Genomic DNA, 461373 nt, shown 5'->3' on the forward strand with positions numbered 1-461373 from the left:
GATCGCGCCGAACGATACGGCGGATGGGCGGGCGAGGAATCGGCGGATCGAGTTCCGGGTCGGACAGTAACAGCGGATCGACCGGCCGCTCCGTTGCGGAGCGGCACGGCACACGACGGGCGGCGCCAGCAATGCGCCGCCCGTCGTGCGTTTACGACTGCTCGTCGGGCCTCACCCCGAGCAGCTCACGAATATGCGACAGCGAGCCGTCGTCCTTCACGACGCTCTCGAGCCACTTGTGCAGCGGCATGTCGGCCCATTCGGCGGCCTTGTCGGCGAGATACGCGACGGGGCTATGCGGCTCCGTCTGGCGGAAGTAACGCGCGACCGCACGCAGCTGGTCGACGGCCTGCGCACGGTTCTGGATGCCGGCGATCATCTGCGTCACCGGCGCACGCGGAGCGGTCTGCGGTTGCACATGCGTCTCCTCGGTATGGATCGGGTCGCCGAAACTCGGCTCGATACGCTCGGGCTGCGCGTGCGGCGCCGCCGGCGTATGCGGCGCACTGCCCGTATAGCCCTGCTCGCGCGCGAAGCGCTCGGCGAGCCGGTAGACGGTTTCGAACGCGTCGCGCGTCTGCCGGAAGCTCGGCGCCGAATCGCCCGCGCGTTCGACGAGCCGGTCCTCGAATGCATCGAGCGCGAATTCGAACGCCTTCAGGTTCGCGAGCAGCGTGGTGTAGAACGCGATCGGCGTTACGCGTCGCGACGCATCGACCTGATCGACCGACGGCTTGCCGCGCGCGATGTCGTCCGCATGCTCGGGGTCGCGCTTCACGGCCTGCGCAACGTGCTGCGCGACTTCCCAGTCGAGCGTGGTGAATGCGTTCGACGCGCCGTCCGTCACCGGAATGCCGCGCAACAGCTCGGCCGTGCGGCCGGACAGCCACGCGACGTTGCCGAGCCGGTATTCGACATCGTCGCCTTCGGGCAGCGGATGCACGGTGTCCCAGTAGTCGCGGCACAGCCCTTCCAGCAACGCATAGCCTTCGGTGAGGCCGGTGATGCCGTCTTCCAGCGCAAGCGCCTCGGTCAGCCACACGGCGAGCCGCAGGTCCTTCGTGCGCGTGCGCAGCAGCTCGCCCGCATGGTCGACGACGAAGCCCCAGTCGGCCTCCTTGATCTCGGTCACCCACTCGCCCTGGTCGAGCGTCGGATCGTCGTAGCGCCGCGCATCCTGGATCGCGTCGAATTCGTTCGAGAACAGCAGGTCGTCGCCGCTGGGCGATGCATCGCTGATCGGTGTCAGCAGCTCGGGGAGATTGATCGGCATGGTTCGGTCAGTTCATCAATGCGTGTTGCGCGGCCGCGCTCATTCGACGGTGTACGCGAATTCGCCGGCCTCGTCCGCGCGCACCGCGATGCGCGCGATGGCCTCGCCGTCGGCGATCCGGCCGAGCACGTGGCCCGCGATCTCCGGCAGCAGCGTGCCGTTCAGGATATGGTCGACGTTGCGGGCGCCCGAATCGACCTCGGTGCAGCGCGCGAGCACCGCATCGACGAGCGATTCGTCCCACTCGAACGCGGCCTTGTGGTTCGCTTCGATGCGGCGGCGGATCCGGTCGAGCTTCAGCTCGATGATCTCGGCCAGCACGTCGTCGGAAATCGGATAGTACGGGACGACCTTCATCCGGCCGAGGAACGCCGGCTTGAAGGTCTTGTACAGCTGCGGGCGCAGCGCTTCGGCGAGCGCGTCCGGATCCGGCAGTTCCTCGGCGGGCTTGTTCAGGCACGCCTGCATCACCGCGGCCGAACCGACGTTCGACGTCAGGATGATCAGCGTGTTGCGGAAGTCGATCTCGCGGCCTTCGGCGTCGTCCATCGTGCCCTTGTCGAACACCTGGAAGAACATCTCGAGCACGTCCGGGTGCGCTTTCTCGACTTCGTCAAGGAGCACGACGGAGTACGGATTGCGACGCACGGCCTCGGTCAGCACGCCGCCCTCGCCGTACCCGACGTAGCCCGGCGGTGAACCCTTCAGGCCCGACACGCTGTGCGCTTCCTGGTACTCGCTCATGTTGATCGTGACCATCTTGCGCTCGCCGCCGTACAGGATGTCGGCCAGCGCGAGCGCGGTCTCGGTCTTGCCGACGCCCGACGGCCCGACGAACATGAACACGCCGCGCGGCTTGTTCGGATCCTCGAGGTTCGCGGTCGCGGTGCGCACGCGCTGCGCGATCGCGTCGAGCGCATGGTCCTGGCCGATCACGCGCGCGGTGAGCAGCGGCTGCAGGTTCAGCACGGTGTCGATCTCGTCCTTCACCATCCGGCCGAGCGGAATGCCCGTCCACGCGGCGACGATCTCGGCGACGACATGGCCGTCGACCTGCAGCGGCACCATCGGCTCGCCACCCTGCAGCGCGTGCAGCGCCGCAACGCGCTCGGCGAGCTTCTCGCGGGTGGCCGGCACGTCCACCGGCGCGCCGTCTTCCGACGGGCCGCGCGCCTTGTCGAGCGTGTCGCGCAGTTCGGTGATCTCGGCGACGATCGCGCGCTCGGCTTCGTAGCGCGCTTCGTCCTTCGCAAGCTGTTCGAGCGCCGTGTCGCGCGCGCCGCGCAATTCGCCAAGCCGCTCGTCGTGCGACGCGCCGCCGGTCGCTTCGCGCTCCAGCGACGCAATTTCCGCGTCGATCCGCTCGATGCGCTTCTTCGTGTCGTCGATCGCCGCCGGCGTCGCGCTATGGGCGAGCGCAACCTTCGCGCACGCGGTGTCGAGCACGCTGATCGCCTTGTCCGGCAGTTGGCGGCCGCTGATGTAGCGGTGCGACAGGCGCACGGCTTCGGTGATCGCGTCGTCGAGGATGCGCACGTTGAAGTGCTTCTCCATCAGCCCGGACATTCCGCGCAGCATCGCAGCCGCAAGCGGCTCGCTCGGCTCCTCGACCTTCACGACCTGGAAGCGCCGCGCAAGCGCCGCATCCTTCTCGAAGTACTTCTTGTATTCGCTCCACGTCGTCGCGGCGATCGTGCGCAGCTCGCCGCGCGCGAGCGCCGGCTTCAGCAGGTTCGCCGCGTCGTTCTGGCCGGCCTGGCCGCCCGCGCCGATGATCGTGTGCGCCTCGTCGATGAACAGGATGATCGGGTGCGCACTCTTCTTCACCTCGTCGATCACGCTCTTCAGGCGGTTCTCGAACTCGCCCTTCACGCTCGCGCCGGCCTGCAGCAGCCCCATGTCGAGCACGTGCAGCGCAACCCCGCGCAGCGGCGGCGGCACGTCGTCGGCCGCGATCCGCAGCGCAAGGCCTTCGACGACGGCCGTTTTGCCGACGCCGGCCTCGCCGGTCATGATCGGGTTGTTCTGGCGGCGGCGCATCAGGATGTCGATCGCCTGGCGAATCTCGGCTTCGCGGCCGATCACCGGGTCGATCTTGCCATCGCGCGCACGCTGCGTGAGGTCGGTCGTGTACGTGTCGAGCGCGGGCGTCTTCGACGGGCCGGCCGCGGGCGCGGCGCCGTCGGCAGCCGCCGCGACGTCGCTGCCTTCGTCATCCGGCTGACGCGGCTCGGCTTCGCTCGAACCGGCCATGATCTCGTCGAACTTGTGCTTCAGGTCTGTCACGTTCATTTCGGCGAACTGCGACGACATCCGCTGCGCGAACTGCGCGAGATCGGGCGCGGTCAGCAGCGCGAGCAGCAGGTGGCCGGAACGGATGCGGCCGAGCTGCGAATCGAGCGACGCGATCAGCCACGCCTGCTCGAACAATGCGATCAGGTGCACCGAGAACACCGGCGTGCGCGTGTTGCCCGTCTTCAGGCGCGTGAGTTCGCGCTCGAGATCGGCGTGCAGCGCATGCGGATCGACGCGGCTCGCGCGCAGCGCAAGCGGCAGGTCGCCCGTCGCTTCGTCGAGCAGCGCGAGGAACAGGTGCTCGAGATCGACCTCGTAATGGCCGCGCGCCAGGCACGCGCTCGCCGCGCGCTCGGTCGCGTGCCGGCACAGCGGGTTCAGTTTCGTGATGAGGGTCTTCAGAGGCGTGCTCATGGCGTCGATCTCAGGTTCGATTGCGTGTTTGTTGTTAGGGTCTGTTTACATATGGAACGCGCATGCGTTGCCACGAGAACGGCCGTTCTCGTGGCAACCCCAAATTTAAAAAAACATATCACGGGAATGCCCGAAATCGCCCGCATGGCGGCGTCGTTCGTCGCTTGTTTGGCTCGGCCAAACGGCGCTCCTCGCTTCTTGCCTGCGCCCCGCAAGGAAGTCCCCTTGGGGGACGGACGATTTCGGGCATTCGCATGCGCGTTCCATATGTAGACAGCCCCTTGGAATCAGTGAATCACGTGCAGTTCGTAGCGGGCATCCGAGCGGTCTTCGGCCGCGTCGCGCGTGCAGAGGAACGCGTCCCAGCCGAGTCGCGAGCCCTCGCCGAGCACACTCGCACCAACCTCGGTGCGCTTGAGCACGAGCTTGACCTCGTATTCGAGCGTGACGCCGGCAAGCAGCGTCAGCATCCGTTCGAGCGCGACGGCCTGCGCGCCGCCGGGCAGGAACGCCTCGTAGTCGCGCTTGGACAGCGGGCCGACGACGATGCGCGCGCGCATGTCGCGCTGCCACACGCGTTCGCCGACGAGCGCCGTCGCGCCGAGCACCGCGTTGACCTCGCCCAGCACGCTCAACTGGTCGGCCGGCACGTCGTACCACTTGCCGACGAACTGGTCGATCTTCACCGGCACGCGGAAATAGTCGGACAGCGTGCGCTGCAGGTACGCGGCCGACATCGGCCGGTGCCGTGCGGCAAGCGCATAGCCGGCGACGGCTTCGTCGAGCACGCCGCCGACGCCGGCCGCGAGGCTGTCGCGCACCTCGTCGCTCGGCACACCCGCGATCGCGAGCAGCAGCGGCAGGTAGCGCTCGTCGCGATCGAGTTCGTAGTGGAACGGCAGCCGGTATTTCTTCCACGCCGCGTAGAACAGCGCGGTCGCGCGGTTCGAGAACACGTCGAAGAATGCACGCGCCGCATGGTCACGCTTCAGGTGCTCGCGCGCGACGATCTGCTCGGTGTAGTGCAGCGGCAGCGCGCCCTGCCCGCCGAGCAGCCCGAAGAACGCGGGCGTCAGCTCGACGTGGCCGAGCTCGCGGGCCGCGAGCGCCGCGCCGCGCGCGTCGCCCGAATCGAGCAGCGTGCCGTCGTCGTCGAACGAGCGCGCGCCTTCGATCTCGCTCGGCGGAAAGCCGAGCGACAGCGTGTTGCGGAATTCGATGCGCTGCGCGACGACGTCGCCGTGCCGCCACGCGCCGGGCGCATCGGACGCCTGCCGCGCGAACAGCCCTTCGAGCACGCGCACCGCCTGGAAGAACTCGAAGCGGTGCGGCTCGTCGAGCAGCGCGTCGACTACGCCAGGATCGATTCGCCGGTTCGGGGCTTGCATCGAGTGATCTCCTCGCCGGTGCGCTTCGACACGACGACCAATTGAACAAAACTGTTGAGGTGCACGTACAGCCCGAAGAAGCTGTCGAGCACGCGCACGAACGACGCGAGGCTGGCACCGACGAAGTGCTCCTCGTCGATCGTCACCCGTATCTCGATGCCGCGCACGAAGGTCGCGAACGGCTTGCCCGGCAGCCATTGCACGGCGCCGCGCTGCTCGATCCCGACCAGCCCGTCGATCTGGCGCATCGACACGGCGGTGCGCCGCAGGTCGTACAGCGTCAGCATTTCCTTGAGCGGCGCGAGCCCGTGCGCGACCAGCGACACGTGGTTCAGCGCGAGGTGCGACACGAGCCGCCAGTGCGCGGCGCGGCCGCGCTCGAAGCGCACGCTCTGCGTCGGCCGCCGCAGCAGCGAAATGCCGCTCGTCTGCGCGCCGCCCTCCTGGAACAGGTCGCCGCCTTCGAGGCCGAACGCGAGCATCGACGGCAGGTCGCGGTTCGTGCAGGTGAGGTCGAGGCTCAGCGTGTCGGTCTGCGGCGACGTCGGCTCGAAGTCGATGTCGACGATCGAGATCTCGGTCTCGTAGCCGGGGCTCTTCTGCGCGACCCAGTCGTTGCGGCGCGCGAACCAGTAATGGCCGATCCGCGCCGATTCGCCGTGGTGCAGCGAATAGAACGGCCGGAACTCGATCACCGATTCATCGTGCGCCTGCTGGCGGACGAGTTTCACCGAATCGATCGAGTACACCTCGTACGCGAACGCACGCCGCGCCTCGGCGATCACCGGGTACGACACCGCGCGATGCGTGATGCGGATCGGCTCGCCGTGCTGGCGGAACAGGTTCACGATCGGCGTGCAGAACAGCCGGAAATGGCTGGCCGTCAGCAGGTCGAGCAGCCGCGCGACGTGCGAGTCGCTGCGCACGTCCTGCAGCACGAGATGCAGCGTCGCGCGCTGGCAGCGGCCCGACGCGCGTGCGATCGCCGCCAGATCGAAATCGACGAAATCGAACTTGTCAGGGAACGCGAAGTATTCGGTGAGCAGCCGATACGCAGGGTGCGACTTCGCCGGGTAGTCGATCAGCGCGTCGTCCTCGTCGAAGCCGGCGTGCGCGATCGGCAGCTTGCGCAGCGCGGTCCAGCGGCCGTTGCGCTCCGGCTCGACGTACGCGCCGAGCACGTTGACGAAGAGACAATCGGTCAGTGCGGCGACGAACGACTGTTCGCCGTGCAGGTGCGCACGCAGCGTCGGCAGCTTCAGCGCGCCGAGATCGAGTTGCGCGGCAAGCGATTCGAACGTGATCGAGATCACGCCCGTCGCGTTGGACGGCAGCACCGTCGCGCTCGGCGCGAGCGCGACCGGCGTGTAGCGCGCCTCCGAGATGCGGATCGGTGCGAGCGTTACGTCGTATGCGGTGCGGAACCGGCACTGCACGCCACGGATCGGGCGGCTCTTCAGCTCGGTGCCGCGTGCGACCACGACCGGTTCGGTCTGCTGGCCGGGCGACGCCGGCGTGAACTGTGCGATCGAGCACGACGGGAACGGCCGCAGGTAGTGCGGATACAGCACTTCCAGCAGCGCTTCGGTGAACTCCGGGTAATCGTCGTCGAGCTTCTTGTTGATCCGCGCGCCAAGCAGCGCGAACGACTCGATCATCCGCTCGACGTGCGGATCCTCGCAATGCTCGCCGGACAACGCGAGCCGTGCCGCGATCTTCGGGTAACGTTCGGCAAAATCTCGCGAATAGCGCCGCAAAAACGATAATTCGCGCTCGTAATACGGCAGCAATTCTTCCATCGACGACCCCGAACCTCAATATTTCCTGCCGGACCTGATCTACCACCGGGCGGTCCGGCCCGCTCGGCGGCTTGATTTACAGCATTCTTGCTGCGCGTGCGCGCGTGACCGAGTACTGCAGCGTCGACGGCTGCAGCATCGCGTCGAAACTCACCGGCTCTTCGGCCGGGTGCACCACGAGCAGTGCCTGAATCGCGAAATAAAGCGCGTTGGTCGACTGCTCGTTCAGTTCGAACGTCACCTGCACCTGCTGCAGCCGCGGCTCGTGGCGCGCGATGGCCTGCTGGATCGACTTGCAGATGAACGCGCGGTCGTAGTGACTCGCCAGGCTCAGCCCGGCGAAATCGTTCAGCCCGTAGGTCAGCACCGACTTCTGGCATTCCGGCAGCGCGGCCAGCTCGACTTCGGTGTGGGCGATACGGGTATTGAGGATCGCCTCGACGTCGCGGGCGACCGTGTTCTTCAGCTCGTCCAGCGACAATTGCCGCATCGCTGCCGAGGCCGGCAGGTGCGGTTCGTCGTCGAACAGCTTGTCGAGAAAACTGGGTTCGAATCGTTTCATCGGTCGGTGCGCACAGCGAAAACGGCAACGGGACGCCGAGCGCCCCGTTGCCGCAACCGACTTTAGACCGCGTAGGTCTTGTCGTTCTTCGTCAGGCTCCAGGCGCCTTGCGTGTTGCCGCCCTGGTTGCCGCCGATCTTCTGCTGGGTTTGCTTCCACTGCACGGCTGCGTACTTCAGCGAGAACGTCTCGAGCGGCAGACCTTCTTCACGGACGCTCGGTGCGATGCTCGAGATGATCACGTACTTGAGCTTCACTTCCAGGTACTGGACGCGCTTGCCTTCGCCGTCTGCGCGCGAGAAATGGACCGTAACTTCATCGAACGTCGTGCCGCCCGATGCGTGCTGGTACAGCAGCGGGCTCGACGAATCGATTTCCTTCGTGAAAATCATGTCGCCGTGTTCGCAACGGGTCATCGTGTGACCGCCAGCGGTCGATGCCGTTGCCGAACGCGGCTGAACGATCGAGTGATCCCACGATTTCAGTTCGATCCAGCCCTGATGGTCTTTGTCCGCGGACTCGCCCTTCACCGCCGGACTACCAAACTGCAAGTGCATATGTAACATGGCCCTTCGACTCCCCAAAGAGGTGGTTTTAACGTCCTACCCAGGCGGCCCGCCCGGGCGATTTACTCGCTTATGAATTTGCCGGTTTGGGCAGATCAGCGACAAGTCGCAGAGAAATCGAGAGTTCGTCGAGCTGAAAGTGCGGGCGCAGGAACGCGACCGAACGATACGAGCCCGGCTTGCCCGGAATCTCCGACACTTGTATGGATGCCTCGCGCAGCGGGAATTGCGCTTTCTGTTCCTGCGACGCGTTGTCATCGAGCAGGACGTACTGCGAAATCCACCGGTTGAGGAAAGTCTCCACGTTTTGCGCCGATGCGAAGCTACCGATCTTGTCCCGCATCATCGCCTTCAGGTAGTGCGCAACGCGCGATACCGAGAAGATGTACTGAAGCTGGGCGGACAGGACGGCGTTCGCATTCGCGCTGTCGGTGCTGTATTTCTTGGGTTTCTGCACCGATTGCGCAGCAAAAAACGCAGCGTAATCCGAGTTCTTGCAATGAACGAGCGGGATGAAGCCGAGGTCGCTCAGTTCCTTCTCGCGGCGGTCGGTGATCGCGATTTCGGTCGGGCACTTCAGTGCGACTTCACCGTCGTCCGTCTTGAACGTGTGGGTCGGCAGGTCCTCGACGAGGCCGCCGCCTTCGACGCCGCGGATCGCCGCGCACCAGCCGAAGTCGTCGAACGCCGCCGTCAGGCGCGCCGCGAATGCCCACGCCGCGTTGCACCACAGGTACTTGTCGTGCTCCGTGCCGTCGACGTCCTCGACGAAGTTGAAGTTCTCCGCGGTCTGGCCGTCCTTCGGATTGAACGGCAGGCGACCGAGGAAGCGCGGGAGCGTAAGGCCGACGTAGCGCGAGTCTTCCGAATCGCGGAACGACTTCCACTTCGCGTATTCGACCGTGTCGAACACCTTGCCGAGGTCGCGCGGCTTGCCGAGGTCGGAGAACGACTCGAGGCCAAGCAGCTCCGGCGACGCCGATGCGATGAACGGCGCGTGTGCGGCTGCCGCGACGTGCGACATCTGCTCGATGAAGTACATGTCTTCCGGCTGGCGCGAGATCTCGTAATCGCCGATCAGCGCACCGAACGGCGAGCCGCCGAACGTGCCGAACTCCTCTTCGTAGACCTTCTTGAACAGCGCGCTCTGGTCGAACTCGCTGGCGCCCTTGAAGTCGCGCACGAGGTCGCGCTTCGGTGCGTGCAGCGCCTTGATCTTGATCGTCTGGCCGGTGTTGCTTTCCTTGACCAGGTAGTCCATCCCGCGCCACGTGCTTTCGAGGCGCTGGAATTCCGGCGCGTGCATCACCGCGGACAGTTGCGTGGAGATCAGGCGGTCGAGCTCCGCGACGCGCGCGTCGATCGTCGCCGACAGGTTGTCCGACACGATCACCGTGCCGTCGAGCACCTGATGCACGAGTTCGCCGATCAGGTCTTTCGCGCGTGCATGCTCGGAATCGGATTTCGCGACCTTGCTCTTCTCGACGATATCGTCGAGCAGCGAAGTCCCGGCGGCGTATTCCGCGCCGCTCGCTTGGGCCGCAGCCGTTTGCTGGTTCATCTCAACACTCCGTCGTCATTCGCCGTCTTTGTCGCCGCCCGTGCCCTTCGCGAGCTCCTGCAGCTGCTGCGTGTTCTTCAGCACGTCGGACAGCAGATCCTCGAGCTTGTCGTTGCCGGCGAGCTTGTTGCGCAGGTCGGCCAGCTTCGAGCGCGCCTCGAGCAGGCGGCGCAGCGGCTCGACCTGTTCGACGACTTCGTCCGGGCTGAAATCCGACAGCGAACGGAACTTCAGGTCGACCGCGAACTTGCCGCCTTCCGGGCTCAGGCGGTTTTCCACCTGAAACGCCGCGCGCGGCTCGATCGCCTTCATCACGTCGTCGAAGTTGTCGCGGTCGATGTTGACGAACTTGCGATCGCGCAGCTTCGGCTGCTCGACTTCCGACTGGCCAGCCAGATCGCCGACGACCCCGACGACGAACGGCAGTTCCTTCACCTCGATCGCGTCGCCCTTCTCGACCTCGTAGGTCAGCTGGACGCGCGGCGGCCGTATTTTCTGCAAGCTTTTCTGAATGCTTTCTTTCTTGGCCATCTCGACGGCTCCCAGGTTAGTTGTGGTTTTGTCGCGTCAATCGATCAGCGAAGCGCGCTGAACGGGTCGGCGCCACCCTTCTGCGGTGCGACGGGCGGCGTCGGTGCGGTGGTTGCAGCGGCGGCTGCCTCGGTTGCCGCTGCGGCACCGGCCTTCGGACGATGAATCACGCGGCGCGTCGTACGCGCCTTCACGACCCGCTGCTCCGGCGGGAACAGCGCCGATTCACCCAGCGTGTCGCGCAGCTGCTTGGCGAGCGCCTGCGCATCCGACTTCGCGTCGCCGGCCAGCGACGAATCCTGACGCAGCTCGCCAAGCGACTGCGTCGCGATCCGCAGGCCCGCGACGGCGAGCACGCTCTTCGCCTGACGGTCGGTCGCATCACGCTGCAGTGCTTCCTGCGCGGCGACGATCGCCTGGCCATAGTGGTTCTGGGCAAACTGGATTTGCGCGATGCGCGACCACGGTTCCTCGCGCGTCGGATCCGACTTCGCGAGCTGCTGGTACAGGCCGAGCGCCTTGTCCTGGTCCCCCGACTTCGCAACGGCGTCTGCATCGGCCAGCGACTTGTTGAACACCTCGGCAGTCGGCGGCGCCGGCGGCTGGCTCGCACAACCGGCGATCACGCCGCAGGCCAGCACTACCCCAGACAATTTTGCGAAGAGACGGTCTTTCATCGTTATATCCACCGGCGCGTGAGTATTAAAATCGTTGAGAATCTGGTTCTTTTGCTTTGCAAGAAGCGCGCGGGTATAGTACCGATCAATTTTTCATAATTCAATCGCTGCGTGCAGAGTAATTCCTTTTAAATCCGTGCGCTACCCCCTCGAAACGCTTGTGGGAGCAGCCTCTCGCGGGCTCTCGTTTCGACCGAAATGCGCAAGTTTTACTGATTCGACGGCGCCGTACGCAGATAGCGGAAAAATTTTCCGGAAACACGGCGCGGCGCATGCATGTTTAATAGTTGGACGTAGTTGAACGACAGATAAGCGGGGCATTCGCAACAACGCGGAAATACCCGGCAGTTTTGACAGGGAGCAAAAGGCGGCACGCCGGAAATACGATGAGATCGTCCATGATTCGCTATGCGCTGCCGCTGATTGCCTGCGCACTCCTGGCCGGATGTGCGGCCGCTCCGTTGCTCGGCTCGGCCGCGAGCGCCGTCATGCAGGCGGCCGGCATCGGCAAGCCCGAGGTGCCCGACGCGCAGAAGCCTCCGCGCAACATCGGCCTCACGCTGGCGGCCGCGCCCAACCTCAACGCCGCGACCGACCACAAGCCGCTCGCCCTGGTCGTGAGACTCTACGCATTGAAGGATCCGACATCGTTCCAGCAGGCACCGTTCGACGCATTCACCGATCCGACCAAGGAAAAGGCCGCATTGGGCGCCGATCTGCTGAACGTGCGCGAAATCACGCTGATTCCGGGCCAGCGCTATACGGCAACCGAAAAGGTGTCGCGCGAAGCGCAGGCGTTCGGCATCGTTGCATTGTTCCGCGATCCCGCACTCCAGCGATGGAAACTGACGTTCGACCCGGCGAAGTCGGAGAAATCCGGCATAATCATCGGCCTGCATAATTGCGCGATGACGGTCACCGACGGCTCTGTCATCACACCGCAACAGGGTGCGCCTTCACAGCCGCTGAATTTGCTTTCGTCGGTCACCTGCGGTTAAACATGATGCACGAATGTCAATTAACAAGAGTTAACAAATTGGCAATTAATTCGGGCACGACCAAATCAATTACATCGCAACGCCACATTAACCGGATTTGACATGAGTTATTCGGCCAAGGTGCTTTGGGGGGAAGGGCTGTTCCTCCGGCCTCAACACTTTCAGCGGCAGGACGCCTACCATGAGGCGCGCCTGTTCGAATCCATCCAGGCGATCCAGCCGTACAACTGGGGCGTGCGCTCGGTGCGCATCGACCGCGATGCGCTCGGCAGCAACGTGCTGCGCGTGGCCGAACTCGCACTCGTGTTCCCGGACGGCGCGCTGTACGCCGCGCCGCAGGCCGACGACCTGCCACCGCCGATCGCGCTGGACACGCTGCCCGACGGCATCAACGACTTCGTGTTCTATCTCGCGCTGCATCCGCTGCGCGAGAACGGCACCAACTACAGCGACGATCCGGCCGCCGGCTTCATGACGCGCTTCGTCAGCGAGCAGACGAGCGTCGCCGACAACTTCACCGACGCCGCCGAAGCCGACATCACGTTCCTGAAGACGCAGGTCAAGCTGATCGCGCATAGCGAGCCGCGCGACCAGTTGCTGTCGGTGCCGCTCGTGCGCGTGCGCCGCACCGCGACGTCCGGCTTCGAGATCGACGACAGCTTCGTGCCGCCGTGCCTCGCGATCGAGGCGTCGCCGATCCTGCACCAGCGGCTGCGTCAGCTGGTCGACGCACTGCAGGCGAAGGTCAATGCGTTGTACGGTTTTCATCGTGAGCCGTCGAAGAACATCATCGAGTTCCGTTCGGGCGACATCGCATCGTTCTGGCTGCTGCATACCGCGAACGCCGCGTTCGCGACGCTTGCGCACCTGCATCAGCATGCGGCGCTGCATCCGGAGCGGCTGTTCCAGGAACTGCTGCGCCTCGCCGGCCAGTTGATGACCTTCTCGAAGGGCTACACGCTCGCGGATCTGCCCGTCTACCGGCATGACGATCCGGGCCCGAGCTTCGCGCGTCTCGACGTGATGCTGCGCGAGCTGCTCGACACCGTGATCTCGACGCGCTATTTCGCGATCACGCTCGACGAAGTGCGTCCGTCGTTCCACCTCGGCCGCCTCGATTCGGGCAAGATCGACGACAAGACCGAGTTCTATCTGGCGGTGTCCGCGGACATGCCGAACGTCGAGCTCGTCGATGCCGTGCCGGCCCGCTTCAAGGTCGGCGCACCCGATGACGTCGACAAGCTCGTGCTGTCGGCGATGCCGGGCGTGCGGCTGTCGTACACGCCGCAGGTGCCGCCCGCGATCCCCGTACGGCCGGGCGCGTGCTATTTCTCGCTCGATTCGCGCGGCGCGCTGTACGAGCGCATGCTGCAGGCCCAGTCCGCGATGATCTACGCGCCGACTGGCATCAATGACCTGAAATTCGAACTGATCGCGGTCACATCATGAGCTACGCGCCTTCCCTGTTCGGCGACAACGCGCCGGCCCCCATGCACACCCCGGCATCGACCGACGCCGCGTTCCAGGCTCGCTCGCTGCTCGATCTGTTGTACGACGGGTTCTTCATGCTGTTCCTGCTCAAGAACGGCCGCGCGCCGGACAGCGCGAGCGAGTTCAGCACGAAAATCCAGGAATTCCTGTCGGATTTCGAGCGCGGCGCGAAGAAGCTGAACATTCCCGCCGAGGACGTGTATAGCGCGAAGTTCGCGTATTGCGCGGCCGTCGATGAAATGGTGCTGTCGTCGCAGTTCAAGATCCGCGCCGACTGGGAGCGCCGGCCGCTGCAGCTCGTGCTGTTCGGCGAGCAGCTCGCCGGGGAGAAGTTCTTTCAGTATCTCGAGGAATGTCGCGCGCAGGGCGCGGCGCGGTTGCAGTCGCTCGAGGTGTTTCATATGTGCCTGCTGCTGGGGTTCCAGGGCAAGTATCTGCTCGAGGGGCCGGAGAAGCTCGCTTACCTGACTGCGCGGCTGGGCGACGAGATCGCGCATATGAAGGGCAAGCGCGCGCCGTTTGCGCCGCATTGGCCGTTGCCGGATCAGATCGCGCACCGGTTGAAGCGCGAGGTGCCGGTTTGGGCGATCGGGGCGGTATTCACGCTCGTCGCGCTGCTCGGGTATCTCGGGCTCAATACGTACCTGAAGGACAAGACACTGCAGGCGTTGGCGCCTTATTCGCAAATCATCAAAGTCGGACCGGAGTCGGCGAATTTGACGATTTCGTTGCCTTGAGGGCCGGGCTTCACTCCGGCGCTGATGCTTCATGAAAAAAGGACCGCCCGGCGGTCCTTTTTTACTGTGGCGCGTGGTGTGCGTCGTCAGAGCAGAATGAATTCGTCGTTGTCGACGTAGAAGACGAACGCGTCGAGCAACTGCGTGACGCTCGGTTCGTCGACCTGGTCATGCGCGTTGATCACGATGTCCTCGATCGTCGCGCCTTTCAGCGTGACGCGCCAGCCGGGTTGGGGGGCGGTGGTGGGTGGCGTGTCGGCGTCGGTGTCGTCGGCGTCTTCGATGAATGCGCCCTCGGTGTCGAGCGTCCATGGCGCTGGCGGCAGGCAGAGCCAACCGGAGAAATCGCCAGGGTGCTCGAGAATGTGTTGCAGCGACACGGTGGTCGCAGGGGTGATCGACATGGGTAGTGCGGTTGTAACTGGACTGGGATCAATGCGCCGGTGCGGCGATTTGGCAGGGGCACGACAGTGCCTGCGTCTCAGCGCTCGCGTCAGCGAGCCGTGATTATGCCAATTTCGTGCGCAGGGTTGGTTTGGCGGTTGCTGTCGGGAGCCTATCCGAACTTTTGTGTGCGAAGCATAAACTGATTGACCTGCCCCCCTGCAAACAGGGCCAGCCGGAGTCTAGTAAAGTTCGTTTTCGGGAAAGAAGGCGAACATGAAGAAGCGCTTTACGGAACAACAAATCATCGGGTTTCTGAAGGAAGCCGAGGCCGGTATGCCGGTCAAGGAACTGTGCAGGAAGCACGGGTTCAGTGACGCGTCGCCACACTGCCCCGCCACCCCGCCGCCGGCTGAAATCGATTGCAATCAGGGCCACTTCGACTTCCGGCGCGCGCCGGTTGCGAGTAGTGTCTACGTGCCCGTATTCCGGCCCAGCCCGGGCACGACCGATGCCCGGCGCTCGATTACCACACTGCACCCTGGAGATCTGCGATGAAACGTTCGAAGTTCCTGTTGTCGGGCCTGCTACTCGCGTCGGCGCTCGGTTTCACGGCGATCGCCGCACACGCGGAAGACCTGCTCGATTCGGTGAAGAAAGCCGGCGTGCTGCGGGTCGGCCTCGAAGGCACGTATCCGCCGTTCAACTCGCGCGGCACGTCGGGGCAACTCGAGGGCTTCGACGTCGACGTCGCGAATGCGGTCGCCGGCAAGCTCGGCGTGAAGACACAGTTCGTCCCGACCGAATGGAGCGGCATCATCGCGGGGTTGCAGGCCGGCAAGTTCGACGTGATCGTGAATCAGGTCACGATCACGCCGCAGCGCAAGGAGGCGCTCGACTTCAGCGAGCCGTACACGTACTCGGCCGCGCAGCTGATCCAGCGCAAGGACGACCCGCGCAACTTCAAGTCGCTCGACGACTTCAAGGGCAAGAAGCTCGGCGTGACGCTCGGCACCAACTACGACCAGATGGCGCGCAGCGTGCCGGGCATCGAGGTGCAGACGTATCCGGGCGCGCCGGAAAAACTGCGCGACCTCGCCGCCGGCCGGATCGAGGCGACGCTCGACGACCGCCTGATGCTGCCGTACATGATCAAGACGTCGAACCTGCCACTGCGCGCGGGCGCGGTGCTGAACGGCGGCAAGCAGGAGATGGCGATCCCGTTCCGCAAGGGCAATCCGAAGTTCGAGAAAGCGATCAACGATGCACTGGATTCGCTGCGCAAGGAAGGCACGTTGAAGAAGATCTCGATGCACTGGTTCGGCACCGACGTGACCGTGCCGGTCGCGCAGTAAGCGGTTTTCCGCGCGGTCGATGCGTCACGTCCTTCGCTGCGGCGAAGGCGTGACGCTCGTCGGCAGTTCCGCTCCCTTCCCTCAAGCCGCTTCGTCGAAGCGGGCCAGCAACAGCTGTCCGATCGGCGTCAGCGCCGGGCGCGCGGCTACGGCATTCACCCGCACCTGCGTATCGTCGACCAGCCGCTTCTCGACGAGCACGGCGAAGGCCGGGTTCGTCGGGTCGACGCCGTCCGGCGAGCGCGCAATGCGCAGCAGCATCGAAAATTCATGCGGACTCAACATGGTCCTGTCTCCTGATCGGGTGCGATTCGATTCGAACCGACGTCGATCGTGTTTTCGAATGGAATGATGCGGTACATGGTCGATGCGTCGCCGGGAGCGAGATCCCGGCGACCGCGCGCGACGCGGGCACGGCGTCGTGGGCGGGATGCGCATACCCGTTCGCGGCATTGGCGCCGCGACGGGAACGTGCAACCTTAGGGGCGCCTCGTGACGCGAGCGTGACAGGAAAACGGGGGCGCAACGGCGTGTGCGGCATGCGTGTTTTCGCTCGATCCCGCCCCGGTGTCGGACCCATCAACGCCGTCGCAATCGCGGCCCTCGCCGACTGTTTTCGGCCTCACCGACTCATCGCGAATCGACCGGGCAAGCGATGTCGTTTCGATGCATTCCACCGGCCTCGCGCAGGCTGCGCACGACCACGTTGACCGCACGCCCGAGCGGCATCCCGACGAGTACGCCCCACACCGCGAACGCCAGCATCACGAAGCCCGTCGTCGCAGCCCACGGCGCGTGCACCGCTACCGCGTAATGCAGAAAGGTTTCTGCAACAAACGTCAGCATCAGCGTGACCAGCAGGCTCGCATCACCGGGCAGGCGCACGCGCACGCCCGAGCGCGTCGCCCGGTACTGGAGCCGCCAGCGCATCGCATGCAGCCAGCCCAGCGCGACACCCGCCGCGACGGACGCCAGCGCAAGCACGTTCGCGCCAGCGCCTGCATGCGGAAAGAGCCCGTTCAGGCTGACGAAGCCAACCACTCCGAGCACGACGGGCGAGATCAACGGTCGTGCCGCGGGTACTTCGCGCGGGAAACAGCGCTTGATGCCGATATAGAGCAGCATGCAGAACAGCACGTACACGTATGGTTTCAGGTGAAAGAGCGTGGACATGGTTGGCATCACCGGATCGGGTTGAACACGGCGACACCGTAGCGCCGGGGCGCGCGGCGCGGCGGGACTTGCGACAGGGCACGTGAATTCGCGGACGAATCGCGCGTGACGGCGATGATCGTTCAGGGATGCGACGCGATGATCGCTCGGCGCCGGATGTCCAATAGCCTGTCATCTCCGGAGACAGCATCTTTCGTCATTCGATCGCCGCGCCGCATGATGCCCTTCCGCCCGCGTTCCTCTACACTCGTGGCGGCAATCGGCCCACCGCCCGGTCGTCGGCGCCCGGTGCGCTTCGTCGAAGCCGCGCGCCGTTCGTCGCAATTCGTCCGTGATCGACGCACGGGGCAGTAAGGTCACGCCATGCGCGTATCGTGCGCCCACCTTCATTCGACACCATGCGAACCCGACCGGATACTTCGACGATCCCGCCCATGCCAGCCGTCAGCACACCACGCTGGCTGCGCGATCCGGCAGCGCTGCTCGGGTTTGCATGCTTCAACTCGGTCGTTGGCCTGGGTTTCTGGATCATTCACTTCGACGAACCTGTCGTCCCCTATCTCGTCGTCTCGAACGCGATCGGGTTCTCTGCGCTGCTGTTGAGTGCCGCCGCGAACCGGCTGCTACCGAGCACACCGGGGCTCGCGCTGAAGGCGATCGTCATCGCACCGGTCAGTGTCTTCGCCGGTTTCGAGATCGCGGCCGCGATCGTCGGCGGGAAGGTGCCGCATGTGTTCGGATCGGCCCGCATCGTTACGTGGAACAACTACGGCCCGTCGTTCCTCGTCTCGGCGATCCTGTTCGTCTGCGTGTCGTTGTTCCTGCAATCGGCGCGCATGCGTGCGACGCTCGAAACGGAGCGCCGTCAGGCCGCCGAAGCCCGTCAGGCCGAAACGGCTGCACGTCTCGCGCTGCTACAGGCGCAGATCGAACCGCATTTCCTGTTCAATACGCTCGCGAACGTGCAGAGCCTCATCGAGCGCGACCCGGCCCGCGCGTCGACGATGCTCGACAGCCTGAACCGCTACCTGCGTGCGAGCCTGCGCCGCACGCGCGATGCAACGTCGACGCTCGGCGAAGAGCTCGAACTCGTCGAGGCGCTGCTGAAGATCGCGTCGATCCGGCTCGGCGAGCGTCTCTCGTATGTCATCGACGTGCCAGCGGATTTGCATGCGCTGCCGTTCTCGCCGCTGTTGCTGCAACCGCTCGTGGAAAACGCGTTGCTGCACGGGATCGAGCCGTCGATCGACGGCGGCGAGATCGCGATTCGCGCACGCAGACACGGCGATCAACTCGAATTGAGCGTGCTCGATACCGGCGTCGGCCTCGGGAGCGGAGCGTCGCCATTGCATGGCGGCGTCGGGCTCACCAACATCGCCGCGCGCCTCAGGGCGCTGCACGGCGAACGCGGCCGCGTATCCATCGAAACGAACGCCGATGCCGCGCATGGCGTCGTCGCCACCCTGCTGATTCCGCTCGACTGACATGCCGACCGCCCTCATCGCCGACGACGAACCGAACCTGTCAGCCTTGCTTGCGCAGCGACTGCGACAACTCTGGCCCGAACTGGAGATCGTCGCGATGCCGCGCAACGGTGTCGAAACGCTTGCCGCGTTGAATGCATCGCCGCGCCCGGACATCGCGTTTCTCGATATCCGGATGCCGGGCATCGACGGGTTGAAGCTTGCGTCGCTGGCGCCCGACGTGCATGTCGTGTTCGTCACGGCCTACGACGAATATGCGGTCGATGCGTTCGATCGTGCAGCGGTCGATTACCTGCTGAAGCCCGTCACGGACGAGCGACTGTTGCGCAGTATCGCGAAGCTGCAACGCGGCGGGCCGTCGGCCGCGCACGCCGATGCGCTCGCGCAGGCAGCGCAATCGCGCGACGCAGCGCCGATCCGCTGGTTGACGGTGGGGGTGAAGGATGCGACGCGACTCGTTGCGGTCGACGACGTGCTGTATTTTCAGGCGGCGGACAAATACACCGAAGTGGTGACGGCCGACGAGCGGCTCGTGATTCGCACGCCATTGAAGGAACTGATGCCGAGGCTCGATTCGGGACGATTCGCGCAGGTGCATCGTGGGGTGATCGTTGCATACGCAGCGATCGACCGCGTCGAACGCGATTTGCTGGGAAGGCTGAGGATTCGGGTGCGCGGGCAACGGGAGATGCTGCCGGTCAGTCGCGCGTATGCGGGGTTGTTCAGGCAGATGTGACGCGATGTCTATCCCGGCGCGCGGAAAACATGTGCGTCGATTCAGGTGCTCGCTGTGAGAGCCGAAACGAAAAAAGGGGTTACGCGGAAATCGCGTAACCCCTTTTTCGGTATTGGTGCGGCTGCAGGAATTGAATTCCCCCGACATATCCTTGACACACAAGGATTTTATAGATTCTCCGATCGCTACGTGCCCCCAAATGTGCCCCCAAGTTTCGGAAACACTTTGGTTCGATTGCCCACCCGACTGCAACGCGCCAACGGAACCGAGCGCAGATCACGTCAACACCTGACTGCTGGAGAAGATTGTAGCGTACCGTACTGCGCCGCAAAGATTATGAGTTCATCGATGTACGCGCGTCGGATTGACGAGCATCAGGATGTCGCCGAGAGGAACGAAAAACGATTCCGGCTCCACCTCGGCCGTCACCCGCTCCACCGATTTTCCAAGAGAGACCACGAACTCGTCGGTTGAATCGCTGGGCCGCTGGGTTCGCTCGCGTAGGAAGTTGCCCCAATCACACCAGACAGCCCGGGAATCATGGCCACTTGCAGACGTGAAGTGGGCATGGTACCGCCCTAGCACGACGAGGTGAACGGAGAGAGCAGCATCGGTTTTGATCGCAAGACGCTCCTTCAAGCCGCTAACTCCAGCCGCCTCCATCCAGCCCACGACATCAGCGATCCATTTATTGCTGTCATCGACCAGGTTACTCGCATTGTTCCGACGCACTTTGTCGTCACCCACGAAGGGCTGCTGCCACTTGAGCTGGAAAAGAATGACGCTATTGCAGCAAGCATCGTAGACGACGAAATCAATATCAGTGACAGTCTTACCATCCCGCTTCAGCTTGACACCATCAAGGCAGTGCCAACGCGGCGCAGGGAACTGTGCTCGCAGTTCGGCAACCCATCTGCTTTCCCGTCGATTTGCCGCATCAAACCAGTCCTTCTCGTACCGCCTGCGCAGCTCCGCCCAGAGAAATAGAAATGGATTGAGTTCCAGGCCGTACATCGGGAGCGCCACCAAATGCTGGCTCGTCCTGACTGCCGGGGCGAATGCTTGTGCTCCACGCTCTAGATGGTCCTTGGCGTTTGCAGGGCTCAACGTCAGGTGATCCAAAAGCTCCGATATTTCTTGTCGGGATGCATCAAGAAAATTGGCAACCCCTTCGATCAACTCCTCGTGAAGTGCTCCGCCGGTCAAGAGATTCCTGACTCCAATGCGTGGATCATCAGCATTCAACAGTCCGGCATAGCAAAGCCTCTGCTGCGACATGGCTGAGAGCGCTTCGAGAACAGCCACATACGCCGAATAGGCACGACCTCCAAAGCGGTCGTCGTCTGCCAGCATATCCCTAAAAGACATTCTTCTCAGATACAGGACTGCCCATTCCTTGAAGTAGTCATCGACACCATCAAAAGATCGGTCTTCAGGCGAATGGTTACTACGAAGATTGCCGGTCAGGCGGGGGAGCATTTCCATGTGGCGAAGCTCCAAGGCAGCCTCCTGGGGCCGATCCTCCGCTACCGTCATGTCACTGAGCCAGTTCAGCCCATGAAACCCAACCTGTTCCCGGTAGGCTGTGCTGTCTTGTATCGACAGGACAAGCAGCGTCATTCCCTTCACCTTTCTCTTATCGACCTCCCCTTTTAGGGCTCCCGAGCGCAACAGAGTCAGTTGTTTCTCGGCCATCGTCAAGCAACCCATCCGCCACAGAAACTCATCCGTCTGCGCAGCAGTCGCAGCATTGGAGGTGAAGAGTCTGGGCGCATCTGATTTCAACTCGGACGGCAGGACTCGCTTCAAGGCTGCATTGATAGAGTACTTACGGACGCTCTCCATCCGTAGTCCAGATTCGTCCAATTCCTTCAGTTCAGGAATCAGCTCTCGGCAAAATACGTAATCGAGAGCGCGCAGGGTCTCGAAGGTCAACACCTCCGAAGGTTTCTCATAGCCGCGCAGGACACACCGTTCGTCCTCAATGGCATCTTGGAGAAGGTGCACTGGGTCTTTCATACCGGAGAAACGATCTTCAAGGACACCAATGCGCACAGATGCTCTTCCAGCATCTGCGGGATATTCCCTCCAGAAAGCAGCAGCCCTGCCTCCATGTTCCTCTCCATGGCAAATCCAGTCAGGTTTGCGCTGGTAATGAAGCAAGTGTGTCGATCGGCCACTACCACCTTGGCATGTACTCGTCCGTCAGCGAATATTTCGCCCTGATCTCGCCACGTATAGAGATGCGCATTGGGCACGAGGGCCTTCATATTTCCGATCGCATCGAACGAGATACTGCCACCATGATCTTGGGATGATTCGAGGAGCATATAGATGCTCACACCTCGTGCGCTTGCTTCGTTCAATGCCTTCACGATCGTCGAGACGTCATAGGCCACGAAGCTGGTGACGAACAGAGTTTGCTTGGCAGCATTGATGACTTGCAGGAGCGCTTGCTCCGTTCGACGTGCAGACACGAATGGCGTCGTCGGCCCCGTCCACACTAGTTCGGTGGACTGGCGAGTCGACATGTTCTCGAACGTATGGCTGGCGGCGAGCAGCATCGAGGCCAACTCGATGGGACCGACCGACGTGGCCTGCCAAGCGGTGACGAGTTGATCAACGATAGCCTTGGCCGCAGGTGTGCCCACGACATCCGATAGCGAGACATTCGCCTCCCCGCCCCCGATCCTCCGAATCCTGCCCGCCAACGCTCGAATTTTCTCGGGGGAGATCAGACAGACCACGGTTGTGACGGCTTCCAGCAGCCCCTCCATGTCACGGCCCCGCAAAGAACGCGGCATCCCCTCGATCGAGGGTCTGCACCAGCAATGATCTGTCAAGGTAACGGTTGCCGCGCTCGCACGAGGTCTCGGCGACCAAGCTACACGCATGGCAGGCCGCCGCGTGCAACGAGCGGTCTTTGCTCGGATCGTGCTCCGAGCAGAGTGGATCGGACGAGCAGACCTTCGATCGGTTCAGCGCCTGCCGAAGCAGCCGACCGAGGTTTTCCGGCTTGCCGAGGTCGACGAGGCCACCAAGCGTCCCATCGGAGTCAGCCGCCGCCGTGTAGATGAGGATGCCTGCTTGCGGATTCACGCTCGACACGTCGGCGTAGATGCGTTCGCGGATGCTCGCTGCGTTGTAGCCGCACTCAAGCGCCAGTTCGCGGATGAGCAGATGCGAGAGCGTGTGGAGCATGACATACCGGATGCCGGGGTAGCCCTCGTTCGGGTCGAGGTGACGCGAATTGCGCCAACCGCGGTGACCGTCCTCAAGCATCCGATCGACGTGTTTGACACCTTCTAGCGCCGCCCACTGCTGGAGCCCATCTTCATCGAACTGGATGAAGATGCCCTCGCCGTGAACCTGATTCGCGGGAACCCAATCGGGCTTGCGACACGCAAGCCCTGCCATCTGCGGGCGCTCGTTCGGATCACTCGCTTCTTCGGGTGCCTCGACGCGAGTAAAGCCTAGCAAGGCGTTGACTTCGCGAAGCCTTTCCAGCAACAGCACTCTGCGGACCTGCTTCTCGAAGCCGGGTGGAGTGGCCACCTTCTTGCTCATGAAATGCGGGTAATCCGACGGCGGATTGGCTGCCGTCAGCACTTCCCACTCAGGCCCCTTGATGTCTGCCTCGCCAACAGCCTCCTGTCCGCCACCGTTGCGATGGGCTTCGATGGCCGACCAGATATTTGACGCCGAATGTTTCTCGATACCCGGAAAACCGCCTGTAACCTTCAGCGTTTGCACCACGATCGGCACCATAGCCTCAGACGCGACACCCTGAAAGACCGCCCAGCCGTCCTGAATCAACTGGCCGAGTGGGTCGTCCGCCTGCGGGATAGCAAGCGCCGACAGGGTGATCGGGAACCAACTGTTCGTCGAACCCAACAGAACGGCCCGCGCCTCCTCATCGCACTCCTCGTCGAAATGATCGAGGTGGGGATGCCTACCTCGGCAGCTCGGCAAGTTTTCCTTCCCGGCCTTGCCGAACGCGTTCGCCATGCTGCGCGATGCACCGCAGGCATCACACTTAACCCAAAGGTTCTCGGTCTGCAGCGAAGCTCCGCTCTCGAAGAAGCGCAGCGTTCCCTTGCATGAGCTATTGCCGCCGTGGACGAAATAGTGCCATGGGAAGTCGTCGAGATGGCCGTCACGACAGGCCAAGAGAAAACGGGCTGGGACAGCATCGGCATCTTTCGCGGGCTGATCGCCCTTGGAGCCACGGCATCCTTTATGGACGAAGCGGGTTCGCTCCGGTCGGAAGCGGTTTTCCTTGATTTCGAACAGGCCAGCATCGAAAGGTGACAAAAGGCCACACTTCACGCAGCGCATCCAGCGTGGGAACGGTCGAACGGGGACGCCTATGTTCGCCTCTGCCGACCATGGATCGACAAGTTCGCTCTTCTGGAACGGCGGCATGCGCAGGCTCTCAACCTGCGGTCCAAGAACCTTACGGACGGCGGCAAGCAGGCGCGGCTCGGGAATGGGCTGGCATCTGTCTTTCTCCCACTGGTCGATGCCCAACGTCACCACCGAAAGGCTTGGCAAATCGATCAGCGCGCCCGGCCCGTATGTCCAAAGCAGTTGGCTAGGGCGGACTTCCCCAACCGGGGTTCTATTGTTAGTCATGGTCAATCTTCGTCCTTCGGCACCGGACGCGGCTTCCACCCGTGGTCGTCTGAGATATGTCCCGTGTTCATGATCAGGCGCACGCCCGGCTCCACTTCTCGCATCGACATCGGGACCGTCCAGTTGTCCCACGCGTGGATGCCCGGTGACTTAAGCAGCCCGACCATCGTCGCAGCCTGCGCGCCACGTTTTTCATAGGCCAGCGTACGACCGGGCACGCTCACTTGCTTCGCCCATTCGTCCGCGCGCTCCTTCAGTTCACGCTCGGCCAGCCCCTTGATAGTGGGCGTCTCGCTGACGTTCCAAGCCCGCCGCACCAGCACGTCGATGGCTTCAGTGATCTCAGGCTTGTCGGACTTGTCGAGTTCGCTTGCGCCCACGTTCGGGCTGAAGGCATCGTTTTCCAAACGAATCAGGGATAGGAGCGCGCCAGTCAGGCCGCGATCCATCGCGCGTGGCGAGAAAGGCGTCACAGACTGCGCTTCCACGTGCTTGTAGAAAGTCGCGTGATAATGCTCGAAGGTCTCATAGTGCGAGAGGTCGCGCGGACGCGCCCACGTAAGCACTGTGCAGACCAACCCAGGGAAAGAACGGCCCACACGACTGGTGGCTTGGATGTATTCCGCAGTTCCCTTGGGCTGGCCGTTGACAGCCATAAGACCCAAGCGATTCACGTCTACACCAACCGACAGCATGTTGGTCGCCAGCACCACGTCGATCGCACGAGTGTCACCCTCGTTCCATTTCGTCACATACTTCCCAGTGGCAGCGTCGAACGCGACCTTGAACTTGACCTCCAAATCGTCGAGGTACTTCGGGATATCCTGACTGGAGACGCGGGACGTCAGTTCGCGGATGTTGTTGACGCCACGCTGTGCGAGCGCGGGCCGTTCGACCATACTCATTTGCACGCGGTAGGAACGTGTTTGCACGTCGTCCTCGGCTAAGCGCCGCATGCCGCCCAGTTCACGCAGCGAATTGAAGTAGCCGACCATCGTCATGTACGGGTCGGCTGGCTCGCCAAAACGATCGAACAAGGCTTGAGCTGCGGTGAGGAAGGCGGTATAGACGCGAATCAACATCGCCGGACGCGAGCTACCGGGCGAACACACGCCGAGATAACGCCGCCCTGGTCTTGCTTCGATCGAGCGCTGCACCGAGAAATAGTTATCTTCCACGTCCAAGCCATGTGGTGGGAACACCGACACGCCCCGCATGAACACGTTGCTCACCTGCTCCTTGGCTTTGCGCACCGTCGCCGTGGATGCAACGATCTTCGGCTTGACCGTCTTGCCATCAAGCGTCCAGCCGCATAATTCGTCGACAGCAGACTCGTACAAGCCGACCATCGTGCCCAACGGACCGCTGATGAGATGGAATTCGTCCTGGATGATCAGATCGGGGGGACGAATCGGACTGACTGGCTTCACCGCTGCAGCAGATAATCCCCTGGCCGCACGGTGGCCCGTATTGCATTCGCAGCCAGGCCACAGCAAGCCGTGGCGCTCGCATTCCTGGCTCACGCGGCCGAACAGCGTGCGCACCTGACCGCGCCACGCCATCATGGCGAACTTGTCCACGGTGGCGATCATCATCGTCGGCGGGCGGTGGTAGATCTCCTCGTCAACCGTCAACACCGGAATACCAGGGTGTGGCGACTTGCTGGACTTGCCGCGCGAGAACTCGCAGCGCCCCTTCTTGTCGCCGCAATAGACAAGCGTGCGCCCGTGGTTCTTGTCGACCTCAACGTCGCGCCCAGGCGCGATGTCGGAGCCACACCACGGGCAACTGGTCAGTTGCACGGGCGATGCCGTTCCAGCGTGGTTTTTTCCAGGGTTGCGAATATCTTCGATCGCGCGATGGCTGTCCTCGGTCGTGCCCGGCGTCACCTTGTTACCGACCCACAGGCCGATGGTAAACGGCTCGTGTCCCAACGCGGAATCGCCTCTGGTCAGAGCCTCACGCCGCAGCGCCTCCATTGCGCAGATCAGCGCGGTGGCGCGCTGAAACTGCTGCAGGGTCAACAGGCGCAGCGTATAGCGCATGATCACCGCCAGACCGCGCGATCCGTCGTAACCGCCGAGCTTGCCTTGAAGACGGCGAATCGCCATAGTGAACGCTGCGACGCCCAAATAGGCTTCAGTTTTGCCGCCGCCAGTGGGGAACCACAACAGATCGGCATGTGCTTCCATTGGTTGCACTCGATCCAGATGCATGGGGTCAGCCAATGACGGAATCGATAGCAGGAGAAAGGCCAACTGGAACGGACGCCAGCTCCGGTTCTCCGGCTGATCAAACTGCTGGATCGTCACGTCACGACCACGCCTCACTTCAAGCGCGTACTGACTGCGCAAGCGCTGAATGGCCATCGCCCGGTTGGCGAAGCGGAAAGCCGCCAAGGCTTTCTCGTCACGCTTCAGGGTGTCGATACCCTGCTGCAAGCGGGTCTGAATTTCCTGACACCGATCCAGTGCCTGGCCGGCCTGCGCGTCATACCCAACCACGTCCGCGCCAATGCGCTTACGCTGCTCGGCGATCCATTCCGCATAATCCTTCGTCAGCAAGTTCAAGGCATCGACTAATTCGGTGATGCCTAATGTGGCAAGGTGCTGCATGTCGAGCAGGCCGCTCGCCACCATTTCCCTCATCGCGCGACGGTCGTCAGGGTCAAGGCCTGGCGTCTCCGTAACCTGCACTTCGTACTGGGGCAGGACGGCGGTGCACACCTCGGTAGCTAGCGTTACATCGTCCGCTATTTCGGCGTGAACAGCAACGCCATGCCCAACAGCGAACTCCACGCGGTTTCGGTAGATCATCTCCAGCGATTCGCGTTCGGTGTCCATGCCATCAGCGTCCAGCACGGGGCGGCGACGGAAGATGGCGCGCTCGGGAGCATCGGCTTCCGCACGCACGATCAGCTCCGGCTGGAACAGCCATGCCGTGTCTCGGTTGGCGTCGGGTTCATCCTGTGCGTTGATCAGGAACAGCGTCACCAAGCGGTCTCCGTTGGCGTTCTTGGCACGGACGGAACCTTGTACCCGCACCGATGGGCGATTTGCGTCGGGCGCCTGATGGGAAATCACGCCCTCGGTAAGCGGCAGGACAAGCTTTCCACCACAAGGGATACGTTGCCAGACCTTGGCCTTCTGCCCATTGGGTCGCGTCAGCTCATGTTCGTCATTGGGCACACGCTCGTAGCTACCCCAACGCGCTTCAACCTCGATGCATTCCGCGTTGCTATCGACGCAGAAAGTCATGCCGAAGCTGCTCGGTACCAGCGACTGATTGCTGGAAGCGTCAATCTCATCCGACGCATCCGATTCGGGCTCCACCCGTCCAGTCGCCGTACCGAACTCGGCACCGGGTTCATGCTGGCCGGGCACAATGGGGTCGGTGGGTTCCTCTACACCCTCCTCGGCCAGCGGACCTTCCAGCCCTTCGATACCCCCCTGCGTATCCTCACGTGGCGCCAGCTTGCCAACCAGATAGCGATCACGCACGCTCATGTCTACGATACGCTCGTGCGGGCCACCCGCGGGACCAAGCAGGTCGTCCACCACGGCCAGTTGCAGCAGCTCGCGGATATAGGCCCGATCCTCGACCAGCGGCACGCCACCGACTGTCTGATGCAACGCCGTAGACAACGCAGCGACAAACTCGTCCCATTGGATGCGCCTAACGTTGCCCGACGATGGAGGAGCCAGCGAGACGCTGGCGCTCGGCACCGGGGCATTAGCGAGGGACAGCCGGTCAAAGAAGATCGTGGTGGTTTCGAGGTCGGAACGAAGCCGCAGCGCGCACCCAGCGCGGATGATCTCCCCAGCAGGGCTCAACACGAGCACCCAATGGTCCTCGGCGATTGCCTGATACAGGGAGCGATCGCCCTTCAAAACGAGGGTATAGGGCGCGAGTCTGCGATCAATGCAGAGACCGTGATCGACGGCGATCCATGCGTTGCGTGATGTCGTCATGCTGCTACACCTCAATGGTTACGAACTAAAGCTCCACTCGCGAGAAATGCGGATAGATGCGATAGAACTTCTTGAACACCTCAACGGGGTTTTCGCCCATGTTCGATTTCGGCAACTCGAAACCCATCTTAGTCCGCGCATCATCGTTCGATTCCATCGTAAGGCGCTCCAGCGTCGAGAGCGCAGGCAAATCGATCCGGTGTGGTGCATCCGTCGTCGCGTGGAACTCCCAAGCCTTCACAGACTCCTCAATTGTCTTGTCGTCGTTCTGGCAAACCACGAGTGCGGCAGTCACCATCGCCTGGCCATCCGCGTAGTGCGTCGTGAGCGCCCAGACGATGCGGCGATCCCGAAAACTCAGCACGTCTTTCTCGACCGCCAACTTCAGTGCGTGCAACAGACTCTTGCCGTAGTTTTTGTGCGTCATTCCATCAGCAGTCATTCCGCTCGGAAAGAGCGCACCGAGCCGCTCCTTGAAGCGAGCGAGACGCCATTCTTGCGTAGTCGGTTTCCGCGCCCGATCCTCCGAGACATCGCCGTCCGCCTCGACCGAGATGTCCTTCGGATCAGGCTTCCCCAACGACTCGGGATTGGCATTAAGCGTGATACGCAGGATGCTGCCGATCGGCACGGTGCCGATGGTGCGTGCGAACCGCTCAATCTGCGAGGTGATGCCCTTAGGTTCCGTGTAGTCGAACCAGATGATGGCAGGTGAATCGAGATCTATTTCGTCTAGATGGTCTTCGAGGCTCTTGTGAACGCACTCGATTGAGGCGATCGGGCGGTTGAAAAGCTGACGCCTATGCACCTGCTCCTCCGTCTCAACGCATGTCATCTTTGCAATGCCGAGCCGACCGTGAATCAGCCGGAAGTCTTCGAGGAAAGGACCACCTAGGCCAATGTAGTGGTAATTTTCCAGTGCGAGCATCGGAGCGAGCCGCATCAGCAGCGACAGGAACAGTTCCCTATCTACAGCCTTGTTTGGTCGCAAACGGTACGGAAGAGAAGAACCTGCGCTCATCGTTCAGTCCCCTTGTTTCTTGGCCTTCGTGAGCTGCATCTCGAAGCACTTGTCGCCTACGATGCCGGGCTTCTCGTCCGAGTCGTCGAACAACATCTTCGACACGAGCCGCACTTCCTCCGCAGGACGGGAAAACACGATCTTTCTGGACGACGGCTTCTTGTCTTCCGGCTCCGGCAGAACCTTCGCCTTCTGCGGATTAAACTCAATGGCGTCGGCTGTCTTTCTGGTGGCACTGCGGGCAGCGACAACCTCAATGGCCTTGCTCAACGACATAGGCTTGGCGGACTCCCAATGGCTCGATTGGTCAGTACGCGGATGGTTCTTCCACTGGTTCGTATACGAAATCCAGATGCGCATGCCCTCCTTCATCTTGACGAGCGATTCGAGCCACACATTTGACGAAGTGTCGAGCGCCCGCTTGGTCGTCGTAACCGGCAGTTTGTCGGCGTGCTTTGAGCGAAACTCAATGATGCCGGTGACGATGGCGAATTGTGGATGGTAGAGAGGAATACCATCCCCCCAGCCTGTCAATCGGCTCTTGTCCCCTACGATGATCGCGCGATCGTTACAGAGCACCGTCCAGCCCGCAGTTGCGGACGAACGGTCGCGCTCGAAACCCGCGTCGTCCTCATCATCGTCGCCGAGACTTTTTCCGGTGTTGAGTCCCACAGTGATTGAGACGAGCACGCCGTCTATCGTCTTCTGGTAGATGTATGGTGCCGGCCGTTTCTCGTCCGTAGAGACTAACACCTCGACATGAACGGATTCCACGGGCGTGCCGTTGAGTTCCACCTTCAGGCCCCACTGGATGAACATCGTGAAGTGCTCTGCAATCGCAGTACGCACTTCGTTCTCGAAGGCTCCATTGGCAAAATGTCTCGATACGCCTTCGTACAGGTCACCAACGTAGATCGTGGTACCGGGTTCGTCCAGTTGCTCGCCGGCCTCCGTCGGCTCATTGATGGGAAGAGGGTCCCAGTTCTTGGCATCGAGCCATTGCGAGGTAATCGGTACCTCGAACGTATCATCGCCGTAACGCGTCCGCACCAGGGCGTTACGACCCATCTTGAAGATCGCACGCTTCATACCGACGCCGTACATGCCGATAGTCTCGGCATCGGAATCACGATCGTCATCTGGCTCGCGTCCCATCTTGAACGCGTAGTTCTTTGCAACGTCACGCGGTATGCCGCCACAGTTGTCGGCGATCGAGAAATGGTCTGCGTTGATTTCGATTTTCACGAAGTGCGTGGAGTAATCGACGTCCTTGCCGCCCGCAAGACGCAGCGCACCGTCTAGGCAGTTATCCAGCAAGTCAAGGATCGCATCGGCAAGACTAATATCGCGAGTCAGCATGGAAACGAAGAACTGTTTCGTCGGACTTGCTTGAGCTTGATCAGTGCTTGATTTGGTCATGTACCGATTCCCCTTGCGAGTGTGATTTCGTCCGAGTAACGGCCATCTCGAACGTCAGCGTGACTTGAGTTGGAGTCACAATTTCTGCCCTTGATCGGTGTTTTGAGCACCTGGCTCAACGCGATACTGCGCCCCACGCCTTTCGCCACGGCGTTCAACCCTGCTGCCGGCGACTAGGTCGGCAATCGCGACGCTCCACTGAGCGTCCGTAATGCCGGTGGCGGTCAGGATATCTGCCTTAGTATGCCAGCCATCATGTGCACTCAGGAAACCGAGAACAACTGCTGTGGCCGAAGATATCTCATACGGGATGCTAGTCGCGATAGACGTGAAGTCCAACGGCGATTGCGCCGGAATATCAACGGAGTCGACGCTGATGCGGCGCGCTCCAGATGAGTTTCGCTTCACGGCATCTTTGTGTAATCCATGAGCGACTTCATCTTCATATCGCTGATGGTTTAACTCCAATAATCTTTGGAGTAGCTCAAAGCACGCAGCCTCTGTAAAGGTAAAGCGAATACCCTGCGGAGTTTTATAAAATCCATGACGAAGCTCAATATCACTCCATCCGTAGGACTCAAGCACGGCCTCATCAATTCTCGATACTAACGAACGCAGCTCGGCAATCGCCATTGAACTCTCCCTTGGAGAGTCAATCATGTTGTGCACTGCCGTCGCGCCAATGTTCTCTGCTACAGCAATAGCAGTTCGCCTCTTATGAAAGGTTTCCCCCAAATAGCTCAATCCTTGGCCAAAGGTATTGGGGAAGGGGAACGTGTCGAAACATGTGGTCGGCGAGTACTGAGGCCTGGTGGTCAGCTTATTCCCATATGCAAGCGCCCACGCCCAATGTATACCGCTCTGCAGGAGTGCGAAATCATCCCATTCGCTTAGCGCAATTACTGTCGCAGTATGAGAAATAGTGATTCCCGGCAAGCACATTCCGAAAACATGATGCTTACTCGTAAAAGGATGCACCATGTATCTCGGCATGTCGCTTATCCGTTTGTACATGGCTTTTGCTTGAGAGTCGTACTTCCAAAAATCACGAGACAAAATCCTTCTCTTCGTTTTGTCTTTTATTTTTATTCTCTCGGGAAGGACTCTTTCCTCGGCAATCCGAAACGGAGCGCCATACGACGATGCCGTTTTCCTATCCCAATCGAAAAAGTTGATCACCCACCGTGACGGAGATTGATCGGGAATCGATAGAATGTCGTCGCCCCCAAGAAAAGGAAACAGCACCTCTCTATTCCGCGCATCGGACTCAATTAACCTAGCGGCTTCCTCTCGTGTTAAAGCAAAGCCGATTCCACGAATATTCGACCCCTGGAACGCCTTTCCCACATTGGACGCCAAACGTTGAGGCTCGCCCACTATTCTCCCTTGAACAGCCAAAGACGGAGTGATGCCTCCCACGGCTCCGCCATCTAAGATGAAATCCCCTCGCCATTCACCATTAAAGAGCCAGGCTATGGAGACAGCCAAGTTGGCCTTACCCGGCCAATCAAAGCTTTTCACGGCTCGGTAAATTGAATATCCGCTACTACTGAGAAAACCAAGACACACCTGACGTGTCTCACCCTGGGATAGGGTACTGGTCGCGAGCATCCCTATCGTCCCGGCGTTCGCCGTAACTGCCGTTGCACGAAGTAAGAAATATGCACACAAATCGGCATTACCTCGACGATTACCGGCAATTGTGTTTACAATATACTCACGATACCCCTCACCGAGCGCACCAGTTATTCTCTTCCCCCCCATGAAAGGAGGATTTCCGATTAAAGCATCAAAGCCACTTTCCTCGGCACCGAAAACTTCCGGGAATTCTAAAGGCCAGTGAAAGGGCCTAGGCGCGGGCTGGTCGCCTGGGAAATTGGTGAATAGCTTGAGGATTGTCTTTCGACGCATTAACGCAAGCGCTTCACGATCACCTTCAACGACTTGAGTCGCATCAATAGACAGAGCGGCTAACCCGTTCTGAAGTGCCTCGCTACCGCAACCTGATGCGAAAACTTCGGCGATGAACGCATCGGCGATACATTCCGGCACTTCGAGTTTGCGGCGCGCATCGGCGTCTAGATGCGCCATAGCTTCCACGTCGCGGATGTCGCGGATGGGCATTTCGCGCAAACGCAAGCGAAGTTCGACGGCCTCGCGTACGGCCCGCTCGACGTTCTGACCAAACAGATGTAGCTGGCCCTGGTCAGTGGGATTCATCGAAAGCTGGGTGAGTTGCTCCAGCCGATGGATGCCCAGCAGACTGTCGCCACAACGCAGGTTGTGGTCGAGGAAGCCAAAGGGACGGTCCTTGGACAGCGTCACCAGCCAGATGGAGAGCTTGGCCAGTTCAACCGCCAGCGGATTCAGATCGATCCCGTAGAGGCAGCGTTCGGCGATGAGGCGGCGGGCAGCAAGGATACGCGCCTCCGTGTCGCGCGGCAGCGTCTCTACACAGGCATCTGCCCCCTCTACCCGCCCATCAATGCTGACGGGGCCCAACACCTCGGCCTGTGCCCACGCTTCCACCAGTCGATCGGCCAGCCATCGACAGGCTTGCACGAGAAAGGCGCCCGAGCCCATCGCCGGGTCGCATATCTTCAGGTCGAGCAACTCGTCGACTGATTTCAGCGCCCACTCCGCGCGCGGCGAACCTTGCGCCGGGCCGACGTAGGCGATGGGCATGAGCGCTTCGGCGACGATGGCCTCGGTGAGCGACTTCGGCGTGTAGTGGGTGCCGGTCTCGCGCCGGTCAGAGGCGGTGGTGACAATAAACGCGCCCGCGGTATAGACCAGTGGGTAACCCCAAGGATCGGTACGCACCAAATGGGCGAAAGGTCTGATGCGGTCGCGTAGCGCCGCGTCGCCGTGACAGGCCGTCAGCACGCGATCGGCGAGCACATCGTCCACAGGACGAGACAGATCGTTGCGCACGCGACTGACGGAACTGCCGGAACGCTCTCGAAGCAGGTCGGTTAGTCGCTCGGCACCGTCCAGCCACGCAGATTCGAGCTCGGTCAACGTGACCCACGGCGATTGAGCACCCTTGGTAGCGTCGACTTCCAATGTGACCTCAGCGGTGCGCTTGACGGTGCGCTCCAGCAGACCTTCATAGACGTAGCCGATCTGCTCGACGTCCAGCGCCCGGTAGGACAGCGTGCGCCCCTGGAATTGCTGGATGGCTTCCAGCAACAGCAGAACGGTTCGGTTGTCGATCGGCAGCGGCTTAGCGATGTCGGTGCGCCAGTCTGAGCCACGGGCGCGGCCTTCGAGGAAGGGGAAGCGATCCGGGTCAAACAGGGAGCCTCCCAGGGCGGGCAAGCGCAGGTTTTCGTGCTCAATGCCGCCGTACACGGCGCGGAATACGGCCAGTAGGCGCGACCACGCATCCCAGCGGCGCTCCAGAATCTCGTCGGATTCGGCACGCAATTGCATGCGAAGGGTCGAGAGCGCATAGTTGGCTTCGTAGCGCTCATCGCCCAAGAGCAACAGGCCGCGCTCTTCAGCGGAGAGCAGGAAGACCAACCGCATCATCACCGTCAGCGCAGCTTCGTAGAGCTCGGCTTCCCTCACACCGCGCAGCAATTCGCGGTCGCGATCCTGGTCGGCCTTATCGAGCGACTGGATCAGCACTTCGACCGCACGCCGCACCTGCTCGCCCAAGGCGTCGGTCACTTCGTCCTGAAACTTCAGCGAGCGATCGAACAGTGCGGGCAGCCGCTCCGATTCGTCCACGAAGAAGCGCCGAATGCCCAAGAGGTGGACGAAGGCTTGCAGGGTGACGGGTTCCTGCGCCCAAATGCGTGCATACCAACTGGCGAAGGTGGTGACCGCACCCACTGGCGCATCGACCAGCATCCAGCGTTCGCCATTGGTCACCAGCCCGAGGCGGCAGCCCGTGGCGCGGCAGAGCGTCACCATGCGTTCCGCCGGGGTACTGGCCCAGCCGTCCCGCTTTTGGGTAGTATTGAGATCGACGTCCGCGTCGTAGGCGTGAGCGAGCAGCAGCGGCTGATCATCATTGCCGACGACAGCGAAGTCCGACGACAGACTCATACCGTGTTCGGGCAGAGTGACGGTCAGGTGTGCGGCACACCAGTCCTTGCGTTTGAGCACGTCACTGCGACCGTCCTCATCAAGTTCCAGCCCGCGCGACAAGACTTCATCAATCCATGCGGCGTGCAACTCGGCGAAATGGAGATCATTGGTTTCCAGCGCCTCGCGCCATTCGTCGTAGGCTTGGCGCAGCCGCTTGCGCTTGGTCGCATCAAGTTCTTCCAGCCCCTGCGGGAAAGCTTCCTTCAGAACAGGAAGGGCGAGAAACGGGCCGGAAATCTCGATGAGCGACAGCCATTCGTGCAGCATGCTCATATAGCACCTCCGGCAGACTCGGGCACGACGAAGATCACAGCAACCGGGAAAGTACGGTCGTCGAGCTTGGCGTAGCGGGATTCGATGGCGTGCGTCTCCATCTGGCGCTCGTCGGGGATGCGTGCAAGGCGTGCTTCCAGTGCGGCAATGTCACGCCTGAGTTGCATGCGCTCGTCGTCGGTGAAGAGTGAAAGTTGTTCGGGCTGTTGCCCTTTCTTCAATTCGGACTGGATCGCCTTTTCCAGTTCGTCGAGTACGGTGCCGATATCGTCGATTTCCTGCTGCTTGCGGGTCTGGAGCGTGTTGGTCAGGAAGCGGAGACGCTCCTTGGAGCGAGCATCCACTGCTTTTAGGATGGCTTCCTGCTGACGGTCGAAGCGGACGCGGAGCACGTCGAACAGGGGCAAGACCGCCTTGACTGGCTTCGCTTCGTCCAACCACTGCTGGACGCGGGTGACGCCTTCTTCGCGGCGGAAGGATTGATCGCGCAGATAGCCGCCTGATACCGTCAGTTCCTCGTGTAACCGATGGTGGTCGCCGCCGGTAACGACCAATCGCGAGATGACAATCACGGCCGGACCATCGATGAGCGCATCTGGCATCGTGCGGACAGTGACACGGTGCAGTTTCTTCACATCGTCTTGCGCCCAGACCTCGGCACGCAGCAGGCGCAAACACATCTGCACCAAGCGATGGTTCAGGTGGACAAGCACGACATCGTCGCGGCCACTGGCGATGGCATGATCGAAGGTGATGGGCCGAATCTTCTGTGTGTGTGGATGGCGCAATCCTTCCAAACAACGTGCCCAAGAGCCGGACAGCGCGGGCATCCGGAATACGCTGCCCGAGGGCGCTCCCACCAGTTCGACGGGTTCCAGCGGCGGACGCCCTGCCAACGCGAGGCCGGTCTTCACTGCCATCAAGACGTGACCAGGCGTGAGATGGAAATCCTGCTTGGTTGTGAGCAGGCGATCGTGTAACTTGGCGACGCGCTCTTTCAACTCGCGCTCAGCGCGAACGAAGTTCTTGGCGCGAGCGATCCGAGCCTCGGCGAGATGGATGTCCAGATCCTTCAGAGAACCTTCGATAAGGCCGGACATCTGCGGTGCGATCACCGGATTGACGCTGCCCATGTCGGCGCGCATCGAGTCCAGTTTCCGCAGAGCGCGAAGAATGTCCTCGCCGTGGCCACCGACCGATGCACCGCTCGCATCGCCGCCATCGACTGGATGCCAGATCAGCACTTCCTTCTCACGCTGCCCGTGCCGATCGATACGTCCATTGCGTTGCTCCATCACGTTGGGGTTGTAGGGAATCTCTAGGTGGATAAGCCGATTACAGTGGTTCTGTAAGTCGATCCCCTCAGACGCTGCGTCGGTGGCAAGCAGGATACGCACGGGCGATTCCTGCGGGGATGCCTGGAACGCCGCCTTGATGGGTTCACGCTCTTCTTGGGAAAGGCCACCGTGAAGTAGGCCGAGACGCTCACCACCGAAGCCGTGGCTGGCTAGGATTTGATGCATCCACTGGTGCGTGGTGCGATACTCGGTGAACAGGATCACTCGGCGACCGTTCCACTGGCCATCCGGCTTGAGGTTCTCAGTGAGCCAATCAAGGATGGCTTGAGCCTTGGAATCGGCTTGATTCCTGGCTCGCTGTGCCCATACCCTCAAATCGTCCAGCATCACCTGCTGTTCCGCCGTTAGTGGCGATGAGCGACGCGTGGCCTCCTCGATAGCTTCGGCATTGGCATTCTCAACTTCCTGATCATCGGCATAGTCCTCGTCAGCCTTGAGGATGGCCTTGTGCAGGATGCGCTCTGCCATGGTATCCAGTTTCGGGGGCCGAGATTCGGATAGCGATGCGAAGTGCTTTTCGAGCGTAGAAGCGAACGCCGCTGGCGACGAGAGTAATCGCTTCCTGAGGAGTCGATTGACGAAGGCCGTGCCGAAACTATTACCCGCCTTCTCAGCATCCTTTTCGCGACTGGCGCAGTAGTCGTTGAGCTTGCTGTGAATCTCGCGCTCTTCGGTCGAGTACGGAACCGTGAGCGCCTGCAAAGTGCGTCGGGCATACAAGGGCTTGCCTTCCGCATCGACCAGGTCGCTCTTCAATCGGCGAATCATCACCTGACTCAATTGCTTTTCGTCAGGAAGGATGTTGCGAGCAAACCGTTGGTCGTCGAGTAATTCCAGCAACGAAGTGAACGACTCCGTGTAGCCGTTGTGCGGCGTGGCAGTCAGGAATAGACGATGCTGAAAATGCGAGCCGATGACGCGAATGAAACGCGTGCGCTGACTCTCTAACGCATAGTGAACCCCTGCGGCCGGAGCAACGTTATGCGCCTCGTCCACGACCAGCAAATCGAACTTGCGCGGATAGCCAGCATGCATCGGGATCACGTCACGCATGGCACGCAAACCCTCGCCGGTCTTGGCCCAATCCATCGACGTGATAAGGCGGGGATGTGACGTCCATGGATTGGCATGGATACCGCGTTCGCGCCGCAGTTGCTTGATGTAGTCGGTATCCACTACCCGGAAATCGAGACCGAATTTCTCTAACATCTCGACGCGCCACTTCTCCTGCAAAGACGCGGGGCAGATGATCAATACGGTGCGGGCACGGTGCCGCAGAAGAAGCTCCTGAATGACCAGACCAGCTTCGATTGTCTTGCCGAGACCAACATCGTCAGCAATGAGCAGATTGACGCGTGCCATGTCGATGGCACGTACCAGCGGATCGAGTTGGAAGTCTTCGATACTGACGCCACTGCGAAACGGAGCCTGGAGAAACCCCCGATCGGCATTGGTTGCAGCCCCCCATCGCACCGCGTCGAGAAAGGCGTCGAGTGTGACCGAATCGTCCTGCCCCGTGATCGAGGGCAGACCCGCGCGCTCAATGACTTGTGCACCCGGCTCGATTTCCCAAACGACTTCCAGTTCCTCACCAAGCCCATCCTCGTCGATCGACGACAGCGTCACGCAATGTTGAGGCGCAGAATGTTCCAAATCCAGCCGAGCCGCATCGACATCCGCCACTACCCACTGACGGCGACGGACTTCGACCAGTTGCCCCGGCTCCGGCCGAGCCCGATATGCTTGCGACTGCCCTTCCCCCGCGATACTCATGTGACTACCTTTTCAATTCTTGCCTTTTATGTCGCGCAACGCGGTACGACGATTCAAGTCGATCACGGTAACCATGTTTGCGACGACCGCGGCGGCATCAGTCGGTGATTCGTGCGACCAAAATCGGAGAACCGTCCAGCCGAGGGAGCGCAGCCGTTCGTTCGTGTCTGCGTCCCGCAACCGATTCATCTCGATCTTCTGCCGCCAAAACTCTGCATTACGTTTCGGCCACGAAGCATGTTCGGGGCAACCGTGCCAAAAACAACCATCAACGAAAATTGCGATCTTCCGCCCCGGAAATGCAATATCGGCAACACGGCGAGGCTTCTTCAGAACCTCGTAATCGATCCTGTACCGCAAACCGATTCGATATAGCTCCCGCCGTAAGGCGACTTCGGCATCTGTACCCTTCTGCCTGATTTTCGCCATGCGGCGACTGGCTTCGGGCGAAGAAGGCGAAATTTTCGGCATTGCGGAGCGTCAATCGACCATCATTACTCAATCTCGACCGACGCAAGATGCTGATGAATGCTCCGTGCGATGGCTCGACCAAGATCGACCGGAACCGCATTTCCGATGAGCCTCCCGAGAACCGTGAAACTCGCTTCACCGTCTTCCGGTATGAAAGCATAGTTGCGAGGGAAGCTCTGCAAAATCGCAGCCTCCCGCAAAGAGATCGCACGATCCTGCTCCGGATGACCAAATCGGCCATTGCCAAACCCATAACACTGGGTCGTCATCGTCGGTGCTGGCTTATTCCACTCCATCCGTCCATAGACACCGGCATAGGTACGTCCACTGTCGGCGCGATGACAATTAGCAACCAGTTCTTTCGGCCAGTCTCGCCAAGTACCACCGGGTTTTGATGCCCTGATTCGTTTGAGATTCATGCCAGACAGCGATGACGCGACGTGAAGCTTGTCACGCGGCGCAGACTCGCCGGCCCGGAGAGGCCGCAAGTGGCCGATGGCTTGCTTGACGGTTTTCGCCTTTTGCTGCGTAGGTGGAATCAACGTGATGTCCCCATGCTTAGATGCAAGCAACACCATTCGCTTTCGCATTTGTGGGACGCCATAGCGAGAACTGTCAACAACATCGAACCAAACCTTATATTCGAGTCGTTTCAGCGTATCGACGAAATCGTGAAATACCTTGTGTTTTGCAACGCTCGGCACATTTTCCATCGTAATGATGTCCGGCATCGTGCCTTTCGCAAGTCGCGCGAATTGATACAACAGGCCCCACTTTCCGTCAGGACCATCCAACTCGTAACGTTGAGCATAGGTAGAGAATGGCTGACAGGGGGCACAGCCTGCCAAGACCGATATATCGGCATCACCGAATAGGTCACTTAGCTCATCAACCGTCACCTTGCCTACGTCACGCTCGATGAATTTTGCCTGTCCGTTGTTCTTTTCATAAGGGAAGCGGCAGGCCGGATCAAGATCGATACCAGCAATAACTGGCAGCCGCTCCAGAATGAAGCCATGCGTCAACCCGCCCGCGCCGCAGAATAGATCGACACAAGCAATCTTCGTCACGTCACATCCCCCGTTCTCATTTCCATTGCCGACTGAGATGGTCAAAACCAATCGGAGCCAAGCAGCTCAGTCGAGATCCGCGGCACCGCCCGATCGCACCCACTGATCGACCTCGTCAGATTTGAATTTCCAAAACCGCCCAACACGGTGAGCAGGCATGTGCCGCCTGCCGATCCATGCGTACACGGTGTCCTTGCTTACCCCAAGGTATTCGGCGATCTCCTCGACCGATAACCAGCGACCAGGCATAACGTTGTCTTCCATCGCGAAGAAGGCGCACCAACCGGCAATCGTGGAATGATCGCACGGATACATGCCATTGGGAATCTTACAGAGCCAATTTCACCTGAATAAGGCCAGTTTGATCCGATTTGGCGTGGTTACGTGCAACCTGCCTTGCCGACCGTCCCGGATTCGATTGAAAGCGTTTTCAGACACATATCACCTCCTCGAGCATGGCCAGCTACTGGTCGCTCCGTCCGAACAATTCCGCTAGGACGAATCTGTCTCAAGGAGACCAGTGATGCTCCCCATCTCCCCGCTTGAGTACCTGATCGCCTTCGCATTCGCCTATCTCTGCGGCGTGCTGTGGTCGATCTGCTTCTGCAAATATGTCGGAAAGGTCCGGAGCGAGGCCATGTGTCATGCATGACCGCCCCCCACTTTTTCCGTTCGATGACGAGGACGACGAAGCCCCCGCATGGGAATCGGCGTTGAGCCGGCTTCGCCAGACGCCCTCACCACCCGAGCAGGACGAGGACGAATCGCCGCGCTTCCGTCCAGGCAAATGCGATCTGGTCTGGCCGTGTCCGTCATGCGACTCATTTCGCACCGAGCAACGCCACGTCGCACTACGCATCTGTAGCGCCATCGGTGCCGCGGCAGGCGCTACGAGCGGCGCCGCTGCTGTGCTATCAGGCGCAGAGACCGGCGCTGCCGTCGGCGCGCTCAGCGGTCCGATCGGAGCGATGTGCGGCGGTCTCGCGGGTGCCATCCTCGCCGGACTGGTGGCCGGCGGCGCCGGCTGCGCCACCGGTGCCGCATTGGGCGAAGCCCTTGACCTCAAGGTCCTCGACAACTGGCGGTGCCTTGCCTGCGGTCGCACCTTTACCGTCCGCCCTGGCTAACCCGCCCTGCCTTTTCTTTCCCTACATCAGCCTCTCGGAGCCCGGCCTTGTGCTGGGCTCTATGCCTTTGTTTTTTCTCAACAGGAGTTCGACATGCATTTGATCAATTCGATGGCCTACGTAGGAGCCGAACCGTGGCATGGTCTCGGCAACCGTCTGACGCCGAACCAACCAATCGAAGTCTGGGCCGATCGCGCCGGCATGAACTGGACGATCGAATCGTCCGAGGTACGTTTCGTGACGGGCTCCGCTGGCATCGGCGCGATTCACGCGTTCCCCGATCAGAAGGTCCTCTATCGCTCCGACAACAAGGCCCCGCTGTCTGTCGTGTCCACCCGCTACCAGGTTGTCCAACCCAGAGAGATATTGGAGTTTTATCGAGACCTGACCGAGATCGGCGGCTTCGAACTCGAGACTGCCGGTGTGCTGAAGGAAGGTCGCAAGCTTTGGGCGCTCGCTAAGACCGGGCATTCCGGCTTGCTCAAGGGTAAGGATAAGATTGGCGGCTACTTGCTGCTCGCCACCGCGTGCGACGGCACACTAGCCACGACCGCGCAGTTCACATCGGTCCGTGTCGTGTGCAACAACACGCTGCAAATCGCATTGGGAGACAGTACTGGCGTCGTCAAGGTGCCGCACCGTTCGCAATTCGATGCTGCTGCCGTCAAGCGCCAACTAGGTATCGCAGTTTCGTCCTGGGATGCGTTCATGGCACGGACCAAAGCGCTGGCAGATCGCAAGATCACCGACTCCACGGCCGAGGCGTTCCTGCGGCGCGTGCTGACCTACTCGACCGCCAGTCTTCCCGATCGTGAAACGGTCTCCGTCAACGAACGCGCGATCAAGGCGGTCGGCCAGCTCTACATGGGGCGCGGCAAGGGAGCGGATCTGGCGTCGGCTTCGGGCACGGCATGGGGTCTGTTGAACGCCGTGACGGAATACGTCGACCACCACCGCCGAGCACGTACCGACGACCACCGGCTCGACGCCGCCTGGTTCGGCGCAGGAGCAATGCTCAAACAGAAGGCATGGGACGAGGCCATGAAGCTTGTCGCGTAACCCTGCTTTTCCTCGCCCGTACTCCCTCACCATCGGCCCGGTCAGGTTCGCCTGCCGGGCCGCTTTGTTTCCGGAGGTTACATGAGTGCCCCTCACCCTCAACCGCCTCGCGCACGAAAACCCGCTCTGAAACTCGTCAAGACGCTGGAACTCAGTCGCGACGACTGGCTCGCGGTGCGCCGTACCGGCATCGGCGGCTCCGATGCCGCCGCCGCGGTCGGTCTCAATCCGTACATGAGTCCGCTCGAATTGTGGCTCGACAAGGCCGGCCGCGCTGATGGTCTACCCCGTCCCGATCTGGCCGATACAACGTCCCCGACGTATTGGGGAACGTTACTGGAGCCGATCGTCGCAGCCGTCTACACCCAGCAGACCGGCAACAAGGTCCGCAAGGTCAACGCCGTGTTACGACATCCTTCGATTCCGTTCATGTTAGCGAACATCGATCGTGAGGTTGTCGGCGCGCGCGACGTGCAGATTCTGGAATGCAAGACGGCTGGCGAATTCGGCGCACGGCTCTGGCGAGACGGCGTGCCCGAATATGTCCAGCTTCAGGTCCAGCATCAGTTGGCCGTCACCGGCAAGACGGCAGCGCATGTCGCCGTGCTGTTGTGCGGTCAAGCGCTCGAAGTGCATCGGATCGAGCGAGACGACGCGCTGATCGGGCGACTCGTCGAGCTGGAGGCCATGTTCTGGCTTTATGTCGAGACCGACACGCCGCCGCCCGCCGATGGATCGGAATCGGCGGATCGCGCACTACGCCACCTGTACCCAGGTCACGGAGGCACCGTCGATTTCACGGACGACCGGCACCTGTCATCTGTGTTCGCCGACCTCGTTGCAGTACGGGCGGAGATCGAATCACGTCAAGCCATCGAGGCACGGCTGAAGCAAGCGATCCAGCAGGCGATCGGCGACGCCGCGCAAGCCATCTTCGAGACCGGCGAAGTGTCGTTCAAGCGCAGCAAGGATTCATCGACTGTCGACCTGAAAAGGCTGCTGGCCGAGCGCCCCGAGCTCGAAGCGCAATACGCAGTCTCCAAGCCCGGTTTACGCCGCTTCCTCGTTTCCTCCTGATCGCCCCGCCCCCCCTCTTTCCATCCTTATCCAAGGAGAATTCACCATGCTCAAAGGACTTTCCATCACGCCGCCAGTCGTGGGCCGGATTTCGATCGGACGCGTCGTCGAGAAGAATGGCAAGCGGTTGCCCGAAAAAGACGATCAGTTCACCCTCACGACACAAATCCAGCAGCGGGGCGAATGGATGCTCCACCCGCTCAATGAAACGCTACGCAAAGCCACGTCTGGTAAGCTCCGTGCGATTCCCGTCCGGCTGCTCTTCAACGATCCGGACCTCAACCTGCGGGCCGAATACAGCCTCTTCGACCGCGATACTGGGCGACCGGTCTGTGTCGGTAACGGAGAAACTTGCCGGCGAGTCGGTCACGATGGCAACGGGATCGAGAATCTTCCGTGCCCGTCGCCTGATGGATGCGCGCTTGGACAGAGCGGTGGTTGCAAACCTTACGGCCGGCTCAACGTCCTAATCGGCGACGAGGACGAGATGGGTTCGTTCATTTTCCGCACCACATCGTACAACTCGATCCGCGCGCTCGCGGCCAGGATGCACTACTTCCGAGCCCTGTCCGGTAACGTGCTCGCGTGCCTGCCGCTCGAACTGAAGCTGCGCGGGAAGTCGACCACGCAGAGCTATCGGTCAGCCATCTACTACGTCGACCTCTGTGTGCGATCGGGCAGCACGCTGGAGGAATCGCTCATACAGGCGAAGGAGCTCGATACGCGGCGGCGAGCGGCCGGGTTCGATCAGGCGGCGCTCGACGCCGCCGCGCGGCTCGGCTTCGCGAATGGCGCGTTCGAAGACAGTCCGGATGAGCGCAACGCCGTCACCGAGGAGTTCTATCCTGACGTGGCAGGTCGTTCGGATGTCGGGAGCGGTGACGCCGCCGACACCCCCGAGACGCTCCGCGACAAGCTCGAAAGTCGGGCCGTGCTGCTCGCCAGGAAGGCAGCATGACCGCCGCGTCCCGCTCGGCGTGCGTGCTGGCAATTTCCGCAACGGCTACCGCGCTCTGCCTGTCCGTCCTGGCCGGCTGGCAACGCGGCGGCACATGGCCAGAACGGCTCATGTGGATCGCTATCGGCATGGTGCTCGTCGCAAGCGCGCACCTATTGCCGTCGCTGATCCGGGATGCGCCGCTCCGTGTACGTGCCGTGGGTGGTCTGCTATGGCTCGCCTGCCTCGCGACTACTTGCTACGGACATGCGGTGTTTTTCATGTTCGCACAGCAGCACGCCGGGGAACGGCGGGCGTTGACGATCCCGGTTACGCCACTCCCGTCGTCCACACGCGATCTCACGGTCGTCATGGCCGAGCGGGCGACCGTGACCGCGCAGCTCGCGGCAGCACATGCCCGCCACTGCGTCGGTAACTGCGCAACGCTGGATGCCCGTCGGGTCACGCTCACGGCAAGACTGGATGCGCTGAACGCGGAAGCGAGCGATGTGCGACGCGTCGAAGCTGCACGTGTTCGAGTCATGACGCAGCGCGACGCATTACTCGCCGATCCAGTCACGTCAAGACTCGCGACGATATTCGGTGCGACGACTGCTCGCCTTGATCTGCTGTCGGGATTGATGTTCGCAGCCGTACTCGAAGGCGTGGCATGCCTGTTGTGGTGGGTCGCACTCGGGTCATCGTCGGTCTCCGCTGCCGCCCCCGTGGCAACTGGCACAGCATCGTCAGACATACCGCCGATCGCGGCCGTAACGGACATGACGCGGTCAGTCGAGCCAAGCGCCAGCAGCAGTCGCGCGGAAGATCCGGATAGTCGCAACAGTGATGCTCCGGTGACCGTGCGACCGGACGCCCCCTCCCGCGACGACGAAGTGACGCGACTCGCGCGAAACATAGCTGCTGGTCTCGTGCGACCGACCGTTGCCGATATCCGTCTTCACCTCGGCTGCTCGCAGGCCAAGGCACTCGCCCTCCGACGCCGACTCGCCGAACTTGATTTGCCGGCATAAACCGGGCGTTCGCCCGGCTCCACCTTCTCTATTTTCATTTTGTTCGATCCATCCGGCGTTGCCGGAGGGACTTGCACACCCAATCGATCGGAGACTCTCATGAATTTGCCTTCGACTCACCGCGCCGGCCCGCGCTTCAAGCTGGGCCGTGTCCTCGCCACACCCGCCGCTGTGGATGTCCTGAATCAAGCACAGGTGTCGATCGTCGACCTGCTGATCCGTCACGTCCGCGGCGACTGGGGTGACTTGTCGGAATCTGACCGCCAGCAAAACGAGCTATCGGTCGAAGCCGGTCTGCGCATCGTGTCGAGCTACGTCCTGCCGAACAGCCAAACCGTCTGGGTCATCACTGAATGGAACCGCTCCGCCACGACGTTCTTGTTACCGGGTGACTACTGACATGCGGAGCCCGGAATAGCGGGGCTCAACGCCAGACTCGATGTATTCGAGCCGGAGTCAGTGCGCTAGAGCTCCACCGGTTGCCAGCAGTCTGTCGCGCTTGAGGTCGCAGTGTGTTGATGCAGGTCCTGGTCAACGCAACCGCTGGCGCTTGATCTCCGGTGGCGTCGCCGCATTTGCGCGTCGCGCACCGGTCGGCTTCAGCGACACGCCGTCCAGCGGGGCAAACAGCTCGGCCAACGTGACGTTCAGCGAATAGCAGATGTTCGCAAGTGTCTCAATGGAAGGGTTCGCGATGCCACGTTCGATCGCCGAGATGTAGGTGCGGTCGACGTGCGCCTCAAAGGCGAGCGTTTCCTGCGATTTCTCCGCTTCGTGCCGGCATGCCTTGATCCGTTTGCCGAGAGCAATCGAGATCGGGGCCGGCCGGGCGGAAGGCGAGGTTGAGCGCTTGGCAGTCATGGCGAGCAGGATGCCCGCCCGTCGACTGATTAACGACGCTGTAAACTCTTCAATTGATGTAGAGTTTATTCTTCATTTTTGCCACGGTGAGCCGATATAGCGGTCATCAGACGTATTGCCCCAGGCCCGCTCATGTTCATTTTTGAAGAGTAAACACGACAACCACTCACCAAGAACCAGGAAGGATGAAGGACAGACAACCCAAGCCCGCTCCCGGAAATCGTCTCGGGAGCGGTTTCCCTTTCCCTATCCAATCATCATGAAAAAGCTCATCCGTCTTTCCGCTACGCCCCTCATGCTTGCCACCGCCGTATCGTTTTCAGCTTGCTCGAGCGGTCCATCCGAAAACGACGCAAAAACCGCCGTCGAGGCGTCCCTTGGAAATTGCGAGTACCTTTCCATCGATCACTTCGAGAAAGTCAACGGCACCCCGCAGGGCGACGATCACTATCTCATCGACGTGAAGTACACGATCTCGATGAAACCGACTCCCGACATTAAGGCATACGCCAGCGAAAAGTATGCGCAGGAAGTCGACAACCTGAAGAAACAACTCGCGCATGCACATGACGTCGAAAATGCATGGAAGGCTGATGAACAGGCATGGACGCAGGCAAATCCCGGCCAGAACACCAGCGCATACGAGGTTGCTCACCAGGACGGCTGGGCCGAGTATCAGAACGTCATGCCGCTGCTTCTCGGCGGAGATCAACTCGTAAACAACGCACCGCGAACTGCCAAGGCGGCAATGGAACGTGCGATGCGACAAACCTGTCCGAACGTCAATTCGTCGCTGCTCGATAACCTCTTCAACGGAAACGAACCCGTCGAGAAATATGCCGACGGAATCGAGGAAACCTTCACTGGCAAGGTCGCCATGGTGAAAACGGACAACGGGTGGCAGGAAGATCGCTAACCGTGTCCGATCAGTCAGCACCTGCGCCGGCAATATGCCGGCGCAGGTGCTCCAGAACACACGGAGCTTCTTTTTTGGGGCTCAACGCGAGATTTTGGGAAGCGCCGTGCCAAGGCGCGCACCTACCTCCTCTTCCCGGTCAACATGGCAATCACCTCAAACAGTAACTGAACCGCGGCTTCCATATCGGCATATTGCTGCATTCCTTGACCTGCGAGAAACATGATGGTCGAACGGATCGATGCAAAATTTTGCGCCAGCAAAATCAGATGCACGCCATTCGGCCCACGCACACCTGATAGCCAGTTCTGAACCGTGCGTTCGCTCGCATTTGTCATGCGCGCGAGCGTCTTGACAGCATGCCGGGATGTTCCGATCTCGCGTTTCAGCGCTACTTCGATCGCTACTGCATATTCACGGGCGGTGAGTCCCCGACCCGATTCACTCGGCAAATTCTTGCGTGTTTCTCGCAACATCTTTCAGACCTCCGAAAGTATATTGGTTCAGACCGCAATGTGATTAGCGACGAAATGGCGGAAGTTGAAAAGCAGCGACTTTCCGTGGAGTGGGGGATACGGTGATTCGGCGGGTACGGAAAAATCGCGCTGTAGATGGCGACGGCCGGGAACGTGCCGCAGCCTATGTGCGTATGTCTACCGAACACCAGCAGTATTCGACGGAAAACCAGCAGGATGTGATCCTCGCGTTCGCAGCCGCGCGCGATCTTGAAATCGTCAAAATTTACGCTGATGAAGGAAAGAGCGGGCTGCGACTCGAAGGCCGTGACCAGCTGAAAGCATTGTTGCGTGACGTCGAGTCGGGGCAAGCGGACTATTCCGTTATTCTTGTATACGATGTGAGCCGCTGGGGCCGATTTCAGGACCCTGACGAAAGTGCTAGCTACGAAATTCGCTGTAAGCAGGCGGGTGTGCGCGTGCTGTACTGCGCTGAGCAGTTCGAAAACGACGGTAGCGCCGTCTCCAGCATCATCAAAAATGTGAAGCGTACGATGGCTGGTGAATACAGCCGCGAACTGAGCGTCAAGGTACATGCTGGTCAGATTCGGCTTATCCAGCTTGGTGTTCGGCAAGGTGGTCCGGCCGGCTATGGTCTGCGCCGCATGCTGATCGACCACACCGGTGCGCGTAAAGGGGAACTGAAACCCGGCGAACACAAGTCAATCCAAACCGACCGAGTGATCCTCGTACCTGGCCCGGTGGACGAAATCGATACCGTACGCTGGATATACAAAGTATTCGTGGAAGACGGGCTGACCGAATCGGAAATTGCGGTCCTGCTCAATCGCGAGGGCAAACTCACGGATCGCGGAACCGCTTGGACGCGTGGCACGGTTCACCAGATTCTGATCAACGACAAATACGTCGGCGACAATGTCTGGAATCGCACATCCTTCAAGCTCAAGGAAGAGCGGGTCAGAAATCCACCAGCAGCATGGGCACGAGCAGTAGACGCTTTCGATGCTATCGTTGACCGGCTGATTTTCAATGCTGCACGCCAGATCATCCTCGCACGCTCATACCGGCTCACCGACGAAGAAATGCTGTCGGCGTTGCGCCGTGTACTGCTGCGACACGGCTACCTCTCCGGTATTGTGATTGACGAGACGACGGACTGCCCTTCGAGCAGCGCGTTCGCGGGTCGTTTCGGCAGCCTGATTCGCACATATACCTTAATTGGCTATACGCCGGATCGGGACTACCGCTATCTCGAAATCAACCGACGTCTACGCGAACTGCATCCGGGCATCGTTTCGGATGCAATGAACGCCATGACAACAGCTGGGGCACTGGTGGAACGGAACTCGACAACCGATCTGCTGCGGGTCAACGGTGAATTCACGGTTTCGCTCGCCCTGTGTCGATGTCGCACGACCAATGCAGGCACCAATCGCTGGCTCGTCCGGTTCGACACGGCGCTAAAGCCCGACATCACGATCGCCGTGCGTATGGAACCCGACGCGCAGTCGATCCGGGACTACTACCTGCTTCCGGCCATCGACGTGTGGTCAGAACAGCTGCGCCTCGGAGACTACAACGAACAGGGCTTCGACGCTTACCGCTATGACGATCTGTCGATGCTCGTCTATCTCGGCCGCCGAGTACCGCTACATGGAGGCAGTCATGAATGGCAACCAAGAGCATGAGCCTGTGCCGCTTTCGTCGTCGGAGAAGATATTGCTGATTCCGGCTGACCGGCTACGCGTGCTTAATCCGCGCACACGCAATCCCCTGTTTTTTTCGCAACTGGTGGAGAACATCGCCGTGGTCGGGTTGAAGCGGCCGATCAGCGTGGCGCTTGGCGGGAAAGACAAGGAAGGCGACTGGTACGAGGTTCTATGCGGGCAGGGACGCCTTGAAGCCCTGAAGCACTTGGGCGAGACCATGATTCCGTGCTGTATTTTCGATGCGCCGGAAGTTGATCGATTCCTGATTTCACTGACCGAAAACATCGCGCGCCGCCGGCATACGACTGAAGAACTGCTGAGCGGCATCCAGGTACTGCGCTCCAAGGGGTACAACTCGGAGCAGATTGCCCGAAAAATCAATCTCGACCCCGATTACATCAGCAGTATCCTGCACCTGCTCAACAATGGCGAACAGCGCCTCGTGCGTGCGGTCGAGAAACGTGTTGTACCGATCTGGCTCGCCGTCGAAATCTCGCGCGCATCGAGCGAAGACGTGCAGAAAGCCCTGCTGGAGGCCTACGAACAGGGCACGCTCAAGGGTGAACAACTGCTACGCGTGCGCAAACTGATCAGCAAGCGCGAGGCACTCGGGAAAGCGTACTACCCGAAACCCAGCTCCAGCCGTGATGACAAGCCCACACCGCAGAAGCTACTGCGCATCTACAAGACGGAAGTGCGGCGGCAGCAACTCAATATCCAGAAGGCGCGTATCCAGGAAGAACGCCTGTTGCTCATTACGTCTGCTATGCGGCGCTTCCTGTCCGACGAACACTTCCGCACCCTACTGCGCGCCGAACAGATCAGCGATATTCCCGAAGTCATTGCACGTCGCATTCCAGCGGAGATGCTGCCATGAGCGCGATCAGACACGGGTTCGAGCCAACCATTATCGAGGTGGCGCTCGACCATATTCACCCGCTGGCGCCCATCCGGGCAAAGGTGCTGGAAACACCGAAGTTTCGGACGATCCTCAGTTCAATCCGCGAACTGGGTGTGATTGAGCCACTGGCCATTCATCCGTCACGAGATGGAGAAGGTCACTACGATCTGCTTGACGGTCGCCTGCGACTCGAAGCTCTGAAGCAGCTCGGGCACGCTAAGGCGCGCTGTATGGTTTCGCTCGACGATGAGGGATTCACGTTCAACCGACAGATCACCCGCATCGCCTCTGTTCAGGAACATCGCATGATCCGTGCAGCGCTTGCCAAGGGCGCGTCGGAAGAACGCATTGCCCAAGTGCTCGATATCGACGTGAAGCGCGTTCGCGAGAAAGCTCACCTACTCGATGGCATCGCACCGGAGGCAGCCCGGCTCCTAAAGGATCGACAGGTGATCCCCGCCGTATTCGGGGTGCTACGCAAGATGAAGCCATTTCGCCAGATCGAAGCCGCCGAGATGATGATTGCCGCGAACAAATTCACGAAGCCCTATGCGGAAATGATTCTCGTGACCACACGCTCCGATGCCCTAACGGACAAGGCCAAGCCAAAGAAGCGGGAAGAAATTTCGCCCGAGGATATTTCGCGCATGGAGGCCGAGATGGAGCGCCTGCAACAGGACAGCATGGCCGTGGAAGATACCATCGGCGACACGATGTTATCGCTCGTCGTGGCCAAGGGGTTCATCTCTCGCTTGCTGCGCAACGAGAACATCCACGGTCATCTGAAGCGCTACCACGAAGATCTACTGTCCAGCGTGGTGACGACGATCGAAGCGATTGCCGCAGACAATCGGGCGTCCGAGCGGGAATAGATCAGGCAGCGACGATAGCCCCTCCGATCGCCGCGTAGTGGATACCGCAACAGCCACGCCTATGCATTGACGCACCCCGAAGTGGGTGCATCGATTTCTTCCGAGCGTTGCTCCCTTCGATAGAGCCAGTTAGCGGAAACGCCACAGCCGAAAGCAACTCCACGAAACCGCGATCATGAAGAAGCAGGTAACGCACCGCAATGGAAACGTTACCCGCCAGACGGCAACGGCTACGACACGGAAATTTACCCGCGACGCGAAGTATCGGACGATTGACCATTCCGCAACGCGCTGGCTGCCTGCGCCTTTGCTTCCTTGCGCAACTTCGACAGCATGCTCTTCAACGCCCCCTCCTTGAACTCGATTTCCGTTTTCTCCGTCAGATGCGCAGCGATATCCGCATACGACACGCCGCTGTCGTGCATCTGGTCGACCACTTCCAACAGCTCTCGCAGCACGGCGATCTTGGACGGCAGGCGAGTCGGTTGCAGTTGACGCAGACTCCCCTTCAGCGCCTCAATGTCGATCGAGCCGATACTTCTTTTGTTACGGTTGAACTCTTCACTCATACTCATCATTGAACCTCGTAAAAAAATAGTCGTGCGATTGCCGAGTAGACATCCATCAGACGCCAGGAGGCCGCCCGTACACTGAAAACCCGGAACCACGGCATCGAGCGACAACCTGGATCTCTCTTAGCGCAGAGCCTTTCCCGGCAAGGCGAGGAACCAATTCCGATATCACGTTCAACAGCCCTCGCGTACCAGATTGAGCCGATCGTCTCGCCCCGACCGTCTTCGATGACATGCGTCACTCCCTCGAGCGCTTGCGACCGATCCCCTTCGGTTGCGGAAGACGCCCCGTGCCGAACAGCTTGCACTTGACCGACGGCTTCGCGTACACGAGCTGATCCTCCTTCGCGAGATATGCCAGGCACTTCAGCAACCGAGCTCGCTTATCGTGATCGTGGTAGTCCGTCGGGCCGAGCACGTAATCGGGATAGCGGTTGCGGTTGCAGTTGTGAGCGTAGCCGCGACCCTCCGTGATCACGTCGTGCCAGTAGTCGCAGATCTGCTGCGCGAGCCACTCGTGCTGCTGAACCTTCGAGCCGTCGAAGAACAATGCGCAATGCAGGTGATACCCGCCTACTCGGGCGTATTCGATGCGCCAGACGTGCCCGACCATGTGCTGAAACAGCGACGGCTTGCCGCGCATGTTCAAGAACAGCCTATCGCGATCTCGCATTACTTCTTCGATACCGACACGCGCCAGAGCGCTACCGAACACTTCTTCGTCGTTACACGAGCGGTACGCCGCGGTGTCCTTTGCAGCAGCATCCTCTACCTGTTCGATCACCTGCTTAACCTCGGCTGGGTCGATGATCGCCGCGTGATGGTAGAAGTCCACCCGCACCGTCACGATTCGCGCATAAGTGTCGAACAATGCGTTCACGTACTGTTTCAAGCGCTCGAGGTTGGTTTCCGATCGGCGGTCCCAGTCGTCCAGTTTCTTTCGGGTACCACGCTGCTCTGCTTCCTTCCGGTAAGCGCTTCGAAACGCTTCCATCACTTCGCCCTCAAGACGGTCCCCATCGAAGTGCTGCCACGGATTCACGCAAGCGCAGCAGCTGATCGGGTGCACGCGGTAAAGCTCGAAAAACAGCCCGATGTGCGGCGGGTACGTCAACGCGCTCGAATAGATCATTGCAGCGTTGCGTACCGCGACGAAGTAGTCCGCCAACTTCGACGCCTTCTTCATGCGCTTCCAGCGACCTTCGTAACGAACCGTGAAGGACGGGGTGTCGTCCTTCAGAATCATGCGCAGGAACGCGTCAAGCATCAGCAAGGCATCGTGCGAGTTCGGCAACAATGCCGTCGTACCGTCTTTTAGTATCAACGTGTTCAGCCGTCGATCCAGTCGCACTGCATCGCTGATGTTGGTGTCGCGTTCACCATCGGTCAGGTTGTTATCAATATCTGCTTTACTCGTATATCCGATTGGTATACCAACAGTACCAATGCCAATGCTGCGATCCGCACCGTTGGCCTCATCATCTCTATACATTCGTTATCCTTATTTAATTATTGATACTTCTATATCTCATTAAAAACCAGAACTACCCGACCGAAGAATGCCCCCTACAACGGGACAGATGCTTCAATCACATCTGTCATGACGACGTGAACCGTTATTGAGCTGGTATGCAGAAACGTCCCGCTGAGATTGAGCGTCAGGTTCGCGTCATAAAGTCCGCAGGCAAGCCTGCGGACGTTCAAGGTCAACCCCGGAAGTGGATGAGCGGGTATTGTTCCGGCGCCAACACTACCCACGTCCTGTTGCGGTACTTGACGTAGCTGGCGTAGCCCACGTTGCAAAGGAAATCGAACGCGCGTTTCGCCTGGCTCGCGCTAAGACCGATGTTCGGTGCGGTATCCACCAGCCCGCGCAACTCGAACTCACGCTGATGCGTATCCTTGACCACTGCAGTCAGGCAAACATGCAGCGTCTGCGCGTGCAGTTCGGTCGCAGAGACTTTCGGCTTCGGCAGGAAGCGATGCTTGTAGTGCTCCGTGTGCCACTTCACGATGCGCGCTGCACGCTCCATGGTTTCACCACTGACGTCGCCCGGCATTTGTTCGAACATATGCATGCCGACCGCGAGCTTCACCGCGTTTTCCATCTGGCGCAGACCATGCTCGGGCAGTTCCACGAGATCGCCGCGCGACATGCCGCGGCGCTGGTACTCGTTATGCAGCGACGCAGCGCAGCGTTTCGCGTGCGACGTGCTGCGGGTCACGTGCCGCTTGGTGACGCCGTGCTTGGCCCGGAAAATCGCCTCGCCCAGAAAGCCCATTACCTGATCGCGCCAGACGTCGAGCTTCGGCGGCGCCGGCAGATTGTCCACGTCCATGAAACGCGGTGCGCTTGCGGGAACCTGAACCATCAAGCCGCGCGGCGCGAAACCACTCTGGCGGAAGATCCGGCCATGACGCACATCGAACGCAGACGTCACTTCCGGCTGCACCGAGATCAGAATGCTGCCGCGCGGGTCGGCGATCGTCTTCGTGCCGGTCGTTCTGCGAGCGATAACCTGCGTATGACCGTCGATCACGTGGATGTACGCCGACACGCTGCGACGGAACCATGATGCCGTCAGCAATTGGCCCTCGTCGTCGGACACGCCGATCGAGCGACACTGCATGAACTGATCGGCGATACTTTCGGGCGTCAGATCCGTCAGCAGTTTCGTCGCGTAGATCGGCTCGCCGCTGTGGGGTTTCATGGTGGCGGAGCTGACGGACAAGCCCCACGACGGCGCCCCGGCCTCATACTGCAGCATGGCCTGCGCGTCGTTCGCGTCGCACGCCAACTGGCAATCGATGAACGGCTGCTCCAGTGCTTCGCGCGGAGCAGTCTTGCCCGAACCGGAAACGGCATTGATATAGACGAAGCTGTTGGTCGGAACGATGCCGCCATGAGGCATTTCACCGTCGACCAGCGGTTGCGCGCACAGCTGCGTGTAGTGCGAAATCAACGCGCTGATGATCGCGGGATGCCCGCCACCGCGGATTAGTTCGTCCGCCGTGGAGCGCATCTTCGGCGGCAAAGCGTCGAGCGGGACGTCCGTCAGTTGAGGGAACATGCTATCGGTGCGATTCCAATTCATCACGCCCCCCTTACCGCGTGACGCCGCGCGATGCGGCGCGCGACGCGATCCATGCATCGACCTCGGACTCGAGCCAGCCAACCGTGCGAGCGGTCAGGTTGATCTTCGCCGGGAAGGTCGGATCGGTGGACATCAACACGTACAGCGTCGCACGCGACAACCCCATGCGCTCAGACATCTGTTTCATGCGCAGGATGCGCAATGCCTTTTCGAGCTGGCGCACCATCGAGCTAGCGCTATCGGATGCGCTATAGTGCGTCGGATTGGGCTCCTCGGGTGCAACCGTTTGATTTTTGTTCAGCATCGGAATCTCCTTTCAAGTGGATGCCGATGCATGTTCGCGGATCTTCCCAGACAGCAACAGGCGCTGCTTTGCGTAAAAAAATACTGCGTGCCACATCCAAGCACTTGCGATAAGCAGCCGGCGCCCGTTGTAGCTGAGAGCAGATTCCAGGCATACGGCCACAATGCTGCCGCTGGCTAAGTTGCTGACTGGCTATAGCGAAGCAGCAGTGCGTATCACAATGAGAAACACAGATGAAGAACTCCGAAGCTACTTCCCCACAGACCATTGAGACCATCGCCCGGATCAGATCCTCGCAACGGATGAAGCAATCAATGTGCTTTCAACAAAAGGAAGTGCTCGTGTCCGACCTCGAACATGAGATCGATCGCACGCGCGACTGCCTAAGCTGGCCGTTCGAAAACGTAGGCAAACCGTTCGCTGCATACTTGGACCGCGTCACGGCATTCGATCGGCTTCCCGATCCGATTGATAGCGTCACATCAGCCCACATGGGCCAACAACGGAGGGCGCTCGTCGAAAGCTATCCTGAGCCACCTCAATGTTGCTCGGACCTCGAATATCGCTCGCACCTGCTGGAGGCCTGCCTGAATCTGACGCGGGGGGAAAATGCATGGAAACAAGGCCACCCAGAAGAAGCTTGGTTCTTCGTCTCCGAGGCAAAAAATTGTCTCGGGCGGGCAGACGGCTACTACCAGGTCATGGCGGACCAAAATATAAAAACGTCGCGGGCTGCACGTGGGGGTCACCAGAAAGCCCAGAATGCGAAGGACAAGGAGCAGCAGTTGTACATCCAGCTACTGAAAGATCTGGCGCCATTCGACGGATGGAAATCCGAGTCAGAAGCCGTCGAGAAAATTTCAAGTATAGCCATTGGCATTCTCGAAACCTTCGGCATAGCAGCTGGTGATACGTATGCGAAATTGTCTGAAATGCTCGGCAGCGATTCCAATGTAAGAACCGCATTCGAGAAAAAGCAAAAACGTGCGAGATGAGGCGAGCTGTATGGCGCTTCGCGCGCAAATCGCCTCAGTTCTCTTGCACTTGTATCTCAATCTACGAGCCCAGTTGATCCTGCCCCGGCCTTCAGCTTGTCGAGATAATCTGCCCACTTCTGCATCATCGCTCTCCGCTCCTTGATGAACTTCGTGCGGTTATATGCCTTGCCGAGCGTGTCCGGCACGGCATGAGCAAGCTGGTGCTCGATCACCTCAGGTTTTTGCTCCAGTTCCTCGTGAAGAATCGTGCGTGCCATGGCTCGAAAACCGTGGCCGGTAATTTCAGTACGGGTGTCATAGCCCAACCGGCGGAGGGCAGCATTGACCGCGGCGTCGCTCATCGGACGCTGAGACGAACGTGCTCCCGGAAAGACATAACGACCGTGACCAGTCAACGCTTGGAGCTCTCGCAAGATCTGAACAGCTTGGGTCGCAAGCGGAACCAGATGCTCGGTCGACGTCTTCGTAACGATGTATCTCCACTCACCCTTGCCAAGATCGAACTGAGCCCACTCCGCCTTGCGCAACTCGCCGGGTCGCGTGAACAACATGGGCGCGAGCTTGAGCGCGCAGAGGACAGGAAACGTGCCGGAAAACCCATCGAATGCCCGAAGCATGGCGCCAACTTTCGCCGGCTCTGTAATCGAAGCAAAGTGGGTCGTCTGCGCCGGCGGGATGGCATTGACCAGATCGCGAGCCGGATCAAACTTACAATAGCCTTCCTTGATTCCGTAGCGGAATGCGCGGCTGATCTCGCCGCGAACCTTGTGGGCTGTGAAACGAGCGCCGCGACTGTCGATCCGCTTGAGAACCGTTAAGATTTCGGGCGCATCGATTTCCGCTACCGGCCGCTTGCCTATCCACGGGAAAACATCCTTCTCGAAGCGAGCCTTGGTCTTCGCCATCGAGCCAGCTGTAACGTACGGCTTGAGTTCATCCATCCAGCCAAGAGCAACGGCTTCGAACGAATTAGTTGCGGCGAGGCGTGCAGCACGCTTATCAGCCTTCTTCGCCTCGCTGGGATCGACACCAGCGGCAAGCTTCTTTCGGGCGTCGTCACGCTTTTCGCGAGCAGCAGCTAACGACACGTCCGGGTAGACACCCAACGCAAGCCGCTTTTCCTTGCCCAGGAAACGGTATTTGAGCCGCCAGTATTTCCCGCCGGACGGCGAGACCTCGAGGTACATACCGCCGCTATCAGCAAGGCGGTACGACTTCTCGCGTGGAGCAGCTTTACGAATCGCGACGTCGGTCAACGGCATAAGGCATCTACCTTACAGCGCTAGGGGGCACTTTTCCCGGGGGCATTTGCCAGACTGCGAAGATTCCCCCGGAGGTGCCCCCACATGCCCCCGGATTCAGACGGGCATCGCTGGACAACGCTGGAATAAAAAAACCCGTGAAGCCTTATGCTATCACGGGTTTCTGGATTTCCGAGGACTACCTCGGATGGGTATTTGGTGCCGGCTGCAGGACTCGAACCCGCCACCTGATGATTACAAATCAACTGCTCTACCAGATGAGCTAAGCCGGCGTAAGCGCGAGATTCTACCTCATTTCACGATCTTGAGGCGAGGTCTGCTGCTGCCTTTCGACCCATCTCCATCGGATTTCGGCGGTTCGTCGGCGCCTTCGGAGGGTTCCTCGTTCGCGCCGCTGTCTGCGACGGGCGTCAACGTGGTCGAAGACTCGTCGCGCGACGCGCCATCGTCGGCCTGCACGGCATCGTCTTCGAATGCACCCGAATCCTCGGCCTCACCGGCCACCGCATCGACCTGGAATGCCATCCCCTGACCGTTCTCCCGCGCGTAGATCGCGAGCACGTTGGCCACCGGAATCTCGATCTTGTGCGCCTTCCCGGAGAACCGGGCAGTGAACTCGATCCACTCGTTACCCATCTGCAGCTGGCTCGTCGCCTCGAAGCTGATGTTGAGCACGATCTCGCCGTCACGCACGAACTGACGCGGCACGCGCGTCGAGTTGTCGACCCTCACCGCGATATGCGGCGTGTAACCGTTATCGGTGCACCACTCGTACAGCGCGCGCAGCAGATAAGGCTTCGTTGAAATCTCTTGCATCACAATCCTCGAACCCGGAGCGGGCACGCGGCACGCCGCGCCGCCCGCTCCGTCATGCACTCATTGCATCATCAACGACGCATGACCTTTTCGGACGGCGTCAGTGCTTCGATATAGGCCGGACGGCTGAAGATCCGTTCCGCGTACTTCATCAGCGGCGCGGCATTCTTCGACAGTTCGATACCGTAGTGATCCAGACGCCACAGCAGCGGCGCGATCGCAACGTCGAGCATCGAGAACTCTTCGCCGAGCATGTACTTGTTCTTCACGAAGATCGGCGCGAGCTGCGTCAGGCGATCGCGGATCGCGAGACGTGCCTTCTCGTGGTTCTTCTCGGCAGCCTTGCCCTTCTCGTTCTCGAGCGTGCTGACGTGAACGAACAGCTCCTTCTCGAAGTTGAGCAGGAACAGGCGCGCACGCGCACGCTGCACCGGATCAGCCGGCATCAGTTGCGGATGCGGGAAGCGCTCGTCGATGTATTCGTTGATGATGTTCGATTCGTACAGGATCAGGTCGCGCTCAACCAGAATCGGCACCTGACCGTACGGGTTCATCACCGAAATGTCTTCCGGCTTGTTGAACAGGTCGACGTCACGGATTTCGAAGTCCATGCCCTTCTCGAACAACACCAGCCGGCAACGCTGGGAGAACGGGCAAGTTGTGCCGGAATACAGAACCATCATATTTGCGTTTCCTCAAAAAAGCCGAGGGCCGGCACGCGGCGCAACCCCTTTCACGGGTTCCGCCTTGCGCCGGCCCCACGCCGGTCAGGCGTGTTTACTTGATATCTTTCCAGTACGCGGCATTGAGCCGCCAGGCCAGGAAAGTCAGGACACCGAGAAAGATCAGCACCCACACGCCGAGGCGTTTGCGGGTCTGCTGGGCTGGCTCGGCCATCCATGTCATATAGGCCACCAGGTCGGCAACCGCAGCATCATAATCCGGCGACGACAACGTCCCCGGCGTGACCTGCTGGAAGCCGACGAGCGTGTGGACCTTCTCGCCCGTCTCCTCGTCCGTCTTGTCTTCGAATTTGGCGGTGCGCTGCCCCTGCAGTTGCCACAATACGTTGGGCATGCCGACGTTCTCGAACACCGCGTTGTTCCAGCCGGTCGGCCGCGTATCGTCGCGGTAGAACCCGCGCAGATACGTATACAGCCAGTCGCGGCCGCGCGCCCGCTCCTCGACCGACAGGTCGGGTGGCGTGGTGCCGAGCCAGTTCTTCGCGTCTTCGGGCCGCATCGCAACGGACATCGTGTTCCCGACCTTGTCGGTCGTGAACAGGAGATTCGTTTCGATCTCCTTCTGGGATATGCCCAGATCCGTCAGACGGTTGTAGCGCATCAGGTTCGCGCTGTGGCAGTTCAGGCAATAGTTTACAAACAATTGCGCGCCGTGTTGAAGCGAAACGAGATTTTCCGTGTTATCGGGCGCCCGGTCGAGCGGAAAATTACCTTCCGCGCGTACGGCCGGCGCCGCCAGCAGCGCAACGGCCGTCACCCCGAGCAGCGCGAGCATCGAAAGCAGTTTCTTCATGTCGTTCTCTCCTCGCTCACGTTAATGGGGCTTGAAGCGCACCCGCTCCGGCGGCTGCTTGAACGTGCCAAGCGGCGTCCAGACGGGCATACCGAGGAAGAACGCGAAGTAGATCAGCGCGCAGCCCTGCGCAATCAGCGTCGCAGCCGGCGATGGCGGCCGTGTGCCGAGGAACGCGAGGGTCAGGAACGCCGCGACGAAGATCCCGAGGAACACCTTGTGGAACAGCGGCCGGTAGCGGATCGACTTCACCGGACTGCGGTCGAGCCACGGCAGGAAGAACAGCGTGATCACCGCCGAGCCCATCACGACGACGCCCCAGAACTTCGACTCCGTCAGGAACATGAACACGACGATCGCCGCGGCCAGCACCGGCAGCCCGGCCTTCCACTTGCCGCGCGCACGGATCAGCGCCAGCACGCCGAGCAGCGCGATCACGATCATCAGCACGATCTTGAACGGATCGGTGGTCGCGCGCAGCATCGCGTAGAACGCGGTGAAGTACCAGACCGGCGCGATCTCCGGCGGCGTCTGCAGCGGGTTCGCCGGCACGAAGTTGTTCGACTCCAGGAAGTAGCCGCCCATCTCCGGCGCGAAGAACACGATCAGCGCGAACACCATCAGGAACACGCAGACGCCGAAGAAATCGTGCACCGAGTAGTACGGATGGAACGGGATACCGTCGAGCGGAACGCCGTTCTCGTCCTTCTTCGCCTTGATCTCGATGCCATCCGGGTTATTTGACCCCACTTCATGCAGTGCAACCAGGTGCGCGATCACGAGGCCGATCAGCACGAGCGGGATCGCGATCACGTGAAACGCGAAGAACCGGTTCAGCGTGACGTCGGACACGACGTAGTCGCCACGAATCCACAGCGACAGGTCCGGGCCGACGAACGGGATCGCCGAGAACAGGTTCACGATCACCTGCGCGCCCCAGAACGACATCTGGCCCCACGGCAGCAGGTAGCCGAAGAACGCCTCGGCCATCAGGCACAGGAAGATCGCACAGCCGAAGATCCACACGAGCTCGCGCGGCTTGCGGTACGACCCGTACATCAGCCCGCGGAACATGTGCAGGTACACGACGACGAAGAACAGCGAGGCACCGGTCGAGTGCATGTAGCGAATCAGCCAGCCCCACGGCACCTCGCGCATGATGTACTCGACCGACGAGAACGCGAGCGTCGAGTCGGGCTTGTAGTTCATCGTCAGGAAGATGCCCGTGACGATCTGGTTGACGAGCACGAGTAGCGCGAGGGAGCCGAAGAAGTACCAGAAGTTGAAGTTCTTCGGCGCGTAGTACTCGGAAACGTGCTTTTTCCAGGTGGACGTGAGCGGGAAGCGCTGGTCGATCCAGCCGGTGAGACCTGTCGTGGAGACTTCTTTGTGGTCGGCAGCCATCACGCTTCTCCTTTCTCGTCCTTGCCGATCACGAGGGTCGTCGCCGACGTGAACATATAGGGCGGGATGTCGAGATTCTGAGGCGCCGGCTTGTTCTTGAACACACGGCCGGCGAGGTCGTAGGTCGAACCGTGGCACGGGCACAGGAAACCGCCCGGCCAGTCGTCCGGCAGGTTCGGCTGCGGACCTGGCGTGAAGCGTTGGCTTGGCGTGCAGCCGAGGTGCGTACACACGGCCATCACGACGAGAATGTTCTTGCGATCGGCCCGCGAGCGATATTCGTTCGCGCAATACGCGGGCAACGGCATCGAATACGGGGATTGGGTGGTCGGATCGGCGACTTCCTTGTCGGCCTTCACGACGTCGGCCAGCATGTCGTCGGTGCGGTTCAGGATCCAGACCGGCTTGCCGCGCCACGGCACGGTCACCATCTCGCCGGGTTTCAGGCCGCTGATGTCGACCTCGATCGGCGCACCGGCCGCCTTTGCTTTTGCGGACGGCGCCAGCGACGCCGCGAAAGGTATGACGGTGGCTACGCCTCCTACGCCACCTGCTACGGATGTCGCAATCAGCCAGGTACGGCGGCCGCTGTCGACGCGTTTCTCTTCCTTGTCTCGCATCACACGCCCCACTTCTGAGTTGGATTTTCCGTCACGACTTTCCATTCCGTCGCTAGTTTGCTCGAATGGAGTCGCCATTTACAAGGCCCGGAGATGAAAATCCGTTCGAAGTAGTTGATAGTTAAGGGTTTTCCCCCACTATCGAAGCGATTAAATCATTTCACTTTTAAGTGTTTGCTACATTGTGAAATTTCGATGCGCCGCCGCAAATCCGGCCGTCAGACCGGATTATGAATATCGATAAAAAGGTGTTCGATATCGAATTCTTCGGACAAGTGCGCACCGAGTGCCTGGATTCCGTAGCGTTCGGTCGCATGGTGCCCTGCCGCAACGAATGCGACGCCGCTTTCCGCTGCCGCATGCGTGACGGATTCGGATACTTCGCCGGTGAGGAACACATCGGCGCCGGCGTCGATCGCCGCGTCGAAATAGCTCTGCGCGGCGCCCGTGCACCACGCGATGCGGCGCATCTGCATGTCGCGGTCGCCGAGCACGAGCGGCGTGCGACCGAGCGTGCGCTCGACCTTCGCGACGAAGTGCTCGAGCGAGACGGGCATCGGCAGCGTCGCCATCCAGCCGAGATCGCCGTCACCGAAACGCTGCTCGCCGATCAGCCCGAGCTTCGCGCCGAGCTGCGCGTTGTTGCCGAATTCCGGATGCGCGTCGAGCGGCAGGTGGTACGCGAACAGGTTCAGGTCGTTCGCGAGCAGCAGCTTCAGGCGTTGGTACTTGCGGCCGGTGATCTGCGGCGCCTCGTTGCGCCAGAAATAGCCGTGGTGGACGAGCACCGCATCCGCCCCCCATTCGAGCGCCGCCTCGAGGAAGGCGACCGACGCCGTGACGCCGGTGGCGATCTTCTCGATCTTGCGGCGACCCTCGACCTGAAGGCCGTTCGGGCAATAGTCCTTGAAGCGCGCGGTTTCAAGGGTATTGTTCAAGTACAATTCAAGTTCGATCCGATCCATATAAACCTCTAATCCATTCAGATGCTTAGACGCTTCTGGCTGTTCTTCGCGCAGGCGGTAACCGTACTGCTCGCGCTGATGTTCATCGTCGTGACGCTCAAGCCGCAATGGCTGCAACGGCAAGGACAGCTCGGCAAACAGCTCGCCACGCCGATCGTTGCACTGCGGGAGGTCGCGCCGGGCATCGGCGGGGCACCGGCAACCACGTCGTACGCCGAGGCGGCGCAAAAGGCGATGCCGGCCGTCGTCAACGTATTCTCCAGCAAGGACGGCTCCCTGCCGCCCGATCCGCGCGCGAAAGACCCGCTGTTCCGCTACTTCTTCGGCGACCGCAACGCCCGCAAGCAGCAGGACGAACCGGCCGCCAACCTCGGCTCGGGCGTTATCGTGAGCCCGGAAGGTTACATTCTAACGAACCAGCACGTCGTGGACGGCGCCGACCAGATCGAAGTCGCGCTCGCCGACGGCCGCACGGCCACCGCGAAGGTGATCGGCAGCGACCCGGAAACCGATCTGGCGGTGCTGAAGATCAACATGACGAACCTGCCGACGATCACGCTCGGCCGCTCCGACCAGGCGCGTGTGGGCGACGTGGTGCTCGCGATCGGCAACCCGTTCGGCGTCGGCCAGACGGTCACGATGGGGATCATCAGCGCGCTCGGCCGCAATCACCTCGGCATCAACACGTTCGAGAACTTCATCCAGACCGACGCGCCGATCAACCCGGGCAACTCGGGCGGCGCGCTGGTCGACGTGAACGGCAACCTGCTCGGCATCAACACCGCGATCTACTCGCGCTCGGGCGGCTCGCTCGGCATCGGCTTCGCGATTCCGGTGTCGACCGCGCGCACCGTGCTCGAAAGCATCATCACGAACGGATCGGTCACGCGCGGCTGGATCGGTGTCGAGCCGCAGGACGTCACGCCGGAGATCGCCGAGTCGTTCGGGCTCGCGCAGAAATCGGGCGCGATCGTCGCGGGCGTGCTGCAGGGCGGCCCGGCCGACAAGGCCGGCATCAAGCCGGGCGACATCCTCGTCAGTGTGAACGGCGAGGAAATCACCGACACGACGAAGCTGCTGAACACCGTCGCGCAGATCAAGCCGGGCACGCCGACCAAGGTGCACGTCGTGCGCAAGGGCAAGGAGTTCGACGTGAACGTCGTGATCGGCAAGCGCCCGCCGCCGCCGAAACAGACGCTCGACGATCAGGACAGCGACACCGAATGACGCCCGCCGGGCGGCGCGGCCACGCCGTCTGCGAGCGGTAGCCGGACATGAAAAAAGGGCAACCGATCCGGCTGCCCTTTTGCTTTGCATCGCTTGTCTTGCCCGGCGGCGGTCAACCGCTCCGCACCATCCGCGCAACGCTCGGCGTTTGAAACATCGCCGGGCCGCCGCGTGCAGCGCCTTCGTCAACCGGCGGCGCCGTTCTCCGCTTCGGTCTCTTCCGTCGGCTTCGGCACGAAGAATCGTGCGGCCAGCAGCCCGACCTCGAACAGCACGATGAGCGGCAGCGCGAGCATCAGCTGCGAGAACACGTCCGGCGGCGTGACGACCGCCGCGACGATGAACGCGCCGACGATCACGTACGGCCGGATCTCCTTCAGCTTCTTCACCGTCAGCACGCCCATGCGCACGAGCAGCACGACGATGATCGGCACCTCGAACGTGACCCCGAATGCGATGAACATCCCGAGCACGAAGCTCAGGTAGTTGTCGATGTCGGTCGACATCTCCGCGCCGAGCGGCGCGTTGTAGTGCGCCATCACGCGGAAGATCGTCGGGAACACGAGGAAGTACGCGAACGCCATCCCGCACAGGAACAGGAAGTAGCTGCTGCCGACGAGCGGCGCGACGAGCTTCTTCTCGTGCTGGTACAGCCCCGGCGCGACGAACGCCCAGATCTGGTACAGCACGACCGGCAGCGCGATCACGAGTGCGACGAGCATCGTGACCTTCATCGGCACGAAGAACGAGCCGGTGACGTCGGTCACGATCATCCTGCCGCCCTTCGGCAGGTTCTCCATCAGCGGCCGCGCGAGCAGCCGGAAGATGTCGGGCGCCCAGTAGACGAGCCCGAGGAACACGACGATCACGGCCAGCCCCGCGCGAATGATGCGATCGCGAAGCTCGACGAGATGGGAAATAAAGGTTTCTTCCGGGGCGTCGCCCGGATTCTGCTGGGGGTCGCTCACACCGGCCCTCGGTAGGATTGACGAGCGAGCATGCGCTCGGCTCAGAAGAAGCGCGTCGGCCGGCGCAGGCTGGCCGGCTGGTGGCGCGCGACACGCGCGGCGCCCGACTGCACGTGCGTGCGACGGGTGGTCGCGCGCTTGTACCAGACAGGCATCGCAGCCTGTTTCACGCGCCAGTTGCGACGCTTCGGCGCAAGCGCAGCCGCGCTGCGGCGCCACGACGACGGCGCTGCGGGCGTGTCGGAGCCGTACGAATCGGCATCGACCGAGCCTTCATGAAGACCGCCGACCGCGGAATGCCACGTGTCGTTCAGCTCCTTCTCGTGCTCGCGCAGGTTGTCGTGAATCGTCGTCTCGACGTTGCGCGCGGCCGACTCGAAATCGGTCTTCATCGTGCGCAGCGCGTCGAGCTCGATTTCACGCGAGACCTCGGCCTTCACGTCGTTGATGTACCGCTGCGCGCGGCCGAACAATGCGCCTGCCGTACGCGCGACGCGCGGCAGGCGCTCGGGGCCGAGCACCACGAGCGCGACGACGCCGATCAGCGCCATCTTCGAAAGACCGAGATCCAGCATCGCGAATGTCTGTCAGCGTACCGGCATTACGCCTTGTTCGAGTCGGAACGCGTCGTTTCCTTCGCGTTGACGTCGACCGAGCCCGAGCGCGGCAGTTGCTGCGCGTCGGCCGGCGTTTCGCCTTCCTTCATGCCGTCCTTGAAACCCTTCACGGCGCTGCCGAGATCGTTACCGATGTTGCGCAGCTTCTTCGTACCGAAAACCAGCGCGACGATCAGCAGCACGATCAGCCAGTGCCAAATGCTCAATCCACCCATGATGAAACCTCTCCTCAACCACGCCGCGTCGCGGCGTAAATCGCCGGCGGCACGCCGGCTTCGACTATCGATGCGGGGAAAACGCCCCGCTGCGTCAACCCATCCGCTGCCACGGGCGCGGGCCGGCCAGGATGTGCGCGTGCAGGTGGTAAACCTCCTGTCCGCCGCCGGGGCCCGTGTTGATCACCGTGCGAAACCCGGTTTCGCCGCCCGTATACGCGACGCCGAGCTGGTCGGCCAGACGCGCGACGAGCACCATCAGCCGGCCGAGCATCGGCGCATCGGCGTCGGTCGCCGCCGACAGCGTCGGCAGATGCCGACGCGGAATCACGAGCACGTGCGTCTCGGCCGCCGGGCGGATGTCGCGGAACGCGACGAATTCGTCGTCCTCGTGCACCTTCGCGCTCGGGATCTCGCCCGCCGCGATCTTGCAGAACAGGCAATTCGGATCGTGACTCATGTTGCTCCTGCGAAACGCTCGATCGCCGGTCAGAACCAGGCCCGCGGATCAAGCGTCTTGTTGTCATTCAGGTACAGCCAACCTTTGATGATACGGTACAGCGTCCAGATCCATGTGACAAACATGATGACGAACCCGACCACCACGAACATCAGCGCGAAGCCGATCACATATGCGATCAGCGCACGCCAGAAGGTGCGGATCTGCCACTCGAAATGGTCGGCGTACGGCGTGCCGGCCACATCGCCGCGCTTCACGTAGTTGATGATGATCGCGATGATGCCGGTGACGCCACCCGTCAGCCAGTGAATCGCGTAGAGGCCGTACAACACGTGCGTCAGCGTGCGCAATCCGTTCAGCCGTTCGGCCTCCGATGTGCCCTGCACCGACGGCGTCGGAAACTGGCTCGGCGTATCGGTCATGATGCTACCCTCGTAAGATGACAATTCTTACAGCTTACCGCACTGTTGCCGGTGCGGCAGGCCGTCGACTGTCACCCGCCGTTTTCCTCGCGCTCGCGGCGCTTGCGCAGCGCCTTTTCCTCGATGCCCGACAGCCCTTCGCGGCGCTCGAGTTCGGCGATCACGTCGGCCGGGCTCAGGTCGAAATGCGACAGCATCACGAGGCAGTGGAACCACAGATCGGCCACTTCGCCGACCAGCGCCGTCGGCGCGCCGCCCTGGCGCACGTCCTTCGCGGCCAGCACGACTTCGGTCGCCTCTTCGCCGATCTTCTTCAGCACCGCGTCGTCGCCCTTGTGGAACAGGCGCGATACGTACGATTGATCGGGGTCGCCGCCCTTGCGGCTATCGATCACGGCTGCGAGGCGCAGCAGCGTGTCTTCGGTCGATTGCGTCATTTGTAGATGTGTTCGGGATCTTTCAGCACCGGATCGACCGCGACCCAGTCGCCGCTGTCCAGGGTACCTTCGAATTTCTGGAAGAAGCACGAATGCCGGCCGGTGTGGCATGCGATGCCCGACACCTGCTCGACCTTCAGCAGCACGACGTCCTCGTCGCAATCGAGCCGCACCTCGTGCACGTGCTGCACGTGGCCCGACTCCTCGCCCTTGAACCACAGGCGCTTGCGCGAGCGCGAGTAGTAGACCGCGCGCTGCGTCTCGATCGTCTTGGCCAGCGCCTCGCGGTTCATCCACGCGAACATCAGCACGTCGTTCGTCGACGCTTCCTGCGCGATCACCGGCACGAGGCCGTTGTCGTCCCAGCGGACCTTGTCGAGCCACGCGGGCAGGGATTTCGTTTCCGTATTCATCACAACCTCACCGGGATGCCCTGGTCGGACATGAAGCGCTTCGCCTCGCCGACCGTGTGCTCGCCATAGTGGAAGATGCTTGCGGCCAGCACCGCGTCGGCGCGGCCGTCCTTGATGCCGTCCGCCAGATGCTGCAGCGAACCGACACCGCCCGATGCAATCACCGGCACCGGCACCGCGTCCGACACGCCGCGCGTAAGCGCGAGGTCGAAGCCCGACTTCGTGCCGTCGCGGTCCATGCTCGTGAGCAGGATCTCGCCCGCGCCAAGCTCGGCCATCTTGCGCGCCCATTCGATCGCGTCGAGGCCGGTGTTCTTGCGACCGCCGTGCGTGAACACTTCCCAGCGCGGCGTCTCGCCGTCGGCGGACACGCGCTTCGCGTCGATCGCGACGACGATGCACTGCGAGCCGTACTTGTCGGCCGCGTCGCGCACGAGTTGCGGGTTCGCGACCGCCGACGAGTTCATGCTGACCTTGTCCGCGCCCGCGTTCAGGAGGCGCCGCACATCTTCGACAGCGCGCACGCCGCCGCCGACGGTCAGCGGAATGAAGACCTGCGATGCGACGGCCTCGATGATCGGCAGGATCAGGTCGCGCTGGTCGGAGGTCGCGGTGATGTCGAGGAACGTGAGTTCGTCGGCGCCCTGGTCGTCGTAGCGGCGAGCGATTTCGACGGGATCGCCGGCATCGCGCAGTTCAACGAAGTTGACGCCCTTGACGACACGCCCGGCAGTCACGTCCAGGCAGGGGATGATGCGTTTAGCTAGAGCCATGATGTTGCGCCAAATGCCGCGATGGGATGGCCGGTTGCGGACGGCCGGTTTCGGACGCCTCGCGCGAGGCGCCCGGTCGGGGCTGCCGGCAGGCAGCCCCCGGCGAACGGAACGACCGCGCTTACGCGTCGTCGAGTTCGCCGTTCAGTTCGTCCGCGCGCTTTTGCGCGGCCGCGAAATCGAGGTCGCCGGAGTAGATCGCACGGCCGCAGATCACGCCTTCGACGCCGTGTTCTTCCACTTCGCAGAGGTTGTCGATATCGGTGAGGTTCGACAGGCCGCCGCTTGCGATCACCGGAATGCCGACCGCCTGCGCGAGTTTCACCGTCGCCTCGATGTTGATGCCCTGCAGCATCCCGTCGCGGCCGATGTCCGTGTAGACGATCGATTCGACGCCGTAATCCTCGAACTTGCGCGCGAGATCGATCACTTCGTGGCCGGTCAGCTTGCTCCAGCCGTCGGTCGCGACCTTGCCGTCCTTCGCGTCCAGGCCAACGATGATGTTGCCCGCGAACGCGGTGCATGCGTCCTGCAGGAAGCCCGGGTCCTTCACGGCCGCGGTGCCGATGATCACGTAGGAAAGGCCGGCGTCGAGATACTTCTCGATCGTCTCGAGGCTGCGAATACCGCCGCCAAGCTGCACGGGGATTTCGTCGCCGACTTCGTCGAGGATCGCTTCGATCGCTTCGAGATTCTTCGGCTTGCCGGCAAACGCGCCGTTCAGGTCGACCAGGTGCAGTCGCCGGGCGCCGAGATCGACCCACTTGCGGGCCATCGCCGCCGGGTTCTCGGAGAAAATCGTAGCCTGGTCCATATCGCCCTGTTTGAGGCGCACACACTGACCGTCTTTGAGATCGATGGCCGGAATCAGCAACATAGCAATCGGGTATCGTCGTGGAAAAAGAAAAGAATCCGGCGCGCACCGGCCAAACCGGTGCCGCGCCGTCTCGCTAGTTTAGTACAACTCTTTCAGCGCTTAGGGCCTGCTCCCGCCAATAACGGGCTTGCCAACGTGCCTTTCCGGCCGCACTGCAGAGCGCGACGCGCGCCATTTCAATGCGGCCGGAAAGACACATTCCCCCAAGCTAACAAATCATTCGCGGGGCGGCCGCAACACGGGCCCGCCAGGCCCGCGAATTGTGGCACGCATGCGACGTTTACGGTTTCCAGTGTACGAAGTTGCGATACAGACGCAACCCGACCTCCGCGCTTTTCTCGGGGTGGAATTGGGTCGCGAAGAGGTTGTCCCGCGCGACCGCGGACGTAAACGGCGCACCGTACGCCGTTTCGCCGACCGTGTGCGCCGGGTTCTCCGGGCTCACGTAGTAGCTGTGTACGAAGTAGAAATATGCGTCATCGGGCACGCCGTCCCACAGCGGGTGCGGCTGCGATTGATGCACGCGGTTCCAGCCCATCTGCGGCACCTTGAAGCGCGAGCCGTCGTCCTGCAACCGGCCGTCGAGCTCGAACCGCACGACCTTGCCGGGCAACAGGCCGAGGCCCTTCGTGTCGCCTTCGGCGCTCCAGTCGAACAGCATCTGCTCGCCGACGCACACGCCGAGCAGCGGCTTCGTGCGCGACGCCTCGATCACCGCTTCCTGCAGCCCCGATTCGCCAAGGCAGCGCATGCAGTCCGGCATCGCGCCCTGGCCGGGCAGCACGACGCGGTCGGCCGCGCGAATCGCGGCCGGCGTGTCGACGATCGCCACGTCGGCGGCCGGTTCGGCCTTCTTGAGCGCCTGCGCGACCGAGCGCAGGTTGCCCATCCCATAATCCACAATCGCAATCGAAGTTTTCATCTCAGTGCAGGCAGTAGCGCCCTCAGTCCATTGACGATGAATTCCACCGCCAGCGCCGACAGCATCAGACCCATCAGCCGCGTGGCGATGTTGATGCCGGTGCGGCCGATCCAGTTCGCGATCGGCTCGGCGAGCCGCATCGCGATGAAACACAGCAAAGCCAGGACAGCGCCAATCGCGACAAGCCCGGCTCGCTCATACCAGTGATGCGAGTTAGCCGCGTAGATGATCACCGTGCTGATCGAGCCGGGGCCCGTCAGCAGCGGAATCGCCAGCGGCACGACCGCGATGTTGTCCTTCATCTCTGCTTCGTGGCGCTCCTCCGGCGTCGATCGCGTGTTGCCGATCTGCGCGTTCAGCATGTTGATCGCCATCAGCAACATGATGATCCCGCCGCCCACTTCAAGCGAGCCGACCGAAATGCCGAAGAAGTTGATGATCTGCTGCCCGAGCAGCGCCGTCACCGTCATCACGCAGAACACCGACACCGACGCGATCCGGATCGTACGGCGCCGTTCGTCGTCCGTCTGCTGCGCCGTCAGGCTCAGGAAGAACGGCACCGCGCCGACCGGGTTGATCAGCGCCAGCAGCGAAATGAACGATTTGAGCAGATCCATCGCAAGCCGGCGCGCCGCGCCGAAGCCGTGAGGTTGTCCCGGACGCAGTCCGTCAGGAAATCAGAGGCTGCCCTTCGTCGACGGAATCTGCCCCGCCGCACGCTCGTCGAGCTCCACCGCCGCGCGCAGCGCCCGGCCGAACGCCTTGAACACCGTTTCGAGCTGATGGTGCGCGTTGATGCCGCGCAGGTTGTCGATGTGCAGCGTGACGCCCGCGTGGTTCACGAATCCGCGGAAGAATTCGATCGACAGGTCGACGTCGAAGGTGCCGATCCGCGCGCGCGTGAACGGCACGTGGAATTCGAGACCCGGGCGCCCCGAGAAGTCGATCACGACGCGCGACAGCGCCTCGTCGAGCGGCACGTACGAATGGCCGTAACGGCGGATGCCCTTTCTGTCGCCGATCGCTTTCGCGACAGCCTGACCGAGCGTGATGCCGACGTCCTCGACCGTATGGTGATCGTCGATGTGCGTGTCGCCATGCGCTTCAACCTCGAGATCGATCAGACCGTGTCGCGCGATCTGATCGAGCATATGGTCGAGAAACGGCACGCCGGTAGCCAGCTTCTGCTGGCCCGTGCCGTCGAGATCGAGCTTCACACGGATCTGCGTTTCGCTGGTATTGCGAACGACTTCCGCCACACGCATGGCAATTCCTTGATTGAGTCTGATGTAAATGGGGATTGATCGTCGCGCGCCGCCGCGCCCTGGGCTCAACCGGGCAGCGCGAGTTTCAAGGCGGCCAGCAAGCGTGCATTTTCGTCGGGAGAACCGACGGTCAGCCGCACGCATTCGGCCAGCAACGGATGCATTTTACTCACGTTTTTGATCAACACTCCTTCGGTGAGCAGCGCATCGAACACGCTCACCGCGTCCGGCACGCGCACCAGCAGGAAGTTGCCGGCGCTCGGATACACCGTCGCGCCCGGCAGCGCGGCCACGGCCTGCGCGAGACGCGCGCGTTCCGCGCGCAGTTCGGCCGCCTGCGCATCGAGCACGTCGAGGTGATCGAGCAGGAAATCAGCGGTCGCCTGGGTCAGCACGTTGATGTTGTACGGCGGACGTACCTTGTCGAACTCGGTCAGCCAGGCCGGCAGCCCGGCAAGATAGCCGAGGCGGATGCCCGCGAGGCCGAGCTTCGACACGGTGCGCATCACGACGACGTTGTCGAATTCGGCAGCGCGCGGCAGCCACGACCGCTCCGCGAACGGCTGGTACGCCTCGTCGATCACGATCAGGCTGTGACGCGCGGCCGCGATGATGCGCTCGACGTCGGCTTCGTCGTACAGCGTGCCGGTCGGATTGTTCGGATACGCGAGATAGACGAGCGCGGGCCGGTGCGTGTCGATCGCCGCGATCATCGCGTCGGCGTCGAGCGTCAGGTCGGCCTTCAGCGGCACGCCGACGAATTCGAGGTGCGCGAACTTCGCGGACAGCTCGTACATCACGAAGCCCGGCACCGGTGCGAGCACCTTCGCGCCCGGCTTCGCGCACGCCACCGACATCATGCTGATGATTTCGTCCGAGCCGTTGCCGAGCAGCACGTCGCACGCGGCCGGCACGCCCATCGCGTGGCGCAGCTTGTCGAGCAGCGCGCCCGGGCGCGGCGCCGGGTAGCGGTTCAGCGCGACCTGCGCGAGGCGCTCGCCGAGCGCCGCAGCGAGCGGCGCGGGCAGCGAATACGGGTTCTCCATCGCGTCGAGTTTCACGAACCCGCTCGCGTCCGGCACCGGGTAGCTCGTCATCGCGAGCACGTCGCGGCGGATGATGTCTTGTGGCGTCGTCATGGTCTCAAGCCGGCGTGCGTCGCGCCGGCGTCAAATGGTCGGCAAGGCGGCGGCTGCCGCCTTGCACGGGTCTCCTGGCCGACCGGAGCCGATGCCTCGGCATCGGCTCCGGCGCGCGTGTTACCCCTTCATCCGGAGTTCGGCGGCGCGCGCGTGCGCCTGCAGGCCCTCGCCGTACGCGAGTTCGGATGCGATTTCACCCAGCGTCTGCGCCCCTTCGGCGCTGACTTCGATCAGGCTCGAGCGCTTGATGAAGTCGTACACGCCGAGCGGCGACGAGAAGCGCGCGGTGCGCGACGTCGGCAGCACGTGATTCGGGCCGGCGCAGTAGTCGCCGAGGCTTTCGCTCGTGTAGCGGCCGAGGAAGATCGCGCCCGCATGGCGGATCTGCTGGCCCCATTGCTGCGGCTCCAGTGCGGAAATTTCCAGGTGCTCGGGCGCGATGTCGTTCGCGATCCGGCACGCTTCGGCCATGTCGCGCACCTTGATCAGCGCGCCGCGGCCTTCGAGCGATGCGCGGATCACGTCCTGGCGCGGCATCGTCGGCAGCAGCTCGTCGATCGCCTTCTCGACGCGCTCGAGGAACGCGCCATCCGGGCACAGCAGGATCGACTGCGCGAGCTCGTCGTGTTCGGCCTGCGAGAACAGGTCCATCGCGACCCAGCTCGGATCGGTCGTGCCGTCGCACAGCACGAGGATTTCCGACGGGCCGGCGATCATGTCGATACCGACCGTGCCGAACACGCGGCGCTTCGCCGACGCGACGTACGCGTTGCCCGGCCCGCAGATCTTGTCGACCGCCGGCACCGTGGCCGTGCCGTATGCCAGTGCGCCAACGGCCTGCGCGCCGCCGATCGTGAACACGCGATCGACGCCGCCGAGCAGCGCCGCGGCGAGTACGAGATCGTTCTTCACGCCGTCCGGCGTCGGCACGACCATCACGATCTCGCCGACACCCGCGACGCGCGCGGGAATCGCGTTCATCAGCACCGACGACGGATACGCCGCCTTGCCGCCCGGCACGTACAGGCCGACGCGGTCGAGCGGCGTAACCTTCTGGCCGAGCACCGTGCCGTCGCTTTCCGTGTACTGCCAGCTATGCGTGCCGCACTCGATCTTCTGCTTCTCGTGGTACGCCCGCACACGCGCCGCCGCCGCCTCCAGCGCTGCGCGCGCCTTCGGCGCGAGGCCGTCGAGCGCCGTCTGCAGCGCGTCCTGCGGCAGCTCGAGCGCGGCGATGCTGGGCGCGCTCAGCCGGTCGAAGCGGTTCGTGTACTCGAGCACCGCGGCGTCGCCGCGCGACTTCACGTCGGCGAGAATCTGCGCGACCGACTGCTCGATCGCCTCGTCCTCGCTCGCCTCGAATGCGAGCACCGCACGCAGCGCGGCATCGAAGCCTTCGCTCGTCGAATCGAGTTTGCGGATGGTGATGGCCATGGGAGTTCCGTTACGGTGATGCGCTCAATTGCCATTCTGCGACGCGCGTTCGAACGCGTCGAGAATCGGCTTGAGCGCCGCGCGCTTCAACTTCAGCGCAGCCTGGTTCACGACGAGGCGCGACGAGATCGCCATGATCTCCTCGACCTCGACCAGATTGTTCGCCTTCAGTGTGCCGCCCGAGCTGACGAGGTCGACGATCGCGTCGGCCAGCCCGACCAGCGGCGCCAGTTCCATCGAGCCGTACAGCTTGATCAGGTCGACGTGCACGCCCTTCGCGGCGAAGTGTTCGCGCGCCGTTTCGACGTACTTGGTCGCAACCCGCAGGCGCGCGCCCTGGCGCACCGCGTTCGCGTAGTCGAAACCGGCCGGCACGGCCACCGACATCCGGCAGCGTGCAATGTTCAGATCGATCGGCTGGTACAGACCCGAGCCGCCGTGCTCGACCAGCACGTCCTTGCCGGCCACGCCGAAATCGGCCGCGCCGTATTCGACATAGGTCGGCACGTCGCTCGCGCGCACGATGATCACGCGCAGGTTCGGATTGGTCGTCGGCAGGATCAGCTTGCGCGACGTTTCCGGATCCTCGGACACCTGCACGCCGGCAGCCGCCAGCAGCGGCAGGGTTTCCTCGAAAATCCGGCCCTTCGACAGGGCGAGGGTCAGCGGCGCGGTCATGCTTGGCTCCCGGAGAGGCGGCGCACGTTCGCGCCGACAGCGGTCAGTTTGGCTTCCATGCGGTCGTAGCCGCGGTCCAGATGGTAGATGCGGTCGACGAGCGTTTCGCCTTCGGCACGCAGCCCGGCGATCACGAGGCTCGCCGATGCGCGCAGGTCGGTCGCCATCACGGTTGCGCCGGACAGCTTGTCGACGCCGGTCACGAGCGCCGTATTGCCGTCGACCGTGATGTTCGCACCGAGCCGGTTCAGCTCCTGCACGTGCATGAAGCGATTCTCGAAAATGGTCTCGACGACCTGCGCGGTGCCCGTCGCGATCGAATTCAGCGCCATGAACTGCGCCTGCATGTCGGTCGGGAACGCCGGGTATTCCGACGTGCGGATCGTCACTGCCGACGGGCGGCGGTCCATCTTCACGCGCAGCCAGCTGTCGCCTTCCTCGATCGACACGCCGGCTTCGCGCAGCTTGTCGACCACCGCGTCGAGGATCTGCGGGCGCACGCCCGTCAGCATCACGTCGCCGCCGGCCGCCGCGACCGCGCACAGAAACGTGCCGGCCTCGATACGGTCGGGAATCACCGAATGGCGCGCGCCATGCAGGCGCTCGACGCCCTGGATCACGAGGCGGTCGGTGCCGATGCCGTCGATTTTCGCGCCCATCGCAACCAGCAAGTGTGCGAGATCGCTCACTTCCGGCTCGCGCGCCGCGTTTTCGATCACCGTCTCGCCGTCGGCCAGCGTCGCGGCCATCAGCAGGTTTTCGGTGCCCGTCACGGTGATCATATCGGTCACGATGCGCGCGCCCTTCAGGCGCTTCGCGCGTGCTTCGATGAAGCCGTGCTCGATGCTGATCTCGGCGCCCATCGCCTGCAGGCCCTTGATGTGCTGATCCACCGGACGCGCGCCGATCGCGCAGCCGCCCGGCAGCGACACCTTCGCCTCGCCGAAGCGCGCGAGCAGCGGCCCGAGCACGAGAATCGACGCGCGCATCGTCTTCACGAGCTCGTACGGCGCGACGAGGTTGTCGACGTTCGACGCATCGAGCTGCACGCGGCAGCCGTCCGTGTCGCTCTTCACGCCCATCTGGTTCAGCACCTTCAGCGTGGTCCGCACGTCCTTCAGGTTCGGCACGTTGTCGAGCTCGACCGGATCGGCGCTCAGCAGCCCCGCGCACAGGATCGGCAGCGCGGCGTTCTTCGCGCCGGACACGACGATCTCGCCGGACAGCCGGCGACCGCCTTCGATCACGAGCTTGTCCATCCCCTGTCCCTGCGATTCCCCGTTGGCGGCCGGGTGTGCCGTGGCGACGCTCTGGACGGCGTCGCGCTCGTTGACGGTGACTTGCACTCAGTGGTTCCGGTTATGCGTTCTGCCATTCGGCGGGCGTCAGCGTCTTCATGCTGAGCGCGTGGATTTCCTGCTTCATGCGATCGCCGAGCGCCGCATAGACGAGCTGGTGCCGCTGGATCGGCCGCTTGCCTTCGAAGGCCGCCGACACGATCGTCGCGAAGAAATGCTGGCCGTCGCCTTCGACTTCCAGATGAGTGCAGGCGAGACCGCCGGCGATGTATTGCTTGACCTGTTCGGGAGTCGGCAACATGAAGGGCTCCTGTTGGCGCGCGCCGCCGGTGGCGGCCGCTGCCGTCGATATCAATGACGCAGTTTGTAGCCGGTCGCGAGCAGCCGCATCGCGAATATCGCGAGCAGCACGAAGAAACCGGTGACGATGGCGAGGCTCGCGAGCGGGTTGATGTCGGACGCGCCGAAGAACCCGTAACGGAAACCGTCGATCATGTAGAAAAACGGGTTGAGACGCGAAATCTCGCGCCACACGGGCGGCAGCGAGTGCGTCGAATAGAACACGCCGGACAGGAACGTCAGCGGCATGATCAGGAAGTTCTGGAACGCGGCGAGCTGGTCGAACTTCTCGGCCCAGATCCCGGCGATCAGCCCGAGCGTGCCGAGAATCGCCGAGCCGAGCAGCGCGAACGCGATGATGAACAACGGCGCCGCGAAATGCATCGGGATAAACCAGATCGTCACGACGAACACGCCCGTGCCGACCGCGAGCCCGCGCACCACGGACGCGAGCACGTACGCGCCGAAGATGTCCTTGTAGGACAGCGGCGGCAGCAGCACGAACACGAGGTTGCCGGTGATCTTCGACTGGATCAGCGATGACGAGCTGTTCGCGAACGCGTTCTGCAGCACGCTCATCATCACGAGGCCGGGGACGAGAAAGCTCACGTACTCGACGCCCGGATACACCTCGACGCGACCCGACAGCGCGTGACCGAAGATCGTCAGATACAGCAGCGCCGTCACGACCGGCGCACACACCGTCTGGAACGATACCTTCCAGAAACGCAGAAGTTCCTTGTAGAACAGCGTACGAAAACCGCTCATGCCAATCCCTCGATCACCTCGGCCCCGTTCATCACCTGGACGAACACATCTTCGAGGTCGGCCTTGCGGACCTCGATCTCGTCGAACGTGCAGCCCGCCGCGCGACACTGCGCGAGGATGCGTTCGACATCGTCGTAGCTCGCGAGACGCAGCAGGTGCTCGCCCGGCGCGCGTGCGGCCGGATCGGTCTCCAGCCCGCGCAGCTCGGCGGGCAGCGCGCCCGTCGCCAGGCGCAGGTACAGCTGCAGCCCCGCGAAACGACGCAGCAGCGCGTCGGTGCGGTCGAGCGCGACGACTTCGCCGCGGCGCAGCATCGCGATGCGGTCGCACAGCGCCTCGGCTTCCTCGAGGTAATGGGTGGTCAGGACGATCGTGTGACCCTCGCGGTTCAATCGCGAGATGAATTTCCACAGCGTCTGGCGCAGTTCGACGTCGACGCCGGCGGTCGGCTCGTCGAGCACGATCACGGGCGGCCGGTGCACGAGCGCCTGCGCGACCAGCACGCGGCGCTTCATCCCGCCCGACAGCGCGCGCATGTTCGCGTCGGCCTTCTCGGTGAGATCGAGATTCGCCATCACTTCGTCGATCCAGTCGTCGTTGCGGCGCAGCCCGAAATAACCGGACTGGATCCGCAGCGTCTCGCGGACGGTGAAGAACGGGTCGAACACGAGTTCCTGCGGCACGACGCCGAGCGCGCGCCGCGCGCCGCGGAAGTCCTTGACGACATCGTGGCCGCGCACCGAGATGCTGCCTTCATCGGCCCGGGCGAGCCCGGCGAGGATACTGATGAGCGTGGTCTTGCCTGCGCCGTTCGGGCCGAGCAGACCGAAAAACTCGCCTTCCTCGACCGACAGACTGACGCCCTTGAGCGCCTGAAGCGATTTGTAGCGCTTCTTGACGTGACGGATTTCTATGGCTGACATGACTGAGCGCGGCACAACGGCCGCGACGCCTATTCTGGTGCTTGCTGCGAAAGAAAATGGGGGCCAGACGCCGATTGGCTGCCCCGCAAAACGCTTGATTATAGGGCAAACCGGCTGGTGGAGCCGGTGCCGGAGGCACGCGGCCTGAAGCTTGCATGCGCCGGGTGACGCAGCAGGCTTCGGTCGGACAGGGTCAATGTCGCCCGGTGCCGTCGATGAGCGCGTCGACGCCGTAGGCGTGCGCGAGGCTGGCGAGCTTCGGAGGGAGATTGAGGATGTCGAGGGTCGTGCCGCGCGCTTTGGCGGCACGCTGCCATGCGAGCAGCACGGCGAGCGCAGACGAGTCGAACTGCGTCAGCGCCGCGCAATCGACGGCGGTTGCACCCGCGCCGATGCGCGCGAGACCGTCCGCGAGCGCGGACTTCGCGCTCGCGACGGTCAGCGAAGAGCCGGCTGCGAAGCCGCTCACGACGCCTGCTTGCCGGCGGCAAGTTCCTGGTTGCGCTGCGTCAGGAACTTGATCAGGCCGTCCACGCCGCTTTGCTGGATCTTCTCGTTGAACTGCTGCTGGTACGTCTGGATCAGCCACGCGCCGAGCACGTTCAGGTCATAGACCTTCCAGCCGTTGGCCGACTTGTAGAGGCGGTAGTCGATCTGCACCGGCTGGCCGTTGTTCATCGCGACCGTCTTGACCACGACGTCGGTATCGGCCGGATCGGCGCGGAACGGCGGGTACTGGATCTGCTGGTCCGGCTTCAGCTGCGCGAGCGCACCCGAGTACGTGCGGATCAGCAGCAGCTTGAACTGCTCCTGGATCTGCTGCTGCTGTTCGGCCGACGCCGTGCGCCAGTTGCGGCCCATCGCGAGCTGCGTGGTGCGGCGGAAATCGGTGTACGGCAGGATGTCCTTGTTGACGATCGTGATGATGCGGTTCGTATCGCCCTGCTTGATCGTCTGCTGCTTGACTTCGTCGAGCACCTGCTGCGTCGCCGTCTTGATCAGCGATTGCGGGTTCGACTGGTCAACTTGCGCGTGAGCTGCGCTGCCGAACGAGAACAGCGCCGCGAAAACGGGGATCAGGAACAGTTTTTTCATCATAGTGACCTGCATGAATGAGTCGATGCCAAGGTTGGAGCCGGTAGGTTACGCGCAAGTTCGCGCTCGCTACCGACTGAATCGTTTCCGGCTGTAACGAATGTATCCGCTCAGAACCGGATGTTCGGCAGATGCAGGCCGCCCGGTGACGGCGGCGCCACCTGCATCGGCGGCACGGTCGTCGCGCTGGCCGGGTTCGGCGATGCGGCCGGGCCCGAAGCCGGTGCCGCAACCGCCGCGCCCGACGCGCCGGCCGGCGCGCTCGCGCCGCTCACTGCCGCTGCGCCCGCCGGTGCCGCGCCGTCGTCCGGCAGGTCGTACTTCGGCAGCGCATCGCTGCTCGACGTCGTGGCGGCCTCGCCGCGCGCGTTGTCGATCAGCATCTGGCGGCGCTGCAGGTATGCGTTGCGCACGAACGAATACTTGTCGAGCGCCGCGGCATCCAGCACATCGCCCGCACCGAGCAGGTTCGCGCGCGCGTTGACGAGGTTCACACCGAACAGGCCCCAGCTCAGGCCGTCCGGCTTCACGTAGGTCAGCGGGTTGCCGACGTAGTCGACGCCAAGGCCCGCCGTGTCGCGCAGCGTGCTCGGGCCGAGCAGCGGCAGCACGAGATACGGGCCCGACGGCACGCCGTAGCGGCCCATCGTGATCCCGAAGTCGGCCGTGTGCTTCGGCAGCTTCGCGATCGTCGCGACGTCGAACAGGCCGCCGACGCCGAACACCGTATTGATCACGACGCGCATGATGTCGCCGACGCCGTCCGCGATCCGCAACTGCACGATGTTGTTCGCCGCGATGTAGACGTCGCCGATGTTCGAGAAGAAGTTCGTCACGCTCTCGCGCACCGGCTGCGGCACCGCGTATTGGTAGCCCTTCGCGACCGGCTTCAGCGCGTACGTGTCGACCGTGTCGTTGAACTTGTACATCGTCCGGTTGAAGCCTTCGAGCGGATCGCCCTTGGTCGGCGTCTGCACGGTCGCGCAGCCGCTCAACGCGGCGACTGCCGCAACCGCAAGCGCGGCGTGCCTGATGCGGATCGTCTGCATGGTCATTACCCTCTTGTCTTTCTCTCGTGTGGTTATTGAGCGCCCGAAGCGGACACCGCGGACGCCGCCACCGGTGCGGGCGCGGCCGGAGCGGCCGATGCGCCGGCCGCCGGTTTCGCGCCGCCTGCGTCGGCTGCCTTGCTGTACAGGAACTGGCCGATCAGGTTCTCGAGCACGATCGCCGACTGCGTCATCGTGATCGTATCGCCCGCCTTCAACATTTCGGTGTCACCGCCCGGCTCAAGGCCGATGTACTGCTCGCCGAGCAGGCCGGACGTCAGGATCTTCGCCGACGAATCCTTCGGGAACGGGTACTGGCCGTCGATATCGATCGTCACCAGCGCCTGATAGGTATTGGTGTCGAAGTCGATCGTCTTCACGCGGCCAACCACCACGCCGGCGCTCTTCACGGCCGCGCGCGGCTTCAGCCCGCCGATGTTGTCGAATTTCATCTTCACCGAATAGGTCGGCTGAAACGACAGCGAGCTCATGTTGCCGACCTTCAGTGCCAGGAACAGCACCGCAAGGAAGCCCACCACCACGAACAGGCCGACCCAGAAGTCGAGAGCAGTCTTTTTCATCGTCATCCCAAAATTTGGCTTGGCTGAGGCTTAGCTGAACATCAGCGCGGTCAGCAGGAAATCGAGGCCGAGTACGGCGAGCGACGCGAACACGACCGTCTTGGTCGTCGCGCGCGACACGCCTTCCGGCGTGGGCTTCGCTTCATACCCCTGATACAGCGCAACGAAGGTCACGGCGAATCCGAACACGATGCTCTTGATCACACCGTTGCCGACGTCGGCCCAGACCTGGACCCCGCCCTGCATCTGCGACCAGAACGCGCCCGGATCGACGCCGATCAGCACGACCCCGACGATATAGCCGCCGAGCACACCGACCGCGCTGAAGATCGCGGCCAGCAGCGGCATCGTGATGATGCCCGCCCACATGCGCGGCGCGATCACCGTCTTGATCGGGTCCACCGCCATCATCTCGAGCGCGGTGAGCTGCTCGCCGGCCTTCATCAGGCCGATCTCGGCCGTGAGCGACGTGCCGGCACGGCCCGCGAACAGCAGCGCGGTCACGACCGGGCCGAGCTCGCGCACGAGCGACAGCGCAACCAGCAGGCCGAGTGCCTGCTCGGAGCCATAGCGATTCAGCGTGTAATAACCCTGCAGGCCGAGCACGAAGCCGACGAACAGCCCCGACACGGCGATGATCACGAACGAATAATTGCCGAGAAAGTGAATCTGTTTCGTGACGAGCCGCGGCCGGCGCAGCAGCGGAAAGAATTCCAGCACGAGGCGCAGGAACAGCCGCGTGCCGTAGCCCGCGCGCTCGAGGCTGCCGATGACGTAACGTCCGATCGCGCTGATCATGCGCGCCCTCCGCCGAGCCCGAAATCCGCTGCCAGCGGCGGGCTCGTGTAGTGAAATTTGTACGGGCCGTCCGGCGCGCCGTCGATGAACTGGCGCACGCTCGGATCGGTCGATGCGCGCAGCTCGTCAGGCGTCCCTTGCGCGAGCACGCCGCCGTTGGCCAGGAAATACACGTAGTCGGCGATCGCGAACGATTCGGGCACGTCGTGCGTGACGAGAATCGACGTCGCGCCGAGCGCCTGGTTCAGCGTGCGGATCAGGTTCGCGGTGATGCCGAGCGAGATCGGGTCGAGACCGGCGAACGGCTCGTCATACATGATGAGCTGCGGGTCGAGCGCGATCGCGCGCGCCAGCGCGATGCGGCGCGCCATCCCGCCCGATACCTCGGACGGCATCAGGTCGCGTGCGCCGCGCAGGCCGACCGCGTTGAGCTTCATCAGCACGAGGTCGCGAATCAGGTCTTCGGGCAGATCGGTGTGTTCGCGCAGCGTAAACGCAACGTTCTCGAACACCGACATGTCGGTGAACAACGCACCGAACTGGAACAACATGCCCATCTTGCGGCGCAGCGCGTACAGACCGTCGCGCGTCTGTGCGCCAACGTCGGCGCCGTCGAACAGCACCTGGCCGCGGCTCGCGCGCACGAGGCCGCCGATCAGGCGCAGCACGGTCGTCTTGCCGCAACCCGAGCCGCCCATGACAGCGACGACCTGGCCGCGCCCGAAGCGCATGTTCAGGTTCGACAGGACGAGGCGGTCGCCGTAGCCAAAGTCGACGTCGCGAAGTTCCAGCAGTGTCTCGGTAGGAGTGGGGCTCACGGAGCTGACAGTCCTTTTACGCAGAACGCCGAATTATAGGGCCTGCCTTGGAATGATGTCGTGACGCCGTTCCGGGCCCTGCGGTCAATGATTGTCAAATTGTCGGGCAAAACATTGCTGCAACGCAACAATCGCCGCCCGATAATTGATAGCGCCCGTCACCGCACTGACCACCGCCACGCTGCCCACGCCCGTCGCGAGGACGTCCGGCAACGCATCGAGCCCCACGCCGCCGATCGCGACGAGCGGCGCCCGCGCGCCCGCGAAGCGCGCGTAGCGGGCGATCCGCGCCAGGCCCTGCGGCGGTGCCGCGACCGCCTTGGTCGCGGTGGCATAGACCGGGCCGAGCGCGAGATAGCTCGGACGCTCGTGCAAGGCCCGCAACATTTCGTAATAACCGTGGCTCGACAGCCCGAGGCGCAGGCCGGCGCGCGCGATCGCGGCGAGATCGGCCGTTTCGAGGTCTTCCTGGCCCAGATGTACGCCGTACGCCCCCTCTTCTACCGCGATCTGCCAGTGATCATTGATGAACACGCGCGCATCGGGGCAGCGGCGCCCCGCGGCGACCGCACGCGCAATCTCCCGGCGCAGCGCATCGGGGTTCGCATCCTTCACGCGCAGTTGCACGGTCCGTGCGCCGCAATCGAGCACGCGCTCGACCCATTCGGCATCCGGTACGACCGGATAGAGACCGAGTTGCGGCGGGCACGGCGGGAACGCCGGCTCCGGCGCGGCGGCCAGGCCGGCGACGCGCGGAAACCACACGGCATCGACCGGCCACGCGTCCGCGCCGCGCGTCTCGTCGCCGTCGCGCCACGCCAGCGCGAGCACCAGCGCGTCGATCGGTGCGAAGCCGCAATCGAGGAATGCGGCGAGCGCCGCGATCCAGTCGTCCGCGAGCGGATGCGCGGCGTCGAGCGCGTAGCGCACGCCCGCGGCATGCAGCGCCGCGCCGTGTTCGTCGAATTCGATCGCGACCGCGTCCGGCGACGCCGGGCGCGACGCGGCCGACGCGCGCGACTGCGCGGTACGGTCGCCGGCCGATACGATCAGCACGTCGCCGTCGGCCGGCACGTCGGGCGTCGCCACGCAAAGCCGCCACGGCGCCGCGGCGCCCGGCCACTCGCCGAGGCGCGCGCGAATCCGTTCGGCCGCTTCGGCCAGCTCGTCGGCCGGCGGCCAGAAGGCATCGGCGAATCGCGTGCTCATGCGCCGCCTCCGTCCTGGTGCCAGAACGGCATCCCGACGACCGGCGTGCTCGCGTGAGCGGTCTCGCGCGCATCCATCGGGCCGGCCAGGTAAGCGGCACGGCCGGCCTCGACGCCCTGCGCGAACGCACGCGCCATGATTTCCGGGTGCGTGGCCTGCGACACGGCCGTGTTCAGCAGTACGCCGTCGAAGCCCCACTCCATCACCTGGCACGCATGCGACGGCACGCCGAGCCCCGCGTCGACGATCAGCGGCACGTCAGGCAGCCGCTCGCGCAGCACACGCAGCCCGTACGGGTTCACGACGCCCTTGCCGGTGCCGATCGGCGCGCCCCACGGCATCAGCGCCTCGCAGCCGACGTCGAGCAGGCGCCGGCCGATCACGAGATCCTCGGTGCAGTACGGCAGCACCTTGAAACCGTCCTTGACCAGTTGCGCGGCCGCCTCGATCAGCCCGATCGGGTCGGGTTGCAGCGTGTAGTCGTCGCCGATCAGCTCGAGCTTGATCCAGTCGGTGTCGAACACCTCGCGCGCCATGTGCGCGGTCGTCACCGCCTCGGCGACGGTCTGGCAGCCGGCCGTGTTCGGCAGCAGCGGCACCGCGTGGCGCTTGAGCAGATCGAAGAAGCCAGCCTCGGCCGTGCCGCCCGTCATCTGGCGGCGCAGCGCGACCGTCACCATCCCGGGCCGCGACGCGGCAATCGAATCGGACAGCGACTGCAGCGACGGATAGCGCGACGTGCCGAGCAGCACGCGGCTTGCGAAGGTTTCGCCGTACAGCGTCAACGCGTCGGCGGAAGTGAGGGACGTCATGTCGTTTTCCTGGAAGAGCGGGGACGGACCGGCGGCGCTCAGCCGCCCGCGACGGGATGCACCACGTCGAGCTTGTCGCCCGCCGCAAGCGCACGCGCCGCATGCTGCGTGCGCGCGACGAAATTGCCGTTCAGCGCGACCGCGTACGGCGGACGTGCGCCGAACGCGGCGAGCGCGTCGGCCACCGTCGCATCGTCGGGCAGCGTCAGGGTCTGTTGGTTGATCTGGATATCCATGGGACTCGGGTCGAATTCGGTGAGCGATGCGCGTCAGGCCGGCTGGCGCACGTCGTCGCGGTGATGAAGGAGCGTCGGCCAGCGCGCCGCATCGCGCCACGCGGCGAACGCGTCGGCATCGCTGAACGCGCCGCCCAGCGCGGCTTGCGCGAAGCCGACGGCCGCCTGCGCGACTTCCGGCGCGATCATGAAGCCGTGCCGGTACAGGCCGTTGACGGCGAGCGTCGACGCGCCGTCCCAGATCACCGCCGGGCGATGATCGGGCAGCGTCGGGCGGCACTGCGCATTCAGTTCGAGGATGCGTGCCTCGCCGAACGCCGGGTGCACGGAGAATGCCGCGCTCAGCAGTTCGAGCGCGGAGCGCACGCTGACGGGCGACATGTCCTCGCCCTCCACTTCGGTCGCGCCGATCACGTACAGGTCGTCCTGCTTCGGCGCGATGTACAGCGGATAACGCGGATGCAGCAGCCGCACCGGCCGCGTGAGCCCGATGCCGGGCGCACGCACGCGCGCGACTTCGCCGCGGATGCCGCGCAGCGCGGGCAGCACCGGCTTTGCGCCGAGCCCGCGACAATCGATCGTGAAATGCGCGTCGGGCCGGTTCGCGTCGTCGATCGCGACGTGCCAGTGCAGCTCGACGCCGCGCTGCGCGAGGCCCGCCGCCAGCGCGCGCAGCGCTTGCCGGTTGTCGAGCTGCCCTTCGCGCGGCAGCATCAGCCCGCGCGCGAAGCGGCCCGCCAGCGCGGGTTCGGCCGCGTCCACCTGCGCGCCCGCCAGCGCGACGAAGCCGCCGTCGAACAGTTCGGCCGGCGCGTTCGCACGCACGCGCCGCTCGAACAGCGGCGCCTCCGCGCGATCCGCGTGGTGCCAGACGACGAGCGTGCCGTGATGCTGGAAGAACACGGGTTCGGGCAGCTCCGCGAGCCACTGCGGCCAGCGGGCGAGCGACGCGGCGCCGAGCTCGGTGATCAGCAATTCGGCGCTCGCCGCCTCGGCGAGCGGCGCGAGCATCGCGGCGGCGATCCACGCGGCCGACTGCTCGCCATCCGGGCCGCCGCGCTCGTACAGCGCGACGCGATGCCCGTCGCCCGCGAGCCGCCATGCGATCAGGCGACCGACCAGGCCGCCGCCGAGCACGGCGAAATCCGGCCGGCGATCGTGAACGTTCGAAGCAGAGGTGTTCATCGTGCGCCCTCCGCGCGGGCGCGCGAGACGAGCGCCAATGCGCGCGCACCGTCCCGTGCCAACGCACACGACGGTGAAACAGGAACAGCGAAAAAGACTGAAGATTGAGCGGTCATCATTCCTTCCGTAACGCGCGATGCGCGTACCCAAAAGGACGAAACCGGCAGCAAAGGCCGGCCGGGCGGGACTCGGGCGCTGACCATGTGGGATGGCAGCCAGCGCGACCCGGCGGGATCAGAAACTTCCCTCGCCGGTATTACCCGGATCGGGTGCGAAGGGTCTTTCTCAGCCTCGCCGCATCGCCCGGAACTACCCGTCGGCCGCGCTCGAAGCACCCCTGTTTCGTCGTCGGCCATTAGACCATAAAAGCGGAAAGCGCCGCAAACTGTCCCCCTTGCGGCAAATTCGCCGTCGTGCCGGGCCGCTCTGGCACAATGCCTGCAGGCCGGCCGCGCGAGCGGCCGGTTGCCGCGTCACCGCCGGCCTTAAGTGCCGTTTAAGACGCGCGGGCGACCATCCGAGCGCCCGCCGTCCGTCGGCATCTTGTCCGGCATGCCGTATCGCGGCGCGCGCCCGGCTTCGCCCGGCCCGCGCGCCGGCTACTCATCAGGAAGCACATGACCCAATCGAACGATCCCGTCCGCTCCGCCTCCGACGCGCCGCAGGACGAGCGCCCGATATCCGCGTGGAGCCTTATCAAGCCCTACTGGGTGTCATCCGAATGGAAAATCGCGTGGGGCCTGCTGATCACGATCATCGCGATCAACCTCTGCGTGGTCTGGATCAACGTCAAGCTGAACAAGTGGAACGCGCAGTTCTACAACGCGCTGCAGTCGAAGAACGTCCACGACTTCCCGAACCTGCTGATGCAGTTCTCGGCACTCGCGTTCGGCTTCATCATCCTTGCGGTGTACGGCCGCTACCTGCGGCAGATGCTCGGCTTCCGCTGGCGCCAGTGGCTCACCGACCGCTTCCTCGGCCAGTGGCTCGGCGATCGCGCGTTCTACCGGATCGAACGCGACCGGCTCGCCGACAACCCCGACCAGCGGATCACCGACGACCTCCAGTCGTTCGCGACGACAACGCTCGCACTGTCGCTCGACCTGCTGTCGACGGTCGTCACGCTGGTGTCGTTCATCACGATCCTGTGGTCGCTCGCGGGTGCGCTGACGCTGTCGCTCGGCGCGACGCCGATCACGATTCCCGGCTACATGGTGTGGGCGGCCGCGCTGTACGCGGTGATCGGTTCGCTGATCATCCAGAAGGTCGGCCATCCGCTCGTGTCGATCAACTACCAGCAGCAGCGCGTCGAGGCAGACTTCCGCTTCGGGCTGATCCGCGTGCGCGAGAACGCCGAGCAGATCGCGTTCTACGACGGCGAGAAAACCGAGACCGGCAACGCGCAGAGCCTCTTCATGCGCATCCGCGACAACTGGTGGCGCGTGATGAAGTACACGAAGCGCCTCACGTTCGTGTTGAGCTTCTACGGGCAGATCGCGATCATCTTCCCGCTCGTCGTCGCCGCGCCGCGCTATTTCGCGGGCGCGTTCTCGTTCGGCGTGCTGATGCAGATCTCGTCCGCGTTCGGCACCGTCAGCGATTCGTTCTCGTGGTTCATCAACAGTTACTCGACCCTCGTCGAATGGCGTGCAACCGTCAACCGTCTGCGGGAATTCAAGCGCGTGATGGGCACGTCGCACCTGAAGGAAAGCCTGTCGCCCGCGACCGAGCACGGCGGCATCAACCTGCACTACGTCGATGCCGCGAAGCTGTCGACGTCGTCGCTGAAGCTCGCGCTGCCGAACGGCAACGCGCTCGCGAACATCGGCAACGTGACGATCGAGCCCGGCTCGCGCTGGCTCGTGATCGGCAAGTCGGGTTCCGGCAAGAGCACCTTCATGCGCGCGCTCGCGGGCCTGTGGCCGTTCGGCGACGGCGCGATCGACGCGCCGGTCGGCGCGCGGATGATGTTCGTGCCGCAAACCAGCTACTTGCCGATCGGCACGCTGAAGGCCGCGCTCACGTATCCGTCCGCACCCGACGCGTTCACCGACGATGCATGCCGCGACGCACTGCGCGCGTGCCGCCTCGAAGACTACGCCGAGCGCCTCGACGAAAGCGGGCACTGGACGCGCGTGCTGTCGCCGGGTGAACAGCAGCGTCTGGCCGGTGCGCGCGTGCTGCTGCACAAGCCGGACTTCCTGTTCCTCGACGAAGCCACGAGCGCGCTCGATGCCGACAACGAAGCGCGGCTCTATCACCTGTTCGCCGAACAGTTGCCGCAGGCCGCGATCGTCAGCATCGCGCACCGCGAATCGCTGGCTGCGTTCCACGTCGGCACGATCAACGTCGAACGCGTGAACGACGACGACAAGGTCGCTGCGTGAGCGCACGCGCCGCGCACCTCGCCCGGATCGCGCTGATCACCGGCGCGGGGTCGGGGATCGGCGCGGCACTGGCGCGGCGGCTCGCGGCGCCGGGCATCGCGCTCGCGCTGCATGCGCGCGGCGCCGACCAAGCAGCGCGTGCGCGGCTTGCCGACGTCGCCGCCGGCTGCACCGCGGCGGGCGCCGAATGCGTGACGCTCACCGGCGACCTCGCCGAGCCGGGCGTCGCGGCGGCGCTCGTCGATGCAACCGTCGCGCGTTTCGGCGGGCTCGACCAGCTGGTCGCGAATGCCGGGTTCGCCGCACGGCAGGCGTTTTCCGATCTCTCGCCGGACGCGCTCGCGTCCGCCTTCGCGGCGATGCCGGGCGCGTTCTCCGCGCTCGCGGGCCGCGCGCGGCCGCTGCTCGAGGCGTCGGCCGCGCCGCGCATCGTCGCGGTCAGCTCGTTCGTCGCACACCGTTACCGCGCCGATGCACCGTTCGCGGCGACCGCCGCCGCGAAGGCCGCGCTCGAATCGCTCGTGCGCACCACCGCGGCCGAATTCGCCGCGCACGGCATCACCGTCAACGCGGTCGCACCGGGCTTCACGCGCAAGGACCACGGCCCGAGCGCGGGCAATGCCGCCGCCTGGGCGCAAGCCGAACAGGCGACGCCGCTCGGCCGGATCGCCGAACCCGACGACGTCGCCGCGCTGATCGCGTTCCTGCTGTCGGACGCGGCGCGGCAGATCACCGGCCAGGTCGTACATGTCGACGGCGGCCTGACGCTCTGACGCGGCAACACGCCGTTCCCGTCGAGCCCCCACCTTCCACGTCGCGACGCACTTCCGTCGTCGCTCACCGCCCTCCTCCACCCGAGCCTGCGTCGACCTTTTTGGCATCCTGTATCGCGCCCGTAAAATAGCCGCCACACTGCTGCACATCGGACAGCACGCGACGAATCGACACGGAGACGACGAGATGCAGGCAATCCAGTGGTTTCACGAACTGTCGACACGCGAGCGCAGGACGCTGTACGCGGGCTTCGGCGGCTATGCGGTCGATGCGTTCGACTTCATGATCTACTCGTTCCTGATCCCCACGCTGATCGCCTCGTGGGGAATGACGAAGAGCGAGGCCGGGATGATCGCGACGAGTTCACTGATCTCGTCGGCGATCGGCGGCTGGGTCGCCGGCATCCTCGCCGATCGCTACGGCCGCGTGCGCGTGCTGCAGTGGACGATCGCGACGTTCGCGCTGTTCACGTGCCTGTCCGGCTTCACGCATTCGTTCTGGCAGCTCCTCGCGACGCGCACGCTGCAGGGCTTCGGCTTCGGCGGCGAATGGTCGGTCGTGACGATCATGATGGCCGAGACGATCCGCTCGCCCGAGCACCGCGCGAAGGCGGTCGGCACCGTGCAGAGCAGTTGGTCGTTCGGCTGGGCCGCGGCCGCGATCCTCTACTGGGCGTTCTTCGCGCTGCTGCCCGAGCAGGTCGCGTGGCGCGCGTGCTTCTGGATCGGCATCGTGCCCGCGCTGTGGATCCTCTATATCCGCCGCAACGTCAGCGATCCCGACATCTATACGGCCACCCGCCGCGCCCGCGACGAAGGCCGCATAACGGGCCACTTCCTCGAAATTTTCTCGCCGCCCCACCTGCGCGCGACGCTGTTCGGCAGCGTGCTGTGCACCGGCATGCTCGGCGGCTACTACGCGATCACGACGTGGCTGCCCACCTACCTGAAAACCGTCCGCCATCTGTCCGTGTTCAACACGAGCGGCTATCTCGTCGTGCTGATCGTCGGTTCGTTCGTCGGCTACGTGGTCGGTGCGATCCTGTCCGACCGGCTCGGCCGCCGCGCGTCGTTCATCCTGTTCGCGGTCGGCTCGTTCGCGCTCGGCATGGCGTATACGATGCTGCCGATCACCGACACCGCGATGCTGATCCTCGGCTTCCCGCTCGGCATCGTCGTGCAAGGCATCTTCGCGGGCGTCGGCGCTTACCTGTCCGAGCTGTACCCGGGCGCGATCCGTGGCTCGGGCCAGGGCTTCTGCTACAACCTCGGCCGCGGCCTCGGGTCGTTCTTCCCGATCCTCGTCGGCTCGCTGTCGCAGACGATGTCGCTCGTGAAGGCGATCGGTCTCGTCGCGGGCGCCGGCTACCTGCTCGTGATCGTCGCCGCGCTCGTGCTGCCGGAAACGCGCGGCAAGTCGCTCGTCGACGATCCGGCCGTCACGTCGTAAACGCACTCGCACCGGAAACCGCATGCACGTGATCGTTCTCGGCGCCGGCGTGATCGGCGTCGCCACCGCATGGCATCTGCGCGAAGCAGGCTGCGACGTCACCGTGATCGAACGCGAGGCCGATGTCGCACAGGCGACGAGCCTCGGCAACGCCGGCGTGATCGCGCCCGGCTACGTGACGCCGTGGGCCGCGCCCGGGATGCCCGGCAAGATCCTCAAGTACCTGTTCAAGCCCGCGTCACCGCTGATTTTCCGGCCGACGCTCGATGCCGCGCAGTGGCGCTGGATCGCGCGCTGGCTGCGCGAGTGCGAGTTCGAACGGTTCCGCGTGAACAAGCAGCGGATGCAGCGCGTCGCGTACTACAGCCGCGCGTGCCTGCATGCGTTTCGCGCGCGCCATCCGTTCGACTATGGCGCGAGCCGCGGCTATCTGCAGCTGCTGCGCGGCGCGTTCGACGTCGAGATGGCGCAGCCCGCGCTGAAGGTGCTGCGCGATGCCGGCATCGCGTTTCGCGAACTCGACGCGGCCGGCTGCACGGCGATCGAACCGGGCCTGCGCTGGGCGCGGCAGGCGCCCGTCGGCGGCATCTATCTGCCCGACGACGAAGCCGGCGACTGCGCACGCTTCACGCGCGAATTGCGAGCGCTATGCGAAGCGAACGGCGTGACGTTCCGCTTTCGCACCGAGATTCGCGCACTCGAAGTCGCGGGCGGCAAGGTCCGCGGCGTGCGGGTTGCAGCAACGGATGAGCGCGCCGGCACACCACGGGACACGACGCTCGCTGCCGACGCGATCGTCGTCGCACTCGGCGTCGACAGCGCCGGCCTGCTGCGGCCGTACGGAATCGACGTGCCGCTGTATCCGGTGAAGGGCTATTCGGCGACGCTCGCCGTCATCGACGACGAAAAGGCGCCCCGCGCGGCGCTGATGGACGAATCGCTGAAGACGGCGATCACGCGCTTCGGCCCGACGCTGCGCGTGGCGGGCACCGCCGAACTCGGCAACCGGCAGGCGGCGCTGCGCCAGCAGGCGCTCGATACGCTGATGAAGGTGCTCGACGACTGGTTTCCGCACGCGGCCGATCGTGCATCGGTGCGCTTCTGGGTCGGTCGCCGGCCGATGACGCCCGACGGGCCGCCGCTCCTCGGCGCGAGCGGGATCGACGGCTTGTGGCTGAACGTCGGGCACGGCTCGACGGGATGGGCGATGTCGATGGGTTCGGGAAAGGTATTGGCCGATCTCGTCACGGGGCACACGCCGGAGATCGACCTGTCGGGCCTGACGCTCGCGCGCTACGGCCGCTAGGCTTCGACGTCGCCCGGCGCCGGCACGACCGGCACCGATACGATCGGCAGATGCGACACCCCTTCGTGCGACAACCTGCTTTCGAACAGCGTCAGCGCGACGAAACGCAGCGCGACTGGCCGGCCGGTCGCGCCGCCGTGCGCGGGCTGCCCGTCCGCATCGCGCGGCAAGCGCGCGAGCGTCACGTGCGGCCGGAACGGCCGGTGGTCGGCCGGCACGCCCAGTTCACGCAGCAGCGCGCACACATCGGCATTCAGTGCCGCACAGGCGGGATCGTCCGCGAGCTCCGCAACGATCAGCCTCGCGCGCGGCAGGCTCGGCCACCACGCGATCCGCTCGACCGGCTGCAACGGCAGCGCACGCGCTGCCACCAGCGCCGGCAGCCGCTCGGCGAGCGCATCGCAACGTGCGCGTTCGATCGCGCCGATGAACGCGAGCGTCACGTGCAACTGGGCAGGCAGCGTGCGCCGCGCACCGCGGGTGACCGGCAACGCGTGCAGCGCGTCGCGCGATGCCGGGTCGGGCACCAGTGCGACGAACGCACGGAGCCGGTCGCCGTTCATGATTCGCGCACCGCCACGGACGTGGCGCGCATGGCATCGGCAGGCGCCGGCCGCCGCGGCAGCGGACCGTGCTCGCCCCACACGTCGGCAGGCAGCACGCGTGCGAGCTCGGGAATCGTGTTGCGTGTGAAGACCGGATCGGCAATGCCTTGCGCGCGCTGACGACGATAGTCGCGCCACGCCGCATGCGCATACTTGCCGAGCGCAAGGATCGCGACCAGGTTGATGATCGCCATCAGCCCCATGCTCGTATCGGCCATCGCCCACACGAGCGGCAGTTGCCCGACGCTGCCGAACATCACCATGCCGAGCACCGCGATACGGAACAGCGGCAGCACGCCGCGCCGCTTCGTGATGAACTCGACGTTGCCTTCCGCATACGCGTAGTTGCCGATCACCGACGAATACGCGAAGAAGAAGATCGCGACGGCCATGTAGATGCCGCCCCAGTCGCCGACGTGGCTCGAGATCGCGCGCTGCGTGAGCGCCGCGCCCTCCATGCCGGTGCCGAGCTCATACTGGCCCGACAGCAGGATCACGAACGCGGTTGCGCTGCAGATCACGATCGTGTCGACGAACACGCCGAGCATCTGGATCAGCCCCTGCACGACCGGATGCCGCACGCTCGCGGTGGCGGCCGCGTTCGGCGCACTGCCCATGCCGGCCTCGTTCGAAAACAGCCCGCGCTTCACGCCCATCGCGACCGCCTGGCTGACCGCAAAACCGGTCAGGCCGCCCGCCGCCTGCTCGAGCCCGAACGCGCTCTTCACGATCAGCGCGATCACGCCCGGCACCAGCGTGACGTGCGTCGCGACCGCGTAGACTGCCAGCGCGAAGTAGCCGATCGCCATCACCGGCACGATCACCTGCGCGACCGACGCGATGCGGCGAATCCCGCCGAAAATGAGCGGCGCGGTGAGCAGCACGAGCCCGAGGCCGACCGTCTCGCGGCGCCAGCCGAACGACGTGTGGAACGCGTCGGCGATCGCATTGGCCTGCACCGCGTTGAACACGAAACCGAACGCGAGGATCAGCGACAGCGAGAACAGCACGCCGAACGCGCGCGAACGCAGGCCCGTCTGGATATAGTACGCGGGGCCACCGCGATAGCTGCCGTCCGGGTGCGACACCTTGAAGATCTGCGCGAGCGTCGCCTCGACGAACGCGGACGACATCCCGACGAGCGCCGTCATCCACATCCAGAAGATCGCGCCCGGGCCGCCGACCGTCAGCGCGACCGCGACGCCGGCGATATTGCCGGTGCCGACGCGGCTCGCGAGGCCGGTCGCGAACGCCTGGAACGACGAGATGCTGCCCGGCTCGCCCTTGCTGCCGACCAGTTTCATGCTGAGGAACAGCGCCTTCAGCTGGATCATCCGGAACCGCAACGTGAACCACGCGCCGGCGCCGAGCAGCAGCGCGATCAGCACGTAGTTCCACAGCACGCCGTTGACGGCGTCGATCAGCCCATGCACGAATGCTTCCATCCAGAGTCCTTGTAGTGGGGTCAGTCATATGCAGCCGCCGCGCGAACGCGGCCGGAGGGGCGACATGATATGACAATTTTCAAGGATTCTTACAAAACGAAAGAAAATGAAATCACGGAAAATCAACGCCTGATGTGATCAGGTTAGGCGACACTCGGCGGAAATGACGAGGGTCTGCAGCAGCAGGCGGGCGCGCCGGGCATAAAAAAACCGGGCGCCCTTTCGGACGCCCGGCTTTCGTCGAAACCCGCTCGCGCGATGCAGCTTAGCGCGGCAGTTCCGAATGCCCCATCAGGTATGCATCAACCGAACGCGCGCACTGGCGGCCTTCGCGGATCGCCCAGACGACGAGCGACTGGCCACGACGCATGTCGCCTGCGGCGAACACCTTGTCCACCGACGTGTAGTACGAGCGATCGCCTTCGGTCGCCGCACGCGCATTGCCGCGCGCGTCCTTCGCGACGCCGAATGCCTCGAGCACGGTGGCGGCCGGTTGCGTGAAACCCATCGCGAGCAGCACGAGGTCGGCCTTCATCTCGAACTCGGAGCCCGGCACTTCCTGCATCTTGCCGTCCTTCCACTCGACGCGCACGGCGATCAGCTTCTCGACCTTGCCGTTCTTGCCTTCGAGACGCTTCGTCGCGACCGCCCAGTCGCGCTCGCAGCCTTCTTCGTGCGACGACGACGTGCGCAGCTTGATCGGCCAGTACGGCCACACGAGCGCCTTGTTTTCCTCTTCCGGCGGCTGCGGCAGCAGCTCGAACTGCGTGACGTGCTTCGCGCCGTGACGGTTGGACGTGCCGACGCAGTCCGAACCCGTATCGCCGCCGCCGATCACGATCACGTGCTTGCCCTTCGCAACGAGCTGGTCGACCAGCTTGTCGCCCGCGTTCACGCGGTTCTGCTGCGGCAGGAAGTCCATCGCGAAATGCACGCCGGCGAGCTCGCGGCCCGGCACCGGCAGATCGCGCGGCGTTTCCGAGCCGCCCGCGATCACGACCGCGTCGAACTCTTCCTTCAGCTTCTCCGGCGAAATGGTTTCCTTCGCGAGGTTGCCGATCGACTCGGGCAGCGGATCCTTGCCGATGAACACGCTGGTGCGGAACGTCACGCCTTCCGCTTCCATCTGGCGCATGCGGCGATCGATCAGCCACTTCTCGAGCTTGAAGTCGGGGATCCCGTAGCGCAGCAGGCCGCCGACGCGATCGCTCTTCTCGAACACCGTCACGTCGTGACCGGCGCGCGCGAGTTGCTGCGCGACGGCGAGCCCGGCAGGGCCCGAACCGACGACGGCGACCTTCTTGCCGGTCTTGTGCGCGGCCGGCAGCGGCTTCACCCAGCCTTCCGCCCACGCCTTGTCGATGATCGCGTGCTCGATCGACTTGATGCCGACCGGATCGTCGTTGATCCCGAGCGTGCACGCTGCCTCGCACGGCGCCGGGCAGATGCGGCCCGTGAACTCAGGGAAGTTGTTGGTCGAATGCAGGACTTCGATCGCCTGCTGCCAGTCCTGGCGATAGACGAGATCGTTGAAGTCCGGAATGACGTTGTTGACCGGGCAGCCGTTGTTGCAGAACGGGATGCCGCAATCCATGCAGCGTGCGCCCTGGACCTTCGCCTCCGCGTCGGCCAGTGCCGCGACGAATTCCTTGTAATGCTTCACGCGCGTGAGCGGTGCTTCGTACGCCTCGTGGCGGCGTTCGAACTCCAGAAAACCGGTTGCCTTGCCCATAAGGTGCTCTTCTGTTCGGTGTATCGGGTGGGGGAGCCGCGCGCGGCCATCAGGCGCGCGCGGCAGTCGCTATGTCGTTCGTCGCTCAGGCGGCAAGCACTTCCTTCGCCGCCTTCTTCGCACCGATCTCGCCCAGCGCGCGCTTGTATTCGTGCGGGAACACCTTCACGAACTGGCGGCGCGCCGCGTCCCAGTTTTCCAGCAGCGACTTCGCGCGCGGCGAACCCGTGAACTGGAAATGACGCTCGACGAGCCCCTTGAGCAGCGCTTCGTCCGTCGTGCCCGCATGCCAGAGCGTGCGGTCGACCGTGCGCTCCTGCTCGGCCTGCTGCAGCACCGGATCCAGTGCGACCATCGCCTTGTTGCACTTCGCCGCGAACGTGCCTTCCGGATCGTAGATGTACGCGAGACCGCCCGACATGCCGGCCGCGAAGTTGCGCCCGGTTTCGCCGAGCACGACGACCGTGCCGCCCGTCATGTATTCGCAACCGTGGTCGCCCGTGCCTTCGACGACCGCCGTCGCACCCGAGTTACGCACGCAGAAGCGCTCACCAGCCACGCCGCGGAAGAAGGCTTCACCTTCGATCGCGCCATACATCACCGTGTTGCCGCAGATGATGTTTTCCTCGGACTTGCCGCGGAAGTCGTTGGTCGGACGGATAATGATCCGGCCGCCCGACAGGCCCTTGCCGACGTAGTCGTTGCCGTCGCCGACGAGGTCGAGCGTCACGCCCTTCGCGAGGAACGCGCCGAAGCTCTGGCCGGCCGTGCCCTTCAGCTGGATGTGCACCGCGTCGTCGGCCAGGCCGTCGTGGCCGTGCTTCTTCGCGATCACGCCCGACAGCATCGCGCCGACGGTCCGGTTCACGTTGCGCACCGGCTGGATGAACGACACATGCTCGCCGCTGTCGATCGCAGCCTTCGCCTTCTCGATCAGCACGTGGTCGAGCGCACGCTCGAGGCCGTGATCCTGCACGTCGACGTGACGCGGCGCGACGTCCTCGCACTCTTCCGGCTGGTAGAACACGCGCGAGAAGTCGAGGCCCTTCGCCTTCCAGTGCTCGATGCCCTTGCGCGTATCGAGCAGATCGGCGCGGCCGATCAGGTCGTCGAACTTCGCGACGCCGAGCTGCGCCATGATTTCACGCACTTCCTCGGCGACGAAGAAGAAGTAGTTCACGACGTGCTCGGGCTGGCCCTTGAACTTCGCACGCAGCACCGGATCCTGCGTCGCGACGCCGACCGGGCACGTGTTCAGGTGGCACTTGCGCATCATGATGCAGCCTTCGACGACGAGCGGTGCCGTCGCGAAGCCGAATTCGTCCGCGCCGAGCAGCGCGCCGATCACGACGTCGCGGCCCGTCTTCATCTGGCCGTCGGCCTGCACGCGGATCCGGCCGCGCAGGCGGTTCAGCACCAGCGTCTGCTGCGTTTCGGCCAGGCCGAGTTCCCACGGCGTGCCCGCATGCTTGACCGACGACAGCGGCGAAGCGCCCGTGCCGCCGTCGTGGCCGGCGATCACGACGTGATCGGCCTTCGCCTTCGCGACACCGGCCGCAACCGTGCCGACGCCCACTTCCGACACCAGCTTCACCGAGATGCTCGAGCTGGGGTTCACGTTCTTCAGGTCGTGGATCAGTTGCGCCAGATCCTCGATCGAGTAGATGTCGTGGTGCGGCGGCGGCGAGATCAGGCCGACGCCCGGCACCGAGTAACGCAGCTTGCCGATGTATTCGGACACCTTGTGACCCGGCAGCTGGCCGCCTTCGCCCGGCTTCGCGCCCTGCGCCATCTTGATCTGGATCTGGTCGGCCGATGCCAGATACTCGGCGGTGACGCCGAAGCGGCCCGACGCGACCTGCTTGATCTTCGAGCGCAGCGAATCGCCGTCCTTCAGCGGAATGTCGCTGACGATCTCGTCGCCGATCACCGACTTCAGCGTCTCGCCCGCCTTGATCGGAATGCCGCGCAGCTCGTTGCGATAACGCTTCTGGTCCTCGCCGCCTTCGCCGGTGTTCGACTTGCCGCCGATCCGGTTCATCGCGACCGCGAGCGTCGCGTGCGCTTCGGTGCTGATCGAACCGAGCGACATCGCGCCCGTTGCAAAGCGCTTCACGATGTCCTTCGCCGATTCGACGTCGTCGATCGGGATCGCCTTGGTCGGCTCGACCTTGAACTCGAACAGGCCGCGGAACGTCATGTGACGCTTGGTCTGGTCGTTGATCAGGTGCGCGTATTCCTTGTACGTCTGGTACGAGTTGCTGCGCGTCGCGTGCTGGAGCTTCGCGATCGAATCCGGCGTCCACATGTGGTCTTCGCCACGCACGCGATAAGCGTACTCGCCGCCCGCGTCGAGCATGTCGCGCAGGACCGGGTTGTCGCCGAATGCATCGCGGTGCAGGCGGATCGCCTCTTCAGCCACTTCGAACAGGCCGATGCCGCCGACCTTCGACGCCGTGCCCTTGAAATACTTCTCGACGAGGTCGCTCGACAGGCCGAGCGCTTCGAAGATCTGCGCACCCGTGTACGACATGTACGTCGAGATGCCCATCTTCGACATCACCTTCTGCAGGCCCTTGCCGACCGCCTTCGTGAAGTTGTAGACGGCCTTCTCCGGCGACAGGTCGCCCGACAGGCCTTCTGCCATCTGCGCAAGCGTTTCCATCGCGAGGTACGGGTGCACGGCTTCCGCGCCGTAGCCCGCGAGCAGCGCGAAGTGGTGCGTCTCACGTGCGGAGCCCGTCTCGACGACGAGGCCGGTGCTCGTGCGCAGCCCTTGCTGGACGAGGTGCGAGTGGATCGCCGACGTGGCGAGCAGCGCCGGAATCGCGACGTGCTCGGCATCCGTCTTGCGGTCCGACACGATCAGCATGTTGTAGCCCGACTTGACCGCGTCGACGGCTTCCGCGCACAGCGACGCGAGGCGTGCCTCGATGCCTTCCTTGCCCCATGCGACCGGATAGCAGATGTTCAGCTCGTATGCGCTGAACTTGCCGCCCGTGTACTGGTCGATCGCGCGGATCTTCGCGATGTCCTTGAAGTCGAGCACCGGCTGCGACACTTCGAGACGCATCGGCGGGTTGATGTTGTTCGTATCGAGCAGGTTCGGCTTCGGGCCGATGAACGACACGAGCGACATCACCATGTTTTCACGGATCGGGTCGATCGGCGGGTTCGTGACCTGCGCGAACAGCTGCTTGAAGTAGTGATAGAGCGTCTTGTTCTTGTTCGACATCACCGCGAGCGGCGAGTCGTTGCCCATCGAACCGACGGCCTCTTCGCCCTGCTGCGCCATCGGCGCCATCAGGAACTTCAGGTCTTCCTGTGTATAACCGAATGCCTGCTGGCGGTCGAGCAGCGCGGCGCCCTGCGTGCGGCCGGCCGCGACTTGCTCGGCCTTCGGCTCGATCTCGTCGAGCTTGATGCGCACGGCGTCGATCCAGCTCTTGTACGGCTTCGCGTTCGCGAGGTTGTCCTTGAGTTCCTTGTCGTCGATGATGCGGCCGTGTTCCATGTCGATCAGGAACATCTTGCCCGGCTGCAGGCGCCACTTCTTGACGATCTTGGATTCGGGGATCGGCAGCGTGCCGGCTTCCGACGCCATGATGACGAGGTCGTCGTCGGTCACGATGTAGCGCGCCGGACGCAGGCCGTTACGGTCGAGCGTCGCGCCGATCTGGCGGCCGTCGGTGAACGCGATCGCGGCCGGGCCGTCCCACGGCTCCATCATGGCAGCGTGGTATTCGTAGAACGCGCGGCGGTTCTCGTCCATCAGCGTGTGCTGTTCCCACGCTTCCGGGATCATCATCATCACCGCGTGCACGAGCGGGTAGCCGGCCATCACCAGCAGTTCGAGACAGTTGTCGAACGATGCGGTGTCGGACTGGCCCGGGTAGATCAGCGGCCACAGCTTCGGCAGGTCGTCGGCGAGCACGTGCGACGCGATCGCGCCGGTACGCGCGTTCAGCCAGTTCACGTTGCCCTTCACGGTGTTGATCTCGCCGTTGTGCGCGATCATCCGGTACGGGTGAGCCAGTTCCCATGCCGGGAACGTGTTGGTCGAGAAGCGCTGGTGCACCAGTGCGAGCGCCGACACGACACGCGCGTCCTGCAGGTCGCGGTAGTACACGCCGACCTGGCCCGCCAGCAGCAGCCCCTTGTAGACGATCGTGCGCGCCGACATCGACGGCACGAAGTATTCCTTGCCGTGCTTGAGCTTCAGCGCCTGGATGCGGTGGCTCGCGGTCTTGCGGATCACGTACAGCTTCCGCTCGAGCGCGTCCGTCACCATGATGTCCTTGCCGCGACCGATGAAGATCTGGCGGATCAGCGGCTCGCTCGCCTTCACCGTCGGCGAGATCGGCATCGCATGGTCGACCGGCACGTCGCGCCAGCCCAGCACGACCTGACCCTCTGCCCGCACCGTCCGCTCGAGCTCCTGCTCGCACGCGAGACGCGACGCGTTTTCCTTCGGCAGGAAGATCATCCCGACCCCATATTCGCCGGCGGGCGGCAGCGTCACGCCCTGCTTCGACATTTCCTCGCGATAGAACGCGTCCGGAATCTGGATCAGGATGCCCGCGCCGTCGCCCATCAGCGGATCGGCACCGACCGCGCCACGGTGATCGAGGTTTTCGAGGATCTTCAGACCCTGCTGAATGATCTCGTGGCTCTTCTTGCCCTTGATGTGAGCGACGAAGCCGACGCCACAGGCGTCGTGTTCGTTTTGCGGGTCGTACAGACCTTGTGCGGCGGGCACCGCGGCGAGCGGCTGCTGGTGGTCGTTCATGGGGACACCGTCGTAAAGGGGGCCTAGGGCCGTTGAACCATTTTTTGTTGCCGTCGCTCCCGCTCCCGACGGGAGACGGCACGGCCGACAGTGGTTGGGCAAGCTTCGCCCGGGCCACCGGAATTCGGAATATACGCGACGAATCAAAGGAATAGCAACAAAAACCGATTGATCGAACCCCAATTAAATGCGCGCCCCGATATGGTGCTCATTTATTGGGGTCGTATCATTTTGGTGCAAAAAGAAGCGGCGCCCGCAGCGCCGCCTCGTGGCCCGCCTTTCCCGTACTACTGCTGGATCGGCGGCGTGTTTTCACGCACCTTTCTGGGGCGTCCGCGCGGTAGCGGCGACACGCGCCGGTTCGCCGTGCGTGCCGCCCACTCGCGGTAGTGCTCGCCGCCGAGCACCCAGCCCTTCAACGTCGCCTGCTGGAGCTGATCGGCCTGCCGTTCGTCGAGCGGCTGCTCGCAGAGCTCCTTGTACGCGCGCTGCCGGTCGAACGGCGTGTTGCCGAGCGCCCAGTAGAGCGGATGGTCGGTGATCAGGCTGTCGACGGTGAGCCCGACGTGATGCCGGTAGCTCGACCAGCGATACGCCTCGGGCGTCGCGACGAGCTGCGAACGCACCGGGCTCATCTCGACCACGCGGCTCGCGAGCAGGAAATAGCGCTCGCCTTCGATCACCGTCGCGCGATAGCGGCCTTCCCACAGGGTGCCGCGCCGGGAATAACGCCGGTTGAAATGCGCGACGTAGCGGCGGCCCACCGCCTGCATCGCCTTCGGCAGGCTCGCCTCGTCGCTCGGCGTCACCAGGAGCTGCACCTGACGCGGGAGCAGCACATAGGCATGCACCGAAAGATGGTGATCGCGTGCCGCGGCCTTCAGACAATCGATGAAGAGCTCGTAGTCCTGGTCGTCGACGAACGCGGGTTGCTGATCCAGGCCGCGCAGTATCACGTGCTGCGGCTGGTCGGGAACGTAGAGTCGTGCTAACCGTGCCATGCTGAATGTCCGTTTGAACGCGTTAGGAAATACCCGGAGGTCCGAAAGTGCGCACCTGCGTAGAATGCCTGTCCCTACGGGGCGCGGAAGCGTACGGTCGTGCGAATCCTAGGGAAAAAGCTCTAACTTGCGAGCTTGTTTGGTTTTAAACGCAGTCGTCATAATGAGCACGCCTTTGATCGGAGGAGACACAATGAAACGAAAACTGGCCATTACGGGGGCCGCAGCGCTCGCATTTGCATTTGCGGGCGGTACGGCACACGCACAATCTGCAGGTAGCTTTTACGTCAGCACCGGCTGGCTGCACCTTTCGCCGCAAGACAGCAGCGACCCGTTGTTTCTGTACGGCGTCGGCGGCACACCCATCAACCAGTCGGTTCCCAACACGGGCGCCGGCATCAGCGATGCCGATACGCTCGCCCTGGCGACCGGTTACTTCGTGACCGACCATATCGCCACCGAGTTCATTGCAGGCATTCCGCCGAAGTTCGACATCACCGGCAAGGGCCAGTTCTCAAGTTTCGGCACGCTCGGTCGTGCATACCAGTGGAGCCCTGCGCTGCTCCTCAAGTATTACTTCAACGACGCCAACGCGAAATTCCGTCCGTACCTGGGCGTCGGCGCGACGTATATCTGGTTTACCGGCGCGAAGATCACCAACAGCGCGTTCGAGAACGGTGTGCTCGGCGGCCCGACCAGCGCGCAGACCAGCAACCAGTGGGCGCCCGTCTTCAACGCCGGCTTCACGTACAACTTCGACAAACACTGGTTCGCCGGCCTGTCGCTGTCGTACATCCCGGTCAGCGTCACCGCGACCTTCACGACGGCCAAGCGTACCCAGGTCGGCACGCTGACCGAGACGTCGAAGGCCCACATCTCGCTCAACCCGATCGTCACGTACCTGAACGTCGGTTACCGCTTCTAAGCGTAGTCGAATATTTGGGGAATGGTTAATCCTGCTGCAATTTGTAGCGGATTTTTCCTTGCGTAATGCCCCCACGATGTGAAACGCCCCGACCGGAATCCGGTCGGGGCGTCGTTTTTTCGCGTCAGACACGTTCCCGTGCCGGGTTTTGCCAGGCCTGCGGGGTTACACGATGTCGTCGAGCGCAGTCGGTCCGATCAGGTCGATGCGGTCCGTGCAGACCGCATCCACGCCCCAGCGCACCAGTTCGCGCGCCCGTTCGAGGTCGTTGACCGTGTAGACGAGAATGCGCAGCCCGGCCGCCTTGATCGCGTGCACGAGCGGTTCGTTCAGCCGCTTGTGGTCTGCATGCAACGATACGCAACCGAGCGCACCGACGACCTGCGCGTGCCAGTCGTCCGGCACCGCCTCGTAAAGCATGCCGCGCGGCAGCTGCGGCGCGCTCGCGCGCGCCTGCTGCAGCGCATCGAACGAGAACGACGACAGCAGCGGCGGCACCGCCGCGTCGCGCCAATACGCGGCCGCATCGGCAGCCACCCGCTGCCCCGTCTCGCGCTCGCGTCCCGGGCACGGCTTGATCTCGACGTTCGCGGCCAGCCCGTGCATGCGGCAGCGCGCCGCCGCCGCCTCGAGCGTCGGCATCCGCTCGCCGGCAAAGCGCGCATCGCGCCACGTCCCCGCATCGAGCGCGGCGAGCGCCGCATACCGCATGCCCGCGGCGGCGCCGCTGCCGTTCGACGTGCGGTCGACCGTGTCGTCGTGCAGCAGGAACGTCACGTCGTCGGCAGACAGTTTCGCGTCGAACTCGACCATCCGGTGACCGCGTCGCGCGCCCTCGTCGAACGCGGCGAGCGTGTTCTCCGGCGCGAGCGTGCCGCCGCCGCGATGGGCGACGACGCGTGGATAGGGCCAGTCGGTACGGGAAGTCATCGTCAGCCTCGCAACAGGTTCGTCGGGTCAGCCGGCACGCCGGCCGGTCTCGGGGTCGAAGAAATGCAGCCGGTGCGCCGGCAGCGCGGCAGCCAGCGCCGTGCCGCGCGCGGGACGATCCGCATGCGGCAGCCGCACCGCGACGTCGTGATTGCCCCAGCGGCCGTGCACGAGATTGTCCGCGCCGAGCAGTTCGCAGGAATCGACCGGCAGCGCCGCCTGCGCAACGCCCGGCTGCGGCGTCATGTGCTCGGGCCGCACGCCGAGCACCCAGTCGCGCCCGGTGGCGATCTCGCTGCCGATGCCGGGCGCGCCGGCGACCGGCAGCGCCGGGCCGCCGCCCGCGACCGTGAACGTCGCGCCGTCCTCCGACAGCCGGCCGTGCATCAGGTTCATCGCCGGCGAGCCGATGAAGCCCGCGACGAACACCGTCGCCGGCTTCTCGTACACGTCCACCGGCGCGCCGATCTGCTCCGCGTAGCCGCGGTTCATCACGATCACGCGCTGCGCGAGCGTCATCGCCTCGATCTGGTCGTGCGTCACGTACACGCTCGTCGTCGCGAGCCGCGCATGCAGCCGCTGGATTTCGAGCCGCATCTGCACGCGCAGTTTCGCGTCGAGGTTCGACAGCGGTTCGTCGAACAGGAACACCGACGGCTCGCGCACGATCGCGCGCCCCATCGCGACGCGCTGCCGCTGGCCGCCCGACAGTTCGCGCGGCCGCCGCGCGAGCAGCGGTTCCAGTTCGAGGATCTTCGCGGCCGCGGCCACCCGCGCGTCGATCGTCGCGCGCTCGAGGCCGCGGATCTTCAGCCCGTAGCCCATGTTCTGCGCGACCGTCATGTGCGGATACAGCGCGTAATTCTGGAACACCATCGCGATATCGCGGTCCTTCGGCTCCAGCGCGTTGACCACGCGCCCGCCGATCCCGATCTCGCCGTCAGTCACCGTCTCGAGCCCCGCGATCATCCGCAGCAACGTCGACTTGCCGCAGCCCGACGGGCCGACCAGCACGATGAATTCACCGTCGGCGATCTCCACGTCGATGCCGTGCAGCACGTGCTGCTTGCCGTCGTAGGATTTCCTGACGCCCTTCAAGCTCAGCGCAGCCATACTTGGTCCCTTCTCCCGGTTGCCGTCCGTTGTCTACTTTTCGGAATCGACGAGGCCGCGCACGAACCAGCGCTGCATCGCCAGCACGACGACGAGCGGCGGAATCATCGCCAGCAGCGTCGCCGCCATCACGTATTGCCATTCGGTCGCCGCGTCGCCGCTCGCGATCATCGTTTTGATGCCGACCACCGCCGTCGACAGCGACGCTTCCGTCGTGATCAGGATCGGCCACAGATACTGGTTCCAGCCGTAGATGAAGGTGATCACGAACAGCGCCGCGATGCTCGTCTTCGACAGCGGCAGCACAACGTCCCAGAAGAAGCGCAGCGGCCCCGCGCCGTCGATGCGCGCGGCGTCCATCAGCTCGTCGGGCAGCGTCATGAAGAACTGGCGGAACAGGAACGTCGCGGTCGCCGACGCGATCAGCGGCAGCGTGAGCCCGGCGTAGGTGTTCGTCAGATGCAGCGTCGACACGACCTGCACCGTCGGGAAGATCCGCACCTCGACCGGCAGCATCAGCGTGATGAAGATCAGCCAGAACGCCGTGTTGCGGAACGGGAAGCGGAAGTAGACGATCGCGTACGCGGACAGGATCGACATCGCGATCTTGCCGACCGCGATGCCGAGCGCCATCACGAAGCTGTTGACGAGCAGCCGGCCGAACGGCGCCGTCGTGCCGCCGCTGCCGTGCCCCCAGATGTACGCGATGTTCTCCAGCAGGTGCGTGCTCGGCACCAGCGACAGCGGGATCGTGAATACTTCCTGCGCGTTCATCGTCGCCGCGCAGAACGCGACGTACACGGGAAACACGATCAGCACGACACCCGCGATCAGCACCGCGTGGCAGAACAGGTCGAAGCCCTTGCGATTTTCGATCATGCGTATTGCACCCTGCGTTCGACGAAGCGGAACTGGATCACCGTGAGACCGACGACGATGATCATCAGCACGACCGACTGTGCGCCCGAGCTGCCGATGTCGAGCCCCTGGAAGCCCTCCGTGAAGATCTTGTAGATCAGCGTCTTCGTGCTTTGCGCGGGGCCGCCGGCGGTGGCCGCGTCGATCACCGGGAACGTGTCGAAGAACGCGTACACGAGGTTCACGACGAGCAGGAAGAAACTCGTCGGAGACAGCAGCGGCAGCACGATGTTGAAGAAGCGCCGCACCGGGCCCGCGCCGTCGATCGCCGCCGCTTCGATCAGCGAGCGCGGGATCGCCTGCAGGCCGGCATAGAAGAACAGGAAGTTGTAGCTCACCTGCTTCCACACCGACGCGAGCACGACGAGGAACATCGCCTGGCCGCCGTTCAGCGCGTGGTTCCACACGATGCCGCTCTTCGCGAGCGCATAGGTGACGAGGCCGATGCTCGGATTGAACAGGAACGCCCACAGCACGGCCGCGATCGTCGGCGCGACCGCGTACGGCCAGATCAGCAGCGTGCGATACACGCGCGCACCGCGGATCACGCGATCGGCGCAGGCGGCGAGCAGCAGCGACACGACGAGCCCGCTCACCGTGACGAGCGAACTGAACACCAGCGTCGTGCGGAACGAGTCGAGATACAGCGGGTCGGTGAACAGGTTCGCGAAATTCGCGAAGCCGACGAATTCGCTCGACGTGCCGAATGCATCCTGCATCTGCGTCGACTGCCACAGCGCGACGCCGGCCGGCCACAGGAAGAACACGGCGGTGATCGCGAGCTGCGGCGCGATCAGCAGGTACGGCAGCAGGCTCGCGCCGAAACGGGAACGGGATTGCATCGCGGGCATCCGGTCAGGCGAAACGGAAAGGGAACCGCGCCGCCGGCCCGCCCGCGCGCATGTGTGACGCGGCGACCGGCGACACGAACGCGATGCAGGCTCAGCTGCCCGACTTCTCGAAGCGGCGCAGCAGTTCGTCGCCGCGCGACGCGGCCGAATCGAGCGCATCCTTCGGCGACTTCTTCTGCGCCCAGACCTGCTCGAGCTCTTCGTCGACCACCGTGCGGATCTGCGGCATGTTGCCCAGGCGCAGCCCCTTCGTGTAAGGCAGCGGCGGCTTGTTCATCATCTGCTTGATCGCGGTTTCCGCGCTCGGGTTCTTCGCGTAGAAGCCCTGCTGGCGCGTGAGGTCGTACGCGGCCGTCGTGACCGGCAGGTAGCCCGTATCCTGGTGCCACTTCGCGGCCACGGCCGGCGAGGCCAGGAACGCGAGGAATTTCGCGACGCCCTTGTAGGTCGCCGGATCCTTGCCCGCCAGCACCCACAGGCTCGCGCCGCCGATGATCGCGTTCTGCGGTGCGCCCTTCACGTTCGCGTCGTACGGCATCATCCCGGTGCCGTAGTTGAACTTCGCGAACTTCTGCACGTTGGCGAGCGCGCCCGACGACGTCGTCAGGATCCCGCAATCGCCGCTGTAGAACTTCGCCGACGCTTCATCCTTGCGGCCCGCGTACGTGAACGTGCCGTCCTTCACCATCTGCTGCAGGAATGCGATGTGCGCGATCTGCTGCGGCTTGTTGAACTCGAGCACGGCGTCGGTGCCGTCGAAGCCGTTGTTGCGGCTCGCGAACGGCAACGCGTGCCACGCGCTGTAGTTCTCGAGCTGGATCCAGCCCTGCCAGCCGGTCGTGAAGCCGCAGGCCATCCCGGACTTGCGCAGCTTCTCCGCATCGGCCTTCACGTCGGCCCACGTCTTCGGCGGCTGGTTCGGATCCAGCCCGGCCTTCTTGAAGGCATCCTTGTTGTAGTACAGCACCGGCGTCGAGCTGTTGAACGGCATCGACACGAGATGGCCCGTCTTCGCATCGCTGTAGTAGCTCGCGATGGTCGGCACGAACGCCTTTTCGTCGAGCGGCACGCCGGCCTGCTTGAACACGTCGTAGACGGGCACGACGGCCTTCTTCGCCTGCATCATCGTCGCGGTGCCGACTTCATAGACCTGCAGGATCGCCGGCGCGTTGCCGCTGCGATACGCGGCGATACCCGCCGCGAGCGCCTGGTCGTAGGTGCCCTTGAAGACCGGCACGATCTTGTAGTCGCTCTGCGATGCGTTGAACTGCGCGGCAATCTCGTTGACGCGGTCGCCGAGCGCCGACTCCATCGCATGCCAGAACTGGATCTCCGTCACGGCGAACGCCGCGTGCTGCACACCGAACATCAACGCGCCGCCGAGCGCGATCGAACGAACCAGGGTCCCCGCAGGCTTCTTCTTCATCGACCTCTCTCCTATGAAAACGTTACCAACAGCGTGTGCAACATTCCCGTCGCCATTGAACCGGCGAAGTCTAGTGATCGTTTGTGACAGTCAGTTGTCGTTGATGACGAATAGGCGCTGGTATTCCTTCAGCGCGAAGCGGTCGGTCATGCCGGCGATGTAGTGCGCGACGAGGCGCGGCTGCTGCGCCGCGTCGTCCGACTGGTACGGCGGTGGCAAGAGGCGCGGATCTTCGGCGAACGCGTCGAACAGCCCCGTGACGACGCGCTGCGCCTTGTTCGCCATGCGCATCACCTTGTAGTGGCGGTACAGGTTCTTGAACAGAAAGCGCTTGAGCGCGGCCGCCTGCGCGGCGACCGTCGCGCTGTGCGCCACGAGCGGCGGCGCGGCGCGCACGTCGTCGAGCGACGCGGGTGCGACGCGCACGAGATTGCGCGTGGTCTCGTCGATCAGGTCGACGATCAGCGTGTTGATGATGCGGCGCACCGTCTCGTGCACGAGGCGGCGGCCTTCGAGATGCGGGAATTCGGCGAGCGCCGCTTGGTAGTGGCACTGCCACAGCTCGACTTCGGCGAGCTGCTCGATCGTGATCAGGCCGGAGCGCAGCCCGTCGTCGACGTCATGGTTGTTGTACGCGATTTCATCCGCGATGTTCGCGAGCTGCGCTTCGAGCGACGGCTGGCGGCCCTGCAGGAAGCGCTCGCCGAGCGCGCCGAGCTTGCGCGCGTTTTCGCGCGAGCAGTGCTTGAGAATGCCTTCGCGCGTCTCGAAGCACAGGTTCAGGCCGTTGAACGCGCCGTAGTGCTCCTCGAGTTCGTCGACGACGGCCAGGCTCTGCAGGTTGTGCTCGAAGCCGCCGTGCTCGCGCATGCACGCGTTCAGCGCATCCTGCCCGGCATGGCCGAACGGCGTATGGCCGAGATCGTGCGCGAGCGAAATCGCTTCGACGAGATCCTCGTTGAGCCGCAGGTTGCGCGCGACCGAACGTGCGATCTGCGCGACTTCGAGGCTGTGCGTGAGGCGGGTGCGGAACAGGTCACCTTCGTGATTGACGAAGACCTGCGTCTTGTATTCGAGCCGGCGGAACGCGGTCGAATGAACGATGCGGTCGCGGTCGCGCTGGAATTCGGTGCGCGCGGCCGGCGGCGTTTCCGGGTGGCGGCGGCCGCGCGACTGCGACGCGTGCGCGGCATACGGAGCGAGATGGGCTTCCAGCGCCGCCAGCGTCGGCGGCTCGGCCAGCACCGCGGATGCGCGGCCGGCCTCGGGCAATTTGCTGCTGGATGTCTCGCTCACGTCTCCTCCATGTCAGGGGCGCCGGGGCATCCGGGCCGCAATTACCGGGTCGTCTGCGCCAGTGTAGCGAACACGGCTTCGTCGGGCGCCTGCGTGATCAGCGTATCGCCGAATCGCTTCAGCAGGATGAACTTGATCGCGCCGGCTTCGGCTTTCTTGTCGACGCGCATGAGATCCATGTAGCGCGCGTCGCCGAGCGCCGGCCCGCGGGTCGGCAGGTGCGCGGCGGCAATCACCGCATCGAGCCGCTGCCGCGACGCTTCGTCGAGGAGGCCGAGCCGCACCGACAGGTCGCCCGCCATCACCATCCCGCAGCCGACCGCTTCGCCGTGCAGCCATTCGCCGTAGCCGAGCCCGGCCTCGATCGCATGGCCGAACGTATGGCCGAAGTTCAGAATCGCGCGCAGGCCGCCTTCGCGCTCGTCGGCCGCGACCACGCTCGCCTTGATTTCGCACGAGCGCTTCACGGCATGCGCGAGTGCGGCCGGCTCGCGCCGGTTCAGCGCGTCGACGTTCGCCTCGATCCAGTCGAAGAATTGCGCATCGGCGATCGCGCCCGTCTTGATGACTTCGGCGACGCCCGCCGCCAGTTCGCGATCGGGCAGCGTCGTCAGCGCGCCGATATCGGCGATCACGGCCTGCGGCTGGTAGAACGCGCCGATCATGTTCTTGCCGAGCGGGTGATTGATGCCCGTCTTGCCGCCGACCGACGAATCGACTTGCGACAGCAGCGTCGTCGGCACCTGGATGAACGGCACGCCGCGCATGTAGCAAGCCGCGGCAAAGCCCGTCATGTCGCCGACCACGCCGCCGCCAAGTGCGACGAGCGTCGTCTTGCGGTCCGCGCGGTCGGTCAGCAGGCCGTCGAAGATCAGGTTCAGCGTTTCCCAGTTCTTGTACGCCTCGCCATCCGGCAGCACGACCGTCGACACGCGCTTGCCGAGCGGCGCGAGCGCCGCGCGCAGCGCGTCGCCGTACAGCGGATCGACCGTCGTGTTCGTGACGATCGTGACCGACGAACCGGTGATGTGAGGGGCGAACAGCTCGGCGCGGCCGATCAGGCCGGCACCAATGTGAATCGGGTAGGCGCGCTCGCCCAGGTCGACGTTGACGGTAATCATGCTTGTAGCGGCTTGGCGATGACGCCTGCCAGTTCGAGTTGCATCAGCACCATGTTGACGAGACCGTTGACCGACGGACGGCCGGTCTCGATGACGAAGTCCGCGCATTCGCGGTACAGCGGGTCGCGCACCTCGTAGAGTGCCTCGAGACGCGCCTTCGGATCTCCGGTCTGCAACAGCGGGCGGTTCTTGTCCTTGCGTGTGCGCAGCCAAAGGTCGTGCGGATTGGCGCGCAGATAGATGACGATGCCGTTGCCTTTCAGGCAATCGCGGTTTTCGGGCCGCAGCACCGCGCCGCCGCCCGTCGCGAGCACGATGTTCTCGCGCTGCGTGAGATCGGCGATCACCTGCGATTCGCGGTCGCGAAACCCGGCCTCGCCCTCCATCTCGAAGATCACCGGAATGCGCGCACCCGTGCGGGCTTCGATTTCGTGGTCGGAGTCGAAGAACGTCCTGTCGAGCCGGCGCGCGACCGCACGGCCCACGGTGGTCTTACCCGCTCCCATAAGGCCGACGAAAAATACGTTTGCATGTGGGTCCCGCGCTTGCAACGGCTTCCTCTGCTTGAATCTTGCTGGTGTGTGGCGCAGCTTACTGGCAAAGCGGCTGCCTTGTCGAGCCTGCTCCGCCGGCTTCCGGCCCCCATTTTTCCGCATCCGCGTCGCCCGCGCCGGCCGTCTCGCAACGCGCGCGGACGACCGTCGGCGTGATGAAGACGACCAGTTCGCTGCGCTGGTCGCGCCGTGCGCGATGTCGGAACAGCGCGCCCAGTACCGGTATTTTGCCCAAGAGCGGCACTCGCGTCACATCGTCCCGGTTCAACTGCTCGTAAATCCCGCCGATCGCGACCGTCCCGCCGTCCTCGACCTCGACGCGCGTCTGCACATGCTTCGTATGAATGGCCGGCCCGGCCGCCGTCGGCTCGCCGATGCTGTCCTTCGTCACGTCCAGATCGAGCACGACGCGCCCGTCGGGCGTGATCTGCGGCTCGACCTCGAGCTTCAGCGTCGCGCGGCGGAACTGCACGCCGCTCACGCCGTTGCCCACCTTGGCCTGGTACGGCAGCTCCGAACCCTGCTCGACGATCGCCTTCACGCGGTCGGCCGTGACCACACGCGGCCGAGAGACGATCTGGCCCCGCCCTTGCGCCTCGAGCGCGCTCAGCTCGACGTCGAGTACACGGCTGAGCGGCGCGGCGAACAGCGTGAAGCCGGCCGTCGCCGCCTCGAAGCCACCCAGCGGCCGCGCGGCCAGATCGAAGGCGTTGCGCGCATCCGCGCTGAACGCGGCACCGTCGGCTGCGGGCGACCGCCCCTGCGCGCGCAAGGCGACACGTGCGCCGAGATTACGCGAGAAGCCCTGTTCGCCCTCGACGATGCGCGCCTCGATCCGGACCTGCCGCGACGGCCGGTCGATCGCGTCGATCAGGTCCGCGATCTGCGCGATGCGCGGCGCGAGATCGGTGACGAACAGCAGGTTCGTGCGCGAATCGGCCGCCGCGGCGCCGCGTTTCGACAACAGGCGCTGGCCGGTCGCACCGGCGAGCAGCCGCTGTACGTCCTGTGCGCGCGGATAGTGCAGCGCGAAGGTCCGGCTCGCGAGCGGCTCCAGGTCGGCCGCCCGCGCGTGCATTTCGAAACGCTCGCGCTCCCGCGCCGCCAGCTCGGCCACCGGCGTGACCCAGATCACGTTGCCGCGCCGGGACATCGCTAGTCCGTGTGTGTCGAGCAGCGTATCGAATGCATCGCGCCAGCGGACATTGTTCAGACGTAACGTCACGGTACCGCGCACCTGCTCGCCGACGATGATGTTCAGTCCGGTGAACCGCGCAAACGCATCGAATGCGGCCGCGAGCCCGGCGCCCTGCAGGTTCAGCGAGATCCGGCGCGCATCGTCCGCATCGCCGGGGTGCCGTGCCGCGGTATCGCTCATGCGTGCAGGCGGCGACAACGGAATCGGCGGCCCCTCCAGCAGCGGCGCCGGAACGACGGGTTCTACCTGAGCCGCCGGGCGCACCGCGTCGCTGAACGGCGGCTGATCAGTCCGGGGGGGAGCGGAAGCGGCATCTGCCTCGCCGTCGGGCACACCGCCTGCCGGCAGCGGCGTGTCATCGGCCTGCACACGCATCGAAGCAAGCGGCCACCCGGGCGGCGGCAGAGGCGGCAACGCCGCACGCGCCGCGGTCGTGCTCGCTCCGATCCAGAATACGATCGCCCACCATCGGTACTGCATCATGGGCGGCCTCCGTCGCCGACGACGAACCGACGCGCGCCATCGGCCGTCGCAAGCATCACGGCTCCGGCATCGACGCGCACCACGCGAGACGCCCCGAGCGCTTCACCCGGCGCCAGGGCCACGAATGCGCCGTCACCGGCGTCGAACAGCGCGAGGCCGGCCCGCACGTCGCGAATCGTACCGGCCAGGCGCGGCTCTTGATCGTCAGCGCCCGTGGACTGGCCAGCGCCGTCGAACGGATCGTCGCCCGGCTCAGCGGAGGCAAGAACGCGCGCCGCCTCGTCCCCGGCACCACCGCCAGCCAGCGCCGGAAACACGTCGACGGACATGTCCATCCTCAAGCCGGGCGGTTTTCGCTCGATATGCAGCACCGACGGCACTGCCGGCACGGAGAAGCTCGCCAGCCCGCCGACCATGCGCAGCAGCGCCGGGAAACCGCCGTCCGCGACGATACGCACCGTGCGCCGGCCATCCGGCACCGCGCCGTCCGCGCGCCGAGGCTCGATCGACACGATCCGCAGCCCGCTCACGCCGGCGAGATCGGCGAGTTCCAGCATCAGTACGGGCCACGCAGGCGTACGCGCCACGTGAGCGTTCCGCCCGGCCGCTGCGCGGGTCTCACCCGACTGCGCCGCGGCCGCGAGCACGCGCTGCGCATCGGCGGCGTGCATCTGTGCGGCTGCCAGCAACGCGCGACTGTGCGCGAGCCCGCTCCAGTCGGCGGCATCAGAGAAATGAACACCGCCCGCCATCACGGCCGCGCATGCGAGCACGCAGCTCACGGCGTGCGCCGTGCCCGGCCGTACGCGCCGCATGCGGCCGAGCCAGTCTGCCCCACCCGGCATGGGTCGATGCACGATCGCCGTCATGCGCCACCTCCCGCTGCTTGCCGTCGAGGCTCGCCGTCGTGCCAGCGCACCTGCACGGAAAACCGGAACGGCATACCCGCGGCCGTGGCCGGCGCGGCCGAAGCCGAGTTCAGCTCGCCGATGTCGACTCGCCAGTTGCGCTCGTCGGCTGCGATCCGGGCGACCCATCGCGCAGCCGCCCGATAGCTCGCGGCGCGCGCATCGAGCACGACGCCGGACGAGGTCGTGCGCAACGCGTCGAGCCGGACGGTGTCGTCGCGAACCTGCGCGAGCGTCGCGAGCAGCCTGGCTACACGCCGGTAAGGCGCCGCGAGCTCGGCCGCCTGCGCGTCGCGTTGCGCGAGTTCGGCGGCCACCCCGGCGGCGCGCCTTGCGGCGTCCACCTGCGGCTGCCATTGCCGCAACCGCGCGTCCACGCTCGCGCGCTCGGCATCGACGCGCGAGCGCCACGCTGCCGCCGCGCCCGTCCACACCACGACCCCGAGTACACCGAGCACGATCGCCGCCCCGCACTGCGCGGCCCGACGACGGCGCAGCGCCTGCGCCAGCCGCTCACGGTACGGCAGCAGATTGAAGCCGCCGAGCTCGCCAGGGCCGGCCACCGCCCGCCCGAATACCGGATCGGCGATCATTCCCACACCCCGCGTAATGCCAACCCGACCGCGACGGCAAACGCCGGACCGCCCGGCGAGCCGGTACGTTCGGCCAGCCGCCCGTCCCAGCCGGTGCAATCGAACGGCATGGCGGCCACGCCGAGCGCATCGCCGATGTCCGCCACGGACGCTCGAAAACGGGCGATGCACCGCTCGTCGCCGGCCACGAGCACGCCGCGCACCGGCTCGAGCGCGCACTGGCGCAAGGCGTCGAAGAATGCCGTGCACCCTTCGCCGGACAGCGCGAGCACCGGCGCGGCGCACTCGCCGTCGACCCGCCAGCCATGCACACCCGTGTCTCGGAACCAGAACGCCGCATAAGGGCCGTGCGTGTCGAGCTCGAACTGCGCGGCATAGCGCAGCGCGCGCAACGCCGCGGCCGACTCGGCGTCGACGGCCGTCAGGTCGACGCCAGCCTGCGCGGCCACGTCGATGCGCCGCTCAAGCAACGCCTGCGGCGCGACGGCGACCGCAATCTCGCCGGAGTGCGCGCCGCCGTCCTGCCGCCAGTCGAATGCGAAGCTGTCCGGTGCCAGCCCCGAGATGCGTTCGGCCGCCTGCCGCGCCGCGTCCGCGATATCGTCGCGCCCGGCCAGGTCGAGCGTTGCGGTGCGCATCTCGTCGTCACGCAGCGCCATCACGCCACGCGTATCGCAGCGCACACCGGCCGCCGACAACCGCGCAACGGCCGCGGCCAACGCACGCGACACCGCGGCCCAGCGCGCATCGTCCGGCCCGCCCGCCAACCCCACCGGCTCCCGTTCGAGCCCTTCGACGCGCACCTCCGCGACCCGGCCGAGCCGGCTCAGCACGGCCACCCTCACCTCGTCCGCGCCGACGTCGATTCCCGTCGAACGGTGCCTGCCCGGCACGTACCTCGCCACCCATCGTCCCGCCATCCCAACCTCCCGCGATCGTTGCGGCCCATGCCGCGTTTCCGAGGACTGATTCTGCAAAGCGGCGCGCTGCCCGGACAGTCGGCCGGATGGCCAGTCCCTGCTCGTGGCGGCCGCGCAGACGCCATACTGTCCGCCCGGCGACCCGCGGCTTTCCGGCGGGAGCCCCCCGCGTCAGGGCCGGTCATACCGGGCAGCTATAATCGCGGGACTGTTTTCCGGTATGCCTATGCAATCCACGTCTCCTACGTCCCCGCCTCCCACCCCCGAGCCGAAGAAACGGCCCTGGTGGCAGAAGGCCCTGCTCGGCCTCGTCGCCATGTGCGTGGCACTCGTCGTGGCCGGCGGCCTCGTGCTCGGCTACGCGCTCGTCGTCGCATGGCCGAACATGCCGTCGCTCGACGCGCTGACCGACTATCGTCCGAAGGTTCCGCTGCGCATCTATACGTCCGATCACGTGCTGATCGGCGAATTCGGCGAAGAACGCCGCGACATCGTCCATTTCAAGGACGTGCCCGACTCGCTGAAGAAGGCGATCCTCGCCATCGAGGACGCGCGCTTCTACGATCACGGCGGCGTCGACCTCACCGGGATCGTCCGCGCCGGCGTCGTCGCGCTGACGAACGGCCACGCGTCGCAGGGCGCGAGCACGATCACGATGCAGGTCGCGCGCAACTTCTTCCTGTCGAGCGAAAAGACCTACACGCGCAAGATCTACGAGATGCTGCTCGCGTACCGGATCGAGCGTGCGCTGACGAAGGATCAGATTCTCGAGGTCTACATGAATCAGATCTATCTGGGCCAGCGCGCGTACGGCTTCGCGAGCGCCGCGCGGGTCTACTTCGGCAAGGACCTGAAGGACATCACGCTGGCGGAAGCCGCCATGCTCGCCGGGCTGCCGAAGGCGCCGTCCGCGTACAACCCGGTCGTCAATCCGAAGCGTGCGAAGGTGCGTCAGGAGTACATCCTGCAGCGCATGCTCGAGCTGAACTTCATCACGCGCGAGCAGTACGACGAAGCCGTCGCCCAGCCGCTGGTCGTCAAGGGCGCGGGTCGCGAGTTCAGCGTGCACGCCGAGTACGTCGCGGAAATGGTCCGGCAGATGATGTACGCGCAGTACCACGAGGAAACCTACACGCGCGGCTTCAACGTCGTCACGACGATCGACTCCGCCGACCAGCAACTGGCGTACACGGCGCTGCGCAAGGGCATCATGGATTACGAGCGCCGCCACGGCTATCGCGGGCCGGAAGGCTTCATCCAGTTGCCGGACGGTGCGGACGACCGCGAGCAGGCGATCGACGATGCGCTGCTCGAACACCCCGACAACGGCGAACTGATCGCAGCGGTCGTGACCGCGGCCACCCCGCGCCAGATCACGGTCGCCTTCATCGACGGCAGCAACGCGACGGTCGAAGGCGACAACCTGCGCTTCGCATCGAGCGCGCTGTCGGCCAATGCGCAGCCCAACCGCCGCATCCGTCCGGGCGCAATCGTACGTGTCGTGAAGAACGATGCCGGCAAGTGGTCGATCACGCAGTTGCCGCAGGTCGAGGGCGCGTTCATCTCGATCGTGCCGCAGGATGGCGCGATCCGCTCGCTCGTCGGCGGCTTCGACTACAACAAGAACAAGTTCAACCACGTCACGCAGGCGTGGCGGCAGCCGGGTTCGTCGTTCAAGCCGTTCATCTACTCGGCGTCGCTCGACAAGGGCCTTGGGCCGGCAACGATCATCAACGACGGCCCGCTGTACTTCAGCGCCGCGGAAACCGGCGGCCAGCCGTGGGAACCGAAGAACTACGGCGGCGGCTTCGAAGGCCCGATGTCGATGCGCACCGCGCTGCAGCGCTCGCGCAACCTCGTATCGATCCGGATCCTGAACCACATCGGCACGAAGTACGCGCAGCAATACATCACGCGCTTCGGCTTCGATGCCGATCGTCATCCGGCCTACCTGCCGATGGCGCTCGGTGCGGGCCAGGTCACGCCGCTGCAGATGGCCGGCGCGTACTCGGTGTTCGCGAACGGCGGCTACCGCGTCAACCCGTATCTGATCGCGGAAGTCACCGATCCGAACGGTGCGATCGTCGTGCGCGCGCAGCCGCTCGTCGCCGAGGAGAACGCGCCGCGCGCAATCGACGCGCGCAACGCGTACGTGATGAACAGCCTGCTGCAGAGCGTCGCGCAGCGCGGCACGGGCGCGCGGACCAACGTGCTGAAGCGTGGCGACCTCGCGGGCAAGACCGGCACGACGAACGACTCGCACGACGCGTGGTTCGCCGGCTACCAGCACACGCTCGCCGCAATCGCGTGGATCGGCTACGACAATCCGCGCAGCCTCGGCGATCGCGAAACCGGCGGCGGCCTGTCGCTGCCGGTCTGGGTCGACTACATGGGCCCCGCGCTCAAGGGCGTGCCGGAGTTCAAGCCGACCATGCCGGACGACGTCCAGTCGCTCGGCGGCGAGTTGTACTTCACCGAGTTCACGCCGGGGCACGGCTTCGTATCGACGGTCGGCGTGCCGCAAGCGCCGGCGGCGCAAAACGCCGACGAATCGGTGCCGCACGTCGACGAACAGGAAAAGCAGGACATCATGAACCTGTTCCGCGGCCACTGACGCAGCGGCCCGCGCATGAAAAAAGCGCCCCACGGGGCGCTTTTTCTTTGATACGACGTTTCGGGTCCGGCGTGCGGACTCCGATGGCCGTCGATCGTTACGCGCTGAACGCGATCGGCAGGCCGGCCTGCTGCGTCGCGTATTCGGTGAGCGCCGAGAAGAACTCGGTGCCGGTGCGCGTATCGCGCCATTCGCCGTCCAGGAAGCGGTAATGGAAACCGCCCGCCTTCGCGGCGATCCACACTTCTTTCATCGGCGGCTGCAGGTTGATGATGATCTTCGAGCCGTTCTCGAACGTCAGCGTCAGAACGCTGCCGTTGCGCTCGAGATCGATGTCGTGGTCGCCGTCGTTTGCGGTGTCGACGGTACGCTCGACGGCCGCCAGCACGGCCTCGGCGCGGGTCAGGTAATCAGTATCGGGCATGCTAAACTCTATCGGTTCAATTGTTCAAGGACGATCATGCGAGTCGTTTTCCGGATGAGCGCGATTGTAGCGGCTTTGGCGATTCTTGCCGGCTGCGGTCAAAGCGGCGCGCTCTATCTGCCCACCGTGCCCCCGTTGCCGGCAAAGCCCATCCAGCAGCAAGACACACCGCCGTCGGATGTCACCCCGACCGATGAAAACGCGTCGTCCGACAGTATTCCCGATTCTTCGGGCACACCGCTCACGCTGTCGCCCGAATTGTCGAGCGGCGCATCGAAGGCCGCCGCGCCGGCATCCGGCCCGGCCGCCACGCAATAACCCCGCGCCGCCGCTCACGCGGTTTAGCGACGACAAGGCGATGACTTCGCGGTCATCGCCTTGCGTTTTTTCAGGCCGGCATCGTCACACGCGGATGCGCCGCCATCCCCACGCAAGCAACCGCCAGCCGAGCAGCACCGCGACGATCGTCGCGTAGAGCTTCGGCTGCGCGAGATCGTGCTTGCCCGCCCTCATCCACCAGAAGTGCAGCGCGCCGAACAGCGCGATCGCATAGATCGCGCGGTGCAGCGTCGCCCAGTGGCGGCCGAGCCGGCGCACCATCGCTCGCGGCGACGTCGCCGCGAGCGGAATCAGCAGCACGAATGCGGCAAAGCCGACCGTGATGAACGGACGCTTGCCGACGTCCTTCAGAATCGCGACGACATCGAACCACTTATCGAACCACAGATACGTCGTGAAATGCAGCACTGCGTAGAAGAACGCGAACAGGCCGATCATCCGGCGAAAGCGCAGCAGCGCGGGAACGCCCGTCACGCGGCGAAGCGGCGTGACGGCGAGCGTGACGCACAGCATGACCAGCGTCCACAGGCCGGTCGAACGCGTGACGAATTCGATCGGGTTCGCGCCGAGCCGGTCGGTCAGCCCGAACAGCACGAGACGCGCGAGCGGATAGAGGCCGGCCGCGAACACCAGCACCTTGGCCGGCACGAGCCAGCGCGGCGCGGCAGCGCGCGCCGGGCCTGCTGCGCCTGCCCGGGAAGTGCGTGCGGCCGTGCTCGTGCCGGTTGCACGCGCCGGCGTCAGCGTCGAAGGGGGCATGTCGTTTGTCGCCATCGCGCTCAGAAGTTCTTCTTCAGGTCCATGCCCTGATACATCGACGCGACGAGATCGCCGTAGCCATTGAACATCAGCGTCTTGCGCTTCGGCGTGAAGAAGCCGTCCTCGCCGATCCGCCGCTCGGTCGCCTGGCTCCAGCGCGGGTGATCGACGTTCGGATTCACGTTCGAATAAAAGCCGTATTCGTTCGGTGCATACGTGTTCCAGCTCGTCTTCGGCTGCTTGTCGACGAAGCGGATCTTCACGAGCGACTTCGCGCTCTTGAAGCCGTACTTCCACGGCACGACGATCCGCACCGGCGCGCCGTTCTGGTTCGGCAACACCTGGCCGTAGACGCCCATCGTCAGCAGCGTCAGCGGATTCATCGCTTCGTCCATCCGCAGCCCTTCCGAGTATGGCCAGTCGAGCACGGGCGTCGACAGGCCCGGCATCTGCGACGGATCGGCCAGCGTGACGAACTGCACGTATTTCGCGTTGCCGGTCGGCTGCACGCGCTTGATCAGCTCGGACAGCGGCACGCCGATCCACGGAATCACCATCGACCAGCCCTCGACGCAGCGCAGCCGGTACACGCGTTCTTCGAGCGGTGCGAGCTTCAGCAACTCGTCGAGATCGAACACCTTCGGGTGCAGCACCTCGCCTTCGACGCTCACGCGCCACGGACGCGGCCTGAGCGTGCCCGCGTTCTGCGCCGGGTCGCCCTTGTCGGTGCCGAATTCATAGAAGTTGTTGTAGGACGTGATGTCCTTGAACGGCGTCACCTTGTCGGCCGCGACGAACTTCGCGTTGGTTTTCGCCGCGAGCTTCGCTGCCCGGGCGTCGGGCGACGCATAGGCGGCAAACGCCGCACCGCTGCTGCCGAGCAATCCGCCCGCGGCCGCCACGCCGGCGGCCTGCAGGACGCGCCGCCGGTTCTCGAATATCGCGCGCGGCGTAATGTCGCTCTGCGCGATGTCGCTGCCGGTCAGCAGGGTGCGCAAAGGGTGTTTGATCCACATCGTGCTGCTCCTCGTGCATGCGCGGCGCGCATGCTTCATGAGCGTTCGACCCGACCGATCATGCGCCGTTCGACGCGTGGGCCGCCCGCCCGTTACAAAAGAAAAACCGCCGGGCACGCAGTGCGCCGGCGGTCTTTTGTCGGACCAGCGTCGAAAATCTTACAGCTTGCCGTAGCTGTGCAGCCCGGACAGGAACATGTTGACGCCGAGGAACGCGAACGTCGTCACGAGCAGGCCCGTGAGCGCCCACCATGCGGCGACCGTGCCACGCAGGCCCTTCATCAGGCGCATGTGCAGCCATGCCGCGTAATTGAGCCACACGATCAGCGCCCAGGTTTCCTTCGGGTCCCAGCTCCAGTAGCCGCCCCACGCTTCGGCGGCCCACAGGGCGCCGAGGATCGTCGCGATCGTGAAGAACGCGAAACCGACCGCGATCGACTTGTACATCACGTCGTCGAGCACGTCGAGCGTCGGCAGACGATCGGCGAGCACGCCGCGCTCCTTCATCAGGTACGCGACCGACACCATCGCCGACAGCGCGAAGCTGCCGTAGCCGATGAAGTTCGCCGGCACGTGAATCTTCATCCACCAGCTCTGCAGCGCCGGCACGAGCGGCTGGATCTGCTGCGCATCGCGTGCGACCGAGTACCACATCAGGAAGCCGACGGCGGCGCTGATGACCAGCAGCACGAACGCGCCCAGCGCACGCGTGCCGTAGTGGCCTTCGTAGTACAGGTACAGCAGCGCGGTGATCAGGCTGAACAGCACGAACACTTCATACAGGTTCGACACCGGGATGTGCCCGACGTCGGCGCCGATCAGGTAGGACTCGTACCAGCGCACCATCAGCCCGGTGAAGCCCATCAGCACGGCGGCCCACGTGAGCTTCTGGCCGATCGCCGAGCCCGATTCCGAGCGCGCGAGCAAACCGATCCAGTAGAAGATCGTCGCAAGCACGAACAGCGCGCTCATCCACAGGATCGCTGACTGGCTCGACAGGATGTACTTGAGGAAGAACGTCGAATCGGCGCGCGTGAGGTCGCCCTGGTAAATCTGGATCGACAGCAGCGACAGCACGGCGATCGACGCCATCAGCAGCCGCGCGGGCTTCCAGCGCCAGCCGAGCACGACAAGCGCCGGCACGGTGCCGATCATCACCGCCTTGTCGTAGTAATTCATGTGCTCGTTGTAGTGCACGAACGCATAGCCCGCGCCGACCACGAGTGCCAGAGCGAACAGCCAGTCGACCAGCGACAGGCGGGCGAGGAACGGACGGTCGTCGAACAACGGCGCCGAAACCGGAGCGTGGGCAGGCCCCGAACGGGAAGCGGAAACTTGAGTGAGATCCATGATGTTACCGGGTGGAATTCTCGGAATCGGAACCGTCGCCGGCAGGCGGACGGGCAGTCGCGGCCGCACCGGCGGGCGCGGCATCGCGGGGTGTGGCGCGCAAGGCGGCGCCGGCCGCGTCGCGCGTCTGCACGAATTCTTTCTCGAAATCGAAGGTCTTGCGGGCTGTCGACATCGCCATCACCACATCGACGCCCGAGCCGGCATCCTTGAGCCAGAACCAGAGGCGTCGCTCGCGCACGTAGAACATCGAGAAGATGCCGGCGACCAACAGCAGGCTGCCAAGATACACCAGATTCTTGCCCGGTGCGCGCGTCAACTGAAATACCGAAGCTTGCACCTGCTTGAATGAGTCAAGCTGTAAATAGACCGGCGATCCATACAAAAAGCTGTCAGATAGCGCATTGATCGCGTTCTGCACGAAGCGCACCGTGTCGTTGCCCTGCTGCGCGGGCGGCTCGCCGGCGCGCTCGCGGGCGATCTGCCAGACTTCCCACATCGAGCCCTCGAGCATGCGCAACAGCAGGCTGGCGGCCTTTTCCTGCTCGGCCTTCGGCACCGAACGGTCGATGAACGTGGCGACCGCCTGGAAGCCGCCGATCGGCTGGCCGTCTGCACCGCGGCCGACGCTGTCGTCGCTTGCAGCAAAAAGGGTCAGCACTTTCGATGCGCTGTCCTGCAGGCGGGTGCGCAGCGATGCGTCGGTGCCCGGCAGCGAACGCTGCGCGAAGCGCGCGGCGGCTTCGGCGCGTACGGCCGGATCCTCGAGCGCGGCGCGCAGGCGCATCCATTCACCGATCGAATCCTCGCTGTCGGCCGGAATGCGCATGTAGCGGAACGGATCGTTCGGACTCGCGCGCACACCGGCGAGGAACACGCGCGCGCCGCCCATGTCGACGGGCAGCATGTAGTTGTTGAACTCGCGCGCCTGGCCGTCCTTGCCGCGAATCTTGTATTGCACCGACGGGCCGATGTTGTGGAGCTGCATCGGCTTCGACGTCTTCGCGCCCGAGCCGAGCCGGTCGTCGAACACTTCCTTCAGCGTCTCCGTCTTCGCGACGCCGCGCACGTCCGGCTTGCCGCTCGCGTCGGCCATGTTCTCGACGTTGATCGCGCGGAAGTCGGAGAACTCGATCGTGTCGCCGTCGCTGCCCGACATCTGCAGCGGGGCCGAACTACCGATCGTGCCCTTCACGGCGAACGTCTTCGCGTTGTCGCCCGTCATCGGGTAGGCCGTCATCTGCATCTGCGAGCCGCCGTCCTGGAAGCTCGACTGGTAGATCGACACACCCTTGTACGTGAACGGCTTGTTGACCTCGACGCGCGCCGGGATCTTCTTGCCCGTCTCGCGATCAATCACGACGATGTCGCTCGCGAAGAGCTTCGGCATCCCGGTCGAGTAGTAGTCGACGATGAACTTGTTGAGCTGGATCGAGAACGGCAGGTCCTGGATCAGCGAGCCGTTCGGCTGGTTCAGGATCGCCGTCGACACGAACTGCCCTTCCGGCACCCATGCGTAGCCGCGGAACGTCGGGTTCGACGCGGACAGGCGATGGTCGGCCGAGATATCGCTGATCGTCGCGCTGGTGTTGACCGGGCTCTTGCCGAACATCCACATCTGGAATTTGATCGGCAGGTTGCTGTCGAGCAGGCCGCCGATACAGATCACGATGATGGCCAGGTGCGCGGAGATGTAGCCCCACTTCGTCAGCGCGCCGCGCTTCGCGGAGATCAGCGTCGCTCCGTCGGTTTCGCGCACGACGTGCTTGTAACCGGCCTTGGTGACGAACGCGGCGAGCGTGGCGGCCACGGTCGCACGCGTGCCGGACGTCGTGTATTCGGCCTTGTGATGGAACGCGCGCAGGCTGCCTTCACGGACCTTGTCCTTCCAGCTCTTCGCATCGGCGAGCATCTTCGGCGCGTTGCGGATCACGCACAGCGAGATCGACGTGACGAGGAAGATCAGGATCAGCATGAACCACCACGCGCTGTACACGTTGTACAGGCCCAGCGAGCGGAAGATATCCGCCCAGAATGGCCCGAACTGGTTCACGTAGTTCGGATACGGGTCGTCCTGGGTCAGGACCGTGCCGATGATGCTGGCAATCGACAACACCACCAGCAGCGCAATCGCGAAGCGCATCGAGCTCACCAGCTCGATCGCGCGTTTGGACGCACCCTGACCAGACTTCGACTGCAACCCCGACGTGGTAACGCTCATTCAAACTCCGACTGACAACAAAAAAGGGCAAGGCGGCCGCAAGCACGCGGCGCCCCACCCTTTTCTTGTTCTGACTCCGGCCGCCCTGCGGGCGCCCGGTCATTCCATTCGCGACGGCCCGTTCAATGCAGGCCGGCGATGTAATCCGCGACGGCCTTGATCTCGGTGTCCGACAGACGCGACGTGATCTGATGCATCGCCTCGTTGTTGTTGCGCGCGCCGGCACCCTGCTGGAACGCGGTCAACTGGGCCACGGTGTAATCCGCCCATTGCCCCGACAGGCGCGGGTACTGGACCGGAATCCCTTGCCCCGTCGGCCCGTGACAGCTCGCGCAGGCGGGCACGCCCTTTTCCGCGATGCCGCCGCGGTAAATCTTCTGGCCGATCGGCACGGTCGCCGCATCGCGTGCGGCACCGACCTTCATCGTCTGCGACCCGTAATATGCGGCAACGTTGCGCATGTCGGCCGCGCTCAAGGCGCTCGCGAACCCGACCATCACCGCGTTGGTCCGCGCCGGCCCCTTCGCGCCCGGCTGGGTCTTGAAGTCGTTCAGTTGCTTGACCAGATATTCGGGATGCTGGCCGGCGAGCTTCGGGAAACTGCCCGACGCGCTGTTGCCGTCGACGCCGTGACACGACGCACAAACCTGCCCGGCAATCGCCTTGCCGCGGTCCAGATCCGGCTTGGCCGCATCCGCCGCTTTTGCCTCCGCCACGAAACCTACGAACCCTGCTGCAACCTGAAGCACCATCAGAGACTTGCACAGTCGATTCATTCGCACACCCTGTTTCGTCTTGTGGGAATTAGAGGTTCTGCAAAAAACGACGTCGACCAGTCTACCGCAGAAGCTGCATAAAAGCGCGAGGCAGGCGCCCGCAGCCCTTCGGCAAAACCGTCGTATTGTACAATATCGCGCTGAAAGCTCCCGCGCCTATCGGGGCTACCCCGCCTCCACCAAGCGGCTCGCGCCGCCCGTCCCACCGGTTCCCCCATGGCCTTTTTGCTCCATCAAGCCCGCTTCTACACGACCGTCAACCATCTGCGCGACCTGCCGCCGACGGTGCAACCGGAAATCGCCTTCGCCGGCCGCTCGAATGCCGGCAAATCGACGGCGATCAACGTGCTGTGCAACCAGAAGCGGCTCGCCTTCGCGTCGAAGACGCCCGGCCGTACGCAGCACATCAACTACTTCTCCGTCGGCCCGGCCGACGAGCCCGTCGCGAACCTGGTCGACCTGCCCGGCTACGGCTACGCGGAAGTGCCGGGGGCCGCGAAAGCCCACTGGGAAATGCTGCTGTCGTCCTATCTGGCGACCCGGTCACAACTCTGCGGCCTGATCCTGATGATGGATTCGCGTCGCCCGCTGACCGATCTCGATCGCCGGATGATCGAGTGGTTCGCGCCGACCGGCAAGCCGATCCATACGCTGCTGACGAAGTGCGACAAATTGACGCGGCAAGAGAGCATCAACGCGCTGCGAACCACGCAAAAGGGGCTCGACGCGTATCGCGACCAGGGCGTGAAGGGCGAGCTGACCGTCCAACTGTTCTCGGCGATGAAGCGCGTCGGGCTCGACGACGCGCACGTGCTGATCGAAAGCTGGCTGCGGCCGTCGGTCGCCGACGAAAAAGGCGAGCCTGTAGCACAATGACCGGACACCGCGCGGCCCGTTTCGGCCGTGCGCACCTGACGGCGCCTGTGAATTCGGCCGGCTCATAAAAAAACCCGCCGTTGAACGGCGGGTCAAACAGCCTAATCGAATAACGACAGGCACCCGCTCAGGGAGGAGAAGCGGGGAGCAACACGCGACGCGTGCCGCTCGATCGCTATCATATACCAACGGTCCCGAAAATGACCGAAGGGTTCCGTAAGGTTCTTCTTGCCCTGATTTCTGCCAAATCGCCATGAGCTTCCATCCGCTTCATCGTCCGCGCCGGATGCGCCGCGACGACTTCTCCCGGCGCCTGATGCGCGAAAACCGCCTGACCACCGACGACCTGATCTACCCGGTGTTCGTCGTCGAAGGCACCAACGAACGGCAGCCCGTGCCGTCGATGCCCGGCGTCGAGCGCGTGTCGGTCGATCTGCTGATACACGTCGCCGAGCAGTGCGTCGAACTCGACGTGCCCGTGCTGTCGCTGTTCCCGGCCATCGAGCCGTCGCTGAAGACGCCTGACGGCCGCGAAGCAGCCAATCCGGAAGGCCTGATCCCGCGCGCGGTGCGCGAGCTGAAAAAGCGCTTCCCCGATCTCGGCGTGCTGACCGACGTTGCGCTCGACCCGTACACGAGCCACGGCCAGGACGGCGTGCTCGACGAAAACGGCTACGTGATCAACGACGAGACGATCGAGATCCTGGTCGACCAGGCGCGTGCGCAGGCCGAGGCCGGTGTCGACATCGTCGCGCCGTCGGACATGATGGACGGCCGGATCGGCGCGGTGCGCGAAATGCTGGAAAGCGACGGCCATATCCATACGCGAATCATGGCCTATTCGGCCAAGTTCGCGTCGGCGTTCTACGGTCCGTTCCGCGATGCGGTCGGTTCGGCATCCAATCTGGGCAAGGGCAACAAGATGACCTACCAGATGGATCCGGCGAACAGCGACGAAGCGCTGCGCGAAGTGCGCCTCGACATCGACGAAGGCGCCGACATGGTGATGGTCAAGCCCGGCATGCCGTATCTCGACATCGTGCGCCGCGTGAAGGACGAGTTCCGCTTCCCGACCTACGTGTACCAGGTGAGCGGCGAATACGCGATGCTGAAGGCCGCTGCGATGAACGGCTGGCTCGACCACGACAAGGTCGTGCTCGAATCGCTGCTCGCGTTCAAGCGTGCGGGCGCCGATGGCGTGCTCACGTACTTCGCGCTCGACGCCGCGCGTCTGCTGAAAGCGCAGCGCTAAGCCGCGCGTCTTACCCGCGCAAAGAAAAACGGCGGAACACTTCGGTGTTCCGCCGTTTTTTTCGTGTCGATCAGTCGAGATGACAGAAGCCGCCGGTACGTGCCGGCGAGCGCGCGTCACACCGTCGGCACCGCCGCCCGGTCAAGGCTGCGCAGGAACGTCTCGGCAGCCTGATAGCCGACCACGCGACCGATTTCGTTGCCGCTGCGATCGAAGAAGATGATCCCCGGCGGCCCGAACAGGTTGAAGCGCTTGAGCAGCGCCTGGTCGTCCGGATTGTTCGCCGTGACGTCGGCGCGCACCAGGTGCAGCTGTCCGAGTCGCGCCTGCACGCGTGCGTCAGTGAACGTCAGGTGCTCCATCTCCTTGCAGCTCACACACCAGTCAGCGTAGAAATCGAGCATCACGGGCCGGTCCGACGTCTTCAGCAGCGTGTTGAGCTCCGCGCTGGAGCGCACCGATGCGAATGCCGGGCTACCCGCCTGCCCGGCGGCCGCACCGGCCGCCGATGCGACGGTGCGCGACGCAAGCACGGCCAGCGGCTTCACCGGATCGTTCGAGCCGGCGGCGAGACCGACGAGCAGCGTCGCCGCCCAGATCGCGAGTGCAGCGCCGAGCCCGCGACCGAGACGGCGCCAGATCGAGGCCGCGCCCAGATTCGGCGTGAACAGGCCGAGCGCCGCGGCAGCGACCAGCAGCCACAATGCCGAGAGCACCATCTTCAGGCCGCCCGCCAGCACGGGCCACACGATCCACAACGCAGCCGCAAGCAGGGCGATGCCGAAGAACACCTTCACGCCGTCCATCCATGCGCCGGCGCGGGGCAGCACCGTCCCTGCACCGATGCCGACGACGAGCAGCGGCACGCCGAGCCCCAGCCCCATCGCGAAGAGTGCGGCGCCGCCGAGCAGCGCGTTGCCGGTATGCGCGATAAAGGCGAGCACAGCAAACAGCGGCGCCGTCATGCAGGCGCCGACGACCAGCGCCGACAACGCGCCCATCGCGGCAACCGCAGCAAAATGGCCACCCCGGCGCGCGCCCGATGCCTCTGCCGCGCCGTTCTGCCAACGCGCGGGCAACGCGATGTCCTTGCCTGAAATCAGCGATACCGCAAACGCCGTGAGCAAGATGCCGAACGCGCCGAGCACCCACGGGTTCTGCAGCCATGCGCCCAGGCTCTGGCCGACCAGCGCCGCGGCAATGCCGAGCACGGTATAGACGAGCGCCATGCCGACCACATAGGTCAGCGACAGCGCAAAGCCGCGTGCATGCGTCGCGCGCGTGCCCTGGCCGATGATGATCGCCGACACGATCGGAATCATCGGGTACGAACACGGCAGCAGACTCAGCACGACGCCCGCGACGAAATACAGCGCGACGATCGTGAAGAAGCCGTGTCCCTCGAGCAACGACTGCGCGAAATCGGCGCTCGTCACCTTGTCGAACCAGTTGCCTGAAGCCGCGGCAGCACCGGCCGGTGCTGCCGCGCCCAGCGCAGCCCCGTCGACTTTCACGACGTGCTCGGCGGGCGGATAGCAGATCCCCTCGTCGGCGCAGCCCTGGGACGTCACCGCGAGCTCGAACGGCCCTGCCGCCTGCTTGACGGGCACGTGAATCACGACCTCGTCGCGATAGGTCTCGACTTCCTTCTGGAACGTCTGGTCGAACTTCACGTGACCGGCCGGGAATTGCGGCTCGCCGAGCGTCGCCTGCCCGCTCTTCACCGCGAACGCGAACCGCTCGCGGTACAGGTAATAGCCTTTGGCGACCTTGAAGCTCACGTCCACCTGCCCAGGCGATTCGCTCGCACTGAACTTGAACGCGACCGATGGATCGAGGAAATCGTCGGCCGCACGCGCGACCGACAGGCCGCCCAGCACGAACATGAGCGACAACAGGACTGCAAGGAACCGCAGCGCGCGCACGCGCACGGAAAGCGCCATACCGTTAAACATGAAATAGACGTTGAGTTTCGCTGGTCACCCACTGGCCGTACCCGGCCGAAGCCGTCGCCTGCCACGAGACGATTTCGGGCGTCTCGTACGGATGATGCGCGAGAATAAACCGCTCCAGTTCGAGCGAGCGCACCGGGCTCGTCTTGAACAGCAACTGGATCTCGTCGGCCGTTTCGACCTTGCCCTGCCAGTGATAGCGCGACTTGATCGTACCGAGTTCGGACACGCACGCGGCCAGCCGTGCGCCGAGTGCGCCATCGGCAAGCGCTGCGGCCGTCGCCGCGTCGGGCACCGTCGTCAGCATCAACACCACCACCATACGCGCCCTCCTCGCTGGTTGACCGGCCGGCAGGATCCCGATCTTCCGTCCGGGGCCCGCATCGGCAGTCCCGTATCGTAGCGCAGCCCGCACGACGCTGCCGGCACTGGCCTGCGGCAATCGATCGCAGGCACGCGTCAAAAAACAAAAAGGGCCAAGCAATCGCTCGGCCCTTTTTAGATACTGCTGCGTACTGGAAGCTTACTCAGCTTCTTGCACGTTTTCCGTTTCGTCGACTTCCGGACGATCAAGCAGCTCGACCAGTGCCATCGGTGCGTTGTCGCCGACGCGGAAGCCGAACTTCAGCACGCGCAGGTAGCCGCCCGGACGGTTCGCGAAACGCGGACCGAGCACGTCGAACAGCTTCGCCACCGAGTCACGATCGCGCAGGCGGTTGAACGCCAGACGACGGTTTGCCAGCGACGGCTTCTTGCCGAGCGTGATCAGCGGCTCGACGACTTTACGGAGTTCCTTCGCCTTCGGCAGCGTCGTCTTGATGACTTCGTGCTCGATCAGCGAGTTGGACATGTTACGGAGCATAGCCAGACGGTGGCTGCTCGTGCGGTTCAGTTTCCGCAGACCATGACGATGGCGCATTTCAGTTTCCTTGATTCAAAGTTTTGATCCAGCTCTTCTATCGCACCTCGATGGGTGCACGGGCCGGTAGTGAAAAAAGCAAGATGCGGATTTTAAAGGAAAATCCGCATCTTTGCCAACTACAGCGATAGCCAGGCTACACGCAGGCTTACTTGTCGAGACCAGCCGGCGGCCAGTTTTCGAGCTTCATGCCCAGCGTGAGACCGCGCGAAGCGAGCACTTCCTTGATCTCGTTCAGCGACTTGCGACCGAGGTTCGGCGTCTTCAGCAGCTCGTTTTCCGTGCGCTGGATCAGGTCGCCGATGTAGTAGATGTTCTCGGCCTTCAGGCAGTTCGCGGAACGAACCGTCAGCTCGAGATCGTCCACCGGACGCAGCAGGATCGGATCGATCTGCGGTGCACGCGACGGTGCTTCGGCAGCCGTTTCCGTGCCTTCCAGTGCCGCGAACACGGACAGCTGGTCGACCAGGATGCGCGCCGATTGACGGATCGCCTCTTCCGGGGTGATCACGCCGCTCGTCTCGATGTTCATCACGAGCTTGTCGAGATCGGTACGCTGCTCGACACGTGCGCTTTCAACGGCATAGCTCACGCGGCGAACCGGCGAGAACGATGCGTCGAGGACGATGCGGCCGATGATCTTGGCCGTGTCTTCGCCGTAGCGACGGACGTTGCCGGGCACATAGCCGCGACCCTTTTCGATCTTGATCTGAACGTCGAGCTTGCCGCCCTTCGACAGGTGCGCGATCACGTGATTCGGGTTGATGACTTCGCAATCGTGAGCCAGCTCGATATCGCCGGCCGTAACGACGCCTTCGCCTTCCTTGCGCAGGGTCACCGTCACTTCGTCACGGTTGTGCAGCTTGAACACCACACCCTTCAGGTTCAGCAGCAGGTTGACGACGTCCTCTTGCACGCCATCAAGCGTCGAGTACTCGTGCACCACGCCTGCGATCGTCACTTCGGTCGGCGCGTAGCCAACCATCGACGACAGCAGCACGCGGCGAAGCGCGTTGCCCAAGGTGTGGCCGTAACCGCGTTCGAACGGTTCCATGACCACCCTCGCGTGGTTCTCGCCCAGCGATTCCACGGCGATGATCTTGGGTTTCAGCAAACTGGTTTGCATGGGCTTTCCTCTTCAATACCCTCGGCTCGTTACACCGATAAGGCTGACCGGTAACAACCAGAAAATAAACAGCCGAGGACCCTCCTTGCGCAACGCAATCGGGGTACCTCGGCCGTCAATCGGATTAACGCGAATACAATTCGACGATCAGGCTTTCGTTGATGTCGCCTGCGATGTCAGCGCGTTCCGGCATTTGCTTGAACGTGCCTTCGAACTTCTTCGCATCGACTGCAACCCAGCTCGGCATGCCGCCTTGCTCGGCCAGCGACAGCGCTTCGACGATACGCGCCTGCTTCTTCGCCTTTTCGCGGATCGCGACGATGTCACCAGCCTTCACTTGCTGCGACGGCACGTTCGCGACGACGCCGTTCACGGTGATCGACTTGTGGCTCACCAGCTGACGCGCTTCAGCGCGGGTCGAGCCGAAGCCCATGCGATACACGACGTTGTCGAGACGCGACTCGAGCAGTTGCAGCAGGTTTTCACCCGTGTTGCCCTTGCGGCGGTCGGCTTCAGCGAAGTAACGACGGAACTGACGCTCCAGGACGCCGTAAATACGCTTGACCTTCTGCTTTTCGCGCAGCTGCGTACCATAGTCGGACGTACGTGCGCCCGAGGTACGGCCGTGCTGGCCCGGCTTGCTGTCGAGCTTGCACTTGTCGGCGAGCGAGCGGCGCGCGCTCTTCAGGAACAGGTCGGTGCCTTCACGGCGGGACAGCTTGGCCTTAGGGCCGATATAACGTGCCACTTTGCATTCCTTTATCAATCAGTCACGCGGAGCAAAATCCGCGCTAGTTCGCGCCCTTTGGGGCGAACGGTGGGCTTAGTCAATCAAAAAAGCAACGCCCGTCGACGCTACGCGGCGACAGGCAAATGTGCCAGCACAAACGTGCCAGCAGCATTCTTAGATACGACGACGCTTCGGCGGACGGCAGCCGTTGTGCGGAATCGGGGTGACGTCCGAAATCGCGGTGATCTTGATGCCGAGGCCATGCAGTGCACGCACTGCCGACTCGCGACCCGGGCCCGGGCCCTTGATCCGCACTTCCAGATTCTTCACGCCGTATTCCATCGCGACGCGACCGGCCGACTCAGCAGCAACCTGAGCAGCGAACGGCGTCGATTTGCGCGAGCCCTTGAAGCCCTGGCCGCCCGACGTCGCCCATGCCAGTGCATTGCCCTGGCGATCGGTGATCGTGATGATCGTGTTGTTGAACGACGCGTGAACGTGAACCACGCCTTCAGCGACGTTCTTCTTAACCTTCTTGCGAACGCGTTGCGCCGCGGTGTTCGAAGCCTTAGCCATTACGTTTTCCTGTAACTGTCAGTTCCGCTTACTTCTTCAGCGCTTGCGCTGCACGACGCGGACCCTTACGGGTACGTGCGTTCGTACGCGTACGCTGACCGCGCATCGGCAGGCCCTTGCGATGACGGACGCCACGGTAGCAACCGAGGTCCATCAGGCGCTTGATGTTCATCGTCACTTCACGGCGCAGATCGCCTTCAACGATGAACTTGCCCACTTCTTCACGCAGCTTTTCGAGGTCTGCGTCGGTCAGGTCCTTGACCTTCTTCGAGAATTCCACGCCAGACGCCACGCAGATGCTGCGCGAGCGCGTGCGGCCGATACCGAAGATTGCCGTCAGGCCGATCTCGGTATGCTGGTGATTCGGGATGTTAACCCCTGCGATACGAGCCATTGTTTTTCCTCAAACAAAAAGCGCAAACAAACGCGCGGTCAGCCTTGGCGCTGCTTGTGGCGCGGATCCGAGCTGCAGATCACGCGAACGACGCCTTTGCGCTTGATGATCTTGCAATTGCGGCAAATGCGCTTAACCGATGCCATCACTTTCATGATAATACCCTTTTTTCAAATCACTTCGCCCGGAACACGATCCGCGCACGAGACAGATCGTAAGGCGTCAATTCAACCGTCACCTTGTCGCCCGGCAGGATGCGGATGTAGTGCATCCGCATCTTCCCGGAGATATGCCCCAACACGACATGGCCGTTTTCCAGCTTCACACGGAAGGTCGCATTCGGGAGGTTTTCGATCACCTCACCCTGCATCTGGATTACATCGTCTTTGGCCATAGTCCGAATTAACGCATTGGGATGTTGCCGCCCTTGAAGTTTGCCTTCTTGAGCAGCGACTCATACTGTTGCGACATAACGTACGACTGCACCTGCGCCATGAAGTCCATCGTGACGACGACAATGATCAGCAGCGACGTTCCACCAAAATAAAACGGCACGTTCCAGCGCAGCACCAGGAATTCCGGCAGCAGACACACGAAGACGATGTAGATCGCACCGGCCAGCGTCAGACGCGTGAGGATGCGGTCGATATACCGTGCGGTCTGGTCGCCCGGACGGATGCCCGGAACAAACGCGCCGCTCTTCTTCAGGTTGTCTGCGGTTTCCCTGCTATTGAACACCAGCGCGGTGTAGAAGAAGCAGAAAAACACGATTGCCAGCGTGTACAGCAGCACATAGACCGGCTGACCCGGCTTCAGTGCCTCCGCGACGTCATGCAACGTGTTGGAGAGCCAGCCTCCCGTCGGTTGACCCGTGCTAAACCAGCCAAGGATCGTGGCCGGGAACAGGATGATCGACGACGCAAAGATCGGCGGAATCACGCCCGACATGTTCAGCTTCAGCGGCAAATGCGACGACTGCCCACCGTAGATCTTGTTGCCAACCTGACGCTTCGCGTAGTTCACGAGGATCTTGCGCTGACCGCGTTCGATGAACACGACCAGGTAAGTCACCGCGGCAATCAGAACGACGATGATGATCGCCGAGAACGGCCCCATCGAACCCGTTTTCACCAGTTCGAGCAACCCACCCACGGCATTCGGGAACCCTGCTGCGATCCCGCCGAAGATGATGATCGAGATACCGTTGCCCAGACCACGCTCGGTGATCTGCTCACCCAGCCACATCAGGAACATCGTACCGGTCACCAGCGTCACGACCGTCGTCAGACGGAACAGCATGCCGGGGTCGATGACGAGGCCAGGCTGGTTTTCCAGCGCAGCCGCGATACCGAACGCCTGGAAGGTCGCGAGCACCACGGTGAAATACCGCGTGTACTGCGTGATCTTCCGTTGCCCTGCCTGCCCTTCCTTCTTCAGCGCCTCGAGCTGCGGCGAGACGATCGCCAACAGCTGCATGATGATCGACGCCGAGATGTACGGCATGATCCCCAGCGCAAAGATCGTGAAGCGGGAAAGCGCGCCACCCGAGAACATGTTGAACATGCCCAGGATGCCGCCCGCCTGGCTCTGGAACAGCTTCGCCAGTTGATCCGGATCGATGCCCGGCACGGGGATGTGCGCGCCGATGCGATAGACGATCAGCGCCAGGAGCAGGAACATCGCTCGCCGGCGCAGATCGCCGAATTTCGCCGTGCTTCGACCGGGTTTTGCAAGACTCGGGCTGTTAGCCAAGTACCTTCTCCGATGAATGCAAGTAACGACGCGCTACGCGTGTCACTCGGCGAACGAACCGCCAGCCGCTTCGATCGCAGCGCGCGCACCCTTGGTGGCACCGAGACCCTTCACGACGATCTTGCGCTTCAGTTCGCCCGTCGCGATGATCTTTGCGCTCTTCGTCAGCTCGCCGACCAGGCCGGCTTGCTTCAGTGCGAGCAGATCGATCTCGTCGACCGGCAGCTTCTCGAGGTCGGAGAGGCGCACTTCACCGACGAATTCCTTCGTCAGCGACGTGAAGCCGCGCTTCGGCAGACGACGTTGCAGCGGCATCTGACCGCCTTCGAAACCGACTTTGTGGAAGCCGCCCGAACGCGATTTCTGACCCTTGTGACCACGGCCAGCCGTCTTGCCGAGGCCCGAACCGATGCCGCGACCGACGCGACGCTTGGCGTGCTTTGCACCAGCGGCCGGCTTCAGGTTATTCAATTCCATATCAACTCCTTGATCCGTAGGGCCGCTTACGCGATGACCTTAACGAGGTACGAGACCTTGTTGATCATGCCGCGGACCGCCGGCGTGTCCTGCAGCTCGCTAACCGAATTGAGTCGGCGCAGGCCCAGGCCACGCACGGTAGCGCGGTGCGATTCGCGGGTCCCGATCAGGCTCTTCACGAGCTGAACCTTGACAGTTTTTTCAGACATGGTGACCACCCGGGCTTAGCCCAAAATATCTTCGACGGACTTGCCGCGCTTCGCCGCGATGTCTGCCGGGGTGGACTGCTTGCGCAGACCGTCCAGCGTGGCGCGAACGAGGTTGTACGGGTTCGTCGAACCGTGGCTCTTCGCCACGACGTTCTGAACGCCCATCACGTCGAACACTGCGCGCATCGGGCCGCCGGCGATCACGCCCGTACCTGCCTTCGCCGGAGCGAGGAGGACAGCGGATGCGCCATGCTTGCCGTGCACTTCGTGCTGCAGCGTGCCGTTCTTGAGCGGCACCTTGAACATGTTGCGGCGAGCTTGTTCCATTGCCTTCTGGACAGCGACCGGCACTTCCTTCGCCTTGCCCTTGCCCATACCGATGCGGCCATCACCATCGCCAACCACGGTCAGTGCGGCGAAGCCGAGAATACGGCCACCCTTCACGACCTTGGTCACGCGATTGACCGAAATCATCTTTTCACGAAGGCCGTCGTCGCGCTCGTCAGCCTGAACTTTCGCTTGCATCTTTGCCATGACGAATTCCTTCCTTAGAACTTGAGCCCAGCTTCGCGAGCTGCCTCAGCCAGCGCCTTGACGCGGCCATGGTAGCGGAAGCCCGAGCGGTCGAAGGCGACGGATTCGATGCCGGCAGCCTTTGCCTTCTCGGCAATACGCTTGCCGATCAGCGTCGCGGCATTAACGTTGCCGCCCTTGCCCGACTTGTCGGCCAGTTCGGCGCGCACTTCTGCTTCGAGCGTCGACGCGCTGGCGAGCACCTTGGTGCCGCAGGGCGAGAACACTTGAGCGTAGATGTGCGTGTTCGTGCGATGCACGGCGAGACGCGCGACCTGCAGCTCAGCGATCTTGATACGCGTCTGGCGAGCGCGGCGCAGGCGAGATTGAGTCTTATCCATGATTGCGCACCCTTACTTCTTCTTCGTTTCTTTGAGGATCACAACCTCGTCGGAATAGCGCACGCCCTTGCCCTTGTACGGCTCCGGCGGACGGTAACCGCGAACTTCCGCAGCTACTTGACCGACTTGTTGCTTGTTGATCCCCTTGATCACGATTTCGGTTTGCGTCGGGGTTTCAGCCTTGACGCCTTCCGGCATCTGGTGCACCACCGGGTGCGAGAAACCCAGCGACAGGTTCAGCTTGTCGCCTTGCGCTTGCGCACGATACCCGACGCCAACCAGCGTCAGCTTGCGCTCGAAACCCTTGGTCACGCCGTGCACGGCATTCGCGATGATCGCGCGCATCGTGCCCGACAGTGCATTTGCTTCGCGGCTTTCGTCGACCGGCGACAGATTCAGCGTGCCGTCGTTGTTCGCCACGTTCACGAGCGGATTGACCGCTTGCGTGATGGTGCCCAGCGGGCCCTTGACGGTGATTGCACCGTCGGCCAGCTTGACTTCCGCGCCTTGCAGCGCGATCGGGCTCTTACCTACTCGAGACATGTTTCTCTCTCCTCGGCTTTAAGCAACGTAGCAGATGACTTCGCCGCCGACGCCGGTAGCGCGCGCCTTGCGGTCGGTCATCACGCCCTTCGGCGTCGACACGATTGCCACACCCAGGCCATTCATGACCTGCGGAATGTCGTTACGGCCGCGGTACACGCGCAGACCAGGCTTCGACACGCGCTCGAGGCGTTCGATAACCGGGCGACCTGCGTAGTACTTCAGCGCGATATTCAGTTCGGACTTCGCACCTTCCGCCTTGACGGCGAAATCGTCGATATAACCTTCGTCCTTGAGGACTTGCGCGATTGCAACCTTGACCTTCGACGAGGGCATCGCAACCGATACCTTCTCGACCATCTGCGCGTTGCGGATGCGAGTCAGCATATCGGCGATAGGATCACTCATGCTCATTTACGTTTCTCCTATTACCAGCTCGCCTTGGTCAGGCCAGGAATCTCGCCACGGAATGCGATTTCACGAATCTTGTTACGCGCGAGGCCGAATTTACGGAACGTGCCACGCGGACGGCCCGTGATCGCGCAGCGGTTACGCTGGCGGGTCGGGTTTGCGTTGCGGGGCAGTTGCTGCAGCTCCAGGCGTGCTTCGTAGCGCTCTTCTTCCGACTTGCTTTGGTCTTCGACGATCGCCTTCAGCGCTTCGCGCTTTGCTGCGAACTTCGCGACCAGGCGGGCGCGCTTCTTTTCACGTTCGATCAGTGCCAGTTTAGCCACGGTAACCTCAGTTTCTGAACGGGAACTTGAAGCTGGCGAGCAGAGCCTTTGCTTCGTCGTCGGTCTTCGCAGTCGTCGTGATGCTGATGTTCAGCCCACGCAGTGCGTCGATCTTGTCGTAGTCGATTTCGGGGAAAATGATCTGCTCTTTCACACCGATGTTGTAGTTGCCACGGCCATCGAAAGCACGACCCGACACGCCGCGGAAGTCACGCACGCGGGGCAGGGCAACGGTCACGAAACGGTCGAGGAATTCGTACATCGCTTGACCACGCAGCGTCACCATCGCGCCGATCGGGTAGCCCTGGCGGATCTTGAAGCCTGCGATTGCCTTGCGCGCCTTCGTGACGACCGGCTTCTGACCGGCGATCTTCGTGAGGTCGCCAACGGCGTTCTCGATGATCTTCTTGTCAGCGATCGCTTCGCCAAGACCCATGTTCAGCGTGATCTTGGTGATGCGCGGCACTTCCATGACCGACTTGTAACCGAACTTCTCGATCAGGCCGGGCACAACCTTTTCTTTGTAAAACTCTTGAAAACGAGCCATTTTTTACTCCGCTGCGTCAGGCGCTCAGTACGGCACCGGTCGTCTTCAGGAAGCGAACCTTCTTGCCTTCCTCGACCTTGATGCCAACACGCGACGCCTTGCCATTCGCGTCGACCAGTGCGACGTTCGAAATATGCAGGGGCATCGTCTTCGCTTCCACGCCACCCGTCGTACCCTTCATCGGGTTCGGCTTCACATGCTTCTTGACGAGGTTGATACCCTCAACCGTCACATGTTCTGCACCGACAGCCAGCACGACGCCGCGCTTGCCCTTGTCTTTGCCAGTGACGACGATAACTTCGTCACCCTTGCGAATCTTGTTCATCGCGACTCCTTACAGCACTTCCGGCGCCAGCGAAACGATCTTCATGAATCGTTCGCTACGCAGCTCACGCGTCACCGGCCCGAAAATACGGGTGCCGATCGGCTCGAGCTTGTTATTCAAAAGCACAGCGGCGTTGCCGTCGAACTTGATCAGCGAGCCGTCTTGACGGCGAACGCCCTTGGCGGTGCGGACCACCACGGCGTTGTAAATTTCGCCTTTCTTCACGCGCCCGCGCGGCGTTGCCTCTTTGACGGTCACCTTGATGATGTCGCCAATGCCGGCATAACGACGCTTCGAGCCGCCGAGCACCTTGATGCACATGACTTCACGCGCACCCGTGTTGTCGGCTACTTCGAGCCGAGATTCGGTCTGGATCATGGTTTGTCTTTCCCAACTTAATCCGGATGCACCACCATGATGCATTCGGTCAGTCTTGGTCCCGTCAGCCAATCGGCTGCTTGGGTTGGAACAGCAGCGACGGCAAACGAAACCCGCCATCGCAATTCGGTGAATCTTTCGAACAGGCTGGCGCCAGTCCGCTTCCCCCACCAACTTCGCCCGCGACGGGGCTCCCATAAAGAGGGAAGACCAGGATTATAACAAATAACCCTGGTCACGCAAGCAAAAACTTTGCGATTTCAAGCACTTCGTGGCGAAGTGCTTGTTACTGCCTACTACGCTGCCCGCTTAGATGACGCGAGCGGCTTCGACGAGGCGCGACACCGTCCAGGCCTTCGTCTTCGACAGCGGACGAGTTTCCTGGATTTCAACGAGGTCACCCTCGTTGTAGGTGTTCGCTTCATCATGCGCGTGATACTTCTTCGAGCGCACGACATACTTGCCGTAGATCGGGTGCTTGACGCGGTGCTCGATCAGCACGGTGACGGTCTTGTCCATCTTGTTGCTGACGACCCGACCGACCAGCGTCCGCTTCAGCGAGGTTTTCACGCTATCGTTCATTTCTGGTTCGCCTTCTGAGTCATGACGGTCCGCACACGTGCGATGTCGCGACGAACCTTCTTCAGCTGGCTCGTGTTCGTGAGCTGCTGGGTCGCGAGTTGCATGCGCAGGCCGAATTGCGCCTTCAGCAGGTCCGCCAGCTCCTTGTTGAGCGCGGCCTGGTCTTTCTGGAGAAGTTCGGAAGCCTTCATGTTTTCTCCTTAGGCGCCGAGCTGGCGCACGATGAATGCCGTCTTCAGCGGCAGCTTGGCTGCAGCCAGACGGAACGCTTCGCGTGCCAGTTCTTCGGTTACGCCGTCCATTTCATAGAGCATCTTGCCCGGCTGGATCTCAGCGACGTAGTACTCCGGGTTACCCTTACCGTTACCCATACGTACTTCTGCCGGCTTTTGCGAAATCGGCTTGTCCGGGAAGATCCGGATCCAGATGCGGCCGCCACGCTTGATGTGACGCGTCATTGCACGACGCGCTGCTTCAATTTGACGCGCGGTCAAACGGCCGCGACCGATCGCCTTCAGGCCGAAGTCACCGAACGACACTGCGTTGCCGCGCGTCGCCTTGCCGGTGTTACGACCCTTCTGCTCTTTGCGATACTTCCTGCGTTTCGGTTGCAGCATCGTTATTCTCCAGTCTTGCCGTCTTCCGGCTTGCCGGCGCCACGGCGCGGTGCGCCACGACGAGCACCCGGAGCGCCGCCTTCGCCATCACGGCGCGGACGACGGTCGCCCGGACGCGCATTGCGACGCGGACGCTTGTCTTCGGCTACTTCCTCGACCACCGGCGCGTCGTTGCGGCCGAGCGTGTCGCCCTTGTAAACCCACACCTTGACGCCGATGATGCCGTAGGTCGTCTTCGCTTCCGAAGTTGCGTAGTCGATGTCGGCACGCAGCGTATGAAGGGGCACGCGACCTTCGCGATACCACTCCGTACGAGCGATTTCGATACCGTTCAGACGGCCTGCGCTCATGATCTTGATGCCTTGGGCACCCAGACGCATCGCGTTCTGCATCGCACGCTTCATCGCGCGACGGAACATGATCCGGCGCTCGAGCTGTTGCGTGATCGAGTCAGCGATCAGCTGAGCATCGGTTTCCGGCTTGCGGATTTCTTCGATGTTGACGTGAACCGGCACGCCCATGCGGCGTTGCAGTTCCGTCTTCAGCTGCTCGATATCCTCGCCCTTCTTGCCGATGACCACACCCGGACGCGAGCTGTAAATCGTGATGCGCGCGTTCTTCGCCGGACGCTCGATGACGACCCGACCGACCGAAGCGTTCTTCAGCTTCTTCTTCAGGTATTCACGAACACCGATGTCTTCCTGCAGCATCGCCGCGAAATTGTTGTTGTTCGCGTACCAACGCGAAGCCCAATTGCGGCTGACAGCCAGGCGGAAGCCAGTCGGATGAATTTTCTGTCCCATCGTATGGCTCCTTAATTCCCGACCGTCACAGTGATGTGACAGGATTGCTTCTCGATGCGGTTACCGCGGCCCTTGGCGCGCGCGGTGAAACGCTTGAGCGATGCAGCCTTGTCGACGTAGATGCTCTTGATCTTGAGCTCGTCGATATCAGCGCCTTCGTTGTGCTCCGCATTCGCGATTGCCGACAGCACAACCTTCTTCACGATGCCAGCCGCCTTCTTCGGCGAGAACGTCAGAACGTTCAGCGCCTTGTCGACCGGCAAACCGCGGATCTGGTCAGCCACAAGGCGCGTTTTTTGCGCCGAGATGCGGGCACCGCGATGAATTGCTTTCACTTCCATCTTGATTGCCCCTTATTTCTTGGCCTTCTTGTCGGCTGCGTGACCCTTGAACGTACGGGTCAGTGCGAACTCGCCAAGCTTGTGGCCGACCATGTTTTCCGAGATGTACACCGGAACGTGTTGACGGCCGTTGTGAACAGCGATCGTCAGGCCGATGAAATCCGGCAGAATCGTCGAGCGACGCGACCAGGTCTTGATCGGCTTTTTGTCGCGCGAAGCTGCAGCCGCCTCAACTTTCTTCAGCAAATGGGCGTCGCAGAACGGACCTTTTTTAACAGAACGTGCCATTGCCTACTCCTTAACGCTTGTGACGGCGCTGGACGATCATCGTCGTCGTGCGCTTGTTGCTGCGGGTGCGATAACCCTTAGCCGGCGTACCCCACGGGCTCACCGGGTCGCGACCTGCAGCCGTCTTGCCCTCACCACCACCGTGCGGGTGATCAACCGGGTTCATCGCAACGCCACGCACCGTCGGGCGGATACCGCGCCAGCGGTTCGCGCCAGCCTTGCCGATTTGGCGCAGGCTATGCTCTTCGTTGCCAACTTCACCGATCGTTGCACGGCACTCGATGTGCACGCGGCGGATTTCGCCCGAACGCAGACGAACCTGCGCGTAGACGCCTTCACGTGCCAGCAGCATGGCCGACGTGCCAGCCGAACGCGCCATTTGCGCGCCCTTGCCCGGCAGCATCTCGATGCAGTGGATCGTCGTACCGACCGGAATGTTGCGGATCGGCAGCGTGTTGCCTGCACGGATCGGCGCTTCCGAACCCGACATCAGCTGTTGGCCGACCGTCAGACCCTTCGGGGCGATGATGTAGCGACGCTCGCCGTCTGCGTAGAGCACCAACGCGATGTTCGCGCTACGGTTCGGGTCGTACTCGAGACGTTCGACCTTTGCCGGGATGCCATCCTTCGTGCGACGGAAATCGACGATACGATAGTGTTGCTTGTGACCACCACCCTTGTGACGCGTGGTGATACGACCGTTGTTGTTACGGCCGGCGGTCGAGCTCTGCGAGTCGAGCAGTGCCGCGAACGGCTTGCCCTGGTGCAGGTTCTTGTTGACCACCTTGACCATCGCGCGGCGACCCGGCGATGTCGGCTTAACTTTAACGATTGCCATGATTACTTGGCCTCCGCTTCAAAGTTGATTTCCTGGCCGGGCTTCAGGCAAACGTACGCCTTCTTCACGTCCTTACGGCGGCCCATCGAACGGCCGAAGCGCTTTTGCTTGCCCTTCTGAACCAGCACGTTGACCGAATCAACTTCAACCTTGAACAGCAGCTCGACAGCCGCCTTCACTTCCTGCTTCGTGGCATCCGGTGCGACTTCGAACACGACTTGCTCGTTCTTGTCGGCAACCAGCGTCGCCTTTTCCGAGATCACCGGCGCGAGCAGGACCTGCATCAAACGATGATCGTTCTTGCGAATCTCGCTCATGACAGCAACTCCTCGATCTGGGCGACCGCAGCCTTCGTGACCAGCACTTTCTTGAAGTAGATCAGCGACAGCGGGTCAGCGTAGCGCGGCTCGACAATCGCCACGTGCGGCAGGTTGCGCGAAGCCAGGTACAGGTTCTCGTCGACCGTGTCCGTGATGATCAGAACGGAGTCGAGACCCATGGTCTTGAATTTGTCGGCCAGCAGCTTGGTCTTCGGCGCTTCGAGGATGATGTCCTCGACGACCGACAGACGGCCTTCACGGGCCAGCTGCGAGAAGATCGAGCAGAGACCTGCGCGATGCATCTTCTTGTTGACCTTGTGCGAGAAGTTTTCTTCCGGCGAGTTCGGGAAGATGCGACCACCGCCACGCCACAACGGGCTCGACGACATACCGGCACGAGCGCGGCCCGTACCCTTCTGACGCCACGGCTTCTTGGTGGTGTGCTTGACTTGCTCACGGTCCTTCTGTGCGCGGTTACCCTGGCGAGCATTCGCCTGGTACGCGACGACGACCTGGTGGATCAGCGCTTCGTTGTAGTCACGACCGAACACGACGTCCGACGCGTTGACCACTGCACCTTCCTGACCATTTTCGTTCAGGAGCTTGAGTTCCATTATTTCGCCCCCTTGGTCTTGACGGCCGGCGTCACGAAAACCTTGCCGCCCTTCGCGCCCGGAATCGCGCCCTTGACGAGCAGCAGCTTGCGCTCTGCGTCGATACGAGCGATTTCGAGGTTCTGCACCGTCACCGTAACGTCACCGAGGTGACCCGTCATGCGCTTACCCGGGAAAACACGACCCGGATCCTGCGCCATACCGATCGAGCCCGGCACGTTGTGCGAGCGCGAGTTACCGTGGGTAGCACGGCCAGACGAGAAGTTGTAACGCTTGATCGTACCGGCGTAGCCCTTACCGATCGACACGCCTTGCACGTCGACCTTCTGGCCCACTTCGAAAAGGTCAGCACCGACCACGGCGCCATTCGACAGCTCAGCTGCCTTGGCCGCGTCAATGCGGAATTCCTTGAGGATTTCACCGGCTTCGACACCGGCTTTGGCGAGATGACCTGCCAGCGGCTTCGTCACGCGCGATGCGCGGCGGGAGCCGAATGCAACCTGCACGGCCGTGTAGCCGTCGGTTTCAACAGTCTTGATCTGCGTCACGCGGTTGTCCGACACGTCCAGCACGGTGACGGGAATCGAATCCCCTTCAGCCGTGAAGATACGGGTCATGCCAACCTTGCGACCTACGAGTCCAAGGCTCATCATTTTCTCCATTCCCGACTGCGATTGGTCGGGGCTGATTTACAAAATGCCGGGCACGCAAGGCCCAACTTTTTTCGCGAATACACGAAAAGCCAAGCAGTATAGCCCGACTTCTCGATTTCCGCAAGCAATACAAAGACTTAGCACCACCCAGCAAGCTGGTCGGCGCCGAAAGCCTTACTGCAGCTTGATTTCCACGTCGACGCCAGCCGGCAGATCGAGCTTCATCAGCGCGTCAACCGTCTTGTCGGTCGGATCGACGATGTCCATCAGGCGCTGGTGAGTACGGATTTCGAGCTGATCGCGCGACGTCTTGTTGACGTGCGGCGAACGCAGGATGTCAAAACGCTGAATGCGCGTCGGCAGCGGCACCGGGCCACGGACGATTGCGCCAGTCCGCTTCGCGGTATCGACGATCTCGGCAGCCGATTGATCGATCAGACGATAGTCGAAAGCCTTCAGGCGAATGCGGATTTTCTGTTGCTGCATGACGATTCCTTGAAAAGAGCGAGGCGATGTTGCATCGCCGGACACTAAAAGAACGCGAAACAGGTTGCCTGCGGGGAGCGAGGCGCCGGGTTCCGAACGGTACTTCCACTGCTAAGCCCGCGATTCTACACGAAAATCTGGCGTGGTGGTGCGGGTTTCTCGTGGTGCGCTCGGCGCGCCACAAAGACAAAACCGGGTGCCAGATCAAACTGGACACCCGGTTTCGACGGTACAACTGCCTACCGTGGAATCGCGGACCCCGGAGGGATCCGCGGATCGTCGATATTACTCGATGATCTTGGCGACGACGCCGGCGCCGACGGTACGGCCGCCTTCGCGGATTGCGAAGCGCAGACCTTCTTCCATCGCGATCGGAGCGATCAGCTTCACCGTGATCGACACGTTGTCGCCCGGCATCACCATTTCCTTGTCCTTCGGCAGCTCGATCGAGCCCGTCACGTCCGTCGTACGGAAGTAGAACTGCGGACGGTAGTTGTTGAAGAACGGCGTGTGACGGCCGCCTTCGTCCTTGCTCAGCACGTACACTTCAGCCGTGAAGTGCGTGTGCGGCGTGATCGAACCCGGCTTCGCCAGAACCTGGCCACGCTCCACGTCTTCACGCTTCGTGCCGCGCAGCAGGATACCAACGTTGTCGCCTGCTTGACCTTGGTCCAGCAGCTTGCGGAACATTTCAACGCCCGTGCAGGTCGTCTTCACCGTCGGCTTGATACCGACGATTTCGATTTCTTCACCGACCTTCACGATACCGCGCTCGACACGACCCGTCACAACCGTACCACGGCCCGAGATCGAGAACACGTCTTCCACCGGCATCAGGAACGCGCCGTCAACCGCACGCTCCGGCGTCGGGATGTACGTGTCCAGCGCGTCTGCCAGGCTCATGATCGCCACTTCGCCCAGCTCGCCCGTGTCGCCTTCCAGCGCCAGCTTGGCCGAACCCTTCACGATCGGCGTGTCGTCGCCCGGGAAGTCGTACTTCGACAGGAGTTCGCGAACTTCCATCTCGACCAGCTCGAGCAGTTCAGCGTCGTCCACCATGTCGCACTTGTTCAGGAACACGATGATGTACGGAACGCCAACCTGACGCGCCAGCAGGATGTGCTCACGCGTTTGCGGCATCGGGCCGTCTGCTGCCGAGCAAACCAGGATCGCGCCGTCCATCTGCGCTGCGCCCGTGATCATGTTCTTCACATAGTCAGCGTGGCCCGGGCAGTCGACGTGTGCGTAGTGGCGGTTAGCCGTTTCGTACTCGACGTGTGCCGTGTTGATCGTGATGCCGCGCGCCTTTTCTTCCGGTGCCGCGTCGATCTGGTCGTAAGCCTTCGCTTCGCCGCCGAACTTCTTCGTCAGAACCGTCGTGATCGCTGCCGTCAGCGTCGTCTTGCCGTGGTCAACGTGACCAATCGTACCAACGTTGACGTGCGGCTTGGTCCGCTCGAATTTACCTTTTGCCATGATTCTCTTCTTTCAAAAATAATCGATTGTGATAGCGAATTACTTCGTCTTCGCGCTGATGATCGCTTCTGCAACGTTCTTCGGAGCTTCAGCGTAGTGCTTGAACTCCATCGTGTACGTTGCGCGACCCTGCGTCAGCGAACGCAGCGACGTGGAATAGCCGAACATTTCCGACAGCGGCACTTCGGCGCGCACGATCTTGCCGCCGCCCACCATGTCGTCCATGCCCTGGATAATGCCGCGGCGACCCGACAGGTCACCCATCACGTTACCCATGAAGTCTTCCGGCGTTTCCACTTCCACGGCCATCATCGGCTCGAGCAGAACCGGATCAGCGCGGCGCATTGCTTCCTTGAACGCCATCGAACCGGCCATGCGGAACGCATTTTCGTTCGAGTCAACGTCGTGGTACGAACCGAACGTCAGCGTGACCTTCACGTCGACAACCGGGAAGCCTGCCAGCACGCCGCTCTTCAGCGTTTCCTGGATACCCTTGTCAACCGACGGGATGTATTCGCGCGGAATCACGCCGCCCTTGATCGCGTCGACGAACTCGTAGCCCTTGCCCAGTTCGCTGCGCTCGAGCGTAATGACCGCATGGCCATACTGACCACGGCCACCCGACTGCTTGACGAACTTGCCTTCGACGTCCGCAGCCGACTTGCGAATCGTTTCGCGGTAGGCAACCTGCGGCTTGCCGACAGTTGCTTCCACGCCGAATTCACGCTTCATCCGGTCAACCAGAATTTCGAGGTGGAGCTCGCCCATACCCGAAATGATCGTTTGACCCGATTCTTCGTCGGTCTGCACGCGGAACGACGGATCTTCCTGAGCCAGACGGTTGAGCGCCAGGCCCATCTTTTCCTGGTCAGCCTTCGTCTTCGGCTCGACGGCCTGCGAAATCACCGGCTCCGGGAAAATCATGCGTTCGAGCACGATCGGATGAGCCGGATCGCACAGCGTGTCGCCCGTGGTCGCTTCCTTCAGGCCGACCGCAGCAGCGATGTCGCCAGCGCGAACTTCCTTGATTTCTTCACGCTGGTTCGCGTGCATCTGCAGAATACGGCCGAGACGTTCCTTCTTGTCCTTGGTCGCGTTGAGCAGCGTGTCACCCGAATTGACAACACCCGAGTAGACGCGGAAGAAGATCAGCTGGCCGACGAACGGGTCGGTCATGATCTTGAACGCGAGTGCCGAGAACTTCTCGTCGTCGGCAGCACGGCGCTCAGTCTTCTCGCCATTTTCGAGTTCACCCGTAACCGGCGGAATATCGACCGGCGACGGCAGGAAATCGATCACGGCGTCGAGCATACGCTGCACGCCCTTGTTCTTGAACGCAGTACCGCACAGCATCGGCTGGATTTCGCACGCGATCGTACGGTCACGCAGACCCTTGACGACTTCGGCTTCGGACAGCTCGCCCGCTTCCAGGTACTTGTTCATCAGGTCTTCGCTCGACTCTGCAGCCGCTTCGACCATCTTTTCACGCCATTCGTTGCACGTGTCGACGAGTTCCGCCGGGATGTCGACGTAGTCGAACTTGGTACCTTGCGACGCTTCGTCCCAAATGATCGCCTTCATCTTGATCAGATCGACGACACCCTTGAAGCCTTCTTCAGCACCGATCGGCACCACGACCGGAACCGGGTTCGCCTTCAGGCGCAAACGGAGCTGGTCATAGACCTTGAAGAAGTTCGCGCCGGTACGGTCCATCTTGTTGACGAACGCGAGACGGGGCACCTTGTACTTGTTAGCCTGGCGCCACACCGTTTCCGACTGCGGCTGCACGCCGCCCACTGCGCAGTACACCATGCACGCGCCGTCGAGCACGCGCATCGAACGCTCCACTTCAATCGTGAAGTCGACGTGACCCGGGGTGTCGATGATGTTGATGCGGTGTTCCGGATAGTTGCCGCCCATGCCCTTCCAGAAGGCCGTGGTAGCAGCGGACGTGATCGTGATGCCACGCTCCTGTTCCTGCTCCATCCAGTCCATCGTTGCTGCGCCGTCGTGGACTTCACCGATCTTGTGGTTCACACCGGTGTAAAACAGAATGCGCTCGGTCGTCGTCGTTTTGCCGGCGTCGATGTGAGCGCTAATACCGATATTGCGGTAGCGCTCGATAGGAGTCTTGCGAGCCACTTTGATCCTCTACTGGGATGACACGATGCAGCGCGGCTGCATCGTGCTTCAACACAAACGGGCGAGGCGCCTGAAAAGCGCACCCGCCCGGAATTTATTTCCGCAAACAGCCCAGCCAGGCGCTTAGAAACGGAAATGCGAGAACGCGCGGTTGGCTTCTGCCATGCGGTGAACTTCATCGCGCTTCTTCATCGCGCCGCCACGGCCTTCGGCCGCTTCGGAGAGTTCACCTGCCAGACGCAGAGCCATCGACTTCTCGCTACGCTTCTTCGCAGCCTCACGCAGCCAGCGCATCGCCAATGCCATACGACGCGACGGGCGCACTTCGACCGGAACTTGATAGTTGGCACCACCAACGCGGCGGCTCTTCACTTCGACCACCGGCTTCACGTTGTTGAGCGCAACCGTGAACACTTCCAGCGGGTCCTTGCCACCCTTGGTCTGGATTTGTTCGAATGCGCCATAAACGATGCGCTCTGCGACCGACTTCTTGCCGGACAGCATCAGCATGTTCATGAACTTGGCAACATCAACGTTACCGAACTTCGGATCCGGCAACACTTCCCGCTTGGGGACTTCGCGACGACGCGGCATGATTCTTCCTTTACTTGTTCAGTTGGAGCTGAATCCAGCTCCGCGGCCACCAACAAACCCGATCACATCTTCACGACTAACCAGCTTGGCCGGGTGACCACTTACTCGACAGCACCGGCAATCCGGCACTCCCGCCTTGACCGCCCTACGGCGATCCCTGATCAAAAACTGCTTACTTGGCAGCCTTTGCACGCTTCGCGCCGTACTTCGAGCGCGCTTGCTTACGATCCTTGACGCCCTGGGTATCCAGCGAGCCGCGAACCATGTGGTAACGCACACCCGGCAAGTCCTTCACACGGCCGCCGCGGATCAGCACAACCGAGTGTTCCTGCAGGTTGTGGCCTTCACCACCGATGTACGAAATCACTTCGAAGCCGTTCGTCAGACGAACCTTGGCAACCTTACGGAGTGCCGAGTTAGGCTTCTTCGGCGTCGTCGTGTACACACGGGTGCACACGCCGCGACGCTGGGGGCAGTCCTGCAGGGCCGGGCTCTTGCTCTTCGTCGTTTCCGACTGACGGCCTTTGCGAACCAGTTGGTTGATGGTTGGCATTGTTTATTCCTGAAATTGAACAAAATCTGCACATCGATTTCGGGCAAAGCGAGAATCGACGCACAGTTGACATCCGAACCGGCGACACGGACACGAACCTTGGAACGCGACTCGGCCCACCGAATACCGGAACCCAGCATCATATTCCGGAAATACCAACTAAGTCAACGGCTTGCGTGATTTGCCAGCCGAACGAGCGGTTTACCGGAAGGGTCGGAACACCTGTGTCACGCCGATTCGACGACGTCGATGATCTCGTCGCCGAAGCGCTCGAGCTTGCGGACGCCCATGCCGGGGATGTGACGCAGGTCGTCGATCGTCTCGGGCGCGTTGCGTGCGATCTCGGCGAGCGTCGCGTCGTGGAAGATCACGTAGGCAGGCACGCCGTCGGATTTCGCGGTTTCCGCGCGCCACGCGCGCAGCGCATCCCAGCGGGCGCGCTCGCGCGTGCCCATGCCGGCCGTCGGGTCGACGCGCGTGCCGCTGCGGCTCGACGACTGGCGCGTGCGCTGCGGCTTCACGTAGCGGCGCAGCGTCACCTTCTCCTCGTTCTTCAGCACCGGCTTCGCGGCCTCGGTGAGCATGAGCGCGCCGAAACCGCCGTGGTCGACCGCCAGATAGCCGTACGCGACGAGCTGCCGGAAAATCGCGCGCCATTCGGGCTCGGACAGCGACGCGCCGATCCCGAACGTGCTGAGCTGGTCGTGGCCGCGCTGCAGCACCTTCTCGGTACGGCCGCCGCGCAGGATCTCGATCAGATGGCTCGAGCCGAAATTGAAGCCGCTCGCGCGCTGCGCGCGGAACGCGCACGACAACGCCATCTGCGCTTCGCGCGTTGCGTCCCACGAATCGGGCGGCTCGATGCACGTGTCGCAGTTGCCGCACGGCTGGCTCGCCTCGCCGAAGTAGTTCAGCAGCCGCACGCGCCGGCACGAGATCGTCTCGCACAGCCCGAGCAGCGCGTCGAGCTTCGACGTCTGCACGCGCTTGTGCGCGTCGTCCGCATCGGACTCGTCGATCATCTTGCGCTGCTGGACGACGTCGCCGAGGCCATATGCCATCCACGCGTTCGCCGGCATCCCGTCGCGGCCCGCGCGGCCGGTTTCCTGGTAGTAGCCTTCGACGCTCTTCGGCAAATCGAGGTGCGCAACGAAACGCACGTCGGGCTTGTCGATGCCCATGCCGAACGCGATCGTCGCGCACATCACGATGCCTTCCTCGCGCTGGAACATTTCCTGGTGCTTCTGCCGCACCTCGAACTCCATCCCTGCGTGATACGGCAGCGCACGTACGCCCTGCGCCTTCAGCCATTCGGCCGTTTCCTCGACCTTGCGGCGCGACAGGCAGTACACGACGCCGGCGTCGGTGGTGCCGTCCGCGTTCGTATGCTCGGCCCTGATGAAATCCAGCAGCTGCGAACGCGCGTTGTCCTTTTCGACGATCCGGTAGCGGATGTTCGGCCGGTCGAAACTCGAGATGAACACGCGCGCATCGTCGAGCGCGAGACGATGGATGATCTCGTCGCGCGTGATCGCGTCGGCAGTGGCCGTCAACGCAATGCGCGGCACCGACGGGAAGCGCTCGTGCAACACCGACAGCTGGATGTATTCGGGACGGAAGTCATGCCCCCACTGCGACACGCAGTGCGCCTCGTCGATCGCGAACAGGCCGATCTTCGCGCGCTCGAGCAGCTCGAGAAAGCGTCCGGTCATCAGGCGCTCGGGTGCGACGTACAGCAGGTCGATCTCGCCTTCGCGCAGCGCCCGCTCGGTTGCCGCGGCCTCGGCGCCCGACAGCGTCGAGTTCAGGTAGGCCGCGCGCACGCCGACTTCGCTGAGCGCGGCGACCTGGTCCTGCATCAGCGCGATCAGCGGCGACACGACGATGCCGGCGCCCTGCCCGGCCTCGCGGCGCAGCAGCGCCGGAATCTGGTAGCACAGCGACTTGCCGCCGCCCGTCGGCATCAGCACGAGGCAATCGCCGCCGCCGGCGACGTGCTCGACGATCTCCCCCTGCTGGCCGCGAAATGCGGAATAACCAAAGACTTCGTCGAGGATTTCGAGGGCGCGGGACATGAATGAGAACGAGGACGGCGGAACGATGACCGCAATTTTAACAACCCGCTCGCGTGGCGCGCGGCGAATCGTGCAATGTTGGCCAATCGGACAGGGTTCGTGCGCGCGCATGACGGTCCTGCAGCGACCGTGCGACAAGCCCGTCATGCGCGTGAACGACGGATAAAAAAAACCGCCCGGCGGAACCGGGCGGTTTCGGGAACAGCGAGATGGCAAGGCGGCTCGCGCCGCCCGTGCTTACTCGGCTGCCGGGTGTTGCGGCTCTTCTGCCGGTGCGCTCGGCGTACCGAAGTCGAATGCCTCTTCCGCTGCGATCTGGTCGAAACGCTCGCGGTCGGACATTTCCTTCGCCTTGCGTGCCTTGTGGAACGCGAGACCCGTACCGGCCGGAATCAGACGGCCGACGATCACGTTTTCCTTCAGGCCACGCAGATCGTCGCGCTTGCCCATGATCGCCGCTTCGGTCAGCACGCGGGTCGTTTCCTGGAACGATGCCGCGGAGATGAACGAGTCGGTCGACAGCGACGCCTTCGTGATACCGAGGAGCACGTTGTCGTACGACGCCGGGCGCTTGCCGTCGGCGGTCATGCGATCGTTCTCGTCCAGCATGTCGGAACGCTCGACCTGTTCGCCCGGGATGAAGCGCGTATCACCGTTGTCGGTGATCTGCACACGACGCAGCATCTGGCGAACGATCACCTCGATGTGCTTGTCGTTGATCTTCACGCCCTGCAGACGGTACACGTCCTGCACTTCGTCGACGATGTAGCGCGACAGCGCCTCGATACCCTGCAGACGCAGGATGTCGTGCGGATCGGCCGGACCGTCCACGATCATTTCGCCCTTGTTGACGACCTGAGCATCGTGGACCAGCACCTGCTTTTCCTTCGCGATCAGGAACTCGTGCTGATTGCCTTCGAGGTCCGTGATGACGAGACGCTGCTTGCCCTTCGTGTCCTTACCGAACGACGTCGTACCGGTGACTTCCGCGAGAATGCCGGCATCCTTCGGCGAACGCGCTTCGAACAGTTCCGCCACCCGCGGCAGACCGCCGGTAATGTCACGCGTCTTCTGCGCTTCGGTCGGGATACGTGCAAGCACTTCACCCACCTGAACTTGCTGGCCGTCCTTCACGGTGATCAGTGCGCCGACCTGGAAGCCGATCTGCACTGCGTGCTCCGTGCCCGGGATCTTCACTTCGTCGCCGTTCGCGTCGAGCAGTTTCACCTGCGGACGCACGCTCTTCGAAGCTTGCGAACCACGACGCTTCACGTCGATCACGACCAGCGTCGACAGGCCGGTCACGTCGTCGATCTGCTTCGCGACGGTCACGCCTTCCTCGACGTTCTCGAACTTCACCGTACCACCGTACTCGGTGATGATCGGACGCGTCATCGGATCCCACGTTGCCAGCTGCGTGCCGGCCTTGATCGTCGCGCCGTCAAGCTGCAGCAGCGTCGCGCCGTACGGGATTTTGTGACGTTCGCGCTCGCGGCCGATATCGTCGGTGATCAGCGCCTCGCCCGAACGCGAAATGACGATCTGCTCGCCCTTCGCGTTGGTGACGTAACGCATCGTCGCCGTGAAACGCACGATACCGTTGCTCTTCGCTTCGACCGACGAGGCCACTGCCGCACGCGATGCCGCACCACCGATGTGGAACGTACGCATCGTCAGCTGCGTGCCCGGTTCACCGATCGACTGTGCCGCGATCACGCCGACTGCTTCGCCGACGTTCACGAGCGAGCCGCGGCCGAGGTCACGGCCGTAGCAGGCCGCGCACAGACCGTAACGCGTTTCGCAGGTCAGCGGCGTGCGCACGCGCACTTCGTCGATGCCGAGGCGTTCGATTTCCTCGACCGCCGTTTCGTCGAGCAGCGTGCCCGATTCGTACAGCGTTTCCTGCGTTTCCGGGTTCACGACGTCCGCGACCGCAACGCGGCCGAGGATACGGTCGCGCAGCGCTTCGACGACTTCACCGCCTTCGACCAACGCCTTCATCGCGACGCCGTTCGACGTGCCGCAATCGTCCTCGACCACCACCAGATCTTGCGTGACGTCGACGAGACGACGCGTCAGGTAACCCGAGTTCGCGGTCTTCAGTGCCGTATCAGCCAGACCCTTACGCGCACCGTGGGTCGAGATGAAGTACTGCAACACGTTCAGGCCTTCGCGGAAGTTCGCGGTAATCGGCGTCTCGATAATCGAGCCGTCCGGCTTCGCCATCAGGCCTCGCATACCGGCCAGCTGACGAATCTGCACCGCCGAACCCCGGGCGCCCGAGTCGGCCATCATGTAGATCGAGTTGAACGACTCCTGGCGCGTCTCGTTGCCGTCGCGGTCCGTTACCGGCTCCGTCGACAGCTGCTCCATCATCGCCTTGCCGACCGCTTCCGACGTTGCCGACCAGATGTCGACCACGTTGTTGTAGCGTTCCTGCGCGGTGACGAGACCCGACATGTACTGGCGGTCGTACTCCTTCACCTTCTTCGCGGCGTCGCCGACGATCGTTTCCTTCTGCGGCGGCACGAGCATGTCGTCCACGCAGATCGAAATACCGGCACGCGTCGCGAGACGGAAACCCGACTGCATCAGCTGGTCGGCGAACACGACCGTCGCACGCAGACCGCACTTGCGGAATGCGGTGTTGATCAGGCGCGAGATTTCCTTCTTCTTCAGCGGCTTGTTCAGCACCGAGAACGGCAGGCCGTGCGGCAGGATCTCCGACAGGATCGCGCGGCCGACGGTCGTCGCGTACAGCGAGATCTTCGGCACGAATTCCGGCGCGCCTTCCGACGTGTCTTCGTTGCGCACCATTTCGGTGATCCGCACGTTGACGCGCGAGGCCAGCTCGACTTCCTTGTTCTCGTACGCGCGGATCGCTTCCGACACGCCGGTGAACGACAGGCCTTCGCCCTTGCCGTTGATCGCTTCGCGGGTCGCGTAGTACAGACCCAGCACGATATCCTGCGACGGCACGATCGACGGATCGCCGTTGGCCGGGAACAGCACGTTGTTCGACGCGAGCATCAGCGTGCGCGCTTCCATCTGCGCTTCGAGCGACAGCGGCACGTGAACGGCCATCTGGTCACCGTCGAAGTCGGCGTTGAACGCCGCGCAAACGAGCGGGTGCAGCTGAATTGCCTTGCCTTCGATCAGGACCGGCTCGAACGCCTGGATACCAAGACGGTGCAGCGTCGGCGCACGGTTCAGCATCACCGGGTGCTCGCGGATCACCTCTTCGAGGATGTCCCACACCACCGGCGTCTGGTTCTCGACTTCCTTCTTCGCAGCCTTGATGGTCGTCGCGACGCCCATCACTTCCAGCTTGTTGAAGATGAACGGCTTGAACAGTTCGAGCGCCATCAGCTTCGGCAGACCGCACTGGTGCAGCTTCAGCGTCGGGCCGACCACGATGACCGAACGGCCCGAGTAGTCGACGCGCTTGCCCAGCAGGTTCTGACGGAAACGACCGCCCTTACCCTTGATCATGTCGGCGAGCGACTTCAGCGGACGCTTGTTCGCGCCCGTCATCGCCTTGCCGCGACGACCGTTGTCGAGCAGCGAGTCGACGGCTTCCTGCAGCATCCGCTTTTCGTTGCGGACGATGATTTCAGGTGCCTTCAGCTCGAGCAGACGCTTCAACCGGTTGTTACGGTTGATCACGCGGCGATACAGGTCGTTCAGGTCCGACGTCGCGAAACGGCCACCATCCAGCGGCACGAGCGGACGCAGTTCCGGCGGCAGCACCGGCAGCACTTCGAGGATCATCCACTCGGGCTTGATGCCCGAGCGCTGGAATGCCTCGAGGACCTTCAGGCGCTTCGCGTACTTCTTGATCTTCGCTTCCGAGCCGGTGTTCTTCAGCTCGGTGCGCAGCGTCTCGACCTGCTCGTCGATGTTGATCGCGCGCAGCAGTTCACGCACGCCTTCCGCGCCCATCTCGGCACGGAATTCGTCGCCGTATTCCTCGACCTTGTTGTAGTAATCCTCTTCGGTCATGATCTGCCGCGCCTTCAGCGGCGTCATGCCCGGTTCGATCACCACATATGCTTCGAAGTACAGCACGCGTTCGATGTCGCGCAGCGTCATGTCGAGCACCATGCCCAGACGCGACGGCAGAGACTTCAGGAACCAGATGTGCGCGACCGGCGAGGCCAGTTCGATGTGGCCCATGCGTTCGCGACGCACCTTCGCCAGCGTCACTTCGACGCCGCACTTCTCGCAGATCACGCCGCGGTGCTTCAGGCGCTTGTACTTGCCGCACAGGCACTCGTAGTCCTTGATCGGCCCGAAGATCTTCGCGCAGAACAGACCATCGCGTTCCGGCTTGAACGTGCGGTAGTTGATGGTCTCCGGCTTCTTCACTTCACCGAACGACCACGAACGGATCTTGTCCGGCGAGGCCAGACCGATCTTGATCGCGTCGAAGACTTCTTCCTGTTGGACTTGCTTGAATAGATCGAGCAGAGCTTTCATTGCCTTCTCTCCGTAGTCCGATTAATTGCGGTCGAGATCGATGTCGATACCGAGCGAGCGGATTTCCTTCACGAGCACGTTGAAGGATTCCGGCATGCCTGCATCGATCACGTGATCGCCCTTGACGAGGTTTTCATAAACCTTGGTCCGGCCATTCACGTCATCCGACTTCACCGTCAGCATTTCCTGCAGCACGTAGGACGCGCCGTACGCTTCGAGTGCCCACACTTCCATTTCACCGAAACGCTGGCCACCGAACTGCGCCTTACCACCCAGCGGCTGCTGCGTGACGAGCGAGTACGGGCCGGTCGAACGCGCGTGCATCTTGTCGTCGACCAAGTGGTGCAGCTTCAGGTAGTGCATGTAGCCAAGCGTCACGCGACGTTCGAACATTTCACCCGTGCGGCCGTCGTACAGGCGGACCTGGTTCTTCGACGGGTTCATGCCGAGCTGTTCCGCGATCTCGTCCGGGAACGCGAGGTCGAGCATCTTGCCCATTTCTTCCTCGGTCGCACCGTCGAACACCGGCGTCGCGAACGGCACGCCTTCGCGCAGGTTCTTCGCCAGTTCGAGGATCTCGTCGTCGCTGAAGCTTTCCAGATCTTCCTGGCGGCCCGAATCGTTGTAGATCTTCGTCAGGAAGACGCGCATTTCCTCGATCTTCGCCTGACGCTGCAGCATTTCGCCGATACGCCAGCCGAGGCCCTTCGCGGCCCAGCCGAGGTGCACTTCCAGAACCTGACCCACGTTCATCCGCGACGGAACGCCCAGCGGGTTCAGCACGACGTCTGCCGGACGGCCATCGGCCATGTACGGCATGTCTTCGATCGGAACGATCTTCGACACGACACCCTTGTTACCGTGACGGCCTGCCATCTTGTCGCCAGGCTGCAGACGACGCTTCACCGCCAGGTACACCTTGACCATCTTCAGCACGCCCGGCGGCAGTTCGTCGCCTTGCGTGAGCTTCTTGCGCTTCTCTTCGAACGCGAGGTCGAACTGGTGGCGCTTCTCTTCGATCGAGTTCTTGATCGCTTCGAGCTGTGCCGCTGCTTCGTCTTCCGCCAGACGGATGTCGAACCAGTGGTAGTGGTCGAGGTCTTCCAGGTAAGCCTGGTCGATCTTCGTGCCCTTCGCGAGCTTCTTCGGACCGCCGTTCGCGACCTTGCCCACCAGCATGCGTGCGAGACGCTGGAACGCGTCGCCTTCCACGATGCGCAGCTGGTCGTTCAGGTCGAGACGGTAGCGCTTCAGTTCATCGTCGATGATCTGTTGCGCACGCTTGTCGCGCTGGATGCCTTCACGCGTGAACACCTGGACGTCGATCACGGTGCCGTTCATGCCCGACGGCACGCGCAGCGACGTGTCCTTCACGTCCGAAGCCTTCTCGCCGAAGATCGCGCGCAGCAGCTTCTCTTCCGGCGTCAGCTGGGTTTCGCCCTTCGGCGTGACCTTGCCGACCAGCACGTCGCCCGCTTCGACTTCAGCACCGATGTACACGATGCCCGATTCGTCGAGACGGCCGAGCTGGACTTCCGCCAGGTTCGAGATGTCGCGCGTGATTTCTTCCGGCCCGAGCTTCGTGTCGCGTGCAACGACGTTCAGCTCTTCGATGTGGATCGACGTGTAGCGATCGTCGGCCACGACCTTCTCCGAGATCAGGATCGAATCCTCGAAGTTGTAGCCGTTCCACGGCATGAACGCGATCAGCATGTTCTGGCCGAGCGCGAGCTCGCCCAGGTCCGTCGAGGCGCCGTCGGCCAGCACGTCGCCGCGCGAGACCTTGTCGCCCATCTTCACGATCGGACGCTGGTTGATGTTCGTGTTCTGGTTCGAACGCGTGTACTTGATCAGGTTGTAGATGTCGACACCGACTTCACCTGCGACTGCTTCGTCGTCGTTCACGCGAATCACGATACGGCCTGCGTCGACATAGTCGACGACGCCGCCACGGAACGCCTGAACCGTCGTGCCCGAGTCGACCGCGCAGGTACGCTCGATGCCCGTACCAACGACCGGCTTCTCCGGACGCAGACACGGCACGGCCTGACGCTGCATGTTCGAACCCATCAGTGCACGGTTCGCGTCATCGTGCTCGAGGAACGGAATCAGCGAAGCTGCAACCGACACGATCTGCGACGGCGCGACGTCCATGTACTGGATCCGGTCCGGCGTGACCATCATCGTTTCGCCGGCTTCACGCGACGACACGAGTTCGTCGATCAGCTGGCCGTTCTCGTCGATCGCGGCGTTAGCCTGAGCGATCATGTAGCGGCCTTCTTCGATCGCCGACAGGTAGTCGATCTGATCGGTCACCTTGCTGTCCACGACCTTGCGGTACGGCGTCTCGAGGAAGCCGTACTCGTTCAGGTGCGCGTACAGTGCGAGCGAGTTGATCAGGCCGATGTTCGGACCTTCCGGCGTTTCGATCGGACACACGCGGCCATAGTGGGTCGGGTGCACGTCACGAACTTCGAAGCCTGCGCGTTCGCGCGTCAGACCGCCCGGGCCCAGTGCCGAAACACGACGCTTGTGCGTGATTTCCGACAGCGGGTTGGTCTGGTCCATGAACTGCGACAGCTGCGACGAACCGAAGAACTCGCGGATTGCCGACGAAATCGGCTTCGAGTTGATCAGGTCGTGCGGCATCAGGTTTTCGCTTTCGGCCTGGCCGAGGCGTTCCTTGACCGCGCGCTCGACACGCACGAGACCCGCGCGGAACTGGTTTTCCGCCAGTTCGCCGACGCAACGCACACGACGATTGCCGAGGTGGTCGATATCGTCCACTTCGCCCTTGCCGTTGCGCAGCTCGACCAGGATCTTGATCGTCGCGAGGATGTCGTCGTCCTGCAGCGTCATCGGGCCGATGATTTCGTCACGGCTGACGCGGCGGTTGAACTTCATACGGCCGACCTTCGACAGGTCGTATGCTTCTTCGCTGTAGAACAGACGGTTGAACAGCGCCTCGACCGCTTCTTCGGTCGGCGGCTCGCCCGGGCGCATCATGCGGTAGATCGCGATGCGCGCGGCCGTCTTGTCGGTCGTTTCGTCGACACGCAGCGTCGACGAGATGTACGGACCCTGGTCCAGATCGTTCGTGTAGAGCGTCTGGATGTCCTTGATGCCCGCTTCGCGCAGCTTCTCGAGCACGCTTTCCGTGACTTCGTCGTTCGCGCTCGCGATCACTTCGCCGGTATCGCCGTCGACGACGTTCTTCGCCAGCACGCGGCCGAGCAGATAGTCTTCCGGCACCGAGATGAACTTGGTCTTCGCGGCTTCGAGGTCGCGAATGTGCTTCGCGTTGATCCGCTTGTCCTTCTGGACGATGACCTTGCCATCACGATCCGTGATGTCGAAACGCGCGACTTCACCACGCAGGCGCTCGGGCACGAACTCGAGTTGTGCGCCTTCGTCCATCAGCGTGAAGTTGTCGAACACGAAGAAGTTCGCGAGGATCTGTTCCGGCGTGAGGCCGATGGCCTTCAGCAGGATCGTGACCGGCATCTTGCGGCGACGGTCGACGCGGAAGTACAGGATGTCCTTCGGATCGAATTCGAAGTCGAGCCACGAGCCGCGGTACGGAATGATCCGTGCCGAGAACAGCAGCTTGCCCGAGCTGTGCGTCTTGCCCTTGTCGTGTTCGAAGAACACACCCGGCGAACGGTGCAGCTGCGAGACGATGACACGCTCGGTGCCGTTGATGACGAACGAGCCCGTCGGCGTCATGAGCGGCATTTCGCCCATGTACACTTCCTGCTCTTTCACTTCCTTGACGACCGGCTTGTTCGGCGATTCCTTGTCGAGGATGACAAGGCGGACCTTCGCACGCAGTGCGGAGCAGTACGTCAGGCCACGCTGCTGGCATTCCTTGATGTTGAATGCCGGCGCGGACAACGCATAGCTCACGAACTCGAGGCGCGCGAAACCGTTGTGCGAAACAATGGGAAATACCGATGTGAATGCGGCCTGCAAACCTTCAGGCTTGCGTTGCGTGGCCAGCACATCAGCTTGCAGAAACGTGCTGAATGATTCAAGCTGGGTAGCCAGCAAGAACGGAACTTGGTGAACGATGGGGCGCTTCGCGAAACTCTTGCGAATGCGCTTCTTCTCGGTGAAGGAATATTGCATACGATCTCCGAATCACGGCGGGTGCTGTCGAGGCGGGATACCTGGACGTTTCTAACCCGAGTGTTCACCGACTGAGACCCGATGGCCGCCCGATGGCTTGAACGAGCCGAGAAGCTTGGTGGTTGGCCGCTACCAACCGCTGGCTGACGGCAGCGGATGCCTGTGTTGCCCGCTACCCGACCAAACTTGCCTTCTGCAGTCGCTTCAGAAGACAAAGAGAAACGCCAATCGTGACACTGACAACGATTTGGCGGTTTTCTTTGGCTTCTGGGGCCGATTATTCGGGCTCCCGAATGAGTGCCAGAATAACGTCCCCACAAAGCACAAAAAGGCCGGCGGTGAAAATACCGCCAGCCTTCGCACAGCGCGTCGAAACTTACTTGACTTCGACCTTCGCGCCTGCGTCTTCCAGCTTCTTCTTGGCTTCGTCAGCAGCAGCCTTGTCGACGCCTTCCTTGACAGCCTTCGGTGCGCCGTCAACGACGTCCTTCGCTTCCTTCAGGCCCAGGCCCGTCAGTTCGCGAACTGCCTTGATGACTGCAACCTTGTTGCTGCCTGCTTCAGTCAGGACGACCGTGAATTCGGTCTTCTCTTCTGCTGCAGCAGCTGCGCCGCCGCCTGCCGGGCCAGCGACTGCAACTGCAGCTGCCGACACGCCAAACTTCTCTTCGAACGCCTTGACCAGTTCGTTCAGTTCCAGAACGGTCATCCCTTCGACTGCTGCCAGGATGTCTTCTTTTGCGATTGCCATTTGAAATACTCCTAAATTGAATTCGGATACAGCCAGCGATCAGTAGCGCTGATGCACGTTCGCTTATGCAGCTTCTGCTTGCTTCTTCTCGGCGAGCGCGGCCAGAGCACGCGCGAAGCCCGAAACAGGCGATTGCATAACGAACAGCAGCTTCGAGAGCAGTTCTTCGCGGCTCGGGATGCTTGCCAGCGCTTGCACGCCAGCCTTGTCCATCACCTTGCCATCGAACGCACCAGCCTTGATGACCAACTTGTCATTGCTCTTGCTGAAGTCGTTGACGACCTTAGCAGCAGCAATTGCATCTTCCGAGATGCCGTAGATCAGCGGACCAGTCATCTGCTCTGCCAGCGGAGCAAACGGCGTACCTTCAACAGCGCGACGCGCCAGCGTGTTCTTCAACACGCGCAGGTAAACCTGTTGCTCACGCGCTTTCGCGCGCAGCTTGGTCAGATCGCCAACCGCAATTCCACGATACTCAGCCAGCACAACGGTCTGAGCCTTCGCGACTTGCGCGGAAACCTCAGCGACGACGGCTTGCTTGTCTTCTCTATTAAGCGGCACGGTTAGCCTCCAGAAACGATACGTTCGGCGCGGCCGGCATGGCCGAAACCTCACGTACCTCGTTCAACAACGGCGTCCGACCTCGTTAGGAGTATTTCCACCTCATGCCGTGAATCGCTTCACGACCTGCGGCTTCACCACTGCAAAACTTTTTCGGGTTCGCCATCTGCGTTGGCTTGAATTAAGGGATCGCCTGCCTGCTGCGCCCCACCAACGGTCTTTGATAACCGGTTGCCCGCCCTACTGCACGAACAACCGCCCAAAGCCCATGTAGGCCGCTTCGCGAACGAAGCGGCCCGAATACTTTCTTACGCTGCCAGCGTAGCCTGGTCGACACGCACGCCGACGCCCATCGTGCTCGACAGTGCGATCTTGCGCAGGTAGACGCCCTTGCTCGTTGCCGGCTTCGCCTTCTGCAGCGCTTCGATCAGCGCCGACAGGTTCGAACGCAGTGCGGTCGATTCGAACGATGCACGGCCGATGGTCGCGTGGATGATACCGGCCTTGTCGACACGGAATTGCACCTGACCAGCCTTCGCGTTCTTGACTGCAGTCGCGACGTCCGGCGTGACCGTACCGACCTTCGGGTTCGGCATCAGGCCGCGCGGGCCGAGGATCTGGCCGAGCGTACCGACGATACGCATCGTGTCCGGCGAAGCGATCACGATGTCGAAGTCCATCTGGCCAGCCTTGATCTGCTCAGCCAGGTCTTCCATACCGACGATTTCTGCGCCTGCTGCACGAGCCTGCTCAGCCTTCTCGCCTTGCGCGAACACAGCAACGCGAACCGACTTGCCCGTACCTGCCGGCAGAACGACCGAACCACGAACGACCTGGTCCGACTTCTTTGCATCGATGCCGAGCTGAACTGCGACGTCGATCGACTCGTTGAACTTCGCGCTCGCGCATTCCTTCACGAGTGCCAGTGCGTCTTCGATCGCGTACAGCTTCTGACGGTCGACCTTGGCTTCAAATGCCTGACGGCGCTTGGAGATCTTAGCCATTTACACGCCCTCCACAGTGATGCCCATCGAGCGTGCGCTACCAGCGATGGTGCGAACGGCTGCGTCCAGATCAGCTGCCGTAAGGTCCGGCATCTTGGTCTTCGCGATTTCTTCGGCTTGAGCGCGCGTGATCGAACCGACCTTGTCGGTGTGCGGCTTGCTCGAACCCTTGTCCAGCTTGGCCGCCTTCTTGATCAGGACGGTCGCCGGCGGCGTCTTCATCACGAAGGTGAAGCTCTTGTCCGCGTATGCCGTGATGACCACCGGCACCGGCAGACCCGGCTCCATACCTTGAGTCTGCGCGTTGAACGCCTTGCAGAACTCCATGATGTTCAGGCCGCGCTGGCCCAGTGCCGGACCGACCGGCGGCGACGGATTGGCTTTACCTGCAGGGATCTGCAGCTTAACAAAGCCGACAATCTTCTTTGCCATTTGAAAACCTCGTTGGAACGCCAGACGGCGTTCGGTGAGTGATAACGCGCGTTCGCCACTGGCTACTGACGCTCCTCAACGGTCATAACGCGGACCATAAGCGCGAAGGTGGGCAGCCGAGGCTGCCCACCGAATCGGGATCAAACTTTTTCGACCTGACCGAACTCGAGTTCGACCGGGGTGGAGCGGCCAAAGATGGTGACCGACACACGCACGCGCGATTTTTCGTAGTTGACTTCTTCGACCGTGCCGTTGAAGTCCGTGAACGGGCCTTCCTTGACGCGCACCATCTCGCCAACTTCGAACAGGGTCTTCGGGCGCGGCTTCTCAACGCCTTCCTGCATCTGCGACATGATCTTTTCGACTTCCTTCGGGGAAATCGGGGTCGGGCGGTTACGTGCACCGCCGACGAAACCGGTGACCTTTGCCGTGTTCTTCACGAGGTGCCACGTCTCGTCCGTCATTTCCATTTCCACCAGCACGTAGCCGGGGAAGAAACGACGCTCGGTCACAGCCTTGTGACCGCCCTTTACTTCGACCACTTCTTCGGTCGGAACCAGGATCTGACCGAATTTGTCCTGCATGCCAGCACGTTCGATGCGCTCCTGAAGCGCACGTTGCACGCTCTTCTCCATACCGGAGTAGGCGTGCACGACGTACCAACGCTTTCCGCTCGGGGATGCCGGAGTATCGCTCATATCATTTCCAACCCAGAATCGCCGAGAAAATCACCCATTCGATCGATTTGTCACTCAACCAGAGGAAAATCGCCATCACGAGCACGAAACCGAACACGACGAGTGTGGTTTGCGTTGCTTCCTTGCGGGTGGGCCAAACGACCTTGCGGACTTCCTTGTACGAATCCTTGGCAAACGCGATGAGGCTCTTGCCAGGTGCGGACATCAGTCCAACGGCCACGCCGGCGATGATACCTACCGCCAACGCGGCACCGCGGACATACCACTGCTGGTTGGCCAGCCAGAAGAAGCCCACGAATCCGGCCAAGACCAGCAATACGCCCAGGGCCAGCATCAGCTTATCGCCGGAGGTATTTACAGTTTCGACGGATGGATTCGCCATAACACCTTAAAACAAATGCCACGTGTGGCACGTGGCGATTTTTGGCAGGGGCAGAGGGAATCGAACCCCCAACCTTCGGTTTTGGAGACCGACGCTCTGCCAGTTGAGCTATACCCCTAAACCATGTTGGGACTGGCTGTTGCCAGCCCCAAAACTGTCGATCAACGAATAACTGGCTTACTCGATGATCTTGGCGACGACGCCGGCGCCGACGGTACGGCCGCCTTCGCGGATTGCGAAGCGCAGACCTTCTTCCATCGCGATCGGAGCGATCAGCTTCACCGTGATCGACACGTTGTCGCCCGGCATCACCATTTCCTTGTCCTTCGGCAGCTCGATCGAGCCCGTCACGTCCGTCGTACGGAAGTAGAACTGCGGACGGTAGTTGTTGAAGAACGGCGTGTGACGGCCGCCTTCGTCCTTGCTCAGCACGTACACTTCAGCCGTGAAGTGCGTGTGCGGCGTGATCGAACCCGGCTTCGCCAGAACCTGGCCACGCTCCACGTCTTCACGCTTCGTGCCGCGCAGCAGGATACCAACGTTGTCGCCTGCTTGACCTTGGTCCAGCAGCTTGCGGAACATTTCAACGCCCGTGCAGGTCGTCTTCACCGTCGGCTTGATACCGACGATTTCGATTTCTTCACCGACCTTCACGATACCGCGCTCGACACGACCCGTCACAACCGTACCACGGCCCGAGATCGAGAACACGTCTTCCACCGGCATCAGGAACGCGCCGTCAACCGCACGCTCCGGCGTCGGGATGTACGTGTCCAGCGCGTCTGCCAGGCTCATGATCGCCACTTCGCCCAGCTCGCCCGTGTCGCCTTCCAGCGCCAGCTTGGCCGAACCCTTCACGATCGGCGTGTCGTCGCCCGGGAAGTCGTACTTCGACAGGAGTTCGCGAACTTCCATCTCGACCAGCTCGAGCAGTTCAGCGTCGTCCACCATGTCGCACTTGTTCAGGAACACGATGATGTACGGAACGCCAACCTGACGCGCCAGCAGGATGTGCTCACGCGTTTGCGGCATCGGGCCGTCTGCTGCCGAGCAAACCAGGATCGCGCCGTCCATCTGCGCTGCGCCCGTGATCATGTTCTTCACATAGTCAGCGTGGCCCGGGCAGTCGACGTGTGCGTAGTGGCGGTTAGCCGTTTCGTACTCGACGTGTGCCGTGTTGATCGTGATGCCGCGCGCCTTTTCTTCCGGTGCCGCGTCGATCTGGTCGTAAGCCTTCGCTTCGCCGCCGAACTTCTTCGTCAGAACCGTCGTGATCGCTGCCGTCAGCGTCGTCTTGCCGTGGTCAACGTGACCAATCGTACCAACGTTGACGTGCGGCTTGGTCCGCTCAAATTTACCCTTGGCCATTTTCGACTCCCAAAAGGAATTCACAGGTTGCGCCGCGCGCAAACAGACACTGACTTTAACTGCTGGTGCCCATGGGCAGGATCGAACTGCCGACCTCTCCCTTACCAAGGGAGTGCTCTACCACTGAGCCACATGGGCGGTATTACGCTTCAACTACACGGACTGGAGCGGGTGAAGGGAATCGAACCCTCGTCGTAAGCTTGGAAGGCTTCTGCTCTACCATTGAGCTACACCCGCATGGGCCACTAACGATTCCCTACCGCTCGCTGCGCTGATGTTCTTGGTGGAGGAGGTTGGATTCGAACCAACGTAGGCGTAAGCCAACAGATTTACAGTCTGCCCCCTTTAGCCACTCGGGCACCCCTCCGTAGAGAACTGACGATTATGGGGGTGCATCGAACTCTTGTCAAGCACATCCGGAAGATTATTTTCATTCTCTTCCACCGCGCCGACTCGACTCACCCGACACCCGCACCTGCCCGGCTAAGGCAAGCACGAGAGGATCGCCGATTGGCGTCCACATCCTCGTCAGATCCCGTCTTCAGCGCTGACTTGCGTCTTTGCTGAAAACGAAAGACCGCCATCATAATGCCTCCGAAGCAGAATGCCAAGCGGGTGGAAGCAAAAAATTTGCAATTTCCATGCCGGAAGCGTCTGCGGGGTTCGGTTTGGGTGTTCACCCGACCGAAGTCGGGAACGGTGCCGCGTCGAAGTGGCGCCCGACCGGGGTATTTTCCCACCGACTTTGCCGGGACATTCCAATTCCGAAGGCAGATCAGACGGGAGCGCTGCCGCCTCAGTCCGCTTATCCGTCCTTACCCGTCGTCGGACGCTCCAGACCGGCCCCAAGCCGATCGAGTGCCAAGCCATTGGCCGCGACCGCAAAGTCGGCGCGATACCATCCCGATTCGCCTGCTCGAGTACCCCTCCCGAATGCTCCGTTACCAACCCATGCAGAATCGCGTCCGATTGTTTGTCTTTGCACTGACCTTTTTCGCTTCCGGGGCCCAGGCACACGACGCCACCAATACGTGGTGTCGCGCGGAGAGGATCGCGATGGTTCGGCAGCAGGCGCTTTTCGAGAGCCGCACGGCAGATCGCACTAAAGGCGCGGCGGCACGCGCGGCATACGACACGCTGAAGCCGGCCATCGATGCCGACTGCCTCTCTGCTTCGGGCAACGGCGCAGTGTCGTCGCACGTGATGCCCCCAGGAGCGATTGCATACGCATGGCTCCTCAATGATGCATCCGTCTACCTGACAGCCGCAGGCAGCAGCGATAACAACCTCCAGAGCGATGTAGACAACGATAGCTGCCTCGGCATCCTGCACCCGCTGATCGGCGACGATATGCGTCCGCATGCCTGGCTGCCGAACCGCCTGGGCGCCGCGGTCGCGGCCAACGTTCAGCTGTGCAGCGAGCATTGCGTCGGGCCGTCGTGCAAGCCGACCAACATGAATGTCTGGTCTGCCTATCGCAGCGAGGCTGCGCAGTACGCACGACATCCCGCATGTTCGTACGACGCGCGCCTCGTTCAACTGGGCGCGGACACCTGCGTCGGCTTCGATGGCGGCGTATATGGCTCAGCTCATACGGCCGAGGATGCAGGCAAGCTGACATGCAACGCCCGTTCGTCGACATCCTCGACCCGTTGCCCGGCGATTCTCGTGCTGACCCGCGATCAGGGTAAAAGTACGATTCGCCGATTCCCGCCGGCCGAACATTCGGCACTGAGTGATCCGAGTACCGCATGCGCGGTCCGATCAACCGGCGTCGACACGGACGGCACGCGCTTCGCGCTGATGGGCGAGGGACGAGACTGCTTCGGTGGCACCGCCTATTCGCTCATCGAAGAAATCTACGTTCTCCGACGGGGCCAACCCGTGCTGGTCAAAAGCAACAGCGAGGACTTCTGACGGAATCGGGCCGACAGACGCGGTCCGCGATTTACCACACGATGCCGGCGGCACGCCTCACGGTCCCGAGCACCGTTCAAGCAGCTGCCCCATGCTCCAGCGAGTTCACTCTGTCAACGAGGGAGTCGGCAGATCACGTCGATATAGGCTATTCCCGGCAGCAACACCGTCTGCCAAAGTTGACGGCGTTAGACGAAGATAAGAGAAATACTCGGCGGAATTGACCTGCCTGATTTCTTCGGGCCATTTCAATCTTGGAGAACGACCTCGGTTACGTCAGTTGAACAATACTGCTGCTTGAACTCGTCGGGCGTCAGGTATGCCAGACTTGAATGCGGCCGCACGGCGTTGTAGTGACGCCGCCACTGCTCGATCACGACCGTGGCTTCGGTGCGCGTCCGAAACCATTCGAGGCTCAGGCACTCGTCGCGGAATTTACCGTTGAAGCTCTCGTCCGCACCATTTTGCCAAGGCTTGCCGGGATCACTGAGCGCCATTTCCATCCCGCTATCCGCTGCCCACTTCAGGATGGCGCGCGACACGAACTCCGGACCATTGTCTGAGCGAAGGTAGCGTGGCGCACCGTGGACGCTGACCAGCTTCGACAGAACCTCGATGACCCGTCCGGAGCGGATCGATCCCGCAACATCGATGGCCAGGCACTCACGCGTGTATTCATCAATCACCGTCAGGCATTTCAGTTGCTGGCCGTTGGCGCAGGCGTCGAACACGAAGTCATACGCCCAGACATGTCGAGCCGCTGTCGCGGGCTGTGGCCGCGGGCGACTGACCGACACGCGTCTACGCGGACGCTTGCGAGGCACCTGCAGCCCCGCAAGACGCCAAAGCCGCCAGGCCCGGTCGGCGCTCATCGGATGGCCTTGCCGCTCCAGAAAGATCTGGATTCGCCGGTACCCATAGCGTGGATACTGCGCCGACAGAATGCCCATCGCCGCCAGCACCGGCGCATCCCGCACAGTAAGCTTCGATTCGTAATGCAGCGCTGATCGTGCCACCAACATCAGCGCGCACGCACGTCTCTCCGACAGGCCCCTTGCTTTCGCGTAAGCGACCTGCTGGCGTCGGGCGGGCGCGCTCACCACTTTTTTGTGTTGATCTCGCGCATCACGTCCAGTTCCAGATCACGTTCCGCCAGTATCTTCTTCAGCCGCGCGTTCTCTTGCTCGAGTTGCTTGAGCCGCTTGACGTCGGCCGCCTCCAGCCCGCCGAAATGCTGGCGCCAGTTGTAGATCGTCTGCTCGCTGATCCCATGCTTCTTCGCGACCTCGGCGACTGGCGCCTTGTCCGCCTCCCGCAGGATCGTCACCATCTGTTCGTCGGTAAATCGGCTCTTCTTCATGACTTCCTTTTTCTCCGTTGGAAGCCATTCTCTCAAGTTTCAGTTGGTCCGAAATTTCCAGGGCAGGTCAGAATGGGAATTGATCACAAATCGACGATGTAGCGACTTCCAATTTTCTCGAGCTCGGCCGGAGCGCGAATCGGCAGCAGAGAGACGTGAGGCGGAACGCTTCACACTCCGTCGATCGACCGAATCCCACCGGGCCACTCGTCCGAGAGGACGCAAATTGCGTGGTGCAGCAGTAGAGACAGGTCTGCTGGACGGAGTTTAAGTATTGCTGGTGACGCAGATGGAGATCCATCGGCAATTGATAACGGTGGCCCGGGCAGCGCCGAGCGGGATGCATCCGGGACGACGTGGCTGGCTTCAACGACAAGCGGCGAGATATAAAGCGACACGCATTGGCGAGGGCCTGCATTCGTTCTTTTGGCGGCAGATCACGCCAATATAGGCTCAAATACCCAGAAATAACCAAAGAATCGTCAATTCACGCGCCTCGCCTCGAGCAGCGCGAAGCGCATCGTCACGGCCGTGAAGTGGCCCAGCTCCGGTGGAATCGAGCCTGCTGCCCCGCGTGATCGGGATCGCCCGAGATCGACGTGCAGCCGGTAGCTGCCTGGCCGGCTCACCCCCGTGGCGGTATTGGATGCCCGAATCGCCCACCTGCATTTCCGCCGCTCAAATGCAAAAACCCCCGCCTTTCGGGCGGGGGTTCTCGGCTTAGGGAGCCTGACGATTACCTACTTTCACACGGGAATCCGCACTATCATCGGCGTAGAGTCGTTTCACGGTCCTGTTCGGGATGGGAAGGGGTGGGACCGACTCGCTATGGTCATCAGGCAAAGAGGGTTGTTGCGCTGGCTTCGCAGCACAACCAATCTTGGAAGAAGCAGTAATTTTTTGAGTTGTGTGTATCGCACACACGAGAATCCAACCCGTCCGACGCGCTATCCAGCGCGAAACAGACTTGTTATAGGATCAAGCCTTACGGGCAATTAGTATCAGTTAGCTGAACGCATTACTGCGCTTACACACCTGACCTATCAACGTCCTGGTCTCGAACGACCCTTCAAGGGGATCTAGTCCCCAGGGATATCTCATCTTAAGGCGAGTTTCCCGCTTAGATGCTTTCAGCGGTTATCTCTTCCGAACATAGCTACCCGGCGATGCCACTGGCGTGACAACCGGTACACCAGAGGTTCGTCCACTCCGGTCCTCTCGTACTAGGAGCAGCCCCCTTCAAATATCCAACGCCCACGGCAGATAGGGACCAAACTGTCTCACGACGTTTTAAACCCAGCTCACGTACCTCTTTAAATGGCGAACAGCCATACCCTTGGGACCGGCTACAGCCCCAGGATGAGATGAGCCGACATCGAGGTGCCAAACACCGCCGTCGATATGAACTCTTGGGCGGTATCAGCCTGTTATCCCCAGAGTACCTTTTATCCGTTGAGCGATGGCCCTTCCATACAGAACCACCGGATCACTATGACCTGCTTTCGCACCTGCTCGACTTGTCGGTCTCGCAGTTAAGCACGCTTATGCCATTGCACTATCAGCACGATTTCCGACCGTACCTAGCGTACCTTCGTACTCCTCCGTTACGCTTTGGGAGGAGACCGCCCCAGTCAAACTGCCTACCATGCACTGTCCCCGACCCGGATCACGGGCCAAGGTTAGAACCTCAAACAAACCAGGGTGGTATTTCAAGGACGGCTCCACCGAAACTAGCGTTCCGGTTTCATAGCCTCCCACCTATCCTACACAGATCGGTTCAAAGTCCAATGCAAAGCTACAGTAAAGGTTCATGGGGTCTTTCCGTCTAGCCGCGGGTAGATTGCATCATCACAAACACTTCAACTTCGCTGAGTCTCGGGAGGAGACAGTGTGGCCATCGTTACGCCATTCGTGCAGGTCGGAACTTACCCGACAAGGAATTTCGCTACCTTAGGACCGTTATAGTTACGGCCGCCGTTTACCGGGACTTCAATCAAGAGCTTGCACCCCATCATTTAATCTTCCGGCACCGGGCAGGCGTCACACCCTATACGTCCACTTTCGTGTTTGCAGAGTGCTGTGTTTTTATTAAACAGTCGCAGCCACCAGTTTATTGCAACCCCTTCACCCTTTGCCCGCAGGGGCATCAAGCTACAAGGGCGTACCTTATCCCGAAGTTACGGTACCAATTTGCCGAGTTCCTTCTCCCGAGTTCTCTCAAGCGCCTTAGAATACTCATCTCGCCCACCTGTGTCGGTTTGCGGTACGGTCATCGTTAGACTGAAGCTTAGAGGCTTTTCTTGGAACCACTTCCAATTGCTTCGCTCCCTAAGGAGCTCGCGCCACACCCTTGAATCCTGCGCCCGGATTTGCCTAAGCGCCTTCTCCAATGCAGCGACCGGGACTTCCAACACCCGGACAACCTTCCGCGATCCGTCCCCCCATCGCATCTAACAATGGTGCAGGAATATTGACCTGCTTCCCATCAGCTACGCATTTCTGCCTCGCCTTAGGGGCCGACTCACCCTACGCCGATGAACGTTGCGTAGGAAACCTTGGGCTTACGGCGAGGGGGCCTTTCACCCCCTTTATCGCTACTCATGTCAGCATTCGCACTTCTGATACCTCCAGCATCCCTTCCGAGACACCTTCGCAGGCTTACAGAACGCTCTCCTACCATGCGTGCAAAGCACGCATCCGCAGCTTCGGTATATAGCTTAGCCCCGTTACATCTTCCGCGCAGGACGACTCGATCAGTGAGCTATTACGCTTTCTTTAAAGGGTGGCTGCTTCTAAGCCAACCTCCTGACTGTTTTAGCCTTCCCACTTCGTTTCCCACTTAGCTATATTTGGGGACCTTAGCTGGCGGTCTGGGTTGTTTCCCTCTTGACACCGGACGTTAGCACCCGATGTCTGTCTCCCGTGATTGCACTCTTCGGTATTCGGAGTTTGCTATGGCGGGGTAATCTGCAATAGACCCCCCAACCATGACAGTGCTCTACCCCCGAAGGTGAGACACGAGGCACTACCTAAATAGTTTTCGGAGAGAACCAGCTATTTCCAAGTTTGTTTAGCCTTTCACCCCTATCCACAGCTCATCCCCTAACTTTTCAACGTTAGTGGGTTCGGACCTCCAGTACGTGTTACCGCACCTTCATCCTGGCCATGGATAGATCACTTGGTTTCGGGTCTACGCCCAGCAACTGAACGCCCTATTCGGACTCGCTTTCGCTACGCCTGCCCTATACGGTTAAGCTTGCTACTGAACGTAAGTCGCTGACCCATTATACAAAAGGTACGCCGTCACCCCTTTCGAGGCTCCGACTGTTTGTATGCATGCGGTTTCAGGATCTATTTCACTCCCCTCCCGGGGTTCTTTTCACCTTTCCCTCACGGTACTGGTTCACTATCGGTCGATCACGAGTATTTAGCCTTGGAGGATGGTCCCCCCATCTTCAGACAGGATTTCACGTGTCCCGCCCTACTTGTCGCACACCTAGTTCTTTCGTACTGTTTTCGCCTACGGGGCTATCACCCGCTATGGCCACACTTTCCAGAGTGTTCGGCTAACAATACAAATAAAGAGTGCAAGGCTCATCCCATTTCGCTCGCCACTACTTTGGGAATCTCGGTTGATTTCTTTTCCTGCGGTTACTTAGATGTTTCAGTTCACCGCGTTCGCTTCGCATAGCCTATGTATTCAGCTATGGATACTCCAAAAGGAGTGGGTTTCCCCATTCGGACATCTACGGATCAAAGCTTGTTTGCCAGCTCCCCGTAGCTTTTCGCAGGCTACCGCGTCCTTCATCGCCTGTGATCGCCAAGGCATCCACCACATGCACTTGTTCGCTTGACCCTATAACGAGTCTGTCTCATCGACAGTTCGCTACAGGTTGAGTTCTCGCATTTGTGCCGTATTCCAATTGAGTCAAACATAGAGTTCGAATCATCTTGAGATACATCGATACAATCACAACCCGGATAGTTTCCACGTCCATCTCAAGACGCTTCCGCTATCCAAATTACTTACTTCTTCCAGATTGTTAAAGAACGACAGCCGATATGGTGTTACTCATATCACTCTGACTGGCTCAATCGCCAATGAGAAAAACTCGAACCAAACTTCATTCGAATGTTTGTCATTGAAGATTATTGAAAGCGGCCGGCATTATAACCGGTTTAACCGCAGACAGCTAGTCTGTCTTTAATTTACAGCCGATAAGCGTGAGCGCTCAACTTTGCGAGAAGCTCTAGAAAGGAGGTGATCCAGCCGCACCTTCCGATACGGCTACCTTGTTACGACTTCACCCCAGTCATGAATCCTACCGTGGTGACCGTCCTCCTTGCGGTTAGACTAGCCACTTCTGGTAAAACCCACTCCCATGGTGTGACGGGCGGTGTGTACAAGACCCGGGAACGTATTCACCGCGGCATGCTGATCCGCGATTACTAGCGATTCCAGCTTCATGCACTCGAGTTGCAGAGTGCAATCCGGACTACGATCGGTTTTCTGGGATTAGCTCCCCCTCGCGGGTTGGCAACCCTCTGTTCCGACCATTGTATGACGTGTGAAGCCCTACCCATAAGGGCCATGAGGACTTGACGTCATCCCCACCTTCCTCCGGTTTGTCACCGGCAGTCTCCTTAGAGTGCTCTTGCGTAGCAACTAAGGACAAGGGTTGCGCTCGTTGCGGGACTTAACCCAACATCTCACGACACGAGCTGACGACAGCCATGCAGCACCTGTGCGCCGGTTCTCTTTCGAGCACTCCCACCTCTCAGCAGGATTCCGACCATGTCAAGGGTAGGTAAGGTTTTTCGCGTTGCATCGAATTAATCCACATCATCCACCGCTTGTGCGGGTCCCCGTCAATTCCTTTGAGTTTTAATCTTGCGACCGTACTCCCCAGGCGGTCAACTTCACGCGTTAGCTACGTTACTAAGGAAATGAATCCCCAACAACTAGTTGACATCGTTTAGGGCGTGGACTACCAGGGTATCTAATCCTGTTTGCTCCCCACGCTTTCGTGCATGAGCGTCAGTATTGGCCCAGGGGGCTGCCTTCGCCATCGGTATTCCTCCACATCTCTACGCATTTCACTGCTACACGTGGAATTCTACCCCCCTCTGCCATACTCTAGCTTGCCAGTCACCAATGCAGTTCCCAGGTTGAGCCCGGGGATTTCACATCGGTCTTAACAAACCGCCTGCGCACGCTTTACGCCCAGTAATTCCGATTAACGCTTGCACCCTACGTATTACCGCGGCTGCTGGCACGTAGTTAGCCGGTGCTTATTCTTCCGGTACCGTCATCCCCCGACTGTATTAGAGCCAAGGATTTCTTTCCGGACAAAAGTGCTTTACAACCCGAAGGCCTTCTTCACACACGCGGCATTGCTGGATCAGGCTTTCGCCCATTGTCCAAAATTCCCCACTGCTGCCTCCCGTAGGAGTCTGGGCCGTGTCTCAGTCCCAGTGTGGCTGGTCGTCCTCTCAGACCAGCTACTGATCGTCGCCTTGGTAGGCCTTTACCCCACCAACTAGCTAATCAGCCATCGGCCAACCCTATAGCGCGAGGCCCGAAGGTCCCCCGCTTTCATCCGTAGATCGTATGCGGTATTAATCCGGCTTTCGCCGGGCTATCCCCCACTACAGGACATGTTCCGATGTATTACTCACCCGTTCGCCACTCGCCACCAGGTGCAAGCACCCGTGCTGCCGTTCGACTTGCATGTGTAAGGCATGCCGCCAGCGTTCAATCTGAGCCAGGATCAAACTCTTCAGTTTAAACCTGTTACTGTTTTCGGTTCAGTTAAGAACCGGTCGCTCACTCAAAGCTGACAGGAATATGAATTGCTTCATAAACCTGACTTACTTTAGTGTGAGACTCTTGATACTTTCGCTATCTGATCCGAGGATCAGCTCGCGTCCATCAAGCGCCCACACTTATCGGCTGTTAATTTTTAAAGAGCATTTCTGCGAGGAACTTCGTGTTTCTCAGCAGCGCTGCGTTTTCAGCAGCAGAGAAGCGAGATTATGAACCGTCTTTTTCAACTCGTCAACAACTTTTTTAACTACTTCGTTGCGACGGCTGGGGTTCAACACCTTGTGTGCCGGGGCTCTACAGCAACCTCGACCGCACCGCTTCCCTTCCTTCTTCCCCCGCGCTGCGTTTCCGTTAGCGCGAAAGAGGCGTGATTCTAAGCACCCACCCCAATCTCCGCAAGCCCTTTTGTGAAAATATTTTGAAAAAGCCTCCGTGCGCTGCCGCGCACGGAGGCTTTGGGGGCAACGAGCAACGTGGCCACTGCGAACCTGACGTCAGCCACCACCCATCGCTCTATATATAAGGTGACATCACTTGCCGCCGGCGGCGGCCTGCAGTTGCTCCATCGGTACCGCTTCTGCCATCGCCGCGTAGCCGGCGTCGCTCGGGTGAATGCCGTCGCCGCTGTCATACCGGCGCTGAAGCACGCTCGGGCGCGCCGGGTCGCGCAATATCGCGTCGAAGTCGACCACGCCGTCGAATCCGCCGCCACTCCGAACCCACCGGTTCACCTCGAGCCGGATCGCCTCGCGTCCCGCCGGCAACCCCGCCGGCGTGAGCGTCGCGCCGAATACCTTCACGCCCTGGCGATGCGCCGCCTCGATCAACCGGCGATAGCCGTCGATCAACGACGCGGCGGTGACCTGCGTATGCGGGTTGTCGCAATCGAGCCCTGCGCGCGGCGGCATCGCCGCGAAGTTGATGTCGTTGATCCCGATCAGCACGATCACGGCCTTCACACCCGCACGCGACAGCGCATCGCGCTCGAACCGCGATGCCAGCGACGTGCCGTAGCACGCCGAGTCGCTGAGCAACCGGTTCCCGCTGATGCCGAGATTCACCACGCCGAGTGACTCCGCCCCCGACGCAGTCAGCCGGCGCGTCAGCGCGTCCGGCCAGCGATGGTTCCGGTTCAGGCTCGAACGCAGCCCGTCGGTGATCGAGTCGCCGATTGCCGCGACACTCGCCCGCGCGGAACCGGCCTCGACCGCCAGCTCCGTCACCCACGCATATTGAGTAAAACGGGTACGGAATGCACCGGCACCCGGATCGTCCACATGATCGCCCGGCGTCGACACGTAATTGAACTGGTTCGACACACGGTGCCAGACGGTCATCCGCTGGTTCGCCCCCATCCGCAGACTGATCGCATACGGTCGCCCGGCAGTCACGTCGATCGCCACGGGATCGCTTTCGAGCTCCTGGCCCGGCGCTAGCGTCACCGACGCCTTGCCGCCGAAGCGCACCGGCGCAGCCGAGCGCTCGGCCAGTGCGGCGCCGTCGCCCGCACGCGCAAGGCCAGCATCCTCGATCACCAGCGGCGCGCGGCCGTATGCATTGCTGACGCGAATCCGCGCGGCGCGCCCCGATACCGTCGGGTAGACGATCTGCCTGACGGTCCGCCCCGCCACATCGGGCGCTCGATACAGCGGCGGTGGTGCGGCCAGGTCGGGAATCGGCTGCAACGCGGTCGCCCACGCAGCGACCCACCCGGCCGGCGCGGCCGAGGCCGCAAGCGGCGACAGGAAAACGGACGCGCCCAGTACGGTCGCGACGACACTGCTTCGGAATGACATCGGCGAAATCCTCATCGGAAAGCGGGCATTGTGCCGCAGAAGCCGCCCGTCTCACGCAACGGACTGCCTTCACGCACGACGATCGCGCCCCGACGCCCCTCGTTTACCCGAGTCACGCCTGAAATCCACAAGAAATTTATTAACCGACCGGTCGGTTGATTTATACTTCGCACACATTCAACCGGACGAGAACCTCCGCCATGTACACGCAATCCCTCGACATCCCCGGCAACGTCGCGCCGCTCGACGCCGCAGCCGAGTCGCCCGAGCAAGCGCGGTTCGACGCGATCATGGCCGCGGACGGCAAGATCGAACCGCAGGACTGGATGCCCGATGCCTATCGCAAGACGCTGGTGCGCCAGATCTCGCAGCACGCGCACTCGGAAGTCGTCGGCATGCTGCCGGAAGGCAACTGGATCTCCCGCGCGCCGAGCCTGAAGCGCAAGGCGATCCTGCTCGCGAAAGTCCAGGATGAAGCTGGTCACGGCCTCTATCTATATAGCGCAGCCGAAACGCTCGGCGTATCGCGCGATTCGCTGATCAACGCGCTGCACGCCGGCAAGGCGAAATATTCGAGCATCTTCAATTACCCGACGCCGACCTGGGCCGACGTCGGCGTGATCGGCTGGCTCGTCGACGGCGCCGCGATCATGAACCAGATCCCGCTGTGCCGCTGCACGTACGGGCCGTATGCACGCGCGATGATCCGCGTGTGCAAGGAGGAGTCGTTCCACCAGCGCCAGGGTTTCGACGCGCTGCTGTCGATGATGAAGGGCACCGACGCGCAACGCGCGATGGTCCAGCAAGCGGTGAACCGCTGGTGGTGGCCGGTGCTGATGATGTTCGGCCCGAGCGACGCCGATTCGGTCCACAGCAGCCAGTCCGCGAAATGGGGCATCAAGCGGATCTCGAACGACGACCTGCGGCAGAAATTCGTCGACGCGACGGTCGACCAGGCGAAGGTGCTCGGCGTGACGCTGCCCGACCCGGACCTGAAATGGAACGAAGCGAGCGGCCACCACGACTACGGCACGATCGACTGGGATGAATTCTGGCGCGTCGTCAACGGCGACGGCCCGTGCAACAAGGAACGCCTCGCGACCCGCGTGAAGGCGCACGACGACGGCGCATGGGTGCGCGAAGCCGCGCTCGCGCACGAAGCGAAACGCCGTGCCCGCGCCGAACAGCACGCCGCCTGAGCGGCAACCATCGAATACAGGATTCAGGAGAGAGTGATGAACAAGGAATGGCCGATCTGGGAAGTGTTCGTGCGCAGCAAGCAGGGCCTCGATCACAAGCACTGCGGCAGCCTGCACGCAGCCGACGCGTCGATGGCGCTGCGCATGGCGCGCGACGTCTACACGCGCCGCCAGGAAGGCGTGAGCATCTGGGTGGTGCCGTCGTCGGCGATCACCGCGTCGGACCCGGCCGAGAAGGCCGAACTGTTCGAACCGGCGGGCGACAAGATCTACCGTCACCCGACGTTCTATACGCTGCCCGACGAAGTCAACCACATGTAACGCCGCGCCATGACGATCACGCCCGAACACCTCTCCTACGTGCTGCGCCTCGCGGACAACGCGCTGATTCTCGGTCAGCGCAACGCCGAATGGTGCGGCCACGGCCCCGTCCTCGAGGAAGACATCGCGCTCACCAACATGAGCCTCGACCTCATCGGCCAGGCGCGCATGCTGTACACGCACGCCGCTGAACTCGAGCGCCAGCTCAACGGCGCAGCGAAGACGGAAGACGATTACGCCTACTTCCGCACCGAGCGCGAGTTCGCGAACTTCACGCTCGCCGAGCTGCCGCACTACGGCCCGCTCGCCGGCACCGCGCACGCCGACAAGGACTACGCGGTGACGATCGTGCGCAACTTCCTCTACGCGACGCTGATGCTGCACGTGTGGACCGCGCTCGAAACGTCGACGGACACGCAGCTCGCCGCGATCGCCGCGAAATCGGTGAAGGAAACCCGCTATCACGTGCAACATGCGCGCGAATGGCTAGTGCGTCTCGGTGACGGCACCGACGAATCGCATCGCCGCGCGCAGGCCGCGCTCGACTATCTGATGCCGTACACGCGCGAATTCTTCGCAGCCGACGCAATCGACGACGCCGTCGCCGCACCGGGCATCGCCCCGGCACCGGCCGCGCTCGAAGCGGCATGGCGCGCGGATGTCGACGATGCGCTCGCGGAAGCGACGCTGACCCTGCCGGCGCCCGTGCAGCACGTGAGCACCGGCAAGCAGGGCGAGCACTCGGAGCACATGGGTTACCTGCTCGCGGAAATGCAGAGCCTCGCGCGCCAGCACCCCGGCGCGACCTGGTAATCGACCGACCCAACGGAGAGCCCGACGATGTCCGTCCAGACCGCCGCCCCCGCCAACGCCGCATCCGCCGCGCATCGCAACGATCCGTTGCTCGCGCGCGCGTGGGACGTGCTTGAAGCGGTGCCCGATCCCGAAATCCCGGTCGTGTCGATCCGCGAGCTCGGCATCCTGCGCGATGTCCGTCGTGCGGACGACGGCCTGCTCGAAGTCGTGATCACGCCGACCTACTCCGGCTGCCCGGCCATGTCGCAGATCGCCGAGGACATCGCCGCCGCGCTGCAGGCCGCCGACCTGCCGCCGCACCGGATCGAGACGGTGCTCGCGCCCGCGTGGACGACCGACTGGATCACGCAGGAAGCGCGCGACAAGCTGCGCGAGTACGGCATCGCGCCGCCCGTCGGGCAGTGCGGCAGCGCCGCGCCGCGGGAAAACGTCGTGCGCTTCGTGCCGCGGCCGGTCGCGGCGCCCGTTTGCCCGCGCTGCGGCTCCGCCAACACCGAGCGTCTCGCGCAATTTGCGTCCACGGCCTGCAAGGCGCTGTATCGCTGCGTCGACTGCCGCGAACCCTTCGACTACTTCAAACCCTATTGATCATGGCGACTCCGCAATTTCATCCGCTGCGTATCCGCGACGTGCGGCCCGAGACCGCCGACGCCGTTACCGTCTCGTTCGACGTGCCGCCCGAGCTGCGCGACGCGTACCGCTTCACGCAAGGCCAGTTCGTCACGCTGAAGACCCACATCGACGGCGAGGAAACGCGCCGCTCGTACTCGATCTGCGTCGGCACGACCGACTACGACCGCGACGGCGAACTGCGCATCGGCATCAAGCGCGTGCGCGGCGGCCGCTTCTCAAACTTCGCGTTCGACTCGCTGAAGCCGGGCCACACGATCGACGTGATGACGCCGGACGGCCGCTTCTTCACGCACCTGAACGCCGACCTCGGTAAACAGTACGTCGCGTTTTCCGGCGGGTCGGGCATCACGCCGGTGCTCGCGATCGTGAAGACGACGCTCGAACTCGAGCCGCGCAGCACGTTCACGCTGATCTACGGCAACCGCAGCGTCGACGCGATCATGTTCGCGGAAGAGCTCGAGGACCTGAAGAACCGCTACATGAACCGCTTCGTCCTGTACCACGTGCTGTCGGACGATCTGCAGGACGTCGAGCTGTTCAACGGCGTGCTCGACCAGGCGAAATGCGCGGAATTCCTCGACACGCTGACGCCGGCCGACGCAATCGACGAAGCATTCATCTGCGGCCCCGGGCCGATGATGGACGCGGCCGAAGCCGCGCTGAAGGCGGCCGGCGTGCCGCAGGCGAAGGTGCACGTCGAGCGCTTCGGCACCCCGCTGCCGCAGGCCGGCGCGCCCGTCGTCGAGATCACCGAGCAGACGCCGGCGGCGGACCTCGAAATCGTGCTCGACGGCAAGAAGCGCAAGCTGCGCCTGCCGTACGAAGGCGTGAGCCTGCTCGACGTCGGCCTGCGCGCGGGCCTCGCGCTGCCGTATGCGTGCAAGGGCGGCGTGTGCTGCACGTGCCGCGCGAAGGTGATCGAAGGCGAAGTCCGGATGGAGAAGAACTACACGCTCGAGGAACACGAAGTGAAGGACGGCTTCGTGCTCACGTGCCAGTGCCATCCGATCAGCGACAAGGTCGTCGTGAGCTACGACGAGCGTTGAGCGGCGTCGCATCGGCGCGCCGCACCGGTTTCTCGTCGTCACACATCTCGCTTACACTAGGGGCCGCCGGCCGGCTGGACGTTGCAACGTCCGCCCGGCCGGCGGTTTTCTTTTGTTGATGACAGGCCGATGAGTACCATTCACGTGATTCAGGGCGGCACCGCTGCCGCGTCGCTGCGCGAGGCCCTCGCCCAAGCCGGACGCGACGAGCTCGTCGTCGGATTGCTCGACGATCTCGCAGTCGGGCCGCTGAAGGGCGCCGACGAGACGCCCGACACGCGCGCCGCCTTCTGGCAGCGCGTGCTCGGCGACCAGGTTCCCGACTGGAACGCGGAAGTCGAAGACGAATTCGCACGTCTCGACCAGCTCGCGATGGACACGGGCCAGGTGGTCGTCTGGCATGCGCCGAGCGTCGGCGACAAGCTGCTGCTGCGGCGCGTCGCCTATCATCTGCGCAACGTGCCGCAACGCCTGAACGAGGTCCGGCTGTCCGCGGCCGACCTCGACGCGCCCGAGCGCGCGGCGCTGGCCCGCGGCGACCAGGCATGCTCGACCGGGATGTTCTCGCCCGCGGCGCTGGCCCGCAAACGGCCGGTGGCCGCGCCGATCTCGGTGCTGCGCATCGGTCGCCTCGCGCTCGAGTGGCAGGAGGCGAAACACCTGAATGCCGAGCTGCGCTACTGGGTCAGCAACACGATCAAGAGCGGCCAGTACGCGGACCTCGATGCGCTGATCGTCGCGCATACGGAACCCGGCTGGTTGCCCGCGCGACAGCTCGTCGGCGGCATCATGGCCAGCGCCGACCGCGGCGGGCTGTTCGTCAGCGACTCGATCGCCTGGTGGCGCTGTCGCGAACTCGCGGCGGCCGGACGGCTCGAGCTGCAGGACGACGCGCCGACCGCCCTCTCTTCCACGCAGGTGCGCGCGGCAGCCGCGCATCGCTAACGCTACTCTTCAGCATTCGACCATGGCCCGTACCCGAGCGCCCGACCACGAATCCCAGCGCGAGCAGATCCTCGATCTCGCCGCCGAGAAATTCGCGCAGACGAGCTACCCGAGCACGTCGATGTCCGATCTCGCGACCGCGAGCGGCACGTCGAAGGCACGTCTCTATCACTATTACGAGAGCAAGGAAGCGATCCTGTTCGACCTGCTCGATCGCTACACGAAGCGCTTGATGCTGATCATCGCGGAGGTCGAGGGCGCGAGCCAGCGGCGCGGGCTCAGCGAGCGCGACGCGTTCGCCGAACTCGTGCGCGCGTTCCTCGCCGAGTACGAGACGTCGCACAGCCGCCATGTCGCGCTGCTCAACGACGTGAAGTATCTGGAGGACGCGCAGCGCGAAATCGTGCTCGACCGCCAGCGCGACATCGTCGCGGCCTTCTCGCGTCAGCTCGCGCGCGCCTATCCGGACCGGGTCTCGAAGGAAAACCAGACGTCGGTCACGATGATGGTGTTCGGGATGATCAACTGGACGTTCACGTGGCTGAAGCCGGGCGGCCGCCTCGGCTACCGCGACTTCGCCGAACAGGTCATCGACCTGATGGAACGCGGGCTGGCCCCCGGCGCCTGATTGCCGCGCAGCAGCATCGTTGCGCAGCGGGCACAGTGCGGCGCCCCGCCGCACATTTAATGTGATGAATTTTAAATCGCTTTAAAATCAATACGATAGCTTATTAACTAAGCGGTTTTAGAATTCATCCTCAAGACAAAGTACGGGTTTTCCCCAATCTCGGGGCTGCGCTCGGGTAAAATGCTGCTGCAATGCACAACCCGTTGTGCTGTCACAGACTGAGGAACCCACGATGAACACGCAATTCAACGGCCGTGCCGACGCAGTCGGCAACGCCGCCAATGCGCCGGTTCTCGTCAGGGAACTGGCTTCCAAAGACCGTGAGCGAATGCTCACCCACTTTCTCTCGCTCGACGAAGAGGACCGCCTGCTGCGCTTCGGCCAGATGGTCCCCGACCACGTGATCGAGAACTATGTCCGTACGATCGACTTCGGTCGCGACACCGTATTCGGCGTATTCGACCACGCGCTCGAGCTGATCGGCGTCGGCCATCTGGCCTACCTGCCGGTCGACGGCGACAAGCGCACGGCCGAATTCGGCGTGTCGGTGCTCGAAAGCGCGCGCGGCCGCGGCGTCGGCTCGAAGCTGTTCGAGCGCGCGGCCATCCGCAGCCGCAACACGCGCGTGACGATGCTGTACATGCACTGCCTGTCGCGCAACGCAACGATGATGCACATCGCGAAGAAGTCCGGGATGCGCATCGAGTATGCGTACGGCGAAGCCGACGCGTACCTGTCGCTGCCGCCGGCCGACCACTCGACGATCATCGCCGAGATGCTGCAGGAGCAGGCTGCGGTGTTCGACTACGCGCTCAAGCGCCAGGCCCACCGCACGTCGAAGTTCATCGAATCGCTGATGCCCGCCGCGCTGACGGCGTGATGTCGGCCGACCGGGCTGCCGCACGGCGCCCGGTCTTCTCCTGTTCCCTTCTCCACGGCACCGCGCGCTAACGCACCAACCGGATCGGCAACGCCGTCGTCTCCTTGAAGCACTCGAGCGAAAAGCTCGTCTTCACGTCGATCACCGACGGATGGTGCAGCAGATGCTCCTGCACGAAGCGGGAGAAATGCGCCATGTCCTCGACCTGCACGCGCAGCAGGTAATCCATGTCGCCCGTCATCGCGTGGCACGCGACCACCTCCGGCCAGGTCTGCACGGCCGCGCGGAACAGGTCCGCGTGGGTCGCGCCCGCGCGCGCGGACGTCTCGTCGGCACGGACCGGCGCCAGGCCGCCGCGCTTCTCGAGCCGCACGCTCACGTACGCGAGCAGATCGAGGCCGAGCTTCTGCGGATCCAGCAGCGCAACGTAGCCGGTGATCACGCCGATCTCCTCGAGCCGCCGGATTCGCCGCAGGCACGGGCTCGGCGAGAGGTTCACACGCTCGGCGATCTCCTGATTCGACAGGCGGCCGTTCTGCTGAAGAATCGCGAGAATCCGCCGGTCGATCGCATCCAATTCGACCTGCGCCATTTTCTGCCCTCCGTTGATTATTTCAAGACTGGAAATTGCGCCATCGTAGGCACGGACGATCAAGTTCGCAAGTTTACGCTCCGCCCCGCCCGCTACACTTTGTCGCATGAACCGATTCGTTGTGCGCGCCGCGGCGCGCGCCACCTTCGACATGGAACCGCCCCGAGCCCCGTACGCCCGGGCGCATCGCAAAGCACACTGGAGACACGGCATGCAGATCCCCAACTGGGAAAACCCCGTCGGCACCGACGGTTTCGAATTCATCGAATACACCGCACCGGATCCGAAAGCACTCGGACAACTGTTCGAACGGATGGGTTTCACCGCGATCGCACGCCATCGCCACAAGGACGTGACGGTCTACCGTCAGGGCGATATCAACTTCATCATCAACGCCGAACCCGATTCGTTCGCGCAACGCTTCGCGCGCCTGCACGGCCCGTCGATCTGCGCGATCGCGTTCCGCGTGCAGGACGCTGCGAAGGCATACCAGCACGCGCTCGAACTCGGCGCGTGGGGCTTCGACAACAAGACCGGCCCGATGGAGCTGAACATCCCGGCGATCAAGGGCATCGGCGATTCGCTGATCTATTTCGTCGACCGCTGGCGCGGCAAGAACGGCGCGCAGCCGGGCGCAATCGGCGACATCAGCATCTATGACGTCGACTTCGAGCCGATCGCCGGCGCGAACCCGAACCCGGCCGGCCACGGCCTCACCTATATCGACCACCTGACGCACAACGTGCATCGCGGCCGCATGCAGGAATGGGCGGAGTTCTACGAGCGCCTGTTCAACTTCCGCGAAGTGCGCTACTTCGACATCGAAGGCAAGGTGACGGGCGTGAAGTCGAAGGCGATGACGTCGCCGTGCGGCAAGATCCGGATCCCGATCAACGAGGAAGGCTCGGACACGGCCGGCCAGATCCAGGAATACCTCGACGCGTACCACGGCGAAGGCATCCAGCACATCGCGCTCGGCACGAACGACATCTACGGCGCGGTCGACGGCCTGCGCGGCAAGGAAGTGAAGCTGCTCGACACGATCGACACGTATTACGAGCTGGTCAACCGTCGCGTGCCGGACCACGGCGAATCGCTGGACGAGTTGAAGAAGCGCAAGATCCTGATCGACGGCGCGCGCGACGACCTGCTGCTGCAGATTTTCACCGAGAACCAGATCGGGCCGATCTTCTTCGAGATCATCCAGCGCAAGGGCAACCAGGGCTTCGGCGAAGGCAACTTCAAGGCGCTGTTCGAATCGATCGAACTCGACCAGATCCGCCGCGGCGTGGTGCAGGACAAGGCCTGACGCAACGCCCGGGGTAACCGGACGGCATAAAGAAAAAGGGCGGGAATCGCAAGATTCCCGCCCTTTTGTCATTCCGGCGCGGCCCGACGGCCGCGCGAACGGATCAACGCACGCTCGCCTTCGGCGCGACGGCGTGCTCGGCCGCCGGCTGCGCGTCGGCGTCCTGCGCCGGCGCGATCTGACGCATCTGTGCGCCGGCTGCCGCCAGCGCGCTCGCGCCTTGCGCGTGCACCGGGCCGGTCATCGCGAGAAACGCGGCGGACACGATCAGGAAACTCTGGATATGACGTGTGTTCATTGCACCTCCTTTAAAACTGCCGGCGCCTCCCCGGTTGCGTCGATTCGGGCCGACGCGGCCGGGCACCTCCGGCAGGCCGACAAGATTAACGGCATTGGTACGAAGAAGGGACCGGCTTTACATGCTTTTACATGATGTAACTCAGCGCCTCGCGCAATTTCGGTGATGCGCCGCGGCACGCCGGCCGGTGGGCGACGGGTTTATCCCAGTGCTACCATCACTTAAAACCGGCCAATATGCCGGCCACTGCCGACATGTTCACAAGACGTCGAAGCAACGGAAGTTTTGGTGATCCCAAACTGGGTGGAGGAGACAGTTCAATGAATGCCCCGCTAGACGCAGGCCAACGCGCGTCGCTTGAAGCCGCGCTGAAGTCCGTCACGCTTGACGACAAATACACGCTCGAACGCGGCCGCGCGTACATGAGCGGCATCCAGGCGCTGGTGCGTCTGCCGATGCTCCAGCAGGAACGCGACCGCGCCGCCGGCCTCAATACGGCCGGTTTCATCTCCGGTTATCGCGGCTCTCCGCTCGGCGGCCTCGACCTGTCGCTGTGGAAGGCCAAGCAGTACCTCGCCGCCCACCAGATCGTATTCCAGCCCGGCCTGAACGAAGACCTGGCCGCCACCGCCGTGTGGGGCTCGCAGCAGGTGAACCTGTATCCCGGCGCGAAGCACGACGGCGTGTTCGGCATGTGGTACGGCAAGGGCCCGGGTGTCGACCGCACCGGCGACGTATTCAAGCATGCGAATTCGGCCGGCTCGGCGCAGCACGGCGGCGTGCTCGTGCTCGCCGGCGACGACCACGCAGCGAAATCCTCGACGCTCGCGCACCAGTCCGAACACATCTTCAAGGCCTGCGGGCTGCCGGTGCTGTTCCCGTCGAACGTGCAGGAATATCTCGACTTCGGCCTGCACGGCTGGGCGATGAGCCGCTATTCAGGCCTGTGGGTCGCGCTCAAGTGCGTGACCGACGTGGTCGAATCGTCGGCATCGGTCGACATCGACCCGCATCGCACCGAGATCGTGCTGCCGACCGACTTCATCATGCCCGACGGCGGCCTGAACATCCGCTGGCCGGACCCGCCGCTCGTGCAGGAAGCGCGGCTGCTCGACTACAAGTGGTACGCGGCGCTCGCGTATGTGCGTGCGAACAAGATCGACCGGATCGAGATCGATTCGCCGCAAGCGCGCTTCGGCATCATGACGGGCGGCAAGGCATACCTCGACGTGCGCCAGGCGCTGACCGACCTCGGTCTCGACGACGAAACCTGCGCACGGATCGGCATCCGGCTCTACAAGGTCGGCTGCGTGTGGCCGCTCGAAGCACAGGGCGCGCAGGCATTCGCGCGCGGCCTCGACGAAATCCTCGTCGTCGAGGAAAAGCGCCAGATCCTCGAATACGCGATCAAGGAAGAGCTGTACAACTGGCCGGATGCACAACGGCCGCGCGTGTTCGGCAAGTTCGACGAGAAGGACGGCGCCGGCGGCGAATGGTCGGTGCCGATGGGCAACTGGCTGCTGCCCGCGCACTACGAACTGTCGCCCGCGATCATCGCGAAGGCGATCGCGACGCGTCTCGAGAAGTTCGAGTTGCCGTCCGACGTGCGCGCAAGCATCGCCGCGCGGCTCGCGGTGATCAATGCGAAGGAAATGGCGCTCGCGAAGCCGCACGTGCAGACCGAACGCAAGCCGTGGTTCTGCTCGGGCTGTCCGCACAACACGTCGACCAACGTGCCGGAAGGCTCGCGCGCGATCGCCGGGATCGGCTGCCACTACATGACCGTGTGGATGGACCGCAGCACGAGCACCTTCAGCCAGATGGGCGGCGAAGGCGTGCCGTGGATCGGCCAGGCGCCGTTCACCGACGAGAAGCACGTGTTCGCGAACCTCGGCGACGGCACCTATTTCCACTCGGGCCTGCTGGCGGTACGCGCGGCGATCTCGTCGAAGGCGAACATCACCTACAAGATCCTCTACAACGACGCCGTGGCGATGACGGGCGGCCAGCCGGTCGACGGCGTGCTGACGGTGCCGCAGATCACGCACCAGCTCGCGTCCGAAGGCGCGAAGAAGATCGTGATCGTCACCGACGAGCCGGAGAAGTACGACAGCCAGAAGACGCTGCTCGCGCCGGGCGTGACGATCCATCACCGCGACCAGCTCGACGACGTGCAGCGCGAGCTGCGCGAGATCGAAGGCACGACGATCCTGATCTACGATCAGACGTGCGCGACCGAGAAGCGCCGCCGCCGCAAACGCGGCACGTATCCGGATCCGGCCAAGCGCGTGGTGATCAACGACGCGGTGTGCGAAGGCTGCGGCGACTGCTCGGTGCAGTCGAACTGCCTGTCGGTCGAGCCGCTCGAAACCGACTTCGGCACGAAGCGCCAGATCAACCAGTCGAGCTGCAACAAGGACTTCTCGTGCGTGAAGGGCTTCTGCCCGAGCTTCGTCACGGTCGAAGGCGGCCAGTTGAAGAAGCCGAAGGCGGTGGCGGTCGACGGCGGTGCGCTGCCGCCGATTCCGGAGCCGACGCCGCCGGCGATCGACCGTGCGTACGGCGTGCTCGTCACGGGCGTCGGCGGCACGGGCGTCGTCACAATCGGCGCGCTGCTCGGGATGGCCGCGCACCTGGAGAACAAGGGCGTGACCGTGCTCGACGTCACGGGCCTCGCGCAGAAAGGCGGCGCCGTGATGAGCCACGTGCAGATCTCGCACGCACCGACCGACATCCACGCAACCCGGATCGCGATGGGCGAAGCGGACCTCGTGATCGGCTGCGACGCGATCGTCACGGCCGGCGACGAATGCACGTCGCGGATGCGGCACGACACGACCCGCGTGGTCGTCAACAGCGCGCAGACGCCGACCGCCGAGTTCATCAAGAACCCGAACTGGGCGTTCCCGGGCCTGTCTGCGGAGAATGACATCCGTGCGGCGGCAGGCGACGCCGTCGATTTCATCGACGCGAACCGCTTCGCGGTCGCGCTGCTCGGCGACGCGATCTACACGAACCCGTTCGTGCTCGGCTACGCATGGCAGAAGGGCTGGTTGCCGCTCACGCTCGCGTCGCTCGAACGCGCGATCGAGCTGAACGCGGTGTCGGTCGAGAAGAACCGGGCGGCGTTCAACTGGGGCCGTCGCGCCGCGCACGATCTCGCGAGCGTGAAGCAGGCCGCGGCCGGCGATGCACGCCCGGCGCAGGGCGCGACGGTGATCGCGCTGCACACGAAGAAGGCGGTCGACGCACTGATCGCGAAGCGTGTGGAATTCCTCACCGCGTACCAGAACGCCGCGTATGCATCGCGCTATGCGGCCTTCGTCGACAAGGTGCGGGCGGCCGAACGCGTGCTGGCGGACGGCGACGCGACGCAGGAACCGCTGACCGAAGCGGTCGCGCGCAACCTGTTCAAGCTGATGGCGTACAAGGACGAATACGAGGTCGCACGGCTGCAATCCGACCCCGCGTTCCTCGCGCGCCTGTCGTCGCAGTTCGAAGGCGACTGGAAGCTGAAATTCCACCTCGCGCCGCCGCTGTTCGCGAAGACCGATGCACACGGCCATCTCGTGAAGAAGGCGTACGGCCCGTGGATGATGTCGGCGTTCCGGCTGCTCGCGAAAGCGAAGTTCCTGCGCGGCACGGGGCTCGACCCGTTCGGCCGCACCGAAGAGCGCCGCACCGAGCGCGCGCTGATCGGCGAGTACGAAGCGCTGATCGGCGAAGTGCTGACCAAGCTGAACGCAACCAACCGCCCGCTCGCACTCGAGCTCGCGGCGCTGCCGGACGGCATTCGCGGCTACGGCCACGTGAAGGAGAACAATCTGCGCGCGGTGCGCCAGAAGTGGAACACGCTGCTCACGCAGTGGCGTTCGCCGACGGGCGGCCATTCGCGCCAGCAGGTCGCGTAACGGCAGACGACGGGCGTTCGCGGTCGGGACGCCCGCTCTGCACTACCGCGGTTCACCGGAAAGCCCATAAAAAAAACGCCACGGAACGCAGGTTCCGTGGCGTTTTTCATTGCGCCGCGCACGAGGCGCGGCACACGCGGGCGCGAACTTACTTCGTGTTCGCGTTCGCGGCGGCCACCGCCGTCATGTTGATGATCCGGCGCACGGTCGCGGCCGGCGTCAGGATGTGGACCGGCTTCGCCGCGCCGAGCAGGAACGGGCCGACCGTCACGCCTTCGCCGCCGACCATCTTCAGCAGGTTGTACGCGATGTTCGCCGCTTCGACGTTCGGCATGATCAGCAGGTTCGCTTCGCCCGACAGCGTGGTGCCCGGGAATGCAGCCTTGCGGACCGCTTCGGACAGCGCCGCGTCGCCGTGCATTTCACCGTCGACTTCGAGGTTCGGCGCACGCTCGCTGATCAGCTTGCGGGCTTCCGCCATGCGGCGCGACGACGACGACGGCGCGCTGCCGAAGTTCGAGTTCGACAGCAGTGCGGCCTTCGGCGCAATGCCGAAGCGCTCGATCTCGGCGGCAGCCTGGATCGTCATGTCGGCGAGCTGTTCCGCGCTCGGCAGCTCGTTCACGTACGTGTCGCACAGGAACAGGTTGCGGCCCGGCAGCATCAGCAGGTTCATCGCCGCGTAGTGCTCGGCGCCCTTCGCACGGCCCAGCACCTGCTCGATGAACTTCAGGTGCGTGTGGTACGTGTCGATCATCCCGCAGATCATCCCGTCCGCATCGCCCAGGTGCACGAGCATCGCGCCGATCAGCGTGTTGAACTTGCGCAGCGCGGCCTTCGCGACTTCCGGCGTCACGCCGTCGCGCGCGCCGATGTCGTGATACGCCTGCCAGTAGCGGTGGTAGCGCGTGTCGTCTTCCGGGTTCACGATCTCGAAATCGACGCCGGCCTTCAGCTTCGAGCCGATCTTCTGCAGACGCATCTCGACGACCGACGGACGGCCGACGATGATCGGCTTCGCGATCTTCTCCTGCAGCACGAACTGCGCGGCACGCAGCACGCGCTCGTCTTCGCCTTCGGCGAACACGATGCGCGCCTGCTTCTTCTTCGCGGTCGCGAACACCGGGCGCATTACCATGCCCGTGCGGTAGACGGTCGCGCCGAGCTGTTCGCGGTACGCGTCCATGTCCTCGATCGGGCGCGTGGCGACGCCCGAATCCATCGCGGCCTGCGCGACGGCCGGCGCGATCTTGATGATCAGGCGCGGATCGAACGGCTTCGGAATCAGGTAGTCCGGGCCGAACTCGAGCGAGTGGCCTTCATACGCCTTCGCGACTTCCTCGCTCTGGTCGGTTTCCTCGGCCAGCTCGGCGATCGCGCGCACGCACGCGAGCTTCATTTCTTCCGTGATCGTCGTCGCGCCGACGTCGAGCGCGCCGCGGAAGATGAACGGGAAGCACAGCACGTTGTTGACCTGGTTCGGGTAGTCCGAACGGCCGGTCGCGACGATCGCGTCCGGACGCACGGCCTTCGCGTCTTCCGGGCGGATTTCCGGTTCCGGGTTCGCGAGCGCCAGGATCAGCGGGCGCTCGCCCATCGTCTTGACCATGTCCTGCTTCAGCACGCCCGCGCTCGAGCAGCCGAGGAACACGTCCGCGCCAACGATCGCATCGGCGAGCGTGCGCGCGTCGGTGGTCGCCGCATAGCGCTGCTTCGACGGATCGAGGTTGCCGCGCCCTTCGTAGATCACGCCCTTCGAATCGGCGACGAGGATGTTCGACTTCGTGAGGCCGAGGTTCACCAGCAGGTCCAGACACGCGATCGCTGCCGCGCCTGCGCCCGAACACACGAGCTTCACTTCCGACAGCTTCTTGCCGACGACCTTCAGGCCGTTCAGGATCGCGGCCGACGCGATGATCGCGGTGCCGTGCTGGTCGTCGTGGAAGACGGGGATCTTCATGCGCTCGCGCAGCTTCTGCTCGATGTAGAAGCACTCCGGCGCCTTGATGTCCTCGAGGTTGATGCCGCCGAGCGTCGGCTCGAGCATCGCGATCGCCTCGACGAGCTTGTCGGGGTCGGACTCCGACAGTTCGATGTCGAACACGTCGATGCCCGCGAATTTCTTGAAGAGGCAGCCCTTGCCTTCCATCACCGGCTTCGCGGCGAGCGGGCCGATGTTGCCGAGGCCCAGCACGGCCGTGCCGTTGGTGATGACGCCGACGAGGTTGCCGCGCGACGTGTACTTCTGCGCGTCGAGCGGATCCGCGTGGATCGCCTCGCACGCAGCGGCGACGCCCGGCGAATACGCGAGCGACAGATCGAGCTGGTTCGACAGCGGCTTGGTCGGGGTGACCGAAATCTTGCCGGGTTTCGGGTTCAGGTGATACGCGAGAGCAGCCTGCTTCAGTTGTTCGTCCATGATTGACCTGCGAGAGACATGCGAAATATTAACGACTCAGTACACAGCACCTTCGGCCGCGTCTGCTTGAATCGAGGGGATGGTCGACTGCGAGACGGCACGCGACGCGCCGGGTCGGCACGCCATCGAACCTTGGCGGGTGGCAAGAGAAAAGTACAAAGTACTGAATGATTTCTTAGGGCCGCCTAGTGTACACCCCCTAAATGACGCACGTTGGTGCAGCGCCGCATCCCTGGCATCAGCGTCGGGCTGGTCGTGCCCCGTTTGTTTCGCCGGTGGTGAGCGGCGCGCCGAACCTGCGCGAATTCCGCCGAAAACCGGCCTGAATCGGGTAAAATAGCCGGCTACGCGCGCAGCGATGCGATTGGCCCTCCGATCGCGCCCCGGCCCCTCGGGCAGGTTCCCCTTGCTGCGCCACCGGGCCCTCGCCCGATCTTCGCTCATCACCCAAGGAATGCCCATGACAGGCTACGATCGTCAGTCGATCTCGGATACGACCGCCAAAATCCTGCTCGAAGTGCAGGCGGTGCACTTCAACGCCGAAAAACCGTTCATCTTCACGTCCGGCTGGGCAAGCCCCGTCTACATCGACTGCCGCAAGCTGATCTCGTATCCGCGCGTGCGCCGTGCGCTGATGGAAATGGCGGAAACGACGATCATGCGCGACGTCGGCTTCGAGCAGATCGACTCGGTGGCGGGCGGCGAGACGGCCGGCATCCCGTTCGCGGCATGGCTCGCGGACCGCATGATGGTGCCGATGCAGTACGTGCGTAAAAAGCCGAAGGGTTTCGGCCGCAACGCGCAGATCGAAGGTCATCTGGAAGAAGGCTCGCGCGTGCTGCTGGTGGAAGACCTGACGACCGACAGCCGCAGCAAGATCAACTTCGTCAACGCGCTGCGCACCGCGGGCGCGACGGTGAACCACTGCTTCGTGCTGTTCCACTACAACATCTTCAAGGAAAGCGTGTCGGTCCTGAAGGACATCGACGTCGACCTGCACGCACTGGCGACGTGGTGGGACGTGCTGCGCGTCGCGAAGGCATCGGGCTACTTCGAGACGAAGACGCTCGACGAAGTCGAGAAATTCCTGCACGCACCGGCCGAGTGGTCGGCGGCGCACGGCGGCGCAACGTCCCCGAAGGAATAATGCTGCGCCGGCATGCAGGCCGGCACCCTGGCTGAAAAAGCCGCTCGCTTCATCGCGAGCGGTTTTTTTTCGTCCTTCGATCCGCATCAGGAACGTTCGAAGTCGCGCGCCGCGACGTGCATCGCTCATCGAACCCTAATGCTAGACTTGATCCATCGCCGCCATCAGCTGCGCGAGCTACGCACAACGCCAACAAACGCCGGGCTCGTCGGGCCGGCCTACGTGACGGGAGAAGCGCCCTATGCGTGTGGATCGCCGGATCACTTCGCCTGCGCCCTCGGGTCGTCCGCCTGCGTTCATCGCCGCCCTTCTCTGCGTCGCCGTCTGCGGCGCATTCGTCATTCGGCCCGCGCGCGCCGAAGGCCCGTTCACCGTGTCGAGCGACGACCTGACGCCGGGCGGGCGCGTCGGCCTCGCGAACGTGTTCGATCGCGGCGACTGCAAGGGCGACAACCACTCGCCGCAACTCACGTGGCGCAATCCGCCCGCCGGCACGCGCGGCTACGCGATCACGATCTTCGATCCCGACGCACCGGGCCACGGCTGGTGGCACTGGGCCGTCGCCGGCATTCCATTGACCGTCACGAGCCTGCCCGCCGATGCGAGCGCGTCCGGCTTCCTGCGGCGCATCGGCGCGAGCGAGGCGCGCAACGACTTCGGCACCGACGGCTACGGCGGCCCGTGCCCGCCGCCGGGCAAACCGCACCGCTACGTGATCACCGTCTACGCGCTGAAGGGCACCGACCTGCGCGTCGCGCAGGGTCGCCCCGCGCCGATGTTCGAGCACGAGATCGGCACGCTGACGATCGGTACCGCGCAGCTCACGGTCACTTACGGGCAATAGCCGGGCGCGCGCATCGCACGTGCCACACGTGCCGCACCGCGCCGGCCGCTGGGCCGATTCCCCGCAGCGACGAATTTCTGTGCGCGCGCGTCGTGCGTTTTTCCCGTCATTCCGGCTTGCTAGACTCGGCTGCACCGGTCGCGGCATCCCGCCGCGCATCCGCCGCGCCGCCTGACCGCGACGCGTGACGCGGCAGGCCGCAGCGCCTGCCGTTGTCGTCCTTTTCCGGAGAACGCTTCATGTCGAACATCGTCATCGTCTATCACAGCGGCTACGGTCACACGCAGAAACTGGCCGACGCCGTTCACGCAGGCGCGCAGGACGCCGGCGCCACCGCACGCCTGATCGCCGTCGGCGAACTCGACGACGCGAGCTGGGCCGCGCTCGACGCGGCGGATGCCATCGTGTTCGGCGCGCCGACGTACATGGGCGGCCCGTCCGCGCAGTTCAAGCAGTTTGCCGACGCAACGTCGAAACCGTGGTTCACGCAGAAGTGGAAGGACAAGATCGCCGCGGGCTTCACGAACTCGGCGACGATGAATGGCGACAAGTTCTCGACGATTCAGTATTTCGTCACGCTGGCGATGCAACATGGGATGGTGTGGGTCGGCACGGGCATGATGCCGGCCAACTCGAAGGCGGCCACGCGCAACGACATCAACTACGTCGGCGGCTTCACGGGCCTGCTCGCGCAGTCGCCGGCGGACGCGACACCCGACGAGGGCCCGCTGCCGGGCGACCTCGAGACCGCGAAGGCGTTCGGCCGGCGCGTCGCCGAAGCGACGGCCCGCTGGGTGGCCGGCGGCCGCTGAGCACACCCGCGCCGCCGGCCGAGCAAAGCCGGCGCGCATCAAAGGGACACAAGACGGCCCTCGGGCCGTCATTTTTTTCGCCCCGTGCGGTGCAGGCCCGCCGGATGACGTCTTAAAATATTGGTTTCAGGGCGCCGCGGCTCCCGTTTCATTCAGTGAGAGCGAAATGAGCACCAAAGTTTTTGTCGACGGCCAGGAAGGCACAACCGGCCTCAAGATCTTCGAATACCTGTCGGCACGCAACGACATCGAGATCCTGCGCATCGATGAAGCGAAGCGCAAGGACGTCGATGAGCGCCGCCGCCTGATCAACGCGTCGGACGTCACGTTCCTGTGCCTGCCCGACGTCGCATCGCGCGAATCGGCATCGCTGGTCGAGAACCCGAACACGACGCTGATCGACGCGAGCACCGCGTTCCGCACGAGCGCCGACTGGGCGTACGGCCTGCCGGAACTGACCCGCGCGCAGCGCGAGAAGATCCGCACGTCGAAGCGCATCGCGGTGCCGGGCTGCCATGCATCGGCCTTCGTGCTCGCGATGCGTCCGCTCGTCGACGCTGGCATCGTCGCGCCGACGTTCGCCGCACACAGCTACTCGATCACCGGTTACAGCGGCGGCGGCAAGTCGATGATCGCCGAGTACGAAAGCGCAGCGCCGGGCGGCAAGCTCGCGAGCCCGCGTCCGTATGCACTCGCGCTCGCGCACAAGCACCTGCCGGAAATGGCCGCGCACACGGGCCTCGCGCACGCGCCGATCTTCACGCCGATCGTCGGGCCGTTCCTGAAGGGTCTCGCCGTGACGACCTACTTCTCGCCCGAGCAACTCGCGAAGCGCGCGACGCCGCAGGACGTGCAGCGCGTGTTCGCCGAGTACTACGCGGACGAACCGTTCGTGCGCGTCGCGCCGTTCAACGCCGATGCGAATCTCGACAGCGGCTTCTTCGACGTCCAGGCGAACAACGACACGAACCGCGTCGACCTGTTCGTGTTCGGCAACGAAGAGCGCTTCGTCACGGTCGCGCGACTCGACAACCTCGGCAAGGGTGCGTCGGGCGCCGCGATCCAGTGCATGAACCTCAACATCGGCGCCGCCGAGGACAGCGGCCTGAAGCGCTGACCCTCCTTGCACGCGATGCAAAGCCGGCCGCTGGCCGGCTTTTTATTTGTCCGCGCCAGGCAATATATAAAACCACGCCCGCGCATTTACAAATATTTACAAGCTTTCGATTGCGCGATTACCTGCGCATTAACTCCTCCTCCTTTTTATCCAGTCAATCCCGAATAGGGATAAACCGGATGCCGTCAATTTAAACGCTGCCGTTATACGCAGGAAGGCCGTTCGAAAGCCGGCCGTGCGTGGCACGTCCACCACTCCGGCAGCGCCCCGCCAGCCTCGTCGCGTTTTAATTCTTACTCAAATCCCCGACCAGAAAGGAATTGAAACGCACAATCCGTTTCAATCACCTTTTTTAGACGAGTTCATCAATTGACAGCAAAAATCCAGGCGGCGACATTAGCTCGCACAATTAAACGATTGGAGACAGCGGCATGTCGCACGCCTTATCGAAGGGGGTGGCAACGGCCTTTGCCATCGCCCCTTTCCTGATTGCCTGTGGTGGAGGAGACGGTGGCTCGCCCGCGCCGATCAACACGCCCCAATGTTCCGGATCGAGCTGCGGCACGCAAGGGCCGCCGCCGTCGCAGCCCGTCAACAGCGCGCTGTGTCCGGCCGACGCCGACATCGTGAAGAGCACGTACCTCGGCGGCGCCGGTAGCGGCGAGATCGTCAGCGTCAACATCGACGCGGTCGCGATGACCTACACGCTCAAGTGGCTCGAGTCGCCGATTCCGCTCGCGACCGGCACGGTCACGCCGAGCCGCGCCGGCACGACCATCACCGGCAAGGTCATCCACCCGCCGACCGGCACGCTGCCGACGGCCGAGCAGACGCGCTGCGCGTTCGTCCTCACGCCGGGCACGGGTACCGCGCCGAACGGCTCGACCTATTCGACGGCCGCGGACTTCAACCAGGCGAACCCGCCGATGCTGCTGGTCGGCATGGGTGTCGCGGGTGGCGGCATTCCGGGGGCGACGGTCCAGTACGACGGGCTGACGATCAGCCTCGCCGGTATCCCGCTCTACAAGAACGTCGGCCAGGTACCGAACCGCCACTTCGATTTCTATCCGTTCCTCGGCTTCGCGAACACGACGACCGATCTCACGAAGCTGCCGGGTACGTACAACGCACTGCTCTACCACCTCGTGCCGTCGGGCAACTATGCGACGAAGGGCATCAACTCGAGCGAGACGTTCGACGCGAACGGCGCATGTACGTCGACCTCCGGCAGTTGCGAGACGACCGGCAATCCGTGGACGGTGAACGCGAACGGCAGCTACCTCGACAGCACGCAGGCCCCGCAGATCCTGCCGCAGACGTCGCTCCCGGTGGTCGGCACGACGGGCAAATCGGGCACCGCGCACATGGTGATCGGCCAGCTCAACGGCGCGACGGTGCCGGTGGTCGTCCGCACGGGCTACGTGTATCTCGGCACCGACGCGGCGCTGCACACCGACGCAAAGGTCGACGACGAATCGGGCATCGCGGTGCTCGGCGCGGCGACGGCGATCCAGTCGGGTGCGATCGACGGCGGCTACGCGGGCGCGGATTCGAACTTCAAGTACACGGCCGCACTGATCCGCGGCAGCAACGCGTCGTTCATCAATCCGACCACGCAGGCCGAAGAAGACGGCTTCACGCTCGACTACGGCCAGACGACCGCGGGCCTGCTGAACGCAACGACCACGCCGCCGAGCGGCGCGAGCTACCCGTCCGCATCGGGCGTGGTGATCGCGACGGGCGGGCTGTATGCGGCGCTGATCCAGGGCACGGTGAACGGCGGTGTCACGCAGACGTCGGCGAATTCGAGCACGTCGTCGACACCGTACTTCGGCGTGGGTGCGCAGATCAGCAAGTAGCGATCGGGGACGCGGCGGCGGCCGGTGCGCCGCCGCGTATGGCAGGCAGAGGAAGGCACGACACGACGGCGTCCGGCACGACGCAGGCGCAACGCGCACAAGCAAATAGAAGCGGTCGACAGGGAGCCGGCCGCCGTACAAGACAAATCTGGAGGAGCAACATGAAGCGCAACCTCATTCTGGCGGCGGCCCTTGCCGCCCCCCTTCTTTCCGGCTGCGGCGGCGGCGACGACAACCCGCCCCCGCTCGTCGAAGACCGGCTCTGCCCTGCGTCGCTCGACTACAGCACCGTATTCACGGGCGGTGCGGGCAGCGGCGAACTCGCGAAGGTCCAGCTCGACACGACCAAGATGACCTGGCAGGTCACCTACGTCGAATCGCCGGTTCCGCAAACGAAGGGTACCGTCACGCCGACCCGCGCAGGCACGGTCGACAGTGGCACGCTCACGCAGGAAACACTGCTGCCGACCAACAAGCTGAACCAGTGCGCGTTCCGCCTGAACGGTGCGAGCCTCGATCCGTCGCGCCCGGCGCGCATCTTCGTCGGCGAAGGCGTCGCGGGCGGCACGATTCCGGGCAAGGAAATCCAGTTCAACGGCGTGCTCGGCCAGGCCGCAGTGCCCGATACGACGTTCCCGTACTACCCGTTCATCGGCTTCTCGTCGATCGAAACGGACATCACGAAGGTCGCGGGCACCTACAGCCACGTCGGCTTCGGCGAAGTGCCGTCGCAGAACTTCGCGCCGGCGTCGATCGATGCGAAGGTGACGATCAACGCCGACGGCTCGTGGACCAAGTGCGACACGACCGGCCAGTTCGCCGGCGGCGCGTGCACGCAGCAGGGCACGAACTTCGTGCAGTCGGCCGACGGCAGCGGCGCGTTCCAGAGCAACAACTACCAGAGCCAGCTGAAGCCGACGCTGTCGGCGACGCCGCAGGGCAAGGGCTTCATGATCGTCGGCAAGCTGCGCAACCAGCTCGTGCCGATCCTCGTGCGCACGGGCGTCGCAAACCCGAACCCGACGCCGGACAGCAACGGCGTGCCGGGCCTGACCGCCGACGACGAATCGAGCATCTCGATCCTCGCGCCGCAAACGACGATCGCGCTCGGCTCGCAGAACGGCGAGTACATCGGCGTCGACAGCCAGTTCGACTACCGCACCACCGCGCTGACCGACACGCAGGCCACGCTGCTCGATCCGTTCCAGCCGTCGCAGGCATCGCTCGCGACCGCCCTGAACCTCGACTACACGCAGGCGGTGCCGGGCACGGTCACGACGACCCACGTGGGTGCAAGCAGCACGACGCCGACCGGCAAGTTCATCTTCACGGGTGGCGTGTTCGGTTTCCTCGACAACGCGGGTTCGACGCCGTATTTCACGATCGGCGCGTTCGTCCAGTAAGAGGAGACAAGCCGTGATGAAGAAGACCCTTCTCTGCGCGGCGGCCGGCGCCGCCGCCCTGGCGCCGCTCGCGGCGCACGCGCAGAGCGCCGGCAGCAACGTCGTCACGCTGGGCTGGTTCCACGTGATGCCGCAGCAGAGCAGCACGCCGATGACGACCAACGTCGCGCCGACGCCGATCAACACGCCGCTGCGGCTGCCGCCATCGTTCACGTCGCCGGGCACCGGGCTGCGCACCAGCGGCGCGGATACCGTCGGCCTGACGGTCAGCCACTTCCTGACCGACCACATCGCGGTCACGTCGGTGGCCGGCGTGCCGCCGGTGTTCAAGGTGTCGGCCCAAGGCACGATCAAGCCGCCCGGCCCGGCCGGCGCGCTGGGCACGCAGAACATCGGGCTCGCGTCGGTCAATCCGATCGTGAAGAGCGTGCGGCAGTGGAGCCCGGCGGTGATCCTGCAGTACTACTTCGGGCAGGCGACCGCGAAGTTCCGGCCGTTCCTCGGCCTCGGCGTGTCGTACAACTGGTTCAGCGACCTGCAGCTCAACACGAACTTCATCAAGCAGACGCAGGACAACCTCGGCGCGATTCTCGCGGCGGGCGCGGGCAAGCCGGGTACGACATCGGTGGAGGCAAAGGCGTCGTCGTCATGGCAGCCGGTGTTCAACGCGGGTCTGCAATACAACATGACCGAGCATTTCGGGCTGGTGGCGTCGGTGACCTACATCCCGCTGAAGACAACGTCGACGGTGACGATCAAGGCGGCCGACGGCACAACACTCGCCGAGTCGAAATCGGACCTGAAGGCGGACCCGATCATCAGCTACGTCGGGATGACGTACAAGTTCTGAGGCCGGCAACGGCGGACGAACCCAGGGAGGATGGATGACCCGCGCCAAAAACGCGGGCAAAAAAAAGCCCGCCTAAGAGGCGGGCTGAATCCATATCAGAGGAGACATGGAGGAGACAGGTGTAACTATAGCGAATCGATTTCCGCATTGCAACATTTCCGTAGAGAAAATAAGGATTTTCCCTCGAATGCGCACTCTAGATCGCTAGTCTGTATCCGACCCCTTCATGTTTTCCCGCTCGAGCACGTCTCCGAGCGCATCGCGCAGCAGCGCGACCGGCCGCGTCAGGCGGCCCGGCAACGCGGCGTGCACGATCCACACGTTGATCCGCGTTTCCAGCCCCGTCGTTTCCACTACCCTCAGCGCATCGCGGTGCGCGCTGCGCGCCAGCGCGTTCGGCGGTGCGATGCCGATGCCCGCGCCGCGCGCGACGAGCGACAGCTGCAACTCCGAGCCGAACGCCTCGACCGCGACATCGAACGGCAACCCGGCGGAACCGAGCGCACGGCTCAGCGCCGAGCGCATCCCGCAGCCGTCCTGGCTCAGCACCCACGGAAAGCCCGACAGCGCGTCGAGCGATAGCGGGCCCTCCGGCAACGGGAAATCGCGCGCGGCGACGAGCACCGTCGGCTGCGTGCCGAGCAGGGTCGCCGTCAGCGTGTCGGGCAGTGCCGCGCTGGCCGGCACCATCACCGTCGCGACATCCAGCGTGCCGCGTTCGATGCCCTGCACGAGCGCCGGCGACCAGCCGGCTGTCACGCGCAACGTCAGTCGCGGAAAGGCATCGCGCAACCGGTCGATCGGCCGCTCGAGCGCGAGCTCGGACAGGAACGGCGGCACGCCGATGCGCAGCTCGCCCGACGGCTCGCTGTCCGGCGCCCCCGCGGCCATCAGCGCGTCGACCGCGCACAGCACGTTGCGCGCGAGCGCGTAGACGTCGCGCCCGGCGGCAGTCGGCTTCAGCGGCTTGCTCTGTCGTTCGAGCAGCGGCACGCCCAGCAGCGTTTCGAGGTTCTGCACGCGGCGGGTCAGGCCCGGTTGCGTCAGATGGAGCTTCGCGGCGGCGGCGACCATCGACCCGCTGTCGACCACCGCGACGAACGCCTGGAGATCACGCGTATTCAAAACAAACTCGCATAATCATGTTAGACATATTTCAATTGTCGCATAAACATCGACCACCTACGATGGGGATTCCTTCGCTCCTCTCTTCAGGCCTCCGATGAACTGCCCCGCCGATTCCTGCCCTGCCGCCATGCGCGCCGCGCGCGGCGCACCGCCCGCGCTGAGCACGGGCATGACGCTCTTCTTCGCCGCGACGGTCGGCGTGATCGTGATGGACCTGTTCGCCGCGCAACCGCTGACGGGCCCGATCAGCGCCGACCTGCACCTGCCGCCCGGCCTCACCGGCCTCGTCGCGATGCTGCCGCAACTCGGCTATGCGGCCGGCCTCGTGCTGCTGGTGCCGCTCGTCGACCTGCGCGAAAACCGCCGGCTGATCGTCGCGACGCTCGTCGCGTGCGCGGCGGCGCTCGCGCTGCCCGCGTTCACGCGCTCGGGCGCCGTGTTCCTGGTCGCGACGCTGATCGCCGGCGCCGCGTCGAGCGTGATCCAGATGCTGGTGCCGATGGCCGCGTCGATGGCGCCCGAAGCGCAGCGCGGCCGTGCGGTCGGCAACGTGATGAGCGGGCTGATGCTCGGCATCCTGCTGTCGCGGCCACTCGCAAGCCTGATCGCAGGCACGGCCGGCTGGCGTGCGTTCTATGCGCTGGCCGCGCTCGCGAATGTGGCGATCGCCGTCGTGCTCGCGCTGCGGTTGCCGGCGCGCCAGCCGGCGGTGACGGCCGGCTATCGCACGCTTCTCGCGTCGATGGGCCGGCTGCTCGCCGACGAACCGGTGCTGCGCCGGCATGCGCTGTCGGCCGCGCTCGCGATGGCGGCGTTCAGCGCGTTCTGGACGGCCATCGGGCTGCGGCTGGTGCAGCCGCCGTTCGGCCTCGACCTGCACGGGATCGCGCTGTTCGCGTTCGCCGGCGCGAGCGGCGCGATCGTCACACCGCTCGCCGGCCGCGCCGGCGATCGCGGCCACGGTCCGGCCGCGCAGCGCGTCGCGCACGTGACGATGCTCGCGGCGCTCACCGTGCTCGGCATCGCCGGCGCAGGCTGGTTCGGCTTCGACGTGCATGCGCATCGCGGCGTCGCGCTGGCGCTGCTGGCCGGTGGCGCGGCGCTGCTCGACGCGGGCGTGATCGTCGACCAGACGATCGGCCGGCGTGCCATCAACCTGCTGAACCCGGCCGCGCGCGGGCGCCTGAACGGCTTGTTCGTCGGGCTGTTCTTCGTCGGCGGCGCACTGGGCGCGGCGCTCGCGGGCAGCGCGTGGGCGTGGGGCGGATGGAGCGCCGTGTGCGGCGTCGGCTTCGCGTTCGCCGGCGCGGCCGCCGGGTTCGGCCTGTCGGCCGGCCGCCGGACCGGCCCAGCCGTGTTGCCGCGCGCGTAGGCCGGGCCCGGATGTGCAAACGCCCCGCCCTCTGACGAGGCGCGGGGCGTTTTGCGCAGGCCGCGAGGCCCGAAATCAGTGACGGACCAGCGCCATCATCGCGCCGAAACCGACGAAGATGCCGCCCGTCAGCCGGTTGAAGATCTTCGCGACGCTCTGGCTCTTCAGCGTCGCGCCGATCCGCGTGCCGAACGACGCGTAGACGAGATACCAGCTCACCTCGATCACGGCGAACGTGACGACGAGGATGCCGAACTGCGGCAGCGTCGGCGCCGACGCGTTGATGAACTGCGGCAGCAGCGCGGCCGCGAACAGGATCGCCTTCGGGTTGCTGCCCGCGACCAGGAAGCCATTGCGGAACAGCGTCAGACGCGATGCCGACGCGCCCGGCGCCACCGCATCGACGTCGGCGGCCGGCGCGTCGTCCACGCGCGCGCGCCACGCCTTGACGCCGAGATAGACCAGATAGGCGGCACCTGCGAAGCGCAACGCATTGAACATCGCCGGCCAGGCCTCGAGAACTGCCCCGAGCCCCGCCGCGGACACCGCGAGCATCAACACCAGCGCGCTCAGGCAGCCCGCCATCGTCGACGACGAGCGGCGCAGCCCGTGCCGCGCGCCGTGCGTCATCACGAGCAGCATGTTCGGGCCCGGAATCGCCGACACGACGAACACCGTCGCCACGAAAAGCCACCACGTATGCAGGTTCATGACCGCCTCAACCGAAAGAAAACGAAACGTCGATTATGCCGCGTGTGCCGCGCTTCTGTCGCGCGCCGGCTCAGCGGCCCGCGCGGCGCAGCGCGACTTCGCCGAGCACCGCAAAGTCCTGGTCGCCGCCGCCGTGCGCAAGCGCATCGAGCAGGCTGTCGCGCACGACGCTCGCCACCGGCAGCGGCACCGCCACCGCGTCGCCGGCCTCCAGTGCGAGCCGGACGTCCTTCAGGCCGAGCCGGGCCTTGAAGCGCGCGGGTTCGTAGCTTCGCTCGGCGATCATCCCGCCGTAGCCTTGATAGACCGGCCCGGGAAACACGCTGCTGGTGATCACGTCGAGGAAATCGCGCATCGCGACGCCGTGCGCACCGAGCAGCGCGGACGCCTCGCCGAGCGTCTCGATCGCCGACGCGAGCGTGAAGTTCGCCGCGATCTTCGCGACGTTCGCGTGCTGCGGCAGCGAACCGAACCGCCAGGTCTTCTGGCCGATCGCATCGAACAGCGGCTGCACGCGGTCGATCGCCTCGGCCGGGCCGGCGGCCATGATCGTCAGGCGCGCGGCGGCCGCGACGTCAGGGCGCCCCATCACGGGTGCGGCCACGTAGTCGAGCCCGCGCGACGCATGCGCGTGCGCGAGCGATTCGGCCAGCGCGACGGAGACCGTCGCCATGTTCACGTGGATCAGGCCGCGCGGCGCCTGTGCGAGCAGCGCATCGTCGAACACTTCGCGCGCGGCCGCATCGTCGGCGAGCATCGAGAACGCGGCATCGCCGCGAAACGCGTCGGCCGGCGACGCCACGATCTGCGCACCCAGCACGGCGAGCGGCTCGGCGCGCTCGCGCGACCGGTTCCAGACGCGCACGGTGTGCCCCGCCTTCAGCAGGTTCGCCGCGATCGCCTGCCCCATTTCACCCAGCCCGATAAATCCGAGATCCATTGCCCGCTCCTTCGATCCATGAAGCCGGGAGTTAAACACAGATGACGACGGCTTGCAGCGGCCGCGGCCGGCCGTGCGCGGTGCGATACTGGGCGAATGGCGACCGCGACTTTCCGCTTCCATGGCGAACTGAACGCGTTTCTCGCGCGGGCACGGCGCGAGTGCGCGTTCACGCATGCGTTTGCGCGCGATGCGACGCTCAAGCATGCGATCGAGGCGCTCGGCGTCCCGCATACGGAAATCGGCCGGCTTTGCGTGAACGGCGCGCCGGCCGGCCTCGACCGGCCGCTCGGCGACGGCGAGCGCGTCGAGATCCACCCGCAGCACGCCGGCCAGGCCGCGAACGGCGCGCCCGCGCCGCAACCGGAGCGCTGGCGCTTCGTCGCCGACGCGCATCTCGGCGGCCTCGCGCAGTTGCTGCGGCTCGCCGGCTTCGACACCTGCTACGACAACCACTACCGCGACGACGCGCTCGTCGCGCTCGCCGCGCGCGAAGGCCGCACCGTGCTGACCCGCGACCGCGAGCTGCTCAAGCGCCGCGCGGTCGTGCGCGGCTGCTACCTGCATGCGCAGCAGCCGGCCGAGCAGTTGCGCGAGCTGTTCGCGCGGCTCGACCTCGCGCCGCACATGCGGCCGTTCCGGCTGTGCCTGCGCTGCAACGCGCCGCTGCACGCGCTCGATGCGGCCGACGCCGCGCCGCGCGTGCCGGCCGGCGTGCGCCAGCGGCACCGGCGCTTTGCCGCCTGCGACGTATGCGGACGCGTGTTCTGGGAAGGCTCGCACTGGCAGCGCATGCGCACGGTGGTCGACGCGATGCGCGCGCCGCCGGCCGGCGCGCCGGACATGCCGGACGCCTGAAAAAACAAAACCCCGCATGCCGGAAGCGTGCGGGGTTTCGCGACGGGCGGCCGGCGGCGCCGGCCCCGACGAGACGCGCTTAGTTTGCTGCGCCTGCGTCGTTCGTGCCGGCGGCCGATGCGGCTGCGGCCTTCGCCTTGCCCTTCGCCGAGCCGTGGTGCTTCAGCACGTGCTTCGGCTTGCTGTGATCCTTCTTGGCCGGCGCCGGCGCTGCGGCCGACGTGTCGGCTGCCGGCGCGGACGCCTGTGCGAATGCCGAAACCGATGCGAGAGCGAATGCTGCGGTCATGATCGAAGCGAGCGTCTTCTTCATTGTTCTTCCTTTAGCGGAGAAAAAGTCAAACGTACCGGTAAAGATGCGAGGCATCCGCATCGGAACATCAGTCGCGCCGGGTTCCCGGTCGCCGCCGGGCGGCTCGGCTCTCGCCTTTTCGCCTCGACAAATACTGACGCACTGGCTCCATAACGCATCGCCCGCGCGGCCAGTTGACACGTTCCTTGCAACCCTCGGGTTTCCCCGGGGGCGCAGGCTGCGAGCCCGTCCGACGTGCCGTCCGGGGGCTCGCCAATCGTCCGACAAACCGCCTCTCGCGCCCGTTGCGACGACGCTATACTGGCCTTCTTCCGTTCCAACGGATCGCGGCCGGTCATGAGACCGCCGCCGTCGCGAGGCGCCCAAATTGCCCGATCACAATCTGGACAAACTGAAAATCGACCGGCGTCCGATCGCGCCCGCGCCGCGCCGGCGCCGGTGGGTCCGCTATGCGGTCGCGGCCGCGATCCTGCTCGCCGCGATCGCCGCCGCCCTTCTCCTCACCGGCCGGCCGACGGTCGACACGACCGCCGTCACGTCCGCCTACCCTTACCAGAACGACACGCAGCTCAATGCGACCGGCTACGTCGTGCCGCAGCGCAAGGCCGCGGTCGCGTCGAAGGGTCAGGGGCGCGTCGAATGGCTCGGCGTGCTCGAAGGTACGCGCGTGAAGAAGGACGAGATCATCGCGCGGCTCGAAAGCGCCGACGTCGAGGCATCGCGCGCGCAGGCGCTTGCCCAGGTGAAGGTCGCCCGCGCGAACCTCGGCGTCGAACAGGCCGAACTGAAGGATGCCGAAATCGCGCTGCGCCGCACCGCCGTGCTCGCGCCGAAGGGCGCTGTGCCGGCCGCTCAGCTCGACACCGACACGGCCCGCGTGAACAAGGCGCGCGCGTCGGTCAACAGCGACCAGGCCGCGATCGCATCGGCCGAAGCCAACGCGCAGGCCGCGCAGGTCGCCGTCGACCAGACGGTGATCCGCGCACCGTTCGACGGGATCGTGCTCGCGAAACATGCGAACGTCGGCGACAACATCACGCCGTTCTCGTCCGCGTCGGACAGCAAGGGCGCGGTCGTGACGATCGCCGACATGGACACGCTCGAGGTCGAAGCCGACGTCGCCGAATCGAACATCGCGAAGATCCGCGCCGAGCAGCCGTGCGAAATCCAGCTCGACGCGCTGCCTGATATGCGCTTCGCGGGCCGCGTGTCGCGCATCGTGCCGACCGTCGACCGCTCGAAGGCGACCGTGCTCGTGAAAGTGCGTTTCGTCGACCGCGACGAGCGCGTGCTGCCCGACATGAGCGCGAAGATCGCGTTCCTGTCGAAGCCGACGACGCCGCAGGACCGGCAGCCGGTGACGGCCGTGCAGGCGAGCGCGGTGGTCGAGCGCGACGGCCGGCCAGTCGTGTTCGTCGTGAAGGACGACACCGTGCACGCAACGACGGTGACGGCCGGCACGCGGATCGGCGAGCTGGTTGCGATCCGCGGCGTGAAGCCCGGCGACACGGTCGTGCTCGCGCCGGGGGCGAAGCTGAAGGACGGCGCGAAAGTGGCCGTCGCGAAGAAATAGCGTGGCGCGCGTGAACGACGCTTCGCCGCCCCTCGTCGAGATCAGCCACGTCGCGAAGTCGTACCGGCGCGGCAACCAGGTCGTGCCGGTGCTGACCGACATCACGCTCGACATCGGCGAAGGCGACTTCGTCGCGCTGATGGGGCCGTCGGGCTCCGGCAAGAGCACGCTGCTCAATCTCGTCGCCGGCATCGACCGGCCCGACAGCGGCGAGCTGCGCGTGGGCGGCCTCGACATCTCGCAGCTCGAAGAGGCGCAACTGGCCGAATGGCGCGCGGCGAACGTCGGCTTCATCTTCCAGTTCTACAACCTGATGCCGGTGCTGACCGCGTTCGAGAACGTCGAGCTGCCGCTGATGCTCACGCACCTGTCGCGCCGCGAACGGCGCGAGCGCGTCGAGCTGGTGCTCGACATGGTGAACCTCGGCGACCGCACGAGCCATTACCCGTCCGAGCTGTCGGGCGGCCAGCAGCAGCGCGTCGCGATCGCGCGCGCGCTGATCACCGATCCGGTGCTGATCGTCGCCGACGAGCCGACCGGCGACCTCGACCGCGCATCGGCCACCGACGTGCTGGCGATGCTGCAGCGGATGAACGCCGAGCTCGGCAAGACCATCATCATGGTGACCCACGACGCGCATGCGGCCGGCGCCGCACAATCGCTCGTGCATCTGGAAAAAGGGGAGCTGATCGATGGGCACGCCGTCTGACCGACGGGAGCACGCACGATGTACGTGCTGAAGCTGATCGCGCGCAATGCGCTGCGGCACCGACTGCGCACGCTGCTGACCGTGCTCGGGCTGACCATCGCGGTGCTGGCGTTCGGGCTGCTGCATACCGTCGTCGACGCGTGGTACGCGGGCGCGGCCGCCGCGTCGAGCGGACGGCTCGTCACGCGCAACGCGATCTCGCTCGTGTTCCCGCTGCCGGTCAGCTACGAGAACCGAATTCGCGGCGTGGACGGCGTGACGACGGTGGTCCGCTCGAACTGGTTCGGCGGCGTGTATCGCGATCCGAAGAATTTCTTCGCGAGCTTCGCGGTGTCGGACAACTACCTCGATCTCTACCCCGAATTCATTCTCCCGGCGCAGCAGCGCGCCGACTACGACCGCGATCGCCGCGGCTGCCTGGTCGGGCGCCAGCTCGCGACGCAGTTCGGCTTCAAGGTCGGCGACGTGATTCCGCTGAAAGGGACGATCTACCCCGGCACGTGGGACTTCGTCGTGCGCGGGATCCTCGACGGCCGCGACGATTCGACGATCACGCGCCAGCTGGTGTTCCACTGGGACTACCTGAACGAGACGGTGCGCAAGCGCACGCCGAAGCAGGCCGACCAGGTCGGCGTGTTCGTGGTCGGCGTCGCGAACCCGGACGACGGCCCCACCATTGCCCGCAACGTCGATGCCGTCTTCAAGAACTCGCTCGCCGAAACGCTGACCGAGACCGAGCAGGCGTTCCAGCTCGGCTTCGTCGCGATGTCGAACCAGATCATCGCGGCGATCCGGGTCGTGTCGTATGTCGTGATCCTGATCATCATGGCCGTGATGGCGAACGCGATGGCGATGAGCGCGCGCGAGCGCACCGCCGAATACGCGACGCTGAAGGCGCTCGGCTTCGGTCCCGGTTTTCTCGCGCTGATCGTGTTCGGCGAATCGGTCGTGATCGCGGTGGCCGGCGGCGGGCTCGGGATGCTCGCGACACCACCGGCCGCGAGCCTCTTCAAGCACGCGACGGGCGGCATCTTCCCGGTGTTCAGGGTGTCGACGGAAACGATGGCGCTGCAGGCCGCGTGCTCGGTCGCGGTCGGCATCGCGGCCGCGCTCGTGCCGGCGTGGCAGGCCGCGCGCGTGCGCGTGGTCGAAGGCCTGCGGGCGATCGGATAGGCGCATGGCGATTCCGCTCACCTACATCGCGCGCAACCTGTGGACCCGGCGACTCACCACCGCGCTCACCGCCGGCGGGATGGCGCTCGTGATCTTCGTGTTCGCGACGGTGCAGATGCTCGATGCGGGGCTCACTCAGACACTCGTGTCGACCGGCGAACCGGACAACGTCGTGGTGATCCGCAAAGGCGCCGAAACGGAGATCCAGAGTTCGATCGACCATCAGCAGGCCAATGCGCTCGAGATGCATCCATCCGTCGAGCTCGGCCCGGACGGACGGCCGCTCGTGTCGAAGGAGGCCGTCGTGCTGATCTCGCTCGTGAAGACGTCGACCGGCAAGCCGTCGAACGTCGTGATCCGCGGCGTGTCGCCGACCGGCCTCGCGCTGCGGCCGCACATCCGGCTCGTGGCGGGCCGCATGTTCGCGCCGGGCTCGTCGGAGATCATCGTCGGCAGCGCGATCGCGAAAGGCTTCAGCGGCACGCAGCTCGGCGACAGCCTGCATTTCGCGCAGCGCGACTGGACGGTCGTCGGCGTGTTCGACGCGGGCGGCAGCGGCTTCGATTCGGAGATCTGGGGCGACGTCGATCAGTTGATGCAGTCGTTCCGGCGCACCAGCTATTCGTCGATGGTGCTGCGCATCCCGAGCGCCGACGGCTTCGCGCGCTTCAAGGCCGACATCGACGTCGATCCGCGGCTGACCGACGAGGCGAAGCGCGAGCAGACCTTCTACGGCGACCAGTCGAAGGCGCTGTCGACCTTCATCAACATCCTCGGCATCACGCTGTCGACGATCTTCTCGATCGCCGCGATGATCGGCGCGATGATCACGATGTACGCATCGGTCGCGAACCGCACCGCCGAGATCGGCACGCTGCGCGCGCTCGGCTTCAAGCGCATGAACGTGCTCGCCGCGTTCCTGCTGGAAGCGCTGCTGCTCGGCTTCGTCGGCGGCGTGATGGGGCTCGCGTGCGCATCGCTGATGGGGTTCGCGTCGTTCTCGACGACCAACTTCCAGACCTTCTCCGATCTGTCGTTCCGTTTCGTGCTGACGCCGGCGATCGTCGTGAAGACGCTGCTGTTCTCGCTGGTGATGGGGCTCGTCGGCGGATTCCTGCCAGCGATGCGCGCCGCGCGGCTGAACATCGTCGACGCGCTGCGCGCGCAGTGACGCGCGCAGCCGCTCACATTCAGCGCTCGCGCGGCACCTTCAACGCTCGCGCGGCACCCATGCGCCGTGGAACCCGGCCGGCACGCGGCGCGGCAGGTGCACGGCCGCGACCGGCCCCGCATCAATCGCGCCCGCATCGAGGATCACGACGTCGCTCGTATCCGTCGCCGCGCGGTAGACCACGACCAGCAGCCAGCCGTCGTCCTCGTCGGTGCCGCCCGGGCGCGGCACGAACACCGGCTCGCTGTTCTGGTCGCCGGCCGGTAGCGTGTAATGCGTGCTCGTGCCGCGCGCGTGGTCGAACCGCATCACGCCGCGCATTTCCGCGTTGTTCGGCTGCTCGACCGCATACAGGTAGCGGTAACCGCGCCCCGTCCGGCTTTCGTTGATGCGCGGCAACTCGATGCCGCCGTCGGCGAGCGGCCCTTCGTCGACCAGCCCGTGCGCGGTATCGATCACGTAGCGCCACAGCTCGCCGAGCGGATTCTCGGCAAAGCGGCCCGTGCGCGCGTCGAGCCGCAGGAACCACGGATAGCGCACCGCGTCGAGCACGATGCACGACGCGTCGCAGTCGTATGCGTTCACGACGTGCATGATGAAGCACGGCTCGATGCCGAACCAGCGCACGTCGCCACCGTGACGCGGGATCACGCCGATCCGCGCAGCGCGATCGTCGTGCCAGCGCAGCGGCATCCGGTGACCCTGCTCGAGCATCGAGAAGTCATAGCCGACGTTCAGATCGAGCAGCAGGCTGCGGGTTTCGGTGATCGCGAGGTCGTGCATCATCGACGGCGCGTTCACGTCGATCGCGATGTCGACGCGCTGCACGCCCTGCGCGTCCGCGACACCGTAGCGCAGCCACGGCGCGCGCCAGTCCGCGCGAAACGCGATCAGTTCGCCCGTCACCGGATCGACCTTCGGATGCGCGGTCATCCCGCCGCCGAAGCCCACATGCCGCGCGGGCACGCCGAGCGAATCGAGCGCGGCGGTGATCGCGAACGGCGCGCCGCCTTCCGACAGCGCGAGCAATTCGCCCGCATGCCGCAACACGCTCACGTTCGGATTCGTGTCGGGCAAATGCGGCACCCGTGCGGGCGCATGCACGGCGGCCCAGCGTGACGTGCGCGCCCAGCGGTTCCGGTAGCCGGTCGCACGGCCGTTTTCGAACGCGATCGCGTGCAGCATCGCGGCCTCCGGCCACCACGACAGCATGTCGTTCCCTTCGAAGCGGCCGCCCGGCGGGTTCGGGCCGTTGCGCAGCAGCGCGCCGTCGAGTTCGGGCGGGATCGTGCCGGTCACCCGCAGGTCGACGAGGTCGACTTCGTCGGCGACCGGTGCGAGCCCGCCGCGGTTCAGATCGAATACGGTCATCGTGTCGGGTGCTCCGTCAGCAGTTTTCGGTCGACGGCGGCAGATCGCCGCGCGCCAGGGCGAGCGCATGGTCGCGCACGTCGTCCGGCCAGCCGGCGATCAGCTCGGCCACCCGCGCGAGATCGTTCGCGTACAGCGCACGCGCGGCTTCCTCGAAACCGGGCAAGTCGCCCGCGAGCGCCGACATGAAGTGGTACGCGCGCGCCTGCGCGTCGCGGTGCCGGTCGGCCGCCGCATGCGTGCGCCGCGCGTCCTCGACGAGCTTGCGCAGCGCGACCGACGCGCCGCCCGGCTGCGCGGCGAGCCAGTCCCAGTGACGCGGCAGCAACGTGACTTCGCGCGACACGACGCCGAGCTTCGGACGGCCGCGGCCGCGCTGTTCGCCCGCACCGGCCGGCTCGCCGGTCGAAGCCGAGGCACTGGAGCCGGCGGACGCATCGGCCGGCGGCGGTGCGTAGCGCGCCCGGACGTCGTCGGCCGACCCGCGCAGGTCGAGGTCGATCGAGCGGCCGGTCGCGTCGTCGAAAATCACGATCGCGCCGGACATCGCCTCGCCGGCCGCCTGCCGAACCGCGAGCGCCACCGTCGCAGGCAGGCCGGACGCAATGCGCCGATAGCCGTCGAAAGCCGTGTAGGAAGGAAGAAGCGTGGACGTGGTCATCGTGGTGGCCTGTTGGCAGGAATCGGAATGACGATATTTTTATCCGGGTATAAATTGGATGTCAATATCACCCGGGTAAAATTTCACTCACTGCCACGAACGATTGATTCAAATATTGAATTAATCAAGTCACTAATTGGCATGAAAGCGCAAATATCGCCGTGACAGAATGGTCCGGACGCGTGGCCCGCCTGCCCTGCGTCCGGCTTCCGGCCGGCAACCACCACCACGAAAAACGCGCGCACTCGACGCGCCTGCCGCACGACGGCACCTTCCGCCCTTCGGAGGAGACAGTCATGAATCCGCTTCAAGCGCTGCCGGCGTCCGCGTCGGCAACGGCCCGGCGCACCCGCGTGCGCTGGCTCGTGCTGGCCGTGCTGTTCGCAGTCACGACCATCAACTATGCGGATCGCGCGGCGATCGCAATCGCGGGCCCCGCCCTCGCCCGTTCGCTGCACCTGAACCATGTGCAGATCGGCTTCATTTTCTCGGCGTTCGGCTGGTCGTACGTGGTCGCGCAACTGCCGGGCGGCTGGCTGCTCGACCGCTTCGGGTCGCGCATCGTCTATGCGTTCAGCATCTTCTTCTGGTCGCTGTTCACGCTGCTGCAGGGCACGATCGGCTTCTTCGGCGGCGCCGCGGCGTTCGCGCTGCTGTTCGGGCTGCGCTTCCTGGTCGGCGCGGCCGAGGCGCCGTCGTTCCCCGCCAACAGCCGGATCGTGTCCACCTGGTTCCCCGCGCCCGAGCGCGGCACCGCGTCGGCCATCTTCAATGCCGCGCAGTACGCGGCGACCGTCGTGTTCGCGCCGCTGATGGGCTGGCTCGTGCATTCGTTCGGCTGGCAGTCGGTGTTCGCCGTGATGGGCGTGCTCGGCTTCGCGTTCGTGCTCGTGTGGAACCGCACGATGTACGATCCGAAGGTGCATCCGCGCATCAATCGCGCGGAGCTCGACTACCTCACCGAAGGCGGTGCGCTCGTCAACATCGACCAGGCGACCGGCGCGCGCGACGGCGGCCCGTCGCTGCAGCACGTAAAGGCGCTGCTGCGAAACCGGATGCTGGTCGGCGTGTACGTCGCGCAGTACTGCATCAACGCGCTCACCTATTTCTTCATCACGTGGTTTCCCGTCTATCTCGTGCAGGCGCGCGGAATGTCGATCCTCAACGCGGGGCTCGTCGCGTCGATCCCGGCCGTGTGCGGGTTCCTCGGCGGGATACTCGGCGGCATCGTGTCCGACGCGCTGCTCAAGCAGGGCCGGTCGCTGTCGGTCGCGCGCAAGGTGCCGATCGTGATCGGCATGCTGCTGTCGATGTCGATGATCGTCTGCAACTACACCGACTCGCACGTGCTGGTCGTGCTGTTCATGGCGCTGTCGTTCTTCGGCAAGGGGCTCGGCGCGCTCGGCTGGGCGGTCAACGCCGATACCGCGCCGCGCCAGATCGCGGGCCTGAGCGGCGCGCTGCTCAACACGTGCGGCAATCTTTCCAGCATCACGACGCCGATCGCGATCGGCTATATCGTCGACCGCAGCGGCTCGTTCAACGGCGCGCTCGTCTACGTCGTCGCGCACGCGCTCGTCGCCGTGATCTGCTACCTGTTCGTCGTCGGCGAGATCCGCCGCGTCGAGCTGAAATGAACGGCGCGGGCCGCGCCGGTGCGTCCGGCGGGCCCGCGCATTACGAAACCAGGAGCGAACCGATGTCCGAATCCCGCCGTGCCGGCACCCCGCGCGTCACGCGCATGCAGGTGATCCCCGTCGCCGGCCGCGACAGCATGCTGCTGAACCTGTGCGGTGCGCACGCGCCGTATTTCACGCGCAACCTCGTGATCCTCGACGACAGCAGCGGGCATACGGGCGTCGGCGAAGTGCCGGGCGGCGAAGGCATCCGCCACGCGCTCGAACGGATGACCGACCTCGTCGTCGGCCAGTCGATCGGACGCTACCAGGCGACGCTCAACGCGGTGCGCGCGGCGCTGTCCGGCGCCAGTGCGGGCGCCGGCCGCACGATCCGGCACGAGGTGACGTCGGCCGGCGAAGCGGCCGTGCTGCGCCAGCCGCACGAGATCAACCTGCGGCTCGACAACGTGATCACCGCGATCGAGGCCGCGCTGCTCGACCTGCTGGGCCAGCATCTCGACGTGCCGGTCGCCGCACTGCTCGGCGAAGGCCAGCAGCGCGACGCGGTGCCGATGCTCGCGTACCTGTTCTATATCGGCGAGCGGCGCCGCACCGACCTGCCGTATCGCGACGAGACGCATGCGGCAGACCCGTGGTTCCGCCTGCGCAACGAAGCGGCGCTCACGCCCGCCTCGATCGCGCAGCAGGCCGAGGCCGCGGTCGAGCGCTACGGCTTCGTCGATTTCAAGCTGAAGGGCGGCGTGATGGCCGGCGCGGACGAGATGGAAGCGATCGCCGCGATCAAGGCGTGCTTTCCCGACGCGCGCGCGACGCTCGATCCGAACGGTGCATGGTCGCTCGACGAAGCCGTCGCGCTGTGTCGCGGGCAAGGCCATCTGCTCGCGTATGCGGAAGATCCGTGCGGGCCGGAAGGTGGTTATTCGGGCCGCGAAGTGATGGCCGAATTCCGCCGCGCGACCGGCATTCCGACCGCGACCAACATGATCGCGACCGACTGGCGACAGATGGATCATGCGGTGCGACTGCAGGCGGTGGACATCCCGCTCGCCGATCCGCACTTCTGGACGATGCAGGGTTCGGTGCGGCTCGCGCAGCTGTGCCGCGACTGGGGGCTGACGTGGGGTTCGCATTCGAACAACCACTTCGACGTGTCGCTCGCGATGTTCACGCATGCGGCCGCGGCGGCGCCGGGCACGATCACCGCGATCGATACGCACTGGATCTGGCAGGAAGGCGATGCGCGGCTCACGCGCGAGCCGCTCGAGATCGTCGGCGGGCAGGTGGCGGTGCCGGAGCGGCCGGGACTCGGGATCGAGCTCGACATGGCGCAGGTCGAGGCCGCGCATGCGCTGTATCGGGAAGTCGGTGGTACCGCGCGCGACGATGCGATGGCGATGCGTTATCTGGTGCCGGGGTGGACGTACGATCCGAAGCGACCGAGTTTCGGGCGAGGGTGACGGCAGGACGGCAGGACGGCAGGACGGCAGGCAATGCGATCGCACGATTGCCAAACCGCGCAAACAACTGCATCCTGCCGGCTGCCCGATCCGCCGCCGTGCCGGCATCGCGAACGGATCGACGCGTCCGTCCAGCACGAAGGAACCGCCTCGCGATGAAGCCACTCGACCCGACCCTGCGCCTGCTCCTCGTCATCGTGCCTTGCTCGATCCTGTGCCTGCCGGCCAGCACGACCGTCGCGGGCTATGTCGCGCTGAGAATGACGGCGAACACGTCGCACTTCGAAGGCGGCGCCGGTTATGGATGGATGTGGCTGACGATCCTGCTCAGTTGCGCGTTCTATGCGGCAGGTATCGGCATCTGCGTGCTGCTGCGGAAAAAGCTCGCGCTGCTCGCGATTGTCGCGATAGCGTTCGCGGCGTTGTCGGTGCCGACATTCCAGGCGATTCATGGCCTGCTGAGCTAGGGCGCGATGTGGCGGATGTGGCGGATCGCTCCGAGGTTATCTGTACTCGTCAATCTCTACTGTCCCGCCAAGAGACGCCATCATTTCGCGCAGCCCCGATTGAGAAAGCTACGCGCGATGCCGTACTGGCATTCAGGCAGCGCAGGGAGAAGCCGATTACACAAGCCGCGCCGAAATGCAGTGCCGAGGCGTCGCCATCGTCAAGGAAGAGGGGAAATACGTCGGCCGCCAGCGCGCCGCCGACTATGCCGAGATTAAGGGCTGGCGGGCAGGAAACGGGGAGACCATCGCGCAGACGGCGGAACATTTCGGCGTGAGCGCGGCGACCGTCAAGCGGGCTTGCGCCGAGTGCCCCCGCGCCAACCGGCGTTATCGGTATTCATCGATATCTACCACGCCCCCAAGCGACTCCATGAGGGATCGCACGTCGTCCGGCACATCCGGTACACGGTCGCCGGTGTAGTTCGCCCAATAGCAGAAGAAACGGACCCGCGCGCCTGCGCCCTCAATAAGTTCGCGTAGGTCTTGGCGGGGCAAGCCCAGATGCCTGATGAGATAACGTAGATGCGGTTCCAATTGATCGCCCTGGACAGACTCGCTGCTGCGTATCCCCCATACGCCCGTTCGGCCCGGATAGCTGCTGGTTCGGCCGGTCGGCGTGACAAAATGCTGTCCCTTGGTGACGGCTATATCAGGGCTGACGCCGAAATAGCCAGTCCAGAACTCCGGAGCGACGTTATCACCTGAGATTGTGAATGACGCGTTTGCGAGTTGATGTGAACCCAATCTCAACCTCATTTGTAATCGTGCATGTTGCCGATGACTTCGCCTTGAAATTCAACGTTTCCATTGTCGTGCCAAGTGACATTATCAGCACCGCCAAGGCCAAGGTCGTCCTTCATCGAATGAACCATCCCGCCAAAGGTATCCCGAGCGTACCCTAGCATTTTGGCCGCATAGTTCGGGTTGGTAGTGGATGCTGCCAGCTGTTCTACGGCACCGCTCAAAGGGCTATCCGTATAGTCAAACACGTCTGCACTGCCTAACGGCGTACCTGAGTCAAGCGAGTTCGCCAATCGAGGGGCCGCTCCAGCAGTCCCTGCAACCACGCTCTGCAAATAGCCAATTAGCGCATCCGCCGACACGTCGTTAGGCACAGCCCAACTGGGGAGAGGTTTGTCTACGGGTAGCGCAGTCACTCCCGGCACGCTGGCGAGCCTGCTGCCCTTAGGGAAAGGCCGTGTAGAAGGCGCGCGCTCAGCAGCACCGCCACGGGCCATGGGACGGTCGATAGATACGGACACTCTCCCGTCCTCGATGGCAGACTTGAGCGTGGCCACCGGATCACCCGTCGATGTTCCAGCGAGCCCCAATTCTCGAAGATAGCCAATGGCCCCGGTCATCAACCCGGAATACCTCGGCCAATGCAGCATCAGTTCCGAGACAGCGGCGCGTTGCTCGAGCGACTGTCGCGACCCGCGGCCGCAGGACAGCGTCGCGCGCTTCCCGAACCCCATATCGATAATCACCGACGCCATGCCGCGATGCTCTCAAATTATTGTCTGATTAATTGAGCAACACGGAATAGCGTCCAGTCAATTTGTGACAGACGGCTGTATGAGCAGCATCGGGCACGGGAATCCACGTGCGGCGTACGATTTCTATCAGCGAATAAAACAGGTCGTACAGGTTGCCGTACCGGCGCAAGGCGCTTGCAGCCGAGGCCTGTCAGATATGAGTGCGGTGCGGATCGAGCAAGAAGTTGCAGCGTCGTTGCGCGGGAAGATGCACGACGAGTGTGTAATGGACGCGCCGGTCAATTTGTGTCCAACCGTTAGGTCGGGCTTCGGCCACGCTGTCAGTCTTCAGCGCACGACAAAACCTGCTTCCAAATGCAAAACAACGCACTACATCGCGAGACGTAGTGCGTTGTTTTCACTGGAATTCATGGTGGAGCGGAGGAGGATCGAACTCCCGACCTTCGCATTGCGAACGCGACGCTCTCCCAGCTGAGCTACCGCCCCAACAGACAACCATCATACACACGCATTTCCGCGCTTGGCAATAGGGGTTCGCGACCCCGAATGCGTCACTTCGTCGGTGCGCCCGCGAGCACCCATTCGACCACGGAACGCAGATCCGCATCGCTCATGCGCGGGTGCGCCGGCATCGGAATCGCACCCCACACACCCGAGCCGCCGTCCTTCACTTTCTTCGACAGCTTCGCGACGGCCTGCGGATCGGACTTGTAGCGCGCGGCGATGTCCTTGAACGACGGGCCGACGAGCTTGCGGTCCACTGCGTGGCAGCCCATGCAGGCGTTGCCGCGCGCGACCCTCAGGCCGTCGGCGACATCGGCATGCGCGGTGCCGAGCGCGCCGGCCGCGAGCGCCGCAGCCGCGGCGCCCTGCACCATCCAGTGTTTGATCTGCATCAGCTTCATTACGGCGTCGCCTTCGGGTTGCCCGGGTGCACGCTCGACGAATTCGAGATCGGCGCGGGCGGTTGCAGCGGAGTGGACTGGACCGACGCATCGGGCACCGCACCGACGGTCGCTGAATCGACGGGCGCAGCGACGGCCTGCGCGCCGGAGGCATCGCCCGGCGACGCAGCCTGCAATGCCTGCGCGTCCTGCGGCTGGATGTACTGGAACACCTTCACGACCTTCTCGACGCCCGGCACCTGGCTCGCCGCATCGGCGCCGCGATTGCCTTCGTCGACCGTCACGAGGCCCATCAGGTAGATATTGCCGCGCTCGCTGACGACCTTGTAGTAGTTCGCCGACAGCCCCTTCGTCGCGATGAACTCGGACTTCACGCGCCCTTCGAGGTACGAGTCGTTCGCGCGCGACGACAGCGACGACGCCGGCTCGACCGACAGTTCGTTGACGATGCCGTTCACGTTGTTGATGCCGCGCACGATCTCCTCGGCGCGCTGCTTCGACGCATCGTTCGGCACTTCGCCCGTCAGCAGCACGCGGCGGTTGAACACCGTCACGTTCACGTGCGACTGATCCGGCAGCCCGTTGTTGATCTGCGTGAGCGACTTGACCTGGATCTCGCGATCTTCGGTCTGCGCGCCGAGCGTGCGGCGGTCGGTCGCGATCAGCGCACCGCCGCCTGCCGCAGCACCCAGCACGCCGAGCACGCAGCCCTGCAGCGACACGGCCAGGCCCGCCGTCAGCGCGACGAGCAACGTGGTTCTGACGAGCGTCCCTTTGACGCGGCTTTGATTCATCGACGGCTCTCCTTCGTTCAATCCTCACCCAGCAGCATCGCGTCGATGCCGTCGCACAGGCAGTGGATGGTCAGCAGATGGACTTCGTGGACGCGCGCCGCGCGAGAGGCGGGCACGCTGATCGGAATATCGGTGTCGGACAGCGCGGCCGCGACTGCGTGGCCGTTGCCGCCGGTCAGCGCGACGACGGTCATCTCGCGCTCGTGCGCCTCGTCGATCGCGGCCAGCACGCGCGGCGACGCGCCGCCCGCGTCGAGCACCAGCAGGATGTCGCCGGTCTGCCCTAGCACGCGCACCTGCTGCGCGAACAGCTGATCGGCGGCAGTCGCACCGGTGAGCCCGCCCTGCGACGCATCGGTGGCCAGCGCAATCGCCGGCAGGCCCGGGCGCTCGCGTTCGAAGCCGCCGACGAGGGACACGGCGAGGTAATGCGCAGCGGCGGCCGACGGGCCGTCGCCGCACGCGACGATCTTGTTGCCGTTCGCCAGCGCGGCGAACATCGCATCGACCGCGGCCGCGATCGGCAGCGACAGCGCATCGGCCGCCTCGGCGTGAAGCGCGGCACTATCGCGGAAATGTTGCTGAATACGTTCGACTGACATCGATTCCTGGTGAACTGGGCGCGTGGCACGCAGCGCGCGACATCATGGGTGCGGCGAGTTTACCGCACTCCGGCGCCCTGTCCGGGGGTACGGCAAGAACTCTTTACATCTCGTCACAGCTCGCGGCTACACATCGTCGGCACGAAACGCGTCGCGCAGCCATTCGAGCCGGCCAGCGTCGAACGCGACAACGTCGAAGCGGCACGCGGCGCCCGCGCCGTGCCGCGCCCAGAAACCGAGCGCCGCCGCGATCAGACGCCGCCGCTTGCGCCAGCCGACACTCGCGGCCGCACCGCCGTGCCGCATGCTGCGCCGCGCGCGCACCTCGACGAACACGAGCACGCCGTCGGGCGCACGCATCACGAGGTCGAGCTCGCCGCCGCGCACCGTCACGTTCGCGGCAACAAACGCGAGGCCGCGACGCTCGAGGAACTGCCGCGCGCGCTGCTCGAACGCCGCGCCGACCGGTTTGGATCGCGCGGCGCCGGAAAAGTTGTCGCCGGCGGCCGGCAAACCGCGCGCGCCGCCCGGCGCGGCCGGCTGCGCGTGGCACAATGCCGTCCTTGTTCCGCTTGCGCCGCGATTGCGCGCATTGCCTGCCATGACTGCCCTCCTCGAACTCGCGCAAACGCAGCATTACCCGAGCGCCGCGCTCTACGTGGTCGCGACGCCGATCGGCAACACCGCCGACATCACGCTGCGCGCACTGCACGTGCTCGGCCTCGCCGACCGCATCGCCGCCGAAGACACCCGCAACACGGGCCAGCTGCTCGCCCGCTACGGGATCTCGAAGCCGCTCGTCGCCGTGCACGAGCACAACGAACGCGAAGCCGCGCTGCGCGTGATCGAGCTGCTGCGCGCGGGCGAACGCGTGGCGTACGTGTCGGACGCCGGCACGCCCGGCATTTCGGACCCCGGCGCACGGCTCGTCGACGCCGTACGCGCCGCAGGCTTCGCGGTGATCCCGCTGCCGGGCGCGAGCGCGGCCGTGACCGCGCTGAGCGTGGCGGGCGACTGGGCCGGCACGTTCACGTTCGCGGGCTTCCTGCCGCCGAAGACGAAGCAGCGCGCCAGCGCACTGCAGGCGCTCGTGCAGCATCCGTACGCGCTGGTGTTCTACGAAGCGCCGCACCGGATCACCGAAACCGTCGCCGCACTGGCCGACGCATTCGGCCCCGCGCGCCGGCTGCTGATCGCGCGCGAGCTCACCAAGCTACACGAGCAGTTGTTCCAGGGCACCCTGGCCGAAGGACAGACCTGGCTCGACGGCGATGCGAACCGGCAGCGCGGCGAGTTCGTGCTGGTCGTCGAAGGCGCGCCGGCCAATCGCGACGAGGCCGACGACACCGCGCACGACGCGCTGCTCAAGCTGCTGCTGGAAGAAGTGCCGGTGAAGAGCGCCGCGAAGCTCGCGGCGGCGCTGACGGGCGCATCGCGCAACGCGCTGTACGCACGCGCGCTCGCGCTGAAGGAAGGTTGACGCGCGACGTGCGCGGCGCGAGCCGCTGAAACGAAAAAGGGCTGCCCGAAGGCAGCCCTTTTTGCATGGACGGTCGAACCGCCGCGTTACTGTTACTTCGACGACAGCGACGCGAACATCTCGTCGCGCGCCTCGCGCGCTTCCTGCGGCGACAGCCCTTCGATCTTCACGCGCCCCGTGCCGGCGTGCACGAGACCGATGATCCTGGCTGCGGCATAGGACAGGTCGAGCACGCGACCGCGCTTGTACGGCCCACGATCGTTGACCTTCACGACGACCCACTTGCCGGTCGACGCGTTCGTCACCTTGATGTACGAAGACAGCGGCAGCGTGCGATGCGCGGCGGTCAGCGCGTTCATGTTGAAGCGCTCGCCGTTCGCGGTGCGGCGGCCATGGAAATCGCGGCCATACCACGAAGCCCGGCCCGTCTGGCGGAAATCGGATACGTCCTTGCCGTCGATCGGCTCGGCGTCCGCCAGCGACGACTTGTTCGCGTCCTTGCTGTCGGCAGCCGGCATCGATGCCAGCGCGGAATCGAAATTCAGTTGCTGCTTGTCGTCGTCCGCTTTCGCGGCAGCGGCCGTCTTGTCGACCGCCCCCTTCTGATTGGCGTTGCCGGTGGTCTGGCTGGGTGGCACCGCACAGCCCGTCAACGCAAAAAATAATGCAATGGTCCCGAATCGAGTCGGAAATCGAAAATTCATCGACGTGTCGCCTTCTGGTTCGGGCCGCACCGATACAACGCTGCTTCACAATGCAGAGATACGGCCCGGACGGCAAATGCGTGCACGCCCCGCTCGGATGCGAGCAGGCGGCTAGCATGGGCGCGGCTTTCGTCTCTGCCGCAACCGTCCTGATTAGCTTTCACGTCTGGCGCAGCCTGTCCCCACAGCCTGACCAGACCCCACATGCCGCCATCGAACATGGCTTTCACGTTCGCGCGCGTCGCGTACAGCCAACGCACAGGAACGGCGGCACAGGCCTCATCCGGCGGCGCGGCAGCAAGGCCGCAGGCGGGCGCGCAGCACCCGGCCGGACAAGACGTGAGCACCGAATGCTCGGTGCTGGATACACCGCCGGACTCCCCGGCGGTCGATGCTTGACGGTGAATCCGACGCCCCATTTAACGGGGCCGAAACACCAGCGAATTGCGTGAAATTCACGTGCAATGGAGCGCATTATACATAAATCAAAACCCCGTCTCGAAATCCGCCCCGCTCCAGCCATTGATTCTCACTATGGCTGTAACAATCGGATGCTCCGGGATTGCCCTGCGGCGTGCGCCGAACGACCGGCTGCAGGGGCCGGCAGGCGGCGCGCGCGACCGGTACAATCGGTCCTTTTAGCCGCCGGTGCCCTCATGAAAGTCACGCTCATCCCGGTCACGCCGTTCCAGCAGAACTGCTCGCTGCTCGTCTGCGAAAAGACCGGCCGCGCCGCCGTCGTCGATCCGGGCGGCGATCTCGAACGGATCGAACAGGAAATCGCGCGGCAGAACGTGCAGGTCGAGAAAGTGCTGCTCACGCACGGGCATGTCGATCACTGCGCAGGCGCAAAGACGCTCGCCACGCATTACGGCGTGCCGATCGTGGGGCCGCAGGAAGACGAACGCTTCTGGATCGAACAACTGCCGATGCAGAGCCAGCGCTTCGGCTTTCCGGCCGCCGAAACCTTCGAGCCGGACCACTGGCTGAACGACGGCGACACCGTGCAGTTCGGCGACGAGACGCTCGAGGTCTATCACTGCCCGGGCCACACGCCCGGGCACGTCGTGTTCTTCAGCCGCGCGCATCGCGTCGCGATCGTCGGCGACGTGCTGTTCGCCGGCTCGATCGGCCGCACCGACTTCCCGCGCGGCAATCATGCGGACCTCGTGCGTTCGATCAAGGAAAAACTGTGGCCGCTCGGCGACGACGTCACGTTCGTGCCGGGCCACGGCCCTGTGTCCACCTTCGGCGACGAGCGCCGCACGAATCCGTTCGTGTCCGACAAGGCATACGGATGAACCAGACCGCCATCCCCGAAATCTACGTCAGCACCGACGTCGAGGCCGACGGCCCGATTCCCGGCCCGCACTCGATGCTGAGCTTTGCGTCGGCCGCCTACACCGAGGACAAGCAGCTGATCGCGACGTTCTCGGCGAACCTCGAGACGCTGCCCGGCGCCCACGCCCATCCGGTACAGGAAGCGTGGTGGAAGACCGAGCCCGACGCGTGGGCCGCATGCCGGCGCGATCTGCAGGCGCCCGAGGCCGCGCTCGTCGCGTACGTCGAGTGGGTCGAGGCGCTGCCCGGCAAGCCGGTGTTCGTCGCCATGCCGGCCGGCTTCGATTTCACGTTCATGTTCTGGTACATGATGCGCTTCGCGGGCCGCTGCCCGTTCTCGTGGTCGGCGCTCGACATCAAGACGCTCGCGTTCGCGATGACGGGCCTGCCGTACCGCAAGGCCATCAAGCCGCGCTTTCCGAAGCACTGGTTCGACGATCACCCGCATACGCACGTCGCGCTCGACGACGCCATCGAGCAAGGCGCGCTGTTCTGCAACATGATGGCCGACCTGCGCCGTCAGCAGGCTGCGCTCGCGGGCCTCGCGGTGTCCGACACCGACCGGTCGGAACAGGCGGGCGCGGGGCAAAATCCCACGGATCCGCGCGCAAATTAGCGAATCTCGCTCATCGGCACGCCGTCAGATTGCCTTTCCTTTCCCGGCCCTCTAACATTCAGCGTGTTGTAGCTGCCGCATGGAGGCGCAGGTGACGCTCGATTCCTTTTCGCAAAAAATCCTTCGCCTGTTGCAGCTCGACGCGCGCCGTTCCGTACAGGAAATTTCCGACCAGGTCGGCCTGTCGAGCACGCCGTGCTGGCGCCGCATCAAGGACATGGAACAATCCGGCGTGATCCAGCGCTATACCGCGCTGCTCGATCGCGAGAAACTCGGCCTGCACGTGTGCGCGCTCGCGCACGTGCACCTGACGCGCCACAACGAAGGCGGCGTCGAACAGTTCGAGCGCGAGATCTCGACCTGCCCGGAAGTCACCGAGTGCTACAGCACGACGGGCGAAGCCGACTACATCCTCAAGATCGTCGCACCCGACATCAAGGCCTACGACGTGTTCCTGCACGAACGGATCTTCAAGATCCCGGCGGTGTCGCAGGTACGCACGAGCGTCGTGCTGCGCGAAATCAAGTTCGACACGCAGTTGCCGCTGTAACGCGCGGGCGCGTCGGCGTTATGCCTGCGAAGGCAGCGCGCGTGTAAAGCCGATCCGGCGCGCGCCGAACTGGCGCTTCAGCGTGTCGACGTCGAGCCGGCCGGCCAGCGCCGCGTCGGTATCGCCCGCATCCGCGGCGAGCGTCACGTCGATCTCCAGCCCCGTGCTCAGATAGTGCAGGTCGATCGCCTCCGCACGCAGCCCGCGCTGCGCGAGCGCTTCATCGAGCCGCGCCGTGATCTGGGTGCGCGGCGGCAGCGCGAGCGCCGGACGGCGCGCCGCGTCGTTCTCCGGGTCGACGTGAATCAGTGCATCCAGCACGCGCGGGTCGCGCAATACCCGTGCACGCGCGGTTTCCGCGATGTAGTGCCCTTCCGATACCGAGATCATCGGATCGACGAGGATGTGCGCGTCGACGAGCGCGGCATCGCCCATCTTGCGCGTGCGCAGGTCATGCACGTCGCGCACGCCGGGCGTCGCCGCGAGCAGCGCACGGATCTCGTCCGTGTCGGTCGTGCCGAGCGCGCGATCGGACAGGTCCTGCAATGCGTCATAGCCGAACGTCCAGCCCATGCGCGCGACCATGAAGCCGACGATCGCGGCCGCGATCGGGTCGAGCAGCCGCACCCCGGCCAGGCTACCGACGATGCCGATCGCCACGACGAGCGACGACGCGGCATCCGAGCGCGCATGCCAGGCGTTCGCGACGAGCATTGCCGAGCGCACGCGCCGCGCCTCGCGCAGCATGTAGCGGAACAGCGCCTCTTTCGATACGAGCACCGTCAGCGCGACGATCAGCGCGGAGAAATGCACGGCCGGGATGTTTTCCAGATTGACGAGACGATTGCCGGCGCGCCAGAGCATGCCGATACCGACCGCGATCAGGATCGCGCCGAGAAACAGCGATGCAACTGTCTCGTAACGGCTGTGCCCGTAATTGTGGTCGGCGTCCGGCGATGCACCACTGTGACGATTCGCAACCAGCACGACAAAATCCGAGATCAAATCGGAAATCGAATGAACGCCGTCAGCAATCAATGCCTGCGAATGCGCAACCACGCCCACGACGATCTGAAACGTCGCGAGCACGACATTCAGCACAATACTGACGAGGGTGCTCTTGCGCGCGACCGCGTGCTTATCGGCGCTTTGCGCGTCACTGGAAAACGTGGACATGAAATGCGGGATATCGGTTGAGGTACGAAATTCTATCAAACGAAACCCTCCCGGCATTCCGATAACCCTAAATTCTCCAGTTAAATCAACCGCTTATGCGAACGGGTCGCATTTCCATTCACACGGCGTTTCTGACATTTTCATGACGCCGCGCATACATTCCGATACCGCCAAACAAAAAGCCGCGCTCCTGTGCGGATACGCGGCTCTTTTGAGACAACGACTTAAACGTTTGTTTAAATCGAGAACTGTTCGCGGTCCTTGCCGGCGATCCAGCGCGGCGGCTTGCCACGGCCCGACCACGTCGCGCCCGTTTCCGGATCGCGGTATTTTGCCGCCACGCCTGCGCGCGGACGGCCAACCTTACCTGCCTTCGCGCGGCTCAGGCCGAGTTCCGGAAGCGAAAAGCCGTAGTCGGCAATTTTCTGCTTCACGTCATTCAGCACTTCGGCGTATTCGCGCGACTTCGCTTCTTCGATTTGCTTCTCCAGCTTCTCCCGCTGGGCCAGCAGGTCCTTGTAAGAAGACATAGTTTCCCTTTCTATATGACCAATGGCACCGGTCTGCAGCCGGCTAACCATTCATGGAATATTGGTGCCTCGGATTTTCGAAGGCAGAGATTAGCACAAAAAAGATTTGATAGAAGCGGGATTCATGAAAATCCCGAGACCAATTGTAAATCATGTCCGTCATTTTGGGCCGCCACGGCCTTTTCTCAAATTTGTTCGCGGTTACATAGAGATTAGGACATTACCGATCGTGTATTAGGCCTGTCAGCATACGCAATTACCCTGCATGCGCAAAATCGAAGCTTTCATCCGGCGACAAGTTTTCGAAAATCCCGGCTCGCGGCCTGCCAAACGCTCAAACCGGCATGCGCGACGTCACGTCACATCACGCGCGCATGCAATCAGCCGCTTGCGCTGTGCGTCCGAATCAGCCGGCGTCGCATCGAATGGCGTGCGTACGCGGCGGCCGTCGCAGCGCCAGTCGGCGCCGTGGCGGTCCACGCCGAGCAGTTCGAGCCCGTCGCGGCGCGCATCGCTCGCATCGTAGGCATCCCGGAGCGCCCGCTCGTCGTCGAACCCGAGCGGCGGCAGCGCATCGAGCCCCGCGCCATCCACCCAGCCCATCCGGCCGAAGCCACCGATATAGCGCAGCCGTTCGATCTCCAGCGCCCAGAACGTGAAATCGCCGAGCGCGAGATAGCGCGCGGCGTCCGGTTCGTAGCGCACGTAGCGCTCGGCGACATGCGGATGGTCGCCGAGCGGCACGAAACGGCCGAGCAGCGTCACGCGCTCGGCATTGAGCACGTCGCCGTCCGGTGCGTCGACGACGAGAAAACCCGCACGCGGATCAGCGGCGAGATTGCGCGTATGTTCGGCGAGACTGCTCACGAGAATCACGGGGCGATGGTTTGCATCGGGTGCAAACGGTACGACCGTCGGATACGGAAAACCTTGCGGGTCGCGCGCGTGGGTCGCGAGCGTGCCGAGCGCGCAGCGGTGCAGCAGGTGCAGGGCAAGGGCGGGATCGATGTTCACGGTGACTCCTGCGGTCGAAAGGCAGACGCGGCGATGACGGCGGGCAGGCGGACTAGCACGCAATGCGTGCCACGCGCCCGGCACCGCGCATGCGCCGATGTTACCTGCGCGCGCGACATGCCGCGCATCGGCCGGATGGATGGCGGATGCGCCCGCGCCGCGCGGTCGCCCCGATCGGCCGAACGGCCAGTGCGCCGGCAAGACAGTAAGCGGTTCGATAGAATCGGACGAATCAGACGGGCGCGACGCGCCCGCGCATTTTTTACCGAAGAGCATTCCGTGTCCGAATCTTCCTCCCGATCCTCGTCCGATTTCGCCGCCCCGCCCGACGTGCATCGCGTGCTGGCCCTGCCGGTCCGCCAGCGCGCACGCACGGCGACGATGGCGCTGTTCTTCGTCGCCGGCATGATGTACGCGTCCTGGGGCGTGCACGTGCCGACCGTGCGCGACACGTTCGCGCTGAGCCCGGGGCTGCTGTCGATCGCGCTGTTCGCGGTCGCGGGCGGCTCGATCGCCGCGATGCTGACGATCGCGCGCTGGATCGCGCGCGTCGGCTCGCGAACCGCGTGCCTCGCGGGCGGCCTCGCACTGTCCGCGTGCGCGGCGCTGATCCTCGTCGTGCCCGACTACTGGATGCTGCTCGTCGTGCTCGCGCTGTTCGGCTTCTCGATGGCCACGCTGGACGTCGCGATGAACGCCGAGGCGAGCGCGGTCGAGATCGCGCTCGGCAAGCCGATCATGTCGTCGCTGCACGGGATGTTCAGCATCGGCGGGATGTCGGGCGCGGCGGCGGGCGGTGCGCTGCTGTCGGCCGGCATGGCGCCGGCCGTGCACCTGGCGCTCGCGGCGGCCGTCAGCGCGGCGGTGCTGCTGGCCGCGAGCCCGGCCGTGCTGCCGCACGTGCCGCATCACGAACACGCGCACGGCGGCGGCAATCGCTGGCGCTCGTCCGCGCTGTGGATGCTCGGCGGCATTGCGCTCGTCGCGCTGATCGCCGAAGGCGCGATGTACGACTGGGCGACGGTCTACATGCGCGACGTGGTCGCGGCGAGCCCGGCGCTCGCGAGCGCCGCGTATGCCGCATTCTCCGGCGGAATGGCGATCGCGCGCTTCGCGGGCGACACCGTGCGCGCGCGCTTCGGCGCGCCGCAGCTCGTGTTCGTCAGCGCGTCGCTCGCGTGCGCGGGGATGGTCGGCGCCCTGCTGCTGCCGAACCCGGTAGCGGTACTGACGGGTTTCACGCTGATGGGCCTCGGCCTCGCGAACATGATGCCCGTGCTGTTCGCCGCCGCCGCGCGCGTGAAAGGGATCCACGCGGCCGAGGGGCTCGCGCACGTGGCCGGGCTCGCGTATTTCGGACTGCTGTTCGGTCCGGTCGTGATCGGTGCGGTCGCGCAGGCCGCGAACCTGACGATCGGGCTGTCGGTGGTCGCGCTGTGCGCGGCGCTCGTCGCGGCGGTCGCGCCGAAGGTGCTCACGCATCTGAAGATCTGACGGGCGCGCCGCGCCTGCCGCGGCGCCCCAAAAAGAAAGCGCGCCTGCGTTGCCGCAGGCGCGCTTTCACCCCTTCTGTCGACCGCCTTTCAGCTTACATCTTCACTTCGTCGAGCAGCGACTTCTTGCCGCTCTTGTAGTTGTACAGCGAAATCACGCCGTGCTGCAGATCGCCCTTCGAGTCGAAGGTCGTCGTGCCGATCACGCCCGTGTAGTTCGTCGCCGGCATGGCCGCGAGGATCTTCGCCGGATCCGTCGAGTTCGCGCGCTTCATCGCATCGACGATGATGTACACGGCATCGTACGTGAACGGTGCGTAGATCTGGATCGGCTGGCCGAAACGCTTCTCGTACTTCGCCTTGAACGCGGCACCGCCCGGCATCTTCTCGAGCGACGCACCGGCTTCCGAGCACACGATGTTGTCGGTCGCATCGCCGGCCAGGTCGGCCAGCTTTTCCGTGCACACGCCGTCGCCCGCGAAGATCTTCGCGCGCAGGCCGAGCTGCTTCGCCTGTTTCGCGAACGGGCCGCCGGTGGCATCCATGCCGCCGTACATGATCGCGTCCGGATTCTCGCCCTTGATCTTGGTCAGAATCGCGCGGAAGTCGACCGCCTTGTCGTTGGTCGCGTCGTGCGACATGACCTTCAGGCCGAGCGCCTTCGCCTTCTTCTCGAACTCGTTCGCGAGACCCTGGCCGTATGCGGTCGAATCGTCGACCACCGCCACGCTCTTGATGCCCTTCGAGTGCGCGTAGTTCGCGAGTGCCGGACCCTGCTGCGCATCGGTCGCCACCACACGGTACGTGGTCTTGAAGCCTTGCTGCGTGTAGGCCGGGTTGGTCGCCGACGGCGAGATCTGCACGATGCCCGCATCGCTGTAGATCTTCGAGGCCGGGATCGACGTGCCCGAGTTCAGGTGGCCGACCACCGCGACGACCTTGTCGTCGACGAGCTTCTGCGCAACCTGCGTGGCCTGGCGCGGGTCGGCCGCGTCATCCTGCGCGTCCAGTTGCAGCGTGATTTTCTGGCCGCCGATCGTGAGACCCTTGGCGTTGATCTCCTCCACTGCGAGACGTGCACCGTTTTCGTTGTCCTTGCCCAGGTGTGCAATACCGCCCGTCAAGGGCGCGACGTGGCCAATCTTGACGACTTCATCGGCGGCCGCGTTGCTTGCAGCTGCAACGCACAGCATCGCCGCGGCGGTGATCGGCAACAGCTTTTGCATCTTGATATTCATATAAGTCTCCAGTTTCGGTCCCAATAAACGCCATCGCCCGGTGCCCCGCTGCCATCCCTGTGTTTGCATTCACTGGACGATTCGCCGGTTGCATCGTTCATGCACTTGGCCTCAAGCACGTGGGAAACAGCCGCTTTTAGCAACTGCCCGCCCGTACTTGCGCGCAAGTGTAGGTGATCAAATTAATTTGTGGGACTTTTTTGGGGTAGTGGTAACACTACCGATACGGCGCTTTGGAATAACTCCTCGAATATCGCTGCAAGCCCCGCCAGATAAGGGTTTCCGCTAATCGCCAGAAGCCGGTTGAAAGCTCGCTTTAAAGCATTCCCGCGTCATTTCGATTCGGTATTTTGTGCGCGGGATCATTGAATGAAACGCGCGTGACAACACGCGCGTTTCGGGCTCGGCGAGGAACCGTTCAGGCAGCTTTCGGAGCACTCACACAGGCATCGACGCTTTCATACGGGCATCGAAACATTCAGACAACGGCCGGTCCGTTCATGCGAGCGTCGCACGCCATTCGGTGTCGAGCGCCGCGACGAGTTGCGACGTCGTCAGCCCGGCGTCGCGGCGCCGCGCGAGCGGCGCGCCCTGCCCGGCCCACAGCGACAGATAGTCGCCGTCGTTCGCGCGCGCGGCCGCCTGGCGCAGCGGCTGCGTCAGCGCGTTCTGCACTGGATACGGCGCGGCGTCGGCGACGCGTTCGCCGAGCCGCGCCATCAGCGTGTTGCGCAACCCGCGCGCATGGCGCCCGGTGATCGCGCGCGTCACCTGCGTCGACGTATCGGTGCTCGCGAGCAGACGCGCTTTCCAGTCGGCCGCGATCGCGCTCTCCGCGCAGGTGAGGAACGCGGTGCCGAGCTGTGCGCCCTGCGCGCCGAGCGCGAGCGCGGCGGCGATCCCGCGGCCGTCCATGATGCCGCCGGCGGCGAGCACCGGCAGGCCGGTCGCGTCGACGAGTTGCGGCACCAGCGCGAGCGTGCCGATCAGCGCATCGTCGGCCGTGCCGATGAAGGTGCCGCGATGCCCGCCGGCTTCCGAACCCTGCGCGGACAACGCGTCGGCGCCGGCCGCCTGCCACGCGAGCCCTTCGGCGACATGCGTCGCTGTGCCGATCACGTAGGTGCCGGCGGCCTTCAGGCGCGCGACGTCGGCCGCGTCGAGCACGCCGAACGTGAAGCTCGCGACCGGCACGCGCAGGGCGACGAGCGCATCGAGCTGCGCGCGAAAGTCGGGCGCATATCGCGCGGGCGCGGTGCCCGGCGGCAGCCCGAGCGTCGCATTCAGCGGATCGATCGCGGCGAGCGCACGCGCAACCGTCGCCGCGTCGGGCGACGCATCGGGCAGCACGAACAGGTTCACGGCGAACGGACGATCGGTCGCCGCGCGAATGGCGTCGACTTCGGTCGCGAGGCGATCGGGCGCGAACGCGCCGGCGCCGAGACTGCCGAGCGCGCCGGCCCGGGAGGCGGCCGCGACCATCGCGGCCGTGGTCGCGCCGACCATCGGCGCCTGCACGAGCGGCAGGCGCAGGCCGAAGCGTTCTGAAAACGGGGTGGAGAATGAACGGGCGGACATGGCGAATCCTTCGATGACGATGCGCGAAAGCGCTTTGTAAAGACCGACACATCGACTCTATCGAAGCGGCGCAGCGCCGAAAAATGAATAATCGAGATCAAAACGATCGCTGCGCGAGAAGCGGGTTCGGCCGCACGCCGGAGACGCCGTACACATCGCGGGCGCGGACACTGCACCACCCCGGGATTGGTGGCACACTAGGCCGCCCCTCTTCCACCCGCGGCGCGCGTCGCGCGCGCCCGTTCGCCAGGAGTTCAAACGTGACTGCCCAATGGATCGACATCCCGACCGGTAACGACAGCTTCGGCGGCTATCTCGCGCTGCCCAAGCGCGGCAAAGGCCCCGCCGTCATCATCATCCAGGAGATCTTCGGCGTGAACTCGCACATCCGCGCAGTCGCGGATCAGTACGCGGCCGACGGCTTCGTCGCGCTCGCGCCGGACGTGTTCTGGCGCACGCAGCCGCGCGTCGAGCTGACCTATGAAGGCGCCGATCGCGACAAAGGCATCGAGCTGATGAAGAAGACCGACATCGGCCTCGCGGTCGCGGACATCGGCGCGGCGGCCGACGTGCTGCGCGCACGCCCCGAAGTCGCCGACAAGATCGCCGCGATCGGCTACTGCTTCGGCGGCCAGCTCGCGTATCGCGCAGCCGCCGCGGGCAAGGTCGATGCGGCGGTCGCCTATTACGGCGGCGGCATCCAGAATGCGCTCGACCTCGCCGGCAAGGTCACGCAGCCGATCCTGTTCCACTACGCGGAAAACGATCACGGGATCCCGCTGGCGGCCGTCGAGCAGGTGAAGGGCGCATTCGCGGGCCGCGGCAACGCGTCGTTCCACGTGTACCCGGGCGCCGAGCACGGCTTCAACTGCACGGACCGCGCGTCGTACCATCAGCGCGCATCGGCGCTCGCGCACGGCCGCACGCTGACGTTCCTCGCCGAGCACCTGTAAAAGCAGGCATGGCCGGCCGCGGGGGCCGGCGCGCCGGGCCCCGCGTTATTCTCCTTTCATCGCCACGAGTCACAACGGGGGTGACAGCGATGCACTCGGACTATCTCGCGCATGACGCGATCGGCCTCGCCGCGCTCGTGCGCGACCGCAAGGCGAGCCCGCGCGAACTGCTCGACGCCGCGATCGGGCAGGCCGAAGCGGTCAACGGTGCGGTCAACGCGATCGTGCTGCAGGACTACGACGCCGCACGCAAGCGCACGGAGCCGGCCGTCGATGCCGGCGCCGATGCCCCGTTCGGCGGCGTCCCGTATCTCGTGAAGGATCTCGGTGCGGCGGTCGCCGGGCTGCCGCTGTCGATGGGCAGCCGGCACTACCGGTACTTCGTGCCCGCCGACGATTCGCCGGTGATCGCGCGAAGCCGCGCGGCCGGGCTCAACGTGTTCGGCAAGACCAACACGTCCGAGATCGGCCAGATGCCGTACACCGAACCCCAGCTGTTCGGCGCGTGCCGTAACCCGTGGAACCTCGATCACACGCCAGGCGGTTCGAGCGGCGGCGCGGCGGCGGCCGTCGCGGCCGGCATCGTGCCGCTCGCGCATGCGTCCGACGGCGGCGGCTCGATCCGGATTCCAGCGTCGTGCTGCGGGCTGTTCGGCCTGAAGCCGAGCCGCAACCCGCTGCTGGTCGACCTGCCGTCGAACGGCGAGCTGGTCGTCCAGCACGCGGTGGCGCGCAGCGTGCGCGACAGCGCGCTGCTGCTCGACGTGACGACCGGCCAGACGCTGCCGCCCGGCGCCCCCGGCACCTACCTCGGCGCGCTCGACACGCCGCCCGGCCCGCTGCGGATCGGCCTCGTCGTCGATCCGATGCTCGCGCCCGCGCTCGCCGACGATACGCTCGCCGCGCTGAACGACGCGGCCGCGCTCGTCGAATCGCTCGGCCATCACGTCGAACCGGCGACGCTGCACATCGACTATGCCCGCGCGGCCGAAACCTTCCTCACACTGTGGGCGACGATCGCCGAGGAGATGGTGCTCGGCGCGCGCGCGCTGACCGGGCGCACGCCGAAGCGCGGCGAGTTCGAGCCCGCGACGTGGGCGATGGCCGTCGTCGGCCGTCGCGTGGCGCGTGCGCGCCTGCCGAACGTGCTCGAATGGCAGCGTCAGCTCACCGTGCAGGTGGCCGGCCTCGTGTCGCGCTACGACGCGATTCTGTGCGCGACGCTCGCGGCGCCGCCAGTCAAGATCGGCGAGTTGCAGCCCACGCCGTTCGAAGCCGCGCAGATGAAGCTGCTCGGCGCGCTGCCGGTGAAGCCGCTGCTGCAGGAAATGCTGTCGAGGGCGTCGGAGAAGGCGTTCGCTTGGGCCGGCTGCACCGAGCTGTTCAACCTGACGGGGCAGCCCGCGATGTCGGTGCCGCTCTACTGGAACGCGCGCGGGCTGCCGATCGGCGTGCAGTTCGTCGCGCGCCATGCCGACGATGCGCTGCTGCTCCAGCTCGCGCGCCAGCTCGAACAGGCGCGGCCGTGGTTCGACCGGCGCCCGCCGTTGATGCAGGCGCAGCGCTGAACCGGGTCGGACCGCGCCGCGGCGATAAAAAAAGCCCCGCCGGCAGAACCGGCGGGGCTTTTCGCATCAGACGTCGCGCGGCGCTTAACCGGCGAGTCGATCGCAGATCGTGCGCGTCGCGGACGCCGCGTTCAGCGTGTAGAAGTGCAGCCCCGGCACGCCCGCGTCGATCAGGCGCCGGCACAGATCGGTGACGACGTCCGCGCCGAATGCGCGGATCGCGTCGCGATCGTCGCCGAAGCTCTCGAGCCGGCGCGCGACCCAGCGCGGCACTTCCGCGCCGCACATTTCCGAGAAGCGCATCAGTTGCGAGAAGTTCGTGATCGGCATGATGCCCGGCACGATCGGCACGTCCACACCCAGCTTGCGCGCATCGTCGACGAAGCGGAAATACGCGTCGGCGTTGAAGAAGTACTGCGTGATCGCGGAATTCGCGCCGGCTTTCACCTTGCGCGCGAAGTTCTCGAGATCGGCCTTGGGCGAACGCGATTGCGGGTGGTACTCCGGATAGCCTGCGACTTCGATGTGGAACCAGTCGCCATGCTCAGCGCGGATGAAGCTGACGAGCTCGGACGCATAACGCAGCTCGCCGACCGCGCCCATCCCCGACGGCAGGTCGCCGCGCAGCGCGACGATATGCCGGATGCCGTGCGAGCGGTACTGGTCGAGGATCGCGCGCAGGTTGTCGCGCGACGAGCCGATGCACGACAGGTGAGGGGCGGCCTCGAGGCCGTCCTTCTGCATGTCGAGCACGGTATCGAGCGTGCCCTGCTGCGTCGAGCCGCCGGCGCCGAACGTCACGGAGACGAATTTCGGCTTCAGCGGCATCAGCTGCGCACGCGTCGCGCGCAACTTCTCGACGCCCTCCGCCGTTTTCGGCGGGAAGAATTCAAACGAGAGTTCGATCGGTTTCATGATTCGGAAGAAAGACCCGAGTCGTCAGCCGAAGTCGCGCTGCCCGAAGATCAGCGCGGACAGCAGCCACGACACGATGCTGTACAGGATCGAACCGAAGAATGCGGACCAGAAACCCGACACCTCGAAGCCCTTCAGCAGCGACGACGCGAACCAGAAGCACAACGCGTTCACGACGAGGATGAACACCCCGAGCGTGACGATCGTGACGGGCAGCGTCAGCAGGATCAGCACCGGACGAATCACCGTGTTGATCAGGCCCAGCACGACCGCGATGATCAGCGCGGTGCCGAAGCTCTTGATGTGGATCGACGGCACGAGGTACGTGATGATCAGCAGCGCGAGGGCGTTGATGACCCAGGTGAGGATGACGCTCATGGAGGGCTCCGGTTCGGTTGTCGATCTGTGCGGTCAGGCGCCGCCGCCGCGCCGCGCGCCCCCGAGCGGGGCGTGCGCGGCACGGCGGCGGCGGCGCATCAGTAGCGGTAGTGGTTCGGCTTGAACGGGCCGTCCTTCTGCACGCCGATGTACGAAGCCTGCTCGTCCGACAGCACGGACAGGTTCGCGCCGATGCGCGCGAGGTGCAGGCGCGCGACCTTTTCATCGAGATGCTTCGGCAGCACGTACACCTTGTTCTCGTACTCGGCGCCGCGCACGAACAGCTCGATCTGCGCGAGCGTCTGGTTCGCGAACGAGTTCGACATCACGAACGACGGGTGGCCGGTCGCGCAGCCGAGGTTCACCAGGCGGCCTTCGGCCAGCAGGATCACGCGCTTGCCGTCCGGGAAGATGATGTGGTCGACCTGCGGCTTGATGTTTTCCCACTGGTACTGGCGGGTCGACGCGACGTCGATTTCCGAGTCGAAGTGGCCGATGTTGCAGACGATCGCGTTGTGGCGCATCGCCTTCATGTGGTCGTGGCCGATCACGTGGAAGTTGCCGGTCGCCGTCACGAAGATGTCGGCCTTGTCGGCTGCGTATTCCATCGTCACGACGCGGTAGCCTTCCATCGCCGCCTGCAGCGCGCAGATCGGATCGATTTCGGTGACCCACACGGTCGCGCCCAGGCCGCGCAGCGATTGCGCGCAGCCCTTGCCCACGTCGCCGTAGCCCGCGACGACCGCGACCTTGCCCGCGATCATCACGTCGGTCGCGCGCTTGATGCCGTCGACCAGCGATTCACGGCAGCCGTACAGGTTGTCGAACTTCGACTTGGTGACCGAGTCGTTCACGTTGAACGCCGGGAACGGCAGGCGGCCGTCCTTTTCCATCTGGTACAGGCGGTGCACGCCGGTCGTGGTTTCTTCGGTCACGCCCTTGATGTGCGCGAGACGCTTCGAGTACCAGGTCGCGTCGAGGTCGAGGTGCTTCTCGATCGACTTGTACAGCGCGACTTCTTCCTCGTTGGTCGGCTTCGCGATCACCGAACGGTCCTTCTCGGCCTTCGAGCCGAGGATCAGCAGCAGCGTTGCGTCGCCGCCGTCGTCCAGGATCATGTTCGCGAATTCGCCGTTCGGCCATTCGAAGATGCGGTGCGAGAACTCCCAGTATTCGTCGAGCGATTCGCCCTTGAACGCGAACACCGGCGTGCCGGATTCGACGATCGCGGCAGCAGCGTGGTCCTGCGTCGAGAAGATGTTGCACGACGCCCAGCGAACGTCCGCGCCGAGCGCCTTCAGCGTCTCGATCAGCACGCCGGTCTGGATCGTCATGTGCAGCGAACCCGCGATGCGCGCGCCCTTCAGCGGCTGCTGCGCCTTGTATTCGTCGCGGATCTGCACGAGGCCCGGCATTTCGGTCTCGGCAATGTTCAATTCCTTGCGGCCCCAGCCGGCCAGCGCCATGTCGGCGACGACGTAATCCTTGGAAGCCTGGGAATCAATAATGGCGTTCATCACGCCCTCCTTTCTAAAAAGTTTCTAGATTGGTGACGTGAGCGCCGTTCAGGAAGCGGGGCCGGCGCGAAACCACTGTCTCGCCGCACGGCTGCTTGGTGAAGCTCTCCGAGCCTGGCGGACGCAGAAGGTCCGTCGCAACGCTCCTCGGAAAACGGGAGGGATTGTAGCAAATCGGCGCAAGAATTGCGCGGCACGCGCGGCGTCGGCGCGCGTGAGCACAATGAAAGGGTCAGGTTTCCGCGCCGACCCACGCCTGTTCGCGCAACCGCGCGCGCAGCCGCGCGACGGCCTGGCTGTGCAGCTGGCACACGCGCGACTCGCTGACTTCGAGCACCGCGCCGATCTCGCGCAGGTTCAGGCCCCGCTCGTAGTACAGCGACATCAGCAGCTTCTCGCGCTCGGGCAGCCGCTCGATCGCTTCGACGAGCGCCTCGCGCAGGTGGTCGTCGAGCAGCGCCGACAGCGGATCGGCGTGATCGACGCGGTAGCGGTCGAGGAACGGCTCGTCGTCGGCCGCGCGGTCGAAATCCTCGTAGTAGATGAGCTGGCTGCCGTGCAGGTCCTGCAACATCCCCTGGTATTCGTCGAGCGGCATCTTCAGGTGCTGCGCGATCTCGGCCTCGCTCGCCGAGCGGCCGAGGTGCTGCTCGACCTGGTGCACCGCGTGCTCGACCTCGCGCGACGTCTTGCGCAGGCTGCGCGGCAGCCAGTCGTTGCTGCGCAGCTCGTCGAGCATCGCGCCGCGAATGCGCTGGGTCGCGTAGGTTTCGAACTGCGCGCCCTGGTCTTCCTTGTAGCGGCCGGCCGCATCCATCAGGCCGATCATGCCGGCCTGGATCAGGTCGTCAAGGTCGACGCTCGCCGGCATCTTCGCGACGAGCTGCAACCCCAGGCGCCGCACGAGCGGCGCGTATTGCGCGAGCACGTCGGCCTGGGTCATCTTTCCTTGAGCGTTGTACATCATGGCTCTCTCCTTCGCTCACGCGGCGTGGGCCGCACCCGCCTCATACGACGGCTTGCCGCCCGCGTGGACGGCGCGGCCCGCCCCCGAACGCGGGCGCATCGGCCAGTACAGCAAGTCGGCGGCAATCTGCCGGTAGTCGCGCGCGGCAGCCGACGACGGGAACGCGTCGACCGCGGTATGCCTCAGTGCGCGCGCCCGCTCGACGAGCGGGTCGGCGCTCACGCAGCCGGCATCCGCGATCGACACCGTCAAGTAGCGGCTCGCGACGCCTGCCAGGTTGTCGAAGGCGGTCTTCGCGTCCGTGTGATTGCCGACGTGGTTGGTCAGCACGCGGAACTGCGCGAGCGCGTGCGTGAAATGCAGGCGCTTCATGCACGCGTAGGCCTCGGTGATCGCCTGCGCGGCGACCCGCGTGACGATCAGCACGTCGTGCGCTTCGCGCGCGAGCGCCGAGAGCGCCCCGTCGGCGCCGAGCCGCGCATCGACCAGCACGATGTCGGCCTGGCCGTCGATGAAGTCGCTCAGCTGCGCGTCGCTGTAGCCATCGCGCGCGAGCTGCCCGGCCGCGCACAGGCTGAAGCCGGCGGCCACCCGCGTGCGTTCGCCGTCGCGCAGCGAGGCGCCCGCCAGCGTCGCGGCGGCCGAATGCACGTCCGTGCGCTCGTCGACGACGAGCACGTCCTTGCCGAGCGCGACCAGCGCCGCCGCGAGGTTCAGGACGGTGGCCGTGCAGCCGACGCCCGCCGGCCCGCCCGTCACCGCGACGATGCGCGACGCGCGCCCGGCCAGCAGGCGGCGCAGCCCCTCGGCCTGGTCGATGATCCGTTTATCCAAATCGCACCTCGTGCAGCTCGGCGGTGGAACGTGCGGTCAGTGCGGAAAGCAGCGTCGGCATGTCCTCGTCTTGCGGCACGAAGGGCGAGCCGTCGCGCGGCACACAGAACGCGCTTTTCAGCAGGAATCGGGTCGTCGCGACATACAGGTTCTCCGGCACCTTCTGGCCGGTCGACACGTAGTGGACGGGCAGCTTGTAGCGGATCACCGTGTCGAGCACGCCGCCCAGGTGCGTCGCTTCGTCGAGCTTGGTCAGGATGCAGCCGGCGAGATCCGGGGATGCCGCCTGCGGATGCTCGCCCGCGCTGCGGTACGCCTGGACGACTTCGTTGAGCGTGTCGCCGTGGCTCGTCGCGTTGAGCAGCAGCAGGCGCTGCACCGGTGCGTTCGCGCCGTGCAGCATCGCGATCTGGTCGGACAGCGCGCGATCGCGCTGGCTCATGCCGATCGTGTCGATCAGCACGATGTGCTTGTTGCGCAGCTCGGACAGCGCGAGCGCGAGATCGCCCGCATCCTTCACCGCGTGCACCGGCACGCCGAGGATCTTGCCGAAGATGCGCAGTTGCTCGTGGCCGCCGATCCGGTAGCTGTCGGTGGTCAGCAACGCGACCTTGCTCGCGCCGAAGCGCATCACGCAGCGCGCGGCGAGCTTCGCGGTGGTGGTCGTCTTGCCGACGCCGGTCGGCCCCATCAGCGCGAACACGCCGCCGCGCTCCATCAGCGCGTCCTCGCTGTCGAGCACCGGCAGGTTCGCCGCGAGCACCGACTGCGCCCATTCGACGGCCTGCTCGAAGGTCTGCGTGGCGTCGCCGGACGGCAGGTGGTCGACCAGCATCCGCACGAGCTGCGCGGAGAAGCCGGCCGCGAACAGATGCCTGGTCAGCGCGCCGTGCACCGGGCTGCGGCGCTGGCGGTCGTGCCACATCAGGCTGTCGAACTGCTCCTGCATCATCCCGCGCATCGCGCCGAGCTCATGCATCACCGTGTCGTTGACGACGCTCTCGATGCGCGACTTCACCGCATCGGCGACCGCGGCGGCCACATCGGCGGACAGGCGCGTACGCTCGGCCGGTTTCGCGGCGTCCGCGTCGCTCGCGCGGGCGGCGGCGGCGGTGTCGTTCGTACCGGCTGTGGCCGTGGCGGGCAGCCGGCGTTCGGCGTCGCGCACGATGTCGCGCGCCCAGCCGGCCGGCGCCGCATCCTGCGGTGCGGGAGCCGGTGCTTGCGGCGCGGCAGGCGCCGCGTGCGTACGCACCATCAGCGCGTCGCGCTGCTGCGTCAGGCGCTTCGCGTGCTCGACGAGCCACGGTGCGGGTTCGGAAGACGTCGCGGGCGCGACGGCGGCGGACACCGACGGCGACAGCTCCGCCGGCGCATGCGTGTCGGCGTCGAACGCGGCCGGTTCCGTCGCTTCGGCGCTGGCGCCGAACACCGACGAGAACACGTCCGGCAGGCCGCCAGCGCCGGCGGCATACGGATTGCCGGCCGGACGTGCGGGTGCGGGTGCGGCGGCGCCCGGGCGCGACACGATGCCCGGCACCGCGGCGGCCGGCACGGACTCCGGCGCCCGCGGCGCGCTCGCGCGCGGGCGAGCGGCAACCGACGGTGCGACCGCGGCGAGGTCCGAGTCGGCGAGTGCAACGATTTCGACGCTGCCGTCATCGAGCGAGCGGTTCGACAGCACGACGGCGTCGGCGCCGAGTGCCTCGCGTACGAGGCGAAGCGCGTCGCGGCTGGTCGCGCCGGTGAATTTGCGGATGTTCAAGCGGGGCCCCCGATGACGTTAACAACTTTGATCGTGCGTGTATCCGGCACTTCGGCGTACGACAACACTTTCAATTGCGGCAGGCTGCGGCGCAGGAAACGCGCGAGCATCGCGCGCAACGCGTGCTGCACGAGCAGCACGGGCGGCAGCCCGAGATTCTGTTGACGCAGCATCGCTTGTTGCGTGCCGGTCAGAAGGTTGTGCGCAAGGCCCGGCTCGAGGCCCGGATTTGCGCCGGTGGCGAGCGCCTGCGACAGCACGCGCTCGAGATTCGAATCGAGACCCATCACCTGCATCTCGCCCGCGCCCGGATACCACTGCTGCGTGATCGCGCGGCCGAGCGACAGCCGCACCGCGGCGGTGATCTCGTACGCGTCGCCGCGGCCCGCGTGTTCGGACACGGATTCGAGGATCGTGCGCATGTCGCGGATCGGCACGCCTTCGTCGAGCAGGTTCTGCAGCACTTTCTGCAGCGTCGTGAGCGAGATCGTCTTCGGCACGAGGTCCTCGACGAGCGACGGCGCGTCCTTGCCGGTGCGCTCGACGAGCGCCTGCACTTCCTGGCGGCCGAGCAGTTCGGCCGCATGCTGGACGACCAGATGGTTCAGGTGTGTCGCGACCACCGTGCTCGCATCGACCACCGTGTAGCCGTACACCTGCGCCTGCTCGCGCATCGCGACGTCGATCCACACGGCCGGCAGCCCGAATGCCGGATCCTGCGTGAGCGCGCCCGGCAGCGCGGCCGTCACCTGGCCCGGGTTGATCGCGAGCCACTGGCCCGGGAACACTTCGCCGGTGCCGATCTCGACGCCCTTCAGCGCGATCCGGTACGCGTTCGGCCGCAGCTCGAGGTTGTCGCGGATGTGGATCACCGGCGGCAGGAAGCCGATTTCCTGCGCGAATTTCTTGCGGATGCTCTTGATGCGCTTGAGCAGCTCGCCGTCGCTGTTCTTGTCGACGAGCGGAATCAGCCGGTAGCCGACTTCGAGGCCGAGCGGATCGATCAGCTGCACGTCGTCCCAGGTCGCTTCGTGGCTTTCACCCGGCAGCGCGGCGGGCGGCGCAATCTCGGTCACGTCGCCGGCCGCGACGCGGGCCGCCGCGCGGCGGGTCTGCGTGCGCGCCAGCCAGATCGCGCCGCCGCCGAGCGCGAGGAACGCGAAGTGCGGCATGCCCGGGATCAGCCCCATCAGCACGATGATCGAGCCGGTGATGACCAGCACGCGCGGGTTCGCGAACAGCTGGCCGGTGATCTGGGTGCCGATGTCCTCGTCGGTCGCGACCCGCGACACGATCACGCCGGCTGCCGTCGAGATCACGAGCGACGGGATCTGCGCGACGAGGCCGTCGCCGATCGTCAGCAGCGTGTAGTTGGTGCCGGCCGCGGCAAAGCTCATGTCGTGCTGGACCATCCCGACGATCAGCCCGCCGATCACGTTGATCGCCATGATGATCAGGCCCGCGATCGCGTCGCCGCGCACGAACTTCGACGCACCGTCCATCGACCCGTAGAACTCGGCTTCCTGCGCGACCGAGGTGCGGCGCTTGCGTGCCTGCTCCTCGTTGATGAGGCCCGCGTTCAGGTCGGCGTCGATCGCCATCTGCTTGCCGGGCATCGCGTCGAGCGTGAAGCGCGCGGACACTTCGGCGATCCGCCCCGCGCCCTTCGTGATCACCATGAAGTTGATGATCATCAGGATCACGAACACGACGATGCCGACCGCGAAATTGCCGCCGACCAGGAAGTGGCCGAACGCCTCGATCACCTGGCCGGCCGCGTCGGGGCCGGTGTGGCCCTCGAGCAGCACGACGCGCGTCGACGCGACGTTCAGCGACAGGCGCAGCAGCGTCGAGAACAACAGCACGCTCGGGAACGCCGCGAAATCGAGCGGCTTCATCGTGTACATGCTGACGAGCAGCACCATCACCGACAGCGCGATGTTGAACGTGAACAGCAGATCCAGCAGCATCGGCGGCAGCGGCAGGATCATCATCCCCAGGATCATGCAGATGAGGATCGGGCCGGCGAGCGCGCGCAGGTTGGTGCCGGCGAACGGGTTCGGGCGCTTGCCGAACAGGCCAGTGGTCGGGGTGCTCATGCCGCGCCTCGCGTGCCGAGTGCGTCGTCGGCTTCGTCACGCTCGTCGTCGGTCGACACCGACGTACCCTGGTCGAGGTCGGCCGGCACGGCGAGATCGACCGGCGCCGCCGGGAACGCGCCGCCTTCCGAGCGGAAGCGCTTGAGCTGGTAGACCCATGCGAGCACTTCGGCGACGGCCGAGTACAGCGAGCCGGGAATCTCGCGTTCGAGTTCGACGTTGTGATACAGCGCACGCGCGAGCGGCGGCGCTTCGAGCAGCGGCACGTTGTGCTCGGCCGCGAGCTCGCGGATGCGCGCGGCGACGAGGTTCACGCCCTTCGCGACGACCTTCGGCGCGCGCATCTCGCCATCCGTGTATTGCAGCGCGACGGCGAAGTGCGTCGGGTTCGTGACGACCACGTCGGCCTTCGGCACGGCGGCCATCATCCGGCGCCGCGCGATCGCGCGCTGCTGCTGGCGGATGCGGCCCTTCACGTGCGGATCGCCTTCGTTCTCGCGATGCTCGCGCTTCACTTCTTCCTTCGTCATGCGCAACTTCTTGTTGTACTGCCAGATTTGGTAAGGAACATCGAGCGCGGCGACGACCAGCATCCCGGCAACCGTCGTGCCGCAGCACACGGCGACCAGGTGCAGCGCATCGGCAAGTGCTGAGCCGAGCGGCTGGGTCGCGAGGCCGAGCAGTTCGTCCTTGCTGCGCCAGATCGCGATCCCGCCGATCCCGCCGACGACGAGCGTCTTCACGAGCGACATCCCGAGCTGGATCGGCCCCTGGATCGAGAAGATGCGGCCGAGGCCGGAGATCGGGTTCAGGCGGTCGAACTTCAGCTCGAAGGTCTTTTGCGAGATCAGCCAGCCGCCGAGCGCCATCGGCGCGGCCAGCGCGGCCAGGCCGGTCAGCGCGAGCAGCGGCAGCAGCGCGGTGAGGCCCTCGGCGCTCGCGCTGCCGGCCGCGGACAGCATCCGGTTCGTGTCGAACGCCGTGGCGCGGTCGAACGAGAAGGCGCCGCGCAGCATCGACTGCAAATGCGCACCCGACGGACCCGCGAGCAGCCATGCACCGTAGAACCCGGCCGCGAGCAGCGCGAACGAAGCCAGTTCGCGCGAACGCGCGACCTGCCCCTCCTCGCGCGCCTTCTCGCGGCGCCTCGGAGTGGCGGCTTCGGTCTTGTCGAGATCGCTCTCGTCTGCCACGGGGCCTCCAGTCGGGTACGGCGAAATGCCGTTTTCCAGTGACACCGATTATTCATGCGCACGTCAAACGCCGATCGGTCGAGCAAAGCCGGGAAAGGGGGGTATTTCGGGGAATCGGGCGGGCTGGTGGCGGGGGGAAATCGGGGGCACGAACGGCGGCGCGGCGGAGGGAGGGTGAAGGCGTCGGCGGAGGAAGGGAGGAAGCGGTGACGCGCGGATTCGACCTGGAGGGGAAGCGTTGAGGCAAGCCGCGCCCGCATGCCGGCCGAGCGAGACCGGCACGCGGGCGCGCTCCCTACCCGGCCGCCGCCTGCTGCAGCAGCGCGAGATCGAGCTTCTTCATCTTCATCACCTGCGCCATCACGCGCTCGGCGCGCGCCGGGTCGCCCGTCATCAGTCCGGACATCTGCACCGGCACGACCTGCCACGACACGCCGAAGCGGTCGCGCAGCCAGCCGCACTGCTGCGCGCGCTCGTCGCCGCCGTCGGACAGCGCCGCCCAGTAGCGGTCGATCTCGTGCTGGTCGCGGCAGTTGACCACGAACGACACGGCCGGCGTGAGCGGAAACGCCGGGCCGCCGTTCAGCGCGAGGAACGCCACCCCGTCGAGCTCGAACGACACCGTCATCACCGCGCCCTCCGCATGCCCGGACACCTCGGCGCCGGCCTTGCCGTAGCGCGCGACGTGCACGATGCGTGCGTCGTCGAACACCGACACGTAGAAGTTGGCGGCCGCCTCGGCGTCGCGGTCGAACCACAGGAACGGCGTGATACGTTGAATGCGCTGACTCATGATGCTGCCTCCTCGATGTCTTGTCGGCATCCGTACCTGGTCTTATATCGTAGGCGCTGTATCCGCACGCCGCCCGGGGCGGCCCCGCGGATAAAAAAAGGGGGCGATCGCTCGCCCCCCTTTTTGCTGCCGTGCCGCGTGCGCGCTCAGAAGGCGACGTAAGGTGCCGCGCCGCCGCTCGCGGTCTTGTCCATCCCGAAGTAGATCGTCTTGCCGTAGAAGTGCGGCATGCCGAGATCGAGCCATCCCGACGCGCCGAACGGGCCGGCGATGTCGTTGAACGCGAACGTCGACGGGTTCGAGAACAGCGAATCGGCGTTCTGGATCGACATCGACACGCCGCCTGTCGTCCCGTTCTGGCCGGTCAGCGTCGCCGTGTAGGTCGCCGTCGACGACGGGCAGTAGAACTGCGTGTTGGTCGAGCACTTCGTCTGCGACGTGTCGTTGAAGAAATACGCGTTCGAACCCGTATCGAAGAACGCGGTCACGTTGCTGCCGAGGAACGTCGCGCTCACGTCGCCGGTCGTCGTCGACGTCATCACCGTCGACGCGGCAAGCGCGTTGTTGCTCTGCGTGCCGATCCCGAACGTCAGCTGGCCGGTTGCACTGGCCTGCCCGCTGCTGGAGATGCCCGGCATCTGCACGATCACGCCGTTGTTGTCGGTCGCGAAACGCTGGACCGGGTTGGCCACCTGCTGCGCAATCGGCACCAGCGCAATCGCGCAGCTCGAATTGCCGTTCGGGCACGCATAGTAGTTGTTGTAGGTCGCCGACGTCGACGTCGCGCAGTTCGTGCCGCAGTCCACCGGCGCCGGCCCGATACCGAGAATGCCGTTCGCGCCGAGATCGTTGGCCGAGTTCGCCGACGTCCCGCCGTTCGTGCACGAGCTCGGTACGCCGGTCGTGCCGAGGTCGCCGATGATCTGCACCGGGAGCGAACTTGCCTGCTCCGAACCGATCGTCAGGTCGACGGTACGCACCGTGCCCCATGTGTAGCTGGACACGAACTTGCCGCATTCGGCGACCGGCGCGCCGCCGCTCGTCACCTGCGGCAGGTTGCCGAGCACGCCCGACACGGCGCTGCCGACCAGCCGCAGCCCGTACGACGCGGTGTCGACCAGCACGTTGTTGACCACCTGGCAGTTCGACGTGCCGGGCACGCAGATCTTCACGTTGACGGTCGGAATGTTGATCACGCGCGCGACGCCGGTGCCAACGGTGATCACGGCCGTATTGGCGGTGTTGCCGTCCGATACGCTGGGGTTGCCGCCGTTGTTGCCGTTGTTACCGTTGTTGTTGTTGTTGTTGTTGTCGTCGCCGCCGCCGCCGCATGCGGTCACGAGCATGGCCGTCACGGCCGCCAGGCTCAGCAGCCCGAGCCAGCGCTTGAAGGTACGAGGAATTCTCAAGATCGCTCTCCCGCTGTCACTGGATGTCGGTGCCGGTCAGCCCGGCAGGCAGCGCCGCCGGCAACCACGCCTGGCCCGCGAATGCGCCCATGTGGCCGCCCGTGCGGATCACGAGGTTGCTCGTGTCGACGGACACCGGTGCGCGCCAGCCGCGCGCCGCGTGGGCCACCTGAACGCCAGCGGTGTACTGCGGGAAATAGCTGCCGAGGAGCGACGCCAGATCCGGCATCGTCGGCCCGCGCCACGCGAGGCCGAACACGGTGCCGGCCGTGGACGTGTATTCGTGAATGACGGTGCCCGATCCGAACGTGATCTCGCGCACGGTATAGGCGGCCGTGTTCGCCGGTGTGCCGTCGGCCGAGCGCATCGCGCGCTGCAGCGCGCGCACGGTGGCCGCGTGATCGTCCGCCGGTGGCGACATCGGCGCGCCGCCCAGTTCGGCCTGTGCGTGGACGCTCCACAGCACACCCATTGCAACCGCCGCATGCGCGGCGGTCCAGCCCAAGCGTTTCAGCTTCACGTTCCCCCCCAAAGGGACTGGCTTCGTTGCCGTCGGCCCCGTCGTCAGGCTCGGCGCCGCAGGTCAACCAATGAAAGTCGTAAGAATGACGCTTCGTTGCTGCTGACGCGTAGTATGCCTGCGGAGTGTGCCGGAGTGTCAAATTGACGCAGCGCGGCCCGCTCGCGGCGGGCCGTGGGGGAACGTGAAAGCCATACGCACCGGGCCGCTCCACGACATGGACGGACCGGCGCGATGCCGCAGGGTCAGAAGCCCAGGCTCGCAAGCAGGTCGTCAACCTGCGCCTGGTCCTGCACCACGTCGGACTTGCCCTCGGGCGCGACCTGCGGCCCGTTCAGCAGCGACTCGGGGCTGCCGGTCGTGCTCACGTGCCCGGCCGCGAGCGCGGCCGCGGTCGCCGCGAACTGTTCGCGCCGCTCGGGCGCGATGTTCTCGACGAGCACGGTGAGCAGTTGCTGCTCGATCAGGTAGACCATGTCCATGATCTTCTTGATCACCTGCCCGGTCAGGTCCTGGAAATCCTGCGCGAGCATGATCTCGAGCAGCTGCGCGCTGGTCGCGGACGTCGCGTCGGGCAAGCTGTGCAGGAACGTGCGCGTGTCGCTCATCAGCTCGCGCACCTCGGCGTGCTCGATCGGCGCCGCGTACCACTGCGCCCAGCGCGCGTCGAGCGCCTCGGCCTCGTTCTGGATGCGCTCCTGCACGGGCTTCGCGATCTCGATCGCGTTCAGCACGCGCTCGGCCGCCTGCTCGGTCATCGTCGCGACGTAGCGCAGCCGGTCGCGCGCGTCGGGCACGGCTTCGGCCGCACGCTCGACATGCTTGTCGAGTCCGAGCTCGCGCATCGAATCGCGCAGCGTGCGCGTGAGCTGGCCGATACGCGCGAGGATGCGGTCGCTCGCGAGATCGGCGCCTTCGGCGTGGCTGTCGGCGTTGAATTCCGCGCCGGCGAGCGCCGCATGAATCGGCTCGTTCACGTCAGCTCCCGGCCTTCGCCATCTTGTCGATGATCTTGTTCAGCTTCTCGTCGAGCGTCGCGGCCGTGAACGGCTTCACGACGTAGCCGCTCGCGCCGGCCTGCGCGGCCGCGATGATGTTCTCCTTCTTCGACTCGGCCGTGACCATCAGCACCGGCAGGTGCGTGAGCGCCGCGTCCGCGCGGATTTCCTTCAGCATCGCGAGGCCGTCGAGGTTCGGCATGTTCCAGTCCGAGATCACGAAGTCGAAGCTGCCGCCGCGCAGACGCGCGAGGCCGGCCGCGCCGTCCTCGGCTTCGTCGACGTTCGCGTAGCCCAGTTCCTTGAGCAGGTTGCGGACGATCCGGCGCATCGTCGGGAAATCGTCCACCACCAGGATTTTCATGCTCTTGTCCATCGTCGTTCCTTTGCAGATTCGTTACCGTCGGGCCGCGCAACCTTGCACGCGTCCCGTGACATTTCATTCAGACCCGCTGTACGCGGTCGCCCATCGTCGCGAGGCGCGCCATCACGCGCCGGCTCATCTCGGCAAGCGGCGCGACCTCTTCCGCGCCGCCGAGCGCGATCGCCTCGCGCGGCATGCCGAACACGATGCAGCTCGCCTCGTCCTGCGCGAACGTGTGGGCGCCCGCGCGCTTCATGTCGAGCAGCCCGGCCGCGCCGTCGCGCCCCATCCCCGTGAGGATCACGCCGATCGCGTTCTTGCCCGCGTGCTGCGCCGCCGAGCGGAACAGCACGTCGACCGATGGCCGGTGACGGTTCACCGGCGGCGCCTCCGACAGCTGCGCGATGTAGTTCGCCCCGCTACGCGCGAGCAGCAAGTGCGCATGGCCGGGCGCGATGTACGCATGGCCCGGCAGCACGCGCTCGCCGTGCTCGGCTTCCTTCACCGCGATCCGGCACAGGCCGTTCAGCCGCTGCGCGAACGATTTCGTGAAGCCCGGCGGCATGTGCTGCGCGATCAGCACCGCCGGCGCATCCGGCGGCAGCGGCGTCAGCACTTCGCGGATCGCCTCGGTGCCGCCCGTCGATGCGCCGATGATGATCAGCTTCTCGGTACTGACGAGCGGGTTGTTGATCATCGGTGCAGCCGGCTGGCCGCCCGTCGCGCGCGCGGCGGCCTGCGGCTGCGGCGCCTGCCGCACGCGGGCGCGCGACGCCGCGCGAATCTTGTCGGCGAGCTTTTCCGCGTAGTCGAGCATGCCGTCGCGGATCCCGACGCGCGGCTTCGTCACGAAATCCACCGCGCCGAGTTCGAGCGCGCGCAGCGTGATCTCCGAGCCGCGCTCGGTCAGCGACGACACCATCACGACGGGCATCGGCCGCAGCCGCATCAGCTTCTCGAGGAAGTCGAGCCCGTCCATGCGCGGCATTTCGACGTCCAGCGTGAGCACGTCCGGGTTGTGCTGCTTGATGAGCTCGCGCGCGACCAGCGGATCGGGTGCGGTCGCGCACACCGACATGTCGGGCTGGCTGTTGATGATCTCCGTCATCAGGCTGCGAATCAGCGCCGAGTCGTCGACGCACAACACTTTGATCTTCTGCACTGCGGTCATGCCTCCTGCTTTCTCGAAAGGTTGGCCGCATACGGGCTGCCGGTCGTCGCGCCCGTCGCCGGTGCACCAGCGGCGCCGCGGGCACCGAACAGCTCGATGCGCGGACGCGCCGGCGGCGGTGTGGCCGGCCGTTTCGCCGCGAACAGTTCGACGTGCGCGCGCGGCCGGGCGGCGCGCACGCGATTGGCCTCCGCGGCTTCGCGCTCGGTCACGCCCGGCACCTGCAGCCGCAGCTTCTTCACCATCGCGCGGCCCGTGTGCGGCATGAACGCGACCTTGCGCGGATGCACGCCCTGCAGATCCTCCGCGGTGATGCGAATGCGCTCCAGCGCGAGATAGCGGCGCACGAAATCCGCGTTGCGATCGCCGATGTTGATGGTCGTCATCCCGGCCAGCACGGCCGCGCCGCCGAACACCTTCGCCTCGAAGCGCTCGCGGCGCCCGCCCGCCTTGATCAGTTCGTTGATCAGCACTTCCATCGCGTACGCGCCGTAGCGCATCGCTTCCGACGCGGCCGCGCCCGCGTCGGCGCCGTCGTCGGGCAACATGAAGTGATTCATCCCGCCGATGCCCGCGTAGGGATCGTGCAGGCAGGCGGCGACGCACGAGCCGAGCACGGTCATCAGCACCATGTCCTCGGACGTGGTGTAGAACTCGTTCGGCAGCAACTTCACGCCGGGGCGCTCGAAGTGAGTGTCGAAGTAGCGATTGGCCGCGATCGGCAGAGCGCTCATCCGCGGTCTCCGCAAGCAGGCACGGCACCCGCGGCGCGGGCGGGCGCGCGCACCCGCGTGCCCGGCCCGGCATCGCGCGTCAGTTCGTACACCGTCTGCCCGCGCAGCCGGAACGCCTGCGTGACGTACGTGAAGTTTTCCGAATGACCGGCGAACAGCAGCCCGCCCGGCTTCACGAGCGGCTCGAAGCGCGACAGCACCTGCCCTTGCGTCGGCTTGTCGAAATAGATCATCACGTTGCGGCAGAAGATCGCGTCGAACGGCTTCGCGATCCCGTAGTCGGCATCGGTCAGGTTCAGTTGCTCGAAGCGGATCATCGCGCGCAGCTCCGGGCGCACCTTCACGCGGCCGGCCTGCGCGCCGGTGCCTTTCAGGAAGAAGCGCTTGAGCCGCTCCGGCGCCAGATGCTTGACCTGGTCGTACGTATAGATGCCGGCCTCGGCCTTCGCGAGCACCTGCGTGTCGAGGTCGGTCGCGAGGATCGACGCGCCGCGCGCCGCCGATTCGCCGAGCGCCTCGATCAGCGTGATCGCGATCGAATACGGCTCCTCGCCGGTCGACGCCGCCGAGCACCACACCGACACCGGCGCGGCGCGGCCCTTCACGAAGTCCGCGAGGATCGGAAAGTGGTGCGACTCGCGGAAGAACGCGGTCAGGTTCGTCGTCAGCGCGTTGGTGAACGCTTCCCACTCGAGCGGATCGCTCTCCTGCTCGAGCAGGTCGAGGTAGTCGCGAAACGTGTCGAGCCCGCGGGCGCGCAGCCGGCGCGCGAGACGGCTGTATGCCATGTCGCGCTTGTGCTCGGACAGCGAGATCCCCGCGCGTTGATGAATCAGCGCGCGGATGCGTGCGAAATCCGCGCCGGTGAACGCGAAGTCGCGCCCCGGCTCGCCCGCGCGAGGCGAGGCGTCCGGTGCATCGGGTCGAAACGGTGCGCGCGCGGTCGACATGGCTTAGAAGGTCTCCCAGTCGTCATCGGACGTGCCGGCCGCGGCCAGCGCCGGCTTCTCGCCGTGCAGTGCCGGACGCAGCAGCGCGGGCTTGTCGGCCGCCTTGGGCGCTGCGGCGGCCGTCTTCGACAGACGCGGGCCGTAGCCGCTCGCGGCCGATGCGTCTTTCTGCGTGCGCGCGCCACTGTCGGCCGCGCGCTTCGGTTCGCGGCTCGCGGCCGGGCTCGCCGCCGGCGAAGCCGTCGCGGCGCGGCGCGCATGGGTTGCGGCCTGCGGCGCCGGCAGTGCCGGCGCGGTTTCGGAACGGCTTGCCGACGGCAGCGCGGGCGCCGCGGCCGGTTCGTGCGCGACCGGGCGCACGACGCTGCGCGACGGCGCGAGCGCGATGCCGCCGATGACGTGCCAGCTCGACACGATCGACTTCATCTGGCGCGTCTGCTCCTCGAGCGACGCAGCGGCCGCCGCGGCCTGCTCGACGAGCGCCGCGTTCTGCTGCGTGACCGAATCCATCTGGCCGACCGCGCGATTGACCTGCTCGATGCCGGTCGACTGCTCGTCCGACGCAGCGCTGATCTCGCCCATGATGTCGGTGACGCGGCGCACGGCCTGGACGATCTCGTCCATCGTCGAACCGGCGCGGGCGACGAGCGCCGATCCGCTTTCGACCTTCCCGGCCGAATCGCCGATCAGCTGCTTGATTTCCTTCGCGGCGCTCGCGCTGCGCTGCGCGAGCGAGCGCACTTCGCCCGCGACCACCGCGAAGCCGCGGCCCTGCTCGCCCGCACGCGCGGCTTCGACCGCCGCGTTCAGCGCGAGGATGTTGGTCTGGAACGCGATGCCCTCGATCGTGCCGATGATGTCAACGACCTTGCCCGAGCTTGCCGCGATGTCCTGCATCGTCGACACGACCTGGCCGACCACCTCGCCGCCCTGCGTCGCGATATCGGATGCGTTCACCGCGAGCTGGCTCGCCTGCCGCGCGTTCTCCGCGTTCTGCCGCACGGTGCCGGTCAGCTGCTCCATGCTCGAGGCGGTCTCCTGCAGCGATGCGGCCTGCTCTTCGGTGCGTTGCGACAGGTCGGTGTTGCCGGTCGAGATCTCGCGCGCACCGACGTCGATCGACTCGGTGCCGCGATGCACGGCCTGCACCATCGTCGTCACGGCGTCCTGCATCCGCTTGATGCCGCCGAACAGGCGACCGATCTCGTTCTTGCTGAACACGTTCACCGGCTGCGTGAGGTCGCCGCCGGCGATGCGCTCGAAGTGCGCGATCGCATCTTCAAGCGGCTTCACGATCAGCCCGCGCAGCGCGAAACGGATCGCGATCACGACGACGAACGCGATCGCGATGCCGGCCGCGATCAGGCCGATCATCAGCGAAATCTGCGACTGCGTCGTGGCCTGGCGCTCGTTCGCGCGCTTTTGCAGCGACGCGATCACGGCCGACGCGGCCAGGTCGTAGGCAACGAACATCGGGCTGATCCTGGTGTCGGCAACCGCGTGGTACGCGGCCATGTCGCCCGCGCGCGCGGCCGCGAATTCCGGCTCGACGCCTTCCTTCACGATCGCCGTATAGCGCGTGGCAAGCTCGTCGATGAGCGCCTGGTCGACGCCGAGCTTCGGCGTCGACTGGAACGCCTGCCAGTTCTCGTTCGACTTCGTGTAGAGCACCTGCGCGCGGTCGAGCACCTTGCCGGCCTCGGCCGTGTTGCCGGCCTCGGTCAGCGAACGGAAGCGGTCGAGCGACACGCGCGCGCGCAGCAGGTACGACGACGTGTCGTCGAGCGCGTGGATCGCCGGCAGGTCGACGTGCGAGATCTCGTCGAGCGAGCGGCTCGCGTGATTGAGCGCGTAGAGGCCGAGCCCGCCGACCGCGGCAGCCAGGCACACGAGGATGAGTCCGACCGCCGTGAGCGTCGTGCGGATCGACCAGTTATGCAACATCGCAGATTCTCCCGAAGTTCCTGCGCGCGCGGCGCGCTTACGCGCCGAGCGCCTCGATCAACGCCATTTCCCGGCTCGTCATCAGCTTTTCGATATCCATCAGGATCAGCATCCGGCCCTCGACCGTGCCGAGGCCCGTCAGGTACTCGGTCGTCAGCGTCGCGCCGAATTCCGGCGCCGGCATGATCTGGTCGGCCTGCAGCGTGAGCACGTCCGACACGCCGTCGACCACCATCCCGACCACGCGATGCGCGACGTTCAGGATGATCACGACGGTCTGGTGGTCGTACTCGACGCGGCCGAGGTGAAACTTGATCCGCATGTCGACGATCGGCACGATGATGCCGCGCAGGTTGATCACGCCCTTGATGAAATCCGGCGCGTTCGCGATGCGCGTGACGCTCTCGTAGCCGCGGATTTCCTGCACCTTCAGGATGTCGATCCCGTATTCCTCGTCGCCGAGCGTGAACACGAGGAATTCCTGGCCCGTCGCATCGCCTTGCCCGGCGTCGCGGCGGCTGCTGGCCGCGTTCGCCGCGGCCGGATTGATCATTTGGACTTCAGCAGACACGTTTGCCCCCAATGGGTTGAATGGCGAGAGTCAGAAGATCGCGAGCTCGGCGCCGGCTCGGGCGCCGTGCGTCGCACGGGTTTCACGGTTCAGCGCCGCGACGTCGACGATCAGCGCGACGCTGCCGTCGCCCAGGATGGTCGCCGCCGAGATGCCGTGGACCTTGCGGTAGTTGGTTTCGAGGTTCTTCACGACCACCTGCTGCTGGCCGACCAGTTCGTCGATCAGCATCGCGAAACGGCGCCCTTCGGTTTCCATGATCGTGACGATCCCCTGGGTCGGGTCGGTGCGCGCGTCCTCGACCGAGAACACCTCGTGCAGCGCGACGAGCGGCAGGTATTCGCCGCGCACGCGCACCACGCGCTCGCCGTTGCCGACCGTGTAGATGTCGTCGATCGACGGCTGCAGCGACTCCATCACGAAGTTCAGCGGCAGGATGAAGATCTCGTTGCCGACCTTCACCGACATCCCGTCGAGGATCGCGAGCGTGAGCGGCAGCACGATCCGCGTGGTCGTGCCGCGACCGGCCTGCGACGTGATCTCGACGTGGCCGCCCATCGACTGGATGTTGCGTTTCACGACGTCCATCCCGACGCCGCGGCCCGACACGTCGGTCACCGTCTCGGCGGTCGAGAAGCCCGGCGCGAAGATCAGGTTCCACACTTCGTCGTCGGAGAGGGTGTCGTGCACCTGCATGCCCTGCTTCGCGGCCTTCGCGAGGATCCGTTCGCGGTTCAGGCCCGCGCCGTCGTCGCTGACTTCGATCACGATGTTGCCGCCGTGATGGGCGGCCGACAGCACGAGCTGGCCGACCGCGTCCTTGCCGGCGGCCACGCGCGTGTCGACCGTCTCGATCCCGTGGTCGAGGCTGTTGCGCACGAGGTGCGTGAGCGGGTCGATGATCCGCTCGATCAGGCTCTTGTCGAGCTCGGTCGCCTGGCCGAACGTGACGAGCTCGACCTGCTTGCCCAGCTTGCCGGCGAGGTCGCGCACGAGCCGCGGGAAGCGACTGAACACGTAGTCCATCGGCATCATCCGGATCGACATCACCGCTTCCTGCAGGTCGCGCGCGTTGCGCTCGAGCTGCGCCATCCCGTTGAACAGGCGGTCGTGCAGCGCCGGATCGAACGCGCTGGCCGTTTCGGCGAGCATCGCCTGCGTGATCACCAGTTCGCCGACGAGGTTGATCAGCTGGTCGACCTTCTCGACGCCCACGCGGATCGAGCTGCCTTCGGCGCCCGATGCGGCCGCGGCGGCCGGGCGCGCGCGCTTGTCGTCGTGGTGCGCGGCGGCCGAGGCGGCGGGTTCTGCGTGCGGTGCCGCGTGTGCCGATTGTGCGGGCTCGGCGGCAGGCGCCGGCGCTTGCGGCGCGACGGCGGCCGGTGCGAACACCTCGACCCGCGCGGCGGGTTCGGCCGCGGCGGCCGCGGCGGCCTCGGTCGCGGCCGGCGCGGTGCCGCGTGCGACGCGGATCTGGCTGTCGTCGATCACGAAGCAGCACACGGCGACGATGTCGTCGGACGGCACGTCCGATTCGAGCCACAGCGTCAGGTCGGCACCCGCTTCCTCACGGCCGACGATCACGCCGAGATTGCCGAGCTCTTCGGTGAGCAACGCCCGGTCCTTCGCGTCGACGCCCTTCAGCGTGATCTTCAGGTGCGGGCCGTCTTCGGCGGCGCCGGCAGCATTCGTCGTGCCGGCCGCCGGATGCGCGGCCGCGACGGCCTGCTCGACCACGTGATCGGGGGCGCCGCCGGTGGCGGCCGGCGCCGGTGCAGGCACTCGTGCCGGTGCGGCCGCAGCGACGACGGGCGTGGCATCGGCGGCCCCCGCGCCGCTCTCGGCCTTCAGCCGCTCGAGCTTCGCGCAGATCGTCGCGGCCGCCGCCGCGTCCGGTTCGGCGCTCGCCCGATAGTCGACGAGCTGGTCGGACAGCACGTCCTTGGTCTCCAGGAACGCGTCGACCATTTCCTTCGTCAACGTCAGCTCATGGTTGCGTGCGCGGTCGAGCAGCGATTCGAGGATGTGCGTCGTCTCGGTCAGCGCGGAAAAGCCGAACGTCGCCGCGCCGCCCTTGATCGAATGCGCGGCGCGAAAGATCGCGGCGAGATCCTCGGGGTCGGGCGCGCCGACGTCGAGGTTCAGCAGCAGCTGCTCCATCTGCGCGAGCAGCTCGTCCGCTTCGTCGAAAAAGGTCTGGTAGAACTGCGTGATGTCGAGAGTCATGCCCGGTCACCGATTGGGTTCGTCGCATTCATGTCAGGAAGCCGTCGGCTCGGAGAGCGTCGCGACCAGGTCGACCAGCACGGCCGGGTCGATCGGCTTTTCGATCCAGCCGGTCGCGCCCGCGTCGCGCGCGGCGTCCTTGAAGGCATCGCTGCCTTCGGTGGTCAGCACGAGGATCGGCGTGTCCGCGTACGCGGTGAGCTTGCGCAGCGCGGCGATCACTTCGAGCCCGTTCTTGCGCGGCATGTTCTGGTCGGTCAGCACCAGGTCGTACGCGACGGTGGCGGCCATGTCGAAGCCGGCTTCGCCGTCCGGCGCCATCGTCACGTCGTAGCCCGCCTGCGCAAGCGTCGCCTGCAGCAGCGCACGCATGGTCGCGGAGTCGTCGATGGCGAGAATGGTTCGGATCATGTCTGTCTCGGAATCTGGGAAACGTCAGGGTTTCGGCGCCACGGCGACGGCGCTCGCGAGCACCGGCCGCACCGCCGCCGACGGGCCGCCGAGCTGCTGTGCCAGCAGCTTCGAGCCCGCCGCGTCGGCCGACAGCGTCGTGGTCGTCTGGTCGTCGCGCATCAGCGCGTCTTCGGATTTGCGGTTCAACACGATCACGCTGATCCGGCGGTTTTCCGGATCGAGCGGATCGGCCTTGTTCAGGTTCTGCGTCGATGCGAGGCCGAGCACGCGCATCACCTTCGCCTCGTCCATGCCGCCCGCGATCAGCTCGCGGCGCGACGCGTTCGCGCGGTCGGCGGACAACTCCCAGTTGCTGTAGCCGCCTTCGCCGCCCGCGTACGGCACCGCGTCGGTGTGGCCCTGGACGATGATCCGGTTCGGCACGTCGTTCAGCGTCTTGCCGATCTCGCGCAGGATGTCGCGCATGTACGGCTCGACCTGGTCGCTCGACATCGCGAACATCGGCCGCTTCTGCGTGTCGACGATCTCGATGCGCAGCCCCATCAGCGTCGAATCGATGCGGATCTGCTGCTTGAACTGGCGCAACGTCGGGTTCGCCTCGATCGCCGCCATCAGCTTGATCTGCAGGTCGTGCAGGCGCGCCTGCTCGAGCCGCTCGAGCGCGCCCTGCGCCTGCGCGTGCGACTGCTCGTCGACCGGCTTCGCGACGCGGTCCGCGAGCGACGTCGTGCCGTCGGTGCGGCGCAGCGTGCCCGCGTCGAGGCTCGACAGGTCGCGGCCGCCGCCGTTGATGATGCTGGCTTCCTGCGAGCTGCGATCGCCGCTGCCCAACAACGCGGCCTTCAGCGGCATGTTGAAATAGTCGGCGATTCCCTTCAGCTGCACCGGCGTGACCGAACCCAGCAGCCACATCAGCAGGAAGAACGCCATCATCGCGGTCATGAAGTCCGCATACGCGAGCTTCCATGCGCCGCCGTGGTGGCCCTTCTTCTGCGGCGCCACCCGCTTCACGACGATCGCGCGATCGGTGTTCTTGCTCATCGGGCGCTCCGCGTCACTTCGCCTTCACGCGGCGCACGTGCTCTTCGAGCTCGGCAAACGACGGGCGCTCGGTCGAGAACAGCACCTTGCGGCCGAACTCGACCGCGATCGCCGGCGCATAGCCGTTCAGGCTCGCGAGGATCGTCACCTTGATGCACTGGAACATCTTGGTCGATTCGGCGACGCGCTGCTCCGCAAGGCTCGCGAGCGGCCCGATCAGCCCGTACGACAGCAGGATCCCGAGGAACGTGCCGACCAGCGCCTGCGCGATCATCGCGCCGAGCACCGCGGGCGGCTTGTCGGCCGACGCCATCGTGTGCACGACGCCCATCACGGCCGCGACGATCCCGAACGCCGGCATCGCGTCGCCGACGCGCATCAGCGCGTGCGCGGGGCCTTCGCCTTCCGCGTGGTGCGTCTCGATCTCCTCGTCCATCAGGCTCTCGATCTCGAACGCGTTCATGTTGCCGCCCACCATCAGCCGCAGGTAGTCGGTCAGGAATTCGACGATGTGGCGATCGGCGAGGATCTTCGGGTATTGCGTGAAGATCGGGCTCTTGTCCGGATCGTCGATGTCGGCCTCGAGCGTCAGCGTGCCTTCCTTGCGCGCCTTCGCGAGCACGACGTACAAGAGCGCCATCAGCTCCATATAGACGTCCTTCGTGTACTTCGAGCCCTTGAAGAGCGTCGGGAGCACGCGCAGCGTCGCCTTGATGGTCTTCATGCCGTTGCCGAGGACGAACGCGCCGACGCCCGCGCCCACGATCATCAGGATCTCGAGCGGCTGGACCAGTGCGCCCAGATGCCCGCCTGCCAGCGCATAGCCGCCGAAGACGGACAACAGCGTCACGAGTGTTCCCACGATAATCAGCACTGCCTGTCCCTCACGAAAAACCGGCGGGGAGACCGCCGTTAAACAGGTTTACGGCAGTCGTCAGGAAAACTTTGGCGGCCGTGGGGCGGCAGCGCGGCGGTGTTTACCAGCAATCCCGGCCGGTTCGCGCGGCGCGCGGGCGCCGTCCGGCGGCGCTCAGGCGGCCGCGGCGGCCAGCTCCGCGCGGGCGGCGGCGGCCTTGCGGGTCTTGCCCGCGCGCGACGGCGGCTGGCACAGGCCGCAGACGAAACCTTGATGCGGATCATGCGCATGCGCGACGAAGTGGCCGCCGCAGCGCGTGCACGGGGTCGTCTGCAGCATCCCCGAGTCGAAGAAGCGCACGAGCGTCCACGCGCGCGTGAGGCTCAGCGCAGCCTCGTCGCCGGACAGGTTCACATGCTCCAGATACAGCCGGTACGCCTTCACGATCGACTGGATCGGCTCGCAGCGACCGTGGTCCTGCATGAACCGGTAGATGTTGTAGAACAGCGACGAGTGGATGTTCGGCTGCCACGTCATGAACCAGTCGGTCGAGAACGGCAGCATCCCCTTGGGCGGCGACACGCCCTTCAGTTCCTTGTACAGCTTGATCAGGCGGTCGCGCGACAGGCTCGTCTCCGCCTCCAGCAGCTGCAGCCGGGCGCCCAGTTCGATCAGTTCGATGGCGAGGGTGATTTCCTTCACCTCGATCACGACGCTTTTGCTTGCCATGGTGAATAACCGTCCGCTTGACGTTGTTCGGATGAGTGGCCAATACGACGCCCGCCGGCGTGCTACGCCGGGACGAACGCAAGGCGGGGAAGGGTCAGCGGATGCTTTCGACCGGCTGGCCGGCCATCAGGATGGCCGAGTGTGCGTGCGCGACGACGTCGCTGCGCCCTTTGTCGGCGAGCGAGGACAGCAACGCGTGATCGTCGAAACGGAAACGGCACAGCATCTGGTTCGACGCGGCGAGCTTCACGGTCTGGGCGAGCGTGAGGTTCGCGAGCACGTCGGCCAGTTCCTGCGAGATTCCCATGCGGAACATGCCCATCGCTTTGTCTTCCCGCAGCAGGCGCTGCGCGAGGAGGAGGTACGACAGGTTGACCTCTTTGATCTCACTGAGCATTTCGCTGGTAGCGCTCATGATTCCCCCGTTAAAAGCTTTGCATTGGCCTTTCGTGTTATGAAAACGTTTGCTCGATCAGGGCGCCCTCGGCGCCGGGTCGGCACGTTTATAAGTCTTACAGGGCGAATTTTGGCCAAACGGCATTTATGCCGGTATCAGCGAAGTGGCGCATGCCATGCAGGATTTGTCTGTAAACCGTGTAGGAATTTTTCCGACAAGGCGAATTGAAAGGTAGAAAGCGGGAGGCAGGCGGGGCGCGGATTCGACCGAATGGGTTTCGGCATCGGGCGAATTCGGTAAAAGACCGTCCGGCAAGGCTGCCGGCGGATGAATCGGTAAAAATTATAGTGCTTTTTCACGATAGCGCAACAATAGTTGCTGCTATCTCGCTGCGTGTTTCTGCGCTCTTTTTATCGGGGTTTTCGCGTATTTCATCGTGTAACAAGCCTTAAGTGTTTGAAAAAACACTCGAACCCCGGAAGGCGATACCGATAATGGACTCCAATGGGCGGCGGCGTGAGCCGCGCCGGCCCGCCCCGCAGCTTGCCGCCCGACGTCCCGCGCACCGCGCCACGCAACGGGCCACGTACCGCAGAAAGCGTACGTCGGCGAGTTCCGCAACCCTTGCACCGGACCAGCACACGCACTCGAGCGCTCACGCTGGTCGACACTGGAGAACGCCCCATGCGTATTGCCCAGATCGCGCCGCTTTACGAAGCTGTCCCGCCGAAACTCTATGGCGGCACCGAGCGTGTCGTGTCCTACCTCACCGAGGCGCTCGTCGAGCTCGGCCACGATGTGACGCTGTTCGCCAGCGGCGACTCCGTCACGTCCGCCCGCCTCGAGGCGGCATGGCCGCGCGCCCTGCGGCTCGACCCGTCGATTCGCGATTCGATGGCGCCCCATATGCGGCTCATCGAGCAGGTCGCCCGCGTCGCGCACGAATTCGACGTGCTGCACTTCCACCTCGACTACCTGCCGTTCGCGCTGATGTCGCGTCTCGATACGCCGTACGTGACGACGCTGCACGGCCGCCTCGACCTGCCGGAGTTGCAGCCGGTGTTCGACGCGTTCCCGGAATCGCCGGTCGTGTCGATCTCGAACTCGCAGCGCAAGCCGCTGCCGCAGGCCGCATGGGCCGGCACCGTGTATCACGGGCTGCCCGAGACGCTGCTCACGCCGCGGCCGGACGTGAAGCCCGAATATCTCGCTTTCCTCGGCCGGATCTGTCCCGAAAAGCGCGTCGACACCGCGATCCGGATCGCCGCGCAAAGCGGGCTGCCGCTGAAGATCGCCGCGAAGGTCGACAAGGCCGACGCCGACTACTTCAAGGAAGTGATCGAGCCGCTGCTGGGCGAAGCGCATGTCGAATTCATCGGCGAGATCAACGAGGCGCAGAAGCCGGCGTTCCTGTCGGGCGCGAAGGCGCTGCTGTTCCCGATCGACTGGCCGGAGCCGTTCGGCCTGGTGATGATCGAAGCGATGGCTTGCGGCACGCCGGTCGTTGCGTTCAACCGCGGCTCGGTGCCGGAGGTGATCGAGGATGGGGTGACCGGCTTCATCGTCGAGGACGTGCAGGGCGCGGTCGGTGCGCTGCACCGGATCGACAGCCTGTCGCGCGACGCGATTCGGGCGCGCTTCGACACGCGTTTCAGCGCTAAAGCGATGGCGCGACGTTATGTCGAAACTTACGAATCGCTTTGCACGACGGCAAAACAGCCGACCTTGCGCCGGGTCGCGAGCGCCTGACGCCGAAATTCATCAGGAAATATTCTGTAAAATTCGCGCCGAAATCCGTCGCGTAAAACCAAAGAGCCGCATCGACGATGCGGCTCTTTCTTTTTTACCGGTCATTGGATCAGGAAACGATCGCGGTTTTTCCCGACGATCCAATTCGGCGGCTTACCGCGGCCACTCCACGTGGCGCCCGACTTCGGATCCTGGTATTTCGGCGGCAGCGGTGCCTTTTTCGGCGGACGGCCGCGCCGCGCTCGCTCCGCGAAGCCCAGGTCCTCGGCCGTGAGGCCATATTCGGCAATCATTCGCTGGACGTCGGCAATCACCGCCGCCACTTCCTGACGCCGCACGTCTTCCGCCTGAGCCTGCAGATCGGCGATTTGCGCCTTGAGTTTCGCGTATTGAGACATTTTTCGACTCCCCTTTTTCATGATGCGGTTCCGGCGAGTCTGGCCGGAACATCGACACCCGTTACGTCATCTGTACTGACGCGCTGCCCTTCGACATTAATGCCGTCATCTTTAACCGATTCGGCTATATCGAGAATGCGGACTTATTCTAATAAGAGCCATTCGTCAGCCATTCAAATTTAACAATCGTTGACCCTCAACCAGCCGATTCATTTCCTATAATCCAGACCAATTCCGGGCGACGGGATTATTCAGCACGTCGTCCGATTGTCATCAATCCACTCGAACGAGGTCCTTACATGAATCTTTCTCAGCGTCTGGCTGCAGAGGTATTCGGCACGTTCTGGCTGGTGCTCGGCGGGTGCGGAAGCGCCGTGCTGGCTGCCGCCTTTCCGGGCCTCGGCATCGGCTTTGCCGGCGTCGCCCTTGCATTCGGCCTGACCGTGCTGACGATGGCATTCGCGATCGGCCATATTTCGGGTTGCCACTTGAATCCGGCAGTGAGCGTCGGCCTGACGGTCGCCGGCCGCTTCCCGGCACGCGATCTCGCACCGTACATCGTCGCGCAAGTCGTCGGCGCCACGATCGGCGCGTTCGTGCTGTATCTGATTGCGTCCGGCAAGCCGGGCTTCGACGTCGTCGGCAGCGGTTTTGCGACGAACGGCTTCGGCGATCGCTCGCCCGGCCACTACTCGCTCGGCGCGTCGTTCATCTGCGAAGTCGTGATGACGGGCTTCTTCCTGTTCGTGATTCTCGGCGCGACCGACAAGCGCGGTGTGCCGGCAGGCTTCGCGCCGATCGCGATCGGGCTGTGCCTGACGCTGATCCACCTGATCTCGATTCCGGTCACCAACACGTCGGTGAACCCGGCCCGCTCGACCGGCCCGGCGCTGTTCGTCGGCGGCGATGCGATCGGCCAGCTCTGGCTGTTCTGGGTCGCGCCGCTGATCGGCGCGGTGCTCGCCGGGATCATTTACCCGCTGGTCGCCGGACGCGACGATACCGTCGACCTGCTGCCCACATCCGCTCGCACAAGCGAATAAAACACTACGGGGTCACGCGAGCAGAGCAGCGAGCCTCACGCTGTCCAACAATATCGAGGCAAGTCATTTCGACGGGCGCCATGGGCGCCCGTTTTTCATTTCCGCTCAGGAAGCGGCGACGCCGTCGAGGGTGTCCTCGAGCGAGAACAGCGTGCGCAGGTGACGGGCGACGCCCGCATCGAAGTTGTTGCCGATGCGCGGGATGTGCGGCAGGTGCGCGATCAGATCGGGATTCGCGTTGTTCATCATGAACGCGTGACCGGCGGTTTCGAGCAGATCGATGTCGTTCATGTTGTCGCCGAATGCGATGCAGTGGCCGGTGTCGACGCCGAGCCGCCCGAGCACCGCGCGCAGCGCACGGCCCTTCGACACGTTCGCCGTCATCACTTCGAGGCAATCGGGCAGCGAGTACGTGACGTACAGCGCATCGCCGAACTGCACCCGCATCTGCTCGGCGACCACCGCCAGATCGGCCGGCTCGCCGATGTACAGCACCTTCGCGATGTCGGCGCCGTCGTGCGCGGCCATGTCGATCACGTCGTACCGGAACCCCGAATCCTGGTGGAATTCGAGCAGGTGCGGCGCGTCGCGATCGATCAGCCAGCCGCGGTCGGTGAACAGGTTGACGATCACGCGCCCGTGCGCGCCGACCACGCCCGGCTGCACGAGGCCGCGGACAATCGCCGGATCGATGTCCTGCGCATGGATCGCCGTGTCGTCCGGCGCATGCACGCGCGCACCGTTCGACGTGATCAGGTACGGCCGGATGCCCAGCACGTCGCGGATACCGGCGACGTCCGCGTAATGGCGCCCCGTCGCGATCACGAACTGCAGGCCGTCGCGGTCGAGCCGGCGGACGGTCTCGATCGTGTACGGATCGAGCTGGTGGTCGCTGTTCAGCAGAGTGCCGTCGAGATCGGTGGCGATGACTTTGTACATGGCGGGCGGGGTAAAAGGCGCGCAGGATTCTGCGGAACCGTCATTTTAACGTCGTGCCCGGAGGCACGTCGGGCGGTTGGGGAATGGAGACTGTGTGCCGGGTTTCGCCCTTCGCCCTTCGCCCTTCGCCCTTCGCCCTTCGCCCTTCGCCCTTCGCCCTTCGCCCTTCGCCCTTCGCTGGCAAGTCTGCCGTTTTGCCGTTCAGCCCGCTTCGGCGTCTTTCAACGCCCGCAGCGCAAGCCGCAACGCACCGTGTGCGGAATCGTCGATCGGTGCGCGCAGCCGCGCGGCATAGCGCGCGGGTACCGCCGGCGCGAGCGCGTCGGCGAGCCCGCCACACAGCGCGATCGGCAACGCCTGATGCGGATCGAGCGCATCGATCATCTTGCCGATGTCGTCGCCGGCCTGCGCGATCAGCGCTGCAGCATAAGGATGTGTGCGGTGCGCGAGCACGATCGGCGCCAGGCTCGCGTAGATCGTCTGACTCGCATCGCATGACCACTGGACGAGTGCGTCGCGGTCGTGCGCGCCCGTCTCCGCGAGCAGCACATCGGCGAACGCGTCGCACGGCACACGGCCGTCGAGCGCCTGCTGCGCATACGCGAGCGCGCGCATGCCGAGCCATGCGCCGCTCGCCTCGTCGCCAGACGGAAAGCCGAAGCCGCCCGAGATGCGGCAGGTGCCGGCCGCATCCAGCGACGCCGCGATGCTGCCCGTGCCGAGCGCGACGATGAGCCCTGGCGCGCCGCCGTGCGCGCCGACGACGGTCGTATAGGCGTCGCTCTCGATCGCGATCGCGAGCGCGCCGAGCGGCGCTTGCGCGCGGAACGCGGCGAGCCACGCGGCATTGTTGACGCCCGCGAGCCCGCAGCCGAGCGCGCACTGCGACCAGTCGAACGCGAACCCCGCGCGCCCGAACGCGTCGGCACAGGCCGCGCCGATCGATGCCCACGCGCGCTCGATGCCGAGGCCAAGGCCCGACGGACCGCCACGCCCCTGCGCGAGCTCTTTCCCGTGCCGATCGGCCAGTACCACGCGGGTGCCCGTGCCGCCGCCGTCGACCCCGATCGCAAAAAGTAATGCCGTCATGCCTTGACCCCGCTGATTCGAACAGGCGCCAAGCTTAACCGGATCGGCACCGCGCGCCCATCTGCCGTTCGGCCAGCTATCCCGTGCATGGGGCTTCCGCTATGCTGGCGCGATCGAATCGACACTGGACGAGGCTGACGATGTCGCAGCGGTGCAATTGGGTGAAGACGGAAGCGGATGCTCACTATCACGATACCGAATGGGGGGTGCCGTCGCATGACGACCGCCACCTGTTCGAAATGCTGATCCTGGAGGGTGCACAGGCAGGGCTGTCATGGTCGACGATCCTGAACAAGCGAGCCGGCTATCGCGAAGCATTCGCGGACTTCGACGTCGACGCGGTCGCACGCTTCACGCCGAAGCGCATCGAGAAACTGCTCGAGAATCCCGGCATCGTGCGCAACCGCGCGAAGGTCGAGTCCACGGTGACCAATGCGCGGGCCGTGCAGCGCATTCGCGACGAGCACGGGTCGCTCGCGCAATTCCTGTGGTCGTTCGTCGACCATACGCCGATCCAGAACGCGTGGGAATCGTATCGCGACGCCCCCGCGTCGACCGCCGAGTCCGACGCGCTCAGCAAGGCGCTGAAGGCGTACGGCTGCAAGTTCGTCGGCTCGACGATCTGCTATGCGCTGATGCAGGCAACCGGGATGGTCAACGACCACGAGGTCGGCTGCCCCTGCCACGCGCAATGCGCGGCGCTCGGCGGCAAGCAGTCGGCACGGCGCCGCAACGCGGGCTGAAAGCGGCGAGGCCTTATCGGCCAGCCGGATCGGCGACCCGCCGGGCATCGGCAGTCGCCCGCGCCCCGTCGCGACCGGGCCTGTCGCCGGGCGCGTCACGCGTGACGACGTCGGCGAGGCGGCCCGCACGCACACTGCGCGCCGCCCGCCCCCGTGCGCCGCGCTTCTTCACCCAGATACAGATACCCGTCACGCTGAGCATCGCGATGACGATGCCGAGCACACTCACCGCAATACGGCCCGCCACGCCGGCTATCCGCCCCGAGTGCAGCGGAAACTGCGCCTGCATGAACAGGTCGCCGGCCGAGCCGCGACCCGGCACCTGTGCGGCAACGGGCTTGCCGGTCACCGCATCCCAGTAGAGCCACGCGTTGCCGAGCCCGACGTCGCCGTGATCGTTGCCGGGCGTGAAGAACCCGACCGCGTAAACATTCATCGCCGGCGCGAACAGCAGCGCGCCAGGCGGTGCGGCGATCCCGGCTTCGCGTCCGGCCGAGCGCGCGAGTTCGACGATCCGCTCGCGCGGCAGCACCTGACTGCCCGGCGGGGCCGGCGGAAAATGCTCGGGATTCGTGTACGGCGTCTCGGCAAGCGGTGAAACCAGCGACACGAGCGGACGCACGACCGGGACGGCGAGATTCATCGAGATCGATGTGACCGCAACGACCAGCAGCAGCCCCCACACCCAGACGCCGCCCGAGCGGTGCAGGTCGAACACGAGCGGATAACCGCCGCGCCGCACGCGAAACGCGAACGACTTGCGCCAGCTTTTGGGGTTCGGGAACGCGAGCACCAGCGCGATCAGGCTGTCGAGCGCCCAGACGATGCCGACCATGCCCATCACCCAGAACCCGAGGTTGATCCCGCCATACATGGGCAGAAACAGCGAATAGTGCAGCCGGTAGATGAACGGCATCAGATCGAGCCGCGCGAGCGACAGCGCGCCCCATTCACGGCGCGCCTGCACGGTGCCCGTCGCGGGATCGACCGCGATCTGGTTGAAGTCGAGCACGGGCAACCGGCCGGTCTTCGAATCGACGCGCGGCATCACGCCCGCCTGCAGCGTGTGTCCCGGCTCGGTCGCCAGCGGCAGGTAGGTCACGTGGACGCGCGGATCGGCAGCTTCGATGCGCGCCGCGAGCGCGAGCGGCGTCAGCGGCGCGGCATCGCTGCGCGCGACGTAGAAATTCGGGTTCAGCGCGGCGTCGAGTTCGTGATCCCAGGCGATCAGCGCGCCGGTGAGGCCCGCGACGAACAGGAACAGCGCGATCGCCAGGCCGAACCAGCGGTGCAGGCGAACGAGGAACGGTCGCAGGAGCGCATTCATCGCGCGCTCCGCGAAAGAAAGGCGGGCCGGCGCGAACGGCGGCTCCGAATCGACGTGATGCAGGTCATTGGCTGTAAGGCACCGCGACAACCGTCCCGCCGTGACGATGCGTGGCCGGAAGTCCTTGCGTGCGGTATGGAATTGTTGCGCATGACGCGAGTTTTGATACGATGCGCGACATTTTAACGCAACGCGAATGATTCTTAATCGCATTTTTATTTACTCGCCATGACCGCCTGTCTCGCCTGCCCTCCCGTTCGACCGCGCCGTATGGCGGCCGTCCTCGCCTGCTTCGCCGCGTCGCTCGCGCACGCGGACGAATCGCCCGGCGACACCGCGCTGCTGCCGGCCCTCAACATCACGGCCGCACACGATTCGCCCCAGCACCTGACCGACGAGCTGTCCGCCGGCGCGCTGGGCGCGCGCCGCCAGCTCGACACGCCGTTCTCGACGACCATCGTGACGTCCGAGGAACTCGAGGCGCGTCAGCCGTATAAGCTCGGCGACGTGTTCGCGAACGATGCGGCCGTGTCCGACAACAGCGGCGCATACAGCGCGTGGGCCAACTACGTAACCGTGCGCGGCATGCAGCTCGACTGGCAGAACGGCTACAAGATCGACGGGCTGCCGTTCATCTCGTACGGCGTCACCATGCCGTACGAGCAACTCGAACGCGTCGAGTTGCTGAAAGGGCTCGGCGGTTTCCTCTACGGTTTCGTGACGCCTGGCGGCGTCGTCAACTACGTGACGAAGCAGCCGACCGCCGAACCGGTGCGCAGCATCGACGTCGGCTATCGCAGCACCGCCGTATGGACCGAGCACGTCGACCTCGGCCAGCGCTTCGGGCCGGACAACATGTTCGGCGCGCGGCTGAACGCGACGCACGAGGAAGGCAAGACGTACAACGACGGCAACATTCGGCGCGACAGCGTGTCGCTCGCGCTGCAGGCGAACCTCACGCGCGACCTGTCGGTGACGTTCGGCGCGTTGTACCAGGAGCGCCGCGCGTCCGGCCAGACGCCGTCGCTCTTCGTCGGCGGCTATCCGGGCGACGCGCTGCCCGCGACGATCAGCGGCGGCACGACGAACCTCGGCGGCCAGGACCAGTACCTGAACACGAACCTGCAGCTCTACACGGCCGGGCTGCAGTACCAGCTCGCGCCCGACTGGCAGCTCGACGTCGCGTACAGCTACAGCAGGTCGACGCGCGATCGCAACGAAAGCACGCTGTCCTTGCAGAATGCGGCCGGCGACTACTCGGACAGCCGTTATGCCGGGCTGGAGGACAACCGCTTCAGCCAGTGGCGCGCGATGGTCGAGGGCAAGGTGCGCACCGGCCCGTTCAGCCACCAGATCGTGCTCGGCGCGTCATGGCAGAAACAGACGAACGACTATTCGGCGAACAGCGTGTACGTGCCGCTCGGCACGGGCAATCTCTACTCGCCGAACCCGTACCGCTACGAGAGCCCGCACGGCTTCGTCCAGTACCGTACGAGCGAGATCACGCAGAAATCGCTGTTCGCGAGCGACACCGTGCAACTCACCGAGCGCTGGTCGGTACTCGCCGGCGTGCGCTACATGAACTACGAGCAGCGCTCGTTCGAAACGAGCGGCGCCGAAGATCCCGGCTACAGCCAGAACGGCGTCGTGACGCCGACCTTCGCGGTGATGGTCAAGCTCGCGCCGACCACCACCGCATACGCGAGCTACGCCGAATCGCTCGAGCCTGGCAGCCGCGTGAACGATGTTTACGCCAACGCGGGCCAGATTCTCAAGCCGCTGCGCAGCAAGCAGTACGAACTGGGGATCAAGAGCGAGCACGCGCGCTGGAGCGCGACGGCCGCGCTGTTCCGCGTCGAGCGCAGCGCCGAATATGCGAACGCCGCCAACGTCTACGTGCAGGATGGCGAATCGGTGATCCAGGGGATCGAATTCGGCGCGCGCGCGAAGCTCGGTGCGCGCTGGCACGCGGGCGTCGATGCGATGCTGCTCGACGCGTGGTATGCGAACGGGATCGGCAACAACGGCAACCGCGTCGCGGGCGCACCGCGCTTCGTGCTCGCGGGCGACCTCGGCTATGCGGTGCCGGGCGTTCCGGGCCTGACGCTCGGCATCGACGCGAAATTCACCGGCGCCACGCCGCTGCGCGCGGCGGGCGGGCTCGACGCGCCCGGCTTCCTCGTCGTCAATGCCGGCGCGCGCTATCTGACGCGCATCGGCCGCCACGACGTGACGCTGCGCGCGTCGATCGACAACGTGCTGAACCGCCGCTACTGGGAATACCAGTACGCCGACTATGTGAAGCCGGGCGATCCGCGCACAGTGAGCCTGAACGCGAAGATCGACTTCTGAGCGAGGCGACCGGCGGCGCCGGGCCGGCCGGTCGAAACCGCCAAACCGGCGCCAAAAAGCAAAACGGCGGAGCGGCTTCTTTCGAAGCACGCTCCGCCGTTTGCGGCGAACCGGAGACGCTCTTAGTGGAGCTTCTTCGGCAGCATCTGGCTGCGCAGGCGCTTGTGCAGGCGCTTGACGGCTGCTGCCTTCTTGCGCTTGCGGACTGCGGTCGGCTTTTCGTAGGACTGGCGTTCGCGCAGTTCAGCGATCAGGCCATTTTTTTCGATAGCACGGCGAAAGCGGCGAATCGCCACTTCGAACGGCTCGTTTTCTTTCAGAAGAATCGTCGTCATGTCGTTCCTAAATTGCTTAAACGGTCAAAAACGTAGCGGCCAAGCGCCACGCACCGGCCATCCGGGCGTCCCCACAACAGGCGAAACGAGCGGAAATGCGGCCTCGGAGGCCGGAAAAGAGAGGCGTAAAGCACCGCGAGTACGCTTCACAAGCCACGTGCAGCGCCGCGTTTGACTGCCAGCAAGAATGCCGTAACGGCATAGGCGTGACAGAAAATCTCAATTCAGCCCGCCATCATAGCAGGGAATCACAGACAAAACCATCCTTTTGTCGATTGCGCGTGCGCATCCGCATCACATCGCAGCCGGGCTATTCCGCCCCCGTTTTTGTCCGACGCCGTGTCGGGCCCGGTCGAAATGACAAAGAAGGGCAAAAAATCGGGCCGAATGATAACGATGCCCTCAAGTTTTGTTTTGGGCCGCCGAAATCCTGCTCTGAGGCGGCCAGCAATGAACGAGTGCTTCCGCCGATGCCAAAACGGCTTTCCAGGGCTTTCGGCTTAAACAGGAGAATTTCCATGCTCGGAATCAATAGCAACATCAACTCGCTGGTTGCTCAGCAGAACCTCAACGGCTCGCAAAACGCCCTGTCGCAGGCAATCACCCGCCTGTCGTCGGGCAAGCGCATCAACAGCGCGGCCGACGACGCGGCAGGTCTCGCAATCGCGACCCGCATGCAAACGCAGATCAACGGCCTGAACCAGGGCGTGTCGAACGCGAACGACGGCGTGTCGATGATCCAGACCGCATCGAGCGGCCTGTCGCAGATCACGTCGAGCCTGCAGCGTATCCGCCAGCTGGCCGTGCAATCGTCGAGCGGCTCGCTGTCGCAAAGCGACCAGCAGGCACTGCAAACCGAAGTGGCGCAGCAGATCTCGGAAGTGAACCGTATCGCTTCGCAGACGAACTACAACGGCAAGAACCTGCTCGACGGTTCGGCCGGCAACATCAGCTTCCAGGTCGGCGCGAACGTCGGCCAGACGATCAACCTGAATCTGTCGCAAAGCCTGTCGGCTGCGTCGCTCGGCAGCGGCGTCGCGACCTCGGGCTCGACGCTCGGATCGTACACGGGCATCGCACTGAACAGCGACGGCACGTCCTACACCGGCTCGGGCACGGCAGCGATCACCCAGATCAACGTGATCGCCGACGGCAACGGCGGCTTCAAGTTCACGGATCAAAACAATCAGGCACTGAAGAGCGGCGCCGTCTCGAACCTGTTCGGTGCGAGCACGACCGGCAATGCGACTACGCCGGCACCGCTGACGCTGCAACCGCAAGGTGCCCTCGCAGCCACGTCGAACACGCAGTCTCAGGCTGCAAGCCTTGCAGGCGCAACGCAGAACATTGCCGCACTGAGCGCAACGAGCGAGGCAACCGCGACGGCAGACCTCGCGACGAAGGGCACGAAGCTCGGCGAACTGACCGGTCTGAGCCTGAACGCAGACGGCACGGCCTACACCGGCAGCGGCACGCCGGCCATCACGTCGCTGCAAATCTACGCGGACGGCACCGGCGGCTTCCTGATCGGCTCGAATGGCTCGGACATTTCGCAAGAGACCTCGCCTGCCAAAGCCGGTGACGCGGCCGGCATTGGTTCGCTGTTCACGGAATCCACCAACACCAACTTCGGCGACACGCTGGGACTCGCTGGCGCGCTGACGAGCGGCACCGCCTATGCCGTTCCGTCGAACCTGGCAAGCGTCACCGGCACCACCGCATCGATCAACGCGGCGAACAAGCCGGGCACGGTCGCAAGCATCGACATCAGCTCGACCGCAGGCGCAAACCTCGCGATGGAGTCGATCGACAACGCGCTGGCAGCCGTCAACAACCTGCAGGCAAACCTCGGCGCCGCGCAAAACCGCTTCACCGCGATCAGCACGACGCAGCAAACGCAGTCGACCAACCTGTCGCAAGCCCAGTCGCAAATCCAGGACGCGAACTTCGCGCAGGAAACCGCGAACCTGAGCAAGGCACAGGTGCTGCAGCAGGCCGGCATCTCGGTGCTCGCGCAAGCGAACTCGCTGCCGCAGCAGGTCCTGAAGCTCCTGCAGTAATATCGCTTCTCGCTGTCACGCCCGGGGCCTCGCGCAAAGCAACGCGCGGCGCCCCGGGCGCTTCGGCCTGTACCGGCCGAATTCAACCGAAAACGCAACACCGCAGGCCTTCACGCACTACGCGTTCGATAACCCCATACGCATCGCTCATCCGGGGCACGGAGCCATCATATGTCCACCGTCAATACCAGTACGTCCAGCGCCAGCGCGGACAGCGCGCTTCAGCAAGCCGCGCAGTCGATCATCAGCGGCTCGACTGGCAACACGACGATGGACGTCAACTCCCTCGTGACGGCGCTCGTGAACGCGAAAACGGCCGGCCAGACATCCGCGCTGACCGCGCAGCAAACCTCCGACAACACCCAGATTTCCGCATACGGCACGCTGTCGGCCGCGCTGAGCGCGCTGCAGGCCGGCCTGACGACCCTCACCAACGGCACGCTGCAGAGCACCTTCACCGCGACGCCAAGCGGCACCGGCCTCACCGCGACGGCTGGCCAGGGCGCGGTCGCCGGCACCTACAACGTGAACGTGAGCCGGGTCGCATCCGCGCAGGCGTTGTCGTCGGTCGGCTTCACCGACCCGACCAAGGGCCTCGGCAGCGGTACGCTGGCCCTGTCGCTCGGCACCCAGTCGTTCTCCGTCAACGTCGACAGCTCGAACAACACGGTGGCCGGCATCGCAGCCGCGATCAACGGCGCATCGGGCAACCCCGGCATCACGGCAACGGTCGTCACCGGCACCGACGGCGCCCACCTGGTGTTGAGCTCGGCATCGACCGGCGCGGCCAACACGATCAGCGTCGCAGTCAGCAATCTGAGCGGCGACGCCGGACTGTCGAATCTCGGCGTTACGTCCGTCCCCGGCCAGAATGGCGGTCCGTCGACCTACACGTCCGCCAACACCAGTGCCGCCTGGTCGCAGAGCACGCCCGGCCAGGACGCCGCGTTCTCGATCAACGGCATCAGCGCAACGAGCTCGACCAACACGGTCAACACCGCGATCGCCGGCGTGACGCTGAACCTGACGTCCGCCGCGGTCGGCGACGCGCAGGCGCAGACCCTGACGATCGCGCCCGACACGAAGTCGCAAGCCACGGCGATCAACAATTTCGTGAGCCTGTACAACACCCTCGTCACGACGATGGGCACGCTCACCCAGTTCACGTCCGGTGCGACCACGCAAGGCCCGCTGCTCGGCGACTCGACGCTGAACACGATCAAGAACTCGCTCGCGTCGCTCGTCACGACGGGCGTGAAGAGCGGCAACTCGACGCTGACGCTGTCGTCGATCGGCATCACGCTGCAGGCCGACGGCACGCTGCAGGCCGACAGCACCAAGCTCAATACCGCGCTGCAGAACAACGCGGCGGGCGTCGCCGCACTGTTCAACTCGACGAACGGCATCGGCGCGCAAATGTCGACGGCGATCACCAAGTTCACGCAGACGGGCGGCCTGATCGACGTGCGGACGTCCGCACTCAACGCCGACCTGAAGAGCATCGCGCAACAGCAGTCGAACCTGGCGGACTACACGACTCAGCTGACGAACCAGTACCAGGCGCAATTCACCGCGCTGAACACGCTGATGGCGACGATGAACAACAATTCGCAATACCTGACGCAGCTGTTCGGCGGCACGAACAGCGCCGGCGCAATGTCGAACAACAAGTAAGCAGCGCGTACGAGGCGAAAAATGGAACAGCACGAACTGATCGAGCGGCTGAACGCACTCACCGACGGCATCGAACACGCAGCGTCGATGGCCGACTGGGTGGAAGCCGCGCGTCTCGCGGAAGCCCGCTCGCCGCTGCTCATGGCGATGACGGCGAACCAGCCGCCGGAAGGTCTCGCCGCGATGCGCCGCATTCAGGCCAGCAACGAGCGCATTTTTGCCGAAGCCCATCTCGCGCAGCGCGAACTCGCCGACGAATATCACGCGGCCATGGGACGTGTGCAGGCCGTCAGCGAATATCACCACATGGCGCGCCTGTAACGGCGCCCGCGAAGCCGTATCCACGGACAACAAGCACTACACGCCGAAGTGAGGGCGTGCTCGTTCGACTCATGCCCGCGTTCACGCGGGCATTTTTTTGTCCGGCGATCCAGTACACGCCGATGGCACGGCGCAACGCGAAGCGCGTTCAACTACTCGACGAACACCCGCCACAACTGCTCGAACTACACGAGCTCGAACTGCATGAACTCGACGACGAGCAATTCGTCCCGGAATCGGACGAGCTATACGTCGAACCGCCAGACCCGCCACCGCGCACGGCGCCCGGCGGCACCGGCGGCGGCTCCATCAGCAGGATCGAATGCGCGGCCCATGCGGTGCCCGCGAGCACGCCGGCACCGGATAGCGCGGTGGCCCACAGCAGCGCGTCCGGCGAATCAGGCTCGTCACGGCGTGCGCTCCGATGGGCGGCGAGCGCCGTCCGCGCACCGACCGTCAGGCCACTGCGTCCGAAACCCGTCAGACGCCGCGCGACGATGCGGTATGCGATCGCGAACACCGCCATGCTGATGGCGAGCAGCAGAACCGGTCGGCCCCGACTGAGCCCGACCGCGAGCTTCGCCGCCCCCGTGCCGAGCACGACCAGCGCGACCGCACGCGCGGCCATCCGCGCCGCCCGCATTTCGCCGGAAGCCCACAGCCAGCCGCGCCCACGCAACGCACTCGCATAGTCGGACACGCGGCGCGCAAGAAGCTGACGGAACGCGCCGAAGCTCGCCTCCCCGGCAGGCTGTGCCGCCAGCCATTCGCATTCGCCCGCATACGCGCCGGCCCGTAACGCATCGGCGATCTGCACGCGCGCGCCCAGCACACGTGCACCGACTCGCCCGCCCGGCAGCAGGTCGATCGCACCCGAGCGAACAAGCGACAGCGTCGCGACCTGCACGGCCCGCGCCTCGTCGCCGACGAGATACGCGACCTCCTCGGCCGTCAGGCCCGACGCGACTTCCTGCGTGCGTCTGCGCCGACACTGGTATTCGATCTGTTGCAGCACCACGATCAGCAGCAGCGCGGCAATGCAGGCAGGGACATAGAACGCGAGAAATTGCGGGCCCGCGTAGTTCAGTACGTCGAAGTCCCGCGCAGATGCGGCCGTCGCAATGACACTCGCGGCGGCGGCCGGCACGATCGCCTTCGACAGCCGGTCACGCCATGTCCGGCGGACAGCGGGACCGGCTGCACGCTCCGGTTCCGCTGCTGCCCTGCCCGCCTCCGCCCGCGGTGCTCCGGCGTCGACCGGCCGCGCATCGGGGCGAGGCCAGATCGATTCAGGCGGCTCGCAGCCGAACAGCCGACGATAGCTGTCGAGCGTGTCGCGATAGCGCTGCTCGTACACGACGGCCTCGTCCGGCGCGCCGGTGCCGGGCATGTGATGCAGCCGCGCCTGCAACACGCCGGCACAGAACACGTCCCAGTATTCGACCGTGTATTGCAGGTGGAAATGCCACGCGGCATCCACCGCGACCGATGGCGTGACGGGATGCCCGGCCGCCTGCGCAAGGAACGCGAAGCGCTTGTATTCGTCGATCACGGCGAGCGCGTGCGCATGCGTCCAGCCTTCCGCGTCGGCAAGGCGTCGGCTGTACGGCAGCGCGGCATTCGGGTCATCGGGGGAATAGGCTTGCAGGCGCGCGAGCAGCGCCCGCTGCGCGTCGGTCGGCACGCGGGCGTCGCCGGCGGTCGGAGAGGACGGAATGGCTGCCATCGGAAGTCGGCGCGATGCGCGGACGGCCGCCGCGATCGACGCTTGAGTTGTCGTTGCGGGGGATTCTCGCATAACGGCGCGGCGGGGCAATCACGCAGGAAACGGCCGGCTGCCGCCGATACGCCATTGCATCGACGTGACTGCACCTCGCCGGGAAGCCATGCGGACTCGACCGATTACGCAACGCTGTACTGCGGGCACTTCAGGAAACGATTCGGGTAATACGACGCCCGGAATCAGGCAATTTGGCGCGCCCGGCTGGGATCGAACCAGCAACCCCTGCCTTCGGAGTTTTGCCAGTCCGCCCATAGCCCTTACAAATCAAAGCCTTATGCAACTCGCAAACTGCAAAACCTAGGCTGCACGGCACAATTCACAAGCAATTTCTCCCTGTCCTAGCTGCAATTTAGGTGCACAGTCACGCAAGCAAAGCAGCATCGAACGACCTAGAGCAGGGCCGTAAAACGACGACGCTGCGTATCACTGTTGCGCAACATTTAACTCCGATAGATGATTGTGATGCACTGCTGGCGCCGACCTTCGGGACGACACCACATCAGAAACCACACGACTCTTCGGCAGTGCAGGGAACGCGACATCCAGTGAGTGCAGTATGAAAAATTCGAATGACATGCATGCGGGGCCCGCGTGGGGAGTGGCTGCGGGATTGTTGCTTACCGCCGTAGGACTGAGCCTCGGCCTGTTCCCGCGCGCCCTGAACAGCACCGGCACCCTGAACGACTTTCTATCGTCCGGAATCGCGATGATGGGTATCTTCCTCGTCGTGTACTCCATCCACGAGCTGCGACGAAAACGGCCTCATTAACCGCTGCGGCTGTCGCGCCCCACATCCACGAGCAGATCGTCAATGATGATTTCACCTGCGGAACGACCAGCCCGCAAGGCTTCCATGCCGTCGACGAATGGCTTACCGCGATCATCAGCCAAGCGAATCGGCGTGAGAAAGAACGACGGCACGTCCGTTGCACGAACCTGCACGACGGCAACGAAACCCGCGTCGACATGATCGGCCGTGACGGCGGCTCGCGCCGGATCGAGTTGATACTCGCAGCGGACGTCGATCGTGTATCCGCGATATATGTACGCGCTGTTCATTTGCGCCTCGCTGCAGATGAGCAAACCCCCGATGGGTGCTCGGAAGTATAGTTGCGCGCGAGCGTGCCGCAACGTGGAAACGGCGCTATGCGCGCAGTTCGCCGTTGAACACGAGTTCGATGATTTTCTTCGTAGGAATGCTCGCCCGGACCTTGTCGACCGAGTCGTGACGGAACCATTTGCATCGAGCAATTTCGTTACTCGCCTGGGGTTCCTGACCAGCGACAAACTTCCCGATAAATACATGGTGCATCTTGGCGAGGCCGCCGAAGTGCATTGCGTAGGCGAGATTCAGGCCGACCAATCCCGTCTCCTCCCACAGCTCGCGATGCGCCGCCTCTAGCGGCGATTCATCCGCCTTGATCGTGCCTCCGGGCAATGCCCATCGTGACGCGGCACGTGAGACCAACAGCACGCGTGGGCCATCACAGCAGACGATTGTTGCCCGTTCCTTCACGGGTGTGTCTCGATTTTCTGGACGAGTCATGGAAGCCGGGGGACAGGTGGTTCTCAAAGTACGGCGGAAGGGTACAGGAAAGAAGTCCACATGCCGAGACTGCATAACCACGGCGCATAAAAGTGCACAGAAGAATTGGCACGCCAACCGCCGCGCGGCCCATGCTGGCCGGGCCAGAGGGACCTGTGCATGCGTGCATAAAAACCACTCGATTTTGCGTGCAGGTGGGGAGGGGCTACAACTGCGCGCGCCGGGTCCGCGCCAGCCTCATCCAGCCCGACCCGGCCCTAAAATGCCCCCTGTCGCGCGTCAGCAGGCCCGTCACGGGCCCGCCGCGCTCGGGCGCAGGGGCAAACCTCACACCGGCGTCTAGCCGCCCTACGCCCTCCTGACCCTGCATGCCGCCCGCACGGGCACGGGCGAAAAAAAAGCCGCCGGGCACCGTAGTGCCTGGCGGCTTCTTCTGCCTGCCGATCGCTCGTCAGACGTCGAGCTGCGCGCTCGTGATGCCGAGGGCGGTTGCGATCTTCCCCAGCGTCGCCTTGCGCAGCTTTTCGCTGCGCTCCTGTTGAGCGTAGGCAGACTGGCTGATGCCAAGCCGCGTCGCGACTTCGGCCTGCGTCAGCCCGAGATACTCGCGCCACGCGCGCAGGGGCGTCGCCCCGTCGACCGTTGCGCTAACGACTGCATGCGGAATCAGGTCGCGCTCTTCTTCGCGCTGCGCCATGTATTCCGCGTAAGGGATCACCACAAAGGCCGGCGCTCCGTCCGGCCCGTTGATGATTTGGATGTTAGTACGTGCGTTCATCGCGTTTCTTTACCTCCTCGATTTCGACTACCTTGATCTGGCCGTCCCAGTTAAACAGAACCCGGTAGTTGCCGACTCGGAGCCGATAGCCGTGCTGATGGTTCGTCAGCGAAATTACGTTCTGGCAGTTCGGCATTGCCTCCAAGGTCCCTACGCTGTCACGAATGACCGTCTGGATTTGGCGGTCCAGCTTACGCAGTTGCTTGAAAGCTTTTGGAGTCCATTTGATCGAGTTCATGTAGAGAATTATAAGTTTAATTATAAGTTTCGACAAGCATTTTATAAGTTATTTGCGTGCAGGTCGGCGCGTCACTTCGCCGGCGGCTGGTATGGGCGAAAGCGCACAACGTCGATGCCGAGCCAGTCATTCACCTCCGTGAGCCGTGCCTTCAGCGGTTCGATCTCCAGACCGTTGAACACCTCAGCCGCCTTGTGCACGTCGCCGAACCCGCCCGCGTTCGACGGGATGATCCCCATGAGTTGCGGCGGCACCCGATGCGCCGCGAGTTGATCCTCGACCGTCACCTTCTTGATGTTCCAGAACTCGTCTTTCGCCGCCACCTCGCCAATCGGCAATAGCTGAATCCCGTCCTTCTTCCCCTTCGGCGCGTACATGAACAGATTGCGGAAATTGCCCGGCCCCTTCGCGTTCTTCAGCGCCGCGCGCAAATTGTCGACGTCCTCCTGACGCTCGGCCGCGTCCGTCATGTACATGATGAAGCCTGCGTGACTCCCGTTCTTGTAGTAGCGCCGGCGAAACAGCGTCGCGCTCTCGTTCAGCCATGTCGAATTGAGCGCCGACAGGTACGGGACATCAGAAAATCTCCATGAATCCAGAATTGGTGCTGGTCGCGCCCTCGAGCGGCTCGTTCGCGAGCGCGTGCATGCACGCCCAGGCCAGGTCACCGTGGCTCGCCTCTTCCGAGCGTGTCGTCGTGTACGTCACCTGCAGTCCGCTCGGGGTGATCGTTTTCTTGATCGCCATAAACGAGGCGGTCAGGTCGGTCCATCCGGCGTCGTACTCGAGCCGCCCCTTACGGATCACGTTTTGCGCCTTCATCACGAGCATTCCCTTCACCTCGACCGAGTAACGGATCGGCGTCGCGGCCGGGAAAAACTTGCTGACCAGCTCATAGACGCCCTGCCCCATGCCGGTCGTGTCGATGCCGATATAGGTGACGTTGTATCGGTGCGTGACCGGCGACGCCGACCAGGCGCCCACCGTCTACTTCGCCGTGTCCGTTCAGACGCCGCGCCACGGCGCGCAGCTCATCCGCCGCGTGATGCTCGACGACCAGCTCCACAACACCGACCAGTGGGGCAAGCTCGGCCCGATCTGGGCGCCGGCGCCGTTCAAGCGCATGGTCAACATCCTCGAGCGCGGCGCCGACCTCGGCGCGCGCGACGCGGCCAACTTCGTCGGCCTGGCCTGGCGCGACGGCCGGCTGATCGTCAACGAAGGGCCGGACTGCTACTTCACCGACGCAAGCAAACAGTGCCCGTATCACAACCTCACGTTCGCCAGCGGCCCGGTCGCCGACGCTCGCCGCGTGGTCACGGCCTATCAGCGCACGTTCACGCACAACGCCGCGACGATTCCGCTCGTCTGGGCGCTCGGCGGGCACCTGAAAGCGTTGCTCGGCTTCTGGCCGCACATCACGATTCAGGCGAACAAGGGTGCCGGCAAGTCGACCCTCATCAAGCGCCTCGAGCGCTCGATCGGCTTCACGATGTATTCCGGCCAGTCGCTTCAAACCGAATGGCGCTTGCTGACGAGCATCTGCCACACGAGTCACCCGGTCGGCTGGGAGGAAATCTCCGCACGTCGACAGGACGTGATCGACAAGGCCGTCGGCATGCTGCAGGAGAACTACCAGTACACGGTGTCGCGGCGCGGCGCCGACATGACGGAATTTCTGTTGTCCGCGCCCGTGATGCTGGCCGGTGAGGACGTGCCCGTGCGCAGCCTGCTCGGCAAGATCGTCCGGACCAATCTGACCGGCCGCAAAGGCCCCAAGCTGCCCGAGGATCTGCCGACCTTCCCGGTACGCCAGTGGCTCGAGTTCCTGGCCGGCCTGAACAAGCGCGACGTGCTCGAGCAGTACGAGACGCTAGTCGGCAAGGCGTTGGCCACCAGCCGAGCGAGCGGCGACGACGACGGCGCGAAGCGCATGGCCGGGAACTATGCGGCCGTCGCGCTCGCCTGGCACTACCTCACCGAGTTCGCCGGCATGGATCCCACCGAGGGCGACTTTCCGCGCGACCTGATCGCCGAGATGAACAGCCACATCTCCGAAACCAGCGCCGATCGCGAGCCCTGGGTCTGGATCATGGAAACCGCACTGTCGGAGATCGACGCCGGCAACTACAAGCACCCGTATACGTTCGACACCATCGACGGCGAGTTCTGCCTATTGCTGAACACCGGCCACGTGATGGACCACATCGCGCACACGAGCGCGCTGCGCGACAAATGGAACGCGCTGCCCGTGAAGTCCGACCGCGTGTTCAAGGCGCAACTCAAGCACGCCAGCGTCATCGTCGGCGAGAAGGAGGTCGAGCGCCGGATCTTCACGCGTCGCGTACGCTACCTCACCCCGATCTCGCTCGAGCGCCTCGAGACATTCGGTCTGCATGTCACCGTCCGCGACGAATTGCTGCGCGACAGCATGGAGGCCGCGTGATCGCTTCTACGCCCTCGCGGCCGCAACGCGGCCGTGCCCCTTACTCGCCTTTTTCCGGCCGCGCAGCGGCCCTGTATTCAGGTTTCCGGTGCGTGCGCCGATGCGCGCAGCAATCGGCGCGCGCGATCGCCCGGCCGCCGATTTTCCCGCTTCCCCCCGTCCCCCCCGCGAGTGGAAACAGCCGGCGAACGGCGCTGCCCTTAGAGAAGGGGGGCCGGCAAGGCTGTTTTTCACGCGGGGAAGGCGGTGGCAGCACAAATAACTCGGGGATTTTGGGTGGTATCGCTCGTAAGTCATTGATTCTGGAAGCGAGTGCCGCCCCGAGTCACCTCGATTTTGCCCCCATTCGTGCCGCTTTTGCCCCTAGTCGGATTTTCGGGCAGGCCGCCCCTTTCCCTTTCTTCTCTCTCTCTAAATTATTGAAAAAGAAGAAGAAAGAATACGAAGAGAGGCACGGAATCGGCTCGAACACGCTGCCCCGAGTCATGCCCGTTTTGCCCTCAATTGCAGATGCTGCTTATTTTTTAAGCCCCGAGTCAGAAGGCCCTCCCCCGAGTGACCGGGGGCAATTGGGGGCACGAACAATCATTAATAATCAAAGAGTTATGAGCGTTTTTTCTGCAATCCCCCAATCCCCCATTTGTTCTGCGTGTGCCTCCCCCGCGTCGATGCAAAAGCGGTGACCCAATGAACACGATCGATCTACTTCAGGCAGCCGCGCTGCTCGGCGCGCATCCCGAAACGGTACGCATCAAAGCCAAAGCCGGCGAGCTGCCCGGCAAGAAGGTCGGCAAACGCTGGATGTTTTCGACGATTGCCCTCGAACGCTACCTCGCCGGAGAATGGATCCCGCGAGTTGTACAGGGCGAACGTCCTGGAGAAGTTGAACCATGTCGCTCTACAAACGAACCACCAGTCCCAACTGGCAATACAAGCTGTACCCCCCTGGCGGCGGAACACCGCTACAAGGCAGCACTGGCACCAGCAACAAAGCGCTCGCCCAAGAGTTCCACGACCGGCTGAAGGTCGAGCTGTGGAACCAGGTGAAGCTCGGCGTGCGGCCGCGCTACACCTGGAACGACGCCGTCGTGCGCTACGTCGGCGACCGCGAAGGGCTCTCGAGCCTGGAGACGTCGAAGACCCACCTGCGCTGGCTCGACCCGCACCTGTCGGGCGTGGCCCTGACCGACATCAACCGCGATCGGATCGACGCGATCGCCCTGGCGAAGAGGAGGGAACCGAAGGTCATCCGCACCAAGCACGGCCTTGTGGTCACCGACAAGACGGTGACCCCGGGCACCGTGAAGCGTGTGATCGGCGTGCTGATGGCGGTGTTGAACGCGGCCGTCGAATGGGAGTGGCTCGACCGGACGCCGGTGATGAAGCGCACGAAGACCACGGCGAAGCGGATCCGCTGGCTGACGCAGGCCCAGGCCGAGCGGTTGATGGCTGAACTGCCCGAGCACCTGGCCGAGATGGCGCGCTTCAGTCTGGAGACGGGCCTGCGGCGCTCGAACGTGACCGGGCTGCAGTGGTCGCAGGTCGATCTCGTGCGGCGCGTCGCGTGGATCCACCCGGACCAGGCGAAGGCGAAGAAGGCGATCACGGTGCCGCTGTCCGATACCGCGATCAGCGTGCTACGGCGCCAGCTCGGGAAGAAGCGCGCGCCCGAGTGCGTCGACAGCGTGTTTGTGTACCACGGCCGGCCGGTCTACCAGACCGTGACCGAAGCGTGGCGCAAGGCGCTCAAGCGGGCCGGCATCAGCGACTTTCGCTGGCACGATCTGCGCCACACCTGGGCGAGCTGGCATGTGCAGCGTGGCACGCCGCTGCAGGTGTTGAAGGAGCTGGGTGGTTGGGAGACGTTCGAGATGGTGCAGCGGTACGCGCACCTCTCGGCGGATCACCTGGCGCAGTGGGTGTCGCCGCTGACGGTCGAGCCGGCGCCGTTGCTAGCTGCAATTTAGCTGCACTGAGACTGTCCGACGAGGGAAGGAAACCGCTGAGAGCCTTGATAGGCTTGGCGCGCCCGGCTGGGATCGAACCAGCAACCCCTGCCTTCGGAGGGCAGTACTCTATCCATTGAGCTACGGGCGCCTGTGATAGTGAAACGGCCCCAATAAACCGGCCGCCCACCATGGGCAAGACGGCAAGGATACCCGGTTTCCCATGACGCGTCCACCTTCCCGCCGAATCCCCGCCAGCGCGCCATTCGTGCGGGTAAACACGCGCCATCGCGCTGCTCGCCGTGATGTAAACGTTCCGTCTATAATCGTCCGTGCTTCATTAGATTGCCATTTGCCGTTGCACCGCGCTCACAATTCCTATTCACGGAGACGAGGCAAGCATGAGCGAAGCATCCCACGAATCTCCCGTCAAAACTCCCGGGCAGTTGATTGCCGTCATCATCGCGTCGTTCGCGATTCCGATCGCCCTGATCGTCCTCTTTGCCACCTATGCCAACCACGCGTTCCGTTCGGGCGCCGGCACGGATGCGCTATCCGACGAACAGGTCGCCGCGCGTATCGCGCCGATCGCACAGGTCACCGTGAAGGACGCCAATGCGCCACGCACGTACAAGACCGGCGAGGAAGTCTACAAGGCGGTCTGCATAACCTGTCACGGCACGGGCGCCGCGGGTGCGCCGAAGTTCGGGAACAAGGATGACTGGGCACCGCGCATCGCGCAGGGCTTCGACACGCTGCTGAAGACGGCGCTGTCCGGCAAGGGCGCGATGCCGCCGCGCGGCGGCACGAGCCCCGACGACGTCAGCGACTATGAAATCGCCCGCGCGATCGTCTACATGGCGAACAACGACGGCGCGAACTTCCCCGAACCGGCCGCACCGGCCGCGAATGCAGCAACGGCAGCCAGCGGGGCGGCGGGCGCGGCAGGCGCATCGGGCGCCGACACGTCGAACGCGCAAGCCGCCGCCGCGATGGCTGCGATCGCCGCGATTCCGAAAGCCGGCGAAGCGCCCGCGGCCGCGCCGACCAGCGCCGACGCCGCATCGGCCGGCAAGGCGCTGTACACGCAGGTGTGCCAGGCATGTCACGCCGCCGGCGTGCTCGGCGCGCCGAAGTTCGGCAGCAAGGAAGACTGGGCGCCGCGCCTGAAGGATCCGATGGATACGGTCTACAACTACGCGCTGCACGGCAAGGGCGCGATGCCGCCGAAGGGCGGGTCGAACGCGTCCGATGCAGACGTGAAGGCGGCCGTCGACTACATGGTCAACGCAGCGAAGCAAGGCCAGTAACACCGGCAGCACCTCCGCCCACAAAAAACCCCCGCGGTGCACGCGCATCGCGGGGGTTTTGTTTTGCCGGATCACCGCATCGCCGGGGGCGCTCGACCGTCACGCGATCCGCCCGGCGACACGCGCCGCATCACTTCTGCAGCAGCGCCTTCAGGCTCGCGAGCCGATCCTTCGGCGTCATTGGCGCCTCTTCCGGCGTGGGCGGCGGCGCTTCGTCGAGGCCCATCTCCGGGATGAAGCGTGACGGCTCGCACACGACCGTCTCGCGCGCCCGCTTGCGCTTCTTGCACCAGTTCAGGTGCAGGCTGCGCTGCGCGCGCGTGATCGCGACGTACATCAGCCGGCGCTCTTCCTCGATCCGCTCGCTGTCGATCGGGCCGTCGTCCTCGCTGCCGCCGCGGTGCGGCATGATGCCCTCCTCGACGCCGACCAGGAACACGTGCGGATACTCGAGCCCCTTCGACGCATGGACGGTCGACAGCCGCACGGCGTCCGGATCCTCTTCCTTGCCCTCGAGCATCGACATCAGCGCGACGGTCTGGATCAGGCCGAGCAGGTTCTTGCCGGTGTCCGCCAGCCCGTCCGCGTTGTGGAAGCCCTCGGCCTCGCCGTCGACGGCTTCCGACTCGGGCTTGGTGCCCTTGCGCTTGAGCCACTCGAGGAATTCGAGCACGTTCTGCCACTTCGACTGCGCCTGCCGTTCGTCGAACGCGTCGTACAGGTAAGCCTCGTAGTGGATGGCTTCCATCATGTCGTCGAGCACGACGGTCGCGGGCTCCTTGTCCGCGCGATCGGTCAGCCGCTGGATGAAGTCGCAGAACATCCGCAGCGGCTCGACCTGGCGCGCGGACAACCGCGCCTCGATCCCGCCCATGTACACGGCCTCGAACAGCGACACCTTGGCCTGGCCCGCGAACGAGCCGAGCGCTTCGAGCGTGGTGTTGCCGATGCCGCGGCGCGGCGTGGTGACCGCGCGGATGAACGCGGGATCGTCATCGGCGTTCGCGATCAGGCGCAGGTACGCGCACAGATCCTTGATCTCGGCCTTGTCGAAGAACGACTGGCCGCCCGACAGCACGTACGGGATCCGCTCGCGTCGCAGCACCTGCTCGAAGATCCGCGCCTGGAAGTTGCCGCGATACAGGATCGCGTAATCGCGAAACTGCGCGCGCCGCTCGAACTTGTGCGCGGACAGCCGGAACACGACGGATTCGGCTTCATGCTCCTCGTCGTTGCACGGCGTGACGGTGATCGAATCGCCCATCCCGTGCTCGGACCACAGCTTCTTCTCGAACAGCTTCGGGTTGTTCGCGATCACGTTGTTCGCGGCGGTCAGGATCCGCACCGTCGACCGGTAGTTCTGCTCGAGCTTGATCAAGTGCAGGTTCGGGAAATCCTTGCCGAGCTGCGCGAGGTTCTCGAGCGTCGCGCCGCGCCAGCCGTAGATCGCCTGGTCGTCGTCGCCGACCGCCGTGAACGCGGCGCGCTTGCCTGCGAGCAGCTTCACCAGTTCGTACTGGCACGCGTTGGTGTCCTGGTATTCGTCGATCAGCAAGTAGCGCAGCTTGTTCTGCCAGCGGTCGCGCACCTGCTCGTTCTTTTCGAACAGCTCGGCCGGCAGGCGGATCAGGTCGTCGAAGTCGACCGCCTGGTACGCATGCAGCGTCGCGACGTAGTTGCGGTAGACGATCGCGGCCTGGTGCTCATCCTCGTTCGCCGCGATCGCCATCGCCTCGTCAGGCATGATCAGGCCGTTCTTCCACAGCGAGATGATGCTCTGGATCTTGCGGATCAGCCCCTTGTCGGTGGTGCCGAGCTGTTCCTGGATCATCCCGAAGCAGTCGTCCGAATCCATGATCGAGAACTGCGGCTTCAGGCCGACGTGCTCGGCCTCCTGACGCAGGATCTGCACGCCGAGCGAGTGGAACGTACACACGGTGAGCTGGTTGACGGGCACCTTGCGGCCTTCCTTGCCGGGCGTGGTGAGCGTCTTGCCCTCCAGCAGCTTCGACACGCGCTCGCGCATTTCGGCAGCCGCCTTGTTCGTGAACGTGACGGCCGCGATGTGGCGCGGCTCGAAGCCTTTGGCTTCGATCAGGTGCGCGATCTTCTGCGTGATCACGCGGGTCTTGCCGCTGCCCGCGCCGGCGAGCACGAGGCAGGGACCGTCGAGGTAGCGCACCGCTTCGTTCTGAGCGGGGTTGAGGCCTGCGGACATGATGGCGGATGATGTTGCGGTTGACGGCGGGACGCCGGGAGGATGCCGCGCGCGGCGAGCCTGGAATGCAGGCGGACACACGGGGCAGGACGCGCATGTTAACACGTCGGCGCCGCGCATTTCGGGCGCCCCGCCGGGCGGGGCCGTACAGGCAGGGAGGCGTTCCGTCCCCTGTCCGAACGGCCAATCCGGCCCCATGCGCGGCGCGATCGGCCACAATGAAGGCCGTCGGCGCGCCCCCGCGCCGCGCCCGCATGCACGCCACCGGATCGACTTCATGGGATACCCGCTCGCCACCGCCGCCCTCGGCCCGCTGCTCTTCCTCCAGGGGCGCCACGTGCGCCGCGTCACGCCGCGCCTGCCCGAAGCGGCCGGCCCGCGCGACGGCGTCGCCGGCGACGGCCCGCCGCTGCGCGTGCTGGTGGTCGGCGATTCGGCCGCCGCGGGCGTCGGCGTCGCGACGCAGCACGATGCCCTGTCCGGACAGCTGGCGCGCACGCTGGCGGCAACGCACCGGGTCGGCTGGAAGCTGCTCGCGCGCACGGGCCTCACCACGCAGGAACTCGTCGACTGGCTCGCGACCGAGCCGGCCGAGCCGTTCGACGTGGCGGTCACGTCGCTCGGCGTCAACGACGTGACGGGCGGTGTGCCGCCGGCGCGCTGGCAGGCTCAGCAGGCCGAGCTCGTGCGGCTGCTCGCCGCGCGCTTTCGAGTGGGGCACGTGATCCTGTCGGCGGTGCCGCCGATGGAGCGCTTTCCGGCGCTGCCGCAGCCGCTCGCGTGGTATCTCGGGCTGCGCGCGAAACGGCTCAACGCGGCGCTCGCCGATTGGGCCGCGACGCGGCCGCACTGCACGTTCCTGCGTGTCGCGCTGCCGCTCGAGCGCCACCTGATGGCCGCCGACGGCTTCCATCCGGGCGAAGCGGCCTGCTCGGCCTGGGCCGCGCAGGTCGCGAGCGCCGTCCTGCGGCAGCGGGCCGGCGCATGACGCAGGCCGGCGCCGCCCCACCGGTCGGAAGCGCCCGGCGCCATCCGGCGTCGCGCAAAACGCCAGGCTCGCGCGTGCGCCGGGCCGAACCGCGCGTTTTGCCGAATGCGCCGGTACGCGCCGTCGCGCCGTGCCAAAATAGCCGGTCGTGCCCGCGCCTTCGCGGCGCGCGATCCATCCTTTCGTTTCGTTCGCAGCCAGGGATTGCCATGTCGTCATTGCTCAGGATTGGTTTGATGGGTTTCGGTTTCGCCGGCGCGACGTTCCACGCGCCCGTGATCGCCACGAGCGGCCGCACCGAGGTCGCCGCGATCGCGACTGGCCAGGCCGATCGCGCGCGTGCTGCGTATCCGGGCGCGCGCATCGTCCCCGATCTCGATACGCTGCTCGGCCTCGATGACATCGACTGCGTGGTGATCGCCACGCCCAACGACACGCACTTCACGCTCGCGCGTCAGGTGCTCGAAGCCGGCCGCCACGTCGTCGTCGACAAGCCCGTCACGCTCACCGCCGACGAAGCGCTCGCGCTCGCGCGGCTCGCGAATGCACGCAGCCGCCTGTTCGCGCCGTTCCACAACCGCCGCTGGGACGGCGACTTCCTCACCGTGCGCCGCATCGTCGAATCGGGCGCACTCGGCCGGCTCACCTGTTTCACGTCGCACTTCGACCGCTTCCGGCCGACCCCGCGCACGCGCTGGCGCGAAGAGCCCGCGCGCGGCGGCGGCTTGCTGCTGGACCTCGGCCCGCACCTGATCGACCAGGCGCTCGCGCTGTTCGGGCTGCCGGAGACGGTGAGCGCGACGGTCAAGACCCGCCGCGACAACGGCACGGCACCCGACTTCGTGCACCTGCTGCTCGGCTATCCGGACAAGGACGTCGCGCTGCACGCCAGTGCGCTGTCGGCGATCGAGCCCGCCCGCTTCACGCTGCACGGCACGCGCGGCAGCTATCAGAAGTTCGGGCTCGACACGCAGGAAGACCAGCTGAAGGCCGGCCTCACGCCGGACGACGTCGAATTCGGCGGCGGCAATCCGCCCGGCGTGCTGCGCGTGCTCGATGGCGAAGTCGAGGTCGAACGGCCGGTGCCCACGCTCGACGGCCAGTACGCGGAGTTCTACCGCGCGCTCGCCGCGTCGGTGCACGACGGCGCGCCGTTCCCGGTCACGCCGCAGGACGCCGTCGACGTGATGACGGTCATCGAGCTCGCCGCGCAAAGCGAGCACGACGGCCGCCGGGTACCCTTTGTGCGCCGGATGGTCTGACGGTCACCGGCCGGGTCGGTGCCGATCCGGCCGCACCGCCACGCCACGCGCCGGCAGCGCTCACGCGGCGCCACTGCGGTGGTGCCGTTCCCAACATTCCGTTACAAATGGTGCGGGAACGAAAGTCAGCGGCGCGCCGGTCTGACGCGTTTCTCAAAAAGTCGATCCGACACCAAACCGTCAGGAGAATGTGATGCAACGGTTGATTCGCGCAGCGGCATGCTGCGTCCTGGTTTCCACGCTTGCGGCCTGTGTCGTGCAGCCGCAGCGGCCGGTGCGACAAGCGCCGCCGCCCCCACCGCGACCGAACCCGCAAGTCATCGCGAACGATCGCCTGCAGGAGGTCCAGGGCAGGATCGACAACCTGCACCGCCGGATCGATGCGCGCGTGAACGGTGGCTACTACCCGCCGCCGTACGGCGCGCAACTGCACCATCGCCTCGACGTGATCCGCCAGGAATCGAACGACATGTCGGCACAGCACGGCGGCGGCCTGTCCGGCGACGAGCAGCGTGTGCTGAACCAGGAACTCGACACGGCCGCGCGCGCGATCGGCGAGTAACGCCGGCGCCCGCCGGCGACGGGAAAGCGGCGGCGCCCCATGCCGCCGCTTGTCGCGAAGCGACATTTTTTTGCTCAAATTGACAATGCCCACCCGCTCGCGTACAGTCGCCCGCACGCGTCGGGAGAGCGTGTGACCGCGTAGCAAAGCAACGACGGTCGCGCCGCCGAAGGGGCACACCCGCAAACTCTCAGGCAAAAGGACCGACCGCGTCGGGGAATCCCGTCCGCGCATTGCGCGGGCCGCACTCCCCGCACTCTGGAGAGCGGCAGTAGCCCGTTGCACCTATGCAGCACGGGCAAGCTGCCCACCGAAGGGGCGCGCGTTCGCCGGCTTTGCCGCAGCGCAATCTCTCAGGTATCGAGGACAGAGGGGCATGTACCGGATCGCTCGCAGGCCACAGGGCCGCAGTGGTCGGCACATGGCCGTTCTGACCCGCGCGCAAGCGCCTTGCCTGAGGCCTCGATGACTGCACTGAATCACACCCCGCTCAACGCCGCGCACCGCGCGCTCAATGCCCGCATGGTCGACTTCGGCGGCTGGGACATGCCCGTCAACTACGGCTCGCAGATCGAAGAACACGAAGCCGTGCGCACTGACGCCGGCATGTTCGACGTGTCGCACATGTGCGTCGTCGATTTCACCGGCAGCCGCGTGCGCGCATTCTTCGAGCACGCGATCGCGAACAACGTCGGCAAGCTCAAGATCCCCGGCAAGGCGCTCTATTCGTGCCTGCTCAATCCGCAGGGCGGCGTCATCGACGACCTGATCGTCTATTACTTCGCCGAAGACTTCTTCCGCGTCGTCGTCAACGCCGGCACCGCCGAGAAAGACATCGCGTGGTTCAACCAGCTCAACGAGCAAGGCGGCTACGGCCTGACCATCGCGCCGCGCCGCGATTTCGCGATCGTCGCCGTTCAGGGTCCGAACGCACGCGAAAAAGCCTGGACGACGGTGCCCGCCGCCCGCGCCGCCACGAGCGAACTGAAGCCGTTCAACGCCGCGCAGGTCGCCGGCACGCCGTTCGGCGATCTCACCATCGCCCGCACCGGCTACACCGGTGAAGACGGCTTCGAAGTGATCGTCCCGGCCGTGCACGTGGAAGCACTGTGGAACGCACTGCAGCAGAACGGCGTGCGCCCGTGCGGGCTCGGCGCGCGCGACACGCTGCGCCTCGAGGCCGGCATGAACCTGTACGGCCAGGACATGGACGACAACGTGTCGCCGCTCGACGCGGGCCTCGCGTGGACGGTCGACCTGTCGGCGCCGCGCGAATTCATCGGCCGTGCCGCGCTCGAGCGCGACGGCTCGCGCGCCGCGTTCGTCGGCCTGATCCTGCAAAAGGAAAACGGCAAGGCGGGCGGCGTGCTGCGCGCACACCAGAAAGTCGTCACGCCGCACGGCGAAGGCGAAATCACGAGCGGCACGTTCTCGCCGTCGATGCAGGAATCGATCGCGTTCGCACGCGTGCCGGCGGCCGTCCAGATCGGCGACACCATTCATGTGCAGATTCGAGACAAGCAACTTCCCGCGCGCGTGGTAAAACTGCCGTTCGTGCGCAACGGCAAGGTCCTCGCTGCGTAACGACCGAGAAGCGACCGGGAGGCCGCCTCCCGGAAAGCCGGGAAATGGCGCCCGGCGCAACCACACCCGGCGCGCCCCGGCGGCGCGCCAGCATAACGAACACACCTTTTATCCAGGAGCATCCGATGAGCAACGTCCCGGCCGATCTGAAGTACACCGACGAACACGAGTGGATCCGCACCGAAGCAGACGGCACGCTGACGGTCGGCATCACCGATCACGCGCAGAGCACGCTCGGCGACATCGTCTTCCTCGAGCTGCCGCAAGTCGGCAAGTCGGTGAAGGAAGGCGACGCCGTCGGCGTCGTCGAATCGGTGAAGGCGGCATCCGACATCTACTCGCCGGTGTCCGGCGAGATCATCGCCATCAACGAAGAAGCCGTCGACTCGCCGGAAGAAGTGAACAGCGACGCGTACGACACGTGGCTCTTCAAGATCAAGCTCGCGGCCGGCGCATCGACCGACAAGCTGATCGACGCTGACGCCTACAGCAAGCTGATCGACTAATTTTCCTTACCCGAACCGCGCGGGGCCGGCCAGCCGGCCTCGCGCGGGACCAGAGTCACGCCATGAAGCTCGAACACCCGGACCGCCTGATGAACCGCACGCCCCTCTCGCTCGCCGCGCTCGAAACGCACGACGCGTTCGCAGAACGCCACATCGGCCCCGATGCCGCCAGCCAGCAGGCCATGCTCGACACGCTCGGCTTCGCGTCGCGCGCCGCCCTGATGGACGCCGTGATCCCGGCCTCGATCCGCCGCGCCGAAACGCTGCCGCTCGGCCCGTTCGCGCAACCGAAGAGCGAGGCCGAAGCCCTCGCCGCGCTGCGCGCACTCGCGGACAAGAACCAGGTGTTCCGCTCGTATATCGGCCAGGGCTATTACGACTCGCACACGCCGGCCGTGATCCTGCGCAACGTGCTCGAAAACCCGGCGTGGTACACGGCTTACACGCCGTACCAGCCCGAAATTTCCCAGGGTCGCCTCGAAGCGCTCCTGAACTTCCAGCAGATGGTCGCCGACCTGACCGGTCTCGCGATCTCGAACGCGTCGCTGCTCGACGAAGCCACCGCCGCAGCCGAAGCGATGACGCTGCTGCAGCGCACCGGCAAGCCGAAGTCGAACGTGTTCTACGTGGCCGACGACGTGCTGCCGCAAACGCTTGAAGTGATCCGCACGCGCGCGCTGCCGGTCGGCATCGAAGTGAAGACCGGCCCGGCCACCGATGCCGCGCAGGCGAACGCGTTCGGCGTGCTGCTGCAATACCCGGGCGTCAACGGCGACGTGCGCGACTACCGCGCGCTCACCGAGGCCATCCACGCAGCCGGCGGCCATGTCGTCGTCGCGGCCGACCTGCTCGCGCTCACCGTGCTCACGCCGCCCGGCGAATGGGGCGCGGACGTCGCGGTCGGCAACACGCAGCGCTTCGGCGTGCCGATGGGCTTCGGCGGCCCGCACGCCGCGTATCTCGCGGTGCGTGACGAATTCAAGCGCCAGATGCCGGGCCGCCTCGTCGGTGTGACCGTCGACGCGCAGGGCAAGCCCGCGCTGCGCCTCGCGCTGCAGACGCGCGAACAGCACATCCGCCGCGAGAAGGCGACGTCGAACGTGTGTACCGCGCAGGCGCTGCTCGCGATCATGGCGAGCATGTACGCGGTCTACCACGGCCCGCACGGCCTGAAGACGATCGCGCTGCGCGTGAACCGCATCGCGGCGCTGCTCGCGGCCGGCGTGAAGCACCTCGGCTTCGCGACCGTCAACGACACGTTCTTCGACACGCTGACGATCGACACCGGCGCGCGCACCGCGCAGGTCCATGAACTCGCGAAGGCGCAGCGCATCAACCTGCGCCGCGTGAGCGACACGCAAGTCGGCGTGTCGGTCGACGAAACGACGACCCGCGACGACCTCGCCGATCTCCTCGCCGTGTTCGCGCAAGCCGCCGGCGGCACCGCGCCGACCGTCGACGCGCTGGACGCAGGCCTCGCCGGCGTCGCCGCGCTGCCGGCCGGCCTCGCGCGCACGAGCGCGTACCTGACGCACCACGTGTTCAACCGTCACCATTCCGAAACCGAAATGCTGCGCTACCTGCGCAGCCTGTCGGACAAGGATCTCGCGCTCGACCGCTCGATGATCCCGCTCGGCTCGTGCACGATGAAGCTGAACGCGACGTCGGAAATGCTGCCCGTCACGTGGCCCGAATTCGGCCAGATCCACCCGTTCGCACCGGCCGAGCAGACCGTCGGCTACCGCGAGATGATCGACCAGCTCGAGCAGATGCTCGTCGCGGCCACCGGCTACGCGGCCGTGTCGCTGCAGCCGAACGCCGGCTCGCAGGGCGAGTACGCGGGCCTGCTGGTGATCCACGCTTACCACGCATCGCGCGGCGAAGCGCATCGCGACGTGTGCCTGATCCCGGCCTCCGCGCACGGCACGAACCCGGCCTCCGCACACATGGCCGGCATGAAGGTCGTGGTCGTCGCGTGCGACGCGCAGGGCAACGTCGACATCGCCGACCTGAAGGCGAAGGCCGAACAGCATTCGAACGACCTCGCGGCGATCATGATCACGTATCCGTCGACGCACGGCGTGTTCGAACAGAACGTCCGCGAGATCTGCGAGATCGTCCATGCGCACGGCGGCCAGGTGTACGTCGACGGCGCGAACATGAACGCGATGGTCGGTCTGACCGCGCCGGGCCAGTTCGGCGGCGACGTGTCGCACCTGAACCTGCACAAGACCTTCTGCATCCCGCACGGCGGTGGCGGCCCGGGCGTCGGCCCGGTCGCGGTCGGCGCGCACCTCGCGAAGTTCCTGCCGAACCAGCGTTCGACCGGCTACACGCGTGCGGAAGACGGCATCGGCGCGGTGTCGGCCGCCCCTTACGGTTCGGCGTCGATCCTGCCGATCTCGTGGATGTACATCGCGATGATGGGCGCGAAGAACCTGACCGCCGCCACCGAAACCGCGATCCTCAACGCGAACTACATCGCGAAGCGCCTCGCGCCGCACTACCCGGTGCTGTATTCGGGCCCGGGCGGGCTGGTCGCGCACGAGTGCATTCTCGACCTGCGTCCGCTCAAGGAAACGAGCGGCATCAGCGTCGACGACGTCGCGAAGCGCCTGATGGACTACGGCTTCCACGCGCCGACGATGAGCTTCCCGGTGCCGGGCACGCTGATGGTCGAGCCGACCGAATCGGAATCGCAGGAAGAACTCGACCGCTTCATCGCCGCGATGATCGCGATCCGCGATGAGATCCGCGCAGTCGAGGAAGGCCGCGCCGATCGCGAGGACAACCCGCTGCGTCACGCGCCGCACACGGCCGCCGTCGTCACCGCGAACGAATGGCCGCACGCGTACTCGCGCGAGCAGGCTGCGTACCCGGTCGCATCGCTGGGCACGAACAAGTACTGGCCGCCGGTCGGCCGTGCGGATAACGTCTACGGCGACCGCAACCTGTTCTGCTCGTGCGTGCCGATGTCGGAATACGCATAACGCCTGCCGCACACCGGAGTCCGGCCATGACCAAACCGCACGCAACCGCCGGTTGCGTGCGGTTTTTGCGTTCATCTCCCGACCATCCGGTTCACGCTCGTCCGCCAATCCGGCTAACATCAGACGCGATCCAGCCAATCAAGGAGTTCCGCATGGTGCGTCCGATGTTTCCGGGCCATGGTGCAGTGCCGAAGCGGGCGCGCACGCGCCGTTTCGCGCCGCTGCTCGTCGCGTCGCTGTCGTTTGCCGCCGCCGGCCTCGGCGCGGCCGGCAATGCGCAGGCCGCGATGAATTTCTGCGCGGCGCCCGCGTTGCAGGCCAGCGAGACGACGCAGGCCGAGCCGGGCGTGCAGGCGCTGATCCGCAGCGTCGACGCGCACATCGGCGACCAGCCGAAGGCGATGGCGCGCGTGCACACCGAGGGCACGCTGCCGCACGAAGGCATCTACGACCAGAGTGCCGAAGCGCTGAAGGACATGGAGCTGATGCGCGACGCCGCGCTCGCATGGCGCGTGACCAATGCGCCGCGCTATCTGCAGCTCGTCGACCGCTTCCTGTCTGCGTGGGTTTCGACTTACCAGCCGAGCTTCAACCCGATCGACGAGACGCGCTTCGACAGCCTGATCATCGCGTACGACATGACGGCGAGCGCGCTGCCGGTGAAGACCCGCAACGCGACGGCGGCATTCATCGCGAAACTCGGCGCCGGCTACGTCGCGCAGGTGGACGCGCAGAAGCGGCCGCTCACCGGCACCTGGCGCAACAACTGGCAGAGCCACCGGATCAAGCTGATCGCGCTGTCCGCGTTCACGCTCGGCGACCGCAAGATGATGAACGCGGCACAGCGGCTGTTCGTCGAGCATCTCGCCGACAACATCGGCCCGGACGGCAAGACCTGGGATTTCGACGAACGCGATGCGCTGCATTACGCGGTGTACGACCTGCAGCCGCTGGTGACGGCCGCGCTGGCCGCGCGCCGCTTCAACCGCAACTGGCTGCGCGAGCGCGGCGCGAACGGCGCGACGCTCGCGGCGGCGCTCGACTGGCTCGTGCCGTATGCGCTCGGCGAGAAGACCCACGAGGAATTCGTGAATTCGCCGGTGCCGTTCGACGCGAAACGTCGCGAAGCCGGCTTGCCCGGCTACACGGGGCAGTGGGACCCGAAAAACGCCACCGAACTCTTTCATCTGGCCGCGCGGCTCGACGGGCGCTATGCCCGCGTCGCGCGCCAGCTATCCCCCATGCCGCCCGCATGGCTCGCCGCGTGCCTGCCATTGCAGGCGCGGTAGGATTATTCTTAAAGCAAGGCAGGTATCAAAATGGCAGTCAGCGTGTTTGACCTCTTCAAGATCGGCATCGGTCCGTCCAGTTCGCATACGGTCGGACCAATGCGCGCGGCGCTGATGTTCGTCCAGGGCCTCGAGCGCGACGGGCTGCTCGACGCGACGGCCAACGTGAAGGTCGAGCTGTACGGCTCGCTCGGCGCAACCGGCAAGGGCCACGGCACCGACCGCGGCGTGATGCTCGGCCTGCTCGGCGACGCGCCCGACACCGTCGATCCCGAGACGATCGACGCGCGGCTCGAGGACATCCGCAAGACCAGGCAGCTCGCGCTGCTCGGCACGCATCCGGTGCCGTTCGTGCTCAAGGAGAACATCGCGTTCTACCGGCAGGCGCTGCCCGAGCACCCGAACGGGATGAAGCTGCGCGCGTCCGACGCGAACGGCACGGTGCTGGTCGAACGAACCTACCTGTCGGTCGGCGGCGGTTTCGTCGTGACGGCCGGCGCGCCGAACACGAAGGTGCTGAGCGCGGCCGAGCAGATGACGCATCCGTTTCGCACCGGCGCCGAGCTGCTCGCGCTGACCGAGTCGACCGGCAAGTCGATCGCGCAGCTGATGTGGGAAAACGAGCGCACGTGGCACACCGAGGAAGAAACGCGCGACGGGCTGCTGAAGATCTGGGCCGTGATGCAGTCGTGCGTGTCGCGCGGCTGCGGGATCGGCAACCCGGAAGCCGACGGCAACCTGCCCGGCCCGTTCCAGGTCAAGCGCCGCGCGCCGCAACTGTATCGCGCGCTGACCGGCAACCCGGAGCGCGCGCTGCAGGATCCGCTGTCGATGGTCGACTGGATCAACCTCTACGCGATCGCCGTCAACGAGGAAAACGCCGCCGGCGGCCGTGTGGTCACCGCGCCGACCAACGGCGCAGCCGGCATCATCCCGGCCGTGCTGCATTACTACACGCGCTTCACGCCGGGGGCGAACGAGCAAGGCGTGATCGACTTCCTGCTGACGGCTGCCGCGATCGGCATTCTTTACAAGCTCAACGCGTCGATTTCGGGTGCGGAAGTGGGCTGCCAGGGTGAAGTGGGCGTCGCGTGCTCGATGGCGGCCGGCGCGCTCGCGGCCGTGCTCGGCGGTACGCCGCGCCAGGTCGAGAACGCGGCCGAGATCGGGATGGAGCACAACCTCGGCCTCACCTGCGATCCGGTCGGCGGGATGGTGCAGATTCCGTGCATCGAGCGTAATGCGATGGCATCGGTGAAGGCCGTCAACGCCGCGCGCATGGCGCTGCGCGGCGACGGCTCGCACTATGTGTCGCTCGATTCGGTGATCAAGACGATGCGCGAGACGGGCGCCGACATGAAGACGAAGTACAAGGAAACGTCGCGCGGCGGGCTGGCGGTGAATATCGTCGAGTGCTGATGTCTGGCGCCGGCGGTAACGCGGGGCGGATCGATACCCCGCATTACCGCCGGACAATGACACCCGACGCTAGTCGCTCAGCCAATTCTCCAGCCGCAATCCCGGATAGCTGACGAAATCCCGCTCGTTGTTGGTCACGAGGACGACGTCGAGCGACACCGCATGTGCGGCGATCAGTTTGTCGAGGTGATCCTTCTTCCGCTCGCGCGTGGCCTCGCGAACCGGGCCGTACGCTTGCGCAGCCGCGACGTCGAACGGCGCGACAGGAATATCGTCGATCAGCGCGGCAAGATTGCGGCGCTCCCGTGCAGGACTCGCGCACACGGCGACACCGTACTCCAGCTCGGCGTACGTGATCGCCGACATCACGACGTCCCCCGTGTAACACTGCGCAAATCGTCTCGCGACCGGCTCCGGCTGATGCCTCATCAAATAGATGCACATGTTGGTGTCGAGCATGTAGCGCGGCATCACCAACCCTCGCGTTCGGTCTGCTCCTGATCCCCACGCCCTTCGGTCATGAAGTCCGGCCCGAACTTCGCGAATGTCTGGAGTACATGGGTCAAAGGCCGCCGCTTCGGCCGAATACGGATTTCGTCACCGACGCGCTCGATTTCCAGCTCGATATCGCTACGCTCATAGGCGAGGTCGGCAGGAATCCGCACGGCCTGCGAGTTGCCGTTCCGGAATACCTTCGTGGTATGCATGTCGATCTCCGCTCGGATGTACACAGGATGTACATTATCCGATGCGGTCTGCGATGTAAATCCATGTGTGTACATAAGCCTTCCAATGGCGTTCCGTTCGTCGATTGGCCGTGAAGCACCGATTCGCCGCTGAACGCCCACTTTTCACCATCGCCTCCGTGTGCACAAGCTGGCCGTTCGGCCAGCCGAAGCCGGCGCGTGGAACACGTGCTGCCCGAATCGCTCCGCGTTCCGACACTTTTCAACGGCCGGCGTACGGGCGTAAGCTGTACGTCCCGCTACCCAGGGAGACGGCAGCCCATGTCGCATTCCAAGGATCTCGAGCCGCGCGCCACCACCGGCGCACGCTTGCTCGTCGATGCGTTGCTCGCCAATCACGTCGAACGGGCGTTCTGCGTGCCGGGCGAGAGCTTTCTCGCCGTACTCGATGCGCTGGCGGACGACACCGCGCGCATCCAGACGGTCGTCTGTCGCCACGAAGCGGCGGCCGCGAACATGGCGGAGGCGGTCGGCAAGCTGACCGGCCGCCCCGGCATTGCATTCGTCACGCGCGGGCCCGGTGCGACCCATGCGTCGATCGGCGTGCACACCGCGTTTCAGGATTCGACGCCGATGATCCTGTTCGTCGGCCAGTGCGCCCGCGAGCACCTCGACCGCGAAGCCTTCCAGGAAATCGACTACCGCCGGATGTTCGGCCAGATGGCGAAATGGGTCGCGCAGATCGACGACCCGCGCCGCATTCCCGAATACCTAAGCCATGCGTTCCACGTCGCGACCTCCGGCCGCCCCGGCCCGGTCGTGATCGCGCTGCCGGAAGACGTGCTGTCCGAAGCATGCGCGCCGCAGCCGGTCGCGCCGGCCGCGAAACGCATCGCGGCGTCGCCGTCGGCCGCGCAGCTCGACGAGCTGCGCGAACGGCTCGCGCGCGCCGAGCGGCCGTTCGTGATCGTCGGCGGCAGCGGCTGGACGCCCGATGCGTGCGCGAACCTGCGCACCTTCGTCGAGCGCTGGCAGGTGCCGGTCGCATGCGCGTTCCGCTTCCAGGACACGTTCGACAACGCGCATCCGAACTACGCGGGCGACGTCGGCCTCGGGATCAATCCGGCGCTCGGCAAGCGCATCCGCGAGGCCGACCTGCTGCTCGTGATCGGGCCGCGCCTCGGCGAAGCGACGACGGGCGGCTACACGCTGCTCGACATCCCGAAGACCCGCCAGACGCTGGTCCACGTGCACCAGGGCGCGGATGAACTCGGCCGCGTGTATGCGGCCGACCTGCCGATCGTGTCGGGGATGCCCGAGATCGCGGCGCCGCTCGCCGCACTCGAACCGCCGGCGCAGCCGGTGTGGGCCGGCACGGCCGCCGACGCGCATCGCGCGTACCGCGAATGGCATGCGCCGCTGCCGATGCCGGGCGACGTCCAGCTCGGCGACGTGATGGTGCAACTGCGCGAGCGCCTGCCGCACGACGCGATCCTGACCAACGGCGCCGGCAACTACGCGATCTGGCTGCATCGCCACTTCGCGTACCGGCACTTCCGCTCGCAGCTCGCGCCGACCAGCGGCGCGATGGGCTACGGGCTACCGGCAGCGCTGGCCGCGAAGTCGCTGTACCCGTCGCGCGCCGTCGTCGCGCTCGCCGGCGACGGCTGCTTCATGATGGCCGGCAACGAGCTCGCGACCGCGATGCAGTACGGGCTGAACATCGTCGCAATCGTCGTCAACAACGGGCATTTCGGCACGATCCGCATGCATCAGGAGCGCAACTATCCGGGCCGCGTGCATGGCACGGGGCTCACGAACCCCGATTTCGCCGCCTATGCGCGCGCGTTCGGCGCGCATGGCGAGACGGTCGAGCGCACCGCGGACTTCGCCCCCGCGCTGGAGCGCGCGCTGACCTGCGGGTTGCCGGCGCTGATCGAGATCCGCATCCCGCAGGACGCCAGCACGCCGGCCGCGACACTCGAGCAGATTCGCGAACAGGGCCGCCGCGCACGCGGCGAATGAGCGTGGACAGGCGTGCCGCGCCGGCTGGCCCCGCGTTGTCGCACGACGACGCGCTGGCGCATCCCGGCACGCTGCTCGCGCCCGACGGCACGCTCGTCGCGCCGTACGACATCGAGCACGGCACCGGTCGCGCGGAAGGCCACGTGCCGGCCGCGCCGGCGCTCGGCCTGCTGCACGCCGCGCATCGGCCGTTCCGGCTCGACTACGACCGCGAGACGGACGTGCACGTCATCAACGGGATGGGCGTCGCACTCGGCGATTCGGTGATCGGGCTGACCGCGCTCGCCGCACTGCGCGCCCTGCATCCGGGCCTGAACTTCACGCTGTACCGGCCGGCCCGCGCGCCGCGCTACGTCGACGCGCTGTATGCGCTCGCCGCCGACGTCGTCGCACCATCGCGCCAGTTGCCATGCGCCGTCGAAACGCTGCCCGCACACGCGCCGTGCATCGATCTCGGCAATCACCTGTACTGGCCCGCATTCGCGCGGCTGCCGATGATCGACTTCTTTCTCGACGCGCTCGGCGCGGATCCGGCCGCCGTGCCGGCCGCCGCGAAGCGCAATCGCTGGCTCGCGCAGTTGCGCCTGCCCGCGCTGCCGGCCGAATGGCGGCGACCGTACGTGCTGTTCTGCCCGAACGCGAGCACCGCGGTGCGCAGCGTGCCGCCGGCGCTGCGCGCGGCGTTCGTCGAACAGCTGGTGCAGCGCTACGGGCTGCCGGTGGTCGGGTTCGGCCCCGTCGCGCATCCCGCCTACGTCGACGTGAGTCGCGACGCGACCGACACCGCGTGCTTCATTGCATGGATCAAGGGAGCGAGCGCGCTGTTTGCGCCCGATACGGCCGCACTGCATCTCGCCGACGGCTTCGACGTGCCGACGCTCGGCTGTTTCACGACGATCGCGCCGGCGCTGCGCGTGCGCGACTATCCGCACTGCGCACCGGTTGCGCTCGACGTGCCGGGCGAATTGCACGGACTGCATCGCAGCGAGCGACCGGACGATCTCGCCGCGGTCGACGCCACTTACCGGGCGATCGACTGGGATGCGCTGCCGTGGCCGGCGCCGCGCGAAGCGGCGGCCAGCGCCTGACAGCGAAACGGAACGCGGCAGCGGCATCCACGCGCGGCCGCGTAGCTCACCCGGCAGCCACCATCGCCACGCGGTCGCGCAGCGTTTCCGACGGCCGCTTGCCGAACAGCCGCCGGTAGTCGGTCGCGAACTGGCTCAGATGCCAGAAACCCCACGCTTCCGCGACGTCCTGCACCGAACCCGCCGCCCGCCCGCACAGGTCGCGCCGCGCACCGTTCAGCCGCAGCGTGCGCAGATAGGTCGCGGGCGCCATGCCGAGCACGTCCTGGAAACAGTACTGCAGCGTGCGCCGGCTCACGTGAAGCTGCTCGCACAGCTCGGGCACGCCGACCGGCCGCGTGCGATGGGCGAGCACGTATTCACGTGCCTGCTCGACGATCCAGCGCCGCGTCGACGGTGCGCCGCCGGCCCCGTCGTCCGCCGGTTGCGCGCACGCGTCGAACAACGCAGCCAGCACGTCGGCCTGCAGGTCGTCGCGCTGCGCGTCCGGCAGCGGGCCGTTCACGGCCGCCGCGCCGTCGAGCCGGCGGCCGAGCAGTGCACACAGGCGCGCGAGCCGCGTGTCGCCAACCTGGATCACGTGCTGCGTGAACAGCCGCTCGTCGAGCGCGCGATGTTCGACCTCCTCCGCATAACGGCGCAGCACGTCGCCGCGCACGACGACGCCATAGATAGAGAACTGCGCGGGCGTCAGCAATTCGAATTCGACGTTGCCCGGCCGGAACGCGAGCGCGCCGGGCCCGATGCGGCACGCGTCGACGCGCGCCGTGCCGTCGCTGACCAGCGGGACGCCGAACCAGTACGCGTCGCCGCGCACTTCGCACGCCTGGCGCAGCAGGTGGCTGGTCGATTCGCGAAACAGCTTCATCGTGTCGAGCGGCAACTCGGTCAGCGTGCCGACGAAGCGGCCGGCCGCGAGCTGGTCGTAGGTCTGTCGCCAGCCGATCAGGTTGCGCGCCTGCTCGTCGGCGTCGTGCGCGACGCTGACCACGGCCTGGCCGGCCAGCGCGTCGTCACCCTGCGCGCTGCACCACGTATCCTCGGCCGTCGGCTCGTCGATGCACTCCACTCGTTGATCCATCGTGTTCTCCTCACCTGCCCGGAACCGCGTCCATCACGCAAGTCCCGTGCCGAACCGGGCGGTCCGGCGACAAGCCCGTCATTCCACGCTGCCCGGCCGATGCCCGCCATGCGGGCGCACCCGGAGACGGCGTGCCGCGCACCACGCGGGTGCGACATATGCACGGCCGGCGGCTGGCGGTTGCGAGAAGCAGCGGGCTACGCGCCGGGACGCAACCGCACGACCCGCGTGCCGCAGTTGCCGTACGCCTGCACGACCGCCAGTTCGACGATCGGGCTGCCGGCCGGCCAGGGCGCCGCGTCCGCTTCCGGCAGATCGGTACGCAACGTCGCGCGGCCGTTGATCCGGTAGCGGATGCCGCGCACGAAATCGATGAACAGCAACCCGACGCCGCTGCCGTCGCAGGCGAGCGCATCGATCCGCTCGCCTGCGCCGCGCATCGGCAGCGCGAAGCGCAGCGTCTTCGTGTCGATCACGCGCACGACCGGCCACAGGTCGCCGTTCGCGTCGCGCATGCTCTGCACGATGTCGCAGGTCACGTGCGCCGGCCCGCCGCTCGTCGCGCCGACGAACATGAACGGCTGCGATTCGACGAACTGCCGCACGCCGATGCTCAGCCGTGTCGTCACGACGTCGCTCATCCGCTCGGCTTCGTCAGCGACACCGAACCGGTGATGCGCGTCGAGCTCACCCGCATGAAACACCGGGTGGCGCGGATAGGATCGGGGCGGTTCTGTCATGCTGGTTTCCGTCAGGCCCGTCGGTGTACCCCGTACGGCTACCGATGCCGCGAGTCGAAAGGCGAAAACGGCGACGTGCCGGACGAACGGTCGTCGGCGCATTGCGTCGGTGCGGGCGCCGCTCGACGGCCCGACAGGCATCGTCCGGCCGTCGAACCTTCCGCGACATCCGCCGCCGGCCGCAACCGGCCGCAACCGGCAACCGTACCGGCCAGCGTTGCGCTGCTGGCCGGCTCCGGCACGTCGCCGCCTGCTTCAGCGATCAGAAGAACCCGAGCGCCTCGGCCTGGTAGCTGACCAGCAGGCACTTTGTCTGCTGATAGTTCGACAGCGCCATCTTGTGCGTCTCGCGACCGATGCCCGACTGCTTGTAGCCGCCGAACGCCGCGTGCGCCGGGTACAGGTGGTAGCAGTTGGTCCACACGCGGCCAGCCTCGACCTCGCGGCCCATCCGGTACGCACGCGTACCGTTGCGCGTCCACACGCCCGCGCCGAGCCCGTAGAACGTGTCGTTCGCGAGTTCGATCGCTTCCTGCTCGTCCTTGAACGTCATCACCGACGCGACCGGCCCGAAGATCTCTTCCTGGAACACGCGCATCTTGTTGTTGCCGAGCAGCATCGTCGGCTTCACGTAGTAGCCCGTGCCGAGCTCGGCCGCCGGCGCCGTGCGCTCGCCGCCCGTCAGGCATTGCGCGCCTTCGTCGCGGCCGATGTCGATGTACGACAGGATCTTGTCGAGCTGCTGCTGCGATGCCTGTGCGCCGATCATCGTCTGCAGGTCGAGCGGGTGGCCGGCCTTGATGCGCTCGACGCGCGCCACCGCCTTCTCGATGAAGCGTTCGTAGATCGATTCCTGGATCAGGATCCGTGACGGGCACGTGCACACTTCGCCCTGGTTCAGCGCGAACATCGCGAGCCCTTCGAGCGCCTTGTCGAGGAATGCGTCGTCCTGGTCGAGCACGTCGGCGAAGAAGATGTTCGGGCTCTTGCCGCCGAGCTCGACCGTCGACGGGATCAGGTTGTCGGCCGCCGCATGCAGGATGTGCTTGCCGACCGGCGTCGAACCGGTGAACGCGATCTTCGCGATCCGCTTGCTGGTCGCGAGCGCCTCGCCCGCTTCCTTGCCGAAGCCGTTGACGATGTTGATCGTGCCGGCCGGGAACAGGTCGCCGATCAGCTCCATCAGCACCAGCACCGACGCGGGCGTCTGCTCGGCCGGCTTCATCACCACGCAGCAGCCGGCCGCGAGCGCCGGCGCGAGCTTCCACGCGGCCATCAGCAGCGGGAAGTTCCACGGAATGATCTGCCCGACGACGCCGAGCGGCTCATGGAAGTGATAGGCGACGGTGTTGTCGTCGATTTCCGAAATGCCACCTTCCTGCGCGCGGATGCAGCCCGCGAAATAGCGGAAGTGGTCGACCGCGAGCGGCAGGTCGGCTGCCATCGTCTCGCGCAGCGGCTTGCCGTTGTCGATCGTCTCGGCCACCGCGAGCAGCTTCAGGTTCTTCTCCATCCGGTCGGCGGCGGCGAGCAGCAGGTTCGCGCGCTCGGCCGCCGACGTCTTGCCCCACTTGCGGCGTGCGGCATGCGCGGCGTCGAGTGCGACGTCGATGTCGTCGGCGCTCGAGCGCGGCACGCGGCAGAACGGCTTGCCGTTGATCGGCGACACGTTCTCGAAATACTCGCCCTTCACCGGCGGAACCCACTTGCCGCCGATGTAGTTGTCGTACTGCTGACGGTACGGATATTCGACGTCGAGGCCCAGTTGTTTCAGGTCAAACGGATTCATACATGTCTCCTGTTCATCGTGCTTGGCTTGTGTTGAATACAGCGCCGGTTGGATCGCGCTGCACCGTTCACGCAACATGCGTGCCAAACGAAACCGGGATGGAACAGGAACGGTGCGCCCGGCCGCTCGCCGCAGGCGCGGCTCGCGCGCGATGAACGGGTGTACCGATTCTGAACACCGCGCCGGCACACCGGCGCGGCAGGTGTTCGGATTTTCCACAGTGCCGATACGCAGCGGCGCATCGCGTGTGACGCCCGCTGCGTGGCATGTCGCTTGCGTGCTGGCGCTGTATTCGCACGCATCGGCCACACACACCGACCGACACCATGAACGACCCCGGCCCTCTGAGCGACAACGCCATCGCGTTCATCCGCGAGCAGGCATTCCTGATCGTCGCGACCGCCAATACTGCGGGCGACAGCGACTGTTCGTACCGCGGCCGGCAACCGCGCGCGGACGGGACGTTCTGTCCGCTCGTCGACCTGCCCGATCGTCGCACGCTGGTGTTGCCCGATTTCGCCGGCAACAACCTGTTCAACACGATCGGCAACCTGCTCGTGAATCCGGCCATCGCGCTGCTGTTCGTCGATTTCGTCGGGCAGACGACATGGCTCGTGCAGGGACGCGCGACGATCGACGAGGATGCGGGAAGCCATGCGCACCTGTGGCCCCATGCGCTGCGTTATGTGGTCGTTGAAGTGGACCGTGCGCATGTGCGGGCCGACGAAGCGCTGCCGCCGCTCGTGCTGGCCTGACGCGCGGCGTTCTCGCTTTTTGCCGCTGTCGAAACAGCGCCGCAGACACCGCGTCGCCGCGACGCGTACCGACGTGATACGTCGAGTGGCGCAATGCAACGCTCGAGGATTCGCACACGATGCAGATCGTCAATGCGCGCTGACGGTGAGGACGAAATGCGCGAATGCCCCGCGCACCATTACCGCCGTACCAACTCCCGACGACACACCACTCATCGCCCACTCGTCTCCGCGCAATCCGCGTCGGTCCGGCAACGCACCGACGCGTCGACATGCGGATGGGCCCCTGCATCCTCCTGCGCGTCAGCGTCGGCCTCCACCGCCCGCGCGCCGAGAAACGCGAACACCACGCCTGCGCACAGCACCGTCACGACCGCCAGCCCGATCAGCAGCCGATCGAACGCATGCGTATAGCTCGCGAGCAGTGCCGCATGACCGACACCCGGCAACACGACGGCCGCACCGGCGAGATCGCCGGTCGCGAGCCGCGCGGCCGCGCGCAGCGTCGTGTCGGCCGCGCCTGATGTACCGGCCGCCGCCTGCGACAAGTCGGCATGCGCGAGCGCTGCCAGCACTGCCCCGACGATCGCGAGCGCGATCCCTTCGCCGGCCACGCGAGTCGTGCTGAAGATTCCGGTCGCCATCCCCGCCCGCTCCTTCGGCACGACGCTGACCGACAGCCCGTCCATCAGCCCCCACGGCATCCCGGCCCCGACACCGATCGCGAGCATCGGCGCGATCGCCGCCGGTCCCGCGCCGCCGCGCAGCGCGATGCCCAGCCATACGAGCCCCGTGGCCGCGATCAGCAGCCCGATCCCGGAGATCACGCCGGGCGACAGCCAGCGCGCGAGCGTCGCCGCCACGAGCGGCACGACCAGCATCGGCGCGGAAATCGCGAGCATCAGCCAGCCCGCGTCGATTTCGCTGAAGCCGTCGATGCCGATGAAGCGCAGCGGCAGCACGACGAGCAGCACGATGTAGCAGCAGCAGGTCGACACCGGCAGCACCTGCACGCCGACGAAACGGGCAATGCGAAACAGCGACAGGTCGAGCATCGGCCGCGCCACCCGCGTCTCGATCGCGACGAACGCCGCCGCGCCGAGCGCCGCGCCCGCCAGCAGCGCGACGACGAGCGGATCCGCCCAGCCGCGCGCGGGCGCCTCGATCACGCCGAACGTGAACAGCGTCAGCGCCGTGGTGAACGCTGCGGTGCCGGGCCAGTCGAGCCCCGTTGCATGCGGATCGCGCGACTCGTGCATGCGCGGCAGCCCGACGCCGAGCGACAGCGCGCCGGCCACCGCGCCCGTGACGAAGATCGCGCGCCAGCCGTAGTGCGCGATCAGGCAGCCGGCGAGCACGGGCCCGAACGCGAGCCCGATCCCGAAGGTCGTGCCGAGCAGGCTGAATGCACGCGTGCGCGCCGCGCCGTCGAACTCCTGCGCGAGCGCCGCCGTGCCGCCCGCGAGCGCCGCGGCCGCCGCGAGCCCTTGCGCGGCCCGCAGCAAGTCGACCGCGAGCATCGACGGCGCGAACGCGAGCGCGACCGACATCAGCGTGAAGCCGCCGACGCCGATCGCGAACACGCGCTTGCGGCCGAACTGGTCGGCGAGCGCGCCCGCCGCCATCAGGCAGCTGCCGAACGCGAGCATGAATGCATTGGTGATCCAGTTCATCGCGACCGGCCCGCCATGCAGGTCGCGGCCGATCGCGGGCGTCGCGACCGCCCCGCCCGAAAACGACAGCGGCAGCGCAACGGCGGCCAGGCAGACGGCGGCCAGCACCCACGCACGCCGGCGTGCCGACTGCGTCGACGCGGCTGAAAAAGGCTGATCCATCATCGCTCCTCGAAAAGCCGGCGCGGACGCGCCGTCAGAGCGACAGAAGATAAATCCGATTCAATCCGCGAAAAACCATGCGAAGCTCCGTACATAACGGACTAAAATTCCGTAATTGCCCCGTACCGGGCCAACCCGCTTACGTCGATGGAAAACCTGAACGGCATCGCCGCCTTCGTGCGCACCGCCGAAGCGCTCAGCTTCGTCGCGGCCGGCCGCGCGCTCGGCATCTCGGCATCGGCGGTCGGCAAGACGATCGCGCGGCTCGAGCAGTCGCTCGGCGTGCGCCTGTTCAACCGCACGACGCGGCGCGTCACGCTGACCGACGAAGGACGCCACTTCTACGAGCGCTGCCAGCGCATCCTCGAGGATTTCCGCGATGCCGAAGCGACCGTGACGGCGTCCGCGCAGCGCCCGCGCGGCAAGCTGCGCGTGAGCCTGCCGGTGATCGGCTACCGGTTCCTGCTGCCGGTGCTGCCCGAATTCAAGCAGCGCTATCCGGACGTCGAGCTCGACCTGGATTTCAACGACCGGATGGTGGATGTCGTCGAAGGCGGCTTCGACGCGGTGATCCGCAGCGGTCCGCTGTCGGATTCGCGCCTGATGTCGCGGCGGCTCGGCCCGTTCGGGTTCGTGCTGTGCGCGACGCCCGCGTATCTCGTGCGGGCCGGCACGCCGCATGCGCCGCGCGATCTCGCAACGCACGATTGCGTGCGCTACTGCTTTCCGACCACCGGCAAGCTGCAGGACTGGGCGCTCGCCGACGACGACGGCACGCCGCTGACACTGCGCACCGTGATGACCTGCAACAACATGGAAGCGCTGCGCGGCGCGGTCATGTCGGGGCTCGGCATCGGCTACATGCCCGACTTCCTCGCGAGCGACGCGCTGGACAGCGGCGCGCTCGTCACCGTGCTCGACGACTACCGGATCGCGCCGGGGCAATTCTCGATCGTGTGGCCGTCGAGCCGGCAGTTGTCGCCGAAGCTGCGCGTGTTCGTCGACTTCGTGTGCGAGCGGCTGTTCAAGTAGCCCCCGGTGCGCGATCACTCTGCCTCGATCCGCTCCGCTTCAGCTTGCGGCAGCAGCGCATCGCTGTCGTCCTTCAGATCGACGCCCGTCAGGCCCAGCCGGCGCGCATGCGTCATCAGGTAATGCAGCTTGTGCGCGGCGGCGGCATGCGGCAGCCCTTCGGGCCGCACGTTCGAGATGCAGTTGCGCAGCGCGTCGTGGCAGCCGACCTTCGGCGCCCACGTCAGGTACACGCCGAGGCTGTCCGGCGAGCTGAGCCCCGGCCGTTCGCCGATCAGCATCGCGACGACCTGCGCGCGCAGCAGCTCGCCGATCTCGTCGCCGAGCGCGACGCGCGCCTGCGTCGCGACCACCACCGGCCCGATCCGCCAGCCGTCCGCGTCGAGCCGCGGACGCACGGCTTCCAGCAGCGGCAGCGCCTGCTTCGTGGCCGCGAACGCCGACAGCCCGTCGCCGACCACGAACACCACGTCCGGCGCGTCGTCGAGCGCCGCGCCATAGCCGGCCAGCAGCGCGCGCCCGTCGTCGGACAGCTTGCGGCCGAGGTCGGGCCGCCGCAGGTAATGCTGGCGGTCGGGCGCCGCGCTCTGCACGCCGAGCGTCGCGAAGCCGGCCGCGTCGATCTCGCGCCGCAGCGCGTCCGCATCGAGCGGCTGGTGCACCGCGTCGCGCGCCTGCGCGTGCGACAGGTTGAACGCGAGCAGCGGCGCGGTCGGCAGGCTGTTGCCCGCGCGGCCAAGCGCGATGCGCGCGTTCGTGAACGACTTCAGCTGCGCCCACGGGTTCTTTTCGACGGCGTCGCTCATGCGGAAATCCCCATCCAGTCGTTCGCGCCCGCGAGCAGCGGCACGCGCGCGCTCGCGGCGCGCAGCGCACCATGCGCGTCGGCGATTTCCATCGTCTCCAGCCACTCCTCGAACTCGGGCGCGCGGCGCAGGCCGAGCACGTCGCGCACGTACAGCTGATCGTGAAACGACGTGCTCTGGTAGTTCAGCATCACGTCGTCCGCGCCCGGAATCCCCATGATGAAGTTGATGCCGGCCACACCGAGCAGCGTCAGCAGCGTATCCATGTCGTCCTGGTCGGCTTCCGCGTGGTTCGTGTAGCAGATGTCGCAACCCATCGGCACGCCGAGCAGCTTCCCGCAGAAGTGGTCCTCGAGCCCCGCGCGGATGATCTGCTTGCCGTCGTACAGGTATTCCGGCCCGATGAAGCCGACCACCGTGTTCACGAGGAACGGGTCGAACTTGCGCGCGACCGCGTACGCGCGCACTTCGCAGGTCTGCTGGTCGACGCCGAAGTGAGCATTCGCCGACAACGCGCTGCCCTGCCCGGTCTCGAAATACATCAGGTTGTTGCCGACGGTGCCGCGCTTGAGCGACAACGCGGCCTCGTGCGCCTCGCCGAGCAGCGCGAGCGAGATCCCGAAACTCGCGTTCGCCTTCTCGGTGCCCGCGATCGACTGGAACACCAGATCGACCGGCGCGCCCTTCTCGATCGCCGCGATCGTGTTCGTCACGTGAGTCAGCACGCACGACTGCGTCGGCACGCCGTAGCGCTCGCGAAACGCGTCGATCATCGCGAGCAGCTTCACGATCGCCGCGAGGCTGTCGGTCGCCGGGTTGATGCCGATCATCGCGTCGCCGCAGCCGTACATCAGCCCGTCGAGCATCGACGCGGCGATGCCCTTCACGTCGTCGGTCGGGTGGTTCGGCTGCAGCCGCACCGACATCCGTCCCGCGAGCCCGACCGTGTTGCGAAAACGCGTGACCACGCGGCGCTTGCGCGCGCCGGCGATCAGGTCCTGGTTGCGCATCAGCTTCGACACGGCCGCGACCATCTCGGGCGTGAGACCCGGCGCGATCCGTTCGAGCGCGGCACCGTCGGCCACCGGCGACAGCAGCCAGTTGCGGAAATCGCCGACCGTCAGATGCGAGATTTCGGCGAACGCAGCCGCGTCGTGATCGTCGAGGATCAGGCGCGTGACCTCGTCGTGTTCGTACGGAACCACCGCTTCGTTCAGGAACGCTCTCAGCGGCACGCCCGCGAGCGCGATCTTCGCGGCGACGCGCTCCTCCTCGCTCGCCGCCGCGACGCCGGCGAGCTGGTCGCCCGAGCGCAACGGGCTCGCCTTCGCGAGCAGCGTCTTCAGGTCCGCGAAGCGGTACGTGCGCGGGCCGATCGTCTCCGTATAGGACATCGTTCGAATCTCCTTGCCAAATGCCGACGGCGCGCCCCGCTCGGCAGCGCGCGCCGGATGCCGTCAGGAACGGCCGTTCGCGTTCGCCATGCTCATTCCTCGAGCAGCGCGTCGCCCGGCGCGCTCGTGCGCTGCGAACGCGTCGCGAGGAAGTACGCGTAGCCGAGCGCGAGGAACGCGACGAACACCATCGCCACGAGTCCGTTGAAGACCACCATCGTGCCGAGGCAAATCAGGGCCGCAACGATCGCGAACGCCGGGAAGAACGGGTACAGCGGCGCGCGGAACGGCCGCGCCATGTTCGGCTGCGAACGGCGCAGCTTGAACAGCGACGCCATGCTTACGATATACATCACGATCGCGCCGAACACCGACATCGTCACGATGTTCGCGGTGAGCGTCTGGCCGCCGAACTGGATCAGCTCGTCGCTGTAGATCGCCGCGATGCCGACCACGCCGCCCGCGAGGATCGCGCGGTAAGGCGTCTTGAAGCGCGGATGCACCTTCGCGAGCCATTCGGGCAGGTAGCCTTCGCGGGCCAGCGCGAAGATCTGGCGCGAATAACCGAGGATGATCCCGTGGAACGACGCGACGAGCCCGAACAGCCCGAGCCACACGAGCATGTGCATCCAGCCGCTGTTCGCGCCGACGATGTACTTCATCGCCTGCGGCAGCGGGTCGTTGATGTTCGCGAGCTTGGTCCAGTCGCCCGCGCCGCCGGCGAACACCATCACGCCGACCGCCAGCGTGACGAGCGTCAGGATGCCGGCCACGTAGGCGATCGGAATCGAGCGCTTCGGGTTCTTCGCCTCCTCGGCGGCCATCGCGACGCCTTCGATCGCGAGGAAGAACCAGATCGCGAACGGAATCGCCGCGAACATCCCGTGGAACGCGCCCAGGCTGAAATGATCGGCGCCCGACCAGCCGCCCTTCATGAAGTGGCTCCACGCGAAGCCCGGCGACACGACGCCCATGAACACCAGCAGCTCGAAGATCGCGAACAGCGTGACGATCAGCTCGAAGGTCGCCGCGATCTGCACGCCGACGATGTTCAGCGCCATGAACACGAGATATGCGCCCATCGCCGCGTTTTTCGGTTCGAGCCCCGGAAACTGCACGTGCAGATAGGCACCGATCGCGAGTGCGATCGCAGGCGGCGCGAACACGAATTCGACGAGGGTTGCCGCGCCGGCCAGGTAGCCGCCCGCCGGGCCGAACGCCCGGCGCGCATACGCGAACGGGCCGCCCGCATGCGGGATCGACGTCGTCAGTTCGGTGAAGCTGAAGATGAAGGTGGTGTACATCGCGGCGACGAACAGCGCGGTGACCACGAAGCCCAACGTGCCCGCGGTTGCCCAGCCGTAGCTCCAGCCGAAGTATTCGCCGGAAATCACGAGGCCGACCGCGATGCCCCACAGCTGCCAGGTCCCGAGCGTTTGCTGCAGCGCGGGCTGACCGGACGACTTGGCGCCGGCGGCGGGCCGGCCATTCGACTCTGCTTTCATCGGATTCTCCTGAAAGGCGCGGGCCTGTCGGCCTGCGCGACTGAGAACCGATGCTAGAGAGTCATTAAACGACGTGTTATCGAAATTCGGCAAAGATGGCCGCTGACGTTTCGCCGACCGCAACGCCGCCGCGCGCTGCGTGGCTGCCCCGGCCACCCTCCTCGGGCAGCCGGGGCGCCGCGGCCTGCTTACTGGCCGCCGCCGCGCTGGTTGAACCAGCGGTCGAGCAGCTTGCCGGCCGCTTCGCGACCGCCGAGGCCGAACGACAGCGCGACCGCCACCGCGATCGCGCCGAGCACGAGACCGAACGCGAGCTGCACTATTTCATTGGCGATGCCCATCGCGCGCAGCCCCATCGCGAACACCAGGCCGAGGATCGCGAATTGCGCGATCCGCGCGAACAGCACGCTGTGTTCGCGGTCGGCCTGCTCGATCACGCGACGCGCGAGGCTCGCAAGCCACACGCCGATCACGAGGATCACGCCGCCCATCAGCACATGGCCGCCGAATTCGATGAACAGCGTGACGACGTCGCGCACCTGCGTAAAGCCCAGCCGGTTCGCGGCTTCGACCGCGGCGAACAGCATCGCGAAGAACACGATCAGCCGTGCGACCAGCACCGACGGCTGCAGGATCCCCGAGAACACGCGTTCGACACCGAGCACCGCCGGCAACCCGTCGGCGCCGGCGGCTTCCAGCAGCTTCTGCGCGAGCGATGCGACGAAACGCGCGAAATAGAACGTGACGAGCACGATCACGATCGCCGCGACGATGTCCGGCACCGCGCCGAGGAACTGGTTCAGCATGTTGGTGGCGGGAATCGAGATCGCGTCGATCTTCAGCGCATCGAGCGCGGAGATCAGCGTCGGCACGAACACGAACACGTAGACGATCGTGCCGATCAGGCTCGACACGCGCACCGGCGTCGGGCTGTCGAGCCGCGCGGTGAGCCGATCCGCGCCGGCGGCAACCAGCAGGTTCGTCACGAGGCCGCGCAGCACGCGCGCGACGACCCAGCCGACGAAGCCGATCACCGCAGCCGCAAACAGGTTCGGCACGATCGCGAGCAGCTTGTCGATCATCCCCTGCACCGGCGACAGCAGGCCGGACAGTGCGAACGACGCGAGAATCGCCGGCAGGAACATCAGGATCACGAGCCAGAACAGCACGTCGCCGAGATAGCCGCTCATCGGCTGCATGCCCGCGCTTTCGGACAGCTTGTCGTCGACCTTGCTCGCCTTCAGCGCACGGTTCGCGAGGCTGCGCAGCAGCGACGCGATGAGCCACGCGATCAGCGTCAGCGCCGCGCCGCCGATCAGGTTCGGCAGGTAGTTGACGATGTGCGTGACGAGCAGCGAGAACGGATTGGAGACCGCGTACAGATTCAGTACGTTGAAGATCCCCACCGCGGTGACGAGCAGCACGAGCCAGAACAGCCCGCCGGCGACGATGCGCTCGACGCAGGCGCCCTGGCCGGTGCTTTCGTTGATGCGCTGGTCGACCTTCAGCGCGTTGAGCAGCCGGAGCGCGCCGGCCCGCACCACCACGGCAATCAGCCAGCCGATCACCAGGATGCCGATCGCGCCCGCGATCTTGGGCAGGTATCCGCCTAGCGTGGTCTGCAGCGACGTGATGAAGCTGGAAGCATCCATTTCTTCTTCTCCCGAAAAACGTGGCGTTGCGATTGAACATCGACGAACTACCTGCGTACTTCGAAAACCGTGCTGTGCTGCCCGAGCAACTTACCTGAGAAAAATGACGCATTCATCGGATTTCACCGTCTTTAACTTTAGTCATAGATCGCAGGGGCGGAACCCTATTTCGATGAAATAAAAAAGGGGGCGGATTCAGTACGACTACGTATCTCCGCAAGATTTATCCAGCGTGCGCATGCTACCGTGACGCGAATTCCTGCCGGCGCATGCCGATGACCGTCGCAACGAAAACCGGTATGCCGCATGGCTGCGCGATGCAGCGCGGGTCGCGCACGCGTGCATTTCGCGATGCTTACGGTGTGCCGCCCGCGCAGCACCGGCGCGCCGGCATCCACCGGCCGATTGTTCCGCTACAGCGAGGGGAGGAAGACATGTTCAAGCATGAAGTCGAGATCCGGCGGCTGCCGGAACTGCGCGGGTATGCGGTGGCGCACACGGGTGCGTACCTGAAGGTCGGCGACGCGTTCGCGCACATCGGCGCGTGGGTCGCGCAGCACGGACTGATCGGCCCCGGCGCGAAGATGATCGGGATCTTCTACGACAACCCGGATACGACGCCCGAAGCACAATTGCGGGCGAAAGCCTGTTTCGTGCCGGGCGCCGGCGCACCGGACGTCGCGCCGGTGCCGCCGGTGGAGCGCGTGACGATCGCGGGCGGCGATCATGCGGTGCTGCTGCACACGGGACCGTATGCGGACCTGAAAGCGGCCTACCAGTGGCTGTACGGCGACTGGCTGCGTCACTCGGGCCGCGAAGCCGCCGATGCGCCGCCGTTCGAGTTGTATCTGAACACGCCGATGGATGCGGCGCCGGCCGATCTGCAAACCGAGATTTATTTGCCGCTGCGGTGAGTGAAGGGGCACGGGCTGGCCGGCGTACGTCGAGACCGGGATGATGCGGCCGCCTGATCCCGCTGCCCGCCAGGGGCTGACAATCAGGTGCGGCCGGCTTGCGTCCCGCAACTCGGGCAAAAGCGCGCATCGGCCGCCAGCGCCGCGTGGCAGCGGCTGCACGCGTCGCCGCGCTGCGAGGTGCCGCACTGCGCGCAGAATCGCGCGTCCGCCGCGTTGAGCGCGCCGCAGCCCGCGCAGGCGAGCTGACGCAGCGGCGCGTTGCCGCCCTGAGCGTCGGCCGGCGACTGCCAGCCCCAGCCGTGACGGTCGCGGCCACGCGCATCGTGGCTGCCATGACCTTCCGCACGCTGCCCGCCGTGATGCCCGCCACCATGGTTGCCGTGATGGCCGCCACCGTGACCACCCAGGATCCGTTTCAGAAAGCTCATCGCCCGCTCCTCATCGCTGCGTCTGCGCGCCGTCGAATACGCCGGTCTTCGACAGCAGCCGCAAGCCGTTGCCGACCACGATCAGGCTCGCGCCCGCATCGGCGAACACGGCCATCCACATCGTGCCGAGCCCTGCGACCGTCAAGCCGAGGAACACGACCTTCACGCCAAGCGCGAAACCGATGTTCTGCACCAGCACGCGATGCGTCGCGCGCGACAGCCGCACGAACGCCGGAATCTTGCGCAGGTCGTCGTCCATCAGCGCGACGTCGGCCGTCTCGATCGCGGTGTCGGTGCCCATCGCACCCATCGCGAACCCGATGTCGGCACGTGCAAGCGCCGGCGCATCGTTGATCCCGTCGCCGACCATCCCGACCGCACCCGCGCCGCCGGCCGCCAGTTCCTCGACCGCCGCGAGCTTGTCCTCGGGCAACTGGTTGCCGCGCGCATCGTCGATGCCGGCCTGCTGCGCGATCGCCTGCGCGGTGTGCGGGTTGTCGCCGGTCAGCATCGCGGTGCGAATGCCGAGCGCGTGCAGGTCGGCGATCGCCGCGCGGCTGGTGTCCTTGATCGTGTCGGCGACCGCGAAAATGCCCAGCACGCGCGTGTCGTCGACCAGCATCACGACGCTCTTGCCCTGCCGCTCGAGCGCATCGAGCTTCGCCTCCAGCGCCGGCGAACAGCGTTCGAGTTCCTCGACGAGCCGGTGGTTGCCGAGCCAGTAGCGCGCGCCGTCAATCGTGCCGCGCACGCCGCGCCCGACGATTGCTTCGAACGCCTCGACATCGGCGAACGCTGCCGTCTGCGCATCGCGGGCCGCCGCGGCAATCGCCTGCGACACCGGGTGATCGGAGCGCGCCGCGAGGCTCGCGCCGAGATGACGCACATGCGCGGCATCGACGTCGGCGGCATGCAGGTCGAAGTCGGTCTGCACCGGCTTGCCGTGCGTGATCGTGCCGGTCTTGTCGAGCGCGAGCCACGCGAGCTTGCGGCCTTCTTCCAGATAGACGCCGCCCTTCACGAGAATCCCGCGCCGCGCCGCGGCCGCGAGGCCCGACACGATCGTCACCGGCGTCGAGATCACCAGCGCGCACGGGCACGCGATCACGAGCAGCACCAACGCGCGGTAGATCCAGTCGTGCCACGCGCCGCCCAACACGAGCGGCGGCACCACCGCGACCAGCAGCGCGATCGCGAACACGATCGGCGTATAGACGCGTGCGAACTGGTCGACGAAACGCTGCGTCGGCGCCTTCGCGCCCTGCGCTTCCTCGACCGCGTGGATGATCCGCGCGAGCGTCGAGTTGGCCGCCACCGCCGTCACGCGATAGTCGAACGAGCCCGATTCGTTGATCGTGCCCGCGTACACGGCGTCGCCGGCCGCCTTCTCGACCGGCAGGCTCTCGCCGGTGATCGGCGCCTGGTTCACCGTCGAGCGGCCCGCGACGACTTCGCCGTCCAGCCCGATCCGCTCGCCCGGCTTCACGCGCACGACCGCGCCGAGCGCCACCTGCGCGGCCTCGACGGTGCGCCACGCGCCATCGGCGTCCTGCACGGTCGCGGTGTCGGGGGCAAGCCGCATCAGGCCCTGGATCGCATTGCGCGCGCGATCGAGCGACTTCGCCTCGATCAGTTCAGCGATCGTGAACAGCACCATCACCATCGCCGCTTCGGGCCACTGGCCGATCGCCATCGCGCCGGTCACCGCGATGCTCATCAGCGCGTTGATGTTCAGGTTGCCGTTGCGGATCGCGATCCAGCCTTTCTTGTAAGTGGTCAACCCGCACGCGAGCACCGCCGCGAGCGCGAGCACGGCCGACAGCCACACCGGCAGACCGACCCAGTTCGCCGCTTCGGACGCGACCGCCGCGACGCCGGCCAGCGCGAGCGGCCACCACGGCTTCGCGGGCGCGTCGGCGACGCGGGCGGCCGGCGCATCGGCCGACGCGGCCTCCGGCGTCATCCCGAGCGTGCGGATCGCGCTCTCGATGGCGGGCTGCGCGCCGGGCACGTGGTCGACGGTCAGCATCCGCTGCATCAGGTTGAATTCGAGCGCCGATACCTGCTGCATGCCGCCCAGCTTCTTGCGGATCAGCGTTTCCTCGGTCGGGCAGTCCATCTGCATGATCCGGAACGCGGAGCGCACGTGGCCCGATGCGGTGGCCTGCGCGACCGGAAGCGGCACGAGCGTCAGCGCGGCAGGGGCGCAGCAGTCGCCGGCCGCGTGGTCGTTGTCGTTGTCGTTGTCGTTGTCGTTGTCGTTGTCGTTGTCGTTGTCGTTGTCGTTGTCGTTGTCGTTGTCGTGGTCGTGGTCGTGGTCGTGGTCGTGGTCGTGGTCGTGGTCGTGGTCGTGACCGGCATGATCATGTGCCGCGTGGTCGTGCGCCGCGTGATCATGCGAACACGCCGCGCCGTGCCCGTCGCCGTGTGCGTGACCGGCATGGTCGCCATGACCGTGATCGTGCCCCGTGCCGTGCGCGGCTGCGTGATCGTGGTCATGGTCGTGGCCGCATTCATGCGGCTGCGCACCGCGCGAGGCGCCGTCGCCGTGCGCGTGCTCGCCGGCCGCCGGCGCCGTGTCGTCGACGGTCGCCGCCTGCGTGTCGCGCGCGTCGGCGCAGCAGGTCTCGGCGCCGCCGGCATGACGGTGTCGTGGGTCGTGGGTACGCTGGGCGTCGGTCATGACAACCTCCTCTATGGCTTGACGGTGTAGAGTTAACACCCTGAAGCCACTACAAGGTCAAGCCTTACAACGGAGAAAGCCATGAAGATCGGCGAACTGGCCAAAGCGGCCCGCTGCACGCCCGAAACGATCCGCTTCTACGAGAAAGAGGGTCTGATGCCGGATGCGGAGCGTACCGATTCGAACTACCGGAACTACACCGACGTGCACGTCGAGCGGCTGCGCTTCATTCGCAACTGCCGTGCGCTCGACATGGCGCACGACGAAATCCGCGCGCTGCTGCAGCTCACCGACACGCCGGCCGACCCGTGCGATTCGATCAACTCGCTGCTCGACGAGCACATCGGCCACGTCGACGCACGCCTCGCGGAACTCACGCATCTGCGCGACCAGCTCACCGAATTGCGGCGTCAATGCGTCGGCGAACATTCGGTCGAAGACTGCGGCATCGTGCATGGTCTGGCGACAATGGAAACGGTCGCACCGGCCGCGAAGCGCTCGCACCTCGGCTGAAACCCTTGTGGAATATGATAGTCTAGTTAATACTAGTTATATTCTTGCTAGACATAATCGAACTATTCATGACATCGAGCCGCCCGTCTCCGCTTGCGCTCGCGGTCCTCGCGACGCTCACCGAAACGCCGATGCATCCGTACGGCATGCTGCAGCAGTTGAAGGCCCGCGGTTACGACGAAGTCGTCAACGTGCGGCAGCGCACGAGCCTCTATCAGACGATCGACCGGCTGCTGCGCGACGGGCTGATCGCCGTGCACGATACCGAGCGCGACGGCGCGTTTCCCGAGCGCACGCTGTACACGCTGACCGAAACCGGACACACGGCCGGGCAGGCGTGGCTGCATGCGCTGCTCGCCGAGCCCGCGCGCGAATTCCCGGCGTTCGGCGCCGGCCTCGCATTCCTGCCGCTGCTCGACGCCGACGATGCGCGTCACCAGCTCGAGCGCCGCATCGCCGCGCTCGAAGCCGAACGCGAACGCCTCGAATCGCTGCGCAACGCCGCGCAGAACGATCAGGTGCCGCGCCTGTTCCTGCTGCAGAACGAGCATGCGCTCGTGCTGCTCAACGCGGAGCTCGACTGGGCCCGCAGCGTCGTCGAGCACCTGAAGATCGGCGCGTTGCGCTGGGTTGACGGCTGACTGAACAGCTGACTTGGCGGCGAACCCGCAAGCACCGCGCATCCGCAGTCCGTCACGCATCGCAGCGGCCACCGCGGCCGCCGCTTGCCCCGCTTACTGCGTCGAGATGTCGATATTGCCGAAGTACTTCTGGCCCAGCGACTTCACCGTGCCGTCCGCCTTCAGCTTGTCGATCGCCGCATCGAGTTTCGTCTTCAGCGCGTCGTCGCCCTTGCGCAGCCCGAACGCGATCCCGCTGCCGAGAATCTTGTCGTCGCGCACCGGCTGACCGACGAACGAGAAGCCCTTGCCGTCCGGACGCGACAGGAAGCCGCGCTGGCCGGCCGGCGCGAGCACCAGCGTCGCATCGAGGCGGCCCGACACGAGATCCGCGTACGCCTGGTTCTGGTCTTGGTACGCGACGATCGACACGCCGGCCTGCTCCCAATGCGCCTTCGCGTAGGTCTCCTGGATCGACGCCTGCAGCACGCCGACGCGCTTGCCCTTCAGCGATTCGGGCGTCGGCAGCAGGCCGCTGCCGGTGCGCGCGATCAGTTGCGTCGGCACGCGGTAGATGATCGTCGTGAAGTCGATCGCCTGGCGCCGCTGCTCGGTCGCGTTCATCGCCGAGTTGATCGCGTCGAACTTGCGGCCCTTGAGCGCGGGAATCAGCCCGTCGAACGACGTCTCGACCCACTTGCACGACAGCTTCGCCGTCTGGCAGACCGCGTTGCCGACATCGATGTCGAAGCCCTGCAGGTCGCCGTTCGGCGCTTTCGATTCGAATGGCGGGTACTGTGCCTCGAGACCGAAGCGCAGCGTCTGTCCGTCGGCGAGCGCCGCACCGGAGCCGAGCGCGCACGCGAATGCGAGCGCGAGTTTCAGGGTGTGTCCATGTTTCATCGTGATCTCCTGACTTGTCGGCCGCAGCCGTGCTTCGGCACGTGCCGCGGCCCATCCGTGGCTTTCCGTGCGACGTATCCGTCGCCTGCTTGGGTGCGGGCCGTGCCCGCGATTACAGCGAGCGCAACCGCCGCGCGCCCTCGATCAGCGTCGCGTCGTCCTTCGAGAAACTGAGCCGGATCACGCCCGCGTCGGTGCCGTCGGTGTAGAACGCCGACAGCGGAATCGTCGCGACGCGCGCATCGCGGATCAGGCGCAGCACGAAATCGCTGTCGCTTTCGTCCGAGAAGTGCCGGAACCGAGCGAGCATGAAGAACGAGCCTTCGCTCGGCAGCAGCTCGAAGCGCGAATCGGCCAGCTCGCGCGCGAGCAGGTCGCGCTTGGCCTGGTAGAACGCCGACAGTCCGAGATAGCTTTCCGGTCGCGCGAGGATTTCCGCGAACGCGACCTGCATCGGCGTGTCCGCCGAGAACACCATGAACTGGTGCACCTTGCGGATCTCGTCCATCAGCGCGGCCGGCGCGATGCAGTGGCCGACGCGCCAGCCCGTCACGTGGAACGACTTGCCGAACGACGACACGATCACGCTGCGCTCGGCCAGCTCGCGGTGACGCGCGACGCTCTGGTGCTGCGCGCCGTCGAACACCACGTGCTCGTAGACCTCGTCGGACAACACCACAATGTCGGTGTCGCGCGTGAGTTGCGCGAGCCGGTCGAGATCGTCGGCGGAGAACACCGTGGCGGTCGGGTTGTGCGGCGTGTTCACGATGATCATCCGCGTGCGCGGCGTGATCGCCGCGGCGACCTCGTCCCAGTTCACGCGGAAATGCTCGGGCGACAGCTTGATCGCGACCGGTGTTGCGCCCTGCATCCGCACGATCGGCGCATAGCTGTCGAACGACGGCTCGAAATAGATCACTTCGTCGCCCGGATGCACGAGCGCGCTGATCGCCGCGTAGAGCCCTTCGCTCGCGCTCGCGATCACCGTGATCTCGGTGCCCGGGTCGTAGCGCGTGCCGTACAGCGCCTCGGTCTTCTCCGCGAGCCGCTCGCGCAGCGACGCGATGCCGGCCATCGGCGCATACTGGTTATGGCCGTCGCGCATCGCACGTGCGACGCCCTCGACGAGCGCGGGATCGGGCGCGAAATTCGGCGCACCCTGCGACAGGTTCAGCGCATCGTGCTGCGCGGCAAGCTGGCCGATCACCGTGAAGATCGTCGTCCCGACGTCGGGCAGTTTCGAACGGGGCGTGGTGGCGCTTCGCATGACTCCTCCTTCTGATGTCCTTCGGGCGGGCCCGCGCGAAACGCGCGGCCCTGCACATGCCGCATGATTTAGCCCCAACCAATATCGGCGGACAATCGAAAGTTCGTCATGGCGGCCATGCATTTTTCTCATGGCTCGTGACACGAAAGGCTCAGCGCCACGATGGCGCTGCGCGCATCGCATGCGAATCCGGCATTACCCCTAGGAGGTGTTCACGAGGATGACGGGCTGGCGCCGGCCGCCAGATACGCGCGCAGCAGCGTGTGCAGCTCGCCGCGCAGCACGCCGAAGTCGAGTGCCGGCCCGAGCGTCAGCAGCGCCTGCGACACGCCGCCGTAGCAGACCGTATGCGCCATCCGCGCAAGCCCGTCGAGTCGCTCGGCCGGCGGCGGATCGGCGGACTGCGCGAGCGCGTCGCGCCACAGCGCGACGTAGGCGTCGTAGTGCCGGCGGTAGGCGACGAGCGGCGACACCTGCCGCTCCAGCGCAAACAGCGCGCTCCACAGCGCGGCGTCCGCGCCGATCGCGTCGAGCTGCAGGTCGACGAGCGCGGCCGCGAGTTCGGCGCGCGGCGCGCCGCGCAACCCGTGCGCCGCGTCGCGCAACCGGTCGGCCAGTGCGAGCACGCGCCGGTGAATGCACAGCGCGGCGAGGCTTTGCTTGTCGCCGAAGTATTCGTAGAAGGTGCCGATGCTCACGCCTGCGACGGCCGCGATCTCGCGGATCGTCGCCTTCGCATAGCCGCGCTCGAGCAAAAGCTGAACGAACGCCTGCTGGAGCGCATCGGACGTGGCCTGCGCGCGCGACTGGCGCGGCCGGCGGCGCAAGGCGGGCGCGGGTTGCGCCGCCGGCTGACCGGGCGGCGCCGGAACCTGAACATGTCGCGGCGGCATATTTGCTACTCTGAAATTCAGCGGAAACGCGTTTACCGGTAGCCGGTGCGGGCAATGAACGCCGGCAGCGCGGTACCCGGCCGACCGACCGCGAAGCATGAGACCGGAGACAACCCGATGACCGAATCGACCCATGCCGTCACGAACCAGTTCGACGAACTGGTCGACTATAACCTCTTCGCGACGGACGCCGCGCTGCGCGAGGCACTCGCCCGCGCCGGTGCCGACTGGGCCCTCCCGCGGCTCGACGCGTACGGCGCGCGGCTCGGCAGCGCCGACACCGCGCAACTCGCCGACGAAGCGAATCGCCACACGCCGGAGTTGAACGCGTTCGACCGGCGCGGCCGGCGCATCGACCGCGTCGACTTCCATCCGGCCTGGCACACGCTGCTCGGGATGTACCGCAACGAAGGCTTCGTGTCGCTCGCATTCCGCGATACGCGCCCCGGCCGCTGGGCCGCGACCGCGGCCGGCTTCTACCTGCACGGCCAGATCGAGGCCGGCACGCTGTGCCCGGCCACCATGACGCAGGCCGCGATTCCGGTGCTGCAGAAGGAGCCCGCGCTGTGGGCGCTGCTGCGCGACAAGCTCTACAGCGACGACTACGACCCGCGCGACGTGCCGGTCGCCGACAAGCGCTCGATCTGGTTCGGCATGGGGATGACCGAGAAACAGGGCGGCTCCGACGTGCGCGCGAACGCGACGCTCGCGACTGCCGTCGGCGCGGGCGGGCGCGGCGGCGAATACCGGCTGCGCGGCCACAAGTGGTTCTTCTCCGCGCCGATGTGCGATGCGCACCTCGTCGTCGCCCACACCGAAGCGGGTAGCCCGTCGTGCTTCTACGTACCCCGCTGGCGCCCGGACGGCACGAAGAACGCGGTCGAGATCCAGCGGCTGAAGAACAAGGTCGGCAACCGCAGCAATTCGAGCAGCGAGATCGAGCTGAACGACGCGTGGGGCATCATGCTCGGCGACGAAGGCCGCGGGATTCCGACCATCATCGAGATGGCCACCTACACGCGGCTGAACTGCGTGCTCGGCAGCGCGGCGATGCTGCGCCAGGGCGTCGTGCAGGCGATCGCGTACACGCGCCAGCGCCACGCGTTCGGCCGCGCGCTCGCCGAGCAGCCGCTGATGCGCACCGTGCTCGCCGATCTCGCGCTCGAAAGCGAAGCCGCGCTTGCACTGGCGATGCGCCTCGCCGAGGCGTTCGAGCGCGACGACTCGCCGCGTGAACGCGCGTGGAAGCGGATCGTCACGCCCGCCGCGAAATTCTGGGTCTGCAAGCGCGCGGTCGAACTGTGCGGCGAAGTGATGGAAGTGTTCGGCGGCAACGGCTACGTCGACGACGGCCCGATCGCGCGGCTGTTCCGCGAGGCGCCGGTCAACTCGATCTGGGAAGGCTCCGGCAACGTGATGTGCCTCGACGTGCTGCGCGCGGTGTCGCGCGAGCCCGATGCGGCCGCCGCACTGTTCGCCGAGCTGTCCGATCTCGGCGCGGGCGAACCGCGCATCCGCGCGGCGCTCGACGCGCTGCGCGCGATGCTGGCGGCGCCGGCCGACACGCTCGAGGCGTCGGCGCGCGTGTTCGCGCAGCGGCTCGCGCTCGTCGCGCAGGCGTGCCTGCTGCTGCGCGATGCGCCCGCGGCCGTCGCCGATGCGTTCATCGCGACACGACTCGCCGCACCCGATTGGGGCCACATCGTGGGCGGCTTCGATCCGCACGCGCTCGACGTCGGCGCGCTGCTGCAACGCGCGTACCCGGCCTGACGCCTGTCCGCCTGCTCATCCGTCACGCCCGCCCGGAGCCTCGATGAACCTCGTCGCCGCCCTCGACCGCGCCGCCCGCGCGACGCCCGACAAGCCGTTCCTGATCCACGACGACACGACGATCACGTACGCCGCCGCGCGCGAGCGCTCGCATCGCGCGGCGGCCGTGCTGAGCGCGCTCGGCATCGCGGCCGGCGACCGCGTCGCCGCGATGTGCCTGAACACGCCGGCGTTCGTCGACCTGATGTTCGGCGCGTGGCGGCTCGGCGCCGCGTTCGTGCCGGTGAACCACAAGCTGCAGGCGCCGGAAGTCGACTATCTGCTCGAACACAGCGGCAGCAAGGTGATCCTGTTCGATGCGGCGCTCGCGCCGGTGCTGTCGCGCGTGATCCATCCGGCGCGACGGCTCGTCACCGAAGGCAGCGCCGACGGCGTGCCCGACTTCGATGCGATGCGCGCGGCGATGGACGGCATCGCGGGCATCGAGCCGGCCGACGGCGACGTCGCGCAGGTCCTCTACACGTCCGGCACGACCGGCCGCCCGAAAGGCTGCGTGCACAGCCACCGCACGGTGACGTTCGCCGCGATGGCGGCGGCGCTCGCGACCGGCATCGGCCGCAACGAACGCACGCTGATGGCGATGCCGATCTGGCATTCGTCGCCGCTGAACAACTGGTTCGGCGGCACGCTGTACGCGGGCGGCACCGTCGTGCTGCTGCGCGAATACCATCCGCTGCGCTTCCTGCAGGCGATCGAGCGCGAGCGCGTGACGCTGTATTTCGGTGCGCCGGTGTCGTACACGCTGCCGCTCGACACGATCGACCGCTTCGCGGCGTTCGACCTGTCGAGCGTGCGCGCGTGGCTGTACGGCGGCGGCCCGATCGGCGCCGTGCAGGCCGAGCGGCTCGCGCGTGCGTATCGCAGCAACGCGTTCTTCCAGGTGTACGGGATGACGGAGACGGGCCCGGCCGGCACCACGCTGTATCCGGACGAGCAGATCGCGAAGGCCGGCTCGATCGGCCGCCAGGGCGGCCCCGGTGTCGACCTGCGGGTCGTACGGAGCAATGGCGCCGACGCGCTGCCGGGCGATACCGGCGAGATCTGGCTGAAGGCCGACAGCATGATGCTCGGCTATCTCGACGACGACACCGCGACGCGCGCCGCGTTCGCGCCGGGCGGCTGGTATCGCACCGGCGACATCGTGCGGATCGATCAGGATGGCTATCTGTTCATCGTCGACCGGCTGAAGGACATGATCGTGACGGGCGGCGAGAACGTCTATTCGAAAGAAGTGGAGGACGTGCTCGGCGCGCATCCGGGTATCGCGGAAGCTGCCGTCGTCGGCGTCCCGCATCCGGACTGGGGCGAGACGGTCGTCGCGCACGTCGTGCTGCGTGCGGGCACCGTGCCCGATGCGGATGCGCTGCGCGCGTTCTGCGGCGAACGGCTCGCCGCGTACAAGATCCCGCGCGAATTCGTGTTCGCCGAAACGCTGCCGCGCACGCCGACGGGCAAGCTGCAGAAATTCCTGCTGCGCACGCGTCGCGAGTAACGTCGAAGCCCGCGCCGCACCCAAAGAAAAAGCCACCGGACCCGACGGCCCGGTGGCTTTTTCGCATGCTGCGCGCAGCAGCGCCTCTCGACGCCACCCGCGACTCACGTGCTGCTTACTTGCCGCCGATGCTCTTCAGCGGCTTCCAGTCGCCCTTCTCGACCTTGTACATCGTGATGCCGCCGTTCTTCAGGTCGCCCTTCGCGTCGTACGCGACGTGCGTCGACGTGACGCCGGCCATGTCGGTCTTCGCGAGCACCGGCAGGTACTTCGCCGGATCGGTCGAATCAGCCTTCTTCATCGCGGTGAGCATCGCCATCGCGCCGTCGTAGGCGTACGGCGAGTAGGTCTGCACGTCTTCGCCGAAGCGCTTCTTGTACTTCTCGGCGTAGGACTTGCCGCCCGGCATTTCGTCGAGCGGGAGACCGGCCAGCGATGCGATCGTGCCTTCGGCTGCCGGGCCTGCGATCTTCAGGAACGTCGGCGTCTTCACCATTTCGCCGCTCATCAGCGGTGCGGTGATGCCCAGCGTCTTCATCTGCTTGACCATCGGCGCTGCCTGCGAATCCGCGCCGCCGTAGTAGATCAGGTCCGGCTTCGTCGACTTGATCTTGGTTAGGATCGCCTTGAAGTCGACTGCCTTGTCGTTCGTGAATTCACGGTCGACGATCGTCGCGCCGCCGGCCTTCGCGGCCTTCTCGAACTGGTCGGCAAGACCCTGGCCGTAGGCCGTGCGGTCGTCGACGATCGCGATCTTCTTCAGGCCGAGATCCTTCGATGCGAACGTGCCCGCCACCGAGCCCTGCTGCGTGTCGGACGTCATCATGCGGAAGGTCGTCTTGTAACCTTGCTGCGTGTATTCCGGCGCCGTCGCCATCGCGATTTCCGGAATGCCGGCGTTCGCGTAGATGCGCGATGCGGGAATCGTCGTGCCCGAGTTGAAGTGGCCGAGCATGCCCTTGATGCCGTCGTCGACGAGCTTCTGCGCAACCGTCGTGCCGGTGCGCGGGTCAGCCTGGTCGTCCTGCGTCTCGAGCACGAACTTCACCGGCTTGCCGCCGATCTTCGGGTTCGTCGCGTTGAAGTCTTCCAGCGCGAGCACGATCCCGTTCTGCATATCCTTGCCGTAGTGCGCCTGGGCACCCGTCATCGGCCCTGCGTAACCGATCTTCACGTCATCCGCATGGGCCGTCCCCGCCAGCGACATGACTGCGACAAACGTCGCGCCTGCCAGCTTTTTCATCGTGTGTTGCATCGCATCTCCTTGGTACCAGGGTAAATGGAGCGGCTTCGGGATCGCCTTGCCGCTTCCTTTGGTTGATCCGAACGGCAAGGATGGTCAGCCGATCGTCATCAAATTCGCATTGCCGCCCGCCGCGGCCGTGTTCACGCTCACCGAGCGCTCGGTCAAGAGCCGCTCGAGCGCGTAGTCTTCCGCATCGCCATTCTCGAACGCGCCCACCGACACGCCCTGCACCGACACGATCGGGCCCGGCCGCTGCGCGACGTCCTTCACGAGCTTCTGCAGTTCGTCGCTGTCGCCTTCGAACAGCACCGCGTCGAACGGCACGTCGGCCTGCTTGCGCACGGCCGCATGTGCCTTCAGCGCAGCCGGCAGCGCGGCCACCAGCGCCTCGCCCGCCGCGCCGGCGAACAGTGCGCGGTTGCCCGTCGCCAGCACCGCCGCGAACTGCGCGCGCGCGCCGCCCGGCGTCGCCGCGACACACAGCACCGTGCCGCGCGGGCCGAGTGTATACGTGTTTCGCTCGCCCGTCGGCCCGCTCAGCACCGCGGTCGCGCCGGCCGGCACTTGCGCGAGATAACCGTCGCAGCGTGCGGCGAGCGCCGGCTCGCGCTGCTCGATCAGCCAGTCGCGCAGCGCGGTGAGCGCCGCCGCCGGATTGTCGCGCTGCTCGCCTGCGACCGCGCCGTCCGCGATCAGCGATTGCGCGAGCGAACGCGGCAGCCCCGACGGACGCGTCGCGAGCAGGCGCTGCAGATACAGCGCGCCGCCGGCCTTCGGGCCCGTGCCCGACAGCCCCTCGCCGCCGAACGGCTGCACGCCGACCACCGCGCCGATCACGTTGCGGTTCACGTAGATGTTGCCGACGTGCGCATTCGAGATCACGTGCGCGATCGTCTCGTCGATCCGCGTGTGGATGCCGAGCGTGAGGCCATAGCCGGTCGCGCGGATCGCCTCGAGCAGCTTGTCGAGCTGGCTGCGGCGGTAGCGCACGACGTGCAGCACGGGGCCGAACACTTCACGCTTCAGTTCGTCGATGCTGCCGATCTCGATCAGCGTCGGCGGCACGAACGTGCCGTGCGCGCAGGCTTCCGGCGACGGCAACTGCGTGACGCCATGTCCCTTGTCCTTCATCGACGCGACGTGCGCGTCGATCGTCTGCTTCGCTTCGGCATCGATCACCGGGCCGACGTCCGTCGACAGCCGGTCCGGGTTGCCGAGCGCCAACTCGTGCATCGCGCCCTTGAGCATCGTCAGCGTGCGGTCCGCGACATCGTCCTGCAGACACAGAACGCGCAGCGCCGAACACCGTTGACCGGCCGAGTCGAACGACGACTGCATCACGTCCGCGACGACCTGCTCCGCGAGCGCCGACGAGTCGACGATCATCGCGTTCTGGCCGCCGGTTTCGGCGATCAGCGGAATCGGCTTGCCGTCCGGGTCGAGGCGCGCCGACAGCGTCTTGTTGATCAGGCGCGCGACTTCGGTCGAGCCCGTGAACATCACCGCACGCGTGCGCGGATCGGCGACGAGCGCCGCACCGACGGTTTCGCCCGTGCCCGGCAGCAGCTGCACCGCGCCGGCCGGCACGCCGGCCTCGCGCAGCAGGCGCACGGCCTGCGCGGCGATCAGCGGCGTCTGTTCGGCCGGCTTCGCGAGCACCGTGTTGCCGGCCGCCAGCGCCGCGGCCACCTGGCCCATGAAGATCGCGAGCGGGAAGTTCCACGGGCTGATGCAGACCACGGGGCCGAGCGGACGGTGCGTGTCGTTCGAGAACTCGTCGCGGATCTGCGCCGCGTAGTAGCGCAGGAAGTCGACCGCTTCGCGGATTTCGGCGATCGCGTTCGCCAGCGACTTGCCGGCTTCGCGCACGATCAGGCCCATCAGCGTGTGCATCTGCGCTTCGAGCAGGTCGGCCGCACGCACCAGGCAGTCGGCGCGCGCATCGACCGGCGTCGCCTGCCAGATCGGCGCGGCAGCCACCGCGTGCGCGAGCGCCGCGCTCACGTGTTCGGACGTCGCTTCGCTGACCGTGCCGACGATGTCGCGCTGGTCGGCCGGGTTGCGCACGTCGCGCGCCGGGGCGTCGGCGAGCGCATCGTCGGCGAGCATCGGTGCCGCGCGCCACGGATGATGTGCGCTCGCGAGCAGCGCGGACGACAGCGACGCGAGGCGGTGTTCGTTCGACAGGTCGAGGCCCATCGAGTTGGGACGCTCGTCGCCGTACAGGTTGCGCGGCAGCGGGATCTTCGTGTGCGGCGCGCCGAGCGGCACGACCTTCGCGGCCTCGTCGACCGGGTCGGCGACCAGCTCCTTCACCGACACGGTTTTATCCGCGATGCGGTTCACGAACGACGTATTCGCGCCGTTCTCCAGCAGACGGCGCACCAGGTACGCGAGCAGCGTTTCGTGCGTACCGACCGGCGCGTACACGCGGCACGGACGGTTCATCTTGTCGCGGCCGGTGACTTCCTCGTACAGCGGCTCGCCCATCCCGTGCAGGCACTGGAATTCATACTGGCCCGGGTAGTAGTTCTGGCCGGCCAGGTGATAGATCGCGGCCAGCGTGTACGCGTTGTGCGTCGCGAACTGCGGGTAGACGGCGTCGGGCGCCGCGAGCAGCTTCTTCGCGCACGCGAGGTACGACACGTCCGTGTAGATCTTGCGCGTATAGACCGGATAGCCTTCGAGGCCGTCGACCTGCGCACGCTTGATTTCGGTGTCCCAGTACGCGCCCTTCACCAGACGGATCATCAGGCGGTGACGGCTGCGGCGCGCGAGATCGATCAGGTAGTCGATCACGAACGGGCAACGCTTCTGGTAGCCCTGCACGACGAAGCCGATACCGTTCCAGCCCGCGAGATCCGGATCGAAGCACAGCGCCTCGAGCAGGTCGAGCGACAGTTCGAGGCGGTCCGCCTCTTCCGCGTCGATGTTCAGGCCGATGTCGTAGCGGCGCGCGAGCAGCGCCAGCGCGCGCACGCGCGGCAGCAGTTCGCTCATCGTGCGGTCCTGCTGCGAGCGCGAGTAGCGCGCGTGCAGCGCCGACAGCTTGATCGAGATGCCCGGGCCTTCGTAGATGCCGCGGCCGCCGGCCGCCTTGCCGATCGCGTGGATCGCCTGCTCGTACGATGCGTAGTAGCGCAGCGCGTCCTCTTCGGTCGTCGCCGCTTCGCCGAGCATGTCGTACGAGTAGCGGAAGCCGCGCGCTTCGTACTTGCGGCTGTTCGCGAGCGCTTCGGAAATCGTCTCGCCGGTGACGAACTGCTCGCCCATCAGGCGCATCGCCATGTCGACGCCCTTGCGGATCAGCGGCTCGCCGCCGCGGCCGATCAGGCGCGTGAGCGCCGACGACAGGCCCGCTTCGCTGTTGGTCGTGACGAGCTTGCCGGTGATCATCAGCCCCCAGGTCGCCGCGTTCACGAACAGCGACGGCGCGTGGCCGACGTGCGAGCGCCAGTCGCCCTTGCTGATCTTGTCGCGAATCAACGCATCGCGCGTCGCGCGATCGGGAATGCGCAGCAGCGCTTCGGCCAGACACATCAGCGCCACGCCTTCCTGGCTCGACAGCGAGAACTCGTGGATCAGCCCTTCGACACCGCCGCCCGAGCTCTTCTCGCGGAGCGCCTCGACGAGCGTCGTCGCGAGCGCCTGCGCGTCGGCCTGCAGGTTCGCCGGCAGGCGCGCCTGGCCGAGCAGGAACGGCACGCATTCCGGCTCGGGGCGGCGATACGCTGCCGTGATCGCCGCGCGCAGCACCGATTGCGGCTGCACGTTCTGCGCGAACTCGAGGAACGGATGCGGCGAGTTGTCGTCGTCGCCATCCGTCGACTGACCGTCGGCCAGCTCCGTGACACCGCTGTTGCCCGACAGCTCGGGCGGCAGCTGGCCGTGCTCGATCCGCTCGAGATACGCGAAGATCGCCTGCTTGATCAGCCAGTGGGGAGTGCGCTCGAGACGCGCTGCCGCGTCTTTCAGGCGCGAGCGGAGAAGGTCGTCGACTTTGACGCCGAGAGTCGTGCTTGCCATGGTGGGTTCGTGCGCCGGTGCGAGCCCGGCAATATGGTGTGAGAGGATGCGCGAAATCCTACGGCACGCAATAAAAAGGTGCAACCAAATTGCGAGATCGGTTGCACCCTTAAGTTAGTCAATATAATCAGCCACTTAGATGGTTGCAACCTAGGGGTTGCCCGTGGTTGGCGGATCGGTGTTTTCCCTGATCGGGCCGATTTGTCCCAGATGCGCAACCCTGGATGCGGACGACGGCTGGAGAAAACGGGTTGCACTGGGTGCGCGAGCGGATCCGCGCGCAACGGGCGGAACGGGCAGGAGAGACGGGAGATGGGTGGCCCGACGACCCGGCGGTCGGCTCCGGGCGCCGGGCGGCAAGACAGCAAGACGGCGACGGGCAGCGCGACAGCCGCGCCGGCGCCGCCCGGATACTCAGATATCGAGCGGATCGACCTCGACGCTCCACCGCAGCACGCCCTTCAGCGCGCGCAGCTCCGGCTGCCATGCACGCAGCGCATGCTGCAGCGCGGCCCGCGACGCGCTTTCGAGCAGCAACTGCGCACGATGGACGTTCGCGACCTTCACGATCGTCATCGGCACCGCGTCGTATACGGTCACGCGATCGGCGCCCGGCAACCCCGGCAACGCAGCCGCGGCCTGCTGCAGGAACGCGAGCGCCGCCTCCAGCGTGCGCCCTTCGGCGCGCAGCAGCGCCTGGTAGACGAACGGCGGCAGATGCGCGTCGCGGCGCTCGCCGAGCGTCGAATTCGCGAAGCCGACGTAATCCTGCCGCCCGAGCGCGTGATACAGCGCGTGACGCGGATAGCGCGTCTGCACGAGCACCTCGCCGGGCAGGCCCGCGCGCCCCGCGCGGCCGCTCACCTGCATCAGTTGCGCGAACAGCCGCTCGCTCGCGCGGAAGTCGTGCGAGAACAGCGCCGTATCGGCATTGAGCACGCCGACGAGCGACACGCGCTGGAAGTCGTGCCCCTTCGCGATCATCTGCGTGCCGACGAGAATGTCGACCTCGCCCGCATGCACATCCGAGAACAGCGCCTGCGCACTGCCCTTGCGGCGCGTGCTGTCCGCGTCGATCCGCAACACACGCGCGCCCGGCACGGCCTCGGCGAGCGCCTCCTCGATGCGCTGCGTGCCGCGCCCGAGCGGCGCGATGTCGACGTTCCCGCACTCCGGACACGAGTGCGGAATGCGCGCTTCCCAGCCGCAGTGGTGGCAGCGCAGCGCGTGCTCGGGCTTGTGCAGCACGACGTACGCGCTGCAGCGCGGGCAGCCGGCGACCCAGCCGCATGCATCGCACGCGAGCTGCGGTGCGTAGCCGCGCCGGTTCAGAAAGACGAGGCTCTGTTCGCCGCGCTCGAGCCGCGCCTTCAGCGCGGCGACAAGCGGCCCGGACAGCCCGCCCATCGACGCGCGCCCGCGCCGCCGCTCCTCTTCGAGATCGATCAGCCGCACGGTGGGCAGCGTCGCGTCGGCCACCGCGCGGCGCGACAGCGTGAGCCGCGTGTAGCGGCCTTGCTCGGCCTGCCACCAGCTTTCGAGCGACGGGGTCGCCGAGCCGAGCACGACCGGAATGCCGAGGTGTTTCGCACGCCAGACGGCGAGATCGCGCGCCGAATAGCGCAGCCCTTCCTGCTGCTTGTACGCGGGCTCGTGTTCCTCGTCGACGACGATCAGCGCCAGCGTCGGCAGCGACGCGAGCACCGCGAGCCGCGTGCCGAGCACGATCCGCGCGCGGCCCGTATGCGCGGCGAGCCAGTTGCGCGCACGCTCGCCTTCGGCGAGCCCGCTGTGCAGCGTGACGATCGCGTCGTCGGCCAGCGTGCCCGCGAAGCGCGCGCGAAACGCGGCCTCGAACTGCGGCGTCAGATTGATTTCGGGCACGAGCACGAGCGCCTGCGCGTCGGGTCGAGCGTCGAGCAGCGCCGCCAACGCGTGCAGATAGACCTCGGTCTTGCCGCTGCCCGTCACGCCGTGCAGCAGGAACGGCGCGAAGCCCTGGCCCGCGCGGATCGCGTCCAGCGCCTCGGCCTGCTGGTCGGTGAGCGCCGGCGGCACAGCTCGTCCACTGGTTGTCGACAGGTTATCCACAGCTTTGGGCACAGCCGTATCGGCCCAGCCGATTTCCTCGACGGCGACCCAGCCGCGCGCCGCCCAGTCGTCGAGCGTCGCGACCGCCTTCGGATGCAACGCGCGCGCATCCGGCGGCGTCAGCGAATCGGTGTCGGCCAGCGCCTGCGCGAGCCGGCGCAGGGCAGCCCCGCGCGCGGGCAGCGCATCGGGAAGCGCAGCGCGGCCGGCGTCGGTCAGCCGGTAGCGGACCTCGGGCGCAAGCAGCCGCCCCCAGCGCTGCGCGTCGCGCAGCGCCTGCGGCAGCGCCGGCAGCGCGACTTCACCGCGCCCGCGCTGGTAATAGTCGGCCGCGAACGAGACGAGCGCGAGCCAGTCCGGCGACAGCGGCGGCAGTTCGGTGCAGATGGCGTCGATCGCGCGCAGCCGGGACGGCGGCACATCGGTGTGAGTCGTTACTTCGCAGACGAGCCCGACGGCCTGCCGCTTGCCGAACGGCACTTGCACGAGCATGCCGGGCTCGGGCGCCGGCTGCACGTTGCAACGGTAGTCGAACAGGGTGGCGAGCGGATGGTCGAGTGCGACCCGCAGGTAGGTACCGTCCATCACTGCACTCCGGCAGCGACTCGGGCGATGCGGACGACTTGCATCCGCGTCCGCATCAAGGTGGCGAACTTAAAGTAAAACTTCAGATTCGGCGCTAAGTTTTGGATTCGCATTAGGAATCGCCGTATACCCTGGCCAGCCTGTGGATAACTTTGTTGAGAACTCGCCGCTCAACAGCCGGGAAGCACGCGGGGCCGTGCTTTCCGCTGTTTTCGACCACTTGCTGTCGCGCCCCGCGGAGCCTTATTCCATAAGGCTGCTATTCAAATTACCGAACCATAGCGAGACAATTCGACCGATACAGGGCTCTACCGCGCTGCAACGTGGAAAATGTGCATAAGTCAAGTCTTGACAAGCAAGCAATCGGCAACGGGGGCGGGGTTGCGCCCTGTTTAGCGCGGACAGCGAAACGCCGTCACCCCGCAGTGCAGCATAAGTCCGCTTGCATTCAGCCTGCCGCTCCGCTACGAATTGCGCGGCTGTGGCTATGCACTTCGTCGACGAGTTCGGCGACGTGATCCGGCGACGTGAACTGTGAAATCCCGTGACCGAGGTTGAATATGTGGCCCGGATGGTTGCCGTAGCTGTCGAGTACCGCGCGCGCCTGTTCGCGCACCGCAGCCGGCGGCGCAAACAGGATCGTCGGGTCCAGGTTGCCCTGCAGCGCGACGCGGCCGCCCACGCGCTCGCGCGCCGCGCCGAGGTTGACCGTCCAGTCGAGCCCGACCGCGTCGACGCCGGTCGCCGCGATTTCCTCGAGCCACAGGCCGCCGCCCTTCGTGAACGTGATCACCGGCACGCGCTCGCCGTCGTGCTCGCGCTTGAGCTGCGCGACCACGCGACGGATGTAGTCCAGCGAGAAGCGCTGGTACGCGCCGTCCGCGAGCGCGCCGCCCCACGTATCGAAGATCATCACGGCCTGCGCGCCGGCTTCGATCTGCGCATTCAGGTACGCGGCCACGGCCTGCGCATTCACGTCGAGGATCCGGTGCATCAGGTCGGGGCGCGAATACGCCATCGACTTCACCGTGCGGAAATCGTCCGACCCGCCGCCTTCGACCATGTAGCACGCGAGCGTCCACGGGCTGCCCGAGAAGCCGATCAACGGCACGCGCTGGCGGCCCTGGGCGTCGGTGAGCGCGCGGCGGATCTCGCGCACGGCGCCGGTCACGTAGCCGAGCGTTTCCTCGATGTCCGGCACCGCGAGCTTCGCGACGTCGGCCTCGGTGCGCACCGGATGCGCGAACTTCGGTCCTTCGCCGACCTGGAAGTCGAGGCCGAGGCCCATCGCGTCGGGAATCGTCAGGATGTCCGAGAACAGGATCGCGGCGTCGAGCGGAAAGCGATCGAGCGGCTGCAGCGTCACTTCGGTCGCGTAGTCGGGATTCTTCGCGAGGCCGAGGAAGCTGCCCGCGCGCGCGCGGGTCGCGTTGTATTCGGGCAGGTAGCGGCCCGCCTGGCGCATCAGCCAGATCGGCGTGTAGTCGGTCGGCTCGCGCAGAAGCGCACGCAGGAAGGTGTCGTTGAGCAGGTTATGGGCCACGGTAGGAGCGACGATGCGAAGGCAAAGCGGCATTTTACCGGAGCCGGGCCGCGCGGCTGCGTATGCCGATGCGATGGCGGCCATATGACGCGCGCGATGGCTCCGTTATGATCGGACGCTGATATCAAACCGAACGAAGGAGGAGACCGATGAAGACACTCGCCACGCTGGCGCTCACGACGGCTGCCATGCTCTGCGGCACCGCCGCGCATGCGCAGGCCGGTTCGGCCGCCGCTGCCGCGCCCGCCGCCAGCTCGCGGCTCGACGACGTGATCGCGCGCGGCACGCTGCGCGTGTGCACGACCGGCGACTACAAGCCGTATTCGTTCTACCGAACCGACGGCCGCTTCGAGGGCATCGACATCGACATGGCCGAATCGCTCGCGAAATCGCTCGGCGTGAAGGCCGACTTCGTGAAGACGAGCTGGTCGAATCTCACCAACGACTTCATCGCGAAGTGCGATATCGCGGTGGGCGGCGTCTCGACGACGCTCGAGCGCCAGAAGCGCGCGTTCTTCACGCAGCCGTACGTGGTCGACGGAAAGACGCCGATCGCGCGCTGCGCGGACGCCGACAAGTACCAGACGGTCGCGCAGATCGACCGGCCCGAAACGCGCGCGATCGTGAATCCGGGCGGCACCAACGAGCGCTTTGCGAAGCAGTTCTTCCCGCACGCGAACCTGACCGTCTATCCGGACAACGTGACGATCTTCAAGCAGATCCTCGCGGGCAAAGCGGACGTCATGGTGACCGATGCGTCCGAGACGCTGCTGCAGCAAAAGCTGAATCCGGGCCTGTGCTCGGTGCATCCGGACAAGCCGTTCCAGTTCGGCGAGAAGGCGTACATGGTGCCGCGCGGCGACGTCGTGTTCCAGCAGTACGTCGACCAGTGGCTGCACCTCGCGCTGTCGACCGGCGAATACCAGGCGATCTCCGACAAGTGGCTGAAGTAAGCGGATCCGGCCGCGGCGAAGGCGCGCGATAACGGGCGCCGACCCCGCGATCCCGGCCGACAAACCCGCCTTGGACGGCGGTGCGCGGCTGCAGCACGCACACCACCGTTACACATCGGCGTGCCGCACTCATCGCGTAAAGCCGCGGAATTGGCCAAATGGCCGACTATTACGCGCGGCGATCACGTTTCAAAATCTTTCTGACGAATCAATCGTCATACGTGGTATCTGTCGTGCGATGCGATTTCCGGCGTGCAAATCGGCAATTCACCGACGCGAAAGCGCACGAAAAACGCGTCGCGCGCATGCAATGAAAACTCTGCTGAAAAGACGGGTAAAAATTGCCTTTTTCAGGACCCCGAAAACAGCAAAAAATCCCGCAAAGCCTTATCTGGCGGGCGTTACAACCTGAAACACTTTGTTACCGCGAGGGGTCATTAATTCGCCCACAATGGCTTCAACGGTTTCAACACGGATGCGGTCTCGTGTGCCAAGTGTGAGCGGACGCGAAGCGCTGCGAGCCAGTCGGTCACGTACCGAAGCCCTTCCGAGGGGCATCCCTGTTGGAGTCGTTTCCGGCCCCCCGCCGGACACGGTTTCAACTTTGGTCTCCTCGCGCTAACCCCGTAGCGTGTGGTTTTTAGCGGGCTAATAAGCCCGCTTTTTTTCGTCCATAGAAAACGCAACGGCCCGCAGGCCGCTGCATTTTTCCCGCCGCCGGATCGCTTTACGCGGTCTTCTGCACGTCGAGTTTCAGCTCGTCGATCATCCGCTCGCGCATCACGAACTTCTGCACCTTGCCCGTCACCGTCATCGGCAGTTCGTCGACGAAGCGGATATAGCGCGGAATCTTGTAGTGCGCGATCTGGCCGTTGCAGAACGCGCGCACGTCGTCCTCGGTCATGTGCTCGTCCGCGCGCAGCACGATCCACGCGCACAGCTCCTCGCCGTACTTCGCGTCCGGCACGCCAAACACCTGCGCGCTCTGAATCTTCGGATGCCTGAACAGGAATTCCTCGATCTCGCGCGGATACACGTTCTCGCCGCCACGAATCACCATGTCCTTCAGCCGGCCAACGATGTTGCAGTAGCCATCCTCGTCGAGCGTCGCGAGGTCGCCGGTATGCATCCAGCCGTCGACCAGCACTTCGCGCGTCTTCGCGTCGTCGTCCCAGTAGCCGAGCATCACCGAATAGCCCCTCGTGCACAGCTCGCCCGTCGCGCCGACCGGCACGATCGCGCCATTCGGATCGACGATCTTCACTTCCAGATGCGGCTGGATGCGTCCGACCGTCGTCGTGCGCTTCTCCAGCGGATCGTCGGTCGAACTCTGGAACGATACGGGGCTCGTCTCCGTCATCCCGTACGCGATCGTGATTTCCGACAGATGCATCTGCGACACCACGCGCTTCATCGTCTCGATCGGGCACGGCGAGCCGGCCATGATGCCGGTGCGCAGCGTCGACAGGTCGAAAGTCGGGAACGCCGGATGATCGAGTTCCGCGATGAACATCGTCGGCACGCCGTGCAGCGCGGTGCAGCGCTCGTCGGCCACGGCCGCGAGCGTGGCGACCGGGTCGAACGCTTCACCGGGGAACACCATCGCCGCGCCCTTCGACACGCACGCAAGCACCGCCAGCACCATCCCGAAGCAGTGATACAGCGGCACCGGGATGCACAGCGAATCCTGCTCGGTGAAGCGCATCGCCATCGCGATCGAGCGCGCGTTGTTGACGACGTTGCGGTGCGTGAGCGTCGCGCCCTTCGGGCTGCCGGTCGTGCCGCTCGTGAACTGGATGTTGATCGGATCGGTGGCCGTGAGCGTCGCGCCGATCGCATCGAGCCGCGCGACGTCGAGCGTATCGCGGCCGCGTGCCATCAGGTCCGCAAAGCGGAACATCCCGGCCGGCGCGACTTCGCCCATCGACACGACCGTGCGCAGGCTCGGCACGCGCGCCGCATGCAGGTCGCCAGGCGTCGCGCTCGCGAGCTCGGGCGCGATGGTCTGCAGCATCTCGACGTACGCCGAGCTCTTGAAGCGCTCCGCCGCGATCACGGCCTTGCAGTCGACCTTGTTCAGCGCGTATTCGAGCTCCGCGAGCCGGTAGGCCGGATTGATGTTGACGAGGATCGCGCCGATGCGCGCGGTCGCGAACTGCGTGAGCAGCCATTCGCTGCGGTTCGGCGACCAGATGCCGACGCAATCGCCCTTCGCGATGCCGAGCGCGGCGAGGCCCGCCGCGAGCACGTCGATCTCGTGCGCGAACTCGCGCCACGTCCAGCGCACCTGCTGTTCGCGGAACACGACGGCCGGACGATCGGGAAAGCGGCCGGCCGTGTCGAGCAGGAAGCGGCCGAGCGTCGCTTCGGAGAGCGGTACGCCGGTCTCGCCGCGTACGTACGACAGTCCGTTCTCGGGCGCGATCAGCGCCTCCTTGCCAAGGTCTGCTGCCATCAATGTCTCCATCCGTTTTTGTCTGATCGGCCCGGGCGCGCGACTGACGCACGCGCCCGCTCCGCCACCGTTGGGGCGGACAGCCTCACTGCGGATGATGCCGCGCTCCGCTGACGACACTCTGACATCAAATCGCGGCACACGGATGAAATAGCACGACCGGACGAAACACCGCGCCACCCGGGCCGCGGGCGAAAAAAAAGCAGCCCGAAGGCTGCTTTCTTTCGCGGGGTACGCGCGCGCGGCTTAGTGCCGGCTGCGAACCTTCGCCAGACGCTGAATCGCTTCGAGCTGCGCCATCGCGGTCGCGAGCTCCGATTGCGCCTTTGCGAGGTCGAGGTCCGACTTCGCGTTCTGCAGCGTTTCCTCGGCACGCTTGCGCGCTTCCTCGGCTTTCGCCGCGTCGAGGTCCTTGCCGCGGATCGCGGTATCGGCGAGCACCGTCACGGCGCCCGGCTGCACTTCGAGAATGCCGCCTGCGACGAACACGAATTCGTCGTTGCCGCCCTCGACTTCGATGCGCACCGCACCCGGACGAATCCGCGTGATCAGCGGCGTGTGACCCGGCAGAATACCCAGCTCACCCGTTTCGCCCGGCAGCGCGACGAATTTCGCCTGGCCCGAGAAGATCTGCTCTTCCGCGCTGACGACGTCTACTTTGATGGTTGCCATATCGACTCCTGTCGATCGGAGCGGGCACTTGCGCGCCTGCGCCGATCCCATGCACGGCGGGTTGAGCGTGTCGCAATCGGCGTGGCTGCCGGAATTATCAGTCGGACTGTCAATCCCGGCCGGACCACGCCAGCACTACTCACTCGAACCCTTACGAGATCTTCTTGGCCTTTTCGAAGGCTTCGTCGATCGTGCCGACCATGTAGAACGCCTGTTCCGGCAGGTGGTCGCACTCGCCGTCGACGATCATCTTGAAGCCACGGATCGTTTCCTTCAGCGGTACGTACTTGCCCGGCGAGCCCGTGAACACTTCAGCGACGTGGAACGGCTGCGACAGGAAACGCTGGATCTTACGCGCACGTGCGACCGACAGCTTGTCTTCCGGCGACAGTTCGTCCATGCCCAGAATCGCGATAATGTCGCGCAGTTCCTTGTAGCGCTGCAGCGTCTGCTGAACACCACGCGTGATCGAGTAGTGCTCTTCACCGATCACGTTCGGGTCGATCTGGCGCGACGTCGAGTCGAGCGGGTCGACTGCCGGGTAGATACCCAGCGAAGCGATGTCACGCGACAGAACGACGGTTGCGTCCAGGTGGCCGAAGGTCGTAGCCGGCGACGGGTCGGTCAAGTCATCCGCAGGGACGTACACGGCCTGAACCGACGTAATCGAGCCCTTCTTGGTCGACGTGATGCGTTCCTGCAGCTTGCCCATTTCTTCAGCCAGCGTCGGCTGATAGCCCACTGCCGACGGCATACGGCCGAGCAGTGCCGACACTTCGGTACCGGCCAGCGTGAAACGGTAGATGTTGTCGACGAAGAACAGCACGTCGAGGCCTTCGTCACGGAAGTGCTCGGCCATCGTCAGGCCGGTCAGCGCGACGCGCAGACGGTTGCCCGGCGGCTCGTTCATCTGGCCGTACACCAGCGCGACCTTGTCGAGAACGTTCGAGTCCTTCATTTCGTGGTAGAAGTCGTTCCCTTCACGGGTACGCTCGCCCACGCCCGCGAACACGGAGTAACCGCCGTGTTCCTTCGCGATGTTGTTGATGAGCTCCATCATGTTGACGGTCTTGCCCACGCCAGCACCGCCGAACAGGCCAACCTTACCGCCCTTTGCGAACGGGCAGATCAGGTCGATAACCTTGATACCCGTTTCGAGCAGTTCGGTCGACGGCGACAGTTCGTCGAACGCCGGAGCCTTCTGGTGGATCGAGCGCGTCACATCGCTCTCGATCGGGCCGGCTTCGTCGATCGGACGGCCGAGCACGTCCATGATACGGCCGAGGGTCGGCTTGCCGACCGGCACCGAAATCGGCTTTGCCGTGTTCTTCACGGTCAGACCGCGGCGCAGGCCGTCGGATGCACCCAGACAGATGGTACGGACCACGCCGTCGCCCAGCTGCTGCTGGACTTCGAGCGTCAGTTCCGAGCCATCGAGAATGAGCGCGTCGTAGATCTTCGGCATGCTGTCGCGCGGGAATTCCACGTCGATAACGGCGCCGATGCACTGTACGATCTTGCCTTCTACCAAAGCAGCAGTACTCATCGCTTTTCCTTTAAATACCTGATTCTTTACTCGCGCAAAGGCGCAGTTGTCGTCCGGAGCGCGCGCTTAAACAGCAGCTGCGCCGCTGACGATCTCCGACAGTTCTTTCGTAATCGCGGCCTGACGGCTCTTGTTGTACACGAGCTGCAGTTCGCTGATCACCGTCTTCGCGTTGTCGGACGCAGCCTTCATCGCGACCATCCGCGCCGATTGCTCGGACGCCATGTTTTCCGCGACGGCCTGGTACACCAGCGCCTCGACGTAACGCACGAGCAGTTCGTCGACGACAGCCTGTGCGTCCGGCTCGTAGATGTAATCCCACGACGTCGACGGCGTGCCGTCATCCGCTTCGAAGTGTTCCGACGACAGCGGCAGCAGTTGCTCGATCACGGCTTCCTGCTTCATCGTGTTGACGAAGCGCGTGTACGCGATATAAACCGCCGACAGCTTGCCTTCCGAGTACATGTCGAGCTGCGTCTTGACCGCGCCGATCAGCTTGTCCAGGTGCGGGGTATCGCCGAGGTGCACGACCTGCGACATCACCTTCGCGCCGAAGCGATTCAGGAACCCGAGGCCCTTGCTACCGATTGCGGTAGCTTCGACCTTCTGGCCCTTCTCTTCCAGCTCCTTGAACTTCTGAATCGTCGCACGCAGCACGTTGGTGTTCAGACCACCGCACAGACCCTTGTCGGTCGTGACGAGGATGATGCCGGCCGTGTTCACGCCGTCGTTCGCCACCATGAACGGGTGGCGGTATTCCGGGTTCGCGCGGCTCATGTGCGCGGCGATGGCACGGACCTTGTCCGCGTACGGACGAGCTGCACGCATGCGTTCCTGCGCGCGGCGCATCTTCGATGCGGCCACCATCTCCATCGCTTTCGTGATCTTGCGCGTGTTTTGCACGCTCTTGATCTTGCCGCGAATTTCCTTCATTCCAGCCATAGCTTGCTCCTTGACCGAAGCGGCGCGGGCGCATCAGCACCCGCGCGGCCTCAGTGTGTCACTCGCGGATCAATAGGCACCCGACTTCTTGAAGGACTCGATTGCAGCGCGCAGTGCGCCTTCGTCGTCCTTCGAGAGATCCTTGGTGTCTTCGATGCGCTTGATGAGGTCAGCGTGGCTGGTCTTCAGGTTGTCGCGCAGGCCCTTCTCGAACGCGAGCACTTGCTTCACGTCGAGGTCGTCGAGGTAGCCGTTGTTCGCGGCGTACAGCGACACGGCCAGTTCCCAGACCTGCAGCGGCTGGTACTGCGGCTGCTTCAGCAGTTCCGTCACGCGGCGGCCGCGCTCGAGCTGCTTGCGGGTCGCTTCGTCGAGGTCCGATGCGAACTGCGCGAATGCTGCGAGTTCACGGTACTGCGCCAAGTCGGTACGAATACCGCCCGACAGCTTCTTCACGACCTTCGTCTGAGCGGCGCCACCGACTCGCGACACCGACACGCCGGCGTTGATTGCCGGGCGGATGCCTGCGTTGAACAGGTCGGTTTCCAGGAAGATCTGGCCGTCGGTAATCGAGATCACGTTCGTCGGAACGAACGCGGTCACGTCGCCAGCCTGCGTTTCGATGACCGGCAGTGCCGTCAGCGAACCGCTCTTGCCCTTCACTTCGCCGTTCGTGAACTTCTCGACGTACTCTTCCGACACGCGCGCTGCACGCTCGAGCAGACGCGAGTGCAGATAAAACACGTCACCCGGGTACGCTTCACGGCCCGGCGGGCGGCGCAGCAGCAGCGAGATCTGGCGGTATGCCCAAGCCTGCTTGGTCAAGTCGTCATAGATGATCAGCGCGTCTTGGCCGCGGTCGCGGAAGTACTCGCCCATCGTGCAGCCGGCGTACGGTGCCAGGTACTGCATTGCGGCGGAATCCGATGCCGAAGCGGCGACGACGATCGTGTATTCCATCGCGCCCGTTTCTTCGAGCTTGCGAACCACGTTCATGATCGACGAAGCCTTCTGGCCGATCGCGACGTAGATACAGATCAGGTCCTTGCCCTTCTGGTTGATGATCGCGTCGAGCGCCACTGCGGTCTTGCCGCACTGACGGTCGCCGATGATCAGCTCGCGCTGGCCACGGCCGATCGGCACCATTGCGTCGATCGACTTGATGCCCGTCTGCACCGGCTGCGACACCGACTTACGCCAGATCACGCCCGGGGCGATCTTTTCGATCGCGTCGGTCAGCTTCGCGTTGACCGGGCCCTTGCCGTCGATCGGGTTGCCGAGCGCATCGACCACGCGGCCGACGAGTTCCGGACCAACCGGGACTTCCAGAATGCGGCCCGTCGTCTTGACGATGTCGCCTTCCGAGATGTGTTCGTATTCGCCGAGAATCACCGCGCCGACCGAGTCGCGCTCGAGGTTCAGCGCGAGGCCGAACGTGTTGCCCGGGAACTCGAGCATTTCGCCCTGCATCACGTCCGACAGGCCGTGAATACGCACGATACCGTCGGTCACGGAGATCACGGTGCCCTGGTTGCGAACGTCTGCGTTCGCTTCAAGGCCCTGGATCCGGCTCTTGATCAGCTCGCTGATCTCAGAGGGATTGAGTTGCATTATTCGCTCCTGATAGTCAATTCTGTTGCGTGCCGGCTGCCTGGGCGCTCAAGCGCACAAGGCTGTCTGCATGCTGGCGAGCCGCGCGCGGACCGAGGTATCGAGCACTTCGTCGCCGACCGTCACACGCACGCCGCCGATCAGCGACGCATCGGTCTGGACCGTCGGCTTCAGCTTGCGCTTGAACTTGCGTTCAAGGCTGGCGAGGAGTTCGGTGAGCTGTGCGCCTTCGAGCGGAAACGCGCTGACGATCTGCACGTCGGCCGCGCCTTCGCGCGCATTCTTCAGTTCGTCGAACTGTACGGAGATTTCCGGCAGCAGCGCGATACGGTGATTTTCGACCAGCATCTGCACGAAGTTCTTCGCTTCCGCACTGGTCGCGAGCGGCGACTTCACCGCGGCGAGCAACAGTTCGTTGACCTGCGCGCGACCCACTTTCGGGCTCGACGCGATGGACAGCACTTCGGGCAGTTGCGCAACCTGAGCCAGCTCTTGCACGAGCGTGGACCAGGCGGCGATATCACCACCCTCGGCCACGCGGAACAGCGCTTCTGCGTAAGGGCGGGCGATGGTTGCAAGTTCGGCCATGATCAGAGCTCGGCTTTCAGTTGATTCAGCAGTTCGGCGTGGGCCGTTTGATCGACTTCGCGCTTCAGGATCTGCTCGGCACCCTTGACCGCGAGCGTGGCAACTTCGCCGCGCAGCGATTCACGCGCCTTCACGATTTGCTGATCCGCGTCCGCCTTCGCCTGAGCGATGATGCGGGCGGCTTCGGCATGGGCTTGAGCCTTGATTTCTTCGGCTACGGCTTGCGCGCGCTTTTCAGCGTCGGCAATACGTTGTTGGCCGTCGTTACGGGCTTGCGCGAGCTCCTGATCGACGCGCTTGTGCGCCGCTGCGAGTTCCGCCTGACCCTTTTCCGCGGCGGACAGGCCGTCGGCAATTTTCTTCGAGCGCTCGTCGAGGGCGTTGACCAACGGCGGCCACACGAATTTCATCGTGAACCACGCGAGGATCAGGAACACGACCATTTGCGCAAACAGGGTTGCGTTGAGATTCACGGTGTTTCCTTATCTGCTATTCCGGAAATTGAAACGAGGAGGAGCGCGTCGAAAATGAATTCGATTGGCGCTCGTCATCCGTTCCACCCTGCGCCGGCTTGTCGCTGGCGCAAATCTTCCGAGGAACCTTAGCCTGCGAGCTTCGACAGGAGCGGGTTCGCGAATGCAAACAGCATTGCCACACCAACGCCGATCAGGAACGCCGCGTCGATCAGACCAGCCAGCAGGAACATCTTCGTTTGCAGCGGGTTGATCAGCTCAGGCTGACGTGCGCATGCTTCGATGTACTTGCCACCCATCAGACCGATACCGATACAGGCGCCGATCGCACCCAGGCCGATGATGATACCGATACCGATAGCGGTCAGACCTTGGATGTTGGCGATGAAAGCTTGCATGATCACTCCTTTGTGAAAAGACTTGGAACTGGAATTAAAAGAAAACTAAAAACAAACCTGCTTGATTGTCCGGCTGCTTAGTGCGATTCGTGAGCCTGGCCGAGGTACACCAGCGTGAGCATCATGAAAATGAACGCTTGCAGCAAAACAATCAGGATGTGGAAGATCGCCCAGACGCTACCTGCGAGGATGTGGCCGATGAAGCCGAGCACCGACGCATCCGCACCGAAGCCCCACATGCTGCCAAGCAACGCGATCAGCAGGAACAGCAGTTCGCCTGCGTACATGTTGCCGAACAGTCGCATGCCGAGCGAAACGGTCTTGGCGACGTATTCAACGATGTTCAGGCCGAGGTTCGGGATCCACAGCAGCGGATGTGCACCGAACGGAGCCGACACGAGTTCATGCAGGAAGCCGCCCGGGCCCTTGATCTTGATGCTGTAGTAGATCATCAGCACGAAGACGCCGAGCGCGATGCCGAGCGTGCCGTTCAGGTCGGCCGTCGGGACGATGCGGTGATGCGGGATGACTTCCGACAGACCCAGCCAGCCGATCACGCGGCCCGGCAGGTCGACGGGGAGGAAGTCGAGGGAGTTCATCAGCGCGACCCAGATGAACACGGTCAGCGCGAGCGGAGCAATGAAGGTACGATTGCCATGCACGACAGCCTTCGACTGGTCTTCGACCATCTCGACGATCATTTCGATCATGCACTGGAAACGACCCGGGACGCCCGGCGTTGCCTTGCGGGCAGCCATGTACAGGATCAGGATCGTGGCGATACCGCAAACGATCGACCAGAACAACGTGTCGAGATTCCAGACGTGGATATCGAAAATCGACGTCTGATGCGCGGTGGAGAAGTTCTGCAAGTGGTGCGCAATGTACTCGGACGGATCCAGAGCACGCGAGCCTTCGCTGGTTGCCATATCGTTAGTGCCACCCAAATTGTCGAAAATCGGTCTTCCGCTTCACCGCAACACTTTATTGCGGGAACGCGCCTGCGCATGTTCTGGTCGAACTGCGCAAGGTCTCACAGCCTATCGCCAGGCCAGCGCAATCCAGTACGTTTTCAGCACGAGCAAGTACGTAATGAGCAGGGGCACCCAGTGCACGCCGGGGTACCACACGGCAATCGCTACGAACAACGCGATCGTCGCTCCCATCTTGAGTACTTCGCCGACCACCCAACCCATCACGGTGTCGGCACCGCCTCGCCTCAAACGCGCCGCGAACAATGCGCTTGGCGCCCAGCCAATCACTCCGCCCAAAAATGCGGATTGCGCAGCGGCGCCCGGCGGCTTTGAAGAAAACAGCCACCACGCCAGCGTTGCAACCAAGGACAGGACCACTTGCGCGATCACTACCCGGTAGGGCGTGACCCGCGAGGGTCGGCTTACATCCGGCCCGAACAGCGTTTCCGCTTCGGCCCGCGTAAGCGGAACGATTGTTGTGTCGTCTTGCTGCTCGGCATCCCAGTCGTCGGCGGCTGCATGCCGCTGCTCGACAGCCGGTTCGGTGTTGCGGCGTGCGCTGCGCTCGTCGTGCCCATTGATCGGCTGCTCCTGACTCGCCATCGCTACCTTCCGCAAATTCCTGATCCGCCCCAAACTTTCCGAAAGCTTTCGGGGGTGCCTAGCTAACAAATCCGGGCGATTGTAAGCGATAGTTGCAGGTGATTCAAGGCTTTAGACGCGACAAAAATCTGCGTAAAACGCGTCCTCATCATGTGAAAAACGCGCGCACGAGCGACGTACGATGACAGTTGTAAGGTGGGATTTTCGCGTCGGTACTTCTTGCTGGAAAAGTGCGGCCGCAACAAATGAAGCGGAACCGGTGTCCTGCGAGCGCTCCAGCCGCTCCGCAGGCGCACAGGCAAAAAATTCACTGTGAGATGACCGCAGGAAATACCGCGCCACAAGGATCAGGAACAGGCGGAACACTGTGATGACAGACCGCACTCATCGCACGAGACGAGCCGACCACGAACCCGCTCGCTCACGCAATGAGTTGCAACATCACCACAGGCGATCGACTGTGGATCGCCGGACTTATCCACAACCGGCAATCACGCGGAATGCTGTGCGCCCTTCCCCATCCACCGGATCGAACACCTGTGCCACACACCACCGCGGGTTCAGACGTGCGCGAGCAGCCACGCACCGAGTGCGGTGCTTGCCAGTGCGAACGGAATCGACACCAGGTGAAACGGCAACCACATGCGCGGCTCCTTCGCGAGACGCACGGCGATCAGGTTCGCGAGCGAGCCGATCGCGAAACCGAAGCCACCGACCGATACGCCGAACGCGAGCGCTCGCCAGTCGTGCGTGAATTCCGACAACAGGATCGCGGCCGGCACGTTGCTGATGCCCTGTGACAGCACCGCGCCCGCGGCAAACACGCGCAACGGCGAATCGAGCTGTGCACGCGCGATCGCATCGTGCACGACGGGCAACGCAGCCGCGCTGCGCAGCACGACGAACATCAGCACGAAAATCAGCAGCAGCAGCCAGTCGATCTTCAGGACTGCATCACGTTTTGCGACGAGCAGCGCGATCACGACGGCAGCGAGGCCCGGCTCCGGATGGTGTGCATCGGCGAGCAACACGAATGCACCGAACAGCACCACCGCGAGCAGCGCATGCATGCGCTGTACCGGCACCGTGTCGACGTCTCCCGACAGGTCGAGCGGTTTCGCGCGAAACGCGCACGCCGTCAGCACGAGCAGCAGCGCCATCAAGGCAAGCGCGAGCGGCCCGAGCGTGACGACGAAACGGCCGAACGACACGCCGCTCAATTGCCACAGAAAAAGGTTCTGGGGATTGCCGAGTGGCGTCGCGACGGACCCCGCATTGACGGCCAGCGCGACTGCGATCACGAGCCGCCGGAACGGCAGCGGCGTCAACGCGCGCAGCGACACCATCAGCGGGACGACGACGAACAGCGCGACGTCGTTGGTGAGCCACATCGCCAGCGCAGCCGCGAATATGACCAGCAGCATCGCGAGCCCGCGCTCGGAGTGCACGTGATGCACGATGCGATGCGCAAGCCACATCAGGCACCCGGACAACTCGAGCGCCTTGGTCAGCATCAGCAGGCCAGCCAGCGTCAGCACGGTCTGCCAGTCGACGAGGCCGGCCAGTGCGGCAACTGGTTGCGGACGCAACCATTTAAGAATAATCAACGCAAGCGCCAGCACCGTCAGTACCGGCTCCTGCAACAGCCATCCGAGCCACCGGTGCGGCGCGGCCGCGCCCGTGTTTTCCATCGATCGAACCTCGTTACTCTTCGGTCGCGACGTTGCCGCGCAGGCGCGCGAGAATGCCCTCGAGCGCGTCGAGGTTGCCGAAGTCGATCTGCACCTGCCCTCGCCCGCGGCGGCCGAGCTTGATCTTCACCGTCGATGCGAGCAGGTCGGACAACTCCTCCTCGAGACGGCGCGTGTCGCGGCCGCCATCGTCCTTCGCGCGCGCCTTCACCGCCGGCACTTCCTTGGTCGTATGCGCGACGAGCTTCTCGGTCTCGCGCACCGACATGCGCTTGTTGACGACCTGGTGAGCGAGCGTGATCTGCGTCGCCGCATCGACCGCGAGCAGCGCGCGCGCATGCCCCATGTCGAGATCGCCGGCCAGCAGCATCGTTTGCACCGGCGATGCGAGGTTCAGCAGACGCAGCAGGTTCGACACCGCGCTGCGCGAACGGCCGACCGATTCGGCCGCCTGTTCGTGCGTGAAACCGAACTCGTCGAGCAGGCGCTGAATGCCGTGCGCCTCTTCCAGCGGGTTCAGATCCTCGCGCTGGATGTTCTCGATCAGCGCCATCGCGGCGGCGGCCTGATCGGTCACGTCCTTCACGAGTACCGGCACTTCATCGAGACCGGCCAGGCGTGCCGCGCGGAAACGTCGCTCGCCCGCGATGATCTCGTATTTGTCGGACGAAATCGGTCGTACCAGGATCGGCTGCATCACGCCTTGCGCGCGAATGCTGGCCGCCAGCTCCTGCAGGCTGCCCTCGTCCATCCGCGTGCGCGGCTGGTACTTGCCGGCCTGCAGCTTGCCGAGCGCGAGCGTGTTCGGCGCCCCTTCGATCTTCACCGCTTCGGTGATGTCTGCACTGCCACCCAGCAGCGCTTCGAGGCCACGTCCCAAGCCCTTCTTCTTTGGTACCGCGTTCATGTCTTTCTTCCTCGCTTCGCTCATGTCCGGATCACGACACCTCGAACGCGCGCACGCGATCGATCATCTCGGCACCGAACTGGAGATACGCTTGCGCACCGCGCGAGTTGCGGTCGAACACCACGCCCGGCAACCCGTAACTCGGCGCTTCCGCCAGGCGCACGTTACGCGGAATCACCGCGTCGAACACCTTGTCGCCGAAGTGCGCTTTCAGTTGATCGGAGACTTGCTGCTGCAGCGTGATGCGCGGATCGAACATCACGCGCAGCAAGCCGATGATCTTCAGGTCACGGTTCATGTTCGCGTGAACCTGCTTGATCGTGTTCACGAGGTCCGACAGACCTTCCAGTGCGAAGTACTCGCACTGCATCGGGATCACGACGCCATGCGCCGCGCACAACCCGTTCAGCGTCAGCAACGACAGCGTCGGCGGGCAATCGATCAGCACGAAGTCGTAATCGTCGGCCACGCGCTCGAGCGCGGCCTTCAACCGGCGCTCGCGGTTGTCGATGTTGATCAGTTCGATCTCGGCACCGGACAGTTCGCGGTTGGCCGGCAGCACGTCGTATGTGACGCCTTCCGGACGCACGCGCGCGTCGGTCACCGATACGCCGTCGACCAGCACTTCGTACACGGTCGACTCGCAGGAGGCCTTGTCGATCCCGCTGCCCATCGTCGCGTTACCCTGCGGGTCGAGATCGATCAGCAGGACTCGTTGCTCCTGCGCTGCAAGGCTTGCGGCGAGATTGACCGATGTCGTCGTCTTGCCGACGCCCCCCTTCTGGTTCGCAACGCAGAAGATCTTTGCCATCGTTGGTGTGTTCCTCTTACTTCAAACAAATGGCGCGCTACCGCGCGCCTTCAATTCGCTTCGGCGACCGTGACTTCGATCAGATGCCGTTCGGCATCGAGCATCGGCACCGCCAGCCGCATCGTCTGCTTCACACGACTCCCTTCCGGCAGCCGGGCGATCTCGTCGTCCGGGTGCACGCCCTTCATTGCCCAGATCGATCCGCCAGGCGCGACGAGATGTCGAGCAAGTTTAACGAAGTCGGATAGATCCGCGAAAGCGCGGGATACGATCATGTCGAATTTTTCCGGCACTTCGACGCCCGGTTGCAGCGATTCGACCCGACCGGTGACAACCGACAGGTTAGAAAGCTTCAGCTCCGCACGCATCTGGGTCTGGAATGCAGACTTCTTCTGCACGATATCGTTCAGCGTCACCTGCCATTCCGGCTGCACGATCGCCAGCACGATACCCGGCAACCCGCCGCCCGAACCGACGTCGAGCACCCGCGCCGACGCACGGCCGCGCAGATGCGGGACGATGGAAAGCGAGTCCAGAATGTGCTGGATCAGCATCTGCTTCGGGTCGCGGATCGCGGTCAGGTTGTAGACCGCGTTCCACTTGCCGAGCAGCGCGACATAGTCGAGCAGCTGCTTGCGTTGTGCATCCGTCAATGCGATGTCGAGCGCAGCCGTGCCGTCGACGAGCATCCCTTCAAGTACGTCCCGATTAACCGCCGGCGCGCGATGCGCCGTCATTGTTGCGTCGGGACGGTGCCGTCCCCCTGCTCGGTCGCTTCTGCAGCGGTGCCGTTACGACGGCCAAGACCCCGGCGCTTCAAGTGCACCATCAGCAGCGAAATCGCAGCCGGCGTAACGCCCGAGATACGCGATGCCTGGCCGATCGTTTCCGGCCGGAACTCGTTGAGCTTCTGGCTCACCTCGAACGACAGGCCGCGCACCTCGCGGTAATCGATGCCGTCCGGCAGGCGCGTGTTCTCGTTCGCATCGTTGCGCTCGATCTCGCTCGCCTGACGCTCGATATAGCCCTGGTATTTGATGCCGATCTCGACCTGCTCCTTGATCTGCTCCAGCAGCACCGGATCGTCTGCAAGCGGCTCCGCAGGGCCACACTCGCCGCCCTTCAGCCCGCACACGCCGTCGTAGCCGATGCCCGGACGGCGCAGCAGTTCGGCGAGACTGTACTCGTGGTCGATCGCCTTGCCGAGCAATGCGGTCGCCTCTTCCGGCGGCAGCGTCTTTGGCGTGACCCACGTGGACTTCAGTCGTTCGGTTTCACGTGAAACAGCGTCGCGCTTCCGGCTGAACGCATCCCAGCGCACGTCGTCGACGAGGCCCAACTCGCGGCCCAGTTCAGTCAGACGCATGTCGGCATTGTCTTCACGCAGGCTCAGGCGGTATTCGGCACGGCTCGTGAACATCCGGTACGGCTCGGCGACGCCACGCGTGACGAGGTCGTCGACCAGCACGCCCAGGTAAGCCTGGTCGCGACGCGGGCACCAGGCGTCCTTCTCCTGCACGTAACGACCTGCATTCAGGCCGGCCAGCAGGCCTTGCGCCGCGGCCTCTTCATAGCCGGTCGTGCCGTTGATCTGGCCCGCAAAGAACAACCCGTTGATCGCCTTCGTCTCGAGCGACGCCTTCAGCGCACGCGGATCGAAGTAGTCGTACTCGATCGCATAGCCAGGGCGCAGGATGTGCGCGTTCTCGAGGCCGCGCATCGAGTGCACGAGCTCGAGCTGCACGTCGAACGGCAGGCTCGTCGAGATCCCGTTCGGATAGAACTCGTTGGTGGTCAGCCCTTCCGGCTCCAGGAAGATCTGGTGCGATTCCTTCGACGCGAACCGGTGGATCTTGTCCTCGATCGACGGGCAATAACGCGGGCCGACGCCTTCGATCACGCCTGTATACATGGGCGAACGGTCGAGGCCGCCGCGAATGATGTCGTGCGTGCGCTCGTTCGTGTGCGTGACCCAGCACGGCAGCTGCTGCGGGTGCTGCTCTGCCCGGCCGAGGAACGAGAAGACGGGGATCGGATCGAGGTCACCCGGCTGCTCGTCGAGCTTCGAAAAGTCGATCGAACGGCCGTCGATACGCGGCGGCGTACCGGTCTTCAGGCGGCCCTGCGGCAGCTTCAGCTCCTTCAGGCGCGCCGACAGCGACACGGCCGCCGGATCGCCCGCGCGACCGCCCGTGTAGTTGTTCAGGCCGACGTGGATCTTGCCGTCGAGGAACGTGCCGGCCGTCAGCACCACCGCGCGTGCGCGGAAGCGGATGCCGATCTGCGTCACGGCGCCGACCACACGGTCGCCTTCGACCATCAGGTCGTCGACGGCCTGCTGGAACAGCCACAGGTTCGGCTGATTCTCGAGCCGGTGGCGGATCGCAGCCTTGTACAGGATGCGGTCAGCCTGCGCGCGCGTCGCGCGCACGGCCGGCCCCTTCGACGAATTGAGGATCCGGAACTGAATACCGCTCTCGTCCGTCGCGGCCGCCATCGCGCCGCCGAGCGCGTCGACTTCCTTGACCAGATGGCCCTTGCCAATGCCGCCGATCGACGGATTGCAGCTCATCTGCCCAAGCGTTTCGATGTTATGGGTCAGCAGCAGCGTCTTCGCGCCCATCCGCGCGGATGCCAACGCAGCTTCCGTGCCGGCGTGACCGCCACCGACGACGATGACGTCAAATTCTGTGGGAAAAAGCATGGTGGATTCCGTGCGCAGAGTTGCGCACGAACCTATCTGAGAAATGTATGGGCCGAATTATAGCGGGTTCGCATTTCACCCGAAGACCGTCCGAATGGTAGGGTCGGTTCGTTCTGCGGTTTTTTTGTCTTTTTTCCTGCCAAACGGCCGAACTGTGGCGCTTCGCCCTGCTCCGAGCGCCCAACCGCCCTCTCACAGCACATCGGCACGCTGTGCAAAATCGGCAACCGGGGCCGAACCGGACAGAGTGGACTCCACCATCCCTGGCGCTTCCGTCACAGTATTTCCGGTCGGTCGCCAAACACTTATCCACTGTGCCGTGCGACATGCATCGGCGGAGCCCTATCGGTCACGCGACTCTCGTGATTCTGTGCAACACGCACATCGCCACGACCAATCCCCTTCCCGTTCGTCACAGAGCTTCCGACTATTCCTTCAACACTTATCCCCTGCCCCGAACAACGCCAAGGCCACCCAATCGCCTCGTGCCTAAAAACAAAAACGGCGTGTTTCACGTGAAACACGCCGCCGGTTTCCCGCCAACCGCACCGATCATCAAGCCGTTTTCTTCGCCAACCCGAGGTACGTCTCGATCACACGCGGATTCTGCGCCAACTCGGCCGCCGGCCCTTCGAGCGCAAACTCGCCCGTCTCCAGCACATAGCCATAGTCGGAGATCTGCAGCGCGGCCCGCGCATTCTGTTCGATCAGCAGCGTCGCGACGCCCGTGCCGCGCAACGCGCTGATGATATGAAAGATCTCCTTCACGATCAGCGGTGCCAACCCGAGGCTCGGCTCGTCGAGCATCAGCAGATCCGGCTTGCCCATCAGCGCACGACCCACTGCGAGCATCTGCCGTTCGCCGCCCGACAGCGTGCCGGCGGCCTGCTTGAGGCGCTCCTTGAGCCGCGGAAACAACGCAAACACTGGTTCGAGCTGATCGAGAAAGTTGGATTCGCCCGCCAGCTTGCGGCGATACGCGCCCAGTACGAGGTTGTCCTCGACCGTCATCGTGCTGAACAGCTCGCGCTTCTCCGGTACGAGGCACATGCCGCGCGCGACGCGCTGCTCGACCGGCAGCGCACCGACGTCGTTGCCGCGATACACGATCGCGCCCGATGCATGCCCGGTCACCGGCAGCGCACCCATGATCGCGTTCAGCAGCGTCGACTTGCCGGCGCCGTTCGGGCCGATCACGCTGACGATCTGCCCCGCTTCGACCTTGATCGCGGCGCCGTGCAGCGCCTCGACCTTGCCGTACCGGACCGCCAGCCCGCGTACTTCGAGAATCGGCATCGTCGTGTCCGTCATCACTCCACCCCGCCCAGATACGCTTCGAGCACCGCAGGATCCTGCTGCACATCCTGCGGCAGCCCTTCCGCGATCCGCGTGCCGAATTCCATCACCACCAGCCGGTCAGTGAGGTTCATCACGAAGTCCATGTCATGTTCCACGAGCAACACACTCATCCCTTCAGCCTTCAGGCGCCGCAGCAGGTCGGCGAGTTGCTGCTTCTCCTGGTAGCGCAACCCGGCGGCCGGCTCGTCGAGCAGCAGCAGCGTCGGGTCGCAGCACAGCGCACGGGCGATTTCGAGGATGCGCTGCTGGCCGAGCGCGAGGCTGCCTGCTTCGTCGTACATGTGCCTTTCCAGCCCGACACGGCGGATCTGCCGCGCGGCTTCGGCGAGCAGCTGTGCTTCCTCATGCGCATTGAGCCGCGCGATGCTGCGCCACACGCCCGTCCGGCCGCGCAGATGCGCGCCGATCGCAACGTTCTCGAGCACCGTCATCGTCGGCAGCAGCTTCACGTGCTGGAACGTACGGCCAATGCCGCGCCGTACGATCTGGCGCGACGTGAGCCCGTCGATCCGTTCGCCGCGGAACGTGATCGTGCCGCCGGTCGGCTGCAGCACGCCGGTCACAAGGTTGAACGTGGTCGACTTGCCGGCGCCGTTCGGCCCGATCAGCCCGATGATCTGCCCCGCTTTCACGTCGAAGCTGACGTCGTTGACCGCCACCAGCCCGCCGAACTGCTTGCGCGCGTTGTCGACCACGAGCAGCGGCTCGCCCGCCACGGGCTTGCCGCGCTGTGGCAGCGGATCGGCATGCTCGGGCACGTGCGCACGCGGCCCGCGCGGAAACAGCCTCGCGACGAACGGCCATACGCCCTGGCGCGCGTACTGGAGCAGCAGCACCATCAGCACGCCGAACACGATGATCTCGAAGTTGCCTTCCGAGCCGAGCAGCTTCGGCAGCAGCGTCTGCAGGTAGTCCTGCAGCACGGTGAGGATCGCCGCGCCGAGCACCGCGCCCCACACGTGCGACACGCCGCCGACCACGGCCATGAACAGGAATTCGATCCCGTGGTTCAGGCCGAACGGGGTCGGGTTCACCGCGCGCTGCAGGTGCGCGTACAGGAAGCCCGACACCGCCGCGAGCACGGCCGCGTAGACGAAGATCACGACACGCATCCACGCCGTGTTCACGCCCATCGCCTCGGCCATCACGCCGCCGCCGCGCAGCGCGCGGATCGCACGGCCAGGCCGGCTGTTCAGCAGGTTCTGCACCGACACGATCGCGGCCAGCACGACGGCCCAGATCAGGAAGTACAGGCTGCGGCCGCTGTCGAGCTCGATGCCGAACAGGTTCAGCGCCGGAATTCCGTTGATCCCGTCGTACTTGCCGAGCATTTCGAGGTTGCCGAACAGATAGAACAGCGCGAGGCCCCACGCGATCGTGCCGAGCGGCAGGAAGTGCCCGGACAGGCGCATCGTGACCGCGCCGAGCACAAGCGCGACGAGCGCCGTCAGCACGACGCCGACGATCAGCGCGAGCCACGGCGACACGCCGTACTGCGTCGTCAGGAACGCGGTCGCATAGGCACCGATGCCGACGAACGCGGCCTGCCCGAAGCTCGTCATCCCGCCGACGCCCGTCAGCAGCACCAGCCCGATCGCGACGATCGCGTACAGGCCGATGTAGTTCAGCAGCGTGATCCAGTATTCCGGCACCTGCAGCGCACCGGGCAGCACCGGCAGCGCGAACAGCACCACGAGAAACACCCAGAAGGTCTTGTTGCGTACGATCATCTTCATCGCGTCACTCCTCTTCCTCTTCCGCATGCGGCGTCGCGAAGCTGCGCCACAGGAGCACCGGGATGATCAGCGTGAACACGATCACTTCCTTGTACGAACTCGCCCAGAACGACGAATACGATTCGAGCACGCCGACGAGCAGCGAGCCGGCGGCCGCGAGCGGATAGCTGACGAGCCCGCCGATGATCGCGCCGACGAAGCCCTTCAAGCCGATCAGGAAACCGGAGTCGTAGTAGATCGTCGTCAGCGGGCCGACGAGGATCCCGGACAGCACGCCGAGCCCCGCCGCCAGCGTGAACGCGAGCCGCCCTGCCGCCGTCGTGCCGATGCCGACCAGTTGCGCGCCAAGCCGGTTCACCGACGTCGCGCGCAGCGCCTTGCCGGCGATCGTGCGGCCGAAGTACACGTAGAGCGCGCCGATCAGCACCAGCGCCGTCACGACCACGAGAATGCTCTGCACCGACACCGTCATGCTGCCGATCGACAGCGATGCATCGGCGAACCCGTTGATGCGCGACCCTTCCGCGCCGAACATCACGAGCCCGAGGCCGACCATCGCGAAATGGACGGCGACCGATACGATCAGCAACAGCAACGTCGTGCCTTCCGCGATCGGCTGATAGACGAGCCGATAGATGAACGGCCCCATCGGCACGACGATCGCAAGCGTGAGCGCGATCTGCGCGAGCATCGGCAACGGCTGCGCGGCGACGCCGCGCGTGATCGCGAACACCGCCAGCGGCAGCAGCACGTAGCGGCTGGCGAGCGTCGCGAGCGTGCGGCCGAGCTGATGGCGGCGCTCGCGATGGCGGATCAACCCGCCGACTTCCAGCAGGAAGCACGCGATGCCCATCACGAACAACAGCCAGCAGGTGGCGGGAAATTTTTGCGCCTGCAACGCAGCGAGCGTCAGCGCACCGTAGGCGACGAATTCGCCCTGGGGAATGAAGATCACCCGCGTGACGGAAAACACCAGCACGAGCGCCAGCGACAGCAATGCATAAATGGCGCCGGTCGTGATGCCGTCTTGCGCGAGGATCGCCGCAATCGAGAGATCCATACGTTTCGTTTATCGAGAATGCTGCGGAGAAACGGCGACGGGAGCGGCGCGGACGCGTGGACGGCAGGACCCGAGTGTCAGGCGCCGCGCGGGGGCTTCCCGGAAGTTCCATGCGGCGCGCATGCGGGCCGCGAGGCCCTGCGCTGCCGACGGCGTGCGCGGCGCCGTTCGCGCCGTGCACGCCGGTTTCACGTGATGCTTACTCGGCCTGCAGCTTCCACTTGCCGTCGACGATCTGCACCATCACGCGCGCACGCGTGTCGAAGCCGTTGTGATCGGTCTGCGTCATGTTGATCACGCCGTGCGACACGGGCAGATCCTTCACGCTCTCGAGCGATGCGCGCAGCGCCTCGCGGAACGCCTCGGTGCCCGGCTGGCCCTTCTTCAGTGCTTCCGGAATCGCACGCTGCAGCAGCAGCCCCGCATCCCACGCATGCCCGCCGAACGTCGACAGCGAACCCGCGCCATATGCCTTCTCGTACGCGGCCTTGTACGCGAGCGCCGGCTTCTTCACCGGGTTCGAATCGGGCAGCTGGTCGGTCACGAGCACCGGGCCGGCCGGCAGGATCTCGCCTTCGCAATCCTTGCCGCACACGCGCAGGAAGTCGTTGTTCGCGACGCCGTGCGTCTGGTAGATCTTGCCCTTGTAGCCGCGCTCCTTCAGCGTCTTGGCCGGCAGTGCGGCCGGCGTGCCGGATCCGGCGATCAGCACCGCGTCCGGGTTCGAGCTCATCAGCTTCAGCACCTGCCCCATCACCGATGCGTCGGTGCGGTTGTAGCGCTCGTTCGACACGACCTTCAGGCCGTTCTTCGCGGCCGCCGCGTTGAACGTGTTGTACCAGCTGTCACCGTACGCGTCGGCGAAGCCGATGAAGCCGATCGTCTTCACGCCGTGCTTGGCCATGTAGCCGGCGATCGCGTCGGCCATCAGCTGGTCGTTCTGCGGCACCTTGAACATCCACGCGCGCTTCGCGTCCATCGGCGCGATGATCTGCGCGCTCGCCGCGAGCGAGATCGTCGGCGTCTTGCCCTGCGACACCGGGTCGAGCATCGCGAGCGAGTTCGGCGTGACGGACGAACCGATGATCGCGTCGACGTGATCCTCGTCGATCAGCTTGCGCACGTTCTGCACCGCGCGGCTCGTGTCGGACGCATCGTCGAGCACGATGTACTGCACGCTCTTGCCGGCGATTTCCTTCGGCAGCAGTGCGATCGTGTTCTTTTCCGGAATCCCGAGCGACGCGGCCGGGCCGGTGGCCGACAGCGTCACGCCGATCTTCACCTGTGCCGACGCCGTTGCCGACGCGCAGACGAGGCCCACGGCAAGCACGGCTTCCATCCATCGATTCATCTTCATTTACGTTGTCTCCAAACGCTGCTCGAAAAATCCGCGGGTCGCCCGGGCGGTCCCGGTCATCAAACAAGTTAATATTTTAAGTATCTCGCTGTGCCACTGCCTACGCTCGTTTTCCCGTGAAACGCCGCGGCGACGGGCCTCTGCCGGCATCGACACCGCGCACGCACGCGCCGCTGCGCGACCACAACGGTCGTGCGACCGCCACGGTGCGTGACAGCCATGTCGTCAGGATAAAGAAAGCCGGAAAAGGTGACGTTGCGGACGCAACGATCAGGGAAGACGCGCAGCCCTGGCGCGGCTCGACGACGCTCGTCGACGGCACAAGACAGGAAAGGAGGCCGCTCATGCGCAGGCGATCGAGGATTCGGATGCGGACACAACGACCGGCGGGACGGTCGTGCGGGCAAATCGCGCCAGAACGCGCATACCCGCCGCAGGACGGTTCGCGACAGCCGGGATAGACCCAGGCCTCCCCGAACACGAACGAGCGGCCCCTGCCGCCCCTGTTGCCCCGCCCCTTCGTCCTGCGCTTCTCATCCAACCGTGCTCCCTCTTCTGCATTTTGCTTGTAGGAGAACTGCCGACCGATTTTCCCGACCGCGCGGTCGGCGAAAGCTGAGTGTAACGGACGCTTTTTGCGCACGCCAACCGGGTAAGCCCGAACGGCATGCGCGTGGCCGCGCGCCATGTGCGGCGTGTTTGCGGGAAAGGGGAAGAACGGGAGGACGGACGTGAAACGCGGGGAAGTCGGAATGCCGACGCGGTCGCGAACCTGCGACGCCGGCCGCTGCACCAGCGTAGGTAATTCACGCACACAAATGAAAAAGCGCTGTTGGATTCCGTCCAACAGCGCTTTGGGGTCCGGGCACTTTGTGCCTCGATTGTCTCCTCGTTCTCCACCTGCAAATTCGTTTCGCGGTGCATCAGAACTGAAACGAAGATTAAAGGAGCTTTCACCCCGCGACAACTTAGCATTTACCCCTATGGTGCATCGCCGCACGAAATTGGGGCACCAGCCTTGCCGCGCAGCGCCGGCCGGAGCCGGCCCCGAGGCCCTTCCCGGCCGCGCCGGATGGTGCTTCGCATCAACGCTCCGCAACGCCCGGCCCCCGCTGTCAGGACGGCCTGAGCGGCTTGATCCGCGCGACCATCTCACCGACGATCCCGCGCCGGAACGCCAGCACGCATGCGATGAAGATCAGCCCGGTGACGATCGTCGTCGACTCGCCGAGCGAGTGGAACCAGCCGATGCCGGTGGTCGACGCCAGCCACTCGCCGATATCGCCGAGGCGATCCTCCAGCGTAACGATCAGCGCCGCGCCGAGCAGCGGCCCGAACAGCGTGCCCATCCCGCCGACGAGCGTCATCAGGATGACGAGGCCCGACATCGTCCAGTACGCGTCCGACAGCGTCTCGAAGCCGAGCACCAGCACCTTCAGCGAACCGGCCAGCCCCGCGAGCCCGGCCGACAGGATGAATGCGAGCAGCTTGAAGCGGTCGGTGTCGTAGCCGAGCGAGATCGCGCGCGCCTCGTTCTCCTTGATCGCAACCAGCACCTGGCCGAACGGCGAGTGCACGATCCGCACGATGAACGCGCACGCGGCGACGATCACGGCGAGCACGATGTAGTACAGCGTCACGTCGCTGGACAGGTCGAGCAAGCCGAACAGATGCCCGCGCGGCACGCCCTGCAGGCCGTCCTCGCCGCCGGTGAACGGCGCCTGCAGGTAGAGGAAGTAGACCATCTGCGCGAACGCGAGCGTGATCATCGCGAAGTAGATGCCCTGCCGGCGGATCGCGAACAGGCCGACGATCAGCCCGAGCAGCGTCGCGGCGAACGTGCCGACGAGCACGCCGAGCTCCGGCGTGAAGCCGAGCGTCTGGATCGCATAGCCGGTCGCGTAGCCGGCGGTCGCGAGGAACATCGCATGGCCGAACGACAGCAGCCCCGTATAGCCGATCAGCAGGTTGAACGCGGCCGCGAACAGCGCGAACGTGAGCACCTTCATCACGAAGACCGGATACGCGCCGATGAACGGCGCGGCGAGCAGTGCGGCGAGCAGCACGCCGTAGAGCACTTTTCTCTGCATCATTTTTCCTTGCCGAACAGGCCCGCCGGGCGGATCAGCAGCACGATCGCCATGATCACGAACACGACGGTGGCCGACGCTTCCGGATAGAACACCCGCGTGAAGCCCTCGATCACGCCGAGCATCAGGCCGGTGACGATCGAGCCGAGAATCGAGCCCATCCCGCCGATCACGACCACCGCGAACACGGTGATGATCATCGGCTGACCCATCAGCGGCGACACCTGGATCACCGGCGCGGCCAGCACGCCCGCGAATGCCGCGAGCGCGACGCCGAACCCGTAGGTGAGCGTGATCATCATCGGCACGTTCACGCCGAACGCCTCGACGAGCTTCGGGTTCTCGGTGCCCGCGCGCAGATAGGCGCCCAGCCGCGTCTTCTCGATCACGAACCACGTGGCGAGGCACACCGCGAGCGACGCGACGACCACCCATGCGCGGTAGTTCGGCAGGAACATGAAGCCCAGATTGGTCGCGCCGGACAGCTGCGACGGCACGTCGTACGGCTGGCCGGACGAGCCGTAGACTGCCCGGAACACGCCTTCGACGACGAGCGTGAGGCCGAACGTGAGCAACAGCCCGTACAGGTGATCGAGCTTGTACAGCCAGCGCAGCATCGTCCGCTCGATCACGATCCCGAACGCGCCGACGATCAGCGGCGCGAGCACGAGCATCGCCCAGTACGGCAACCCGAAGTACGACAGCCCCATCCACGCGAGCATCGCACCCAGCATGAACAGCGCGCCGTGCGCGAAGTTGATCACGTTGAGCAGCCCGAAGATCACCGCGAGCCCGAGACTCAGGATCGCGTAGAACGAGCCGTTGACGAGCCCGAGCAGCAACTGGCTGAGCATCGCCGGCAACGGAATGCCAAAGATTTCCATCGACTTAGCCGTCAGAATGAGTTTCGTTGCGTGCGCAACATTCAAGCCGTCGCGCACGCGGGCGGCGCAGCGGGCACATCGCTGCGGCCGCCGCCGTGCGCTGCTACGTCGCGCTTACTTCCACAGCGCGCAGCGCGATTCCTGCTTGGTGCCGAACGCCTGGTCGCCCGGAATCGTCGCGAGCACCTTGTAGTAGTCCCACGGCTCCTTCGATTCCGACGGCTTCTTCACTTCCATCAGGTACATGTCGTGGATCATGCTGCCGTCCTGACGGATGTAGCCCTTCGCGTAGAAGTCGTTGATCTTCATCTTCTTCAGCTCGGCCATCACCTTGTCGGAGTCGGTCGTGCCGGCGGCCTGCACGGCCTTCAGGTAGGTCGTCACCGATGAATAGTCGGCCGCCTGCAGGCTCGACGGCATCTTCTTCATCTTGCCGAAGTAGCGCTGCGCCCACTGGCGCGAGGCCGCATCGCGGTTCCAGTACCAGCTGTCGGTCAGCACGAGGCCCTGCGTCGTCTCGAGGCCGAGGCTGTGCACGTCGTCGATGAACATCAGCAGCGCGGCAATCTTCATCGTCTTCGTGATGCCGAATTCCTTCGCAGCCCTGATCGCATTGATCGTGTCGCCACCCGCGTTCGCGAGGCCGAGGATCTGCGCCTTCGACGATTGCGCCTGCAGCAGGAACGACGAGAAGTCCGACGCCGACAGCGGATGCCGCACCGAGCCGAGCACCTGGCCGCCGTTCGCCTTCACGACGTCCGACGTGTTTTTCTCGAGCGCCTTGCCGAATGCATAGTCGGCAGTCAGGAAGAACCACGTCTTGCCGCCCTGCTTCACTACCGCCGACCCCGTGCCCTTCGCGAGCGCCATCGTGTCGTATGCGTAGTGGACCGTGTACGGCGTGCACTGCTCGTTGGTCAGCGTGTCGGCGCCCGCGCCGATGTTGATGTAGACCTTCTTCTTCTCGGCCGCGACCTGGTTCATCGACAGCGCGGTCGCGGAGTTCGTGCCGCCGACCAGCAGGTCGAGCCCGCCGCGGTCCATCCACTCACGCGCCTTCGACGCGGCGATGTCCGCCTTGTTCTGGTGGTCCGCATAGACAACCTCGATCGGCTTGCCGAGCACCTTGCCGCCGAAGTCGGCGACCGCCATCCGGATCGCCTCGAGGCCGCCCTGCCCGTCGATGTCCGCGTACAACCCCGACATATCCGTGATGAAGCCGATTTTCACGCTGTCCGCGGCGTGTGCGGCGCCGGCGGTGAACGCGGCAGTGGCGAGTGCGAGACACGCGTGCGCAAGGGTCTTCATTTTCATTGACGTCTCCTGTTGTTCTGATGCGTTGTGGTTGTTCGAGGGCCGCCACGGCTAGCGGCAAGGGAAACGGGGCGGCGTCACACCCCAAGCAGGTCGTGAAGGATCGGCATCTTGCCTTCCAGTTCGGATGCACGGAAATGCTCGACGATGCGGCCATGTTCCATCACGTAGAAGCGATCGGCGAGCGGCGCGGCGAAGCGGAAATTCTGTTCGACCATCACCACGGTGTAGCCGCGCGCCTTCAGCGCGACGATCATCCGCGCGAGCGCCTGCACGATCACCGGTGCCAGTCCTTCGGAAATCTCGTCGAGCAGCAGCAGGTTCGCGCCGGTGCGCAGGATCCGCGCGACCGCCAGCATCTGCTGCTCGCCGCCCGAGAGCCGCGTGCCCTGGCTTTGCCGGCGCGACGCGAGATTCGGGAACATCGCGTAGATCTCGTCGAGCGACATCGCGTGCTCGCTCGGCCCGATCGGCGGCGGCAGCATCAGGTTCTCCTCGCACGACAGGCTCGAGAAGATCCCGCGCTCCTCCGGGCAGTAGCCGACGCCGAAATGCGCGATGCGATGCGTCGCGAGGCCGATCGTCTCGTTGCCCGCGACCTTGATCGAGCCGCTGCGGCGGCCCGTGAGCCCCATGATCGCGCGCAGCGTCGTCGTGCGGCCCGCGCCGTTGCGGCCGAGCAGCGTGACGACCTCGCCGCGCTGAACGCTCAGGTCGACACCGTGCAATATGTGGGATTCCCCGTACCAGGCTTCGAGGCCCGTGATCTCCAGCGCGGGCGTGCCGCTTTCGACACCGCTCAATTCGCGTTCCTCCCGTTCGCTGCGCTTCATGCGTGCGCCCCCGCGAGCGCCGCGTCGGCGCTGCCCATGTATGCCTCGATCACCAGCGGATTCTTCGATACTTCCGCATACGAGCCTTCGGCCAGCACTTCGCCGCGCTGCAGGACGGTGATCGTGTCGGAGATGCCCGCGATCACGTTCATGTTGTGCTCGACCATCAGGATGGTGCGGCCGTTCGCGACTTTCTTGATCAGTGCAGTGACGCGGTCGACATCCTCGTGGCCCATCCCCTGCGTGGGCTCGTCGAGCAGCATCAGCTCGGGTTCCATCGCGAGCGTCGTCGCGATCTCGAGCGCGCGCTTGCGGCCATAGGCGAGCTCGACGGTCGGGACATGCGCGAAATCGGTGAGGCCGACCTGCGTGAGCAGGTCCATCGCGCGATCGTCGAGGCGCCGCAGCGTGCGCTCGCTGCGCCAGAAATGGAATTCGGTGCCGAGTGCGCGCTGCAGGCCGATGCGCACGTTCTGCAACGCGGTCAGGTGCGGAAATACCGCCGAGATCTGGAATGAACGGATGATGCCGCGACGCGCGACCTGCGCGGGCCGCTCGTCGGTAATGTCGATCCCGTTGAAGACGATCTGGCCGGCCGTCGGCGTCAGGAACTTGGTCAGCAGGTTGAAGCAGGTGGTCTTGCCCGCGCCGTTCGGTCCGATCAACGCATGGATCGCACCGCGTCGCACACGCAGGTTGACGCCGTTCACGGCCGTGAAGCCCCTGAATTCCTTCGTCAGTCCGCGTGTTTCCAGAATCGTGTCGCCGAGAATCATGTTCCCTTCCGTACGAAGTCAGGCGAAGCACCGGGGAAGATTCGCGCAAGCGACCGCGAACAGGTCAGCGGATGAGCGGACTGCCCCCGAGCGCCGTGCTACGCGTCGAGGGTGGTCTCCCGCGCCGATGCGTATACATGCTGCGCAACATTGTCGCCCCGTTGGTGCAGTGCAATCATCGGGATTTGCACTTATAGGGCTGGCCGCCATACGGGGCGCCGCTGTGCACGGTTTTTCGGCGCATTTTTCTGGCGTGTGCATCAGCGACGACGGTGCGCGTCACGCTGCACGCGTTCGTCCGCTCGGCATGATAAAAGCCGCGCTCGATGCGCGGCTTGCATGATTCATTCCGTTCGCGCACGGCAACCGGGCGCTACGCGCAAGTTGCTTCGCATAGCGAAGCAGCAGGCGCCGGGACGGCCGCTGTCGTACATGTCAGTGCGTGTCGCGCGTGTCAGCGCGGTGTCACGCCGCCGTCACCACCGCTTCCGTTCGCACCTGCGTCGCTTCTTCACGCGATGCGCGCCGATCGGCGCGGATCATGTCGCTCGCGCGCTCCGCGATCATCAGCGTCGGCGAATTCGTGTTGCCGGACGTAATGAACGGCATCACCGACGCATCGACGATCCGCAGCCCGGCAACGCCGCGCACGCGCAGGCGGCTGTCGACCACCGCATGCTCGTCGTCCGCGCGGCCCATCCGGCAGGTGCCGACCGGATGGAAGATCGTGGTGCCGACGGCGCCCGCTGCTTCGATCAGCTCCGCTTCGGTCTGATACTGCGTGCCCGGCAGGATCTCCTGCGGACGGTAGCGCGCGAGCGCCGGCGCGGCGGCGATCCGGCGCGTGAGTCGCAGCGCGTTCGTGGCGACATGGCGATCGTGCTCGGTCGACAGATAGTTCGGCGCGATCGTGGGCGCCACACCCGAATCGGGGCTGGCGATATGCACGCTGCCGCGCGAGCTTGGCCGCAAATGGCACACGGATGCGGTAAAGGCGTTGAACCGGTGCAGCGGCTCTCCGAAGCGCTCGAGCGACAGCGGCTGCACGTGGTATTCGAGATCGGGACGCGTGAGCGCCGGATCGTCGGGATCGGATTTTGCGAATGCGCCGAGCTGCGACGGCGCCATCGACATCGGCCCGCGTTGCAGCAGCGCATATTCGGCGCCGATCATCAGCTTGCCCCACCAGTGCGCGGACAGCGTGTTGAGCGTGCGCACGCCTTCGACGCGATACGCCATCCGCAGCTGCAGGTGATCCTGCAGGTTTTCGCCGACGCCCGGGAGGTCCTGCACGACGTCGATGCCGAGCGCCTGCAGCCGTTGCCCCGCACCGATGCCCGACAGTTCGAGCAGTTGCGGAGAATTTACCGCGCCGGAGGTCAGCAGCACTTCGGCGCGGGCACGGGCGACGTAATCGGTGCCGCCGCCACGATATTCGACCCCCACCGCGCGCCGCCCGTCGAAGACCACCCGCTGCGCCTGCGCGCCGGTGATCACGGTCAGGTTCGGGCGCGCCATCGCGGGCCGCAGGAACGCCTTCGACGTATTCCAGCGCACGCCGCGTTTCTGGTTCACCTCGAAATAGCCGACCCCGGCGTTGTCGCCGCGGTTGAAATCGTCGGTTGCGGGGATGCCCGTCTCCTGCGCGGCCTGCGCGAACGATTCGAGGATTTCCCAGCGCAGCCGCTGCTTCTCGACGCGCCAGTAGCCGCCCGCGCCGTGTGCGTCGCTCGCGCCCGCATGGTGATCCTCGCTGCGCTTGAAGACCGGCAGCACGCTGTCCCACGACCAGCCGGCGTCGCCGGTTTCCTGCGCCCAGCTGTCGTAATCCTCGCGCTGGCCGCGCATGTAGATCATCCCGTTGATCGACGAGCAGCCGCCGAGCACCCGGCCGCGCGGATACGACAGCGCGCGGCCGTTCAGCGCCGCTTCGGGCTGCGTCTTGTACAGCCAGTCGGTGCGCGGGTTGCCGATGCAGTACAGATAGCCGACCGGGATGTGGATCCAGTGGTAGTCGTCCTTGCCGCCCGCCTCGAGCAGCAGCACGTGGATGTCCGGATCCTCGGTCAGGCGGTTCGCGAGCACGCAGCCTGCGGTGCCTGCGCCGACGATCACGTAATCGAATTCGCCCTCGAGCGTGCGTTGAGTCGTCACTGTATGTCTCCTGTCGACCCGAGTTAGCGCTTCAGCGCTTACTCGGGTCCCATGCCGTGGCTGGATGGAGTTGGCGCTTCAGCGGCTACTCCATCCCCACGGCGGTCGACCCGCGTTGGCGCTTCAGCGCTTACTCGGGTCCCATGCCGTGGCTGGATGGAGTTGGCGCTTCAGCGCTTGCTCGTATCCCACCCGAATCTTCTTGTTGTCCAACGCGCGGCGCGATGCCGCGCTCATTTCCAGCATAGTGCGTCGCCCGCGACGCGACCGATGAAGCGTACTCCCGCAGCCGTCAGCCGATCCAATGAGTTATGCTGAACTGCGTTATAAGCTACGCTCATATCACGATGGATCTCACCCTGCTCCGCGCGTTCGCGACGGTCGCCCGCGAAGGCAACCTGACGCGCGCCGCCGCCCAGCTGCACGTGACGCAGCCGGCCGTGAGCCTGCAGATCAAGCATCTGCAGGAAACGCTCGGCGTCGTGCTGTTCACGCGCACGTCGCGCGGGCTCGCGCTCACGCGCGACGGCCAGACGCTGCTGCCGCACGCGGAGCGCGCGCTGGCTGCGGCCACCGACGTGCAGCGCGCCGCTGCTGCGCTGCGGCACGAGGTGCGCGGCCGGCTGCGGATCGGCACGATTCTGGATCCCGGCTTCCTGCGGCTCGGCGGCTTCCTGCGCGCGCTGGTCGAAACCCACCCGCAGGTCGAAACCGCGCTGCGACACGGGATGTCGGGATGGGTGCTCGAGCAGGTGCGCGCGCGGACACTCGACGTCGGCTACTACATCGGCCGGCCCGGCGAGGACGATCCGCGCGACGAGGCCCTGTTCCACACCGTCACGCTCACGCATTACCAGTACCGTGTGCTCGCTCCGGCCGGCTGGCGGGAGCGCGTGCAGCGCGCACAGGACTGGCGCGCGCTCGCCGCGCTGCCGTGGATCTGGACACCGCCGGCATCCGCGCATCACCGGCTGCTGTCGCGCGTGTTCGCGGCGGCCGGCGCGCAGCCGGTCAAGGTCGCCGAGGTCGACCAGGAGCAATCGATGCTCGATCTCGTCAAATCGGGCATCGGGCTGACGCTCGCGCGCGACTCGACCGCGCTGGCCGAAGCGCACGCGCACGCGCTGACGATCGTCGAACGCGTGACGGTGCCGACCGAGCTGACGTTCGTGACGCTCGCCGAGCGGCGCGACGAGCCGGCGATCACGGCGGCGCTGCGGCTGATCGAGGCCCAGTGGGCAATATGAGTGCGGCTGATGGGCCGCGGGCGGTCGTTCGATGGCCTGCGGCGCCTGACGTGTCGGCCATCGGTCAACCGGAGTCGCGACACCGGCGCCCTCGCGGACGAGCCCGATCGCCCGCCCCGCGTCACCGCGCCGAACCGCGTCGTCACGCCACCATCGCAAGCTTTTTGCTAGATTGTGCGTTCGCACACCGCGAGACCCCTGATTGAAGGAGACCCGCATGGCCCGCAACATCGAGATCAAAGCCCGCGCCCGCGAATTCGACCAGCTGCGCGAACGCGCGGCGGCGCTCGCCACCGAAGCGCCGCTCTTCTACCGCCAGCAGGATTTCTTCTACGACGTGCCGCGCGGCCGGCTGAAGCTGCGCCGCTTCGAGGACGGCACGCCGGCCGAGCTGATCTTCTACCAGCGCGACGACCGCGACGGCCCGAAAGCGTCGTACTACACGCGCAGCCCGGTCACGAACCCGGACGCGATGCACTCGCTGCTTGCGACCGCGCTGACCACGCGCGGAATCGTGACGAAGGAGCGGCATGTGTACCTTGCCGGCCGCACGCGCATCCACCTCGACCGCGTCGACGGCCTCGGCGACTTCATCGAGCTGGAAGTCGTGCTCGGCCCGGACGACGATGAAGCCGGCGGCGAAGCCGAAGCGCACGACGTGTTCACGAAGCTCGGCGTGTCGTCGGACGATCTCGTCGCGGTCGCATACGTCGACCTGCTGAACGCCGGCACGCAGTCCGAAGCGGCCTGATCCGGCCCTACCTGCGGCGAGGCCTCGCGCCCCGCCGCCGGCCCGGCCGCCGCATCACGCCGCGCCGGGCGCCAGATGCGCGAGCGGCAGCGCGCCGTTGCGCTTGAAGGTCGTCAGCACGATGTTCGAGCGCACGCTGTCGACACCCGGCACGCGCATCAGCTTCTTCATCACGAACTGCGACAGCGCGTTCAGGTCCGGCGCGACGATCCGCAGCAGATAGTCGGCATCGCCGACCACCGCATGGCATTCGAGCACTTCGGGCAGCACGTCGATCTGCTGCTGGAACTGCTCGATGATCGAATCGCCGTGGTGCTTGAGCTTCAGGCTCGTGAACGCGGTGACGCCGAGCCCGAGTTTTTCGGGGCGCAGCATCACGCGGTAGCCTTCGATCACGCCAGCCGCTTCCAGCCGCTGCAGCCGCCGGCCGATCTGCGACGGCGACAGCGGCACTTCCTCGCCGAGCTGCTGGTGCGTCGCGCGGCCGAAGCGCTGCAGCACGTCCAGAAGCGCGAGATCGAAGTGATCGAGTTCCAGCATAAGCATTCTCCGCATTGATTCCTGTTTTGATGCGAGATTATCGCATCAACAGGCAAATCAACGCCATCTTTGCGCCCATTCCGCGCGACTGCCGCTCTACACTTGCATGGTTCCCAACCACAGCATGCAGAGCCTGATCATGTCCACCGTCGTCACCGCGAAACTGCAGGAGCAGTTCGACGCGGGCCTCGAAACCCGCGCCGATTTCACCATCGACCAGCCGCTCGAACGCTACGGCCAGGTCGACCACGCGGTGTGGCAGCAGCTCTATGCGCGCCAGTCGGCGCTGCTGCGCGGACGCGCGTGCGACGCGTTCGTCGCCGGACTCGGGAAGATCGACCTGCTGGCCGACCGCGTGCCGTCGTTCGCCGACGTGAACCGCCAGCTGAAGCTGGCCACGGGCTGGGAGATCGTCGCGGTGCCGGGCCTCGTGCCCGATCGCGTGTTCTTCGAACACCTCGCGAACCGGCGTTTTCCGGTCACCTGGTGGATGCGCCGCCCGGACCAGCTCGACTACCTGCAGGAACCCGACTGCTTCCACGACCTGTTCGGCCACGTGCCGCTGCTGATCGACCCGGTATTCGCAGACTACATGCAGGCGTACGGCCGCACCGCGCTGGCGGTCGCGGACGACGAAGCGGCGCTCGCGCGGCTGGCGCGGCTGTACTGGTATACGGTGGAGTTCGGCCTGATCCGCGACCCGAACGGCACGAACGGGCTGTCGATCTACGGCGCGGGGATCGTGTCGAGCAAGGGCGAGAGCCTGTACAGCCTCGAAAGCGCCGCGCCGAACCGGCTCGGCTTCGCGCTGGAGCGCGTGATGCGCACGCAGTACCGGATCGACACGTTCCAGAAGACCTACTTCGTGATCGACGATTTCGCGCAGCTGTTCGCGCTCGCCGACGTCGACGGCCGCGCGCTGGCCAACCGGCTCGCCGAACTGCCGGAATTCCCGGCCGGCGCGGTGATCGACAGCGACCGCGTGCTGCATCGCGGCACGGGCGAAGGCTGGCCGGACGACGCTCACGCGTGACGCAAGCACGGGCGCCCGTGTCCGGATGCCCGTTCGCCAACTATGAAACAATGACCGGTACCGGCTTTGCCGCGCGGCCTCTGCCCGCGCGCGGGCGCCGTTATCGAACGAGGTGCAACATGATCCACAAGCTCACATCCGAAGAACGCAAGACCCGGCTCGAAGGCCTGCCGCACTGGACGGCCGTGCCGGGCCGCGACGCGATCCAGCGCAGCCTGCGCTTCGCCGATTTCAACGAGGCCTTCGGCTTCATGACGCGCGTCGCGATCAAGGCGCAGGAAATGAATCACCATCCGGAATGGTTCAACGTGTACAACCGCGTCGACGTGACGCTGTCGACCCACGACGCGGACGGCCTGACCGAACGCGATATCCAGCTCGCGCAATTCATCGATCAGGTCTGCGCACACACCCAGCCCGCCGCCTGAGTGTTTCCTCTACCGCCGCGCATCTTTCGACGCGCGGCGCGTCAACTTTTCATTTCGATGAACGTTTTCTAGGATGTACTTAGCGAAAGCCTTCAGCTTTCCAAGCCATCCTTAAGGCGCACGTAAGTCTCGTACGCTTTCCGTGCCTTGGGGTCCAAACCTTCCAGTTGCAGCGCGCTTTCGCGCTGTACAATCAGCAGCGCATACGGCTTGGAGAGCGCGCTGGCCTCTTCGCAGAGTTTGAGTTCGTCGCCGCTCGACGGCGAGCGGGCGCGCCAGAAATTGATCGCGGCTTCGAGGTCGTGGATCGAAATATCGGACATGATTGGATTTAATCGTTCGCTGGCCGCCATGCTTGATGTCAGGCGATGCGGCGCCCCTGTGGAAACGGCGTCGTGCTGTCCGCGTGCCTGAACCGCCAACCCATTGTACTTGAGCGAACTTCATGCGACTCCTTCTGATCGAAGACGACCGCCCCATCGCACGCGGTATCCAAAGCAGCCTCGAGCAGGCTGGTTTCACCGTCGACATGGTGCATGACGGCATTTTTGCCGAACAGGCACTGGCACAAAACCGCCACGAACTCGTGATCCTCGACCTCGGCCTGCCGGGTATCGACGGGATGACGCTGCTCACGCGTTTCCGCCAGACCAACCGCCACACGCCCGTCATCGTGCTGACCGCACGCGACGAGCTGAACGACCGGATCCAGGGCCTGAATTCCGGCGCCGACGACTACATGCTCAAGCCGTTCGAACCGGCCGAGCTCGAAGCGCGCATCCGCGCGGTGATGCGCCGCAGCGGCCCGCACAGCGACATGCCGCGTCCGGAAGTGTCGCTCGGCGGCGTCCGCCTGTCGGGCGTCGATCGCCGCATCTTCAACGACGACAAGCCGCTCGAACTGTCGCCGCGCGAGTTCGCGGTGCTCGAAATGCTGCTGCTGCGTCATGGCCGCGTCGTCAGCAAGGCCCAGTTGCAGGATCACCTCACGCACTTCGGCGGCGATCTCGGCGACACCGCGATCGAAGTCTACGTGCATCGGGTGCGCAAAAAACTCGAGCAGTGCCGTGTCGAAATCGTCACGGTGCGCGGCTTCGGCTACCTGCTGCAGGAAATCCGCCAGACCGCGAGCGTCTGAGCGGTGCCGCACGCCGGCCGGCCACGTGCCGCCGGCGAGCGCCCTGCCCGCGTCGCCGTCCGACGCACGACCGCGCCGCTCCCCGTGAGCGGCGCTTATCCATTTGCCTGTCGAAATGTCTCCTGATCCGGCTGTGACCACCAGCCTGCGCCGCTCGCTGCTCAGGCGCCTCGCCGCGCCGCTGTCGATGCTCGCGCTGATGAGCGGCCTGATTGCCTACTGGCTCGCGTGGCAATACACGCAACACGTGATCGACCGCTCGCTCGCCGATCTCGCGACCGCCATCTCAAAACAGATCCAGATCGCCGGCCCCGACGCGCCGTTCACCGTGCCGCCGCTCGCCCAGGCGATGTTCTCCGATCCCGCCGAGGCGCTGATCTACCGGATCAGCGACGGCGAACAGGAACTCGCCGGCGACCCGAAGCTGCCGCTGCAGGGCATCAACGTGCGCCGCATGCATCACGCGTACGTGTTCGAAGCCGAGTACGACAACCGCGCGGTGCGGGTCGCGCAGGTGCGCGTCGACGATGTCGAGGGCGGCCGGCCGATGGTGGTCGAAGTCGCGCAGCCGGTGCGGCACCGCTACCGGATCGCCGCCGAATTCCTCGTCGCGATCATGATGCCGCTGCTGCTGTTGCTGCTCGCGGGCTGGGGCATCGTGTGGCGCGTCGTGAACCAGCAGCTCGGCCCGCTCACCCATCTCGCCGATTCGCTGAACCGGCAGACCCACACGTCGCTGGAGCCGGTCGACGAAACCGACGTGCCGCTCGAGATCCGGCCGCTGACGAGCGCGATGAATGCGCTGCTCGGCCGCCTGAAGACGGCGCTCGACGCGCAGCGCAAGTTCATCGCCGATGCCGCGCACCAGTTGCGCACGCCGCTCACGGCCGTGAAGCTGCATGCCGAGCAGGCGGCCACCGCACGCGACCCGCAGCAAACCTATACCGCGGTGCGCGAGCTGCGCGCCGCCGCCGACCGCGCGGTGCGGCTGTCGAACCAGTTGCTGTCGCTCGCGCGCGCGGAGCCGGGCGAACAGGCCGCGCGTTTCGTCGACGTCGACCTTGCCGCGATGGCGTTCGAGACGGGCGCCGAATGGGTGCCGCGCGCGCTCGCGTCGCATGTCGACCTCGGCTTCCAGCGCAGCGACGAACCGGGACTGGGCGACGATGAAAAGCTGAACGTGCGCGGCAACCCGGTGCTGCTGCGCGAGGTGATCGCGAACCTGCTCGACAATGCCTTGAAATACGTGCCGCTCGCGCGGCCGGACGGTGCGCGGATCACGGTGAACGTCGCGCGCGGCGCGCTCGAAGACGGCCAGCCGGCCGCCGAGATCGTCGTCGAGGACAACGGCCCGGGCGTACCCGCCAACCAGCAGGCCGACCTGTTCAAGCGGTTCTTCCGTGGCGATGCGCAAAGCGGCAACGGCGTCGAGACGGGGGCCGGGCTCGGCCTCGCGATCGTGCACGACATCATCGCGATGCACGGCGGCACGGTGTCGTATGAAGATGCATCGGAAGGCGGTTCGCGCTTCGTGGTGCGCGTGCCGCTCGCCGAGCGCACCGAGAAGCCGGAGAACGAAATGCCGGCAGCCACGCCGACGCACTGAGCCGCATCCGGCGCGCCCATCGGGAGAACGGGGGGAACGGCCGCGCCGTGCTTCGGCACGCGGCGGCCATCCGGTGAAGCCGCCGCGCACGATGCGCGGCCCCCGGGCTCACTTCTTCTTTTTCTTGTCCTTCGCGCCGGACTCGGACTTGCCGTCCTTCTTGTCCTTCTTCTTTTTCTTCTTGCCGTCGTCGTCCGGCGTCGCGAGCAGCGTGCCGCGGCACGTCGCCGCGCCGCAATGGCACGCGTATTCGCGCTTGAGCTTCTTCGTCAGCTTCTCGTCGATCACGAGGCCATAGTCGTAGAACAGCTCTTCTTCCGGGCCGATGTCGCGCAGCGCGTGGATGAACACGCGGCCCTTGATCTCCTCGGCCTCGCAGTTCGGCGCACACGAGTGGTTGATCCAGCGCGCGCTGTTGCCGTCGATCTTGCCGTCGATCACGCCGCCCTCTTCCAGTGCGAAGTAGAACGTATGGTTCGGCTCGCTCGGGTCGTGCGGATGGCGACGCAGCGCTTCCTTCCACGAAATCCGCTCGCCCTTGTATTCCACTACGCGCTCGCCGGTCTTGATCGATTCCACCGCGAACACGCCCTTGCCGTGTACTCCCGAGCGGCGCACCGCGATCCTGCGTGAACTCATCGAACGAATCCTTGTGAAGACGACTTGAATGGAAAACGGCCGCGATCGCGGCCTTGCACCGCACAAACGAAAACGCGGCACCGCTCGGTGCCGCGTCCGGGCATGCGGCGAATCACCCGCATCCTACACGTTCAAGATTGCTTCGTTCAACATCGCGCCCAATATTGCGCGCATGACGCTCAGCGTTGACCGAATGCGATGTCGCCGAACAACGCCTTGTGCTCGCGCGGCTGCGAGCGCCAGTATTGCGGCGGCGCCGACACCTGTGCGCCGAGCTCGGCGGCCGCATGCCACGGCCAGCGCGGGTCGTACAGGATCGCACGCGCCATCGCGATGAAATCGGCGTCACCGGCCTCGATCAGGCGGTTCGCATGCGCGGGCTCGTTGATGAGGCCGACCGCGATCGTCGGCATCCCGACCGCACGCTTCACGGCCTGCGCGAACGGCACCTGGTAACCCGGCGACAGCGGAATCTTCTGCAGCGGCGACACGCCGCCGGACGACACGTCGATCCAGTCGCAGCCGCGCTGCTTCAGTGCGTGCGCGAACGCGATCGTGTCGTCGAGCTCCCAGCCGCCCTCGACCCAGTCGGTCGCCGACACGCGCACGCCAACCGGCCGGTCCGCGGGAAACGCCGCGCGCACGATATCGAAGATTTCGAGCGGGAAGCGCATCCGGTTCTCGCGCGAGCCGCCGTATTCGTCGGTGCGCTGGTTCGAGAGCGGCGACAGGAACTGATGCAGCAGATAGCCGTGCGCCGCGTGCACTTCGATTGCGTCGATGCCGAGGCGCGCCGCGCGCTTCGCGGCAGCCGCGAACGCTTCGCGGATCCGGTTCAGGCCGGCCGCGTCGAGCGCGAGCGGCGGCGTCTCGCCATCCTTGTGCGGGACGGCCGACGGTGCATGCGGCAGCCAGCCGCCATCGGCGACCGATACGAGCTGGCCGCCGTTCCACGGCACCTCGCTCGACGCCTTACGCCCGGCATGCGACAACTGCATCGCGATACGGACCGGCGAGTGCTTGCGGATCGACGCCAGCACCGGCTTGAGCGCCGCTTCGGTCACGTCGTCCCACAAACCCAGGTCGCCGGCCGTGATGCGTCCGTCGGGTTCGACGGCGGTCGCTTCGATGCAGAGCAGGCCCGCGCCCGACAGCGCGAGATGGCCGAGGTGGATCATGTGCCAGTCGGTCGCCTCGCCGCGTTCGGCCGAATACTGGCACATCGGGGAGATCACGATCCGGTTCGGAAGGGTCACGCCGCGCAGCGTGAACGGGGAAAACAGCGCAGTCATGGATGCCGCTCGCCAGGAAAGGGAAAGAGCGAACGAGCGTAGCACGCAGCCCGCCAGCGTGCTGGCGGCCGGATCGGCAGTAAGCGGATGGTCAGGTCGGGGCCGGCGCGCAGCCGGCCACCACACAGGATGCGTGGTGAAGCCGGCTCGACTGCGAGCCGGTCACGCTCAGCGCGGAATGCGCCGGATCACAGCCCGACGCTGTCGAGCCAGTCCGCGAACATGCGCCGCGCGGCCGTCTCGAGCGCGGGACCATGCTGCGCGGTATCAGCGCGCAACTGGCGCGCGTCGATGCCGGGCGTCGACGCGATTTCGCCCGCGTTCCCGATCAGCCAGGGTTCGAAGCGGTCCGCACGGATTTCGGGATGGCATTGCAGCGCCAGCACGTGCTGCCCCCACGCGAACGCCTGGTGGCGGCACGCGGGTGTCGACGCGAGATGGATCGCGCCGCCCGGCAGGTCGAACGTGTCGCCGTGCCAGTGCAGCATCGACGTCGCCGCGCCATCGAGATGGCGCATCGGCGACGCGCGGCCCGCGTCGGTAAGCGTCAGCGGCGCCCAGCCGAGTTCCGCCTGCGCGGCCGGATAGACGCGCGCGCCGAGCGCACGGGCGATGAACTGCGCGCCCAGACAGATGCCGAGGATCGGCAGTCCCGCGTCGATGCGCTGGCGCACGAGCGCCGCAAGCGGCGCGATCGACGGGTACTGCGCATCGTCGTACACGCTGAGCGGGCCACCGAGCACAACCAACAACGACGGCTGCAGCGCGTCGAGCACCTCGAAGCGCGACGATCCGACGTCGACGTAACGCACCCGACGGCCACGCTCCCCGAGCACCTGCTCGAAGCTGCCGAGGTCCTCGAAATGCACATGGCGGATCGCCACCACTTCAGCGTTCATCATCGGCCTCCCGGTCGATCGACGGACGTCAGCCGGCGAAAATCTTCCAGGTCTTCTTTTGCGTCGCCGCGTCGGCTTCTTCGTGCACCGAACAGTCAAGACGCAGATCGCTGTCGGCCATCGAGATGTCGAGCGTCGCGCAATGGTGCAGCGTCTTCTTCGACGGCTTGCCCGGCTGGAAGGACGAGCACGTCAGGCACATGCGCTGCGGCGGCGTCACGCCTGCCACCTGCAGCTCGCGCAGCGTCTTCAGCAGCGCGCGATACAGCGTGCCCTGCTCGTCCGCGCCCAGCTTGCCGACCGCTTTCGTCAGGAATTCCGGCCATTGCAGCGCCTTCTTGGCCGCCGTGCGGCCGCGGGCCGACAGACGCACCGCGAGTGCGCGGCCGTCGTCCAGTGCACGACGCTTCTCGACGAGCCCCTTCGTCTCCAGCGTGCTGACCGCATCGCTGGTGGTCGCGGCGGTAAGCTGCGTCTCGCGTGCGATCTCGCCGAGCCGCATCGGGCCCTTGCGCTGCAGCAGCAGCACGAGGATCTCGCCCTGCGTCGGCGTGAGGCCTGCGCCTTCCGCCCAATCCCATGCTTGGCTTCGCATGGCCGTGCTCAATCGCAGCAGGCTGTGCGTCACACGTCCCGAAGCCTGATTCCCGTAAACGCCTTCGCTCATAGTCTTTTCGCTTTGCCGCCGCCCGGATTGCCGAGCAGCCGTAGTGTGGAGATCCAATGTCTATCTCAAAACAGACGCCCGGTGAAGAGCGTCAACACGGCCGTCGCGAGGCACACGCGGCGGTCGCGTTCGCGGCGACCGGTGAGACACGCGTCGTTCCGGTGTCCGCAAAGCCGACATTCTAAGCGAGAGCGGAAAATCGCACAGCTAAGTTATCCCCTGCATTCTGTGGAAAATCGCTGGATAACCGCTTTTTTTCGTTGTGCCTGCAATGTCCGCGGGCCGTGCGGCAGGACACGAAAACATTTTCCTGTTCAGATCGGCCACCGTGCCGGCGGCACGAGTCCACCGGGTTGTCCCGCTCGCAGAGCGTTGACTTTGAAGCGGAATATCTGGTTATCCACAGATTTTCAGGACGACTGGCGACACGAATCGGGCGAATCGGCATCGACCGTCGTTCAGCGAATGGGCGCCCGGTCGAGCCTGTAATCTGCAAAACATATTTTCATTCGCGCCAGCGCAGGCACTGCTGGCGAACCGTCTCGTTCAGCGATTTTTCCTGCTTGAAAACGGTTCTCAACCAGGATGCGTCGTTGACCCGCGCCTTCGCGAGCGCGCCGATCTCGTCGAGCGCCGCGCGCGAGCCGAGCGCGGCCGCATGCGGCGCGATCCGGTCGAGCGTGTCGAGGATGTCCTCGGCGATCGTCCGGCGCTCACCCGTCTGAGGATTGACGCAGGTGCCCTCGAGCCCGAAGCGGCACGCTTCGAAGCGGTTGAACGTGTAGACGAGGTAGTCGTCCTCCGACAGCTTCAGCGGCCGGTCGGTCAGCAGGTAGCGCGCGAGCGTCTGGATGTAGCACGCAATCGCCGCCGCGCGGTCGACCGATAGCGGCGTGTCCATCACGCGCACCTCGATCGTTCCGTAGCCGGGCTTCGGGCGGATGTCCCAGTAAAAGTCCTTCATCGAGTTGACGACGCCCGTGTTGACCATCTTCGTGAAGTACTCCTCGAAGCTGTCCCAGGTCAGCACGAACGGCGCGCGGCCCGACAGCGGGAACGCGAACACCGAGTTCAGGCGCGCCGAATGGAAGCCGGTGTCGACGTTCTGCACGAACGGCGACGACGCGGACAGTGCGATGAAGTGCGGAATGAAGCGCGACATCGAGTGCAGCAGGAACAGCGCGCTGTCCGGATCCGGACAGCCGATGTGCACGTGCTGGCCGAACACGGTGAACTGCTTCGCAAGATAGCCGTACAGCTCGGAGATGTACTGGAAGCGCGGCGCGTCGTAGATCTGCCGGTCGCTCCATTGCTGGAACGCGTGCGTGCCGCCGCCGCCGAGCCCGACGTTGAGCTGGTCGGCCGCCTTCACGAGCACGTCGCGGATCGCGTGCAGCTCGCTGACCGCCTGCTCGTGCGAATGGCAGATGCCGGTCGACAGCTCGATCATGCTCTCGGTGATTTCGGGCGTGATGTTGCCGGGGAAGGTTTCGCCCTGGATCAGGCGCATCAGGTCGGATGCGGCCTTGGTCAGATCGTAGTTGTGCGTGTTGACGACCTGGATCTCCAGTTCGACGCCGAACGTGAACGGTTCGGAATTGACGAAGGTTTCGAGTGCCATGGCAGGTTCCGGAATCAGTTTCTGTCGCTACGTTCGCTGACCGCCGACAGGCAGCGGTAGACGACGAACGGGCTGACGAGCTGCAGGATCACGATCGAACACATCACGATCGCGCGCAGGTGCGGGTCGAAATTCGGATAGAGCTGGTAGGTGTCGTCGACCAGCAGGTACGACAGCGCGGACATCGGCGTGAGCGCGATGCCGAGCGCGACACCCTGCTTCATCCCGAGCCCGCTCGGCTTCGCGAACACGACGACGCCGGCCAGCTTCGCGGCGAGCCGCGTGACGATCAGCGCGATCGCGAACAGCCCGCCGAGCGCAATGTCGCCCCACGTGAACGACGTGAGCGTCAGCACGAACAGGATCACCGTCAGCAGCCAGCCGGCCGTGCCGAAATGCTCGGGCCACAGCTGCGGACGCGCTTCCAGGTTCTTCACGATGATGCCGGCGAGCAGCAGCGTGAGCAGCGTCGACAGCTTCAGCGCCTGCGCGACCGCGATCGCGAGCATCACGAGGCCGAACAGCGCGACGAACGAATGCTCGTCGCGCATCGTCGAGGTCATGTGGCGGAACAGGTAGTTGCACGAGCGCGCGACCAGATACGCGACGATGAACGAACCGACGATCAGGTAGAGCGGCTGCAGGATCGTCGCGAAAACGTTCCCGTACGCTTCCTGATGGAGCCAGCTCGTCACGAGCTTGGTCAGCACGATCGCATACACGCTGTTGAGCGCGGTCAGCGTGATGAGACGCTGCGACACCTGCCCTTCCGCGCGCAGTTCGGTCTTCAGCTGGATCACCATCGACGGCGACGTCGCGATCGCGATCGCCGACAGCACGAGCGCGACCATGCCCGATACGCCGAGCGCGAGCATCACGAACAGCACAAGCACGAACGTGAGCGTCGCCTCCGCGAGGCTCGAGGCGATGAGCCACGGATTGCGACGAATCCATTTCAGGTCGAGGCGACTGCCGAGCTCGAACAGCAGCAGGCCGAGCGCGACATTCATCAGCAGCCGCGACGTTTCGTCGGTACTCGCATCGATCACGCCGAATCCGAACGATCCGGCGATGAGACCGATCACCGCATAACCGGTAATGCGCGGCAACCGCCACGCGCGATAGCACAGCTCGCCACAGAGACCGGCCGCAAACAACGCGAGCCCGGCCCAGAACACGGCATCCGGCGACAGCGGCCAGTTGGGCAGGAATGAGAACGCCGACTTCATCGTGGTGACTTCTCCTTTGGAAGCAACCGCCAGCGACGCGGGGTCAAGCGTCAGAAATGAGATGCGCGCCGGCTGGGTATCGCCCCGAATGTGATTGTTGTGGTCGACGACGGCGAGACATGGGATTCGCCTGTTCCGCCATTCGGCGGAAATGTCGTTCAGGTTGCCGATCTGGATTGTCGGCCTGGTGTGTGAACGGACTGCGCAGCCTCGAAGATTCAGATTCGAAATCGAGCCGACCGTTCCATTGAAGCATGTCCGGCGCTTGGCCGAACGGACGCGAAGGAAACCGATTGTGCCACAGCTTTTTCGCTCTGGAACCGATTGAATCGACTCGCGGCGCTGTGAAGCGCCACAGGTCTTTGGTTTCAAAGGTTTATTTGTATATATACGTAGTAGAAGTTAACAAGACCCGCACATTTCTGTGGATAACTTCTGTTTACGTAGCAAGATCAAGGTGTTGGCGTTGCCATAACCCGTTGCACAGGTTGTTTGCTCACAGCGGTTTGAGTTGAGCAACTTTTGGGCCGCTGCACAGCTTGCCGAGTTACCCAGTTTACGTCCACTGTGATTGCACACGAAGTACAGGCAGATCTCGCGCGGTTATCCACAGTATTGCGTGGATAACTTTGCGCGAGAAAATCCGAAAACTGTGAGGATTCAACCGACCAATCGGCCGGTTGGCGTCAGCCGATGTGGCGACCGCGCAAGGCGCGGATCAGAAACCGTGCCGGGTCGACGGCATCGGCGAGTTCGCGCTCGAGCGGCAGCGGTTCGCCTTCGAGTTGGGACGCGATGAGCTCGGCGCCAAGTGCGGCCCACACGAGGCCGCGCGAGCCGTAGCCGAATGCACCGTAGAGACCGGCGGTGCGCGGCAGGTCGTGCGCCTTCGCACCGCTCAGCGCGCGTGCGTTCGCGACAGCCTGCGCTTCGTCGGCAAGCGGACCGATCAGCGGCACCCGGTCGGCGACGACCCAGCGGAACGCGACGCGGCCGCGCAGCGCATCCGGGTCAGGCAGATCGCCGATCAGGCCGGGCAGCAGATGCCGGACGCGCTCGAGGTTCTCGATATGTCCGGCGGTGCGCATCGACGGATCGACGTCGTCGGGCTCGAAAGTTGCGCCGATCAACAGCGTGCCGTCGTCGAGCGGCACCGCATAACCGTCGCCGATCGTCGGGCATGGCAGCGGTGCCGTGCTGCCGGGCGGCAGCAGCGTGAGCTGGCCGCGTACCGGCTGCACCGCGACATGCCGCAGGCCCGCGAGCCGCACGGCGTCACCCGCGTTCGCCAGCACGACGACCGGCGCTTCGGCCAGCGTGCCGCCCGCCGCATCGAGCGCGCGCCATGTGTCGCCGTGCCGTTCGAGTCGCGCGACTTCGGTGCCGGTGACAAGTGTCACGCGCTCGCCGGCGGCCGCGCATTGGGCCGCGCAGAGCCCGGCCGGCCACACGGCGCCGCCGTGCGGAAACAGCAGTCCGCCGTGCGCGACCGGCAGCTTCAGATGCGCGCGTGCGGTGCCGGCGTCGAGCAGCGATGCGTAGTCGGATGGCGTGCCGAGTGCCTCGAATGCATCGCGCATCCGCATGAAATCGTCGGCCGATTCCGCGAGATGGATCATCCCGTGCGTGCTGCGCGCGAATGCATGACCGGCCTCTTCGAGTGCGCGCCAGCGTGCGAGCGCATGCAGAAAACCGGTGCGGGTGAGCCGGCTCGCGATGTTGTCGTCGCGCGTCATCAACGGATGGAATACGCCGGCCGGATTGCCCGACGCCTCGCTTGCGATCCGCTCGTGCCGCTCGATCAGCGTGACGTCCCAGCCGCGCGCGGCGAGCCGTTCGACCACCGCGCAACCTGCGAGGCCCGCGCCGATCACGATCGCGCGGCGCGCCGAAACCGGCAACGCGCGCGGCGGTTCGTGCCGCCGCATCCGCCAGCGCGGCGCATATTCGCCGACCCGCAGCACGGGTTCGCCCGCACAATCATCGACGTCGCGATGCGTGAAACCTGTTGCATCGAGCGCATGTCTCACGGTGTCGTCGTGCGAATGCGTTGCGTAGGTCGCACCTTGCGCGGCGACACGCGCGAGCGCGCGAATCACGTCGGCCGACAACGAATCGTCATCCGCGTCCGCCGCGCGATGGCCGAGATAGAACGCATCGGCGCGTGCGACGAGCCGTTGCAGCAGGTCCTGCGCATTGCCGAATGCGAGCGTGAGCACCACGCGTCCGGCATCGAATTCGAGCCGGTGCAGGCCGGGCACGAGCATCGGCCACGCATCGACGAGCGCCGCGGCGTGCGTCGCTACGTTCTCCGAAATGGTTGCGCGCCCGGTCAGGTTTGAAACGGCACGACGCAGGTCGTTGCGCGAGAACGGATGCGGCTCGACTGCGACAAAATGCAGCCGCTCGCAGCGCTGCGGGTCGTCGCGCCATGCGGCCCAGGTCGCGAGGAAGTGACCGCCCGCGCCGAAGCCGGTTTCGACGATCGTGAACGTGCGGCGGCCGTGCCAGCGGGCCGGCAGCCCGTTGCCGGCGAGCATGCGATTCGCGTGCGCAAGCGCGCGCGACGCATCGCGATGGAGCTCGCCGTACTGCGGCGAGACGAGTGTGCCGTCGTCGCGCAGGGCGAGCGTGGCGGGAACGAGTCGGTCGGGCATGCGAAACAAAAAACGTGGCAGCCAAGCCAGGCAAGGGATTGCGCGGAGGCGTCCGCGACGCCGTTGGCAAAAACCAACGGCGTGGCGCGCGGGCGGACCCGTCTGCGTATCCTGTCCGGTTGGCGCAGGTCAAAAAACGGGCAATCGACGATTCATTCGGCGAAATACCGATGAAAATCTTTGAAACCCTTGTCGTTATTGGGTTTGCGCTGCGCTATCATAGCAACGCCGTACCGCGGGGTGGCCTCCGGCAAGCCGGACGGCACGTCGCGCGGGCCAGGATTCGGCGCTGTGCCGTTGGAGTCAGACTCTCGACGGCACGGTTCGCGCACGTATAATCGGCGCGTTCGCGCTGTTCGTGTCAACCTAACCTGAAAAAGGAACCTTAATGAACAAACAGGAACTGATCGACGCCGTCGCCGCCCAAACGGGCGCCAGCAAGGCTCAAACCGGCGAAACGCTGGACACGCTGCTCGAAGTCATCAAGAAGGCCGTGTCGAAGGGTGATGCGGTTCAGCTGATCGGCTTCGGCAGCTTCGGTTCGGGCAAGCGCGCAGCACGTACGGGCCGCAACCCGAAGACCGGCGAAACCATCAAGATCCCGGCAGCCAAGACGGTCAAGTTCACGGCTGGCAAGGCGTTCAAGGACGCCGTCAACAAGCGTTAAACCAGCGCCTGTTCAAAGAAAAACCCGCCATTCGGCGGGTTTTTTGTTGGGCGCGCGCGGCATTTTTGCCACAGTCCGCGCCCGTCTTGCAAGAATTGACGGTTGCCTTTCGCGAGCCGTTTTTACCGGCCGTTACGCGTGCACGATCTGCGCGCCGTCGGGATCGTCGTGGTCGTGCGCGTCGACATCCCACTCCGGAAACGGATCGTCGAATGCGCGCCATTGTTCGGCGCCCAGCGCGAATTCCGCATCGCTGAGCAGGCACGCGTCGAGCTTCGCACGCCATGCGTCGGCGTCGAGACCGATACCGATCAGCACGAGTTCCTGACGACGATCGCCGACCGAGCGGTCGTCGAGATCACCCTGCCATTCCGCACGAATTTCGCCGAGCAGCTCGTCATCGTCCGGCCATTCCGCACGATCCTGCGCGGCCCACCAGAGACCGGCGGGGCCGTGCCGGCATACGCCACCCGCCTGCGACAGCGAACCCGCGATGTCGTTGCGCGTCGCGAGCCAGAAGAATCCCTTGCTGCGCAGCACGCCCGGCCACTCCTGATGCAGGAGCGCCCAGAGTCGCGCCGGATGAAACGGCCGGCGCGCGCGGTAGACGAAATTACCGATGCCGAATTCGTCGGCTTCGCCGTGCACGTGCGCATGATGCGCATCGTGGCATTCGGGATCGTCGCAATCGGTGTGATCGTGATCGAGCGACGCGAGCCAGCCCGGCGCGTTCGCGGCTTCGTCGAAATCGAAGCGGCCGGTGTTCAGCACTTCCGTGAGCGGCACGTTGCCGAACGTCGATACGACCTGGTGCGCGCGCGGATTGAGCCGCGCGAGGATGTGCTGCAGGCGCGCGAGCTCGTCCGCGCCGACGAGATCGGCCTTGTTGATCACCAGCACGTCGCAGAATTCGATCTGCTCGATCAGCAGCTCGACGAGCGTGCGATCGTCTTCGTCCGACGCGGCGATGCCGCGCGTCGCGAGCGCATCATCCGAACCGTAGTCGCGCAGGAAATTGAATGCGTCGACGACGGTGACGAGCGTGTCGAGCCGCGCGACGCTCGCCAGCGATGCGCCGTCGTCGTCGACGAACGTGAAGGTCTCGGCGATCGGCATCGGTTCGGCGATGCCGGTCGACTCGATCACGATCGCATCGAAGCGGCCGTCCGCCGCGAGATTGCGGATCTCGACGAGCAGGTCGTCGCGCAGCGTGCAGCAGATGCAGCCGTTCGACATTTCGACGAGACGCTCTTCCACCTGCGACAGCGCCTGCGCATCGCGCACGAGCGACGCGTCGATGTTGACCGCCGCGAGATCGTTGACGATCACGGCGACCTTCAGGCCCGCACGGTTCGCGAGGATGTGTTTGAGCAGCGTGGTCTTGCCGGCGCCGAGAAAACCGGACAGCACGGTGACGGGCAACGGCTGGTTCATTGCCGGATTCATAGCGATATGCACCAACGGAAAAAATGAAAAAGCAGCCGCGGCGCCCTTCAGGGGGCGCGATCGGCCAGGGGCCGGGCGAAACTGCGGCGTGAGCCCGCATTGTGCATCAAACGCGCGCCGGCCGAGCGGCGCCGCGTCAGCGCGCGATGCGGCGCGGCGTCACTGGGTGGGCGGCAGCAGCTTCCACTGCGTCAGGATCCCGGCGATCTGCCGCGCGTACTTGTCGCGCAGCGACGGCGTTTCAGAATGATAGGCGCCGACGGCCTGCCATGTGTTGCCGTAGCGGTTCATCTTCTGGCGCAGGTGCCACGCGGCGATGTAGACGTTCTTGCACGGCTCCATCAGCGTGTCGCGGCCGATGCCGTAGCGCGACAGCGTCGACAGGTGGATCGAGTTGATCTGCATCAGGCCGTAGTCGACCGAGCCGTTGTTGTTCTTGTTCAGCGCGTCGGGCCGGTTGCGCGACTCCTGCCATGCGATCGCACGCAGGATCAGCGGATTGACCTTCTGGTATCGGGCGGCCTCGTCGAAACAATCCGCGCGCGCGTTTCCGCAGGCAAACCACACGCCGGCGGCGATCAGCGCGATCGAAGCGAACCGTCTGTTCATGGTGCGGAAACGAAAAAGGAAATTGCGCGAGGGTCGGGAAAACCCGTGTTCTTTATTCGTGCGACGAGAAACGTGCCGCCCGTATCATACCGGCAGTCCGTCACGTTGCGACATACGGGAAGACGGCAGCCCGGTTATAGCGCATTTCCGTGTCGATTCATCGCAAATCGACGGCGATGACCGGAATGCCCATCCAGCGCCGAAATCTTACATATCGCATACGCCGTGCCGGTTACATGTCGTATGTGAGACAGTCCTCGGATCAATGTGATATTTCGGACATGAAAAACTGCTAATGTCGCGCCTTTAGGACTTGGATCCCAGCACTACCGCCGGAAGTGGCCTGAGCCGGCATCGACCCATTCATCCATGACAAGAAATCGCTTCGTTATGCGGCGCGTAGCCACGACCCTGATCGCCGCCGGCATCATCGTCTCGCAGGCCGCCTACGCTCAGGTCACGCTCAATTTCGTGAATGCGGACATCGACCAGGTCGCCAAGGCGATCGGCGCCGCAACCGGCAAGACCATCATCGTCGATCCCCGCGTGAAGGGGCAGCTCAATCTCGTTGCCGAACGCTCGGTGCCGGAAGACCAGGCGCTGAAGACGCTGCAGTCGGCGCTGCGCATGCAGGGCTTCGCGCTCGTGCAGGATCATGGCGTGCTGAAGGTCGTGCCCGAGGCCGATGCGAAGCTGCAGGGCGTGCCGACCTACATCGGCAACGCGCCGCAGGCGCATGGCGACCAGGTCATCACACAGGTGTTCGAGCTGCACAACGAATCGGCGAACAACCTGCTGCCGGTGCTGCGGCCGCTGATCTCGCCGAACAACACGGTCACCGCCTACCCGGCGAACAACACGATCGTCGTCACCGATTACGCGGACAACGTGCGCCGTATTGCGCGGATCATCGCGGGCGTGGACAACGCCGCGGGCGCGCAGGTCCAGGTCGTGCCGCTGCGCAACGCGAACGCGATCGACCTCGCCGCGCAGATGCAGAAGATGCTCGACCCGGGCGCGATCGGCAACAGCGACGCGACGCTGAAGGTGTCGGTCACGGCCGACCCGCGCACCAATTCGCTGATGCTGCGCGCATCGAGCGCCGCGCGCCTGGCCGCGGCCAAGCGCCTCGCGCAGCAGCTCGACGCGCCGAGCGCGGTGCCCGGCAACATGCACGTCGTGCCGCTGCGCAACGCCGACGCGGTGAAGCTCGCGAAGACGCTGCGCGGGATGCTCGGCAAGGGCGGCAACGACAGCGGCTCGTCGGCGTCGTCCAACGATGCGAACAGCTTCAACCAGAGCGGTGGCTCGTCGTCGAGCGGCAACTTCTCGACCGGCACCTCCGGCACCCCGCCGCTGCCGTCCGGCGGCCTCGGCAGCTCGTCTTCGTCGTCGTCCTACGGCAGCGGCTCGTCGGGCAGCGGCGGCCTGGGCACGGCCGGCCTGCTCGGCGGCGACAAGGACAAGAGCGACGACAACCAGCCGGGCGGGATGATCCAGGCCGACGCAGCCACCAACTCGCTGATCATCACGGCATCCGATCCGGTCTACCGGAACCTGCGCTCGGTGATCGACCAGCTCGACGCACGGCGTGCGCAGGTCTACATCGAAGCGCTGATCGTCGAGCTGAATTCGACGACGCAGGGCAACCTCGGGATCCAGTGGCAGGTGGCGAGCGGCCAGTTCCTCGGCGGCACGAACTTGGCGGCCGTGGCCGGCAACGTGGCGGGCAACAGCATCATCAACCTGACCGCCGGCGGCACGACCACCAGCGCCGGCACGATCACCGGCGGCGGGCTGGCCGCCAATCTCTCGTCGCTCAACCAGGGACTCAACATCGGCTGGCTGCACAACATGTTCGGCGTGCAGGGGCTCGGTGCGCTGCTGCAGTACTTCTCGGGCGTGAGCGACGCGAACGTGCTGTCGACGCCGAACCTCGTCACGCTCGACAACGAGGAAGCGAAAATCGTGGTTGGCGAGAACGTGCCGATCGCGACCGGTTCGTATTCGAACCTGACGAGCGGCACGACGAGCAACGCGTTCAACACCTATGACCGGCGCGACGTCGGCCTGACGCTGCACGTGAAGCCGCAGATTACCGACGGCGGGATCCTCAAGCTGCAGCTCTATACCGAGGATTCGGCGGTCGTCGCCGGCACGACGAGCGCGCAGACCGGCCCGACCTTCACGAAGCGCTCGATCCAGTCGACGATCCTGGCCGACAACGGCGAGATCATCGTGCTCGGCGGCCTGATGCAGGACAACTATCAGGTATCGAACAGCAAGGTACCGCTGCTCGGCGACATTCCGTGGATCGGCCAGCTGTTCCGTTCGGAATCGAAGCAACGCCAGAAAACCAACCTGATGGTGTTCCTGCGCCCGGTGATCATCAGCGATCGCAGTACCGCGCAGGAAGTCACGGCCAACCGCTACGACTACGTCCAGGGCATGACGGGCGCGTACAAGTCGGACAACAACGTGATGCGCGACAAGGACGATCCGGTCGTCCCGCCGATGCCGCTCGGCCCGAGCCAGGGCGGTACGCCGGCCGGCAACCTGTTCGATCTCGACAAGATGCGCCGTCAGCAGGTGCAGCGGCAGGTGGCGCCGGTTCCGGCCCAGCCGATGCCGGAGCAGACGCCCGTGCAGCCGCAAAGCGTGCCGCAGCAGACGGTGCCGCAACAACCGCTGACCGCCACGCCGGGAGCCTCGCAGTGAGCGACGTGCTCGCGTCTTCCGCTCCAGACGGCGCGCCGGGCGAACGGCAGCCGCCGTCGCCGCTGGCCGCGCGCCTGTTGCCGTACGGCTTCGCGAAGAACGGCCAGGTGCTGATTGCACACCAGCTCGACGACACGCTCGAGGTGTGGATCAGCGAACGCACGAGCGACGCGGCGCTCGCGGAAATCGCCCGCAATTTCGGCTCGATTTCCGTGCACCGCGTGCCGGCCGACGAACTCGCGCAGGCGATCAACCAGGCGTACGCGCGCCAGGACGGCAGCGCGGCGCAGATCGTCGGCGAGGTCGAAGGCGAAGTCGACCTGTCGCGCTTGATGCAGGACATCCCCGAAGTCGAGGATCTGCTCGAATCGGAAGACGACGCGCCGATCATCCGGATGATCAACGCGCTGCTCACGCAAGCGGCACGCGAACAGGCGTCGGACATCCACATCGAGCCGTTCGAGAATGCGTCGGTCGTGCGCTTTCGCGTCGACGGCACGCTGCGCGACGTCGTGCGCCCGAAGAAGGCGCTGCACGGCGCGCTGATCTCGCGGATCAAGATCATGGCGCAGCTCGACATCGCCGAGAAGCGCCTGCCGCAGGACGGCCGCATCACGCTGCGCGTCGGCGGCCGGCCGGTCGACGTGCGCGTGTCGACGTTGCCGACCGGGCACGGCGAACGCGCGGTGCTGCGTCTGCTGGAAAAGGATGCGGCGCGGCTGAATCTCGAAGCGCTCGGGATGGGCCGCGACACGCTCGGCCAGTTCGACAAGCTGATCGCGCGCCCGCACGGGATCGTGCTGGTGACGGGGCCGACCGGTTCGGGCAAGACGACCACGCTGTACGCGTCGATGTCGCGGCTCGAAACGGCGACGACCAACATCATGACCGTCGAGGATCCGATCGAATACGACCTGTCCGGCATCGGCCAGACGCAGGTGAACGAGCGGATCGGGATGACCTTCGCGCGTGCGCTGCGTTCGATCCTGCGTCAGGATCCGGACGTGATCATGATCGGCGAAATCCGCGACCTCGAAACCGCGCAGATCGCGGTGCAGGCCTCGCTGACGGGCCACCTCGTGCTCGCGACGCTGCACACCAACGATGCGGCGTCCGCCGTCACGCGTCTGACCGACATGGGCGTCGAGCCGTACCTGCTCGCGTCATCGCTGCTCGGCGTGCTCGCGCAGCGTCTGGTGCGCCAGCTCTGCCCGGTGTGCAAGGAAGAGCGGCAGGAAGAAGGCCGCACCGTGTGGCATCCGGTCGGCTGCGCGAAGTGCGGCCATTCGGGCTACGCGGGCCGGCGCGGCGTATACGAACTGCTGGTGATCGACGACGCGATCCGCTCGCTGATCCACCGCAACGCGGCCGACGCGGAGATTCTCGCCGCGGGCCGCGCGGAAGGCATGCGCACGCTGCGCGACGACGCCGAACGCTGGCTTGCGGCCGGCGCGACGTCGCTCGAGGAAGTGTTGCGCGTGACGGGAGGCGCATAGCGCGATGCCGGCATTCCGTTTCGAAGCTATCGATTCGGCGGGGCGCGCGCAGAAAGGCGTGATCGATGCCGACAGCGCGCGCAACGCGCGGGGCCAGTTGCGCACGCAGGGGCTCACGCCGCTCGTCGTCGAACCGGCCGCCAGCGCGAGCCGTGGCGCGCGTTCGCAGCGGCTCGCGTTCGGCCGCAAGCTGTCGCAGCGCGAGCAGGCGATCCTCACGCGCCAGCTCGCGAGCCTGCTGATCGCGGGGCTGCCGCTCGACGAGGCGCTGGGCGTGCTGACCGAGCAGGCCGAGCGCGACTACATCCGCGAACTGATGGCCGCGATCCGCGCCGAGGTGCTCGGCGGCCATTCGCTCGCGAATGCGCTGGGCCAGCATCCGCGCGATTTCCCCGAAATCTATCGTGCGCTCGTCGCCGCGGGCGAGCACACCGGCAAGCTCGGCATCGTGCTGTCGCGCTTGGCCGACTACATCGAGCAGAGCAATGCGCTCAAACAGAAGATCCTGCTGGCGTTCACGTATCCGGGCATCGTCACGCTGATCGCATTCGGCATCGTCACGTTCCTGTTGAGCTACGTGGTGCCGCAGGTCGTCAACGTGTTCGCGAGCACCAAGCAGCAGTTGCCGGTGCTGACGATCGTGATGATGGCGCTGTCGGAGTTCGTGCGGCACTGGTGGTGGGCGATCCTGATCGCGGTCGCGCTGGTCGTGTGGTTCGTGAAGGCGACGCTGTCGCGCGACGGGCCGAGGCTCGCGTTCGACCGCTGGGTGCTGACCGCGCCGCTCGCGGGCAAGCTCGTGCGCGGCTACAACACGGTGCGCTTCGCAAGCACGCTCGGCATTCTCACCGCGGCCGGCGTGCCGATCCTGCGCGCACTGCAGGCGGCTGGCGAGACACTGTCGAACCGCGCGATGCGCGCGAACATCGACGATGCGATCGTGCGCGTGCGTGAAGGCTCCGCGCTGTCGCGCGCGCTGAACAACGTGAAGACGTTTCCGCCGGTGCTGGTGCACCTGATTCGTTCCGGCGAGGCCACGGGTGACGTGACGACGATGCTCGATCGCGCGGCGGAAGGCGAGGCGCGCGAGCTCGAGCGTCGCACGATGTTCCTGACGAGCCTGCTCGAGCCGCTCTTGATCCTGGCGATGGGCGGCATCGTGCTCGTGATCGTGCTGGCGGTGATGCTGCCGATCATCGAGTTGAACAACATGGTGCAGTGACGGCCTGACGGTCGGTCAGGCCGGCACCGTTCAGCGCATGTAGATCGCGGGGGACGGCGTGTTCGCGGGGAGCTGGATTTCGGCGCGGGCGCCGTTGCGGTCGACGATGATCGAGCGGGGACGGACTTCGGCGAGTTTCGCGCCGGGCGTGACGTCCGCGCCGAGCGACACCGCACGCGGCGGTTCGCCGCCGACACCGATGATCGCGGCGGCGCCGTGAGCGAGCGAGAGAATGCCGAACAGGTGAATGTCCTGCACGGGATTCTTGTCGAGCTGTCCGCCGAAGAGCGCGGCGGCGTCCTCGGTGCGGATCGGCAGCCGCGCGGCAGCGGCAGGCAGCGGCGCTTCACGGGCGGACAGCGTGACGACCCAGTAGGTGGCCGTCGCGCACAAACCCGCGAAGAGGGCGAGGGAGAGGATCCGGATCGAGAGCGCGTTCATGCGCGCTATTGTACGGATGTATATGAAATTTGCGTTGGGTGAAAGCCCTCGGCAATGCGCGCCTTACAATGCGTGCTCCGCGCACGGGGTATCGGAAGCTTGTCGTCAGGCAAGGGTCCGGAATGCATACCGGGTGCGTCACTCAATCGACGACATTTTTTTGGAAAGAGGTAGTCAGTCATGCAAACGTGGATCACTCGCCGTAATGCGGCCGTGCGCCGTCAGCGCGGTTTCACGCTGATCGAGATCATGGTGGTGGTCGCGATCCTCGGGATCCTGGCGGCACTGATCGTGCCGAAGATCATGAGCCGCCCCGACGAGGCACGCCGTATCGCCGCGAAGCAGGACATCGGCACGATCATGCAGGCGCTCAAGCTGTACCGTCTCGACAACGGCCGCTATCCGACCCAGGAACAGGGCCTGACCGCGCTGACCCAGAAGCCGACCACCGATCCGATCCCGAACAACTGGAAGGACGGCGGCTATCTCGAGCGCCTGCCGAACGATCCGTGGGGCAACGGGTACAAGTACCTGAACCCGGGCGTGCACGGCGAGATCGACGTGTTCAGCTACGGCGCCGACGGCAAGGAAGGCGGCGACGGCAACGACACCGACATCGGTTCGTGGCAGTAAGCGTGCGCTGACCGGCCAACGTTCGTTCCTGCTCTTCATTTCATGCCCGCCCTTCGCACGTCGTTGCGCTCAGCACGCGACAGTCGCGCCGGCCGCGACCGCCACGTGCGTCGCGGCGCGGCCATGACTGCCGCGCCGACGCGCGCGCGCGGCTTCACGCTGCTCGAGATGCTCGTCGTGCTCGTGATCGCGGGCCTGCTGGTGTCGCTCGCGTCGCTGTCGCTCACGCGCAATCCGCGGACCGACCTGCGCGAGGAGGCGCAGCGCGTCGCGCTGCTGTTCGAGACCGCCGGCGACGAAGCGCAGGTGCGTGCCCACCCGATCGCGTGGCAGCCGACCGCGCACGGCTTCCGTTTCGACGTGAGCTCGCCCGACGGCTGGCGCACGCTGCGCGACGACCTGCTGCGCCCGCGCGACTGGGACGGCGGCGTCACGAGCGCGGAGATCGACTATCCGGGGTCCGACACGCGTGCGAGCCGCATCGTGTTCGGTACCGAAAGCATCGACACGCCGGTGCGCGTGACGCTGCATTCGGCCGTCGGCAGTGCGACGATCGTCGGCACCGGCAACGGTCGTTACGAGGTGCAATGACGATGCGTCGTCGTATGCCCTTTCCGTTTTCTTCGTTCCGCCCCTCGAAAGCACTTCGTTCGGGGCGCGCCAACGCAACGTGCGCCGGTGCACGCGGCTTCACGATGATCGAGGTGCTCGTCGCGCTCACGATCATCGCGGTCGCGCTCGCCGCGTCGATCCGTGCGGTCGGCACGATGGCGACCAATGCGTCGGATCTCCATCGCCGGCTGCTCGCCGGCTGGAGTGCCGACAATACGCTCGCGCAATTGCGGCTCACGCATGCGTGGCCGGAGGTCGGCGAGCAGAGTTTCGACTGTTCGCAAGGCAACGTGCAGCTCGTCTGCACGCAACGCGTGAGCACGACGCCGAACCCCGTGTTCCGGCGCGTGCAGGTGTCGGTGAGCATGCCGGGGCGCGCTGGCGTGCTGGCCCAGATGGTGACGGTGGTCGCGAATGAAACCAGCCGTCCGCTCTGACGCGCCGCCGCCGCGCCGGCCCGCGCGTTTCGTCGGCTCGCGCCGCGTGCGCGGCTTCACGCTGATCGAACTGATGATCGCGATCGCGATCCTCGCGGTGGTCGCGATTCTGGCGTGGCGCGGGCTCGACCAGATCATGCGCGGTCGCGACAAGGTCGCGGCCGCGATGGAAGACGAGCGCGTGTTCGCGCAGATGTTCGACCAGATGCGCATCGACGCGCGGCTCGCCGCGACCGACGACGAAGCCGGCCAGCCGGCGATCGGCGTCGCCGGCAACACGCTGCAGATCGTTCGCGAGCTCGAGGTGCCGGGCGCCGCGCCGCGGCTGCAGGTGGTCCGTTACCGGATCGCCGGCGGGCGCGTCGTGCGGTATGCGTCGCCGCCGATCGACGATGCGAACCGGCTGCACGCCGTGCTGAAGGACAGCAGCGTCGACGGCTGGAGCTGGGTCGCATTGATGGGCGGCGTCGGTGCAATCGACGCGAAGCTGTACGTGCCGCGCGTGGGCTGGACCACCAATCTGCAGACGGCCAACGACGCGCTCGCGCAGAACAACGATGCGCTGAAGGTGCCGCAGATCGGCAACGCGCCGCCGACGCGCGCGGTGACGGGGCTGCAGGTCAGCATCGGCGCGACGTCGCTGCGCGTGCCCGTCACGCGCATCTTCCTCGTCGGGGAATGACGATGCGCACGCGCCCTCCCCGTTTCCGGTTCGCTGCCCGTGCCGCCACGCGCGCGCCGGCGCGCGGCCGCCGCGAACGCGGCGCGGCGATCATCACCGCGCTGCTGGTCGTCGCGCTGTCGGCGATCCTCGTGTCGGGCATGCTGTGGCGCCAGCAGGTGCAGATTCGCCGCATCGAGAACCAGCGCGTGCTGGCGCAGGCGCAGTGGGTCGCGCGCGGCGCGCTCGACTGGACGCGGATGATCCTGCGCTCCGAAGGCGACACGGCGCCCGGCATCACCTATCTCGGCGGGATCTGGGCCGTGCCGATCGCGAAGACCAAGCTGTCGGACTTCCTCGGCCGGATCGGCGCGCCCAACGACAGCGGCGGCGAAGACACCTACATCTCCGGATCGATCGAGGACGCGCAGGCGAAGTTCAACCTGCGCAACCTCGTGTCGTCGCCGGCGCCCGGCGTGCTGCAACTCAACGTGATGCAGCTTCAGGCGTTCCAGCGGCTGCTGACGACGCTCGGCTACGACGGCGCACTCGCGAAACGGATCGCGCTGCAGATGCGCGCGGGCCTCATGCATTCGGCAACGCGTTTCCAGACGCCGACGCTGCCCGGCGGCGGGACGGCCGCCACCGCGCCGGTGCCCGGCGGCGACATGACCGGCAACTTCACCGACGACCCGGGAATGTCCGGCGGCGACCGCGGGCCTGCCCCGCTCATGATGACGGGCGTCGACAGCCTGCTCGACGTCGACGGCGTGACGCCCGAGATGGTCGCGCGGCTGCGCCCGTTCGTCACCGTGCTGCCGACCACGACGCCCGTGAACATGAACACCGCGCCGGCCGAGGTGATCGCCGCGCTCGTGCCGGGGATGAGCGTGTCGTCGGCGCAGGCGCTCGTGTCGCGCCGCGAGACCGTGTTTTTCCGCAACGTCGGCGACGTGCAGCTCGCGCTGCGCGGTGCCGGCGCGCCGAACGTGACGATCGACTCGAGCCTCGTCGACGTCAATTCGAGTTACTTCATCGTGCATGGCCGGATCCAGCACGATCGCGCGGAGGTCGATCGCACCTCGCTCGTGTATCGTGATCCGACCACGCACTCGACGCGGGTCGTGCGCATCCGTGACCAGCTATAACGACGCCATTCGGGAGAGGAGCCCTTGAGCACGCTGATTGTTTCTTTGCCGCCGCGCGAGCCGGCCGTGCCGTTGCAGGAATGGCAGTGGCCCGAGCTGCCGTTTACGCTCGTCGACAAGGCCGGCCACGTGCAGCGCGCGGGCCGCGCCGCGCTCACGCTGCTGCCGCGCGCGAACGCAACGGTGCTGATCGTCGCCGCGCGCGACGTGCTGCTGCTGGCCGCGACCGTGCCGCCGCTCAAGGGGCCGAAGCTGCGCCAGGCGTTGCCGAACATCGTCGAGGATCAGCTGATCCAGGATCCGGCCGGCTGCCACATCGCGCTCGATCCGGCGGCACTGCCCGACGGGCGCCGTGTGCTGGCCGTCGTCGACCGTGCGTGGTTCCGCACGATCTGCGACGCATTCACCGCAGCCGGCCACCGGCACCTGAGCGCGGTGCCGGCGACACGCTGCCTGCCGGCGCCGCGCGCCGCAGTGACGGACGCCGCGCCGGACGCGCCGACCGACGGCGAGACCCCGCAAGCCGAGCCGATCGCGGATGCGGGCGAGCCGCCCGCGCGCCCGACCGCGGTAGCCGCGGTGCTGGGCCTCGCGACCGCAGTCGAACCGGTGCTCGTCGAAGCCGGCGCGCAGCCGGCTGCGGCCGGTGCGCCGCGCCTCGAACTCGCGATCGCGCGCGGCGCGCTCGGCGAAGGTTTTGCCGCGCCTGCTGCGCGTGCCAGCGGCACGCTCGCCGCGCTCTCGGGCGGCGGCGACGTCGAGCTGTACGAACTCGGCGAGCCGGGCGCGGAGCCGCGGCTCGCATCGGTCATCCCCAGCGACGGCCCGCTGCTGCCGGGTGCGCAGCCGCTGTCGTTCGACGCATTCGCGCGGCGCGCGCTGAGCGAGCGCCTGGATCTGTGCCAGTTCGAATTCGAATCGCAGCCGTGGCGCTTCGATCGCGCGACGCTGAAGCGCCTGCGCGTGCCGATCGCCCTCGCCGCGGCGACGCTCGGCGTGGCCGTGATCGGGATGAACCTGCACTGGTGGAAGCTGTCGCGCGAACGCGATGCGCTGTCCGCGCAGATCACCGAGACGCTGCTGTCCGCCTTCCCCAAGACGACGACGGTGCTCGATCCGCCCGCGCAGATGCAGCGCCAGCTCGACCAGCTGCGCCTGGCGGCGGGCGAGTTGTCGCCGAACGATTTTCTCGCGCTGTCGAGCGGGCTGTCGCGTTCGATGGGCGCGCTGCCGCTGAACGGGATCGCGTCGCTCGATTATCACGACCGGCGGCTCGACGTCGGCTTCAAGCCGGAGGTCAAGGTGGACCCCGATTTCCCGCAGCGTCTCGCACGCAACGGGCTGGCCGGCGAAGTCGACAGCAGCACCGGCAAATGGACGATCCGGAGCCGCTCATGAACACCGAACAACTGACTCAGACGATCGCGCAGTTCTGGGGCGAGCGCTCGCAGCGCGAGAAGACGCTGCTCGGCTGGGGCGGCACCGTGCTGGTCATCGCGATCGCGTATTCGGTGCTGTGGTCGCCCGCGCAGGAAGGCAGCGCGCGGATCCGCAACACGCTGCCGACGATGCGTCGCGAGCTCGCGGAAATGACCGCGCAGGCCAACGAGGCGAAGTCGCTGACGGCCGCCGCGCAAGGCGTCGCGCCGACCGGGCTAGCGCTGAAGGATGCGCTTGCCGCGTCGCTGTCCGATCACGGGCTGCAGGGCGCGCAGGCGCAGGTCGTCGGCAACGGCGTGCAGATCCAGATGAAGAACGTGCCGTTCCCGGTGTGGACGCAGTGGCTCGACGACGCGCGCCGACAGTTCAAGGTGCAGGTCGGCGAAGCGCACGTGACCGGGCTGAAGGAAGATGGCCAGGTCGACCTGACGGCCGTGATGCAACCCTCGATGCAGAAATGACGCAGTGGACGAAACCAGCAGCAACCGGCCGATGAGGCCGGGGATCAGGCGGCTCGTCGCCGCATTGCCGTGGGTGGTGGCAGGTGGATTCGCGACGGCGGTGACGCTCGTCGCGCTCGCGCCGGCCGCATGGATCACGCCGCAGTTCGCGCGCGCGACCGGCGGGCACGTGAATCTCGTCGATCCGGACGGATCGCTGTGGCATGGCTCGGGCACGCTGATGCTCGCGCCGGGCGCCGACCAGAGTGCGGCCACGCTGCTGCCCGGCCGCGTCGAATGGACAACGCGCTTCTGGCCGCTCCTCACCGGGCGCGTGCAGATGCACATGCGGCAGACCGAGGCGATGCCCGATGCGGTCACGCTCGATGCGACGTGGCGCGGCGCGGTGCTGTCGGCGGGCACGATGGCCGTGCCCGCGTCGCTGCTCGCCGGGCTCGGCACGCCGTTCAACACGCTCGACCTGCAGGGCGACGTGCGGCTCGGCTGGACCGACTGGCGCCTGCTCGGCAACAACGCGTACGGCCAGCTGACGGTGACGATCGATTCGATGAGTTCGCGCGTGTCGCGCGTGAAGCCGCTCGGGTCGTACCGTGCGGTGCTGCAGGCGAAGGGGACGGGCGCCGATCTCGACCTGTCGACGACGCAGGGGCCGCTGTTCCTCGACGGACACGGCAACTTCGGGCCCGGCCAGGGATCGTTCCGCGGCACCGCGCACGCGGCGCTGGAGCAGCAGGCGAACCTCGCCGGGCTGCTGAACCTGCTCGGCCATCCGATCGGCAACAACCAGGTGTCGCTGATCTTCGGCGACGCGATGCGCTGACGCGCGCAGCGGCGTCGCCCCGCTTCGTTTCTACGTCTACTTCTGCGCGAGCGGCACGGTGGCCACCGGTGCGGTTGCGGCCGGCGCCGCTGCACCCGACGCCGGGGTGGGTGCAGCCATGTCGCCCGTTTCGCGCGCCATTTCCGACGTATTCCAGCCGCCGCCGAGCGCCTTCACGAGCCCGACCGACGACACCATCCGCTGGCCGGAGATCGTCGCGAGCTTCTGCTGCGCGGTGAACGCCGTGGTCTGCGCGGTCAGCACGTTCAGGTACGCGACCGTGCCGGCCTTGTACTGGTTCGTGACGATCGCGAGCGAGTGCTCGGCGCTGTCGACGGCCTGCCGCTGCACGTCCACTTCCTGCGCGAGGATGCGCTGCGACGCGAGGTTGTCCTCGACGTCCTGGAACGCGGTGAGCACCGAGAGGCGATACGCGGCGACGTTCTCGTCGTAGGTCGCGCGGGCAGCGTCGGTCTGCGCGGCGCGCAGGCCTGCGTCGAACAGCGTCGCGGCGAGCTGCGGCCCGACCGTCCAGAACCGCGCGGGCAGCGTGAACAGTTGCGACCACACCGAACTCTCGAAGCCCCCGCTCGCCGACAGCGTGAGCGTCGGGAAGAATGCCGAAATCGCGACGCCGATCTGCTCGTTCGCGGAGGCTGCGCGGCGTTCGGCCGCCGCGATGTCGGGCCGGCGCTCGAGCAACGCGGACGGCACGTCGACCGGCGTGATCGGCGGTTCGGCCGTGAGCGGGGCCGGCGGCAGCGAGAACGTGGATGCCGGTTCGCCGATCAGCGTTGCGATCGCATGCTCGTACTGCGCGCGCGCGACGCCGTTGTCGATCGACGCCGCCTGCGCGCTCTGCAGCTGCGTCTGCGCCTGGATCACGTCCGCGCGCGCGGCCACGCCCTGCGCGTACTGGTTCTGCGTGAGCTTCAGCGATTCGCCGTACGACGTCACGGTGTCGTCGAGCAGCTTCTGCAGCGCATCGGACGTGCGCAACTGGAAATAGGTTTGCGCGAGCAGCGCCTGCTGCGACAGCCGCGCGTTCGCGAGATCGGCCGCGGCGGCCGCTTCGCCGGCGCGCTGCGCGCTGACGGTGCGGCTCACCTTGCCCCACAGATCCGGCTCCCAGCTCGCATCGAGGCCGACGCTGTAACTGTTGCTGATCGACGAGCTGCTGCCGAAATTCGACGACGTGCCCGACGACACCGACGTGCGCCCCGAGCGGGAACGCGAGCCCGACGCGGTCAGCCCGACGGTCGGGAAATACGCGGCGCGCGCCTCGGTGACGAGCGCACGGGCCTGCCGGTACGCAGCGGCCGATTGCGCGATGGTCTGGTTCGATGCGTTGAGCTTGTCGATCAGCGTGTCGAGTTGCGGATCGTCGTAGACCGTCCACCACGGGCCGCGGTCGGTGCGGTCGGCGGGTTGCGCGACCTTCCAGCCGGCCGGCGCTTCCTTGTATGCGGCGGGGATCGACGTGTCGGGCCGATGATAGTCGGGCCCGACGGCGCAACCGGCGAGCAGCACGGCCGTCGCAACGGCGACAGCGGCGCTCAGCGGGCGAAGGGCGCGCGGGAGGGGGGCGTACGGCATCGTGGTTTTCCTGTCTGGGCGCGACGGCCAGCGAGCGGCGTCGCGCGATGCGGTCGTTGTGCCGCTGGCGGACAAATGGTAACTGACGGCGGGGTTACTGCGCAGCCCTAAGGGTACGGTGCGCAACGGCACGAATGTGTTACCGGCGCGACTGGCCGGTTTACCGGCCATTACGGATCGCTTGCGGGCGAGGACGGGGGGGGGGCGCGCGGCGGACACGACGACGGGCCGCGCCTGGCGCGGCCGGTGCTCGGTCAGGATGGCGGGAGCGGCGTGAGGCCGGTGGTGTCAGTGGCAGCGCACCGGCACGGGGACGGATTCGGCGACGGACCGCCATGACGACGGCTCCGTGGCCGACGGCTGGCTCGTGCGGCGGGCGGCGCCCTTCGCATTGCGCTGCCGGCGATGATCGAACCACGCGAACCCGAGCGCCGCCAGCGATCCTCCCGGCACCACCAGCATCGTCACGTACAGCGCGATCTTCCAGCCGCGGTGCGGCCCGGAAAACAGATGGTGGGTGGTATCGGTCAGGTTGCGGCGCAGCGCGCCGGCGGCATTTTTCAGGGACAGCATCGCGAACATCCTCGGGGTGCCCGGCAGCGCGGGCGAAGCGGTCAGAACATCGTCTCCGGCAGTGCAACATGCACGTCGTAACTGGTTGACTGAAATAATATTGACTATGCAATCATTTTTCAAGATACTGGGCGCGTTTTGACCTGAAACGCACTGTTGCTGCGCGCGCAAATCGCATGAACGGCGGCCTCTACGATCCCGACACCATCACCTTGGAAACGAGCCTCGGTTATTACCTGACCAAGGCCCGGCAGGCGCTCGTCGAGCGGATGGACCGCGCGCTCGAGCCGTTCGACCTCACCGCGCAGCAGATCGGCGTGATCCTGCTGTTGTCGCGCGGCTATGCGCGCACGCCGTTCGAGCTGTCGCGCAAGATGTCGTACGACAGCGGGTCGATGACGCGGATGCTCGACCGTCTCGAGCGCAAGGGCCTGATCGCACGCTCGCGCAGCGAACACGACCGCCGGATGATCGAGCTGACGCTCACCGAGCGCGGCGCCGACGCGGCCCGCGCGCTGCCGTCGCTGATCGCCACCGCGCTGAACGCGCAACTCGCCGGCTTCTCAGCCGACGAACTCGCGATGCTCACCGGCCTGCTGCAACGCTTTATCGCGAACGGGCCCGGCGACGTCGGCTGCCCTTCCCCCGACGACCCCGATCGCTGAGCGTACGGAGACACGATGTCTAGGTTAAGCATTCGCTTATTTCTCTGTCTGGGCAGAAGATGATGCGGCACGTGGTCTTTCGCTTCCCTGCTACCCTGTTCCATCCGGACGGGCCGCGCGGTATCGCGCGCCCGTGCGTTGTGCCGGCGCGTCGCGCGCGCCGCGTCTAGGAGATTCCGATGTCCGCCACCACGGCATCCGCCGCGCCGCCTGCCGCCGAACCCGCACCGCTCACCGGCGGCGCGCTCGCGCTGCTCACCGTCGGGCTCGCGCTCGGCACCTTCATGGAAGTGCTCGACACGTCGATCGCGAATGTCGCGGTGCCGACCATCTCGGGCAGCCTCGGCGTCGCGACGAGCGAAGGCACGTGGGTGATCTCGTCGTATTCGGTCGCCTCCGCGATCGCGGTGCCGCTCACGGGCTGGCTCGCGCGGCGGGTCGGCGAGGTGCGGCTGTTCACGCTGTCGGTGCTCGCATTCACGATCGCGTCGGCGCTGTGCGGCCTCGCGAACAACTTCGAGACGCTGATCGCGTTCCGGCTGCTGCAGGGGCTCGTGTCGGGCCCGATGGTGCCGCTGTCGCAGACGATCCTGATGCGCAGCTATCCGCCCGCGAAACGCGGGCTCGCGCTCGGGCTATGGGCGATGACGGTGATCGTCGCGCCGATCTTCGGGCCGCTGCTGGGCGGCTGGATCAGCGACAACTACACGTGGCCGTGGATCTTCTACATCAACCTGCCGATCGGCATCTTCTCCGCGACCTGCGCGTACTTCCTGCTGCGCGGCCGCGAGACGAAGACGTCGAAGCAGCGGATCGACGCGATCGGCCTCGCGCTGCTCGTGATCGGCGTGTCGTGCCTGCAGATGATGCTCGACCTCGGCAAGGACCGCGACTGGTTCAACTCGAGCTTCATCGTCGCGCTCGCGCTGATCGCGGTCGTGTCGCTCGCGTTCATGCTCGTGTGGGAGGCAACCGAGAAGGAGCCGGTGGTCGACCTGTCGCTCTTCAAGGACCGCAACTTCGCACTCGGCGCGCTGATCATCTCGTTCGGCTTCATGGCGTTCTTCGGCTCGGTCGTGATCTTCCCGCTGTGGCTGCAGACGGTGATGGGCTATACGGCCGGCAAGGCCGGCCTCGCGACCGCGCCGGTCGGGCTGCTCGCGCTCGTGCTGTCGCCGCTGATCGGGCGCAACATGCACCGGCTCGACCTGCGGATGGTCGCGAGTTTCGCGTTCATCGTGTTCGCGGGCGTGTCGATCTGGAATTCGACGTTCACGCTCGACGTGCCGTTCAACCACGTGATCCTGCCGCGGCTCGTGCAGGGGATCGGCGTCGCATGCTTCTTCGTGCCGATGACGACGATCACGCTGTCGAGCATCTCGGACGACCGGCTCGCGAGTGCATCGGGGCTGTCGAACTTCCTGCGCACGTTGTCCGGCGCGATCGGCACCGCGGCCAGTTCGACGTTCTGGGAGAACGATGCGATCTACCACCACGCAAGGCTGTCGGAATCGGTGAGCATCTATGCGCAGAACACGACCGACTACCAGGGCGCGCTCGCGCAGCTCGGCATCGTCGGGCAGACGGCCAACGCGCAGCTCAACCAACTCGTTACGCAGCAGGGCTTCATGATGGCCACCAACGACTTCTTCTATCTGTCGGCGGCCATGTTCATCGCGCTCGCGGCGCTCGTGTGGATCACGAAGCCGAAGAAGGGGGCAGGCCCGGCGATGGGGCATTGAACGCGACAGGACTGGCGACGGGTACTTTCGGCCTACGCGCGCGCTTGCGTGGATTACCGGGATGAACTAAGCCAACCATAATAATGAACTTAGTTCAATCGGAGGGCTGATGCATACCTACAACATGCATGACGCGAAAACGAATCTGTCGCGGCTGATCGACGAAGCCGTGCATGCCGGCGAATCGTTCGTGATCGCAAAAGCCGGCAAGCCGCTCGTCAAAGTGGTTCCGATCAATACGCCGGACCCGGTCCGGCCGAGCCGGATCGGTTTCATGAAGGGGCAGATTCGCGTCCCGGACGATTTCGACGCAATGGGGAGCGACGAAATCGGCAAGCTGTTCGAGGGTGACGCATGAAGTTGCTGCTCGACACACACTTGCTTCTTTGGGCGGCAGCCGGCGCAGCCGAGCTGCCCGCCCGCGCCAGCGCGCTCATCGACGATCCCGCGCATACACCGATTTTCGGTGTTGCGAGCCTCTGGGAGATCGTCACCAAGCGTGGATTGGATCGCGACGATTTCCGGATGGACCCAAACGTGCTCCGCCGCAATCTTCTCGATGTCGGCTACGTAGAATTGCCCATCACGAGCGCGCATGCACTAGCGGTCGAACAACTGCCGTCGATCCACCGCGATCCGTTTGACCGTCTCCTGGTCGCCCAGGCGATCTCGGAGGGCGTCACGCTGCTCACGCACGACCAAACGGTCGCGCGCTATCCAGGCCCGATCACACACGTCTGATTGCGCCGGGCATCGGCCTGGCGTCACTCCCTTGCCCGCAACCCGCCAAAGGCGAGATCGTCGCCCGATGCGATCGGCAGCGTCGCGCGCGCGACGTCGAGCCACGCCCGCGCCGCGTGCGACAGGTACCCCTTCTTCAGCCAGCCGAGCGCGATCGCCCACGTGATCTCCGGCTCGACGATCGGCCTGCACGTGAACTGCCGCGTGTCGAGCCGCCGGCAGTACGGCTCCGGCAACAACGCGATGCCGACGCCCGCGTGCACGAGCGCCGCCATGAAATCCCAGTGACCGCTGCGGCTCACGATCGACGGCGTGAAGCCGACCTGCCGGCACGCATCGAGCACCGCGTCGTGCAGCGCGAGGCTTTCCGCATAGAACACGAACGACTCGCGAGCGAGGTCGGCAAGCGGCACGGCCGCGTGATCCTCCCAGCGCGACTCGCGCGGCGCGACGAGCCACAGCGGCGCGCGCACCATCGGCAGCCGGTCGAACGTGCCGGGGTCGACCGGCTCCAGCAGCCCGCCGAGTTCCAGCTCGCCCGACATCAGTGCAGCCTCGATCATCCGCGCGCCCTGCTCGAACAGCTTCAGCTCGATGTTCGGATAGCGCTGCTTGTACGCGGCGATGATCGGCGTGAACAGCGACCCGCCGAGCGGCGGAATGCCGATCGTCAGCTCGCCGCGCCCGAGCGTGCCGAGATCGTTCAGCTCCGACTGCAGCTGCGCCTGCGCGGCGAGCACGTCCTGGCCGCGCTGGAACACGATCCGCCCCGCGTCGGTCAGCACCATCTGCCGGCCGTCGCGCAGCAGCAGCGGCGAGCCGATCTCGTCCTCGAGCGCCTTCACCATCTTGCTGATGGTCGGCTGCGTGACGAACAGCCGGTCGGCCGCCGCGGTGAAGCTCTGCTGACGGACCACCTCGACGAAGTACCGCAGCGCGCGCAATTCCATCGATCACTCCCCAGATTGGTGCGGCAAGCCGCGACTGAATTCCGAATTGGAATGACAAGGATAGAGACAAGTCATTTTATTTATGGTTAGGGGAAACCCTATACTGATGCCATTGACAGAATCATCCGTATGGAGCCCGCCATGAACAAGCCGACCGCCACTGCCGCCGCCCGCCTCGCCGCTTCCGGCAACGTTGCGCACACGGGCCGGATCGTGCTCCAGGCCACCGCGCTCGGCGTGCTGTGGATGGCGGTCGACTGGGCCGTGCGCGCGGTCGGGCTGCCGGTGCCGTCCGGCGTGATCGGCCTCGCGGTGCTGCTTGTGCTGCTGTTCTCGGGCCGCGTCGCACCGGCCTGGGTGAAGGACGGCGCGAACTGGCTGCTGTCCGACATGCTGCTGTTCTTCGTGCCGGCCGCCGTCGCGGCGGTCCAGTATGGCGGCCTGTTCCGCGAGGACGGCTGGCGCATCGCGCTGGTCATGCTCGCTGGCACCGCCTTCGTGATGGTCGCCGTGGCCGTTGCGGTCGACCTCGCCGCGAAGCTCGAACGCCGGCTCGCCGCGCAGCGTGTGTTCGCCGAACGCCGCCGCGCGCGCCTCGCCACCGTGTCTGCCCACTGAGCCGGAGCCTGCGATGTTTGCGCTGCTGTCGAACCTGTCCGCCGATCAGGTGAATACCGCGATCTCCGTCGGCTGCTTCGTGCTGACGGTCGTGCTGTATTTCGCGTCGAAGCGACTCTACGCCTACAAGAAGACGCTGCTGTTCTCGCCGCTCGTGTTCGTGCCGGGCGTACTGGTGCTGCTCGTCGTGGTGACCGGCACCCCGTATTCGGTCTACTTCCGCGACACGCGCTGGCTGATGTGGCTGCTCGGCCCGGCGACGATCGCGTTCGCGGTGCCGATCTACGAGTATCGCGACCTGATCCGCCGCCACTGGCTGTCGCTGTCGGTCGGCGTCGCGGTCGGGATCGGTGCGGGCGTGTGCGGCTCGCTGCTGCTCGCGAAGCTGCTGCACCTGTCGCCCGAACTGCAGCGCTCGCTGATGACGCGCTCGGTTTCGACCCCGTTCGCGCTCGCCGTATCCGACAAGATCCATGCGCCGAAGGACCTCACCGCGCTGTTCGTGATCGCGACCGGCATCTGCGGGATGCTGCTCGGCGAAATCGTGCTCGCGCTGGTGCCGATGCGCACGCGGCTCGCGCGCGGTGCGCTGTTCGGCGCGGCCGCCCACGGCGTGGGCACCGCGAAGGCGCGCGAGATCGGCAGCGAGGAAGGCGTCGTGTCGAGCCTCACGATGATGATCGCGGGTGTCGCGATGGTGCTGATCGCGCCGCTGCTGTCGTTGCTGCCGATCTGACGACGGCCGGGCGGGCGCCGCAGCCTGCCCGGCCCGCCGCTTCCGCTTGCGCTCCCGTTCCCGCTCGCGGCCCGGGCGCCTGCCGGCCGTGCCTCGCTCCACAAGGCCGCTTCCCCGCCGTTGTCGCCCTGCATCGAGCCGACACCCGGCCGACAATCGGCTGAGATAGCCGCAAATCCCCCCTCTTTTCCGCCCATCGCGTCCGGCCCGGATGCCAAACAATGCATGCTACGAGATATCACGCACGCATTCACATGGCCTCCACGACCGCAAACCCGACTGCCGACAAGCCGGCTTCGTCGGGCAAGTTCAAGCGCATCGCGCTCATCGCCGTCATCGCGGTGGGCGCAGCCGCCGCTGCTGCCGCCGGCATGTACGTGTTCATGAGCAAGGCAGGCGTCGGCCATCCGAGCACGCACGCCGAGCCTGCGCCGCTCGCCACGCCGGTGTTCTTCCCGCTCGACCCGCTGACCGTGAACCTGCAGTCGGACGACGGCGTGCAGCACTACCTGCGCGTCGGCCTGTCGCTGAAGCTCACCGACCCGAAAGCGCAGGAGCAACTGACCGCACGGATGCCGGAAATCCGCAGCCGGATCCTGCTCGCGCTGTCGAACAAGCGTCCCGAGGATCTCGCGACGCCGGACGGCAAACGTGAGCTCGCGAAGGAACTGCGGGATCTGATCGGACAACCGACGCAGCCGGGCAACGAGCGCGCGAAGGTCGACGACGTGCTGTTCACCGAATTCGTCGTCCAGTAACGCGGCCGAGAAAGGAGCGCGCATGGGCCACCAGGAGTTCATGTCCCAGGAGGAGGTTGATGCCCTCCTCAAGGGCGTCACGGGCGAAACCGATACAGTCGACGAGCAGCGCGACACGTCGGGCGTCCGCCCCTACGACATCGCCACGCAGGAGCGGATCGTCCGCGGCCGGATGCCCGGCCTCGAGATCATCAACGACCGCTTCGCGCGGCTGTTGCGGATCGGCATCTTCAACTTCATGCGGCGCACGGCGGAAATTTCCGTGAGCCAGGTGAAGGTGCAGAAGTACAGCGAGTTCACCCGCAACCTGCCGATTCCGACGAACCTGAACCTCGTGCACGTGAAGCCGCTGCGCGGCACGTCGCTGTTCGTGTTCGATCCGAACCTCGTGTTCTTCGTCGTCGACAACCTGTTCGGCGGCGACGGGCGTTTTCACACCCGCGTCGAGGGCCGCGATTTCACGGCAACCGAGCAGCGGATCATCGGCAAGCTGCTGAACCTCGTGTTCGAGCAGTACACGAGCGCGTGGAAAAGCGTGCGGCCGCTGCAGTTCGAATTCATGCGCTCGGAGATGCACACGCAGTTCGCGAACGTCGCGACGCCGAACGAGATCGTGATCGTCACGCAGTTCTCGATCGAGTTCGGGCCGACCGGCGGCACGCTGCACATCTGCATGCCGTACTCGATGATCGAGCCGATCCGCGACGTGCTGAGCTCGCCGATCCAGGGCGAGGCGCTCGAAGTCGATCGCCGCTGGGTGCGCGTGCTGTCGCAGCAGGTGCAGGCCGCCGAGGTCGAGCTGAGCGCGGATCTCGCCGAGATCTCGACGAACTTCGAGAAGATCCTGAACCTGCGTACGGGCGACGTGCTGCCGCTTGAAATCGCGGAAACGATCGTCGCGAAGGTCGACGGCGTGCCGGTGATGGAGTGCGGTTACGGCATTTTCAATGGTCAATATGCGTTGCGCGTGCAGAAGATGATCAGCGCGAGCGACACGATGAAGGAAGGTGGATATGAGTGAGCTGAACCAGACGCCCGATCTCGACCCGCAGGCGCTCGCCGACGCGGCACTCGCGGAATCGGCTGCCGCCGCGCAGACAGATCCGGGCATGGACGACTGGGCCGCCGCGCTCGCCGAGCAGAACCAGCAGCCGGTGCAGGCGGGCGCGACGGGCGCCGGCGTGTTCCAGCCGCTGTCGAAGGCCGCGCCGAGCTCGACGCACAACGACATCGAGATGATTCTCGACATCCCGGTCAAGATGACCGTGGAGCTGGGCCGCACGAAGATCGCGATCCGCAACCTGCTGCAGCTCGCGCAGGGTTCGGTCGTCGAACTCGACGGCCTCGCCGGCGAGCCGATGGACGTGCTCGTGAACGGCTGCCTGATCGCGCAGGGCGAAGTGGTCGTCGTCAACGACAAGTTCGGCATCCGGCTGACCGACATCATCACGCCGGCCGAACGCATCCGGAAGCTGAATCGATGACAGCGGTGAAGCCCGGCCGCCGCGTGTCCGGCGCGATCGCAGCGGCGGCCGTGGCCGTCGCCGCGTCGCTCGCCTGCGCGCCGGCCGGCGCCGCCGACATGAACGCGGTGAACCACGCCGGCGCGATCGCGTCGAGCGTGATCGTCGGTTCGGCCGCACCGTCGCTCGGTGTCGGCGCGGTACTGCAGACGCTCGTCGGGCTCGCGGTCGTAATCGGCCTCGTGTTCGGCTGCGCGTGGCTCGCGCGCCGCTTCGGGTTCCAGCCCGCACGGCGCGGCGGCCCGCTGAAGGTCGTGTCGAGCGTCGGGCTCGGCGCGAAGGAAAGCGCGACGATCGTCGAGATCGGCGACACCTGGCTCGTGCTCGGCGTCGCGCCGGGCAACGTGCGGTTGCTGCATACGCTGCCGGCCGGCTCGGCGGCGGTGACGACGGCGTCCGCCGCGACCGATGCCCCCGCCGGGGCCGCAGCGGCCGACCGCGGGCTGCCCGGCACGTTCGGCGCGCGCTTTCGCGACGCGCTCGCGGGCGAAGCCGCGAAGCGTCTCGGGCGCGGCAAGGACCGCTGACATGCCACCGTGCCCTCTTTCCGTTCCTGCCTTTCGATGAAACACGAATTCCTGCGTCGCGCGGCGCGCTTCGCGCCCGTGCTGATCCTCGGCCTCGCCCCCGTGCTCGCGTGCGCGCAGGCGGCCGGCCTGCCCGCGTTCAACACGAGCCCGGGCCCGAACGGCGGCACCACCTATTCGCTGAGCGTGCAGACGATGCTGCTGCTCACGATGCTGTCGTTCCTGCCGGCGATGCTGCTGATGATGACGAGCTTCACGCGCATCATCATCGTGCTGTCGCTGCTGCGCCAGGCGCTCGGCACCGCGACGACCCCGCCGAACCAGGTGCTGGTCGGCCTCGCGATGTTCCTCACCTTCTTCGTGATGTCGCCGGTGCTCGACAAGGCTTATACCGACGGCTACAAGCCGTTCTCCGACGGCACGCTGCCGATGGAGCAGGCCGTGCAGCGCGGCGTCGCGCCATTCAAGACCTTCATGCTGAAGCAGACCCGCGAGACCGATCTCGCGCTGTTCGCGAAGATCTCGAAGGCCGCGCCGATGCAGGGCCCGGAAGACGTGCCGCTGTCGCTGCTGGTGCCCGCGTTCGTCACGAGCGAACTCAAGACCGGATTCCAGATCGGCTTCACGATCTTCATCCCGTTCCTGATCATCGACATGGTCGTCGCGAGCGTGCTGATGTCGATGGGGATGATGATGGTGTCGCCGTCCACCGTGTCGCTGCCGTTCAAGCTGATGCTGTTCGTGCTGGTCGACGGCTGGCAGCTGCTGATCAGCTCGCTCGCGCAGAGTTTCATGTGAACGGCGGAGGAATTGCGCGATGACACCCGAACAAGTGATGACGCTGGCGCACCAGGCAATGATGGTCGGCCTGCTGCTCGCCGCGCCGCTGCTGCTGGTCGCGCTCGCGGTCGGCCTCGTCGTGAGCCTGTTCCAGGCCGCGACGCAGATCAACGAATCGACGCTGTCGTTCATTCCGAAGCTGCTCGCGGTGGCCGCGACGCTCGTGATCGCGGGCCCGTGGATGCTGACGACGATGCTCGACTACCTGCGGCAGACGCTGCTGCACGTCGCGACGCTCGGCGCCGGCTGACCGGCGCGCCAGGCCCGGTTCCACCGCGATGTTCTCCGTTACCTACGCGCAGCTCAACGGCTGGCTGACCGCTTTCCTGTGGCCGTTCGTGCGGATCCTCGCCCTCGTCGCGACGGCCCCCGTCGTCGGTCACGCGTCGGTGCCGGTGCGCGTGAAGATCGGCGTGGCCGCGTTCATGGCGCTGGTCGTCGCGCCGACGCTCGGCGCGATGCCGGGCGTCACCGTGTTCTCCGCGCAGGGCATCTGGATCATCGTCACGCAGTTCCTGATCGGTGCGGCGATGGGCTTCACGATGCAGATCGTGTTCGCGGCCGTCGAGGCGGCCGGCGACTTCATCGGGCTGTCGATGGGGCTCGGCTTCGCGACCTTCTTCGACCCGCATTCGAACGGCGCGACGCCGGTGATGGGCCGGTTCCTGAACGCGATCGCGATGCTCGCGTTCCTCGCGGTGGACGGCCACCTTCAGGTGTTCGCGGCGCTCGCCGCGTCGTTCCAGTCGCTGCCGGTGTCGGCCGACCTGCTGCACGCGCCCGGCTGGCACACGCTCACCGCCTTCGGTGCGACCGTGTTCGAGATGGGGCTGCTGCTCGCGCTGCCGGTGGTCGCGGCGCTCCTGATCGCGAACCTCGCGCTCGGGATCCTGAATCGCGCGGCGCCGCAGATCGGCATCTTCCAGATCGGCTTTCCGGTCACGATGCTGGTCGGACTGTTGCTCGTGCAACTGATGATCCCGAACCTCGTGCCGTTCGTGTCGCACCTGTTCGACATGGGGCTCGACGCGATGGGGCGGGTGTTGCTGGGGTGGCGCTGACGCTGACGCGGCAATACGCGTCGAGCGCGCCAGGGTTTTCGCGCTGCGTCTTCGTTTTTCGAACGTGTCTGATTGCTTTGGGCGTTCGCGAAAAATACGCTGGCGGGCCCATCCAACGGAACGAGCCACGTCGAGGGCCGATCATCCAACATGCTCTACACGGGTACAGAAGCGGCACACGTATGGCGTGGTCGCGCGCCAGTATCTTCAGCTTGGTTCGAAATTCGGCCATCGAATCTGCCAATTCATGCGGAGCCGCTGTTTGACAGTCGATTGGACGCCATCATCGGATACCGTATGGAAACCGGTGGCGTCGCATGTATTTACGATCTCGACGGCACCTGCATTTCGGTCACCGAGAAGCCGTTGGAAGCGCCGCTCATCGATCCGGTCGATGCGATTTTCGTTGTCGGAGCCGTGTGGCGATCGGGTGCCCGCGCGATGGCGAAGATCGGTGGGTATGGTATTCACGCGATCATCGGTCGATCTGCATTATCGGGCCTCAGAACTCGCTTCGCTGCGGCGTCGAGCAAGCAACTGCGCTTTGCCGCCATTCCGCTCGCGCATATGCAAGAACCCTGGCGCTTCGTGCCGGTTCACATTCTTCGACTGGCCATTCGTCATGGCAAACGCATGCCGGATCCCAAAGGACACCGTGGCATCTTCCAGTACACTGCACCGATGACGCACCGAGGCGTTCGTTATCAGCTCGATGTCGTCGTTCGCGAAAGCGATTACACGGTGCTGCATTTCGTCTACAAGCGTTAGCCAATATGACCGGGATCATCGTTCGTGCTGCACCGCTCGCTGCGCCGGCGACCGCCCACATGCGCTGGGACGAGGACAGCTTCACGCTCTCCTGCGACATTCGCCATCCGCCGGACGATCGAACGGCACGACCAGCCGTTCTGCGCGATCGACTTGACGACCAGTTTGGCGTGCAGCCCGAAACCCGTCACGTCATCACCGCCGGTAGCTTGACGCTCACGCTCGACGGCGCGGGCCGCTTGTGTTCGTTCGACTTCTATACCAACACCGATCACTGGCAAAAGGCCGATCCGCCGCCGCCCATTCCGGTTTCGCCGCATCCGCCGAGCTTCAGCGCGGCGTTTGACGCGCTCGGTCGTGCGAGCGTCAGCGAACCGGCACTCGCCTATGACAACGCGGTACGCTGCCTCTCCCTGATCTGGCAAGACGGTGCGTCGATCAGATACGCGATCGCACCGAATCTGTCGGTTGTCGCCACGCCGGACGGAAATCTGGCTCGCATCGACCTCGGCGGCATCGCACCGTTTTAACAAGCCGGTCGCACATGGCGAAGCCTTTCGCTTCCCGCACCGGCCCGCCGCACGCATATTGCTGGAAAACCCCTAAAGGAATCGCTACCCCGCGAAAGGTAGCGGAAGGTTTCGTCTACCTATACTCGGTGATGACGATGCAGCAAGCATCGCGCCATACGATTACAACGAAGGAGACGACCCGATGCGACCCATCCTGCGCACCCTCGCCGTGGCAGCCAGCCTGAGCTGCGCGCTCGCCGCTCACCCCGCTTTCGCCGACGACGGCGGCAAGATCACGATCATGGTCGGCGGGATCGCGAAGCTGATCTACCTGCCCGCGCGGCTCACGCAGGAGCTCGGCTACTTCAAGGCCGAAGGGCTCGACGTCGAACTGCTGTCGCAGCCGGCCGGCGTCGACGCCGAGAACGAGCTGCTGGCGGGCGCCGTGCAGGGCGTCGTCGGCTTCTACGACCACACGATCGACCTGCAGAGCAAGGGCAAGGACGTGAAGGCGATCGCCGTGTTCGGCCAGGTGCCCGGCGAAGTCGAGATGGTGTCGACCAAGGCCGCGCCGACCTTCAAGTCGATGGCCGACGCGAAGGGCAAGACGCTCGGCGTGACGGGCCTCGGCTCGTCGACCAGCTTCCTCACGCAATACCTCGCGCTGCAGCATGGCGTGCCGTCGACGCAGTACACGATGCTGCCGGTCGGCGCCGACGCGAGCTTCATCGCCGCGATCAAGCAGGGCCGCATCGACGCCGGGATGACGACCGAGCCGACCGTGTCTGCGCTCGAGAAGATGGGCGACGCGAAGGTGCTGGTCGACATGCGCACCGTCGACGGCACGCGCGCCGCGCTCGGCGGCACCTATCCGGCCGCGAGCCTGTATGTGCAGTCGGCGTGGGCCGATTCGCACAAGGCCGAAGCCACCAAGCTCGCGCACGCGTTCGCGAAGACGATGCAGTTCATCCACACGCACAGCGCCGAGGAAATCGCCGCGAAGATGCCGGCCGACTACCAGAAGGACAAGGCGCTGTACGTGACCGCGCTGAAGGCATCGCTGCCGATGTATACCGCCGACGCGAAGATGCCGGCGGACGGCCCGGCGACCGTGCTGAAGGTGCTGTCGGCGTTCAACCCGTCGGTGAAGGGCAAGCACATCGACCTGGCGCGCACCTACACCAACGATTTCGTGAACGCGAAGTAATCGACCTCGGTACCGGCGCCGGCGGCGGCGATCCCGCCGCCGTGCGCGCCCCGTTCCGGCCCGGCTGACCGGCCCGGCGTCGCCACGATGCGGCGCCCTCTTCACCCGCAGGACGAATGCGATGAACCAGGCAGTCTCCCCGAGCACACCGGCGATCGAGTTTCGCAACGTGTCGTGCCGCTTCATTTCGCCGGAAGGCAAGGCCACCGTCGCGCTGCGCGACTTCAGCATGAGCGTCGCGCGCGGCGAGTTCATCGCGATCGTCGGGCCGACCGGCTGCGGCAAGTCGACCACGCTGAACATGATCACCGGCCTGCTCAAGCCGGTGTCCGGCGAGGTGCGCGTGATGGGCCGCCCGGTCGACGGGATCGACCCGCGCATCGGCTTCGTGTTCCAGGCCGACGCCGTGTTCCCGTGGCGCAACGTGATCGACAACGTCGCGGCAGGCCCGCTGTTTCGCGGCCGCTCGAAGGACGTCGCGTATGCGCAGGCCGAGGAATGGATCCGCAAGGTCGGCCTCGACAAGTTCACGAAGCACTACCCGCACCAGCTCTCCGGCGGGATGCGCAAGCGCGTCGCGCTCGCGCAGACCTTCATCAACCAGCCGGAAATCCTGCTGATGGACGAGCCGTTCTCCGCGCTCGACATGCAGACGCGCACGCTGATGCAGGACGAACTGCTGCAGCTGTGGTCCGCGAACAAGGGTTCCGTCGTGTTCGTCACGCACGATCTCGAGGAGGCGATCGCGCTCGCCGACCGCGTGTTCGTGCTGACCGCGCGCCCCGCGACGCTCAAGCGCGTGTACGAGATCGACCTGCCGCGCCCGCGCGTCATGTCGGAAGTGCGCTACGACGCGCGCTTCATCGAGATTTCCAAGGACATCTGGCACGACCTGCGCGAAGAAGTGCAGATCGGCTGACGCATACGCCCTACGGCAAGCCATAGCAAGAGACAGCAAGGACAGGAGCATGACCGACATGACGCTTCCCACTACCGCCCTTCCGGCGACCACGCTCGAGGACGACGAGCGCGTCGCGCAACGCCGGCTGCGCCGCCGGCGCAACCTGATCGTCGGGCTGCGGATCGCAGTGCTCGTCGTCGTGCTGGGCGGGTGGGAACTCGCCGCGCGGCTGAAGTGGATCGATCCGTTCTTCTTCTCGATGCCGTCGCTGATCTTCGACCAGATCCAGGACTGGTTCGTGAACGGCACGTCGCAGGGCCCGCTGCTCACGCAGGTGTGGGTCACGCTCGAGGAAACCGCGATCGGCTTCCTGATCGGCTCGGTCGCCGGCGTGATCTGCGGGATCGTGCTCGGCCGCAACAAGCTGATGGCCGACGTGTTCGGCCTGTACATCCAGATCGCGAACTCGATTCCGCGCGTCGTGCTCGGCTCGATCTTCGTGATCGCGCTCGGCCTCGGGATGGCGTCGAAGATCGCGCTGGCCGTCGTGATGGTGTTCTTCGTCGTGTTCGGCAACGCGTTCCAGGGCGTGCGCGAAGCCGACCGCTACCTGATCGCGAACGCGCAGATCCTCGGCGCGTCGCGCCGGCAGATCACCACGGCCGTCGTGATCCCGTCCGCGCTGAGCTGGATTCTCGCCAGCCTGCACGTGAGCTTCGGCTTCGCGCTGGTCGGTGCGGTGGTCGGCGAATTTCTGGGTTCCAAGCAGGGCATCGGCCTGCTAATCTCCACCGCCCAGGGCGCGTTCAACGCGAGCGGCGTGTTCGCGGCGATGATCGTGCTGGCCGTGGTCGCGCTGGCCGCGGACTATCTGCTGACCTGGATCGAGAAGCGCTTGCTGAAGTGGCGTCCCGCCGCGTTCTGAGCACCGCCCGCATCACATGACACGCCCGAACCGCGCCGGCCGCCCCGGCGCGGTTCGGCATTGAGGAGAAGGCATGGCGCACAGCCTGCGCGGGCGGCTTCTGTGGTGGCTGCTGCTGCCGCTCGCGGCTTTCGTGCTGATCGCGGGCGCGATGTCGTACGACACCGCGCGGCGCACCGCCGGGCTCGTGCAGGACAGCGCGCTCGTCGCATCCGCGCGCACCATCGGCGAGGACGTCGAATGGCGCAACGGGCTGCCGGTCGCCGACGTGCCGCCGGCCGCGCTGGAGATCTTCGAGTCGCCGTCGCGCGATTCGGTGTTCTACAAGGTGATCGACGGCCACGACCGGCTGCTCGCGGGCAACCCGGCGCTCGAGGTGTCCGAACGGCATGGCTTCGAGCCGACGCTGTACGACACGTCGCTCGACGGTGTGCCGCTGCGCGCCGCGGCGTACGATCGGCAGCTGTACGATGAAGGACAGATCGAAACGGTGACGGTGGTGGTCGCGAAGACGACGCGTTCGCACGATGCGATGGTCGCGACGATCTGGCGCCCGCAGCTCGTGCGGCTGTCGCTGATGCTGGTGCTCGCGGTGGTGCTCGTCTATCTGGGCCTCACGCTCGAGCTGCGACCGCTGATGAAGCTGAAGGACGACGTCGCCGATCGCGGGCCGATGGAGCTCGAGCCGATCCGCCCCGAGCGGCTGCAGCACGAGTTGCGGCCGATCGTCGACGCGATCAACCAGTGCATCGCGCGGCTCAATACGCACACGGCCACGCAGCGCCGCTTCATCGCGGACGCCGCGCACCAGTTGCGCACGCCGATCGCGGTGCTCGACACGCAGATCCAGTACGCGCAACAGCGCGAGCGCGACGATCCGGAGCTTGCGTCGGTGCTCGACAGCATGCAGCGCAGCAGCCGCAAGATGGCCGACGTGACCGACAAGCTGCTGCTGCTCGCGCATGCGGAAGCGACGCCGTCGACGCTGCTCACCCATCGCGTCGATCTCGCAGCCGTGGTGTCGAGCGTGCTGGAGGAGACGATCGTGCTCGCGCAGCGGCGCGACATCGATCTCGGCGCGGATCTCGGCGAGCGGCTCGACGTCGCGGGCAGCGACAGCCTGCTGACCGCGCTGGTGATGAACCTCGTCGACAATGCGGTGCGTTACACGCAGCCGGGCGGCAGTGTGACGGTCGCCGCGCAACGTCACGGCGACGCGATCGTGATCGACGTGATCGACAACGGCCCGGGCATTCCGGCCGAAGCGCGGCCGCACGTGTTCAAGCGCTTCTACCGCGTGTCGGCCGACACCGAAGGTTCGGGCCTGGGCCTCGCGATCGTGCGCGAGATTGCGCAGGCGCACGGCGGCAGCGCGTCGCTCGCGCCGGGGCCGGGCAATCGCGGCGTCGTCGTGACCGTGCGGCTGCCCGCCTATGATTGAGAACGTGATGCCGTCATGAAACTTCTATTGGTCGAAGACAACGCCGAACTCGCGCACTGGATCGTGAACCTGCTGCGCGGCGAGGATTTCGCGGTCGACTGCGTCGGCGACGGCGAGCGCGCGGACACGGTGCTGAAGACCGAACGCTACGACGCCGTGCTGCTCGACATGCGGCTGCCCGGCATCAGCGGCAAGGAGGTGCTCGCGCGGCTGCGGCGCCGCAACGACAACGTGCCGGTGCTGATGCTGACCGCGCACGGCTCCGTCGACGACAAGGTCGACTGCTTCGGCGCGGGCGCCGACGACTACGTGGTCAAGCCGTTCGAATCGCGCGAACTGGTTGCGCGGATCCGCGCGCTGATCCGCCGCCAGGCCGGCGTCGGCACGACCCAGCTCGTGTGCGGCGATCTCGTCTACGCGTTCGGCACGCGCGAATTCCGCTGCGGCGATGCGGCGCTCGCGCTGCGCCGCCGCGAGCATGCGATCCTCGAGACGCTGATGCTGCAGCAGAACAAGACGGTGTCGAAGGCGCGGCTGATGGACAGCGTGTTCGCCCTCGACGACGAGCCGAGCGCCGACGCGATCGACATCTACATCCACCGGCTGCGCAAGCATCTGGCCGGCAGCACGGCCGAGATCATCACGCTGCGCGGGCTCGGCTATATCCTGCGCGCGAAGAGCGTGCAGGACTGACGCGGTCGCGCTCCCCGCCCTCGTCAATCCATTCGGATAACGAATCTTTCATGAAAACCCGGCGGCCGTCCGTCGGGCAAGCGTCCGTTCGCCTGCCCGATTCGTGATCGTTGCGCGTTCGGTGTTTTCACCAATCCGATTCTTGCGGCCGGGAAAGCGGCATGAAGGATTGCACCCTCTACGATGCTACGTGTCGGCCTCCTCGCAGTGGCCGTCAACAGCCGGCATACATTACGTAGTGCCAACGAACATTTCAATGCGGCAGCCAGGAGGAGACGATCTTGAAACGAAAAACCCTTGCCCTTTCCATCGCGGCGGCGGGCCTGTGTGCCGGCACCCAGGCGCACGCGCAGTCGAGCGTCCAGCTCTACGGCCTGATGGACCTCAGCTTTCCCACCTACCGGACCCACGCCGATGCGAACGGCAATCACGTGATCGGGATGGGCAACGAAGGCGAGCCGTGGTTCAGCGGCAGCCGCTGGGGCCTGAAAGGCGCGGAGGACATCGGCGGCGGCACGAAGGTCATCTTCCGCCTCGAAAGCGAATACGTGGTCGCGAACGGCCAGATGGAAGACAACGGCCAGATCTTCGATCGCGACGCCTGGGTCGGCATCGAAGACGAGCGCTTCGGCAAGCTGACGGCCGGTTTCCAGAACACGATCGCGCGCGACGCATCGGCGATCTATGGCGACGCATACGGCTCCGCGAAGCTGTCGACCGAGGAAGGCGGCTGGACCAACTCGAACAACTTCAAGCAGATGATCTTCTACGCGGCCAGCCCGACCGGCACGCGCTACAACAACGGCCTCGCGTGGAAGAAGCTGTTCAGCAACGGCATCTTCGCGAGCGCCGGCTACCAGTTCAGCAACTCGACCGCGTTCGCGACCGGCTCCGCGTACCAGCTCGCGCTCGGCTACAACGGCGGCCCGTTCAACGTGTCCGGCTTCTACAACCACGTGAACAACGGCGGCTACACCAACCAGACGTTCTCGGTCGGCGGCAACTATACGTTCAGCATCGTGCGCCTGAATGCCGGCTACTTCCGCTACAACGGCGACCAGGGCTCGCTCGGCCAGCGTCACGACGACGCGTGGACGGTGTCGATGAAGATCCAGCCGAAGGGCGTGCTCGACTACGAGCTCGGCTATCAGCAGATGCGGGTCAAGAACGCCGCGTACACGTCGGACGGCTTCATCCCGAACGCGAACCTCGGCGCGTTCAGCCTGACGAGCGGTGTCGGCAACGGCTTCAAGGAAACGCTCTACGGGTCGGTGTTCTATCACCTGAGCAAGCGCACCGAGCTTTACCTCGCCGGCGACTACATGAAGCTGCACGGCGGTTACACGGTGTCGTCGACGTTCGGCGCGAAAAACCAGCTCGAACTGACGACGGGCGTCCGGACGCGTTTCTGATCCGGCGCCGGGGCGCGCCGCGCCCCGCCGTTTCCTTCGTTCGGGATGTCTCCATGCGGGCACGCCGGCGCATTGCGCTGACCGTGCCCTTTTTTTCGTCGTTTTCGGGGGTGCCGGGGCGCCGGGAAACGCTTGCCGGCGGGCGCTACGACAACCGGCCCGAAGCCGCTCGCGGCCCGTCTGGCGGGCGATCGCGGCCGATGGGCGCAGGATCGCCTCGCATCGGTGCTTGACCTGCGCCGACCGACTCGATAGCGTTTCGGGTTTGCCCGGGTGGCCATTGCCGCCGGAGCCGTGAGTGCGCCCGATGTCCTGGCGCAACGCGGCCGGGTTCCGATGGAAAAAACGATGCAGAAACTCGATGCGGCCAGCCCGCAGGCGATGTCGACGGATTTCACCGCCGACAACGTCGCGCGCCTGAAGGCGCTGTTCCCCGAACTCGTGACCGAAGGCCCGGACGGCGCGTCGGTCGACGTCGACGTGCTGAAGGCGCTGATCGGCGAGCGCACCGTCGGCGATGCCGACGAGCGCTACGGCTTCCACTGGCACGGCAAGCGCAGCGCGCGCCAGGCCGCGCTCACGCCGTCGACGGGCACGCTGCGCCCGTGCCCCGACGACAGCGTCGCCTGGGACGACACGCGCCATCTCGTGATCGAGGGCGACAACCTCGACGTGATGAAGCTGCTGCACAAGAGCTACGCGGGCAAGGTGAAGCTCGTCTACATCGACCCGCCGTACAACACCGGCAGCGATTTCGTCTATCCGGACGACTTCAGCGACAGCATCCGCCACTACCTGGCGATGACGGGCCAGACCGACGCCGGCGTGAAGCGCAGCACCAATACCGAGGCGAACGGCCGGTTCCACACCGACTGGCTGAACATGATGTATCCGCGCCTGAAGCTCGCGCACGCGCTGCTGTCCGACGAAGGGCTGATCGCCGTGCACATCGACGAGCACGAAGTGCATGCGCTCGTGCTGATGCTGCGCGAGATCTTCGGCGAGGAGAACGAGCTCGGCGTCGCCGTGTGGGACAAGCGCAACCCGAAGGGCGACGCCCGCGGCGTCGCGTACCAGCACGAATCGCTGGTGCTGTTCGCGCGCAACGCCGAGACGCTGCTCGAACAGGCGCCGCTCAAGCGCCCGAAGCGCAACGCGCAGCGCATGCTCGACGCCGCGCACGACGCGATGTACCGCAGCGGCAACGCGAAGGACGCGCAGAAGGCGTACCGCGCGTGGATGAAGGCGCAGACCAACCTGTCCGGCGGCGAGGTGATGTACGACCGGCTGTCGGAAGAAGGCCGCGTGTACCGCCTCGTGTCGATGGCGTGGCCGAACAAGAAGAAGGCGCCGGAAGAGTATTTCACGCCGCTGACCCACCCGGTCACCGGCAAGCCGTGCGCGATGCCGGCGCGCGGCTGGCGCAATCCGCCCGCGACGATGCAGGCGCTGATCGAGCGCGGCCAGATCGAATTCGGCCCGGATGAAACCACGCAGCCGCAGCGGATCTACTACCTCGACGAGAACATGTACGAGAACGTGCCGTCGGTGCTGCCGTTCGCCGGCTCCGACGACGCGCTGCTCAAGACGCTCGGCATCCCGTTCGACCTGCCGAAGCCGGTCGATTTCGCGGCGGCCGTGATCGGCTGGTGCACGCGCGGCGACGACATCGTGCTCGACTGCTTCGCCGGTTCCGGTTCGACCGGCCACGCGGTGATGCAGGTGAACGCGACCGACGGCGGCGCGCGCCGCTACATCCTCGTGCAGCTGCCCGAAGCGCTCGACCGCCGCGACAAGACGCAGCTGGCCGCCGCCGATTTCTGCGCGAAGCTGAAAAAGCCGCTGACGCTCGCCGAAGTCACGAAGGAGCGCCTGCGCCGCGCCGCGCAGCAGGTTGCGCGCGACTATCCGGAAAGCTATGGCGACCTGGGCTTCCGCGTGTACCGGCTCGACACGACCAACGTGATCGAGTGGGATCCGCGCCGTGACGACTTCGACCATGCGCTCTTCGCCTCCGTCGAGCACGTGAAGACCGGCCGCACCGAGGACGACCTGCTCGCCGAACTGACGCTCAAGCTCGGCCTCGACCTGTGCACGCCGGTCGAGCATCACCGCGTCGCCGGCAAGACCGTGCACCTGATCGGCCGCTCGATCGTCGCGTGCTTCGATGCGCGCATCGCGCGCGACGACGCGGGCCCGCTCGCCGACGGCATCGTCGACCTGCTCGACGCGACCGGCGCGACGCGCGACGTCACGTGCCTGTTCCGCGACAGCGGCTTCGTCGACGACGTCGCGAAGCTCAATCTCGCCGCGCTGCTCGAACAGCACGGCGTGAAGCGCGTGCGGAGCCTGTGATGCGGCTGCATTTCGAAGCGGATCTCGACTATCAGCGCGAGGCGATCGACGCCGTCTGCGACCTGTTTCGCGGCCAGGAATCGTATCGCGGCGACTTCAGCGTGCTCGCGAACGCCGCACCCGGCACGACCGCCGCCGCGCAAGGTTCGCTCGGCTTCGCCGTGTCGGAGCAAGGCGTCGGCAACCGGCTGTCGCTGACCGACGACGCGCTCGCGCGCAACCTCGCCGACGTGCAGCTGCGCGGCGGGCTGCCGCCGTCCGGCCTGCCCGGCTCGCGCGACTTCACCGTCGAGATGGAGACCGGCACCGGCAAGACCTACGTGTACCTGCGCACGATCTTCGAGCTGAACCGCCGCTACGGCTTCACGAAGTTCGTGATCGTCGTGCCGTCAATCGCGATCAAGGAAGGCGTGCACAAGACGCTGTCGATCACCGAGGACCATTTCCGCGCGCTGTACGCGGGCGTGCCGTACGACTACTTCCTGTACGACTCCGCGAAGCTCGGCCAGGTGCGCCACTTCGCGGCGAGCGCGGCGATCCAGATCATGGTGATGACGGTTGCCGCGATCAACAAGAAAGAGATCAACAATCTCTACAAGGACAGCGAGAAGACCGGCGGCGAGAAGCCGATCGACCTGATCCGCGCGACCCGGCCGATCGTGATCGTCGACGAGCCGCAGAGCGTCGACGGCGGGCTCGAGGGGCGCGGGCGCGAAGCGCTGGCCGCGATGGCGCCGCTCTGCACGCTGCGCTATTCGGCCACCCACGTCGACCGCCACCACATGGTGTACCGGCTCGATGCCGTCGACGCGTACGAGCGCAAGCTCGTCAAGCAGATCGAGATCGCGTCGGCGATCGTCGAGGATGCGCACAACAAGCCGTACCTGCGGCTCGCCGGCGTGTCGAACCGGCGCGGCGCGATCAGCGCGCGCGTCGAGCTCGACGTCGCGACGGCCGCGGGCGTGAAGCGCCAGATCGTGTCGGCCACCGACGGCGACGACCTCGAACGCCTGACCAAGCGCGCGCTGTACGCCGGGCTGCGGATCGGCGAAGTCCATGCGGTGAAGGGCGCCGAATACGTCGAGCTGCGTCATCCGGAAGGCGAGGCGTTCCTGTCGCTCGGCGAAGCGTTCGGCGACATCGACACGCTCGCCGTGCAGCGCGAGATGATCCGCCGCACGATCCGCGAGCATCTCGACAAGGAATTGCGCCTCGCCGAGCGCGGCGTGAAGGTGCTGTCGCTGTTCTTCGTCGATTCGGTCGAGCGCTATCGCCGCTACGACGAGAACGGCGTGCCCGTGAAGGGCGACTACGCGCTGATCTTCGAAGAGGAATATGCGCGCGCGGCGCGCGTGCCGGCCTACCGGGCGCTGTTCGACGGCGTTGACGTCGCGCTCGAAGTCGAGCGCGCGCACAACGGCTACTTCTCGATCGACCGCAAGGGCGGCTGGACCGACACGAGCGAGAGCAGCGCCGCCGCCCGCGAGAACGCGGAGCGCGCATACGGCCTCATCATGCGCGAGAAGGAAGCCCTGCTGTCGTTCGACACGCCGCTGAAGTTCATCTTCTCGCACTCGGCGCTGAAGGAAGGCTGGGACAACCCGAACGTGTTCCAGATCTGCACGCTGCGCGACATCCAGACCGAACGCGAGCGCCGCCAGACGCTCGGCCGCGGGCTGCGCCTCGCCGTCGACCAGGATGGCGAGCGCGTGCGCGATCCGGGCGTGAACACGCTCACCGTGATCGCGACCGAGCGCTACGAATCGTTCGCCGAGAACCTGCAGAAGGAAATCGAGGCCGACACCGGGATCCGTTTCGGGATCGTCGAGGAGCATCAGTTCGCGGCGCTGCCGGTGCAGGAAGGCGACGGCCCCGCGCATGCGCTCGGCATCGAGCTGTCGCGCGTGCTGTGGACCCATCTGCACGCGCAGGGCTACGTCGACGCGCAGGGCAAGGTGCTCGACCGGCTGAAGGATGCGCTGCGCCAGAGCGCGCTCGTGCTGCCCGAAGCGTTCGAGATGCTGCGTGCGCCGATCGTCGCGACGCTGCGCAAGCTGTCGGGCCGCTTCGCGGTGCGCAATGCGGACGAGCGCCGCGCGATCGCGTTGCGGCGCGACGCGTCGGGCAAGGCCGTCGTGTTCGGCGACGACTTCCGCGCGCTGTGGGACCGCATCCGCCACCGCACCGTGTACAGCGTCGAATTCGACAACGCCAAGCTCGTGCGCGACTGCACGGCCGCGCTGCGCAGCGCGCCGGACATCGCACGCGCGCGGCTGCAATGGCGCAAGGCCGAGATCGACATCGGCAAGGCCGGCATCGAGGCGATCGAAGTGGGCGGCGCGGGCACCGTGCTGATCGACGAAGGCGAGCTGCCGCTGCCCGATCTGCTCACCGAGCTGCAGGACCGCACGCAACTCACGCGCCGTTCGCTCGCGACGATCCTGGCCGACAGTGGCCGGCTCGACGATTTCCGCGTGAATCCGCAGCAGTTCATCGCGCTCGCGGCCGATGCGATCAACCGCTGCAAGCGGCTCGCGCTGGTGGCGGGCATCGCGTATCGCAAGCTCGGCGAGCGCCACGTGCATGCGCTCGAATCGTTCGAGAGCGAGGCGCTGACCGGCTATCTGCGCAACCTGCGGCCCGATGCGCGCAAGTCGATCCACGAGGCGGTCGTGTGCGAGACCGATGCGGAACGCGCGTTCGCCGACGCGCTGGAAGCGCACGACGGCGTGAAGCTTTACGCGAAGCTGCCTGCGTGGTTCCGCGTGCCGACGCCGCTCGGCAGCTATCACCCGGACTGGGCCGTGCTCGCGGAGCAGGACGGCGGCGAACGGCTGTACTTCGTCGTCGATACGCCGAATGCGGATGGCGATGTGTCCAGCGAGCACGAGCGTGCGAAGCTCGCGTGCGGCGAAGCGCATTTCCGTGCGCTGGTGGATGGCGGGGACGCGGCGCGGTTCATGCGCGTCCGGCAGGCCGATGCGTTGTTCGAGCCTGTCGCGTCCGCGGCGCCCCGTACGGGCGCGCGACGCTGAAACGAAGGGCGGCCATGAGCCGCCCTTTTTTATCGACCGTTGCCGGCCGGCAAAAACGAACGGGGCAGCGCCGAAGCACTGCCCCGTTGACGACGATGCCGATGCTTACTGCGCCGGCTGCATGTCGTGTGCCGCCGCTGCCCGGCGCTGCGCTGCCAGCTCCTGCTCGTGCTTCTTTGCCATGTGGTGGCCGACGATACAGCCGCCGACCGCGCCCACTACCGCATGGTGTCCCGCGTAGTGGCCGGCGACGCCGCCTACTACCGCGCCTTTCATGCAGCCCGCCGCATGCGCGCTGCCGATCGTTGCCAGTGCAACGACGGCGGCCGTTGCGCACAACCTGATGTGTCGAATGGGTTTCATGCGATCACTCTCCTCTTGTCGTCGTGATCCGTGTTCTTGTCGTCAACGGGTCGCCGGGCTTCAGTCCCAGCGGCCGCGCCAGCCGCCACCATGATCGCCCCGATCGCGCCACTCATGGTCGCGCCATTCACGGCGACGCCACTCGTGTTCGCGCCACTGACGCGCACGCCAGTCGTCATCGCGATAGCCAACCGGAGCGTACATGACCGGCGGGGGCGGCGCCACATAGACCGGGGCCGGCGCCGCGTAGACGCCCGGCACGCCGATCCCGACCGACAGGTCGACGTGGGCCGATGCGACGCCCGAAGCTGCCAGCGCCGCTACACCGAGAACTGCACCGAGAAGGAATTTCTTGCTCATCTCGCGACTCCCTGCACGTGTCGTGCTTCATGTGAATACGGTTCGGAGTCTAGGCACCGTACGCAGACACAGGTGAAACCGGTCTGCGAGACCGGTAACTGACGTTTACGGAGGGGCGCAAAGCCTTACGGCACAAGGGTGAGAACCGATTCGACACGCCGTTGCAACGGCGCATCGAATCGGTGAAGCGGTGAAGGCGGAATTTTTTGCCGACGCGCGGTTCGCCGGCCGCGCGCTACGCGCGAATATCGTCGACGCTGCGCAGCCAGTGCACGCTGAACAGGCTGTCCGCGTCGGTCCACACGGTATCGGGCTCGAAACCCGCACGACGTGCGATTGCATGGAAACCGTCGATCGTGAACTTGTGCGAGTTCTCCGTATGAATGCGCTCGCCGGCCTCGAAGCGGAATGCGTGGCCGCGCACGTGCACGGTCTGCGCGACGTCGCTGACCAGATGCATCTCGATGCGCTGCCGCTCGGCGTCGTAGAACGCGCAATGCGAGAACGCATCGAGATCGAAGTCCGCGCCGAGCTCCGCATTCGCGCGGGCGAGCAGGTTCAGGTTGAACTGCGCGGTCACGCCCTGCGCGTCGTTGTACGCGTGATGCAGCGTGCGCTCGTCCTTCACGAGATCCGCGCCGACCAGCAGTCCGCCGCCGCGCAACAGGCGCGCCGCATCGCGAAGGAACGCGTCGGCTTCCTCCGGCGAGAAGTTGCCGATCGTCGAACCGGGGAAGAAGCCGATGCGCCGTCGCGGCGTCGCGGTCAGCTCGGCCAGTTGCTCGGCCTTCGTGTAGTCGGCCGCGAGCGGCGCGACGTCGAGCCACGGATACGCGGTGCGCAGCCGCTCGGCCGCGCCGTGCAGGTAGTCGGCCGAGATGTCGATCGGCACGTAGCGCGCCGGCGCATTCGCGTAGTTGTCCGCGCACGCGTCGAGCAGCACGCGGATCTTCTCGAGCGAACCCGCGCCGAATTCGACGATGTCCGCATGCGGGCCGACGCGCTGCACGATCTCGGCCGCGCGATCGCGCAGAATGCCCAGCTCGGTGCGCGTCGGATAGTACTCGGGCAACTCGCAAATGCGATCGAACAGCTCGGAGCCGGCCGCATCGTAGAAGTATTTCGGCGAAATGCTGCGCGGCGTGCGCGACAGTCCGTCGATCAGGTCGCGCTCGAACGCGCTCGGCCGCGAATCGCGGGCGGGTTGCAGGCCACCTCTCCTGGCCCTGAGGTCAGACGTCTCGCGCAAGTCGCACTCCCGTGAATTGCCAGCGCGCGGCCGGCGGAAAGAAATTGCGGTACGTCGGCCGTTCATGCCCCGGCGGCGTCGCGATGCTGCTGCCGCGCAGGACCTGCTGGCCAACCATGAACTTGCCGTTGTATTCGGCCGCAACTCCCGCGAGCGGCCGAAAGCCCGGATACGGCTCGTAGGACGAACGTGTCCACTGCCACACGTGCCCGAGCATCTGCCGAATGCCGTCCGCGCCGAATGCGGCCTCCCATTCGAATTCCGTCGGCAGGCGTGCACCCGCCCATTCCGCATACGCGGCCGCTTCGTAGAAGCTCACGTGGCACACGGGCGCATCGGGTGCAAATGACGCCACGCCATGCAGGCCGAACGTGCGCCATGCATGCGCGGCACCATCACTGTCCGGGATCCAGTACGCGGGCCCTTGCCACCCTTCCCGCTGCACCGTCGCCCAGCCGTCGGACAGCCAGTATTCGGGACGCACATAGCCGCCGTCCGCGATGAAGGCGGCGAATTCCGCATTCGTCACGAGCCGATTCGCGATCTCGCAAGGCCGCACGAGCGCCGTGTGGCGCGGCCGTTCGTTGTCGAACGAGAACCCGTCGCCGTCGTGGCCGATCTCGACGAGCCCGCCGGGCTGATGCAGCCAGCGCAACGGGCCGGCGTCGCCCGCTGCCAGCGCGGCTTGCGTATCGGCGCCGTTGCGCGGCCGGAAAGCCGGCTTCAGCGGGTTGCACGAGAACGCGTGCAGCATGTCCGTGACGAGCAGCTCCTGGTGCTGCTGCTCGTGATGCAGGCCGAGCTCGATCTCGGGCGCGATCGCGTCGAGCAACGTCGGGTCGGCGCTCGCGAGCGCGTGCAGCATCGCTTCGTCGACGTGTTGCCGGTAGGCATGCACTTCATCCAGCGACGGACGCGTGAGCAGCCCGCGCTGCGGGCGCGGATGGCGCGGGCCGAGCGCTTCGTAATAGGAATTGAAGAGAAACTGGAACGCGTCGTCGAACGGCGCGTAGCCGGGCACGCGCCGCATCAGCACGACGGTTTCGAAGAACCAGGTCGTATGCGCGAGATGCCATTTCGCCGGACTCGCGTCGGGCATCGACTGCACGGCTTGATCTTCGGCGGACAGCGTCGCGGTCAATGCGACGCTATGGGCGCGCACGTCCTGGTAACGGCGCTGAAGCTGGGATGCAGGGAGGCTCATCGGTTTACCGTCCACGTCGCGATTCGCTGCGTTGCGTTGCCGGAAAAAGGAAAGCCTTGCGCTCGGATGCGCGCGGCTGACGTGCGACCTTCAATGCTGCGTCGTCGGGCAACCGGCGCGCGCGCCGGGCCGCTGATGCGGCGTCACTTCGTCTGCCCGTGCAGAACAGTATGGTCCAGAAATGTGAACGTCGCGAATCGGATTTCGAGCGAAACAAAATGGAAAGAAAAATGAAAGTATTTGCCGTGCGGCGCGTCGATGTGACAAACCGCCGGAGCCTCATGCGCGGCGGGCTGCGCCGAGGGGTCGCAACACGCATGCCTGCCGGTTGCGCTACTGACGGCAGATGACATTCGCGCCGCGCCCGTGAAAGGTGCGCGATACGCGCTTCGCCCGAAGAACGCGGTCGTGCCGCCGATATCGGTCGCCGCGATCCACACATGGCGACCGCGGTCATCCGCGCCCTGCTCGGCTGCTCAGCCCTTCGCTCGGGACCCGATTTTTCTCGTGGGTTTGAAAATTTTTTGCGTCGATGTCACACGCGCCGGGTGCTCGCTCGTCATATCACCGGAACCCACACGAAAGGAGAAGGAACCATGACTGCGAAACTCAATCCGTTTGCCGCCGCACCCGCGCTGATGAAGAACTGGATGACGGTGTCGATCGCCGCGGCCGGGAGCCTCGAGCCGACGCTGATCGAGCTGGTCAAGATCCGCGCGTCGCAGATCAACGCGTGCGCGAACTGCCTTAACATGCACACCGTCGAGGCGCGCGAGCAAGGCGAGACCGAGCAGCGTATCAACCTGCTGGCCGCGTGGCGCGAAGCGCCCTGCTACACCGACCGCGAACGCGCGGCGCTCGGCTGGACCGATGCGCTCACGCGACTGTCGGAGGGGCACGCTGCGCACGAGGCCGCCTATGCGGCGCTGAACGACCACTTCAGCCAGGAGGAACAGGTGAAACTCACGCTGATGATCAACGTGATCAACGGCTGGAACCGGCTTGCCGTCGGCTTCGGGCTGTGGATCGATCCGGCCGAAGCGAAAGCCGCGGCCAAGATGGTGGCCTGATGACGATCCTCGATCCGGCTGCAGGCAGCGCCGAAGACCGGGCCGACGCGGCGGCGAGTTTCGACCCGCTGCGTCGCACGCTGATCCGCGTCGCGTACCGGATGCTCGGTTCCGTCGCGGATGCCGAGGACATGGTGCAGGACGCGTTCATCCGCTGGATGGCCGTCGATCGCACCGACGTGCGCGTGCCCGAGGCGTTTCTGCGCCGCATGGTGATGCGCATGTGTCTCGACCAGTTGAAGTCCGCGCGACACCAGCGCGAGACCTATGTCGGCCCGTGGCTGCCCGAGCCGGTCGTCGAGGAAGATGAACAGGAGGACGTCACGCTGCCGCTGATGCTCGCACTCGAACGGCTGTCGCCGCTCGAACGTGCGGCGTTCCTGCTGCACGACGTGTTCGGCCTCGAGTTCGACGAGATCGCGACCACCATCCAGCGTGATCCGGCCGCGTGCCGGCAACTTGCCGCGCGGGCGCGCACGCATGTGCGCGAGGCACGGCCGCGGTTTCATGTCGAGAAGCAGCGCGGGATCGAGCTGGCCGAGGCGTTTTTCGCGGCGTCGCGCAGCGGCGACATGCGCGCGCTCGGCGCGATGCTCGCCGAAGACGTCAGCCTGCATGCGGACGGCGGCGGCAAGCGCACGGCCGCCGGCGCGCCGGTGTTCGGCTTCGACAGCGTGATGAAGGTGCACGAATACCTGGCCGGGCTGTTCACCACGCACGCGTCGAAGCTCGTGCGGGCCGGGTTCATCAACGGGTTGCCCGGGTTCGTCACGCTGGAAGCCGATGGCGAACTGCAGACCACGGCACTCGAGATCGACGACGGGAAGATCGTCGCCATCTATGTCGTACGCAATCCTGACAAGTTGAAGCACCTCCATTGAAGGTCACGGTGCGGCGAATGCCCGAAACGGCATCGCCGCCCTCCTTTCCGCGACCTACCCCATCGCGACCACGATGTTGCGAATCACGAGCATCGCATAGCCAAGCACCGGCGTTGCGATCGCGAAGCCAAGTGCCGCGAGCCAGTTCGTACCGCCCTGCGCTTCGAGCAGTGCGAGAAACGACTCGCGGGTCGGCGCATTCGGGCGCAGCTTTTCGATCCGGCGCTCGACGTGCGCCTTGTAGAGGCTGTTTCCGCACCAGCCTAGCGTTACCGCGATCGCGATCGTGACCGGATCGAGTGCGCTCGACTGGAGAGCTTGCGGGAAATACAGCAGCTGGATCAGCGTGACCCCGAGCGACGCGCCGAGCACGGCCGCCGCCTGCCAGTACATGCATCGATACGCCATCCATACCGGGCCCAGAAAACAGGCGGCCCAGTTCCAGGCCATCCGGTTCTTGCGCGATGCGGCGATCGACCATTTCTTCGCGAACCAGTCGGCCTTCTTGCCGACGTACGCGGCGATTTCGTCGTTGCTCGCGGACGATGCGAGGGTCGTGACCTCGGACATGGTCGTGTGCTCTCTCAGTCGCGCGGTTTGCGCGTTGTCGTTTTGATGGATTGTTCGAGACGTGCTCAGCGTGTGCCGCGTGTTCTCGTGGATGATGCGCAGACGATTCTACCCGGCGTGCGGTGACCGTCGTAGTGCGCGCGGGGTGATCGGATGAAGTGCGATGCCGTTCGGGGAACATGCAACGCATCAGAGCTGCATGCGTTGTTTCGACCGCAAAAAGAAAAACGCCACGCGATGTTGCCGCGTGGCGTTTGTATGTTTGGCGAGCCGGATTGCCTGTAGGCAATTCGTGCTGCCGGACCCCTTCATTTTGTTCGTTGGTAGGCTCGATTGGATTCGAACCAACGACCCCCACCATGTCAAGGTGGTGCTCTAACCAACTGAGCTACGAGCCTAAGAAGCCGCGAATTATAGAGAGGGTTTTTGAGGAGCACAACCCCCTTCGTGAAAATTTTTTGAATCGGGTGCGTGCGGGGGCTGGCGATCCATGTTGCGTGGCGCTGCCGGGGACATTGAATTCACGTCTTTGCTTCACAGCAAAACGCGTCGAGGCGCTGTGAGGTTATCCACATTCCCCTCTGGATAACCGCTCGGGAAGCCTCTGAATTCACAGTGGAACGATTGAGGATATGTCGGCCAGGCTGTGAATCGACGAAAAGTTGTTCTGTGCTCCACAGAGTTTTGCGTGTTCATCGAGCGTGGTTATGCATTCCGTTTTGCGCTGAAAATTCAGGGCGTTAGGGAGGTTATCCACTGTGAGGCGGCAGGCTTGTTAACTATCACTACGTATATATACGAACTCTGTAAACACCTTGGGATAAGCACAGTCCGTTGACTGTGATCCCGGCAGGACATGCACTGCGTGCGACGGACGGACAACCGAATCGGCAGGCTGTGAGGCCTGCAGTCAATCAGTGAACGGCTTGGTCTGTAGAATCGCCGGCATTCACGATGCAACGAGCAGCCGACATGACATTGGCGATCCGGGTTGACTGGCAAAGCGGTGCGGTTTGCGCTGACGGCGCGCGTATCGAGGTCTGCGACGACGGGCGCTTGAGTGACGATGTCCTGCGCCTGTGTTCGCCCGTGCAGATGTCGAAGAACGGCACGGTGCGTTATCGCGTCTCGCGGCAGATCACCTTCGGTGGCCACACAGGCGAATGCCTGGTCGACATGGCTGAAGGGCGACTGACGAGCGTCGCGATGCTGTTCGATACGATTCGCTTCCTCGATGCGAGCATCACAGAGTCGAAGATCGTCCGGTCGATCGCGAAGTCTTCGGGATTGACGGTGGTGAGCGGGCATCCCACAGAGGCTCGACTCGAACCGTGCTCGTGGGGCGTCGCCGTGTTTCGCTACGATCCCGTGCAAGGTGCTTTGAGTTTCGAGGTACGCTGCCGTGGCGACTGAATCAGGTGAGGCAAAGCGATGGCGTCACACGCCAGGCTGTGATCTCGACGATTGCCGCGTATTTTTCGGCCAGGGGATCGGTCCTGGCGAACTCGTGAAGGTCTCGCTCGATCGGAGAAATACAGCAAGGAGATGTGGATGCTGCGTGCCGAGTTCGACGGACGCGCCATGTTCGTGAAGCTGTGGGATGCAGGTGAGCGGGGATATTCGCAGCGCTGCGTGATGATCTTCATTTGCACGCGCTCACGTTGCCTGCGCATGTGCGGCACTCCGTATGTGCCGATCCGCATTACGGCTGGCATGACGAGTGTTTCTGCGAGCAGCACGGGCATTTGCTGGTAGCAGGGCGAACGCAGCCACCGAAGCGCTGACGCGTAAGCTGGGCTGGCAGATCACGAGCGCACTGCAATCGGTGCGGACAACCACCGCAAACCCGATCGAAAACGCTGTGGCGCACTCGCGGTCCGTGTGCGTTGCGTATTTCGCGATACACGCAGACTCGACGCGTTCAGTTATTCGCGCCACGCGTCATGTTGAAAAGGTTGTTGATAATCCCGCAGCGGAATCAATCGAAATACTGTGCAACAAAAGCGTGAGTGCTCCGTGGGCGAATGATTTCATCGGGCCGTGAGGCCCGTATGGCGGTACTTTGAGCGTTTTGAAGCGGAGGGGCGATCAGCGGACGGGCCATCGACTGCAGTAACGTTCGAAATGTGGATATCCCGCAGGCGAACTCACTCGAAACGCTGTGTGCTCGAATGGTGAGCGGAGCGGGCCGATGACCGGCAGCCCGTACAACGACGCATTCAGGCGGCCGTTCGGCGCGGCCGCGGATCGTATCACTTACGTCTGCGCATCAAGCGCCTGCACAACCGCCTTCTCCCCGAGACTATCCGCCGGCCCGACCACCGCGAAGTTCAGCCCGCGCACCGACCCATATCGCGCCAGCAACGACCCGTCCACCCGTTGCCCGGCCGGCAGCAGCCGGTGTTCCGATTCCGCCGGCCGCAGATAGAAGCTCAGTGTCCGCCCGGCATCGTCCTCATAGAGCACCATCGCGGCCGTGGCGCCACTGTCCGTCGTAAACAACCGTCCGCCGACCGGTCGGAACCCCGCCGTGCTCAAATCCGGCAGCTTCGCCGACGCGCCGACGCGCCTGGTGAGCCACCCCTGCAAATCTCCCGCACTCGTCGGCCGGTAATCCACCTTCGCGGTCTGATCGACCACCATCATCCGGTAAGCCTCGACCGCATCGCTCATCGGTGCGATGGGCGGCGCCGCGTTCCACCCGCGCGCCTGCCACCCGCCGAACGTCCCCAGCCCGATGCAGAGCACGAACGAAGCCGCCATCGCGAACCGCATCCGCGCGCGTTCCGCACCCCGCGCCCGAATCGCGACCGGATCGAGCGCAGGATTCGCACCGGGCATCCGCACGCTCTCCAGCGCGGCCCGCAACCGCTGCGCATCCTGCTGCCATTGCTTTACCTGTTCCGCACACTCCGGGTGCAGCGCGAGATATCGCTCGACCGTGGCGCGCGCGTCGGCGTCGAGCTGGCCGTCGACATAGGCCTGGAGATCGTGTTCGTCTGGGCGGAGGTCGTTCATTTCATCAATCGAAGGGAAGGGGCGGGAAGCTTGCCGTCGCTGAGCTGGCGCAGCGCCTGGCGCGCGCGGGAGAGTCGCGACATTACCGTGCCGATCGGCACGTCGAGCAGGTCGGCGACTTCCTGATACGTGAAGCCCTCGACCGCGACGAGCAGCAGCAGGCTGCGCTGTTCGTCGGACAGATGACCGAACGCTTCGAGCGTCGCACGCGCGGCTACCTCGCGTTCGGCGGACGGCCAGTGCGGCTCGTCGTCGGTGCGAATCCGGCCGAGCAGCCACGCGTAGCGTTTCGCGCTGCGTTTGCCGTCGAGGAACTGCCGGTAAAGGATCGTGAAGAGCCAGCTGCGCAGCGACGCGTCGTCACGGCGGCTCGCCCAGCGCGACAGCGCGCGCTCGAGCGTCGACTGGACGAGATCGTCGGCCGCATGGACGTCGCGCGCCAGCCAGAGCGCGAAGCGTCGCAGCCTGGGGATGAGTTCGCGCAATGCGTCGTCGTCGGGGGCGTTTGAGGACATGGCCGGGCCGTAGCCGAAAGGCGTGGAGATGCCGCGTAGGACGCCGGTCGACGCGGTTTATTCCATCAGCATACGAAAAATTTCTTCATGGAATAAAGCGGCGCGGGTGGCGTCCTACGCCCGTTCGACAATGACCTGACGATCGGGAGTGCATTCATGAAGCAATCTTCCTCTTCTTCGCCGCCGCGCGAGCCCGGCCGCGGGTGGTGGCGCTGGGCCGTGATCGGCGGCGCGGTGGCCGGCGTGGCCGTGGCGTTCGGGTACGTCGGCGGCTGGCTTGCGCCGGCGCGCCTGACCCCGCACCGGCTCGTCGACGCGCTGCAGACGGCCGGCGGCGTGCATCCGGGCTTTCGGCGCAATCACGCGAAGGGCGTGTGCGTGACCGGTTACTTCGAAGGCAACGGCGCCGCGAGCGCGTATTCGGTCGCGCCGTTCTTCAAGGCGGTGCGTACGCCGGTGGTCGGCCGGTTCGCATTGCCGGGCGGCAATCCCTATGCGCCCGACAGCAGCGTGCCGATCCGCAGCCTGGCGCTGAAGCTGACCGCGCCCGACGGCCAGCAATGGCGGACCGGGATGAACGCGATGCCGGTGTTTCCGGTGGCGACGCCGAAGGCGTTCTACGCGCAGTTGCTCGCGACCCGGCCGGATCCGGCGACGGGCAAGCCCGATCCGGCGAAGGTGAAGGCATTTTTCGGCGCGCATCCGGAGACGGCCGCATTCCTCAAATGGGTAAAGGGTGCGAAGCCGAGCGCGAGCTACGTCACCGAAAGCTATTACGGGCTGAACGCGTTTTACTTCATCGACGCGGCGGGCAAGCGCCAGGCGGTGAGGTGGCGCGTGGTGCCGGAGCAGACGGCTGGCGCCGGGGACGTCGCGACGCCCGCCGATCCGAACGTGTTGCAGGAGGACCTGACGCGGCGCATCGCGGACGGTGCGCAGAAGTGGAAGCTGCTGGTCACGCTGGCAGCGCCCGGTGACCCGGTGGACGACGCGACGAAGACCTGGCCTGCGCAGCGGACGACGATCGACGCGGGAACGCTCGTGCTCGATCGTGTGGAGCCGCAGGACAGCGGGCCATGCCGCGACGTGAATTACGACCCGACGGTGCTGCCGCAGGGGATCCAGGTGTCGGGCGACCCGTTGCTGGCGGCGCGGTCGGCGGCGTATGCGGATTCGTATCTGCGCAGGACGAGTGAAGAGGCCGGCGTGGCCGGTGCGGCGCGATTGAGTGCGGAGGGACGGTGATGAGAGCTGCTACGACATTTAGCTTGCCGGCGAGGCTGCTGCATTGGGTAATGGCCGCGATGATCCTCACGATGCTGTTTATCGGGGTGGGGATGGTGGCGTCGGTTTCCGAGCGACACGATTTCCTGGTCGCTTTACATAAGCCGTTGGGGATCGCCGTGCTGGTGCTGGTGTGTGTGCGGATCGTGGTGCGGTTCGTGTCGAAGCCGCCGGCGTTGCCCGCGGATCTGCCGGGGTGGCAGAAGGTTGCCGCACACGGGTCGCATCTCCTGCTGTATGTGCTGATGCTCGCGATGCCGTTGATCGGGTGGGCGATGCTGTCGGCTGGCGGGTATCCGGTGACCTTGGGTGGCGGCGTGCAGTTGCCGGCGCTGGTTTCGGCTGATCCGGTGGTGTTTGCCTGGCTCCGGGTCGCGCATCGGGTGCTGGCCTACCTGTTCTTCGTGACGTTCCTCGCGCACTTTGCCGCTGCGCTGTATCACGGGTTGATCCGGAGGGATGGCGTGGTGAGGGCGATGGTGGGGCGGTGAGCGCTGGATGCGGCGGAGCTGCTCGCGAACTACCGAGGGCGCTTCTGCCGTATCGCTTCTATTACTAGGGACGGCTTGGCGGAGCTCCCTGCACCCATTGTCAAAATATTTTCACAAAAGGGCTTGCGGAGATTGGGGTGGGTGCTTAGAATCACGCCTCTTTCGCGCTAACGGAAACGCAGCGCGGGGGAAGAAGGAAGGGAAGCGGTGCGGTCGAGGTTGCTGTAGAGCCCCGGCACACAAGGTGTTGAACCCCAGCCGTCGCAACGAAGTAGTTAAAAAAGTTGTTGACGAGTTGAAAAAGACGGTTCATAATCTCGCTTCTCTGCTGCTGAAAACGCAGCGCTGCTGAGAAACACGAAGTTCCTCGCAGAAATGCTCTTTAAAAATTAACAGCCGATAAGTGTGGGCGCTTGATGGACGCGAGCTGATCCTCGGATCAGATAGCGAAAGTATCAAGAGTCTCACACTAAAGTAAGTCAGGTTTATGAAGCAATTCATATTCCTGTCAGCTTTGAGTGAGCGACCGGTTCTTAACTGAACCGAAAACAGTAACAGGTTTAAACTGAAGAGTTTGATCCTGGCTCAGATTGAACGCTGGCGGCATGCCTTACACATGCAAGTCGAACGGCAGCACGGGTGCTTGCACCTGGTGGCGAGTGGCGAACGGGTGAGTAATACATCGGAACATGTCCTGTAGTGGGGGATAGCCCGGCGAAAGCCGGATTAATACCGCATACGATCTACGGATGAAAGCGGGGGACCTTCGGGCCTCGCGCTATAGGGTTGGCCGATGGCTGATTAGCTAGTTGGTGGGGTAAAGGCCTACCAAGGCGACGATCAGTAGCTGGTCTGAGAGGACGACCAGCCACACTGGGACTGAGACACGGCCCAGACTCCTACGGGAGGCAGCAGTGGGGAATTTTGGACAATGGGCGAAAGCCTGATCCAGCAATGCCGCGTGTGTGAAGAAGGCCTTCGGGTTGTAAAGCACTTTTGTCCGGAAAGAAATCCTTGGCTCTAATACAGTCGGGGGATGACGGTACCGGAAGAATAAGCACCGGCTAACTACGTGCCAGCAGCCGCGGTAATACGTAGGGTGCAAGCGTTAATCGGAATTACTGGGCGTAAAGCGTGCGCAGGCGGTTTGTTAAGACCGATGTGAAATCCCCGGGCTCAACCTGGGAACTGCATTGGTGACTGGCAAGCTAGAGTATGGCAGAGGGGGGTAGAATTCCACGTGTAGCAGTGAAATGCGTAGAGATGTGGAGGAATACCGATGGCGAAGGCAGCCCCCTGGGCCAATACTGACGCTCATGCACGAAAGCGTGGGGAGCAAACAGGATTAGATACCCTGGTAGTCCACGCCCTAAACGATGTCAACTAGTTGTTGGGGATTCATTTCCTTAGTAACGTAGCTAACGCGTGAAGTTGACCGCCTGGGGAGTACGGTCGCAAGATTAAAACTCAAAGGAATTGACGGGGACCCGCACAAGCGGTGGATGATGTGGATTAATTCGATGCAACGCGAAAAACCTTACCTACCCTTGACATGGTCGGAATCCTGCTGAGAGGTGGGAGTGCTCGAAAGAGAACCGGCGCACAGGTGCTGCATGGCTGTCGTCAGCTCGTGTCGTGAGATGTTGGGTTAAGTCCCGCAACGAGCGCAACCCTTGTCCTTAGTTGCTACGCAAGAGCACTCTAAGGAGACTGCCGGTGACAAACCGGAGGAAGGTGGGGATGACGTCAAGTCCTCATGGCCCTTATGGGTAGGGCTTCACACGTCATACAATGGTCGGAACAGAGGGTTGCCAACCCGCGAGGGGGAGCTAATCCCAGAAAACCGATCGTAGTCCGGATTGCACTCTGCAACTCGAGTGCATGAAGCTGGAATCGCTAGTAATCGCGGATCAGCATGCCGCGGTGAATACGTTCCCGGGTCTTGTACACACCGCCCGTCACACCATGGGAGTGGGTTTTACCAGAAGTGGCTAGTCTAACCGCAAGGAGGACGGTCACCACGGTAGGATTCATGACTGGGGTGAAGTCGTAACAAGGTAGCCGTATCGGAAGGTGCGGCTGGATCACCTCCTTTCTAGAGCTTCTCGCAAAGTTGAGCGCTCACGCTTATCGGCTGTAAATTAAAGACAGACTCAGGGGTCTGTAGCTCAGTCGGTTAGAGCACCGTCTTGATAAGGCGGGGGTCGTTGGTTCGAATCCAACCAGACCCACCACCGTCTTGGCGGACGGTACACCCTGAGGCATACCTGTACATGGGGGCATAGCTCAGCTGGGAGAGCACCTGCTTTGCAAGCAGGGGGTCGTCGGTTCGATCCCGTCTGCCTCCACCAATCTTCAATGACAAGCGTTCGACTTCGTCGAACGTTTGTCATTGGCGATTGAGCCAGTCAGAGTGATATGAGTAACACCATATCGGCTGTCGTTCTTTAACAATCTGGAAGAAGTAAGTAATTTGGATAGCGGAAGCGTCTATGAGATGGACGTGAAAACTATCCGGGTTGTGATTGTATCGATGTATCTCAAGATGATTCGAACTCTATGTTTGACTCAATTGGAATACGGCACAAATGCGAGAACTCAACCTGTAACGAACTGTCGATGAGACAGACTCGTTATAGGGTCAAGCGAACAAGTGCATGTGGTGGATGCCTTGGCGATCACAGGCGATGAAGGACGCGGTAGCCTGCGAAAAGCTACGGGGAGCTGGCAAACAAGCTTTGATCCGTAGATGTCCGAATGGGGAAACCCACTCCTTTTGGAGTATCCATAGCTGAATACATAGGCTATGCGAAGCGAACGCGGTGAACTGAAACATCTAAGTAACCGCAGGAAAAGAAATCAACCGAGATTCCCAAAGTAGTGGCGAGCGAAATGGGATGAGCCTTGCACTCTTTATTTGTATTGTTAGCCGAACACTCTGGAAAGTGTGGCCATAGCGGGTGATAGCCCCGTAGGCGAAAACAGTACGAAAGAACTAGGTGTGCGACAAGTAGGGCGGGACACGTGAAATCCTGTCTGAAGATGGGGGGACCATCCTCCAAGGCTAAATACTCGTGATCGACCGATAGTGAACCAGTACCGTGAGGGAAAGGTGAAAAGAACCCCGGGAGGGGAGTGAAATAGATCCTGAAACCGCATGCATACAAACAGTCGGAGCCTCGAAAGGGGTGACGGCGTACCTTTTGTATAATGGGTCAGCGACTTACGTTCAGTAGCAAGCTTAACCGTATAGGGCAGGCGTAGCGAAAGCGAGTCCGAATAGGGCGTTCAGTTGCTGGGCGTAGACCCGAAACCAAGTGATCTATCCATGGCCAGGATGAAGGTGCGGTAACACGTACTGGAGGTCCGAACCCACTAACGTTGAAAAGTTAGGGGATGAGCTGTGGATAGGGGTGAAAGGCTAAACAAACTTGGAAATAGCTGGTTCTCTCCGAAAACTATTTAGGTAGTGCCTCGTGTCTCACCTTCGGGGGTAGAGCACTGTCATGGTTGGGGGGTCTATTGCAGATTACCCCGCCATAGCAAACTCCGAATACCGAAGAGTGCAATCACGGGAGACAGACATCGGGTGCTAACGTCCGGTGTCAAGAGGGAAACAACCCAGACCGCCAGCTAAGGTCCCCAAATATAGCTAAGTGGGAAACGAAGTGGGAAGGCTAAAACAGTCAGGAGGTTGGCTTAGAAGCAGCCACCCTTTAAAGAAAGCGTAATAGCTCACTGATCGAGTCGTCCTGCGCGGAAGATGTAACGGGGCTAAGCTATATACCGAAGCTGCGGATGCGTGCTTTGCACGCATGGTAGGAGAGCGTTCTGTAAGCCTGCGAAGGTGTCTCGGAAGGGATGCTGGAGGTATCAGAAGTGCGAATGCTGACATGAGTAGCGATAAAGGGGGTGAAAGGCCCCCTCGCCGTAAGCCCAAGGTTTCCTACGCAACGTTCATCGGCGTAGGGTGAGTCGGCCCCTAAGGCGAGGCAGAAATGCGTAGCTGATGGGAAGCAGGTCAATATTCCTGCACCATTGTTAGATGCGATGGGGGGACGGATCGCGGAAGGTTGTCCGGGTGTTGGAAGTCCCGGTCGCTGCATTGGAGAAGGCGCTTAGGCAAATCCGGGCGCAGGATTCAAGGGTGTGGCGCGAGCTCCTTAGGGAGCGAAGCAATTGGAAGTGGTTCCAAGAAAAGCCTCTAAGCTTCAGTCTAACGATGACCGTACCGCAAACCGACACAGGTGGGCGAGATGAGTATTCTAAGGCGCTTGAGAGAACTCGGGAGAAGGAACTCGGCAAATTGGTACCGTAACTTCGGGATAAGGTACGCCCTTGTAGCTTGATGCCCCTGCGGGCAAAGGGTGAAGGGGTTGCAATAAACTGGTGGCTGCGACTGTTTAATAAAAACACAGCACTCTGCAAACACGAAAGTGGACGTATAGGGTGTGACGCCTGCCCGGTGCCGGAAGATTAAATGATGGGGTGCAAGCTCTTGATTGAAGTCCCGGTAAACGGCGGCCGTAACTATAACGGTCCTAAGGTAGCGAAATTCCTTGTCGGGTAAGTTCCGACCTGCACGAATGGCGTAACGATGGCCACACTGTCTCCTCCCGAGACTCAGCGAAGTTGAAGTGTTTGTGATGATGCAATCTACCCGCGGCTAGACGGAAAGACCCCATGAACCTTTACTGTAGCTTTGCATTGGACTTTGAACCGATCTGTGTAGGATAGGTGGGAGGCTATGAAACCGGAACGCTAGTTTCGGTGGAGCCGTCCTTGAAATACCACCCTGGTTTGTTTGAGGTTCTAACCTTGGCCCGTGATCCGGGTCGGGGACAGTGCATGGTAGGCAGTTTGACTGGGGCGGTCTCCTCCCAAAGCGTAACGGAGGAGTACGAAGGTACGCTAGGTACGGTCGGAAATCGTGCTGATAGTGCAATGGCATAAGCGTGCTTAACTGCGAGACCGACAAGTCGAGCAGGTGCGAAAGCAGGTCATAGTGATCCGGTGGTTCTGTATGGAAGGGCCATCGCTCAACGGATAAAAGGTACTCTGGGGATAACAGGCTGATACCGCCCAAGAGTTCATATCGACGGCGGTGTTTGGCACCTCGATGTCGGCTCATCTCATCCTGGGGCTGTAGCCGGTCCCAAGGGTATGGCTGTTCGCCATTTAAAGAGGTACGTGAGCTGGGTTTAAAACGTCGTGAGACAGTTTGGTCCCTATCTGCCGTGGGCGTTGGATATTTGAAGGGGGCTGCTCCTAGTACGAGAGGACCGGAGTGGACGAACCTCTGGTGTACCGGTTGTCACGCCAGTGGCATCGCCGGGTAGCTATGTTCGGAAGAGATAACCGCTGAAAGCATCTAAGCGGGAAACTCGCCTTAAGATGAGATATCCCTGGGGACTAGATCCCCTTGAAGGGTCGTTCGAGACCAGGACGTTGATAGGTCAGGTGTGTAAGCGCAGTAATGCGTTCAGCTAACTGATACTAATTGCCCGTAAGGCTTGATCCTATAACAAGTCTGTTTCGCGCTGGATAGCGCGTCGGACGGGTTGGATTCTCGTGTGTGCGATACACACAACTCAAAAAATTACTGCTTCTTCCAAGATTGGTTGTGCTGCGAAGCAGCACAACAACCCTCTTTGCCTGATGACCATAGCGAGTCGGTCCCACCCCTTCCCATCCCGAACAGGACCGTGAAACGACTCTACGCCGATGATAGTGCGGATTCCCGTGTGAAAGTAGGTAATCGTCAGGCTCCCTAAGCCGAGAACCCCCGCCCGAAAGGCGGGGGTTTTTGCATTTGAGCGGCGGAAATGTGCGTAGAGTACTCGGCATGGATGCTTGTCGTGCTGCATGCGCTGATGCTTGCGATGCCGTCGAATGCCGAGAGAGCGGAGCGCAACTTTTCGTCTGTTGTGACGATTGTTGAAGTTATTTGCAGCGCCGCTGCGGACCATTTGCATCAAGGCGCGTGCCGAAGGTTCTTCACGCCGAGCCATCACCAGGCGGCTGACGTGAACGACTAAGTCCCGTCAGCAAGCGACAGAATTTCCTCCCACCGAACGCTGATGGGTTCGCCATACTCTCTCCCTAGATTCTTGACATAGGTATCGATCGAGTGTGGCGAAAGACCTTGAAGCCACTGATCATGTGCGAGCCACTGGATCTGCACACACCAGTAGTTTCCTCGAGGCGCTGGATAACCAGATTCGCTCATCCCAGTTTCTGAGACCTCCTCTGCACCAGAAACGATGCGAGTCAACGCAACTCCTTGTGTCGACGGACAGTAAAGAAGTAGAAGCTGGCTACTTAGTAAGGCTGCGCCGGCGTGGACACCGCCGCGACGGCCTCCAGCTCGTACGTTGTACGACCTTCGTTCTTGAATCCAACTCCAGTGTTCGTGGCTCTTCACAAAACCTAGAAGGACGCTTGCCTCTGGCGATGGTGAAGTTGTTGATGTCCGCACAGAACTGACCCACTAGAGCTGAAAATTTTCATCGAATTTTGACCCACGTGATTGAATGCCCTGCTCAATCTTTGAGCAGGGGATACAAAGGTGATCACGGTGGGCATATTGGCCAAGATCAGGCGGATGTATTTCCGCGAGAAGGTCCCACTGCGCGAGATTGCGCGGCGTACGGGCCTGTCCCGAAACACGGTGCGCCGCTGGCTGCGGCAGACTGATGCTGTCGAGCCGAAGTATCCGAAGCGCGTCAGCCCGAGCGTCATCGACGACTGGGCCGCACAGCTGACAGGTTGGCTGCGTGCCGACAGTCATCGCCCGAAGCGTGACCGGCGCACCGCCCGGTTCATGTTCGAGGCGATCCGCGCCGAGGGTTACGCCGGCAGCTACGGCCGCGTAAGCGCGTTCGTGAGGCGTTGGCACGAGGAGCAGGCTGAGGCGCCTCGCAGGAAGGCCTTCGTGCCGCTCGCCTTCGAACCCGGCGAAGCCTTCCAGTTTGACTGGAGCTGCGAATACGCGTTTGTTGGCGGGCTACGGCGACGCCTGGAGGTCGCCCACGTCAAACTTAACTCCAGCCGCGCGTTCTGGCTCGTCGCCTATCCCACACAGAGTCACGAGATGCTGTTCGATGCGCACGCCCGCGCATTCGCCGCGTTCGGCGGCGTGCCGCGGCGCGGCATCTACGACAACATGAAGACCGCCGTGGACAAGGTTGGCCGCGGCAAGGAGCGTGCGGTCAACGCGCGCTTCGAAGCGATGTGCAGTCACTACCTGTTCGAGCCGGAGTTCTGCAACCGGGCTGCAGGCTGGGAGAAAGGCATCGTCGAGAAGAACGTTCAGGACCGGCGACGTCAGATCTGGCACGAAGCAGCGCTACGGCGCTGGGAAACGCTGGAGATCCTGAACGAATGGGTCGCTGGTCAGTGTCGTGAGGCGTGGCACATGCGGCACCCGCAGTGGCCTGAGCTGACAGTCGAGGATGTGCTGCAGGACGAGCGTACCCGGCTGATGCCCAATCCACGGCCGTTCGACGGCTACATCGAGCAGACCCTGCGAGTCTCGTCGACCAGCCTGATTCACTTCCAACGCAACCGCTACAGCGTGCCCACCGAGTACACGAACCAGTTGGTGAGCGTGCGCTGCTATCCGGCATATCTCAGCGTCGTCGCCAACGCCCAGGAGATCGCACGCCACGAACGCAGCTTCGAGCGGCACATGACCTTCTACGATTGGCGCCACTACGTCACGCTGGTCGAGCGCAAACCCGGCGCACTGCGCAACGGCGCACCGTTCATCACGATGCCGCAGCCGCTGCAACTGCTGCAGCGGCATCTGCTGAAACACCCGGGCGGCGATCGCGTCATGACGCAGGTGCTCGCTGCGGTGCGCGAACACGGGCTCGATGCGGTGCTGCTCGCCGTACAGGCTGCGCTGGATTCAGGACGCCCCAGCGCAGAGCACGTCCTGAACGTGCTGAGCCGGCTGAAGGCGCCCGTCACGAATGGCAGCCTCGCCACGACGAAACTCCAGCTCAAGGAAGAGCCCGCGGCCGACGTGAGCCGTTACGAGACGCTGCGCGCCAACCCACCGGAGGATCGTCATGTCTAACGATATCGCGGCCCAGCTCAAGGGTCTTAAACTGCACGGCATGGCGAGCACGTGGCCGGAGCTGCTCGCGCAGTCGCGCCACACTGACTTCGAGCCGGAGCGCTTCATGAAGCAGCTGTTGATGGCTGAAACCGCCGAACGGCAGGTGCGCTCGATCGCCTATCAAATGACCGCTGCGCGCTTCCCGGCCCACCGCGACCTGAAGGGCTTCGACTTCGCGCAGGCACACGTCGACGAAGCGCTGGTGCGCGAACTGAGCGAGCTGTCGTTCCTCGAAAGCGCGCACAACGTCGTGTTCATCGGTGGTCCGGGCACTGGCAAGACGCACCTCGCCTCAGCGATCGGAATCGAAGCCGTACAGCGCCACGGCAAGCGTGTGCGCTACTTCTCGACCGTCGAGCTGACCAACGCCCTGGAGCAGGAGAAGTCCATCGGCAAACAAGGCCAGATCGCCCACAAGCTGATGTACGTCGATCTGGTGATTCTCGATGAGCTGGGCTATCTGCCGTTCAGCCAGACCGGCGGTGCATTGCTGTTCCATCTGCTCTCAAAGCTTTACGAGCACACGAGCGTCGCGATCACGACCAATCTCAGCTTCGGCGAGTGGGCGAGCGTGTTCGGGGATGCAAAGATGACGACAGCGCTGCTGGACCGCGTCACCCATCACTGCCACATCGTCGAAACGGGCAATGAATCGTGGCGCTTCAGGACCAGTTCTGCCAAGGCAAAGACAACAAGAAAAAGAGCAGCAAAACCAGCGGGTAACGAAGAGTTATCCACACCGGAATAGATGTACTACGCTGTCTCAGGGTGGGTCAGATTTAGATGAAATCGGTGGGTTAAGACTCGGTGGAAATCAACAGGACGTCACGAGATTGTTGGTCCAAGCCTCCGAGCTGGGTGGGAGGCGGTCCCTCATCTGTGACGTGCTCTCGGCCAATGTCCCACCAAACTGATAGTCAATATCTACTTGGTGCCTCGAAGCCATACTTGCGGCCCTATCGCTGATCCTGCCGGGGCGTCAATCCCGGCAGGATCATCAATTCTGCCGTTTCAGTCTCACGAACTTGGCTCCAGTCTCACGAATTCCGTGTCCCGGCACGTCAGGCGGTGTTAAACATCAATATTCCCCGCCCTCAACGCATTCGACTCGATAAACGCCCGCCGCGGCTCGACATCATCCCCCATGAGGGTAGTAAAGATCCCATCCGCCGCAATCGCGTCTTCGATCTGCACGCGCAGCAGTCGCCGCACGGTCGGATCCATTGTCGTTTCCCACAGCTGCCCGGGGTTCATCTCACCGAGCCCCTTATACCGCTGCTTCGAAACGTTCCGCTCCGCATCCGCCAGCAACCACTTCATCGCGCTCTTGAAGTCCGCCACAGCCATGCTGCGCTCACCGCGCTTGATGACCGCACCTTCGCCGATGAGCCCCTTGAAAGTATTCGCGGTGGTCACGAGCTGCTGATAATCCGCCGTGTGCTGGAATTCCTGGTCGATGACCGAAACCCGCACGTTGCCGTGATGCGTACGCTCGACATGCAGCGCGCGCTGTTCGCGAACCGGGTCATACGAAGGCACGACACGCACTTCGTTCTTCAAAGCCTCGTCGTGCAACGCAGCGTGCAGCGCCTTAGCCGAAGCCTCCGTCGAAGCCTCATTGGAAAGATCGATCACCACGCCGTCCATGACCGCTTCCAGCGCGGCCGGGTCATACAACCGGCTCAGCCGCTCGATCACGCTCTGCGACAGCAGGTACGACCGCGCCAGCTCCCCAAGCGCATCGCCGGAAATCGCCGCCGCATTCTCACCCGGCACCAGCTCCGACCCTTGCAGCGCCAACCGCAGCATGTGCGCGTTGAGCTCCACGTCATCCTTCAAATACCGTTCGTCCTTGCCCGCCTTGATCTTGTAAAGCGGCGGCTGCGCGATATACACATACCCGCGCTCGATCATGTCCGGCATCTGGCGATAGAGGAACGTGAGCAGCAGCGTCCGGATGTGCGCACCGTCCACGTCCGCGTCGGTCATGATGATGATGCGGTGATAGCGGAGCTTCTCGAGGTTGTAATCCTCTTTGCCGATCCCACACCCAAGCGCGGTCACGAGCGTGACGATCTGTTCCGACGACAGCAGCTTGTCGTAGCGTGCCTTCTCGACGTTCAGCACCTTGCCGCGCAGCGGCAGGATCGCCTGGAACTTGCGATCACGCCCTTGCTTCGCCGACCCACCTGCCGAGTCACCCTCGACGATGTAGATTTCGCACTTCGCCGGATCCTTCTCCTGACAGTCCGCGAGCTTGCCAGGCAGACCAACGCCATCGAGCACGCCCTTCCGACGCGTCATCTCGCGAGCCTTCCGCGCAGCATCACGCGCCCGAGCAGCTTCAACGATCTTCCCGCAGATGATCTTCGCGTCGATCGGCGTTTCGAGCAGGAATTCTTCCAGCGCCTTCGCCACAACTTCTTCAACCGGTGCACGAACCTCGGAAGAAACCAGCTTGTCCTTCGTCTGCGAGCTGAACTTCGGCTCCGGCACCTTCACGGAAAGCACGCACGACAGCCCTTCGCGCATGTCGTCGCCGGTCGTCTCGACCTTCGCCTTCTTCGCGATTTCGTTGTCGGTGATGTACTTGTTGATGACGCGCGTCATCGCGGCGCGCAGGCCGGTCAAGTGCGTGCCACCGTCGCGCTGTGGAATGTTGTTCGTGAAGCACAGCACGTTCTCGTTGTAGCTGTCGTTCCACTGCATCGCGACTTCGACGCCCACGCCGTCCTTCTCGCCGGTGGCGTAGAAAATCGTCGGGTGCAGGTTGGTCTTCGTCTTGTTGATGAACTCGACGAAGCCCTTCACACCGCCGGCGAACGCGAAATCGTCTTCCTTGCCCGAGCGCAGGTCCGTGAGACGAATCCGCACGCCGTTGTTCAGGAACGAGAGCTCGCGCATCCGCTTCGCGAGGATGTCGTAGTGATACTCGACCGTACCGAAAATGGTCGGATCAGCCATGAAGTGCACTTCGGTGCCGCGGTTCTCGGTGTCGCCGGTCACCAGCATCGGCGACACTTCCACGCCGTCCACCTGCTCGAGCACGCGATCCTGCGCGACGCCACGATGGAACTCCATGAACCGCTTCTTGCCATCACGGCGCACGGTGAGGCGCAGCCAGCTCGACAGTGCATTGACGCACGACACGCCCACGCCGTGCAGACCACCGGAAACCTTGTAGCTGTTCTGGTCGAACTTCCCGCCGGCATGCAGCTCGGTCATCACGATTTCAGCAGCACTACGCTTCGGCTCGTGCTTGTCGTTCATCTTCACGTCGGTCGGGATCCCGCGGCCGTTGTCGGTCACGGAAATCGAGTTGTCGGCGTGAATCGTTACGTGGATGTCGTTGCAGTACCCGGCCAGCGCTTCGTCGATCGAGTTGTCGAGCACCTCGAACACGAGGTGGTGCAGACCGGTGCCGTCCGACGTGTCGCCGATGTACATCCCGGGGCGCTTGCGCACCGCTTCCAGACCTTCGAGGATCTGGATCGACGAAGCGCCATAGCTGCTGTTATCGGGTTGCGAATTGTGCTGTTCACTCATGGATATCTTCCGGTTCTGCGAGGCCACTCAAGTGGCGGCGCGGTGCGTTTCAGCGAGAGAAATCGCCGGGCCGCTCCAGTTTCCTGGCCCGTCCGAGGCGCCGAAAGGCACCAAAGGGACGGGTTGTCGGTTCGCCATAAAAACGCCAAAGGGGCTTGCCGCCCCCTGGTGTGTGTCGCGATGTCGAACGCGTCAGATGCGCATCGGCATCACGACATACTTGAACTCTTCGTTCTCGGGCACCGTGATCAGCGCGCTCGAGCTGGCGTCGCCGAGGCTCACCTGCACAGTGTCGACCTTCAGGTTCGCGAGCACGTCGAGCAGATACGTGACGTTGAAGCCGATGTCGACGGTATCGCCCTGATAAGCGATTTCGAGTTCTTCCTGCGCCTCTTCCTGATCGGCGTTGGTCGACATGATCTTCAGCTGGCCCGGCGCGATGATGCAGCGCACGCCCTTGAACTTGTCCGACGTCAAAATCGCCGCACGTTGCAGCGAACGCTGCAGCTCTTCACGGCCGATCTCGAACGTGTTCTTGTGCGCCTTCGGGATCACGCGCTGGAAGTCGGGGAACTTGCCCTCGACCAGCTTCGACACGAGCTCGACCTGGCCGAACGTGAACTTGGCCTGGGTCTGCGCGATGTCGATGGTGACGGTGTCGTCGATATCTTCGAGCAGGCGCTGCAGCTCGAGAATCGTCTTGCGCGGCACGATCACTTCCTGGCGGCCGAACGTGCCGCCTTCGAGCTTCATCGACGAGAACGCGAGGCGGTGGCCGTCGGTGGCCACGGCCATCAGCTGGTCGCCGTCGACGACGAGCAGCATGCCGTTCAGGTAGTAGCGGATGTCCTGCTGCGCCATCGCGAAGTGCACCATGCCGAGCAGCTGGCGGAACGACTTCTGCGGGACGGTCAGGGTTGCACCGAAATCCTTCGCCTGCGCGACGGTCGGGAACTCGTCGGCCGCCAGGGTTTGCAGTGCGAAGCGGCTCTTGCCGGACTGAACGGTGAGGCGCTTGTCGGCGAGCGACAGCGTGACCTGGCCATCAGGCATCGCGCGCAGGATGTCGAGCAGCTTGCGGGCCGCGACGGTGGTGGCCACCTGGTCGCCGCCCACGCCGAAATCGGCGCGCGTGGTGATCTGCAGCTCCAGGTCGGTCGACAGGAACGAAACGTCCGGGCCGTTCTTGGTGATCAGCAGGTTGGCAAGGATCGGCAACGTATGGCGGCGTTCGACGATGCCGCTGACCGTTTGCAGCGGCCTGAGGAGTGTGTCTCGTTCGGTCTTGACCAGTTGCATAGAGTTCCTTCGTTGAGTAACGGCCTGCAGCGCAGCAGCCTCGCAGCGCCCCGCTGGCCGGGCTCTTGGCCCGCCACCACCGGGGCGGTCAAACCAGTATTGTGCCTCAAAACCGAACCACCCCCCTTAAATTGGGGCGGAGGCCGAATTATCAAGCGCGCCCGCGCGCTCAGCCCTTCAGCGTCTGTTCCAGCACGTGCAGCTCGTGGTTGAGCTGCGCATCCTTGCTGCGCTCGTCGGCGATCTTGCGCACGGCGTGCAGCACGGTGGTGTGATCGCGCCCGCCGAACAGCTCGCCGATTTCCGGCAGGCTCTTCTGCGTGAGTTCCTTCGCCAGGTACATCGCGATCTGCCGCGGCCGCGCGATGTTCGCGGGACGCTTCTTCGAATACATGTCGGCGACCTTGATGTTGTAGAAGTCGGCGACGGTCTTCTGGATGTTCTCGACCGAAATCTGCCGGTTCTGCACGGTCAGCAGATCCTTCAGCGCTTCCTTGGTCAGCTCGATCGAGATCTCGCGGCCGTGGAACTTCGAATACGCGAGGATCTTGCGCAGCGCGCCTTCGAGCTCGCGCACGTTCGAGCGCAGGTGCTTCGCGACGAAGAACGCGACGTCTTCCGACAGGTTCACGTATTCCGACTGCGCCTTGCGCATCAGGATCGCGACGCGCATCTCGAGCTCGGGCGGCTCGATCGCGACAGTGAGGCCCGAGTCGAAGCGCGAGATCAGGCGATCGTCGATGCCCGAGATTTCCTTCGGATAGGTATCGCTGGTGATGATCACCTGCGCCTTGTTCGCAACCAGCGCCTCGAACGCGTAGAAGAATTCCTCTTGCGTGCGCGACTTGCCGGAGAAGAACTGAATATCGTCGATCAGCAGCAGGTCGAGCGAGTGGTAGTAGCGCTTGAAGTCGTCGAACGCCTTGCGCTGGTATGCCTTCACCACGTCGGACACGTATTGCTCGGCGTGGATGTAGCGGATTCGCGCGCCGGCCTTGTCGAGCAGCAACTGGTTGCCGATCGCGTGGATCAGGTGGGTCTTGCCGAGGCCGACGCCGCCGTACAGGAACAGCGGGTTGTACGAAATGCCGGGGTTGTCCGCGACCTGGATCGCGGCGGCGCGCGCGAGCTGGTTCGCCTTGCCGGTCACGAAGTTGTCGAACGTGAGCACGGGGTTCAGCTTCGAACGTTCGTACATCGAATCGGCTTCGCCGCCATTGGCGGGTGCCGCACCGGGGCCCGGACGCCACGTGCGACGGCCGGCCGCCGCTTCGTGCGCGGGCAGGCTCGGCAGGTCGATGTCGGCGTCGTCGGCGTTCAGGTGGTGCGCGGCGGCCGCCGACGGCGTCATCGGCACGTCGGCCGGCGCGCTGGGCGCAGCGCCGGCATTCGCGGCCAGGTTGGCGGCGATCGCGGCGACCGTCGCGGCGGGGCCGGTCGGTGCCAGCGGCGCGCGCGGGGCGGCCGGCGCGGCTGCAGCGGCGCTGCGCATGCCGGCCTTCGGATCGAGGACGAACTGGACGTCGATCGGGGCATTCCAGAAATCCCGGGCCAGATCGGAGATGCGGCCCGAAAACTGGCTCTTGACCCAGTCCAGCTTGAAGCGGTTCGGCGCGGCGATGGACAGCGTGTTCGCCGACGCATCGAAGGCCACCGGGGCCAAGGGTTTGATCCACGTCACGTACTGCTGGGGCGTTAGCTCGCGCTCCAGCAGTGCGGAACAGTGTTGCCAGAAATCGTTCATCAAGTAACTGTCGTTTTTTGCGTGCACAGCGCGGCTCGCCGGCGCCCTTGTGGCGGTTGCGCAACAAGGCCCGAAGCGGTCGTGCGAGCGTGCCACGGACGCCTGCGTCACAGTCGTGGAGAGGCAGGCGGGCGCCGGGGCGGCGTGCGGGATTCTTGGAGATAAGGCGAGATTCTAACGCCAAACGCAGCCACAGCGGGACTTATCCACAGGCTGCGGTTGTGGGGCGCGGGGCCGGATCGGCAGAGGCCGGCACAGGCGGACGACTCCTAAAGTATTGACCGCCAAGAGAAAAACGGTTTAAATAGCGGGTTCCGCGAAAACCAATCCTGTATTCCCGGCGATTGCGTTCGCCCGAATGCCTCCGGTTAAGGGCACGCGGTCCCCTGAATTTCGACATTCTCGAACAAGTGAGAACATCATGAAACGTACTTACCAACCGTCCGTGACGCGCCGCAAGCGCACCCATGGCTTCCGTGTCCGTATGAAGACGGCAGGTGGCCGCAAGGTCATCAACGCTCGCCGCGCGAAGGGCCGCAAGCGCCTGGCCATCTAAGGCAGGTTGCGCGCTGTGTCCGCCGTCCGCAGTTCTGCGGAAGGTGCCGTCGAGCCGGGTGCGAATCCGTCGCAGACGAAAGCCGCCTTCCCGAAAGCTGCGCGGCTTCTGAAAACGGATGAATTTTCATCCGTTTTTCGTTTGCGCCCCTGGCGGCGTTCCGCGCACTTCGTGATCTACGGCAAGCCGACCGGCCAGCCTGCCCGTCTGGGGCTCGTCGTCGGCAAGAAGTATGCGCCGCGTGCAGTCACACGTAACCTCGTGAAGCGGCTTGCGCGCGATGCGTTTCGCTTGCGCCGGGCCGAATTCGCCGGTTACGACCTGCTGCTGCGGCAGCACACGCGCTTCGACAAGAAAGCGCTGCCGAGCGCGGCTTCCGCCCCGCTCGCGGCGATGTGCGCGGCCGAAATCCGCGAGCTGCTCGACAGGGCAGCCCGGGAAATCACGCGCCGGGCGTCGAAGCCCGCGTCCGAGTGACGCATCCGTCCGCGGTGCGGCGTTCGCGCCCGCCCGGCCGGTTTTGACGCGGCGTCGTACGGCGCCGCCCAAGGTATGGAAACGGTATTGATCGCCTTGCTGCGCTTCTACAAGGTTGCCGTGAGCCCTATGCTCGGCAACCGTTGCCGTTTTTATCCTTCCTGTTCGGATTACGCGCGCGAGGCAATCCAGTATCATGGCGCCGCGCGCGGCACGTATCTCGCCGTCAGGCGCGTGTGCCGATGCCATCCGTTTTCCGCGGGCGGCATCGACCTCGTCCCGCCGCCCAACTCCGACACTCGCGCTCGCGGCGAAGCCGACGCGCGGTCCCATCGACTCTGAGACAACGCATGGATATCAAACGCACCGTCCTATGGGTGATCTTCTTCATGTCAGCTGTCATGCTGTACGACAACTGGCAGCGGTCCCATGGACGCCCGTCGATGTTCTTCCCGAGCGCTACGCAGACGGCCCCCGCGGCCGCGGCAGGCGGTGCATCGGGCACGGGCGCGACGACGACGACCGCAGGTGAAGTGCCTGCCGCTGCAACCGGCGCCGCACCGTCGACGACGGCACCGGCCGCGCAGGCGCAGCTCGTGAAGTTCTCGACCGACGTGTACGACGGCGAAATCGACACGCGCGGCGGCACGCTGGCGAAGCTGACGCTGAAGAAGCAGGGCGACGGCAAGCAGCCCGACCTGTACATCACGCTGTTCGACCACACGGCGGGCCACACGTATCTCGCGCGCACGGGCCTGCTCGGCGGCGACTTCCCGAACCACAACGACGTCTACTCGCAGGTCAATGCGGGCCCGACGTCGCTGACGGGCGACCAGAACACGCTGAAGCTGTCGTTCGAATCGCCGGTGAAGGGCGGCGTGAAGGTCGTGAAGACCTACACGTTCACGCGCGGCAGCTACGTGATCGGCGTCGACACCAAGATCGACAACGTCGGCACGGCGCCTGTCACGCCGACGGTCTACATGGAACTGGTGCGCGACAACACGGCGGTCGAAACGCCGATGTTCTCGCACACGTTCCTCGGGCCGGCGGTCTACACGAACCAGAAGCACTTCCAGAAGATCAACTTCAGCGACCTCGACAAGAACAAGGCTGACTACGAGACTTCCGCCGACAACGGCTGGGTCGCGATGGTGCAGCACTACTTCGCGTCGGCCTGGATTCCGCAGCAGGGCGTGAAGCGCGACATCTACGCCGAGAAGATCGATCCGGCGCTGTACCGCGTCGGCGTGAAGGAGCCGGTCGCGACGATCGCTCCGGGCCAGTCGGCCGACGTGCAGGCGCGCCTGTTCGCCGGTCCGGAAGAAGAGCGCATGCTCGAAGGCATCGCGCCGGGTCTGGAACTCGTGAAGGACTACGGCTGGGTGACGATCATCGCGAAGCCGCTGTTCTGGCTGCTCGAGAAGATCCATAGCTATGTCGGCAACTGGGGCTGGGCGATCGTGCTGCTCACGCTGCTGATCAAGGCCGTGTTCTTCCCGCTGTCGGCTGCGAGCTACAAGTCGATGGCGCGCATGAAGGAAATCACGCCGCGGATGCAGGCGCTGCGCGAACGCTTCAAGGGCGATCCGCAGAAGATGAACTCGGCGCTGATGGAGCTGTACAAGACCGAGAAGGTCAATCCGTTCGGCGGCTGCCTGCCGGTCGTGATCCAGATCCCGGTGTTCATCTCGCTGTACTGGGTGCTGCTCGCATCGGTCGAAATGCGCGGCGCGCCGTGGATTCTGTGGATTCACGACCTGTCGCAGCGCGATCCGTTCTTCATCCTGCCGGTGCTGATGGCCGTCTCGATGTTCGTGCAGACGAGCCTGAACCCGACGCCGCCGGACCCGGTCCAGGCCAAGATGATGAAGTTCATGCCGATCGCATTCTCGGCGATGTTCTTCTTCTTCCCGGCTGGTCTGGTGCTGTACTACGTCGTGAACAACGTGCTGTCGATCGCACAGCAGTACTACATCACGCGCAAGCTCGGCGGCGGCAAGAAGAAGCCGGCCTGACGCTCGTGGCACACGCGGGCGGCGAGCCGCCCGCGATGCACGTAAAAAAGCCGCATGGTTTCATCCATGCGGCTTTTTTGTTTCTGGCGGCGCGCGTGCGTCGAGCGGGCCCGTTCAGGCCTTCTTCGCTTCCAGCTTCGGTTCGCCGCCGTAGAATTGCTCGATCAGCTCCTGAACGAGATAACGCTGATGCGGCGGTAGCGCCTCGATCTTCGACGCGAGTTCGATCGTCTCGGGCGTCGGCGGATAGCGCTCGTCACGCGGCAGCGGTTGCGGCGTCGGGTGCTCGTTCACGCTCGGCGACGGGCCGTAATGCAGCCAGTGCAGCTCGACGCGCAACCAGTTGGCGAGCGTTTCGAGTTTGTCGGGTGTCGGAATCGTGCGGCCCGTCAGCCATTTGTGCGCGGTTTGCGGCGAAACCGGCTGCTCACCGCGATGGCGCAGATTGAACCGGTTCGCGAGCTCCGTCGCACCGGCGACCTTGTCGGGGCTGCGCCGCAAGGCGAATTTCAGGCGTTCCGAGAACGCCGCTTTTTCTTCGGGTGTCGGCATGGGGGTGATTGTGCAATTCCACCGACGCGTCTCAGACAACCATATAGGATAAACATATCCTGTTCAGACGAATCCCAAATCGGTCCGGAGCAGGTGGCGCAATTGAGGGCCCCAGCGTCGGACCACTGCAACGGGCATACTCGTCCGAAACAGGCCGTGCGTGACTACGCCAAAGTGATACTCGACTTAGCTCCGGCGGGATAAATTCGGGCGAGTCCGAAACCGATGTGACGCCCGATGGCGCGCGGGCCGGCACGCTACAATGCCGGCGTTCCGGTGCCCGAACTGTTGCGCGGGCGCACCATTCATCCTCTGATTACCCGATTCATCCGATTCCCATGCTCGCTACCGATTCCGATCCGATCGTCGCCATTGCCACCGCTGCCGGCCGGGGTGGCATCGGCGTCGTCCGCGTGTCGTTCGGGCGCGGCGGCGAGGCGGCCGCGCTGCCGCTGATCGCCGCGCTGTGCGGGCAGCCGCTTGCGCCGCGCCATGCGAGCTACGTGCCGTTCCTCGATGAACACGGCGCGCCGCTCGACCGCGGGATCGCGCTGTATTTTCCCGCGCCGCATTCGTACACCGGCGAGCATGTCCTGGAACTGCAGGGGCACGGCGGGCCGATCGTGATGCAACTGCTGCTGCAGCGCTGTCTCGATGCGGGGCGCGGCTTCGGGCTGCGGCTCGCGGAGCCGGGCGAGTTCACGCGGCGCGCGTTCCTGAACGACAAGCTCGATCTTGCGCAGGCCGAGGCGGTGGCCGACCTGATCGAGGCGAGCACCGAAGCGGCGGCGCGCTCGGCCGGGCGCTCGCTGGACGGCGCGTTCTCGCGGCAGATCCATGCGCTCGTCGAGGACGTGATCACGCTGCGGATGCTGGTCGAGGCGACGCTCGATTTTCCGGAAGAGGAAATCGACTTCCTGGAGGCGGCCGATGCGCGCGGCAAGCTCGCGAAGATTCGCGAGCAACTGGCGCACGTGCTCGGCGATGCGCGGCAGGGTGCGTTGCTGCGCGAAGGGCTGTCGGTGGTGCTCGCGGGGCAGCCGAACGTCGGCAAGTCGTCGTTGCTGAATGCGCTGGCCGGCGCGGAGCTGGCGATCGTCACGCCGATCGCGGGCACGACGCGCGACAAGGTCGCGCAGACGATCCAGGTCGAAGGGATTCCGCTGCACATCATCGATACGGCCGGGCTGCGCGAGACGGAGGACGAGGTCGAGCGCATCGGGATCGCGCGCACGTGGAGCGAGATCGAGCGCGCGGATGTCGTGCTGCATCTGCTGGATTCGCGCACCGGGATGACGGCGGACGACGAGACGATCGCCGCGCGGTTCCCGGGCGGCGTGCCGGTGGTGCGCGTGCTGAACAAGACGGATCTCACCGGGGTGCCGGCTTGCGTCGAGCATCCGGCGGCGGAAGGCGACCTGACGGAAGTGCATCTGTCGGCGAAGCGCGGCGACGGGATCGACATGCTGCGCGCGGAACTGCTGCGGATCGCGGGGTGGCAGGCAGGGGCTGAAGGCGTTTATCTGGCGCGTGAGCGACATCTCATTGCGCTGCGCGCCGCGCAGGAACATCTGGCGCAGGCGGCCGACCACGCGGCGCAGCGCGCGCAGTCGCTCGATCTGTTCGCGGAGGAGCTGCGGCTCGCTCAGGAGCAACTCAATGCGATTACCGGGGAGTTCACGTCGGATGATCTGCTGGGGGTGATTTTCAGCAGGTTCTGTATCGGAAAATAACCAGTCGCCCAAGGTTGTCCAGGGTCGTCTAGTCACCCCTCTGAAACCCTTGTGCATGCTAGGATTTGTCGCCTAGCGTTGCCCAAGGTTGTCTATTGACATCCAGCCTTTGATGGTACACATTTAGGTACACATGGACGTTGTGTCCCAATCGATGTGTACCAACCATGCCGAAAACCGTCGTCCCGCTGAATGACACCCGCATCAAGGCGCTGAAGCCGAGGGCGGCGCGCTACCGCATCTCGGACGGTGGTGGCCTCGTGCTGGAGGTCATGACGTCGGGTTCGAAGGTCTGGCGCTACCGGTACACACTGCACGGCGAACGACAGCCGATGGTGACGATCGGGGACTACCCCGCGGTCACGTTGCAGGAGGCGCGCGAGAAGGCCCGCCGATACGCTGAGATCGTCGCCAAAGGCGTTTCCCCCATCGCTGATGCGAAGAAGGATCGCGGCGCCGTGAAGCGCTTCGATACGGTTCGGGAGTTTGGCGACGATTGGTACACAACCCAGATCGCGGGAATGTCGCCTGAGTACGCTCGGACGATCAAGCGCGCGCTCGAGAAGGACATCTATCCGGCGATCGGCAACAAACCGCTGCCGGACGTGACGCCTGGCGACGTGCTGGCGATCTGTGACCGGATCAAGGCCCGTGGCGCGCCGAAGATGGCGCTCTCGACCCGGAACGTCATCAAACGACTGTTCGAATACGCGATCGCACGCCAGCTTGCCCCGACGAATCCGGCTCATGCCGTCGTCGCGCGCTTCGTCGCCACCCAGGACAGCCGCACGCGAGTCCTCTCCCCTGACGAGATTGGCATGGTGTTGCGCGCTGTCTACGCCTCAGACATTCGCCGCGCGCTCAAGCTGGCGATTCACCTCCTGATCCTGACGATGGTTCGGAAGTCCGAGCTGATCGAGGCGCGGTGGTCGGAGTTCGACTTTGACGCCGGCATCTGGCGCATTCCTGCCGACCGGATGAAGAAGGACAAGGAGCATTGGGTCTACCTGTCCTCGCAGGCCGTTGCGATGCTCCGCGAACTGTACGAGCAGACCGGAAATCACGAGCACGTCTTTCCGTCGACGCGTGGCCGCGGTGACAAACCGATTGCCAAGAGCACGCTCAATCAGGCGGTGCGCTCGCTCAGTCTCGACGTTCAGCACTTTGTCCTGCACGACTTCCGCCGCACTGCGTCGACGCACCTGCATGAGATGGGCATGTCGTCGGACGCGATCGAAAAGGCGCTGGCGCACTCGATCAAGGGCATCAAGGGTGTGTACAACCGGGCCGAGTATGCAGACGAGCGGCGGAAGATTCTCCAGCTGTGGGCCGAGTTTGTCGAGGCCCGGGTCGGCGGAGATAGGAGGGTCGTGATCGGCAGCTTTGGTGGCACGGCCGCATAGATTGCATGACCGTTGCCTGACGGGAATCAGGCGAAGCGGCAGTCAAGGTGTTGGCGCACCGAGACCGCCTGACCACAACACGGCCTATGAAGGAGGTCCGTACCATGGCTGCAGCCATTTTACCGGGTGTTAGCGCCCATTCCCTTGAGATCATTCGCGCGGCCCTGCGCGAAGCAGCACTTGCACCCACCTATCAAGACGCACTCGACGTAACCGGCGACGCGCTGCGCCGCCTGGCGGAAATCGCCCGTTCGGAGGTTCATCATGGATAAGCTCGAATGGATCGGTGACAACATCGGCTTGAATCCCGACGAAGATGTAATGGTGAAGCTTCGCGACCCGGCAATGCCGGGCGGCGCGTGGGAGATTGGGCTAGTGGATGCCCTGTCCGTAGCAGATAGGCTTGACGCATATGGGCGCCAGCGTATCGAAGCAGCATTGCCATTCGCGGCCGAGCATGGCTATCTGAACTCCGGCGACCTTGCTGTTTGGCGTGACTATGAGCACTACGGAGTGGTTCGCTGGATTCCGGTCGTTCGCGTTCGCCGTGATGACGGCACAGAAGTGTCCGTGACCGGGGACCCGCTGCCCGGTCACGCCGCAGCATTGGATGCCGCCTCTGGGATGCAAGCCCAAATGGGTGGCGAATGGTACGGCGTTCGCCGCATCGGTTAAGGAGCGCATCATGAGAACCGAGCGCTATGAAATTCGCGACCGAGCTTATGGCGCTTGGCACCGCGCACCGTCGATCGGCCGCTTTTTGCCTGCGAGCCACGCCGAATCACTAACGATGGCCGATCTGGATTCGGTATTGTTCACCGAATACGACCATGTTGGAAAAGTGCCTCTCGCTCTTGTCGAGGTTGCTCGCGATCTAGGACAGGAAAAGCCCGCAAGCGTTATGCAGCACTTGGCGAGGCTCGCCAATGTTCCCGCGTATGTGGCGCTCTATACGTCTGCGCCAACGGCAAACCCCGCCAACCCGAACTGGGCGGACATCGAGAGCTTCCGTATAAAGCGCATGTGGCCCAAGCCCGAGCCAGGCTGGCGAGTCCTGACGCCGGCGCAGTGGGCCCGAGCATTGATGCAGATCCGCGGTTGGCAAATGCGACGGATTGAAGTACAGGCAGCAGCGAATGACGATCGTTACTAGGAGCGAACGATGAGCAAGTTCATCATGCATGGCGGCCGACCGATCTTTAACATCGGGTACTCGGACACGGAAATGCACTTCACGTACGAAGGCGATGCGATTCCGAGTTTTTCTGCCCACATCGAAAAGGCACGAGATATGTACCCGGAAATTTTTGCGCAACTCTCTGCCCGAAATATCGCCCAATACGAAGCGTCAGTGGAGCGGTTTGCGAAGTACGGCTCTGCGATTTGAATTGTCTAGCCTTGGACCCCTGCGGTGTTTCTTGTGGGTCGATGCTCATCGAACCCGACCGACGCAGCCATGCATATGGGCAACAGAAAATGCCAGAGCATGAATCATCTTGGCATCATCCTCGCAACCGCGCCTAGCTCGACGGGGCGAAAACCGGGCTCCCTTATGCGCAGGCACGAGCGCTGCATGCGGAGCGGAAGAACCTGCTCGACAACCCGAACGGAATTTCGTCGCTGCTCAACGAACAGGGGCCGAACGGCATCAATCAAGCGATCCCCGATGAGAAGGTGGCTCAGAAAATTACGTCGATGCCCGTCGGCCAGTTGCGCCACATCGTCAATACGCTGAATAATGCGCCGACCGAATTGCAGCCGGTCGCGCAGCAAGCGTTGTCGGAAATGCGCGGCGTCTTCGCCGACTCGGTGCGGAATGCCGGTCAGGGCGCGGAATGGAACGCCGCGAAGGTCACGAAGGTGCTGAACGATCAGCGCTCGCGCATGGGGCTGTTGTTCGACGACGGCCAGATGAGCCAGTTCCGAACGCTCAATGATGCGGGGCATGTCCTTCAAAAGCCGACGGCCTATCCCGGCGCGGCTGCGCAGGGGCACAACCTATTGCAGCAAGCGGTGATTTGGGCGCCGACTGCGGCCACCACTGGCGCTGCGTCTCTTGCGGCGGGAATGGTCGGCGGTCCTTATATGGGCGGCCTTGCCGGCTCTATCGTTGGGCCCGCTAGTGCCGCGTTGACGCGTAGGGCGACGCGATACGTGAATCAGAAGGCCGCGAACAAGCTACTTGAGTCGCTTTCGAAGCCACATATCGATTGGGGCAAGTAGCGGAAAGAAGATGTAGAAGAGCCAATGAGGCTTTTCGGGCGGCACAATGACACGGCCGGCCTTCAATTTTTCTTCATCGATTTCGAATGCCGTGCCGCGCCGACGCTCTGGACGCGCTGCCGGTCTTTCATGTGCCGGCCGCGGCGCGCGCGTGTAACTGCTTTGCTTGCGAGGTGCCACCCATGCAGGCTCGCACGCCCGATCGTAACGTGCGCGTTCGACAGGGTTCGACAAAACGGCATAGGCGGCGTTGATCGCTTGCATCGTTGCTGCAGCCTCGGGGCTCGAATTCTTATCCGGATGCCACTTTTGCGATAGCGCCTTGTATGCAGCGCGAATGACCTCCGGCGGAGCGTCCCGTGTCACGCGCAATACATCGTAGTGGTTGGTGGTTTTCACGGGCCGCTATCGGTACCGATTCCTGTGCGGTTCACAAGGGGGCGCTAGAGGCCAATCCGACGACGTGCCTCAGCCTCTGCCAAGGCTTCCGCTTCCTCACGTGTCGCGACTGGCCGTCCGCAACCTCGGCCGATCGTTTGACCGATGATCTGTTTCCCGCGCTTCGTTGTTACTCGAATGTAGCCTTTGAACATGCCTCCCGGCGCTGGCATGACGCAGGCCTCGACGGTCACATCGTCCCTTGTTTGCTTGAAGGTCATGTTGTTTTCCTTGGCTGGTCACTCGCATACGCATTTTTCCAGAATCGTAACACTGCGCCAGCCATGCTACGGGCTACGCGCATGTGGCCGGATTCCGACGCAGGCGTCGCGATGCTGCAACATCGAGTTTTGTCACTGCGGTATGGCGTCACTTTGCGAATCGGGCGGCAAAGCGAAGTGCATCCAGAAATCTTGCGTGCGTCACTCTGTAGACGTGACCGCCATTCTCCAGCGCTGGACGGGGGCCGTCGAAAAACTGTTGCCAAGCGGTGCAGGCGTCGCTAATCTTGCTTCACACCCCGCCTGGGTAAGGCATCGACCGAAGTGCGCCGAAACTGATCGGCAATTGTTTGAAAAGCTCGCTCTGCGGGCACGGTGACTTGATCACCGAATGAACTGAGTAGGGCCTACGCCCAAAATCCGTCCATCGTTTCCTGATGGGCCGTGACTGCTTCGCCGATAGGTGAAGCCCTCCACCGCCTTTTGCTTCCTGCGAAAGGCGCGATGTGCAATCCCCGTATGCCGCTCCTTCGGCAATCAATCCGTGACGTGCGCTCCCCAGCGCTAACGCCGTGCCTTGTCGCGTCCGTCTCAATCGTCTTCGTGACGATTAGCGGCGCGCTCGGCCTCGGCGCCTGGAACCTCGTGTCGACTCGCTCGGCACGCATCAATTCGCGCGGTCGGGGCATTGGCGCCCCCGATCGGTCGCAAAGCCAAAACACGGATCAAACGGGGGAAGCGTCCTCCCGTCGCGTGCCGACCCTCATCGGGTTGATGCGTGCCGGGCTGCGCCAGCTTGCTGGCGTAGAACGCTCCCAATCTCACCAGGCCGAGGCTCGTGCCCCCGTTTGTTGTCTCCCAGCTGCGTTTTCGCGGCTCCGTCCAGCGGACAGGGAGGCAACTGGGGTCGAGCCTCACGTCATGGATGCCGGGTACGCATGTCGCACAAATCTCTCACGGCCGACCTGTGCCGTGCTGCGCGCGGGGCGCGTGGCAAACAGGCAAACTCGACCTCCAGCGGTCGGGAGAAGTCGCTCGCGCGTTTCGCGCGGTTTCTGTGGGGCATGGGCTTTCAGGTCCACACGACCGGTCAGCTCAAAGAGAAGCACCTGATCGCGTGGTCGGGCGACATGTTGGCGCGCGGGCGTTCGAAGCGGACAGCCGTCAACAACATGACGCACATTCGAACGGCGCTCGAAGGGATCGGTCGCCGGCCGTTTGCCGACAAGATGAGTAATGTGGCGCTCGGTCTGTCGGGCGCAAGCCGGGCCGGCACGAAGCGACCGATGATGCGCGACGAGTTGGAACCGTATCGTGCTGCTGTTGCTGCGATCGATCCTGGCATTGCGATTGTGCTCGAGCTGCAGCTCGAACTCGGGTTACGTGCGAGGGAGGCGGTGCAAAGCATCAAGTCGCTGGTCGAATGGCGGCGCGCGCTGTCGAGCTCGATCGGGGATGGCTTCGTGACCATCATCCACGGGACGAAGGGAGGCAAGACGCGACGGAGCCCGCCATTGGATCGGCAGCGCGCCGCCGAGCTGGTGGAGCGTGCGATTGGACTGTCGAACGAGTACGGTGGGAAGCTGGTACGCAAGCCGGATCTGAAACGGGCGATGGAGCGTTACCACTATGTCGTGCGCAAGGTCGGTATGACCGACGAGCGTGCGCCGCATAGCCTCCGATATGCGTATGCGACCGAACACCTGGAACGGCAGAAGGCAGCCGGCGTATCGCGCCGGGAGGCCGCCGCTGGTGTATCGACGTGGCTCGGCCATGGAGATGGGCGCGGGACGTGGGTGGAGCGCGTCTATGGGCGTGAGGCGCTGGCCGAACCGGAGGTGCGCCATGCATAAGCACGTCGACACGCTGCCAGAGGTTGGCCACTCGCGCTGGAGGCAAATCGCGCCGTTCGTGGGCGTGTGCCGGGAGACTTGGCGAAAGCTCTGCTTGGCCGGACGCGCACCGCAGCCGATTCAACTATCGTCGCGGTGTACGGTGTGGAAGAACAGCGAGATTCATCGCTATCTTTCCGATCCGTTGCAGTACCGAGACAGGTAAATCGCGGATTGTGCGAGGCCGTGGAGAACGTTCGACTCAAGTTAGATCGCTCGTGACCGATATGACGTATCAAGGAGGTGCTACGTTGTGGACATGGCAGATCTTGTCAATGCATACGGCATCGGTTCGGTCATAGGAGCCGTTGTTGTGGTGGTTTGTGCGAAGGGAGCAAAACCGTATAGTTTCACGACCCTCTTGGCAGGAGCAGGGTTGATCATCGTTGCGGCAACAACGGCATCAACGTTTTCAAGTCTCGAAATGATTGCGAAGTCGCTTCATTTGCAGCACCGGTTGAGTGATGGAGCGTTAGAGGAAAGTCTTCGCATCAACGGTTTGTGGGTGCTTATATGCCCCGCGCTTGTGGGAGCGATGGGTATAAATCTTTTGACTACATGGTTTCAGGCTAGCAAACCAACGGTCGATAGGGGCTTGATTGAGGCGACTGTTCCGATGCGCACGGCGGAGCAACGCACCGCGAATGTCTCCAGTAATGTTCAACGCGAACAAGGATCATCTCGACCCATGCGGCGAGTGCGGAGAAATGAGAGGGCGACGCTTGTACGGAGACGCTGAGAGACTTGGTATTCACGTATCACGTTACTGAGATCGCTTTCCTCCGACTCTGCTTAGACCAAGTTGGCCAAGATGTTGTTGTCGAAGTAGATGTCCATTGTGCTGATCCGCGAGGGCGATGGAGCACATGGTAGGCCACATTTTCCCGGAGAAATGCCATGGAAGATATTGAGATTGGAAACATCCATCTGTCTTGCCATCACATGGGGCGCGAACTGGACGCCGCAGTGAGGAAGATCGACGGTAAGTACCAGATTGTCTACCAAGTGGTCAGAAACAGCCCTTTGGCTATGACGGATGAGCCTGTCCTAGTTACTGTCGAGATAGCTGAGACGTTTGTGACGCGCGAGGAGGCACACGCGGCCGCGTTCGAGAGCATGAGGGCTGCGATCGACCAAGGACGGGCATGAGCCTGGACCGGCCAAACGAACCACAGCGACAGGTCTCCGTTCCCCATGAGATGGTGCGCTTGGGCTGGAGTGAACAGCTATAGCGCGGAGGGAGAGCGGTCGGCGAATTTAGGTAGAATTGGATCGCTTAGGGACCGGGTATCTCCCGGCGAGTCAACTTTTTTGGGGGGGGAGGGGTTATGCAGCTTACTGGCATCGGCCTGTACACCTTCCATGAGGCGGCTCTGCTGACGAAAATACCGGTCAGGGACCTACGCCGCTGGCTGGATGGATATTCCTACCGGGACAAGAAGCACGAATCGATTTCCGTTGACCCGCTCTGGGAAACGGCACTTGCCGGCGATGACCTCGACGGCATCAGTTTTCACGACCTCCTGGAAGTTCGGTTCGTACATGCGTTCCGCGAGCACGGTGTCAGCCTGCAGACGATTCGCGTCGCGAGCCAGCGTGCACGCGAGCTTTTCAATACGGATTACCCGTTCACCTCACAGCAGTTCCGCACGGATGGCAGAACGATTTTTGCATCGGCCATCGAGGAAACCGGGGAAACCGAGCTGCTAGATCTGGTGAAACAGCAGTACGCGTTCCGGAAGATCATTGAGCCATCGCTACGCACCGGTATCGAGTTCGGCGCAGACCGGTTGGCTTCCCGGTGGTACCCGTCTCCGCGCAGCAAGGCGATTGTGCTAGACCCTGCGATCGCGTTCGGCAAGCCCATTGTCACGCACGGTTCTGTCAGGACATCGATCCTGTCCGAGGCGTTCAACGTGGAGGGTGACAAGAACCTTGTAGCAAGACTCTATGAAGTGCCCGTCGCCGCAGTAGATGCGGCCATCGCCTTCGAAGAAAGTCTTGCTGCGTGAAGTTCTTCGTCGACAACAACCTTCCTCCTGCCCTGGCAAGGGCCCTTCACGCATTGAGCGAACCCCGCGGACACCTCGTGATGCATTTGCGTGAGAAATTCGAGCAGGACTGCAAGGACGAGGACTGGATCAAGTCGTTATCGACAGAAGGCTGCTGGTCGGTGATCACTCATGACAGGCTGAACAAGGGATTGGAGCGCGAAGTACTGAGTCGGGCCGGGCTGATCGTTTTCTTTTTGGACAAGAGTTGGTCGAAGCGCACTTTCTGGGACATATCCCACAACATCGTGCGCTGGTGGCCGAGGATCATTGAACAGTCAGAGGGGATGCAAGGCGGCGCCGCGTTCAAGGTCCCCTACAGCTTCTCCGGAAAAGGGCGGTTCGAGCAGGTCAAGTTGTAGCGCAAGCACTCAATCGCGCGATATCGAGCGCCCTGTGGATAACTTGGATGCTTGGTGTTTTAGGTACACAAGACGGTACACAAATCACGGTACTGTTTCTAAGTGCCTTGCCAGTAAAGGCTGTGTGCGAATTTGCTAGGTTTTGTATCGAAGTGAGCGCAGGCGCCAAGTCCAAGGTCGTGCGCAACCGGCCTGATGCGTCGATGAACGCCAACGTTCTCCCGATGGCCGGTGCCGTGCCGCGCGGTACCGACAAGGAAAAGATCGTGTCCCTCGCGCGCCGGAAATTTGCCGGGGCGCTGGCCAACGACACCAAGTGGAACGAGCTGATCACCTTTGTGCGCGGCCTGAACGGCTGGCGCCCGTCATATCGGTCAAGGTCGGTCAGTGGCCATGTCGCGGGATGGGACGTCGAGTGGTTCTACCATCTGCCGTTCCCGTTCGTGGGTGTCGAGTGGCTGGATATCGGGTTGCATGAGCAAGCGTCGCCGCGGCATCAGATAGTCGACCATTCGGTGCTGCTGTTGGGCAAGCTCGCGGAAATCGGCTTCGAGTTCGAGGCCAGAGGGGATGTCGCGCGAATCTGGGGTTACGCGCCGAAGTCTTACGAAGACTTTCCGCCCGGCACATAGGTCGCGGACAATCTCGTCAAATCCATGCCGCCATGATCGCGGCGGTTTGCATCAGCGGCTTTCATTGGGGGCCTATTGCCACACATCGCTGGCCTCCCCACACGACTTCAAACCATGCCCCTTTCCCGTCGTCGTTTCCTGTCCGGCCTGGCCGCGCTCCCGGCGATTGCCGCGCACGCCGCATCGGCCGCGCCCGTGCCGCCGCGTTCGGCCGACCGCAATGCGATCATCCGCGCGGTGTTCGCCGACGGTGCATCGCTTCCCGATCTGACCGCCCGTCACGTCGCGCTGATGAAGCGGCTTCGCGTGATGTGGCTGCCCGTCGAATCCGGCGCGCCAGGTATCGATCCGTCGCAACCGTTGATCGGCGAAGGATCGACGATCAGGCTGGCCAAGGCTGCACTCAAAACCGGTGACGATGCGCTGGCCATCCGTACGCTGGCCGAAGTCGGTCGGCTGGTGCCGCGGTTCGTGACGGAGGCGGGCACGCTCGCGCCGGGGCAATATACGATCCCGCCCGCGCTGCGCAAACTGTTCGCGTTCAACGGAAGCGGTGTCGATGCGTCGGGGCGTTTCGAATTTCGCGCCGCGCATCTCGCGTTGCTTCGAGGCGCCAACTGGACGACGGTCGATGCGCAAGCGATCGACGACGTGTTGGGCGAAGGGGATTTCTGGCCGATGCCCTATATCGACGGCAAGCGGCCGTACGGCGACCGCACCTACTATCAATTCGACATGGCCGAACTGCTGGGCGAGCCGTACAAACGGGATGCGCGAGGCAACCCGATCAAGGACGCGAAAAAGGATGCGCAGCTCGAGCGTCTCCACTGCGAAACGCTCGCTGCGCTACAGGTATTTCTGATGCACGCCGGCGTGACCAAGGTGGTTTGATTGCGTTGCGATCCGGATCGTCGATCGTGCATCGGAAGAGGTTCATCGACGCATCCGAATCCGTACCTGCATCAATCCCAATGATGATGGTGGTAATACCCGCCACCACCATACCCGCCGCCATCCGGCACCACGATACAGCCGCTCAGCAACACGGCGACGCTGGCAATCAGCAAAAGGGTCTTCTTCATTGCGTTCACCTGCTTGGATTCGAGATGAACCCAGCATAGCGAGCGCCGTCAACACCGGCTGTAAGCGATCGTTTCCCTGTTCCTCAATCCGTAACGGCGGATTATTCCGGTCACAATGACCGTAACAAATTGCCAATCCACAGACGTTTTCAGGCCGCGACGACCCGATTTCGCCCCGCATCCTTCGCGCGATACAGCGCGGCATCGGCGGCTTCGATCAACGCGTCGGGCGTCGACAGCTCATCCTGCGACACGGTCGCGCATCCGACGCTCACACTCAAACGCCCGGCCGACGCAGGCATCACGAGATCGAGCCGCAGCACCGCTTCGCGCGCCTCTTCGGCAACGGCCCGCGCACCGCGCGCACCGGTGTTCGGCAGCACGATCGCGAACTCCTCGCCGCCGTAGCGCGCGACGATATCGGTGGGTCGCCTTACCGCACCGGCCAGCGCATTCGCGACCGCGATCAGGCAGGCATCACCCTTCACATGACCGAACGCGTCGTTGTATGCCTTGAAGTGATCGACGTCGACCATCAGCAGCGACAACGGCTCGCCCTGTCGCCGCGCCTGCAGGAACAGCGTATGGAAGTGATCGTTGAAGTGGCTGCGGTTGAACGCGCCCGTGAGCCCGTCGCGCGCGGAAGAACGAATCAGCGTCGCGTGCGCCTCGAACAGCTGCTGATACAGCTTCGTCACTTCCCACGCGAGCACGCATACGAGCACGCCGGGCATGAACATGCTGAACACGCGTGCCAGATACCAGCCGACCGTGAACCGGTTCGTGGTCAGCAGGTTCAGCGTCGTATCGGTGAGGCAGGCGAGCACCGCGATCGCGAGCCACATGTCGAGGGTCGTGCGCAACCGGCCCGCGGCCAGCACGGCAACGAGCGCGAGCGTATTGAGCATCCAGACGACGAGCGCGATCCCGTTCACGGGTAGAACGGCTCCAGTGCCGGGCGGACGGAGCGCGGGCGGCAGCGCGACGTTCAGCGCGAGCACGCACAGCAGCGCGGCGGCGAGCGCCGGGCCGCCGACCAGCGCGACGGTCCACCAGCGCGTCTGCGCCGGGCCGATCGGCAGATGCGTGAGCCGCTCGCGGGCGAACAGGGCCGCCATCACGAAGCACGGAAAGCCGGCATGCCAGAACACCCACATCCATGCGGCGCTTTGCGGACGCGCGCCGAGCAATCCATGCGGCGCGAACACGCCGGGAAAGGTGAGCAGTTGCAGCGCGACGGCGAGTGCGGTGAACGCATAGGCGCCGCCGAGCGCACCGAGCACGGGCTGGCGCGTCACGGTGAACTGCGCGCCGAGGAAGAATGCCGCGATGCTCGCGGTGGTGAACACGGTCAGCGCACACATCGGCATGAACGGCTCGACGGCCGGCAGCGCGACGTTCGCGTGCGGCACGGCGACCCCGAGCGCGAGCACGATGACGAGCGCCGTCAACGCGCCGAACCAGAGCTGCCGGCGCGTCGTGTGCTGGATCAGGATGCCTTCCATGGATTCCCCCGGGCGCTCGTGCGGAAACGCGCCCGGTCTTGGCGTCGGGCGGCATGCAGCCGGCCGCAGCGCGACCCGGTGCGGCCCGATCCTATCGCGTTATTGGCGCGCGCTCAAATACTGAGGCCAGGCCCGAAGTTGCCGGCGACCCAGTGCGTGACGGCATCGACGTCCGCGTAATCCTGTTCCGGCAGGCCGTCGAGCATCGACAGCACTTCGTTGCTCGCGCCGGCGTCGCGCGCGGCGTCGACGATCGCATCCTTGTTGGCGGGATAGCGCACCGCCGCGAGCACGTCGGCGATCTGCAGATCGATCGCTTCGTGAGGGATATCGTGCGCCGGGAGTGAGGGTTTGTCGTTCACGTCGTCGTCTCGCTGGTTGAGCGGGAATCGGTTCGATGCGGCAGGCGTTGCACCGTTCGGGGCGACCCGATCCGGGGTGCCCTGTACGGGGATGAGGATCGGCTCAGACGATCGGCTCAGTGTCCGCGCCGCGCGCGGCGCCACGGATGCTTCCAGTCGATGTGCGGTGCGTTTTCGTCGCGCGGATGCTGGCGCCGATGTTCCTGCCAAAGTTCGTCGGAGAACAGCGCGGCCACGATCACCAATGGCAGCACGAGGAAAATGCCGAGTATGACTTGCTCGATCACGATAGCCTCCTTGCGGTGGCAGGAACCGTTGCCCCCATTCTAGGCTCTGAACTCGGCCCGCGGTCAACTTCTTACAACGCGAAACGCGTGGCGTCCGGCGTAGCGCCGCCGGCGCGTTTTGCACACGCGCGGACATCAAAAAAGGACACGAACATGCAACTCCAGAACGACAACCACACGCTCGCATTGCGGCCGCTGGAGCGCCAGGATCTGCGCTTCGTCCACGAATTGAACAACGACGCAAAAATCATGCGCTACTGGTTCGAGGAGCCGTATGAAACCTTCTCGGAGCTGTCGCAACTGTATGACCGCCACGTGCACGACCAGCGCGAGCGCCGCTTCGTCGCGGTCGATCCGCAGGACGAGCTCGTCGGCCTCGTCGAGCTGATCGAGCTCGACTACATCCACCGTCGCGGCGAGTTCCAGATCATCATTGCGCCGCAATGCCAGGGGCGCGGCTATGCGGGACAGGCGACGCGTCTCGCGATCGAGTACGCATTCAAGGTGCTGAACATGCGCAAGCTGTACCTGATCGTCGATACGTCGAATGCCGCGGCGATTCACGTGTACGAGAAATGCGGATTCCAGCACGAGGCGGAATTGAAGGAAGAATTTTTCGGAAACGGCGCGTATCACAACGCATATCGCATGTGCATCTTCCAGCGCGATTATTTCGAGCGCACGCAGACGAACTGAATCAATCCGGGTAGAAACACCGGATGAAATTCGCGTCGCGGCCCTGCTGCCGCCGGCACGACGCATGCGGGGAAATCCGGGTAAATACGAGAACGCTTATACCTGGCATTTTTCTTGTATCAGGCAATGGCGGCCCCGCACTGCGGTAAATTCATATCGTTTCGGACGACTTTAGGTGCGACGCATCAAAGTCGCAGCGATATTGAAATGAATTATCCAAATCGTTCAAACAGCGCATTGTAACTTGGCTGAAAGCCTTGTCGGGCAGTGCTGTGCGCTCGGCGGCACGGGCCTGTGCGCCGCACGGCAAGCGTCGCCGCGCAGGCGCGGCACGCGAAAATCCGGCTGCGCGCG

426 protein-coding genes, 10 tRNA genes, 6 rRNA genes, 6 pseudogenes and 4 riboswitches (1 of these 452 running past the window's edge) are annotated in these 461373 nt (G+C 64.8%); of the genes and pseudogenes, 168 read left to right on the plus strand and 280 right to left on the minus strand.

All coding sequences use genetic code 11. The features are described 5' to 3' along the window. A protein-coding gene (locus BX604_RS05485) for an OmpA family protein (protein ID WP_098549912.1) crosses the window boundary here: on the plus strand, positions 1-70 show its 3' end. The gene continues 881 nt to the left of window position 1, outside the view; 70 of the gene's 951 nt are visible here — the last part of the coding sequence; its start codon lies beyond the left edge, outside the window; it ends in the stop codon at positions 68-70. 81 nt (positions 71-151) lie between these two features. Here BX604_RS05485 and tssA read toward each other — a convergent pair whose 3' ends face one another. The 9 genes from tssA to BX604_RS05535 form a co-directional block, all read right to left on the minus strand. Then, the gene (gene tssA, locus BX604_RS05490) at positions 152-1273 is read right to left on the minus strand and encodes a type VI secretion system protein TssA (RefSeq protein WP_098549913.1); all 1122 of its coding nucleotides are present in this window, start codon (positions 1271-1273) and stop codon (positions 152-154) included. 39 nt (positions 1274-1312) lie between these two features. Beyond that, on the minus strand, positions 1313-3982 hold the full coding sequence (tssH, locus tag BX604_RS05495) for a type VI secretion system ATPase TssH (protein ID WP_098549914.1): 2670 nt from the start codon (positions 3980-3982) through the stop codon (positions 1313-1315). Positions 3983-4269: 287 nt separating this feature from the next. Next, positions 4270-5370 carry a type VI secretion system baseplate subunit TssG gene (tssG, locus tag BX604_RS05505; RefSeq protein ID WP_098549915.1) on the minus strand — a complete coding sequence of 367 codons (1101 nt, stop codon included), beginning with the start codon at positions 5368-5370 and terminating at the stop codon, positions 4270-4272. Continuing rightward, the gene (tssF, locus tag BX604_RS05510; RefSeq protein WP_098549916.1) at positions 5334-7169 is read right to left on the minus strand and encodes a type VI secretion system baseplate subunit TssF; all 1836 of its coding nucleotides are present in this window, start codon (positions 7167-7169) and stop codon (positions 5334-5336) included. Before tssF ends, tssG begins: the two co-directional genes overlap by 37 nt. Before the next feature lie 76 nt (positions 7170-7245). After that, positions 7246-7731, minus strand: a complete 486-nt coding sequence (gene tssE / locus BX604_RS05515; RefSeq protein ID WP_098549917.1) for a type VI secretion system baseplate subunit TssE — start codon at positions 7729-7731, stop codon at positions 7246-7248. A gap of 62 nt (positions 7732-7793) precedes the next feature. Then, the gene (locus BX604_RS05520) at positions 7794-8297 is read right to left on the minus strand and encodes an Hcp family type VI secretion system effector (RefSeq protein WP_006477093.1); all 504 of its coding nucleotides are present in this window, start codon (positions 8295-8297) and stop codon (positions 7794-7796) included. Positions 8298-8367: 70 nt separating this feature from the next. After that, the gene (tssC, locus tag BX604_RS05525; protein WP_006751237.1) at positions 8368-9858 is read right to left on the minus strand and encodes a type VI secretion system contractile sheath large subunit; all 1491 of its coding nucleotides are present in this window, start codon (positions 9856-9858) and stop codon (positions 8368-8370) included. A 15-nt stretch (positions 9859-9873) separates the two neighbouring features. Next, positions 9874-10389 (minus strand): type VI secretion system contractile sheath small subunit, encoded by a 516-nt coding sequence (gene tssB, locus BX604_RS05530; protein WP_098549918.1) that lies wholly within the window; start codon positions 10387-10389, stop codon positions 9874-9876. A gap of 44 nt (positions 10390-10433) precedes the next feature. Beyond that, positions 10434-11066, minus strand: a complete 633-nt coding sequence (locus BX604_RS05535; protein ID WP_098549919.1) for a tetratricopeptide repeat protein — start codon at positions 11064-11066, stop codon at positions 10434-10436. A 386-nt stretch (positions 11067-11452) separates the two neighbouring features. Between BX604_RS05535 and tssJ the strand changes: the two genes are divergently transcribed. The 3 genes from tssJ to icmH all read left to right on the plus strand — a co-directional run bounded on the left by tssJ (position 11453) and on the right by icmH (position 14292). Then, positions 11453-12064: a type VI secretion system lipoprotein TssJ gene (gene tssJ / locus BX604_RS05540; protein ID WP_098549920.1), complete on the plus strand. Its 612-nt coding sequence runs from the start codon at positions 11453-11455 to the stop codon at positions 12062-12064. Positions 12065-12166: 102 nt separating this feature from the next. After that, the gene (tssK, locus tag BX604_RS05545; protein WP_098549921.1) at positions 12167-13513 is read left to right on the plus strand and encodes a type VI secretion system baseplate subunit TssK; all 1347 of its coding nucleotides are present in this window, start codon (positions 12167-12169) and stop codon (positions 13511-13513) included. Further along, a complete protein-coding gene (gene icmH, locus BX604_RS05550; protein ID WP_098549922.1) occupies positions 13510-14292 on the plus strand; it encodes a type IVB secretion system protein IcmH/DotU in 783 nt (260 codons plus the stop codon). The genes tssK and icmH overlap by 4 nt, the downstream gene beginning before the upstream one ends. Positions 14293-14378: 86 nt before the next feature. Here icmH and BX604_RS05555 read toward each other — a convergent pair whose 3' ends face one another. Continuing rightward, entirely contained in the window at positions 14379-14696 is a 318-nt protein-coding gene (locus BX604_RS05555) for a DUF7716 domain-containing protein (protein ID WP_098549923.1), read from the minus strand. Positions 14697-14952: 256 nt separating this feature from the next. Between BX604_RS05555 and BX604_RS05560 the strand changes: the two are divergent. Both BX604_RS05560 and BX604_RS05565 read left to right on the plus strand, forming a co-directional pair. Beyond that, positions 14953-15060, plus strand: a pseudogene (locus BX604_RS05560) (transposase); the annotation flags it as partial. Positions 15061-15230: 170 nt separating this feature from the next. Beyond that, positions 15231-16031, plus strand: a complete 801-nt coding sequence (locus tag BX604_RS05565; protein ID WP_098549924.1) for a transporter substrate-binding domain-containing protein — start codon at positions 15231-15233, stop codon at positions 16029-16031. Positions 16032-16112: 81 nt separating this feature from the next. Here BX604_RS05565 and BX604_RS05570 read toward each other — a convergent pair whose 3' ends face one another. After that, a complete protein-coding gene (locus tag BX604_RS05570) occupies positions 16113-16316 on the minus strand; it encodes a hypothetical protein (RefSeq protein ID WP_098549925.1) in 204 nt (67 codons plus the stop codon). A 345-nt stretch (positions 16317-16661) separates the two neighbouring features. Beyond that, a complete protein-coding gene (locus tag BX604_RS05575; protein WP_098549926.1) occupies positions 16662-17204 on the minus strand; it encodes a hypothetical protein in 543 nt (180 codons plus the stop codon). Between the two features lie 461 nt (positions 17205-17665). Between BX604_RS05575 and BX604_RS05580 the strand changes: the two genes are divergently transcribed. Both BX604_RS05580 and BX604_RS05585 read left to right on the plus strand, forming a co-directional pair. Then, positions 17666-18688, plus strand: a complete 1023-nt coding sequence (locus tag BX604_RS05580; RefSeq protein ID WP_373562420.1) for a sensor histidine kinase — start codon at positions 17666-17668, stop codon at positions 18686-18688. 1 nt (position 18689) lies between these two features. Then, a complete protein-coding gene (locus BX604_RS05585; protein ID WP_098549928.1) occupies positions 18690-19424 on the plus strand; it encodes a LytR/AlgR family response regulator transcription factor in 735 nt (244 codons plus the stop codon). Between the two features lie 342 nt (positions 19425-19766). Here BX604_RS05585 and BX604_RS05590 read toward each other — a convergent pair whose 3' ends face one another. From BX604_RS05590 to BX604_RS05640, 11 genes are all read right to left on the minus strand, one after another. Further along, positions 19767-21443 carry a hypothetical protein gene (locus BX604_RS05590; protein ID WP_098549929.1) on the minus strand — a complete coding sequence of 559 codons (1677 nt, stop codon included), beginning with the start codon at positions 21441-21443 and terminating at the stop codon, positions 19767-19769. Continuing rightward, positions 21440-22201 carry a DISARM system phospholipase D-like protein DrmC gene (gene drmC / locus BX604_RS05595; protein WP_098549930.1) on the minus strand — a complete coding sequence of 254 codons (762 nt, stop codon included), beginning with the start codon at positions 22199-22201 and terminating at the stop codon, positions 21440-21442. The genes BX604_RS05590 and drmC overlap by 4 nt, the downstream gene beginning before the upstream one ends. Position 22202: 1 nt before the next feature. Further along, entirely contained in the window at positions 22203-24059 is a 1857-nt protein-coding gene (drmB, locus tag BX604_RS05600) for a DUF1998 domain-containing protein (RefSeq protein ID WP_098549931.1), read from the minus strand. Between the two features lie 2 nt (positions 24060-24061). Beyond that, on the minus strand, positions 24062-28030 hold the full coding sequence (drmA, locus tag BX604_RS05605) for a DISARM system helicase DrmA (RefSeq protein ID WP_098549932.1): 3969 nt from the start codon (positions 28028-28030) through the stop codon (positions 24062-24064). Between the two features lie 25 nt (positions 28031-28055). Continuing rightward, positions 28056-29051 carry an O-methyltransferase gene (locus BX604_RS05610; RefSeq protein ID WP_143748005.1) on the minus strand — a complete coding sequence of 332 codons (996 nt, stop codon included), beginning with the start codon at positions 29049-29051 and terminating at the stop codon, positions 28056-28058. Positions 29052-29054: 3 nt separating this feature from the next. Continuing rightward, entirely contained in the window at positions 29055-30470 is a 1416-nt protein-coding gene (locus BX604_RS05615) for an ATP-binding protein (RefSeq protein WP_098549934.1), read from the minus strand. Positions 30471-30545: 75 nt separating this feature from the next. Then, positions 30546-34841, minus strand: a complete 4296-nt coding sequence (locus BX604_RS05620) for an Eco57I restriction-modification methylase domain-containing protein (protein ID WP_098549935.1) — start codon at positions 34839-34841, stop codon at positions 30546-30548. Further along, positions 34838-37972: a DISARM system SNF2-like helicase DrmD gene (gene drmD, locus BX604_RS05625; RefSeq protein ID WP_098549936.1), complete on the minus strand. Its 3135-nt coding sequence runs from the start codon at positions 37970-37972 to the stop codon at positions 34838-34840. Before drmD ends, BX604_RS05620 begins: the two co-directional genes overlap by 4 nt. 12 nt (positions 37973-37984) lie before the next feature. Beyond that, positions 37985-38443, minus strand: a complete 459-nt coding sequence (locus tag BX604_RS05630) for a very short patch repair endonuclease (RefSeq protein WP_098549937.1) — start codon at positions 38441-38443, stop codon at positions 37985-37987. A gap of 23 nt (positions 38444-38466) precedes the next feature. After that, positions 38467-39513: a DNA cytosine methyltransferase gene (locus tag BX604_RS05635; protein WP_098549938.1), complete on the minus strand. Its 1047-nt coding sequence runs from the start codon at positions 39511-39513 to the stop codon at positions 38467-38469. Positions 39514-39579: 66 nt separating this feature from the next. Beyond that, the gene (locus BX604_RS05640; RefSeq protein WP_441301358.1) at positions 39580-39828 is read right to left on the minus strand and encodes an excisionase family DNA-binding protein; all 249 of its coding nucleotides are present in this window, start codon (positions 39826-39828) and stop codon (positions 39580-39582) included. 208 nt (positions 39829-40036) lie between these two features. On the opposite strand from BX604_RS05640, the gene BX604_RS39455 reads away from it, so the two are divergent. The 7 genes from BX604_RS39455 (at position 40037) to BX604_RS05670 (ending at position 45143) form a co-directional block, all read left to right on the plus strand. Further along, a complete protein-coding gene (locus tag BX604_RS39455) occupies positions 40037-40165 on the plus strand; it encodes a hypothetical protein (protein ID WP_257146277.1) in 129 nt (42 codons plus the stop codon). After that, positions 40158-40640, plus strand: coding sequence for a glycine zipper family protein (locus tag BX604_RS05645; RefSeq protein ID WP_098549939.1), 483 nt, complete (start codon positions 40158-40160; stop codon positions 40638-40640). Before BX604_RS39455 ends, BX604_RS05645 begins: the two co-directional genes overlap by 8 nt. Before the next feature lie 93 nt (positions 40641-40733). Then, positions 40734-41699, plus strand: coding sequence for a DUF932 domain-containing protein (locus BX604_RS05650; protein ID WP_098549940.1), 966 nt, complete (start codon positions 40734-40736; stop codon positions 41697-41699). An 81-nt stretch (positions 41700-41780) separates the two neighbouring features. Further along, positions 41781-42776: a YqaJ viral recombinase family nuclease gene (locus tag BX604_RS05655; protein ID WP_098549941.1), complete on the plus strand. Its 996-nt coding sequence runs from the start codon at positions 41781-41783 to the stop codon at positions 42774-42776. 46 nt (positions 42777-42822) lie between these two features. After that, positions 42823-43734: a recombination directionality factor gene (locus BX604_RS05660; RefSeq protein WP_098549942.1), complete on the plus strand. Its 912-nt coding sequence runs from the start codon at positions 42823-42825 to the stop codon at positions 43732-43734. Continuing rightward, positions 43731-44744 carry a hypothetical protein gene (locus BX604_RS05665; RefSeq protein WP_098549943.1) on the plus strand — a complete coding sequence of 338 codons (1014 nt, stop codon included), beginning with the start codon at positions 43731-43733 and terminating at the stop codon, positions 44742-44744. The genes BX604_RS05660 and BX604_RS05665 overlap by 4 nt, the downstream gene beginning before the upstream one ends. 99 nt (positions 44745-44843) lie before the next feature. After that, positions 44844-45143, plus strand: a complete 300-nt coding sequence (locus BX604_RS05670) for a hypothetical protein (RefSeq protein WP_098549944.1) — start codon at positions 44844-44846, stop codon at positions 45141-45143. A gap of 132 nt (positions 45144-45275) precedes the next feature. Here BX604_RS05670 and BX604_RS05675 read toward each other — a convergent pair whose 3' ends face one another. Continuing rightward, positions 45276-45605 carry a helix-turn-helix domain-containing protein gene (locus tag BX604_RS05675; RefSeq protein ID WP_098549945.1) on the minus strand — a complete coding sequence of 110 codons (330 nt, stop codon included), beginning with the start codon at positions 45603-45605 and terminating at the stop codon, positions 45276-45278. A 259-nt stretch (positions 45606-45864) separates the two neighbouring features. Here BX604_RS05675 and BX604_RS05680 point away from each other — a divergent pair, with 259 nt between their 5' ends. Further along, positions 45865-46521 carry a hypothetical protein gene (locus BX604_RS05680; RefSeq protein ID WP_098549946.1) on the plus strand — a complete coding sequence of 219 codons (657 nt, stop codon included), beginning with the start codon at positions 45865-45867 and terminating at the stop codon, positions 46519-46521. Positions 46522-46643: 122 nt separating this feature from the next. Here the strand turns inward: BX604_RS05680 and BX604_RS05685 are convergent, their stop codons facing one another. Next, positions 46644-46997, minus strand: a complete 354-nt coding sequence (locus BX604_RS05685) for a hypothetical protein (RefSeq protein ID WP_098549947.1) — start codon at positions 46995-46997, stop codon at positions 46644-46646. 101 nt (positions 46998-47098) lie between these two features. Here BX604_RS05685 and BX604_RS05690 point away from each other — a divergent pair, with 101 nt between their 5' ends. From BX604_RS05690 to BX604_RS05700, 3 genes are read left to right on the plus strand one after another with little or no spacing between them, the layout of a single operon-like run. Further along, positions 47099-48685, plus strand: coding sequence for a recombinase family protein (locus tag BX604_RS05690; RefSeq protein ID WP_098552717.1), 1587 nt, complete (start codon positions 47099-47101; stop codon positions 48683-48685). Beyond that, complete coding sequence (locus tag BX604_RS05695; protein WP_098552716.1) at positions 48663-49583, plus strand: ParB/RepB/Spo0J family partition protein; 921 nt, start codon at positions 48663-48665, stop codon at positions 49581-49583. The genes BX604_RS05690 and BX604_RS05695 overlap by 23 nt, the downstream gene beginning before the upstream one ends. Then, positions 49580-50479: a plasmid partitioning protein RepB C-terminal domain-containing protein gene (locus tag BX604_RS05700; protein ID WP_098549948.1), complete on the plus strand. Its 900-nt coding sequence runs from the start codon at positions 49580-49582 to the stop codon at positions 50477-50479. Before BX604_RS05695 ends, BX604_RS05700 begins: the two co-directional genes overlap by 4 nt. A gap of 245 nt (positions 50480-50724) precedes the next feature. On the opposite strand, the gene BX604_RS05705 is transcribed toward BX604_RS05700, so the two are convergent. From BX604_RS05705 to BX604_RS05720, 4 genes are all read right to left on the minus strand, one after another. Further along, complete coding sequence (locus tag BX604_RS05705; protein ID WP_143748006.1) at positions 50725-51054, minus strand: hypothetical protein; 330 nt, start codon at positions 51052-51054, stop codon at positions 50725-50727. A gap of 235 nt (positions 51055-51289) precedes the next feature. After that, positions 51290-52543 (minus strand): YagK/YfjJ domain-containing protein, encoded by a 1254-nt coding sequence (locus BX604_RS05710; protein ID WP_098549950.1) that lies wholly within the window; start codon positions 52541-52543, stop codon positions 51290-51292. Between the two features lie 214 nt (positions 52544-52757). Beyond that, a complete protein-coding gene (locus tag BX604_RS05715; protein WP_179894784.1) occupies positions 52758-54122 on the minus strand; it encodes a DUF3987 domain-containing protein in 1365 nt (454 codons plus the stop codon). A 34-nt stretch (positions 54123-54156) separates the two neighbouring features. Beyond that, positions 54157-54450, minus strand: coding sequence for a helix-turn-helix transcriptional regulator (locus BX604_RS05720; protein ID WP_257146278.1), 294 nt, complete (start codon positions 54448-54450; stop codon positions 54157-54159). 233 nt (positions 54451-54683) lie between these two features. Between BX604_RS05720 and BX604_RS05725 the strand changes: the two genes are divergently transcribed. Further along, on the plus strand, positions 54684-55445 hold the full coding sequence (locus tag BX604_RS05725) for a hypothetical protein (protein ID WP_098549952.1): 762 nt from the start codon (positions 54684-54686) through the stop codon (positions 55443-55445). Positions 55446-55501: 56 nt separating this feature from the next. On the opposite strand, the gene BX604_RS05730 is transcribed toward BX604_RS05725, so the two are convergent. The 8 genes from BX604_RS05730 to BX604_RS05765 all read right to left on the minus strand — a co-directional run bounded on the left by BX604_RS05730 (position 55502) and on the right by BX604_RS05765 (position 62051). Then, positions 55502-56710, minus strand: a complete 1209-nt coding sequence (locus tag BX604_RS05730; protein ID WP_098549953.1) for a tyrosine-type recombinase/integrase — start codon at positions 56708-56710, stop codon at positions 55502-55504. 196 nt (positions 56711-56906) lie between these two features. Then, positions 56907-56982: transfer RNA gene (locus BX604_RS05735), tRNA-Thr, on the minus strand. A gap of 19 nt (positions 56983-57001) precedes the next feature. Further along, positions 57002-57526, minus strand: coding sequence for a ClpXP protease specificity-enhancing factor (locus tag BX604_RS05740; RefSeq protein ID WP_098549954.1), 525 nt, complete (start codon positions 57524-57526; stop codon positions 57002-57004). A 71-nt stretch (positions 57527-57597) separates the two neighbouring features. Continuing rightward, positions 57598-58209: a glutathione S-transferase N-terminal domain-containing protein gene (locus BX604_RS05745; protein WP_006400565.1), complete on the minus strand. Its 612-nt coding sequence runs from the start codon at positions 58207-58209 to the stop codon at positions 57598-57600. A gap of 94 nt (positions 58210-58303) precedes the next feature. Further along, on the minus strand, positions 58304-59062 hold the full coding sequence (locus BX604_RS05750) for a cytochrome c1 (RefSeq protein ID WP_098549955.1): 759 nt from the start codon (positions 59060-59062) through the stop codon (positions 58304-58306). A 21-nt stretch (positions 59063-59083) separates the two neighbouring features. After that, the gene (locus tag BX604_RS05755) at positions 59084-60466 is read right to left on the minus strand and encodes a cytochrome b (RefSeq protein WP_098549956.1); all 1383 of its coding nucleotides are present in this window, start codon (positions 60464-60466) and stop codon (positions 59084-59086) included. After that, a complete protein-coding gene (gene petA / locus BX604_RS05760) occupies positions 60466-61086 on the minus strand; it encodes a ubiquinol-cytochrome c reductase iron-sulfur subunit (RefSeq protein ID WP_098549957.1) in 621 nt (206 codons plus the stop codon). The genes BX604_RS05755 and petA overlap by 1 nt, the downstream gene beginning before the upstream one ends. A 218-nt stretch (positions 61087-61304) precedes the next feature. Then, a complete protein-coding gene (locus BX604_RS05765) occupies positions 61305-62051 on the minus strand; it encodes a Nif3-like dinuclear metal center hexameric protein (RefSeq protein WP_098549958.1) in 747 nt (248 codons plus the stop codon). A 21-nt stretch (positions 62052-62072) separates the two neighbouring features. On the opposite strand from BX604_RS05765, the gene BX604_RS05770 reads away from it, so the two are divergent. Then, positions 62073-63278, plus strand: coding sequence for a Do family serine endopeptidase (locus BX604_RS05770; RefSeq protein WP_098549959.1), 1206 nt, complete (start codon positions 62073-62075; stop codon positions 63276-63278). A 185-nt stretch (positions 63279-63463) separates the two neighbouring features. Here the strand turns inward: BX604_RS05770 and tatC are convergent, their stop codons facing one another. The 29 genes from tatC to BX604_RS05915 form a co-directional block, all read right to left on the minus strand. Continuing rightward, positions 63464-64246: a twin-arginine translocase subunit TatC gene (gene tatC / locus BX604_RS05775; RefSeq protein ID WP_098549960.1), complete on the minus strand. Its 783-nt coding sequence runs from the start codon at positions 64244-64246 to the stop codon at positions 63464-63466. 41 nt (positions 64247-64287) lie between these two features. Beyond that, positions 64288-64821, minus strand: a complete 534-nt coding sequence (gene tatB, locus BX604_RS05780; RefSeq protein WP_098549961.1) for a Sec-independent protein translocase protein TatB — start codon at positions 64819-64821, stop codon at positions 64288-64290. Positions 64822-64847: 26 nt separating this feature from the next. Beyond that, the gene (tatA, locus tag BX604_RS05785; RefSeq protein WP_034183658.1) at positions 64848-65078 is read right to left on the minus strand and encodes a Sec-independent protein translocase subunit TatA; all 231 of its coding nucleotides are present in this window, start codon (positions 65076-65078) and stop codon (positions 64848-64850) included. Positions 65079-65172: 94 nt separating this feature from the next. Then, entirely contained in the window at positions 65173-65538 is a 366-nt protein-coding gene (locus BX604_RS05790; protein ID WP_098549962.1) for a histidine triad nucleotide-binding protein, read from the minus strand. Positions 65539-65567: 29 nt separating this feature from the next. Beyond that, on the minus strand, positions 65568-65960 hold the full coding sequence (locus BX604_RS05795) for a DUF4870 family protein (protein WP_098549963.1): 393 nt from the start codon (positions 65958-65960) through the stop codon (positions 65568-65570). 71 nt (positions 65961-66031) lie between these two features. After that, positions 66032-66397 carry a phosphoribosyl-ATP diphosphatase gene (locus tag BX604_RS05800; protein WP_006485344.1) on the minus strand — a complete coding sequence of 122 codons (366 nt, stop codon included), beginning with the start codon at positions 66395-66397 and terminating at the stop codon, positions 66032-66034. Then, positions 66394-66810 (minus strand): phosphoribosyl-AMP cyclohydrolase, encoded by a 417-nt coding sequence (gene hisI / locus BX604_RS05805; RefSeq protein ID WP_098549964.1) that lies wholly within the window; start codon positions 66808-66810, stop codon positions 66394-66396. The genes BX604_RS05800 and hisI overlap by 4 nt, the downstream gene beginning before the upstream one ends. Further along, positions 66810-67583, minus strand: coding sequence for an imidazole glycerol phosphate synthase subunit HisF (gene hisF, locus BX604_RS05810; protein WP_006751800.1), 774 nt, complete (start codon positions 67581-67583; stop codon positions 66810-66812). The genes hisI and hisF overlap by 1 nt, the downstream gene beginning before the upstream one ends. Before the next feature lie 121 nt (positions 67584-67704). Next, the gene (hisA, locus tag BX604_RS05815; RefSeq protein WP_098549965.1) at positions 67705-68460 is read right to left on the minus strand and encodes a 1-(5-phosphoribosyl)-5-[(5-phosphoribosylamino)methylideneamino]imidazole-4-carboxamide isomerase; all 756 of its coding nucleotides are present in this window, start codon (positions 68458-68460) and stop codon (positions 67705-67707) included. 280 nt (positions 68461-68740) lie between these two features. Then, complete coding sequence (gene hisH / locus BX604_RS05820; protein ID WP_096504255.1) at positions 68741-69382, minus strand: imidazole glycerol phosphate synthase subunit HisH; 642 nt, start codon at positions 69380-69382, stop codon at positions 68741-68743. Next, the gene (locus tag BX604_RS05825; protein WP_098549966.1) at positions 69379-69999 is read right to left on the minus strand and encodes a YchE family NAAT transporter; all 621 of its coding nucleotides are present in this window, start codon (positions 69997-69999) and stop codon (positions 69379-69381) included. The genes hisH and BX604_RS05825 overlap by 4 nt, the downstream gene beginning before the upstream one ends. Before the next feature lie 60 nt (positions 70000-70059). Next, a complete protein-coding gene (hisB, locus tag BX604_RS05830) occupies positions 70060-70647 on the minus strand; it encodes an imidazoleglycerol-phosphate dehydratase HisB (protein ID WP_098549967.1) in 588 nt (195 codons plus the stop codon). Positions 70648-70712: 65 nt separating this feature from the next. Further along, the gene (hisC, locus tag BX604_RS05835; protein ID WP_098549968.1) at positions 70713-71786 is read right to left on the minus strand and encodes a histidinol-phosphate transaminase; all 1074 of its coding nucleotides are present in this window, start codon (positions 71784-71786) and stop codon (positions 70713-70715) included. A gap of 120 nt (positions 71787-71906) precedes the next feature. Further along, on the minus strand, positions 71907-73223 hold the full coding sequence (hisD, locus tag BX604_RS05840; protein ID WP_098549969.1) for a histidinol dehydrogenase: 1317 nt from the start codon (positions 73221-73223) through the stop codon (positions 71907-71909). A 24-nt stretch (positions 73224-73247) separates the two neighbouring features. Then, on the minus strand, positions 73248-73901 hold the full coding sequence (hisG, locus tag BX604_RS05845; protein WP_098549970.1) for an ATP phosphoribosyltransferase: 654 nt from the start codon (positions 73899-73901) through the stop codon (positions 73248-73250). Then, on the minus strand, positions 73898-75247 hold the full coding sequence (murA, locus tag BX604_RS05850) for a UDP-N-acetylglucosamine 1-carboxyvinyltransferase (protein ID WP_098549971.1): 1350 nt from the start codon (positions 75245-75247) through the stop codon (positions 73898-73900). Before murA ends, hisG begins: the two co-directional genes overlap by 4 nt. Before the next feature lie 13 nt (positions 75248-75260). Further along, complete coding sequence (locus tag BX604_RS05855) at positions 75261-75500, minus strand: BolA family protein (RefSeq protein ID WP_006477131.1); 240 nt, start codon at positions 75498-75500, stop codon at positions 75261-75263. Positions 75501-75550: 50 nt separating this feature from the next. Continuing rightward, positions 75551-76306 (minus strand): ABC transporter permease, encoded by a 756-nt coding sequence (locus tag BX604_RS05860; protein ID WP_098549972.1) that lies wholly within the window; start codon positions 76304-76306, stop codon positions 75551-75553. Further along, complete coding sequence (locus BX604_RS05865; protein ID WP_098549973.1) at positions 76303-77229, minus strand: ABC transporter ATP-binding protein; 927 nt, start codon at positions 77227-77229, stop codon at positions 76303-76305. The genes BX604_RS05860 and BX604_RS05865 overlap by 4 nt, the downstream gene beginning before the upstream one ends. A gap of 193 nt (positions 77230-77422) precedes the next feature. Then, complete coding sequence (locus BX604_RS05870) at positions 77423-77698, minus strand: STAS domain-containing protein (protein WP_098549974.1); 276 nt, start codon at positions 77696-77698, stop codon at positions 77423-77425. Further along, on the minus strand, positions 77695-78324 hold the full coding sequence (locus BX604_RS05875) for an MlaC/ttg2D family ABC transporter substrate-binding protein (RefSeq protein ID WP_098552721.1): 630 nt from the start codon (positions 78322-78324) through the stop codon (positions 77695-77697). The genes BX604_RS05870 and BX604_RS05875 overlap by 4 nt, the downstream gene beginning before the upstream one ends. Positions 78325-78434: 110 nt before the next feature. After that, positions 78435-79373: an MlaA family lipoprotein gene (locus tag BX604_RS05880; protein WP_098552722.1), complete on the minus strand. Its 939-nt coding sequence runs from the start codon at positions 79371-79373 to the stop codon at positions 78435-78437. Between the two features lie 32 nt (positions 79374-79405). After that, on the minus strand, positions 79406-79960 hold the full coding sequence (mlaD, locus tag BX604_RS05885) for an outer membrane lipid asymmetry maintenance protein MlaD (protein ID WP_098549975.1): 555 nt from the start codon (positions 79958-79960) through the stop codon (positions 79406-79408). A gap of 24 nt (positions 79961-79984) precedes the next feature. After that, entirely contained in the window at positions 79985-80752 is a 768-nt protein-coding gene (gene mlaE, locus BX604_RS05890) for a lipid asymmetry maintenance ABC transporter permease subunit MlaE (RefSeq protein WP_098549976.1), read from the minus strand. After that, positions 80749-81570 (minus strand): ABC transporter ATP-binding protein, encoded by an 822-nt coding sequence (locus tag BX604_RS05895; RefSeq protein ID WP_098549977.1) that lies wholly within the window; start codon positions 81568-81570, stop codon positions 80749-80751. The genes mlaE and BX604_RS05895 overlap by 4 nt, the downstream gene beginning before the upstream one ends. Positions 81571-81654: 84 nt before the next feature. Further along, positions 81655-82779 carry a thiamine phosphate synthase gene (thiE, locus tag BX604_RS05900; protein ID WP_098549978.1) on the minus strand — a complete coding sequence of 375 codons (1125 nt, stop codon included), beginning with the start codon at positions 82777-82779 and terminating at the stop codon, positions 81655-81657. Beyond that, the gene (locus BX604_RS05905; protein WP_098549979.1) at positions 82776-83591 is read right to left on the minus strand and encodes a thiazole synthase; all 816 of its coding nucleotides are present in this window, start codon (positions 83589-83591) and stop codon (positions 82776-82778) included. The genes thiE and BX604_RS05905 overlap by 4 nt, the downstream gene beginning before the upstream one ends. A gap of 38 nt (positions 83592-83629) precedes the next feature. Beyond that, entirely contained in the window at positions 83630-83827 is a 198-nt protein-coding gene (gene thiS, locus BX604_RS05910; RefSeq protein WP_098549980.1) for a sulfur carrier protein ThiS, read from the minus strand. 33 nt (positions 83828-83860) lie between these two features. Next, entirely contained in the window at positions 83861-85012 is a 1152-nt protein-coding gene (locus BX604_RS05915; protein WP_098549981.1) for an FAD-dependent oxidoreductase, read from the minus strand. A 225-nt stretch (positions 85013-85237) separates the two neighbouring features. Then, a riboswitch (TPP riboswitch) is annotated at positions 85238-85361 on the minus strand. Positions 85362-85629: 268 nt separating this feature from the next. Here BX604_RS05915 and BX604_RS05920 point away from each other — a divergent pair. The 4 genes from BX604_RS05920 to BX604_RS05935 all read left to right on the plus strand — a co-directional run bounded on the left by BX604_RS05920 (position 85630) and on the right by BX604_RS05935 (position 90928). After that, entirely contained in the window at positions 85630-87399 is a 1770-nt protein-coding gene (locus tag BX604_RS05920) for an ABC transporter ATP-binding protein/permease (protein WP_098549982.1), read from the plus strand. Next, entirely contained in the window at positions 87396-88172 is a 777-nt protein-coding gene (locus tag BX604_RS05925; protein ID WP_098549983.1) for an SDR family NAD(P)-dependent oxidoreductase, read from the plus strand. The genes BX604_RS05920 and BX604_RS05925 overlap by 4 nt, the downstream gene beginning before the upstream one ends. A 187-nt stretch (positions 88173-88359) precedes the next feature. Further along, positions 88360-89622: an MFS transporter gene (locus BX604_RS05930; protein WP_098549984.1), complete on the plus strand. Its 1263-nt coding sequence runs from the start codon at positions 88360-88362 to the stop codon at positions 89620-89622. Between the two features lie 22 nt (positions 89623-89644). Then, a complete protein-coding gene (locus BX604_RS05935) occupies positions 89645-90928 on the plus strand; it encodes a D-amino acid dehydrogenase (RefSeq protein ID WP_098549985.1) in 1284 nt (427 codons plus the stop codon). Here BX604_RS05935 and thpR read toward each other — a convergent pair. The 5 genes from thpR to BX604_RS05965 form a co-directional block, all read right to left on the minus strand. Further along, positions 90925-91491 (minus strand): RNA 2',3'-cyclic phosphodiesterase, encoded by a 567-nt coding sequence (thpR, locus tag BX604_RS05940; protein ID WP_098549986.1) that lies wholly within the window; start codon positions 91489-91491, stop codon positions 90925-90927. The genes BX604_RS05935 and thpR overlap by 4 nt on opposite strands. After that, a complete protein-coding gene (locus tag BX604_RS05945) occupies positions 91488-92978 on the minus strand; it encodes an alanine/glycine:cation symporter family protein (protein ID WP_098549987.1) in 1491 nt (496 codons plus the stop codon). The genes thpR and BX604_RS05945 overlap by 4 nt, the downstream gene beginning before the upstream one ends. Positions 92979-93243: 265 nt before the next feature. After that, positions 93244-94710 carry a glutamate synthase subunit beta gene (locus BX604_RS05950; protein WP_098549988.1) on the minus strand — a complete coding sequence of 489 codons (1467 nt, stop codon included), beginning with the start codon at positions 94708-94710 and terminating at the stop codon, positions 93244-93246. Positions 94711-94795: 85 nt separating this feature from the next. Next, positions 94796-99499, minus strand: a complete 4704-nt coding sequence (locus BX604_RS05955) for a glutamate synthase-related protein (protein ID WP_098549989.1) — start codon at positions 99497-99499, stop codon at positions 94796-94798. A gap of 287 nt (positions 99500-99786) precedes the next feature. After that, complete coding sequence (locus tag BX604_RS05965) at positions 99787-100500, minus strand: transposase (RefSeq protein WP_034189835.1); 714 nt, start codon at positions 100498-100500, stop codon at positions 99787-99789. A 193-nt stretch (positions 100501-100693) separates the two neighbouring features. Between BX604_RS05965 and BX604_RS05970 the strand changes: the two genes are divergently transcribed. Then, positions 100694-101425: an OmpW/AlkL family protein gene (locus BX604_RS05970; protein ID WP_098549990.1), complete on the plus strand. Its 732-nt coding sequence runs from the start codon at positions 100694-100696 to the stop codon at positions 101423-101425. Between the two features lie 165 nt (positions 101426-101590). Here the strand turns inward: BX604_RS05970 and ugpQ are convergent, their stop codons facing one another. The 12 genes from ugpQ to BX604_RS06030 all read right to left on the minus strand — a co-directional run bounded on the left by ugpQ (position 101591) and on the right by BX604_RS06030 (position 113736). Beyond that, positions 101591-102355 (minus strand): glycerophosphodiester phosphodiesterase, encoded by a 765-nt coding sequence (ugpQ, locus tag BX604_RS05975; protein WP_098549991.1) that lies wholly within the window; start codon positions 102353-102355, stop codon positions 101591-101593. A gap of 27 nt (positions 102356-102382) precedes the next feature. Beyond that, the gene (locus BX604_RS05980) at positions 102383-103468 is read right to left on the minus strand and encodes a sn-glycerol-3-phosphate import ATP-binding protein UgpC (protein ID WP_098549992.1); all 1086 of its coding nucleotides are present in this window, start codon (positions 103466-103468) and stop codon (positions 102383-102385) included. A 33-nt stretch (positions 103469-103501) separates the two neighbouring features. Continuing rightward, positions 103502-104347 (minus strand): sn-glycerol-3-phosphate ABC transporter permease UgpE, encoded by an 846-nt coding sequence (ugpE, locus tag BX604_RS05985; RefSeq protein ID WP_057924791.1) that lies wholly within the window; start codon positions 104345-104347, stop codon positions 103502-103504. Further along, entirely contained in the window at positions 104344-105228 is an 885-nt protein-coding gene (gene ugpA, locus BX604_RS05990; protein WP_098552723.1) for a sn-glycerol-3-phosphate ABC transporter permease UgpA, read from the minus strand. Before ugpA ends, ugpE begins: the two co-directional genes overlap by 4 nt. A 100-nt stretch (positions 105229-105328) precedes the next feature. Continuing rightward, a complete protein-coding gene (ugpB, locus tag BX604_RS05995; RefSeq protein WP_098549993.1) occupies positions 105329-106663 on the minus strand; it encodes a sn-glycerol-3-phosphate ABC transporter substrate-binding protein UgpB in 1335 nt (444 codons plus the stop codon). A 90-nt stretch (positions 106664-106753) separates the two neighbouring features. Further along, a complete protein-coding gene (locus BX604_RS06000) occupies positions 106754-107959 on the minus strand; it encodes a deoxyguanosinetriphosphate triphosphohydrolase (protein WP_098549994.1) in 1206 nt (401 codons plus the stop codon). 41 nt (positions 107960-108000) lie between these two features. Next, entirely contained in the window at positions 108001-109080 is a 1080-nt protein-coding gene (aroB, locus tag BX604_RS06005) for a 3-dehydroquinate synthase (RefSeq protein WP_098549995.1), read from the minus strand. Then, on the minus strand, positions 109077-109631 hold the full coding sequence (locus tag BX604_RS06010) for a shikimate kinase (protein WP_098549996.1): 555 nt from the start codon (positions 109629-109631) through the stop codon (positions 109077-109079). The genes aroB and BX604_RS06010 overlap by 4 nt, the downstream gene beginning before the upstream one ends. Positions 109632-109671: 40 nt before the next feature. Beyond that, a complete protein-coding gene (locus BX604_RS06015) occupies positions 109672-111315 on the minus strand; it encodes a type IV pilus secretin PilQ (RefSeq protein WP_098549997.1) in 1644 nt (547 codons plus the stop codon). Then, complete coding sequence (locus BX604_RS06020; RefSeq protein WP_098549998.1) at positions 111312-112184, minus strand: pilus assembly protein; 873 nt, start codon at positions 112182-112184, stop codon at positions 111312-111314. Before BX604_RS06020 ends, BX604_RS06015 begins: the two co-directional genes overlap by 4 nt. Beyond that, on the minus strand, positions 112181-112816 hold the full coding sequence (locus BX604_RS06025) for a fimbrial protein (protein ID WP_098549999.1): 636 nt from the start codon (positions 112814-112816) through the stop codon (positions 112181-112183). The genes BX604_RS06020 and BX604_RS06025 overlap by 4 nt, the downstream gene beginning before the upstream one ends. Next, positions 112813-113736 (minus strand): competence protein ComA, encoded by a 924-nt coding sequence (locus BX604_RS06030; protein WP_098550000.1) that lies wholly within the window; start codon positions 113734-113736, stop codon positions 112813-112815. Before BX604_RS06030 ends, BX604_RS06025 begins: the two co-directional genes overlap by 4 nt. A 226-nt stretch (positions 113737-113962) precedes the next feature. Between BX604_RS06030 and BX604_RS06035 the strand changes: the two genes are divergently transcribed. Further along, a complete protein-coding gene (locus BX604_RS06035) occupies positions 113963-116350 on the plus strand; it encodes a penicillin-binding protein 1A (RefSeq protein WP_098550001.1) in 2388 nt (795 codons plus the stop codon). A gap of 97 nt (positions 116351-116447) precedes the next feature. On the opposite strand, the gene cyaY is transcribed toward BX604_RS06035, so the two are convergent. Continuing rightward, the gene (gene cyaY, locus BX604_RS06040; protein WP_098550002.1) at positions 116448-116774 is read right to left on the minus strand and encodes an iron donor protein CyaY; all 327 of its coding nucleotides are present in this window, start codon (positions 116772-116774) and stop codon (positions 116448-116450) included. Positions 116775-116810: 36 nt separating this feature from the next. On the opposite strand from cyaY, the gene lptM reads away from it, so the two are divergent. Beyond that, the gene (gene lptM / locus BX604_RS06045) at positions 116811-117092 is read left to right on the plus strand and encodes an LPS translocon maturation chaperone LptM (RefSeq protein WP_096504176.1); all 282 of its coding nucleotides are present in this window, start codon (positions 116811-116813) and stop codon (positions 117090-117092) included. Between the two features lie 84 nt (positions 117093-117176). On the opposite strand, the gene msrQ is transcribed toward lptM, so the two are convergent. From msrQ to BX604_RS06070, 5 genes are all read right to left on the minus strand, one after another. Next, the gene (gene msrQ / locus BX604_RS06050; protein ID WP_098552724.1) at positions 117177-117872 is read right to left on the minus strand and encodes a protein-methionine-sulfoxide reductase heme-binding subunit MsrQ; all 696 of its coding nucleotides are present in this window, start codon (positions 117870-117872) and stop codon (positions 117177-117179) included. Positions 117873-117892: 20 nt separating this feature from the next. After that, positions 117893-118888 carry a protein-methionine-sulfoxide reductase catalytic subunit MsrP gene (msrP, locus tag BX604_RS06055; RefSeq protein ID WP_098552725.1) on the minus strand — a complete coding sequence of 332 codons (996 nt, stop codon included), beginning with the start codon at positions 118886-118888 and terminating at the stop codon, positions 117893-117895. A 159-nt stretch (positions 118889-119047) separates the two neighbouring features. Continuing rightward, complete coding sequence (ccsB, locus tag BX604_RS06060; RefSeq protein ID WP_098550003.1) at positions 119048-120238, minus strand: c-type cytochrome biogenesis protein CcsB; 1191 nt, start codon at positions 120236-120238, stop codon at positions 119048-119050. 4 nt (positions 120239-120242) lie between these two features. Beyond that, positions 120243-122459 (minus strand): cytochrome c biogenesis protein ResB, encoded by a 2217-nt coding sequence (locus tag BX604_RS06065; protein WP_098550004.1) that lies wholly within the window; start codon positions 122457-122459, stop codon positions 120243-120245. A 122-nt stretch (positions 122460-122581) separates the two neighbouring features. Then, complete coding sequence (locus BX604_RS06070; RefSeq protein ID WP_098550005.1) at positions 122582-123235, minus strand: c-type cytochrome; 654 nt, start codon at positions 123233-123235, stop codon at positions 122582-122584. Positions 123236-123451: 216 nt separating this feature from the next. Here BX604_RS06070 and yihA point away from each other — a divergent pair, with 216 nt between their 5' ends. Further along, positions 123452-124111 (plus strand): ribosome biogenesis GTP-binding protein YihA/YsxC, encoded by a 660-nt coding sequence (gene yihA, locus BX604_RS06075; RefSeq protein WP_098550006.1) that lies wholly within the window; start codon positions 123452-123454, stop codon positions 124109-124111. 253 nt (positions 124112-124364) lie between these two features. Next, entirely contained in the window at positions 124365-125363 is a 999-nt protein-coding gene (gene hemB / locus BX604_RS06080) for a porphobilinogen synthase (RefSeq protein WP_098550007.1), read from the plus strand. 116 nt (positions 125364-125479) lie between these two features. Here hemB and dsbD read toward each other — a convergent pair whose 3' ends face one another. The 49 genes from dsbD to BX604_RS06330 all read right to left on the minus strand — a co-directional run bounded on the left by dsbD (position 125480) and on the right by BX604_RS06330 (position 163491). Continuing rightward, entirely contained in the window at positions 125480-127318 is a 1839-nt protein-coding gene (gene dsbD / locus BX604_RS06085) for a protein-disulfide reductase DsbD (RefSeq protein WP_098550008.1), read from the minus strand. Next, on the minus strand, positions 127311-127637 hold the full coding sequence (gene cutA / locus BX604_RS06090) for a divalent-cation tolerance protein CutA (protein WP_096504158.1): 327 nt from the start codon (positions 127635-127637) through the stop codon (positions 127311-127313). Before cutA ends, dsbD begins: the two co-directional genes overlap by 8 nt. A gap of 201 nt (positions 127638-127838) precedes the next feature. Next, positions 127839-128234, minus strand: coding sequence for a 50S ribosomal protein L17 (gene rplQ, locus BX604_RS06095; protein WP_006477175.1), 396 nt, complete (start codon positions 128232-128234; stop codon positions 127839-127841). A gap of 148 nt (positions 128235-128382) precedes the next feature. Next, complete coding sequence (locus tag BX604_RS06100) at positions 128383-129360, minus strand: DNA-directed RNA polymerase subunit alpha (protein WP_006477176.1); 978 nt, start codon at positions 129358-129360, stop codon at positions 128383-128385. Between the two features lie 124 nt (positions 129361-129484). Then, entirely contained in the window at positions 129485-130108 is a 624-nt protein-coding gene (gene rpsD, locus BX604_RS06105; protein WP_006752934.1) for a 30S ribosomal protein S4, read from the minus strand. 156 nt (positions 130109-130264) lie between these two features. Then, on the minus strand, positions 130265-130666 hold the full coding sequence (rpsK, locus tag BX604_RS06110; RefSeq protein WP_004197937.1) for a 30S ribosomal protein S11: 402 nt from the start codon (positions 130664-130666) through the stop codon (positions 130265-130267). 28 nt (positions 130667-130694) lie between these two features. Further along, positions 130695-131060 carry a 30S ribosomal protein S13 gene (gene rpsM, locus BX604_RS06115; protein WP_014898353.1) on the minus strand — a complete coding sequence of 122 codons (366 nt, stop codon included), beginning with the start codon at positions 131058-131060 and terminating at the stop codon, positions 130695-130697. Positions 131061-131098: 38 nt separating this feature from the next. Beyond that, a complete protein-coding gene (gene rpmJ, locus BX604_RS06120; protein WP_004199844.1) occupies positions 131099-131215 on the minus strand; it encodes a 50S ribosomal protein L36 in 117 nt (38 codons plus the stop codon). A gap of 20 nt (positions 131216-131235) precedes the next feature. Then, the gene (infA, locus tag BX604_RS06125) at positions 131236-131454 is read right to left on the minus strand and encodes a translation initiation factor IF-1 (RefSeq protein WP_004521905.1); all 219 of its coding nucleotides are present in this window, start codon (positions 131452-131454) and stop codon (positions 131236-131238) included. An 8-nt stretch (positions 131455-131462) separates the two neighbouring features. Next, on the minus strand, positions 131463-132812 hold the full coding sequence (gene secY, locus BX604_RS06130) for a preprotein translocase subunit SecY (RefSeq protein WP_096504156.1): 1350 nt from the start codon (positions 132810-132812) through the stop codon (positions 131463-131465). Positions 132813-132854: 42 nt separating this feature from the next. Further along, positions 132855-133289 (minus strand): 50S ribosomal protein L15, encoded by a 435-nt coding sequence (gene rplO / locus BX604_RS06135; RefSeq protein WP_006477180.1) that lies wholly within the window; start codon positions 133287-133289, stop codon positions 132855-132857. A 26-nt stretch (positions 133290-133315) separates the two neighbouring features. Next, complete coding sequence (gene rpmD, locus BX604_RS06140; protein ID WP_006400644.1) at positions 133316-133498, minus strand: 50S ribosomal protein L30; 183 nt, start codon at positions 133496-133498, stop codon at positions 133316-133318. 15 nt (positions 133499-133513) lie between these two features. Next, entirely contained in the window at positions 133514-134032 is a 519-nt protein-coding gene (gene rpsE, locus BX604_RS06145; protein ID WP_006752931.1) for a 30S ribosomal protein S5, read from the minus strand. 14 nt (positions 134033-134046) lie between these two features. Continuing rightward, the gene (rplR, locus tag BX604_RS06150) at positions 134047-134412 is read right to left on the minus strand and encodes a 50S ribosomal protein L18 (RefSeq protein ID WP_006477183.1); all 366 of its coding nucleotides are present in this window, start codon (positions 134410-134412) and stop codon (positions 134047-134049) included. 12 nt (positions 134413-134424) lie between these two features. Continuing rightward, the gene (gene rplF, locus BX604_RS06155) at positions 134425-134955 is read right to left on the minus strand and encodes a 50S ribosomal protein L6 (protein ID WP_038714980.1); all 531 of its coding nucleotides are present in this window, start codon (positions 134953-134955) and stop codon (positions 134425-134427) included. Between the two features lie 18 nt (positions 134956-134973). Continuing rightward, on the minus strand, positions 134974-135369 hold the full coding sequence (gene rpsH, locus BX604_RS06160; protein WP_006477185.1) for a 30S ribosomal protein S8: 396 nt from the start codon (positions 135367-135369) through the stop codon (positions 134974-134976). Positions 135370-135383: 14 nt separating this feature from the next. Beyond that, positions 135384-135689: a 30S ribosomal protein S14 gene (rpsN, locus tag BX604_RS06165; RefSeq protein ID WP_006482884.1), complete on the minus strand. Its 306-nt coding sequence runs from the start codon at positions 135687-135689 to the stop codon at positions 135384-135386. Positions 135690-135696: 7 nt separating this feature from the next. Further along, the gene (rplE, locus tag BX604_RS06170; protein ID WP_006477186.1) at positions 135697-136236 is read right to left on the minus strand and encodes a 50S ribosomal protein L5; all 540 of its coding nucleotides are present in this window, start codon (positions 136234-136236) and stop codon (positions 135697-135699) included. 16 nt (positions 136237-136252) lie between these two features. After that, a complete protein-coding gene (gene rplX / locus BX604_RS06175; RefSeq protein WP_006477187.1) occupies positions 136253-136561 on the minus strand; it encodes a 50S ribosomal protein L24 in 309 nt (102 codons plus the stop codon). Positions 136562-136570: 9 nt separating this feature from the next. Next, positions 136571-136939: a 50S ribosomal protein L14 gene (gene rplN, locus BX604_RS06180; protein WP_006752929.1), complete on the minus strand. Its 369-nt coding sequence runs from the start codon at positions 136937-136939 to the stop codon at positions 136571-136573. Positions 136940-137248: 309 nt separating this feature from the next. Continuing rightward, entirely contained in the window at positions 137249-137521 is a 273-nt protein-coding gene (gene rpsQ / locus BX604_RS06185) for a 30S ribosomal protein S17 (protein ID WP_043191859.1), read from the minus strand. Further along, positions 137518-137712 carry a 50S ribosomal protein L29 gene (rpmC, locus tag BX604_RS06190; RefSeq protein WP_006400652.1) on the minus strand — a complete coding sequence of 65 codons (195 nt, stop codon included), beginning with the start codon at positions 137710-137712 and terminating at the stop codon, positions 137518-137520. Before rpmC ends, rpsQ begins: the two co-directional genes overlap by 4 nt. Positions 137713-137721: 9 nt before the next feature. Beyond that, the gene (gene rplP, locus BX604_RS06195) at positions 137722-138138 is read right to left on the minus strand and encodes a 50S ribosomal protein L16 (RefSeq protein WP_006752927.1); all 417 of its coding nucleotides are present in this window, start codon (positions 138136-138138) and stop codon (positions 137722-137724) included. 2 nt (positions 138139-138140) lie between these two features. Beyond that, positions 138141-138941 carry a 30S ribosomal protein S3 gene (gene rpsC, locus BX604_RS06200; protein ID WP_006482899.1) on the minus strand — a complete coding sequence of 267 codons (801 nt, stop codon included), beginning with the start codon at positions 138939-138941 and terminating at the stop codon, positions 138141-138143. Between the two features lie 11 nt (positions 138942-138952). After that, the gene (gene rplV, locus BX604_RS06205) at positions 138953-139282 is read right to left on the minus strand and encodes a 50S ribosomal protein L22 (RefSeq protein WP_004199272.1); all 330 of its coding nucleotides are present in this window, start codon (positions 139280-139282) and stop codon (positions 138953-138955) included. A 12-nt stretch (positions 139283-139294) separates the two neighbouring features. Further along, positions 139295-139570, minus strand: a complete 276-nt coding sequence (gene rpsS, locus BX604_RS06210; protein ID WP_004199273.1) for a 30S ribosomal protein S19 — start codon at positions 139568-139570, stop codon at positions 139295-139297. Positions 139571-139580: 10 nt separating this feature from the next. Continuing rightward, the gene (gene rplB / locus BX604_RS06215; RefSeq protein ID WP_006482900.1) at positions 139581-140408 is read right to left on the minus strand and encodes a 50S ribosomal protein L2; all 828 of its coding nucleotides are present in this window, start codon (positions 140406-140408) and stop codon (positions 139581-139583) included. Positions 140409-140410: 2 nt separating this feature from the next. Beyond that, on the minus strand, positions 140411-140725 hold the full coding sequence (rplW, locus tag BX604_RS06220) for a 50S ribosomal protein L23 (protein WP_004199275.1): 315 nt from the start codon (positions 140723-140725) through the stop codon (positions 140411-140413). Then, positions 140722-141342 carry a 50S ribosomal protein L4 gene (gene rplD, locus BX604_RS06225; RefSeq protein ID WP_006477192.1) on the minus strand — a complete coding sequence of 207 codons (621 nt, stop codon included), beginning with the start codon at positions 141340-141342 and terminating at the stop codon, positions 140722-140724. Before rplD ends, rplW begins: the two co-directional genes overlap by 4 nt. Beyond that, positions 141342-141992 carry a 50S ribosomal protein L3 gene (rplC, locus tag BX604_RS06230; protein WP_006752926.1) on the minus strand — a complete coding sequence of 217 codons (651 nt, stop codon included), beginning with the start codon at positions 141990-141992 and terminating at the stop codon, positions 141342-141344. The genes rplD and rplC overlap by 1 nt, the downstream gene beginning before the upstream one ends. Positions 141993-142169: 177 nt before the next feature. Then, positions 142170-142481: a 30S ribosomal protein S10 gene (gene rpsJ / locus BX604_RS06235; protein ID WP_004199280.1), complete on the minus strand. Its 312-nt coding sequence runs from the start codon at positions 142479-142481 to the stop codon at positions 142170-142172. A 285-nt stretch (positions 142482-142766) separates the two neighbouring features. Then, positions 142767-143957 (minus strand): elongation factor Tu, encoded by a 1191-nt coding sequence (tuf, locus tag BX604_RS06240; RefSeq protein ID WP_011350666.1) that lies wholly within the window; start codon positions 143955-143957, stop codon positions 142767-142769. 39 nt (positions 143958-143996) lie between these two features. Further along, positions 143997-146099: an elongation factor G gene (gene fusA, locus BX604_RS06245; RefSeq protein ID WP_098550009.1), complete on the minus strand. Its 2103-nt coding sequence runs from the start codon at positions 146097-146099 to the stop codon at positions 143997-143999. 123 nt (positions 146100-146222) lie between these two features. Further along, entirely contained in the window at positions 146223-146693 is a 471-nt protein-coding gene (rpsG, locus tag BX604_RS06250) for a 30S ribosomal protein S7 (RefSeq protein WP_006477195.1), read from the minus strand. A 172-nt stretch (positions 146694-146865) separates the two neighbouring features. Further along, positions 146866-147246: a 30S ribosomal protein S12 gene (rpsL, locus tag BX604_RS06255; protein ID WP_006400662.1), complete on the minus strand. Its 381-nt coding sequence runs from the start codon at positions 147244-147246 to the stop codon at positions 146866-146868. Between the two features lie 227 nt (positions 147247-147473). Beyond that, positions 147474-149321: a DNA helicase RecQ gene (gene recQ / locus BX604_RS06265; RefSeq protein ID WP_098550011.1), complete on the minus strand. Its 1848-nt coding sequence runs from the start codon at positions 149319-149321 to the stop codon at positions 147474-147476. A 237-nt stretch (positions 149322-149558) separates the two neighbouring features. After that, a complete protein-coding gene (gene rpoC, locus BX604_RS06270) occupies positions 149559-153800 on the minus strand; it encodes a DNA-directed RNA polymerase subunit beta' (protein WP_098550012.1) in 4242 nt (1413 codons plus the stop codon). A 21-nt stretch (positions 153801-153821) separates the two neighbouring features. Beyond that, entirely contained in the window at positions 153822-157928 is a 4107-nt protein-coding gene (gene rpoB, locus BX604_RS06275) for a DNA-directed RNA polymerase subunit beta (protein WP_098550013.1), read from the minus strand. A 376-nt stretch (positions 157929-158304) separates the two neighbouring features. After that, a complete protein-coding gene (gene rplL / locus BX604_RS06280) occupies positions 158305-158679 on the minus strand; it encodes a 50S ribosomal protein L7/L12 (RefSeq protein WP_006759674.1) in 375 nt (124 codons plus the stop codon). 63 nt (positions 158680-158742) lie between these two features. Next, positions 158743-159240, minus strand: a complete 498-nt coding sequence (gene rplJ / locus BX604_RS06285) for a 50S ribosomal protein L10 (protein WP_085043647.1) — start codon at positions 159238-159240, stop codon at positions 158743-158745. A gap of 308 nt (positions 159241-159548) precedes the next feature. Then, entirely contained in the window at positions 159549-160244 is a 696-nt protein-coding gene (gene rplA / locus BX604_RS06290; protein WP_098550014.1) for a 50S ribosomal protein L1, read from the minus strand. Further along, on the minus strand, positions 160245-160676 hold the full coding sequence (gene rplK / locus BX604_RS06295; protein ID WP_098550015.1) for a 50S ribosomal protein L11: 432 nt from the start codon (positions 160674-160676) through the stop codon (positions 160245-160247). A gap of 140 nt (positions 160677-160816) precedes the next feature. Beyond that, positions 160817-161374: a transcription termination/antitermination protein NusG gene (gene nusG, locus BX604_RS06300; RefSeq protein ID WP_006400672.1), complete on the minus strand. Its 558-nt coding sequence runs from the start codon at positions 161372-161374 to the stop codon at positions 160817-160819. Position 161375: 1 nt separating this feature from the next. Further along, a complete protein-coding gene (gene secE, locus BX604_RS06305; protein WP_006482892.1) occupies positions 161376-161756 on the minus strand; it encodes a preprotein translocase subunit SecE in 381 nt (126 codons plus the stop codon). 42 nt (positions 161757-161798) lie between these two features. Further along, a tRNA-Trp gene (locus BX604_RS06310) sits at positions 161799-161874 on the minus strand. A gap of 59 nt (positions 161875-161933) precedes the next feature. Then, positions 161934-163124, minus strand: coding sequence for an elongation factor Tu (gene tuf, locus BX604_RS06315; protein WP_011350666.1), 1191 nt, complete (start codon positions 163122-163124; stop codon positions 161934-161936). A 63-nt stretch (positions 163125-163187) separates the two neighbouring features. Continuing rightward, positions 163188-163262, minus strand: a tRNA-Thr gene (locus BX604_RS06320). Positions 163263-163287: 25 nt separating this feature from the next. Continuing rightward, a tRNA-Gly gene (locus tag BX604_RS06325) sits at positions 163288-163361 on the minus strand. Between the two features lie 44 nt (positions 163362-163405). Next, a tRNA-Tyr gene (locus BX604_RS06330) sits at positions 163406-163491 on the minus strand. 584 nt (positions 163492-164075) lie between these two features. On the opposite strand from BX604_RS06330, the gene BX604_RS06335 reads away from it, so the two are divergent. After that, a complete protein-coding gene (locus BX604_RS06335) occupies positions 164076-165041 on the plus strand; it encodes a hypothetical protein (protein ID WP_143748007.1) in 966 nt (321 codons plus the stop codon). Positions 165042-165289: 248 nt separating this feature from the next. Here the strand turns inward: BX604_RS06335 and BX604_RS06340 are convergent. The 5 genes from BX604_RS06340 to BX604_RS06360 form a co-directional block, all read right to left on the minus strand. Next, positions 165290-166401, minus strand: a protein-coding gene (locus BX604_RS06340) for an IS3 family transposase (RefSeq protein WP_098550017.1) whose coding sequence is annotated in 2 segments (ribosomal slippage) — positions 165290-166152 and positions 166152-166401 — 1113 coding nt in all. Because the reading frame shifts where the segments join, the coding sequence is not laid out codon by codon here. 727 nt (positions 166402-167128) lie between these two features. Continuing rightward, positions 167129-167241, minus strand: a 5S ribosomal RNA gene (gene rrf, locus BX604_RS06345). A 134-nt stretch (positions 167242-167375) separates the two neighbouring features. Continuing rightward, positions 167376-170257 (minus strand): 23S ribosomal RNA (locus BX604_RS06350). Between the two features lie 398 nt (positions 170258-170655). Then, positions 170656-172188 (minus strand): 16S ribosomal RNA (locus BX604_RS06355). A gap of 570 nt (positions 172189-172758) precedes the next feature. After that, the gene (locus BX604_RS06360) at positions 172759-174024 is read right to left on the minus strand and encodes an SGNH/GDSL hydrolase family protein (protein ID WP_098550018.1); all 1266 of its coding nucleotides are present in this window, start codon (positions 174022-174024) and stop codon (positions 172759-172761) included. Positions 174025-174224: 200 nt separating this feature from the next. Here BX604_RS06360 and paaA point away from each other — a divergent pair, with 200 nt between their 5' ends. The 8 genes from paaA (at position 174225) to BX604_RS06400 (ending at position 180492) form a co-directional block, all read left to right on the plus strand. Then, positions 174225-175223 (plus strand): 1,2-phenylacetyl-CoA epoxidase subunit PaaA, encoded by a 999-nt coding sequence (gene paaA, locus BX604_RS06365; protein WP_098550019.1) that lies wholly within the window; start codon positions 174225-174227, stop codon positions 175221-175223. A gap of 36 nt (positions 175224-175259) precedes the next feature. Continuing rightward, positions 175260-175544 carry a 1,2-phenylacetyl-CoA epoxidase subunit PaaB gene (gene paaB, locus BX604_RS06370; protein WP_006752453.1) on the plus strand — a complete coding sequence of 95 codons (285 nt, stop codon included), beginning with the start codon at positions 175260-175262 and terminating at the stop codon, positions 175542-175544. Between the two features lie 9 nt (positions 175545-175553). Continuing rightward, on the plus strand, positions 175554-176357 hold the full coding sequence (paaC, locus tag BX604_RS06375; protein WP_098550020.1) for a 1,2-phenylacetyl-CoA epoxidase subunit PaaC: 804 nt from the start codon (positions 175554-175556) through the stop codon (positions 176355-176357). 27 nt (positions 176358-176384) lie between these two features. Beyond that, the gene (gene paaD, locus BX604_RS06380) at positions 176385-176948 is read left to right on the plus strand and encodes a 1,2-phenylacetyl-CoA epoxidase subunit PaaD (protein WP_098550021.1); all 564 of its coding nucleotides are present in this window, start codon (positions 176385-176387) and stop codon (positions 176946-176948) included. 2 nt (positions 176949-176950) lie between these two features. Further along, a complete protein-coding gene (gene paaE / locus BX604_RS06385; protein ID WP_098550022.1) occupies positions 176951-178039 on the plus strand; it encodes a 1,2-phenylacetyl-CoA epoxidase subunit PaaE in 1089 nt (362 codons plus the stop codon). A gap of 129 nt (positions 178040-178168) precedes the next feature. Beyond that, on the plus strand, positions 178169-178984 hold the full coding sequence (locus BX604_RS06390; protein ID WP_098550023.1) for a DUF1835 domain-containing protein: 816 nt from the start codon (positions 178169-178171) through the stop codon (positions 178982-178984). A 22-nt stretch (positions 178985-179006) separates the two neighbouring features. Next, positions 179007-179612 carry a TetR/AcrR family transcriptional regulator gene (locus BX604_RS06395; RefSeq protein ID WP_098550024.1) on the plus strand — a complete coding sequence of 202 codons (606 nt, stop codon included), beginning with the start codon at positions 179007-179009 and terminating at the stop codon, positions 179610-179612. A 232-nt stretch (positions 179613-179844) separates the two neighbouring features. Then, entirely contained in the window at positions 179845-180492 is a 648-nt protein-coding gene (locus BX604_RS06400; RefSeq protein WP_098550025.1) for a GNAT family N-acetyltransferase, read from the plus strand. Positions 180493-180559: 67 nt separating this feature from the next. Here BX604_RS06400 and BX604_RS06405 read toward each other — a convergent pair whose 3' ends face one another. Continuing rightward, on the minus strand, positions 180560-181084 hold the full coding sequence (locus BX604_RS06405) for an Lrp/AsnC family transcriptional regulator (RefSeq protein ID WP_098550026.1): 525 nt from the start codon (positions 181082-181084) through the stop codon (positions 180560-180562). Between the two features lie 211 nt (positions 181085-181295). On the opposite strand from BX604_RS06405, the gene hppD reads away from it, so the two are divergent. Then, on the plus strand, positions 181296-182393 hold the full coding sequence (hppD, locus tag BX604_RS06410) for a 4-hydroxyphenylpyruvate dioxygenase (RefSeq protein WP_098550027.1): 1098 nt from the start codon (positions 181296-181298) through the stop codon (positions 182391-182393). 103 nt (positions 182394-182496) lie between these two features. Here hppD and BX604_RS06415 read toward each other — a convergent pair whose 3' ends face one another. After that, positions 182497-182691, minus strand: coding sequence for a hypothetical protein (locus BX604_RS06415; protein WP_098550028.1), 195 nt, complete (start codon positions 182689-182691; stop codon positions 182497-182499). Between the two features lie 320 nt (positions 182692-183011). Here BX604_RS06415 and BX604_RS06420 point away from each other — a divergent pair, with 320 nt between their 5' ends. After that, on the plus strand, positions 183012-186602 hold the full coding sequence (locus BX604_RS06420) for an indolepyruvate ferredoxin oxidoreductase family protein (RefSeq protein WP_098550029.1): 3591 nt from the start codon (positions 183012-183014) through the stop codon (positions 186600-186602). A gap of 148 nt (positions 186603-186750) precedes the next feature. Here the strand turns inward: BX604_RS06420 and BX604_RS06430 are convergent, their stop codons facing one another. Continuing rightward, on the minus strand, positions 186751-189021 hold the full coding sequence (locus BX604_RS06430; RefSeq protein WP_098550030.1) for an NADP-dependent malic enzyme: 2271 nt from the start codon (positions 189019-189021) through the stop codon (positions 186751-186753). 460 nt (positions 189022-189481) lie between these two features. Here BX604_RS06430 and BX604_RS06435 point away from each other — a divergent pair, with 460 nt between their 5' ends. The 7 genes from BX604_RS06435 to BX604_RS06465 all read left to right on the plus strand — a co-directional run bounded on the left by BX604_RS06435 (position 189482) and on the right by BX604_RS06465 (position 197053). Next, complete coding sequence (locus tag BX604_RS06435; RefSeq protein ID WP_098550031.1) at positions 189482-190168, plus strand: orotate phosphoribosyltransferase; 687 nt, start codon at positions 189482-189484, stop codon at positions 190166-190168. Between the two features lie 241 nt (positions 190169-190409). Further along, positions 190410-191012: a YbhB/YbcL family Raf kinase inhibitor-like protein gene (locus tag BX604_RS06440; protein ID WP_098550032.1), complete on the plus strand. Its 603-nt coding sequence runs from the start codon at positions 190410-190412 to the stop codon at positions 191010-191012. Positions 191013-191251: 239 nt separating this feature from the next. After that, on the plus strand, positions 191252-191824 hold the full coding sequence (locus BX604_RS06445; RefSeq protein WP_096508212.1) for a flavodoxin family protein: 573 nt from the start codon (positions 191252-191254) through the stop codon (positions 191822-191824). Between the two features lie 166 nt (positions 191825-191990). Continuing rightward, complete coding sequence (argC, locus tag BX604_RS06450; RefSeq protein WP_098550033.1) at positions 191991-192941, plus strand: N-acetyl-gamma-glutamyl-phosphate reductase; 951 nt, start codon at positions 191991-191993, stop codon at positions 192939-192941. A 431-nt stretch (positions 192942-193372) separates the two neighbouring features. After that, positions 193373-194800 (plus strand): DUF2957 domain-containing protein, encoded by a 1428-nt coding sequence (locus BX604_RS06455; RefSeq protein WP_098550034.1) that lies wholly within the window; start codon positions 193373-193375, stop codon positions 194798-194800. Between the two features lie 161 nt (positions 194801-194961). After that, positions 194962-196203 carry a DUF2957 domain-containing protein gene (locus tag BX604_RS06460; protein WP_098550035.1) on the plus strand — a complete coding sequence of 414 codons (1242 nt, stop codon included), beginning with the start codon at positions 194962-194964 and terminating at the stop codon, positions 196201-196203. 16 nt (positions 196204-196219) lie between these two features. Continuing rightward, positions 196220-197053 (plus strand): OmpW/AlkL family protein, encoded by an 834-nt coding sequence (locus tag BX604_RS06465; protein ID WP_098550036.1) that lies wholly within the window; start codon positions 196220-196222, stop codon positions 197051-197053. Positions 197054-197257: 204 nt separating this feature from the next. Here BX604_RS06465 and BX604_RS06470 read toward each other — a convergent pair whose 3' ends face one another. Beyond that, the gene (locus BX604_RS06470; protein WP_098550037.1) at positions 197258-198178 is read right to left on the minus strand and encodes a LysR family transcriptional regulator; all 921 of its coding nucleotides are present in this window, start codon (positions 198176-198178) and stop codon (positions 197258-197260) included. A gap of 97 nt (positions 198179-198275) precedes the next feature. On the opposite strand from BX604_RS06470, the gene BX604_RS06475 reads away from it, so the two are divergent. Next, positions 198276-199553, plus strand: coding sequence for an MFS transporter (locus BX604_RS06475; protein ID WP_098550038.1), 1278 nt, complete (start codon positions 198276-198278; stop codon positions 199551-199553). A 75-nt stretch (positions 199554-199628) separates the two neighbouring features. On the opposite strand, the gene BX604_RS06480 is transcribed toward BX604_RS06475, so the two are convergent. Together BX604_RS06480 and BX604_RS06485 are read right to left on the minus strand one after the other, a co-directional pair. Beyond that, entirely contained in the window at positions 199629-200264 is a 636-nt protein-coding gene (locus BX604_RS06480) for a LysE family translocator (RefSeq protein ID WP_098550039.1), read from the minus strand. Between the two features lie 70 nt (positions 200265-200334). Continuing rightward, positions 200335-201411, minus strand: a complete 1077-nt coding sequence (locus BX604_RS06485; protein ID WP_306668199.1) for an NAD(P)-dependent oxidoreductase — start codon at positions 201409-201411, stop codon at positions 200335-200337. On the opposite strand from BX604_RS06485, the gene BX604_RS06490 reads away from it, so the two are divergent. Next, positions 201301-202062 carry a Mut7-C RNAse domain-containing protein gene (locus BX604_RS06490; protein WP_098550041.1) on the plus strand — a complete coding sequence of 254 codons (762 nt, stop codon included), beginning with the start codon at positions 201301-201303 and terminating at the stop codon, positions 202060-202062. The genes BX604_RS06485 and BX604_RS06490 overlap by 111 nt on opposite strands. A gap of 79 nt (positions 202063-202141) precedes the next feature. Here BX604_RS06490 and BX604_RS06495 read toward each other — a convergent pair whose 3' ends face one another. Then, a complete protein-coding gene (locus BX604_RS06495) occupies positions 202142-202375 on the minus strand; it encodes a hypothetical protein (protein ID WP_098550042.1) in 234 nt (77 codons plus the stop codon). Positions 202376-202742: 367 nt separating this feature from the next. On the opposite strand from BX604_RS06495, the gene BX604_RS06500 reads away from it, so the two are divergent. Genes BX604_RS06500 through BX604_RS06515 form a run of 4 tightly spaced genes read left to right on the plus strand, consistent with a single transcriptional unit; the run spans position 202743 to position 207001 of the window. After that, entirely contained in the window at positions 202743-203948 is a 1206-nt protein-coding gene (locus BX604_RS06500; RefSeq protein WP_098550043.1) for an efflux RND transporter periplasmic adaptor subunit, read from the plus strand. A 10-nt stretch (positions 203949-203958) separates the two neighbouring features. Next, positions 203959-204657 (plus strand): ABC transporter ATP-binding protein, encoded by a 699-nt coding sequence (locus BX604_RS06505; RefSeq protein WP_098552726.1) that lies wholly within the window; start codon positions 203959-203961, stop codon positions 204655-204657. Between the two features lie 18 nt (positions 204658-204675). Beyond that, positions 204676-205830 (plus strand): ABC transporter permease, encoded by a 1155-nt coding sequence (locus BX604_RS06510; RefSeq protein WP_098550044.1) that lies wholly within the window; start codon positions 204676-204678, stop codon positions 205828-205830. A gap of 4 nt (positions 205831-205834) precedes the next feature. Next, a complete protein-coding gene (locus BX604_RS06515; protein ID WP_098550045.1) occupies positions 205835-207001 on the plus strand; it encodes an ABC transporter permease in 1167 nt (388 codons plus the stop codon). A 39-nt stretch (positions 207002-207040) separates the two neighbouring features. On the opposite strand, the gene BX604_RS06520 is transcribed toward BX604_RS06515, so the two are convergent. Both BX604_RS06520 and BX604_RS06525 read right to left on the minus strand, forming a co-directional pair. Beyond that, entirely contained in the window at positions 207041-208372 is a 1332-nt protein-coding gene (locus tag BX604_RS06520; RefSeq protein ID WP_098550046.1) for a carotenoid oxygenase family protein, read from the minus strand. Positions 208373-208388: 16 nt separating this feature from the next. Then, entirely contained in the window at positions 208389-209033 is a 645-nt protein-coding gene (locus BX604_RS06525; protein ID WP_098550047.1) for a DUF2239 family protein, read from the minus strand. A 296-nt stretch (positions 209034-209329) separates the two neighbouring features. On the opposite strand from BX604_RS06525, the gene BX604_RS06530 reads away from it, so the two are divergent. From BX604_RS06530 to BX604_RS39460, 4 genes and pseudogenes are all read left to right on the plus strand, one after another. Continuing rightward, positions 209330-210670: an MFS transporter gene (locus BX604_RS06530; RefSeq protein WP_098550048.1), complete on the plus strand. Its 1341-nt coding sequence runs from the start codon at positions 209330-209332 to the stop codon at positions 210668-210670. Positions 210671-210732: 62 nt separating this feature from the next. Then, entirely contained in the window at positions 210733-212130 is a 1398-nt protein-coding gene (locus BX604_RS06535; RefSeq protein ID WP_098552727.1) for an enolase C-terminal domain-like protein, read from the plus strand. A 155-nt stretch (positions 212131-212285) separates the two neighbouring features. Continuing rightward, a complete protein-coding gene (locus BX604_RS06540) occupies positions 212286-212597 on the plus strand; it encodes a hypothetical protein (protein ID WP_098550049.1) in 312 nt (103 codons plus the stop codon). Between the two features lie 95 nt (positions 212598-212692). After that, positions 212693-212946: pseudogene (locus BX604_RS39460) on the plus strand (recombinase family protein); the annotation flags it as partial. A 20-nt stretch (positions 212947-212966) separates the two neighbouring features. Here the strand turns inward: BX604_RS39460 and BX604_RS06550 are convergent. The 7 genes from BX604_RS06550 to BX604_RS06580 all read right to left on the minus strand — a co-directional run bounded on the left by BX604_RS06550 (position 212967) and on the right by BX604_RS06580 (position 216991). Further along, positions 212967-213395 carry a DUF4279 domain-containing protein gene (locus BX604_RS06550; RefSeq protein WP_098550050.1) on the minus strand — a complete coding sequence of 143 codons (429 nt, stop codon included), beginning with the start codon at positions 213393-213395 and terminating at the stop codon, positions 212967-212969. After that, a complete protein-coding gene (locus BX604_RS06555) occupies positions 213392-214135 on the minus strand; it encodes a hypothetical protein (protein ID WP_098550051.1) in 744 nt (247 codons plus the stop codon). The genes BX604_RS06550 and BX604_RS06555 overlap by 4 nt, the downstream gene beginning before the upstream one ends. Positions 214136-214545: 410 nt before the next feature. After that, a tRNA-Ala gene (locus tag BX604_RS06560) sits at positions 214546-214621 on the minus strand. Positions 214622-214686: 65 nt separating this feature from the next. Beyond that, positions 214687-215040: a c-type cytochrome gene (locus BX604_RS06565; protein ID WP_098550052.1), complete on the minus strand. Its 354-nt coding sequence runs from the start codon at positions 215038-215040 to the stop codon at positions 214687-214689. Next, positions 215040-215834, minus strand: coding sequence for a BON domain-containing protein (locus tag BX604_RS06570; protein ID WP_098550053.1), 795 nt, complete (start codon positions 215832-215834; stop codon positions 215040-215042). The genes BX604_RS06565 and BX604_RS06570 overlap by 1 nt, the downstream gene beginning before the upstream one ends. A gap of 17 nt (positions 215835-215851) precedes the next feature. Beyond that, positions 215852-216436 (minus strand): SIS domain-containing protein, encoded by a 585-nt coding sequence (locus BX604_RS06575; RefSeq protein WP_098550054.1) that lies wholly within the window; start codon positions 216434-216436, stop codon positions 215852-215854. Positions 216437-216562: 126 nt separating this feature from the next. Continuing rightward, positions 216563-216991: a YraN family protein gene (locus tag BX604_RS06580; protein WP_175802338.1), complete on the minus strand. Its 429-nt coding sequence runs from the start codon at positions 216989-216991 to the stop codon at positions 216563-216565. 46 nt (positions 216992-217037) lie between these two features. On the opposite strand from BX604_RS06580, the gene rsmI reads away from it, so the two are divergent. Beyond that, positions 217038-217916, plus strand: a complete 879-nt coding sequence (rsmI, locus tag BX604_RS06585; protein WP_098550056.1) for a 16S rRNA (cytidine(1402)-2'-O)-methyltransferase — start codon at positions 217038-217040, stop codon at positions 217914-217916. Positions 217917-218008: 92 nt separating this feature from the next. Here rsmI and BX604_RS06590 read toward each other — a convergent pair whose 3' ends face one another. Further along, complete coding sequence (locus BX604_RS06590; protein WP_098550057.1) at positions 218009-218620, minus strand: septal ring lytic transglycosylase RlpA family protein; 612 nt, start codon at positions 218618-218620, stop codon at positions 218009-218011. Between the two features lie 656 nt (positions 218621-219276). Here BX604_RS06590 and BX604_RS06595 point away from each other — a divergent pair. The 3 genes from BX604_RS06595 (at position 219277) to BX604_RS06605 (ending at position 221127) form a co-directional block, all read left to right on the plus strand. After that, positions 219277-219921, plus strand: a complete 645-nt coding sequence (locus BX604_RS06595) for an MBL fold metallo-hydrolase (RefSeq protein ID WP_098550058.1) — start codon at positions 219277-219279, stop codon at positions 219919-219921. Beyond that, entirely contained in the window at positions 219918-220577 is a 660-nt protein-coding gene (locus BX604_RS06600) for an exonuclease (RefSeq protein WP_098550059.1), read from the plus strand. Before BX604_RS06595 ends, BX604_RS06600 begins: the two co-directional genes overlap by 4 nt. Positions 220578-220656: 79 nt before the next feature. Next, complete coding sequence (locus tag BX604_RS06605) at positions 220657-221127, plus strand: Lrp/AsnC family transcriptional regulator (protein ID WP_011882933.1); 471 nt, start codon at positions 220657-220659, stop codon at positions 221125-221127. Positions 221128-221145: 18 nt separating this feature from the next. Here BX604_RS06605 and BX604_RS06610 read toward each other — a convergent pair whose 3' ends face one another. The 3 genes from BX604_RS06610 to BX604_RS06620 all read right to left on the minus strand — a co-directional run bounded on the left by BX604_RS06610 (position 221146) and on the right by BX604_RS06620 (position 223847). After that, positions 221146-222303 carry a cation diffusion facilitator family transporter gene (locus BX604_RS06610; protein WP_098550060.1) on the minus strand — a complete coding sequence of 386 codons (1158 nt, stop codon included), beginning with the start codon at positions 222301-222303 and terminating at the stop codon, positions 221146-221148. A gap of 236 nt (positions 222304-222539) precedes the next feature. Next, the gene (locus BX604_RS06615) at positions 222540-222833 is read right to left on the minus strand and encodes an H-NS histone family protein (protein WP_098550061.1); all 294 of its coding nucleotides are present in this window, start codon (positions 222831-222833) and stop codon (positions 222540-222542) included. 354 nt (positions 222834-223187) lie between these two features. After that, positions 223188-223847, minus strand: a complete 660-nt coding sequence (locus tag BX604_RS06620) for a HugZ family pyridoxamine 5'-phosphate oxidase (RefSeq protein WP_098550062.1) — start codon at positions 223845-223847, stop codon at positions 223188-223190. A gap of 279 nt (positions 223848-224126) precedes the next feature. Here BX604_RS06620 and BX604_RS06625 point away from each other — a divergent pair, with 279 nt between their 5' ends. Beyond that, on the plus strand, positions 224127-225341 hold the full coding sequence (locus BX604_RS06625) for an MFS transporter (RefSeq protein ID WP_098550063.1): 1215 nt from the start codon (positions 224127-224129) through the stop codon (positions 225339-225341). A 94-nt stretch (positions 225342-225435) separates the two neighbouring features. Here the strand turns inward: BX604_RS06625 and BX604_RS06630 are convergent, their stop codons facing one another. Further along, positions 225436-226578: a branched-chain amino acid ABC transporter substrate-binding protein gene (locus BX604_RS06630; RefSeq protein WP_098550064.1), complete on the minus strand. Its 1143-nt coding sequence runs from the start codon at positions 226576-226578 to the stop codon at positions 225436-225438. 498 nt (positions 226579-227076) lie between these two features. Beyond that, positions 227077-228156 (minus strand): NAD(P)H-dependent flavin oxidoreductase, encoded by a 1080-nt coding sequence (locus tag BX604_RS06635; RefSeq protein WP_098550065.1) that lies wholly within the window; start codon positions 228154-228156, stop codon positions 227077-227079. 260 nt (positions 228157-228416) lie between these two features. Here BX604_RS06635 and BX604_RS06640 point away from each other — a divergent pair, with 260 nt between their 5' ends. Both BX604_RS06640 and BX604_RS06645 read left to right on the plus strand, forming a co-directional pair. Further along, positions 228417-229109: a dienelactone hydrolase family protein gene (locus tag BX604_RS06640; protein ID WP_098550066.1), complete on the plus strand. Its 693-nt coding sequence runs from the start codon at positions 228417-228419 to the stop codon at positions 229107-229109. An 89-nt stretch (positions 229110-229198) separates the two neighbouring features. After that, positions 229199-230677, plus strand: a complete 1479-nt coding sequence (locus tag BX604_RS06645; protein WP_098550067.1) for an amidase — start codon at positions 229199-229201, stop codon at positions 230675-230677. A gap of 84 nt (positions 230678-230761) precedes the next feature. Here the strand turns inward: BX604_RS06645 and metF are convergent, their stop codons facing one another. The 24 genes from metF to flhD form a co-directional block, all read right to left on the minus strand. Beyond that, the gene (metF, locus tag BX604_RS06650; protein ID WP_098550068.1) at positions 230762-231592 is read right to left on the minus strand and encodes a methylenetetrahydrofolate reductase [NAD(P)H]; all 831 of its coding nucleotides are present in this window, start codon (positions 231590-231592) and stop codon (positions 230762-230764) included. Positions 231593-231616: 24 nt separating this feature from the next. Further along, on the minus strand, positions 231617-231970 hold the full coding sequence (locus tag BX604_RS06655; protein WP_096508177.1) for a phage holin family protein: 354 nt from the start codon (positions 231968-231970) through the stop codon (positions 231617-231619). A 98-nt stretch (positions 231971-232068) separates the two neighbouring features. After that, positions 232069-233487 carry an adenosylhomocysteinase gene (gene ahcY / locus BX604_RS06660; protein ID WP_098550069.1) on the minus strand — a complete coding sequence of 473 codons (1419 nt, stop codon included), beginning with the start codon at positions 233485-233487 and terminating at the stop codon, positions 232069-232071. Between the two features lie 32 nt (positions 233488-233519). Continuing rightward, positions 233520-233642: riboswitch (S-adenosyl-L-homocysteine riboswitch) on the minus strand. 77 nt (positions 233643-233719) lie between these two features. Then, positions 233720-234454: an RNA polymerase sigma factor FliA gene (locus BX604_RS06665; protein ID WP_098550070.1), complete on the minus strand. Its 735-nt coding sequence runs from the start codon at positions 234452-234454 to the stop codon at positions 233720-233722. A 15-nt stretch (positions 234455-234469) separates the two neighbouring features. Continuing rightward, positions 234470-235288: a MinD/ParA family ATP-binding protein gene (locus BX604_RS06670; RefSeq protein WP_098550071.1), complete on the minus strand. Its 819-nt coding sequence runs from the start codon at positions 235286-235288 to the stop codon at positions 234470-234472. After that, entirely contained in the window at positions 235281-237053 is a 1773-nt protein-coding gene (gene flhF, locus BX604_RS06675) for a flagellar biosynthesis protein FlhF (protein WP_098550072.1), read from the minus strand. The genes BX604_RS06670 and flhF overlap by 8 nt, the downstream gene beginning before the upstream one ends. Beyond that, on the minus strand, positions 237050-239152 hold the full coding sequence (gene flhA / locus BX604_RS06680; RefSeq protein ID WP_098550073.1) for a flagellar biosynthesis protein FlhA: 2103 nt from the start codon (positions 239150-239152) through the stop codon (positions 237050-237052). The genes flhF and flhA overlap by 4 nt, the downstream gene beginning before the upstream one ends. Next, complete coding sequence (flhB, locus tag BX604_RS06685; RefSeq protein ID WP_098550074.1) at positions 239149-240345, minus strand: flagellar biosynthesis protein FlhB; 1197 nt, start codon at positions 240343-240345, stop codon at positions 239149-239151. The genes flhA and flhB overlap by 4 nt, the downstream gene beginning before the upstream one ends. Positions 240346-240640: 295 nt before the next feature. Beyond that, the gene (locus BX604_RS06690; RefSeq protein ID WP_098550075.1) at positions 240641-241138 is read right to left on the minus strand and encodes a VOC family protein; all 498 of its coding nucleotides are present in this window, start codon (positions 241136-241138) and stop codon (positions 240641-240643) included. A 146-nt stretch (positions 241139-241284) separates the two neighbouring features. After that, positions 241285-242547 (minus strand): DUF3443 domain-containing protein, encoded by a 1263-nt coding sequence (locus BX604_RS06695; RefSeq protein WP_098550076.1) that lies wholly within the window; start codon positions 242545-242547, stop codon positions 241285-241287. A gap of 16 nt (positions 242548-242563) precedes the next feature. Then, the gene (locus tag BX604_RS06700) at positions 242564-243067 is read right to left on the minus strand and encodes a DUF2844 domain-containing protein (protein WP_098550077.1); all 504 of its coding nucleotides are present in this window, start codon (positions 243065-243067) and stop codon (positions 242564-242566) included. Positions 243068-243312: 245 nt separating this feature from the next. Next, complete coding sequence (gene cheZ, locus BX604_RS06705; protein WP_098550078.1) at positions 243313-244044, minus strand: protein phosphatase CheZ; 732 nt, start codon at positions 244042-244044, stop codon at positions 243313-243315. A gap of 1 nt (position 244045) precedes the next feature. Continuing rightward, a complete protein-coding gene (cheY, locus tag BX604_RS06710) occupies positions 244046-244441 on the minus strand; it encodes a chemotaxis response regulator CheY (protein ID WP_098550079.1) in 396 nt (131 codons plus the stop codon). 67 nt (positions 244442-244508) lie between these two features. After that, positions 244509-245600 carry a protein-glutamate methylesterase/protein-glutamine glutaminase gene (locus BX604_RS06715; RefSeq protein ID WP_098550080.1) on the minus strand — a complete coding sequence of 364 codons (1092 nt, stop codon included), beginning with the start codon at positions 245598-245600 and terminating at the stop codon, positions 244509-244511. Next, a complete protein-coding gene (gene cheD, locus BX604_RS06720) occupies positions 245597-246334 on the minus strand; it encodes a chemoreceptor glutamine deamidase CheD (RefSeq protein ID WP_098550081.1) in 738 nt (245 codons plus the stop codon). The genes BX604_RS06715 and cheD overlap by 4 nt, the downstream gene beginning before the upstream one ends. After that, positions 246331-247284 (minus strand): CheR family methyltransferase, encoded by a 954-nt coding sequence (locus BX604_RS06725; protein WP_098550082.1) that lies wholly within the window; start codon positions 247282-247284, stop codon positions 246331-246333. Before BX604_RS06725 ends, cheD begins: the two co-directional genes overlap by 4 nt. 3 nt (positions 247285-247287) lie before the next feature. Continuing rightward, positions 247288-249228 carry a methyl-accepting chemotaxis protein gene (locus tag BX604_RS06730; RefSeq protein WP_098550083.1) on the minus strand — a complete coding sequence of 647 codons (1941 nt, stop codon included), beginning with the start codon at positions 249226-249228 and terminating at the stop codon, positions 247288-247290. 37 nt (positions 249229-249265) lie between these two features. After that, entirely contained in the window at positions 249266-249781 is a 516-nt protein-coding gene (cheW, locus tag BX604_RS06735) for a chemotaxis protein CheW (protein WP_098550084.1), read from the minus strand. Between the two features lie 48 nt (positions 249782-249829). Then, on the minus strand, positions 249830-252025 hold the full coding sequence (gene cheA / locus BX604_RS06740) for a chemotaxis protein CheA (protein ID WP_098550085.1): 2196 nt from the start codon (positions 252023-252025) through the stop codon (positions 249830-249832). A gap of 33 nt (positions 252026-252058) precedes the next feature. Beyond that, positions 252059-252436 (minus strand): response regulator, encoded by a 378-nt coding sequence (locus BX604_RS06745; RefSeq protein WP_098550086.1) that lies wholly within the window; start codon positions 252434-252436, stop codon positions 252059-252061. Between the two features lie 24 nt (positions 252437-252460). Next, the gene (gene motB / locus BX604_RS06750; RefSeq protein ID WP_098550087.1) at positions 252461-253480 is read right to left on the minus strand and encodes a flagellar motor protein MotB; all 1020 of its coding nucleotides are present in this window, start codon (positions 253478-253480) and stop codon (positions 252461-252463) included. A 13-nt stretch (positions 253481-253493) separates the two neighbouring features. Beyond that, positions 253494-254354 carry a flagellar motor stator protein MotA gene (gene motA / locus BX604_RS06755; protein WP_098550088.1) on the minus strand — a complete coding sequence of 287 codons (861 nt, stop codon included), beginning with the start codon at positions 254352-254354 and terminating at the stop codon, positions 253494-253496. Between the two features lie 156 nt (positions 254355-254510). Beyond that, entirely contained in the window at positions 254511-255065 is a 555-nt protein-coding gene (gene flhC / locus BX604_RS06760; RefSeq protein WP_057930165.1) for a flagellar transcriptional regulator FlhC, read from the minus strand. A gap of 94 nt (positions 255066-255159) precedes the next feature. Next, the gene (gene flhD, locus BX604_RS06765) at positions 255160-255480 is read right to left on the minus strand and encodes a flagellar transcriptional regulator FlhD (protein ID WP_098550089.1); all 321 of its coding nucleotides are present in this window, start codon (positions 255478-255480) and stop codon (positions 255160-255162) included. Between the two features lie 666 nt (positions 255481-256146). Here flhD and BX604_RS06775 point away from each other — a divergent pair. Beyond that, positions 256147-257211: a glycosyltransferase family 4 protein gene (locus tag BX604_RS06775; RefSeq protein ID WP_098550090.1), complete on the plus strand. Its 1065-nt coding sequence runs from the start codon at positions 256147-256149 to the stop codon at positions 257209-257211. Positions 257212-257312: 101 nt separating this feature from the next. Here BX604_RS06775 and BX604_RS06780 read toward each other — a convergent pair whose 3' ends face one another. After that, the gene (locus BX604_RS06780; protein ID WP_098550091.1) at positions 257313-257609 is read right to left on the minus strand and encodes an H-NS histone family protein; all 297 of its coding nucleotides are present in this window, start codon (positions 257607-257609) and stop codon (positions 257313-257315) included. A 299-nt stretch (positions 257610-257908) separates the two neighbouring features. On the opposite strand from BX604_RS06780, the gene aqpZ reads away from it, so the two are divergent. Then, positions 257909-258652, plus strand: a complete 744-nt coding sequence (gene aqpZ, locus BX604_RS06785) for an aquaporin Z (RefSeq protein WP_098550092.1) — start codon at positions 257909-257911, stop codon at positions 258650-258652. 105 nt (positions 258653-258757) lie between these two features. On the opposite strand, the gene BX604_RS06790 is transcribed toward aqpZ, so the two are convergent. Both BX604_RS06790 and BX604_RS06795 read right to left on the minus strand, forming a co-directional pair. Beyond that, the gene (locus BX604_RS06790) at positions 258758-259591 is read right to left on the minus strand and encodes a Cof-type HAD-IIB family hydrolase (protein WP_098550093.1); all 834 of its coding nucleotides are present in this window, start codon (positions 259589-259591) and stop codon (positions 258758-258760) included. Positions 259592-259792: 201 nt separating this feature from the next. Beyond that, complete coding sequence (locus BX604_RS06795; RefSeq protein ID WP_098550094.1) at positions 259793-260680, minus strand: BadF/BadG/BcrA/BcrD ATPase family protein; 888 nt, start codon at positions 260678-260680, stop codon at positions 259793-259795. A gap of 140 nt (positions 260681-260820) precedes the next feature. Here BX604_RS06795 and BX604_RS06800 point away from each other — a divergent pair, with 140 nt between their 5' ends. Next, on the plus strand, positions 260821-261423 hold the full coding sequence (locus BX604_RS06800; RefSeq protein WP_098550095.1) for a DNA-3-methyladenine glycosylase I: 603 nt from the start codon (positions 260821-260823) through the stop codon (positions 261421-261423). A 13-nt stretch (positions 261424-261436) separates the two neighbouring features. Here BX604_RS06800 and BX604_RS06805 read toward each other — a convergent pair whose 3' ends face one another. Continuing rightward, positions 261437-262750: a PepSY-associated TM helix domain-containing protein gene (locus BX604_RS06805; protein WP_257146280.1), complete on the minus strand. Its 1314-nt coding sequence runs from the start codon at positions 262748-262750 to the stop codon at positions 261437-261439. A 228-nt stretch (positions 262751-262978) separates the two neighbouring features. On the opposite strand from BX604_RS06805, the gene BX604_RS06810 reads away from it, so the two are divergent. Next, the gene (locus BX604_RS06810) at positions 262979-265102 is read left to right on the plus strand and encodes a TonB-dependent siderophore receptor (RefSeq protein ID WP_098550096.1); all 2124 of its coding nucleotides are present in this window, start codon (positions 262979-262981) and stop codon (positions 265100-265102) included. Between the two features lie 122 nt (positions 265103-265224). Here BX604_RS06810 and rpsU read toward each other — a convergent pair whose 3' ends face one another. Beyond that, positions 265225-265437: a 30S ribosomal protein S21 gene (gene rpsU / locus BX604_RS06815; RefSeq protein ID WP_006401410.1), complete on the minus strand. Its 213-nt coding sequence runs from the start codon at positions 265435-265437 to the stop codon at positions 265225-265227. Positions 265438-265955: 518 nt separating this feature from the next. Between rpsU and BX604_RS06820 the strand changes: the two genes are divergently transcribed. The 3 genes from BX604_RS06820 to BX604_RS06830 all read left to right on the plus strand — a co-directional run bounded on the left by BX604_RS06820 (position 265956) and on the right by BX604_RS06830 (position 269492). Beyond that, positions 265956-267497, plus strand: a complete 1542-nt coding sequence (locus BX604_RS06820; RefSeq protein WP_098550097.1) for a flagellin N-terminal helical domain-containing protein — start codon at positions 265956-265958, stop codon at positions 267495-267497. A gap of 171 nt (positions 267498-267668) precedes the next feature. Beyond that, on the plus strand, positions 267669-269171 hold the full coding sequence (gene fliD / locus BX604_RS06825) for a flagellar filament capping protein FliD (protein ID WP_098550098.1): 1503 nt from the start codon (positions 267669-267671) through the stop codon (positions 269169-269171). A 21-nt stretch (positions 269172-269192) separates the two neighbouring features. After that, the gene (locus BX604_RS06830; RefSeq protein ID WP_098550099.1) at positions 269193-269492 is read left to right on the plus strand and encodes a flagellar protein FliT; all 300 of its coding nucleotides are present in this window, start codon (positions 269193-269195) and stop codon (positions 269490-269492) included. 148 nt (positions 269493-269640) lie between these two features. Here BX604_RS06830 and BX604_RS06835 read toward each other — a convergent pair whose 3' ends face one another. Further along, positions 269641-271218, minus strand: a complete 1578-nt coding sequence (locus tag BX604_RS06835; protein ID WP_098550100.1) for a TIGR04222 domain-containing membrane protein — start codon at positions 271216-271218, stop codon at positions 269641-269643. A gap of 613 nt (positions 271219-271831) precedes the next feature. Here BX604_RS06835 and BX604_RS06840 point away from each other — a divergent pair. After that, positions 271832-272044: a hypothetical protein gene (locus BX604_RS06840; RefSeq protein WP_098550101.1), complete on the plus strand. Its 213-nt coding sequence runs from the start codon at positions 271832-271834 to the stop codon at positions 272042-272044. On the opposite strand, the gene BX604_RS06845 is transcribed toward BX604_RS06840, so the two are convergent. The 6 genes and pseudogenes from BX604_RS06845 to BX604_RS06870 form a co-directional block, all read right to left on the minus strand. Beyond that, positions 272041-272334, minus strand: a complete 294-nt coding sequence (locus BX604_RS06845) for a hydrogenase maturation factor (protein WP_098550102.1) — start codon at positions 272332-272334, stop codon at positions 272041-272043. The genes BX604_RS06840 and BX604_RS06845 overlap by 4 nt on opposite strands. 85 nt (positions 272335-272419) lie before the next feature. Continuing rightward, on the minus strand, positions 272420-272821 hold the full coding sequence (locus BX604_RS06850; protein ID WP_098550103.1) for an NUDIX hydrolase: 402 nt from the start codon (positions 272819-272821) through the stop codon (positions 272420-272422). Positions 272822-273272: 451 nt separating this feature from the next. Beyond that, on the minus strand, positions 273273-273599 hold the full coding sequence (locus BX604_RS06855; protein WP_098550104.1) for a helix-turn-helix domain-containing protein: 327 nt from the start codon (positions 273597-273599) through the stop codon (positions 273273-273275). Beyond that, positions 273583-273837, minus strand: coding sequence for a type II toxin-antitoxin system RelE family toxin (locus tag BX604_RS06860; protein ID WP_098550105.1), 255 nt, complete (start codon positions 273835-273837; stop codon positions 273583-273585). Before BX604_RS06860 ends, BX604_RS06855 begins: the two co-directional genes overlap by 17 nt. Positions 273838-273908: 71 nt before the next feature. After that, positions 273909-274406 (minus strand): annotated as a pseudogene (locus tag BX604_RS06865) (phage portal protein); the annotation flags it as partial. A 7-nt stretch (positions 274407-274413) separates the two neighbouring features. Then, positions 274414-274797 (minus strand): annotated as a pseudogene (locus BX604_RS06870) (phage terminase large subunit family protein); the annotation flags it as partial. Between BX604_RS06870 and BX604_RS06875 the strand changes: the two are divergent. From BX604_RS06875 to BX604_RS06890, 3 genes and pseudogenes are all read left to right on the plus strand, one after another. Then, positions 274793-276283, plus strand: a pseudogene (locus BX604_RS06875) (toprim domain-containing protein); the annotation flags it as partial. The pseudogenes BX604_RS06870 and BX604_RS06875 sit on opposite strands and share 5 nt — an antisense overlap. A gap of 687 nt (positions 276284-276970) precedes the next feature. After that, positions 276971-277306 (plus strand): helix-turn-helix domain-containing protein, encoded by a 336-nt coding sequence (locus BX604_RS39465; protein WP_098550106.1) that lies wholly within the window; start codon positions 276971-276973, stop codon positions 277304-277306. Further along, a complete protein-coding gene (locus tag BX604_RS06890) occupies positions 277219-278250 on the plus strand; it encodes a tyrosine-type recombinase/integrase (protein ID WP_257146379.1) in 1032 nt (343 codons plus the stop codon). The genes BX604_RS39465 and BX604_RS06890 overlap by 88 nt, the downstream gene beginning before the upstream one ends. 54 nt (positions 278251-278304) lie before the next feature. Here the strand turns inward: BX604_RS06890 and BX604_RS06895 are convergent. Then, positions 278305-278380 (minus strand) — tRNA-Arg (locus BX604_RS06895). A 250-nt stretch (positions 278381-278630) separates the two neighbouring features. Between BX604_RS06895 and BX604_RS06900 the strand changes: the two genes are divergently transcribed. Beyond that, positions 278631-279539, plus strand: coding sequence for a c-type cytochrome (locus tag BX604_RS06900; RefSeq protein ID WP_098550108.1), 909 nt, complete (start codon positions 278631-278633; stop codon positions 279537-279539). Positions 279540-279669: 130 nt separating this feature from the next. Here the strand turns inward: BX604_RS06900 and BX604_RS06905 are convergent, their stop codons facing one another. After that, positions 279670-281757 (minus strand): UvrD-helicase domain-containing protein, encoded by a 2088-nt coding sequence (locus tag BX604_RS06905; RefSeq protein WP_098550109.1) that lies wholly within the window; start codon positions 281755-281757, stop codon positions 279670-279672. 277 nt (positions 281758-282034) lie between these two features. On the opposite strand from BX604_RS06905, the gene BX604_RS06910 reads away from it, so the two are divergent. The 8 genes from BX604_RS06910 to BX604_RS06945 all read left to right on the plus strand — a co-directional run bounded on the left by BX604_RS06910 (position 282035) and on the right by BX604_RS06945 (position 292357). Then, positions 282035-282745 carry an SGNH/GDSL hydrolase family protein gene (locus BX604_RS06910; RefSeq protein ID WP_098552729.1) on the plus strand — a complete coding sequence of 237 codons (711 nt, stop codon included), beginning with the start codon at positions 282035-282037 and terminating at the stop codon, positions 282743-282745. Positions 282746-282954: 209 nt separating this feature from the next. Beyond that, positions 282955-284007, plus strand: a complete 1053-nt coding sequence (locus BX604_RS06915) for an oxidoreductase (protein ID WP_098550110.1) — start codon at positions 282955-282957, stop codon at positions 284005-284007. Positions 284008-284200: 193 nt separating this feature from the next. Further along, positions 284201-284569 carry a hypothetical protein gene (locus BX604_RS06920; protein WP_098550111.1) on the plus strand — a complete coding sequence of 123 codons (369 nt, stop codon included), beginning with the start codon at positions 284201-284203 and terminating at the stop codon, positions 284567-284569. 111 nt (positions 284570-284680) lie between these two features. Continuing rightward, positions 284681-284785, plus strand: a riboswitch (glycine riboswitch). Positions 284786-284817: 32 nt separating this feature from the next. Then, a riboswitch (glycine riboswitch) is annotated at positions 284818-284949 on the plus strand. An 85-nt stretch (positions 284950-285034) separates the two neighbouring features. Beyond that, positions 285035-286153, plus strand: coding sequence for a glycine cleavage system aminomethyltransferase GcvT (gene gcvT / locus BX604_RS06925; RefSeq protein ID WP_098550112.1), 1119 nt, complete (start codon positions 285035-285037; stop codon positions 286151-286153). 125 nt (positions 286154-286278) lie between these two features. Beyond that, positions 286279-286659 carry a glycine cleavage system protein GcvH gene (gene gcvH, locus BX604_RS06930; protein ID WP_098550113.1) on the plus strand — a complete coding sequence of 127 codons (381 nt, stop codon included), beginning with the start codon at positions 286279-286281 and terminating at the stop codon, positions 286657-286659. A 62-nt stretch (positions 286660-286721) separates the two neighbouring features. Next, positions 286722-289649 carry an aminomethyl-transferring glycine dehydrogenase gene (gcvP, locus tag BX604_RS06935; protein ID WP_098550114.1) on the plus strand — a complete coding sequence of 976 codons (2928 nt, stop codon included), beginning with the start codon at positions 286722-286724 and terminating at the stop codon, positions 289647-289649. Between the two features lie 152 nt (positions 289650-289801). Further along, the gene (locus BX604_RS06940) at positions 289802-290938 is read left to right on the plus strand and encodes an alginate lyase family protein (RefSeq protein ID WP_098550115.1); all 1137 of its coding nucleotides are present in this window, start codon (positions 289802-289804) and stop codon (positions 290936-290938) included. A gap of 30 nt (positions 290939-290968) precedes the next feature. After that, a complete protein-coding gene (locus BX604_RS06945; RefSeq protein WP_098550116.1) occupies positions 290969-292357 on the plus strand; it encodes an L-serine ammonia-lyase in 1389 nt (462 codons plus the stop codon). 69 nt (positions 292358-292426) lie between these two features. Here the strand turns inward: BX604_RS06945 and BX604_RS06950 are convergent, their stop codons facing one another. Together BX604_RS06950 and vapB are read right to left on the minus strand one after the other, a co-directional pair. Further along, positions 292427-292828, minus strand: a complete 402-nt coding sequence (locus BX604_RS06950) for a type II toxin-antitoxin system VapC family toxin (RefSeq protein ID WP_098550117.1) — start codon at positions 292826-292828, stop codon at positions 292427-292429. Continuing rightward, positions 292828-293064, minus strand: coding sequence for a type II toxin-antitoxin system VapB family antitoxin (gene vapB, locus BX604_RS06955; RefSeq protein ID WP_098552730.1), 237 nt, complete (start codon positions 293062-293064; stop codon positions 292828-292830). The genes BX604_RS06950 and vapB overlap by 1 nt, the downstream gene beginning before the upstream one ends. A gap of 300 nt (positions 293065-293364) precedes the next feature. On the opposite strand from vapB, the gene BX604_RS06960 reads away from it, so the two are divergent. Together BX604_RS06960 and BX604_RS06965 are read left to right on the plus strand one after the other, a co-directional pair. Then, positions 293365-295068, plus strand: coding sequence for a thiamine pyrophosphate-binding protein (locus BX604_RS06960; protein WP_098550118.1), 1704 nt, complete (start codon positions 293365-293367; stop codon positions 295066-295068). Beyond that, on the plus strand, positions 295065-296156 hold the full coding sequence (locus tag BX604_RS06965; protein WP_098550119.1) for a glycosyltransferase family 9 protein: 1092 nt from the start codon (positions 295065-295067) through the stop codon (positions 296154-296156). Before BX604_RS06960 ends, BX604_RS06965 begins: the two co-directional genes overlap by 4 nt. 46 nt (positions 296157-296202) lie before the next feature. On the opposite strand, the gene BX604_RS06970 is transcribed toward BX604_RS06965, so the two are convergent. The 3 genes from BX604_RS06970 to exaC form a co-directional block, all read right to left on the minus strand. After that, positions 296203-297237: a helix-turn-helix domain-containing protein gene (locus tag BX604_RS06970; RefSeq protein WP_098550120.1), complete on the minus strand. Its 1035-nt coding sequence runs from the start codon at positions 297235-297237 to the stop codon at positions 296203-296205. A 197-nt stretch (positions 297238-297434) separates the two neighbouring features. Further along, entirely contained in the window at positions 297435-297977 is a 543-nt protein-coding gene (locus BX604_RS06975) for a hypothetical protein (RefSeq protein WP_098550121.1), read from the minus strand. 262 nt (positions 297978-298239) lie between these two features. Continuing rightward, entirely contained in the window at positions 298240-299766 is a 1527-nt protein-coding gene (exaC, locus tag BX604_RS06980) for an acetaldehyde dehydrogenase ExaC (protein ID WP_098550122.1), read from the minus strand. A 326-nt stretch (positions 299767-300092) separates the two neighbouring features. Between exaC and BX604_RS06985 the strand changes: the two genes are divergently transcribed. After that, positions 300093-300521: a pyridoxamine 5'-phosphate oxidase family protein gene (locus BX604_RS06985; RefSeq protein WP_098550123.1), complete on the plus strand. Its 429-nt coding sequence runs from the start codon at positions 300093-300095 to the stop codon at positions 300519-300521. A 212-nt stretch (positions 300522-300733) separates the two neighbouring features. Here BX604_RS06985 and BX604_RS06990 read toward each other — a convergent pair whose 3' ends face one another. Beyond that, the gene (locus BX604_RS06990) at positions 300734-302356 is read right to left on the minus strand and encodes an MFS transporter (protein ID WP_098550124.1); all 1623 of its coding nucleotides are present in this window, start codon (positions 302354-302356) and stop codon (positions 300734-300736) included. A 147-nt stretch (positions 302357-302503) separates the two neighbouring features. Between BX604_RS06990 and BX604_RS06995 the strand changes: the two genes are divergently transcribed. Next, on the plus strand, positions 302504-303388 hold the full coding sequence (locus tag BX604_RS06995; protein WP_098550125.1) for a LysR family transcriptional regulator: 885 nt from the start codon (positions 302504-302506) through the stop codon (positions 303386-303388). Positions 303389-303402: 14 nt separating this feature from the next. Here the strand turns inward: BX604_RS06995 and eutC are convergent, their stop codons facing one another. From eutC to BX604_RS07015, 4 genes are all read right to left on the minus strand, one after another. After that, entirely contained in the window at positions 303403-304194 is a 792-nt protein-coding gene (eutC, locus tag BX604_RS07000) for an ethanolamine ammonia-lyase subunit EutC (RefSeq protein ID WP_098550126.1), read from the minus strand. After that, a complete protein-coding gene (locus tag BX604_RS07005) occupies positions 304191-305588 on the minus strand; it encodes an ethanolamine ammonia-lyase subunit EutB (protein ID WP_098550127.1) in 1398 nt (465 codons plus the stop codon). The genes eutC and BX604_RS07005 overlap by 4 nt, the downstream gene beginning before the upstream one ends. Positions 305589-305680: 92 nt before the next feature. Then, entirely contained in the window at positions 305681-307093 is a 1413-nt protein-coding gene (gene eat, locus BX604_RS07010) for an ethanolamine permease (RefSeq protein ID WP_098550128.1), read from the minus strand. Positions 307094-307281: 188 nt separating this feature from the next. Beyond that, a complete protein-coding gene (locus tag BX604_RS07015; RefSeq protein ID WP_098550129.1) occupies positions 307282-308745 on the minus strand; it encodes a mechanosensitive ion channel in 1464 nt (487 codons plus the stop codon). Positions 308746-309083: 338 nt separating this feature from the next. Between BX604_RS07015 and BX604_RS07020 the strand changes: the two are divergent. Further along, positions 309084-309659: pseudogene (locus BX604_RS07020) on the plus strand (AraC family transcriptional regulator); the annotation flags it as partial. A gap of 83 nt (positions 309660-309742) precedes the next feature. Here the strand turns inward: BX604_RS07020 and BX604_RS07025 are convergent. Together BX604_RS07025 and BX604_RS07030 are read right to left on the minus strand one after the other, a co-directional pair. After that, positions 309743-310090: a zinc ribbon domain-containing protein gene (locus tag BX604_RS07025; protein ID WP_098550130.1), complete on the minus strand. Its 348-nt coding sequence runs from the start codon at positions 310088-310090 to the stop codon at positions 309743-309745. 10 nt (positions 310091-310100) lie between these two features. Then, the gene (locus BX604_RS07030; protein ID WP_098550131.1) at positions 310101-312773 is read right to left on the minus strand and encodes a heavy metal translocating P-type ATPase; all 2673 of its coding nucleotides are present in this window, start codon (positions 312771-312773) and stop codon (positions 310101-310103) included. An 81-nt stretch (positions 312774-312854) separates the two neighbouring features. Between BX604_RS07030 and cadR the strand changes: the two genes are divergently transcribed. After that, positions 312855-313286: a Cd(II)/Pb(II)-responsive transcriptional regulator gene (gene cadR, locus BX604_RS07035; RefSeq protein ID WP_011350541.1), complete on the plus strand. Its 432-nt coding sequence runs from the start codon at positions 312855-312857 to the stop codon at positions 313284-313286. Between the two features lie 68 nt (positions 313287-313354). Further along, positions 313355-313927, plus strand: a complete 573-nt coding sequence (locus BX604_RS07040) for a PadR family transcriptional regulator (protein ID WP_098550132.1) — start codon at positions 313355-313357, stop codon at positions 313925-313927. 93 nt (positions 313928-314020) lie between these two features. Here the strand turns inward: BX604_RS07040 and BX604_RS07045 are convergent, their stop codons facing one another. From BX604_RS07045 to BX604_RS07055, 3 genes are all read right to left on the minus strand, one after another. Then, the gene (locus BX604_RS07045; RefSeq protein ID WP_098550133.1) at positions 314021-314809 is read right to left on the minus strand and encodes an ABC transporter substrate-binding protein; all 789 of its coding nucleotides are present in this window, start codon (positions 314807-314809) and stop codon (positions 314021-314023) included. Positions 314810-314921: 112 nt separating this feature from the next. Then, complete coding sequence (locus tag BX604_RS07050; protein ID WP_098550134.1) at positions 314922-316076, minus strand: pyridoxal phosphate-dependent aminotransferase; 1155 nt, start codon at positions 316074-316076, stop codon at positions 314922-314924. Between the two features lie 212 nt (positions 316077-316288). Continuing rightward, complete coding sequence (locus tag BX604_RS07055; protein WP_098550135.1) at positions 316289-316969, minus strand: TetR/AcrR family transcriptional regulator; 681 nt, start codon at positions 316967-316969, stop codon at positions 316289-316291. Between the two features lie 117 nt (positions 316970-317086). Here BX604_RS07055 and BX604_RS07060 point away from each other — a divergent pair, with 117 nt between their 5' ends. Continuing rightward, complete coding sequence (locus BX604_RS07060) at positions 317087-318739, plus strand: acyl-CoA dehydrogenase family protein (RefSeq protein WP_098552733.1); 1653 nt, start codon at positions 317087-317089, stop codon at positions 318737-318739. Positions 318740-318782: 43 nt separating this feature from the next. After that, on the plus strand, positions 318783-320291 hold the full coding sequence (locus tag BX604_RS07065) for a class I adenylate-forming enzyme family protein (RefSeq protein WP_098550136.1): 1509 nt from the start codon (positions 318783-318785) through the stop codon (positions 320289-320291). 115 nt (positions 320292-320406) lie between these two features. Here BX604_RS07065 and BX604_RS07070 read toward each other — a convergent pair whose 3' ends face one another. The 4 genes from BX604_RS07070 to hemE all read right to left on the minus strand — a co-directional run bounded on the left by BX604_RS07070 (position 320407) and on the right by hemE (position 329782). Beyond that, positions 320407-321546, minus strand: a complete 1140-nt coding sequence (locus BX604_RS07070; protein ID WP_098550137.1) for a branched-chain amino acid ABC transporter substrate-binding protein — start codon at positions 321544-321546, stop codon at positions 320407-320409. 84 nt (positions 321547-321630) lie between these two features. Beyond that, positions 321631-325563 (minus strand): trifunctional transcriptional regulator/proline dehydrogenase/L-glutamate gamma-semialdehyde dehydrogenase, encoded by a 3933-nt coding sequence (putA, locus tag BX604_RS07075; RefSeq protein WP_098550138.1) that lies wholly within the window; start codon positions 325561-325563, stop codon positions 321631-321633. Positions 325564-325977: 414 nt separating this feature from the next. Continuing rightward, on the minus strand, positions 325978-328239 hold the full coding sequence (locus BX604_RS07080) for a primosomal protein N' (protein ID WP_098550139.1): 2262 nt from the start codon (positions 328237-328239) through the stop codon (positions 325978-325980). A 448-nt stretch (positions 328240-328687) separates the two neighbouring features. After that, complete coding sequence (hemE, locus tag BX604_RS07085) at positions 328688-329782, minus strand: uroporphyrinogen decarboxylase (RefSeq protein ID WP_279609014.1); 1095 nt, start codon at positions 329780-329782, stop codon at positions 328688-328690. Between the two features lie 149 nt (positions 329783-329931). Between hemE and BX604_RS07090 the strand changes: the two genes are divergently transcribed. Further along, complete coding sequence (locus BX604_RS07090) at positions 329932-330735, plus strand: transporter substrate-binding domain-containing protein (protein WP_098550141.1); 804 nt, start codon at positions 329932-329934, stop codon at positions 330733-330735. Between the two features lie 727 nt (positions 330736-331462). Here the strand turns inward: BX604_RS07090 and BX604_RS07105 are convergent. The 26 genes from BX604_RS07105 to BX604_RS07230 form a co-directional block, all read right to left on the minus strand. Next, positions 331463-333190: an AMP-binding protein gene (locus BX604_RS07105; protein WP_098550143.1), complete on the minus strand. Its 1728-nt coding sequence runs from the start codon at positions 333188-333190 to the stop codon at positions 331463-331465. 246 nt (positions 333191-333436) lie between these two features. After that, the gene (locus BX604_RS07110; protein WP_096506708.1) at positions 333437-333862 is read right to left on the minus strand and encodes a F0F1 ATP synthase subunit epsilon; all 426 of its coding nucleotides are present in this window, start codon (positions 333860-333862) and stop codon (positions 333437-333439) included. Between the two features lie 151 nt (positions 333863-334013). After that, entirely contained in the window at positions 334014-335408 is a 1395-nt protein-coding gene (gene atpD / locus BX604_RS07115) for a F0F1 ATP synthase subunit beta (RefSeq protein WP_098550144.1), read from the minus strand. Positions 335409-335474: 66 nt separating this feature from the next. Beyond that, positions 335475-336350, minus strand: coding sequence for a F0F1 ATP synthase subunit gamma (atpG, locus tag BX604_RS07120; RefSeq protein ID WP_098550145.1), 876 nt, complete (start codon positions 336348-336350; stop codon positions 335475-335477). 69 nt (positions 336351-336419) lie between these two features. Then, on the minus strand, positions 336420-337961 hold the full coding sequence (gene atpA / locus BX604_RS07125) for a F0F1 ATP synthase subunit alpha (protein WP_098550146.1): 1542 nt from the start codon (positions 337959-337961) through the stop codon (positions 336420-336422). 48 nt (positions 337962-338009) lie between these two features. Continuing rightward, positions 338010-338549, minus strand: a complete 540-nt coding sequence (locus BX604_RS07130) for a F0F1 ATP synthase subunit delta (RefSeq protein ID WP_098550147.1) — start codon at positions 338547-338549, stop codon at positions 338010-338012. Between the two features lie 2 nt (positions 338550-338551). Beyond that, positions 338552-339022: a F0F1 ATP synthase subunit B gene (locus BX604_RS07135; RefSeq protein WP_098550148.1), complete on the minus strand. Its 471-nt coding sequence runs from the start codon at positions 339020-339022 to the stop codon at positions 338552-338554. A 128-nt stretch (positions 339023-339150) separates the two neighbouring features. Continuing rightward, the gene (gene atpE / locus BX604_RS07140; protein ID WP_025990054.1) at positions 339151-339420 is read right to left on the minus strand and encodes a F0F1 ATP synthase subunit C; all 270 of its coding nucleotides are present in this window, start codon (positions 339418-339420) and stop codon (positions 339151-339153) included. Between the two features lie 77 nt (positions 339421-339497). Continuing rightward, positions 339498-340349, minus strand: coding sequence for a F0F1 ATP synthase subunit A (atpB, locus tag BX604_RS07145; RefSeq protein WP_098550149.1), 852 nt, complete (start codon positions 340347-340349; stop codon positions 339498-339500). A gap of 111 nt (positions 340350-340460) precedes the next feature. After that, a complete protein-coding gene (locus BX604_RS07150) occupies positions 340461-340997 on the minus strand; it encodes an ATP synthase subunit I (RefSeq protein ID WP_098550150.1) in 537 nt (178 codons plus the stop codon). 560 nt (positions 340998-341557) lie between these two features. Then, entirely contained in the window at positions 341558-342688 is a 1131-nt protein-coding gene (locus tag BX604_RS07155) for an SLC13 family permease (RefSeq protein WP_098550151.1), read from the minus strand. Positions 342689-342701: 13 nt separating this feature from the next. Next, a complete protein-coding gene (locus BX604_RS07160) occupies positions 342702-343595 on the minus strand; it encodes a ParB/RepB/Spo0J family partition protein (RefSeq protein WP_098552737.1) in 894 nt (297 codons plus the stop codon). Positions 343596-343626: 31 nt separating this feature from the next. Then, positions 343627-344406, minus strand: coding sequence for a ParA family protein (locus BX604_RS07165; RefSeq protein WP_098550152.1), 780 nt, complete (start codon positions 344404-344406; stop codon positions 343627-343629). Between the two features lie 50 nt (positions 344407-344456). After that, positions 344457-345143, minus strand: a complete 687-nt coding sequence (rsmG, locus tag BX604_RS07170) for a 16S rRNA (guanine(527)-N(7))-methyltransferase RsmG (protein WP_098550153.1) — start codon at positions 345141-345143, stop codon at positions 344457-344459. Further along, positions 345140-347110 (minus strand): tRNA uridine-5-carboxymethylaminomethyl(34) synthesis enzyme MnmG, encoded by a 1971-nt coding sequence (mnmG, locus tag BX604_RS07175; protein WP_098550154.1) that lies wholly within the window; start codon positions 347108-347110, stop codon positions 345140-345142. The genes rsmG and mnmG overlap by 4 nt, the downstream gene beginning before the upstream one ends. A 555-nt stretch (positions 347111-347665) precedes the next feature. Then, on the minus strand, positions 347666-348421 hold the full coding sequence (locus BX604_RS07180) for an ABC transporter ATP-binding protein (protein ID WP_098550155.1): 756 nt from the start codon (positions 348419-348421) through the stop codon (positions 347666-347668). Next, positions 348421-350205, minus strand: a complete 1785-nt coding sequence (locus BX604_RS07185) for a branched-chain amino acid ABC transporter ATP-binding protein/permease (RefSeq protein ID WP_098550156.1) — start codon at positions 350203-350205, stop codon at positions 348421-348423. The genes BX604_RS07180 and BX604_RS07185 overlap by 1 nt, the downstream gene beginning before the upstream one ends. A 4-nt stretch (positions 350206-350209) precedes the next feature. Continuing rightward, positions 350210-351265, minus strand: coding sequence for a branched-chain amino acid ABC transporter permease (locus BX604_RS07190; RefSeq protein ID WP_098550157.1), 1056 nt, complete (start codon positions 351263-351265; stop codon positions 350210-350212). A 199-nt stretch (positions 351266-351464) separates the two neighbouring features. Next, positions 351465-352622: an ABC transporter substrate-binding protein gene (locus BX604_RS07195; RefSeq protein ID WP_098550158.1), complete on the minus strand. Its 1158-nt coding sequence runs from the start codon at positions 352620-352622 to the stop codon at positions 351465-351467. 100 nt (positions 352623-352722) lie between these two features. Beyond that, positions 352723-353469 (minus strand): hypothetical protein, encoded by a 747-nt coding sequence (locus tag BX604_RS38905; RefSeq protein ID WP_179894786.1) that lies wholly within the window; start codon positions 353467-353469, stop codon positions 352723-352725. A gap of 268 nt (positions 353470-353737) precedes the next feature. Next, on the minus strand, positions 353738-354712 hold the full coding sequence (locus BX604_RS07205) for a branched-chain amino acid ABC transporter permease (protein WP_175779934.1): 975 nt from the start codon (positions 354710-354712) through the stop codon (positions 353738-353740). Continuing rightward, positions 354712-355596 carry a branched-chain amino acid ABC transporter permease gene (locus tag BX604_RS07210; RefSeq protein WP_098550161.1) on the minus strand — a complete coding sequence of 295 codons (885 nt, stop codon included), beginning with the start codon at positions 355594-355596 and terminating at the stop codon, positions 354712-354714. Before BX604_RS07210 ends, BX604_RS07205 begins: the two co-directional genes overlap by 1 nt. A 114-nt stretch (positions 355597-355710) precedes the next feature. Then, the gene (locus tag BX604_RS07215) at positions 355711-356910 is read right to left on the minus strand and encodes an ABC transporter substrate-binding protein (RefSeq protein WP_098550162.1); all 1200 of its coding nucleotides are present in this window, start codon (positions 356908-356910) and stop codon (positions 355711-355713) included. A 77-nt stretch (positions 356911-356987) separates the two neighbouring features. Further along, positions 356988-357743, minus strand: a complete 756-nt coding sequence (locus tag BX604_RS07220) for an ABC transporter ATP-binding protein (RefSeq protein WP_098550163.1) — start codon at positions 357741-357743, stop codon at positions 356988-356990. After that, entirely contained in the window at positions 357740-358519 is a 780-nt protein-coding gene (locus BX604_RS07225) for an ABC transporter ATP-binding protein (protein ID WP_096506728.1), read from the minus strand. The genes BX604_RS07220 and BX604_RS07225 overlap by 4 nt, the downstream gene beginning before the upstream one ends. A gap of 465 nt (positions 358520-358984) precedes the next feature. Continuing rightward, positions 358985-360673 (minus strand): GMC family oxidoreductase, encoded by a 1689-nt coding sequence (locus BX604_RS07230; RefSeq protein ID WP_098550164.1) that lies wholly within the window; start codon positions 360671-360673, stop codon positions 358985-358987. 347 nt (positions 360674-361020) lie between these two features. Between BX604_RS07230 and BX604_RS07235 the strand changes: the two genes are divergently transcribed. Then, entirely contained in the window at positions 361021-361920 is a 900-nt protein-coding gene (locus tag BX604_RS07235) for a LysR family transcriptional regulator (RefSeq protein ID WP_098550165.1), read from the plus strand. Between the two features lie 217 nt (positions 361921-362137). Then, on the plus strand, positions 362138-362671 hold the full coding sequence (locus tag BX604_RS07240; RefSeq protein WP_098550166.1) for a class IV adenylate cyclase: 534 nt from the start codon (positions 362138-362140) through the stop codon (positions 362669-362671). A gap of 54 nt (positions 362672-362725) precedes the next feature. Here the strand turns inward: BX604_RS07240 and BX604_RS07245 are convergent, their stop codons facing one another. Beyond that, positions 362726-363211 (minus strand): Lrp/AsnC family transcriptional regulator, encoded by a 486-nt coding sequence (locus tag BX604_RS07245; RefSeq protein ID WP_006408082.1) that lies wholly within the window; start codon positions 363209-363211, stop codon positions 362726-362728. 106 nt (positions 363212-363317) lie between these two features. On the opposite strand from BX604_RS07245, the gene phhA reads away from it, so the two are divergent. Beyond that, positions 363318-364244, plus strand: coding sequence for a phenylalanine 4-monooxygenase (gene phhA, locus BX604_RS07250; protein ID WP_098550167.1), 927 nt, complete (start codon positions 363318-363320; stop codon positions 364242-364244). Positions 364245-364294: 50 nt separating this feature from the next. After that, entirely contained in the window at positions 364295-364672 is a 378-nt protein-coding gene (locus BX604_RS07255; protein ID WP_257146281.1) for a 4a-hydroxytetrahydrobiopterin dehydratase, read from the plus strand. A 92-nt stretch (positions 364673-364764) separates the two neighbouring features. On the opposite strand, the gene BX604_RS07260 is transcribed toward BX604_RS07255, so the two are convergent. Further along, a complete protein-coding gene (locus BX604_RS07260; protein WP_006401493.1) occupies positions 364765-364995 on the minus strand; it encodes a DUF3717 domain-containing protein in 231 nt (76 codons plus the stop codon). A 122-nt stretch (positions 364996-365117) separates the two neighbouring features. Here BX604_RS07260 and BX604_RS07265 point away from each other — a divergent pair, with 122 nt between their 5' ends. Further along, the gene (locus BX604_RS07265) at positions 365118-365810 is read left to right on the plus strand and encodes a response regulator (RefSeq protein WP_006401494.1); all 693 of its coding nucleotides are present in this window, start codon (positions 365118-365120) and stop codon (positions 365808-365810) included. A gap of 115 nt (positions 365811-365925) precedes the next feature. Further along, entirely contained in the window at positions 365926-367416 is a 1491-nt protein-coding gene (locus tag BX604_RS07270; RefSeq protein ID WP_098550169.1) for a sensor histidine kinase, read from the plus strand. A gap of 108 nt (positions 367417-367524) precedes the next feature. On the opposite strand, the gene BX604_RS07275 is transcribed toward BX604_RS07270, so the two are convergent. The 7 genes from BX604_RS07275 to mnmC all read right to left on the minus strand — a co-directional run bounded on the left by BX604_RS07275 (position 367525) and on the right by mnmC (position 376420). Then, complete coding sequence (locus tag BX604_RS07275; RefSeq protein WP_098550170.1) at positions 367525-368055, minus strand: SET domain-containing protein; 531 nt, start codon at positions 368053-368055, stop codon at positions 367525-367527. Positions 368056-368234: 179 nt separating this feature from the next. Continuing rightward, positions 368235-369347, minus strand: a complete 1113-nt coding sequence (locus BX604_RS07280; protein ID WP_098550171.1) for an NADH:flavin oxidoreductase/NADH oxidase — start codon at positions 369345-369347, stop codon at positions 368235-368237. 188 nt (positions 369348-369535) lie between these two features. After that, positions 369536-370246 carry a glutamine amidotransferase gene (locus tag BX604_RS07285; protein ID WP_098552738.1) on the minus strand — a complete coding sequence of 237 codons (711 nt, stop codon included), beginning with the start codon at positions 370244-370246 and terminating at the stop codon, positions 369536-369538. A gap of 28 nt (positions 370247-370274) precedes the next feature. Then, positions 370275-370913: a MarR family winged helix-turn-helix transcriptional regulator gene (locus BX604_RS07290; protein WP_096506737.1), complete on the minus strand. Its 639-nt coding sequence runs from the start codon at positions 370911-370913 to the stop codon at positions 370275-370277. Between the two features lie 505 nt (positions 370914-371418). Then, positions 371419-372534 carry a YbdK family carboxylate-amine ligase gene (locus BX604_RS07295; RefSeq protein WP_096506738.1) on the minus strand — a complete coding sequence of 372 codons (1116 nt, stop codon included), beginning with the start codon at positions 372532-372534 and terminating at the stop codon, positions 371419-371421. A 14-nt stretch (positions 372535-372548) separates the two neighbouring features. Then, entirely contained in the window at positions 372549-373763 is a 1215-nt protein-coding gene (locus tag BX604_RS07300) for a cation:proton antiporter (RefSeq protein ID WP_098550172.1), read from the minus strand. Positions 373764-374449: 686 nt separating this feature from the next. Then, positions 374450-376420: a bifunctional tRNA (5-methylaminomethyl-2-thiouridine)(34)-methyltransferase MnmD/FAD-dependent 5-carboxymethylaminomethyl-2-thiouridine(34) oxidoreductase MnmC gene (gene mnmC, locus BX604_RS07315; RefSeq protein WP_098550173.1), complete on the minus strand. Its 1971-nt coding sequence runs from the start codon at positions 376418-376420 to the stop codon at positions 374450-374452. 388 nt (positions 376421-376808) lie between these two features. Between mnmC and BX604_RS07320 the strand changes: the two genes are divergently transcribed. Further along, positions 376809-377087 (plus strand): HU family DNA-binding protein, encoded by a 279-nt coding sequence (locus BX604_RS07320; RefSeq protein ID WP_006401505.1) that lies wholly within the window; start codon positions 376809-376811, stop codon positions 377085-377087. 132 nt (positions 377088-377219) lie between these two features. Here the strand turns inward: BX604_RS07320 and BX604_RS07325 are convergent, their stop codons facing one another. Both BX604_RS07325 and BX604_RS07330 read right to left on the minus strand, forming a co-directional pair. Continuing rightward, positions 377220-378533: a GTP-binding protein gene (locus BX604_RS07325; protein WP_098550174.1), complete on the minus strand. Its 1314-nt coding sequence runs from the start codon at positions 378531-378533 to the stop codon at positions 377220-377222. A gap of 159 nt (positions 378534-378692) precedes the next feature. After that, positions 378693-379142 carry a lytic transglycosylase domain-containing protein gene (locus tag BX604_RS07330; protein ID WP_096506743.1) on the minus strand — a complete coding sequence of 150 codons (450 nt, stop codon included), beginning with the start codon at positions 379140-379142 and terminating at the stop codon, positions 378693-378695. A gap of 369 nt (positions 379143-379511) precedes the next feature. Here BX604_RS07330 and gspD point away from each other — a divergent pair, with 369 nt between their 5' ends. From gspD to gspF, 3 genes are read left to right on the plus strand one after another with little or no spacing between them, the layout of a single operon-like run. Beyond that, positions 379512-381860, plus strand: coding sequence for a type II secretion system secretin GspD (gene gspD, locus BX604_RS07335; RefSeq protein WP_098550175.1), 2349 nt, complete (start codon positions 379512-379514; stop codon positions 381858-381860). Positions 381861-381865: 5 nt separating this feature from the next. Continuing rightward, positions 381866-383356: a type II secretion system ATPase GspE gene (gene gspE / locus BX604_RS07340; RefSeq protein ID WP_373562421.1), complete on the plus strand. Its 1491-nt coding sequence runs from the start codon at positions 381866-381868 to the stop codon at positions 383354-383356. Between the two features lie 4 nt (positions 383357-383360). Further along, a complete protein-coding gene (gspF, locus tag BX604_RS07345; RefSeq protein ID WP_098550177.1) occupies positions 383361-384578 on the plus strand; it encodes a type II secretion system inner membrane protein GspF in 1218 nt (405 codons plus the stop codon). Positions 384579-384608: 30 nt separating this feature from the next. Here the strand turns inward: gspF and BX604_RS07350 are convergent, their stop codons facing one another. After that, the gene (locus BX604_RS07350; protein WP_098550178.1) at positions 384609-385019 is read right to left on the minus strand and encodes a type II secretion system protein N; all 411 of its coding nucleotides are present in this window, start codon (positions 385017-385019) and stop codon (positions 384609-384611) included. Between the two features lie 180 nt (positions 385020-385199). Between BX604_RS07350 and gspG the strand changes: the two genes are divergently transcribed. From gspG to BX604_RS07390, 8 genes are read left to right on the plus strand one after another with little or no spacing between them, the layout of a single operon-like run. Next, positions 385200-385652, plus strand: coding sequence for a type II secretion system major pseudopilin GspG (gene gspG / locus BX604_RS07355; RefSeq protein WP_098550179.1), 453 nt, complete (start codon positions 385200-385202; stop codon positions 385650-385652). A gap of 42 nt (positions 385653-385694) precedes the next feature. Next, the gene (locus BX604_RS07360; protein WP_098550180.1) at positions 385695-386243 is read left to right on the plus strand and encodes a GspH/FimT family pseudopilin; all 549 of its coding nucleotides are present in this window, start codon (positions 385695-385697) and stop codon (positions 386241-386243) included. Further along, entirely contained in the window at positions 386240-386701 is a 462-nt protein-coding gene (gene gspI, locus BX604_RS07365; protein ID WP_257146282.1) for a type II secretion system minor pseudopilin GspI, read from the plus strand. Before BX604_RS07360 ends, gspI begins: the two co-directional genes overlap by 4 nt. Beyond that, positions 386679-387383, plus strand: a complete 705-nt coding sequence (locus tag BX604_RS07370) for a PulJ/GspJ family protein (protein WP_098550182.1) — start codon at positions 386679-386681, stop codon at positions 387381-387383. Before gspI ends, BX604_RS07370 begins: the two co-directional genes overlap by 23 nt. Positions 387384-387385: 2 nt before the next feature. After that, positions 387386-388510 carry a type II secretion system minor pseudopilin GspK gene (gene gspK / locus BX604_RS07375; protein ID WP_098552740.1) on the plus strand — a complete coding sequence of 375 codons (1125 nt, stop codon included), beginning with the start codon at positions 387386-387388 and terminating at the stop codon, positions 388508-388510. 24 nt (positions 388511-388534) lie between these two features. Then, on the plus strand, positions 388535-389908 hold the full coding sequence (gene gspL, locus BX604_RS07380; protein WP_098550183.1) for a type II secretion system protein GspL: 1374 nt from the start codon (positions 388535-388537) through the stop codon (positions 389906-389908). Beyond that, positions 389905-390411, plus strand: a complete 507-nt coding sequence (gene gspM, locus BX604_RS07385) for a type II secretion system protein GspM (RefSeq protein WP_098552741.1) — start codon at positions 389905-389907, stop codon at positions 390409-390411. The genes gspL and gspM overlap by 4 nt, the downstream gene beginning before the upstream one ends. 31 nt (positions 390412-390442) lie before the next feature. Continuing rightward, a complete protein-coding gene (locus BX604_RS07390; protein WP_098552743.1) occupies positions 390443-391231 on the plus strand; it encodes a type II secretion system protein N in 789 nt (262 codons plus the stop codon). 36 nt (positions 391232-391267) lie between these two features. On the opposite strand, the gene BX604_RS07395 is transcribed toward BX604_RS07390, so the two are convergent. Continuing rightward, entirely contained in the window at positions 391268-392827 is a 1560-nt protein-coding gene (locus BX604_RS07395; RefSeq protein ID WP_098550184.1) for an efflux transporter outer membrane subunit, read from the minus strand. 288 nt (positions 392828-393115) lie between these two features. Beyond that, positions 393116-393400, minus strand: coding sequence for a multidrug ABC transporter ATPase (locus BX604_RS07405; protein ID WP_098552744.1), 285 nt, complete (start codon positions 393398-393400; stop codon positions 393116-393118). Positions 393401-393576: 176 nt separating this feature from the next. On the opposite strand from BX604_RS07405, the gene BX604_RS07410 reads away from it, so the two are divergent. The 4 genes from BX604_RS07410 to BX604_RS07425 all read left to right on the plus strand — a co-directional run bounded on the left by BX604_RS07410 (position 393577) and on the right by BX604_RS07425 (position 396548). Then, a complete protein-coding gene (locus BX604_RS07410; RefSeq protein ID WP_098550185.1) occupies positions 393577-394065 on the plus strand; it encodes a MarR family winged helix-turn-helix transcriptional regulator in 489 nt (162 codons plus the stop codon). A gap of 179 nt (positions 394066-394244) precedes the next feature. After that, complete coding sequence (locus BX604_RS07415; protein WP_098550186.1) at positions 394245-395807, plus strand: DHA2 family efflux MFS transporter permease subunit; 1563 nt, start codon at positions 394245-394247, stop codon at positions 395805-395807. 109 nt (positions 395808-395916) lie between these two features. After that, entirely contained in the window at positions 395917-396165 is a 249-nt protein-coding gene (locus tag BX604_RS07420) for a type II toxin-antitoxin system Phd/YefM family antitoxin (protein WP_098550187.1), read from the plus strand. Continuing rightward, positions 396162-396548 carry a type II toxin-antitoxin system VapC family toxin gene (locus BX604_RS07425; RefSeq protein ID WP_098550188.1) on the plus strand — a complete coding sequence of 129 codons (387 nt, stop codon included), beginning with the start codon at positions 396162-396164 and terminating at the stop codon, positions 396546-396548. Before BX604_RS07420 ends, BX604_RS07425 begins: the two co-directional genes overlap by 4 nt. A 23-nt stretch (positions 396549-396571) precedes the next feature. Here the strand turns inward: BX604_RS07425 and BX604_RS07430 are convergent, their stop codons facing one another. Continuing rightward, positions 396572-397498, minus strand: a complete 927-nt coding sequence (locus tag BX604_RS07430) for a LysR family transcriptional regulator (protein WP_098550189.1) — start codon at positions 397496-397498, stop codon at positions 396572-396574. Positions 397499-397639: 141 nt separating this feature from the next. On the opposite strand from BX604_RS07430, the gene BX604_RS07435 reads away from it, so the two are divergent. From BX604_RS07435 to BX604_RS07525, 19 genes are all read left to right on the plus strand, one after another. Continuing rightward, positions 397640-398116, plus strand: coding sequence for a CidA/LrgA family protein (locus BX604_RS07435; protein ID WP_098552745.1), 477 nt, complete (start codon positions 397640-397642; stop codon positions 398114-398116). 13 nt (positions 398117-398129) lie between these two features. Continuing rightward, positions 398130-398852, plus strand: a complete 723-nt coding sequence (locus tag BX604_RS07440; protein ID WP_098550190.1) for an LrgB family protein — start codon at positions 398130-398132, stop codon at positions 398850-398852. A 221-nt stretch (positions 398853-399073) separates the two neighbouring features. Beyond that, complete coding sequence (fliL, locus tag BX604_RS07445; protein ID WP_098550191.1) at positions 399074-399610, plus strand: flagellar basal body-associated protein FliL; 537 nt, start codon at positions 399074-399076, stop codon at positions 399608-399610. A gap of 22 nt (positions 399611-399632) precedes the next feature. Continuing rightward, a complete protein-coding gene (gene fliM / locus BX604_RS07450) occupies positions 399633-400631 on the plus strand; it encodes a flagellar motor switch protein FliM (RefSeq protein WP_098550192.1) in 999 nt (332 codons plus the stop codon). Beyond that, positions 400624-401094, plus strand: coding sequence for a flagellar motor switch protein FliN (fliN, locus tag BX604_RS07455; protein ID WP_098550193.1), 471 nt, complete (start codon positions 400624-400626; stop codon positions 401092-401094). Before fliM ends, fliN begins: the two co-directional genes overlap by 8 nt. After that, on the plus strand, positions 401091-401660 hold the full coding sequence (gene fliO / locus BX604_RS07460; protein WP_098550194.1) for a flagellar biosynthetic protein FliO: 570 nt from the start codon (positions 401091-401093) through the stop codon (positions 401658-401660). Before fliN ends, fliO begins: the two co-directional genes overlap by 4 nt. A 36-nt stretch (positions 401661-401696) precedes the next feature. Further along, positions 401697-402458 (plus strand): flagellar type III secretion system pore protein FliP, encoded by a 762-nt coding sequence (fliP, locus tag BX604_RS07465; RefSeq protein ID WP_098550195.1) that lies wholly within the window; start codon positions 401697-401699, stop codon positions 402456-402458. A 19-nt stretch (positions 402459-402477) separates the two neighbouring features. Next, positions 402478-402750 (plus strand): flagellar biosynthesis protein FliQ, encoded by a 273-nt coding sequence (fliQ, locus tag BX604_RS07470; RefSeq protein WP_006750427.1) that lies wholly within the window; start codon positions 402478-402480, stop codon positions 402748-402750. Between the two features lie 28 nt (positions 402751-402778). After that, entirely contained in the window at positions 402779-403561 is a 783-nt protein-coding gene (fliR, locus tag BX604_RS07475; RefSeq protein WP_098550196.1) for a flagellar biosynthetic protein FliR, read from the plus strand. A 150-nt stretch (positions 403562-403711) separates the two neighbouring features. Next, positions 403712-404329 (plus strand): hypothetical protein, encoded by a 618-nt coding sequence (locus BX604_RS07480; RefSeq protein ID WP_098550197.1) that lies wholly within the window; start codon positions 403712-403714, stop codon positions 404327-404329. A 5-nt stretch (positions 404330-404334) separates the two neighbouring features. After that, a complete protein-coding gene (locus tag BX604_RS07485; protein ID WP_098550198.1) occupies positions 404335-404859 on the plus strand; it encodes a hypothetical protein in 525 nt (174 codons plus the stop codon). A gap of 184 nt (positions 404860-405043) precedes the next feature. Further along, on the plus strand, positions 405044-406048 hold the full coding sequence (locus tag BX604_RS07490) for an ABC transporter substrate-binding protein (protein ID WP_098550199.1): 1005 nt from the start codon (positions 405044-405046) through the stop codon (positions 406046-406048). A 121-nt stretch (positions 406049-406169) separates the two neighbouring features. Further along, positions 406170-406967: an ABC transporter ATP-binding protein gene (locus BX604_RS07495; protein WP_098550200.1), complete on the plus strand. Its 798-nt coding sequence runs from the start codon at positions 406170-406172 to the stop codon at positions 406965-406967. Between the two features lie 58 nt (positions 406968-407025). Next, positions 407026-407874 (plus strand): ABC transporter permease, encoded by an 849-nt coding sequence (locus tag BX604_RS07500; protein ID WP_175802325.1) that lies wholly within the window; start codon positions 407026-407028, stop codon positions 407872-407874. A 73-nt stretch (positions 407875-407947) separates the two neighbouring features. Further along, on the plus strand, positions 407948-409315 hold the full coding sequence (locus tag BX604_RS07505; RefSeq protein WP_098550202.1) for a sensor histidine kinase: 1368 nt from the start codon (positions 407948-407950) through the stop codon (positions 409313-409315). Positions 409316-409330: 15 nt separating this feature from the next. Next, on the plus strand, positions 409331-410008 hold the full coding sequence (locus tag BX604_RS07510) for a response regulator (protein WP_098550203.1): 678 nt from the start codon (positions 409331-409333) through the stop codon (positions 410006-410008). 281 nt (positions 410009-410289) lie between these two features. Beyond that, on the plus strand, positions 410290-411420 hold the full coding sequence (locus tag BX604_RS07515; protein ID WP_098550204.1) for a porin: 1131 nt from the start codon (positions 410290-410292) through the stop codon (positions 411418-411420). 336 nt (positions 411421-411756) lie between these two features. Then, the gene (locus BX604_RS07520) at positions 411757-413775 is read left to right on the plus strand and encodes a site-specific DNA-methyltransferase (protein WP_098550205.1); all 2019 of its coding nucleotides are present in this window, start codon (positions 411757-411759) and stop codon (positions 413773-413775) included. Beyond that, complete coding sequence (locus BX604_RS07525; RefSeq protein ID WP_098550206.1) at positions 413775-416810, plus strand: type III restriction-modification system endonuclease; 3036 nt, start codon at positions 413775-413777, stop codon at positions 416808-416810. The genes BX604_RS07520 and BX604_RS07525 overlap by 1 nt, the downstream gene beginning before the upstream one ends. A gap of 105 nt (positions 416811-416915) precedes the next feature. Here BX604_RS07525 and BX604_RS07530 read toward each other — a convergent pair whose 3' ends face one another. From BX604_RS07530 to egtB, 4 genes are all read right to left on the minus strand, one after another. Continuing rightward, positions 416916-417173: a hypothetical protein gene (locus BX604_RS07530; RefSeq protein ID WP_098550207.1), complete on the minus strand. Its 258-nt coding sequence runs from the start codon at positions 417171-417173 to the stop codon at positions 416916-416918. 60 nt (positions 417174-417233) lie between these two features. After that, the gene (locus BX604_RS07535; RefSeq protein ID WP_098550208.1) at positions 417234-417533 is read right to left on the minus strand and encodes a hypothetical protein; all 300 of its coding nucleotides are present in this window, start codon (positions 417531-417533) and stop codon (positions 417234-417236) included. Positions 417534-417768: 235 nt separating this feature from the next. Then, entirely contained in the window at positions 417769-418782 is a 1014-nt protein-coding gene (gene egtD / locus BX604_RS07540) for an L-histidine N(alpha)-methyltransferase (protein WP_098550209.1), read from the minus strand. Further along, the gene (gene egtB, locus BX604_RS07545; protein WP_098550210.1) at positions 418766-419986 is read right to left on the minus strand and encodes an ergothioneine biosynthesis protein EgtB; all 1221 of its coding nucleotides are present in this window, start codon (positions 419984-419986) and stop codon (positions 418766-418768) included. Before egtB ends, egtD begins: the two co-directional genes overlap by 17 nt. Before the next feature lie 596 nt (positions 419987-420582). Here egtB and BX604_RS07550 point away from each other — a divergent pair. Beyond that, complete coding sequence (locus tag BX604_RS07550) at positions 420583-421056, plus strand: carboxymuconolactone decarboxylase family protein (RefSeq protein ID WP_098550211.1); 474 nt, start codon at positions 420583-420585, stop codon at positions 421054-421056. Then, positions 421056-421937, plus strand: a complete 882-nt coding sequence (locus tag BX604_RS07555) for a sigma-70 family RNA polymerase sigma factor (RefSeq protein ID WP_098550212.1) — start codon at positions 421056-421058, stop codon at positions 421935-421937. The genes BX604_RS07550 and BX604_RS07555 overlap by 1 nt, the downstream gene beginning before the upstream one ends. A gap of 54 nt (positions 421938-421991) precedes the next feature. On the opposite strand, the gene BX604_RS07560 is transcribed toward BX604_RS07555, so the two are convergent. Both BX604_RS07560 and BX604_RS07565 read right to left on the minus strand, forming a co-directional pair. Next, on the minus strand, positions 421992-422507 hold the full coding sequence (locus BX604_RS07560; RefSeq protein ID WP_098550213.1) for a DUF2628 domain-containing protein: 516 nt from the start codon (positions 422505-422507) through the stop codon (positions 421992-421994). Between the two features lie 321 nt (positions 422508-422828). Further along, a tRNA-Val gene (locus BX604_RS07565) sits at positions 422829-422905 on the minus strand. A gap of 574 nt (positions 422906-423479) precedes the next feature. Here BX604_RS07565 and BX604_RS07570 point away from each other — a divergent pair. Both BX604_RS07570 and BX604_RS38910 read left to right on the plus strand, forming a co-directional pair. Next, positions 423480-423920, plus strand: a complete 441-nt coding sequence (locus tag BX604_RS07570; protein WP_098550214.1) for a hypothetical protein — start codon at positions 423480-423482, stop codon at positions 423918-423920. Between the two features lie 138 nt (positions 423921-424058). Beyond that, positions 424059-424262 carry a hypothetical protein gene (locus tag BX604_RS38910; RefSeq protein ID WP_179894770.1) on the plus strand — a complete coding sequence of 68 codons (204 nt, stop codon included), beginning with the start codon at positions 424059-424061 and terminating at the stop codon, positions 424260-424262. Between the two features lie 501 nt (positions 424263-424763). On the opposite strand, the gene BX604_RS07575 is transcribed toward BX604_RS38910, so the two are convergent. Then, positions 424764-425525, minus strand: coding sequence for an anti-sigma factor family protein (locus tag BX604_RS07575; protein WP_098550215.1), 762 nt, complete (start codon positions 425523-425525; stop codon positions 424764-424766). Further along, on the minus strand, positions 425522-426040 hold the full coding sequence (locus BX604_RS07580; RefSeq protein WP_098550216.1) for a sigma-70 family RNA polymerase sigma factor: 519 nt from the start codon (positions 426038-426040) through the stop codon (positions 425522-425524). Before BX604_RS07580 ends, BX604_RS07575 begins: the two co-directional genes overlap by 4 nt. Before the next feature lie 156 nt (positions 426041-426196). Here BX604_RS07580 and BX604_RS07585 point away from each other — a divergent pair, with 156 nt between their 5' ends. The 10 genes from BX604_RS07585 (at position 426197) to istB (ending at position 436688) form a co-directional block, all read left to right on the plus strand. Continuing rightward, complete coding sequence (locus BX604_RS07585; RefSeq protein ID WP_098550217.1) at positions 426197-427285, plus strand: catalase family peroxidase; 1089 nt, start codon at positions 426197-426199, stop codon at positions 427283-427285. Further along, entirely contained in the window at positions 427285-427815 is a 531-nt protein-coding gene (locus BX604_RS07590) for a cytochrome b (RefSeq protein ID WP_098550218.1), read from the plus strand. Before BX604_RS07585 ends, BX604_RS07590 begins: the two co-directional genes overlap by 1 nt. A gap of 562 nt (positions 427816-428377) precedes the next feature. Continuing rightward, positions 428378-429910: ribosomal RNA gene (locus tag BX604_RS07595) — 16S ribosomal RNA — on the plus strand. Positions 429911-429972: 62 nt separating this feature from the next. Further along, positions 429973-430049 (plus strand) — tRNA-Ile (locus BX604_RS07600). 41 nt (positions 430050-430090) lie between these two features. Then, positions 430091-430166, plus strand: a tRNA-Ala gene (locus BX604_RS07605). A gap of 288 nt (positions 430167-430454) precedes the next feature. After that, positions 430455-433336, plus strand: a 23S ribosomal RNA gene (locus BX604_RS07615). A 133-nt stretch (positions 433337-433469) separates the two neighbouring features. After that, a 5S ribosomal RNA gene (gene rrf / locus BX604_RS07620) occupies positions 433470-433582 on the plus strand. A 91-nt stretch (positions 433583-433673) separates the two neighbouring features. Beyond that, positions 433674-433853 (plus strand): hypothetical protein, encoded by a 180-nt coding sequence (locus tag BX604_RS07625; protein WP_143748009.1) that lies wholly within the window; start codon positions 433674-433676, stop codon positions 433851-433853. Between the two features lie 566 nt (positions 433854-434419). Next, positions 434420-435898 (plus strand): IS21 family transposase, encoded by a 1479-nt coding sequence (gene istA / locus BX604_RS07635; RefSeq protein ID WP_217443306.1) that lies wholly within the window; start codon positions 434420-434422, stop codon positions 435896-435898. Beyond that, complete coding sequence (gene istB, locus BX604_RS07640; protein ID WP_060091270.1) at positions 435891-436688, plus strand: IS21-like element helper ATPase IstB; 798 nt, start codon at positions 435891-435893, stop codon at positions 436686-436688. The genes istA and istB overlap by 8 nt, the downstream gene beginning before the upstream one ends. Positions 436689-437011: 323 nt before the next feature. On the opposite strand, the gene gyrB is transcribed toward istB, so the two are convergent. The 3 genes from gyrB to dnaA all read right to left on the minus strand — a co-directional run bounded on the left by gyrB (position 437012) and on the right by dnaA (position 442529). Next, positions 437012-439486, minus strand: coding sequence for a DNA topoisomerase (ATP-hydrolyzing) subunit B (gene gyrB / locus BX604_RS07645; protein WP_098550220.1), 2475 nt, complete (start codon positions 439484-439486; stop codon positions 437012-437014). A 192-nt stretch (positions 439487-439678) separates the two neighbouring features. Further along, entirely contained in the window at positions 439679-440785 is a 1107-nt protein-coding gene (gene dnaN, locus BX604_RS07650) for a DNA polymerase III subunit beta (RefSeq protein ID WP_006750113.1), read from the minus strand. Between the two features lie 169 nt (positions 440786-440954). Then, the gene (gene dnaA / locus BX604_RS07655; protein WP_218926864.1) at positions 440955-442529 is read right to left on the minus strand and encodes a chromosomal replication initiator protein DnaA; all 1575 of its coding nucleotides are present in this window, start codon (positions 442527-442529) and stop codon (positions 440955-440957) included. 421 nt (positions 442530-442950) lie between these two features. Between dnaA and rpmH the strand changes: the two genes are divergently transcribed. The 4 genes from rpmH (at position 442951) to yidC (ending at position 445580) form a co-directional block, all read left to right on the plus strand. Continuing rightward, positions 442951-443085 carry a 50S ribosomal protein L34 gene (gene rpmH / locus BX604_RS07660; protein WP_004198824.1) on the plus strand — a complete coding sequence of 45 codons (135 nt, stop codon included), beginning with the start codon at positions 442951-442953 and terminating at the stop codon, positions 443083-443085. Between the two features lie 15 nt (positions 443086-443100). Next, complete coding sequence (gene rnpA, locus BX604_RS07665) at positions 443101-443562, plus strand: ribonuclease P protein component (RefSeq protein WP_098550222.1); 462 nt, start codon at positions 443101-443103, stop codon at positions 443560-443562. Positions 443563-443637: 75 nt separating this feature from the next. Beyond that, a complete protein-coding gene (yidD, locus tag BX604_RS07670) occupies positions 443638-443904 on the plus strand; it encodes a membrane protein insertion efficiency factor YidD (protein ID WP_006750110.1) in 267 nt (88 codons plus the stop codon). A gap of 8 nt (positions 443905-443912) precedes the next feature. Beyond that, the gene (gene yidC / locus BX604_RS07675; protein WP_098550223.1) at positions 443913-445580 is read left to right on the plus strand and encodes a membrane protein insertase YidC; all 1668 of its coding nucleotides are present in this window, start codon (positions 443913-443915) and stop codon (positions 445578-445580) included. A 114-nt stretch (positions 445581-445694) separates the two neighbouring features. Here the strand turns inward: yidC and BX604_RS07680 are convergent, their stop codons facing one another. Beyond that, positions 445695-446132 (minus strand): helix-turn-helix domain-containing protein, encoded by a 438-nt coding sequence (locus BX604_RS07680; protein ID WP_098550224.1) that lies wholly within the window; start codon positions 446130-446132, stop codon positions 445695-445697. A 338-nt stretch (positions 446133-446470) separates the two neighbouring features. On the opposite strand from BX604_RS07680, the gene mnmE reads away from it, so the two are divergent. From mnmE to BX604_RS07715, 7 genes are all read left to right on the plus strand, one after another. Next, entirely contained in the window at positions 446471-447865 is a 1395-nt protein-coding gene (mnmE, locus tag BX604_RS07685; protein ID WP_098550225.1) for a tRNA uridine-5-carboxymethylaminomethyl(34) synthesis GTPase MnmE, read from the plus strand. A 167-nt stretch (positions 447866-448032) separates the two neighbouring features. Then, on the plus strand, positions 448033-449268 hold the full coding sequence (locus BX604_RS07690; protein WP_098550226.1) for a tyrosine-type recombinase/integrase: 1236 nt from the start codon (positions 448033-448035) through the stop codon (positions 449266-449268). Positions 449269-449372: 104 nt separating this feature from the next. After that, positions 449373-449540: a hypothetical protein gene (locus BX604_RS38915; RefSeq protein WP_179894787.1), complete on the plus strand. Its 168-nt coding sequence runs from the start codon at positions 449373-449375 to the stop codon at positions 449538-449540. Continuing rightward, positions 449533-449943, plus strand: coding sequence for a hypothetical protein (locus tag BX604_RS07700; protein WP_098550228.1), 411 nt, complete (start codon positions 449533-449535; stop codon positions 449941-449943). The genes BX604_RS38915 and BX604_RS07700 overlap by 8 nt, the downstream gene beginning before the upstream one ends. 10 nt (positions 449944-449953) lie before the next feature. Then, complete coding sequence (locus BX604_RS07705) at positions 449954-450421, plus strand: hypothetical protein (RefSeq protein WP_098550229.1); 468 nt, start codon at positions 449954-449956, stop codon at positions 450419-450421. Between the two features lie 9 nt (positions 450422-450430). Then, complete coding sequence (locus tag BX604_RS07710) at positions 450431-450655, plus strand: hypothetical protein (protein WP_098550230.1); 225 nt, start codon at positions 450431-450433, stop codon at positions 450653-450655. Between the two features lie 287 nt (positions 450656-450942). After that, on the plus strand, positions 450943-451491 hold the full coding sequence (locus tag BX604_RS07715) for a hypothetical protein (RefSeq protein ID WP_098550231.1): 549 nt from the start codon (positions 450943-450945) through the stop codon (positions 451489-451491). Here the strand turns inward: BX604_RS07715 and BX604_RS39890 are convergent. Together BX604_RS39890 and BX604_RS38290 are read right to left on the minus strand one after the other, a co-directional pair. Next, positions 451447-451890, minus strand: a complete 444-nt coding sequence (locus BX604_RS39890; RefSeq protein WP_098550232.1) for a J domain-containing protein — start codon at positions 451888-451890, stop codon at positions 451447-451449. The two genes, BX604_RS07715 and BX604_RS39890, sit on opposite strands and share 45 nt — an antisense overlap. A gap of 44 nt (positions 451891-451934) precedes the next feature. Beyond that, positions 451935-452150 (minus strand): hypothetical protein, encoded by a 216-nt coding sequence (locus BX604_RS38290; protein WP_143748010.1) that lies wholly within the window; start codon positions 452148-452150, stop codon positions 451935-451937. A gap of 938 nt (positions 452151-453088) precedes the next feature. On the opposite strand from BX604_RS38290, the gene BX604_RS07725 reads away from it, so the two are divergent. From BX604_RS07725 to BX604_RS07755, 6 genes are all read left to right on the plus strand, one after another. Further along, complete coding sequence (locus BX604_RS07725) at positions 453089-454003, plus strand: integrase domain-containing protein (protein ID WP_098550233.1); 915 nt, start codon at positions 453089-453091, stop codon at positions 454001-454003. Between the two features lie 936 nt (positions 454004-454939). Continuing rightward, a complete protein-coding gene (locus tag BX604_RS07735; protein WP_143748011.1) occupies positions 454940-455191 on the plus strand; it encodes a hypothetical protein in 252 nt (83 codons plus the stop codon). A gap of 179 nt (positions 455192-455370) precedes the next feature. After that, entirely contained in the window at positions 455371-456054 is a 684-nt protein-coding gene (locus BX604_RS07740; protein ID WP_098550236.1) for a DUF433 domain-containing protein, read from the plus strand. Beyond that, positions 456051-456455, plus strand: a complete 405-nt coding sequence (locus BX604_RS07745; RefSeq protein WP_098550237.1) for a hypothetical protein — start codon at positions 456051-456053, stop codon at positions 456453-456455. Before BX604_RS07740 ends, BX604_RS07745 begins: the two co-directional genes overlap by 4 nt. 47 nt (positions 456456-456502) lie before the next feature. Beyond that, a complete protein-coding gene (locus BX604_RS07750; RefSeq protein WP_257146283.1) occupies positions 456503-457087 on the plus strand; it encodes a DUF6678 family protein in 585 nt (194 codons plus the stop codon). Positions 457088-457324: 237 nt separating this feature from the next. Continuing rightward, complete coding sequence (locus tag BX604_RS07755; RefSeq protein ID WP_257146284.1) at positions 457325-457978, plus strand: hypothetical protein; 654 nt, start codon at positions 457325-457327, stop codon at positions 457976-457978. 340 nt (positions 457979-458318) lie between these two features. Here BX604_RS07755 and BX604_RS07760 read toward each other — a convergent pair whose 3' ends face one another. From BX604_RS07760 to BX604_RS38920, 3 genes are all read right to left on the minus strand, one after another. Then, on the minus strand, positions 458319-459674 hold the full coding sequence (locus BX604_RS07760) for a sensor domain-containing diguanylate cyclase (RefSeq protein ID WP_098550239.1): 1356 nt from the start codon (positions 459672-459674) through the stop codon (positions 458319-458321). A gap of 113 nt (positions 459675-459787) precedes the next feature. After that, on the minus strand, positions 459788-460036 hold the full coding sequence (locus tag BX604_RS07765; RefSeq protein ID WP_098550240.1) for a DUF2795 domain-containing protein: 249 nt from the start codon (positions 460034-460036) through the stop codon (positions 459788-459790). Positions 460037-460152: 116 nt separating this feature from the next. Continuing rightward, the gene (locus BX604_RS38920) at positions 460153-460323 is read right to left on the minus strand and encodes a hypothetical protein (RefSeq protein ID WP_162840546.1); all 171 of its coding nucleotides are present in this window, start codon (positions 460321-460323) and stop codon (positions 460153-460155) included. A 153-nt stretch (positions 460324-460476) separates the two neighbouring features. On the opposite strand from BX604_RS38920, the gene speG reads away from it, so the two are divergent. Continuing rightward, on the plus strand, positions 460477-461019 hold the full coding sequence (speG, locus tag BX604_RS07770; RefSeq protein WP_098550241.1) for a spermidine N1-acetyltransferase: 543 nt from the start codon (positions 460477-460479) through the stop codon (positions 461017-461019). Positions 461020-461373 lie beyond the last annotated feature (354 nt).

Source organism: Burkholderia sp. JKS000303 (genome assembly GCF_002563755.1).
Lineage (GTDB): Bacteria > Pseudomonadota > Gammaproteobacteria > Burkholderiales > Burkholderiaceae > Burkholderia > Burkholderia anthina_B.

Bases quoted from the DNA above. Each gene is read 5' to 3' on its own strand.
- fliM (WP_098550192.1), top strand. From the start codon at position 399,633: ATGGGCCACCAGGAGTTCATGTCCCAGGAGGAGGTTGATGCCCTCCTC.
- BX604_RS06715 (WP_098550080.1), bottom strand. From the start codon at position 245,600: ATGACCGCAGTGCAGAAGATCAAAGTGTTGTGCGTCGACGACTCGGCG.
- BX604_RS05645 (WP_098549939.1), top strand. From the start codon at position 40,158: ATGCATGACCGCCCCCCACTTTTTCCGTTCGATGACGAGGACGACGAA.
- BX604_RS07160 (WP_098552737.1), bottom strand. From the start codon at position 343,595: ATGAACGCGGTACCAAAGAAGAAGGGCTTGGGACGTGGCCTCGAAGCG.
- BX604_RS07285 (WP_098552738.1), bottom strand. From the start codon at position 370,246: ATGAACGCTGAAGTGGTGGCGATCCGCCATGTGCATTTCGAGGACCTC.
- mlaD (WP_098549975.1), bottom strand. From the start codon at position 79,960: ATGACGATGAAAAAGACTGCTCTCGACTTCTGGGTCGGCCTGTTCGTG.
- metF (WP_098550068.1), bottom strand. From the start codon at position 231,592: ATGAAACCGATCGAACTCTCGTTTGAATTCTTCCCGCCGAAAACGGCG.
- flhD (WP_098550089.1), bottom strand. From the start codon at position 255,480: ATGAGCGCTACCAGCGAAATGCTCAGTGAGATCAAAGAGGTCAACCTG.
- BX604_RS06430 (WP_098550030.1), bottom strand. From the start codon at position 189,021: ATGGACGAACAACTGAAGCAGGCTGCTCTCGCGTATCACCTGAACCCG.
- BX604_RS06490 (WP_098550041.1), top strand. From the start codon at position 201,301: ATGGCGACCGCGACTTTCCGCTTCCATGGCGAACTGAACGCGTTTCTC.
- cheY (WP_098550079.1), bottom strand. From the start codon at position 244,441: ATGGACAAGAGCATGAAAATCCTGGTGGTGGACGATTTCCCGACGATG.
- BX604_RS07220 (WP_098550163.1), bottom strand. From the start codon at position 357,743: ATGAAGCGCAGCGAACGGGAGGAACGCGAATTGAGCGGTGTCGAAAGC.
- hemB (WP_098550007.1), top strand. From the start codon at position 124,365: ATGAGCTTCCATCCGCTTCATCGTCCGCGCCGGATGCGCCGCGACGAC.
- BX604_RS05565 (WP_098549924.1), top strand. From the start codon at position 15,231: ATGAAACGTTCGAAGTTCCTGTTGTCGGGCCTGCTACTCGCGTCGGCG.
- mnmC (WP_098550173.1), bottom strand. From the start codon at position 376,420: ATGCCCGACCGACTCGTTCCCGCCACGCTCGCCCTGCGCGACGACGGC.
- BX604_RS05795 (WP_098549963.1), bottom strand. From the start codon at position 65,960: ATGACCGATACGCCGAGCCAGTTTCCGACGCCGTCGGTGCAGGGCACA.
- BX604_RS06845 (WP_098550102.1), bottom strand. From the start codon at position 272,334: ATGAACAGCGCGTACATATATCGCGGATACACGATCGACGTCCGCTGC.
- thpR (WP_098549986.1), bottom strand. From the start codon at position 91,491: ATGAACGGCGACCGGCTCCGTGCGTTCGTCGCACTGGTGCCCGACCCG.
- BX604_RS07535 (WP_098550208.1), bottom strand. From the start codon at position 417,533: ATGAGCAAGAAATTCCTTCTCGGTGCAGTTCTCGGTGTAGCGGCGCTG.
- BX604_RS06615 (WP_098550061.1), bottom strand. From the start codon at position 222,833: ATGTCTTCTTACAAGGACCTGCTGGCCCAGCGGGAGAAGCTGGAGAAG.
- BX604_RS06940 (WP_098550115.1), top strand. From the start codon at position 289,802: ATGGTGCGTCCGATGTTTCCGGGCCATGGTGCAGTGCCGAAGCGGGCG.
- BX604_RS06730 (WP_098550083.1), bottom strand. From the start codon at position 249,228: ATGTTGCATAACTGGTCGATCCGCACGACGCTCACGGCGGTCGGACTC.
- ugpA (WP_098552723.1), bottom strand. From the start codon at position 105,228: ATGCAATCCCGTTCCCGTTTCGGCGCGAGCCTGCTGCCGTACCTGCTG.
- cheW (WP_098550084.1), bottom strand. From the start codon at position 249,781: ATGATCAATCCGGCCGCGGCGAACGCGGCCAGCAGCCGCCGCGACGCC.
- tssH (WP_098549914.1), bottom strand. From the start codon at position 3,982: ATGAGCACGCCTCTGAAGACCCTCATCACGAAACTGAACCCGCTGTGC.
- dsbD (WP_098550008.1), bottom strand. From the start codon at position 127,318: ATGTTTAACGGTATGGCGCTTTCCGTGCGCGTGCGCGCGCTGCGGTTC.
- tssK (WP_098549921.1), top strand. From the start codon at position 12,167: ATGAGTTATTCGGCCAAGGTGCTTTGGGGGGAAGGGCTGTTCCTCCGG.
- rpmH (WP_004198824.1), top strand. From the start codon at position 442,951: ATGAAACGTACTTACCAACCGTCCGTGACGCGCCGCAAGCGCACCCAT.
- BX604_RS07255 (WP_257146281.1), top strand. From the start codon at position 364,295: ATGACCGGTACCGGCTTTGCCGCGCGGCCTCTGCCCGCGCGCGGGCGC.
- BX604_RS06590 (WP_098550057.1), bottom strand. From the start codon at position 218,620: ATGAATTTTCGATTTCCGACTCGATTCGGGACCATTGCATTATTTTTT.
- icmH (WP_098549922.1), top strand. From the start codon at position 13,510: ATGAGCTACGCGCCTTCCCTGTTCGGCGACAACGCGCCGGCCCCCATG.
- rpoB (WP_098550013.1), bottom strand. From the start codon at position 157,928: ATGCAATATTCCTTCACCGAGAAGAAGCGCATTCGCAAGAGTTTCGCG.
- cyaY (WP_098550002.1), bottom strand. From the start codon at position 116,774: ATGCCCGATACTGATTACCTGACCCGCGCCGAGGCCGTGCTGGCGGCC.
- BX604_RS07525 (WP_098550206.1), top strand. From the start codon at position 413,775: ATGCGGCTGCATTTCGAAGCGGATCTCGACTATCAGCGCGAGGCGATC.
- BX604_RS05640 (WP_441301358.1), bottom strand. From the start codon at position 39,828: ATGTATCCGTGCGATCATTCCACGATTGCCGGTTGGTGCGCCTTCTTC.
- BX604_RS07430 (WP_098550189.1), bottom strand. From the start codon at position 397,498: ATGGAATTGCGCGCGCTGCGGTACTTCGTCGAGGTGGTCCGTCAGCAG.
- rpmC (WP_006400652.1), bottom strand. From the start codon at position 137,712: ATGAAGGCTTCCGAACTTCTCCAGAAAGACCAGGCCGCGCTCAACAAG.
- drmB (WP_098549931.1), bottom strand. From the start codon at position 24,059: ATGACTAACAATAGAACCCCGGTTGGGGAAGTCCGCCCTAGCCAACTG.
- BX604_RS07560 (WP_098550213.1), bottom strand. From the start codon at position 422,507: ATGTCCGAGGTCACGACCCTCGCATCGTCCGCGAGCAACGACGAAATC.
- BX604_RS06745 (WP_098550086.1), bottom strand. From the start codon at position 252,436: ATGATCCGAACCATTCTCGCCATCGACGACTCCGCGACCATGCGTGCG.
- BX604_RS05745 (WP_006400565.1), bottom strand. From the start codon at position 58,209: ATGATGGTTCTGTATTCCGGCACAACTTGCCCGTTCTCCCAGCGTTGC.
- BX604_RS07275 (WP_098550170.1), bottom strand. From the start codon at position 368,055: ATGAGTTCACGCAGGATCGCGGTGCGCCGCTCGGGAGTACACGGCAAG.
- BX604_RS06035 (WP_098550001.1), top strand. From the start codon at position 113,963: ATGCAATCCACGTCTCCTACGTCCCCGCCTCCCACCCCCGAGCCGAAG.
- rplK (WP_098550015.1), bottom strand. From the start codon at position 160,676: ATGGCAAAGAAGATTGTCGGCTTTGTTAAGCTGCAGATCCCTGCAGGT.
- BX604_RS07205 (WP_175779934.1), bottom strand. From the start codon at position 354,712: ATGCAGAGAAAAGTGCTCTACGGCGTGCTGCTCGCCGCACTGCTCGCC.
- hisI (WP_098549964.1), bottom strand. From the start codon at position 66,810: ATGAATACGGAAACGAAATCCCTGCCCGCGTGGCTCGACAAGGTCCGC.
- BX604_RS06965 (WP_098550119.1), top strand. From the start codon at position 295,065: ATGAGCGTGGACAGGCGTGCCGCGCCGGCTGGCCCCGCGTTGTCGCAC.
- BX604_RS07225 (WP_096506728.1), bottom strand. From the start codon at position 358,519: ATGATTCTCGGCGACACGATTCTGGAAACACGCGGACTGACGAAGGAA.
- BX604_RS07005 (WP_098550127.1), bottom strand. From the start codon at position 305,588: ATGTCCTATACGGAGACGATCGGCCCGCGCACGTACCGCTTCGCGGAC.
- ugpB (WP_098549993.1), bottom strand. From the start codon at position 106,663: ATGAAGAAGAAGCCTGCGGGGACCCTGGTTCGTTCGATCGCGCTCGGC.
- fliR (WP_098550196.1), top strand. From the start codon at position 402,779: ATGTTCTCCGTTACCTACGCGCAGCTCAACGGCTGGCTGACCGCTTTC.
- ccsB (WP_098550003.1), bottom strand. From the start codon at position 120,238: ATGGATCTCACTCAAGTTTCCGCTTCCCGTTCGGGGCCTGCCCACGCT.
- tssC (WP_006751237.1), bottom strand. From the start codon at position 9,858: ATGAACCAGCAAACGGCTGCGGCCCAAGCGAGCGGCGCGGAATACGCC.
- BX604_RS07505 (WP_098550202.1), top strand. From the start codon at position 407,948: ATGGCGCACAGCCTGCGCGGGCGGCTTCTGTGGTGGCTGCTGCTGCCG.
- rpsG (WP_006477195.1), bottom strand. From the start codon at position 146,693: ATGCCGCGTCGTCGCGAAGTCCCCAAGCGGGAAGTGTTGCCGGATCCG.
- mnmE (WP_098550225.1), top strand. From the start codon at position 446,471: ATGCTCGCTACCGATTCCGATCCGATCGTCGCCATTGCCACCGCTGCC.
- BX604_RS07500 (WP_175802325.1), top strand. From the start codon at position 407,026: ATGACGCTTCCCACTACCGCCCTTCCGGCGACCACGCTCGAGGACGAC.
- BX604_RS07705 (WP_098550229.1), top strand. From the start codon at position 449,954: ATGAGAACCGAGCGCTATGAAATTCGCGACCGAGCTTATGGCGCTTGG.
- BX604_RS07425 (WP_098550188.1), top strand. From the start codon at position 396,162: ATGAAGTTGCTGCTCGACACACACTTGCTTCTTTGGGCGGCAGCCGGC.
- fliN (WP_098550193.1), top strand. From the start codon at position 400,624: ATGAGTGAGCTGAACCAGACGCCCGATCTCGACCCGCAGGCGCTCGCC.
- BX604_RS07360 (WP_098550180.1), top strand. From the start codon at position 385,695: ATGCCCGCCCTTCGCACGTCGTTGCGCTCAGCACGCGACAGTCGCGCC.
- msrQ (WP_098552724.1), bottom strand. From the start codon at position 117,872: ATGCCCCCTTCGACGCTGACGCCGGCGCGTGCAACCGGCACGAGCACG.
- BX604_RS06445 (WP_096508212.1), top strand. From the start codon at position 191,252: ATGTCGAACATCGTCATCGTCTATCACAGCGGCTACGGTCACACGCAG.
- BX604_RS06820 (WP_098550097.1), top strand. From the start codon at position 265,956: ATGCTCGGAATCAATAGCAACATCAACTCGCTGGTTGCTCAGCAGAAC.
- fliD (WP_098550098.1), top strand. From the start codon at position 267,669: ATGTCCACCGTCAATACCAGTACGTCCAGCGCCAGCGCGGACAGCGCG.
- BX604_RS06905 (WP_098550109.1), bottom strand. From the start codon at position 281,757: ATGTCCGCAGGCCTCAACCCCGCTCAGAACGAAGCGGTGCGCTACCTC.
- eat (WP_098550128.1), bottom strand. From the start codon at position 307,093: ATGAAAGCAGAGTCGAATGGCCGGCCCGCCGCCGGCGCCAAGTCGTCC.
- BX604_RS05700 (WP_098549948.1), top strand. From the start codon at position 49,580: ATGAGCGCGATCAGACACGGGTTCGAGCCAACCATTATCGAGGTGGCG.
- BX604_RS07105 (WP_098550143.1), bottom strand. From the start codon at position 333,190: ATGGCAGCAGACCTTGGCAAGGAGGCGCTGATCGCGCCCGAGAACGGA.
- hisH (WP_096504255.1), bottom strand. From the start codon at position 69,382: ATGAAAACTTCGATTGCGATTGTGGATTATGGGATGGGCAACCTGCGC.
- hisA (WP_098549965.1), bottom strand. From the start codon at position 68,460: ATGTTGCTGATTCCGGCCATCGATCTCAAAGACGGTCAGTGTGTGCGC.
- BX604_RS05715 (WP_179894784.1), bottom strand. From the start codon at position 54,122: ATGTTCCCTCAACTGACGGACGTCCCGCTCGACGCTTTGCCGCCGAAG.
- BX604_RS05935 (WP_098549985.1), top strand. From the start codon at position 89,645: ATGCACGTGATCGTTCTCGGCGCCGGCGTGATCGGCGTCGCCACCGCA.
- mnmG (WP_098550154.1), bottom strand. From the start codon at position 347,110: ATGCTTTTTCCCACAGAATTTGACGTCATCGTCGTCGGTGGCGGTCAC.
- BX604_RS06390 (WP_098550023.1), top strand. From the start codon at position 178,169: ATGAGTACCATTCACGTGATTCAGGGCGGCACCGCTGCCGCGTCGCTG.
- atpE (WP_025990054.1), bottom strand. From the start codon at position 339,420: ATGCAAGCTTTCATCGCCAACATCCAAGGTCTGACCGCTATCGGTATC.
- BX604_RS06630 (WP_098550064.1), bottom strand. From the start codon at position 226,578: ATGAATATCAAGATGCAAAAGCTGTTGCCGATCACCGCCGCGGCGATG.
- yihA (WP_098550006.1), top strand. From the start codon at position 123,452: ATGGCCTTTTTGCTCCATCAAGCCCGCTTCTACACGACCGTCAACCAT.
- flhC (WP_057930165.1), bottom strand. From the start codon at position 255,065: ATGGCAAGCAAAAGCGTCGTGATCGAGGTGAAGGAAATCACCCTCGCC.
- BX604_RS05695 (WP_098552716.1), top strand. From the start codon at position 48,663: ATGAATGGCAACCAAGAGCATGAGCCTGTGCCGCTTTCGTCGTCGGAG.
- BX604_RS07585 (WP_098550217.1), top strand. From the start codon at position 426,197: ATGAAGCAATCTTCCTCTTCTTCGCCGCCGCGCGAGCCCGGCCGCGGG.
- gspM (WP_098552741.1), top strand. From the start codon at position 389,905: ATGAACACCGAACAACTGACTCAGACGATCGCGCAGTTCTGGGGCGAG.
- BX604_RS06945 (WP_098550116.1), top strand. From the start codon at position 290,969: ATGGCAGTCAGCGTGTTTGACCTCTTCAAGATCGGCATCGGTCCGTCC.
- BX604_RS05945 (WP_098549987.1), bottom strand. From the start codon at position 92,978: ATGGAAGCATTCGTGCATGGGCTGATCGACGCCGTCAACGGCGTGCTG.
- BX604_RS05915 (WP_098549981.1), bottom strand. From the start codon at position 85,012: ATGAACACCTCTGCTTCGAACGTTCACGATCGCCGGCCGGATTTCGCC.
- BX604_RS07155 (WP_098550151.1), bottom strand. From the start codon at position 342,688: ATGGAAAACACGGGCGCGGCCGCGCCGCACCGGTGGCTCGGATGGCTG.
- BX604_RS06440 (WP_098550032.1), top strand. From the start codon at position 190,410: ATGCGTGTGGATCGCCGGATCACTTCGCCTGCGCCCTCGGGTCGTCCG.
- BX604_RS07575 (WP_098550215.1), bottom strand. From the start codon at position 425,525: ATGAACGACCTCCGCCCAGACGAACACGATCTCCAGGCCTATGTCGAC.
- fliL (WP_098550191.1), top strand. From the start codon at position 399,074: ATGCATGCTACGAGATATCACGCACGCATTCACATGGCCTCCACGACC.
- BX604_RS06840 (WP_098550101.1), top strand. From the start codon at position 271,832: ATGAAAAATTCGAATGACATGCATGCGGGGCCCGCGTGGGGAGTGGCT.
- BX604_RS05730 (WP_098549953.1), bottom strand. From the start codon at position 56,710: ATGCCGTTGACCGACGTCGCGATTCGTAAAGCTGCTCCACGCGAGAAG.
- dnaN (WP_006750113.1), bottom strand. From the start codon at position 440,785: ATGCAACTGGTCAAGACCGAACGAGACACACTCCTCAGGCCGCTGCAA.
- ugpE (WP_057924791.1), bottom strand. From the start codon at position 104,347: ATGATCGAAAATCGCAAGGGCTTCGACCTGTTCTGCCACGCGGTGCTG.
- BX604_RS07015 (WP_098550129.1), bottom strand. From the start codon at position 308,745: ATGGATGCTTCCAGCTTCATCACGTCGCTGCAGACCACGCTAGGCGGA.
- BX604_RS06990 (WP_098550124.1), bottom strand. From the start codon at position 302,356: ATGGATCAGCCTTTTTCAGCCGCGTCGACGCAGTCGGCACGCCGGCGT.
- tuf (WP_011350666.1), bottom strand. From the start codon at position 163,124: ATGGCCAAGGGTAAATTTGAGCGGACCAAGCCGCACGTCAACGTTGGT.
- BX604_RS07110 (WP_096506708.1), bottom strand. From the start codon at position 333,862: ATGGCAACCATCAAAGTAGACGTCGTCAGCGCGGAAGAGCAGATCTTC.
- msrP (WP_098552725.1), bottom strand. From the start codon at position 118,888: ATGTGGATCAAACACCCTTTGCGCACCCTGCTGACCGGCAGCGACATC.
- BX604_RS07510 (WP_098550203.1), top strand. From the start codon at position 409,331: ATGAAACTTCTATTGGTCGAAGACAACGCCGAACTCGCGCACTGGATC.
- ahcY (WP_098550069.1), bottom strand. From the start codon at position 233,487: ATGAACGCCATTATTGATTCCCAGGCTTCCAAGGATTACGTCGTCGCC.
- BX604_RS07060 (WP_098552733.1), top strand. From the start codon at position 317,087: ATGACCGAATCGACCCATGCCGTCACGAACCAGTTCGACGAACTGGTC.
- BX604_RS07185 (WP_098550156.1), bottom strand. From the start codon at position 350,205: ATGAAGATGATCGTACGCAACAAGACCTTCTGGGTGTTTCTCGTGGTG.
- rpsK (WP_004197937.1), bottom strand. From the start codon at position 130,666: ATGGCTAAGGCTTCGAACACCGCGGCGCAACGCGTTCGCAAGAAGGTT.
- BX604_RS05855 (WP_006477131.1), bottom strand. From the start codon at position 75,500: ATGTTGCCGACTCCCGAACAGGTCAAGCAATACATCGCCGGCGGTCTC.
- BX604_RS05965 (WP_034189835.1), bottom strand. From the start codon at position 100,500: ATGGCACGGTTAGCACGACTCTACGTTCCCGACCAGCCGCAGCACGTG.
- lptM (WP_096504176.1), top strand. From the start codon at position 116,811: ATGCGAGTCGTTTTCCGGATGAGCGCGATTGTAGCGGCTTTGGCGATT.
- BX604_RS05920 (WP_098549982.1), top strand. From the start codon at position 85,630: ATGACCCAATCGAACGATCCCGTCCGCTCCGCCTCCGACGCGCCGCAG.
- BX604_RS06910 (WP_098552729.1), top strand. From the start codon at position 282,035: ATGGGATACCCGCTCGCCACCGCCGCCCTCGGCCCGCTGCTCTTCCTC.
- tatB (WP_098549961.1), bottom strand. From the start codon at position 64,821: ATGCTGGATCTCGGTCTTTCGAAGATGGCGCTGATCGGCGTCGTCGCG.
- atpD (WP_098550144.1), bottom strand. From the start codon at position 335,408: ATGAGTACTGCTGCTTTGGTAGAAGGCAAGATCGTACAGTGCATCGGC.
- BX604_RS06985 (WP_098550123.1), top strand. From the start codon at position 300,093: ATGAACGACCCCGGCCCTCTGAGCGACAACGCCATCGCGTTCATCCGC.
- rplD (WP_006477192.1), bottom strand. From the start codon at position 141,342: ATGGAACTCAAGCTCCTGAACGAAAATGGTCAGGAAGGTGCAGTGGTC.
- rsmI (WP_098550056.1), top strand. From the start codon at position 217,038: ATGACTGCCCTCCTCGAACTCGCGCAAACGCAGCATTACCCGAGCGCC.
- rplA (WP_098550014.1), bottom strand. From the start codon at position 160,244: ATGGCTAAGATCTCCAAGCGCCGTCAGGCATTTGAAGCCAAGGTCGAC.
- BX604_RS05710 (WP_098549950.1), bottom strand. From the start codon at position 52,543: ATGTATAGAGATGATGAGGCCAACGGTGCGGATCGCAGCATTGGCATT.
- BX604_RS38915 (WP_179894787.1), top strand. From the start codon at position 449,373: ATGGCTGCAGCCATTTTACCGGGTGTTAGCGCCCATTCCCTTGAGATC.
- rpmD (WP_006400644.1), bottom strand. From the start codon at position 133,498: ATGTCTGAAAAAACTGTCAAGGTTCAGCTCGTGAAGAGCCTGATCGGG.
- BX604_RS07555 (WP_098550212.1), top strand. From the start codon at position 421,056: ATGACGATCCTCGATCCGGCTGCAGGCAGCGCCGAAGACCGGGCCGAC.
- argC (WP_098550033.1), top strand. From the start codon at position 191,991: ATGAGCACCAAAGTTTTTGTCGACGGCCAGGAAGGCACAACCGGCCTC.
- BX604_RS06030 (WP_098550000.1), bottom strand. From the start codon at position 113,736: ATGGCGGGACGATGGGTGGCGAGGTACGTGCCGGGCAGGCACCGTTCG.
- BX604_RS07180 (WP_098550155.1), bottom strand. From the start codon at position 348,421: ATGACGGACACGACGATGCCGATTCTCGAAGTACGCGGGCTGGCGGTC.
- BX604_RS07710 (WP_098550230.1), top strand. From the start codon at position 450,431: ATGAGCAAGTTCATCATGCATGGCGGCCGACCGATCTTTAACATCGGG.
- fliO (WP_098550194.1), top strand. From the start codon at position 401,091: ATGACAGCGGTGAAGCCCGGCCGCCGCGTGTCCGGCGCGATCGCAGCG.
- BX604_RS06900 (WP_098550108.1), top strand. From the start codon at position 278,631: ATGAGCGAAGCATCCCACGAATCTCCCGTCAAAACTCCCGGGCAGTTG.
- paaE (WP_098550022.1), top strand. From the start codon at position 176,951: ATGGCGACTCCGCAATTTCATCCGCTGCGTATCCGCGACGTGCGGCCC.
- BX604_RS06595 (WP_098550058.1), top strand. From the start codon at position 219,277: ATGAAAGTCACGCTCATCCCGGTCACGCCGTTCCAGCAGAACTGCTCG.
- BX604_RS06795 (WP_098550094.1), bottom strand. From the start codon at position 260,680: ATGACGGCATTACTTTTTGCGATCGGGGTCGACGGCGGCGGCACGGGC.
- dnaA (WP_218926864.1), bottom strand. From the start codon at position 442,529: ATGAACGATTTCTGGCAACACTGTTCCGCACTGCTGGAGCGCGAGCTA.
- BX604_RS05880 (WP_098552722.1), bottom strand. From the start codon at position 79,373: ATGCAGACGATCCGCATCAGGCACGCCGCGCTTGCGGTTGCGGCAGTC.
- BX604_RS06475 (WP_098550038.1), top strand. From the start codon at position 198,276: ATGAACTGCCCCGCCGATTCCTGCCCTGCCGCCATGCGCGCCGCGCGC.
- drmA (WP_098549932.1), bottom strand. From the start codon at position 28,030: ATGACGACATCACGCAACGCATGGATCGCCGTCGATCACGGTCTCTGC.
- infA (WP_004521905.1), bottom strand. From the start codon at position 131,454: ATGGCCAAAGACGATGTAATCCAGATGCAGGGTGAGGTGATCGAAAAC.
- nusG (WP_006400672.1), bottom strand. From the start codon at position 161,374: ATGAGCGATACTCCGGCATCCCCGAGCGGAAAGCGTTGGTACGTCGTG.
- BX604_RS06485 (WP_306668199.1), bottom strand. From the start codon at position 201,411: ATGCTTGAGCGTCGCATCGCGCGCAAACGCATGCGTGAACGCGCACTC.
- BX604_RS07330 (WP_096506743.1), bottom strand. From the start codon at position 379,142: ATGAACAGACGGTTCGCTTCGATCGCGCTGATCGCCGCCGGCGTGTGG.
- BX604_RS05800 (WP_006485344.1), bottom strand. From the start codon at position 66,397: ATGACGCAATCGACCGAAGACACGCTGCTGCGCCTCGCAGCCGTGATC.
- BX604_RS39465 (WP_098550106.1), top strand. From the start codon at position 276,971: ATGAACACGATCGATCTACTTCAGGCAGCCGCGCTGCTCGGCGCGCAT.
- hisF (WP_006751800.1), bottom strand. From the start codon at position 67,583: ATGGCTCTAGCTAAACGCATCATCCCCTGCCTGGACGTGACTGCCGGG.
- BX604_RS07735 (WP_143748011.1), top strand. From the start codon at position 454,940: ATGGAAGATATTGAGATTGGAAACATCCATCTGTCTTGCCATCACATG.
- tssE (WP_098549917.1), bottom strand. From the start codon at position 7,731: ATGAAACGATTCGAACCCAGTTTTCTCGACAAGCTGTTCGACGACGAA.
- rplC (WP_006752926.1), bottom strand. From the start codon at position 141,992: ATGAGCCTTGGACTCGTAGGTCGCAAGGTTGGCATGACCCGTATCTTC.
- BX604_RS06800 (WP_098550095.1), top strand. From the start codon at position 260,821: ATGTCGCAGCGGTGCAATTGGGTGAAGACGGAAGCGGATGCTCACTAT.
- BX604_RS05535 (WP_098549919.1), bottom strand. From the start codon at position 11,066: ATGAAAGACCGTCTCTTCGCAAAATTGTCTGGGGTAGTGCTGGCCTGC.
- petA (WP_098549957.1), bottom strand. From the start codon at position 61,086: ATGCGAGACAAGGAAGAGAAACGCGTCGACAGCGGCCGCCGTACCTGG.
- drmD (WP_098549936.1), bottom strand. From the start codon at position 37,972: ATGAGTATCGCGGGGGAAGGGCAGTCGCAAGCATATCGGGCTCGGCCG.
- cheD (WP_098550081.1), bottom strand. From the start codon at position 246,334: ATGAGCGCTCTGCCGATCGCGGCCAATCGCTACTTCGACACTCACTTC.
- rpsJ (WP_004199280.1), bottom strand. From the start codon at position 142,481: ATGCAGCAACAGAAAATCCGCATTCGCCTGAAGGCTTTCGACTATCGT.
- BX604_RS07405 (WP_098552744.1), bottom strand. From the start codon at position 393,400: ATGCTGTCCCTGAAAAATGCCGCCGGCGCGCTGCGCCGCAACCTGACC.
- BX604_RS05980 (WP_098549992.1), bottom strand. From the start codon at position 103,468: ATGGCTGCGCTGAGCTTGAAGGGCGTCAGGAAATCCTACGACGGCAAG.
- rpsU (WP_006401410.1), bottom strand. From the start codon at position 265,437: ATGACGACGATTCTTCTGAAAGAAAACGAGCCGTTCGAAGTGGCGATT.
- BX604_RS06025 (WP_098549999.1), bottom strand. From the start codon at position 112,816: ATGATCGCCGATCCGGTATTCGGGCGGGCGGTGGCCGGCCCTGGCGAG.
- BX604_RS06645 (WP_098550067.1), top strand. From the start codon at position 229,199: ATGCACTCGGACTATCTCGCGCATGACGCGATCGGCCTCGCCGCGCTC.
- BX604_RS06970 (WP_098550120.1), bottom strand. From the start codon at position 297,237: ATGGATCAACGAGTGGAGTGCATCGACGAGCCGACGGCCGAGGATACG.
- BX604_RS06525 (WP_098550047.1), bottom strand. From the start codon at position 209,033: ATGACCACGTCCACGCTTCTTCCTTCCTACACGGCTTTCGACGGCTAT.
- vapB (WP_098552730.1), bottom strand. From the start codon at position 293,064: ATGCATACCACGAAGGTATTCCGGAACGGCAACTCGCAGGCCGTGCGG.
- istB (WP_060091270.1), top strand. From the start codon at position 435,891: ATGTCTAACGATATCGCGGCCCAGCTCAAGGGTCTTAAACTGCACGGC.
- BX604_RS07045 (WP_098550133.1), bottom strand. From the start codon at position 314,809: ATGAAACATGGACACACCCTGAAACTCGCGCTCGCATTCGCGTGCGCG.
- BX604_RS07495 (WP_098550200.1), top strand. From the start codon at position 406,170: ATGAACCAGGCAGTCTCCCCGAGCACACCGGCGATCGAGTTTCGCAAC.
- BX604_RS06915 (WP_098550110.1), top strand. From the start codon at position 282,955: ATGTCGTCATTGCTCAGGATTGGTTTGATGGGTTTCGGTTTCGCCGGC.
- BX604_RS07485 (WP_098550198.1), top strand. From the start codon at position 404,335: ATGACCGGGATCATCGTTCGTGCTGCACCGCTCGCTGCGCCGGCGACC.
- BX604_RS07245 (WP_006408082.1), bottom strand. From the start codon at position 363,211: ATGCTGGAACTCGATCACTTCGATCTCGCGCTTCTGGACGTGCTGCAG.
- BX604_RS06690 (WP_098550075.1), bottom strand. From the start codon at position 241,138: ATGAGTCAGCGCATTCAACGTATCACGCCGTTCCTGTGGTTCGACCGC.
- rpsH (WP_006477185.1), bottom strand. From the start codon at position 135,369: ATGAGCATGAGTGATCCTATCGCCGATATGCTGACTCGCATCCGCAAC.
- rplQ (WP_006477175.1), bottom strand. From the start codon at position 128,234: ATGCGCCATCGTCATGGTCTGCGGAAACTGAACCGCACGAGCAGCCAC.
- BX604_RS05750 (WP_098549955.1), bottom strand. From the start codon at position 59,062: ATGAAGAAACTGCTTTCGATGCTCGCGCTGCTCGGGGTGACGGCCGTT.
- BX604_RS07260 (WP_006401493.1), bottom strand. From the start codon at position 364,995: ATGTCCGATATTTCGATCCACGACCTCGAAGCCGCGATCAATTTCTGG.
- BX604_RS07390 (WP_098552743.1), top strand. From the start codon at position 390,443: ATGAGGCCGGGGATCAGGCGGCTCGTCGCCGCATTGCCGTGGGTGGTG.
- tssG (WP_098549915.1), bottom strand. From the start codon at position 5,370: ATGCAAGCCCCGAACCGGCGAATCGATCCTGGCGTAGTCGACGCGCTG.
- BX604_RS06850 (WP_098550103.1), bottom strand. From the start codon at position 272,821: ATGACTCGTCCAGAAAATCGAGACACACCCGTGAAGGAACGGGCAACA.
- BX604_RS07420 (WP_098550187.1), top strand. From the start codon at position 395,917: ATGCATACCTACAACATGCATGACGCGAAAACGAATCTGTCGCGGCTG.
- thiS (WP_098549980.1), bottom strand. From the start codon at position 83,827: ATGGATATCCAGATCAACCAACAGACCCTGACGCTGCCCGACGATGCG.
- tssJ (WP_098549920.1), top strand. From the start codon at position 11,453: ATGAGATCGTCCATGATTCGCTATGCGCTGCCGCTGATTGCCTGCGCA.
- BX604_RS07530 (WP_098550207.1), bottom strand. From the start codon at position 417,173: ATGAAACCCATTCGACACATCAGGTTGTGCGCAACGGCCGCCGTCGTT.
- rplW (WP_004199275.1), bottom strand. From the start codon at position 140,725: ATGAGCGAGATTCGCAAGAACGATCATCGTTTGATGCAGGTCCTGCTC.
- BX604_RS06435 (WP_098550031.1), top strand. From the start codon at position 189,482: ATGACAGGCTACGATCGTCAGTCGATCTCGGATACGACCGCCAAAATC.
- BX604_RS07550 (WP_098550211.1), top strand. From the start codon at position 420,583: ATGACTGCGAAACTCAATCCGTTTGCCGCCGCACCCGCGCTGATGAAG.
- gspG (WP_098550179.1), top strand. From the start codon at position 385,200: ATGCAAACGTGGATCACTCGCCGTAATGCGGCCGTGCGCCGTCAGCGC.
- rpsE (WP_006752931.1), bottom strand. From the start codon at position 134,032: ATGGCAAAGATGCAAGCGAAAGTTCAGGCTGACGAGCGCGACGACGGC.
- BX604_RS05955 (WP_098549989.1), bottom strand. From the start codon at position 99,499: ATGAACGACCACCAGCAGCCGCTCGCCGCGGTGCCCGCCGCACAAGGT.
- hisB (WP_098549967.1), bottom strand. From the start codon at position 70,647: ATGCGTGTGGCGGAAGTCGTTCGCAATACCAGCGAAACGCAGATCCGT.
- BX604_RS05705 (WP_143748006.1), bottom strand. From the start codon at position 51,054: ATGAGTATGAGTGAAGAGTTCAACCGTAACAAAAGAAGTATCGGCTCG.
- BX604_RS05825 (WP_098549966.1), bottom strand. From the start codon at position 69,999: ATGGATCTGCTCAAATCGTTCATTTCGCTGCTGGCGCTGATCAACCCG.
- BX604_RS07025 (WP_098550130.1), bottom strand. From the start codon at position 310,090: ATGAGCTTTCTGAAACGGATCCTGGGTGGTCACGGTGGCGGCCATCAC.
- egtB (WP_098550210.1), bottom strand. From the start codon at position 419,986: ATGAGCCTCCCTGCATCCCAGCTTCAGCGCCGTTACCAGGACGTGCGC.
- BX604_RS06335 (WP_143748007.1), top strand. From the start codon at position 164,076: ATGCAGAATCGCGTCCGATTGTTTGTCTTTGCACTGACCTTTTTCGCT.
- BX604_RS07165 (WP_098550152.1), bottom strand. From the start codon at position 344,406: ATGGCAAAGATCTTCTGCGTTGCGAACCAGAAGGGGGGCGTCGGCAAG.
- yidD (WP_006750110.1), top strand. From the start codon at position 443,638: ATGGAAACGGTATTGATCGCCTTGCTGCGCTTCTACAAGGTTGCCGTG.
- BX604_RS07300 (WP_098550172.1), bottom strand. From the start codon at position 373,763: ATGAAGTCGGCGTTCTCATTCCTGCCCAACTGGCCGCTGTCGCCGGAT.
- BX604_RS07410 (WP_098550185.1), top strand. From the start codon at position 393,577: ATGAACGGCGGCCTCTACGATCCCGACACCATCACCTTGGAAACGAGC.
- BX604_RS07570 (WP_098550214.1), top strand. From the start codon at position 423,480: ATGACATTGGCGATCCGGGTTGACTGGCAAAGCGGTGCGGTTTGCGCT.
- BX604_RS06465 (WP_098550036.1), top strand. From the start codon at position 196,220: ATGAAGAAGACCCTTCTCTGCGCGGCGGCCGGCGCCGCCGCCCTGGCG.
- BX604_RS06790 (WP_098550093.1), bottom strand. From the start codon at position 259,591: ATGTACAAAGTCATCGCCACCGATCTCGACGGCACTCTGCTGAACAGC.
- gcvT (WP_098550112.1), top strand. From the start codon at position 285,035: ATGACTGCACTGAATCACACCCCGCTCAACGCCGCGCACCGCGCGCTC.
- BX604_RS06395 (WP_098550024.1), top strand. From the start codon at position 179,007: ATGGCCCGTACCCGAGCGCCCGACCACGAATCCCAGCGCGAGCAGATC.
- yidC (WP_098550223.1), top strand. From the start codon at position 443,913: ATGGATATCAAACGCACCGTCCTATGGGTGATCTTCTTCATGTCAGCT.
- BX604_RS06610 (WP_098550060.1), bottom strand. From the start codon at position 222,303: ATGTCCACGTTTTCCAGTGACGCGCAAAGCGCCGATAAGCACGCGGTC.
- BX604_RS07210 (WP_098550161.1), bottom strand. From the start codon at position 355,596: ATGGAAATCTTTGGCATTCCGTTGCCGGCGATGCTCAGCCAGTTGCTG.
- BX604_RS07750 (WP_257146283.1), top strand. From the start codon at position 456,503: ATGCTTGGTGTTTTAGGTACACAAGACGGTACACAAATCACGGTACTG.
- rpsS (WP_004199273.1), bottom strand. From the start codon at position 139,570: ATGGCACGTTCTGTTAAAAAAGGTCCGTTCTGCGACGCCCATTTGCTG.
- BX604_RS05665 (WP_098549943.1), top strand. From the start codon at position 43,731: ATGACCGCCGCGTCCCGCTCGGCGTGCGTGCTGGCAATTTCCGCAACG.
- BX604_RS07265 (WP_006401494.1), top strand. From the start codon at position 365,118: ATGCGACTCCTTCTGATCGAAGACGACCGCCCCATCGCACGCGGTATC.
- BX604_RS06565 (WP_098550052.1), bottom strand. From the start codon at position 215,040: ATGAAGCTGATGCAGATCAAACACTGGATGGTGCAGGGCGCCGCGGCT.
- BX604_RS05670 (WP_098549944.1), top strand. From the start codon at position 44,844: ATGAATTTGCCTTCGACTCACCGCGCCGGCCCGCGCTTCAAGCTGGGC.
- BX604_RS06975 (WP_098550121.1), bottom strand. From the start codon at position 297,977: ATGACAGAACCGCCCCGATCCTATCCGCGCCACCCGGTGTTTCATGCG.
- BX604_RS07725 (WP_098550233.1), top strand. From the start codon at position 453,089: ATGTCGCACAAATCTCTCACGGCCGACCTGTGCCGTGCTGCGCGCGGG.
- BX604_RS07215 (WP_098550162.1), bottom strand. From the start codon at position 356,910: ATGAAAATGAAGACCCTTGCGCACGCGTGTCTCGCACTCGCCACTGCC.
- rplF (WP_038714980.1), bottom strand. From the start codon at position 134,955: ATGTCTCGAGTAGGTAAGAGCCCGATCGCGCTGCAAGGCGCGGAAGTC.
- BX604_RS07130 (WP_098550147.1), bottom strand. From the start codon at position 338,549: ATGGCCGAACTTGCAACCATCGCCCGCCCTTACGCAGAAGCGCTGTTC.
- BX604_RS07290 (WP_096506737.1), bottom strand. From the start codon at position 370,913: ATGAGCGAAGGCGTTTACGGGAATCAGGCTTCGGGACGTGTGACGCAC.
- thiE (WP_098549978.1), bottom strand. From the start codon at position 82,779: ATGAGCACGCGATTCGCCGATGCCTTCTGGCCGCCGGCCGACGAGCTG.
- BX604_RS05680 (WP_098549946.1), top strand. From the start codon at position 45,865: ATGAAAAAGCTCATCCGTCTTTCCGCTACGCCCCTCATGCTTGCCACC.
- rpsC (WP_006482899.1), bottom strand. From the start codon at position 138,941: ATGGGACAGAAAATTCATCCGACTGGCTTCCGCCTGGCTGTCAGCCGC.
- BX604_RS07270 (WP_098550169.1), top strand. From the start codon at position 365,926: ATGTCTCCTGATCCGGCTGTGACCACCAGCCTGCGCCGCTCGCTGCTC.
- BX604_RS06555 (WP_098550051.1), bottom strand. From the start codon at position 214,135: ATGGCGTCGGTGATTATCGATATGGGGTTCGGGAAGCGCGCGACGCTG.
- rpmJ (WP_004199844.1), bottom strand. From the start codon at position 131,215: ATGAAAGTGATGGCATCGGTTAAGCGCATTTGCCGCAATTGCAAGATC.
- gspI (WP_257146282.1), top strand. From the start codon at position 386,240: ATGACGATGCGTCGTCGTATGCCCTTTCCGTTTTCTTCGTTCCGCCCC.
- rplR (WP_006477183.1), bottom strand. From the start codon at position 134,412: ATGGATAAGACTCAATCTCGCCTGCGCCGCGCTCGCCAGACGCGTATC.
- mlaE (WP_098549976.1), bottom strand. From the start codon at position 80,752: ATGATCAGCGCGATCGGACGTTACGTCATCGGCAGCCTCGAGCGCGCG.
- BX604_RS38290 (WP_143748010.1), bottom strand. From the start codon at position 452,150: ATGACCTTCAAGCAAACAAGGGACGATGTGACCGTCGAGGCCTGCGTC.
- istA (WP_217443306.1), top strand. From the start codon at position 434,420: ATGTATTTCCGCGAGAAGGTCCCACTGCGCGAGATTGCGCGGCGTACG.
- secE (WP_006482892.1), bottom strand. From the start codon at position 161,756: ATGGCGAATCCATCCGTCGAAACTGTAAATACCTCCGGCGATAAGCTG.
- rplO (WP_006477180.1), bottom strand. From the start codon at position 133,289: ATGGAATTGAATAACCTGAAGCCGGCCGCTGGTGCAAAGCACGCCAAG.
- BX604_RS39455 (WP_257146277.1), top strand. From the start codon at position 40,037: ATGCTCCCCATCTCCCCGCTTGAGTACCTGATCGCCTTCGCATTCGCC.
- BX604_RS05660 (WP_098549942.1), top strand. From the start codon at position 42,823: ATGCTCAAAGGACTTTCCATCACGCCGCCAGTCGTGGGCCGGATTTCG.
- phhA (WP_098550167.1), top strand. From the start codon at position 363,318: ATGGTTCCCAACCACAGCATGCAGAGCCTGATCATGTCCACCGTCGTC.
- BX604_RS05930 (WP_098549984.1), top strand. From the start codon at position 88,360: ATGCAGGCAATCCAGTGGTTTCACGAACTGTCGACACGCGAGCGCAGG.
- BX604_RS07490 (WP_098550199.1), top strand. From the start codon at position 405,044: ATGCGACCCATCCTGCGCACCCTCGCCGTGGCAGCCAGCCTGAGCTGC.
- BX604_RS06495 (WP_098550042.1), bottom strand. From the start codon at position 202,375: ATGAAGAAGACGCTCGCTTCGATCATGACCGCAGCATTCGCTCTCGCA.
- BX604_RS06570 (WP_098550053.1), bottom strand. From the start codon at position 215,834: ATGAATCAAAGCCGCGTCAAAGGGACGCTCGTCAGAACCACGTTGCTC.
- BX604_RS05520 (WP_006477093.1), bottom strand. From the start codon at position 8,297: ATGTTACATATGCACTTGCAGTTTGGTAGTCCGGCGGTGAAGGGCGAG.
- BX604_RS07440 (WP_098550190.1), top strand. From the start codon at position 398,130: ATGTTTGCGCTGCTGTCGAACCTGTCCGCCGATCAGGTGAATACCGCG.
- BX604_RS06920 (WP_098550111.1), top strand. From the start codon at position 284,201: ATGCAACGGTTGATTCGCGCAGCGGCATGCTGCGTCCTGGTTTCCACG.
- hisG (WP_098549970.1), bottom strand. From the start codon at position 73,901: ATGACCGCGCCGCTGACCCTCGCCCTGTCGAAGGGCCGGATTTTCGAG.
- gyrB (WP_098550220.1), bottom strand. From the start codon at position 439,486: ATGAGTGAACAGCACAATTCGCAACCCGATAACAGCAGCTATGGCGCT.
- BX604_RS05615 (WP_098549934.1), bottom strand. From the start codon at position 30,470: ATGACCAAATCAAGCACTGATCAAGCTCAAGCAAGTCCGACGAAACAG.
- BX604_RS07150 (WP_098550150.1), bottom strand. From the start codon at position 340,997: ATGGCGAGTCAGGAGCAGCCGATCAATGGGCACGACGAGCGCAGCGCA.
- BX604_RS07590 (WP_098550218.1), top strand. From the start codon at position 427,285: ATGAGAGCTGCTACGACATTTAGCTTGCCGGCGAGGCTGCTGCATTGG.
- hisC (WP_098549968.1), bottom strand. From the start codon at position 71,786: ATGACGACGCCACAAGACATCATCCGCCGCGACGTGCTCGCGATGACG.
- tssF (WP_098549916.1), bottom strand. From the start codon at position 7,169: ATGGAAGAATTGCTGCCGTATTACGAGCGCGAATTATCGTTTTTGCGG.
- BX604_RS06100 (WP_006477176.1), bottom strand. From the start codon at position 129,360: ATGCAAACCAGTTTGCTGAAACCCAAGATCATCGCCGTGGAATCGCTG.
- BX604_RS05770 (WP_098549959.1), top strand. From the start codon at position 62,073: ATGCTTAGACGCTTCTGGCTGTTCTTCGCGCAGGCGGTAACCGTACTG.
- BX604_RS07040 (WP_098550132.1), top strand. From the start codon at position 313,355: ATGACATCGAGCCGCCCGTCTCCGCTTGCGCTCGCGGTCCTCGCGACG.
- BX604_RS07690 (WP_098550226.1), top strand. From the start codon at position 448,033: ATGCCGAAAACCGTCGTCCCGCTGAATGACACCCGCATCAAGGCGCTG.
- atpG (WP_098550145.1), bottom strand. From the start codon at position 336,350: ATGGCTGGAATGAAGGAAATTCGCGGCAAGATCAAGAGCGTGCAAAAC.
- BX604_RS06400 (WP_098550025.1), top strand. From the start codon at position 179,845: ATGAACACGCAATTCAACGGCCGTGCCGACGCAGTCGGCAACGCCGCC.
- paaC (WP_098550020.1), top strand. From the start codon at position 175,554: ATGACGATCACGCCCGAACACCTCTCCTACGTGCTGCGCCTCGCGGAC.
- BX604_RS05570 (WP_098549925.1), bottom strand. From the start codon at position 16,316: ATGTTGAGTCCGCATGAATTTTCGATGCTGCTGCGCATTGCGCGCTCG.
- BX604_RS05650 (WP_098549940.1), top strand. From the start codon at position 40,734: ATGCATTTGATCAATTCGATGGCCTACGTAGGAGCCGAACCGTGGCAT.
- BX604_RS07090 (WP_098550141.1), top strand. From the start codon at position 329,932: ATGAAGACACTCGCCACGCTGGCGCTCACGACGGCTGCCATGCTCTGC.
- BX604_RS06360 (WP_098550018.1), bottom strand. From the start codon at position 174,024: ATGTCATTCCGAAGCAGTGTCGTCGCGACCGTACTGGGCGCGTCCGTT.
- BX604_RS05675 (WP_098549945.1), bottom strand. From the start codon at position 45,605: ATGACTGCCAAGCGCTCAACCTCGCCTTCCGCCCGGCCGGCCCCGATC.
- BX604_RS05585 (WP_098549928.1), top strand. From the start codon at position 18,690: ATGCCGACCGCCCTCATCGCCGACGACGAACCGAACCTGTCAGCCTTG.
- tatA (WP_034183658.1), bottom strand. From the start codon at position 65,078: ATGGGTGGATTGAGCATTTGGCACTGGCTGATCGTGCTGCTGATCGTC.
- BX604_RS06530 (WP_098550048.1), top strand. From the start codon at position 209,330: ATGAATCCGCTTCAAGCGCTGCCGGCGTCCGCGTCGGCAACGGCCCGG.
- gcvH (WP_098550113.1), top strand. From the start codon at position 286,279: ATGAGCAACGTCCCGGCCGATCTGAAGTACACCGACGAACACGAGTGG.
- rplV (WP_004199272.1), bottom strand. From the start codon at position 139,282: ATGGAAGTGAAAGCAATTCATCGCGGTGCCCGCATCTCGGCGCAAAAA.
- BX604_RS05555 (WP_098549923.1), bottom strand. From the start codon at position 14,696: ATGTCGATCACCCCTGCGACCACCGTGTCGCTGCAACACATTCTCGAG.
- fliP (WP_098550195.1), top strand. From the start codon at position 401,697: ATGAAACACGAATTCCTGCGTCGCGCGGCGCGCTTCGCGCCCGTGCTG.
- BX604_RS06070 (WP_098550005.1), bottom strand. From the start codon at position 123,235: ATGAATCGACTGTGCAAGTCTCTGATGGTGCTTCAGGTTGCAGCAGGG.
- BX604_RS07680 (WP_098550224.1), bottom strand. From the start codon at position 446,132: ATGCCGACACCCGAAGAAAAAGCGGCGTTCTCGGAACGCCTGAAATTC.
- rplP (WP_006752927.1), bottom strand. From the start codon at position 138,138: ATGCTGCAACCGAAACGCAGGAAGTATCGCAAAGAGCAGAAGGGTCGT.
- BX604_RS06860 (WP_098550105.1), bottom strand. From the start codon at position 273,837: ATGAACTCGATCAAATGGACTCCAAAAGCTTTCAAGCAACTGCGTAAG.
- BX604_RS05725 (WP_098549952.1), top strand. From the start codon at position 54,684: ATGAAGAACTCCGAAGCTACTTCCCCACAGACCATTGAGACCATCGCC.
- BX604_RS05765 (WP_098549958.1), bottom strand. From the start codon at position 62,051: ATGGATCGGATCGAACTTGAATTGTACTTGAACAATACCCTTGAAACC.
- BX604_RS07435 (WP_098552745.1), top strand. From the start codon at position 397,640: ATGAACAAGCCGACCGCCACTGCCGCCGCCCGCCTCGCCGCTTCCGGC.
- rpsL (WP_006400662.1), bottom strand. From the start codon at position 147,246: ATGCCAACCATCAACCAACTGGTTCGCAAAGGCCGTCAGTCGGAAACG.
- BX604_RS07395 (WP_098550184.1), bottom strand. From the start codon at position 392,827: ATGCCGTACGCCCCCCTCCCGCGCGCCCTTCGCCCGCTGAGCGCCGCT.
- BX604_RS07195 (WP_098550158.1), bottom strand. From the start codon at position 352,622: ATGAAGATGAATCGATGGATGGAAGCCGTGCTTGCCGTGGGCCTCGTC.
- BX604_RS07080 (WP_098550139.1), bottom strand. From the start codon at position 328,239: ATGGACGGTACCTACCTGCGGGTCGCACTCGACCATCCGCTCGCCACC.
- ugpQ (WP_098549991.1), bottom strand. From the start codon at position 102,355: ATGACTTCCCGTACCGACTGGCCCTATCCACGCGTCGTCGCCCATCGC.
- BX604_RS07320 (WP_006401505.1), top strand. From the start codon at position 376,809: ATGAACAAACAGGAACTGATCGACGCCGTCGCCGCCCAAACGGGCGCC.
- BX604_RS07760 (WP_098550239.1), bottom strand. From the start codon at position 459,674: ATGGAAGGCATCCTGATCCAGCACACGACGCGCCGGCAGCTCTGGTTC.
- BX604_RS06415 (WP_098550028.1), bottom strand. From the start codon at position 182,691: ATGAACACACGTCATATCCAGAGTTTCCTGATCGTGTCCGCCGCGTTT.
- putA (WP_098550138.1), bottom strand. From the start codon at position 325,563: ATGGCAAGCACGACTCTCGGCGTCAAAGTCGACGACCTTCTCCGCTCG.
- atpA (WP_098550146.1), bottom strand. From the start codon at position 337,961: ATGCAACTCAATCCCTCTGAGATCAGCGAGCTGATCAAGAGCCGGATC.
- BX604_RS07520 (WP_098550205.1), top strand. From the start codon at position 411,757: ATGGAAAAAACGATGCAGAAACTCGATGCGGCCAGCCCGCAGGCGATG.
- BX604_RS05610 (WP_143748005.1), bottom strand. From the start codon at position 29,051: ATGAGCGCAGGTTCTTCTCTTCCGTACCGTTTGCGACCAAACAAGGCT.
- aroB (WP_098549995.1), bottom strand. From the start codon at position 109,080: ATGATTACCGTCAACGTCGACCTGGGCGAGCGCGCCTACCCGATTCAC.
- BX604_RS06995 (WP_098550125.1), top strand. From the start codon at position 302,504: ATGGAAAACCTGAACGGCATCGCCGCCTTCGTGCGCACCGCCGAAGCG.
- BX604_RS06520 (WP_098550046.1), bottom strand. From the start codon at position 208,372: ATGACCGTATTCGATCTGAACCGCGGCGGGCTCGCACCGGTCGCCGAC.
- BX604_RS06725 (WP_098550082.1), bottom strand. From the start codon at position 247,284: ATGTCGACCGCGCGCGCACCGTTTCGACCCGATGCACCGGACGCCTCG.
- BX604_RS05865 (WP_098549973.1), bottom strand. From the start codon at position 77,229: ATGTCAGCCATAGAAATCCGTCACGTCAAGAAGCGCTACAAATCGCTT.
- BX604_RS06600 (WP_098550059.1), top strand. From the start codon at position 219,918: ATGAACCAGACCGCCATCCCCGAAATCTACGTCAGCACCGACGTCGAG.
- BX604_RS06635 (WP_098550065.1), bottom strand. From the start codon at position 228,156: ATGTCCGCCCGTTCATTCTCCACCCCGTTTTCAGAACGCTTCGGCCTG.
- fliQ (WP_006750427.1), top strand. From the start codon at position 402,478: ATGACACCCGAACAAGTGATGACGCTGGCGCACCAGGCAATGATGGTC.
- BX604_RS07050 (WP_098550134.1), bottom strand. From the start codon at position 316,076: ATGCGAAGCGCCACCACGCCCCGTTCGAAACTGCCCGACGTCGGGACG.
- gspF (WP_098550177.1), top strand. From the start codon at position 383,361: ATGCCGGCATTCCGTTTCGAAGCTATCGATTCGGCGGGGCGCGCGCAG.
- BX604_RS07065 (WP_098550136.1), top strand. From the start codon at position 318,783: ATGAACCTCGTCGCCGCCCTCGACCGCGCCGCCCGCGCGACGCCCGAC.
- BX604_RS07350 (WP_098550178.1), bottom strand. From the start codon at position 385,019: ATGAACGCGCTCTCGATCCGGATCCTCTCCCTCGCCCTCTTCGCGGGT.
- BX604_RS06960 (WP_098550118.1), top strand. From the start codon at position 293,365: ATGTCGCATTCCAAGGATCTCGAGCCGCGCGCCACCACCGGCGCACGC.
- BX604_RS07740 (WP_098550236.1), top strand. From the start codon at position 455,371: ATGCAGCTTACTGGCATCGGCCTGTACACCTTCCATGAGGCGGCTCTG.
- BX604_RS07055 (WP_098550135.1), bottom strand. From the start codon at position 316,969: ATGCCGCCGCGACATGTTCAGGTTCCGGCGCCGCCCGGTCAGCCGGCG.
- hisD (WP_098549969.1), bottom strand. From the start codon at position 73,223: ATGGCCATCACCATCCGCAAACTCGATTCGACGAGCGAAGGCTTCGAT.
- BX604_RS07415 (WP_098550186.1), top strand. From the start codon at position 394,245: ATGTCCGCCACCACGGCATCCGCCGCGCCGCCTGCCGCCGAACCCGCA.
- BX604_RS05875 (WP_098552721.1), bottom strand. From the start codon at position 78,324: ATGAAAAAACTGTTCCTGATCCCCGTTTTCGCGGCGCTGTTCTCGTTC.
- aqpZ (WP_098550092.1), top strand. From the start codon at position 257,909: ATGAATCTTTCTCAGCGTCTGGCTGCAGAGGTATTCGGCACGTTCTGG.
- exaC (WP_098550122.1), bottom strand. From the start codon at position 299,766: ATGAATCCGTTTGACCTGAAACAACTGGGCCTCGACGTCGAATATCCG.
- BX604_RS06805 (WP_257146280.1), bottom strand. From the start codon at position 262,750: ATGAATGCGCTCCTGCGACCGTTCCTCGTTCGCCTGCACCGCTGGTTC.
- BX604_RS06015 (WP_098549997.1), bottom strand. From the start codon at position 111,315: ATGATGCAGTACCGATGGTGGGCGATCGTATTCTGGATCGGAGCGAGC.
- BX604_RS07580 (WP_098550216.1), bottom strand. From the start codon at position 426,040: ATGTCCTCAAACGCCCCCGACGACGACGCATTGCGCGAACTCATCCCC.
- BX604_RS06605 (WP_011882933.1), top strand. From the start codon at position 220,657: ATGGAGGCGCAGGTGACGCTCGATTCCTTTTCGCAAAAAATCCTTCGC.
- BX604_RS06655 (WP_096508177.1), bottom strand. From the start codon at position 231,970: ATGAGCGTCATCCTCACCTGGGTCATCAACGCCCTCGCGCTGCTGATC.
- tssB (WP_098549918.1), bottom strand. From the start codon at position 10,389: ATGGCCAAGAAAGAAAGCATTCAGAAAAGCTTGCAGAAAATACGGCCG.
- BX604_RS07240 (WP_098550166.1), top strand. From the start codon at position 362,138: ATGGCCCGCAACATCGAGATCAAAGCCCGCGCCCGCGAATTCGACCAG.
- BX604_RS06575 (WP_098550054.1), bottom strand. From the start codon at position 216,436: ATGTCAGTCGAACGTATTCAGCAACATTTCCGCGATAGTGCCGCGCTT.
- BX604_RS07235 (WP_098550165.1), top strand. From the start codon at position 361,021: ATGGATCTCACCCTGCTCCGCGCGTTCGCGACGGTCGCCCGCGAAGGC.
- BX604_RS38910 (WP_179894770.1), top strand. From the start codon at position 424,059: ATGCTGCGTGCCGAGTTCGACGGACGCGCCATGTTCGTGAAGCTGTGG.
- rpsQ (WP_043191859.1), bottom strand. From the start codon at position 137,521: ATGAACGATAGCGTGAAAACCTCGCTGAAGCGGACGCTGGTCGGTCGG.
- BX604_RS05860 (WP_098549972.1), bottom strand. From the start codon at position 76,306: ATGAGCGGTTTTCGTACGCTGTTCTACAAGGAACTTCTGCGTTTCTGG.
- BX604_RS06480 (WP_098550039.1), bottom strand. From the start codon at position 200,264: ATGAACCTGCATACGTGGTGGCTTTTCGTGGCGACGGTGTTCGTCGTG.
- BX604_RS06515 (WP_098550045.1), top strand. From the start codon at position 205,835: ATGGCGATTCCGCTCACCTACATCGCGCGCAACCTGTGGACCCGGCGA.
- eutC (WP_098550126.1), bottom strand. From the start codon at position 304,194: ATGAGCGACGCCGTCGAAAAGAACCCGTGGGCGCAGCTGAAGTCGTTC.
- BX604_RS06455 (WP_098550034.1), top strand. From the start codon at position 193,373: ATGTCGCACGCCTTATCGAAGGGGGTGGCAACGGCCTTTGCCATCGCC.
- BX604_RS07030 (WP_098550131.1), bottom strand. From the start codon at position 312,773: ATGACCGACGCCCAGCGTACCCACGACCCACGACACCGTCATGCCGGC.
- BX604_RS06665 (WP_098550070.1), bottom strand. From the start codon at position 234,454: ATGATGTACAACGCTCAAGGAAAGATGACCCAGGCCGACGTGCTCGCG.
- rplL (WP_006759674.1), bottom strand. From the start codon at position 158,679: ATGGCAATCGCAAAAGAAGACATCCTGGCAGCAGTCGAAGGGATGACC.
- BX604_RS05655 (WP_098549941.1), top strand. From the start codon at position 41,781: ATGAGTGCCCCTCACCCTCAACCGCCTCGCGCACGAAAACCCGCTCTG.
- BX604_RS06510 (WP_098550044.1), top strand. From the start codon at position 204,676: ATGTACGTGCTGAAGCTGATCGCGCGCAATGCGCTGCGGCACCGACTG.
- paaB (WP_006752453.1), top strand. From the start codon at position 175,260: ATGAACAAGGAATGGCCGATCTGGGAAGTGTTCGTGCGCAGCAAGCAG.
- BX604_RS05950 (WP_098549988.1), bottom strand. From the start codon at position 94,710: ATGGGCAAGGCAACCGGTTTTCTGGAGTTCGAACGCCGCCACGAGGCG.
- BX604_RS05590 (WP_098549929.1), bottom strand. From the start codon at position 21,443: ATGAAAGACCCAGTGCACCTTCTCCAAGATGCCATTGAGGACGAACGG.
- BX604_RS05720 (WP_257146278.1), bottom strand. From the start codon at position 54,450: ATGCTGAACAAAAATCAAACGGTTGCACCCGAGGAGCCCAATCCGACG.
- BX604_RS06830 (WP_098550099.1), top strand. From the start codon at position 269,193: ATGGAACAGCACGAACTGATCGAGCGGCTGAACGCACTCACCGACGGC.
- BX604_RS06855 (WP_098550104.1), bottom strand. From the start codon at position 273,599: ATGAACGCACGTACTAACATCCAAATCATCAACGGGCCGGACGGAGCG.
- BX604_RS06540 (WP_098550049.1), top strand. From the start codon at position 212,286: ATGAAGCCACTCGACCCGACCCTGCGCCTGCTCCTCGTCATCGTGCCT.
- recQ (WP_098550011.1), bottom strand. From the start codon at position 149,321: ATGTCCCGCGCCCTCGAAATCCTCGACGAAGTCTTTGGTTATTCCGCA.
- BX604_RS06460 (WP_098550035.1), top strand. From the start codon at position 194,962: ATGAAGCGCAACCTCATTCTGGCGGCGGCCCTTGCCGCCCCCCTTCTT.
- rpsM (WP_014898353.1), bottom strand. From the start codon at position 131,060: ATGGCTCGTATCGCAGGGGTTAACATCCCGAATCACCAGCATACCGAG.
- gcvP (WP_098550114.1), top strand. From the start codon at position 286,722: ATGAAGCTCGAACACCCGGACCGCCTGATGAACCGCACGCCCCTCTCG.
- atpB (WP_098550149.1), bottom strand. From the start codon at position 340,349: ATGGCAACCAGCGAAGGCTCGCGTGCTCTGGATCCGTCCGAGTACATT.
- gspD (WP_098550175.1), top strand. From the start codon at position 379,512: ATGACAAGAAATCGCTTCGTTATGCGGCGCGTAGCCACGACCCTGATC.
- BX604_RS05685 (WP_098549947.1), bottom strand. From the start codon at position 46,997: ATGTTGCGAGAAACACGCAAGAATTTGCCGAGTGAATCGGGTCGGGGA.
- gspK (WP_098552740.1), top strand. From the start codon at position 387,386: ATGCGCACGCGCCCTCCCCGTTTCCGGTTCGCTGCCCGTGCCGCCACG.
- BX604_RS05755 (WP_098549956.1), bottom strand. From the start codon at position 60,466: ATGGCTGCCGACCACAAAGAAGTCTCCACGACAGGTCTCACCGGCTGG.
- cutA (WP_096504158.1), bottom strand. From the start codon at position 127,637: ATGGTGGTGGTGTTGATGCTGACGACGGTGCCCGACGCGGCGACGGCC.
- tuf (WP_011350666.1), bottom strand. From the start codon at position 143,957: ATGGCAAAAGGTAAATTCGAGCGGACCAAGCCGCACGTCAACGTTGGT.
- BX604_RS06550 (WP_098550050.1), bottom strand. From the start codon at position 213,395: ATGAGGTTGAGATTGGGTTCACATCAACTCGCAAACGCGTCATTCACA.
- BX604_RS07480 (WP_098550197.1), top strand. From the start codon at position 403,712: ATGCTCTACACGGGTACAGAAGCGGCACACGTATGGCGTGGTCGCGCG.
- flhA (WP_098550073.1), bottom strand. From the start codon at position 239,152: ATGAGCACCCCGACCACTGGCCTGTTCGGCAAGCGCCCGAACCCGTTC.
- BX604_RS05620 (WP_098549935.1), bottom strand. From the start codon at position 34,841: ATGAGCATGCTGCACGAATGGCTGTCGCTCATCGAGATTTCCGGCCCG.
- BX604_RS07325 (WP_098550174.1), bottom strand. From the start codon at position 378,533: ATGAATCCGGCAATGAACCAGCCGTTGCCCGTCACCGTGCTGTCCGGT.
- BX604_RS07190 (WP_098550157.1), bottom strand. From the start codon at position 351,265: ATGGATCTCTCGATTGCGGCGATCCTCGCGCAAGACGGCATCACGACC.
- BX604_RS05740 (WP_098549954.1), bottom strand. From the start codon at position 57,526: ATGCAAGAGATTTCAACGAAGCCTTATCTGCTGCGCGCGCTGTACGAG.
- BX604_RS07295 (WP_096506738.1), bottom strand. From the start codon at position 372,534: ATGGCACTCGAAACCTTCGTCAATTCCGAACCGTTCACGTTCGGCGTC.
- BX604_RS06020 (WP_098549998.1), bottom strand. From the start codon at position 112,184: ATGACGGCGATCGTGCATCGACCCATGCCGGGTGGGGCAGACTGGCTC.
- rplX (WP_006477187.1), bottom strand. From the start codon at position 136,561: ATGAACAAGATTCGCAAGGGTGACGAAGTTATCGTCGTCACTGGCAAA.
- BX604_RS05790 (WP_098549962.1), bottom strand. From the start codon at position 65,538: ATGAGTCACGATCCGAATTGCCTGTTCTGCAAGATCGCGGCGGGCGAG.
- motB (WP_098550087.1), bottom strand. From the start codon at position 253,480: ATGAGCAAGAACACCGATCGCGCGATCGTCGTGAAGCGGGTGGCGCCG.
- BX604_RS07700 (WP_098550228.1), top strand. From the start codon at position 449,533: ATGGATAAGCTCGAATGGATCGGTGACAACATCGGCTTGAATCCCGAC.
- rplE (WP_006477186.1), bottom strand. From the start codon at position 136,236: ATGGCTCGTTTTCAAGAGTTTTACAAAGAAAAGGTTGTGCCCGGCCTG.
- BX604_RS06420 (WP_098550029.1), top strand. From the start codon at position 183,012: ATGAATGCCCCGCTAGACGCAGGCCAACGCGCGTCGCTTGAAGCCGCG.
- hppD (WP_098550027.1), top strand. From the start codon at position 181,296: ATGCAGATCCCCAACTGGGAAAACCCCGTCGGCACCGACGGTTTCGAA.
- BX604_RS05575 (WP_098549926.1), bottom strand. From the start codon at position 17,204: ATGTCCACGCTCTTTCACCTGAAACCATACGTGTACGTGCTGTTCTGC.
- paaD (WP_098550021.1), top strand. From the start codon at position 176,385: ATGTCCGTCCAGACCGCCGCCCCCGCCAACGCCGCATCCGCCGCGCAT.
- rplB (WP_006482900.1), bottom strand. From the start codon at position 140,408: ATGGCAATCGTTAAAGTTAAGCCGACATCGCCGGGTCGCCGCGCGATG.
- BX604_RS06835 (WP_098550100.1), bottom strand. From the start codon at position 271,218: ATGGCAGCCATTCCGTCCTCTCCGACCGCCGGCGACGCCCGCGTGCCG.
- paaA (WP_098550019.1), top strand. From the start codon at position 174,225: ATGTACACGCAATCCCTCGACATCCCCGGCAACGTCGCGCCGCTCGAC.
- BX604_RS07280 (WP_098550171.1), bottom strand. From the start codon at position 369,347: ATGACTGCGCTGTTTTCCCCGTTCACGCTGCGCGGCGTGACCCTTCCG.
- rplN (WP_006752929.1), bottom strand. From the start codon at position 136,939: ATGATCCAGACCGAATCTCGGCTCGAAGTAGCCGACAACACGGGTGCG.
- cadR (WP_011350541.1), top strand. From the start codon at position 312,855: ATGAAGATCGGCGAACTGGCCAAAGCGGCCCGCTGCACGCCCGAAACG.
- drmC (WP_098549930.1), bottom strand. From the start codon at position 22,201: ATGGAGGGGCTGCTGGAAGCCGTCACAACCGTGGTCTGTCTGATCTCC.
- BX604_RS06065 (WP_098550004.1), bottom strand. From the start codon at position 122,459: ATGAGCGTTACCACGTCGGGGTTGCAGTCGAAGTCTGGTCAGGGTGCG.
- speG (WP_098550241.1), top strand. From the start codon at position 460,477: ATGCAACTCCAGAACGACAACCACACGCTCGCATTGCGGCCGCTGGAG.
- BX604_RS06535 (WP_098552727.1), top strand. From the start codon at position 210,733: ATGTCCGAATCCCGCCGTGCCGGCACCCCGCGCGTCACGCGCATGCAG.
- rsmG (WP_098550153.1), bottom strand. From the start codon at position 345,143: ATGACGGCGCATCGCGCGCCGGCGGTTAATCGGGACGTACTTGAAGGG.
- BX604_RS06810 (WP_098550096.1), top strand. From the start codon at position 262,979: ATGACCGCCTGTCTCGCCTGCCCTCCCGTTCGACCGCGCCGTATGGCG.
- BX604_RS06950 (WP_098550117.1), bottom strand. From the start codon at position 292,828: ATGCCGCGCTACATGCTCGACACCAACATGTGCATCTATTTGATGAGG.
- BX604_RS05970 (WP_098549990.1), top strand. From the start codon at position 100,694: ATGAAACGAAAACTGGCCATTACGGGGGCCGCAGCGCTCGCATTTGCA.
- rpoC (WP_098550012.1), bottom strand. From the start codon at position 153,800: ATGAAAGCTCTGCTCGATCTATTCAAGCAAGTCCAACAGGAAGAAGTC.
- BX604_RS05905 (WP_098549979.1), bottom strand. From the start codon at position 83,591: ATGACGTCCCTCACTTCCGCCGACGCGTTGACGCTGTACGGCGAAACC.
- cheA (WP_098550085.1), bottom strand. From the start codon at position 252,025: ATGACTCTCGACATCACGCAGTTCTACCAGACCTTTTTCGACGAAGCG.
- tssA (WP_098549913.1), bottom strand. From the start codon at position 1,273: ATGCCGATCAATCTCCCCGAGCTGCTGACACCGATCAGCGATGCATCG.
- BX604_RS06405 (WP_098550026.1), bottom strand. From the start codon at position 181,084: ATGGCGCAGGTCGAATTGGATGCGATCGACCGGCGGATTCTCGCGATT.
- BX604_RS07370 (WP_098550182.1), top strand. From the start codon at position 386,679: ATGAAACCAGCCGTCCGCTCTGACGCGCCGCCGCCGCGCCGGCCCGCG.
- BX604_RS07070 (WP_098550137.1), bottom strand. From the start codon at position 321,546: ATGCAACACACGATGAAAAAGCTGGCAGGCGCGACGTTTGTCGCAGTC.
- BX604_RS06780 (WP_098550091.1), bottom strand. From the start codon at position 257,609: ATGTCTCAATACGCGAAACTCAAGGCGCAAATCGCCGATCTGCAGGCT.
- BX604_RS05630 (WP_098549937.1), bottom strand. From the start codon at position 38,443: ATGCCGAAAATTTCGCCTTCTTCGCCCGAAGCCAGTCGCCGCATGGCG.
- BX604_RS06775 (WP_098550090.1), top strand. From the start codon at position 256,147: ATGCGTATTGCCCAGATCGCGCCGCTTTACGAAGCTGTCCCGCCGAAA.